This is a genomic window from Paenibacillus sp. J22P143, assembly GCF_059692035.1.
The window spans coordinates 402,088-824,725 of sequence record NZ_JCAUAQ010000001.1; the positions used below are offsets into that span (position 1 = coordinate 402,088).

Consider the following 422,638-nt stretch of genomic DNA (forward strand, 5'->3'; position numbering starts at 1 on the left):
CGATAAAATATTACACGCTGATCAAGCGTCATCAGTCCCCGAAATAGGCGCATATGACCAGCAAGTACTAGTGTCATATTACCATACCATCTTTTTACCTTTTAGGGAATTTCAGAATAAATGGTTTGAATTGCTGAGTCAAATTGAGATGGATAGCTCCGCCGTGGATGCTTCCGCAGTTCTGAAAGAGCTAAGTAAAATTGCTGCTGATAAATACAGCACACTTCAGAGCAAAAACATGCCTGCCTCTTCTCCACTGCTCGTACAATCACACCAAGGCTATCTCAAAAGCTTAAAGCTATTTGCCGATACTTTAACTAATTTCCAATCGAAAGCCAATGCGCAAAGCCATACGCAACTGCTTGAAGCCATTCAGAAGGATGCCTACTTCCTAGAAGCCAAAACACAAGCCTTAACTGCTCAGAAAAATTATTTCGATTCTATTCTCGTTTGGAATGGCACCCTGGATCCGGATATCGAATATTTCGATGCCAACAATAATGCCAATCTCGATCAATGGCGTGCCATGAATCTCAACGTGAAGAATGTATATATCACCGCGAAACTACTGAAAAATAAATCATTCTCACCTTTTTATCCGCAGGATTTAACAATTAGGATAGATGAGTTCATCGCTTCAGGACAAACTAAGAAACTGAATGTGGCTGACGTGAATCAAACGATGGAGCTATTGTTGAGCACAAATGCTGTTCGTACGGGAGACTTTGTCAAAGGGAAATCGAAATGGTACTCCAATGAAACGCTGCCTCAATTACCTTTTTTCTCGGATGTGAATTGACACAAAAAAGCTGATGATTTGGTCATACGACCACCTCATCAGCTTTTTATTTTAATCGTACTGGAAGCCGCGGAACATGGCTATTGCCGCCATACCTCCGTCAACATTAATGACACGTTCAAAGCCATTTTCTTTTAAATATTCCGCTACGCGTAGACTGCGCATTCCATGTGCACAAACAATATAGATATCTTCGTCTTCGGGTAGTTCTCCCATGCGGAGCGGTATTTGCTGCATTGGAATTAGTTTGGCTTCCTCCATATGGTAGTAATCCCATTCATGAGGCTCTCTTACATCAATGATGGCACTATTTCCTAGTGTTTTCTGTTCAACAGCTTGGAGAAAAATTTGCGGATAAATGCGATTGATTTCCATTTTCGTACACACTCCTGCTTCCTTGAATTCAGATCTATACTTTCACTGTACCACACCCGAAAAAGAGGCTCAAATCTTAACAAAATATCATTGCTTTCTGAACATTCTTGCTTTAAAATAAACGGAAAGCGATAAAATATATGTAAATCCGAACAATTTTGACGTTCATGTGAAAATCGTTCGACATGTATTGACACGATTTCGAACGCATGGTAATCTATAAAAAATTCTATATCACAGTACAGCGTTGACGGAGCCAAGCAAATAAAGTAGCTTTCAGAGAACCGGTGGTTGGTGAGAATCGGTAGCGAACACATTGCGGAGCACTCCAGAGTTATTGCATTGAAGTTTAGTAGATGCAATCGGGTTAGGAACACGTTACAGTTCCAGGTCGCAAGACCAAATGAGGCTACCCATGCGAATGGGCGGCGAACTAGGGTGGTACCACGAAAGCAATCTCTCGTCCCTTTGGCTACAGGCTAACTGTCTGTGACCGAGGGCTGGGAGTTTTTTTATGTTCAAATCTAAGGAGGAAACGAATTATGTACAAAGTTCTAGTATCCGATCCAATTAGTGACATGGGAATTCAAATGCTTTATGATGCAGCTGATGTTGAAGTGGTTAAGCAATCTGGTCTATCCGAAGACGAACTCATTGCCATCATCGGTGAGTACGATGCCCTTTTAGTTCGTAGCCAAACTAAAGTAACAGAAAAAATCATGAATGCCGGCACGAAGTTGAAAGTAATCGGCCGCGCTGGTGTTGGTGTCGACAATATCGATTTGGAAGCAGCAACAAAACGCGGAATTATTGTTATTAATGCACCTGACGGAAATACAATCGCAACTTGCGAGCTTACCTTTGCTATGATGATGGCAACAGCTCGTATGATTCCACAAGCTTACAAGAAAACAGTTGGCGGCGAGTGGGATCGTAAATTTATCGGCGTTGAGCTTCGTAACAAGACACTAGGTATTCTCGGAATGGGACGTATCGGTAGTGAAGTTGCGAAACGCGCAAAAGTATTCGGCATGGAAGTTATCGGCTATGATCCATTCTTGACAGAAGAGCGCGCTGAGAAAATGGGCGTTAAGCTAGGTACCGTCAACGAAATCGCTGCACAATCTGATTTCATTACGGTTCATACACCACTCACACCTGAAACGCGTCACTTGATCTCCAGAACGCAATTCGAGCTTATGAAACCAGGTATTCGTATCATCAACTGTGCTCGCGGCGGTATTATCGATGAGTTGGCATTGGTAGAAGCGATTGATCAAGGCATTGTTGCTGGAGCAGCGTTCGACGTATTTGAAGTGGAGCCGCCAACGAAGGATCACCCTTTCTTGACGAACCCTAAAGTCATCGTAACTCCTCATCTTGGCGCATCAACGATCGAAGCACAAGAAAACGTGGCGATCGACGTATCTGAGGAAGTTCTTCACATTCTTCGCAATGAGCCATTTAAAAACGCAGTAAACATGCCTCCTGTACCAGCAGATGTGCTGAATAAACTACAACCATACTTCAGTCTTGGTGAAAAAATCGGATCTGTGCTTGGTCAAATCGCCCAAGGTGCTGTATCTGAAATTGTAGTTAACTATGCGGGTGACTTAATGGATGTGGATACTAGCCCTTTAACACGCTATATTGTAAAAGGAATTTTCCAGAATCAACTTGAATCCATCAACATCATTAATGCGATGCATCTTGCTAAGTCACGTGGCGTAAACATCGTGGTACAAAAATCAAATGCGTCCAATAGCTTCACTAACCTTGTAACGGTAACAGTGAAAACGAAACAAGAAGAAAAAACGCTTGCTGGTACTTTACTTGCTGGCTTTGGCGAACGTATCGTCCGTATCGACCAATATCCAGTTGACTTCGCTGCTGAAGGTAACTTGTTGCTTATCTCTCACAACGATAAACCAGGTATTATCGGTCGTGTTGGGACACTTCTTGGAAGCAATCAAGTCAACATCGCGACAATGCAGGTTGGACGTAAAGTGATTGGCGGTTCCGCAATCATGGTACTGACGATTGATAAAACAGCTCCTGCTGAAGTCTTAGCTGATCTAACAAAACAAGATGAAATCGTGAATGTTCGTGCACTTACGCTGCAATAAGCACAAATTGTTTCACGAACAACAAGATTTTGTCTGAATATTCTACAAAATAAAGGCGAATGCTGAGTCTCAACTCCGCATTCGCCTTTTTCATGTGTCGAAATTCGCGCAATTTTCTGTTTATTTGTGTTCGCAGGGTAAGCAAATGGTAAATGTACTTCCTTGCCCCCACATACTTTGTACCGTAACACTGCCATGATGGGAATCAATAATGTTTTTTACAATGGCGAGGCCAAGTCCTGTCCCCCCCGAGGAACCGCGCGTACGCGCTTTGTCCGCCTTGTAGAAGCGTTCAAAGATGAACGGCAGATCTTCGGCGGGAATCCCCTGCCCCTCGTCGACGATCTCAATGCGGATGGCTGGCCGCTCCTTGTACAGGCCAGTCTCCGCCTTCAAGGCGATACGCGCCCCTGCGGGCGTATGCCTGAAGGCATTGTCGAGCAGGTTCGTTAGCACCTGCTCCAACCGATCCTCATCCGCGCGATGCAGGATGAGAGGTTCTTCTGGCAGCGCCACGCTTAGCGCGATGCCGCGCTCTTTGGCCAGCACCGCGAATTTGCGGTGCATGCGCTTCACCAGGGAGTCGATTTCGACCTCCCTGAAGACAAGCTCGAGATGGCCGGCTTCCATCCGCGCCAGATCGAGCAGGTCACGGACGAGGCGCCCCATGCGGAGCGACTCGTCGTGAATGACCTGCACCAGCTCCACGCGTTCCTCCGGCGTGGAGGGAATATCGTCGAGCAGGGCTTCACTGTAGCCCTGCAGCATCGAAATCGGCGTACGCAGCTCATGCGAGACGTTCGCCACGAAATCCTTGCGAAGCTTATCGAGACGCTCTTCCTCCGTCACATCACGTAGAACGGCCACAGCGCCGCGTACTTGATCAAGGGAATAGAGCGGCGTCATCGCCACGGACCACACGCCATTTTGCACATGAAGCTTGGTAGCAGCTTCTGCCGAATCATCGACAACCGCTTCAAAGAGAGGAATCAACGGCACGGGAATGGGACTGGCGGAGGATGGGTTGCTAAAGCTTATGAGTCCCCAATCTCCAAGTGAAGTATCCGGTTGAGGGAACCGTCTTGGCTCCCCTTGATCTTCTGACCATTCAATCGTGCCCCACTCTTGAATAATCTTCTCCCCTTGCGGGTTACTGAGCATGACTGAACCATTCACATCAAGTGTAATGACCGCATCTGTCATACTGCGAAGAATGCTCGATAAATGTTCTTTCTCTTGGCTGAGAGCATGAATACTCTCCTGCATCTTCTCGCCCATATGATTAAATGTTTTCGCCAACTCACCAATCTCATCCTTGGATAGGATCGGTACGCGTGTTCCGTATTCCCCCATCGTGATGAAATCAGCCGCTTTCTTCAGTTGCTGCAGCGGCCTTGTGATTCGCGAGAATAAGAAGAAGGCGAAGAAGGTAGTCATCAGAAATCCTACAATCGAAACATAAACAAACAATCTTAACATATAGGATTGAGTTGCTTCTAAGGATTGTAAGGACTGATACAGCAAGGTGGCACCAACAATCGCACCCTCCAAATTAAAAAGCGGAACCGCAACAACGAGATATTCAGTCCCCGATTCAAATCGGCCTGTGCCTGCTCTATTCACTTTTTTATCTAGTGTTTGACCCTCAAAGACCGGTTTAAGCTCCTCTGGCTTGTAAAAATCGGAGACGTGGAAGTTAACCAATTCACTGCCTTGCGTTGTTGGAATAACCATTTCTTTCAAATCTTTAGAAATCACCAGCATGCGCGAATCCTGGAAGCTTAGCAGCTCATTACTTAACGCATAAAACTGTTCATTATACATGTGCTGAGAGGCTTCTTCTGACAGTTTGGCAGCCATCGTCTTCATATGTTCCTTTTGATCTGTTGCCTGCGAGAAATAATTTTCCATATAATTGACAAGAAAAAAGCCTAGTATGAGCAAGATAACCCCAACTAGGCCAATAATCGTTAACCACAGCTTTCCTACGACACTTCTGAAAATAAACACTTATTTAGGCACCTCTAGCTTGTAGCCTACACCCCACACGGTCGTAATCATCGCTGCAGCATCCGGGGATACTTTGTTTAATTTTTCACGGAGTCTCTTCACGTGCGTGTCAACGGTACGTAAATCACCGAAAAATTCATAGTTCCAAACATCCTTGAGAAGCTCCTCACGCGAGAAAACCTTATCAGGAGAAACAGCCAAATAATGAAGCAATTCATATTCCTTCGGCGTTAGTGCAACTTCCTGACCACCAGCGGTTACACGATGTGCATCATGCTCAATAATCAAGTTCGGGAAAACAATATTATTGCTGGAGCTTGCATCCTTGGATAAGTACGCTGTCGCCGAAGAGCGACGAAGAATAGCTTTGACACGATAAATCACTTCGCGAGGTGAGAACGGTTTGACGACATAGTCGTCCGCTCCCACTTCAAATCCACTCACACGGTTCGTCTCTTCGCCCTTCGCTGTCAGCATGATGACTGGCGTGGACTTTACTTGACGAAGGCGAGCACACACTTCGATGCCATCAATGCCTGGCAGCATAACGTCAAGCAAGATTAGATCAAAGTCGGTTTCGGTTGCCATCCGCAAGGCGGATTCGCCATCTTCCGCTTCTTCAATGAGATAGCCTTCTTTCTCTAAATACATGCGGAGCAATCGGCGAATACGTTCTTCATCATCTACAACGAGTATACTAGGCTTCAATTCCATCGAGCGTCACATCCTTTTTATTGTACGTGCTTGATTTTATACACCTGCATAGGAATGCAGACCTGCTATCACTAAGTTCACACCGACTAAGGTAAACATAACTACGATAAATCCAATTACGGTTAACCATGCGGATTTCTTACCTTGCCAGCCTTTGGAAAGACGAAGATGTAGGAATACGGCATAGAATAGCCAAGTGATCAGCGCCCATACTTCCTTCGGATCCCATCCCCAGAAACGACCCCAAGCTTCCTGTGCCCAAATCATTGCGAAGATGAGTGCACCTAGTGTAAAGATGGGATAGCCAATCGCAATCGCCCGATAACTGATTTCATCCAGATCTTCTGCATCCATTCCTTTTACAATCGGGCCAATCGCTGCTCCTAACGGTTTACGAGCAACTAGACGAGCTATCGCATAAAGGATTAGCCCCCCAAGAATGGACCAAATAACTGTGTTTAATTTACGTCCAGCGCTTGCCCCTTCCATCCAGGATGGTGCTGTAAATAACGGCTCAGACATACCTAGAAAAGACTTCATCTCAACCACTTGGGTATCATAAGGTTGCACAATCGGAGGCAATACATAAGTTTCTGTTGTATGATTCGTTTCCTGAACACCTTGAGCGTTCGTGACAATGACATCTTTGGAGAATACAGCTTTGTAACCTGATCCATTAAATGTAAATATCGAAGCAATAAATGCCACAAGCATTAAAATAAAGAACAAGGTTAGCTCGACACCTCTTTGCTCTTTTTTATCCGTTTTCGTAGTCCCCTTATAGTCCACAGCACGAAGTAGATACATCAAGCCACCAGCAAAACCAACGGCGAAGAAGGCTTCTCCGGTCGCTGCGGTTGTCACGTGGATTTTAAGCCAATAGCTCTGCAAGGCAGGAATCAACGGCTGTACCTCACTTGGGAAAACAGAAGCATAAGCAATGATGATAAATCCAACCGGCAACGCGAATACCCCGAGAACCGGTGTCCGATAAATGAGATACACGACCAAGAATGCAGCCATGATCATCATTCCGAGGAAGGTCATAAACTCATACATATTAGAAGTTGGGATATGATCCCCTTCTGCCCATCTTGTGAAGAAGAACGTCACTTGACACGCAAAACCGACTACTGATGTGATGAAAGCAACGAATCCCCACTGCTTCGTGTGATCTTCCGGCTTCCGGTTGCTCCACCTTTTGCCGGTAATCGATAGGACAAACAGGAAAAATGCGAGCAAATATACGAAAAAAGCAATAAGTAAAAATGTGCTGCTGACAGAGTTTACATTCACCCCTGGTTTCCTCCATTTGCTAATGTTTTCGGTGAAACTTCCAAACCATTCTTATTCAGTGCGGCAGCAACTTCATTCCGAAGTCCAAACCAATTCTTGTTCGTGTGGCCGCCGAGCGTAAGCTTGCCATTATCAATTCGAATCCAGATACGGCGATGCTGCCAGTAGAAGCCCATGATGACACCGATCATAAAGATCGCGGAACCCACCCAGATATACGGCATCGCTTTATCTACGCGAATGTTCAGGTAGGTTGTATAGTTCGCAAACTGGACACCTTCCATGGAGCCAACTGCAATTTTCAACTTCTGGCTAATTGCACCATTAATCGTATCTTGTGAGAAAGACTCCTTATCAATTTGCCTTGGGAAATATAGATAAGGTTCACCTTTTTCGGCGAGTCCTGGTCCTGTAATGCTAAAAATAAATGCTGGGGCCTTCGGTTCATTCGACTTCGAGATCGGTTGACCTTTCTCTAAGCCAAACTCTGGGAAGAAGCCTTTCAGCGTAAGCTTATAGGGTCCTACCTGATAGGAATCCTTCGGATTATTCATCGGTAGATCAAAGCTGCCATACGTCTCGCCTGTTGTTGGATTGCTAAGTGTAGGCTTCACCGAGATCAGCAGTGGTGTCGCTTTATAATCAAACTGATAGGCTTGCAGGCCTTTGTAATTCAGCGGATGATTCACGATGATGTTGGACTTATGGACTTCTTCCAGAACTGGCGATTCTGCCCCATCCTCACAATTCGCGGTACAATGATACAAAACGGCTTGCGTCTCATATGTTTTTGGAACGATCTGCCCTTTGGCTTTAATGCTTTCAGGAAGTTCCTGCTCATCATAAAGCGTAAGTGTAAACTTCTCGTTTTTAATATAATACGACGTATGTGGGATTGGCTTCGTTTCGCCTTCTAGAATGCCCATGTATTGATCCATATGCCAGCCAGGAATACTGCGCATCAGCACGCCGATTAAGAAGATAATGAGTCCAATATGATTGATATAGGGACCCCAACGGCTAAAGCGATATTTCTCAGCAAGAAGAGCGGAACCATCGGTATGTACACGGTAATTTTTTTTGCGTAGAAGCGCACCAAACTTGTTCGTCCAAGCGATCTCATCCGTACCTGCAGGCAAGTCAGTTACAAATGTAACATTTTGCCTAACTAGAAAATTGATATGCTTGCGTATTTGCTGCTTGGATAATGCCCGATACAAGGGGAGAACCCGGTCCAGACTGCAAATGACGAGAGAAGTCCCAATCATGAATAATAACGTGATAAACCACCAGGAGCTGAAGGTATGAGAGAAGCCTAGAAAGTGATAAATACTCCCCAGTTTTCCATAATTTTCTGTGTAATATTGGGTCGGATCCATGTCCAGAAATGTATTCTCTTGTGGAAAAATCGTGCCTACAGCTGAAGCTAGCAATGTAATGAAAATGATCCATACTGCTATTTTGACCGAGGAGAAGAAATTCCAGACTTTATCGAGCAGGGATGGATCTGATTTCTGCGAACGACGAGCCATGCCATCATAGCGCATTTCCAGAATGTCTCTGCCATCGATATCGATCAGCGGATTGCCACACGATTCACACAGCGTGGTGCCTGTGGGGTTCTGATGCCCGCAATCGCATTTGGTATTGTAGAACATGATGACCTCCTAAAAACATTGAGCATGCGTTCGCATTACAATTTACTAACCAAACTAGACAGCGTCTCATCAATATAAGACTCATCCATCTGGCCTATTTTTTTCACAGCTATTTTGCCATCTTTCCCTATGAAGAAGGTTGTCGGATAATCCATGACCCCATACAATTTGCGTACGACCTCATTGGCATCCAAAAGTACTGGCATATTTAATTTGTATTGCTCCATGAAGCTTTGTACGGTAACTTTGTTCTTGTCCACGTTGACCTCTAGGAATACAACATCCTGACTCTTATACTTGTCATACATCTTCTGTAAATCAGGCATTTCTTCTTTACAAGGTGGACAAAACGTCCCCCAGAAATTCACTAACACGACTTTTCCCTTATAGTCAGAGAGCTCGTGCGTCTTGCCATCTAACCCAATTAAGGAGAAGTTTGTCGCTTTATCTCCTTGCTGTGGATACTTCTTGCTCGCTGAAGCAGACAAATTTGTAATAATCGTAAACACGCCAATAATGAGCACGATTGCAAAGATCCCAATCTGTACCCACTTCTTATTACGACCCACTGTTAATCACCTTCGCTTTTTCGACAATGTTAGTTTTTGCATATCGAATTATACCCTTATTATAACGAAAAGAAGGCCAATTCTTATTGGCCTTTTTGAACGTTATGTGTCCTTAGAGCTTCGTTCCTAAGCTCTTCAACCTCTTTAGGCGTCAAGTGGCGATACTTCGCTCTTGGCAGACCTGTTAAGAAGATGGGACCGAATTTAATCCGCTTTAATCTGATAACGGGAAATGAAATCGCCTCAAACATCCGTCTAACTTGGCGGTTTCTTCCTTCATAGATCGTGATCTGAATAACCGACTCATTCTTCTCCATGTTCACATCCGCATATTCGACCTCAGCAGGTGCTGTCATGCCGTCTTCTAACTGTATGCCCATTTTTAGCTTATCTAATAACGTGCCGTGCGGCACCCCTTTTACCGTCGCTTGATACGTCTTCGGTACATGGTGCTTCGGATGCGTTAGCAAATGAGCAAATTCACCGTCATTCGTTAGAATGAGAAGGCCTTCCGTATCATAATCCAGTCGACCCACAGGATATACACGTTCTCTAATCCCAGGCAAGAAGTCTGTGACAACTTTACGTCCTTCAGGATCCGTTGCACTTGTAATAACACCTTTGGGCTTATTTAAAATGACATAGATCTTCTTCTGTTGACCTATCGCACGTCCATCTACCCTAATTTCATCTTCAGCTGTATTCACTTTCACACCCAGCGTCGTGACGACTTCACCGTTCACTTGCACGCGTCCCGCTGTAATGATCTCTTCACATTTCCGGCGGGATGCGATCCCAGCTTCGGCTAATACCTTTTGCAGTCTTTCCATTGTCCGCTTTCACCTCAAGTTAATGATAACGGACTTAACCACAAATCTCAAGCGGCAACCCGCAATAACTGACAGAAGGTGACAGAATGATGGCTTTGATGGCAGTACCCTTTTATGAAAATACCAAATAACAAATAAAAAGCGATGCAATAAAGCCAACGGCATCCGAAATTAAGCCTACTTTAAGGGCATAGCCTGCTTTTCTAATCCCAATTGCGCCAAAATATACTGTTATCACATACAAAGTCGTATCCGTGCTGCCTTGCACGGTGGACGCTATCCGCCCGATCATCGAATCCGGACCAAATTGCTCGATCAGATCCGTCGTAAAAGCCAATGAGCCCGCTCCCGTAATGGGACGCAAAATGGCTAACGGCAGCACCTCTGTTGGCACACCGATGCTTTCGAAAAAAGGTCGCATCCAACCAATCAGCATGTCCATCGCGCCGGATGCACGAAACACCGAAATCGCTACCATCATGCCGACGAGGTGGGGAATTATTTTGATAGCTGTATCGAAGCCATCCTTGGCTCCCTCTACAAACGATTCATAGACGGGAACCTTACGATAAGCTGCGTATAAGGGAATGAAAACAATCATGATCGGAATTGCCCAAGCCGAAATGAGCGAAACGAGTGCGTACATGCTGGTTCATCCTTTCAGCGGAGGGATAGGTGAGCGCGATCTGCGATACCATCGATCCACGAATATGGCCGCTGTTGTTGAGATGATGGTTGCAATGAGTGTTGTGCCTACGATTTCTGCTGGGTTCATGGAATTGAAATTCATCCGAATAGCGATAAGCGTCGTCGGAATCAAAGTGATACTCGACGTGTTGAGTGCCAATAGTGTACACATGGCCGTACTCGCCTCCTCCTTATTCGGATTCAGCTTTTGCAGCTCCTGCATCGCTTTAATCCCCATCGGGGTGGCAGCGTTACCTAAGCCTAGAATGTTAGCACTCATGTTCGACATGATATAGCCAATCGCTGGGTGATTCTTAGGAATGCTTGGAAATAGGAAGCGTACGGCAGGCTGAAGAAGTTTGGCCAGCTTGAGTAAAACGCCCGCATCTTCCGCTATACGCATCATCCCCATCCAGAATACTAAGACACTAATTAATCCAAAACATACCGTAACGCCATTTTTTGCCCCATCAAATGCCGCTTGTGTAACAGACTCTACATCTCCATTTATTGCCGCGACGAGGAAACCGACAACGATAAAAAACAGCCATATCCAATTCACCATAGATTAGCACTCCTTACCCTTTTGCTCGAAACACATACCTAGATTAATCCGCCCACTTGGAGCCAGATAGATTGAAAAGTTCATGCACTAACATCCTGCAGATATAGCCATATCGTGTCAGCATCGTTTCCTTATAAGGACTGCTAGGTTGAAAAGAAAACGTCGCTTTCTCAGGTACTTGCAGCAATGGATTTGTTTTATCATAAATTGGAATGGTCTGAATCCGTTTATTCTTTAAAGAAATCTGTAGAGATCCACGCTCAGCTAACCGATACTCGGTCGTCATCGGATCTACTAAGGTTACTTGGTGTGTTAGGCTAGCAGATTCACCCTCTGCGAGGGGATAATTGAAGGTTCGACTTGCCACCCATGGCGTACCTTCAATGGCGTCGCCTTTTTTCACAAGGGTTTGCAGCGGAAAATTCTTAAATCCGTATTGGAGCAGTTTCGCATGGTCCGCCCAGTCATCTCCGTCATTCAAGGTAACCACGACAAGCTGCTGTCCGTCTCGCGTTGCTGAAGACACTAAACAGCGCTTAGCCAGCTTGGTGTATCCCGTTTTCACACCATCTGCACCTTCAAACATGGAGAGCATCTTGTTTTTGTTCAGCCAGGAATAATCCCATGCCTCATTCGGATTTGGCACTTTCTTCAGCTTCGTAGACACGATTTCTGCGAAAACACTATTTTTCAGCGCGTAGGCAGTCAGTTTAGCCATATCATTAGGACTAGAGCGATGACCCTCTCCTTCGTCAAGTCCGGAAGGATTCGTGAAATGCGAATGATCCATGCCTAGACTCATTGCTTTCTCATTCATCAGGTAGACAAAGCCCTCGACACTGCCTCCTATATGCTCTGCGATTGCAGTCGCCGCGTCATTTCCCGAGCGCATCATGAGTCCGTACAGCATGTCATGTAGTCTCATTTCTTCCCCAAGCTTCAAATAGATCGAAGACCCTTCTTTCCCGAAGGCGTTTTTGCTGACCTTAACCATGCTCGTGAGATCACCTTGTTCAATCGCAATGATGGCGGTCATAATTTTGGTCAAGCTTGCTATACGCATAGGTGTGTCCCCTTTTTCGCTATATAGGACACGTCCTGATTCCACATCGACGAGAGAAGCACCAACCGCATTGGTATGTATGCTTGGCGGCGCGGCTTCCACATAGGACCATGGCGCAATTAGCAAACCAAGTAAGGCACAGCAAATGAAGATGAACTGGACTTTAGTTTTCATTTTTTACGTTATCCTCCTACACGAGCGAACTTGTACACTTCCTTGATCAGATCAATTGATAAAACTTTGTACAAGTATATGCGTGTGGACGAGGGATATGTCCGAGAATTGGTTGCGACTTGGAGAAGATGCTGCGTGTCTGGGAATTAGAAATAGCCTGTTGAATGAATCAACAGGCTAAACAAGTTATTTGGCGTTACCACCAAATGTACCGTATTTGATTATCGATTAGTAAGCCGTCCAGCCCGCATCCGCTGTAACTACTGTACCGTTAACAAAGCATTGTTTGTGCGAATAAACGACTGAATTGTGCCTATAGAACTTCTTTCACTTGGAGAATAATAGAGTATCAAGTTTGATACAATCAGTAAAAAAAGCTCGTTTGTTAGCTAACGAACAAAATGATTGGTTTTGTTCATTAAATCCAAAAAGGAATGAGTTGGAATGTCGGAAAATACTAAAAAAACGGATCGTCGCATCGTAAGAAGTAAAATCGCTTTAAGAGAAGCCCTACTTTCATTGATGGCACAAAAGCCCTTCTGAAAAAGTCGAAGTGTTTCGAATTCATGAACTGCCAGCCAAATCTGTCATGATCTTTGAACATTTTTTCCAAAACGCTGCCATCTATACCGTTTTAGTGAAAAGCGATGTGCTTCCCAAACTGAAAGAAACCATGTTTACAGCACTAAAAAAAATAACCGAAGAAGAATTAATCTATTCGGAAAGAGACACCGATATGGATCAAGAGCTGCTTAGCATCTATTCGATTCACGCTTTACTCGGTCTCATATTCCACTGGGTTGAAAGCGAGTTTAAATATTCACCTTCTTATATGCAAGATCAGCTTATTAAAATCATTAACTGGCGCCCTTCGGAAGCTAAAACCGCTTTGAAAAGCTCAACCGATTGAATAGTTTGCACAGAAAAAAGCTGTCCACAAAGGACAGCTCATAATGACCAGTTGCTACACGATAAAATTCTGATTCTCGACATTGGTGACACTGGTTGAAACAGCAGCCGGAGGCTTCGCTGACATGCCTTTGATCATACTTTGGATCTTATCCACAACCTGCGGCGCAGAATCGATCAGACGCTCCAGAATATGCGTTTGGTTATCGAGCGGTACGACCTTGACGCCATTCTTGCCAACGACGAGGAAAGCAATAGGTGTAATCGAAACCCCACCACCGCTACCGCCACCGAAAGGTAGAGCGACTTTGGCATTGAGTGCATCTCCTCTACTCATACTGCCCCCTTCGATTTCGATTTCGGAGTCAGTCATAAACTCACTGCCACCTGCAGCGAAACCAAAGCCAACTTTGGAGATTGGCATGATGACACTACCATCAGGCGTTTCGACAGGGTCACCGACAATTGTGTTTACGTCAACCATTTCTTTTATATTTTCCATGGCGACTTTCATGAGGCCTTGAATCGGGTGTTCGGACATCTTCATATTCCTCCTTAGCATTATTCGCACTACGAACTGGCATCGAAAGCTCGAGCATCATAAGACTTTTCTTGGTTCAGTTCTAGAGTGCCCCTACTGGCATGGGGTTATGTAAAACTCACGATGCAGGTTTAAATCTGGCTCTCGCCTTAAGTGCGAATTGGATCCAGCTTCGAATGCCGCCTTTGACTTTAGCAGCTCGGTACACTAAGCGGATGCCTGCTATAACAGCAAACCAGACACGTATACGACCAGCGAAACGAAGCTCCGTTGCAAATTGCTTTTCATTATATTGCGGAATGACATCAATGCGCGGCTTTGCTATCAGCTTTACATAACGGATCGTGAACCCGAGCAGCGATGACTTAATCGCCCAAACGGCTCCGGTCGTAATCGCAGTCTCAGGAGCATCACCTAGACCCACTCGCGTTATCCACTTGAGTTCCGTACACTCCACTTTGGCTAAGGTTTGCTTCATCCAGCCATATAAATTCAGCGTATGTACCAGAACATCTTTCGCTTCTTTATAAAAGGTGATGACTTTATCCTTCGTAATATGGTCTCTCGTCTCATCTTTTAGCTTGGCGCTATGTTGCGTTATTTTCTCCGACTTAATCAAGATCCCTTGCGTGAATCCTTTAAATTGAATGATGGGGATGACATATCGGTATCGCACGAGTCCAAACAGCCCTCGAATCTCCACGGAAAGCGTATCGTTATCCTTCACTCGGGAGAAATAAAATTCACTGCGCAAATGGCTGCATAGCACAACGATCATTGCGATGATGACAACCAAGACGGCCAATCCAACCCACAGCAACACTTCCGCCTCCTTAGCTGAAATAAACGGCTACGCCGTCCTTTAAGGACGGGAGCGTTTATCTAAAAATATACCCGAATTATCAAGTGAAACAATACACGCTAATATTTCAAAAAAACTCCACCTGCAAGAATAAGTCTTCTCGCAGGTGGAGTTAGTATGACCTCTAAAAGGAAATGAAATGCATATTTACTCTGACTGTTCATCACTCACATCTTCTAGAGTTAATTGCTTCTGCTCTCCACCTAGGCGATCGAACAGCATGCGTGTTTCTTCCTCCAAATCAAAATTACCCTGAAAGTTTGCGGAGTCTGGCAATTCCTGAATCGAACTAAGACCGAAATACTCTAAGAATTGCTTCGACGTTCCGTACAAAATCGGTCTACCCACTGCATCCGCACGTCCAACCTCTGTAATCAAGTCCTTACCTGTTAATGTAGCAAGCGCTCGGTCACACTTCACGCCGCGGATCTCCTCGATCTCGACTCGCGTGATAGGCTGCTTATAAGCAACGATCGATAATGTCTCTAAGGCAGCTTGGGAAAGCGAAGAACGTGAAGGCGTATAGGCGAGTCGCTCAAAATAAGGAGCGTGCTCCGCTAGGGTTGTAAGCTGATAAGCGCCAGCAACCTCTACGATTTGGACACCTCGTCCTTTACGTTTGAAGTCGGTTCGCATATCTTTCAACAAATCTTTAATCACATAGGCATCAAGCTCCATGACTTCAGCAAGTTGCTTGAGATCCAGACCTTCGTCGCCAGAGGCGAAGAGAAGTCCTTCAATAATTGATTTCATCTGCCCGAAATTGAGTGTCAAGGTCAGATCCCTCCTCTTTGGCTTGAATGACGATATCATCAAAAAGCTGATTCTGGTAGCACATAATTTTCTTCATTTTCATCAATTCAAGGATAGCTAAAAAGGTTACAACGATCTCTTCCCGCGTCATTTCATAATCGAATAGCTTGGAGAATAACAGCTTACCGCCTTTTATTTTAAGCAAATCCACAACTTCACGAATTCGATCTTTTACCGAGATCTCATCCCGCCTAATCCGTGCAACAACATTCCGATTGGCTAATTTACGCAGTGTACGTTGAAAAGCAAAAAGTAAATCAGCGAGATCGAGTCCTTCCACAGGATTCTCATGTGTTTCTGGTAAATAAGGCGTTAAATCCTCCGGTTCCCGTGTGTACACGAGACTGCGCTCTACCTCTTTATCACGAAGCATATCGGCAATCGATTTATATTTCCGATATTCAATCAATTTGGCAACGAGCTCGGCGCGCGGGTCTAACGAATCATCCATATCATCAAAATATTCGTCATATTCAATAACAGGCGGCTTAGGTAGAAGCATTTTGCTTTTGATGGAGAGCAGCGTGGCTGCCATGACTAGAAACTCACTCGTAATATCTAGCTCCAGCTCCTGCATGGCTTGTACATACCCAAGGTACTGATCTGTAATTTCTTTGATCGGAATATTGTAAATGTCGAGTTCATTTTTATCAATTAGATGAAGCAATAGATCAAGGGGGCCTTCAAATGCTTCTAATTTATAGGTAACCTTCATTTCGTTCTTCCCCTTGTCATAGTGAATAAAGTTGCATAATTACCTGTACGGCGTATGGATAAATACGACTGAGCACCCATTGACCAATGGGAGTAACCATTAAAACGATTACAAGAATCAGTGCTTTGATCTCGTGTCTTGTCATCCATCGCTGTTTCGGAGGTGAGACGAGGCCTTTCCAAATAAACCAACCATCGAGCGGATAGAGCGGAAGCAGATGTATGAGACCAATCATTAAATTAACGATGATACAATATTGTAAATAAACACGCCATTGTTCCACGACGATAGATTCGATTGAAGCACCGAGTAGCGTGGGCAAGAAGAAGTATAACCACCAAAAAAACAGAACAAGCACGAGATTCGTGATAGGTCCCGCTAGATATACAAGTGTATGTGATAGTCTTTTATACTTGGGAAAACGGTCGGGATCGACCGGTATTTTCTTTGACCAACCGTAAGGCCCGAAGACGATCATCGAGAGCCCCAAGACATCGAGATGTGCCAAGAGGTTCAGCGAAAACCGTTTGCTCTCACGAGCCGTTCGATCTCCAAGCAGCCAAGCGACCCCAGCATGTGCTGTATCATGCAGGGTCATGGCGATTAGAAACGCGAACAGCCGCGGGAGCAATGTTTCCAAATGATAATAAGCAAGCATTAGGAAGAGAATTGCTTCGTCAAATTAGCCATTTCAATCGCAGTTACGGCAGCTTCCCAGCCTTTATTGCCTGCTTTCGTTCCCGCGCGTTCAACTGCTTGTTCAATGGAATCCGTTGTTAACACACCAAAAATCGTAGGTACGCCTGTTTTTAAGTTAATTGCGGAAACACCTTTCGCCACTTCGCTGCACACATAATCAAAATGCGGCGTTGATCCACGTATCACTGCACCAAGGGTAATAACAGCGTCGTACTTGCCGCTTTCCGCCATTTTTTGTGCGATTAAGGGAAGTTCAAATGCGCCTGGAACCCAGGCAATGTCGATTTCATCTTCGTTAACACCATGACGTTTAAGCGCGTCTTGTGCACCACCTAGTAGTTTGGAAGTAATGAACTCATTGAAGCGTCCTACGACGATGCCGTATTTTAAATTTTGTGAGATTAAATGTCCTTCATAAATCGTTGCCATGGTTAGAATCTCCCTTTCTGTTAAAGCGAATTGGATGGAATATAATCTACAATTAAATGCCTTTGCCTACGTCATTAAAACTCAGCATGTGGCCTAGCTTCTGTTGCTTTGTTTGCAAATAAGAAAGGTTATCTTTCTTACTTTCCATTTGAATCGGAACGCGCTCCTCTACTTCAAGCCCATAGCCTTCTAAGCCTTTGATTTTGCGAGGATTATTCGTTAATAGACGGAGTTTCGTGATGCCAAGATCTTTCAGAATTTGAGCACCAATGCCATAATCACGAAGATCTGGAGCAAATCCAAGCTTAATATTCGCTTCTACCGTATCTAATCCCTGCTCTTGGAGGACATACGCCTTCAATTTATTGATTAAACCGATACCGCGACCTTCTTGACGCATATATAATAATACACCATTGCCCTCTTCATCAATCTGTTTTAATGCCGCGTCAAGCTGGGGACCGCAATCACAACGATGGGAATGGAACACATCTCCCGTCAAACATTCCGAATGTACGCGCACCAGAGTAGGCTTGGAAGGATCAATCGTTCCTTTTACCAGAGCTACATGCTCCTTGTTATCCAGTTGATTCGTATAGGCAATCGCTTTGAAAGTACCGAAATCCGTCGGCAAATCCACTTCAACCTCACGCTTCACCAATTTCTCTTGTTGATTCCGATACTGAATTAAGTCCTGAATGGTAATGATGCAAAGCTCATGTTTCGCAGCGATTTCCATTAGATCAGGAACGCGAGCCATCGTACCATCTTCCTTAATGACTTCACAAATGACGCCTGCGGGATACGAATCACAAAGGATTGCAAGATCAATTGCAGCTTCAGTATGACCAGCTCTGCGGAGAACACCGCCCTTTTTGGCAATCAAAGGAAAAATGTGTCCAGGTCTACGGAAATCCTGCGGTTTCGTCGTTGGATCGATCAAGCCTTGAATCGTTCTGGAACGCTCATGCGCTGAAATCCCTGTACTTGTATCCGTATGATCAACCGACACCGTAAAGGCTGTGCCATGATAATCTGTGTTGCGTGCCACCATCGGAGGCAAATCAAGCTCTCTGGCTCTATCTTCGGTGATCGGGGTGCAGACAAGCCCACGTCCTTCTTTGATCATGAAGTTGATCACTTCAGGTGTTGTTTTATCGGCAAGCGCGATAAAATCGCCTTCGTTTTCTCGATCCTCATCGTCTACAACAATAATTATTTTACCTATCTTCAGATCCGTGAGGGCCTCTTCAATCGTATTAAATCGAATGGGTTGTGTCATATACACCTCTCCTAACTAAACTTACATAAAGCCGTTATCTGCTAAAAAGCTTGCAGTCAGCGTGCTTTTCTTAGGTTCCCCGCGATGGGAAGACGCAGAAGGCCCAAATTTGAGCAGTCGCTCCATATATTTGCCGAGTACGTCGCATTCGATGTTGACCGTGTCACCTGCTTTTTTGTCATGGAGAACAGTCTGCGCAAGGGTGTGCGGAATTATCGAAACGGACATATCGTGTTCTGTGACATCTACAACAGTTAAACTAATGCCATCGATCGTGATGGAACCACCAGGTATCATGTAACGGAAAATATGTGGATTTTCTGGTTCGAATCGGTATACGACAGCATTCTCTTCTGGCGTGCGAGAAAGGATCGTTGCTGTGGCATCCACATGACCTTGCACAATGTGCCCGCCAAATCGACCATTCGCTGCCATGGCCCGCTCCAAATTCACACGGGTGCCGGATTGAAGCTTGCGAAGATTCGTCTTTCGGTATGTTTCAGGCATCACATCAACGGAGAATGAATCACTATCGTAAGAAATGACCGTGAGACAGACACCATTAACAGCGATACTGTCCCCTAAATGGACATCCTCCAGAATTTTACGTGCACCAATGGTTAGTACCATCGCTTGCCCTCCACTATGAATGCGGCGCATGTGGCCGATTTCTTCAACTATGCCGGTAAACATGCCACTCCTCCATTCTCTAGCTCTTATAGATCGGATAGCCGGTCATACACACATCCGGCCCGAATTGCTCGACGCTCAGTCGGTCGAGCGTAATGGCATCGTCCATCTTCGCGAAGCCGTCGAAGTGGATGTTCACAGGTGCTGCTAGGCCCCCGCCGATAATTTTCGGCGCAAACATCAGCACCAGCTTATCAATCAGGCGTCGCTCCAGCATGGCGCCATTCAAGCGGCCTCCACCCTCGAGGAGGATGGAGCCGATCTCGCGCTCGCCCAGCTGCTGCATGGCGAGCGTCAGGTCCACCTGCGGGCCGTCCCCGCAGGTGAGGACCGTGATGCCGCGCGCTTCCAGCGCGGCACGCCGATCTGCGGGTGCCTGTGCGCTCGCGAGCAGGATCGTCGGCTGACGATCCTGCTCCGTGAGCACGCGGGCGCCGAGCGGGACTCGCAGCTGCGAGTCCGCGATGATGCGTACTGGCTGCACAGCCGGTACGTCGCCGCGCGTGCTCAGCTGCGGGTCGTCGGCGATGACCGTCTGGACGCCGACGAGGATGCCCTGATGCCGATGGCGCAGGGTATGTACGAAGGCACGCGACGCTGGGGATGTAATCCACTTGCTGTCGCCAGTTTTGGAAGCGATGCGGCCGTCGAGGGTGCTTGCAGTCTTCATCGTCACGAACGGCATGCGCGTAACGATGAATTTGTTGAAGGCCTCGTTCATCTTGGCGGATTCTTCGCCTAGCAAGCCTACACTCACATCCAAACCATGTGCACGCAGCTTTGCGATCCCAGTCCCTGCTACTAACGGATTCGGATCTGTAGTTGCCACAACAACGCGAGTCACACCCGCTTCGATGAGACGATCGCTGCATGGCGGTGTTTTGCCATAATGACTGCAGGGCTCCAAGGTAACATAGGCGGTGCTTCCCTTTGCTTCCTCACCCGCCATTTGCAGCGCTAGAACCTCCGCATGTCCATGACCGCGCTTCAGATGTGCGCCCATGCCAACAATGCGGCCCTCTTTGACGAGGACACAGCCAACAACAGGATTAATGCCTGTTTGTCCAAGCGCGCTCTCCGCCATCTGAAGCGCAAGTCGCATATAGGCTTCGTCATTTAACATCTGCATGGCTGATCACCGCCTTCTTCATTCAGTCCTTGAAATCTAATGCAAAAAAGCCCCTTCCGCTATCGGATGGGGGCCAGAGATTGTTTAGATAACACGAATAAGCTTCAGCTACTATGCCTGCCGCATTTTTGATCAAATCAAACAACACCGACGAGGTAGCCTCAATAGACAGACCTGCCGAATTTTGGTTAATGTGAAAAAATGAACAAGCATGCTAGCGAATTGGCATTCGCATTTTCCTTCTCCCATCCAGACTATACTGTCGGTCCCGGAGTTACACCAGGTCAACCGTAGCGAAGCTGTTGTCAGGTACCGCTAGCTTCACAACGGGTCACGGACTGATCGTAACCATGTACACGTACATGCCTACGAATCACCGCCGGTGTGGAATTTCACCACGCCCCGAAGGTTTTGCATACTATTTAAGAAGTAATAACTAAACCTTAGCTACTAATTTCTTTTCCACATAAGAAAGTATAAGTTTTCGGTTCCCGAAAACAGCTTTCTTATTGGCGATAAAATCTACCTCTAAACGCGGTCGCTCGTCTTCGAATTACCTCGGTAGGGCTTTTATCATTACACAAAAATTTATCACTCACGCATGAAAATTGCAAGGTCTTTTTTCATTTTATCTCAGAAAACTTGTCGGAATTATTGGTTTTGGCAACTTCGTATTTGATAAATTTGAAAAAAAACTGCCCAGACCTAAGTCTGAGCAGTTTCTTCAGCATTTAATTAAACTTCTACAACTTCTACTTTTTCCATTTTGTCTTTGCCTTTGAAAGCATCAACAAGCTCCATACCTTTGGATACTTTACCAAACACTGTGTGTCCACCATCCAAATGCGGTTGTGGTTGGTATGCGATGTAGAATTGGCTTCCACCTGTGTTACGGCCAGCATGTGCCATCGCTAGGGATCCGCGCTCATGTTTGTTTGGGTTGATTTCACAGTTGATTTGGTAGCCAGGACCACCAGTTCCTGTTCCAGTTGGGCAACCACCTTGTGCTACGAATCCTGGAATTACGCGGTGAAAAACAAGTCCGTTGTAGAAACCGGAGTTTGCTAGTTTTTCAAAGTTAGCGACTGTGTTCGGTGCATCGTTCTCAAAAAGATCGATAAGCACCTCTCCGCCACCTGCTAGTTGAATTTTTGCTTGTTTTGCCATTTTGTGGTTCACTCCTTTAGGAAATAATATCTTATTCTACTATGAATGACTGCATTACACAAACAGCAGGAGGAACCCTAAGCCAATAGGGGCCTCCTGCTGTTTCGTGCTGGTATTAAATCGTCTTGGTTACTTGTTTCATTCTCGCAGGAATGACGTCATTGCCAATGATTTGATCGAATGTTTCACGATTCACGACAAGGTCGCTTTGCCCATTTTGAACAAAAACAACACCTGGTCTGCGAATACGGTTGTAATTACTCGCCATCGAGTAATTGTAAGCCCCTGTACTCGACACTGCTAGAATATCGCCTGCGGCTACCTTCGGCAAGTTTACATCCCAGATCAGCATATCGCCGCTTTCACAGCATTTCCCGGCAATGGAAACAACCTCATCTGGTTGCTCCGCAGCGCGGTTAGCGAGACCCGCCTCGTAAACAGCTTCGTACAGAGCAGGACGCGGATTGTCAGTCATACCGCCATCCACAGCGACATATTTACGTACACCAGGGATATCCTTCGTTGTGCCGACTGTGTAAAGTGTAGTCCCTGCATCACCTACGATACTGCGACCTGGCTCAACCCAAATTTCCGGTAGCGGGTATCCGTTACTGCCGAAGTTCGTTTTGATCGCATCCGTAATCGCCTTAACATATACAGCTACTGGAAGCGGTGTATCTTCACTTACGTAACGAATTCCGAAGCCGCCGCCAAGGTTGATTACCTTGAAAGTGACGTCTAATTCTGTCCGAACATGAATGGCAAATTCAGCCATTTTCTCAGCCGCGATGCGGAAGCCTTCAACTTCAAAAATTTGCGAGCCAATATGGGAATGAATACCTAGCAAGTCTACATTCGAAAGCTGAGAAGCCTCCCCAATCGCACGGAATGCCGAGCCATTGCCCAAATCGAAGCCAAATTTCGAATCCGTTTGGCCGGTTGAAATATATTCATGCGTATGCGCCTCAACACCTGGCGTAATCCGCAATAAAATTTTCACTTTTTGACGTTTCTCAGCCGCAATCGCATTTAACATCTGCAGCTCAATAAAGTTATCCACGACGAAGCAACCAATTTTAGCGTCAATGGCCATTTCCATTTCAGAAATCGTTTTGTTATTGCCATGAAAATGAATACGCTCTGCTGGGAATCCTGCTTGAAGCGCCGTATACAGCTCTCCATCGGATACAACATCCAGAGACATGCCTTCTTCTTCAACAATTCGGCACATCGCCATTACGCAAAATGCTTTACTTGCATAGGCCACTTGAAACTTCAGACCTGAGGCCCCAAAAGCTTCAACGAACTCACGGCAACGCTGACGTACAAGCGCCTCATCAAAAACATAGAGAGGCGTGCCATATTCGGCAACTAACTTCGTTGTATCAACACCGCCAATTTCGAGGTGGCCTTGGTCATTTATTTTACTGGTACCATGTAAGTACATAGCTATATTTTCCCCTCTCTACTCCAACCTACCCTTTGCCAAATTCCGCTTAAGAGGTCGCACACATACTAATAAAAGTACCATAGTGCACGCGTATTTGACAATACATGCGCCTAGAACAAACAAAAAAGGGCAGGAGAAATCCAGCCCTTTTAAACAGTATCATTTAGGTTGTCGGGTTCCATCAATCGGCTTCGTAATGCTTAGCCTTGTTTTGCTTGCCAGCATGGGTCGACGCAGTAAGATAGAGAAAAAGCTCTTGGCATTAAACGGGATGAACGGCCACATATAGGGTGCATCATAGGATTTCTTCGAAGCCAGCAAGATTAACCAAAGTGTGGAGCCTATCACAAAGCCGGGAACTCCAAAAATGGACACCGTAATTAATAAGGCTAGCCTCACGATTCGATTCGCCAAGCCTAATTCATAGCTTGGTGTAGCGAACATCCCGATCGACGCAAGCGCAAGGTACAGGATGACTTCGTTTATGAAGAGTCCTGTCTTAACGGCAATGTCTCCTACCAGAATCGCGGCCACCAAACCCATTGCAGTTGCAAGCGGTGAAGGGGTATGTACCGCTGCCATCCGCATCAGATCGATTCCTATATCTGCAATCAGGAATTGAATAAGGAGCGGTAAAGTACCTTCCTTCTGCGGGCCAAGGAATTCTAGACCCGCTGGTTTCAATGAAGGCTCCATTACCATCAGATACCAGAGTGGCAGCAAGAAGATCGACATTATAATCCCAGCAAAGCGGACCCACCTTAAATAAGTGCCAATAAAAGGTGTATTGCGATATTCCTCGGCATGCTGCACATGATGGAAAAACGTCGTAGGCAAAATCATCACGCTTGGCGAGGTATCCACGAATACGCAAACATGACCTTCTAGTAAATGTGCCGAGACAACATCCGGCCTTTCTGAATAGCGAACCATGGGATATGGATTCCAGCCCTTATTTACAATGATTTCCTCTAATTGTTTCTCACCTAAGGGCAGACCATCAATCTCTACTTGCTTCATTTTGTCTTTAATATCTTGGACAAGTGTCGCATCCGCAATATCGTTGATATATCCGAGACAGACGTCCGTCTTCGTTCTCTTTCCAATTTGCATGATTTCAAGTTTAAATCGCTCATCGCGAATGCGGCGTCTAACAAGGGTAACATTCATTAACAGTGTTTCTACAAAACCATCGCGCGAACCTCTAACGACACGTTCCAAATCAGGTTCAGCAATAGATCGAACAGGGAAGCTCTTCACATCAACGGCAATCGCCGATGTTTCACCCTCAATAAATAAGGCGGTCCCCCCCATTAATACTTGTCCAACGATCTCCGACATTTTCTTATAATGTTTAACTTGGATGTGAGGTATTAGTTTTTCTATAAACGTTTCTAAGGTATGGTGGGATACATCTTCTTTATCTGCATACGTAAGTCGAGTGATAATATCCGTCAAGACCGTATCTTTTGCAAACCCGTTACAGTAAAAGATACCTACGCGTTTAGAGCCGAATACCATCTCTCTAAGCACGAGATCGAAGCTTCGATTCAAGCCAACACGTTCTTCCAATACACGCTGCACTTCTCGAAGACTTTTTGGAATATCTTCTTGAATCTTTAGTGCCTTCTCCTGCGGCGTCATATTTGTAATCGGATTGTATGCCGATAAATTACCTTTCTCATCGACAGCAAGCTGTTCTTCTTGACTACTTTGCTTCTCCTCCTCCTCCTGCGTTTCTTCTAGCTTCTCCTCATCGCTGTGTTGACCATTTCTAACAATAAATTTCACTGGTGCGCCTCCTTCATCCACCGACTAATAAAATATCCATTCAAACAAGGAGCCAAAAACCTTGCCGAATATCATGGCCATTAATAACACGATCCGATAGGAATCCATCCCCACCCGTTTAGCCAAAATCGGCAGCACATTGACAATTTCAGTCAGTGCTGCGGCAAGCAAACCTACAAAACTGCCTGCAAACAAGCCAAAAAGTGCTGCTCCCATAGGGAATAAATGCATGTGCAGATCACTGAAATCCACCCAGGTAAACATCAGAGAACCAAGAACGACTGCTGCTTCGTAGGCATGAATTTTGGAGAATGATCGTGTGATTTGAGCTAATCTGGGAATGATATCCAGAACAACTAAAAAAGCAACCATGCCGCTCCCAACCGCAATACCTCCTGCTAAGCCGATAAATGCAGCTAGGAAAACTTCCCCGAGCAGCGTAATCACTTCGCGTCCCCTTCTTCATGGATTTTCGAATACTCTTCGGTAATCACATAATGATTAATATTTTCTTGATACATAAACATTTCAACTTCCAATGGGCTCGGCTCTTCATTGAATTTCTTTTTAAACAAGTGATTAAAGAAAAGCACCATGCCGACTCCGATCCCAATGGAATACGGAATTTGCAAAATGAGTGGATGATCCACCTTTTTACCTGTCATCAGTTCATAGATCCGCTGATGAACGGTCAACATGGAGACGTCAGCATGGAAATTCATAATAGCTAGCCCTGAGCCGATGAATAAAAGCAGCCAAACAATGCCGATCAGCAATGGATTTGCCTTCTTATTATCGGTGTATATCTCTAAAAGAACGTGAGGTTCTCCGAAATGCTCAACCTGCAGCTCAGGAAATAATTTCTTCACTTTACGAATGATCAGTAGCATATCGATAAGCACACGATTCCCATCCTCTTGTTGGGGCTGGTGAATCACTAATTCATTCAGGGCCTGTTCATATTCAGGCTCCACAAAGAGTTGTGCAATATGATGCAGCCTCACGATACTTCCTTTACGCACACGTGCTTTACGGCGAAGTCGAATGTACAAATACTTGCTTAGTACCTGGACCATGGTTCACTCCTCTCAGAGTTTAGGCGATCTCAATACTTCCTGCAATCATCCATGTATAGGAATAGTATGCAAAATCTTTCCTTGGCATAAACAACTCAATCATTGGTAAATTCTCCATGTATAAAGACTGATTTGGCAAGGCATGTTAAATAGGGAATACGGATCACTTATTCCATATAAAGAAGGTGATAACATGGCAAAATTCGCGTTAACACTCGTCATCATCGGTGCGCTGAATTGGCTTCTAGTTGGGCTTTTCGAATGGGATTTAGTTTCTGCTCTGCTTGGGGGGGATTCACACCGTGAATCTTCAGGGTTAAGTCGTATCGTCTATTCCCTTGTAGGCTTATGCGGGATTTACTGCGTGAGATTTTATTCTTTCGACCGTTACTCGGTTCGATAGAAGAGGTTCAGATGTACAAGGGGTAAAAGCCGCTCATCGCCCCTGGTGCTCTCGGGAAGTCAGCGGCTCTATGTATATGCGCTGAAAAACCGTCCTCCCAAAGGAGCACGGTTTATTCATTTTTTGCTTATTAGAGGGCAATCTGATCTTTAATGGATTGCAGTATTTTCTTTTCCAATCGCGAGACCTGAACTTGGGATATACCAAGTCTAGTGGCGACCTCAGACTGCGTCTGATCACGGAAGTAACGGAGATAGACAATGAGTCGTTCTCGTTCTGAGAGCGTCCCTATAGCCTCATTCAACGCCAGCTTCTCAAACCATTTCTCTCCGGATTCATCCGAAATTTGGTCCATAAGCGTGATCGGATCTCCATCGTTCTCAAACACGGTCTCATGAATCGACGAGAGTGGTTTATTCGCTTCTTGCGCGAATACAACCTCCTCCGGCGTAATCATCAGCTCCTCGGCAACCTCTTTGATCGTTGGGAGCCTGCCTAAGCGTTTCGACAGCTCATCCTTCGTCTTGCGAATTTTGTTCGCTAACTCCTTGAGAGAGCGGCTAACCTTCAGTGTCCCATCATCCCGCAGGAACCGTTGGATTTCTCCAATAATCATCGGTACCGCATAGGTTGAGAACTTCACATCATACGAGAGATCGAATTTATCAACGGACTTAAGCAGCCCGATGCATCCGATCTGGAACAAGTCTTCGGCTTCGTAACCACGGTTCAAAAAGCGCTGAACCACGGACCACACCAAACGGATATTGCAGCTGACAAGTGTTTCTCTAGCGAGTCCATCTCCGGATTGGCTGAGGGCGATTAACCGTTTGACTTCCGAATCGTCTAAATAACTATGAGAAGCATGCTTCAGATCAACATCCATAGATCCTACCCCTAATTGTATAAAGCTTTTTTAGATTCAATTCGCTTCAACATGTTTATTTTCGTTCCGATTCCGACGGCCGTCACAACTTCCACTTCGTCCATGAAATTTTCCATAATTGTAAAACCCATACCTGAACGTTCGAGCTCCGGTTTGGACGTGTACAGCGGCTCCTTGGCTTGCTCTAAATCAGCAATACCTTCGCCTTTATCCTCAATCGTTAAACGAATCGTGTCATCATCGATTTCGGCTGAAATGGTAATGACACCATCCGTTTGATTGTTATAACCATGTATTATCGAATTCGTTACGGCCTCTGAAACAACCGTTTTGATATCCGTCAATTCATCTAAAGTTGGATCTAATTGTGAAACGAATGCGGCCACAGCTACACGTGCAAAGGCTTCATTCTCTGACCGACTAGCAAATTGCAGTGACATAAAGTTACGTTCGCTCATAAAGCAACCTCCAGACTGGACATTGCATTACGTTCGTTATCCTGAATCGATACAATCTTGAACATACCCGAAAGCTCGAACAAACGATACACGGCTGGTGACACGTCACAGACGACCATTTTGCCGCCTTTACTCGTAATTTGCTTGTAACGACCAAGAATGACGCCAAGACCCGAGCTATCCATGAAGGAAAGGTCCTTCAAACTAAGAATCAGGTGGTGCGTCTGCTCCTTTGCAATCGCATCCTCCATCCGCGCCTTCACACTATCCGCTGCATGATGGTCAAGCTCGCCCTTCAATCTAACAATCAGCGCTCTTCTGCCTTGCTCAAACTCAATTTGCAGGCCCAATATGTTCACTCCCTTCAGGTCATGAACACTAGTTTCTACAACTGAGTTGGTATTTCCTGCCCCCCGACAAAACTAGAAGAAAACCGCTAAAAGTAGGCAAAATATACGATTTTCGCGTCCTCTATTCGCTGTTTTCCACCATTAATCCGTAGTAAATAACTGGGACGTCGTCCGTTTAAATAGCTTCCACCATGAGGCTTTATCAACAGCCAGCGGAGACTCTAAAGGGTATTCAGCTAGGACATTATCGCCGTTATAGACCATGATTTTACCAATCGGCTGGCCTAAGCTAACAGGTGCTCTTAAGCTTGGATCGAGCTGCAATTCATGTCGGATATTAGCCGTGTCCGTCCCTTTTTTCATTAAAATACTATAGTTTTGCTTCGCAACTAACGGCACTGTCGATACTTGGCCTTTATTTATCGTAAAATTACCCAAGCTATCGCCTGTTTTGAACAATGGATAATTCATGTATTGTGCAAAAGCATAATCAAAAAGCTTTGACACTTCTGCGTTCCGTGTCTTGGTATTGGGTTCCCCTAATACGACAGCCACGACCCGTAAATTGTCCCGCTTCGCTGTAGCCGATAAACAGAACTTGGCTTCACTGGTATAGCCCGTTTTCAATCCATCTGCTCCACTGTAAAAACGAACCAACTTATTCGTATTCACGAGCCAGAACGGCTTCGGCGAATCTTTACGCAAATAATCTTGATAAGCACCTGTAAAATTCGTAATGCCTTCATGCTTAAGCAGTTCTCTTGACATAACAGCAATATCATTCGCAGTTGTATAGTGATTAGCTACAGGCAGTCCATTGCAGTTGGAGAAATGGGTGTTTTTCATCCCTAATTGAGCTGCACGCTCATTCATCATGGCAACAAAATTTTCTTCTGACCCTGCAATTTTCTCCGCCATGGCCACAGAGGCATCATTCCCAGACGCCATTGCAATGCCCTTCAGCATTTCTTGGACGGTCATTTGCTCACCAGGCTCTAAGAAAATTTGAGAGCCTCCCATTGAGGCCGCGTATTCACTAACGCTGACTTTTTCATCCATTTTGATGGAGCCCTTGTCGATCGCTTCCATAATCAGCAGCATCGTCATGATTTTCGTAATACTTGCTGGCGGAAGCTTTGCATCCTTATTCTTCTCCACGATCACCGTACCCGTATCCGCATCCATCAGAACTGCAGATTGCGCATTAGGTGTTAGATCTACTGGCTGTACCTTGGTTTCCGCCGCATAAATCGCTGGCAGGAACAGCATCACACTTAGTTGTAAACAAATGAAACTGATTAGCCCTTTTTTTCGCATAGCAATTGTACCCCTCCTGTGATGTATGAAGTGAAAGTTTGGCATTTTGCAGCATGAATGACTGCTAATCAGTGTTGACGAATTCCGTACAAATTATTCCATGCGGGTGAAAATAAGCCAGAAAGACAAAAAAGCACCTTCCCTTGGGAAAGTGCTCTCTATCTATTTCTATTCGATTACGTCATAAATTAATTGTTTCGGTGTTGGCTGCGTGGAAGTGATCTTATACGCATCTACAATCATGGCTTCAACCTCAACCACATCCAAACGATTTGCATGAATTGTACAAATGGATTCCCCCACTTGCACAGCATCACCGATTTTCTTATTTAACGTCAGCCCGACCGCATAATCGATCAAATCTTCTTTCTTCGCCCGTCCTGCGCCAAGCAGCATAGCCGCAATTCCGATGTTTTCCGCTTGAATCTCATTGATGAAACCAGCTTGCTTGGCTTTTACCTCGACATGATAGGCTGCCGTTGGCAAAAGCTCAGGCTGATCAACCACACGCGAATCACCGCCTTGGCTGGCGATAAAGCGTTTGAACGTATCCAACGCTTTCCCCGTCATGATGATGTCACGGACAGCCTCCTGCGCCTCCTCAAAGGAATTAAACACCTTACCTAGCACGGACATATACGCCGCAACAGAAATCGCAACCTCCGTTAGATCTCTATCCCCCGTACCGCGCAGCACGTCGATTGATTCCCGAATTTCATTCGCATTCCCGATTTCGCGGCCAAGAGGTTGATCCATATCGGTAATCATCGCGATCGTTTTACGATTTAGACGAGTTCCAATCTCCACCATTGTACGAGCGAGTACCCTTGCATCCTCCACCGTTTTCATGAAAGCACCTGAGCCAATTTTCACATCTAGGACAATCGCTTCTGCCCCTGAGGCAATTTTCTTACTCATGATGGAGCTAGCGATCAGCGGGATCGAATCCACCGTAGCCGTTACATCACGTAAGGCATATATTTTCTTATCGGCAGGTGCCAAGTTACCGCTTTGACCGACAATCGCAATTTTATTCGTGTTCACCGCTTCGATAAAGGCTTCCTTCGACAACTCAATTTGAAAGCCTGGAATGGACTCCAGCTTATCCAATGTACCACCTGTATGTCCCAAGCCTCTTCCCGACATTTTGGCGACAGGAATGCCAAGTGATGCCACAACAGGTCCAACGATGAGACTAACCTTATCCCCAACGCCGCCTGTCGAATGTTTATCCACTTTCACACCAGCAATTGCGGATAAATCAATCATTTCACCTGACCCCGCCATCGCTAATGTGAGAAAAGACGTTTCTTCATCCGTCATCCCGTTCAGAAAGGTCGCCATCAAGAAGGCAGACATTTGATAATCAGGTACATGCCCAACTGTATATTCATTGATAATAAACGTAATTTCTTGTTCCGTTAATGCATCACCGACACGCTTCTTATGAATTAAATCAACCATTCTCATGAGATAGCCTCCTTTAACTTGCATTTTACATCACAAATAGGAAAATGGAAAAAGGGAGCTTCATAAGCCCCCCTCTAATCTTGCCATATCATTATTGAACAACTAATTTGGTTTTCATTTTAGCATGTCCTTCGCCGCAAGGTAGCGAACATAAAATTTCATATGTACCTGGTTTGTCAAATGTTATTTCCTTCGAAGGGTTTTCTTTGTCAAGTTTAATATCCAACCCAACGATTTCAACGGCATGGACACCTTCTTTTAAAGATAAAGATACTTTCGTAGCTTCACCTTTTTTCACAGTGTAGTCCGGTGCATCAAACTGCCAGTTCGAAGCAGTTATTTTCAGCTGTTGCATTTTACTAGCGGCAGCCTCGGCTTCATGTGCCTCTTGGCGATCAGAAATATCTTGAAAGAGGACTCCCAGCCCCAATGCGCCCGCAAGTATAAATAGTACAAAGAAAATCCACTTTTGCATGCATATCCCCCTCATCGTGTGTTCACTTCATCTATTCTACCTAACATCAGAGAATAATCCCATATCTAGTACGTGGCAAAACTTTGACTATTTCGTGACAGATTTGTGAACTGAACTCCATCTTACTATTGCCCATTCCTGAGCAAATTACCCACGATTCCATCGATCCCCAACATGGAAACCTCGAGAGGATTCCTGTTGTTTCACTTCCGCCCGCTTCGTGGCAGGAACCGCACCGCTTTCATTGAGCTTTCTGATATCGCGACTAATTCGGGTACTACAAGCGACACACAGCTTATGTTGACGAATTGGCTCCGCACAAGACGCACATTGATAACTCAGATTTGGATAATCTGTAAGCTTCAGCTTTCCTTCTTTCATCCAAACTTGTAATTGAATAATGGACACACCTGTAGCTTCGCATACCTGTTCATTCGTGGAACGATAGTTTCTACGAAGAAATTCGAGGCTATTTTTCAATTGATCATTTATGTTTGTACTGCACGCCATGCATTGATTGTGTAAATTTCTCTGAAAAACCTTCCCGCATCGCGGGCAATTACTTACCATGAGCTCAGGGACTGACATGCTCCAACACATCCTTGTATGGAATAGGTAATCTCTCATAGGCAGATAACCTTCGAATATAGTTCTAATTAACTACATTCTACCATGTGTCCCTCATCTTTGATAGGTCTTTAGGCGCTTATAATCATAAAAAATTCAGTCAGTTTCCGATTCAATTTATCCCAATTGAACCTCGCGAACAAATGCTTTAACTAAGGCAATAAATTTCGGCTTCGTCCGATTCGCAACAGCCACAACTTGTTCATGCGTCAAGGGTTCAAGTTCCTCACCAACGGCCATGTCCGTAATACAAGAAATGCCGAGCACCTTCAGTCCTGCATGGCGCGCAGCGATAACTTCACCAACGGTAGACATACCAATCGCATCTCCACCAATACGGGCAAGCATCGTAAGCTCTGCGGGTGTACAATACGTAGGACCTGTAATTCCCGCATAAACGCCTTCTTGCAGCTTGAGGGGTACTCCGTCCTCTCCTACAACTTCCCCCGCTAACTCACGAGCAAGTGCGCGATAATCACGGTTGTATGCTTCTGACATATCCGGAAAACGAACACCGAGTTCGGAGTGGTTCGGTCCAATCAGCGGGTTATCCCCCGTCATATTGAGATGATCACTAATCAACATCAAATCACCAGCTTGGAAGGATCGATTCATCCCTCCCGCCGCGTTGGTCATCACAACCGCTTGGACCCCTATAGCCTTCATGACATAGACAGGAAACACGACTTTTTGCATATCATAGCCTTCATAGTAATGAGAACGTCCCTGCATAACGATAACTTGTTTACCTTCCAAAGTACCGACAACAAAGCGCCCTTCATGACCTGCAACGGTTGATACAGGGAAATGCGGTACTTCACTATAATCAATTGCAATAGGCTGCTCCACCTGATTCGCCATATCACCAAGTCCTGAACCTAGAACGAGTCCGATCGACGGAGAAACACCGCCTAAGCGAGATTGGATAAAGCTTGCAGCCTCATTAATTTTTTGTATATAAGTCAATGTCATGTTGATCTCCTTTTCTGCTTAGAGCGCCTCGATGATGCCAAGAACTAGCTTCAAAAACTTAGGTTTAACCTTCTCAGTTGTTTCCATCACTTCTGCATGAGATAACGGTTGATCCAGGATACCCGACGCCATGTTGGAAATACACGAGAAGCCCAATACCTCAATACCCGCATGGCGAGCAACGATTACCTCAGGAACAGTTGACATACCAACGGAGTCTCCACCCAGTGTACGGAACATTCGAATCTCAGCAGGTGTTTCATAGTTAGGTCCAAGCAGACCGACATATACACCTTCTTGCAGTTTAAAATCTTGCGTTGCCGCTACATCGTGCGCTAATTTGCGTAGACGCTTGCTGTAAGCCTCCGACATATCCGGAAAGCGCACGCCTAGTGCAGAATCATTCGGTCCAATCAACGGATTGCGGAACGTCATATTCAAATGGTCACTGATCACCATGAGATCGCCAACTTGGTACGATTCGTTAATTCCGCCTGCAGCATTGGTAACGATCAATGTCTCCACGCCAAGCTCTTTCATGACGCGTACTGGAAAAGAAACTGTTTCAGCGCCATAGCCTTCATAAGCATGAAAGCGCCCTTTCATGACGAGGACTTGCTTGCCTTGAATGGACCCAACAACCAATTCTCCTGCATGTCCTTCTACGGTCGAGACCGGAAAATGCGGGATTTGGGAATAGTCAATCACGATTGGCTGCTCAATCAAATCTGCTAGAACACCTAGACCTGAACCGAGAATAAGGCCAATTTGCGGCGTAATATTTGTTTCTTTTTTAATAAAAGCTGCTGCTTCTTGAATTTCTTGAATCATCGATGTTCCTGACATGTAACCATGCCTCCTAAATTTAATTTATAATGATTTATTTCAAAAGGTGCAGAAAACTCTCACCATTCTTTGTAGGTTCAACGCCGAAGTTCTCAGCGATTGTTGCGCCCAAATCAGCAAAGGTTCCCCGTATGCCCAAGGAAGCTGGCGTTTGGAAGCTTGGACTATACACCAATACGGGAACGTACTCACGTGTATGATCCGTACCTGCATGTACAGGGTCATTCCCATGATCCGCTGTCAAAATAAGCAGATCCTTCGGTCCAAGTCCCGCTTTCAGCTGTGGCACATAGGCATCGAATTCCTCTAACGCCTTACCATAGCCCTCGGGGTCGCGACGATGACCATATAAGGAATCGAAATCGACTAGATTGGTAAAAGCAAGCCCTTTAAACGATGTTCCAAGCACGTCAATCGTCTTCTGAATGCCATCCAGATTGCTTTTCGTCGAGGTTGCTTGCGTAACCCCTTCTCCGTCAAAGATATCATTAATTTTACCAATCGCAATGACATCCCATCCAGCATTCTTAAGCTGATTCATTACGGTAGGCGCTGGAGGCTTGACCGCATAATCATGTCGATTCGGCGTGCGTTTGAATGCGCCAGGCGTACCCAGATAAGGTCTTGCGATAACGCGACCCACTGCAAATTCATCCTGCATCGTTAATCTTCGGGCAATTTCGCAAGCCCGATATAACTCATCTAGCGGAATGATGTCTTCATGCGCGGCCAATTGGAATACACTATCGGCAGATGTATAGACAATCCATGCGCCTGTCTTCATCTGCTCCTCGCCGAGCTCATCTAAAATCTCTGTACCTGAAGCCGGTTTATTTCCGATGACCTTACGACCCGTCTCTTGCTCAAATTGCGAGATCAACGCTTCGGGGAAACCGTCTGGAAATACTTTAAATGGTGTGGAAATACGAAGCCCCATCAACTCCCAATGGCCCGTCATCGTATCTTTACCAACCGAAACCTCTGCCATTTTGCCATAATAACTTTCTGGTGATGTCACAGGAGGAATCCCGTGAATATCCGCAATATTTCCGATTCCCATTTGCTGCAAATGGGGCAGCGCAAAGCCGCTCACTTTCTCTGCGATATGACCAAGTGTATGTGCTCCAAGGTCGCCAAACTGTTCAGCATCCGGTAATTCGCCAATGCCTACACTATCCAATACGATTAAACTAATTCGTTCAAAGCGCACCGATGTCCCTCCAAATCAATCCCTAATGTTAATGATATCCACCCTTCATTATCCCATTTCCAACCCATGAATGCAAAACAGCAGCGATTCCTGTTGGAATGGCCGCTGCGTCTCCGATCGCAATTATAAGTGAGCTCTAGGGTGAGCTCGATTATAAACATCCTTCATTTTGAGCTTCGTGACCTGAACATATAGCTGTGTGGAGGAAATATCCGAATGACCTAGCATTTCCTGAACTGATCGCAAATCGGCACCGTTTTCAATTAAATGGGCAGCGAAGGAGTGTCTAAGCATATGCGGTGTAATCTCATTCGTAATTTCCGTCTCTGAGGCATACCGCTTCATAATTTTCCAGAAGCCCTGTCTCGTCATCCGAGTGCCCAAATGTCCAATGAAGAGGGCATCTTCATCTATCGATCTTTTTAACAGCTTCATGCGATAATTGTGAATATACGACTCCAAAATCCTTATCGCAATACCGCTTAGAGGTATCATTCTCTCCTTCTCAGCTTTGCCGATACAGCGAATGAAGCCCATCTCTAAATTCACATCTGTCATATTTAAAGACACGAGCTCAGACACACGAATTCCTGTTGCATAGAGCAATTCAAGCATGGCCTTATCCCGTGCCCCATTCACCTGCTCAGATTGAGGTGCCTCAAGAAGCTTCTCAACCTCGTAAATGCTCAGCACTTTAGGAAGCCTTTTTTCTAACTTAGGTACCTCAACGAATACAGAAGGATCCGAATCAAGGTGTCGTTCTTTCACCATGTATTGAAAAAAGGAGCGTAGTGATACGCGAATGCGTGATAAGGTCGCTGAAGCTCGTCCGAGCACTTTTAATTGAGAAAGATAACCTGCAAGATGCATTTTCCCTGTATCTCGCCAGCTTGAAATACCTTGCAACTCGAGATAAGCAACAAATTGAACGAGATCTCTTTCGTAGGATTCGAGTGTATTTCGTGAAAGTCCCCGTTCAGTCGTCAGAAATCGGATGAAGGATTGTAGCTCACTCGTCATTATGTCAGTCTCTCCCTCGTTTACCTGCTAGTACTTCCAACGTATAGCATTCCACGATGGTTGGAGATATTCCTTTATTTTTCGCTTTATTCACCATACCAATAAAACAAACGAAGCCGCTCACTCATCGAATTCGAGTCAAAGGAGACATGCTCGCCTTGCCCAAATACTTTGACTGATTTCCCCGTAGGCGCTTTATACTTGTTCACAGGTTGAATCCAACCAGAAACAGCCATCATGACTTGATATAAAATAACCGTCAATGCCATAAAAACTAAAATGTACTGCAAGCGAACAATTAATTTCCGATAGGAAAAAATCATAGCCCTGCCTCCATGTCTATTCCATGTCTTAGGAACAGAATATGAGGCTAGGCCCATGATTATGACAAGTCAATCAATTTGGTATAGGGCATGCCAAGCGCTTCAGCAACCGCTGAATGGGTGACGCTGCCTTTGTACGTATTCACACCAAGCTGCAGAGGATAGTTATCCGCTATAGCATGTGTGAAGCCTTTATTAGCCAGCTCCAACGCGTACGGCAACGTTACATTCGTTAATGCCAATGTTGACGTCCGAGGGACGGCACCTGGCATATTGGCTACCGCATAATGCAGCACACCGAATTTCTCATAGGTTGGATCACTATGGGTCGTCACACGATCAATCGTTTCGATGGATCCTCCTTGATCGACGGCAACATCCACAATGACTGCTCCCGGTTTCATACTCTGAACCATTGCCGCCGTTACTAATCGCGGTGCTCGCGCGCCAGGTATGAGTACCGCGCCAATCAGCAGGTCTGCCTTCTGGACTGCGCTCGCGATATTATACGGATTGGACATTAAGGTACGGAGATGTCCTCCGAAAATATCATCCAAAGCTCGCATACGGTCTGCACTACGCTCGATGATCACGACGTTTGCGCCAAGACCCAACGCCATTTTGGCAGCGTTCGTACCTACAATACCGCCGCCTAGAATGATAACATCTGCCGGTGGCACACCAGGGACACCTCCAAGAAGAATGCCGCGGCCGCCATAAAACTTCTCTAGATAATGGGCTCCAATCTGTACGGACATCCGACCTGCTACCTCACTCATTGGTGTTAACAAGGGCAATGAGCCATTCGGCAGTTGGATCGTCTCATAGGCAATCCCTGTTACTCTCTTCTCTACTAACTGTGCCGCCAAATCACCAGCCGCAGCTAAGTGCAAATACGTAAATAGCATCTGACCTTCCTTGAAATACCCATACTCGGCAGGCAAAGGCTCTTTCACCTTCATAATCATATCGCTTTGTGCCCATACATCCTCAGCACGTGCAATAATTGTGGCACCCTCTTGCTTATAATCCTCATCGGAAAAGCCACTGCCAATGCCAGCTCCCGCCTCGATTAGCACGCGATGACCGGACATTTGCAGCATCCCTGCACCGCCTGGGGTTAGCGCGACACGATTTTCATTGTTTTTGATTTCTTTAGGAACTCCAACAACTAGGCATGGTTTCGACACAATCGCCACCTTCTTCCTTTGGTTCAAATAAAGAAAATATATGTTTCACACGATAAACTGGCTTTATTTCTAGATAAACGCTACCGTCCTAGTAGGACGGCGGAGCCGTTTATTTCGATTCATCTATAATGTACCCAGACTCCCTTGCCAATTATGTGACGGAAAGCAAACACCTTTCTACTAGATAGCATATGATAAAAACACAAAAATGCCTGTATGCATCTTGCTTGCATACAGGCATTTTCATAATTTGAATAGCATCCTTGCGGAAACTATTAGTGGGATTTCTCCAATGAGTCCGGTTTCCCTCGTTCGGTACAGCGATAGCAAATACCTTGAAAATCAAGTCGATGATCTAATACTTGAAAATGAAATTCAGTCTCTAACCGATCTTCGAAAGGTCCGAGCCAATCTTCCATGATTTCATCTACGGCTCCGCATTGCACGCAAATTAAGTGATGGTGATGATGACGCGAATTGTCGTCACGCAAATCGTAACGGGCAACTCCGTCGCCAAAATTCATTTTCTCCAAGACATGCAGCTCGCTCAGAAGCTCTAAAGTTCGGTAAACCGTTGCTAGACCGATCTCTGGCGCTTTATCCTTCACTAGCATAAACACATCTTCTGCACTGAGATGATCTTGTTCATTCTCCAATAGGACGCGAACTGTCGCTTCCCTTTGAGGCGTAAGCTTGTACCCTTGGGATTGCAATTGTTGTTTAATTTTCTCAATCCTTGCTTCCATATGCCTCCCCCTCAGAAAGGTGGGCATCCTAGCCCATTTTTAGCCACTCTTTTCATTATAGGGGGAGCGAACTTACAAAGTCAAACAGAAACACAATTCATTTCATTACCCATAAAGCCCCACCAGCATTGGGGTTACCCATTTCATCATGTATTGGGAGAAGTATCCTTCTAATAACGCTGCCGCAAGTAGGAAGCCCCCCATGGCTAAAGTGATCGTTGTATATCTCATGAAAGGTTGGTAAATGTTACCACTACGACTCATGATTCTATGCTTGATCATATAGATGGAGAATGACATCGCTGCCACGCTGCAAAATAATATGGCTGGAATCACAATTAAATTCTGAGGAACAACGGCCACAAGCGCAAAAAGCATACCTTTCCACGACATCTGTCCAACAAGGTATCCGACCGTGAAGCCGATCAGCACCCCTTTTAGAAAATCCAATACTAAAATCAGAGGCAAACCTATAATCGACAAGCCAAATAACCAGATCAATAAGATCCACTTCATATGCATGCCAAAAGCTTGACTAAACGATTGCTGGCTGTCGATTTCAACGCCATCGTTAATTTCATGAAAAAAGCTGCCTAAATGGCGGGTCATTTCGGTCCTCTGTTCCAAAGAAAGGGCGTTAACCATGACGGCACCGAAAATAACGCCAATAACGAAGAGCACAGCGACGAATATAAATAACGGCAAATTATCCTTCATATATTGTTTCATCGTTAAGTTCCTATTCACACTCGCCGCTCCCTTCTTTGTACAACCTCTACAAAGACAAGCTTATGAGCGAAAAGAAGAAACTATGAATGATTTTTCACTTTGCCATACCTCCCGCCGCCCCCAACTTCAAGCGTTAAAGCCCCTTCTCTAGCCTTCACAATATACGCTGCTATTTCTTCTCCAACGGTTACAGACAACTCTTCAGGCGTCGCGCGATGTAAGACATACATCTCTGTTCCGAACCGATTTAGGAGCTGCTCCAGCTTTTTGGGCCCTAACCCTGGGATGTACTCTAATGGGATTTGAAAATAGTAAGGAGGACGGTGCGCTGGTTGATAGGATTGCTTGCGATCCGCGATCGCCATGATGCGATCCATGACACCACGAACGATTTTGGGACTGCCGCAATTTACGCATCGCTCCACAGCTGTATCTCCATCATCTAGTACGGTTTCACACACACTGCAATACGTACGATGATATTTGCCTAATCGCGAATTCAACCCATAGTTGGCTGTGACACCACGCCCTTCTCGGCGCTGAAGTGCTTTGACCAATTCCTCGAAGGTCGGTTCAGCAAGCCTCATTTGGTTGTATTCGCGACCTATTTTCGCTAAGGAATGCGCGTCTGAGTTCGTCACGTAGGTGAAATCATCCAGCTCTGAAATGTATCCAGCCATTTCTGAATCCGCACTTAAACCAAGCTCTACTGCTGGGATCTGCTTCACATCCAGAAGATCGTTCATGCAGCTAACTGCACTGCCGTACACGCTTTTGTGCGGCGTAAAGATGTGCGCAGGGATAAGAATGCCTCCCCTACCTATAACCTCTTCCTGAAGCGTACGCGCAGGCACATAAATACGTTGTGAGCTTAGCTCCACATTTTTCATATACCGCTTCATCCATGTCGTAAACTCCTGCATGACCTTCAGTGTAGGCATATAAGCAAGCAAGTGCGCAGGACCCATCCCAGGGTCTCTCACTTCGATTTCGCTGCCTAGGATGATCGACGTATCCCGATAGCGAATTCCCCCGCCTTCGAGCTCCACCATGTCTCCCTTTTCCAAATACATCATAATCTCCTCTTGGACAGAGGGAGAGTGGGTATCAATGATGGAGATCATCTCCATCCCTTTCCGGTTCGCGGCTTCATGAGCAATATTGAAAAATGTGAGATTGCCCGCTGCGCTAATTTTCACAGCTTGACCTTTCTCCGTTCGGCCAATGTGAATATGAAGATCAACATAATAATCCTTTAACATCTAGATTTGACCAGTTAATTTGTACAGCTGCCACGCATAAACAGCCATAATCGTCTTGGCATCACTGATGCGCCCCTCACGCATATACTGCTGTGCTTGCGTAAGCGTAATAGCTTCACAGTCCAAGAATTCGTCATCGTCTGGATTCGCAGTTCCCTTCACCAAATCCTCCGCGATATACATGTGGATAATCTCATCTGCAAACCCAGGTGATGTATAGAACGAACTTACCAACCGAATGTTATCCGTCCGATAGCCTGTCTCTTCCTCAAGCTCACGTAAGGCTGCTTTCAACGGCTCCTCACTGCTGTCGAGCTTACCTGCAGGGATTTCTACCTGACTCTTCTCTAGCGGCTTACGGTACTGCTCAACGACAATCATTTTGTCACCTAATAACGGAATGACCGCTACTGCACCGGGATGCTTGACGATCTCTCGGGAGGCTGTTCCTCCATTCGGCAACGTAACCTGATCCACTTGCAGGGAAATGATTTTCCCTTTGAAAATCATCTCACTACTCGTTGTCACTTCTTCAAATTTCTTATGGTCTGTCATTTGAGCACCTCGTCCTAAGTTAAGTTGGTCTAACTTGTCCACCTCTAGCATATCGTTTATTATATCAAATATTTTCCTGAAAAGAGGGACTCCGATATGAAGAGTTATGTGAACGATAAGCAAATCCGACTTGTGGGCAAAGTCTGGGAGGTCAGACATCAGCTTCAGCAAATGCTTCAGCAAGCCGGTCCATCGGTCACTGTAGCTGAGTATCTAGCTGGCTTGAACACCCCTATGAAGTCTATAGCACATGGATCACATAGGCATTCAGCTCGAATCCTCTCGTTTCCAATTGCAGCTATCTAATTCATTATACAAAGCAGCTCAAATAAAACAAAAACCGATTAGCCGCGCCTTGAGGCGGACGAATCGGTTTTTTTATTCATGATTTTAAACCTTGGCCGCTTCTTTCACAAGCGCAACAACGAGTTCTGCCGTTTTGACGAGATCGCTAATCGCGATACGCTCTTTGACCGTATGAATCTCTAGATAACCAACAGCCAAATTCACAGTAGGGATGCCCATTCCGTTGAAAATATTCGCGTCACTTCCGCCACCGGAGTGGAAGGTATTCGCTGTTAAACCTATGGTGTTCATCGCGCGAGATGTCAATTGAACGATCGGTGCTGAATCATCGTGCATGTATGATGCATACACAATATCCGCATGGAACTCACAGGTAGTGCCAGCATCGGCTGCAGCTGATTCACACGCCTGTTTCATCGCTTCAATCTGCGCTTCCAGCTTGTGCTGTACAATACTGCGTGCTTCCGCTTCCATCTTCACCTTATCGCATACCACATTTAGCGGCCCTACACCAGAAAAGCTTCCGATGTTTGCCGTCGTTTCATTATCGATTCTGCCCAATGACATACGCGAAACGGCTTTGCTTGCCACTTGGATGGCCGAGATGCCATCTTCCGGATTCACACCAGCATGCGCTGATTTGCCATAGAAAATGATTTCAATTTCTGCACGTCCAGGTGCTGCCGTTGCAATAGCGCCTAAGTTCCCGTTAGAATCCAGCGCGAAGCCATATTCCGCTTCCATGCTGCTTCGTTCCATCGCACGCGCGCCTTTCAAGCCGCTTTCTTCACCTGCCGTAATAACGAACTGAATGCGACCATGGGGAATGTTTTGCTCTTTCAAAACTCGAATCCCTTCCAGCATTGCAGCGATTCCTGCTTTATCATCACTGCCAAGGATCGTTGTTCCATCCGAGCGAATGTAGCCATCTTCGCCAATTTGCGGCTTGATACCATTCCCAGGAGCAACCGTGTCCATATGTGATGTGAAGAAAATGGTTGGGATCGCTGGGTTGCTGTCCGTCGCTTCTAATGTGCAGATGAGATTACCTGCTCCATGACCGCTTTTGGCCATTGACTCATCCTCGACAACCTTTAAGCCAAGCTGTCTGAACTTTTCTTGAAGAACAACAGAGATGTCTTGTTCAAATCGCGTCTCACTATCCACCTTAACTAGGGTGATGAACTCTTGGATTAAACGATCTTGCCTAATCATATACTTTCCTCCGATACACACTTTGAGTTACAATAAAACGGTACAAGCTTGGACGAAAAAGGAGTGAATCCCGTGCTACAGAATAAAAAATGGTTTAAAGTCGTTATTTACATTATGCTCATCGTTATGCTGTTATCCAGCTTATTGTTTACAGCCGGATTATTTTTCACCTCATAAGAGCCTTTAGTAAATTTTAGTATCCGCGTTGTAGCTTTCTAAATTTTCTTTCACTCTCTGAAGGAACCTTCCACAGATCACACCATCGAGAATTCGGTGATCCAACGATAAACAAAGGTTTACCATAGAGCGTACCGCTATCATATCTTGAATCACGACAGGCTTCTTCACGATCGATTCGAACGTCACAATCGCCGCTTGCGGATAGTTAATGATTGGGTACGAGAGAATCGAACCGAAGGAGCCTGTGTTATTAACAGTGAACGTACCGCCAACCATATCGTTCAGCGATAGTTTCCCCGCACGTGTCTTCTTCGTTAACTCATCAATTTCCCTTGCAAGACCTGCGACATTTTTTTGATCGGCTTTCTTGATAACCGGCGTCATGACGGAATCTTCCGTACCGACGGACAAGGAAATATTAATATCGCGTTTCACGATAATTTTATCTACAGCCCAAACCGAGTTAATAATCGGATAATCTTTGATCGCGTTGACAACCGCTTTCAGCATAAACGCCAGGTACGTCAAGTTAATGCCCTCGCGGCGCATGAACTCGTCTTTCACTTTATTACGCAAGACAACCAGATTCGTCACATCGACTTCAATCATGGTCCAAGCATGCGGAATTTCAGTGACGCTTTGACGCATCTTCGTAGCAATCGCATTACGCATTGGCGTTACATCGATGAAATGCTCATTGCGTGCATCCAGGTTGTGACCTTCCGCTTCGCTCAGCGGCGTTTGTGGACTTGCAGATAAATGGATACCAGAGCTGCGTACAGGCTGATTCTCTGGTTCTTCAGCCGCGACAGGCGCTACGGATGCCACTGCTGCAGGTAACGTCGCTTGAGCGGCCGCTGGTGCCGCATTAGCACCACCAGAAGCGATGAAGGTCTCCACATCCTTGCGGGTAATACGTCCGCCAAGACCTGTTCCAGCTACGCGTGACAAATCTACACGGTTATCTTGAGCAAGTCTATGGACCGCTGGTGAGAAGCGATTGCGCATGCTTTGATTCGTGTCTGTGGTGTCCTCAGACACGCTAGATGCTGCTTGTGGCGCTGCTGCAGCGTTCTCAGAAGAGTCAGCTGGCTCTTCAATGACACAAATCGCTTCGCCAACGGCCGCTGTTTCGCCGTCGCCGACAATAATTTTGATAAGTCTACCTTCGATTGGGCTAGGCATTTCTGTATTTACTTTCTCTGTGAACATTTCACAAAGAACGTCATATTGTTCAATATAATCGCCTGGCTTCTTCAGCCATTTGCCGATTGTAGCCGAAACGAGACTTTCCGCCAAATGCGGAACAGTTACCTCGGTGAGGCGGCCGGTTGTGTTCATACAAGTACCTCCTAATTTCGGAAAAGATCAACGGATGAGAACTATTTAGAACAAGGCAAGCTGGCGCATAGCTTCCTTCAGCTTATCAGCATTCAGTAAGAAAAACTTCTCCATCGGTGGATTGGAGCCAACTGCTGGAACATCAGGGCCGCATAGTCTAGCGATTGGCGCATCCAGCTCAAATAGCATCTCTTCCGCAATGATCGCGGATACTTCCGCACCGACGCCGCCTGTTTTGTTATCTTCATGTGTAATGAGCACTTTGCCTGTTTTTCTAGCGGCTTCTAGAATCGCATCCCGATCCAGCGGCTGCAAGGTACGCAAATCAAGTACGTGTGCCGAAATACCTTCTTTCGCCAATTCCTCCGCAGCTTGAAGTACAAAATTCACAACCATGCCATAAGCGATGACGGTAATATCCGTACCTTGACGCTTCACATCCGCTTTGCCGATTGGAACGATATAGTCTTCTTCCGGAACTTCGGCGGATAAGGCCAGGTAGCATTTCTTATGTTCAAAATAAAGCACAGGATCCCCATCACGAATGGCTGCTTTTAATAATCCCTTGGCATCATACGGATTCGATGGCGCTACGATCTTCAGACCTGGCGTGCCGAAAAATACGGATTCTGGACACTGTGAATGGTATAGGGCACCTGCGCCAGTTGCACCGTAAGGAGCACGGATGACAATCGGGCAGCTCCAGTCATTGTTCGAACGATAGCGAATTTTCGCTGCTTCGCTTAGAATTTGATTCGTTGCTGGGAAAATGAAATCAGCAAATTGGATCTCAGCGATCGGCTTCATGCCATACATCGCCGCGCCGATGGCTACACCAACGATTGCCGATTCTGCTAGAGGCGTGTCCAACACGCGTTCTTCGCCAAATAGATCGCGAAGTCCTTTGGTCGTGTTGAGAACACCGCCTTTCCCTACGTCCTCACCTAGGACGAATACATTGTCGTCCTTCTGCATTTCCTCCTGCATCGCAGAACGGATTGCTTCCAAATACGTAATCACTGCCATATTTATTTGCCATCTCCTTCCGCATAAACATGAAGAAGCGTATCTTCCGGCTTCGGATAAGGGGCAAGATCAGCATACTTCGTTGCTTCATTGACTTCTTGCTTCTGACGCTCCTGCAGTTCTTTATCTTTGTCCTCGCTCCAGAGATCACAAGCGATTAAATATTCTTTGAATTTCAAAATACCGTCCTTTTGACGATTCTCTTCAACTTCTTCCTTTGTCCGGTACAACATGTCATCATCCGAAGTGGAATGCGGCATAATGCGATAGCACACCATCTCGATCAATGTTGGACCTTCTCCACGAACGGCTCTTTCTCTTGCTTCTTTTGTTACGCGGTACATTTCCAAGACATCGGTGCCATCGACTTGAACGCCTGGGAAGCCGTATCCAATCGCCCGATCAGCGATTTTGCCCGCAACCTGCTTATGAAGTGGTACCGAAATTGCGTATTGATTATTTTCACAAACGAAAATAACCGGCAGCTTATGTACACCAGCGAAATTACAGCCTTCATGGAAATCCCCCTGATTGCTGGAGCCTTCTCCAAAGGAGACATATGTAACGAATTCTTGCTTCTTCATCTTCGCGGCTAACGCAAAACCTGTTGCATGCGGAACTTGCGTAGTAACTGGGGAAGATCCTGTTACGATATGATTTTTACGATCACCGAAATGACCGGCCATTTGTCTACCGCCGCTATTAACGTCTTCAGCTTTACAGAATATGGAAAGCATAAGATCTCTAACCGTCATGCCAACCGAAAGAACGAAAGCATAATCACGATAATAGGGTAAAAAGTAATCCTTTTGCGCTTGCATAGCGAAAGCAATTCCTACTTGCCCTGCGTATTGCCCCATCCCAGAAACATGGAATGGAATTTTACCTGCGCGTTGAAGCATGAATGCTCGCTCATCAAATTTAGCCGTCAGGCTCATAACCGTATACATGCGTACAGCTTCTTCATCTGATAATCCTAAACTTCTGTGCTTATATAGCTGACCAATGGACATGGAGTTTGCCTCCTTAGTGAGATTTAATGGTGACTAAAACTTAATACCTGGTCCTAGTACTTGACTCTATAAGCATATTATAAACGCAAATGTTTATGATTACAATTTTTATCCGCTAATTGCTATCCCATCGACAGCTAGCATAGCCTCACCTAATGCCTCCGAAAGTGTTGGATGCGGATGGATCGTTTGACCAACTTCCCATGGTGTTGCATTGAGCACTTGGGCCAGTGCAGCCTCCGTGATACTGTTTGTTACTTGAGGACCAATCATATGAACACCCAGAATATCATTCGTGTCCTTATCTGCAATGACCTTAACGAAACCGTCTGAATCCCCATAAACAAGAGCTTTCCCTATTCCTTTGAAACTAAATTTGCCAACTTTCACTTGGTGACCTTTTTCGACTGCTTGCTGCTGGGTCCAACCAACACTGGCAATTTCAGGTCTTGTATATGTGCATTTGGAAACAAGATGCGTTTGCAGCTCATCTGGCTGATGGCCAGCAATATGCTCCGCTGCGACAATGCCTTCGTGGCCTGCCATATGCGCGAGCATTAACCCGCCAATGACATCTCCAACCGCGTAAATATGTGATTCCGTCGTTTGCATAAAGCGATTGACGCGAATGACACCTTTATCGATTTTGATATCGGTATTCTCCAGCCCCATAGCTTCAATATTCGCCACGCGGCCAACAGAAACAAGAACTCGCTCCGCAGATAGCTCCTGCACTTCACCCTGCTTGTCCACTTGCATAGTAACCATGCCATCTGTCACCTTCACAGACTCCGGAATCAGCTTCGTGCCTGTCTCTAGCTTAATGCCACGTTTCTTGAATAATCGCTCCAACTCTTTGGATACATCTTCGTCTTCTAAGCTGACTAGACGCTTATCAACTTCTACGATCGTTACTTCCACGCCAAAATCATGCAACATCGATGCCCATTCTACGCCAATAACGCCACCGCCAACAATGATGATGGACTTCGGTAGGCTTTCCATCCGCAGCGCATCTTCACTTGTGATAATGGAAGTGCCATCGATTTCTAAACCTGGCAGGCTGCGAGGTCTAGAACCAGTTGCAATGATTAAATTATTTGAGAGAAGCGTTTCGATATCGCCGTCTTCCTTCTCAACAGAAACAGCACCGCTGCGTGGCGAGAAAATCGACGGTCCGATAATTCGTCCATTCCCATGGTGAATCGTAATCTTATTCTTTTTCATCAGGAACTGAAGGCCTTGATGTAATTGATCAACAATACGCTGCTTACGGCCAAGAACATGATCAAAATTCAATGAGATTGATTGTGCCGATATGCCATAATCCTCACTATGCTTCATCGTGGCATAAACTTCTGCACTGCGCAGCAAAGCTTTACTTGGTATACAGCCTTGATGTAAACAAGTACCGCCCATTTTATCACGTTCGACGATTGCCACCGTTTTACCTAGCTGTGCAGCCCTTATGGCAGCGGTGTAACCACCAATTCCTCCGCCTAATACCACGACATCATATCTATGTTCACTCATGCATGGTTAGCCTCCTATAGCAACAATTACTTGTTATATGTATACGTGCGTCTCTATTATATTACCCTTTTTTGGGATCAAAGTCATAGTCTTATTTGTGAATTAGACACGCTAGCAGATTCAGAGTATGATGTAGAATAAACGGCTACATCGTCCATTAAGGACAAGTGAGTTTATCCAGATAAAGTTAGGTAAGGAGTTCGTATGAAAGCACCCTTTTATCGATTTATTGCCATTCTTCTTCTCGTTATTCCCGGTATTACCGCTACTTATGGTTTTCTCGCGATGAAAGATGCCTTTTTCGCTCAATTCGATACGGCTACCAATAGCGGCATGTTATGGGGAAAATTCTTCTTAGGCTTGATTTTGTTTCTGATCGGTGTTGCCTTTATTGGCGGGTGGACCTTTTTCAGAGATCGTAAGCGGAACTACCTCGCCCCCAGATTTAAACCTAAACGCAACAAATAGACCGGACAATATGTCCGGTCCTTTTTCATTCCAGAGCCTTCATTCTGCCCCAACAAGCTTCCACACAACATGTGCCGCGCGCTTCACGATCCAATGAAGTTGGAAAAGACTAAGCCCGATAAATAAACACGAAAGAACAAGGGTGGAAACCGCTTCTTTTCGCCTTTGATTGGGCTGAATAGTCAAAGCTTGTAAGCTTTTGATATCCACGAGTCGTGCACCGATCTTCATTCGCACAAGAAGCGCGCTCCCCATATCCTCACTTCCTTTAGCGAGAAAATCACTCATATGCGATTGAACGCCAACCGTAATTAGCCATTCCCCGCCCTTTTCATATGCTAACAATAAAGCTGCATCCTCGCTGGTTCCTATGCAAGGTAAGACGTGAAATTTACAGCGTCCACAAGACTGAAGTTCTTCGCAGATACCGTGCTCTCCCGGATACGTATGGATAATAATATCTGCACCGCTATGCCATACTCGATTCGAAATTTGATTCGCATCACCCACGACAACATCCGGTTGATAGCCACATGCTAGCAGCGCATCCGCCCCTTCACCAACTCCGAGTAGAATCGGCTTAAACGCAGTAATAACCCCTCTCGCTGCTTGTAAATCCTTCTTAAACCCTTTCCCAGCAGAAACCACCAAGATGTGTCTACCTTCTAATTGGGTACGCAGCGTTACGTTAGGTAACGGCTCTTTAACAGCTTGCTTTTCACGCATAGCAACAGCTAACGTGTGTTCAATGAATGGCTCCCATCGCTCCGTGGCCCGCTCATTCGCAGCCCGCTGTGCTAGCAGCCAATCTTCACGTGTAAACATTCTACAGGGCACAGTTTGCCCAGACACTTGAATGGTATCCTGATAAATGTTCATCTCTGCTTCAGGTATAAAGTTCTCGAAATGGCCTGAATGTAGTTCACATATCTGGATATGATGCTGTAAAAGTAAGAGTGGACCTTGTGTTGGGATTTCAGCACTCATGGCTTGTCCACAGTGAACCACAGCCTGCACTCTTCGATCTATAAGCTCCTGTGCATGTTCTTCATCGATGTCACCTTGTTTGAGCACAACAATGCGACTATACGGGAGTTGATGAAATGACTCATATGTACCTGTTATTATGGCAATTTTCCCTTTGCAGAGCAGGTTAGGCTTCGCGGCAAATAAAGATAAAGATGACCAATTCATGGTTAGACACCTGACTTTCCTAACAACGTCGCATGGCCTACCTAATTTGCCCGATTCCACAAAATTCTATGTATATTTTAAGACGTGAATGGCAAGCATTGGTTTATATTCTTATAAGAAAGGAGAGGAAACATCTATGGAGCTAAACATGAGCGCAGACGAAGTGTTAGGCCAAATTGTGCAGCTTCACAGCACAGGGGAGTCACTAGCCAAAAAAAATGTGAAGAAGCTGCATCCTGATCTTATGAAAAACGCCCTGTATTACTACCCAAGTTGGGAACATGCTTTACAGAGGACAGGAGTTAACACCATTGTTCACTAAACATACATAGGTTGTACAATGATGCTCCGTTGGGTATACCCCTACGGAGCCGTTTTTATGACTTGGACTTTCCGCTTATTCGTCGATAACTTCCCACTCCACTTGAACCATCCGATCTATCCATGTTCGGATTTTCACTTCAATGGCTTGTTCGATCTCTTCATCCGTCATTTCGCCAAGCTTATGCTCTGCTATTTCGAGCACATCCGTCTTCTTCGTTTCGCCATCTATCGCTAATTGGATTTGTATGCGCAACCCGATCACCCTTTTTCATTTTATAAAAACTTTCCATTGCCTCTTCCCCAACACCTGATAAAATAGAAGTAGAAACTAATATTGAAATGAGGGAATCAACATGTCACGATCTCAAGCTCAAAAGTTGCGTCAACGATGTTTACGTGAAGGAAAACTAGATCCCGCTATGAATCGTTTGCATTGGTTCGGAACGAATCCTGTCACCAAGACAACACCTACACGTAAAGAACTGCAAACCAAACAACAGAATAAACACAAGTCAAGGAATTTGAACCATTCTGTATATGGCGATAATTCCTTTTCTATTTCTCATTCGTGCCCCTCGCGAATGGTAATCCCCTGTAGAGCCGCGTAATGAATCATTTCTTCTTTTTCCGATGGGCGAAAGTTATATTTGCAATCAAAACCGTTGAAGAATAATTGCCAACTCTTTACTTCCCCTTGATCGTCAACCTCTAGCTCCGCTACGTATAAGGAATCAGGCTCATCTTCAAATTGTAGACCTATGTGTATAAGCGTCTGACCCTCCGATATTTCCTGTTCACAATAGTCCATGATCATGTCTAAATGACCTCCTATTGAATTAAATCTTTTTTATTTATATAATATACTAATGCAACTGAGCAAACAAAGTGAAAAGCATGTTAATTTATGAATTTGCGATGTAGTACGTTTTGCTGAGCAAACTCTTAGGAGGAAATACATATGGCCTACGATCCGCAGGTAGTTGATGCAACAATAGTTAGTGATAATAAAAAGAATGGTCTTTTTGAAGTCGTTGTTTCCTTGAAAGACCGCAACAAATGTCGTCTTTTCTTTGAAAGAGATGCTGAAACTGGCATCGGTCGCGTAACAGATTTGAACCGATTGATGAAAGAGCCTTGCCCAATTTGCCGCAAAGATTATCTTTGCAATTGCCTTGATCGCTACAAGTTCTCCATCGCAGATCAAGCTCTAACCTTCATTAAGTAATTAGATAAACACATGATGAAACCCCTTAGCCACATTGGCTGAGGGGTTTCATTGTTGTACGGGTATCTCGCTAGTTATTCATAGATAGCTCGATAGAGCCCTTCTAGTAAGCTCTGGTAATTCCTAGGTTCATAGGCAATCTCTGCAAAAGATACATGAATGACCTTATTACTGGTTTTGACAATAAAAAAGCTATCCGAACTATTTTCTGCATCAATATAGGTATAACACTCCAACTGACTGCTACCTGTTTGCTTACGTAGAAATGTCGTTGCTTCCTCACTCGCATTCGCGAACTTTGGCATACCGCCCACCTCCCAATCACAATTCACTCGTTAGACTTTTTTCCTCTTGAGTGCAACATATCCGCCTAAGAGTGCCACTGGCACGATAGCAACAAATCCGACCAACTCATACCATAATGGGATAACATCTTGTGTTAATATCGAATCAAATCCGATTCCTGCCCCGATGACTCCAATGATCGCTGCATTGAAAAGCTCTGCACGTTTGGCCACCTTAGCTGTGAAATAACTGCCTAGAAACGTCCAGAACAAGCCAACGACCAGAAATAATAGCAAAAGAGCTGTGTTCGAATATATGGCATCTAGATTTTGATCCTGTGTGGGACGATTTGCAAAAAATAAACTGCCAATCAAACCTGATGATAACATCGTCCCGATATTATCGATAGCTATTCCCAGCAACACGGCCAGAAAATGAAATTTCCTCACTTTTTTTTGTTCCGACATCGCTCTTCTTCTCTCCTGATTACTTCCAATTATGAACCTTATTCATAATAACATGTGAAAACCCATGTAGCCAGTTCAGCTCGAATTAACACTGTACCCACCAATCTGCGTTCTGGTAGCTCATAACATCTGATCCTTTCAAGGTAATGGTTTGACCAATTGGTGGAGTGATCATCACTACCCCTTTCAACTTAGCTGCCTTCGCGGCACGAGCAACAGGATCATTCCAATCATGAATGGCTAAAGTGAAGGCTCCCCAATGGATGGGCAGCATCACCTTCCCTCTCACATCGAGATGTGCTTGAACCGTTTCTTCGGGCATCAAATGGATATCTGCCCAACGCTCGTCATACTGACCACATTCCATCAATGTCAGGTCGAAAGGTCCGTATTTCTCACCAATTTGCTTAAAATGAGGCGTATACCCGCTGTCGCCGCTGAAGAAGACGCTAGACTGCTTTCCTTTGATCACCCAAGAGCACCATAAGGTTGCACCGCGATCATCGACACTGCGACCAGAGAAATGATTGGCCGGCGTACACGCCAGCTGCAGCCCTTCGAACGTAAGCTCCTCCCACCAGTCGTGCTCCTCAATGGTGGCTGCTGGGACCCCCCAACGGATTAGGTGAGCACCCACGCCAAGCGGCACGATAAATTTATTCACTTTGTGTTTAATTTTCATAATCGAGCCGTAGTCCAAATGATCATAATGATCATGGGATAAAATAACGGCATCGATCCGCGGTAGCTCTTCGATCTCAAAAGGGATGCCGCCGCTGTATCTGTTTTTCCCCAACCAAGGAAAGGGAGACGGTGTTCTTCCAAACATCGGATCAAGCAACAAGGCTTTTCCATCGATCGTCAGCAAACTCGCCGAGTGTCCAAACCACGTAACACTTGTGTCCCCATTTATCCTGAATTGGGACGTTTCCATCGGTAAGGTGGATGCTGGACGACGATGAGGACTTCCCTTCATCATATCACGCAAGATTCCTAGCGTTGTAGTGAAGCTCATATTCATCATCGCTGGAACTGGATTTTCGAACTTATCCTGAGCATATTGGGGAGACTTGGTAAACCTCTTCATGTCCTCCTTGGAAGGCTTTCGTCCGAATACGGGGTACACTTTCATAAATAAAAAATAAACACCAACCACAGCCACAACAATCCCTAACGACAGTAACATCCTCATTGCCTCCATGCGATCTCTAAGTTCTGCCTATACGTACTTACCTGTTGTAATAACGTAACAAACTCATCTTTGGTTCCAAGTTTTCGAGAAGCACCTTACATGTCACAAAATTATTTAAACGGACAGGGACAGTAGCACAATCAGTCGTTTCGCCCAAACATTCCACAAAAATAGTCATAAGCTATCTCGAAACACAAACCATATATCCATTGGAGGTTGATTCGAATGAGTTGTGGAACAGGGTATGGTACTTCTGCAGCAGCTGTGTTGGTACTTTTCATCTTATTGGTTATTATCACTAGCGCTTTTGTTTGGTAATTCAAAACAATACAGAGGGACTACCTAGACCGTCTAGGTAGTCTTTCTGCTTCCTAAGCATTCGATGCAGTTGGTGAAATCAAAAAAGAACGCTCCATATGAGCGTCCTTAATTCTATACGTTTTAAAAAGATACTAACCGTCTCAAGAAACCTTATGCTCGATACGCAATTTGTCAGCAACCATCGCGATGAATTCGCTATTTGTCGGCTTTGACTTGGAGATGTTAATCGTATATCCGAAAATAAAGGAGATACTGTCGATATTGCCGCGTGTCCAAGCGACTTCAATCGCGTGACGGATGGCGCGTTCGACGCGGCTAGGCGTTGTTTTGTATTTTTCAGCGATAGCCGGATAGAGCGTTTTGGTAATTGCGCCAAGGATTTCGATATTATTGTAAACCATCGTAATGGCTTCACGTAAATATTGATAACCTTTAATATGAGCAGGTACGCCGATTTCATGAATGATACTCGTGATATTAGCATCCAAATTTTTACCTTTTGGCATGTGCACAACATTAGCACGAGGCGATGACGATGTAGTCGTTGTTGATGAGGAATTGCCTGCAAGCTGACGAATACGATTCGTAAGGGTTTCCATATCAAAAGGTTTTAATATGTAATAAGAAGCACCAAGCTGCACGGCTTTTTGCGTAATATTTTCTTGACCGAAAGCTGTAAGCATAATGATTTTGGGCTGTGAAGGAAGATTCATTTCGCGCATTTTTTCCAGAACACCAAGGCCATCCAGATGAGGCATAATAATATCTAAAATGAGAACGTCGGGCAGTTCACGCTGTTGCTCCAGAAAACGAAGGACCTCGTTTCCATTGTACGCAACACCCATAATTTCCATATCCTCTTGCTCACCAATGAACTCTGACAATAAGTGTGTAAACTCTCGATTATCGTCTGCAAGTAATACCTGAATTTTTTGCAACTGAATTTCCTCCTTTAGCTACTAAAACAAGATGGTATTTTCTCTCTTAAGTTAAACTATTCGACAGCTCTTTTTAAAATCCTTCTGTCGAATATTATTTTTCTTTTCTTTTGTTTGACTTTCTTATATAATATAATATTTATCTTCTGATTCCAACATTTTTCGACATGAAGTCACTAAACTTGCTACGTTTCTTTAAAAAGAGGTTATAAAGAAATAAAGAACTAAAGGCTATTAACTCGCCTTTAGTTCTTTGTTCGTGGTTCCTGTTGTAGGACGAAGGATAATTCCAGAGTCCTGCAGCATCCATTCAATGAAGCAGCCATAGCCACTTGTTGGGTCATTCACAAAAACATGCGTGACGGCACCGATCAATTTACCATTCTGGATAATTGGACTACCGCTCATCCCCTGAACAATGCCACCTGTTTTATCTAATAAACGTGGATCCGTGATTTTGATAACCATACCTTTCGTACCCGGAACGTCTTGTTTGGACACGTGAACGACTTGGATATCAAATTTTTCCACCTTCTGCCCTTCGAGCACCGTATAGATTTGCGCTGGCCCTTCTTTCACTTCTTCCGCGAAAGCAACGGGAATCGCCTCTTTATCTAAGCTGTGATCGGGTGCCCCGTACATTTTACCGAAGATACCGAAGGCTGTATTCTTTTCTATATTACCAATAACCTTACTGTCCTTGTAAAGAGTTGCATGCTTCTCGCCAGGATCTCCGTTATGACTTTTCGAAATCGAAGTCACATTCGAATATACAATGTCGCCATCGCCAACAATAATGGGTGTCTGAGTGTCCATATCCGTTATGACATGTCCCAGAGCCCCATAGACGCCCTGATCGGGAGCGTAGAAGGTTAATGTCCCCACACCTGCCGCGGAATCACGAATGTACAGCCCTAAACGGTACGACTTATCTACAACATCATAAACGGGCTGCAGCTTCACAACGAGTTCTTGATTATTTCGTAAAATTTGCAGAACAAGCGGATTCTTGCTTTCACCTGATTTGGCTACAAGCTCTGCGACCTTGCTAACATCCTTAGAATCCTTGCCATTGATTTTGGTAATTAAATCGCCTACTTGAATTTTGGCTTCTTCCCCAGGTGAAACTTTTTGTTCCGAGGCAACCGTCACCAAATGATGACCTACCACCAAAATACCGGCAGACTTAATTTTCACACCGATCGTCTGGCCTCCTGGGATTACTTTTAAGTCAGGTACGACATTCACTTTGACTGTCTTAATTGGAATGGCTCCAAATAGCTTGAGCTTCATTTCCGTTTGTCCGGAATGATCGGATTGCAGAGAAATAGGTTCGTTCAAATTAACTTGAAATGAGTGCTCGGCGTTGCCATTTACCTTCACAATATCCGTATCCTTGACCGTCACTTGGGCACTGACCGGCATTGTTAACTGAAGCTGCTTCCCTTGTCCGCTGAATAAGCGGAGTTCTTGTGGAAAGGAGGCAAAGCTCTGAAAAGGCGGGGACACACTGACCAAGCAAACGAAGAAGACGAGCAAAAGTCCGAACAATCTTTTTCTTTTGTTGGATTGCACTATCAACACGCTCCTTCAAGATTCCTTGAGCCCTGACGAATAACCTCGTCAATTGCGTATCTATAAGTTAACCCCAGTCCCCTTCTTTTATAACTGTAAATGATGACTATCTATACTTTCATACCCTTGCTTTCTTATTTTTTGCCATGGTAAGCATTTCTCCGGCATGATGCAGCGTTGTTTCTGTCACTTCTACACCGCCAAGCATCCTCGCCAGCTCTTCAATCCGGCCAGCATCTGGCATATCTTGAACCCGCGTGAACGTGCGTTCATGATCCACTTCTTTCCGAATAAAGAAATGAACATCAGCGAAGCTGGCAACCTGTGGTAAATGCGTAATGGAGAATACTTGACAGCTTTGTGAAAGTACAGACATCTTCTCAGCAATCGCTTGCGCCGCGCGACCGCTAACCCCTGTATCGACCTCATCAAAAACAAGCACAGGAATTTGATCGATGCGTGCAAAAATAGCCTTCATTGCGAGCATAATACGAGAGAGCTCTCCGCCGGAGGCAATTTTGCTAAGTCCACGCAATGGTTCACCAGGGTTAGGCGCCATCAGGAATTCAACCTGATCAATTCCTTGTCTGTTAAAGCGTACCTTATTTCCATCCACCTCTACGCCGCGATCATCGATGATGTGCGCGATTTGAACACGGAACTGTGTCCGTTCCATTTGAAGATCACGTAATTCATGTTCGATTTGAGCAGAGAGATCGCTCGCAATTCCTTTACGCAGGTTGGACAGATCCAATGCATGAACACCAACTTGCTTCTCAGCAAGGACTAGCTTTTCTTCTAATTTACGAATAATTTCATCTTTATTTTCAATCGTATCGACTTCATTTTTGATCTTCTCTAAGTAGCTCAGAATCTCTTTAATATTCTCCCCATATTTTCGACGAAGAGACGTGATGGTATCTAATCTTTGTTCAATAAAATCAAGACGGGATGAATTGAACTCGATGCCATCGCGATAATCTCTGATTTGGTAAGCTGCATCTTCCAACTGATAGAAGGCCGATTGCGCTTGTTCTAGAATTGGACTTAGATTTGTCGGATCCAACTGGACGATATCCTGAAGGCGCGAGACTGCTTTGCCAGCAGCATCTAGTCCCCGATTCGTAGCATAGAGAAAATCATAAGCTTCCGTCGAGTTCTGATATAGCTTTTCAGCATTAGCTAGCTTGCGCTTTTCCTCAGCTAAGGTTTCATCTTCGCCAATTTTGAGCTTGGCAGCTGAGATTTCATCAATCTGAAAACGATACAGATCTAGCATTTGCAGCGCCTGCTTGCTCGTCTCTTGCAGATCATTAAGCTCCTTTTGGAGCTTCATATACTGATCGTAACTCATTTGATACGCCGACTTCGCTGCGTCAATCTCAGCATCTCCGAATAAATCAAGGGAATGAATATGCTCGTCCACATGAAGAAGAGATTGATGTTCATGTTGGCCATGAATATTAACGAGCCATTCTCCCGTTTTACGAAGCATGGTCATATTCACAAGCTGACCATTAATCCGACTTGAGCTTTTACCAGTAGCCGTAATTTCTCGACGAATGATGAGATGCTCGGAAGCATCTGACTCAATCCCAAGCTCTGTAAGCGTATGCCAAACCGGATGCGAAGCAGGTAAGTCAAACATCGCTTCAATCTCTGCTTTATCTGCACCATACCGAACCAGTTCTGATGAACCTCTACCGCCGACAATCAGTGTTAACGCATCTATGATGATCGATTTCCCAGCGCCTGTTTCCCCTGTCAATACATGAAAACCAGCCTTAAACCGAATATGAACATGTTCAATAACAGCTAAATTACGAATCGAAAGCTCTGTAAGCATGAACGCCTCCTGGAATTATGATAATAAGGACATGACTTCATTTACAAAAGTTACGCTATTCTCTTTCCCGCGGCAGATCACAAGGATCGTATCATCTCCGCAGATCGTGCCCATGACACCATGCCACTCCAAATTGTCAATCAACGCGCAAATCGTATTCGCTGTACCTGGCAAGCATTTCATGACGACCAAATTATCCGTATAATCGATACTGACAAAATGGTCACTTAATGCTCTGCGAAGCCGCTGCATCGGATTAAAACGCTGATCAGCCGGCATGGAATACTTATATCTACCGTCATCAAGGGGCACTTTTATTAAGTGCAGCTCTTTAATATCTCGGGAGACTGTCGCTTGTGTCACATGAAATCCAGCCGCGCGCAGCGCCTCAACTAATTCATCCTGTGTTTCAATCTCATGATTCGTAATGATTTCTCTGATTTTTACATGCCTTTGACCCTTCATCCTTACACCTCTATGTGAAATGTGATTTTTTTGATTTTGTTAACGGTCATATCAACGTAAAGGATACCCTGTGCCTCAGGATAAATGAGGGTGTAGGGCAGCAGCATGTCACGCACAGCGCTCCCTGTCATCTCAAGTGGCTTGCGTTCTCTCGCCACTTTCACAAGATAAACATCATCTTCCTTTTGCACAAAATAATCGATAAATAAGCGGCTTTCTAGGTGATCTCTCTCGCCTACGGTCATGGTGATAGGAATTTTAGTTTTGCCTGCAAGCACATCGAAGCCGGCAGCTTCAAGAAGCTCAACAACATCGTCATCGGGAATATTCGCGTGCCTAGGAATCCGACCTCTTCTTCGACTTGAACCCGCAATCCACTTCGGAAATCGCCAAATGACGATACTTACAACACCGATCAGGATTAACAAAATGACTTTAACATCGCCTTGTTCCATGTCCTTCACCTCGCCATAGTATTCGCGAATTCAGAAGGAAAATCCTTTCTCTGAAGCGAAATAAACGACTACACTGTCCTGAAAAGGACTCGTGCGTTTATCTAGAAATTAAGCCGAAATATCAAGTGAAACAAATACATGCTTATAATTTGAAAAAACCCATCTCAGGGCCGCAAAAGGCGTTCTCAAAGATGAGTTTATTTTCCATGTAATTTCTGAGACTCTTTTACCGTATCTGCAATGATGGCTTTAATCAAGGAAGGCGCTGCAAGCGACTCATCCCCACCATTACTTGTCCAGTAGGCAAGGAATTCAATATTGCCTTCTCCACCCGTGATTGGCGAATAGGTCAGACCCTTCAAACGAAAGCCGAGCTCCTCAGCAAATGACAGCACCGTTGTCAGCACGTCAATGTGTACATCGGTATCACGCACGACGCCTGACTTCCCAACCTTCTCACGGCCTGCTTCGAATTGCGGCTTAATCAGGGCTACAACATGACCTTGTTCCCCTAGGATTTCCTTTAGAGGGGGCAAAATAATACGAAGTGAAATGAACGAAACGTCGATACTGGCAAAGGTAGGTCTCGGACCGTTCAAATCCTCCAATTTCGTGTAACGGAAATTCGTTCTCTCCATCACATGAACACGATCATCATTGCGAAGCGACCAATCCAGTTGATTATAGCCAACATCGACAGCATAGACGGAAGCAGCACCGTTTTGCAGCGCACAATCCGTAAATCCGCCCGTTGAAGCCCCAATGTCCAGCATAACTGCGCCAGATAAGTCGATTTCGAATTGCTTTAACGCCTTCTCTAACTTTAATCCGCCACGGCTCACGTAAGGATGAAGTGCACCCTTTACCTTGAGCACGGCTTTCCGGCTTATTTTCATACCCGCCTTATCAACTGGCTCTTCGTCCGCAAAAACAAGGCCTGCCATAATGGCGGCCTTTGCCTTTTCCCTACTTTCGAAATATCCCTGCTCAAGTAGCAATAAGTCTAACCGTTCTTTATCCGATGACATATATGATGTGTTGCTCCTATTCAAATCGGTTACTAGACCTTAGCCCGAAGGACCTTACGAGGTACTAGCTTCTTCACTTCTGTAATCAGGTGATGGACCGTTAAACCGACTTCTTCACGCTGCTCTGGCACACTGCCATGCTCAACGAAGTAATCTTGGATCCCCATTAACTCAACTTGTAAACCTACAATACGCTTCTCCGCATAAAACTCCAATACGGCACTTCCGAAGCCACCTTGGATTGATCCTTCTTCCATGGTGATTACCGGCATCGATTCCTTAGCTAACTGAAGTAAATACGCTTCGTCCAATGGCTTAATAAATCGCGCGTTCACGACGCGAAGCTCGATGCCCTCTTGTGCCAACTGAGCTGCTGCCTCTTCGGCAATCTGAACCATAGGTCCAACAGCGAGTACAGCGGCATAATCGCCATCTCGTACTGTTTCCCATGTACCAAGCGGAATCGCTTTAGGAGCCTCATCAATATTAGCCCCTGTGCCATTGATTCGCGGATAACGATAAGCAATCGGGCCATCGTTATATTCGAGAGCCGTTTGCATCATATCTCGCAATTCTTTCTCGTCCTTCGGCATCATTAGAACCATGTTCGGAATTGTCCGCAAAAATGAAATATCATAAACCCCTTGATGTGTTTCACCATCCGGGCCAACGAAGCCTGAACGGTCGATCGCAAAGGTAACATTTAATTTAGGGCGACAAATGTCATGAACAACCTGATCATAGGCACGTTGCAGGAATGTTGAGTAGACAGCAAATACGGGCTTTAAGCCTTCGCTTGCTAAGCCTGCACATAACGTAGCCGCATGCTGCTCCGCAATACCTACATCAATCATTCGATTCGGAAATTGCTTCGCAAATTTCAACAAACCGGATCCACCTGGCATCGCAGGTGTAACTGCAACTACACGTGAGTCCTTCTCTCCAAGCTCTATTAAGGTATCACCAAATACCGTCGTATACATCGGCGGTCCAGAAGACTTAAGAACTTGCCCCGACTCCATTTTGTATGGCCCTAGACCATGCCAAGTGTGTGAATCGTTCTCAGCAGGCTTATAGCCTTTACCCTTGGTCGTAACGACATGAATAAGCACAGGACCTGCAACCTTCTCAGCCTGTTTCAGCGTATCCATTAGAACTTGTAAGTTATGCCCATCCACAGGTCCGATATACGTAAAGCCTAGTTCTTCAAACCAAACACCATTCAATACAAAATATTTAAGACTATCCTTCAGCTTCTCCGCGGTTTTGGCCAGCGTTCCGCCGATGGCAGGAATTTTCTTCAGTAAGTATTCGACTTCTTCTTTGGCTTTCAGATAATGACGATCCGAACGAATCTTGCTTAAATAATTATGAAGAGCCCCTACGTTGGGCGCAATAGACATTTCATTGTCATTCAGAATGACCGTAATATTTTTCTTCTCGTGACCAATATGATTCATGGCTTCTAGTGCCATACCGCCTGTAAGCGCACCATCACCAATGATGGCAACAACCTTATTATGTTCGCCTTTGAGATCACGCGCCATCGCCATACCCATAGCAGCTGACAGTGATGTACTACTATGTCCTGCTTCCCAAACATCATGTTCGCTTTCGGAACGCTTAATAAAACCGCAGAGCCCCTTATATTTGCGCAACGTATCAAACTTGTCTTTGCGTCCAGTCAAAATTTTGTGCACATACGCCTGGTGACCCACATCAAAAATCAGTTTATCATACGGGCTGTGAAACATGGTGTGTAAGGCAATTGTGAGTTCAACCACGCCTAAGTTCGGGGCCAGATGTCCACCCGTAACGGAAAGTTTCTCAATTAGAAATTGACGGACTTCCCCTGCCAATTCTTCGAGCTCCGTCAAGGATAACCGCTTCAAATCTGCAGGCCGATTGATTTGTTCGAGCAGCACGCTTGTTTCCTCACTTTCAATGTGAAAATACTAAGATTTCACCATTATATCATAGAATTTGGTATTTCGTGTAAAACGCCATGGATGGACGGATGCATCCCCCTATAGAACGAGTACGTCAGCCATGACAATAAGTTTCATTTTGACTATAAGTGCGTGTTCAAAAAGTCTGGTTTTCAGCACCGAGAAGATTGAACGAAGCTAGGAAATGAGGAGCGGAGCGTAGTAGAAACTACGTGAGCACCGGAATTTCCGGCTGAATTCAATATTCGATGTCGAATCCGCTTCTTAGACTACTTCCTGATCAAAATTGGACTTTTTGAACTACCTCTATAAGAGGATCTCGATAAATGGTCACTTAGTGATCTCTTTTCATCAAGTAATCTGCGATCTGCAGCAGCCGCTCTGGGTTCGCTATATTGGATCTAACTAAGGCTTCTTTCGCTTGGTTCGTCAGCTCATGCACCTTCTGTTCAGAAGCTTCCATGCCGATAAAATAAGGGAATGTCACCTTTTGCTGCTTCTCATCGCTCTTGACTGGCTTGCCTAACTTGGCTTCATCACCGATAATATCCAAAATATCATCTTGAATTTGAAAAGCAAGTCCCAGTGCGTGACCGAATTCACTGAGCGCTTCCAACTGAGCTTCAGTCGCTCCCGCAATATGTCCACCCGCACGCAAGGAGAATACGATAAGGTCGCTTGTCTTGTGCGTATGAATGTAGGTAAGCTCTTCTAGCTTCGTCAGACCTTGTTCTCCAAGCATATCAGCTGCTTGCCCGCCAACCATTCCGCGAGCACCTGCAAGAACGGCAAGCTCTTCCGTAATCGCTAGCACTCGATCGGCAGGAACACCGAACTTTTTGTGCGCTTGGGCAACACTGAAGAAGGCGTGCGTAAGCAGCGCGTCGCCAGCTAGAATAGCCATCGCCTCGCCATATACTTTATGATTGGTTAACTTCCCTCTCCGGTAATCATCATTATCCATCGCTGGAAGATCATCATGCACTAAGGAATACGTGTGCACTAATTCAATAGCTAGTGCAACAGGCATGGCAGCTTCCAACGAGCCCCCAAGCGCCTCAGCAGCTGCTATAACCATAATAGGGCGCAATCGTTTGCCGCCTGCCATCAGGGAATAATCCATGGACTCACGTAGAGAAGCTGGAACATCCCAGGCAGTAGGCAACGATTGACGTAGTGCGGCTTCGACCATTTCAGCATGGGAAGCGATGTAGGTATGAATATTAGACGTCGTGTTATTCAAACTAATTCCCCTTATCTTCTAAGACAGGCTGGAAAGGCTTCCTTGTTACCCCAGCTTCCCCTTCAACCAGCATCTCAATTTTCTTCTCCACTTGCTCTAATTTAACTCCGCATAAATGGGAGAGCCTTACGCCTTCTTGATACAATTCAATGGCTTTCTCTAAAGGTACATCGCCGCTTTCTAACTGGCTGACAATGCGTTCTAGCTGCTCGATGGCCACTTCAAAGCTTACTTCTGTTTCACTCGTTGACATCCATGTTCGCCTCCATCCCCGAAACTTGACATTGTATTTTACCATCTTTCAGACGTATGGATAAACGATCGCCAATTTTCACATGTGCGACCGAACGAACGAGCTTTTTCTCCTGCTCGTCATAAGCAAGGCTGTAGCCACGCTGCATTACCTTCAGCGGGCTGAGGGCGTCCAAATGGCGGACGCCTGATTGCCACTCCTGCTTCTTCGAACGCAGGAGGTTCTGCATGGCCGTGAGCATCTGGCGTTTGGAAGCATCCAAACGCTGCCTCGCGATCACGGCCTGCTCGGTCGGATTGAAGCAGGATAAGCGACGCTCCAGCTTCAATCGCCGCTGCGCCAACTCCGTTAGGCGCTGACGCATGCGATAACCGAGCTGCTCCGCCAGCCGGTCGAGTCGCTCCGCAGGCTGCATGAGCAGCTGCCTGCGGGGGTTCGTCAGGAACGGCGAGCGCTTCGCGCGCTCCAGCCGTTCCTGCTTGCGGCGCAGCTGCTGCAGCAGCCCGTAATGCAGGCGCTGTGCCTGCTGCGATAGCTGCTGCTTCAGCTCGAGGTGGTGCGGCACCGCGAGCTCTGCCGCCGCCGTAGGCGTCGGCGCTCTCAGATCGGCGACGAAGTCGGCGATCGTAAAGTCCGTTTCGTGGCCGACGGCCGAGATGATCGGAATCGCGGAGGCTGCGATAGCCCGCGCCACGATTTCCTCGTTGAAGGCCCACAGCTCTTCCAGTGAGCCGCCGCCGCGGCCCACGATGAGCACGTCGGCTTCACCGAGCCGGTTCATGGCTTCGATCGCCTTGACGATCGAAGGCGCCGCCTGTGTACCCTGTACGAGGACAGGGTACAGCAAGATCGGGATCGACGGGAAGCGCCGCTGCAGCGTGATGATCACATCACGAATGGCGGCCCCCGTCGGGGACGTGATCACCCCAATGGCGCGCGGAAACCGAGGAATCGGTTTCTTGCGCTCTGGCGCGAAAAGCCCTTCGCCTTCGAGCTTCTTTTTCAGCTGCTCGAACGCCAAATACAAGCTGCCAATGCCATCAGGCTGCATCGCCGTCACATAGAATTGATAAGCGCCGTCTCGCTCATAAACAGAAATATTCCCGCGAGCAATCACTTTCGTGCCCTCTTTCGGGATAAATCCGAGCTTCTGGTTATGCGAAGCAAACATGATGCTTTTCAGCCGACCGTCTGCATCCTTCAATGTAAAATACATATGACCACTGGAGTGATGCGTGAAGTTGGAGATTTCGCCTCGGACCCATACATCCTGGAGACGCGAGTCTCCTTCCAGCAATAGCTTAATATAACGGTTTAGGTCTTTAACCGATAAAATCTTAGTTTCGTTTCTCGCCATAAGGTGATTATACGCTCACATTCGCTTTAGCTGCACGGCTCGCCGCATCAACTGTGTTGCGAAGCAGCATCGTAATCGTCATAGGTCCAACAACGCCTGGAACTGGCGTGATCGTGCCTGCAACTTCTTTGACCGCTTCGAAATCGACATCCCCCGTCACTTTACCATCCGCTTTTCGGTTAATACCTACGTCGATCACAACAGCGCCTGGCTTCACGTGGTGCGTTTTAATGAAATTAGCCTTACCTACGGCTGAAACTAATATATCTGCTTGCTTTGTAATCTCTTCCATGTTCGGCGTACGGGAATGAACTACAGTAACCGTCGCATGCTCACGCAACAACAACATAGCCATTGGTTTACCTACAATATTGCTTCTGCCAACTACGACAGCATGCTTACCTGCGATTTCCACGCCTGTCCGCTTGAGGATTTCAATAACACCATGCGGTGTACAAGGCTTCATGCCATCTTTACCAATCATCAGGTTCCCGACATTGATTGGATGGAAGCAATCCACATCCTTAGCTGGATCAATTTCATCCACAACCGCTTCTTCGTTGATATGCTTCGGCAATGGTGATTGAACAAGTATGCCGTTGATCCGATTATTGTTATTAAAACCATGGATGAGTGCGATTAATTCTGCTTGCGTCGTTTGCTCAGGCAGGCGGTGTACTTCGGAATAGATGCCTACATCATCACAGGCTTTCGCTTTGTTTCTAACATATACTTGCGAAGCTGCATCTTCACCCACAATAACAACGACAAGACCTGGTTGATTCCCTTGCGCGGTTAGTGCCGCTGCGTCAGATCTGATTTCCTCACGAATGGAGCTCACGAGTTCTTTCCCATTAATTACTTGTGCTGACATGTTATTTCCCCCTTAACTTGTTAAACCCTACGCGATATGAACGTTATTACACTTTGATTATTGTGTACGAAGTACTTTTTCTTTCAGATCGTCGATTTCTTTGATCATTTTCCCGAGTACACCGTTTACGAATTTCCCTGATTCCTCTGTACCATAATGCTTAGCCAAATCGATGGCTTCATTGACAACAACCTTCGGTGGAACATCATCGCGATACAGCATCTCATAAGCACCTAGGCGCAGCACTTCACGATCAATACGGGACAGCCTGTCCATAGCCCAGCCCTTCAGATACTCCTCCAACAACTCGTCGATGCTTACCTTGTTCTTGTAAGTCCCCTCAACAAGCTCAATTATGTAGACAGGATCTATCTTATCTCCGGAGAAATCCAACTGCGATTCATTATCATGTTCAGCTTCATGAATCGCGATTTGAACAGCCTCCTGAGGAGTAGCCTCATTCATTTGGATTTGGTATAAGCTTTGTATAGCAATTTCACGTGCAATTCTGCGTTTCATTCTGTTCCTCCTAAGCGTTTCGCTCCAGCAAAACGACCTTTTCCCAAAATAAACGGCTTTGCCCGTCCACTTTGGACGAGTTCGTTTATGTAGAAATATAGCCGTTGTATAATGTGAAACACATAATTTCTATTATTTTAAAAACTCTTTCTCCTAGTATACGTCAAATTGGATCCAATCCAAACAAAAAAATCCATGGATGAACCAGGGATTTTAGCGAAACATTCTCCATTTTTGTGTGAGATAGCGCCAAATGTCTTCTAGCATGACGAAACTTTCCTTACGATCCAGCTTATTACCAACATAAAAACCTACGAGTACGATAAATCCGAAGATCAACATATCCCAAAAACCAAAAAATAAATAAATAAAACCGAAGAATATACCCGCTGTCACTCCGATTACTTTGCCCCTATGGAAATTCCATAGTTCATTCCACATATGTGGATTCACCTCTATTCGACTCGGCTTTTAAACGTTGGGGCAGATTGCACGATGTTCGCTACGAATACGGTTACGGAAGCTACAGGAATACCGGTAATCTCTTCTATGTAACTTTTCACTGTACCTTGCATGTCTTCAGTCAGTTCCGGAATCGAGCTTTCCCCATCTACAATGGTTCTAATTGTAATTTCCAGCCCGGATTGATTCACTCTAACTCGTGCACGCAGATCCTTTGCACCTTTCGTGCGACCCGCTGCTTTCAGCGAGAGATTCTCAACAGTTTCGATGGAGATACGGATATCGCCAAAATCGGTGCGTTGATCAATCGATGGCGCTTGGGAACGTCCGCGACGAAGCGTTACGATCAGGAAACGTACGGAGATCAGCAGCATGATCAAACTAATGATAATGCCCGGATAAGCGTAGCTCTTCTCGTAATAAAAATGACTTAGTGTTTGACTTGCTTGATCGAGTGGGATCCAACTAGATGCTGTGAACAATACAACGATCGATGCGACGAAAATAATCAGGCTATAGAAAAGCAGCAAGAGCCTGTCCACAATTTTACCCACTACGCTTGTCCCCTTCCTAAGTTAGAGGAAACCCCCTGCAACCTGTAGGGGGTTTCCATTGATATCCATATGGCTCAGCTTTACCGCTTATTTCACACGATGGGCAGCCGCTGGTTCTTCATCAACCTGTTTATCTGCCTGCTTAAAATGAACATCATGAATATGTACGTTAACTTCAACGACATTTAACCCAGTCATTGATTCAATCGCCTGCTTCACATTGTTCTGAATATCACTTGCAACTTCAGGAATACGATTCCCATATTCAATAATGATGGAGACGTCAATGGCAGCTTCACGTTGTCCGACCTCTACCTTTACGCCTTTGGACAAATTCTTGCGTCCAAGTAATTCAGCAATGCCGCCAGCTAATCCGCCACTCATCCCCGCTACACCTTGCACTTCCACCGTTGCCAAACCGGCAATGATTTCGATAACCTCGGGGGCAATCTGGATGCTGCCCATGTCTGTCTTGACGTAATCCGGAGCGATTGTGCTCATTGTGGCACCTCCTAAAAAATTTGTGGAGCAACAAAACTGGTTTCGATTCAAATGGGATAAGCCATCTTAATTTATTAGTATAACATTTTGGCAAAAATATGACAAATGTTTCTCTACGACTCTGGATCGTTTACATCGTGCTCTTCCAAGAACTTGATATCATGGTCGCCCTTGATAAATTTCTTGTGTTCAAGCAACTTCAGATGAAAAGGAATCGTCGTGTTCACACCGTCCACCGCGAACTCATTGAGAGCTCTTTTCATACGGTTAATGGCTTCTTCACGTGTACTTCCCCAAACGATAAGCTTCGCGATCATCGAATCATAGTGTGGCGGGATCGTATACCCTGGGTAAACCGCACTGTCAACACGTACGCCGAATCCACCTGGCGGCAAGTAGAATTTTACTTGTCCTGGGGACGGCATGAAGTTCCGATTCGGATCTTCTGCATTGACGCGGCATTCGATTGCCCAACCGTTGATTCGGACATCTTCTTGTCTGAATGACAGTGGATTTCCTTCAGCTACGCGAATCATTTCTTGGATAATATCGATACCCGTAATCATTTCGGTTACTGGGTGTTCAACTTGGATCCGCGTGTTCATTTCCATAAAGTAAAAATTACCATCTGGACCTAATAGGAATTCAAGTGTTCCTGCGCCTGAATAATTCACAGCCTTCGCTGCACGGACAGCTGCTTGCCCCATCGCTTTACGCGTTTCCTCAGTAAGAACCGGACAAGGCGCTTCTTCAACAAGCTTCTGTCTGCGACGCTGTACGGAGCAATCACGTTCGCCTAGGTGAACAACATTGCCATGCTTATCCGCAATGATTTGGATCTCAACATGCTTCATACCTGTTAAGTACTTCTCTAAGTAAATCCCTGCATTACCGAATGCATTCTGGGCTTCTTGCTGAGCAGCCGTAATTTGCTGAACAAGCGTTTCCTCGTTCTCTGCAATACGGATACCCTTACCGCCGCCGCCTGCTGTCGCTTTAATAATAATCGGATACCCGATATCGCGAGCGATAACCACAGCATCATCAATATCCTCAACCAAGCCGTCGGAGCCCGGAATAATCGGAACTCTCGCTTCCTTCATCGTTTGCTTGGCAACTGCCTTATCGCCCATCCGGGAAATCGCGTCAGGTGAAGGACCGATGAAAGTGATATTGCAGCTCTCGCAAATTTCTGCGAAGTCAGCATTTTCAGCTAGGAAGCCGTACCCTGGATGAATAGCATCACATTCCGTCAAGGTTGCAACGCTCATCAAGTTGGTGAAGTTTAAATAGCTGTCTTTGGACGCAGTTGGTCCGATGCAATAAGCTTCATCCGCCAGACGAACATGCAAGGCATCTCGATCTGCTTCCGAGTACACAGCAACCGTATAGATGCCAAGCTCACGGCATGCTCGGATAATACGAACCGCAATTTCCCCGCGGTTCGCAATTAAAATTTTATTAAATTTCATGATTTGCCCTCCTAAGAGCTCTTCGTGAGAAAAGCTTGCGTTGACAGCATAAGCTACAAACGCAACTACTCCGGTCTAACCAAAAATAACGGTTGTCCATACTCTACTAGCTGTCCGTTTTCAACGAGAATTTCAACGATCTCGCCTTTCACTTCAGCTTCTATTTCGTTCATTAATTTCATGGCTTCAACAATACAAACGACAGTCTTGTCACTCACTTTAGAGCCAACGCTTACGAAAGGCGCAGAACCAGGGGAAGCGGATTGATAGAAAGTCCCCACCATCGGAGATACGATCTTATGTAAAGATGAATCTTCTTGCTTGGCTTGTCCGTTAGCATGTGCTGGTGCTTCGAGAGCAGTTGCAGCAGGTGCTGAATTTGCATAGTTAGGTTGAGCAAGCGGTGCATATGTGTGTTGAACTGGTGCAGATACATAGACAGGCTCCGATTTATTCGGCTTACGAATAGAAAGGCGTGCACCTTCATTTTCAATTTCAAGCTCTTGTAAAGAGGATTGATCGACGAGTTTAATTAACTCTTTGATTTCACTCAATTTAAACATTCAAGTCACTCCTTTAGACGTTGGTGAACCTTTAAAAATGCGTTTTCATAGCCGCAACGTATGTATTATACCCATAAACGCACGAAATGGAAAGAGTCCAGTTTATCCGGACCCTTTCCACCATCATTTTGAGTAGCCAAAACTTTGCTCAAATCCCTACGGGCGTACTAACTGGATCTTGATATTTTCAGGAGTTGCACCCAGCTCTTCAACAATCATATCCACGATGGATACACCTTGACTTTTTTCTAATTTATCCGCTTGAACTGTCACTTTCCACTTGGCGCCATCTTGATTAATGACCGCTTGCGGGAAATCTTGAATGAGAAGTTCTTGTAGATTTTCAATTTTTTCTTGTAGATCTGTCAATGCAGACAAATCGTTAGTCGCTTTAGCTACAGCCTCAGGCGATTTCTTACCATCCAAAATAATCGTCATCAAATCCGTAGAAACTTTGCTGAAGTAATTATTTTGTTTCACTTGTTCATTCGTAAAATAATCGTTTGCTGATGTCGTTTTCGCTTGCTCCTCCACTTGCTTCAAGACTTGATCATCTGTTTTGGTTGTTGTTGTTGTTTTGGACACATCTTTTGTCGTAGTTTTGGAGCTGTCTTGTGTCGTTGTCGCTTTAGCATCTGTTTTTGTAGAAGTTTGCGGCGTTGTCGTTTTCGAGTCGATTTGTACGCCTGTTCCTGTTGTTGCTTTCACATCTGTTTTCGCACCTGTTACTGGATCCACTTGGGTCATATCAATTTTCACTTCTTGCGATTGCGTGATGGCATCTGTCGTTGCCAGATCCAGTTTGTTGACATCCTCTGTGAACAAATAATAAGCGGACAGCACCACCATCAAGCTAAGCATCGATACGAGCCATATTGTTTGTCTTTTTGCATTCATTGTTTATTCCTCCTTAGAATAGTTGATTGATTTCCAAAATTTTATTCCCCTGTTTTGCGCGGTAAAATCGAAATTTTACTTGCTTGAACGTCCATTCCTCGCTCAACGGCTTCCATGATCATTTTCTTCACCGTGAGATTTTCTGCGCCTTTCGCAACAACAATGACACCTCTAATTTTGGGTTTAATGTATTTGAGCACAAGCGGCTTCTGGTCACCTGACACTTGATAAATGACGACTTCACCGCTCCGCGTTACCTGGGATATGTTGCGAGTTGCTCCACCATTATCGCGTTCTGTCGTCATGGTCTGATTGTCGTTATAATTTTTGTCAACGGTCATTTCTTCCGTAGATTCAATGGTAACGAGCACTTCCACCTCGCCGACACCGACAATTTTTTGCAGGATTCTTTTCAACTGGTCGCCATAAGCTTGTTCGTAATCATGAAAGCTTGAGTCTTCCTTGGATGAGCTTCCTACAAATGTTTCTTTACTCACGGGTGCTGGGGACGCTCTGCCTGTGCCAATGGGATCCAGATCTTTAACAGTTATAAATGCGTTTATAATCATTAGCGCTGCTCCTAAGAGTCCAACCATGATGACCCATAATAACGTATTTTTACGTTTAGGCCCACCTGGTCCGCCGCCGAATTTGTGCTCCATCCATTGCAGCAATGTTCCCATCGATTCACCTCGCCATCCATCCTTTGCTTTGTGCTGCTCCGATCTCGATTTTGGCAGGATCTACGAGCCAATTCCGTGAAATCACTTGCTTGAGTCGGTCCATTTCTTGCACGCCAGGCACATTTTCTTTGGTTGACTGAGTATCACCCTGTGTGCTTGTTATACGATCTTGCACTGTCGCGGTAGACCCGATTTTGATAGGATCTACGGGTTTGACTGGCTCCATGGCAGCAATGCTTTTGCTAGTCGTTGCCAGTTGCTTCTTCGCTTCTATATCATCAAGGGTCACCTTCACGCTTGAAATGATGGGTTTCCCGTTATTGTCTACCTGTACTTGCACTTGTACCGCTTCAATTGGCCATTCCGTTTGTTTCTGTAAGTCCTCTTTCATCAAGCCTGCCAATTGTGATTGCACCAATTCTTGTGTTTTCTTATGTTCAGCATCTTGAATCTTGTTGGCATCCTTCGTTATAGCTTCAAGAGACTTCATTTGTGATTGATTTCCAAAACCTCCGGCAAGCATGGTTTTCTCATTCTGTTCTTTCTCCGCTTGGCTAAGCAGCTGGTCCATATTCCAATCCTTCTGGAACAGCTGAAGCACGGGGGTAAGCAGCGTCAGTAGAATAAATAGACTCAAAACCGTCTTCACATACCGCTGCATCGTATTGCTTGGGAGTAGAAGATCAACAAACGTCGCAAGCATTATGACCATAATGACGGTTTTCAGCCATCCTGCTAACCAATCCATCGCTGGGCTCCTTTCACCTCATCATGACGGAGACATTGCTAATCGTGATCATGATGGTCAGGGCAAGAAAAAACATTAAGCTTACTGCCGCTAGCGCTGCAAACACATAAATTAAGCTTTTGCCGATTGTCTGTAGACAAGCAATGATTGGACTATCGCCCAGTGGCTGCATCAGCGCCGCTGATAGATTGTAGATGAAAGCCAGCGTTAAGATTTTGATCGCTGGAAAGGCACACAGGAGCACGAGGATGACGACACCAACGAGTCCTATCGCATTTTTGACTAATAAGGATGCCCCTATCACGGTTTCCGTTGCGTCCGAGAATAGTCGTCCTACTACAGGCACGAAATTCCCCGTAATGTACTTCGCCGTTCGAATCGCAACGCCATCTCTTACAGCGCCCGCCGTGCCTTGGATGGAAATGACCCCGAGGAACACTGTCACGAACACGCCCAGCATGCTTAAACTTACGGTGCGCAACAGATTGGCTAACTGTGTGACTTTAAACTTATCGCTGAGTGAGCTTACGATGTGCAGCACCGCCGAGAAAAACAAGAGCGGAAAAACAAACACATAAATGGCCGTACCCACAGAGTGGATCATGAACACAATCAATGGATGCAGAATGGCAACCGAAGTAATATTTCCCATGGACGCCAGTAGTGTAAGTAACAATGGCATGATCGCTATCATGAATTGAATCATGGACGAAATGGCTGTCTTCGCATACCCGATCGCAACGCTGAAGCTATTGATCGCAATGATGATGAGCACCATATAGGTGATGGTGTAGCCTAGCTTGCTTACCGTGTTTCTTTCAAACGAGCTTTGCAGCGTCTCAAGAATCATGCTAAAGACGGTCAAAACAACAATGGAAGCCAGTAATTTGCCATTGATGATAATTTCATGAAAAACATAGCTCAGAAGCCCTTTGAAGATACTCTTCATACTAATGCCCTTGGTCCCAAGGAGAAGTTCCATGAAGGTTGGCGGCTTACTTTCTGGGAAATAACCCCCATATTCTTTCATCAGCTTATCCCAATATTGCTCGACCGGCTCCGTATTCAAGCGGTTCGCTTGCTCTTTGATCATGACATCTGTTGGCGATTCAGCAGTTAACGAGCCCGACAATCCAAGCCATAAGCCCATGCCCATAATAAACAATAAGATCCACCGGTTGTTCAGCTTCTGGTGCGAATAAAGTAGGTGCATGCGTGTCACTCCTTAGGTGAATCTGCTAAGCAGGGAGTAGCTTAACCACGGTCTCGATGATGACTGTAATGATCGGAATGGCCATGACCATAATGAGCACCTTACCTGATAGCTCAATTTTGGAAGCAATGGAATCTTGGCCAGCATCACGGACAATCTGTGCGCCAAACTCGGCGATGTAAGCTACGCCTATAATCTTCAGAATCGTTTTCAGGAAAACAATGTTCACGTTTGACTTCTCAGCTAGATCCTCAAGGACTTGGATGACCGAAGAAATTTTGCCTATTAAGAACAAGAAAATCACGATGCCCGTAAAAGCTGCTAATAAAAAAGCGAACATCGGCTTCTGCTCTTTGATAATGAGCGTCAAGATCGTGACGATGAGTCCTAGTCCTACGATTTGGATGATTTCCATCAGACCACCTCATTGGAATAGGAAAATAGTTTTAATTTCTTTGAACAAGTTATCCAGCATACTGACGACCATAAAAAGCACGACTACGAAGCCTATGACCGTGACCCAGTGTGCCATATCCTCTTTTCCCATCTGTTTCAGCACAGAATGGATCATAGCGATAATGATTCCGATGCCGGCGATTTGGAAAATGGCATTCACATCAACATTCATTCCTGGCACCTCACTCTGCCCACTAGTACATTAAAATCACGACTAACGCTCCGATTAAGACGCCCAGGCTTTTCCACATTTTCTCGTAGCGCTGCTGTTCATCTCTGGCATCCGTTTCTTCCGATTGAAGTTGGCTAATCGCAAGCCGCAGATGCTTGATTTGGTCACTCCGATCTGAAAGTCCAAGCACAGGTCCCAGTTGGAGCATCACTTCTTGCTCAGCTTGCCTCATCGAGGTTCTTGACCAGATTTCCTTGACCGTCATTTGCCATAGATCTTTGGTTGACTCACCATTACTGCCCAGCAACCGTTCTGACATTAAGCGAAATAAGGAAGAAAGCGGATCAGCGACCTGCTTGCTTAGTGAAGCAAATGCCTCCGGAAGGGGCGTAAGCGCATAAGCAATTTCTGTCTCCATTCGGCCTAGCGCGTTGATTAGTCCGCGAATTTGCTTTGGTCGTCTAACATAGTGAGCAGCCTGTAGAAAGCCATACATCGAAGCTGCACCGAAGATCAGAACTCCACCGACAAATTTCAGCATCTTCATCGTCCTTTGCGTTCGTCATACATCTCCATAACCTTGCCTTCTTGATCTAGGATCCGAAAGGTAGCAGGAGCGCCTTTTCTCCGCTGGAGGATGACATATTTCATAAACACCCTTTCCTCCATCAATTGCCTGAGTACGGGCCGTCTACGTACATCCTCATAGCTCGCTCCATGAGCGGTAGCTAGTACACGAATTCCCGTGTGAACAGCCTCATGAATCGCATCAGCATCCTCCGCTCGACCGATCTCATCGACGATGAGGACCTCGGGTGATAGTGAACGGATCATCATCATCATGCCTTCTGCCTTCGGACACCCGTCTAGCACATCTGTGCGCGGCCCTAAGTCAAATCTAGGTACCCCTTTGACACAAGCAGCCAACTCGGAGCGTTCATCTACGATTCCTACTTTTTTACCCGATAGAGAGCTGTTTCTAGCCCCCCATTCGCCTCGGCTGATGAGTCTAGCTAGGTCGCGAATTAAGGTGGTCTTCCCTTGCTGCGGCGGGGAAATGATGAGCGTGTGATGAATATTTCCCATACTCTGATCTACGAGATACGGTAAAATCTCCTGACCCACACCCTGAATTTCGCGCGCGATCCGAATATTAAAGGAACTCACATCGCGAATTTGCTTCACTTGACCTTGGTCGAGGATCGTACGCCCAGCTAGTCCTACGCGATGACCGCCAGACACCGTGATATACCCTCTTCGCAGTTCTTCCTCAAAGGTGTACAACGAATGATTCGTTAGAATCTCAAGCAGTGTTAGACAATCTTGCCTAGTCGGTTTGTAAGCCAAATCTCCTTGCGTGATCATATGCCCTCGCTCACTAATGAAGGCATAGCGGTCGGCCCAGCTAATTTCAAGGGGACGCGACTCTCTCACCCTGATTTCTTCCACGCTAGCTTGTACGTTCGTTGGAAGCTCACTAAGCATGAATCGGATGTTTTGGGGCAACAGGTGTGTAATACTCGCTAGCATCGGGAGACAGCCCTCCAAGTTGTCCAGTCTTCTATATTCATTTCTATGCTTACTAGAAAGAAATATGACCGATTACTTTTTAATAATCCCAATAAACAGACAACTGACACCTGCAATGACCCACAACATCTTTCCATATGATAGTTTTTCGGCTATGCCTACTAAACCAATCGTTGTGGTAGTTAGTAGTACTAGAGGACCTACTAGTGCTAGAGCTGAATTCACCATCAGCGCTTTCTCAATTGTTGCTAGTCTTATCATGAGAATAGCTGCAATGATTTCGATACTCCCAGACATCATCCGTAATGAAGCCATCGTGAGTACGATCTTGTTCATGAGTTACTACCCCCTAAAAGTTTTGATTAGCCCAAGCAAGCTCAGCAGAATATTGCAGCATCAAAACTCGCTTCGGAAGCATACGCTTTTTCCCTACCTTATGCGAGCTCGTCTCATTTTAGGCATGCTGGGCACCTCCATTTGTGCTGATGCATATGCTGTACACATAATTGATCCTTCGAAGGACAGTGAGGAGAAAGACAGATGGAAGTGACCTCTCAATTGAAATGGAACCCCGTTCTAGCCGACCCTACTGGACATAGGCAGATGAAACCAAGAACGTTGGGAAAAACGATGGTGATGGATAAGGGGCTCGGATTGCTTGCCTTTCAAGACTTACTCCACACCGCAAGTAGTCACGTGGATATGATCAAGCTTGGTTTCGGCACATCGCCGCTTTACCCGCAAGCCGTGCTGCGAAGCAAAATAAACCTAGCCAAGGAGAATAACATTCTCATCTACCCAGGAGGGACATTTCTGGAAGTAGCTGTACAACAGCATGCCGTAGATTCTTTTTTTGACATGATACTTGCACTCGGCTTTAATGGCATTGAAATTTCCGACGGTACCATTCAAATGGATCGTAAACAGCGTAATGAGCTGATAGCTAGAGGTTTAGATGAAGGCTTGGAAGTCGTTACGGAGTATGGAAAAAAAGGATGGGGCTCCTCTATTGAGTTAGCAGAATTAATTGAGACAGTTTTCATCGACTCGGAATTAGGTGCATCCCTAGTCACAATTGAAGCGCGTGAGTCTGGCATGGGTGTTGGCATTTTTGATGGGCATGGAAAATGTAAAGATGAGGAGTTGCACAGCGTGCTTGCTTCCGTCTCAGGAGATCAGCTTTTATGGGAGGCGCCTCTAAAAACCCAACAGGTGCATTTGATTAACTCCCTGGGTCCTGATATTCATTTAGGCAATATTTCACCAGATGAAGTTATTTCGTTAGAAGCTTTGAGGAGAGGACTCCGTTCGGACACGTTGTCCTTAGGTATGAAATAAATGACTGCACAGTCCTTCATAGGACTCATGCATTTATCCAAAAATATAGAATTTATTAGGTAAAACCTATAAATTCTATATTTCCAGAAAGGAATAGCACATGCATATCGAGGTGATCGCCAACATCGGCGAAGCTAGAAGTGACGAGTTTCTCCATAAAACCGTCATTGTCGTTGATGTTTTACGTGCAACCAGCACAATCATCACCGCATTGATGAATGGCAGCAAGGGAGTAGTCCCTGTTGATACGGTTATGAAAGCGAAAGAATTGGCTCGCATTGGCGATTTACTCGGCGGTGAACGCTATTGCAAAAAAATTCCAGGCTTTGATTTTGGCAATTCTCCACTCGAGTATACGCGCGAAGCTGTGCAAGGCAAACGCGTCATTTTGACGACCACAAATGGTACGAGAGGGATTCAAAAAGCAATAAAAGCCGATCGTGTGCTTGCGGGAGCAATCATTAACGGCAGAGCCACTGCGATGGCAACAATCGATCTGAAACGGGACACGGTGATCGTATGTGCAGGGACGCAGGATGTATTTTCCTTAGAGGATGGCCTCTGTGCCGGCTTCATATTGGACGAAATTGCGGCCTTGCTTGGTGAGAGCCTCATGATAACGAATGACTTTGGCTTGGCGATGCGCGGTTGCTATCTCGAAGCTAAGGATCGGTTATTTGAGACTATACTTGCCAGCTGCAATGGTAAAAAAATGAAAAAGGCCGGCTTCCTCGCGGACGTCGAACTCTGTGCCAACGCGAATATGACGGATTGCGTTCCGGTTCTGGAACATGATCAGATGGTCCTCTTTGGGCGGTAGCTCCCATCACCATGCGTTCTAAATACAAGCCCCTTTCATAAACTAAAATGACGACGATGAGGACGAGGGGTTTTGTTCATGAATGGTGATTTACTCTTAGTTATTCTAATCATAATTGGACTCATAGGCCGTTCTCCGATCATTACAACTGCGGCTTGTCTTTTACTTGCCATTAAATTAATAGGTCTAGATCGTTACTTCCCTACCATGGAGCGCAGAGGGCTGGAGCTTGGCCTGCTGTTCCTTACAATTGGCGTTCTGATTCCATTTGCGAGTGACCGTATCTCCATGAAAGATATCCTTTCCGTCTTTACAACGTGGCCAGGGATCATTGCCCTTGTAGGCGGAGCGATTGCTACTTATATGAATGGAAAAGGTTTGGAGTTACTAAAAGTAGACCCACAATTAATTGTGGGTCTAGTCCTTGGTTCTATATTTGGCATCTTATTTATGCGCGGCATACCGGTGGGTCCATTAATGGCTGCCGGAATTACGGCATTTTTATTGAAGCTTGCTTATTTTATTGCGGACAAACTCCATTAAGAAATCCAACTATCTGCGATCTTCTGGTCCACCTACGAAAGCTTGCACCGCAGTGTCCAAGCCGTATGCTGTGTGAAGAGCACGGATGACATCTGTTAAGTTCGTGTTGTCAATGACACAAGACATTTTAATCTCAGATGTGCTTACCAAGGAGATCGTAATGCCAAGATCGGAAATGACTTTGAACATCGTCGCTGCAACACCTGGTGAGCTAACCATACCAGCACCAACAATCGAAACCTTCACAAGATCTACTTCGGAGGTCACTTCACGGAAACCAACTTCAGCGCGAATTTGTTCAATGACATCAAGAGCTTTCTCGCGATCAGCCAGCGTCGTGGTGAAAGAGAAATCGGCAGATCCGTTGATCACACCGCTTTGAACGATGATGTCTACGTCAATTTGCACTTCAGCAAGTGCTAGGAAAACCTTCGCAAGCTGACCTGGCTTCTCAGGAACACCCAGAATACTAATTCTTGCCACATTTTTGTCATAAGCGATGCCACGAACGACGATTCCTTGCTCCATCACTGCTTCCTCCTTCACGTTGGTACCTTCATTGTAATTAAAGCTTGAACGTACCACGAGGGTCACGTTGTAGTTTTTCGCATATTCAACAGCTCTTGGATGAAGTACCGCTGCCCCAAGGTTTGCAAGCTCCAGCATCTCATCATAGGAAATCTCAGCAAGCTTTCTTGCTACTTTCACGATACGAGGATCCGTGGAATAAATACCATCAACATCGGTATAAATTTCACATAGATCTGCTTTGATCGCTGCGGCAAGTGCAACAGCAGTTGTATCGGAGCCGCCGCGGCCCAATGTGGTAATCTCGCCTGCCTCGGTCATCCCTTGGAAACCGGCAACGATCACGACATTCCCTTGCTGGGTCGCATTCAGGACACGCTGAGGTTGAATATCCGTTATTCTCGCTTTACCGTGTACTGGCTCCGTAAAAATGCCACTTTGCCATCCGGTGTACGAAACTGCTTGTTCACCAAGATTATGTATGGCCATCGATAAAAGTGCTACGGAAACTTGCTCGCCTGTCGTCAACAACATATCCATTTCACGAGCCGGTGGGGCTCCATCGTAAATTTGCTTTGACAAGTCGATCAATTCATCCGTTGTATCACCCATCGCAGAAACGACAACAACACAGCTGTGACCAGCTTGTTTACGTTCAACGATTCTTTTTGCAACTCGTTTCATTCGCTCCGCATCACCGACAGAGCTACCGCCAAATTTCATCACTATAAGAGACAAAGCTGACCCACTCCTAACGCATACTAGTGCATAACAATTCAATATTATAGCATATAAATGATGGACTGTGGTAAGAAAAGAAAAAAAGCCTTTCGGACTCCTGCGAGTCAGAAAGGCTTATCTTATTAGTTGCTCGCGCGTGAAAGGTATTTGCCATCATCTGTATCAACAGAAAGAATATCGCCTTCGTTAATGAAAAGCGGTACCATGACATTAAGACCTGTTTCCACTTTCGCATTTTTCAAAGCACCTTGAGCTGTGTTGCCTTTGACGCTTGCATCGGTTTCAACAACCTTCAAGTCAACGCTCTTCGGAAGGTTAATCCCGAGGATTTCACCTTGATAGCTCATGATCTTGATGTTCATGTTTTCTTTCAGGAAGTTCAATTCCCATTTCAATTGTTCGTGGGAAAGGGAAATCTGATCGTAAGTCTCCGTATCCATGAATGTGTAATCGTCGCCAGCTGCGTACAAGTATTGCATTTCACGGTTTTCGATGTGGGCACGCCCAACGTTCTCACCAGCGCGGAATGTACGCTCAACGGTGTTGCCGTTACGAAGGTTTTTCAGCTTGGAGCGCACGAATGCAGCGCCTTTACCTGGTTTAACGTGTTGGAAATCTAGAACTGTAAAAATATCATGCTCAACTTCAATCGTAAGACCTGTTTTAAAATCGTTTACTGATATCACTTGTAAATCCCTCCGCTAGTCAATGATAAGAAAATCTTTGGTAGAATGTGTAAGTATTTTAATGCCGGTCTCAGTAATTACTACGTCATCCTCAATTCGAACTCCGCCAAAATCAGGGAGATAAATACCAGGCTCAACGGTAACAACCATACCAGGAGTTAAAATCATATCTTCGGTTTTCGACACGCGGGGCGATTCGTGAACCTCCATCCCCAACCCATGTCCGGTACCGTGACCGAAATAATCGCCATAACCGCGCTTCACGATGACATCGCGCGCAAAGGCATCGCCTTCTCTGCCTGTAATACCCGGTTTGAGGTTAGCCAAACAATGCAATTGCGCTTCCAAGACAATATCATAAATTTCTCTATGCTTGTCTGTCGGCTTTCCTAGCATAACCGTTCTTGTGATATCAGAGCAATAACCTTTATAATACGCTCCAAAATCCAATTTGACAAATTCGTTTAATTGGAGAACACGATCACTTGCTTTACCATGCGGTAACGCTGAACGCTCACCTGAGGCCACGATCGTCTCGAAGGACGTCGATGTCCCTCCATTTTTGCGAATAAACACTTCAATTTCAAGCGCGATGTCTAACTCTTTGACACCTGGTTTAATGAAATTAAGAATGTGTGAGAAGGTTTGATCGGCCAAATCAGCCGCTTCCTGCATCACTTGCAATTCAGCTTCATCCTTCACCATGCGAATCATTTCAACAAGACGGGAAGTTGGCACAAACTCGATGCCTGGAAGTCCCTGTTGATAGTTTACAAAATCGCCATAAGAAACGTCGCTCTGTTCGAAACCTAGCTTCGTGATCGCTTGCTGCTGCAAGAGTTCTCTTACGGTCTCGATCGCCTTAGCTTTATGTTCAACCACTTCAAACAATTGGGCTTGCTGCGGCGCTTGCGTCATATAACGGAAGTCAGTTAATAAAATGGCACGGTCAAGCGTAATAAGTACATAGCCAGAGGAACCAGTGAATCCAGATACATATGTACGGTTATATGCGTTCGTGATGAGTATTGCCGGTAAATCCTGTTGTTGCATAGCCTCGCGAAGACGTTGAATACGTTTCTCCTGCATCCAAATCACCATTCCTTCTAAGAGTTTTACTTTAGTAAAACTATCCTCGTAAGCATATGCTTTAAAAGTTTTGCTTTAGCAAAACGATCTTCGTAAGCAAATGCTACAGATGGGGTAGTAAAGCTCGTAAACCAAGCGCGTAGCTCTCTGCGCCAAATCCACAAATTTGACCAATCACGACAGGTGCGATGACCGAATGATGACGAAATTCCTCACGTTTATGAATATTCGAAATATGAACCTCTACCGTTGGCAATTGTACCGTAGATAGCGCATCGCGAATTGCATAGCTGTAATGAGTGAAGGCGCCAGGATTAATGAGAATCCCGTCCTTCGTGCCATAAGCCTCGTGGATTTTATCAATAATTTCGCCCTCATGGTTAGATTGAAAGCTCTCCAATTGGACCGAAAGCTCCGTTCCCAGCTCATTCAAACCCTCGATAATGGTGGAAAGTGTTACAGTTCCATACACACCAGGTTCACGTATGCCAAGCATATTCAAATTCGGACCATTCAAAACAAGAACCCTTTTCAATTGGATATCCTCCCGCAACAATCGTCATTGGCAATTAGCAAATTGACGCTAATTAACCTTTGATATTTTACCATAACTTTCATGTCTTGGGTATAGCCTCTGTCGTTCTTGCGCTTGTATATTCAATTGCAATCGAGTAACCAATAAACATCCCCCAAACGAGGAATAAACAAACATCACTAATAATCGTATTTAACTCTAATTCCCATATCCAATACACCATTCCCGTAATCGGTCCTATAAAAAGGTAAATAATCGCCCACCACACAGCGCCGTAGCCAATCCCCCAAAAAGGGCTGCGCAGCTTCCACATGGTGACCATATAGATGAAGGCTGCAAATATCGAGAACAGAGCAAACACCATCCATCCAATGAACAGCCCCATCCACGTGTTAAAAAAATCATGTTTGAAAAAAGGTTCAACGAGAAAACCAATTCCTATGGTCGTAAATTTGAAATAATTTTCGACTATTTTGAGGGCACCCCATATCAGCCCAGCAAAAAAACCGATATATAGCACAAACACCCAGCGATTTGTCTTCATTTTCTCCGCGGTATGAGCACTCGTCATCTGCATTCTTCCTTTCTCTACCGTTAAGGCTTGTCTTTTCATTGGCAATCATAGTATGTTCTGTCGCAATCGGTAGCATTCAACACCTGAATCCGTTACAATAAGAAAGTGAATTATGAAATCGAGAAAGATGAGAAGGTGAATCTGGTGGCAGAACAAAACAGTATATACGGAGGACAAGCCGTCATCGAGGGCGTCATGTTCGCAGGAAGAAATGTGCATGTAACTGCTGTGCGCAAAAAAGACGGATCCCTTGATTTTTTGGAAGTACCGAAGAAAGTGATTCCTTGGGTTCAAGCACTTAAGAAAATCCCTTTTGTTCGGGGAATTGTAGGTATTATTGAGTCCAGTGCTAAAGGTGCGCAGCATCTGAATTTCTCAGCCGAGTCATTCGCTGAGCAAGAAGGTGAAGATAACACAGCGAAGAAGGAAGAAAAAACAGGCATCTTCTCTAATATTTCCATGTTTTTAGGTGTTGCCGTCGTTGGTGTTCTTTCATTTCTATTTGGGAAATTCATTTTCACTTTAGTTCCAGCTATTATTGAACAGTTTTTGTTTCAAAATGTATTTAGCAATCAAATTCTTCATAATCTTATAGAAGGTGTGATCAAAATCATTTTGCTGGTGGGGTATATTTACTTCATCTCACTTACACCTATGATTCGGAGATTGTTTCAATATCATGGCGCAGAGCATAAAGTCATTAGCGCCTATGAAGCTGGTATGGAACTAACCGTAAGCAATGTCCAAAAGTTCAACACACTTCATTACCGTTGCGGCAGCAGCTTTATCGTATTCACCGTTCTAATCGGTGTTGTCATCTACTCATTCCTTCACTATGACGGTTTAGTCGAGCGTATTGTGCAGCGTTTAATTTTGTTGCCACTGGTTATCGGTGTTTCTTATGAAGTATTGCGTTTTACGAATTCGCTTCGTGAAGTACCCGTTCTTCGTTATTTAGGTTATCCAGGACTTTGGCTTCAACTGCTTACAACCAAAGAACCTGAAGACAGTCAAGTTGAGGTGTCCATTGCATCATTTAACCGCATGTTAGAAGCGGAAAAACGAATTATGGAGGGACGGGCATGAGAAGAAAATTTTCCCCGATTGAGATTGCCATAGGAGTATTGATTGCCATAGGCTTGCTCGTTAGTCTGCGTGTACTATTCATTCCTATTCTTGTGCTTGGGGCGATTTTTCTACTGTATAAATTCCCACCTTCCCGTTGGAGAAAAACCTCGATGCCTCGAGGTTCTGTAAAAGGCAAAACGAAGAACGCGAAATTTCGCGTAATCAACGGAACGAAAGATTCGGATAAGGATGATTTTCCGAAGTATCACTAAGTCAACGATTTATGTGGCGGTCGCATCACAAATTTCTCATAATTTTCTTCATAGTTACTGGCTGACCAACTACTGAAGTATGCTTTGGCTGCAAGAAAGCCCGACTCGTACAGTGACATGCTTAACTCTTTGGATATGGTGAACTGCGTGTTACTGACGCCTAATGTAGGAATTTTAACGGTTCGGAAGCGATTCTTTTGCTCGATGTAGCGTTCATCATGTGCACTAAGCATGGTGCTGAAGAGCGCTTCTAACATCGTAATTGGCCCTCGGATGGTATGCCTCGGCATGTCGCTCTTCCCGACAAGTTGGAACCCGATGACAGGTATGAGGTTAGCGCGCGGCATTTCATTGTCGAACACCCAAAGCGGGAAGTTGCTCAACAAGCCGCCATCAACGATATAAGTAAACTGCTCTGTGAAAGGCTTAGCCTTCGCAGAGCTTTTTATATTGCGACGAATTCTGACTGGATCGAAGAAATAGGGAATGCTCGTGCTCATTCTCACGGCTTTCGCAACAGAAAGCTTGCCTGGCTCGATACCGTACTGGGCAATATCATTGGGCAGTACCAATAGTTTGCCCTGTGTAATATCAGAAGCAATAATACGGAGTTGATTGGGCCCCAGATCACCAAACGTGCGAATGCCTTTAGCCGCTAGTTGTTGATTAACCCAATGTTCCAATGCTTCACCGGAATAAAGTCCTTTTTTGAGCAATAAGCGCGCCGCGGGGCCAATGATCTTCGTATTGAAAATTGGAGAACGCTGCTTAAACGATTTAAAAGGCGCTCTGAGTATCAATTCTCTCATTTCTTCCCCCGTATAGCCTGCTGCCAACAAAGCCGCCACAATTGAGCCAGAGCTTGTACCTGCGACTTGATGAAAGGTATATCCTTGTTCGATGGCTGCGCTCACGCCACCAGCCAAGGCAATCCCTTTGACGCCCCCACCTTCAAACACGCCGTTAATCTTCATACCCAACACCCTCCCTAGACCTAATTCATAGGGCTTCTTAGGTATGTATGCGTGAGCAGTTTGTTTATATTCTCAAAAAAAAAGACAGAGCACCGTAAACGGTCTCTGCCTAATTCTCTGCCTCTAATTCTTTACGCACATTCATAAGTTCATCTGCTCGACTAGGATCTCTTCGAAAATATTCCAATAAGGTTTCAATGCAAGTAATAGAATCCCAGCTCAAGTGGTGCTCAATGCCTTCGACATCCTTATATATATTGTCCTCATGGACACCTATTGTCGTTAAAAAGTTTTCCAAAAGCTCATGCCGATCCATCAAACGCTTGCCCATCTTCTTCCCTTTTGGTGTTAGGATCAAACCACGATATTTTTCATAGATTAAATAATTATCTTTATCTAATTTTTGAATCATTTTAGTCACGGAGGAGGGGTGCACTTCAAGCCCTTCAGCAATGTCGGAAACACGAGCGTAACCTTTCTCATCGATAAGCTTGTATATTCTCTCCAAATAATCTTCCATACTTGGCGTAGCCATTGCTATATTTCCCCCTGCTGTGCATATTTCTTTCCACATAAAAAAGTATAAGTTTTCGGTATCTGAAAACTGTTTTTTATTGGCGATAAAACCTTCCTCTAAACGCGGTCGCTCATCTTCGAGTGGCCTCGATAAAGGTTTTCTCACCAAATGCTGCTTTCCTATCATAATCCATCTACCCAGATGCGGTCAAATCTCCCATGATTCCATAGCCCAACTCTTTGGCACACTAAACGAATAGATTGTCATCCAGTTTTGTGAAGGAGGTCATCATGTCTACTGAATTAGTAACAAAGCCGCTGCCTAGCACAACGATCTTCGTGCCAGAGCTTGTTTATTTTGAACCAGATGCCATGAATTATCCCAATGGAAAGCAGATCTATGAATGGGCTAAACAAGAAGGCCTTGAGATTCATATGACAACGTCGCATAACCAAATCCGTGATTTACCCGGTGAAACCGAATTAGATAAATATCGAATTGCTAAGCGAACCTTAGTTGTCGGCATAAGGAAAACGTTAAAATTCGAAACGTCCAAACCCTCCGCTGAATATGCGCTACCCATTGCCACGGGGTGTATGGGACATTGCCATTATTGCTATTTGCAAACAACGATGGGTGCGAAGCCTTACATCCGTGTCTATGTCAATATCGACGATATTCTCGGGGCAGCTAAGGGCTATATCAAGGAACGCGAACCTGAAATCACACGTTTCGAAGCCGCGTGCACATCAGATCCAGTCGGGCTTGAGCATATATCAGGCTCGCTTAAACAGCTGATCGAGTTCATGGGTGAACAAGAGCACGGGAGGCTGCGTTTTGTCACGAAATATCATCACGTGGAACCATTATTAGATGCCAAGCATAACAAGCATACCCGTTTTCGCTTTAGCGTGAATGCCGATTATGTGATCAAAAATTTCGAGCCCGGCACCTCTCGCTTTCACGAAAGAATTGAGGCGGCAGGCAAAGTAGCCAAGGCTGGATATCCGCTTGGTTTCATTATTGCGCCTATAATATGGCACGAAGGCTGGGAGGAAGGCTATGCTGCGCTGCTAGACAAGCTGTATAGCACACTTCCAGCTGAAGCCACACACGATCTCACTTTCGAAATGATTCAACATCGTTTTACGAAAACAGCCAAACATATTATCGAGAAGCGTTATCCCAAAACGAAGCTGGAAATGGACGAAGAAAAGAGAAAATACAAATGGGGTAAATATGGGAAAGGCAAATATGTTTACAAAGATGAACAAGCTACCGCGTTGAGGGAATTCATTACAGAGCATATTTTCGAAAAATTCCCTCAAGCGAAGATTGAGTACTTTACTTGACTCCTTAAAATTTCAAGAAATCTGGTGTAATGGAGTTCAACCATAGGGTGATTTGCGTCATTTTTCCCGTATAAAGAAGAACAGCGATCACAATCATCAAGCCGCCGCCAATTTTCATGATGGTATTGGAATAGCGCAAAATCCATTTGGTTGAACCGATAAAAAAGGAAAGCACGAAGAACGGAATCGCAAACCCAAGTGAATACGATGTCGTAAGCTGAAACCACGTTCCCGGTTCAGTAGCGGCCAATGCCAGAATAGCTGATAGAATCGGCCCCACACATGGTGACCAGCCCGCAGCAAAGCCCATTCCTACAAAGACGGAGCCAACATAACCTGCTGGACGAAATTTTATCGACAGTTTGCGTTCTTTCATTAACCATTGCGGTTGGAATATACCTAATAGAAAAAGTCCCATTACAAATATTAATAGCGCAGCGACTTGTCTGAGTAAGTCACGATAGTCTATGAAGAAGCTTCCTACAAAGCCTGCCGTTAGCCCTAAAGCGTAAAAAATGATGGAAAAACCCACGATGAAGCTTAACGTATGGAGCATCGTTTGGCGTCGTACTTGAGCGGTTGTTCGCCCTGACTTGAGTTCACTGACAGAAATACCTGTTATGTAAGATAAGAACGATGGATATAAAGGCAAGCAACAAGGTGAAATGAAGGAAGCAATTCCCGCCCACAGGGCGATCCATAAATTAACTGAATCCATGATTTATATCCTCAATCCTCTTTTCAAAATAATCCCTATCAAAATAGCGATCAGGCTCAGCACAATCGTCCCACCTGGGGCCAGATCCCAAATCCCAGCCACAACAAGACCAACGATTACGGCAATTTCCGAGAATAAAATCGCTAAGAAAACGGAATGTTTAAAACTACGTGCGATCAACAAGCTGCATGCGACTGGAATCGTTAGTAACGAAGAAACAAGTAACGCGCCGACAATTTTGATAGCAACTGAAATGACAAGTGCAGTCAACATTGTAATCATCATATTATAAAATTTCAAAGGAAGTCCACTTACACTTGCTGCATCCTCGTCAAAAAACATCAAGAAAAACTCTTTAAAATGGAACGCAATCACACCGATAACAAGCACACACACAACTAAAACCACCCATAAATCCGTGGAATCCAGTGTATATATACTGCCGAAAAGGTAACTCATGACGTTCATGTTGAAGCCTTTGCCTAATGTGAAAAGAAGCGTTGCCAGCGCTACGCCGCCTGACATGATGATGGCGATTGAAAGCTCAGCGTAGGTTTTATACGCCTTGCGCAGTCGCTCTATAGCAAAAGAGGCAAGCAAAGCAAATACAAGGCCTACACCCAATGGGTACACATTGATCAAAAAGCCAAGTGCTACTCCAGCAATCGATACATGTGCTAACGTGTCCCCGATCATGGATAGCCGCCTTAGAACAAGAAAAACGCCCATTAATGGCGCTGTAAGCCCGATCAACAAACCACCTATTAATGCACGCTGAAAAAAGTACTCTGTGAATATGTCCAAAATGCCCGCTCCTTACTGAACTCCGATCATCTCTCGAATCTGGCCGAGTGAATGTGTTAAATTCGTCTCACGGCAATCCTCGGGATCATGGGTATGCTTCACATAAAACTTGATGCCGCCGCTTACTTGCTGCGGCTCTGTTCCAAGATAAGATTGAATCATGTCCATATCATGGGAAACCATGATGAAGGTCATATGATGATGCTGATGCATATGCTTGATCATTTTAAAGAAGCCAATTTGCGTTTCGGCATCAATACCTACCGTAGGCTCATCTAGAATGAGCAATTCCGGATTGTTAACAATGGCACGAGCTAAGAAAGCTCGCTGCTGCTGACCGCCAGAAAGCTGCCCGATACGACGATCGGCTAAATCCTCGATACGCATGGCAAGCATCGCGTCTTCTGCTTTTTGCTGCTCCGCTTTGGATAATCGGCGATATACATTCTTTTTGTTATACATGCCAGAAAGAACAACTTCCCTTACCGTTGCCGGGAATAAAGGATTGAAGGCATTTTTTTGAGGCACATAGCCGATCCTTTCCCAATCTTTGAATTGATTCAAAGGTCGATCAAATAATCGGATTTCCCCACTTGTTGGTTTCAATAAGCCAACTAACATTTTCAGAAGCGTCGTTTTCCCTGCACCATTGGAACCAATCACACCAACAAAATCGCGCTCAAACACATTAAACTGAAGATTGTTGATGACTGTCTTATTTTCGTATGAAAATGAAATTTGATCGATCGATACGATTTTCTGATGGCATAACACTTTCTCACTATTCTCCATCTGTTTACCCCTGACTAAGAATGGTCCTACTCCCTTTATTGTAACGCGAGGACTAGGTTTTTCAAATTTTTGTCCATAATCGATATATAATCTTCGCCTGCATCTAGCTGTTCTTTCGAGAGACCCTCGAGCGGATTAAGAACTAATGTGTCTACTTTCGCATCTTTGGCTAACGTCTTTGCCAACTTATCCGAAACAAGCTCCTCGAAGAAAATATACTTTAACTGGTGGTCTCTAATAAAAGCGTTGATTTGTTTTAGGTCCTGCGCTGTTGGCTCTGCATCCGGAGATAATCCCATGATAGACATCTGAGTCAAGCCGTAGTCTCTACATAGATATGCAAATGCATGATGAGATACAGCAATTTCTTTTTTTGCAGTTTTAGAAAGTTCAATTTTGTATCTCGCGTCTAAATCCGATAATTTTGCAGTATATTTCTGATAGTTTTGCTCGTAAGCATCCTTATGTGTTGGATCCGCTTCAATCAATGCTGTTTTAATATTATTAGCCATTTTCTGTGCATTTAACGGGCTTAACCACGCGTGCGGATCAAATTCTTCTTTATTATCATCGGTTTTGATCAGATTAGCCCCTTGACTAGCTTCTACGACATGAACAGTCGATTTACTTGATAGACTTCCAAGAAAATCTTTGACCCAACCTTCAAAGCCTGCACCTTGATACACGAAGATTTGTGACCCAGACATATTCTTAATATCCCTGCTTTTAGGAGACCAATCATGCGGCTCAACACCAGCTGGGACAAGATTAATGACGTTCACATATTCGCCGCCAATTTGCTTAGTGAAATCATATAAGGGATAAAAGCTAGTTACCACATTCACTTTGCCTTCTACTAATCCCGCTTTCGAGCTTCCGCAGCCCGCAATACAAAAAGCAACAATCATCAATAAACCTATGTAGATAAATCGCTTAGCATGTCTTGTCATTTTCGAACACCCACTCTAAATCGTAATTTTTTTTATTAACGTTTTGATTATACGAGGTGGATTTATCGAAGTCAATATATCTGGGGTGAAAATCAAAAAAGCCAGCTGTATTGTTCACAGCATGGCCATTTATAAAATTCACACAGTTATTTCTCAGATAATACTAGATTCAACCAGATTTTATTCATCTTCGGAGGCTCCGGTATCACCAGAGTCATCAGACCCACCTGAGCTTTCAGAATCACCAGCGCCTTCTTCCACCCCTTTTGCTTCTTTGGCTTTCTGTTTTTCCTCGCTGCTGCCCTTCGTGGGTTTGTCTGATTCTTCTTTTAGCTTTTTATAATGTTCTTCCGACTCTTTTATGAATTTAGCATCCTGCTCTTTTTGGTATTCAATCACCTCGTTGAACATCTGATACTGTTTTTTCAGTTCTTGATCGATCACACTTTCTTTACTTTTAGCTTCTTCTTTTTTAGCTTCTTCCTTTTTCTTCTCGCCTCCACCGAACAACGAACAAGCAGTCAAAGTGATGATCAATATTGCTATGGTTATCCCTTTTCCTATACGCCAAATAAACATCTCATTCACTCCGTGGGTTAGTTTCCTATAGCTTGCCCTTTGTAATCAAAAATACCCCAACGCCAAAGACCCAATCCCTGAAAATACAGGGATTGGGTACTTCGCGTTGAGACTATTATTTCACGATCGCACCGTTCGGCATCGAATCCGGAACGGTCGCTAGCGTGAGCTGATCGCCGTGTGAAGCGGCGAGAATCATACCTTGAGACAGCTCGCCGCGCAGCTTGGCGGGCTTCAAATTGGTGACGCAAATGACCTTGCGTCCAACAAGATCATCGGGCGTGTAGAACTTCGCGATGCCCGAAACGACTTGGCGCTGCTCGTAGCCGAGATCAAGCTGCAGCTTGAGAAGCTTGTCGGCGCCTTTCACAGGCTCCGCTGAAATCACTTGTGCGACGCGCAGCTCCACCTTGGCGAAATCGTCAATACCGATTTCTTCTTTTGGCTCCGGCGCTGGCACAGTTTCAGTAGCAGCGGACGCGGAAGCTGCTGTTGCTTTAGGCTCCTCGGTGCTCGCAGAAGCACCGCCACCCATGGCCTCGACGATGAAGGCGACTTCTGCCGCTACGTCGAGTCTTGGGAACATAGGCTCACCCTTCTGCACCTTGGTGCCAGAAGGGAGATGCCCGAAGGTCTGTACGCTCTCCCACGCAGTCAAGCGAGGTAAATCTTCAGTAGCTAAGCCTAGCTGCGCCCAGATCAGTTCCGGTGTCTTCGTCAAGAAAGGACGAAGAAGTACGGAAGATATTCGTTGGGATTCTGCCAACACATACATGACAGAGCCTAGAGTTGCACGCTTTGCCTCATCCTTGACCATCGACCAAGGCTGTGTTTCGTCGATATACTTATTCGTGCGGCTAATCAGCTGCCACACCGCGGAGAGTGCGATTGAAAACTCCATTCTCTCCATCGATTCCTCGTACTTAGCTACTGTTGTACGAACAGTCTCCAGAAGGCTTTCATCAAATTCAGTAGCCCCAGCAATATAGGCTGGGATTGTACCTGCAAAATACTTATCGATCATCACGATTGTACGATTCAATAAATTACCCAAATCATTGGCGAGATCATGATTCACACGTTCGACGAAGCTCTCTGGCGTAAATGTGCCGTCCGCGCCAAATGGTACTTCGCGCATGAGATAATAGCGAAGAGCATCCAAACCATAACGGTCGATAAGCGTAACAGGATCCACAACATTGCCTTTTGACTTGGACATTTTGCCATCCTTCATGAGCAACCAGCCATGTGCGAATACCTTCTTGGGCAATGGCAGATCTAGTGCCATCAACATAATCGGCCAATAAATCGTATGGAAACGCACAATTTCCTTACTCATTAAGTGGACATCTGCTGGCCAATACGTCTTGAAAATGGTCTCATCGTCAGACCCATAGCCAAGCGCCGTAATATAATTGGAAAGCGCATCAATCCAAACATAAATAACATGCTTCGGATCTCCAGGAACTTTAATTCCCCAGTCAAAGGTCGTTCTCGAAACAGCCAAATCCTCTAAGCCGGGCTTAATGAAGTTATTCAGCATCTCATTCTTACGAGATTCTGGCTGGATGAACTCAGGGTTTTCTTCATAGTACTGGACGAGACGATCCGCATACTTACTCATCCGGAAGAAATACGTTTGTTCCTTCATTTTCTCTACCGGGCGTCCGCAATCGGGACATTTCCCGTCGACTAGCTTACTCTCAAGGAAAAAGGATTCATCAGGAATACAGTACCAACCTTCATATTCACCTAAATAAATATCACCCTGATCAAGTAAACGCTGAAAAATCTTAGAAACCGCATCCTTATGACGATCCTCCGTCGTTCGAATAAAATCATCATAGGAGATATCCAGCTTCGCCCAAAGCTCTTTGATACCCGAAACAATATTGTCTACAAATTCTTGGGGCGTCGTTTCTTTTTCTTGTGCTTTGCGCTCAATTTTCTGTCCATGCTCATCTGTACCTGTCAAATATCTCACATCATAACCTTGTAACCTTTTGTAGCGCGCCATTGCGTCTCCAGCAACAGTCGAATACGCGTGGCCAATATGCAGCTTATCACTTGGATAATAAATCGGTGTGGTAATGTAAAATGTTTTTGATTGTTCGGACATGTTTCGTTCCTCCATTAGCGAATAGTAGAAAACACAAAAAACCCTCATCCATCTTGGGACGAGAGTTGAACTCACGCGGTACCACCCAGGTTCCCCCGCCTTTCACAAGCTCGGGGCTCAGTAAGTCTATTACGACTTGCCCATTAACGCTGGGACACGAGACCAGCTTACTCTCCGCGTGGTTTGTGTAAATAGCGCTCGCTATTCACACCCTGTGCTGAGAAGCTCGAAGGCCTATTCTCCGGGACCATATTCCAAACATCCTCCTATACCGGCTTTCACCTGACCCGGTTCTCTGTTCATAGGCATCCGATTGTACTTATCCGTTCATCGAAATCTACAATATTTAGCATCTTTAAGCACAATATATCGAAAAAAACAGCCGCATGTCAAGCGGATAGATTCCTCTAAATTAATTTATCTTCTTTACGGGCACATGGTCCACGCCACCAGGGTGAAATGGATGGCATTTGCAGATTCGTTTCGCAGATAACCAAGAACCTTTCATAGGTCCGTGAACTTCTATCGCCTCTATCGCATATTGCGAACATGTTGGATAAAATCGGCATGTAGGTGGCTTCAGAGGCGAAATAAACCTCCGATAAAAATGGATGGGTGCTAGAACAACCCTTTTCATCAGTAATCTCCTAGTTCTTAGTAAAGTAATAACCTCTACTAACCATCTTGCCTGAAAATAGAAATCGCGTCAAATGCCACGCTATTCCCACCCCTTCATAACTGAAAACACTTCAAAAACCTTGAATATAAATGAATGGACGCAAGGGTTTTCATCAGCGTCCTCTCATTTAGTTTGGGTACCAGAAATTCAATATATGTTTTGAGATCAAGCTGATCCCACAAGTATTCTTTTATCTTAGGTATAGAAAATTTAGGATTAACGGATTCAGAACGGGAAGCTTTCAATTTACGCAATGCCAGTAAACGACTTTCCTCAACTCTGAATGCAAGACAAATTTTTTGAAGCAATAACTTAGCACTTCTATAGTTAATTTGTAAGAGTTCTGATAACCCGTAAGCAGTAATTTCTGAACCGTGCTCAGTTAAAGTCTGGATTGCTCTGAACCAGGTAAGTAAAGAGAGTTTAGATTTATGCATGATTGTGCCAGCTGTGATAGAAACTTGCATTCTACACTCTTTGCACTCCAATAATTTGCGAGAACGAATTTGGAAAGCTTCATGGTGATCGCAGCTAGGACAATGAAATCCATTAGACCAACGCAAGTTCATGAGAAAATCCTCACATGCCTCTTCAGTAATACAAGATGAAGCTTTACTAGCGATTGATCCAAGATTCATATCCTCTCACCCCTCCACAAGAACTTACGTTCTACCTTTATTCCATTATACCAAACAAATGTTCTCGTGTAAATGTTTGTTATAAAATATTCCAATTATTCCATACATGAAGTTGCCTATATATTCTATCTAAAATAAATTCTGTCATACATACAAGTCGTGAAAATTAAACTATTCCGCAGTGTGAAGATTATGTAGGTTTGTTCAAAGGCGTACGACTTGTAGTTACTACAGAATTTAGATTTTGACGAAGTAAGTACTCGGCGAAGGTTAGGGTTGGGTTGGGTTGGGTTGGGTTGGGTTGGGTTGGGTTGGGTTGGGTTGGGTTGGGTTGGGTTGGGTTGGGTTGGGTTGCGTTGGGTTGGGTTGCGTTGCGTTGCGTTGGGTTGCGTTGCGTTGGGTTGCGTTGGGTTGCGTTGGGTTGGGTGTCAGGTGGTTCCTACATGGTGACATTGAGCTGGTTTGGGTTATAATGTTGATTGGAGATGAGATGAATCAAGGAGTTCGGACATTTTTTATATTTCTTTTGAATGAAGGAGTTTATTCGATATGATGATTGAGATATTTCAAGACTTAGTGTGTCCCTGGTGCCGGATTGGAAAGAAGAATTTGATGGATGCCCTGAAAAATTTTACATCTGAACCTGTTGAGATTCACTATCGTGCTTATCAGCTTGATCCTTCGACACCAATGGAAGGTGAGCATTTTGAGACGCTTATGCGTAATAAATTTCGTGCGGATGAGAGCAAGCTACAATCGATGCTCCAACAAGTAACTCAGGCTGGACAAGCATCGGGCTTACATTTTGATTTTTCTCAAGTAGAGAAAATGCCTAATACGCTAAAAGCGCATCAACTCATTGCTATAGCTCCAGATGAAGTGAAAATGCAGCTTGTTGACGACTTGTTTAAGGCTTATTTTGAGGACGGAAAAGATATTGGTCACGTCGAATTCCTACTTGAAGCTGCGAGCCAGCTTGGTATGGATCCGCAGCAGACGCTCACTCGACTGAATGCCAAAGAAGGGTTGGAGCAGGTTGAAGATGATCTTGCTTTTGCCAGTCAGGCCGGCGTTACAGGTGTACCATTTTTCGTTATTAACCGTAAATATGCGTTAACAGGTGCTCAACCAGCGGCTACTTTTCTACAAGCACTTGAGCAAATTAGTTCAGAGGGCTCGAAGGAAGTTTGAACCCCCGTTAAATAACGCCCGGCGTCTCCAACGTGGAGAGTCGGGTTATTATAAGCTGATAAATAGGAGATTTACGAATGACTACTTTACTCAAGGCACTTAAACAGCTGCCTACTCGCGCAATGATTGTAATTTTACCTTTTGTTCTGATGTGTATGGTTGAATATTTGGAGAGGGGCTCTTATAAGGAGCTTCATCATTGGATCACGACTTGTCCTTTAGCCATGGTTCTTGCTTATTTCATAGTTGGCGCTTTGTATTTGTTCCTTATTGCTGCGACTGGTCGTACTCGGCTGTCATTCTGGCTCCTTTGTGTCCTATTGTTGCCACTCGGGGCAATTAGCGGCAGTAAATTAAAGGCGATTGGTTCGCCTTATTATCCATGGGATCTTTACTTTAATAATCAAATTATGGAGTATAAGAAGTTTTTAACCGACTATTTAAATAATTCTATTATTGGCTATACGTTGCTATTTCTGGTCGTTGTGGCTTGTCTGTTTCATCTCATTTTACGCAAACGTAAAATGCAGTTCAACTGGATTGAACGCAGTGTATATGGGGTAATCGCAATTGTTTTGGCGACAAGTTTGTACTGGGATAAACCAATTGCATTCACAAAACTTTATGGAATGTACACTGTACCATGGGACCAAACGATTACTTACGATGAGAACGGTTATTTGTACTCTTCGGTTCAGATGCTACACTTTTTGAATGTCGAGAAGCCTGATGGTTATAGTAAAAAAGCAATCACTACCCTGTTGGAACAAATCCCTGAAAAACCAGCTGCAAGTGAGAAAAAACCGAATATTATTGTTTTGTTGGGGGAGTCATTTTTCGATCCAACGATTATGAAAAACGTCACATTCAGCCGCGACCCTATCCCTCATTTGCATGAGTTGCAGAAAAAATTCACTAGCGGAAAGATGTTATCTCCCCAATTCGGAGGAAGCACAGCCAATGTTGAGTTTGAGGTATTATCGGGGAACTCGATGCGTTTTTTTGGGAAATCGCCTGATAAAATCATTCCCTATATCGAATATATGAATCACGGTGTAGACTCCTTAGCGAGCATTACAACTAGACAAGGATATACAGCAACTGCGATTAATCCGTTCTTTAGCTATTTCTTTGATAGCAGAAAAGTATATAAGCATTTCGGTTTTTCAAGATTTATTGCAAGTGAGTATTTCCCAAATGATTTCTCAGGACCGAACTATGCTGATCATGCTGTTGTGAATAAAATTATTGAGGAAACGGAAAAAAGTGCAGGACCTGATTTCGTATTTGCCAATACGATGGAAAATCATCATCCATACCCTCCTGATAAGTTTAGCAAGAATACGATTCAAGTTACTGGAGATATCTCGGCAGAATCGAAAAGTATTCTCGAAACCTATGCTCAAGGTATCACAGCCACTGATCAGGCTCTTCAATCTCTCGTTGATTATTATTCAAAAAAGTCCGAGCCGACGATCATCTTGTTTTTCGGAGACCACTTCCCATTTTTCGAGGAAGATTATAAAGTGTATCGCGATGCTAAGTATGTGTTTCCTGATGATCCTGATTTGTATACGAAGACACATTATACGCCTTTCGTAATCTGGAATAACTTCGTTCCTGCCGATCAAGAGAAGCTTAATCTGACCTCCAGTCCAGCTTTTTTAGGACCGATGTTGTTGCATTTGGCTGGTGTAAAGGGGAGTTATTACACAGATTATTTATATGATTTGTCAAAGAAAATACCTGTGATCCCACCTCAGGACATGTGGGCGAAATATAACATTCAGGAGAAGGATCTCGCTGATTATAAGAAGATGCAGTATGATAATCTCTTTGGAGACCGTTATGGCTATGAAGCCAAAGGCTATAAAGATACGATCGTACAACCTTCGTACACACTGGGTTATGGTGATCCTGTGATTTCGAAGGTCACGGTATCTGACGGTAAAATTCTGGTTACGGGTTCTCCTTTCTTCTCCTCCTGTAATGTCTATATTGATGGGACGGAAGTCAAATCTAATTTCGATGGAAAAGATACACTGTATGTTGATATAGCATCTAATCCAGCACTAGAAACAAGTAAATCCCATCAAGTTGAAGTACGTGTGTATGATGATAAAAAGATGAAAATCGGTCAATCCAACCTTTATCCGTTGCCATCGTCATGACAAAAGCCCTCTATGAATAGGATGAAGCATATCCTACTCTTAGGGGGCTTTTGTGTGGTGATGACCATTCCGCCAGCTCATGTTCATTTCTTCACGACGGTTACTTCGGAAGAATTAGGGCACCATCAGCTTTTGCGTTTGTACACATTCAATGTGAATGGGACATCTTATGATCAGCATGTCCACCAATACCAAGGCATTACTGGGATTAAATACGGTCATTATCACGCTTTTTATGGCGTTACTGGACCACCTATTGCACTCTCTAACGGTGCACACATTCATTTTCTTCAAGGTGTTGTGGATCTAAATCTGAACAACACTGGAAGAAGAGGTGCTCTGGCTAAATCTGCTGAGATTGAAGGCATTATTCTACAACTGCATCAGCATAATTATCAAGGATATTCATCCGTTGGTTTTGGTTACGAACCTTGGTAACTTAAATGTTCTCAATATGAATGGCCCAATTGAATGTAAAGGTCGCTCCAGCCTCTAAGCCTAGAGCACCCGATATTTCAGCTGGAAATGATTCATTGAATACGTTCATGATACTTGTATAAGGTTCAAGCGAAACGGCCTGCGTCCATGGCGCTGTGAAAAGCACATGGATAGGAAACTTATCTCCCATGTCATAAATAAGCTTCGTGCCCCGAGCTTCGTATGCTAGCTCGCATACTTGCGGTCCTGGCGCGATGCTGAGCATCTGTGAGCCGCCAGGGTAGCCAGGCAGCGATGAAACAATCGCGCCCTTCTGTAAGGCCGCTGTGAGCGCTGTCGGCACAGGTTCGCCTGCCGCATACCCACCCGCGGTAAGGGGCCATTCTGCCGCCGCGGGAATGGTTACCCGAACGCGGTCAGCTTCGCCCTCTGCGAACGCGAAGTATGGGTGAAAGCCAAGTGACAGCGGCATGGTATCGCCGCCTCGATTGGCTATTTCACCGCTGAGCGACAGCGTACCGTCCTTCAGACGGTACGTGAAGCGGAAGCATGCGGCGTGTGGGAAATACGCCAGCATGTCCGGCGTCTCCGCGATGTCAAACTCCGCGGAGACATAAGCCCCGCCAGCTGCGTCCGCGCCGCTGGCAACGACCTTCCACGGCCGCTCGCGCAGTTGGCCGTGAGCGTGATCGGGCTCCCGATTCGCCGGGAGCCGGTATTCGCGGCCACCGAAGGTGAATGCCGCATTTGGGACGCGCCCCGGCGGGAACAGAATGGGCACGCCGTAGCGCGAAGAATTGACGCGAAGCTCCGACAAGTCGTCAGGCTTCGCGATGTAACAGTGGTTCCGCACGTCGAAGCGGAACAGGTGCAGTCCGACGGTCGGAATAATTTCGGCAACAGCCTCTGCCTGATGGTCGACGAGTCTTAGCGTCGACTCCCCTTCCCATTCACTATGTATTAGTTCATACTGGCTCACTGATGAATCCTCCTAGTTATTGCTTTGATTAATAAAAACATAACCTGTTTGGTTAAAACGATAACGGGTTTGATAATAGTTATAAATGATTATGATGCCGAGTACAAGAATAATGCTCGTAATTAGACTTCCCTCTGCTCCGAAAGCTCCTCCCGAAATAACGATTGCACCATTTGTTTCTGTCGTTATAAGTGAAGACATCGGAATACCTGAAACGTCAAAACCAAACAGACACCCTTGCATGAAATTCCATGATAAGTGCAACCCAACAGGCATCCAGAGACTACCTGTATACTCACGGCACAAGCCCATCAAAAGTCCTGCCAAAAGGATATTGATAAAGGGAAACGGCGTATGCCACATTCCCGGATTAAAGCTATGCATCAAAGTGAAAACAATCGTCGACACCCCAACGGCTATTTTAGGCCCGAATCGATTTTTAACTAAGCCTTGTAAATACCCACGTGCAAAAAGTTCTTCGTTGACCGCTACGCCAATAAAGAGAAGAAAACTTCCTCCAATCTCGTACCCCTTCAACAGACTCCATTCCACATTCACAATGTGGATGCCGCCGAACAACCATATCCCTACGCTGCTTATGGTTATCAGCGCGGCTCCCCAGGTGAAGCCCTCTCCTAAACGACGTCCAAATTGCACGGTATGCAACCCTAAAGCCCATCCTTTTTTTCGCTCAAATATATAAAAAGAAACATAAACACCGCTGATGAAGCCTGCAATTTGTGCCCATAGTGACGCTTTAATAAAATCGGGACTACTCGTAACAGCCTCCATGCTTACAATGAGATCAGGATTTAGCTTCACTACAATGACAGCTGCAGCTATAGATAGTATTACTGTGATGACGATGATGAAAATGAGGGTTAACAATACTTTGCCTACGATCTGCAGGATTGGGAATGTTCTTCTCTTCTTCAGTTCGATATCTCTTCACTCCTTTCATAAAACTTAATATTCGAGAAGAATTGACCAAATCCTGCCATTTATCAGAAAGGAAACTCTTGTGCAAACGATTACGCCATGCCACAATAAGACTATCCTAACGACTCGATTGACGGAGGAACACATGCTTTTTGTCCTATTTGCACTTTGGTTCATCGCATCAGGTCTTCTTATTGTAGACCCCAGTTCCCGTACGATGCGCTGGATGAGCGCAGTCGCTTTTACTGGCGGATCAGGTGCTTTAGCAGCCGTCATATCGGCGGATGTTATCCCATACTTCCAACTAACGGCGCCAAATCCGTCGCTTAGTTCACTATCCTATCGTGTCATGAGCATCTGCTCATTGCTTTCCTATTACGGCTTACCTTACTCTTTCGCGATGCTATCATTAGCCTATCATTCAGCTTGGATTAAGCCACTCTGGCGAAAATGGCTGCCAGTTCTTTTGCTAATACCGCCAATCGCCTGTCTGCTCATCTTACCAGGGTACACTGAAGAAATGCCAATTGATTTCCGCGTCGTCGCAACGTGGGCGTTCCCGTATATCCTCATTGGATCCGTACTGATTGTACTCAAAAAAGAACATCTCCCTGCTATGAAGCGAACTCATTTATTCACATGTCTTGCACTGCTCCCGCCAATTCTTTGTGTTGGCGTTCTCAATTATGTCATGCCCAGCTTTGGTTTCTATCGATTATGGATCTATCACGTGTGGATTTTGGCTTTCGTGGTTCCTTTTTTTGTATTTACGTTTTTCAAATACGGGTTTCTCGGCATCCGGCTGCTCATTGAGCGGCGCAAGCTGGATTCCACGCTCCGCGCGATTACTTCCGGTACGGCCATTCTCAACCATGCGATTAAAAATGACGTAGGCAAAATGCGTTTATTTTTGGAGAAAATGAATCAACACGCCATAGACACTGGGCAAACTGAGCTCATCCAGGACATTCATGTTGTCATGAACGCATCTAGGCACATTCAAGATATGATTAGTCGCGTACATGAACAAACCCAAGAGCTTCCTCTGCGTGTTTCTCAAGTGGACGTCCGTCAGCTGATTCTTGATGTTATGGAGCCCCTCGAGGCTTACCTTAGCAAAATTCAAGTGCAGCTTGAGCTACCCGATAACCTTGAGCTTCCGCTTGATCAAATCCAAGTTGCAGAAACATTAACGAACATCCTAATGAATGCCATCGAAGCAATGAGCAGCGGCGGAGAACTATCGATTAAAGCTTTTTCAAGTAAAAAAAAGTTCATTCTTGAAATCAAAGATACAGGGATGGGGATGGACAAATCCGTCCTCAAGCAAGCTGTTGAACCCTTCTACACGACCAAAAGCGGCAATCGGAATAACTTTGGCCTCGGTCTTGCCTATTGTTATAGTGTCATGAAAAAACACGGAGGAAGCTTGGAAATTAGCAGTGAACCTGGTAAAGGTACACGAGTATATTTAACATTTCCGGGATAGAGATATAGAACAGTAAAGGGGAAGTTACGGTATGGAAACGATTCGCATACTTATCGTGGAAGATGATCTTGATTGGCTGCGCGGTCTCACCGATTATTTGAATCGTCAGGGGGATATGACTGTCGTGGAGAGTCGATCTACAGCAGAAGATGCACATGCTTTATTTATACAGTCAGCACCTTCTGCCGATGTCGTACTCATGGATATTATGCTACAAAATGAACCTGCTGGCATCGGACTGGCGGAGCAAGCCTTTTTGTCATGGGGTGCTAAAGTTATCATGCTCACCTCGATGGAGGAAAAGGATTTTATTTTCCGTTCCTTCCAAGCAGGCGCAATCGACTATCAAATTAAGTCGCGTTTCGAGGAGCTCCCAGGTATTATTCGAGCGGCGCATGCACGCCAATCCACGATTAATGCAGCTGTTGCTGAACAGATGCGTGAGGAATTCCGCAGACTCAAACGGCTGGAGCAGCAATTCAAGATCAAAGAGGTGCGGGATCTTATCACGCCAACAGAGCTTCAAGTCCTTGATATGATAGATCAAGGGCATACCCAGACGGAGATTGCAAATCGATTCTTCATTTCGTTGCGAACTGTGAAAATTCATGTGGGTCATATTTTGAAAAAGCTAGGAAGTCCGAGCAGCAAGGATGCCGCTCAGCAGCTAAGAAATTTAGGTTTTTTTGAGCGAGGTCAATCAAACAAGGAAAAGGCAAAGGAGAACGAGAAATCCGATTAATGGATATCTCGTTTCTTAAATCTTCCGCCTTTAACATCGTGGATATTACCAACTGCGAGAAAGGCTTTAGGATCCAATCCATCCACGATGGATTTCAGCTTGGCTTCTTCCAGCCGCGTAATCACACAGAAGATAACCTTCTTATCATCTCCGGTGAACCCGCCTTCTCCTTCTAGATAGGTCACGCCACGTCCTAAGCGATCCATGATCGCTCCACCAATTTCTCTGAAGTGGTCACTTATGATCCACACGGACTTCGACTCATCGAAGCCTTCAATCGTGACATCAATCATTTTATAAGCAATAAAATAAGCAATTAACGAGTACATCGCGCGGTCCCACGTGTAGACAAACCCTGCACTTCCAAGAATAAATAAGTTGAAGAACATGACGATCTCGCCGACGGAAAAAGGTATTTTCTTCGAAACGAGAATTGCTATGATTTCGGTTCCGTCCAAAGAGCCTCCGAACCGGATGACCATCCCTACACCAATTCCGAGAATAATCCCGCCAAATACCGCCGCTAACAGCGGATCGTTTGTCAGCTCTTTCACTGGATGCAGCAAGGCTGTGCCTGTCGACATCACTAAAATAGCGAAGAGCGTAGATAATGCGAAGGTTTTACCAATCAATTTATACCCGATAAATAAGAAAGGAATATTTAATAATGTCAAGAACACCCCGATTGGCCCTTGCGTCAAGTAAGATAAAATAATCGAAACCCCTGTAATGCCCCCATCAATAATTCGATTAGGTATCAAGAAAATTTCTAACCCCACTGACATCAACACTGCTCCTATGAATAAGAACAATCCACGACGAAAAAACGCACTTTTTGTCATTTTTCGATGTTGAAGCTGCATGACTGCTTCTCTCTTTAACAGCATTTGTTCTTTTGACATAATCGAATCCCCTCCTATCTTGTCTTCTCTTTATAAGTATTCTTGATATAACCACCAATTTCCTGCAATCGAACTATAATTTCATAGAGATACCATCGAATATTGTCGTAATGCATGGTATAATATCAGATGTTCCAAGGACTTTTAACTTATTGTAAACAGGAGAATCTATGAAACAACACATTGAACGATTGTTATTGGTCATTCGACCAAGACTGCCCCTTTTACTTCTTGCAGTCATCCCTGTTCTGATCATGGAAATTTTGAGCCGCGGGAACTATATTGAAATGATGACATGGAGCTTCAAGCATGTTCTCGAGCTTCTTTTCAATGAATGGATCGTTGTAAGCCTACTGCTGATATTCATTGCAATCATTGGGCGTACTCGAATCGCCTATTGGGTGATCTCCGGGTTTCTCATAATCTTAGCCCTCATTAGCGGCGTGAAGCTCAAAATATTAGGCGTGCCTCTAACGCCTTGGGATTTAGTTGTAGCAGGCGAAGCTTCCGATATGGTGAAGTATTTATCCAACATTTTGACACTTAATGTGCTATCTGTTATTCTCCTATTCCTTGTCGGCAGTTACTTCATCCTCTACCGTACAACCATGTTTATTAAAAAAGTAGCTTTAAAAGAACGAGGAATTCTAGCTGGCATTGGTTTAGTGATGTTCTTGGCCGTGTACTCAGACCTGCCTTTACCTGTTCAGAAGTGGTTCGGGATTGAAGCTGCTGTTTGGAATCAGGTTCAGAACACCAAAACCAACGGTTATGCGCTAGCAACTGTATTGAATACAAAAGCAATGTTCTCAGATAGCCATGAAGGCTATGATGATAAAGCGGTTGAGGCCATCGTTAATGCTTCTCCTACGCCGCCTATCAAAGCCGGTGATTCAACAAAACCGCAAATTAAACCGAATGTCATTGTCGTTTTAAGCGAAGCTTTCTGGGATCCGACCATTATCCCGGGTGCTAAGTTCAGCAAAGATCCGATCCCATTCTTCCATAAACTGCAGAAAGAAGGAACAAGCGGAACGATGCTTTCACCACAATACGGCGGTGGAACAGCCAATGTTGAATTCGAGGTCCTTACGGGGAACACGATGCGTTTCTTACCCCAAGGATCCATTGCTTATAATCAATATATTTCAAATGAAGTCGATTCATTAGCAAGCATTTATGCGCGTCAAGGCTACACTTCTACAGCCATTAGTCCTTTTTATAATTGGTATTTCAACAGTAATAAAATTTATCAAGACTTCGGGTTTTCCAAATATATTCCGATTGAATATTTCAAACCGACGTATTCCGGTCCCTATATCGCAGATAGCGAAGTTGCTGCTAACATTATTCATGCGACTGAGCAAAGTCCAGGCTCTGATTTCGTCTTTGCGAATACGATGGAAAATCACTTCCATTTCTACCCTGGTAAGTTCCCAAAAAACACCTTTGATGTTACGGGCAACTTCTCCCCATCTTCGATTGGGATGCTTGAAACACTTGCACAAGGGATTAACGGGTCGGATAATATGTTGAAGGAATTAGTGGAATACTACGAGAAAAAAGGTGAACCTACGATTATCGCCTTCTGGGGTGATCATTTACCAGCGTTAGGCGATGATTATGCAACTTATATTGATACGAAGTATATTAGCGGCAAAGACGATCCTGATTTCTTGAAAAAAATGTACAGCGTTCCGCTGGTCGTGTGGAACAATTTCGACACAGAGCGCAAAGACAAATTAAATATTAGCCCATCCTTCTTGGGACCTTATCTGATCGAATTATCGAAGCAGCAAGGCAATTATTACACAAACTTCTTGACTGAGTTAGCTAAAAAGTATCCTGTTATCCCTCCAAAGGATCATTTTGCTGAAATGAACATTAAGGAAGATGATTTGAAGGATTACGAAACATTGCAATATGATATTCTTTTCGGAGATCGACATGCCTACAAAAACTATCTAACACCAATCATTGATCCTAAATACATGCTCGGTTTCGGGCCTATAAGCTTAGATAAAGTATCGACAGACTCCCAAGATATTTCTGGGCGTAGCAGCATAACACTAACGGTAACAGGTAATAATCTGCCACCACTCGGCTATGTTAGCTTGAACGGGAAAGCAATACCTACGACGTGGAAAGATGAACATACGGTTACGGCCTTGGTTGAAGGCCCCTTACTCAAAATAGGAATATGGGACATCCAAGTGAACGTGAAGGACTCCAAAGAAACGATTGTAGGCAAGTCCAATTCTGTATCCATTGATATTGGCGGACGTTAAACAGCATACTTAAGCCCCTTATTCTCATTCTGAGGATAGGGGGCTTTTCCATTTCATAGCTTAGTCGCGGCAAATCGCGCAATAAAAAAGCTCACCCCAATTGGAATGAGCTTTTCCTGTATTATGCCTACACAGATTACAAATTAATGATTTTTCCTGTAGCTTCGGATTCGAACGCTGCAAGGATAACTTTCAATGCACGGTAGCCCTCTTCACCTGAAATGCGAGGCGCTTGATTATTAAGTATGCAAGTTACGAACTCGTCGATAACACCGCTAGATGTTTGTTTCTCATTCGTTGCTACTTGACCCACTTTATAACGCTCAACTGTGCCATCACGAAGCTCAACGATCACTTGATCGTTAGGATCTGTGTCGATTTTGATTACGCCATTCTCACACCACAGAACAGTGGAATTGTCTTGACCTTTGTAGTAAGTCCAGCTCGCTACTAGGGAACCCGTTGCGCCGCTTTTCATTCGCAGCAAGCAAGTTGCATTATCGTCGACGTCTGTACCATCTTTGTGAAGCGTACCTACGAAAGCAGCTACTTGAGCTACTTCGTCATCTAGCAACCAACGGATAAGATCGGACTTGTGAACGCCAAGATCACCCATTGCGCCCATAATCGCTTCTTCCTTACGGAAAAACCAGCTCTCGCGACCATCAACGCTCCAGCCCTCAGGACCTGGATGACCGAAAGATGTACGGAATGTAAGAACCTTCCCAAGCTTACCTGTTTCCAACACTTCTTTTGCCTTCACGTGCGGAGGCATTAGGCGTTGGTTGTGACCAACCATCAAGAAGACGCCATTTTTCTTCGCAGCTTCAATCATCGCCTCGGATTCAGCAGCAGTTGTAGCCATAGGCTTCTCAACAAGCACATGCGCGCCTGTGTTTGCCGCGGCGATAGAAATTTCAGCGTGTAGGTAGTTAGGTGTACATACGCTAACCGCGTCAACTTTTTCTGCTTTCAACATATCAACGTAGTTAATATAAGCTTTACCGCCATGCAGCTGTGCATAGTGCTCCGCTCTTTCGATGATCGGATCTACGAATGCAACTAGCTCGACATTAGAACTTGATGCGTATTCTGGGATATGTCTATGTTTGGATATAGAACCACAGCCAATAACGGCTACTTTAATTTTACTCATGTGATAAATGCTCCTTCGAATATAAAATAATGAATTAGTTATGAACGTTCAGGTAATGCTCTTTCACCCAGTTAAAGCTGTTCTCGATGCTAGTTAAAGGCGCCTTTTGGCAGTTGTCTTGTTCAACAACAAGCCATTCTGCGCCTGCTTGCTCTGCAGCAACGATCACTTTATCAAGAGGAACATCGCCTAGGCCTAGCTCCAAAGTAATTAAGCTACCGTCATCAGGATCCTTCGTGAAATCTTTGAAATGAACCAAAGGAAGACGTCCTGCATATTTAGCGATGTAAGCAAGTGGGTCTTGACCTGCGAATTGAACCCAACAAACGTCCATTTCGACTTTAATCGCGTCATTATTCGCATACATAGCATCGAAAACAAACTCATCTTCTACTTTGTAATGGAATTCGAAATCATGGTTGTGATAAAGGAATTGCAAGCCTTGTTTTTGCGTCTCAACTGCTAGTTTTTCACACTCTGCAATAATAGCTTGCCATTGTTCCACGGATTCACGCTCTTCCGCAGCTACATAAGGAACGATTGCATATTGAGCGCCAATAGTTTTCAGGTAGTCTATTTCGCCTTGAAAGTTTTCACGGAATTTTTGCAAGCTCACATGGCTCCCGAAAGCTTTCAATCCAAGCTCATCAAGCAGCGCTTTCAACTTGCTAGCAGGCATGTCATAATAGCCAGCGAACTCAACGCCTTCATATCCTAACTTCGCAACATGGCGAAGTGTACCTTCCATATCACGTGCCATATCATCTCTCAATGTGTACAATTGAAGACCAATTCCTAAACGTCCCATTTGTTCTCCTCTTTTCTCTTAGTAAAATCGATAATAGTTCCCATGGCTTAAGTATAATTGAGATTAGCCTATTATGACCATTCACGATATAATTAAAACATCTCTTATTTGGCTACGAAAGGTGAAAATCCATGAACGCTGAACTATTAACTTGTGGGTATTCTTTTCATATGGACCCGTTTTACGTAAGTACCAAATCCGGACTCCAAACTTATCTTTTTCGATTACAAACGGAAGGAACCTGCGAAGCGCTTGTCGATGGACGCATGATCACCATAGAAGCCGGACACTTACTCCTTTTCAAGCCTGGTGATCCTTATGAACTACGTATAGAGCATGAGCTCACGCATACCGACAGCAAAATCGCCAGCGGTGATTACTACTTATTTTGTAAAGGTGACTGGATTGATGCCTGGTGGAAGCGCAACACCAAACCAACCTGTATGCGCATTGACCTCGACCCTCGCTTGATTTCACTATGGCGGCAATTAAGTCTGGAGAAGCGCAGAATGGAGGAAGAGAATGCCGAACTCAGCGGTTATTTGCTCCAAGCCCTCTGCCTTTATCTCGAACGTGCGGCTACAGAAACCGTCTCCTTGCAGGGGCGTCCTTTCACAGGTACACGAATGAAACGATTTATTGAAGCACATGCGACAGCTGCATTCAAAATCGAAGATGTCGCAGATCATGTAGGCCTTAGTATCTCCCGTGCTGTTCATTTGTTCAAAGAATATTTCGGTAAAACGATGATCCAATACGCAACAGAAGTACGCTTATCTAGCGCGGTGGAGCGCATGCATGATAGCTCAATGTCCTTGGAACAAATAGCACTCAGCTGCGGCTTTGGCTCTTACCCGTACTTTCATCGGGCATTTAAACAACGCTTCGGGACTTCGCCCAAAGCCTATCGCCAAAACATGCAGTATACCTAACCTATGTGTTTGGATTAAATTCACACAATATTCAATATTCCAGGCAATATTATGAAACAATTTCACCCGCTAAATCGTATTATCTATATACGAAAATACATAGCAATCTCTTATTTGTCTTAGAATTGTAAAACAATTTTAAGGTTCTATTAATAATAATCCGATATGCTAGTACTATATCCAATTCTTAGGATGGTGGAACTCATGAAAATGTTTATAACGATTCATAACAAACCAGTACCCGTATACTCCGATGAGAAAAATAAAAAGAAATTCAATCTACTGAAGTCTGCCCTTGAGGCCAAAGTAACCAAAGGCAGAACAACCCTCAAGAAATGCCTGGACTCCATCATTAGCATCGAGATCGTCGGGTGCGAAGCGATTCTTCATTCATTGAATGAACGAGATTCGCTGGCACTTTCACTTTATTAGAAAAAAGCCTGAAATCCACAGATGATGGATTTCAGGCTTTTTCTCTCATATGTACTTTTGCTCCACCACGTTCAAGTGATGCTGCGCATGTCCAGCGATTACATACGCGATGGCGCGGGCAGAAATAGTGAATGTATTCGCTGTTCCTGTCCGAGTCCAGGCTGTGTCTGAGATCGTCGGCAAGAGCGCCAGAGTAGTCTGTCGTACCGCTTGGAAATCCTTAACCAAATCCGTTACTGACACTTCGTCAAAAGACGTATTGGCAATGAAAATATCCTGATCAAAACCAGGTAAATCCGTCTTATCTCCGCGGGCTATACGAAGTAACCTGTAGCTCATGATGCGTTCCGTGTCCGTAATATGAGCCAAAACCTCCTTCAGACTCCACTTTCCAGGTGCATAGCGAGTTAAGAGCTGATCCTCACTAAGGCTTGAGAATAAGGTTACTAGAGCTTTTTCTTGCGTGTTCAAAATGGAAACATACTCTCCATCGGGTACCAGCCCGATATACCCCGTATAGAATGATGAATATTCGTCGTGACTTGGACGTTGCAACATGTTGATTCGTCTCCCTTCCCCACTTACGAAAATGATTTGAATCTCACTATCATATCGCAATTGGCTCCAAAAATGAATATGCTTACGGGAAAGTGGGGGCATAGTCGTAGTTCGATTACTGCTGTTTTGTTTTAAGCTGAATCACATAGCTCATATGCATATTCTGTAAATGGAATATACCTTGTTCATGTTCAAAAGTAATCGACATTATAAATCCCTCCTATCGTCTATTATCGTATCCTAAAGGAAACAAAACTATGGAGAATCTACACCTACATTTGGAGGAATGTCGTTTTTCCCACACAAAATAGAGCCTTGACCATGTGTGGTCTTGGCTCTACTTACATGAATCCTACTAGATTAGCCGTATTTATAAGTCATGCCGTGTCCGCCTTTAGGGTAAACCCAGTCAATATTATACGAAGGACACGCTATACGGCACGTACCGCATTCAATACAATTTTCAAAGGCAACCGTCGTTATTTTGAGCTTCTTTTCCCACTCATACACATCCGAAGGACAGAAATAATTGCAGTCCTTCGTCACACAATTCAAGCAAGTTTGTTTGTCTTTAATTACGAGGTGAGATTTATCATCGCATTTGTAACGAATGGTAAATAGTTTATCTGAAATATCACTTTGACTCATCCGTTCATCGCCCTCCATCCCTTGTAGCCCAGCTTCATCAAGTTGACTGTACCGCCTGCGGCATTTTTGATTAGCTTCATGGCCATTTTTTGCTTCTCAGCTTTCGTAATACCATCCACGAGGAACATGTTATAGGCGGCTTCATTGACGGCACGAGGCAACCTATCAAACAATAATTCCGGATCCTGTTCTTTCAAAAATTGGTGCATACCTTTGTACTTCTGCAAATCCTTGTGGACAAAAGAAGCTCGAATTTTGTTATCGTAGAGATGCATCGTAGGGGCTGAGAAATCCCCGCGCGCTTTCGCTTCGATAATCGCTTCCCCAGCAAGACGCCCCGAGGTCATAGCCAGATTCGTCCCCTCGCGGTGTACAAAGTTAATTAATTGCGCAGCATCGCCGCAGACACACCAGCCATCGCCTGATAACGTAGGAATCGAGTGAAACCCGCCCTCGGGAATCAGATGACCGGAATATTCCTTGGTCTCCCCGCCTTGAATGAGTTTCCGAATCATCGGATGCTGTTTGACGGCATCGAGCACGGCGTATGGCTTCACCTTTTTATCCCGCAAATGGTTCACCATGACACCGACCCCTAACGAGATCGTTTCTTTATTCGTGTAAAGAAAGCCCATGCCGGCCATGCCGAGCGAGGTTTCGCCCATAAATTCAATGGTGACCCCTTCGTCACCCTCAAGACCAAAGCGGTCCTCAATTTTCTCCCGTGGCAGCGCAATAACTTCTTTTACCGCCAAAGACACCTCATCTGGCATCCATTCCTTATGAATCCCCATGGCTTTACCGAGCAGGGAGTTAACGCCATCGGCAATGACGACAACGTCCGCATACAAATCACCGTCATCTCGGTCCGTTCGGACCCCTACAACTTTGTTACCTTCACGAATGACGTCCAGCGCCACGGTTTCGTATATCGGAATGGCACCCGCTGCTACTGCTTTTTCAGCGAACCACTGATCGAATTTGACCCTAAGGCCTGTAAAGCAGTTATAAGGCTCCTTATAGGCTTCATTCCGATGGCCGAAGGTGACCATGGACTCTTTGCCCATCATCCAGATCCGCTGTTCTACAATGTAGCGCTCCATCGGAAAGTTCTTCTCTGTCCAAAACTCAGGAACAAGCTCCTCGATTTGCTTCCGATAGAGGACGCCACCGAAAATGTTCTTAGCCCCTGGGAACTCACCTCTTTCGAGAAGTACAACCGATAAGCCAGCTCGCGCCATGGTTAGGGCTGCTGCTGCTCCAGCTGGACCTCCTCCAACGACGATTGCGTCGAATTTTTCGTTCATTTCGCTTCACTCCTCTCTCGGGCGAAGGTCGCCTCTGACTGCGTCTGCGTGGTGGATATCGAAGCATCAACCACTGATGGCGGGTGAATGCCGAAAAGTGTGCGGCGTTTCCTGAATTCTTCGGTGATGGCGGGGACAATTTTGAACAAATCGCCAACAAGGCCATAATGGGCAAATTGGAAAATGGGCGCTTTCTCATCCTTGTTGATCGCGACGACCACATCGGCATGGCTCATGCCGACAGTATGCTGCACCGCGCCGGAGATGCCAATGGCGAAGTAAAGCTTTGGCCGCACTGTGGCGCCCGTCTGCCCCACCTGATGCTCGTGACTGATCCAGCCCGCATCAACGGCAGCGCGGGACGCGCCAACGACACCGCCGAGCGCTTCCGCAAGCTCGGCGAGCAGCTTGAAGGCATCGGGCCCGCCAAGTCCGCGGCCCCCAGCTACGATAATCTCGCAGTCCTCGAGATTGAGCTTGCCTGTTTCTCGCAGGAAGTCGAGCACCTGCGCGTCAATCTCTTCCTCGCGCATCGTCGCTTCGATTCGCACGATCTCGCCTTGGCGCTCCGCGTCCTTCGGCAGCGCCTGAAAAACGCCGGCCCGCGCTGTCGCCATCTGCGGCCGGTACTGCTTGCAGAGGATGGTGGCCATCATCTTCTCGGAGAAAGCCGGCCGGCTGGCCAGCAGCAGCCGTGACGGCGGCGGCTCCACGTCGAGCTGCGTCGTGTCGGCCGTCAGCCCCGTCGGCAGGTGCGTTGCGATCGCACCTGCCAGGTCACGGCCCGTCGCTGTCGCGCCGAACAGCACGATCTCGGGCTTCGCATCCTCGATCAGCTTCAAGCAGACCCGGCTGTACGGCCGGGTCCTGTAATCGCGAAGCTCTGGGGCTTCGCAGAGATACACCCGGTCGGCGCCGTAGTGCACGGCTTCATCGGCGAGATGTGCGACATTCTCGCCGATGACAAGCGCCATGAGCGGCGCCTCCAGCTTTGCTGCAAGCTTCTTGCCTTCGCCTAGCAGCTGCCAAGACACCTTTTTCGCGATACCCTCGCGCTGCTCAACAACGATCAAAACACCTCGATATGCTGACCAATCCGGCATCGCCGGATCTACCTGTTCGGTTGATTGTTCCTTTGCCATCGTGTCATCCTCCGTTCCTATCTATCAAACCCAATCTAACACGGTCTGCATGTCCCTCGTCAGCAGCTGGTCGGCGAGTTGAGCAGCCCCGGATTCTGCGCTCTCAAACATAATCATTTTCGTTTTCACCGCTTTAATTTCAGGCACCCATGTTTTGGCAACAATCGTTGGCGAGCCTTTGAGCCCAATCTTTGCCCGCTCCAAATCTGGAAAATCAGCTGTTGTCCATACAGTAGGCTTATATCTAGCCGCTCGAATCATGCCCGGCAGCGAAGCGCGTCTCACTTTATTCAGTTCTTTCAGTGCGGTAATCAGAACTGGCATGCTTGTCTCAACGACTTCAATCCCATCCTCCAAAAGCCTGTGAACGCGCACTTTACGATTTTCTTCATCGACTTTAACAACTTTGTTAACATAGGTAAGTTGTTCCAAATCTAAACGGCACGCTACCCCCGGACCAACTTGTCCCGTATCGCCATCTAATGTTTGTTTTCCGCAAAAAACGATATCCACTGGCCCCCACGTTTCCGCAATTTTGCGAATCGTTCGAGCGACAACGTACGACGTAGCCAGCGTGTCCGCACCTGCAAAACCACGATCCGTCACCAGAACCGCATCATCGGCGCCAAGTGAGATACATTCTTTCAGACCTTTTTCGGCTGGTGGTGGTCCCATGGTGACGACCGTAATGCGCGCACCTTGTTCATCCTTAATCCGCAATGCCTCTTCCAAGCCATGCATATCATAGAAATTCACAATGCTGGGAACACCTTGACGAATGAGCGTATTATTCTTGGGATCAATGCGAATTTCTCTAGAATCCGGAACTTGTTTAATACAAACGACAATATGCAGCATCTCTGCACCCTCCTATTTCTGCGGGGAACTGGCTTGCATCTTTTGACCACTGGCCTGTGATAGCCTGTCATCATTGTGAATTTTGTCACGTAAAAGTCGATGCGGAATCGCTTTCAAAGCAATCTAACACAGTATATGCGCGAACGAGAGGAACTTGACTAAACAAAGAAAAAATTCGGATAGAAACTCGCGCTCGTGGACGCTGTTAATAAGCTCTGTATCCAACCCATTTAGAACGTGTTTGAAAGGGTTAATGCTACTGATCCACGTATAAGACTAGCATTCGTGTTGCTTTCTTCGTACTAGCTCTGCCTCCGTTCGACTGACTATCTCACAAGAAGTCATTTTCTGTGACATCTACAAGTATCTTTGAAGAGTTATTCAAGAAATTTGCCAAAGAACATTCCAAATTGTCGATCTTCTGCTGATTTATCCAAATTGAACACTCTAAAGTAATACAGGTTCTTCCGTGAAAATATTGTAGATACAACAGAATAATAGCTCTACCCTCCGTTCGACTGACTACTTCACAAGTAGTCCTTTTCTGTGACATCTACAAGAAACTCGGAAGGGTAATTCAAGAGATTTGCCAAATAACTTTCCAATCGATCTTCTGCTGATTTACCCAAATTGAATATTCTAAAGTAATACAGTTTTTTTCACAAAATTATTGTAGATACAACAGAATATTTGTTTAATCAGATGGGTCGGGTTGGGTTGCGTTCGGGGTCGGGGTGCGTTCGAGGTCGGGTGCGTTGGGTTGGGTTGGGTTGGGTTGGGTTGGGTTGGGTTGGGTTGGGTTGGGTTGGGTTGGGTTTGGGTTCATTCATATTTACGCACCAAAAAAAGCTGTCTTCCCCATTTCATGAGGAAGCAGCTTTTTCGGGTTTATAACCTTTTTAACTATAGGTAGCAATCGCTTGATTAATTCGCTCACGCACCTCGAGCATCCATTCCGTGCCACGCGGATAGACTGAGAACGTAAGCGGCTCTGATAAGCCATCTTCTAGTAAAGCAATTGTACGCTCTTTGCCAATCAACGTCTCGAGTAGTTCTAAGGCACGTAAATCCTGCAGCGCTTCATAGAATACTTCCAAACGAATCGACTCAATAGGTCCCGTTTCACCTGGATAAACGATGAAGCTGTCTCCCGAAGGAAATGCATGCAAGGCATCCGTCACTTTGAATGGGTCCAACTGTTTAATAGAAAATTGGGAGTAATAGAAGTTATAGCCCCAATGTAGAAACCCCTGTACGTTTGGCGCCCCACTGGGTAAATAAATGCGAGATTTCGAAATACTCGACTCTCTTGCTCTGGCAGAGCTGTTACATTTAGATCATCAAGCGGATACAGCGGATCGGGATACACCCCCGGTTCCACACGAAGCACATTGTCATCATGGTCTGGATGACAGGGCATTTCCGAAGGCACGAGGCCAACTGCTCGGATTGTAACTGGAAGTCCCAGGGTCGTATAGACTCCAACACCTATGTTTTTCAAAAGCTCATTCGACGTGTAAGCAACCTGGAAAGCGAAGTTCTCACCTCTAAGAGCTGTCGCGTGCCTATAGGCAGCTTCATCGGCAAAAACCTTGGATAATGAGCTCAAGCTCATGGTTTGAAAATGGTTAAATGGTTCTTTTTCTCCATTCGATCCCACTCCACTCCCATCAACATAACTAGTTCCAATGAAATCTTACCAATTTAAAGCTTGGAAAGTCCCTGTACGTGCAGATTCTTGCGCTTTCATACACATTAGAGCACTCATCAAGCCATCGTCAAGCGTCGAAATGGAGCTCGCTTTTCCCTTCATGACCGCTGCAAAATTACTTGCCAGCTTCTCATCACCGCCGAAATGATTGCTACCTGCTTCAAGCTCATAGGTTTCTACACGCGCCGTATGATGCATATACACCTTGACTTGACCGCTATAGAAATCAAAATCTACTGTTCCCTTATATCCCATGAATCGTGCACCACGAGCAGCGACACCTCTGCGGATAAAGAAGTTTTGTGAGTAGGACATATGCATGCCGCTTTCATATCGGAACAACGCGCTTCCTGAATCTTCATTTCCTGTATCTTCGGCATAACAGCAATATTGCCAAGTTGGATCTAACTCTTCTGTTGCCGCAACGGTACTCTCTAAACAGGTGCGATTATCTTCACAATCCACACACTTGAGTCCAGCTGATTTGTTACCTTTGAATACTTGCTTGGAGGTCATTGCACATACACTTACCGGCGTTTGACCCAGTATAGCTTGGATATAGTCAAAATCATGAGTTGCTTTTTGCAGGAAGAGCCCACCGGTTTCCTCCTCATTGCGGTACCAACTTTGGAAATATACACGACCATAAGGCACATTATTAATGGCCTGCACGTGTTCAACCGTGCCAATTTTGCCAGATTGAACGATTTCCTTAACTAGCTCCACAATGGAGGTTGTTCGCAAGGGGAAGGAGACAACAACAGGTGAAGTTGATGCTTCGTAACCTTGTTTTAAACTAAGCAGATCTGAATAGGTAGTAGCTACTGGCTTTTCTATATAGAGGGGAAGATTATGTCGTAAGGCCTTCAGCCCCATCGTCGTATGAAGATTACAACGCGTGCCGATCATAGCGCCGTCTAATTGCTCTGACTCCAGCATTTGTTCTGGTGTATCATAATACTTGACGTGATTCCAACCTTTTTCGTCAAGCTGAGCTTTAATCATATCTTTACGTATGTCTACAATCGCCGCAATTTGGCAGTCCGCATCTGCCTTCATCACTTCATTAATAACTGTCTCAATCCTCTTGCCATACCCAATTACACCTATCTTCATGCCTATGCCCCCTCAAACTTTACGATACCTTGATTATAAAAGATGACCTCCGCCTTTTCTTTGTCTTGAAAGCCGATTTTTTTGTTATTTACGCTGTGATATGATAGAGATATACACTTTGCATTGACATATCAGGAGTGACACCCATGGCGATTAGCGAAAAGAACCCCCACGAGTATCAACGAACGCATTTGAAAATGAGTCTAGTTATCAATAAAGTGATTACGATGCACTACTTCGAGTTTGGTAAAGATTATTCATTCAATGGGGAGAAGCATGACTTCTGGGAATTTCTCTACGTCGATCGCGGCGAGGTGGAAGTTCATGCTGATGAGAATATCTACTTGCTTAAGCAAGGGTCTATCATTTTCCATAAACCCAATGAATTTCATAGCTTCTATGCAACCAAAGGAAAAGCCCCCAATTTAATCGTCATGACGTTCGATTGTCATTCGAAATCGATGCATTTTTTTGAGCACAAGGTGCTTTATTTAGAGGATGAGGAACGCAATTTGCTTGCCCAGATCGTGAGGGAAGGCCAGCATGCCTTTCAGTTTCCATTCGGTCATCCCCTCGTACGCAGGCTGGATGCACCGGTTGGTAGTGAGCAAATGATACAAAGTTATTTGGAGATTCTCTTGTTACGTTTACTTCGGAAAACAGCACTAACAGAAGCTGATACTTCCCTCTCTACGGTAGCTAAGGAGAAGTCTGTCCACGATTTGACAAGCAAAGTGATGAGCTATATGGCGGAACACATCGATGCCCATCTCACTCTGAACGAGATCAGCCAACAATTCTGTGTCGGCAAAACACAGCTCAAAGACCTTTTCAAAAAACATACGAGTTATACAGTTATGGAGTACTTCGCCAAATTGAAAATCGATCAGGCGAAAATCCTGATTCGCGAAGAAACTTATAATTTCACTGAGATTTCTAGGCAGTTAGGTTTTAGTTCTGTCCACTATTTCTCCAAAGCTTTTAAGAAAGCAACTTTAATGAGTCCCTCAGAGTATGCCAGAACGGTCAAATCGCGCATGTAAGCCGTCATCTTCACATTTGCAAAAAAAATCCCGAATGCTGCATAATTGCAGTCACTCGGGATTTTTTTTATTCTTCTTCGTCTTCCTCGACCTCATATGTACATTGGAATCGCTCTACCCCCGGATATTTCTCTCCAAGACTGCGAATCACGAATCCCACATTACGATAAAATTGCACGGCATCTTCATGGGTTTCAGCCGTAATTCGAACTGGCTGCATATCATCAATAATTTCAAGCAGCATGCCGCGTCCGAAGCCTTCCCCTCTGCTCTCAGGTTCAACTGCGAGATGGCGAAGTGTCATTTCCTGCTTATCATTCAGCTCAAATCCAATAATTCCAACGGGTAAGCCTTCCGACTCATAGGCAAATAACCATGTATTTTCATTATTTTCATAATGGCTGAGGGCTTCTTGTAGAGAATCTGGATCTGGAAACACGCTGTAGGCAAGTAATTGTTGAATTTCGCCGTCATGAATACGGGACTTCACATTCAATAGCACGTACACTCACTTCTTTCTATATTCGTATATCTCTAATATTCTACTAATGGGAGCAGGCTGTCAACTTACGTCCGACGGATCTGACTTGCTCTCACTTGGCGACAACCAAATTAACGTGAAAAAACCGCCCATATTTCGGACGGCTTTAAATGAATATGTGCAGACATTATCCCGTCAAGGGCTCTTTCCTCACTGAATGAATCGCTAATGGCACTGCAAAAGCCACTACACTTGCAATTAACCCATAAACGAACATCCCATGGATGCCGGTATAGAACGTGTCTGATTTCGTTAAAATCGCCCCCATTACCGTCACGCTTACCGCTGTGCCGATATTTCGCGCAAATAGCTGCAGCGAGGTCGAAATCCCCTTCTGATGAGCTTCGACTAACTGCTGAGCGCCAATTGTTGATACTGTAAACAGAAGTCCGAACGAAAGACCCAACAACGTAAGCGCGCTAAATACGTACCAAAAAGAGGTGCCTTCACGGATAAAGAATAGTAACACCGCGGTGATGACAAGTAGTACATTCCCCGTTACCAGCAGCGGTTTGTAGCCGAAGCGTATGACCCATTTCCCGCTAGGTACAGCAACAGCCATCCACCCGATGGATGTGCTAAGCAGCGCAATACCGCTGACGAATAGCGAGTACCCTTGATTTTGCAAATACAATGGTATGAAGCTGGCCGTCCCGAAAAGTGCGGCGCAGCTCAGAAACGAGCCGCCAATCATGAAGGCGACTGGCCGATTACGCATCAGATCCAGAGGAACGATCGGGGCTGCATGGCCTTTTTCATAGAGGAAGAAAACGACAAGCAGGACAACACCAACGGCACCATAGATGTAGGTATAGGAGTGGACCACAGTTGTAAGAAGTAAGGAAGAAATCCCCGCAGCAAAAAGGAGCGCCCCCCAATAGTCGATCACGGCTTTCTTCGGTTGGTAAACTTCTTTGTATGGGAGCAAGGCTAGCAATGCAATGAGACAAATCGGAACATTCACGAAGAAAATCCAGCGCCAGCTCAAGTATGTTACAAAAAACGTACCTAACGTAGGTGCTAAGATGGCGGATAATCCCCACATGCCCGTAAAAAAGGCTTGCACCTTCCCCCGCTGCTCGACTGGGTAGATATCTCCGGCAATAATCGATGGAAATGGCATCATCACCCCTGCGCCAATCCCTTGAATGGCTCGAAATATAATAAGCTGCACCATGCTATCCGATAATCCGCAGAGGACAGAGCCCCCAAGAAACAATAGAATACCCGTGGCATATATTCTTTTACGCCCAAATAAATCCGATAAACGCCCTGCTAAAGGTGCAAGAACGGTAGAAAGCACCATATACGAAGTAAATGCCCAGGCAAACAGGCTGTTCCCTCCAATGTCATTCACAATGATCGGCATCGTTGTATTGGCAATTGTCGTATCCATAGACGCCACTAACATGGCCAGTACGATACTGACCATAACGGTAGTTCGATTACGCATAGTTATTCCTCCCAAGCTGACTTTGACACATCCAACCATTATAACTGATTCCAGATTCCATGAATAGCAAGCCATTTACTCGGGATAAGAGATGAGCCTGGAAAATTTCTCTTTACAAATGCCTAATACGGGACTAAAATTAATCCAATGTGTTTAGTGGGTAATTGAAAAGAGGACATGACAACATGACTTTAAGTATTATTCTAATGGGTTTGATTGTAGGATTTCTGGTCGGATTGACAGGGGTTGGCGGCGCTTCCTTACTGACTCCGATATTAATCTTAATTGGCATTCATCCTTCCATTGCTGTAGGTACTGATCTACTTTATAACTCGATTACGAAGCTTTTCGGTACGATCCAGCATTGGCGGCAGAAAACAATCGACTTTAAGCTGGTTAAAATGCTTGCTCTAGGCAGTATTCCTGGCGTATTCGTTGCCGTCGTGTTCCTGAAAGTATTCGACTCTTTCTTCGACAATCAAGAAGTCATCATCAAGCATGCGCTCGGATATGTGTTGATTCTGGTAGCCTTCGCGACCTTGTTCAAAGTGTTCTTCGGACATCGGCTAAAAGAAAATCGTTGGCAGCTGAAATCTTTAGAAGAGAAACGCTGGTTGACGATAACGATTGGTGCTGTTCTAGGCTTCATTGTTGGTCTAACGTCTATTGGCTCCGGCTCCTTATATGCCATTGCCATGCTCTACTTTTTCCGAATGATTCCTGTTCAACTCGTTGGTACGGATATCGCGCATGCTTTCCTCCTCTCCTCGACGGCAGGTATTCTTCATGCCAGTTTGGGAAATGTAAATTACTCGCTCGTCATGAATCTTCTCATCGGTTCAATCCCTGGCGTGCTCATCGGCAGTATGCTCGCAACGAAAGCCCCTACGAATGTACTTCGTACGATTATTGCCAGCTTAGTATTAATTAGCGGCCTTAAATTAATTTAATAATTGGAGCAGAGCCCTGGGCTCTGCTTTTTTGTATATGGGGACGCGCATGTCGGATTTTGCGGTTACCCAGGAAATAAACATGTAATAATTCCCCCATTCGCGATGCCCATTTTTCTATAGAAATAGGCCCATGCCTACACCGTGATACTTGTCCCTCTCATACGCTGTGAAGAACAACATGTGACAATAAAGGAGCGCTACTGCACATGCAGCGACTAATGTGTAAAGGGAAGATTCATCGCGCGACCGTAACGGAAGCCGATTTGGATTATGTAGGCAGCATTACCATTGATGGATTACTGATGCGCAAAGCGAATATTTATCCCTATGAAATGGTTCAAGTCACCAGTCTTCGGAATGCCACACGTTGGAAAACGTATGCCATTCCCGCACCAGAAGGCTGCGGCAAAATCGGATTAAACGGTCCGCCAGCCCATCTCTTCTCTCCTGGCGATCTCGTGATTATCCTTAGCATGGGGCTTATGAACGAAGAGGAAATTCGTACACTCAAGCCGCAGGTCGTCTTCGTTGATGAACATAACCAGCTCCTTCAGGTGGAGGAACATGATTTAGTCATTCAAAGGCAAGAAGAGAAAGCGTATGAGTAATCGATCAACGAGTAAATGGACCAAATATAAACTGCTGCGTGGCTCAAAGAAGCTTCAAGCTTTTTTGCCTGAAACGGACTGGTTGAGCGTTAGCAGCTTCTGGAGCATGTTGACCAAATATGGTCAAATCATCCTTAAACCGACAGGCAGTTATGGCGGGAACGGTGTCATCCGGGTCAAAACTGTGGGAAGCTCCACCTACGAATTTCAAGATGGAGCCAAAAAACGGACATATTCTGAACCGGAGGAAATTAACGCTTTTATTAAAAAGAAAGCGAGTAAAAATTACATCGTCCAACAACGTATCAACCTTGCCACCAAGAATGGCCGTCCCTTTGATATGAGAGTAATGGTTCAACGGCACACGAATGCGAATTGGCAAGTGACAGGGATGCTCGCTAAGGTGACCGGCAAAGGCTTTATTGTCACAAATATTCGCAGGAGCGGCGGGAAGGTTGTCACCGTAGAGAACGCTCTCGGGAACTCTGGGCTTCAGAACCTGCAGACTTCTGCACTCCTCGCAGAACTGCATTCGGTCGCACTTCGAACGGCAGCAAAGTTAGGTCCTTCCTACCGTTGGGTGAAAACCATGGGCATTGATATGGCTTTTGATAAGCAGGGACATGTTTGGATTATCGAAGTGAATTTTGCCCCCATGCTCGAACTATTCTTGAAACTTCCTAACAAAGCTGCGTTCCATAAAATCAAATCATTTCATGCGAGCAGGAAAAGCCGTTGACCGCCCCTGCCGGAGACGCTGAGGAGGCCCAGAAATGAAACAATGGGAGCTGTATTGCTCACGATGTTCTGCAAAGCTGCCCTTCCGCTATCAAAACATGAAATGCGAATGCGGTGGCACGTTATTGGTTGACTATGATCTGGAGCACGTTGCGCGGTCTTTCACGAAAGAATCCTTGCGGCTGCGTTCCCCCTCAATGTGGCGTTATAAAGAGCTGCTACCTGTTCGTAATCCTGAAAATGTCGTCTCCTTAGGAGAAGGCTGGACGCCACTGCTGCGTATGCCAAGCTGGGAGAGCAAGCTTTCACTTCATCGAATTTGGATCAAGAGAGAAGAGCAGAACCCTACGGGCAGCTTTAAATCACGCGGATTTTCTGTTGCTGTTTCCTTACTGAAGGAAGCTGGCGCTAAGAAAGCTGCTGTTCCTTCCAATGGGAATGCAGCAAGTGCTTTAGCCGCGTATGCAGGAAGAGCCGGGATTCAAGCTTTTGTCTTTATCCCCATGGACTGCCCCTCACTCATTGTGGATGAGTGCCCTTTGTACGGAGCAACGACGGTTCTTGTCGACGGTTTTATTCATGATGCCGCCGCGATTATCGACTCTGGTCGAGCGGAGCAAGGTTGGGTGAATGTCGGTACGTTGAAAGAACCCGGCCGGGTAGAAGGCAAGAAAACGATGGGATTTGAGCTCGCCGAGCAATTGGGATGGACATTCCCTGATGTGATTATCTATCCCACGGGTGGAGGTTCTGGCATCATTGGCATGTGGAAAGGCTTTTTGGAGCTGAAGTCCTTAGGATTCATCAATTGCGACATGCCTAGGTTCGTTTGTGTCCAAGAGGAAGGCTGCCAGCCTATTGTGGATGGTGTTCAGCAAAATGCGTTGGCGGCGGTTAGTCCGATGCCTGATAGTGATGCGGCTCAGCCTTCAGGGGGCAAAATCATACCCAATCCGACTGGGATGCGAGTCCCTAATCCCCCGGATTTAGGACTCCTGCTGTCGATAGTTGAACAAAGCGGCGGAACCGCCATCGCTGTTTCCAAAGAGCAAATTGCGAATGCCACGCAAAGCTTAGGCTCGGATGGCATCTCCTCTTCCCCAGAGGGCGCGGCGACATGGGCCGCTATGCTTGTCCTGTGTGAGAAGGGCTGGCTTCGTCCCAGCGACTCTGTCGTGTTATTCAATACTTCGCATGCGATGAAATATGCAAAGCTTGGGACGAGTGCAGCGATTCCCATTATTCAGACCTATGATGACTTTATGGTTTATCGGAACTTATAGTCTGTAAGTGACGCCGCTGTTGATCGAGATGCTCGAATTTTTCGAGTATCTCGGTTCTTTTCGCGGCTGACTGGTTCGAGATACTCGAATTTTTCCAGTATCTCGGTTCTTTTTATCGGACAAACCTAGATTCCCGCGAAAAGCTAAAGTGAGCAGCAATGAAGTGGCCTTAAGAAGCAAGTGTAATCTTGTCGTTCATACTCTGGATCCTGCTCCTACTGCTACACTAGCAGTGATAATGGAGAACTGACGACTGTTTGTTTGACAAATTCCTCCAATAGGCTGCTTCCCTACACTTTCCCCTAAGTACATGTACAACTTTATAGAAAAATAGTCATTATCATATGCAGCGTATCTAATATGCAGGACTGTTCGCTCCCACAGATCCTTCGCGTTCCGCACTATTCTTCTGCGTGAAGCCCTCCGATTCTGGAGGTTGGCTGTATTTTTCTCTTGCTTTAGTAACTTTCATTGACCGACACCTCCTTAGGTTCAGCCCTTCCCTCAAGCCGTCGACTGCTCAAGGTACTATGGCTTCTGCTGACTTCTCATGATAAATCTTGTTTCAACCGTGGTTCGAAATCCATCTCCTCACGTCCATGAGACCTCCCACGGTAAGACGATTCACTTTCCTTCCATACACCCGCACCATTTACACTGGCATGTCCGTGTAGTTGATTGGACTTCGCTTTGTATGGCAAGCTCGTCCCATAACCAATGCCTGATGATGTTCGAGTTCCTCGAGTCGGAATTTTGCCTCCAGCTTCCTTCAGATTCCACCTCACGATGGACACCCTTGCTCTTGGCTAGTGGTTGGTAACTACAAACCCCCACAGCGGACTTTCACCGCCTAGTTAATCGCCATGCGTGGCACACCACAAACAGCCAGGAGGGAATCCCTCCTGGCTGCTTCTTAATTCGATATTTATTGTCCTAAATTGTTTTCCTCATACAAACGATACATCGCTTGAATCAGCGGTTCTGCAGGGTCACGGTTCAATAAATATAAGGTCATTAAATATTGCAAAGGTAGTGCACAGGTGTTGTTGCCATCTTCAACTGCAACAAACCCTGCCTCAAGAACTGGTCCGTGCTCCTCATGAAGCTCCAGATCTACATAGATCTTCTGATCAGGGAACTCTTCGCGAACGGTAGCCGCACAATAGGGAACAATATGCTTGTCCAACAGTTCTTTGGCTTCATCTTCGGATTGAGGTGGGTTCGGAAGAAGGTGACTTGCGTCGCTTCTCAACAAATCAACGAAGAAAGAGGACAACCACAGGCCTGCATTCGGGTTCGTTTGGAAGTTTCTCATAATTTCATTTAAGAAAAATCCGCATGCTGTGGACTTCTCGTCTTTTTTAAGTGTAAAAGCAAACATCGGACCATAGGTTGGGTTATTACCAATTTGACCTTCGGCCTCGTACTCAGGAAATTGTTCTTTCACAATTTCAAGAATATGTTGGAACCATGTAATAATGACTTGGGCCTGATCACGTTCTGGATCATGTTCGTTCTCTACGATTGCTTCTGTTTCGATATCTTTGTCTGTCATTGTCGTTAAAGCCTCCTGAATCATTCTTAATGGCACGAATATACCTATTGTAACGCATTTACGCCAGATCAGAAAGTATATGTTGTAATTTATATGTTGAAACGCATTTTCACGAAGCAACTAGCTTCATCATCAGTATACCAATCATGGCAATAGCTAAGCCGGATTGTTCCATCTTCGAGAATTTGTCCTTCAAAATAAATCGCGTATACAGCAGTACGATCAGCACATTCAGGGCGACGACAGCCGAAACCAGTCCTGTTATCCCATTCGCAAAACCTTGAATGATGAGAATCATCCCCATCACATTGGTAATGCCAACAACCATACCGAATAGGAACGTCTTACGTTCTGTCCAGTCATTACCCGAAGAAGCATTTCCCGCTTTTTCCTGCGAAGAAGTCTTCTTATTTCTCCACCACCAAATAGCGAAGCAAATGGTACCCGTTGCAAACATATAGAACAAGGTTGGAAATAGCGATGCATGTACAAGGGTTGTCCATTTACTGGACAAGTCATTGGCAGCAAATAAAAGGAGAGCAACGACTCCCCAACCTGCGCCTTGTAAGTTTTTCAACGTAATATCATTGGAATACCTGACAAATAGGATACCGATAACAATGACAACAAAGGCAAACAGCTGAAGCAAGTTCAGCCGTTCACCCCACAGGACATATGCAAAAAGTACGACCACGACAGAGGGCAAGCCTGTCAAAATCGCGACTAACGAAGCCTTGCCCACTGCGAAGCCTTTAAACATACTGGCATTGGCTCCAAAGGAGAACAACCCCATTTGAATCCCGATCAGCGCCGATACTTCCCACTCCGACTGCCAAATTAGGGCACACGCTAAACTCACGACCGCGCCCATCGCAAAGGTGCCACAGAGCAATACATTTCGATTTAGCGATTGCTGACTTGACCAATGATATAGAATGCCTCGCAGCCCAAAGCATAGTGCCGCGAGGACGGAAAATAGGAGCCACATGATGTTTGTTACCTCATTCTTTCTATAGATGCTGACTTACTTCTCTGTTAACCGTACTAAGATCGCATCCCCGCTTGCAGATACTTTCACTTCAGCAAACTTGGCATTTTGTTCATAATCTCTCCCAGTACCTTCTGGGATAAAGAAATTCTCAATGCCATATGCGATTCCTTCATACCCCACTCTTTCACCGTTCAAGCGAACTTCATCAGGTGCAAGTTGCTCACCTGATTGATATTCCCGGCGGAACTCATACACATCCGAAATACTACTGGGTGCAAGAACAACGGTTATTTTCCCTTTGGACGTCATATCTTCCACGTGTCGATAAATCTCAGGCTCCGAAATCACGTAGCGCAGGCGCACATAGTCACCTTGAATCAATGAACGCGGGTCGAGCGGCTGAAGCTCCAACTTGATCAGTTTACCGTTGCTGAGCAGATACTCACTCTTGCCAATTTGCAAAGACATTGCCGCTACTTGTAGTAAAACTAATAAAGCGATGATCCAACGATTCACGCCATATGCTGGACGAACTAACGAGGCATCGTCAGCTTCAATTCCCTGCCTTTTTTCAATCCATACTGTGATTCCTAGAATCAGAATTCCAATAATCGCGAAGCTAATGGATTTATGCAGAAGCTTCCATGCCAAATCGTAATATTTGTATACGAGGAAGGCAATCCAGAAGCCCATAGACCACACGAAAATCCATCGAACCTGAAGTTGTCTGCTTACCAGGATCGCGGCTAGAACTAACAAGAAGAACAGTACATTCGTGACATAGTACCACCCAGACTCTGTTATGAAGGTTAACGCGAAAAGTGCTAACAAGAAGGATGGGAGGCTGCTGTACAGGACTGGCTCTCGGAAAGTAGACTGACGAATTAACTGACCGCCAGCGAATAGCAGGAAGAGTAAGCCGGCAAGTATGCTAAGCACAGCGACACCGCTGTTCATCCAGTCGTACAAAACAAAGGCCAAGATGATGACAGATGCTAAGAAGAATAGGATTCGTGTAAGCAAACCCTGCAGATATACAAAAGCGACCAGTGTTAGCGCTAGAAAGATGAGCAGCATCGAAGATTGCTCTGTGCCGACAGCCGCGCCAGTCCCCAACATCAACCCACTAATTAAAATCGTAAACCGCGCCAACACATTAAATTTCTTCGCGGCTAACATCCCGATGACGGAAAGAAATCCATATCCGATCAATATATTGGCAGGATCATCAAACCCTAGAACGACAGTCACGAGTCCGATCAGTGTAAAACTGCCTAGCAGAGAACCGATGATAATCACGGATATTGTAAGGACGCGAACGACCCACTTGGTGAAGTCTCCATCGCCTTTCTCCGCATCAGCAGTATCAATATCTATCTCGCTTTTAGTTCTCTCAGAGGCCGGCCGCCATGCACGAACGTAATTCATGAACATAACATTAGCCCCTATAAACACGATCAAGAACAACAAGCTCACGATAAAAAACCATTCATTATGATATTCGATGATAATTTCAATGTATTTGCACGTAATCGCGGCCGAAATCCATAGCCCTGAGAACAACAGATACACTTTATTCTGTGTCTTGTGCGCATACATCACCGCAAGTGCAAGCACAGCAGCAAGAGGTACATTCATCCATATCCCATAGTGTTCAAACATATGGGACACAGACATGATAATGAGTATACACAGCGTCGCTTGAAAGGTCACCCATTTTAGAAATGGTGATTGTAAGCGTCCCTTCTCAAACAACATGAACAAGGTGCCGTTCACGAGCGCTAGACCTAACCAAATGGCGATTGTAGTGCCTTCCGATTCGGAATAACTCCCCCATTTGGGAAAGAAGTACAATCCATATGCGAGGTGGCCAAGAATATAACTTAAGACATAATAGGGCTGCCACCTGGTTAAGATCGCATATAGAATAGCTGGCAGGAACCACACGAGAAACAAGCTATAACTGTCTGCGTGTGAATTGTAGGTTTGACCGATCAACCCTACCCCAACCCCGAAGGAAATACAACTAGCAAACAAGCTTAATTGACTTAAAAACTCTCTTCCAACTTGACGCGAAAGCCAAACGGAAAACCCGTAGAATCCCAAAATGAGCACAAATATCGGAATAAATTTCTCTAATCGGTTAAGCTTCTCCCAGTTCGATGCATAGAAGTAACCGATAGCAGTTAAAAGAGCACTAGCCCCCAATACATAACCTAGTTGAATCATGATTTTATTGGATTTCATGCTGTTCATCTCCTCTCTTACCATACTTCTAATTGTACAGGAGATCCACGATTTGAGAAGTACTATCTATTCCTAGTACCTGATCATTAGCCTATGGATGAAATCCGACCACTGGCTTCATTCCCTTGGGCCTGACTTCCTTGTGAATGGTGATATAATTCCTCATAAACGCCTTGAAGTGCAAGCAGCTCTGCATGTGTTCCTTCTTCAACAATTTCCCCTTGACTCATCACAATAATACGGTCGGCATGCATAATCGTTGAAATACGATGTGCAATCACGATCGACGTTCTTCCTAGTGCGACTATGCTCAGCGCAGTCTGAATAAGCTGCTCCGTTTGCGAATCCAAGTTGGCTGTAGCTTCATCTAAAATGAGCACCTTGGGCTGGAATACGATGATACGAGCAAAAGAAATCAATTGCCGCTCACCTGCCGACAGCCCGCTTCCTCTCTCTGAAATCCGCGTGTCATACCCATCCTTCATGCGTGATATAAGTGTATCGGCCCCGACCAATCTGCAGGCATCGATAACAGTCTCACGTGAAATCGCAGGGTCGAACATGCTTACATTTTCAAAAATGCTGCCCGCATATAAATACGGCTCTTGTTGTACTAAGCCAATTGTCCGATGGAGTTCAGCCTGCGAGATGTCCCGAATATCGATCCCATCAATCCGTATGTTGCCTCCCTGCACATCATAGAAGCGGCAAAGTAAGCTGATCAGGGAGCTTTTGCCTGCACCTGTTGTACCTACAACTCCGATCATTTCGCCAGGAGCAATATGTAAGTTAAGATCTTCGATGACAGCCGTGTCCTTCTGATACCCAAAATGAACATGATCAAAATGGATGTCACCTTTGACGTCGATTAGCTGGATCAGCTCGGAGGCTTCCTTATCTTTTACTTCAGGCTGTGCAGAGAAAATGTTCCAAATCCGACTCATGGAAACTTGCGTAGATTGCAAAGTATTCCATTGTTGCGTGATGTTATTAATCGGTTGAAAAAACTGCCTAATATACGTGATGAAGGCGTAGAGTACACCAAATTCAATCGCTTTATCAAAGACAGCTATCCCGCCAATCCAAGTAATAAAGGCGATTGATAAGTTTCCCAAAATGTCAAATGAGCGGTTGAATAACACATTCGTTCGAATCTCTCTCAGGTTTGCTCGGAAATAGCCTGTGTTCTTATCCGTAAAGCGACTCATCTGCTCCTTCTCTTGATGAAAGGCTTGAATGAGATGCATACCTGATAAATTCTCAGCTGTAAATGCTACCATTTGGGATAACTTTGAACGAGACAGTTGATAGGTTTTGCGCATATATTGGCGGAAGCCCACCGCGATGAGGACGATGATGGGAATGACAATCATACTGTACATTGTCAGCATTGGATCCAAATGATACATGAGTACGATGATGAAAATCAACGTCATGCTATCACGCACTAAGCTCAAAAGCACTTGGGTGAAAAACTGATTCAAGGTTTCCGTATCGCTAGACACATGGGTGATGAGACTGCCGCTTGGCGTTTTATCATAATAGGACATCGATTGCTTGAAAATATGTTGAAATAAATCCTTGCGTATTTTCGCTACGATGCTCTGACCTGCGAATTGCAGCAGATTATTTTGCAAATAGCTGAAAATCAGGCTCGAGATGGATAATATCCCGTATAGCAAGCAGATCATGATCAGCGCGCTGAAATCATTTTTACCGATCATCAGATTATCGTCAATCGCAATTTTGACCAAATACGGCTGAAACAAATCTGCCGCGATGCCTAACAGAGCACAGATGACAACAGCTATGAAGGTAAGCCTGTGCGGTTTGGCGTACACAGCTAACGAACGAAAGGGCGTTTGCGATTTCTCATGCGCTATTGGAGGTTTATTCCGCTTGAACATCATCGTTGTCTCCTTCCTGTATCGCATATAACTCTGCATACAAGCCATCTTGCTCAAGCAGTTGATCATGTGTACCACGTTGAACGATTCTTCCTTCATGCAGCACGATGATTTCGTCGGTGTGCTTGAGTGCTGAGATGCGATGCGCAATCCAGATGGTCGTCTTATTCAATCGTTCTTGCCGAATCGCATCAATAATGTGCTTCTCCGTCACCGAATCTACCGCACTGACACTGTCATCTAGAATCATTAAGGGAGAATCCTTAATAATCCCTCTGGCTAAACTCGTTCGTTGACGTTGCCCCCCTGACAAGGTGACCCCGCGTTCACCGAGCTTCGTCTCAAACTTTTCTGGAAATGAAATGATGCTGGATAGAATTTGCGCCTTTTTGGCAGCATGTTCCACTTGTTCTATTGAGGATTCCCTTCGGAAGAACGCAATATTATCGCGAATGGACGTGCTGAATAAAAAGCCCTCCTGCGGCACGTAGGCGATTTGATTTCGCAAGCTTTCAAGCGTCACATCACGGATATCGCTGTCCCCGATCCATACGGTCCCTTCCGGCGGATCATAGATACGCAGCATGATTTTCATCAAAGTAGACTTCCCGCTGCCTGTTTTACCAATAATACCGATCGATTTCCCTGGTTCAATCGTCAGTGAAATATCATGGAGCACTTCATCTTCATCATCAGGATAAGAGAAGGACAAATGTTCAATGCGAATTTCTTCTTGATCGAGATGCGTAGGCTGGGCAAGCTCATTTTGCTTAATTTCGGCCTCCATCACTAGCAGCTCATTTACACGTTCTAAGGAGGCACGTGAGCGCTGCAGCGCATTAATCACACGTCCAATTTGCTGCAAAGGATTGACCATCATTCGAATATACAGCGTCAATTCAACGAAATGCCCAATTGTAATTCGACCATGAATCGTCAAATAGCCCCCGAAGGCAATCGCAATAATGAGCGATACCGCACCCAGAAACGGAATTAAAGCTTCAAATAACGAGGAAAGTCGAACTAACCTTAACTGATTGTCACGGATGCGATCGACCGTTTCACTAAATCGGCTAATCATAATCGGTTCTACAGCGAATTTCTTGGCAACACGAATGCCTCCGAATTGCTCCTCGGCTGACTCCGTCATGGTTCCTAATGCTTCTTGAACCTCTAAAGACCGCGACTTAATCACAGGCTGAAACTTTACGGAAAGCACAGGAATGAGTAATAAGGGCAGTATGCAGATCAGAATAACATAAAGCGGAATGGAGCTGAACAGCATCGAAACAATAGCGGCCGTTATTAATATCACGGAGTTCGTAATCTGGTTGATGCCTAAAGAGATCGACTCTCGAATGACTGTGACATCATTCATCACATAACTCAACAGCTTACCGACGCCATTCTTCGAATAAAAGGTTGCGCCCAATCGGGTAAAATGATCAAATAAGCGATTTCTCGTTTCGAATTCGAAGCGTCGCCCGTTCCGCATAATCATGTATTGCCCTATCGCGCACAATACACCAAAGGTAACACCTATGACGAGCAGCTGCACACTATACTGAGCAATTAAGCTTTTACTGAGTCCGCCCTTCTGGAGCTGGTCCGTAAACATCCCTAGCAGCTTGGGATAATACGAGTAGACAATATTCCCTACTGTAATCGAAATTGCGGCGATGACATACAACAGCCATTTCTTTAATAAGAAATCAACCAATAACCGTGTAGGCTTCAAAACGACATCACTCCCCATTCCAATTTTGACTGGCATGTAAGGCTTTACATTTGTATGCTAAACGTCCGATCCCCTGTCATTTCCCAGTATACGCCTATTCAGTTATACTTCCTATATCAGATATTGGCGTTATAATATAAGAAGCCGTCATAAATTTACATATAACTAAAGGAGGCGCAGGATCAATGGACTTTATTTTAGATCGCATTGAGAACAAAATTGAGTTTTTTCAGGCCTATGATTTAAAAACACTTGAAAAGAAAATCAATGAACAAATCGACAATAACAAGGCGCTGATGCTCGATGTTTATGCCATCCAGCATAACATCGTATTCGACCCGAATGCCGGCAAAATGCTGTATAGCGCTGTTGTTCATTTCAAAGTGAAATAGGATGACGATCAAACGCAGCATTACGGAATCGGGTGGCCACTTATATTTTGTGCCTGAACTTCCTCTCTATGTGAATCGCGTTCACGAATCCTTCGACATGCAGCAGCACACACATGATTTCATCGAGATCAGCTATGTCGCAGAAGGAAGCGGATCACACTATATTGACAACGTCAGAATGCAGGTAACCAAAGGAGACCTTTTCTTCCTGCCGGTTGGCATTTCTCATGTGTTCCGCCCTTCCGGGACGAATCAGAAAAAACCGCTCATCGTTTATAACTGTATTTTTACGCAGGCATGGATGAATCAATTACTACGACATGCAGCGACGATGGGTGAGCAAGAAATTCCACTTTTCTTTCAAAAAGCAGCTGAACCGAATGAAGCTGTGGAATTTCTCTCCTTTCATGAGCAAAACGGTGAGTTCCAGCCTCTGTTTGAGCGACTACATTTCGAATATAAAGCTCGGCGAGTCGGCTTTATTACTGTTATGCAGGCCTGTGTTGAGCAGCTGCTTGTGTATATGCATCGTGCGAAGTTGGAGCAGCTTCCGCAAGTTCCACATGCAAGTATGAAAAGCATAGAGAATCTACTGGCTTATATTCGTATGAATTGCAGCAACCCACTAACGCTTGTAGAGGCGGCGACAAAGCTATCGATTAGTGAGCGTCAGCTCCAACGACAGTTGAAAAAGCTCACGGGCATGAGCTTCACAACGTATGTGCAGCACGCCCGTCTGGAAGCTTGTTGTCAGTATTTACGTGAAACCTCCGATAAAATTAGTGATATTGCTACACTTGTCGGGTATCAGGACATGAAATTCTTCAATAAGCTTTTCAAAAAAATGATCGGTGTCACACCGAGCCAATATCGCCAGCAGCAGGCTGAGCGCAAAAAACCACTCGCATCAATTGAATGAGAGTGGTTTTGTATTTGTTAAAGATCCAACATAAATTGGAGAGTCAAATCACCGAAGCCTGGTAGTCCTTCATGACCGAAATCAGGGAAGATTTCCAGCTTTTTATTTGATTTGATCTTATTATATGCTGCAAATTGTGTAGACGGCGGGCATACGGTGTCTATGAGACCTACGGCCATCATCACATCACCTTGAATACGATTCGCTAAGTTTTGAATATCGATGTAGCCCAATTTCGTGAAGTATTCTTCCTCACGTTTGTGCTGCGGGTCATGACGGCGGAAGAAGTCCTTCAACTCTTGATAAGCATCCTTCGCCAAATCCATCTCCCACACGCGCTTATAGTCACTGAGGAACGGGTACACGGGTGCTAATTTCTTAATGCGTGGCTCCAATGCTGCACAAGCAATCGTCAAAGCACCGCCTTGCGAGCCTCCCATCGCACCTACACGTGCAGGGTCAACCTCAGGCATGCTCATCGCAATCCCCGCTAGTTGTGCGGTATCCAAGAAAATATCACGGAATAAGAGCTGATCCGGATGATCGTCCAAACCACGAACAATGTGTCCTCTTAATGTCGTCCCTTTGGTTCCGCCAACATCCTCGGATAACCCGCCTTGACCGCGGCAATCCATAGAGAAGAAGGAATAGCCAAGCGCTGCGTAGGAAAGCTTATCGTTCCAATCCCCTGAATTACCGGAATATCCATGAAACTGTACGATTGCTGGATGCGGCTCAGTTACGTGCTTCGGACGAATATATTTCGCGTAAATACGAGCACCCTTGACGCCTGTGAAATACAGATCAAAGCAGTCCGCATACGGTACTTGAAATTCACTTGGGCGAAGCTCGATTTGGGGATCAACCGCCTTCATTTCAGCAATGGCACGCTCCCAGTACGCATCAAAGTCTTCGGGTCTTGGATTTCGCCCTTCGTACGTGAGAAGCTTTTCTAAAGGATAATCAATTGCTGGCATATGTCCATCCTCATTTCTATGAATTTAAGCAACCGTATAGGAAGTGAAATCGATGGATTCATCATCGACACGTCTACTGATTTCCTTCGCCCGATCGCCGCTTAACAACAATGTTTGGTTATTCAAAGAATGGTAAGTGATTGTGTGATTTGCTTCGTATGTAGGTTGCTTGCCCTTCATCATTGCCGCAAATTGATGGACATCGTTAATTCCATGTGACTCCGCTGTTGTGAGATCGATACATTCGACGACAACTGCATTCGTGCTACCACGGCTAGTTACAAAGCAGCGATCCTCAAGAACCTCACGGCTGTACGGTTGCTGGATGAATACAGCCATGTACACATTGGCAATCCGACCGAAAAGTCCGTTTGATGCCTCAACCCATTCACCTAGCGGTAAACAACCTTTAATGTAAGAAGGCTTATCTTCAGGTATGGAATAGGAAGCCATGATGACATTCCGTTGAAAAAGTACTTCTGTGTATTCGCTTTGATGCCGTAAATCTCCTTCTGGCTGATCCACATCCGGATGGAAAAAATAGGCATGATTCACGCCTGACACGTGATCGAGCGGGAAGGCAACGTCCCAGCGGTGCTGCTCGTTATCAAACTCGCGAATTCGCTCCCACATGCCGCCCATTGCAAAGCTCTCAGTGTGATATACGTAACTGTGTAACACGTCATTCTCATGCTGAGCTTGACTAATTTGCTTAGGAATTTGTCGTTTAATTTCAACAGGCACTGATGACCGATGCAGGGCTGTTTGAATGGCTTGTGCAGGAGCTTCATATACAAGAAAACCAGCAAATTCGGTCCTTGGCATATGAGCCGGCAGCTTGAAATCCCCGAATTGCACATAATCGTGCAGCACATTCGTATCCTTAGGTATATCATGCGGCCAAATTCGCGAATGTGGACCTGTCCATGCGCCGCCAAGGTAGTAAGTTGCGCGTTGATTCCAAAGATAATCCAATAATCGAGCTAGTTCGCTTCGGATCTCCGTGTCTTGACTAAGCTGCCAAGCGCAGGTAAAGGCCTGTACCCAATGCCAGAACCACGGCAATCCGCCATACTCCGACATTCCTTTGGTAGTGACGCGTGTAAGAGTCAATCGCAAACTTTCGTATCCATCGTTGAGTAACGCTTCATCCTCATAGCGTTGTCCGAAAATCAGCTTTGCTGCCGTATATTTGGCTTCGTGGTGACTATAAGACGTGATTGGCTTCCGATAAAAGTTGCTATCATACACATGCCGAAGTGACTTATCAAAAGCCACGCGTAGGGCTTCACTCATCTGCTCTTGATATCGCTGTACAAAATAAACCATCAAGCTGCCCATGAGCTCGACCGGTAAAGCATTCTTGGACGCCTCTTGAGGCGTAGGTCTTAAGTTTAGCGGCCAATGACCATAAGTACCGCTGGACGGATCTTGATCTTGGATCTCAAGTAAATGATGGAAAACTCGCTCAGCTGTATCCTTTGCCTCTATGCGATCACCTTCGAAAGCAATTGCAGGATCCACAGATGCGGCGAATAGATAGGAAGCGTAATAGAAATTATCGCGAATGTCCCCTTCGAAAAGAAACCCGTTGCTCAAGACAGGTTGCTTATAGGCTGCTGCCGCAATGTTAGCGATGATCTCGTCTTGTCGTTGCTGTATTGTAGTCAAATTGTCATCTCCTAGTTTGAAGCTTATGTAGGTATATTCAGGGTAGCGATGACGCTAAAATAATAAAATTGAAGCGTTTCACTTTATTAATTTTATATGTTAATAAATGTAGCGTCAATTATAAAAAAAGAACCTCCGCAAGCCTGCGGAAGTCCATCATCTTTTTTATTGGATCAGCGAATAAATATCCGTATGCACATAACCATGCGCCTCAGCAACGGCTTGATACGTCACATGACCTCGTGCCACATTAATCCCTTTGGCAATGGCTTTGTTATCGAGCGCTGCGCGCGCGAAGCCCTTGCTGGCGATTTGATGTCCATAGCTCGTTGTTACATTCGTTAACGCCAATGTGGATGTACGTGCCACCGCTCCTGGCATGTTAGCCACGGCATAATGGATCACGCCATGCTTCACATAGGTTGGTTGATCGTGTGTCGTAATGCGGTCGATTGTCTCGATCGATCCACCTTGATCAATAGCAACGTCAATGATCACGCTGCCTGGGCTCATCGTTTTCACCATCTCCTCTGTCACGAGGCGAGGCGCGCGAGCACCTGGAATGAGCACGGCGCCAACGACCAAATCCGCACGACGGACGACTTCTGCGATATTATAGGGATTGGACATGATCGTTTTCACACGTCCCTGAAACTGATCATCCAATTGACGAAGACGGTCAGCATTCAAATCAATGATCGTCACATCAGCACCGAGTCCAACGGCCATTTTTGCTGCATTGGCACCGACGATTCCACCACCGATGACAGCGACTTTACCTGGTTCAACGCCAGGGACACCGCCTAGCAGAATGCCTTTGCCGCCATGAGCTTTCTCCAAAAAGTGAGCTCCGATCTGCACGGACATGCGACCAGCCACTTCACTCATCGGCGTTAATAGCGGTAAGCTTCCGTTGTCGAGCTGGATGGTTTCATAAGCGATGGCCGTTACTTTTTTGCTAACCAAGGCATGCGTCAATTCCGCCTCTGGGGCAAGGTGCAGATACGTGTACAAAATCAATCCTTCATGAAAGTAACCATACTCCTCTGGAAGCGGCTCCTTCACTTTGATTACCATGTCAGATGACCAGACCTCCGCTGCGGTTGCAACAATCGTTGCACCTGCTGCCGCATAATCCTCATCCGTGAAACCGATGCTGTGTCCAGCTAATGTTTCGATTCTTACTTCATGTCCTGCATTTTTGTATGATAGCACCGAGCTCGGTGTCATGCCAACGCGAAACTCATTATTTTTAATTTCCTTAGGAACGCCAATAATCATGCCCCATCAACCTCTCTTGAGGACCCCCTAACGAAAGGATCGCTCTCTACTTGTCTCCAAGTATAAGAGAGAATCCGGACAGTTCCATTAGACATTTTGTCAAAAATTGACCACTGTTCTTTTCACATTTTCTTCTCCGGATGCAGAAGCTGATAAGCCCTAATCCCTACTTGCAGCGCCAATCTTTTCTCAGGAAGCATATAATCAACGCCCAGCAGCTCTTCGATTTTGTCCAAACGATAATACAAGGATTGTCTCACGATAAAAAGCTGCTGAGCAGCGATTTGCTTCGATCCATCATGGTCGAGATATACTTTAAGCGTTCGCAACAGCTCACTGCCTTTCAGGCTATCATGGTCAATAATCGGGCCGAGATAGGCGCGAATGAATGACGCCAGAATCGTCTTATCTGTGATATGAAACAGCAGCTCAAATACGCCCAGCTCATCATAAAACATGACATTCTTCAGCTGCAGTGTGACCGTTAACGACAACGCTTGAAGTGCTTGCTGATAGCTGCGATGCGCTTGCAAGAAGCTTTGATTTGGCAGCCCTATTCCGATCTTCAACCGGATCCCCTCGTTATCCTTCATCCCCTGAAGCGATTCAAACACCTGCTGCAAGCGCTCCTTTGCTAGCTTTTTGGGAGCTTTATCGAACGCGACGACAACAAGTCTGTTATGTTTCAATGTGATAAGCGGGTGAATTAGCTGCCCCTCAAAAATCGATCGCGCCGCAAGCGACAAGTGTAACCCGGCAGATTCTATGCCATCATCTTCTGTAGCAAGTCCGTCTTGTTCAAATTCGATCAATATGACTCGATAGTCTAGCGCATTCAGCCGCTTAAATTCTGATCCGATCAGCACCTTGATCTGCTCTTCATCATGAATGCGCATATGAAGCAGATCATCAACCCACAGGGTTTGCGAGTACAATTTCCGCTCTTCCATATAGCGTTTCCGCAACAAATCCTGCGCAATGGAAAGGGAGGCCGAATCCAGAATTAGATACTCATATTCCTGCGGCTTTCTATCGAGTACTAGCAAGATGTGTGCCCAGGTTTTGCCCATAGCCCCTACAGGCTGAACAATGACCATTTGACCTTCTACTTCTTCATGATACGGTTCAGTACTTAAGCCTTCATTCCCGTTTTCTGCATTATGGCTTGCCAGAAAGGACAGCCATTGCGCTGAGTCACGCTTTCCGACAGGCGGAATGAACTTCGGTTGTGCATCGACAGGCACATAAATAACTTGGCTTTTGGTGCTGCTTTGTAGGAGAGCTAGCACATGCGTGACACCTTGGGAAGATAAGGTCAATCGATGAAATTCGCGCGATATTTTCTCCAAATCCTGAAGGGCCTTATGATGCTGATTAATAATATGAGCATGAATATCCTGTGTGATATCGATGAACCGCACGGCTTCTGGGAAAATAATGAGCGGGAAATCATGCGCCTCAGCCGCATCCATCCACGCTTGCGGTACAGAACTGAGATAGTGCCCCATCTCGATACAGAGGCAGGACACATTTCTATGGATTAACTGGTTTAGATAGGTCATGAATAACCCTGTATCGTTTTTGAAGGCAGCGCCAGTGGTTAGAATCATCTCCCCTCCCTGCAGCAGCTGTTCAAACTGAATCACTTCGATGATGTGAACCCAACGGACTAGGCGTCCTAAACCCATTTTGCCAGCCGCGATATAGGCATGTTGAAAGGTGGGTCGTTCCAATACCTCTTCAACGGTTAATTGATAGTGTTGATGCATGTAAAGTCACTTCTCTCTTCTCGAACTACACGTCACACAAAGTTATCCACAATTTATCTATCTTAGTATTTGTGGGCAATCGAAATGAATGGCGATTTAATAAACCTTCTATCCCTAAGTTTACACGAAAATCAGAGGGTGTCCAAAATAGAAAAAAGCTGTCGCAGAGTGCGACAGCCCTCAATTATTCATATAACGCTGAATCTATGGCAACCGTCTGACTTGTCCAAACCTGTTGGGAGGTCCATGGTGCATCCGCACTCTGCCAGAACTCGTCATTCGCTGCCAAGCCAAGCGGTAGAAAGACCGCAGAGCAAAGGTACAAGCTTCCTGTAGAAATATAAGGCTCGCCTAGCTCCGGTTGATGACCGCAAAGTCCAATTCGCAACCAACCGCCTTCATCGAAGGTGCCTGGTGCTTCACTCAACCTGCGAATAACAGCCGTCAAGGCACCGCGCACTTGAGCTGGTGAAACGCCAACGGGTAGCTCGCGTCGCAGCGCCGTCTGCGCCAGCGCTTGAAACGCGCCGAAGCGATAAGCTAACGAGCGGCCAATCACTGGAAAGGTTCCCTCAGGTGAAATCATTCGTTCCTGAACAGCCGCATAGCGCTGCGCCCGCTTCAGGATGTTCTCACGCATTTTACCCCAATCCTCATAATGCACTTGCACATGCTCGATAATATCCACCAGCATCGGCTGAATAACGAAGCTGTTGTAATAATCCGCATGATAGGGGGCGCCATCACTGTACATGCCGTCTCCTAGATACCACTGCTCATGCTGCTTGAGTGCAAAGTCAACACGCATATGATCCCAGTCCTCGCCCATGACGCCAAGCGCGGTTTCTGTCATCGCTGCGAAGAGCAGCCAGTTGTTGAAGCCTGGCTTGCGTGTCCGTGAGGATTTCATCGCAGCAGCGAGATTCGCTTTAACATGCGCATCTAAGCTGTGCCATAGCGTGTTAGGAGCTCGCAATATGGCATGCGCTAGAAAGGCGGTATCCACAATTGGCTGCATTCCCTGCGCGAAGTTCAAGAAATCTGGCGATTCTGGATCCGTTGCCGTATCCATAGCCTCGCGAGCTAACTTTCCGTACGCCAGTCGGAGTTCTTCTTCCTCCGCATTCAGCGCAGGCGTTTCCAACCAAGGTGCTATACCAACAAGAGTACGAGCGAATGCTTCAAGGTGCGTGAATTGACGTTGCTCCTCTTTTTTACATTCCACTGGCATCGTAGCACGAAGTTTTCTAGCCGCAAGCGCCCTAAGAACAGGCTCTGCTATTCGAAGCATCGTCTGTATCCAATACGAACGATCTGAGCTTCCTGCTGCTTGTGAGTTACTCATACCAGTACCCTTTAAAGCCTTTTTCTAAGCGAAGCAGCGCTTCTAAATAGTAGTAGTCGCCCCAGATCACATAGTCATCCGGTGCAGCGCCACCGCGCACGCTGTATGAACCGCGCTCAAGCAAACCTTGTGCATCCGGCTTACCGATGGTTGCGTAGGATTTCACTAATCCAGCCATTGAGCGCCCAACACCATTTTCCAAATATGCACGATCTGGATCATCCGCTGCTAAATGCTCCAAAATTTCTAAAGCACCCGCCGAAGCAATGGCAGAAGCCGAACTATCCCGCTTCGTTTCAGCATTTACTGGGGCATCGAAGTCCCAATACACAACGTCATCCTCAGGCAAACGATCGAAGAAATAACGTGCTAAGCGTTTGGCTGTCTCTAAGTATAGCGGGTTTTTCGTATAGTGATACGAAAGCGCGAAGCCGTAAATTCCCCAGGCTTGCCCCCTTGTCCACGTTGAACCATCTTGATAACCTTGATGCGTTCCACCACGCAGCGGTTCACCTGTTTCTTGATCAAAATAGAAGGTGTGATAGGATGAATCATCACCGCGTACCAAATAGCGGCGCGACAAATCAGCATGGATGATAGCTACTTCTTTATATTTAACATCTCCGGTTTGTTCATATGCCCAATACAGCAATGGTAGATTCAACATACAATCGATAATGATACGCCCGCCATTTTCCTTGTCACCCTCAGGTCCCCAAGCTTGAATGTACCTTCCCTTCGGTCTCCAACGCTTCATCAATACATCAGCAGCTTGCAAAGTAAGTTGCTTCGCGTTCTCATCCTTCTCAAGAATCCATTGTGCCTTCGAAGATAAGGAATAAAGGAAACCGATATCATGGTGATCTAAGCCAACATGATTCTCTAGTCTTTCTTTAAAGCTCGCAACCGTTTTCTGAGCGGCCTCTTGGAACACTTTATCCCCGCTATACTGATAGCTTAGCCACAAAATGCCTGACCAGAAGCCATCTGTCCAATCGTTATTCGGATTCAAATGATAAATATCGTTCTCACTGACATGAGGGAATTGATCCCCGAAACGCTCAATATTTACTTTCGTTTTCTGCAAAGCATCCTCAATAGCTTGTTTCCACATGTTAGAATCACTCCGTATCACTTGTTATAGGTTGTTCAATACCTGCTTCAACTACGCAAACAGTTAAACGTTTAACACTCACTATCAGCTTAAATTGAAACGTTTAACCTGTCAAGCAAATTTAACAGATCTTTCATCTTTTTAGGACCGCATCGCCCATTTAAAAAAAAATAGAACCATCCTCATATTTCTTACGTAGTACTAATCATGCATGACATTCTTTCAGGGTTAGGGAGGTTTCTTGCTTATGACAATGACATTAGCTTTTCACCAAAACACTTCAATTCGGGACGCAATCTCTATGGTAGTATGGTATCTTAGAAAGAAACGTAGACCGTAATTCCATCCAGTTCCCTAAGAAACATAGAAGAAGAACAAAGCCTATGGCTTTCCGTAATTGGAGAGACATAGGCTTTGTTCTTTTGGGCTGCTAGTAAGACCTATAGTGCGGCGCCTTTTCCACCATCAATGTTCACAGAAGTTCCCGTGACGTAAGACGCGGCATCCGATGCTAGAAAGGTGATCACATTTGCCGCTTCCTCGGCATTGCCGATACGACCAAGAGGAATATCATGTCGCGGATCGCTAGCAAATTCCTCCCAGGTCAAGTCTGGAGCGCGCTTTTTCCATACCTTCTCAATCTGGTCACTGCGAATCGTTCCAATACACACCGTGTTCACACGAATCTGAGCCGCGCCCAGATCCTTGCTCATCGCATTAGTTAAGGCCAATCCAGCAGCTCTGCTAACCGAAGTTGGGAGCGATGAAGCTGGGGGTGTTTTGGCTGCGGATGTCGTAATATTCACAATCGAGCCGCCGCCTGCCTCACGCATATACGGAATGGCAAATTGCGAGCAATGAATCGCCCCGAATAATTTCAACTCTAAATCCTGGCGCCACACCTCCGAGCTGACCTGCTCAAACGGTGCAGCAGCTGCCGTACCTGCATTATTTACAAGAATATGTAAACCGCCAAAACGACGAACGGTTTCTTCAATTGCACGCTGACAATCGGCTTCCGACGTCACGTCTGCTTGGATCGTGAGTACTTCACCCTCAGTCAAATTGGCAATTTGGATAGCGGCTTCCTGCAGCTGATCTTTATTACGTGCGAGTATAGCCACTTTCGCCCCTTCACGTGATAGCGATATGGCCGTTGCAAGCCCGATTCCTTTGCTGCCTCCTGTGATTAAGGCGACCTTGTCTTGTAAGCCTAAATGCATTGCTCTCGCTTCCTTTCATTCGATAAGTTTCCCTCAATATCTGAATAAGTTCTACACCAATAAGCATACGCCATCTCAACACCGATTTTCAAATCTCGATGGATCCCTCACCACGACAAAAACCATCAGGACCGATCATCCTCATGGTTTTCGTAGTTAAATAGACTGCTATTGATTTAAATATACAGCTTTGCCCGTACGTGCAGACTCATAAATAGCTTCAAGAATTTGTGAAACCACATACGCTTGCTCAGGTGTTACGACTGGCTCAATATCTTGGTCAATCGCATTGATCCAAGTGCGCATTTCCACATCCGCAGCACTTTCACTAGCGCCGTCATAGAAGGCAACGCCGCCTGCTTTCAAATCAACCTCGGTTGTATATAGTCGGCTATGCTTTTCACCATTGATGCGAAGTCCGCCTTTCATGTCCGCTCCACCCTCCGTACCGCTTAACGAACACTTTGCTTCGTCTACTTCAAGGGAATTTAACGCCCAACTGGATTCAAGGATAATCGTCGCGCCATTCTCCATCACGATCATCCCGAAAGCGGAATCCTCAACAGTAAACTTACTTGGATCCCAAGGTCCCCAAGCATTGGCAGCGTTTTCTTTCTGGGACAATTCATGATAGGACGTGCCTAATACAACCTTCGGCTTATAGTTGTCCATCATCCAAAGTGTAAGATCTAACGCATGTGTACCAATGTCGATTAACGGACCTCCACCTTGCTTCTCTTCGTCAAGGAAAACACCCCATGTCGGTACAGCACGACGGCGAATCGCATGCGCTTTAGCGAAATAAATGTGCCCTAGCTCACCATCTGCGCATACGTTTTTCAAATGTTGACTATCCGCGCGGAAACGGTTGTTATAGCCAATGGACAACTTTTTACCCGTGCGTTTCGCTGTTTCAACCATGCGTCTCGCATCTTCGGCTGTCTTCGCCATCGGCTTCTCACACATGACATGCTTGCCTGCTTCAAGTGCAGCGATTGCAATTTCCGCATGTGAAATATTCGGTGTTAATACATGTACAATGTCAATTGTAGCATCCTGCAATACTTCTTTATAATCTTCGCAAACGAGTGCGCCTTCAATCCCATATTTCACCGCTGCTGTTTCTGCACTCTCTTGAACAATGTCACAAAATGCAACTAATTCAACATTAGACAGTTTGCTTAAACTTGGTAAATGCTTACCATTCGCAATTCCACCGCAACCAATAATTCCAATTCGATACTTACGTGACATGTGAAGACCTCCAGTAGGTTTTTTCCTTGCATGCAACTATATGATATACAGACAACTTTCTTTAATGTAGCACAGGAAAACGCTCATTTTTAGTCTAACTTTCGGACAACGATACTCAGAAAATACGACACGACAAAAAACCAGGAGAATACCTCCCCTGGCACCAGTTCAACCATTTTTAACTTCCGCCTGCCCGCTTCTGGGCATCCTCCAAATAACGAAGGTAGAGTTGCTCATCTGGTTGCTCCCGCGTTAAATCCTCGTAGTAGCGAGCGACCTTTTGAAAATAATACGCATGCACATCACTGGTTGGAACCAGTTGATAAGGATCCCAACGATAGGTCTCCACGCGATATGCCTGGCCTTGCTCCTGCGTCCAGAGCGCGATTTCACAAAGTCCATCAGGGCCGTTTCGTGTTGGCATATCTTCAATTTCCAACTGTGAATATGTCGTGCCAGCAGGTATTACACGTTGAAATCCCGTCTGCGTCCATTGAATAATATCCAGCTCTGCTGAGGGTTCTTCGTCTCGTTGCCAACCGATGATAACATCCCAGCCTTCTTTCCGTGACACAGGAGCTGCTGCAAAATCCTTCACAGCCTGCCCTCTGCCTGTAGACGCCGACCCAATCGGAAACCAATTGCCGGAATACTCCTTCAATGAGAATAAATATTGACTATCTAAATATCTATACAGGGCTGTGATTTCTGGAAATCCATCCCCATCCACATCGGCATATAGAATCGCCGCGGGATTCCCCTCCTGCTGCAGCACGACAATCTCGGCCTCCTGAGGTATACAGCTGCGGACGACGGAAAGAAAATCAATTGAAGACAAGCTCATGGTTATCCCTCTTTTCGCATCTTCTCAACACAAGTATATGCGGAGGGGAACTTGGCACATGTATAGCTGAATGAGGGATGATAAGATGTTCAGAGGTTTAGGCGCTGCCGCGTTGCTCCTCATGCAGCTTGTGAACACATTGGATAAACCGCACAGTCTGGGTTTGCGCTCTCATCACAACGGAATGGGTTTGTGCACGACCTCCCCAGCCATATTTGACACCGTTCAAAAAATCGCCGGATGTTACCCCTGTTGCTGCGAAGATGATATCCGAATCTCCTACAAGATCAGACATTTTTAGCACTTTTGACGGATCGGAAATCCCCATTTCTAGACAACGCAGGCGTTCCTCTTCATTCGCCGGCAGCAGTCGGCCTTGCAACTCCCCACCCATGCAACGCAAGGCAGCCGCTGCAAGCACACCCTCAGGAGCACCTCCTGAGCCAACATGCAGATCGATGCCAGTTTCCGGGAAGGCTACCGCCATCGCACCTGCCACATCGCCGTCACTGAGCAAATAAATTTTGACGCCAAGCTTGCGCAGGATCATGATGTGCTCCGCATGCCGATTACGATCAAGAATGGAGACTGTAAGCTCTGAGAGATCCTTTTGCAGAAAGCTTGCTGCTTTCTGAATAGTCACATCAAGAGAATCTTCGAGACTCAGCTTGCCAGCCAAACGTGGCCCTACGGCCAGCTTCGCCATATACATATCAGGGGCATGGAGGAGATTTCCCTTCTCAGCAATAGCAACAACGGAAAGTGCGTTGTTACGCCCGCTTGCTACAATTTCCGTTCCCTCTAACGGATCAACCGCCACATCGAATTCAGGACCGATTCCACTGCCAACTTCTTCACCGATATATAGCATGGGAGCTTCATCCATTTCCCCTTCACCAATAACGACCGTCCCCCGAAAAGGTACAGCACTGAAATATTCACGCATCGCAGAAGTGGCAGCTCCATCCGCATCGATCTTATTCCCTTTTCCTGTCCAGCTGGCCGATGCGATGGCTGCTGCCTCCGTTACCCGTACGATTTCCAACGACAAGTCTCTTTGCATACGCGATCCATCCTCTCGAAATTGGTTTGATTCGTTGTTTGATGCGTTATGATCTTTCCTCCAAGATTATGCCTGCCGTTTCCTCAATCGCTTTCTCACTTACATCAATAACCGAACAACCCAATTCGCGATACAACCTCATGGCAAAAGCCATTTCTTCTTCCACTCGCTCTTTGGTGGCATATTTGGCTCCAAATGGAAGCCCTACGGCCTTCAACCGTTCCGTTCGAATCCCAATCAGTTTATCCGCACTCATCGTGAGTCCGACCAATTTCTTCGGGTCCAGCTCATATAAAATCGCAGGAGGTTTAACCTCTGGAACGAGAGGATAGTTAGAGACCTTAAATCCTTTGTGCGCTAAATAAATGCTAAGTGGTGTCTTCGACGTTCGTGACGGTCCCAGCAGTACGATATGCGCTTGTTTCATGGTGCTAGGATCCTTGCCATCATCACTATTGACGGTAAACTCTACGGCTTCAACCCGTTGATAATACTGTTCGTCCAATTGATAGAGCAGACCCACTTTTCGTTTAGGCGAGTCCTTAAATGTATCAATGAAGGCTTGCATCATGGGTCCCATAATATCGATCGCATTCACGTTCAATCGGATGGCTTCCTGTCTCATCATTTCTCTTAGCTCTGGCAGCACGAGGGTGTAGGCGATAAAACCCTTCATCCGTGAGGCTTCTTCTACGATCGTACGCACTTCGTCTTCCGTTCGGATGGAACCGTGCCTCTTGACGACAACCTGACTTGCATTAAACTGCCTGATCGTTGCTTGTACAACCGTATTTGCTGTTTCTCCTACCGAATCCGAACATACGAAAATGGTATGCAGCTTCTCTCCCATGTAAGTTCCCCCTGATTTACGTCCCCAGCGCTACATCCAGCAGCAATTTGGTCATCGTTGTTTTCGTAATCCGGCCTACTACTTCCAGCCCTTCCCGGCCTTCAGCTGCATTGACAACAGGTAAGCTGTCAACTTCATGATGAATCATTTTCCGCGCTGCCTCTAACACACTTTCATCTGGCTTCACTGTTATAATGTTGGGTTGTCTGGTCATCACTAATGATACCGGCATAGCTGTTGCCGTTGCATGTCCTAGCGTTACCTTCAGTAAATCCTTGCGTGAGACAACTCCAGCTAGAGCCCCCTCTTGATTGACAATCATCAGACTTCCCACATTTTCTAGAAAAAGTGTTACAACCGCGTCGCTGACTGAAACAGACTCTAGTAATATAACAGGAATGCCCATCACATCCTTTACCTTCATCGACTCAATCAACTTGAATGGTGTGTGTACGTCGAGTGCTGCTGTTCCGAGAAAATAACCTACTTTGGGCTTAGCATCGATGTGCCTTAACATCACTAATACAGCTAAGTCCGATCGAATGGTCGGTCGACTAATCCCAAGCAACTCAGCGATACGTTCCCCAGCAATGGGCGCATATTTACCGACGAGATCAATAATTTCTAACTGGCGGGCTGTAAGCTCGATGATGTTTCCCTCCTAAAGCAATAAAATACGGTTATATAGTGTGTTCTATTTGTTATATATTGTACATTATATAACATTTATTCGAAATATAAAGTTGTTTATTGCCTAAATAAGAAAATATTATCACCTATTTCATGAAATAGACAAAAAAAACTCCATGCCTACCTAGATGGTAGGAGGAGTTTCTTCATTGCCATATTCGTCATGTACACACCCAACACGATCCAGAAAGCACCCAACAGATGATACAGCTGTAACGACTCTCCGGTAAAGGCGGTTGCGAAGATCGCGCTAAACAACGGTATAAAGTTGAGAAAACCCGCACAACGCTGAGGACCGGCAAGCTCAATCGCTTTATTCCAGCTTAGGAAAGCTACGATGGACGCGAAGATTCCTACATACAATAACCCGCTCACTAATGCGGAACTACACGACATATGAGGTGACTTGATCATCCACTCGATTGACGAACTTGGAATCAACACGACAAGCGCAACGGTTATTTGCACTAGCAAAAAGGGACTTGCGGGAAATCGTCCCGCCATCTTTTTCATGCCAACCGAATATAATGCCCAGCATAAGACGGCGATCAGCATGAACCAATCCCCTTTATTGACAGATAATCGGAGGAGTGCGGACAAATCCCCCTGACTAATGATCCAACACACACCTAGGATGGACACACCAATTCCCGGTAGTGCCCACCAGGCGAGTCTTTCTTTCATCACAGCCCAAGTGATTAAGACAACGAAAATAGGTGTCGCCGAATTCATTAGAGAGGCATTGATAGAACCTGTGTATTGGACAGCGACATAGGTTAGTGAGTTAAATCCCGCTACACCGGTTAGTGAGAGGAACAGCACCATTTTCCAATGAGCTAGAAATTCATATTTAAGCTGCCAAGCGGCTTTCCCAAAAAAGGGTAGTAAACATACAAAAGCAATACTCCAGCGGCCCGCTGCCAATGTGATTGGAGGAATATGTAAGACGAGAGCCTTACCTGCAACAAAGTTCCCTCCCCATATGCAAGTTGCGAGAATTAATAATAAATAAGGTGAACGTTTCAGCATGGATGAGCTCCTTTAGGATTTACGAATACACTTGTCCAATTCTTAGGCATCAACAAGTTTACCATCTCCCCACAGATCTTAACAACCGTTCGCCCTAATCTGATTGCCGATAAACTTACGAACGGTAGGGTAGTAGGATTATTGATGGCAGTCCTGTTGCTTCCTATAGATGAGATACTGCTGCAGGAGAACGCCTCAACATGCTACAGATCCTCATCCAGAAATTGCACCTCACAAAAACAACCGAGGGGAATCATTTCGCGCAAATAATGCAGCATATTTCCCTTCTCGTGCTCTTCCATCCGCTTAAGGGAATCGAAATCAAAATGAATCATGCTATTGATGACGTCATAATGCTTAAAACGCAAACGCCCGTATGGAAATTGCCGATTGATCGCGGCTAGAATACCATATTGATTCAAGTTCGTCCGCAAAGCGGTTTGCACAATTGCAAGCGGTACTTCCTGCTGTAAAGGAACATTATCCGCTCTAACCGCGTTATACGCCTTTACTTGGTAAACCACATAAGGATACAAGTAAGCGTTTGCATACTTCTCCACGTTCAGTGCATCTTGTTTCGTTAATTGCAAATCCTCTGTCCAAGCATAGATTGTCGCCTTATATTTTTCTGAAGTGTGAATTCGGATGTACCTTAACTGGGGAAAGCGAGTTTTCACAAGCTGTTCCGATAATAGCCGTGTTCCCACCAAGATCACCTCTTTCGATCATGCCGTTGTGTAATAGTATATGCATGAAAACAAAAACAGCTCTCCTTTTACTTTGAAAAGGTAGCTGTATCGTCTTTTCATCTTGCATCAATATGAGTCCACAGGTGCCCGCCGTCTGGGAATTCTGATTATCCCACTAATGGCGCTCCCCTCACTCATCTATATTCGGGAACTTGGCCATATATGATATGGAGACAATTGTGGTGGTCAACCTCAGCTAGATCGCGACAGCACTTTACTCTGGCGAAGTAAGATTCATATTACGAAATCAAGGTGGGGGCTGATTGTTGATCTGTAGTGATGCTTTCATCATTTCAGATCGGAAAGCGGCAATTCTGCTGCTGAAATGATGTTTTTCATCATTTCATACGATGAAACCGGGGATGGGACAGCGCTTTTCAATCTGTAGTGATGTTTTTCATCACTTCAGACGATGAAACCGGGGATGGGACAACGCTTTTCAATCTGTAGTGATGTTTTTCATCATTTCAGACGATGAAGCCGGGGCTGGGGCAGCGTTTTTCAATCTGTAGTGATGTTTTTCATCATTTCAGACGATGAAGCCGGGGCTGGGGCAGCGTTTTTCAATCTGTAGTGATGTTTTTCATCATTTCAGACGATGAAACCGGGGATGGGACAGCGCTTTTCAATCTGTAGTGATGTTTTTCATCACTTCAGACGATGAAACCGGGGATGGGACAGCGCTTTTCAATCTGTAGTGATGTTTTTCATCACTACAGACGATGAAACCGGGGATGGGACAGCGCTTTTCAATCTGTAGTGATGTTTTTCATCACTACAGACAGCAAAGGCCGTCCCTGAAGGTCAAATGACCTTGAGGAACGGCCCCATTTGCTGCGCTTCTTACAAGCCTTTCGCTTTCAAGAAAGCTTGCCATTGCTTAGTCGTTTCTGCATCAATCTTATCTTGGCCTGCAGCTTTCAGCTTGTCGATATATTTCTGCAATTGCTCAGCAGGATCTACGGCACCTGTTTCAAGGGCAACTTGGAACTCGTTATCTACGGCGGTCACGTTCGCAACCTCAGATTTGATGGTGTCTCTATTCACATCAAAACCGTAGGAAGCAGGAACCATCGCGCTTTGGTTCAATTTAATTGTTTTATCCCATACATCTGGCGTTTGTGCACCTTTCAAGTAGGCATTAAATTGATTTCCGAACACCCAATCCACATTCGGCGCATAGCCGGAATCCTTGATCGGCTCAATATATTTGTCATCCTTCTTCGTATAGTGCTTGCCTTCCAACCCATTCGAAATCAAGTTATATAACACTTTGTCTGTGTTGAGAAGATTGATAAACATGAGTGCGCGTTCTGGATTTTTGGAGGTTTTGGAGATTACCTGCATCGCACTCGCAACACCCGTGAAGTAGGAATCGGAGATTGGCACATACACAACAGCATTACCGCCATTATTGGCCATTTCATCCACTTCGCCGCCTGGTTTCGTTGTAAACTCAAGGCTTACTGCCACTTTACCTTTTTTCTTCAGATCCGTAATGTTTTTCAATAGAGGTGCATCCTCGTTGATATAGCCAGCTTTCGACCAGTTGTGCATCGTCGTGAAGAAGTCTTTCTTATTCTGAAGCTGTTGAATTTTCGTAATCGACGTGTACGCTTTGTCATCCTTTTTGTAGGCAACCGCAAGACCATCTGCCGCAACCAGATTCGGATCTGTGTAAAGACCCCATGAGTTCTGTGCCATACCGAAAGGAATGACATCCTTTTCATTGTCTTTGATTGATTTCAAGAAAGGCTCAATGTCCTTATACGTCTTAATCGAATTAACATCCAACTTGTATTTATCAACAAATTGTTTTTGGATCACAAGGCTCTTTGTTTTGGCTGCGATTTGATAAACGGGGAAGCCATACACTTTGCCATCGGTAGCTTTCATATCAGGCCAGAATTTATCCGGGATATTCTTACGCGCGTCTGGCGCATATTTGCTAATCATTGCATCGGTTAATTCCAAGAGTGCTCCTTTATCGATGTTGGGTTGATAGCTCAAGAGCCAATATTTCGAGCCCCAAGCCAAATCGAATGCTTCACCAGATGCCATAATCGTATTTAATTTAGGATCATACTCATCAAATGAAAGAGGTTTCAAGTCAACCGTAGCATTGATTTTACTTTTCACGTATTTGTTGATTTCCTCATTCACGAGAGCCTGATCTTTCCCAGGTGGATTACTTGGATAATAAAATGTCAATTTAACTTCTGGCAGTGTACTTGGTGCAGGTGTGGCAAGAGTGGTTGTCGTTGTTGCCGGTGTTGTAGCCACAGGAGATGACGTTTCACTTGCCTTATCGGTCGTACAACCAGCTAACATTGTAAGACTTAGAATCGTAATGGCCATACTGCTCAGGTACGTTTTTTTACCATCTTTCAACCTAAACACCTCCGAATGAATAACCCCTATTGTTATCATAACAAGTACAAGAACTAGCGCAAGAGTAAGACATGACTAGCCAGCTAAAAGTAACCCTCACCTCCTCTCATACCTCTAGGAAACTAACTCTTTAACGATCCTACCGTAATGCCTTTTACAAAGTACTTTTGGAAAAAAGGAAACAAAATCATCATCGGACCACCTGCTACTAGCGCCATGGCCATCCGAACAGATAAGGTCGGAAAGTTGGCAAACTGTAGTTTACTTGCAGCCTCAGCCAGAGGGGAATTCGCTAGAAATTCGATTTGCGATAAAATGCGAACGAGCAGCAATTGAAGCGGAACATATTTGTTATCATCAATAAAAAGAAGCGCATTGAACCAGTCATTCCAATAGGCAAAAGAGATAAATAATCCGAGTGTCGCTAGCGCTGGTGTGGAGAGCGGCATGATAATGCGATAGAAAATACGAAACTCATTTGAACCGTCGATCTTCGCCGACTCGATAATTTCCATCGATATTTTATCCAGATAACTTTTCATGATAATGACATTAAAAGGATTCATCAACAGCGGAATAATGAGTGCTAAGATGGAATTTTTCAAATGGAGATACTGGGACATCAGTATGTAAAACGGAATTGTCCCCCCATTAAATAACAAAGTGAAGAAAATATAAAACGTAAGCGGACGATGATAGCGAAAGTCTCGTCGTGACATTGGATAAGCCGTCAAGGTCGTTAATAATAGTGAAAGTACCGTCCCCGCAATGGTAATACCAATCGTAACCCCATATGATTTCAGCCAAATGTTTGGTGACTTGAACACAATTCGGTACGCTTCCAAGCTGAACTCCTTGGGTATAAAGCGGTACCCGTAATGAACTAAACTGTTCTCCGAAGTCAATGACACCGCTATAACGAGCACAAAGGGGATGATCATCAGCAGGCATACCAATGCGAAAAACACATGAATATACCAAATTGATGGTGGCTTTGCTGGCTTAACTGGTTCAACTGGTTTAGCTAATGCAAGTTCCATTGGACTCCCCCCCTTTAAAATAACGCGTTATCTTTATCAATACGGCGAACCGCTGCATTCGCAGATACAATCGTAACTAACCCCACCACGGACTGCAGAAAGCCTACCGCCACCCCTGAGTTTATGTCACCAAGCTTCGCCAGAGCACGATACACATACGTATCAATAACATCTGTCGTCGGTAAGTTGGCACCCACATTATTCGGCACAAAGTAATGCAGTCCAAAGTCACCTCGGAAGATATTGCCTAAACCAAGAATAAAAACAATGATTATTAACGGCTTCATGAGCGGCAATGTAATGCGTAAGATCATCTGTAGGCGTGAAGCGCCATCTAGTTTAGCCGCTTCGTAATATTCCGTGTTGATCCCGACGATCCCCGCATAGTAAATTAAAGTCGAGAAACCGACACCTTTCCATACAGCTACCACGGGCAGAATAAATAACCAAGGCGTTGTTTCCAAATACCATTTATGTGGTGAAAGCCCAATATTTAATAGCAAACTATTGAGATACCCACCCTTATGCTCCAAGAAAGCATACGCAATGTAACCTACCAATACTAATGAAATGAAATAAGGAAGAAATAATGTCGTTTGATACACCTTCACCATACGACCGCTTACCTCATATAACAAAATAGATAAGACTAGCGCTGCAAGCGTGCCGAGGAGGATATACGTCATGTTGTACAACAAGGTATTTCGGATGATGCGAAAGGCATCTTGTGACTTAAATATAAATTCGAAATTTTTGAAGCCGACCCATTTGCTCCCCAGAATCCCTTGATCATACCTGAAATACTTGAAGGCTAAGATGAGTCCGATCATGGGCAAATACTTAATCACTAGTTCGAACAAAATGCCTGGCATCGCAAGCAACAGTAGCTCCCTATTCTTACGCAGGTGTTTGAATTCCTGAAAGAGCCATCGTTTTTTGATTGGATGTGATTTCCTCATTGTGCTCCTCCTCCATATCCGTATCTTGCCACAGGTTGAAGCGTTTACATAGCGTACGATGTTCGAATTCATGTAGTAAGGATGTGTACAATGTTCGAATTACTCTCTTTCACCCTCTAAAATGCTAAAAAACCGCCCTCTGTTCACCAATTGGTGGTAGAAGTGGCGGTCGGACAAACACATTTCCCTTGTTACGAAATGGATTTCTTCATGCGATATTCCTTCGGTGTACTGCCGAATTTAGCTTTGAACAGCCGAAAAAAGTAACTTGGATTCGCATAACCGCATTTCTCCATGATCTCTAAGACCGAGTGATCTCCGTTCTCAAGGAACTGCTGCGCATGCTTTAGGCGGATTTCGTTGATATATTCCGTGAGTGTCAACTGGTAGCTATCCTTAAACAATTTCCCCAAATAGGCGGATGACAGCTTGACTGTTGCGGCAATCGTTTGTTGACTGAGATTAATATCCGCATACTTCTGATGAATGAGTTCTTTGACCGTTTCCAGGATCATGTCATTCCGTTCCACATTGGACGGCTTCTGCCCCTCACAAATTTGTGCACATAAGGCTAGCAGGGAAACGTACATCTCCTCTAAGGTTTCTTTCTCCTGCGGAATCTGATGGATATAATCCACGTTGAAGTTCATCTTCGTTACTCGATTTTCCATAATTTCAACGACCGTATACTTGATTACCCAAGCTAAATTCGTTACGGCGCGATGGATATCATGATAATGAAAGGTGGCAAAAAGGGAGAATGCTTTCTCCAGCTCGATCCCCGCTTCTGTCATTAAGCCCTTCTTCAAGCTCTCGGATAATTTGCGCTCGATTGTATCTGGTATCGAAACTCGCTTGTTGGCATTATTTTCTTGGACCCTTTCACTTGTAATAATGGACTTATACCCAAAAATTAATTTGTACAAGCTGTTTTGCATCGCTTGCGTATAGCCGGAAGATAGCTGCGTTAGCTGTGTGATTCGATCACTTATGCCGCAAGAAAGACTTAGTCCGTAATAAGTCTCAATGGTGATCTGAATATCTTTTAAGAGAGGCAAGAAATGGTCATCAAGCGTAATGTCAGCATTGTCGGTAAGAGAAACAATCAGCACGACATGATCCCCCCAAACCTCAACAGCTTCGCAGGGATACAACGTTGACATCATTTCCTGTGCAATATTCGTAATGGCAAAGCTATGCATTTTCTTCAAGGAAATAACTGTGTTCCGACTATAGGCCTCGAAATGATCCAAACGGAGCACACAAACAACGATTTCAGATGGATAAGCAATGTTCAGCCCATGCTTCTCAATTAGACTACTGATATCGTGATGTGAAAATAATTGACCGTCCGTAATAAATTTCCGGATGTAGTATTTATTGACGATATGCTCGGAACTGATCTCATGTAACGTATCTGATAACTTCAGATAATGTTCACTCATGGCGTGAAGCTCATCGCCTTCTGACTGCGCGGATGGCCTTTCACGCGGATGCTGAAACCGAATCCGATGCAGCATATCTTCAATGGGATGATACAATTTGTAAGACAACCATACTGAAATGCCTATCGCAATAAGAAGCAATACCCCAGAAACAAGGAGTGACTTCGTACGCGTCTGTGTGACTTCCGCCATCAATTTGTCGTACGACTGCACGTAGAGTATCGTCCAATTCGGAATCGGATTCGCCATATACGTAATCATGCTTTTGTTACCTTCCACATCACCAATGACGAATCCTGAAGGTTGGTTCGTTTCTCTTTTATGATTAGCAATGTAAGTGTGAATGGTAGCCTGCGTCTGCTCATTGGCATAGGTGTGATTTAGCTGCGAGGAGTAGAGTCGTCCATCCTGATCGGCCATGAGAATATCGCCTTGCGAACGACTGCCTGTATCATTCATTTTCTTCAAGCTATCGAATACCCAATCTGACTTGATATAGAAGATAATGGCGGATTCTTTGGATGAGAACGGCTTTAAAGAATCGGTTACGACGAAAGCGAACGTATCAATCTGGTCATCCTCGCGTTCAAGGCTTACAGGGATTAGCCTGGAGGTTTCGTGCTTTTGCGTAGGATCGAGCAGCCAATTCTGAATTTTCTTCTTCGTTACGCCACCGTCCAATAAGAAATTACTGGTGGTGCCGTAGATCTCATTTTGAGTATGATTGTAGACGACCATGGAATGCAAAAAGGAAGAGCTTTCCAAAATATTCGACATGCGCTGATAACCGCGGATTAAATCCATTTTGGGCAAATTTTCATCAAACATAAGCGGAATCAATAAGTTGTCCTTGAGAACAAAGGACGATAAGTGCGTAATAATTTCATTCATGTACGAGAAGTTATATTGCATCTGCGTGAGAATTTTGAGATTCGAATCCTCCTGAATTCTCTTTACCGATTTCTCCAGAAGGTACGTATTAGCAAAGGTAGAGGCCAATAGGACAATAACCATCGACAACATGATCGAGCTTAGTACGCGTTGCAAATATTTCTTGGATTTATAGAAGCCAAATCCTTTCAAATGTACCAAGCCCCTCTCACTATGTCGAATGTACGGCTGGCCCTATCTGATGATCGTCGATGTCCTTCCAGCCTAAGGCATAAGCAGGTGAATTCGGATGAAGGCGGAAGTAACCGTCCTCTGTGTGCATGATCTGCGGATCGGCGATAAGTGAATGTGCATCAAACTTGCCTCCGAGTAAGGAACGCCACGCCTGCCAGTCATAGATGTGCCGACCAAGTAAATCTACCCGTGATGAGGCTAAAGGTAGGACACCTGCAACCTGACAGACACCCTTCGCCTGATCCTGCCAATACAGATTACGATCTGCTTCAGCGAATTTATCATCGCGCCAATTAACGAAATAGTATAAATAGCCGGAGTTATAAACCACGTTCCCAAGCACCCTGACATCCTTATTATCCTCCCCAGCCATCTCTTGAGTGCCAATTGCGGCTATGGCATCGGGATTCGCAACGAGCAAATTCCCTTGTATGAGGTTGCCTATGCCTTTGGAAAAAATGAGCATCCAGAGCTTACCTTCCCCGGTGCTATATAGCTGCGTTAGGACATTTTGAGTAACGGTAAAGTAGTCCGATGCATCATCCAAATAAATGCCGAAGCCAAAAGAAAAATGAATCCCACTGTTATGTAAGCGATTACCATGAATCGTATTGTACGTCCCAACACCCCATGATTCAATCAAACCGCCGTCCTGGCTGTCGATCATGACATTCGAAATATCATTATAAGCTATGTAATTATTGCGCGTATGCAGGAAATCCCAATGATTGTCCCAAGTAACCGTTATCCCATAAATGGTAGCTGGCATGACCTTGTGGCGTAAGCCTTTCAGCGATATGCCGTATCGCGGCATATGCGAAATGAGATTATGCTCGATGTGGTTATGACCACTCTGATAGAGCAGAATCCCGCAACCATGACCAATCAGCTCGCCGCCATACCGAATGGTGTTATTCGTAATTGTATGTTCTTTATTCGTGTAGGATGCTGCCGCGGAGGTAAATGAGCCTTGGAGCGGTGAAAATCCAGAAGCACATATCCCCATATATCCCATATGTTCGATTCGATTGCCGTTTATATGGATGTTCCGCGTATGCTGATCCAAAAATATGCCGCAGCTGCCTGCGTTTATGATCTGGCAATGCGATATTTCGATATCCGCTGCATAATTGAGATAAAGTAATCCTTCCCTATGCTCATCCCGCTCCACGTTGCTCAAGCCTTCATCTTCCTGAACCATCCGGTACGCTGACCAGAAGTCTGTGCAGGAGAAATGGAGTCCATAGAAATGGAGATGCTGAATAGGCTCATCCTGATCGTTGCCTCTCATTTCAATCAGCCTTGTGACCGTTGGTACGATAATCTCTTGCTGTAACGGCGAGCCATTTTTCGGTTTGTAGTAAAGCCAGCCTTCCTTTTCATCCAAGTGAAATTGACCTGGTGCTTGGAGAAAATCGAGTGAGCCCTGGATAAAATAACGTGAGCCTGCGCCAATTCCCCAGATCGAGGGATGCTGGAATTGCACAAATCTCGCCTCTGCATCATGAGATTTCAGGTCTCGCAGCTCTGAAAACCAGTTCCATTCCCCTTTGCCAGGCCAAATGAATACTTGCGCCCCCGACAGGTCGCTCCCTTCGGGAATATCCCCTTCACGGTAGTGGATTCCTGCTTGGTAGGCGGATTCTGGCTCGCCATCCACTTGAAAATACCCCGCAGCTGGCAATCTTGCTTTGGCAATGCGCTCCCCATCCGCATAGATCGTATGGAAGCTGCTTCCAACCCCCTGCCACGCTCGCCACATGTCTGAACCATAAGGCTCCCAGTTCGTAACAGCCCTGCCACCTACGATGTTAACTTCTTCACCAGGTACATTTCGATAAGTAACACGGAAGCCATTTCTGCCTGAATCGCGCTCATCGAATTGCCAGGTATCCGCTAAATAATAGGTGCCACCGTACACAAACACGATGACATCGTGATTCATCCCGTTTTGGATGATGTTCCGAACTGTCATCTGTGCTTTCGTTATCGTTAAGTAAGGTGCTTGCATACTGCCATCATGTTCATCATTCCCTGTTGTCGATACATAGAAATGGGGGGCTACTCGCATGAGCGTACTCCTTTATTCATCATGATAACCTTATTTATGACTAGTGACTTGGTTGTATACCACTTTCATAAGCGTTTGCAGATCTCCATTTGAATTCGTTGATATGATCTATTTCTCCTTCCTTCTCCCTGACAAAAAGGTACGCATCACTTGCTCCGCCTTCTGCGCCAAAAGCTCAGGTGTTCGACTCATCGCCTCCTGAAGCGTCATCGGACCGTTAACGATACTGTGAATACTCGTTAGACCATATTCATACAGCTTCTCAATCCCTTGCCCGACTGAGCCTGATAGGACGATGACCGGAACGCCGTGCTTCTGTGCAGCCTGCGCAATCCCCATCGGCGCTTTGCCGGAAGCAGTCTGCGCATCTGTCTGCCCTTCGCCGGTGAAGACCAGGCTTGCTTCTTGCAGATGCTCATTTAGTCTGGTCATCTCAATCACCACATCGATCCCACGTTTCGTGCTCGAGGGGAAGAACGCTTGAAACGCACCGCCAAGCCCTCCCGCCGCGCCAGCCCCAGGCAACTGATGTACCGCTATCCCCGTGTGTTCTTCGATGATATCTGCCCAATGGGTGAGCGCTCCATCGAGTGCTTCGACCATCTCCGGCGTGGCACCTTTCTGCGGCCCGAAGACTTGCGATGCCCCTTGTGGACCAATGAATGGATTCGTGACATCTGAAGCAATGATAAATCGAGATTGGGCAATGCGCTCGTCCCACCTTGAGGCATCGATCCGCTTAATGTCAGGCAAGGCTTGTCCTCCAACAGCTACCTCGCGCCCTTCCCCATCCAAAAGCTGTAATCCCAAAGCTTGAAGCATACCGCATCCACCATCGTTCGTTGCGCTGCCGCCAAGTGCAAGAAGAAAGGAACGATAGCCGTGATCAAGCGCATGCCGAATCAACTGTCCTGTGCCGTACGTTGTCGTCACCATCGGATTCCGGTGCTCCGTTGGGATCAGGATTAATCCAGAAGCCGTCGCCATTTCGATCACGCACGTGACGCCGTCTCCGAGGACTCCGTACACGCCGGTTACCTCATCCTGCAGCGGTCCTTGAACAGGGACAGAAATCTTAACACCGTGAGTTGCCTGTACAAGGCTATCCACCGTGCCTTCTCCCCCATCTGCCATCGGAATGAGGACGGTTTCTGCCTCTGGCATAGCCCGCAGAATCCCGTCTCTAATCGCCATGGCTGCCGCTTCTGAGCTTAGGCTGCCTTTAAACGAATCCGGTGCAATTACGATTTTCATAAGTCAACCTCCCGGTCACACGCACTGTACAAACTTATTTATTAATTAATTTATACAACGCTTGGGTACCACTATCCTCTTCGCCCATGGCCGCTAATTGTTCATAGAGTGATTTGGCCAGGGTCAGGCCTGGGAGCGCTACTTTCATCTCTTCTGCCGATTGCAGGGCAATCTTCATATCCTTAATGAAATGTTTGACGTAGAAGCCTGGCGCAAAATTGTCTGCAATCATCCGCGGCCCCAAATTACTTAAGGACCAGCTGCCAGCGGCACCTGTTTCAATACTTTGCAGTACCGTTGTAGGATTGAGTCCTGCTTTCTTGGCATACACAAGCGCTTCAACGACACCCATCATGTTGCTTGCAATCGCAATTTGATTGCACATCTTCGTGTGCTGACCTGCTCCCGCTTCACCTTGATGGACGATATTCGTGCCGATCTTTTGGAAAATAGGCAGCAGCTGCTCGAACACTTCGCGAGACCCACCGACCATAATGGACAATCGAGCTTCTCTAGCCCCGATATCTCCACCAGATACTGGTGCATCCAAGGAGAATAGCTGACGAGTCAGCGCTTCCTCATAAATCCGTTTCGCCAAGGAAGGACTCGAAGTGGTCAAATCGATCAGAAAACTGCCTGGCTGTGCCATGGCTAGTATCCCATTTTGCCCAAAATAAATAGCTTCAACATCGCTCGGGAAACCAACCATGGTCATAATAACCTGGCATTTCTGCGCTAATTCCCCAGGTGTATCTTGCCAAGTCGCTCCCTTATCCAAAAGCTCCTGCGCCTTGGCTTTCGTCCGTGTATAAACATGAACTTCATACCCTGCTTGCATAAAATGTCCTGCCATGCTCTTACCCATAACACCTGTTCCAATGAGTCCAATGATTGGTTTCGCTATATGTTCTTTCATGTGTATGTCCACCTTTCTCTCGTTACCTTTTAAACTTATCACCCTCGCCCATTCTGGTCAAACGGAGATCTACATCAATGGCTGTGGAAGCACTGCTTTAATACAAAAGGAGCAGTCCCCAGAGTATTTCCCCTCTAGAGACCGCCCCTTTATCTATTAAATGCCTTTGAAAGTGAACGCATACGCATACGTACGGTTCGCGAATAGCGTAAACTCGGGATGTGTTCTTGCTCCCCAGCTATCATCTCCGCCAACACCCATCTGTTTGTAGTTCACTCGAACCACAACTTTGTCACTAACCGGAAGCTTATACGGATGATCGTGCGCTTCCAGCTCGGAAGGTGAGTAAGGCAGCGCATTGAGCTCGACGGTAGGTAAGCCAGCAATGCGGAGCCCGCGGCCTGCTGCATTCGTTAAGGTCGCCCAACGAACATCGGTCTTATTGCCACATTCTTGCGGGCGCAGGTACGGTACGAATTGCTCTTCTACAGTCCCGCTATGAAGCGCAAGCTTCGCGCCCACATTGCGATCCCAGTGGTTTTCATGCGGCCCGCGGCCATACCATGATAAGTTCTCGAAGGCAGCATCCAATTCGAACATGACGCCTACTTCAGGGATTTCTGGCAGTTTGTCGCCAGGCGTTAATTGCATACTAACTTCGACTTCACCGCTAGTAGACACCGTGTACACGAGCTGTGCCTCGGAAACAGGCTGTGTCGCTAGCTCAAAGCGCACACGAACCTCAGCGCGTCCAGCGTCCAGCGACTTCGCTTTCAAGGAAAGCAGCTTGCGTCCGCTTCCCGCTTCCTGCCATGGCGCACAACGAATGTGATGCTGGTTCCCGCGGTCATTATCCGTATAAGCACGCCAGAAGTTCGGTACTGGTCCTGTTTGGAATAGCTCCACTCCGTCGAACTGATAGGAGGTAATATCGCCAGTTGCTGCGTTGAGTTGAAGTGAGAAGTTATCCCCATTCAGGGCAATCACTTCTGCCGATGTGACAACTTGAATTGCTGCATCTGTAGAGAGAGTCGCCGCTGATTCTTGCTCTGCTTCCCAATTGCGTGAAATTGCAGCTAATTTAGCCGCTGGCAGGATAAATTGCTCCCAAGCGATTTCATGCCCTTTAACGGCCCATTGCGTGTCATTTTGGAGAACCAAGCTCAATGTCAACACGAACTCATCGTTCGGGAAAAGCGTTTCAACCGCGTCCAGTGCAAGCTCAATGATCGTTGTTTCACCAGGCGCAACCGAGTAAGGAGCGCTGATCATACGGCTAGCCGCCGCGACACCATTGCGAGCAATTGTCCAAGTCCAATCAAATTCATTCAAGTTTGTGAAAAGGAATTGATTCGTTACTTTGATTTGACCTTTCGCCGCATCGATCGCTTCGAACTTCACATTCTGGTAGCATTTCTTCACTTCGTGCAGCTTCGGTGAAACCGAACGATCCGCGAAAATCAAGCCATTGCCACAGAAGTTGCCATCATTCGGCGTATCACCGAAATCACCGCCATAAGCTTGATATGTGATGCCATCTGGTGTCGTCGTACGAATGGATTGATCAATCCAATCCCAGATGAAACCACCTTGCAGAATCGGGTATTTATCAAATAGCTCCCAATATTTAAACAGATTGCCGCAGGAATTCCCCATAGCATGACTGTATTCACAAAGAATAAAAGGCTTCTTGGGCTTATTTTTCGCGTATTCTTCGATTTTTTCAATTTTGGAATACATATGACTTTCGATATCTGACGCTGCATCGGATGCGCGCCAATTGAACACACCTTCGTAATGAACGACTCTGGAAGGATCTGCTTCACGGAAGAAATCATGCATTTTCAAGAAATTGTCGCCGCCTGAAGCTTCGTTTCCTAAAGACCAGATCACAATGGATGGATGATTCTTATCTCTTTGCAGCATCGAGTTCGCTCGATCAAGTACGGCCCCCGTCCATTCAGGCCGGCTTCCTGGTACCGTTTCACCTAGTTCTTCTTGCCCATAGCTCCAGGAACCGTGGGTTTCGAGATTCGTTTCATCAATCACATACAAGCCATATTGATCACAAAGCTCATACCACAGCGGATTATTCGGATAATGGGAAGTCCTCACAGCATTGATATTATATTGTTTCATGAGCAAAATATCGGCAAGCATACTTTCCGCTTCGACGGAACGTCCACGATCACGGTCAAATTCGTGGCGATTCACTCCTTTGAATACAATCACTTCGCCGTTGATTTTCATCAAGCCATCTTCGATCTCAAACTTACGGAAGCCTACTTTACAGCTTTCCGTCTCTAGGAGTGTACCTTCTTCATTCCATAAACGAAGAACTAACGTATACAGATACGGACTTTCTGCACTCCATTTGGCTGGCTGATCCATGTGAGCGGAGAATTCCACCGCTTGCTTCGCTGTGCCGCTCGTTTGAATGCCAACGCGAAGAGGTTCTTCCCATAGCGCGTGCTGCTCACCATCGTATAACATCGCTTCCACCTGATAAACACCTTGACTTTGCAAATCATAGTTGGTGATGGTAGCTTGAATGTGCAGCTCCGCATCCTTGCAAGCGCTATCTAGAAACGTGTTTACTTTGAAATCAGCGATATGCGCCGTTGGTGTTGTATATAGATACACATCGCGGAAAATCCCGCTCAAACGCCAGAAATCTTGATCTTCTAACCAGCTTGCATCGCTCCAACGATAGACTTCGACTGCGAGCTTATTCTCTCCCTCGATCAAATATGGCGTAATATCAAAATCCGCTGGTGTAAACGAATCCTGACTAAAGCCAACCAAATCACCGTTCACCCACACGTAGAAAGCCGACTCCACACCTTGAAAGCTGATATAAATCGGTTGCCCGTTCCATCCCTCAGGGATAGAAAAACTGCGGACATAAGATCCAACAGGGTTATATTTCACCGGGGCAAATGGCGGCTTAAGATCCTCATGACCTACCCACGGATAAATGACGTTCGTATACTGCGGGAAATCGAAGCCCTGCAGCTGCCAGTGGGAAGGCACGGCAATATCCGCCCAATTATTTGTGTCAAAGTCAGTCTTGTAGAAATCCTGCGGACGTCCTTCCGCATTCTCCGCAAAATGAAATTTCCACGTACCATTTAAGTTTTGGTAAAATTGCGAAGCTTCACGAATCCCTGCCAACGCTTCCGCTTCCGTATGATACGGCATCAGTGTCGCATGTGCTTCTAACCGATTCAATTGATATATTTGCGGATTATTATTCCATTCCGGGTAACCGTTTTCAGGTGCTGTGTATACAAATTTGTTCGCCATGGATGTTTTCCTCACTTTAGGTTATTGGATGATGAATCAACCTGCTTTCCTTATTGTACAAGACAACTATTTCTTTTAAAATATAAGATACAACGCCTCCTATATTAAAAAATGAAAGAGATGGACATTCCTTGGCAATCGATTATCGAAAGTTTTTCGTCATTACCGAAACCGACCGCAAGCTCCCCCTTATCCTGGAAACGATCGGATATGAACGCGAGCAGCAATATTATGAACGCGAGGAAGGTTATCCTTGCTTCCATTGGCTGCAAACGATTGCCGGCAGCGGTGAAATCATTCTGGACAGCGGCCCCGTCAAGCTTGGAGAACGGCAAGGCATGCTGCTCGCTGCTGGCGTCCCGCATGCCTATCAATTACCAGAGACCCCGTGGTCGACTTGGTATTTAACATTTGATGGCGCGTTAGCTGCATCCATTGTACATGCATTAGAAATCCCGTTATCAACCCCAATCAGTTGGGGAGCTGACACGCCTCTCGCTAGCATTCATGACTACTATTATGAAAAATATCGCGATAGCCACGACTTCACTGGAACCAACGGTTCCTTGGAAATCTATCAATTCCTTACGCTGCTTAAGAAACATGGCATCATTAACAAAAGCGCCTCTTTCTCGCAAAGCCACGAGCGGCTTCTGCCACTGCTGCTTGAGCTGGAGCATGGCTTCGCCGCGCCACACGTTGGACTTAGCTGGATGGCCGCCCAGCTTGCTGTCTCTCCGCAGCACGTGAACACGTTATTTCGTCGCGCTTTCGGGCTCTCACCTTATCAGTATCTGCTTCAGCTGCGCCTGCAGAAGTCCAAAGAAATGCTGATCGCGCAGCCCGAGCTAACGGTTAAGCAAATCGCCGAGGCAACCGGCTTTCTCGATGCTTCGCATTTCATCTCTACGTTCCGTAAAGCCGTTGGCCTGACGCCGGATGTGTTCCGGCATCCTTATATTAAATAGAGGATGCGTGGCGTTTGGGTCGGCGAGGGCGCGGTGTGGATCAGGCGGCGCGAAGGCTGTGCCCCTTGAAGTTACATGATTTGTGAATAGAATTATTGTCAGATTAATTATTCAATCCCATATGTATCATAAAACTCCTTGATCAATTCATCTCTTTTATCCTTACCAATTAAAATCCATGTTTCTTGTTGGTATCTTGTTGTAATCAGAGTTTTTGCTATTTCAATCCTTATATTATTTTCAAGAGGGGAAAATACCCCAATTATAAGAATAAATGAAACTCCAATAATAATTTTTGAAGAGACACTAATTTTCAATATTACCTTCCTCCCTTTAAATATTAGACGAAATCAATCATTTTTCCGTTCCGTTTTCGCCCCTCAACTATCGTTCTCTTATTATTTCACCACAAAAGAGCCACGATTAAATTTTTCTAACTGCTCCGGAGTCAAATGTTTGATCTTATTGTTTCCTTGGACCCCGGAAACGGTAATCCCTTTTTTTGAAATTGTCTTATGGAAGTCTGCCATCTGATCCTCTGAAAGCCCGGTCAGTTCATGCTTTCCCTCGATATAACCAAGCAAGTAACCGATAACCTCGCCAGCCAACAATGTGTTGGGCTGGATTCGGGCGCTACCGTACGCAGGTCCGATCGCCCCGACGTTCTTGCCCGCAATGATGACGTTGGCATACCCTTTTGGAATAAAAGACCGCAGCGGAATGCCGTACAAATCAGGATCACCCTTGGCGCTTCCCCAGACGGAATTTTGAGTCCCTTGGAGGTCGAGCGGATATCCAGCGATGCTTACGTTATCCCAAAATGTTTTACCACTCAAAAGGTCTGAAGCTTCCAGCACATACTCAGTTTCGTAACGGTCGTAGTCCCTAACGTACAAATAATCCGGGTAACCGTTAAGCTCAGCCTTCTCCCACCCAGGCAGCTCTTTACGCAGGTGCTGCAACACCAAATCGGTTTCGTGCCTGCCAAGTTCCATTGCCTTCCGGACACTTTCCGGACTCGCCGGGTTTACGTTATAGACGAGCAGTGCGTTGATTAGCGCTTCTCCGTCTAATTGATTAACCGTGTTAAGACCACGGAGGAAAACCTCTCTATTCGTGGGCTTATATCGAGAACCCACGCCGGAGAACCCCCAGGTAAACATATCAGTAATCGTTGTGCCTTCACCGTATTTCTCATCGATTTCTTTACGGCTCAGCCTGTTAATTTCTTTTTGAAAGGTTTGCCAATCCACGTTTTTAAATTTCATCATTAGGGAGGAGGCCATGTAATCCTTGGTACCGCCGAAGACAAGCTCGACTCCAGGAATACGACTGAGTCCCAAGCGGCTCGTCATTGCCGCGAAGTCTGTATTCTCCACCCAATACTTTGCGGTAATGCTTTTTTCCCGTCCATCCTTCGTGCGATAGCGAAGCGAGTTGATCCGTTGCTTTGACGTTTTCGGATCCGTTCCGAATTCTTGGCTCATAATGGTGATACCGGACTCCAACGGTATGCCTTCGATCAGTTTGTTATAGTAAACCTGAAATTCCGGTGATTTACGGATGCTTCCGGCTTTATAGGCGTCGAATAGCCCCTTCACCTTCCCTTGCAACAGCGATTTGCCGTTATCCGACTGGGGTTCGTCCAAATATTGCATTTGGCCTTGAATCAGCTGCCCACCCGGTTTCTCTCTCGGATCCAGGATGACAACGGAAAGACCTTCCTCCCGCGCGGCGTCGGCTAAATAAATGCCTTCAATTTCAGAACCGATTAAGACGATATCGGGATTACTCGGATCGCGGGGAATCGCTTTTTTGTCCGGGATTTCCTCGTCCTTACAACCGGCCATCAGCAATGCCGCTATTAACAGAATGCTCCGAACGGAGGATTTTAACGAAACCATGCTCATAACGCTCCTTTTCTAAAAAAAATAATTTCGTAAATAGCTGCCGTAAAAACCACTTATATAAGACACACTATTCTAGTAAAAATAGTTTCCTATTACGCTGCAGCGGCGATCCCTATTTAAGTAATGTTTCTTGGTTAAACCTTGCTTGAACTCTTCCATGTCAACTTCACTGTCCTTGAAAAATTTGTTTGATGTATCAAATGTATATCCTTCTTCTTCAACAATGTCATACCGCCAAGCCAATTGTTCGGATGGATAGTCGGTCATAAATTCTACTCCCAATGTTTAGTTCTAACGAATTAGACGAAGCAAATAAGTAATAAGTTACCATTTTCATAGTAATTTTTACAAAATTTCTTTAAAGTACGGTATTCCACTAATCTGCTCGTTGTGGCCCCGACGCATCGCGTCAGCCAAACCCTAGGGTAAGCATCGCTTACCACAAACAAAAAAACCGCCGCGGCGGTTTTTCAAACATCATCTTATGAGATTTTATGATTGGGTATGAATTCGCTATGCACTTCCAGCAGCTTCTGGACGAAAATCTCAAAGTCTCGTAAATTGGACGAAAATTTGAAATCGGTTACACCCGTGTTGAAATCAATAACCGTTAAGGCAACGCGATTTAAGGGATACTCGGGAATAGGTTCAGAGGCAAGTGAAATATTTTTGAAAGGGTATATGGATGTTTCACCGTAGAAACGAAGCACTGTTAAATGATCATCTCTTAACTCCAACGAAATCTGCTGTTCCGAATCCGTGAAACTCTTCAGTGTACTCATCATAGATCAATCCTCCTCTTGTCCTCTATTTTACTCTCATTTTAGCGGATTAAGAAGCCCAATTTGTAAATATTGTTGATGAGTATATTCACGTCACTGATAAAATAACTGGATTTTATTATGAAAATTCCGCTGGATTAGTTTGATATCGAATTCCAATCTACCGTCTAGGACCCAAGGCAATGTAGTGCAGTGGCTTTAGATAACATTACAAGATAACGCTATTCGGCACCAATGGACACCCCATTGCAAATTAGCGTTACGCGATAACGCTAATAACGCCAAAAGTTGATCTATCCTCCGGATTTATCACATTAGCGTTACGCAATCACTTTATTTCTAGCTAGAATTACAAAAAGCCCGAAATAAGATGATGCCATCACCTTATCTCGAGCCAGACTCCAATCACATTCATATCTATCGTCTAGAACCCAATGCAATGTAGCGCTTTAGATATATTACAGGATAACGCTATTCGGCACCAATCCGCGATATTGACATTATTAGCAGTAGATTTCTTGTTTCGGATGCAAAAAACCTCGCCAACGGCGAGGTCCCAGCTTCTATTTATACTTTTGAATAAACGCAATTGCACTCGCAATGTCTTTCTCTGGCTGGTCTCCGACTTCGCGTTCGATCGTTAGGTAGCCTTTGTATCCAATCTCCTGCAGCGCCTGGAAGTAGCGACCGAAATCAACATGACCTTCCCCTAACGCCAACTCGCGATATGAATCTCCCGATGTTGCCGCTTCCGCAATATTCTCGTGTGTCATTGGCTTGTAGCCTAGTGAGCCATACACTTCACGCGGATCTGCTTGACGAAGTCGAATGCCGTCCTTCACATGCGTGTGAACGATGTAATCCTTCAGCGTATATACCCCCTGAACAGGATCATCGCCTGTCACCATCACCATATTCGCCGGGTCAAAGTTAACAGAGACACCTTTGGTGGATAGGTTATCGAGAAAGCTTTTCAAATGCGCCGACGTTTCCGGCCCTGTTTCCACCGCGAAATATGCGCCTAAGCTGCTCGCATACACCCCAAGCTCTTCACAAGCTTGCAGCATCGCTTGATAAATAGGATCGTTCCGATCCTCTGGCACAACACCGATGTGTGTGGTTACAACGGAGGAGCCTAGCTCAACAGCAAGGTCAAGAATGCGCTTGGATTTCTCAATTTTCGCTGCATTCACCGTCTGATCCTGAAAGCCATGTCCACCTAAATCGCCGCAAAGCGCTGAAATTTGAAGATCCAACGACGCGATGTAGGCACGTAACTCCTTACGCGCCCCCGGCGTTAAGTTAGCTGGGTCCATCTCACCGGAAACTGCGTAAATTTGGACGCCGTCCGCGCCAAGCTCTTTCGATTTCTTTAAACCATCCCGTAAACCAAGACGCAAGCTATCTACCATAATTCCTATTGGATTGATAATCATTTCCTCAAACACTCCTTATCGCGAGCTTCGCGCTAGTTTATTTCATCCCACATACGACGGATATTCTGCAAACCAATCAACGTGCCCTTCTTACACTCTTCCATCCCTTCAAATTCCAAGGAAATGTAGCCGTCGTAGCCTGAGCTTTTGACCACACGTAGAATTTCACGCATATTCAAATCACCTTGTCCTACAATCGCTCCGCGCAAATAGGTACCATATGTTGACTTGAACCAGCCTTCTCCTGGATTCTGATTGGATGGGCGAATGTAGAAATCCTTCACATGGACAATTGAAGCATACGGAAGGTTATTCGTCACGGCAGCAACGGAATCCTCGTCTACGCATACAAAATTACCAACATCCAATGTTGTTTTGAAATTCGCACGATCAACGGCGTGAATCAGAGCTTGAACGCGTTCGCTATGCTGCACGAAGAAACCGTGATTCTCAACGCTTGTCACAATCCCAAATTGGTTCGCATAATCAGCAATTTGACGACAAGCCTCAGCTAAACGATCCAAGTTGGCGTTGAAATTTCGAAGCGAGAGATCCTCACTTCGAGCAACATCATGACGCATTTTCGTAACACCCAATCTGGCAGCAAGATCAACCTCGCCCTTCACACGCTCAATTTCCTGCAAATACTGTTCCTCAGTCTCTGTTAAGAAATTGGCACCGATGGCATAATTGGAAATAGCTATACCTCTGGACTTAGCTTTCTCGCGAATCGCATCCGCAAGTTCAAAGTTACCCGGTAAATCATACCCCAATGGCACAATCTCGACATGTTCACCGCCCTGATCCGCAATCCAATCGATAACGTCCATGATCGACATTTCGCCAGACTTTAGCGCCTGGTACAAGCTATATGTGCTAACCCCTAACTTCATACGAGATCCCCCTATGCTCCGAATCGTTCGGGCTATAATCTAATTTCTTGACCCTTGGCTGCTGATTCATAAATACCGCATAGAATTTTCATCATTTCAAGTCCATCTTCTACCGGGCTAATCGGCGTTTGACCTGTTTGACAACAGGAAACGAAATGATTGATTTCATTTTGAAAAGCGCTATTGATATCGATCGATTTGTGATTGATTTGTGGTGTCACATTCGTAATCGTATCCAAAATCTCCGTTACGAACACAATTTCAGGCTCAAGCTCAACGCCGCCTTTGTCACCATAGAGCTTGACAGCGATCTCATCCTTCTTAGCATGAAGCGTGAAACTTACGTCCACCATGAGGGAAGCGCCATTTTCAAAACGAATCAACACATTCGCCAAATCCTCAACGGTGTTGCGTTCCGCATCATAATCAGCGGCTTGATAAAAGGATAAGTTCTTCACATTCTTCCGATTGCCAAGCTTGTTATACGTATGCCCGCTCACCGCAACCGGCTTCGGTTTGCCCATTAAATACCAACACACATCGATCACATGTACGCCAATATCAATCAGCGGACCGCCACCAGAGCGCTCAACATCGGAGAACCAACCGCCAGGATTACCTAAACGACGAAGACATGACGCTTTTGCATAGTAAATTTCACCCAATTGACCATTATCAATAAAATGCTTCACAAGCTGAGCATTCGTATCATATCTTCTCACAAATCCAACTTGTAGAATTTTGCCTGTCTCACGAACCGCATCTTGAATGCGTTGCGCTTCTTCTACGGTTTTGCAAAGCGGCTTCTCTACCAAAACATGCTTGCCAGCATGAAGAGCAGCAATACTGATCTCGGCATGCGTATTGTTCCATGTGCAAATACTGACCGCATCGATCTCCGGATTCGCCAATAGCTCTTTATAATCCGAATAAATATGAGCAATGTCATATTTTTCCGCTTTCGCGGCAGCTCGTTCACGATTAAGGTCACAGACAGCAACAATGACAGCATCCTCTGATTTCGTATATGACGCAAAGTGCAAATCTGAAATAGAACCTGCACCAATAACACCAATTCTCAATTTGTTTATGCTCATTGCACACTCAAGCCTCCTTTAAATAACTACTCCTTAAAGTTAACATGCTTTGGACATAGCGAGAATACCTAGGATAAGCAACTCCATGGACTATATGTTCAAAATGCAATAGAAGAAAAAAAGCAGCAATCCTAGATTTCATCTAAGATATACTGCTTTTGCCTCATGGTAGTAGCAAAATTTTGCCTGTACTCTGTCTACTCTCGAGCAATCTGTGGGCCTCAGCGCCGTCCTTCAAGGCGAACGTCGTCATCGTATCCATCTTCAGGCTCCCCTCTCGTAGCGCTTCGAACAGGTCATTGGCTCGCTGGGTGCGATTGTTCAAGCTAGTCACGTGATTCCAGAGGTCACCGCCTGTCAATGTTTTGGAGGTATCCATCAACATTCGTGGATCCACGGGGGCTGGATCTCCGCCTGCCATACCGTAGAAAACGACCGTCCCCTTGATTCGGACCGCTGCGAAGCTGTCCATTAAGGTGGAGCCTACCGAATCATAGGCAACCTGGGCACCTTCTTTGGCATAAGACCATTGCCGAATTTCTTGGACCCAGTCAGCGGAATAGAGTACGACTTCGTCTGCTCCAGCGGCTAGCGCTACTTGCTTTTTTGCTTCGGATGAGGTGAGTCCGATTACCCTTGCACCTTTACTTTTACACAATTGGATCAAAAGCTGACCTACCCCGCCTGCTGCGGCATGGACGAGAACTTCATCTCCAGCCTGAACACGATAGCTGTCGTTCACCAAATAATGCGCTGTCATCCCTTGCAGTAGAAGGCCAGCTGCATGTTCGTACGAAATGTCCGCAGGCAGCGGAATTGTACGATCAACAGGAACGGCGACCAGCTCCGCATTAGCAAATGGCACGTCGGCAAAGGCGATCCGATCGCCGATTTGAATGTGCCCGATGTGCTCTGGCACCCACTCGACGACCCCGGCCCCTTCGTACCCAAGGATAAACGGCGGCTTCCCTGCCAAATGATAATTCCCTTTGCGACGATACACGTCTGCGAAATTTAGACCGATCGCTTTCGTCCTTATTAATAGCTGATCGCCGTCCACGACAGGGTCTGGTATTTCCTTATATGTGAGAACTTCGGGTCCACCGAATTGTTCGAAGATTAATGCTTTCATCATGTGACCTCCCGCGCTTATTTAACCGTAGTCATTTTAACATACACGATTGAAGAAACAAAAAAAGTGCCTCCACTCGCTATACAGCGAATGAAAGCACGGGAAATAATAAAATAATTCTTCCAGTTAAACACCACTCAGATCATGGAGTGAAGGTAACTCCGTATAGGCCACCGGCTTATTAATATAGTAGCCTTGGATTCCCCAAATCTGCATGTCTGCGAGCATATGAAAATGATCGCTTGTTTCGATGCCTTCTGCGACAACCTCTAAATTCAACGCTTTGGCCATAGCTAAAATCGCAGCAATCAAGGGGACATTCCCGTCCACGATGAAAATACGATCAATCTTCAGCTTATCAATCGGCAAAAGCGTTAACATGCTCAACGAAGAATATCCTGTTCCGAAATCATCCAACGCAATCGTAAACCCAGCCGAGCGCAGCTTACTTAAGATGATTTGCACTTCCTGCAGCGAGTGAATCGTCGTGCTTTCGGTAATTTCTAGTTCCATGGCGGGTGGTTCCACACCCTCCTCTTTCAAAATTTGCAATACCTGCTGGGCAAAGCACGCTTCATTGAGCTGTATACGCGAAATATTGACTGATATTTTGAATAGGGGGCCGAAAACTTCTTTAAGTTGATGCCAATCCTTGCAGGCTTGACGGATAACCCAATAGCCGATGGGCACGATGAGACCTGTTTCCTCCGCAATCGGAATGAAATCACTCGGCTGCATGTGTCCGCCATTCTCGCTTTGCCATCTCAGGAGAGCTTCCGCACCAACAGCCATCCCTGAAGCCGGATGATAAATAAGCTGATAATGCAAATACAGTTCTTCCTTCTCGATAGCTTGCGAAAGGGCTAGCTCATGGATGAAATTCTCCACATGATCGTATCGTGAAGATGCTTCGAATACATGATAGCGCTTCCGACCAGCTCTTTTGGCTGTGTAAAGAGCGATATCCGCTTGCTTTAGCAAATCTTGAATGGTTTCCCCGTGCTTTCGCTCCGCAATGCCGATACTTACATTCACCTTCACCGCATGGTCATCTACACGGAACGGATCATGAAAAAGCTGGCTCAGCTGTTCCGTCGTCTCCTCGAAACGCCCCAATGGCGTGGAATCGACAACAACGAATTCGTCTCCGCCAAGGCGAACAAGCGAATAGCGATTATCACCAAACACCTCAATGAGGCGGCATGCCACTTCTACAAGTACCGAATCTCCAGCCTGATGACCGAAGGTATCGTTAATATTTTTGAAATTGTCCAAATCCAATAAATAGATGATTGAAGGCTCTGACACATGCTCTAGTAAATATCTGCGATTAAAAAGATTTGAAAGATCATCTTGATAAGCATAATTGTACAGGGTATTCTCATGCTGTTTACGCTCTGTAATATCTCGTGTAACAGAAAAAATAAAGCTAACATTCCCATTTCCATCCAAAATAGGCGTTAAAATGCTTTCCCCACTAAGCATCCCATTGGGTAACATAACGCCATCCTCATACCGAATCGTCCGACGTTCATCGAGAACTCTGGCATATTTTTTATATAAATAGTCCGCCATCTCGCTCGAATTGGATTCAAAAAAAGATTTCCCCATTCGATCCATCGTGATCCCACTAAATTTCGTTGCTGCGTTGTTTACGTAAAAATACGTGATCTCCGCACCCGTAACCTTCATTATGTAAATAGAGTCTTCAATATCATCCAGCATCATTTGCAGTAAATTCAAATCCAATGTTGTCGTTGCAGGAATTGCCATTCGTATGACTCCTTTATCCGAATAACTTATGCTTTACGCCCGCATTTGGCCGTATGTACTATCAGTTCGACATGGCTTTATATTTTCCCTTCACAAAATGTCCTATAAACGCCAATCTCCCACCATCGGCCGTTAAAAATAATCGTTTTGTGCTATTCATAATCGTTTTACTTCCTTATTCTTAGCTGCTTCGAGGTTTACAATTACATTATGTAAGGAAAAAGGCTATTTACCATGGGAGGTTACACAAATGATTACGAAGGGAAATCCATTCTCGCTCACCCAGTACGTCAATGAAGGCTATAGCGGACCTATGCAAGGACTGTCGCTGGAAGAATCCGATATGTACTATAACCGTTTCTTCGAGGTGATTGAACAGAACAAATTTGAACCAGGTCCTACAAAAAAGAACTTATCCACATGGCATCAGCATCATCACTGGGCCTATACACTTGCTACGCACCCTAGTATCGTTAACGCTATGAAGCAGATTCTGGGTGATGATTTGGTGTTGTGGGCCATGCATTTCTGGTACAAAGAACCTAATAATGATAAATTCATTCCTTGGCATCAGGATATTAATTATTGGCCCATGGAGCCAGCAATTAATGCAACGGCGTGGGTGAGCTTGGGCTGGTCCATTCGTGAAAATGGCTGCCTGCGTGTCATACCTGGCACTCATAAATCAATCGTTGAGCATGTTTCTACTGGAACCGATCAAAGTGCTTTCGAGCAAGGCCTGCCTGCGGAGTCGATCGACGAATCCCTAGCCATCGACTTAGAGATGTCGCCTGGTCAAATTGCTTTTTTTAATGAAGCTACCTTCCATGGCTCTGAAAATAATAAATCGAACATCCCACGCGTAGCCTTCTCGGTCCGATATACTACGCCTGAGGTCAAGTTCAAGATCGACGAATGGGGCGGCGACACTACGCGCATACGTACCTTCCTCGTGAACGGTGAAGATCGTTTGAAACGGAATGAGGATGTTAAGGGCGTTGTGCCTCAGGCATAGAGGGGTTGGAAGATGACCCTTTACTGCTATCAAAACCTTGAACACCATGGCTGGTCCGACACTCCTCCTCCATTCCTTACCTCGTCTAGCTGACATGAACATGGTAGAATAATAGGACTGGCGAGTCGTAGGGTGAGGAGGCGTGCGAATTGAATTCTTTTCAGATGATGATTGAATCGTTAGAAATTCGATTTCTGCATATTACACAGTATCAGCTCGATTATTCCTGGCAGGCAAGAGATCGCCCCCTACGACATTGCGTGATGTGGTTCGTGCATAAGGGCAGCTTTCGGCTCGAGATCGACCAAACTGCCTTTCGTTGTAAAGAAGGCCAAATCATCATTCTGCCTGCCCATAGTTTGATTAGCTTTCACGCCATCTCCGATGAGCTGTCGTTAACGAGCATTAACTTCGATGCCGAAATCTCCTTAGTCAGCAATCGAAGCTGGGTGCAGCTTTTGAATATTCCGATCCTATTTGAGGATCATACAACCACAGTTGAGCGTGTTGTTCAAGAGATGCTTACGCATGAGCGTGATGCGACACCTTATGCCCATCTGCTGCAGCAGTCTTCGCTGCTCCGTATCTTGTATGAGTTGCTGCATAAAGGGGGCGCGAACGAGCCAAGCTCCCCTTATTCGCACTTGGACAAGCGGATCCATACCATCATCCACTTTGTACACGCGCATCCGCAACGGATGCCTGAAATTAAGGAACTGGCTGAGCTCGTTCAACTGAGTGACTCCCATTTACGCAAAATGTTTATCAAACAAACCGGACAGGCACCACTCCATTTCGTGCATAGCATCAAAATCGAACAAGCCAAAAAGCTCCTCGCTACTAGCGTGAAGCCCGTCTCTCAGATTTCATATGAGCTTGGTGTCGATAATGCGAACTATTTCTCGCGGCTGTTCAAAACTAAAACCGGACTCACACCGTTACAATATCGGCAGCAGTTTGGGTTGTGGTTGAATGATTAGTGAGGTTGAAAATTAATTATTCCCATAATCAATATCGGTTGTGAAGCACACACCGCTTTCTCAAGTCAGCATCTTCTGACTTTGAGGAGCGGTTTATTTATTTTGAAGCGAGGTGTAGAGGTAATATGGTTCAATTTCAATTAGCACACGAAGCTTATCTATCCAAGCATATGTCACTCAGAAAAGGTCAGCGTTTGAGGAGACTAAAGGAAGGCCACGGGTATGCTGAAACTAGTTTTCTCCGCTATATTTGGTGGAAGGCCTTTGGTAACTTTGATGATCTTCACCCCGAAAATGAGGTCAAAGATTTTCGTGATGGCACACGGTTCTTAGACTTCGCTTTTCTTCGTCATTCGCTCAAACTTGCCATTGAAATCGATGGATATGGACCACATTATATGGAGCTCAGCCGAGCTCAGTTCTCCGATCAGTTGATTCGTCAAAATTACCTTATCCTTGACGGATGGTTGGTTTTACCAGCTGGGCATGGGACTTCCCGTATCCGTAGCTATTCAATTAATCATGGCTAATATGAATGCAATAGGGAATAATCCGTAGGTTTAAGTAGGAAAGACGGCGGCGGGCTCTTTAGGCTCGTTTTCCGTCTTACCCCAGCTCCAACGTAACAACAATACTCACCTGTGCGCCAACCTCAGCAGCAGCTAGATCAATCAAGTATACAGTCTCCGTCTCGCCCTCGTGATTCTCATGCTCCACGACTTGAATGGACGCAGTCAACTGTTTCGCATCATATCGCATCAGCTGCTGACGATTGCCATTCGCGGTAGACGCCTGCGCCTGCGCCTTCGCCTCCGCCTGTGCATCATCTTTCACAAGCCGAATCTCACCAGCCTGCACGATGACTGGCTTATGCTGCGTAACGAAGCGTTCCGTCACGGCTGCGCCAGATTCACGGAACCCAAAGAAATCCGAAATGGTCAGCTTGCCTTGCAACTTATCGAACTCGAAGCTTCGCTCCAGCTTCTCAAGTGTTGGCACAGCATACGCTCGAGTCAAATCAAGCTTGAACCTGTCACCGGCATCCGTGCAATCCGCTGTTAGTACCTGCGCACAATGCGCGATCCCCCCTTGTTGATGGCAGCCATTAATAATCGGAACGCTGTGCCCAGATGAGCTGTTACAAAGAATGTCATACCGTTCCTCACCGAAATATCGCTTCGTGTATAAACCCGCTCCCAGATCTTCGAACCATCTGACGCCATCTACGATCCAGATGAAATGTCCGAGGTCATTGTGATTATGGGGCTCATCGTTATGGCCGCCTTTGGCTGCAAAGCTAACGAGCTTGTCCTCGACCTTAGCCCGGCTTATCATCCATTGTGCTTCTGGCAGAAATTCGGTTTGAAGCGGCATGTCTTCACGTTCGCGAAGCAGCGGTTCATTCAACCACACCACATTACGCACAGCGCTTGCGAAGCGGCCGCAATGATCGACGGTAACAGGCTGATGTTCCAGCGTCGGAATTCGAATATCATCAAACTGCTCGCACAACCGGCTGAAAATCCCGATTTGAATACCATTTGTCCGTGCGCAATCGGAGAAATTGGCAATATGGTTGCCTTGCAAGAAACAGTTCTGTGGGAATTTCGCGACTTTGCGAGCTTTGGCATCCGTTTGAAGGATATCCACTTTACCACCCGTACGCTGCTTAAGCAGTTCGCTGAAATATACGTAATAGCCAAAGCCATAATACCAATACCCCAAACCTTCCAAACAGGCGCCTTCTTCCGAAAACCCTTCAAGAAAACAATCCATCGATTCGAGAACTCGCGCAATAATTGGCATCAGCGCTTTCGAATCGGGCAGCAAGTAAATCGCGGCCATACCAATATTTCCCGCACATACGGCTGACCAATTGATCTCGCACGTTTCCCACCAATAGGCTCTCTTGAGCGCCATATAAGGCTCGAGAACCCGTGTCATAATCTCACGTTGCACCCTTCTCACCACGAGTGCATTGAGCTGATCTCGGAAAATATGGCAAGTCTCGCTTAGTGCATGTGCCGTTTCTGAAGCAAATAAATCAATATGTTTGAATTCTTCCCCTTCTACCGCGTGATCATGATTCATCAAATGTGCTGGCAAACACCACGTATATTCATCGCAAATAGCCCAAATCGTATCTTCCATCGCAGGAAGATAAGCCTCGACTCCGTCCTTCAACCCCGCCACGACCAAAGCAGCTAACCGCCTTCGACGATCAAAATAAAGCGCTTCAAATTCGATTCGCGAACCCTTCGCACGATATAAATCCCACTCTTGAAATGGCAGTGCTGCGATTGGCTTGCTCTCAAATTCCTTTACTAACGGCGCAATCTCGTTATAGACAGAAGTGAGTAAGGGACTCTCTGTATGTAAAATAGGTGATTGAGCCACCTGTAAGGCTTCGTGAAACAAGCTTCCGTGATCGGATTCAGCTTCTTGCAGAGCTTCTAATAATAATCTACGATTCATCTTTGATCCTCCCAATTCACACTTTTAGCCTTAACTATAACTGCTATTAACAACGGCGAACTAGTACTTATTTTTACTATTTCAAGTCAATTATTGACCATTTCACACGCATACAAGAAAAGCTTCTCGCAAGATGCGGAAGCTTTCTTTCTATACCTATTTAAATTACTCAGCAGCCCCGACGACCTTCAGCCACGCATTCGCAATTAACGCATGTCCAGCAGGAGATGGATGTACACCATCCGGCGCCCAGAAAGCGCTGTCAGCTAGTGTTGAAGCTTGTGCAAATAAACCATCTAAACATAGAAGACGCGCACCAAATTCTCTGGCTAATTCACGAACAGCTGTAATCTTCGGAGACAAATCTTCTCTCCACAGCTTACGATCCTCAGGCACTGGCAAAACAAACGGCTCAATGAGCAGCAGCTTCGCACCCGTGCTAGCTGTTTGGTCAAGTAATACCATGGCAAATAGAAGGAGTGAACAAGTCATATCCTCGATTTATTTCCTAGTTAAAAAACAAAAAAACCGAGATTCACACTCGTAAGTGTGAACTCGGGCTTCTTAATTATGCGATGGTTCGTATAAAAAGCAATTCATAATAGGTGTTCAACAGATCATCCAGTGCAATAGAAAGTTTCAATACCGTTTCAGACAATAGGCCATATGTTTGACTAGCCAGATTCAGCTCATTTCTTAATGCTTCAATCTTCTTTTCCAACTCATATTGTTGCTCCATATTGATCCCTCCGATTTTGAAATTCTTCTTGTGGATAATAGACATGCTTTGTTACCTAAATCATAATTGATTATTGTTAAGAAACTATTAGCAAACTAAGCGATTTTAAGAAAATTTTACAAAATAATACTAAATTCCAATCAATTGACCCGCTGGGATTTCCAATGGCTCGCCTTCTGCACTGATCCAAACCGTGATCGCGGAGATGCCACTGCAAAAAATCCTTTGGCATTTGAAAGCCGCCATGGCTAGATACGGTTCGCGCATACTCAATTTCTAGCGTGGGAAGTGAATGTAGAACGCTGTCCGAGAATGATCCAAAGGGGAAGCTCATCCCGCGCACAGGATTACCAACTAACGATTCCAACGCCTCTCGGTCGTTTGAAATTTAACGCACGATTTGATCCATGGGTAATTGCTCTAAAAATGGATGATCAACCGTATGAGCAGATATATGCACGAGCCTGCGATCATGTACTTTCCCGTCATCATAACTTAGCGTTAAAGCTTTGGCAACACCTTGTGGAAACCGATCGAACCGAATGCGCATTTGGAATCCCCCTAAAAAATTCTATTCATTATTTCAATGTACCAGAAACTTCTTTGAGGGACTACCATTTCCTAATCAGGTTAACCAATTCGAGAGATTTGCCTTCACAACTGCATCATCATTCAAATGTGGATAGTCGCTGTACATGCGATTGATTTCTTCAAATTGCCCTGGAGACAATTGTTCATGAGGATTCAAGCACCATGTACCCTTCAAGAGTCCTTGCCGACGAAAAGACAAATCTTTAAATAGTCTTTTAATTGCATGTAAAAAACCGCCCCTTTGGCCGCAGCCAACGCTAGAGCGGTTTTACTTATCACTTATGCTCCGCTGGGATTGGCGGCGAGCTTCTCCAGAAATCGGAGTCGGAATGTTTGCTTAGGTCTTCCTTTTGGCACTTTCACATAGCCAACAATTGAAATCAAGTCATGATCCATCCATTGCAGGAGTAGACGATGTGTGCTTCTAACCGTAACCCCCAGAATACTCGCTAGCTCATGCACTTCGTAGTCTAGCTTGCTCGTTCGCGCAACAGTAACCATGAGACGACTCAAATAAGTCGAAGTCATCCCTGCATCCTCAGCGCTCTTCAACAGATCAGGATCTGTCACCGACAAGTCTCGACTGAGTGGATCTGCCATTTCCAGCGGGCCTATGAGGGTTTTGTCTTCACGAACTATGAAGCAAGTATTTCCACCTGCTTCCTTGCATCTGCGAAGCGCAAGTCGAGCATGGGTACCCGCTTCATTCGCACTACGACCGAAGCCAATTCCCATACTTAGAGACAGGCCAAGTGATTTCCAGACTTCACGCGCGAGTGGAACTGACTTATAGCCAACCGTCTCGCGTTCGAATATCCCTCGTGTCGTAAAAAACAAATACTCATCAGCACCTAGATGCGTCAAGTACCCATCCAACGACTCCACATAGTCGATCAGTTTCCTGTGCACTTCAAGCTTGAAGCGCTGAATATCATGCTCTGTGCTCTGCTGCTGAAGCTTTTTACCGAAATCATCCACATTAATCATGCCCACTAGGATTTGCGCTTCTTTACTTCGCCGAGTTTCTGTTGACAACAGTGTTCGCTCCAAAGCTACGGTAATATTCTGATCGGTTGGAGCAATCCACTCACAGGGAATCCCCTCTTTATTAAGCGCATCGGCGACCTCACTTTCAGTTGTCAGCGCCGCTTGGGTAGTTCCCCTATGGAAAGACTCCTTATGAAATTGCATAATCTTCTCCACTTGCGGGAAAGGCACGCCATCATAGATGTGGAAGCTAGATGGCGATTCACCAATTTCCTTGACGTGTCGGTTTAAGGCTGCCGAGGTAAAGGAATCAATACTAAAAACCGTTTCCGCCGCATGAAGCTGCGGTTTACTGCGCAAACGATATAAAGCGCTAAACAGTCCTGTGTCTGTTAATGGAATCATATGTACAGGCAGATGAGTAACAACATGCTCCTTCACTCGTCGATAGAGTGTTGGCCCTGTTATGAGAAGCACTTCGACCTCATCCAGCAACTGCTCAGCAATTTCAAAAGCTGTTTCTGCTGAACAGGCATGAGCAATGGGCTGGAAGGATGGAAAGGACGTCGCGATGACGCTTAACACTTTATTCACAAGAGCCTCCGGACCCAAAATACCAATGGCAATCCGATTCGGAATATCCATGTATGGTGACTCCTTTATTTGATCAATTATGATCAAGTATACGCCAGTTCTCGATTAAAAGACAAAGCGTTATCTTGTCTTTAAAACGGTCGAGTAGCACAAGCAAAAAAGACAACCCGTAGGTTGTCTCCTTGTTTAACTAATTGATTGGCTCGTCCACCATGCGATTCGTCAAAGCACCGAGCTTCTCAATCGCGATCGTTACAACGTCACCATTTTTCAAGTACACGCGTTGATCCACCGGCTTACCTAGGACCACTCCCTCAGGAGTTCCCGTCAAAATAATATCGCCAGGCGACAACGTCATATGCTGGGAGATATAACTGACAATTTCATCACATTTAAAAATCATATCGGAAGTATTTGAATTCTGTCTCGTCTCGCCATTCACTGTGCAAGTAATTTTCAACTGATTCGGATCGCCAACTTCATCTGCTGTGACCAAGTAGGGACCAAGCGGACTGAACTTATCACAGGATTTCCCCAGCAACCATTGTTGCGTACGCATTTGCAAATCACGGGCAGACAAATCATTCACATTGCAATAACCAAAAACATGGCTCAATGCCTGCTCCTTGGCTACATATTTAGCCTGCTTCCCAATAACAATGACCAGCTCAGCTTCGTAATCAACCTGATCCGTAACACGATTCGGAAGTGGAATATCGTCCCCTTGCGCAGCAATCGTATTACTGAACTTATTGAACAAGATCGGATACTGCGGGATTGGCGCATTCGTCTCTTCAGCGTGCTTGCGATAGTTTAAGCCAACACAGATGATTTTGCCTGGATGCGTCACACAAGGACCATATTTGACTTGGGATTCATCTAGTAGGAATGTACTTCCTTCTGTTGACCCCTCTAACACGCTTGCCATATAGCGTTCAATTTGAGGCAATACTGTTTCTGAGTTACCAATAACGGACATAATGTCAGTCGGAATACTCGCTTCAGGAAATGCTTTCAAAGCCTCCGTAATATCGAATACGTTGTTCTCCAACTTCACACCAAGATGTAACAAACCGGAATGATCAATCGTGACTAGTTTCAAAAGTAAACATCCTCTCTCTATTAGGTATATTGGAATATTTGGCCTTTATTTATGCATTCTTACCGAACACAGCGCCACCATCGATGTACAATGGAGAGCCCATCATGAATTTGGATTCATCCGAAGCTAGGAACAACGCGGCTTGCGCAACATCTTCTGGCGTTCCGAGCTCATCGCTAAGCTGACGACTTTTTAGTGATTTAATGGCCGCCTCAGGATCATCATAAGATGTTTTCAAATAGTTCTCAACAAAAGGTGTTAGAATCGTCCCTGGCAATAGGGCATTTACACGAATATTGTACGGTGCATAATCGACTTGCATCGATTTCGTCAACGCCAGTACAGCACCTTTGGTAGCTGCATAGGAAGCACGTCTAGCTAGCCCAATCTCCGCAACACAGGAGGACATGTTAATAATGGACCCGCTGCGCTTCTCCATCATATGAGGGATAACATACTTGGAAGGTAGAAACACGCCGCGAATATTCACGCGAATGACGCGATCCCACTGCTCAGGCTCAAGTTCATGAAGGGCACCAACACCGCTAATTCCCGCATTATTAAAAAGCACATCAATACGTCCACAGGCTTCGATTGCTTTGTCCACCATCGATTTGACAGACTCAGGATCAGTTACATCAGCTTGCAAGAAGAGAGCTTTGCCGCCGTTAGCTTGAATTTCGGAAGCTGTTTCCTCTCCTTTAATTGCATCCAAATCATTAACAATTACATGAGCCCCTTCTTTACCAAAAAGCAATGCTGTGCTCTTCCCAATGCCTGACCCTGCACCTGTAATCATAATTACCTTATTAAGCAATCTCATTTGGTTCACCTCTTTGTTTATTATAATAAACTTAGTTTTATATTTTAAATTATATATTTAGTTTATCATCCTCTTTTTATCTCGTCAATCCAAAAAGAAAACCAGTTACGATCCATTTTCTGGATGTTAACTAGTTTCGAGAAGCATACTGATTATCTTGTTCTGTTTGGCTTAGCTCAACAACTTCATACTTCATACAAGTCTCAGGCTATAGTGGCAAAACAGCCGACAAAGCCTGTGCCAGAAGCTGTATCTCTTCCCTCACCAGCGCTTCCTTCAGCGTCCATTGATGAACAGGCATGGAGCAGCTAACTGCCGCGATCCGATCACCGTTACGATCAAGAATCGGCATTGCAAAGCAGTAAAAGCCAAGCACAATTTCTTCTTGATCAACCCCATGACCATTCTCTCTTGTGATTCGAAGCTGTTCCAGCAGCTCTTCTCCGTTCCGAACCGTATTCGGAGTAAATGCTTGGTAGCTACCCTCCACGTACATGGAAAGCACCTGTTTATCTTCCATCGCGGATAGCAAGACCTTTCCCATGGCCGTTGCGTAAGCGGGTAAACGCATACCAGGCTCAGAGATCAAACGGACTTGCGTTGCTGCCTCTTTTTTGGCTAAATACACGAGTTCCCCCTTCTCCAATCGGGCTAGTTGAATGGTTTCACCAATTCGTTCCACGGAACGAGCAGCTTTCTCCTCAAATAGCTTCACCAGTGACATACCAGCGAAATATGCGTTACCAAGCACACCGAAAAAGGATCCTAGCGCATACGTGTCCCCCTTCTCTTTGATCACCCAATTCAGGGTCTCCATCGTATGTAGAAGGGAAAACATCGTGCTTTTATTAATCCCCGTTGCTGCGCTCAAATCCATCAATTTCAGCTTAGAGGATTGAGCTGCAACTAGCTGCAGTACGTCTTGTGCTCTCTCCAGAGCAGGAACCCAGTATTTTCTTTCCATGTTCATACCTCACTTACACATCATATGGGTTGTCTCTCGAGCTATTGTTTTGACTAGATGATAACACAAAGTGCGAGCCGGCGTAAGTAGATCTGCTGTTTGTTTGATAAGGCGTCATCTGAAAATGTTGCTTGAAGAGCACGTTAAAGCGGGACGAGGATAAACCAGCTCTTTGAGCCATATCGACTACCGTAATGGGCTCGGAGATGTGAAATGCAAAATACGAGGTGATTCAGTTAAGAAAGGGCCGATGGTCAAATTGACCTACTTGCACATAAAAAAATGATGTAATCCAACAAATTGCGTTCACCTAGAAAAAAAGGCGTGCGGATCGCATAATCAGCAATGCGAATATAGGGAGCTAGTGCGTAATTTACAAAGGAATTATTAGGACCATCCCTTATACTGAAGATATTTTTTTGGTTATAGTATACCATTTACTGAAGCGAGGTTGAAGGAATGGGAACCGTGTATAATGGCGTTAAAACAAGAGAAATCAGTTTCCCACTCAGGGGAATTGGCCTCGCAGGCAACGGTCGGCTGGTAGATTGGGAAATTTTCAACCGCCCCAACAAGAAGAGCTTTAACGGTTTTAGCCACTTTGCTATACAAGCAGAACGCGACGGCGTAGTTGTCGATGCACGTGTGCTAAATGGCGATATGCAAGCTCCCTATGTCGGTGAACATATTCGCGGTGGCCCCTTGCAAGCCGACGATTCCAGTTTACCTGCCGCCTTCTTCGAGTGGGAGCTTGAAAACACAACTATACGTTATGCTTATCGGCCAGCAATCCGATGCTATCGGAGAAAATCGTTCACGCTTACAGTAAAAGCAGCGTTGAGCACAGCCGCGATTTACATAGGATAAAGCTAGGCTCGAATCCATATAACAATGAAGAGCCACAATTTGGGGATATCAACATAGCTACGGATACGGCGGATGTTAGTTATCAAGACTTCTGGTATCGAGGTGATTGGTGCGATAATCTGGAGATGTTCTGGTATGATTTCAATCAGCCAGGGCCTTTGAAAAACAGGCAGTATCACGAGGATGAGCGCCCGCCTTATAGGAAGGACACGGCATCTTTAGCCGCGTATATCGCATTGATGCCCGGTCAGAAACACAAGATCCGATTCACGATCTCTTGGCATTTCCCTAATGGTACGAACTATTGGAACCCTAACCCATCCGGTCCTAATATGTGGAAAAATTACTATGCAACGTTATTCCAAGATTCGGAGTCAACCACTCAGTACGCTTTCGATCATTGGGATCGCCTATTTGGTGACACCCTGACTTTTAAACAAGCTTTATTCTCATCCACTATGCCAGCTGTCGTGCTGGACGCAGTTTCTGCCAATCTATCTGTCATCAAAACAGCAACTAGTTTACGTCTGACAGATGGTTCCTTCTATGGGTTTGAAGGCTCCATCGCAGATACCGGCTGTTGTGAAGGCTCCTGCACGCATGTTTGGAACTACGCTTATGCATTGCCGTTTCTGTTTCCTTCTTTGGAGCGAAGCATGCGGGATCTCGACTTCACGTACAATCAACGCGAGGATGGTCGCATGTCATTTCGGTTAATGCTGCCCCTTGGTCGAGCAAGAAGTGAATACCGCGCCTGCGCGGACGGTCAATTCGGTGGTGTGCTGAAGGCGTACCGTGGGTGGAAAATTTCTGGGGATACAGCGTGGTTGCAGTCCGTTTGGCCAGCCATCAAACAATCGATCGCGTATGCCTGGGCCGAATCGAACGAAGATCAATGGGACCCTGAGAAGAAGGGAGTTCTAACAGGCCGCCAGCATCACACCTTGGACATGTAACTTTATGGAGCCAATTCCTGGTTGAGCGGATTTTAATAAAACATCAAATCGCAGAGGCTGTGTTATCGATCAGGTCATAGCCCAGTGGCATGCCAATCTGTGCGGATTAGGTAAAATTTTCGATAAAGAGCAAACCTGTAGAGCGTTGAAATCGTTATACCAGCATAATTTCAAATCCAGCATGCGGCAAGAAGCCAATACTTGGCGGCTATACTTCCTTAATGACGAAGGTGGACTTGTCATCTGCACATGGCCGAAGGGTCACTTGTCATGGGCTGGGGAACGTATGAGCAAACACCAGAACAGATTAAGCTTCAGGTACTAGGCGGTAAGCTGGAGCTGCGCATATCCAGTTCAAATGAATTCAGAAAAGCCACTTATTATCAATCTCTGCTAATCCCAACAAAAGGACAAAACGCCACACAGCTCGTGTGGCGTTCTCTTGAGCCTTCATTTTCTAAATACCTAAAAATTTGGCAAGCTTATCAAGCAAACGTTGTTGGGATGACAATTGTATCGATATGTTGTCAAATCGATTGTTTAGTGATTCTTCATTTGAAACAACGTGTGTGTTGACTGCTTGTTCTATTAGATCATTTAATTTCTGCGTGTTGATTTCGTAATTTTTACGCATTTCTTGTTCTAAATCGGTGACACTTTCCTTATGTTGCTTTAGCAATTCATATGTCGCTGCATGCATTTCCTCCCTAAGATTTTGCTCCAGAGTTTCTGTAATCTTGGGTTGAACGGTTTGGAAATCTTGCTCCAACTTCGTGACAATATCATGAAGTTGCTTCTGGATTTCACTTTTAGATACAAGCATTTCACCTCTAAGGGTTTGCTCCAGAGTTTCAATATTTTGATTCAAAGCTTCTGTCAGCTTGGGCTGAACAGTAGAAATCTCTTGTTCCAACCTCCCGACAATTTCATAAAAATGCTCCTGCAGTTCACTTGTAGATACAAGTATTTCACCCTTGAGATTCTGAACTAGAGCTTCTGTGATCTTGGGTTGAACAGTTTGAAACTCATGGAGCTCATTTTCTAACTTCGTGAATCTTCCATGTTGTTGCACCTGCTGTTCCCTTGCCAATGCTAGCATTTCACCTCTAAGGGATTGCTCCAGAGCTTCTCTCAGCTTTGGCTGAGCGGTTTGAAACTCATGGATTTCTTTTTCTAACTCCGTGAATCTTTCCTGTTGTTGCTCCTGTAGTTCCTTTGTCGATACTAGTATTTCACTTGTAGATGCTAGCATCTCACCCCTAAGGGTTTGCTCCAGGGCCTCTGTCAACTCGGGTTGAACGGTACGAAACTCATCGAGCTCAGCTTCTAACTTCGTGAATCTTTCCTGTTGTTGCTCCTGCAGTTCCATTGTCGATGCTAGCATTTCACCTCTAAGGGTTTGCTCCAGTGCCTCTGTCAACTCGGGTTGAACAGCACGAAACTCATCGAGCTCAGCTTCTAACTTCGTGAATCTTTCCTGTTGTTGCTCCTGCAGTTCTTTTGTCGATGCTAGCATCTCACCTCTAAGGGTTTGCTCCAGTGCCTCTGTCAACTCGGGTTGAACGGTACGAAACTCATCGAGCTCAGCTTCTAACTTCGTGAATCTTTCCTGTTGTTTCTCCTGCAGTTCCTTTGTCGCTGCTAGCATTTCACCTCTAAGGGTTTGCTCCAGAGCCTCTGTCAACTCGGGTTGAACGGCACGAAACTCATCGAGCTCAGCTTCTAACTCCGTGAATCTTTCCTGTTGTTGCTCCTGCAGTTCTTTTGTCGATGCTAGCATCTCACCTCTAAGGGTTTGCTCCAGAGCTTCTGTCAGCTTAGGTTGAGCGGTATGAAACTCATAGATTTCTTCTTCTAACTTCGTGAATCTTACATGTTGTTGCTCCTGTAGTTCCTTTGTCGTTGCTAGCATTTCACCTCTAAGGGTTTGCTCCAGAGCCTCTGTCAACTCGGGTTGAACGGTACGAAACTCATCGAGCTCAGCTTCTAACTTCGTGAATCTTTCCTGTTGTTGCTCCTGCAGTTCCTTTGTTGATGCAAGTATTTCTCCTCGAAGGGTTTGCTCTAGAGCCTCTGTCAGCTCGGGTTGAACGGCACGAAACTCATCGAGTTCAGCTACTAACTTCGTGATTCCTTCCTGTTGTTGCTCCTGCAGTTCCTTTGTCGATGCAAGTATTTCACCTCTAAGGGTTTGCATCAGAGCCTCTGTCAGCTCGGGATGAACGGTATAGAGTTCATGTTGCAGTTCTTTCACCTGATTAAAAACACTTTTATATTGTCTATCTAGCACTTCAATATTGACGGCAAGTTCGCTGCTGTCATCTTGTTCAATCACTTCAGCTACCTTATAAGTAAAAATCTTGATGATATTACGAAGCTCTGCAACTTCTTCGGAAATACCATTAAATTGAAGATTTAACGAATCAGCCATGTTTGTAAACCGGTCATTTTGATTAGCATGCTTCGTGGCTTCGATTATTTTTTCCATAAATGTAAGAACAATACTTCGAATTTCTGCAACTTCATTCGTGAGCTGATCAAACAGACCGTTGACGTAAATTTTAGTTGGTGCTTCTTGTCTACTACTTGAGATGGAAGATATAACAGCCAGTTGACTATCGTCTACTTGTTCGTTGATACGCCTCGAGGATTTATTTGCCTCTATTTTTTGCGTGAAAAGCAGTGCTAGGTTACGTAATTCCAAGGTTTCATTGCTTAAATGGGGGGTGGATTTATTTTCTATCTCAGGTAAGCTCAATTCTGGAGCAATCGCGGGCGAAGGCGTTATAAGGTTCTCTTCACCATTCGGAGTACGAATTCCTTTCTGGTACAATTCCTGTAAATACTCGTTGATCATCTTAAGTGTTTTATTGGCATCTTTCATTTTGGAAATCACTCGAAATACCTCGACAGCTTCTTCGGTATATCTTAATGATCCTCCCACACTCGTGGTCGGAAGAAAATCAGCAAAATGTTTGGACCATTCCACCACAGTGGCTTGTGTTTTTCTAATTGTACGTGCAATCTCATTGACCTTATATGTTCTTTTCATTGGTTAGCGATCATATCCTTTCTTCTTATGTCCCGGGGGCGTAGGCATCTATAACATGTTATTCAGGGCAATAAACAAATGACAATGAATGAGCGAAATAGTTAGCATCGCAAAGAGGCTGCCCTAAGTAGGACAGCCTCTTGTTTACCTGGTTACAAATCAGTTTCGGCCGATATTAGTTCCGCTTGGTGTACCCGCACCCAATAAATCGCTGCCAGTCGCAAGCTTCAAGAAGTTCCCTAAATTCGGAGAACCATCCGCATTCCGTGTGAGTGTCGGCGTTAGGCTTACGAAATCTGCATCACTCGCTATGAGGCCAGCTGCATTAGTACTCTGACCACTTTTCCACCAAACATTTGAGCTAGCTACATCGGTTCCACTTGTTTTATCACTGGAAGTTCCATTGTAAGACAAGTTATTTGTGAACATGTGCGTGCCTAGATCGAATGTGAAATTACCTTCACCGTTGCTAAATGACGTATTGTTGTTGAGGGTGATTGAACCAGGATTACTGTTGAACGTAAATCCGTGCTTTTTATTGAGATAAGCAACGGAATTGGTCACAATATGGTTGACTGCTATTTTTTCCCCACCTAATTTGTAGCCGTTCCCGTCGCTGCTACTTGTCGAGTTCCCCGATGAGGTTTGACCGTTATGATGCGCTACACTGTTCTTAATCGTGATGGGATCAATCGGTCCAGTCTCTGATTTGGTGTACAAATCCCAACCATCATCTGTGTTGTAAGACGAGATACAACCATCAAACACATTCCCAGGTCCTGTGGTCAGCTTAGCTGCGAACCCATCCGCGTCTTCTCCGTTATCGGGATCGAAATTGTCATGCGAGTATACGTTCACAATGTGATTGTTTGCAGGCCACTCACTGCGAGTTGCTGTTGAAGCATATCGACCAAGCTGAACGCCTGTATCACGATTGTCGTGGACTTCCAAGTTCTCCAAACGATTGTTATTGCCCGCTACATAAACGCCATTATCGGCGGCTCCTTTAATTTCCAATCCCTTGATGGTCCAGTAACTGCCATTCACCTGTAGACCTCTAGCATTAAGGGATACGTCTGCCAAATTGTAGCTTTGTGAGGAGAAGTCTAGTACAGGCTTCTCTGATCCATATGGCATAATTTGTTTCACCGCACTTGCCGTACCGTTATTCGTACGATCAATCGTAATTTGACTGGTGTAGCTATAAGTTCCACCTCGTAAGTAAATGACGCCGCCTGAAGCAACCTTCGTTAGTGCCGAACTCAAAGTCGTTGGGCTTGCCAATGTCCCAGGATTACTATCGGATCCATTCGGATCCACATAGACCGCACCAGCAGTTGGAGGCGGTGTAGGTGATGGTGAGGCACTCGGTGGAACCGATGGAGACGGCGATGGTGAGGCTGATGGTGACGGTGATGGAGATTGCGTTGGCGACGGTGTCGAAGTCGAACCCGAGCTATCGGAAACAAGAATATCGTCAAAGCTAGCAGCCGCTTTATAGCCGATTAAACCGATGCCACCTGAGCTTAGACTCGTGTCCGTTGCAGTAAGCTGCAACGCGCCATTCACATACATGCGGATTGTCGATCCAGATAGTTCTAGCTTAACGGTATACCAAGTTCCTGTCGCAAGCGGGTAATCCAAAGTTGCCAGCGTCGTTGTGGAACCGCTTACTTTTTTACGGATTTCAAGCTTCCCGCCGCCGCTGTTATACAAAGATGCCGCATAGAAGTTGTTTCCATCTTGATAACGCCCCGCCACATAAGCTCGATTCGTCCCATTCCAATTATCGATTTTCACTTTGGATTCAACGGCATAATCCGTCCAAGCCACATTGCCCGCTGATGCACGTCCTTCACTTGAACTGGTTTGGCGATACACATAGGAGCCATTGTCTTGAACCACCGTCCATGTACCATTTTGCGTCGACCAGCCGCTTGCATCCCCATCATCGAAATTGTCGCTGAATAAATTAGCTGCGAAAACGGAAGGTATGACCATCATGCCAGCGATCAGTGTAGATGATATAAGCGCTGTAAGAGTGTGCGCGGGTTTAAGCTTTTTCATTATTGAATTTCCTCCTTAAAATGATGATGATGTCATATGCAATGAACACGTTAACATTTGCTTCATACTACCACGTCAAAGGGATACTAAGCCGTCAACTGTCTGACACCCCCTCATTCCTATTTCTCCCGGCTTCAAAGAGGAACTGGCCTGTATATGTCCCCCCCGACTATATCCAGTGATTACCAAGTGCGGCAATAATCATTTTTACATAAATTAACTTTCCGAGGTAAAAATAGGTCTCTTTAACCAGTCATAATCACTATCTCAGATGATAATCATTTCATTAGGTATTGGTCTAAGAAGGAGCTGTTAATGCTTGTTCCTCCTGGGTTTCGCGAAGTAGAAGTCTCTGATGAAGGTACCTGATTTTCGGCTAACGGACAAGGATGCCGCTATTTCGCTCGAATTGGATCTGTTTAGAATCTAACGGACACTACAGCCGTTATTTGAGCTTTATTTCTCGATGGATGACTGAATTCAGGTAAATAGAGGCGTCTGTGTCCGTTAGAATTTCAAAACCACTGATTTGGAGCAAATAAGGTCTTCTGTGTCCGTTAACGAGGAAACTAGGGGAAGTTGGAGTCGGGATTTCATCGCTTGGGGAAACTGATGCTGGATTCCAAGAATCCCCAGTGAAACTAGGGATCCCGATAATGTGAACGTGCGGCGAAGCCTGTTATGCGTGATCCTCGTTCGGCTAACGGACATGGATGCCGTTATTTCGGTCGAATTTGGTCTTTTCAGAATCTAACGGACACTACAGCCGTTAATTGGGAATTTTTCTCTATGGATGACTGAATACGGGGAAATAGAGGCACCTGTGTCCGTTAGAATTTCAAAACCACTGATTTGGAGCAAATAAGGTCTTCTGTGTCCGTTAGCGAGGATCGCTCGGGGAAGTTGGAGTCGGGATTTCATCGCTTGAGGAAACTGGTGCTGGATGCCAAGAATCCCCAGTGAAACTAGGAATGCCGACTATCCCAGCTACTCAAGTGAATCTCGGCACTCACAGCTTCAGCTGAAATGTCCGATAGCGCTGACGACCTCCGACAACAAGTAGCATTTGTTTTTCAACTAATTGATGCAGGATACGTCTTGTATGCCGATCAGTTAGACGTAAGTGTGTGGCAAGCTCAGATGGTGTGAAGGGGCGTAGAATGCGACGAGCGAACCGTATTATTTCTGCTTCTGCCCAATCCAAATCTGCTGGAGCCTCTGTCGAAAGGAATTTGCCCACAAATGAGAGAATGAGCTGCTGACATTGCTTCGGCTCTTCTTTGATAGACAAGTACGCAATAGGCAACAACACCCACCCATCGAGTGCCAACATGCTATGTCGCATGCATAAATCCTTAAACCTTTTAACATCAAGATCTCTGGCATGTGATGCATATCCTTGGATTTCGACAACGCCCTTGCCTCCCTCAGGCATGTACGCCAGATCCAGATATCGATATCCGTTATTCGAATCACGAACCTCCCACTCCGGATAGAGATGGTTGAAGTTTCCAATTGCTGGATACCAGATGCACCTAAGCAATTCTATAGTTCCATGCCCTAAGCCTTTCACTAGTAATTCTCGCCTTCTAGGATTTACTTCTGCATCAATCATTGATTTCATCCATTCTGCGTACTTTTCTTCGAACAAAACACTTCCCCCTTTTTCTCACACAAGCCATGAAAAAACAAAAACCGTTCCACTGCATCGCTCAAACGAGCGCGATGCAATGAAACGGCGTGTGCTTCACTCCGTCTAAATCTTTTGCTAATTAATAATATAAGAGAACATAATCCGTTTCACAAGTGTTACATTTCTAAACAGCAACTGCTCTACCCCCATCCAGCTAAATCATCACTCACATAGACATCAAATCCGAGTGCGGGACCTTTCCACACATTTTGCTAGTAGAACCGTACAAGTAATATTTGCCGTTCGCCTGATCAGGTAAGATATACGGATCGCGAAAATGAATATCGCTAATATGCACATAACCAATATTATCGCAAACAGCAGCATTAATTTACGTCAACCACTATTGAATGGAGTAATCGACCATGTACGTAAGGAAGCAAACGCCAACGTCCTTTTTCCGGCAGCATCATCATCGTAGGAATATGTCGGTCTGCACCATTGTTTGCTGGCCCCAGGGCGTTTGCCGAAGACAATAGATTAGATGAAAAGACTTCAATAATAGTATGCGATCCTTCTCTTACGGCATATATCTGGAATGGTCCAGCCAGCTCCTCATCTGTCCCCCAGAAGTGCCACATATACTTCTGGTTCTTTCCAGCTTTAAAACCGGCATCAATAAAGCCAACCTGTTTCTCAATGCCTCGCATCCAATAATTTCCTGATAGGAACATTGGGCTGCTTTCCCAAGATGGCGTTTCCATATTTACCGTTACATTGCCGAATAACTGATCGTCCAATTTCACGTCTAGTCGCCACATTCCTTCAAGAGGAAGTGCAAATCGGATCGTATACCTTTCAAGACCAGGATATCCAGAGCTAGGCGTTTCAATTTTCTCAGAAGCGACCGTCTCTAATCTTCCTGTTTGGAGCTGCACAGCCTGAATGGTTAAAGTTTTACCTATAAATGTCTCCATCGCATCTTCAAAATGAAACATATAGCCATTCATTTCTCCAGCCCTCGGGTTAGGCTCAGGAGCTACATAGAAAATCAGACGCCCTTGCTCGTAGTATTCTTTCTGTTCATGGACATTTACATAGTCGCGACTTGATCTACTTACGAAACCAAATACAAGAACTACAATCAGCAGCATAATAGCTGCTGCCCCAATTTTATATCTACGTCTTGAGGAATCACCGGCTTCATTTACGCGATAAAACACACGAGTTGTGAGTTGCTTTGTAAAATGACGATCTGCAAAAGGCGAGTCCGCCATTCGCTTTGCCCAGACAGGCTTTTCATCACGCATCACTTACGCCTCCTCCTTGTTCAAGGTTACTAACGCATTCATTTTTTTCTTGGCCCGATTCAATCTTGACTTGACGGTGCCAACCGAAACATGCAATAGCGTAGCGATTTCATTCATTTTGAGACCATAATGATAATCCAAAATAAGCACTTCCCTATATTTGCGAGGTAATGTCATCACCAAGTCCCAAAGATCTCGGTTGTCATTCCTATCGAATACAACTTGCTCCGCAGCTGGTGAGCTGCCAGTCGCGATGAACCGATTCGTCAAAGTTACTTTTCGAAAGAAGGCCCCTTGCAGATAATGGAGTGATTTATTTCTTGTTATTGTAAGTAACCAACTCTTCACTGAGCATTCCCCACGAAACGCATACATCCCTGTAAACGCCGCAAGAAATACTTCTTGGGATATATCGTCTGCCACATGAGAACGGCGTGTTAAGAAAAATGCAAAGTTCCACACATCATCTCCGAACTTTTCCATTAAGTCTCGTAGTACAAGCTCCCGGTCGTACCCTTGCGCCAAATGTTTTAAATACTCGAAATCGTTCGCCACACTCTCACCTCTATGAATAAGACCAAACAGCTCGGGAAAAGGTTCCTTTATGTGAAAAAAAAGAAGTAGCTCCAGACCTAAGTGTAAAGTCTGGAGCTACCACTTTATAGTTCAAGTGTAACTATCATCATTTTACGAATGTAAATAATCCTCAGCTAAAATCGCAAACTGTACGTGATCCTCGCGCATACCATTGATCTCCAACAACTTGCGAGCAAGTCCTTCTTGCTGGAAGCCAGCCTTTTCCAAAACCCGCATCGACCCCAAGTTACGCGGCATGACGCCCGCTTCCACCCGCTGAAGCCCTGCTTCGATAAAAGCAAAACGCAAGATCAGATGAATCGCTTCAGTCATGAGCCCCTTGCCATTGTGCGCCTGATCCATACAATAGCCAAGAATGCATTTCTGCAATGGCCCGCGCTTCACATCAGAAAGTGAAATATCGCCAATCAGTTCTTGTGTTTCATTCAGAAAAATTCCGAAGCAATATCTCTTATCTTCTTCTCTCAGTTGAATCGAGTTTTCAATGGATTTCGCTTGCGCATCTACTGTATACAAAGATTCATTTCGCAATGGGGAGACAGCCTCAAATAATTGACGATTACGTTCCATAAGACCCAGTAAAGCCTCAGTGTCATCTAGCCCAAGCTCACGGAGGTGGACTCTTTCTCTTCTGTCATTCATGGTTGTCATCTTCCTTTATCTCGAACTTTATTCCCGAATGGTTAATTCAGGCATTTCATCTTTCATCGTTTGCTTGATTGGCTTCCATGCTGAATCAAGTTGAGCCCTATCTAATGCGCTTACTTCGCTAAACGGAATGACTTCAAAATGACGGAAACTTTCATACTTATTATATGTCGGGATAAAGACAGGTTCAATGAGTTCGATGGAAGTCTTATCTAACCATTGCGTTTTCACAACAGTAATCTGTCCGATCCCGCCTATTAATTGGATGATACGATCTTGGGCTGACAAAAAGTTCCCTAACGAGTACATCACAAAGGTGCGTTTACCGTCTTTACGCGTAACCCAATCCATCGGCTGTAGCACATGGGGGTGTGTGCCAATAATGATATCCGCTCCCCAATCTGCTAATTTTTGAGCGAGATCTATTTGGTCATCACTTGGCGTGGTGTCATATTCGATCCCCCAATGGGCAGACACGACGACTACGTCGGAGATCAGCTTAGCCTTCTCGATATCCTTTTTCATGATTTCTTCTTCAAATACATTAACTAAATAGGGCTTATTCGTCGGAACAGCAATCCCGTTAGTACCATACGTATAGGCTAGAAAAGAGAATGTAATGTTATTCTTCGTTATCGTCCGAATCCGGTCCCTATCTGCTTGTGAAACAAAAGAACCGGTGTACAGCATGCCGATCTGGTTCCAATACTCCGAAGCGCTTAAGATCCCCTTCTCCCCCATATCCATCGCATGATTGTTCGCGTTCGTCACCAGTGAAATGCCGATATCGAGTAGCGCATCACCGACTTCATAAGGGCTATTAAATAGCGGATACGAGGATAATCCTAACTTGCTGCCACCGATAACCGTTTCTTGATTAGCTATCGCTACATCGGCCCCTTGAAGGATAGGCTTTACTTTGGTGAACATGGGTTTAAAATTGTACGTTCCATTAGGCCCTGCCGCATCCTGATACACGGTGTTATGTATCAGGATATCGCCAATTGCTGATAATCCAGCTTCCGAGACAACTGGCTTAGGCGACGGAGTTGGATCTGCAACTGGAGTTGGGGTCGGGGTTAGGGATGGAACTGGAGTTGGGGTCGGGGTTAGGGATGGAACTGGAGTTGGGACTGCAATTGGAAGCAAAGTTGGTAGATGTGATGGGGAAGCCTGCAAATTCTTGCCTTCATGGACACTACAGCCAACCACGACTAAACCACTAACCAACAAGAAAACGAGTAACGCCATTGCGCGCTTAATATGTGCCACTTTAATCCTCCAACAACTTATAGTGATGTATTCAACCCATACAGTCGAATCATGAAGATTGTATCAGTTATTGGTAAATATATATGTCGATTCCTCGTGTCGAATGGCACAATGAAAGTTCTGAAGTATTCTTAAATCTTCCTCATTCTCTACCCCTTCGGCAATCACATTGATTTTGAGATTGCGAGCGAGAGCAATAATCGTATTTACGATGGCTGCATTCGTAGGATTAACGGACATATCCTTAACGAAAGATTGGTCAATTTTCAAATGATTAATAGGGAAATCTTTCAAATAACTCAGCGAGCTGTAGCCTGTGCCAAAATCATCCATGGCGATCTGTAAGCCCATATTTCTAAAGCTATTTAACGTCGTTAGCGCGACTTGAACAAATTTTGAGAAGAAACGTCATCATTTCTATATGACTTTTGACGGATTGTTCCTTCCCGAGCAAATGCGTTTCTTTACGCAGAAATAATTTCTTTCGCATGGCCGTTTTACATCGTAAAAGAAATTCTTCTTCCGTTAGGGCATTGCGCGTTTTTTTGAAATAGTGCTTCCTTTTGAAAGAAATCCATCGCTCCGAACTCCAGAGCTTTTATCGCCGCATTGGAGCCTTCTTCCGTGTAGCTGCTTAGCATAATAACCGGCACAGGATGAAAGGTCATAATTTGGTTCAAAGCCGTTAAACCATCCATTTCAGGCATCTCAATGTCAAGTGTAACCAGATCTGGCTGTAGTTCTACGATTTTATCCAATGCATTGGCGCCATTAACCGCGAATCCAACCACCGTAAATTGCGGATCTTGATCAAAGAGCTTTGCAATCATATTTCGCATTACGATGGAGTCATCGACAATTAGAACACGGAATGTTCGCATTCAAGTCACCTGATTCTTAGGAATTCGCTTTCAACTGCGAGAGGAGATGCGCTCGATCGAATACTTGGATAAGCCTTTCGTCTTTCTTATAAATACTTCGTATTCTAGAAAGCGAAGCTTTCCCTTGCGCAATGCTTTCATCCATTTCATGCTCAAACACGGTTACAATTTCTGTGACCGAATCTACCGCGATACCAATGGACTGTTCCTCATCCCGAACAATGAGAACTCGAGAATAGCGGGATGAGGATTGTGTCGACAATCCCATACTGCTCCGCAGATCATATACCATAAGCAGCTCTTCTCGGATATTCATAATGCCAAGCACGTTCGGCTCTGCCCCAGCAATCTTGGTAATCGATGGCAATGCCAGAATTTCTTGCACATGCTCGAGGTGGAAGCCGTACCACTCTGCATCGAACTGGACAGTGACCAGTTCTCTCTTCGCATTAGACTTGCCTTTGTTCGCTCGATCTTTCATCCCAAATCGTACATGTCCAGAGGATGACTTCTGCATAATCGCATTCACATCAAGAATCAAGGCAACCAACCCGTCGCCAAGAATTGTAGTACCAGCAATATACGGAATGTGTCCGACGATATCGTCTAAGGATTTAATGACGATTTCTTGATTCGCAATTAATTGGTCAACGACAAGACAAACTCGTTTCTCTGCCATGCCAATCATGAGTATCGACTTCTTCACCTTGGTTGTCTCTTCATTCATGCTGTTCCCTGGTGAAAGTAACGAATTCAACCGCAGCAAAGGCAAAATTTCACCTCGTACATGGCAAATCTCTTGACCGTGAAGCATTTGAATTTCCTGTTCGTTATATCGGAAAATTTCAATGATATTCGAAAGTGGAACAGCTATTGTCCGTTGACCTTGACGAACAAGAAGCGAGCGAATGATCGCAAGTGTCAACGGCAACCTCAGGGTAATCGTTGTACCTTTACCAATCGCCGTCTCGATGTCAATGAGCCCATTCAGCTTCTCAATATGCGAGCGAACGATATCCATCCCTACGCCTCTGCCTGACAATTCCGTTACTTGCTCTGCTGTTGACATACCCGAGTGGAAGATAAGGGATATGATTTCCTTCTCCGTCATGTGCTGAGATTCGTCTTCGGTAATAAACCCCTTATCCACTGCTTTCTTGCGGATACGTTCTGGATCAATACCACGGCCATCATCCGTGACGGTTATGACAATGGAGTTCTCTTCATGGGCAGCCTTCATCCCAATATGTCCTTTTCTTGGCTTCCCTGCGGCTTCTCGCTCGTCTGGGGTTTCTAACCCGTGGTCTGCCGCGTTGCGGAGGATATGAATCAGTGGATCGCTGATTTCTTCAATCAATGTACGATCTAGCTCCGTTTCCTTCCCTTCGATCGTCAACGCAATCTCTTTACTGGCTGTTTGAGACAAATCTCGGATTAAACGGGGGAATCGGCTAAAAAGCTGTTCAATGGGAATCATCCGCGTTTTCATCATGCCATCGCGCATGTTGCTCACGATTTTGCCTAAATGGTGGGTAATATCTTCGAGTACAGTAATATCTGCATCTTGTTTATATTTGTCCTGCAAACGTTTCTTAACTTCAACGAGCCGCGTATTATCGATGAGCAGTTCCCCGACTAAGTTAATTAAATGCTCTAATCGCTGAACATCAACACGTACGGTATGTGAGACAGCAGTTGCATCTTTCACGATAGTTGGTGCTGGTTTAGCTGATTTATTGTCAACATTCGAAGTTGTAGCCGATTGTTGTGAAGGACGAGTAGGTTCAATTCCCTGATCCACAGCTTGGCTATTATATGGCCCTACAACCACTTCGGACAATTGTGATATTCGATTCAATTTCACTTGTATCTCGTTACAGTCTCTGCCCGTTGAAATGAGAAAATGGATAGGGGCTTCCAGATCATCATCTTGCGTTGACGAATTAAAGCTCGGCTGCATCGATAACACGTCACCCATTTTTTGAAGCTCACGAAGCACAAGTACCGCTCTCACTGCCTTCATCACAGATACGGGTTCAATTAAGATGCGAATGGAAACTAGATTGGGCTCCACTGTTGATGAGTTAACAACTACCGGCGCTGCAACTGGTGATGTTCGATCCGCTTGCGATAACTGCTCCAGCACAGCAACTAAATGATCCACGGCTTGCTCTTCATAGTTGCCTCTCAAGAAAAGTTCTCTTTGCTGCTTCATATAATCAATGCTTTGGAACAACAGATTCATAAGTTCTGTGGTAACCTGTACCCGATTGTTGCGAAGATGATCAAAAATATTTTCCAGTTTATGCATGATTTCTTTCAACTTCTCAAACCCCATAGCAGCGGCGGAGCCTTTGAGTGTATGCGCAATACGGAAAATCGTTTGAATCGTTTCCGGTGAACTGCCGTTCTCCTCTAGCTCCAATAGACTTTTATCCAGTAGAAGCAGTTGTTCACTTAATTCATCTAGAAACACACCCATGTAGACTTCCATTTGAAAATCACTCATGACCTCTCACCTCCTGGAGAAAAAGCTCTTGAACATCCAATATCCCAACAAAGCTGCCATCAAATTCACCTATGGCTTGTAGAAAAATGCTGCCTTGATGCCCAAATCCCTCCGAAACCGGTTTGACTTCGCTGAACCCGATCACGCGACTGACACAATCAACGACAAAGCCCCGTGTTTTACCAGCCAGATGAACAATCATAATGCGTGTATGCTTCGAATCGACAATAGGTCTTAGTTGCAGCATGGCACGTAAACAATAGATTGGGATGATAATCCCACGTAAATTAATGACACCGCGCAAATTCTTCTTATTTCCGGGAAGAACCGTAATTTCATGCATCTTAATTATTTCTTGGATATATGAGATCGAGAATGCATAATGCTCTTGCCCAATTTGACATTCAACATATAAAGGAGTGACTGTCGTTGTAGTCATGTTCAACCCTACCCTCTACACTTTGAAATTGGAAACGGATTGATTCAAATCATCTGCTAATGCAGCTAACGATTGGGACGAGCTCGCCGTTTCCTCGGCAGCAGCCGCAGACTCTTGGCTCACTGAGGCAATGTTCTGAATAAAGCTAAGTACTTCTTCCGATTGCGCGGATTGCTCCTCACTAGCAGCTGCAATTTCATTAACTTGCTGCGCTGTACTCGCAACCATGCGGACGATATTATCAAACTGAATACCCGTACGCTCCGATAAGTCAGCTGCTTCTGAAACAGCTTTGACACTCAAATCCGTATTCGTTTGCATACCCTTAATAATAATGGCAATTTGTTTCGTCGCTTCACCGCTGCGTTGAGCGCTAATAGATTCGTTTGGTCTGCAATATCATCAATGACCTCAATAATGTGGCCAATCTTTTGTGCGTCTTGCTCAAGCAAAGACATCTGCTTCGTGACATTCCCCATAGATGTGATGGAAGCTTGTACAGCGATCCCGCCTTCTTTAGCGCCATTTCTTGTTTGTTCCGATAGCTCAGCAACCACTTCTGCATTTTTAGCAACGGAGTCAATGGCAAGGGAAAGCTCTTTAAATAAGCTGTTTACCGTTTGTGTTGACTCCGCTTGATGCATGCTTCCTTTGGCGATTTGTTCCGTCGTCGCAGAAATCTCTTCTGCCGCCGCTGCTACATTTTGTGATGAGGATACGGTTTTACTAATGAGGACTCGAAGATTTCCTAACATATCATTAAAGGCCTCGGCTAATGCTCCGAGCTCGTCCTTTGTTTTCGAAGTTGCTTTCTCTCTCAAGTTACCTTCCGATGCTTTCTTGACAACAGATAAAAGGGACTGAACCGTTTTGGAGATGCTGCCTGACAAATATAACGCAACACTTATTCCAATAATGATAGCCAATGCACCGAAAATAAGAATCATGGCCGTTCCAGATTGATTTTTATCCACAGCAGTATCGACCTCAGCCTTGGAACCAACGTCGTTGTAGGCAATCCATTTAGCAAATAATTCTGTCACTTGTGTGCGAGCTGGCCGAACTTGGACGACCAAATCATAAGCTAGCTTATCTTCATTCTTGCTTGCCAGTTGAATAATCGGGTCCGCTTGGTTCAAATAGGTTGTCATTGAGGCTAATAGACTCTCATAAATCGACTTTTCTTCGGGCGAGTTTACAAAATCAGCATAGGCCCTCATTTTTTTTAAAGCATTTTCTTTACTTTTGAGGATGGACGTTTGTGCACTAGCAATTTTATCCGTTTCACTTTCAACAATGATCTGGTGGTACATCACTCTGACTTCACTAAACTCATTCTGAATATGATTAATTTTGAGAATACTAGGAAGCCAATTTCCTTGCACAGTAACAGCTGATTTTTGGATCGAATTCATACTAAGAATAGCCACTAAACCAACTGTGAATGTTAGAGCAAGTACAAGGATAAATCCTGCTAATAATTTCGTTTTAATGGTTGCCTTCATCGGAAAATCCCCCTAATTGTTGGTTACATATCTCTAAATTAAATAGCTGAGAACACAAGATCAATGATTTCCCCACGCGCTTGATTTAAAAATCCTAATGATGTTTGTTGTAAATTTTCAATCGGGACGCAAGAGGTTAAGAGAATCTTATCCGAGAAATCATACATCGAAAGTTCATAGGAAGAGGATACATTCTTAACGACTTCACTTATATTCGTGTTTTTGTATTTCTCAGGAAGTTCGATTGCGTACATGATGTACAATGGTTCACCTTGAATTCGAGTCATCTGAAACATTTCTTTATACATGTTAGTCGTATAAGCATTCCAGCGAAAACCACATTTATAAGATGGATCCTCCTCCCAATTAGGCTCGAATTGTGTTATTAATTCGAGAAATTGCTCGCGATAGTAGTGGATTAGATTCATTCGTGCAGGCCCTCGCAATTCCTTATCAAAGTTGTATCTTTCACATATCCTTATCTTACCGATTAAATGTTGTGAAACTTCTATTTCGGATTTTAGCTAATCATGTTTTTTGCTAATAATTAGCTAATGATTTTGACAAAACCAAGGTAAAAAATCGGAATTAAGACTGGCATTCACCTGGAAGAAAAACGCCAATCCTCTTGCTTGTTAAGCAAAGTGATGAACGTTTTTCTTATGAGTTATATAGCTCTGCGAATAGCATCCAAAACGCGATCGCCTTGAAAAGGCTTTACAATAAAATCTTTGGCCCCAGCCTGAATCGCTTGAACAACCATACCCTGCTGACCCATCGCTGTAACACATAACAATTTTGGCATTCGCATCTTTTTTCTTAATTTCCTTTACGGCTTCCACGCCTTCCATCTCCGGCATCGTAATATCCATCGTCACAATATCCGGTTTCAGCTCTTGGTACTTCTGTATCGCGACCAGTCCATTTTCCGCTTCACCTACAACGTCATGACCGCCTTTTGTCAAAATATCCTTCAGCATCATTCGCATGAAAGCTGCATCATCTACGATTAAAATCTTTGCCATCACATATCGCTCCCTCTTATCAAAGATCTTTCAGTAAGACCACTCGGATATCTCCAACCGTCTCGATCGAAATCGGCAACATCAGCTTGCTTGCCTGTTCATTAAAATTAAAATTATCTTCCAGCAAAGACGGCGTCGTGATATCCAGTGAAACACCTTGCTCACCTAGTATCGTCGTGGTTCCACCCGCAATAATGTTAGCAATTTCACTAACACAGCTATCGAGCATCTCACCTTCCATATACATCCCAAAAATCGCTTCGCTCATTCGGCTAAAAACAACGCGCTGCCCGTCAAGTATCATACTATACTCACTGTTCGTAAAATTAATGGAGACACCAATTTCATCCTTGCTGATCGGATCATTGCTTGTACTTACTTCTGCTTGATCTAACGATTGTGGAATCATGTTGCCGATCGAAACCCTTACACTGTCCAGTAATAAATTTTGCAAGTTTTGTGTCATTCTTGTCTCCCCTATTCAGCCTACTGAACCCGTTTTGACTTCTTATCCATATATTCACTTTAGTCTATAATTGTTAGGTATCTACGTTCCTAAATGTTAAAGATGTATGTGAAATCAGAACGAAAAAAAAGACTGCATTCACCCGAGTAGGAAGAGTGATTGTAGTCTTTTGGTACATGCGCCTAAATCCAATTGTTTAGCGTTTAAAGCCTTGCAGTTGTTGTTCAGCTATTTGCACCAATCTCTTAGTGATCGTACCACCGATTGAACCCGCGTCGCGTGTTAGAAGATTGCCATTGTAACCATTCGGTTGCAGTGCAATTCCTAACTCCTGCGCAACTTCATACTTCAATTGATTTAAAGCGGCCTTAGCTTGTGGAACTAGCAATGTGTTATTGTTAGCCATTCATAAATCACTCCTTCTCGTGGTGTACACATAGGATGTGGAGTGTAAGGAAATCTTATACATTCAAATATTAATTTTCATGTTTGAGTGGAATGACAACCGAGAACGTAACACTATCTTTTTGCGATGTAAAATCAATACTGCCTTTATATTGTTCAATTAACTGTTTGATGATATGAAGCCCTAGGCCTTTATTGTGCTTTCCTGTTTTTGTGGAAAACCCCGATTCAAATATTTGGGTACTAAGCTCAGGTCCAATATTACAAGTATTATATACCTTGATAATGAGTTGATTCACTTGAACTTTCCCAACTACGATCACATTTCTTTCATAAATTGGAAGTTCCATGGTCGCGTCAAAAGCATTATCAATTAAATTACTCAAGATGCGAACTAGATCCGTAGCCTTAATCGTCGTCAGTCGCAAGTTTTCCATATTTTTTAAATCAACCTGCATGTCAATGTTATGCAATTCGGATTGCGCTAGCTTAGCATGAATAATTCCGCTTAATGCTGGAATATTAATTTCAACTGCTTTAATTTTGTTGTCCATCAATTTAGCATCCTGGATTAAGGGATCGATATATTCTTGCAAGCTTTCATATTTCTTCAATTTAATCATCCACGAGATGGTCGTAATATGGTTGATGATATCATGGCGCTGTTCTTTGATAGACTGAACAATGGAATTAATGTTCTCTAAGTAGACATCTTGAACGGTCTTGACAGCTCCTTCATTCTTCTTCCGCGTAATCGAATAAAGGATGATGATAACAACACCAACCAACAATGTGACAATGCTCATGAATATGAACACTTCACGAAACTGCTGTGTTAATGTATTTTCTATTTGGCTATAATCGATTGCAACCATGATCACTTTAGGCAAATCATCCCGTTTGTACTTCAGATTTGAAGTTTCAATAGGTGTAAAACTTTTCAAAATGTTTTTCCCATTTATGTTGACATTGTAAAGAACCGTTTTATTTTTTTCTAACGCTTCCTTAATTTTAACCTCTTCCCCGTTATCTCTATACACATAAGAACCGTTTAAAACGAGCCGCTCCGAATAAAAGTTGCCTCTATCAAAGGGAGTAGGTCCCTTATCGAAGATCTTTTCCGGATTTAAGACCCCAATTTCCATAAAATTTCCTTTGTTATTTGCAAGCAGCTCCTGGATGCTAATATCCACGCCTACTTTTTCTTGATAATGCGCAATACTATTGGTTACATTCAAATAAGGATTAATAATGTAATTGGTTGTTGCATCATAATATTGCCCCCATTTCCGTATGTTCGCGACATCGGTTGAGGCCGTATCAATAGGGCCGCTCCAATAGTGGTCGAGGGTTACACCAGCGCCTACATCGACAGTTTTCAGGTCAGTTAACTGCAATTGGGCTGCATACACAATGCCCCACGTTTTCGAGCTTACATTGATTTCTTTGGGATCCGAGGATCTCACCCCAATAAAGTCATCATCTCGTCTCTCAAATAACGTAATACCATCTAGATTCAGTTGCTTGGCCAATTCGACTAACTGATCGTTTGAAACCTGATGAAAATCAGGACGTAAAGACTTTTCGATAGCAATAGATGCCATCCTTAGCCTATGTGCAAGCATTTCATCATACGTTGCTTCTACTTCACTCAGCTTATTAAGCTCTGTTGTAATCGTAGACGTCACAAGGTCTATTTTCTCTTGTTGGTGATTATTTAAAAGAACCTTCGAATGTTGGAAATAAGTAATATTCATACTTAAAACCGCGATTAGAAAAATCAATATTGTTTTTAACGGGAATTTTTCTAAAGATGCAAACATGCTTACGATCTCCCTCAAAAGGCAATTTATTTCTCTATTATAAGGCTATTTTGTCGAATTTTACATATAAATTTTAATGCATAACATTGAAAAGTACAAAAGACAACAACAAACTGCCTCTTGTTGTTGTCTTTCTACATTGTAATCTGCCTATTTTATCCTAAAAATTCGGGTCTCTCTAATGCGAAATGAAGAGCAATCGTTCTCTTCACATCCTTACTTATCCATTGTGCGAGGCGATAGTTTCCATTGCGATTCGGCATCAATCCAGGAAGAAGCTCGAGTTCTAGCTCATCATTATCACCTTCAGGCTGGATCACATAGCTGGCATTACCATAGGAGACAACAAGCTTATTCCCTTCCATCCGTATATCACTCTCATCTGTTCCATTGGATACGAGAACTGGAACTGTGACACCCATTGCGGATAATGGCATATCTTCTGTCGCTTCCACGGACCATTCGGTGGTGACACCTTCGTAAGCAATCCGATAGGATTCTGTAATACCTGTAACCCCCTCTATACCTGGCCTTGGCAGCATATCAGCTATGCCTCGTTTATAGGCTGGATGAAGATCGTCATCTGGTGTTCGTAAATCCATATCGTTTAAGAGCTGCAGCCCGGTTGAGCTGTAACGCACTTGGAAGGAAAGTGCTTCTCCACCCATAGTCACTTGTTCAAGGTGAGTCTGCCAATGCAGTTTCTCAGGCTTGACGGGTACTCCATCCTCATCCAGCGCCGCAAACGCTTCGTGCTTTCTTCTGCCAAAGCCAGCTAACCTGTGCCAGACACCGCCTCCATCCCTCCAGGACAGTCCGATCGCTGCTGGTGTATGGGGACGTGGAATGATTTGTTTAGCCACAAAATAATTCAAATGAACATTGCCATTCAGCCCTGGAATCCCCATCGAGAGAGCCGTTTCCTCAGGGCAATTCGCTTTATGTAGCCGAACCCAACCGGTTGCATCATGCCCCATTTGCGCAGCCGTATCCATCACGAGATGATAGCCGCCTTGCTGCTGTCCGGTTGTCACATAGATCCGATGAAAGGATTCAATCGGCACCACATACCCGCCTATATCCGAAGGGGTAGCCTTCTCTGGAATACTTTCATTCGCACTTTCAAAGCACGATGCAGCAATTTGAGCCGCATATAAACTGTACGTGGAATAATAGGCGTAAAACTCCCAGCCATTTCGAAGCTCGCTATCGAACCGATTTTTCAATAAACGAAATTCTATGGGGTCTTCGATCCACCGCATAATCGATTGCAGCGCTTTGCGTGCAGCGCGCTTGAAGATGCCTGCCCATGCTAGATCCCCTTCCTTCGCATAGAGCGAGGCTTCACGTTCACACAGATTGGCAAAGGTCAAATCATTCCAAATAATCTGATTACTCCTGCCTCCTGAGCTCGTCCCACCTGTAGTAGATTGCATAAACAGCATCGTTTGGGCACCTTTGCGCAGCTGTGATTCCAGGAATTCCTTCCATTCGCCAGTATATCCAGCATCAATTAATCCACTAAGCTGTTGACGCGCCGCTAAATCATAGGCGGACGGTAAATTGGGATCGCGGTAGAGCCCTTCCCGTGTGAATCGCGTCATTTGCGGTTTCAAATACTTATCAATGAAAGCCAGAGAGTCCGTTAACCCTTCGCTATGTCTCATCATTTCACCATGCATGGCATAGGTAGCCCAGTTACGAATGGTACGAATATCTGGGAAATTCCGAACCGTTTGACAATAGAAGGACTCTGGCTCAACGCCCGACAAATTCATTCTCCAGGCATCGCTTCTCTTCGACTCAGCCATCGGCGTCAGCAGTTGAAAGGCCCGAACCAACATGTGGGTTGTGAAATCAGCGTGGTCATCCGGAACTCTATTCTCACCTAAACAGGTACAAGCCCAATCCATCGCAAGCAAAATCAGTTCTTGTAAATCCTTACAGCGTCCATTCGCGAGCAGAACCGCCCCAGCTTTGGCAAACGAAGCGGTCGTAAACTCATGCTCTTTCCCATCACTTGGATCCAAGATCCCGCCAGTTTCACTTTGAAAAGGAAAAAACTGACGAACTCGCGCTTCGGCAAAATCCAGATATTTGTCACGAGTTAACCCGGTTACTTCCAAATTATCGTGCTTACTTTCTTGTTGAAACCTATCAATGTGGGGTTGAATAGGGTTGGGTCCTTTTAAACTTTCTAAATAAGTCATCTCATCTGCGGTAAACATGCTGCACCTCCAAGTATAATTAACCTTCTCTGATTTCAAACCGAAACTGGGCCGTCATTTCCTGTTCCACTTGCGTGTGATCCAGAACAATCCGGTAAAATGGCATGCCCGATTTATAGTGTGAGTCTACCAATAGGTGCTCAATTTCAAGATTCCACTGCACTGGATCATAGAATAGTGTCACTGAATTCATTTGTAACCGACCGATACCTGTCTCTTTGGGCTCTATAGAACTTATAAATATCTCTTGAAACGTAGCTGACGCTTTATTCAATACGACACGATCCGTTATAACCAATTGGGGGCTCTCATCTAATGGACGCTCCCAAACAAATTCACGTGTGAGGCGATCCAATGCACCGCATTCATAAGCTTTGGTCAAATCAAGGGTTACTTGCAGGCTATCTTCTGAGACTTGTTGGTGTAGGATTTCGGACCTGTAGGATTTCCCAAATCCTTGTCTGCAGCCATCTATAATCGGAACGGAATGCCCGTGAGAACCTGCGTTTATCATCTCGTACCTAATTTTAGGTTGAAAATATTGTCTGGTATAGCGCCCTAACCCTAAATCTGCCAACACATTCTGACCATTGACATGTAAAATAAAGTGCCCGAGATCGTTATGATTGTGCGGCTCTTCATTATGCCCACCTTTAGCAGCAAATGCAGTAATACCACCATGTGAATCCCTTACTTTCGAAATAACCCATTGATTTCCCGTAAAAATCTGTTCTTGAAGCCGCTCGCTATCTTCCGCTGAAACCGCGATTTCTGAATCCAGTGACCACAGCATCAATCTGGTTACATCTAGCCAATTGCCTGGAACGGGTTTCATTCGGTATGCGTCCGTGGGAAGTTGCAGCATTGGTACATAGTGCTGTAACCGCTGGATAAGCCCAAGATTCAAGGTGACTTCGTCGGCAGAATCGGAGAAATTGACAACCTTCCCTCCAGATAGCATACAAAATTGCGGGAACTGCGAGATCGCTGCGACCTTCTCATCGCTGAGAAGTGAAATACGTCCATGCGTGCGTTCTTTTAACAATTCTGCAAAATAAACAAAGTGTGAAAACCCATACTGCCAATATGCTGGCCCTTCTGGTGTCGCACCTTGCCGATCAAATCCGGAGAAGTAATTCCGCAGCACCCCAATCACACGCCACAGCATGCCAGCCAGCTTCTCACTATCCTCGATCATATAAATAGCTGTCGCCCCAATACTAGAGGAGCAAACTGCTGGCCAATTGTTTGTTTTCAATTCCCAGTTTTGAGGTGTAGGGTCCTGAAAATACACTTGGAAGATACGCCTTTCAATCTCCTCTTTCACACGATGAACCACCCATGGATGCAAGCGAGCTTGAAGCAAATGAACCGTTTCCGCCAATGTGAAGGCGTTCATCGCTGACAGAAGATCAACCGTTTCACGAGGCGGTACAGGTTGATCCCAAATGCCATTTGGATATTCATTCACGTATAGTCCAACATGTGCTGGTAACACCCAAGTATAATCGTTACATATGTTCCAGATGGCATTCTCGAGACCTGACTTCCATTCTGGTTTATCCTCTGTCATCGCAAGCATGCTGAAGGTATGTATGCCTGCATATAGTTGATCACGAATAGTTTGAAATGTCTCTCTATCTCCTGTTTCACCAAATAAAGTGAACTCCGTAAAAAGTGGTGCTCGAACAGGATTTTCAATTAATTGCGCGGCTTTCTTCTCTAAGGAATGCCAGAATTCAGCGTAGTTCACATCTTCCCGGATGCGTCTCCAATTCTCAGCATCGGTTGCTTCTGCATAAAGGGTACGCGGTAACTGTTGCGTTTCTTCCAAAGCATTTTTAAGTTGACGAAAAGTTAATTTCTGTAGCATCTTTATGATCCACTCCTTCATATTAAAATAGAGCCATTGCTATGTGTTGCAATGACTCCTTTCGATGTTTGTTCTATACTTTTATTTTACGAAACAGGGATACGTATGCATAGGGAGCCAATTTAAAGATAAAGCTATTATATTGATTTTTCGATAAAAATTAGATACGAAAAACAATTAAAGTTACTTTTTTATAACCTTCAAGTTACGTTCAAATCATCTAAATATACGGGGGCCTGTCATTAAGCTTGATACCCATATATTACTTTAATTTGCCCATTTAAAGTTTAGCTTAATTAAACTAAAATGTTGTTTTCTTGCACAAATAGGTCTATCCCAATATGGAATAGACCTATTCATCACGTAAGAAAAAACCGTCCTCAGAAAAATGAGGACGGTTCTTCGTTCGGAATATCTCTTACAGCGCCTTTGTAGCTAGTAATAAGTTGTACAGCACTTGAGCTGCTTCGGCACGAGTCGTAATGCCTTGCGGATCGAATTTGTTGTCTGCGCGACCTTGAATCAAGTTAAGTGCAGCCGCGGTTTTCACAAATTCAGTTGCCCATGATGATACTTGAACTTCATCTGCAAAGGAGTGAGAGGCATTGCTAACTGCTTTACCGTTCTTAAACTCGTATGCTCTGAGAAGTAAAGTAACCATTTCTTCACGAGTAATTTGTGCGTTTGCATCAAACAATGTCTCGCTCTTACCTTGTACAATTCCTGCTTTCACTGCGATGGATACCGCGTCGGCATACCAATCGCTAGATGTTACATCGGCAAAAGTTGTTTGACCTTTTTCCGTAAGTTTCAAAGCTCTGACCAGAAGCACTGTGAATTCAGCACGAGTTACACTACGTCCAGGTTCAAATGTAGTAGCGCTCGTACCATTCAAGATTTGCTTCGCTGCAAGCTCTTTGATTACGTTGGAAGCCCAATGTTCAGATGGCACATCTGTGAATGTCTTCGTAACTTCGAGAACTGCATATTTACTAAAGTGTTTAATCTCGGCAGTGATAACACCATTGTCTACTTTGCCGCCGACATACTCAAGTTTACCGTCATTCGCAATATAATAGATTCCTGCAAATTTCGGATTCATCGAAGGATTAACCTTTAGCTCAATCGTAATCGGCTTATCAAACTTCGAGAGATTGATCGTTTTGCCGTCAGATGTTTGGAAGGATAAATTGAATTCATAAACATCGCCGACTAGTTTATTTTCTGAATTTGAAAATTGGCTACTTTTATTGATAAGTTCTTTCGCATCAGCATTGGATAGCGGATCCATCTTCAGTGAGATCGTTCCACCCTTTAATTCATCCGCAGAAAGCGTTCCTGTTAGTTGCTTAAGCACCTCGGATGGGATAGAAAGGGTCAATACATCTGATTTGATATCCAATTTGTTTTGCTGAATCAGCTCGGCTGCATTCCCTGGAAGTTTGATTTCCGTAGCGTTTGCTGGAATCTCGACAGTCGTGCTTCCGTTTTCGCTGTTCGTTAGTTGGTTCTCTTTAATAATGAAGGTGTCCGTTGGTGTTGGTACTGGTACTACTGGTATCACTGGCACCTCTGGTACTACTGTTGTTTGCTTGAACGTAACATTGATCGTATGATTGCTCGTTACGTTTGTGAACGTGTACGTATTGTTTGTTACCGTTGTATTTGTACCGTCTACGAGCAATGTATCAACCATATAACCGCTGTTCGGAGTGAAGGTAAACGATTGATTTGCTCCATCATTCACAATAGCGCTGCCGCTCGGGCTAATAATACCGTTGCTTCCAGCTGATGCTGTGATCGTATGAGCCGTCGGTGGTACTGGCTTAAACGTAACCTGGATCGTATGATTGCTCCTTACATTGGTAAACCTGTAGGTATTGCTTGTTATCGTTGCATCCGTTCCGTCTACCGTAAGCTTGTCTATCATATAACCGATGTCTGGTGTGATCGTAAACGTTTGATCTGCTCCATGATTCACAATAGCGCTGCCGCTCGGGCTAATCGAACCATTGCTGCCTGCACTAGCAGTAATCATATGAGGTGAAGACGCTGATATCGTAGCGGAAACTATTGCATTGGAAGTTTGTAGCTTCGATTCTAACTTCGAATCTACAAGCGTCACACTATTAAGGGATACGGCAGTGATACCGTTGCCTTTCGTCTTAAAGGTTATCGTACCTAAATCCAGATTCCCGTTATCTCCAATAATGTTTCCTATTTTCGTATGCGCAAAAATAAGTTGGTTACCCGATACGTGCGGATCTACCGAATAACCTGATGCCGGAGCTGTCCAGCTCTCGTAATTCAAATGATCGGAGTCAAACTCCAAAGTGACTTCATAAGCATATAAATCTGTTAATCCTTGTCCCGATACCGTAACCTGAATTGTATCCCCAGATGTCGGATGATCGTTATTAAGCGTTAGTGTGAAGTCAGGACTGTTAGCAGCCGACGCACCCTGTGGCATTATCCAAACCAAGCATAATATTAGGATCAAGTTCAGCATTTTGTACTTCAAAAAAATCATTCCTTTCAATAATAATTTGAGGGAGGTATCGCTACCCCCCTCAAATCTTAACATTTTACTAGATCACTGTCCAAGAATCTTTCTAGCCATGGCAGCAAGGTCGATGATATCTAACTTGTTGTCATGATTAAGGTCATACATTTGAAGCGAAGTCCAATCGGAACGGTTGGAGGTTGCCCCATAATTTCTTGATAATAGAGCCAAATCACCTATGCTTGCTCTCGTATTCACCGCTCCCGCAAATGTTGCCAATGCTGCGTCTAAGTTGATGACAGCCTGGTTTACTTGAGACTGGGTTGCGTTGACACTGTTGGTAATTGTACGTGCATTGCTAATCACTGCTTTTAACGCATCGACTGCACTTTGCGAATAATGTCCCCATCTTGTTGAGCTAATCAATGCTGTATCGACTTTCGCCTGGGCCGTTGCGATCTTCGCGTTTAGCTCCGTTCTATCCACAACCGGAAAGGTAAGCTGAACGTTGAAGGCAGAATCGCTATTTAATGGTGTTTCAACACCATATACATCAGCAACGACAACATTATTTAAGTAAATCGAGCTGATTACCGTTTGGTCAATCAGTTTGGTCTGGAAGTTTAGCTTCAGAACATCCATCGTTCCTGCAACCGCAATACTCGATCCTGTAGCTGCTGTAAGAATTCTTACGGATCCAGCGGCGTCGGATTCTCCAACAACTGAAACTCCTGGAATAAGCGACTCTACAGACACAAATTGCAGTTGTCCCGGATTGAAGTTGACTGTAAGATCTTGGGCGTAAACATTTTCGGTTACATTCACCAAGCTATATGTCAAGCTTAGAGACTCACCGGTTATAACGGAAGCTGGACCCGTCAATTGAGCTCCTTGATAAACCTTGAACGTAACATGAATTGAATGATTGCTGGTCACATTGGTAAACATGTAAGTATTACCTGTTACTGTTGCATTGACACCGTCAACTGTCAACGTATCGATCATATAACCACTGTTCGGTGTGATTATGAAGGCTTGGTCTGCTCCTACGGCTACAGTTACTTCGCCACTCGGGCTAATCGTACCGTTGCTTCCAGCACTTGCCGTGATCGTATGGCCAGGAACAGGGATTGTTATTACGTTGACTTGAATTGCTGCACCTGATGTCGCAAAGCGGTTTCCATCGAAACCATTCCATGTAAATACATCTGCTCCTACATAATCAGTAGTTGGCGTATAGGTCAAGTTGGCAAGCTCACTTGCTAGAACCACTTGATCTGCCACTACAGTTGTTCCATTTAACTTCAATGTTCCATGTGTTGGTAGTGTAAGAATCTTGACACTGGCCAAGGCATCACCATCGAGATCACTGAAACCAAAGCTTGTAGCCGCAAGATAAACTGCTGTGTTTACAGTAGCTGTAAGTGTTGTGTTAGAAACTACTGGTAGTTTATTTAATGAAATTGCAACCGTTTTGTTAACCGAATTTCCTAGATTGATACCATCATAGCCTACAAAACTCACGCTACGAGGTGCCATCGTTGGAGTTGCTAAGTTGTTTTTGTACTGCACAGCTTGCAATGCGGCCTGCCATTGAGCAGCCGTTGCACCACTTGCAGAAGAAAGCGTAAGAATACCTGTGTTTGCATCATAGCTGCCTACGATATCCCCCATTGTGGCAGGAGCATTAGTAAGCTGCAATGCGTCTTCAGCACTCTTAAAGCCATCCACGATACTTACCATTACTTTTGCAGTATTAGGAATATCGGCGGTATCCAGATCTTTAAATGAGATAGCACTATCAACAGCTACACCAGTTGTATCCGCAAAGTATGTGGTCGCATTAGCTGATGGTGTGATCGTAGGCCCCATGGTGTCTAATGAGGTGGTTACCGCTACGTTGTCCCAGTAAGTAGTTACAGCTTTTGAAATTGCATTCTCCCACAAGTCACCTAAGGCAATGTAATTAGGAACTTCTGTTGTCCTTGGTTCTTGACGTACCCGCGTACCATCAATATACATATCGGTAGTAGTAGCTGGGGTAAAGTCAATCTTTAATTGATGCCACCCTGCTGTTCTTGAAGTACCGGACGGAATAAACTGGTTAGCCGTAGCACCAATCTTCGTAGTCACTGTACGCATACTATATATTGATGATGAACCTTGTGATCCATTAGAATACTGTCCTAGGAACCAAGAGTTCGCAGGAGCAGTACTACTTTTCACTTGTAAAACCTGATTAACAATAGCAGCGGTAGGATCAGCGTCGTAATACCAAGCAGTAACGACCTTGTTACGGAAATCCCATCCGGCTTGAGTCTGGTTAATCGCATTTAAGTTTCTGCCATCATTACTTGTGGCAACAGCAGCAGAGCCAAAACTACTATAGCCATCAAAATTAAATTGATTAGTCGTAGCAGGTGTTGCTGCTACAATTCCAGCAGTTCCGGAAGTATTCGCCTTCCAAGGTCCCATCAAAGTAGGATTTGCACTGTTAGTTGTGTTAGCCTTTCCGCCAGAGATGTCTACTGGATCATTCTCGAAGTTGTCAAAGTAGTATGTCTTGATGACATTCACAAAAAAAGTCTTTGTGATGACTGTAGCACCATCCGTTACCGTAACGGTCATCGTGGACAAACCAACAGGAAGTGATCCACCAGATGTAAATGGCTGATTTGTACCAAGAGCATTTGTCACAGTCATGGAAACTTGCGGATTATTTCCACCTTTGACTTTAGGAGCAAAGTTCACTACAGCACTGGTGTCTGTCGTTAGTGCCGTTCCCACTGTCAAGTTGTTTGGTACAGTGACGTCCAACGGTCCTTTGAGAGCGGTTGTATCCATAACATTCACATTATCAAAGTTACCTGTGCTGTTTTCCCCTGTGAAAAAGTCTCCCAACGCAATCGTGTTAAAAGATAAAGATTTGTTGGAATACCCTACCCAAACTTGATCAATAAAAATTTCCACACCAATACCAGATGAATAATCAAATGTCAGTGTATGCCAACCTGGCGTACGAGGAACGGTTGACGTTTGCCACACACCTGTGCCAAGTGTCATCGAGTAATTCGTTGCAGAATTTGCAGTGTGGATACCTGCGCCATGCATAGAAGCAATCTTATCAAAGTTTGTTGCGCCACTGCTGTCAACATGTGCAATAAGGCTCTTATTCCCTGCCGCCATGTCGTCATAGAAATCTACTGTTGCAACCTTTGCATAAGATGAGCTTAATACTCTATAAACTGCATTTTTGTCTACAGAGCCATCTAGTTTATAGCTATAGTTACCCTCTGACTTCATCGTTGAATCGAGAAGAGGCGTACCCGAGCCCCAAGTCCAGTTAGCAGGATGCCATGAATCTTCAAAGCCATTAAAGTATGTGCTTCCCGCTGGATAGACAGGGCTGTAAGCTGCATCCTCTGATAATCCCAACTCGTCAATGTAGCCTCTTAACGTGTTGGTACCACCTTTTTTCACATAGTAAGTCAAACTGGTATCATTCGGTCCAGTTGTAAAACTAATACTATGTGTAGGGCGGGCTGACGCACCAGCGACACCAAAGGTGGAAGCCGTTGCTTGCTTGACAAGAGGATTCGTTGCAAGCCCAGTAATGCCCAATTCAAGATAGTCTGAGGCTGCTACTGGCGTTTGTTTAAATACGACGAAGTCCATAAACATACAAATACGTGCCAAAGACGCTGTGTTTGTGTTTGTAAACCTCAAGTAAATATCCGCTGATGCACCGTCTGCAGGTACGTTTGCCAGATTATTTAAGACCCTATAACCCCAACCCACATTACTACCCAGTACCTGCGTAGCCATCAACAGGCCGCCTGCCGCTGGGTCACCGTTAAACATCTCTATCTTACCAGCAGAGTTTTCAGAAGCAGTACCAAAATATACTTTGTCTACACCTGTTGCGAACTCAACACCTGGAAATTTGAGTGTAACAGATGAACCTGAAATAAAGGCGCCTTCTGAATTACGGAAAGAAAAAGAATCAGGAGCGGTTGCTGGTGTGACTGGAATTGCATCTGTATAGTATCTACGTTCACCCATTACCTTACCCCAAAGCGAGGCCGTGTACTTGGTGTTTGGCTTTACAGTAACTGTTTGGGAAATCTGTTCGTCATTTTTTAGGACTGCACCTGTGTAGCCATCTTTTATTAGCATACCTTTTGCTGTTTGTCCACCGTTTCTAAAATCCCATGCGTTATGTGTAATGATTGATGGAGAACCTACGGTAGTCCAATTAGCCAATCCTTCCACAAAACCGCCGTTCTTTAGCAACTGTTGATAAGGTAAATTCTTCAACTGGAACGTTGGGTTAATGTTTGAAGCATTCGCCATATCATAGCCAGCAGTCCAAACTACTCCCGGCTGAACTGCGCCTTGTACAGCAAAACCAGTCGTGTGTCCATCTGTCACACCTGGAATTTCTATGCTTCGATACTGTTCTGGTGTTTTCAGTCTGAAATCGCCATTGGCTGGGTCTACAAAAATGGCGCCAATAACAGCATTCGCACCCGTAGTATTAAATTGCTCAACTGCTCCACCTGCCGTTTGGGTGGCAAATCCGCCACCCAAGATGTTGCCCATGAGTACCGTTCCAAAAGATTCAAGTTGGTCTGCAGTGTCGCCCCAATTGCCAAAACTATTGTCTTTTGAGTTGTGAATTGTATTGTTTACAATAGTCATACGCTCGTTAGGCAAATTAATAAGCATAGCAACTTTCGTGTTGTAGACAATGTTGTTATAGACTTTTAAGTTTCCAGACACGTTATCAGGATAGATCCCCTCTACGTTTGCCGAGTTAGGCACATCATAAAGAATATTGTGGTGAATTTCTGAACGGTCAAAGTCATGGTTTACAAGGTAAATGATACCGCCATCGTAGGAAATCTTCATCGTATCATGCATTTTGTTGTACTGAATGACGGAGCTTTGGAACTTACCGCCAATGGCTGCACGACCCACGTTATAGATTTCGTTGTGGCTAACCAGCTGATTGTAGCCAAAGATACCTACACCATCTTGATAATAACCAAAAAGGTCTACATCGTGAATGTTGTTGTTGATTACCTTATTGTCATGCCCCAACATTTTGATGCCATAACCATACATGTCTTTGATTTCACAATCACGTACCGTGTTGTTATAGCCATCTAACTCAAACGATTTTGTAAGGCCATCAGTAAGAACACTCATTGTAAAAAGTTTGTTATAGGAATCTACTTTTTCGATAACAGCACCTTTGAATGTGTTGTCATGAGAGTTTTTAAAGTTCACTCCCGCAGAACGAATGTTAATACCTTGAATGGTAATATGTGAACGCCCTTCTAAGTTAAAAACATTCTCTCTGTTTTTGAACTCCACTTGACCGCTGCTTGGGTTAATAGCCGTAGCAGAAGCATCTGTTAAGTACACATACAACTTACCTTCAGCAACATTTTTATACCACACTGCTGCGTTCGATGGTTTTGTAGTTGCGCCAGCAATAAGCTTAAGCGCTTGATAGCTGTTAGAAAGATACATCCCACTTCCTGGATTAAAAGATTTTGGTGTGTATCCAGATAGCGGCCACTTAAAAGTGATTTGATTGGCCGTATTGCTAATAACTTCACCAGTCTGTGCAGAGAATCCATTGTTTGACGATGCATAAACGAGTGCACCTGTCCAAGCATTCGCTGTCATGCCAGTCAATCCACGTATATACTCGTTGTCATATGTGAGAAATTGTCCATCTGCATTCACAGTACCCGATGGGTCAACATCTGCATTTGCAGCAGTTACAAATTTTCCATACTTTGACTTGACTAGGAGTTCACTGTCTTTAATATATGGAAATCTTGCTGGACTCATGGATACAGGGTTACCACTCGAATCCGTGAAAAATGCAATGTTGCCGTTACCGCTATCATAATTCCAAGACACATTAGCCTCAAAAATACCAGCATCTGCGGTTTCTGTCCATCCTGTCACCAAGTCGCCGCCGGACATGATAACTTTGTCACTGCCGAAGTTCTTAAATGTTACATTGTTACTTGATGGGGTAACCGTCTCACGGTAAACCCCAGCCTTAATCTCGACAGTGTCACCGCTAGTTGCCACAATTGCGGCTTTTTGGATGGTCTTAAATGGTGCTGCTAAAGAACCAACATTAGAGTCACTTCCATTTGTACCATCAACATAATAGCTTGTTCCACCTGCCGCTAATGTTATATCCGGCATGGATAAAATGGGCGCGCAAATCATTAGAACCGCTAACAACAGGGCAATCATTTTATTCGATTTTTTTACTAGTCCCTTATGCATTAACTTACCTCCATTTTTATTAAAGTCAGGCTTCATCAAGTTTTAGAGGATATAAATGAATATACTAAGCTGACATTTCTCTCAACTTTTGGAAACGCTCTCAATATGGTTTGAAATATGATTCCAGTAATCTAAATTACTGGAAGTGAAAGCGAGTCATTGCTTCTTAATAAGCAATGACTCCTTTCATTCCATCCAATTACTTCAAATTATTTCTTAGTTTTAAAAAACTCGTCTACTTGTTTTTGTAATTCAGCTACTACTTTGTCTGAACCTGCTTTTTTCATTTTTTCAATGAATTCTGCATATTTTTTGTCAGAGTCAGCAAGTGCTCCTGATTCTAGAACTAGCGCGGAACCTGTACCTGCATATTCTTTAACAACTGCTGCGATTTGTGCAAGTTCTGTTTTGATTGAATCCAGATTAGGTTTATAACCAAGTAATGGTGAAACGGTTGCTCCGGCATTCGTATCTTGCCAAGTTTTCGTAAAATTAGGTGCTTGAGCTTGTGTTTCGAAGCTATTAGCTGTATTTCCCATTGCATAGGCAAATGTGCCATATTTAGCATCTGCTGTACCTTGCCCCGTGTAACCAATGGTTTCAATTTTATTGTCCCCAGTTTTCTTGTAATGCTTGCCTTCAATCCCCCATACGAGAAGGTTATAAAGATCTTTCCCCTTAGCTGTATCTAACAAATTAATAAGCTGCATTGCGCGGTCAGGGTTTTTCGATGTTCTTGTAATCGCTAAGTTCGTGGAATCGGACAAGTTGGAGATGACATACTTCTCTTCCATTGGAATTAGCTGAATTGGGAAACCATATCTTGTAGAATCCGTCTTCGATGCATCTTCAACACTGCCAACGATCGTATGGAACCAAGCAACGTTTCCGTCTGGCTTACCTTCATCTTGACGTTGATTTTGCAAGCTCAACATATCTTTACGAATGTAACCTTTCGCATACCAATCCGTCATCGTTTTGATAAAGTTCTGCTCTTGCGGCGTGTCATACCAGTTCACAACTTTTAGGCTTTTCGGGTCTTTCAAATCACCTACTAATTTGAACGTTGGTGTTAAGATGTTGTGATGCTGCATACTTGTAAGAACATTCGGGCTAAACCCTTTGCGCAATTGATTGTTTTGCTTCAATTTCTCTAGATAGTCTCCGATTACTGCTAAAGATTCTTTTGATGCAGGACCCGTTTTATAGAATGTTTCTTGTGCTGCTTTCGGATCGATATATCCTTTATCAATAAATTCTTTCGGTACACGCAGTGTTGGACGGTTATCTACGGCTTGTTGATAGTTTGGAATCGCATACAATTTACCATTTACACGAGCACGGTCCAATACCCAAGCAGGAATCTCTTTCTTAATTTCCGGTGCATACTTATCAACCAAAGCATCCAATTCGATATAAGAACCTTTGCCCACTTCACCTGGATAATCCAATACAAATCCAGTCCATGCAATGTCAATCTCTTCAGATGATGCAGCCATTAGCTTCCATTTCTCAGCATATTCCGCTTGAGTCATTGGCACGAATTCTACCTTCGTATTTGGCAATAATGTTGCCAATTTCTTGTTAAACTCATCATAAACCTCTTGCGAATCGGCTTGTTTACCAGGACCCATCGTAACAAACTTCAATGTAACAGGCTTTGCCGCTGCTGCTGTTGCTGCAGGTGTTGTATTCGAAGAAGCCGATGGCGTGCTTGTACTTGTTTTGCCACACCCCGTAATTATTAAAGCAGTTGTCATACTTAGAAGAATCGTTTTGGTAAATATAGTATTAAGCGTTTTCATCTATGTTGTTCCCCTTTCAATCTATTTCTTACTTAAATTTTACGAAAATAATTATTAGCTGAATAGGGAGTCAAATTAAAGATAAGACTACTAAATTGATTTGTTCGAAAAAAAAGTACACTAAAATCAACTAAGGTAATGTTTTTAAACTTCCATTGCTATATACCTAAGAAATTGACCAAATTCGTGCTTTAAAGTCATAGGATGGCTTTACGAACGAGCTAATTCGACAATTAGCGTTTAAAAATAAACGGAGGACACTCTATAATGAGTGCCCTCCGTTTTACAGCATATCGTGTACACTACATGCTAGATTAGTTTCGATTTCTGCAATAGTCGCTGAATAATGGCTGCCACTTCAGAAGTCGCACCGCTTTCTAGCTTAAGTCCCAAGCCGCGAACAACAAATGAACGGAGTCAAACCCCAAAGTGACTCACTGTCCAAGAATCTTTCTAGCCATGGCAGCAAGGTCGATGATATCTAACTTGTTGTCATGATTAAGGTCATACATTTGAAGCGAAGTCCAATCGGAACGGCCGGAGGTTGCCCCATAATTTTTTGATAATAGAGCCAAATCACCAATACTTACTCTCGTATTCACCGCTCCCGTAAATGTTGCCAATGCTGCATTTAAGTTGATGACAGCCTGGTCTACTTGAGCCTGAGTGGTGTTGACATCGTTGGTAACTGCACGTGCATTGCTAATCACAGCTTTTAACGCATCGACAGCATCCTGGGAATAATGTCCCCATCTTGTTGGGCTAATCAATGCTGTATCGACTTTCGCCTGGGCTCCCGCGATCTTCGCGTTTAGCTCCGTTCTATCCACAACCGGAACGGTAAGCTGAACGTTGAAGGCTGAATCGCTATTTAATGGTGTTTCATCACCATATACATCAGCAACGACAACATTATTTAAGTAAATAGAGCTGATTACAGTTTGGTCAATCCGTTTTGTCTGGAAGTTCAGCTTCAGAACATCCATCGTTCCTGCAACCGAAATACTCGATCCTGTAGCTGCTGTAAGAATTCTTACTGATCCGGCAGCGTTGGATTGTCCAACAACTGATATTCCCGCAACAAGCGACTCCGCAGACACAAATTGCAGTTGTCCCGGATTGAAGTTGACTGTAAGATCTTGGGCGTAAACGCTTGCGATTACATTTGATAAGCTATAAGTCATGCTTAGAGACTCCCCGGCTACTACGGAAGCTGGACCCTTCAATTGAGCTACTTGATTAATTTGCAGCCCTGAAATAGCAATCTGCAAATTACTAGCCGCCGTATCGACCTGCGCTTGTGTCGCATTTGCATCATTGTTTACGTTGACAGCATTATTCAAGATGGTTTGCAGTGAAGCCCAGGAAACAGGTGTGTAGCTATTGCTATTTAACGCTTGAGCTTCTGTAATTTTCGCAATAAGTACTGTTTTGTTCGGCGTTTGTCCGCTAATCGTAATCGTAGTGGAACCTTTGGCGAAGCTATTGTCAGTCGCTACTGCAACTACTTGTACAGTTCCGTCTTTGATTGCTGTAAGTAACCCATTAGCATCAATCGTCGCTTTATCCGTTACCGTGACACCATCTGCTTCGTAGACACTCCACGTTAATATTTGATTAGGAGCAGTCGCTGGCAGAACAGCAGTCTGCATTTGCAGTGTGCCATCTTTAGCAGTGATCGCATTCGCTCCGCTTGCCCCACTTACAGAAATCGATCCAACTGGCAGGGTCGTATCTATTCTCACGTCATCATAGTAAGCTGTTTGCGCTACAGACCCGATGCTCGACGTTTGATCGCCAATTTGTATACGCTTAAAGGCCGAAACTCCCGTCGGAGAGAACACATAAGTTCCATCGATGTACAAATCCAACTTTGCTCCCGAACTATAATCAAATGTAAATTGATGCCAACCTACAGTTCGATTAATGGTTGAGGCATAAGTATTAGCGCCGATTTTATATATGTATTTCGTTGGTTTACTCTTGTCGACACCGATTCCTCTACTGTTAGCAGTAGTACTAGAACCATCGTCGACATAGGCTACATTCTGCTGCGAGCTTGGTGCTGCTAGCGTATCGTAGAACCACATAGAGACGACTTTATTCTGAGAAGAAGGAAAGATTCGTTGGATCGCATCCATGTCTTCATTAATAAGGTAGCTCATAGAGCCAGAATGGGCTTGGACATCGCTCAGAGTTGGCGTGCCTTTTTGGCCGGAAGGTAAATTAGGAACAGGGGCCCAGATGCCAAGACCATTCTCAAATCCATCGAACGAATTATCAACCTTTAATTTAGCTTCTAATGAATTTTCGCTCGTCGCACCACTAGAGTTGCGGGATTTCATGACGTAATAATAGGTATTTCCTTCAGCAACCGTCGCATCGACGCATGAAGTTGCAGTGATCGCACTACACACGAGGGTCGTATAGGGACCTCCCTTGACGTTTGAACGATAAACATCATAGCTTACGGCATTCGGTACAAGGCTCCAATAAATATTTCCGACAGTCCCGTTATATGTAGCTGTTAAACTAGGTGTTACGGTATAAGGGAAGTTTGCTTTAGTACCAATATTCGCATAATCCATAAGACTTTCATCAAAACCTGGTTTCCAGCTTACATTTGTGGTGGAAAAGGAATTGAACTGATCCAAGGGAAATGCAGGATTCGACCGGAATGGTGCGTTTTGCGTATTGGATACTTTAACGTTTTTGAAAATTTGTCCAAACGATTCATTATCCATAAAAACACCGTTCGGTGCTTGGTCCTGCATCGATGGATGTGCAGACACATTATCAATTGTTACTTGCTCTACTGTATTTGTCAGATACGGGGCAACCTTGCTAAGTCCCCAGGCATAAACTGGACCTGTATCTCCACTATCCTGATTCATATTGAAAATCTTTAAATACTTCATCACGTTATCGTGGACATATACATCCGAACTTGGCATACCTACGTACGCATCAAATACAACCGCATAACGTGGTGAATTATAGATGGTACTATATGAAACCTCATTACTGCCGCTATTCATCATGTATACACCGGAAGCATTGCCGACGAGCTCCCCGAGATCGTGAATAACGTTATTTGTTATTAAATTGTTTTTACTTACATCGCCTTCACCCGGGTATTTGCCTTCGAAGTAAACACCAGAGTGGCCTACATGTTCAATCAAGTTTCCGGAAATAGTATGATGCTGATTGTAAAACATGGCATATATCGCGGAATAACCGGCATTTTTGAAATGTGAATTTGTAATTTTTATATTGTCTGCATTAGTCAAAAATAACATACCTGTCCGATGCTGCGGCATGGTCATTTGGCGATCGTACTCAGGGTGAAGGTGCCCTTCACCAGAGTCACCATTTTTTACATAGGCATGTCTGTACCAATTTGTAAAATCCGTATCTTCCAGAGTTAGACCATCAAACTGAATATGATGAATTAGGCTGCTTTCTGAAGCACCTTGAAGCGCAATAATCTGTTTTACCTTCGGAGCAATAATGGTCTGTCCGTCAATCGCTCCATCCTTCGCCCAGTAGTACAAATCACCTGCAGTCGTATCCAAGTAGAATTCGCCTGGTTGATCAAGCAGTTCTAGAGCCCCTTGGATGAAATATCTGGTACCAGCTCCGATGACATAACGGGTTGATTGAGTAAGTGTAATTTGCCTACTCGTTGTGTTGATCGATGAAATCGGTACCGTATCCGTGAACCAAGCCCACTTAGACCCACCACCTGGCCAAATAAATACTTGGGCATCGCTAATGTTGGACATACTAGGAATGCCATCACCCGTTTTATATTCGATTACCGTAGAGGACGATGCCACTCCTACGCTGTATAGATAAGGCGCTTTCGCAGTTTTGTAGTTATCATCGGGAACGTAATTAGGAAACCGAGCTTTAATGGCTCTGTTCCCATTCTCATAAAGCGTGTCGAACCTCCAACCTGTTCCTACATGAGCTTTATAAATGTTGCCGGAATGCTGTTGCCAGCCTGATATCGGTGTGCCACCAATAAAATGGGCACTACCTACTGCATCTTTATTTTTATAAATAACATTAAAGCCGTTAGAGCCGGAATCGGCTTCCGTGAACTGAATTGTGCTAGACATATAATAGTCCCCAGCTGCAATGTTCACAACAATATCACTTGTCATGTTCGTATTCAAGCCGTTCGTGCGAATATAATCTCGTGCTTTCTCCATTGTTGCCCAAGGGGAGTTTGACGATCCATCTCCAGTTGTATCGCTGCCTAGTGTAGACACATAAAACATAGTTCCTGCTGCCGCACTTACAGGTTGAGCAGGAATAACTCCTACAAACATTGCGAATACCAGTATACAAGAAAGAAGAACGGAAATTGTTTTATTTGAATAGGCTTTCATTTTGACCTCCAGCTTTAAATTGGGCTTGCTTGCCAGGACCCTCACTCTGTAATTATTCATGCAGTTGTCATACTTTGAAGAATCGTCTTGCAACAGTATTAAGCGTTTTCATTTTTTTATTTTCCCCTTTCAATCTGTTTAAATAAAATACGGATATGATCGCCAGCGTTTGTATAGTTATCTAAGGTGATGCTAATGAACCAGTTCCTGTATCTAATTACCAAAATTTTACGCAAAAAGTGCACAGCTGAATAGGGAGTTAAATTAAAGATTCGGATACGAAATTGCTTTTTTCGACAATAATGAATACTAAAATCAACTAAAGTGATCATTTTTAACTTTTATTGCTATATCTGAAAAGTTCCTAACTTAGCGCAAAAAAAACCGTCCTCGGAAAAATCAGGACGGTTTAATAAGATTCTTAATAATTACAGTTTTACTTCAAATTATTTCTTAGTTTTAAAGAACTCGTCAACTTGCTTTTGAAGTTCAGCTACTAATAGCGCCCGCGATTGGAAATCAACAATGGACAACCTTGATTCATGTCGAGTGTTACAGTTAAGTCTGAGGAGATAGGCGTTTCTCCGTAAGGCATGGACTGTCCGTCGCTTACCTTGCCTCCCCACCAACATTCACCAGGCAGAAGAGGAATCTGAATACTGTCATTTACCTTTATGATAATCTCCTTTTTCAAAATGTCAGGTTCTTAGATGAGTACAGATAATAACATGTACTCTTTTTTCACTGTCTACCATGAGGAGATATTACCATACTCACTGAACTAAAAGTTCACCTTACATCCGGTTTGACTGCATTGTCAAACGGAATCGAAATTTCATATCTTCTTCAAACCACATCCTAAAATTGGTACCCCAAACGTTGTTATGCAGATTAAAATGAAAACCACCCTCGAGCGGAGCAAGCGTATTATCGAATTGCAGCAAACGTTTTTCCCCCGGACAAACCAGAGGGGAATCCAATGTCTCTATGACCAATCTTCCGTCCGCCCCATCGTAATAAATTCCGCTGCCCACGCCATGCATGTTCCGGTTCCCGTTCTTTACGACATTTAATGGAGAAATATGTTCGCCCAACTTATCCATCTTCCATTGATTTGGACTATCGACGAGTGGCACGAAGGAAAACCAGCTTGCTTCCGGCAATCGATTAGCGTCCTTGTCCCACCAGTTCAAGGTAACGTCAATCACTGGCTTATCTTTATAAAATGTATATTCAATGGCAATCTTTCCAGGAGCTCCATAATCCCTTACAGCTTCCTCAGGCATCGTTAGCTCTGCCCAAATCTGATCCGTTGTTTCACTTCGGACAAGATAAAGCTGACCTAATTCGGGGGCATAAAGCTCATGCCGCACTTTCGGGACAACCAATTGCATACCGGGCTTGGCCATAGCCGGTTCCGCCCAGACATGCATTTCAGGGTACTTAATCATATATTGCGGAAGCCATGAGTTGTAGCACTCCGAACTGAAGGTTTCATATCGATACACGCCCAAACGATTTGCTTCGTCTGCCCATACTTTTCCCTTCGCGTCCGTTAATTTCTTAATCGAACCTTCGTGATCAAAGACAACTTGGAACCCGCCAAGTTGAATGCGACGATAAGGTGCAATCGATTCCTTCATTGTTCCGAGGTCCACCGCCTGTCTTGAAGTAACCAATAGTTCAAGCGCTTTCTCCGCTTCTACCTTTCGCAAGCCCTTTAAGGCTGCAATAGCGCCGCGAACATAACCCCGCTGTTCATCCCAAGAACTCTCAAAATAAGAGTAATTGCGAAGTTCTGGCTTCTCCTCCGGTGTAGCCCCTTGATGTAACACAAAACCTTTATCACCCTGTTTGGCCATGTGTTGAAATTTATCTGGAACGCTGCTGCTGTCGACCCGATTGGCTTTCCTGGCCGCTCGAAAATCAGATTTCGCGTAGTTGCGGTAGTCACACAGATACTTATTCTCGTCCAAGCCCCAGGTATGCTCCGGCACCATGAGAAGGCTGCTGGAAAATTGCATATATTCCTCGCTTTGCATATCCAATTGTCCTTCCTGCAGCCATTTATCCCGTAAACGGAGCAGCTCGCGATATTGAGCTACCCTCATTGGATCGGAAGCCACCCCATAAATCCACGTATCCCCAATTTCCTCCGTAACGACCGGCAACCGATCTTTGCGTTCCCAAAGCTTCTCTGCAAAACGATCCAAAGTTGATGCCTGAATGCAAGCCCCAGGGTATTGCTCCGCCAACCGCCGGTATTCCGCATGAATCTCTTCCGCGGTCGGAGGGCCGTTGTTGTCTCCCGTATGGGCAAATACAAGCGCATCGTGAAATTCGTCCAGTTCGAATACCTGCCCGTAATCATTGGCATATTGCACGATAATTTCCGACCCGTCCCGCGCGCGCCAAACAAATATTTCCGGTACCTCCGGCCGGGTACATGCAGGATTAACACCGATATGCAGATACCTGATACCCGCGCGTGCCAAATAAGGCACCATGGCAAGGGTATGCCCAGGAACATCCGTCAGTTTGGATGCAATCGTCTTCTTGCCGTACTGCCGATCCAACCGACCGGAGATGTCAAGTCCAAATTCCAACAATTTCGGATCCATGAGCTCAGTATGTGTCGTAAAAGGAAGGCCGTGCCATGTAATATGTCCCTTCGCAATCGCCTCTTCCATCTTTTTCTTTTCCACTTCAGAAGCCTTTCTCAAATACTGATCCACGAGCCAGGATCCGGTCGTCCATATAAAAGAGGGCCTCCCATCCTTTTTGTCAAGCTCATCCGCCAGCTTCAACGCCGCCGGAATGAATTGATTCATATATTTGTCGACTACCGTCGCGGCCAAATCTGTAAATCCTAAATCTAAGTGAGTTTTGAATATGACATGTACGTTTTTGATTGTCATGATTTGATAGCCTCTTTCCTGGGTGACTAAGCTTATCACTTCAATTTCGTTCTTCACCATATCCGCTCTGATTTGGCCATGCGTACCCATAATATATAATGAGCGGCCTCCTCCTGCAATAAATGCGCTCATCGTGAACGCGACGGTCACTCCGCTCTCGAACTCCATGTTAACCACTTGATGATCAACTACATTGTTATCGCAATGATAGACGCATCTTCCATACGGTCCATCCTTCAGAGATCTAAGCACACCTTCATCGCTAGTATCGTTGCTGACGACAGAACGTAGCACGTCGCCAACCCAACCTTCTCTACCGATATACTGTTTGGGGGCAAAATAAGGGCATTCATCTTGAACCGGGCATCCGTCCAAGCAGTGTTTAGGTGCACCCTCTGGGGCGTTTTCTTTTCGAAAATGGAGCAATGAACCGAATGAAGACACTTTGGTGCATTCTTCATCAATCAGCCATTGCAGGATGTCCATATCATGACAGCTCTTGGCTAAGATCATCGGACTGGAAGTTTCTGAGTCCCTCCAGTTGCCTCTGACAAAGCTGTGGGCTTGATGTGTGTGCCCCACTTTTTCCGTATGCTGAATCGAAACTAGCTTGCCAACCCTGCCGTCCGTGATGAGCTTCTTGAGTGTCGCGAAAAAGTCCGTATAACGAAGTACATGGCAAACTGAAAAAACCCGATTATACTTCTTGGCATATTCGCCCATAATTAAGCATTCTAACGGATCAGGTGACATCGGTTTTTCCAAGAGAACGTGATAGCCTTTTTCCAAAGCTTGGATCGTCGGCCCGAAGTGTATTTTGTCCTGTGTGCAAATCAATATGGCATCTGCGAGCTTTGGTCCTGCCAATAGCTCCTCCCAGTTCGAATAACAACCTTCGCTTGGGATGTTATGGGTTTTCTGAAAATGTTCTCTTCTCTCTAAATCCGTATCTGCAACAACAACGAACTGAATATCCTCTGGATGACTCAATGCCATAGGGAGCATAAGATCCTGCCCCTCTATGCCCTGCGCCGATTAATACCGCTGTAATTTTATTCATTGTAAATTTTTCTCCTCCAAGTAATCCCATCTTGGCAAAACATTTCTCTTTATCAATAGCTTTAAAGAAAATCCGCCGAGAAACTTCTTAACTTTTCTCGGCGGATTTTTAATTGATAACTATTTTTTAGTTTTAAAGAACTCATCAACTTGTTTTTGCAGTTCAGCTACCACTTTGTCTGAACCTGCTTTTTTCATTTTGTCAATGAATTCTGCATATTTCTTGTCAGAGTCAGCAAGTGCTCCTGATTCTAGGACAAGCGCGGAACCTGTACCAGCATATTCTTTAACAACTGCTGCAATTTGTGCAAGTTCTGTTTTGATTGAATCCAGATTAGGTTTATAACCAAGTAATGGTGAAACGGTTGCTCCGGCATTCGTATCTTGCCAAGTTTTCGTAAAATTAGGTGCTTGAGCTTGTGTTTCGAAGCTATTCGCTGTATTTCCCATTGCATAGGCAAATGTGCCATATTTAGCATCTGCTGTTCCTTGCCCCGTGTAACCAATGGTTTCAATTTTATTGTCCCCAGTTTTCTTGTAATGCTTGCCTTCAATACCCCATACGAGAAGGTTATAAAGATCTTTCCCCTTAGCCGTATCTAACAAATTAATAAGCTGCATAGCGCGATCAGGATTTTTAGATGTTCTTGTAATCGCTAAGTTCGTGGAATCGGACAAGTTGGAGATGACATACTTCTCTTCCATTGGAATTAGCTGAATTGGGAAACCATATCTTGTAGAATCCGTCTTCGATGCATCTTCAACACTGCCAACGATCGTATGGAACCAAGCAACATTTCCGTCTGGCTTACCTTCATCTTGACGTTGATTTTGCAAGCTCAACATATCTTTACGAATGTAACCTTTCGCATACCAATCCGTCATCGTTTTGATAAAGTTCTGCTCTTGTGGCGTGTCATACCAGTTCACAACTTTTAGGCTTTTCGGGTCTTTCAAATCACCTACTAATTTGAACGTTGGTGTTAAGATGTTGTGATGCTGCATACTTGTAAGAACATTCGGGCTAAACCCTTTGCGTAATTGGTTGTTTTGCTTCAATTTCTCTAGATAGTCTCCGATCACTGCTAAAGATTCCTTAGATGCAGGACCCGTTTTATAGAAAGTTTCTTGTGCTGCTTTCGGATCGATATATCCTTTATCAATAAATTCTTTCGGTACACGCAGCGTTGGACGGTTATCTACGGCTTGTTGATAGTTTGGAATCGCATACAATTTACCATTTACACGAGCACGGTCCAATACCCAAGCAGGAATCTCTTTCTTAATTTCCGGTGCATATTTATCAACCAATGCATCCAATTCGATATAAGAACCTTTACTCACTTCACCTGGATAATCCAATACAAATCCTGTCCATGCAATGTCAATCTCTTCGGATGAAGCAGCCATTAGCTTCCATTTCTCAGCGTATTCCGCTTGAGTCATTGGCACGAATTCTACCTTCGTATTTGGCAATAATGTTGCCAATTTCTTGTTAAACTCATCATAAACCTCTTGCGAATCAGCTTGTTTACCAGGACCCATCGTAACAAACTTCAATGTAACGGGCTTTGCTGCTGCTGTTGCTGCAGGTGTTGTATTCGAAGAAGCCGATGGCGTGCTTGTACTTGTTTTGCCGCACCCCGTAATTATTAAAGCAGTTGTCATACTTAGAAGAATCGTTTTGGTAAATACAGTATTAAGCATTTTCATCTGTGTTTTTCCCCTTTCAATCTGCTTACATAATTTATTATACAGTTCTGGAACTTCTCAACTGCTCCAGAACTGGTATAAACAAGTAATTAACCTTTGACTGCACCAACCGTAAGTCCTTTTGAGAAGTATTTCTGGAAGAATGGAAACACCATAAGAAGAGGTCCTGCCGCCACGATCGCCATAGCAAATCGGATGGATTCAGACGGAAGTTTGTACAGATTTACATTTTCCATATCCAAGTTATAGGTCATAGAATTTTTGAGGAAATCGATTTCCATCAAAATCCGTTGCAACAGGAATTGCAAGGTGTAGAGTTTCTCATTACGAATATAAATCAAGGATGTAAACCAATCATTCCATTTGTCTAGCAGCACGAACAACGCGATGGTTGCAAGAGCTGGTTTAGCCAGCGGAAGAATGATTTGCCAAAAGACTCGAAATTCACTAGCACCATCCATTTTGGCCGATTCAACAAGGGCATCAGGCAAGCCTTGAAAGAATGTACGTAAAATAATGATATAGAAAGCATTTGCCAGCGTCGGTAGAATATACACAAAGATCGTATTATTGAGATGAAGATACTGCGTAATGAGAATATAGCTTGGAATAAGTCCCCCACCGAATAGCATGGTGAAGAAAATAAACAAAGTAATTGGTTTGCGAAGTTTAAAACTCCTTCTAGATAACGCATATGCACAAGTGGACATGACAAACAATCCACAAATCATGCCGCCAACCGCCTGAACGGAAGTCGTTAGGTAAGCAAACAAGATTTGCTGCGGCTTTCCGAATATGAGTTTATATGCCGACAGATCAAACTGAACAGGGATTAACTTATATCCATATTGCAGCAACGATTCCTCATTGGAGAATGAGACGGAAATAACGAGAAGAAATGGTATGATAAACGCTAAACTTAATAGAATCAAGAACACATGAATCAACGTATTGCCGATATTATTAGATAACGACTTAGGCATTCTGATCTGCCTCCTTCTTACGCTTTTTTTGTAATTTAGAATAAAGCATTTTCTGGTCTTATTTTCGTAACAATCCAGTTGCTGATGAAGATAAGAATAAGTCCGACAACCGATTGGAACAATCCTACAGCAGCTGAAATCCCGAAGTCCCCTGCACGCAAGCCACGGTAAACATAAGTGTCAATAACATCCGTTGTTGGATAAAGCACGCCGATATCCCTTGGAATTTGATAGAACAATCCAAAATCTCCTCTGAAGAGATTGCCGATTGCAAGAATGATGATAATCGTTAAAACAGGCGTAAGCGACGGAAGTGAAATCGCGAATATTTGTCTGATTCGCCCTGCCCCGTCAATTTTGGCAGCTTCGAACAATTCTGGATCAACGCTCATTAAAGCCGCGTAATAGATAATGGAGCTTAATCCAACTGTTTTCCAAACTTCCACAGAGACGATGATGTAAGGCCAATACTTGGAATTCGAGTAAACGTCAATGGATTCAAATCCGAAGAATTGGATCAATTGGTTGAAATAACCCAAAGTAGGATTAAATAGCGCGTACGTCATATATCCGACTAAAACCCAAGATAAAAATTTCGGCATAATCATGGATGTTTGATAGAATTTCAAAGCCAATTTCCCACGAACCTCGAACAGCAAGAGCGCAACTGTAACAGCCGCCATATTACCCAAGACGATAAATACACCAGCATAACTTACAGTATTCCTTGTAATTCGCCATGCATCCATGGACGTAAAGAAGAATTCAAAGTTTTTGAATCCAATCCATTCACTACCGAAAATACCGTCGGCATATTTATAATCTTTAAATGCGAGTATGACACCAACCATCGGTGTATAGTGAAAAATAAGGTAATATAGAATTGCCGGTAAGGTTAGGAGAAATAAGGCTATATTCTCTTTAACCAATCTTTTTAATGTATTCCGTCTAAGTGGCTTCGTCATTGTTTCAATTGTCGACTTATCTGTCACGCTATGTAGTGCAGTTTCTCTCATGTGTCGTTTCCCCCTTTGCTTACTTTAATTTTACGAAATAGGGGTATAATTGAATAGGGAGCCAAATTAAAGATACGGTTACGAAGTTGCGGAAATAAATAGGAAGAAGTTACTTAAAGCAATTAAAGTAACTTTTTTCAACTAATCCTTACAATATCGCCAGAACGACACCAATATCGACATATCATTGCGTTATAATGAAGTGAAAACATAGAGAGGATGGCGTAACATGTACAAGCTTATTCTGGTTGACGACGAAGAGATTGTACGCAGAGGGCTGAGATATTTTCTAGATTGGGAATCACTTGGGTTTCAGATCGTCGCTGATTTCGAGGACGGTAAAGAGACCATCGAATATTTGAAAACCCATGAGGTTGACATTGTACTAACTGATATTCGAATGGCGGAGATTAACGGAATCCAACTAGCCAAGCATATATATGAGAACTATCCGCAGATTCGTGTCATTATTATTAGCGGTTATAAAGATTTCGAATATGCCCAACAAGCCATAGCGTATAATGTAGAGAATTATTTGTTAAAGCCGACGAAATATGACGTAATTACGGATGTATTTCAGAACTTGAAGCAGAAGTTAGATCAACAGAAGAGTGCTTCTATCCAACAGCAACAGCAATCTGTACGATTTGATGAGCTTCTTCCTTTATTGAAAGAGCAATTTTATACCGATCTCGTGATGGGGGCCTTGCGGAATACGAATGAGCTTCATAAACGAGTTCAATTATTATCGCTTTCCCTAGACCCAGGCCATTGTCCTTGCGCTTTAATTGACTTAGAGCTATGTGAGCCTGAGAAGCTGACCATTAAGCCAGAAAAGATAACCTATTCGTTAAAAAGCATTTTCCTTGCTGAAAATGCTAATTTCTTGTATAAGGCTGTCTTCAATGAATATCAGGGGATGAAATTACTTGCTTTTCCTAATCATGCAGTAACACTGGAGGACCTGCGTAAGCAACTCGATACAGAGTTGAATGAAATTATTTCCCGAATCCGAAGCAATTTTGATATCGAGATTCGTTATCACGTGACAGCTACATTTCATAACCTAGTTGAATTAGCTCAATTTAGCGTACCGTTAAAGCTTGTTTATGAAGAAACGCGTGGAAAAGATCGGTTGGAGCCGAGCGAATATGACAATCTGCTAGGGAAGTACAAGCTATTCATGGCGCATATTACAGACAGCCAAATTGAGAATACCATGAGCCTACTTGATCGATTCATGGACGAATTTCGCAATTTGCCAATCTCATTTGTTCATCGTTTGATTATGGATCTGTTTGCAATGGTATTCCGATATTACGCGGATCGCGGACAAGTTGGTAAGATTCCGCATGAGACCGCTCATAATTACCATGCTGTTATTGAAATCAACGATTTGGAGGAAATCCGCAGATGGGCCAAGCAGTATATCAATAATCTTATGGTTCTCAATGTAAATACGAAAGAATCGAATGCCACTCTGATTGTCGAGGCAGCGCAAAAATACATTTTACAGAACTTTCATCGGGATTTATCGCTCGAAGAGGTCGCTAATCATGTTTTCTTGAATCATATTTATTTTAGCCGAATCTTCAAGCAAGCATTAGGTATCAATTATATTGATTATTTAACCCAATTGCGGATTCAAAAAGCGATTGAATTGTTAGAATCCCGTCAATATAAAATTCACGAGATCACGGAAAAGGTTGGCTATCTCAATAGTAAATACTTTGCCCGCTTGTTCAAACAAACAACAGGTGTCAGTCCTAAGGATTACATTCGACAACAAAGCTTGCGTTCACAAGGTAATGAATCATGAAAACAAACCGCAATTTAATACAAGCTGTCCGAATGTACAAGTTTCAAAGTCTCTTTATCAAAAGTTTAATCTTGATTTTCCTCCTAGTGATTGTTCCTTTTACAGGTTTAAGCATTGTTACGTATGTTCAAATGAATAAAGCGATTGAGACAGAAATCAGCGGTGTGAACATGAATTCACTGTACCGCGTGAAAGACAGTATCGAGACCATTTTTAAACAAATGGAGCGAGTTTCGCTGGAATTGACTTATCAAGATGATATCGCTTCCTTCATGCTTTCTCCCTCGGACAATAATACGCTCAATTCCAAAATGAAGACGATCCATGATAAGATTTCGATGTTCACACGTTCCATCAAATACATGGATTCCCTGTACGTGTATTCGGAGAGGAATTCGTACATGCTTTCCAATCGATTTGACTCAACCTTAGCAGATTTTGATGACAAAACCTGGCATAAATCCGTCTATCAGAAAATGGACAGCAACCGGTCTTATTTGGATTTACGAAAACGGAACGATACGTATCCATACTTCATTTCCTTTACGCTGCCTTCTTATTTCTATAACACTAGAATTGGAGCTGTAACCGCGAATATTGATATCGAAGAGCTTCGTAATTATTTATTTCAAACAGGTGAACAATTTGAAAACACGTACATCTTGCGTGGAGATGTGGTGGCTTATAGTAATAATCGGTCTGAATTTATGTCCAATATCCATGATATCGATCTGCTGAATAGCGCGGATGTCCTTGCTAATATCACTGCCCCAAACACCTTGATTAAAACCATTCACAAACAGAAATATATTGTATCCGTGCTACCCTCTGAGTATAACAATTTAACTTATATCTCGTTGTTACCTCTCAATAATTATGAACAGAAAATGGAAGATCTGCGAACATTTTTGTATTTGTTTTTTGCAATTGGCGGGATCATCGTCTTCGTTGTTTCCTTATTGATCTCAATTAAAACATTCTCACCTGTGAATCAGATCATGTCTATGATTGAAGATCAGGAAAAGTTAGAGCCTCTCATGGACACCAGCGAGAAAAGCAAATGGAACGAGGTGAGAACAATTACCAATTCGATATTCAGAACCATAGATGCCAAACGAGGTCTTGAACAAGAGCTGCAGCTCCGCATGCATTCCTTACGGAAGGCTCAAACGATTGCTTTGCAAAATCAGACGACACCGCATTTCTTGTACAACACCTTGGAAACGATAAAGTATCTTGCGATTGAATTAACGAAGGGACATAATAACGTGTCGAAGATGGTTACAGCACTCTCAGATCTGCTAAGACGCAGTCTGGATACCGATAATCCGCTAACTGAGCTAAGCGATGAGATCCAACATGCGAAGCAATATGTGGAGATTATGCAAGCCAGATATCCGAATAAATTTGATGTGATTTGGCAGATTGAAGGAAGTCTTCTTGCTTGCCAAATATTAAAGATTTCCATTCAACCGCTATTGGAAAATGCGTTTCAGCACGGTATTATTCCTACTCGTAATCCAGGACAGATTATTATTACGGGACTGCGAACATCGGATGGAATCGTCATCACCGTTTCCGATAATGGGCAAGGTATGCCTGAGGACCAACTCATTAGTCTTCAGCAAAAACTGGCCAACGGCGTGAATTTAGAGGAGAAGCATATTGGTTTGAAAAACTTAAATCAACGGATTAAATTACTATTTGGCGATCAATATGGGGTATTCATTTCATCAAATCTACACAGAGGCTTAGCAGTATATATCGTGATTCCTGAAAAAATTGACAGTGAAGACATCGAGTAAGTCGCGGAACATAAAACAGCCGATTAAGAGTCGCTTGACTCCTAATCGGCTGTTTTTCACATCAATCGCTCCATTTTACGCCAAATCTGCTGCGCCTCTATCTCTTCTTCCCATAGGTCAAAATGAGGGTACATCACCTCGTGCCAATTAGCCGGTGCTTGTTGCGTGCTCAACAAGCCTTGACGCCTCGCTGGATTTACCCTAGCAGGCAACTCATGATATGAGAATATCAGTCTGCCAAGGTTACCAATCATATACGTTTGATTAAAACTGTTTGGTGTCTCTTCCTGCATCTGATAATGGTAAAAAATATAGCTCGAGACCATCTCTGGTTTTAATCTCGCTATCGAGCCTATTCGCTCTTCTACAGGATGACTTCCACGCCATGATTCGGCACTTTCCGGCATGCCGTCATGAAACACGTCGATCATTGGGATCGCCCATCTATGCAGCGTTTCACTCGTGTTGACATGTTGATCAGGCTCCGTTGGCCACTTCTCCAGATAGCGATCGAACGAAGCGGGCCAACCCCATATTGGTGTAACTGGATCATCTACGACCTCGGCATATACGCAAACATACAGATCGCAAGTGAATACCGCGACATGCCTAAGACCCGCAGTTTCCCATTCTTCACGCAGTTTTACGGCATTATCTTTCACAATTTGGTTGAACTCGCTAACCGATCCTCTACGCATTTGTGAGTAGAACAGCAGTCTTTGCATGAACTTTCACTCTCCTACATGCCAAAATAAAAATCTTTAGCATTGTGCACGCGTACGTTCGCGCGCTCCTCATCGGTCCATTTTTCAGGCAGCAGCTGTTCAAATAATTCAACAACATCGTCATAACTTCCTGCCAGTAAAGCTACCGGCCAGTCACTGCCGAACATGATGCGCCCTGGACCAAATCGTTCTGCTGTATAACGAATATACGGTGCCAAACGCTCTGGATTCATACCTTCTGCAGGCGTAATCATCCCTGACCATTTGCAATATACATGAGGGAACGCAGACAACGCATGGATCTGTTCGGACCAGATCTCAATTTCACCAGTACGTATGGGCGGACCGCCTAAATGATTAATAACGGCCTTGAGCTGAGGTACGCTTTCCAGGCATTTAATCACTGTCGGTATCTGGTCAGGTCCGATCAGAAGGTCAATTGGGAAATTCTCCGCTTCCATAAGACGAAGATTCGCTAGCAGACGATCTTGATCCATACCAGGCTGGAAAACGGCTCGATCCAACCTGATTCCCACAAATAACGGATTACTCCGTAACCGTCTATAATCGTCTACGAAGGATTCCGCATAGGGATCAAGCCAACCAACGACACCGAGAATTCGCTTATCCTGACCAGCGAGCTCAAGCAGGAATTCCGTCTCTGCTACTGTCGGCGCTGCTTGAACAGCAATGAATCCTTGTAACGCATCCTCATGGAGAGCAGCTTTCACTGCGTCAGCAAGATCGGAGGGTAAATAATTCTGGTAGAGCGTAGGATTGCTCGGCTTCAGCCAAAGATAATCCCCACGCTCCAGCTGCCAGAAATGGACATGTGTATCGAGATAGGCATGGTTAGATGACTGACGAATAGATGACATGACAACGATTCACTCCTTATTCATTTTCCTATTCTTGGTTTCGTCCGCGGATTATCTTAGTTGCCGTTGCTTCCACTTCCGAACTCCATGGCGTCTCATAAGTAGGCTGATTCACATAGCGTTTCATGCTCAGCTTGAGTTGAATACCAGCTCCAGGAGCCAATCTCACAGGCAACCATTTGCTATCAATGTAGCTTTCACCAATATTCTCGCCACGCTGATTATAGCTTTCCATGTAAGTAAACTGATGCTCACCAAAGCTGCCTGCCTGAATGATCAATTCACGTTCGTTGAATGAAGACAAGTTCACCAATGTTAACGTGACAAACTCATCGCCGAGCGCTTCAACCAATGCTCCGATATCCTCAGGAAGACCGCATCGCTTGCGTTCTACATCGAAATAACGCACTCTCGCATGCTGCAATCCACCATGGGAGATGTGCATAGGCGCGCCTAGCATCATTTGCAGCAATCCTTCGAAATAGACCGGCGAGAATTCCTGCCACTGATGAATACTGTAAGGATGATCCCAATCCCAGCTTGTTGGATCCCCTTCTGGGGAACGAAGCTTCTCAAGCTGAATGGCGATCAGCTCTAGATTTTGCTGTAAAATCTGCTCAGGATAATCAGGTAATTGTCCGCGCATATATAAATACCAAGGCACGGTATTCGCAATATAATGTTTCGTTTCTTTGCGAGTTACGGGATTTCTTCCGGAAATCGTCGGCATATCGATAGCGCGGAAATGATCCTCGTAAGGAATCCGATCTACACGGGCCGCATCTTCCTCTGACATCGAGACCGTCCATAAATAAATTGGGTAAGTTGGCACTTGGATTCGATAGTCTGTCCAACCCGCATCAAAGTGCTTATGGGGAACATGCCATTTCCCATTGATTTCTTTACCTAACGACCAGTTACGATCCAGTTGTGAGCGTGCCAGATCTAACTTGCTGCGATCACCGGAAAGTAGCACGGCATTCATCCCAGCATTGGTTAAAGGCTCGATGATCGACATGAAGCCATGCGGCCAGCGATAGCCATAGTACCCGCCCCACCATTTGCCATCGTTGTATTCACCAATGATATCGTTTAAACCGACGTTATCGGGAATCAAGCCGTTGTTCCGAAGAGTGCGTTCTTCCCAAGCTGCCAAGTACTCCAAGACCCACTTGCGATAGGATTCATCACCCGTGTACATGAAGGCGTTGGTCATCAGCCCCGTTGAATTCAGGTTAAGCGGGACGTCACCCTTTGCTTTCCGCTCATTCATTCTTTTAATAATTTCACGATAGATGTCATCGTCTGACCACTTGCACTTCCCACTAGCGAAATCCACACCTGGAACATCCTCGAAAGGTGCCAAATAATCGTCCAACACACCGCGATGCGTGACCCAGTCCTCTTCTGTCATTTCAAAACGAGGTCCCTTGCTACCCGTAATTGGCGAACGCATTAACTTCCGCTCCGCATCAAAGTTAGGTACTTCCGGGTTCGTACCCATGTAGAGCTCAGCAAATTTCACTGCACGTTGACGATTTTTCAGAAGATGCGGATCAGATAAGCCAAGGAAATAGAAATATAAGTAGCCTTCGCCATGATGCATCCAATCATAGTAAGCGTCGAATTCATTATGAATTTGTCCGTATTCGGTCCATTGCCACGTAATGGCATCCCACATAACACGGGACAAACGCAGCATTTCTTCGTTCCCGCCAAGCGTGTACAGCAAAGATAAATTCATGAATGCTTCATACGGATCATCGGATCCGTCCATGCCTGGCCAATCTTCACGCCAAACAATGGTCCCATCTTCCCGTGTATAGCGCTTTACATATTCAACTGCTGCTTCATTCAACGTATCTATAATTTTACGCTCCATCAGCGCCCAAGCTGGCGGCGTCCACGAATCACGCGCATAAATTTTAGCTGATGTAGAAATTGAACTATTCGTTGGTGACATTGGTTGTTTCCTCCTACCAGAATGTATCTTGGATGCCGCGCAGCTTGCAGACCGCTTCTGCAAAGAAATAATCGCCATAAATCATCGGCACATTGACATGTGTTTGCTTAGGGCGATTGGCCGTGCCCATACGAAGAATGGCTTCCTCGCTCGGATCGTCCAAAGCTGTGTAGCGTTCGTTTAATTTAAAAATCAATTTCTCAGCCGCTTGCCGATATAACTCGGATTCACCTTTTGGCACCAACAAACTCAATTCTAACATGCCGCTGGCTGCACATGCTGTGGCGCTTGAGTCCATCGCCATGTCTTCTTCCCACGGCGCTCGGAAATCCCATGGCGGCAACCCATCCTCGGGAACATTCGCCAGGAAGAAATGCGCTGCACGTTTCGCTGCATCGATATATCGCTGATCCCCTGTGTAGCGAGCACTCAGCGCCATGCCATATAAGGACCACGCGGTGCCGCGCGCCCATGCCGAGTCCGGTGAATAACCTTGCCCGCCAAGCGCTTCTTGTCTCTCACCCGTCTCAGGATCGAAACACACAATATGGTGGGTAGATCCGTCTGGACGAAGAAATTCACGCAAAGTCGTATCCGCATGAAGAACAGCTACATGCCGAAACCGCGGATCACCCGTCTCTTCACTTGCCCAGTAGAGCAGCGGCAAGTTCATCATGCAGTCAATAATCGCCCAACCCGTCCGCTCCGGCTGATTCCAAGCGCGAATGAATTGCCCTTTCGCGTTGTAACGCCCAACGAGATGACTAGCTGCAGTCATGGCACGACGCTTCGACGTTTCGTTGCCTAGCAGCTTGTACTGTGCCACGGAGCATAAGCTCCACATAAATCCTACATCATGATGCAGCGGATAAAAATCGGCCAGCACGGGGTCCATCAGTTTTTCTATCTGGTCTGCTGTCTCTTGAAGTTGATGTTGCTTGGATTCGCGATACACCAGCCATAGCAAACCTGGCCAGAAGCCATTCGTCCACCAATCCGCTTCTTCGCTGTTGTACTTCCCGTTGTAGGAGATATAAGGAAAATCAGCGCCAATCGACGCGTTCATTCGTTCTACTTTATCGTTGATTTTATGCCATAATTCGTCTACCCATGGTGCGTTCGTCATAGTTGTTATACCCCTTTACCAAGATATTGGCTGACCCGGAAATAAAGAGAGCAGCCGATCCAAATCATGTTGCGGCAGGCCAACGCCATCGCAATAGCTGGCGTTCAGTGCGAGCGAACGCATTGAAGTTGTTCCCGTTAACGTAACTGTAATGTCAGGGCTTGCAAGGCTAAAGCGCATGGCAGGCTCGATTAGTCCCTTAGGTTCTGTCTTCCGAAGGAAATCTAACGCCCCGATGCGGCGCTGTGCTTCTATATATAGAGGTGAATCCTCCTTGACAAAAGGAGCTGGCGCTTCAGCAAGAAACCCCATGCCAAGCACGCTTCCATTAATAACGGACACCCCATATTCCTTTGCTGTCGGAAGGAGCTCGTCCATAGCCGAATAGTCGATGAGCATATAACGATAGAATGTTTGGATGGAATCAATAAGCCCCGTCTTAATAAAAGGCAGCAACAATGATGGATTTAAAGCGTTGACCCCAATTGCCCTTACTTTCCCCTGCTCTTTCAGTTTAAGAAAGGCAGGAATCGTTTCATTCATCCCAATTTCCGAGTTCAGTTCCGAAAGTTCGTGCATTTGAATGAGATCCACGTAATCCGTGCCAAGACGCTTAAGACTTTCTTCCACTGAAAGAATCGTATTCTCATACGTATACGGCACACCGCGCATAACAGCTTTGGTCGCGATGACCATTTTATCCCTTTTCCCTTTAAGCGCCAACCCAATTCGCCGCTCACTTTCTCCACGTCCATATAACGGTGCTGTATCGATAAAATTGATCCCAAGCTCCATAGCTCGATCAATCACTTCTATAACTTGTTCGTCAGTGACAGGACCGAAATCCCCGCCAAGCGGAGCGCCGCCAAGCCCAAGCTTAGAAACTCGAATCCCTGTTTTACCAAATGTCGTATACTCCATCATGATCACTCCTTAGTCATGTAACTAATTGAAATTTAACATACCTTTATTATAGTAAATCTGCTTCCTTCAAAGTTATGCCGCATTGCATAAAATTGTTGTTTTCTTGTCATATCTCTTTTCAAAATGGTACACTATGTAAACGGCGTTACTTCGGTGTATGAGGAAGGACTGAACACATTGAAATTGCTTGAAGATACGGCCTTACATGAGACCCCCTATCGTTTCAGTTATCGCAGAATATCGACTGAGAACTATAAAGGATTTTACCATTGTCATCAAGGGATGGAATTATTATACGTGTATCAGGGCAGTGGTCAAATCGTAGTGAATCGCAAGGTGTATCCGATACAGTCTGGTACCTTCCTCTATTTACAGCCGTTTCAACTACATCACATTCAAGTCGATGTACATCCAGATGCGCCATTCGAACGTACCATAATCACGTTGGAGCCCTCTATTTTTGAGCACTTTTTTGCTTCTTTCCCACATTTGCATCAATATTTTCAACATTTGTGGAAAAATGAAGTCCATGAGCAAGTGCTCCAGCATATGGACCAGACCAGCTTTATTAATCAATTATTCCAGCATTATGATACCGTGTTGGTTAACGATCAGGACCAGCAAAAGCAACAAAATTTCGCCTTACTCCTCCTGCAGACTTTTCAATTTCTCTACGCAAAAGGATTTGGTAATCCTGTAGAAAACGGCTTACTTCCTCAGCGACAGCTTCACTATTCCGAAAAAATCATGAATTGGCTCGAAACGCATTACGCGGAGGAGATTTCACTCGACACGGTAGCAGAGCAGTTGCATATTTCCAAATATTATGTGTCGCGCGTCTTTAAGCAAGAAACGGGCTCAAGTTTAATGGACTATGTACTTGCTAGGCGAATTCGACAGGCCTGTCTGTTATTGCATATTAGTAATAAAGGAATTGAGCAGATCAGTATTGAGGTGGGGATGCACAATTTCCCTTACTTCTGTCAGGCTTTCAAAAAACTCATTGGCACAACACCAATGAAATATAGGAAAAATGCTGACGAATTGCGGTATCAGCTAACGTAAAAGCACAAATCTACTTGGTTCCAACAGCAAGTAGATTTGCGCTTTTCTATTTCCAGTCACCTAGGAAGGGAACATCAGCTACACTAGAAAGCTGCAAATCCGCTTCCACCCACTCCCCAGGCATTAAGTAAATACCCTCGTTGGTTTTCATAAGGGATGGCCGAGGTCCAAAGGAAAAATGTACCGGCAGCGCTCGTTCACCGCCAACCCACATCATATCGCGCCCAAAGTGCGCTTCGTCCTTCCGGCCGATAATCTGGTACACATCCCGTCCGTAATAGTCGGTAATCGTCCATTGTTGATCCCTTTCCATCCATATGCACTGATTGCCTAGCAGTACCGAGGTGCTCTGACCTAACTCCTTATCATTCAGGTCAGTCCAAAAAGTCTCGTCCGCCTTGTGGCGAGCTGCGAGGTAGAGCAAATCGTGTGAATGCCAAGCGGTTGATGGTGCGACATCCGCTTCATTGCTCCAACCGGTCGCGGAAGCGAAATAGCCTCTTGGATTTTGATAGGCGGCATACGTGCGGTCGCTAGCTGCTAGATATTCGCTTAATTCCTCGTCCTGTACATGATGCAAATATTGCTCTACCGCAAATAAAGTCATCCCCATACCGGCAATCAGCATCGGTTCATCGAGCTTTACCCACTTGCTGCCAGAATGGTACCAGACGCGATGCATTCTTAGATGGCCTCGCTGATCCTGCCAAACGCTTCTTGCGACATGCTTACAAAGTGCACCTGCATGCGCCAAGTATCGCTCGTCGCCAAATATTTCATAAGCCAATACCAGAGGACCGATCAATAAGCCATAGTATTCTCCAGGCTCTGTGCTCGTCTTGTCTTTATCGTAGCGATAAGAAGCCTCGCATTCCATATCCGGCAAGCCCCGGAAGTGAAAAAGTTCAATCATACTATCTAAATGTTTACGGAGCTCTTCGCTTCGTTCCAAATCCCCACTGAATGCGCGAAAATGTATCAACTTTCCCCAGAACCGGGCATATTCTTGGTTGCTGATCGCTTTGCCGTGCGCTCTACCCTGCGTATAGATACCACCATAGGGATAAATTCGGTCCATGGCTTCGAAATTATGTTCCATCGAGGTACGAATTCCCGCTTTGACCTCATCGCTTAAATAATCTTCCCCGTACCTCAGCGTGAGGCCTAGCGAGACGTTCGTAATGGCGTTATGGATTAAGCCTAATTTAGCGCTCTCCCCAATCTGAAAGCCAATGTGAGCGTATTGTCCGTCCTCTTGAAAACTGGACGTTTGAAAACGAATGAGTTGCAGCAATCGACTCTCCAACTCAGGTTCACGTCTTTCTTTAAGAAGCATGGCCAAAGCGGGTAATAACGGACTTCCCCACGTACTGTGACCGCAGGTGAAATCAGCCCATCGATACGGGTTAGATCCCCATACGGAATGGTTATGAAACCCGTGATTCGCCCCATTCGGTTGTACCCAAGATAACAGCCAGTTTGCCAGTTTGCCAGCACGCGGCTTTTCAATTCCTAGAAGTTGTTCCATGAAAGATCCTCCCTTTTATTTTAAGTACATTATATGACGAAATGAAGCAGAAACAAAAATAAAAACAAACCGCACTTCCCTTTTCAGGAAGAACGGTTATTTGGCATGTTCTTTCCTTCCAGCTTTATAACACTTCTTACGTTTAAAATGAGTTCTTGAGGAACAGGTTTGTCGTCCTGTGCCATTCCGCATCTTTCCATAAACGGTATTGTGGTTCAGCGAAATTGGAAAGGCTAGTCCCCGCAAATGGGAGCTTAGCTATTGTCTTTGCTGCATCTGCGTTATACATTTTGTACCAGTCCCAGCTAACTTCCGGATGATCTGGGAAATAACATGGACCAAAGGATTCTGTAATAATCGGGCATAATTGTTTGCCAGAAGCAAGGGTCAAGTGCTTCAACGCATTTTCATGATACGTACGCACGCCTTCCAACATTTTTCCATAATTTTTTTGGCAAGCTGTCTCCCAAACTTCTGAATATCTTTTCAAGTCATATGTGATTAATTGTTGGAAATTAGAGAAACGGGAGGCTCCCTTTCCCGTCTGTTCGAAGGCTTCCTCGTCGCTAGCGTCCATAATCACAGACGGCATATAATGAACATCAGCCACGTCGTAAATATCTGTTAATCTGTCGGCATATGGCTCGGCCCCTAAGGATGAATAGCACAAAGGGATACCGTCGCGGCCAATTTCTTCCTTGATTGCTTCACCCATCCAATGGTTGACACGCTGATAGGTCTGATCCAATTCCGCATTTATTTCAAGAATAACCTCGCCTTCATTTCTAATTCGCTGTTCCAAATCCATAATGCTTCTAACTTTTCCACAGCAATAATGGGGTACTTCGTTCATCGGGGCAACCCACACTGCCCTTTCTAATATACCTTCTTCCCTCATCAAGCGTAGGGCCTTTACCCAAGTTTCGGAATACGTCACAAATGTTTTCTCTTCATCCTGCGGTTCGATAATATTGTAATGACCGATCATGCTCGCTTTGTCCCATGCATCCAAACCTAACCAGATCCCGTTTTTACGGCATAATTCCGCAAGTGTTGAAAGCCGTTCTTGTACGTTGCAGGAAAAATCGATAGTCGTCTGTCCCCATTGGGGCAGTTCCGTCCGCGAATCCCAGTTCTTCTTAAAGTTTGCAGTTTCCTGTAGGATTAGGTTTGGAAAGCAATCGACCCGCAAAGTGTTATAGCCGCGAATTTTGGCTTCTTCAACACGTCTGGCCAAATCCTCATAGGCACCACCAGGATGGTTTCCCTTCAGCCAAGAAAAATCCCACATGGAAATCGTAAGTGGAACTTCTTTATTGATGTACGGAATCATATAATCTTCCTCCATTCTTCTAATGCGTTTGTTTTATATTCATAACATAACTTGTCTCCTAAGTTACTACAATATCTGTAATAGGCATGTGCTTATCTGAAATTGATATTTAAGATAATAAGTAATACAATAAAATAGGGTGAGTAAGCATGAAATTAAATATTCCTTTTGAAAATTTACAAACTGCCTATGCAGGTACAATTGTATATCCACCAAACGGCCGTTATGGACCCAGATTTCAACAAGATATCCAACTTGTTATGTTGTATACAGGAGAGATGGATATCACAATTGATGGCCGAAATCTTCATGTACTTCCTGGTCAAATGGTGCTTTTGAAACCTAGACACGAGGAAATGTTTACTTTCTCCAAGACCGAAGAAACCTGGCATCGTTGGATCACTGTACGTGTATCTCTGCTATCGGATGAGATTATCCATATGCTTGATCAGCTGCCAGAAATTCTTCCACTCACGAATGAAATGAATGCGCTAACAGACCTTATACTTAACATTCAGCAGCATGCGTCTAGAGATGATAATATGATCCTCAGTCTTGGACTTGCTGCGCTTCATTTATACCCCTCTGAAATGAGAAGACTACAACTCCTGAGCGAGAAACATCCCGCTATCCACTCAGCTCTAATATGGATAAACGTACATTTTGCTGAAGACATCTCCTTAAACGATATTGCCTTTCAAACAAACCTATCAACTGAACACTTGATCCGATTGTTTAAACAGCACGAAGGTACTACTCCTATGCAATATTTATGGAAATATCGAGTTACACGAGCGGTAGATCTGCTCAAGCATACAGGATTGACAATTTCTGAGATCTCTGAACGCTGTGGATTTAAGACGCCTGCTCATTTTGCCAGGTTGATAAAACAATACAAAGGCAAAACTGCTTCGGATATCCGCCAGTTATCCTGGAGTGGCATGCCTAAGCCCTAGACTCACGAAGTAGAAACAAAAATAACCGCACTTCCCTTTTCAGGAAGAGCGGTTATTTGACATGCTGGCTTCCTTTTTATCATCAGATTGTACAAAAAATAATTAAAGCCCTTTGCGCATGTCATCCTGAACAAGGGAGCACTGACCAAAACGTACGATCAACACATCACCGTAGAAAATCTACACATCATTGTGAATGGTATGGATATCCGCAAGTTCGAGGTTTTCGGCTTGCATGGACAGCTTGCTTTCTTCTATATCAAAGATTTGAAAATAGAACGATTTCGTTGTATGGATTTGGGCAAATCGCAGTATGGCATTCATATTTGTACCTTTGAAGATCTCATCATTCGCGATGTGATGATTATGGGTGATAGCCGTTCCTATTATCCTGGATCTCCGATTCCATGCCAAGAGCAACTATTTTTCGATCGGATTCAAGTGCTGCATGCGGAAAGTAAACCGTTTATGTCGATTACAACACCGGTAGATCTGATATCTATAGCAAATTCCAGCTTTAAGGATAACCGGATCTACTTCTATGGTAACAAAGCAATGCCGGAATATCTGAAAAAGAAGCTTCATTTCAATGGGTGTGTGTTCAATCATCCTGGTGAACTGACCTTGGTCGAGAACCGAGTTGAACATAAATCCATTTATTTAAAAACAAGTGCCAGCATGGAAGTACAGGATGATTTTAAAGCTAGAGTTGAACCTGGTCTTGGATATATTCAAACAGATTCGGACCTTACGGGACTTGAAGCATGATGAAACCAGCCTTACATCAATCGCACCATGTTACGCCAAATCTGCTCTCAAAAAAAAGATGTAACGGCGTTATGCCGTTACATCTTTTTTGTATGTGACAGGGTACATGTCACCCTGAGCGATATCGCCATCTTTCCCCCCTGCAGCGATGAATTCATTGATCGAGATGTATCGGAATTTCTCATCATCCCGAAAGCGCGTTTCGCCGGTCATTAGGTGAAGCGCCGACGAGCGACGTACTCGATCTGATCGGTTAGGTCCGCTTCCGTGTATGGTTAAGCTGTGATGGAAGCTGACTTGTCCAGCTTTCATTACGATAGGTACAGTTCGAAAGGTTTGTCCTTCAGGCACGTTTATCCCTTGCTTGAGCTTATCTAAATTTTGTTCATGAAAATCACTTCCTGATAGAAGACCCCACTGGTTGCTGCCTGGTACCATCTGCATACAGCCATTCTCTTCATCAACATCATCGTAGGCCACCCATGCTGTAAGGAGCGTCTCCGGGTTGTGGAAACATTGCCAATAGGTATAATCCTGATGCCAGCCGACGTTAGAGCCTTGTCCTCCTGATTGTTCTGGTTTAAGCAGCAACTGATCGGCCCAGAAACGGATTGTATCATTTTCAGTCAGAGCAGCCGCAATCTCGCCGATTACCGGATCGAGGGCAAGTGCGCGAATCGTGAAGTCAGCATAACTTGCCATATCTGTTTTGCGAAGCGTTTTCGGATGACCTTTCTCATAGCTCCAGATGGTTTCAGGAGGCGTTCCGGTCTCGAATTCCCCCCGGTATACTCTCTCCATTCTGTCGCGCAGTTTGGCAAGCCTTTCATCATCGATAATTTTCGGAGACACCCAGTAGCCATTTTCTTTAAAAAATTTTACGTCTTCTTGTGTTGGGATTCCTTTCGCATTTGGCACTTTCAGCTCATCCTCTCGTCGCGAATTCACTCTCGCTTTAAATGAATTATGACACATGGCTGGGTGCTCCGTCTTTGTCTGAAAATATTTAATTTGTCCGATTGTATGATATAATTTCAATGAATGTTGGTGAATACATTTAATCCTACATTTTTTTGTCCATTTGTACGATTTTCAATCCGTATCCGCGCCATTACAAATTGTTTCAAAAGATGGAACGCATAGCTCCGACGGTCTTTCGCCGTCAATATCGTTTGATCTAAAAAAACAGCGGTTAACTCAAATAAGTTAACCGCTGTTCTTTATTTTTTGCTGCCTCTAGCAACGAACCAGTTTCGTAATTCTGCCGTGCACCATCCATTCGGCAACATATACGTTGCCCTTAAGATCTACGCAAATACCATGTGGGGAACTGAACCGATTAGTACGGAAGTAACTCGTTTCCAGATTCGGCCATCCTGGCTGTTTGTACGCCTGTTGGTCTTCCCCCAGATGAGTAATCAGCTTGTCATAACGATCAAAGATCGTGATGCGGCTATGCAAATCCGGAAAATATAACTCATTTCCAAAATAATAAAAATTGCAAGGCATATCCATATTCTCGTCAATAAATCTTTTGTGCTGGCCATCCAACGTAAATACTTGAATCCGATTGTTACCCCGATCCGCAACATAAAGTTCCGGCTCGTTACCGCGCAGGTCTACAGATATACCATGGGGGCATTTCATTTTACCAGGTTCAGTGCCGGCACCGCCCCAAGATTGGATGTATTCGCCAGTGGCTGTGTAACGGTGAATGTAGCTCTGACCATAGCCATCTGCAACGTAAATATCGCCATTAGGTGCCACAGCAACATCCGTAGGAACGTATTTCCTCTCGGTATCATAAATACTTGGGAGATCCGGTGTACCAAGAACCATTAAGACCTCACCATTCAGTGTTGTCTTCACCATCCGACCCGCAGTATCTGTTACATATAGAACTTCGCGTTCTTCTTCCTGATGCAGATAAAACCCATGGGCACCACCAGCAAATTCATCTCCCCACGAAGACAGATAATTACCGTTTTTATCAAATTTTAAAACACATGGCGCATTGGTGTGAAAGACGTAAACATTTTCCTCCGAGTCAACAACAATACCATGGGTGTAGCCAAGTTGAATTGACTCAGGGACTTTTGCCCACCCCTCCTCAACTTGATAAACATGCGATCCGTTCCCAATCTGTACCATAAAAGACATCCTCCTTGGATCTTACTTTCGTAAATGGCTTGCTTATAATCATCCAGCTCGGTTCCTCACGATTCCGCGATCTCAAAACGACATGAAAATACCACTTCCAAATCAGGTTTTTTCAATGTCATTATTATACGATAAAACGGAACATCTTGCTTTGAATTTATATCCGTTAGTATCCGCTCTATTTCAGCCGTCCACTGCTCAGGATCATAGTGCATCATCACTGCGTTCATCTGAATACGCCCTAATTCTGCTTCCTGCGGGGGGACACTGCTAATGAAAACTTCTTGAAAAGATTCAGGCACTTTCGAAAAATCGGCCTTATCTCTAATGACTAATTGAGGATTCTCGTCCTCTGGGCGTCTCCATATAAACTCTCTAGTAAGCAACTCAAGTGAGTCACATTCATAGGCTTTTGTTAAATCTAAGAGAACAGCGGTTAACTCAAATTAGTTAACTGCTGTTCTTTTTAGTTCGCAGCTAGCAACGAACCGCGAGATCTCGATTGATTTTAGCTGATCTCAAAACGGAACTGACATGTAATAGACTCGCTCATTTCTTTACGCGTCAGCAGCAGACGATAAAACATTCTTTCGGTAGCAGGATGCGCAACCGTCAATTGTTCTTCCACATTGACATGCCACTCGTTTGCTTCAAATGTCATCATAACTGCGCCAATCGCGACTTGGCCCGGACCCTTCTGCTGCGGCTCAACACCGCAAATGAATACTTCTTGGAAAGACGAAGCAGGTTCATTCATCATCACTTGATCGGTCAAAATAAGCTGCGAGTTCTCATTCATCGGACGACGCCATAGGAACTGACGAGTAAATCGTTGTAACGAGGGGCACTCGTACGCGTTCGATAAATCCAGTTCAAACAACAGTTCGTCTTCGGTAATGTCTTGATTTACGATTTCTGCCCGGTACAATTGGCCAAAGCCTTGTCGGCAACCGTTAATAATCGGCACAGAATGTCCATGAGACCCTGGTTGAATCATGTCATACCGATGTTCGGGCTGAAAATACTGCCTCGTATAGACGCCAATTCCAATATCTGCGAGCACATTAACTCCGCCAGCATGCAGGATGAAATGCCCCAAATCGTTATGATTGTGCGGTTCTTGGTTATGCCCGCCCTTCGCAGCGAATGCGGCTAAACGCCCATCCGTCTGCCGAACCTTCGACACCACCCACTGATTTCCGATGAAAATCCGTTCTTCCACCCTATCTTGCCCGTCGGCAATAGGCGTTGCCTCAGCAGAGGGTTGCTCCGGCGTCCAAAGCAACAATCTTGTCGCTTCGATCCAAGCAGGCCGCAATTGTTGAAATTGATAACTTTCTGGTGGTAAGGAAACAGAAGGGAACGTTTGGCGCAGACGATGGAAAAGCCCGGTATAGAAACGAATTTCTTCCGCAGCGTCGGAGAAATTGACGACTTTGCCGTTTGACAACATGCAGTAATGCGGGAATTTCGCAATCTTCTCAATTTTCGGTTCAGCAAGCAGGTTGATGCGTCCGCCAGTGCGCTCCCTCAGCAATTCAGAAAAAAATACAAGATGCGAAAAACCGAACTGCCAGTATACCGGACCTTCAGGAGTCGCTCCCTCCTCGTCAAAACCTGACACATATTGGCGTAAAACGCCAATCACCCGCCATAGCATTCCCGCCAGCCGTTCGCTGTCATCCGTTAAATAAATCGCTGCGGCACCGATGCTGCTTGAGCAAACCGCCGGCCAGTTATTCGTTTTCAACTCCCAGTTCTGCGGAACAGGATCGTGGAAATAAACCTGAAAGATGCGGCGCTCAATCTCCTCTTTGGCGCGGAAGACTACCCAAGGATGCAGACGGTGACCAACATGGTAGATGATTTCAGCCAGTGCAAATCCGATTCCAGATGCCTGCAGATCGATGGTTTCACGGGGCGGAATCGGTTGATCCCAAATGCCCTTTGGATATTCATTCACATACAGCCCAGCATGTACGGGCGGTACCCAGGAATATTCATTGCACACGGACCAAATCGCATTCTCAAGCCCTGTCTTCCATTCTGGACGGTCGTCCGTCATAGCAAGCAAACTGTACGTGTTCAGCCCCGCATACAACTTATAACGTATGTTCTCAAAGTTAATGTTGTCACCCGTCTCACCGAATACGATATAATCGGAAAATTGAGGTAGATGAGCTGGATTTTCCTGGATACGTGCAGCCTGTTCCTCAAGCCCTTCCCAGAATGACGCATAGCGTTCATCCTTTCTTAGCTGCGCCCACCGTTCAGTGGATGCAGCTTCAGGAAACAGTTTGCGCGATTCCGGCTGTGTTTGCTCTAGAGCATTCTTCAATTCGCGGAGCGTTAGTGTGCTGAGCATGATATCATTCCTTTGCTTTAATCCTATTTTCTTATCGCCAGAAAATCATAACTATTTTCCTGACAAGCGCGTATTGCTTTCGCGACATCATGATACGCTTGATTGACATCGATCGTATAACGGAACTCGTAAAAGCCACCGCTAGCAGCTTTGAAATTCGTATCCCACTTATTATTCGTAAGCCATGAATATAAGGGTCCAGTTGGTTCTATATGGTCGGAGTAATCCCACAGACGAAGCTTACCTATATGAACCATCGGGGCATCCAACGTCGTAAACGAAATGCCAAGGTCGCTGCCAACCAACGACGCACCGCTTTGAACCGAATAATAGTCGCAACACGCGTTTGGAAGCTGATCGATGCACGGCCGAATGGCTGCACCCGCTTTATCCAAATACCATATCCCTTGTTCCGTTTGGAAAGGGAATGCCGTATACATACCATCTGGATCCAAGACATTTTCCTTGTTCAATCTCACGGACAAGTCGAATCGTGAGCCAGTTCGGTAAAATTTATATTCAATCGCATAGGAGTGTGCGCCTCGAATCTCGTATTCGAACTCCCATGTCTCATAGAAGCTATTACTTCCCGTATTCGTAACTCGCTTAATCGTTCCCTGGAAAACTTCGCTGTCAGGAATCTCACGACTGGTATAACCAAAGCCTGCCGCCTTCCCCCGACTACCCCCTTCAAAAATCTGGTAAAGTGGTGCGCCTAGGCCTGTCGAACCGTCCACTAAGAGTGACTTTCCGCTTGGCTTATGGATAAGCGTGTGCACACCTTTCGCATCGTCCCATTCAATGCGAAACAAGTCACTTTCGAAGCGCCCTATTCCTTTTGCCTCTTCGATTGCACCTGCTGCTTCTGCCTTTGAGGATTCACTGGCTGCGCTCAAGAACTCAAGTTGCAATTCTCTTTCTTCTAGCGGTTCCATCTGGAGCTGGATGCATAACTCTTGTCCGCGAAGCGAATGGTTCACACGTTCGAAGGCGTATTGACGCCCCTGCGTATCTACCACTCGGATCTCCTGTTCAAAAATAGGAGATTCCCAGTAATCCAGCGGTAAATAGGCCAATGACATTTTTGATTCGATGGATGGATTTATGACTTTGTATGTGAACGTCCTCCGACCTGTAAAATCACCTTGGCCCTTGCCGTACAGGACTTTGTCTAACGCGATGCAGGCCCGTTCATCCGCCTCAATTGCATACTTCGTTTTGCGCAAGAGCAGCTGCTGGACGCGGAAATCATAAGGTCTGCTCAATGATGCGGAGTGCCCCCACGTATGTTCGGCATACATGACAAGCGCATTCGTCACAGGTTTCCATCCTTCTTCCGTCACATACTTCCGCTCCGGATCCAACCGTTCAGCCACCCGCTTCGTACGCTGCGCGTTGCGGAATAAGGACGTTTCCAGAGCCGTAGTGATAACGCCATCCGTCCACCAATCGTTCCAATCGCCGCGGTAGACAGGAATATCAGCCACCTCGGACTCCAAATAGGCGAAATATTCCGCTAACGTTGCGGTGCGCAATTCAATCTGCTCGCCATATTTGTCGTTCCACTGCTGAATTAATTCACAATAAGAGTCTGTTGGAGGACTGTTGTCGGTGTAGAGTCCAGAAGCCATGATCGGAAGAAATCCGTATTCATAGCCAGTTTGTCGTAGCCCCTCCACGAGTGGAAACAAGGATTTCTCGGCATACCGTATGTCCTGAATATCGACATAACGATAAGCATCTTCGATGGAAATCCCAGGAATCTGCGGATTGCCAATCATATTAAACCCAGGCATGATCCCTAATAAATTTGCTTTGTGATACGTCAACCCTTGCCAGACCAAAATACGGTTACCTTGCGGGGACTCCCAATAGAACGGCACATTCGGTTTGCCGAAAGGGCAGCCGCCGTGATGGGTATTAATATTGGTAGATAAATATTTCACTCCAACATCATACAAGGCGTCAACCATGCCCCATGAGAACCCGTTCACATCGCAAGACATGGCACTTACCAAGGGAATGCCTTCTTCCTTAGCAAACTCAAGCGCCGGCTTTAACGTATCTCGCAAATGTCCTTCATCCAGAAGTCCGGATAAATGCAGATAGAATGCCGTCAGTTCGATGTTTCCGCTCTTTAAAGCCTCGACGAGTTTGGTCCTTCCTATGGAGCCGGTTTTGTTCAAATACTTCTCCACAGCCCAGAATCCTTCGAGCATAAATTTGAATTTATCGTTTTGATTTCTTGTGAGTTGTTTTGGAGATAGTGCCATTTCAACGGCTTGCTCAACAAACTGCGCTTGATAGTCGGTGATTACTTCTTGACGTTCTGTATAACCGATATCAATATGCGCATGCTGGATGATGAAAATAACGAATGGATCTCTACGTGACATGGATGGATTTCCCCTTTGGTTTTATATCGTCCGATAAGCGACCGTACCTGTATTAATAGCCTGGCAAATCTCGAGTGGGCGTTCTGGCGTTACCCATTGATCGTCAAATTGAAGCATATAGCGGAATTCATAGAAGCCGCCCAATGTAGCTTTGAAGTTCGTCTCCCAGTAGTTGGAAAGCGGCCATGAATACAGCGGCTCTTTCACATCGGCTTGCTCTTGACCGTTTAGTTTGCGAGGCTGGTGCATGATCGAACCCGTTTGCAGCAGCGGCGTATCCGGCGTTGCCAGAAGCATGCTGCCCTCAGGGGACAGCAAAGCGAATCCTTCCTGGATACAGTAATAATCGATTAAGGTACCAGGCAACTGGTCTTGGCATGGACGAATCGGCGCCCCTGGCTTATCCAGCCATAGCTCGCTTCTTTCCTGCGTGAATGGCAGTGAAATAAAGATATTTTCCGGATCCCAGACACTATCCTTATGAATACGCACGGAAACATCGATTCGGGCAAGCTCCTTATATGCCTTCAAATAGACCGAATAATGGCTCATTCCTTCAATGGTATACGTTAATTCAACAATGCCATAAACAGGACCTTCCGTTATCTTTTTGACGCTGCATAGCTTTCCGATGGACCTCTGAACATTCATCCCTTTCCGGTTTCTGCCCATGATGCCTCTTACCTGGACCTGACTGCTGTCGTTCGCGGGTGTCTTCTCGTAAATTGGTGTGAATGCGCCAGCAAGCCGGTTGGAAGCTAACCATTCTTTATCCTTGCGTTTGTCATACCAAGAGATGATTCCATCACCTTCCGTCCAGACAATACGAAGATAAGGCGTCTCGATGGAATGCTCCGAGATCGTTAGCTTTGGCGCAGGCGAGGACTCATTCAAAACTATTAGATCCGTCAGATCGTAGACGCGCTCTTGGCCTGAAAGCCGAGTGCTGCTGGTCGTCTTGGCTTTAGCATCCTGTGCATGCCGAACAAAATAGGATTTGGTTTCATTCGCTTCCAGACTTACCACAATTTCGATCTGATTACCTCTGCTTACTCTTTCCAGCTGATGCGGAATGACGCGTCCGGTACTTTCTTCTACCACTTCCAACCCATCTTTGAGCCGATCCAGCTCCGAATAGCTGTCCAAATAGAAATGAGCGATATCTTCGATGGCATAGCTATATGGATTCACAACGCGATAGGAGAGTTTGCGATCGTAGCGAAGCATGACCTCGCCCTGCTGCTTCAGCACTTCATCCAGGATTGTGTAAACCGATCGGCTGGCGTTCGCCGCATAGGCTTCTTTTCGAACACCTAGCTGCTGTACCATGAAGTGCCACGGTTCTTTAATGGACGAATGGTAGCCCCACGTATGCTCGGCATACATCATCAGCTGATGCTCTGCTTCGCGGATCCGGTCGCCTTGCATTGTCTCCACATTTGGCTCCAGCTGGCGAACGACACGCAGCATCCGTTGGGCATCGCGGAATATTTGCGTGTGCATAGGCGTCGAGTTGACGCCGTCGCTCCACCAATCCGGCCAATCGCCACGATAAACGGGAATTTCAACGGACTGCTCACGAACCAGGTCAAAATACTGGTTTAACGTCGTCATTTCAACTTCGATCTGATTGCCGTGTTTTTCGTTCCACTCTTTGATAAAGGTGATAACTCTCGGATTAGGCGATGCATTGTCATTTAATAACCCCATGACATTGACAAGCAAGAAATCGTACGGGTATTGCTCCAGCTCAAGCTGGTTCATATAACGGAAGATGCGATCCTCGGCGAGCTGCCAATGATCTGGCGCTATCCCCCATGTCGAGTACTCATCCTCCCCCCTGAGCGTGTAGGAAAGAACGGCATCAGGATTCAACCCTAAATCATTTCCAAACATATAATGCTCGCCATTCCAGACCAGGACGCGATCCCCTTTTGGCGTCTCCCAATAGAAAGGAAACTGCTTCCGGCCTACCGGAAACATACTATGATGCGTATGAACGCAAGTAAGCAAGTTTTCGATTCCTTCATCCGCCATCGCTTGCGCGTAGCCCCAGCTATACCCGGTAATATCCGCTGTCATGGCGGACTTCACGGGAGTGTGTAAATTGATTTTGCGGGCATACTTACCTGCCTTCGCCAACATCTTGCTGAGCAGTTCATACCCCGCAAGCTCAGTCATATTCAAATAGGTACCCGAGAGTTCGATATCCCCTCGACGCAAAACTTCAGCAAATTGCTCCCGCTCTTCCTCATTCGCCTGCTCAAGAAACCGTTCCACTGCCCAGAACGTTTCACACGTCCACTTGTAGCCCGTCCATTCTTTCTTCTCGCCGCTATGAGCAGCATTGCAAATCGCTACAGCTTGCTTAATGAAGTCCACATGAAACTGCTCGATCTTTTCTTGTCTTTCGGTATAGCCGATGTCTGTGTGTGAATGATGGATGACGTAAACTTTCCATTTTTTGTTATTTTTATTTTCCATATTGCGTTCTCTCCCTTGGAATTAGTTGAATTTCTGCTTCATTCTCGCTTTAATAAAATTATGACATGAGGAAGGGTGTTTCGTCTTTGTCTGATAATATTCAATTTATCCAATTGTATGATAATATTAGTATAAAGGCTGGTGATAAAATTGAATCCCACATTCATGTGTCCATTTGTACGATTTTCATTCCGTATCCCCCTGCATGCTGGCGATCGGCATGGCCCTCGTTTCTGCTATGTCCCCTCCCTCAATTTCATCGAATCCGGCTACGGCAGCATCATCTACGAAGACCGACCGAATTTACAATTACAGCCAGGAACTTTGCTCTTTATCCAGCCTGGCATATTCCACACTTGGGAGGTGGATGCAGACAGTCCGCTCACGTTTCATTGTGTATTCTTCGAATGGTCCTATCGCGTGAAGTCTGGTATACGGTTTCCCGGAGATTTATTGTGTCAACATACAGAGGAATCAGATAATCGGTTGTTGGACGAACAGCTCGATTGCGGAATACCTGACTCGCTAGTTGTAGATTCGCTCAGCGTATGGAAGGGATTATTCGAAGCGGTAACGTCGGAGTTCAAGGCGGTATCTCCTAATTTGTCGAGCCTCGATCACGAGGATTATCCGAATTCGCTAGCCATCACAGGTCATTTCCATCTCCTGCTCCACCAAATCTATCGGTTGGCTAAGCGCCAATTGGATCTCACAGATCCGCGTATCACCAAACTGATCGCATCGATGGAAGAACTTGCAGGCGGTGAATACGAAGACGTCGAAAGTTGGGCGGAGAAGCTCGGACTTAGCCGGAGTCACTTCCATGCGCTATTCCGGACGCATACCGGCTATACGCCCAAATGGTATTGGAATCGGTGTCGCATCAACAAAGCCAAGAACGACCTGCTTAGTACGAACGATACGGTAACAGAGATCGCCGAACGTTATGGTTTTTCTTCAGTTCACGCCTTTACCAAATTGTTTCAAAAGATGGAAGGCGTCGCTCCGACGATCTTCCGCCGTCAATATCGATTGATCTAAAAAAACAGCTGTTAACTCAAAGAAGTCAACAGCTGTTTTTTTCATTCTATTTAGCAGTTAGCAACGGACCAGCGAGAGCTCGATTGACTTTATCTGATCTCAAAACGGAACTGACATGTGATAGACTGGGTCATTTCTTTACGGGTTAGCAGCAGACGATAAAAAGTTCTTTCGGTGGCAGGATGCGCAACCGTCAATTGTGCTTCCACTTCAACCTGCCACTCGTTTGCTTCAAACGTCATCATAACTTCGCCAATCGCGACTTGGCCCGGTCCCTTCTGCAGCGGCTCGACACCGCAAATGAATACTTCTTGGAAAGAGGAAGCAGGTTCATGCATCGTCACTTGATCGGTCAAAATAAGCTGCGAGTTCTCATTCATCGGGCGGCGCCACAGGAACTGACGAGTAAATCTCTGTAAAGTGGAGCACTCGTAAGCATTCGATAAATCCAGTTCAAACAGCAACTCGTCTTCGGTAATGTCTTGATTTACGATTTCTGACCGGTACTTTTGGCCAAAGCCTTGTCGGCAACCGTCAATTATCGGCACAGAATGTCCATGAGAACCCGGTTGAATCATTTCGTACCGATGTTCGGGCTGAAAATACTGCCTCGTATAGACGCCAATTCCAATATCTGCGAGCACATTAACTCCGCCAGCATGCAGGATGAAATGCCCCAAATCGTTATGGTTGTGCGGTTCTTGGTTATGCCCGCCCTTCGCTGCGAATGCGGCCACATTTCCATCTGTCTGCCGTACCTTCGAGATCACCCACTGATTTCCGGCAAAAATCCGCTCTTCCACCCTTTCTTGCTCATTGGAAGCATGTGTTGCTTCAGCAGCGGGTTGATCCGACGACCAAAGCATTAGTCTTATCGCTTCGATCCAAAGAACAGCAGGTTTGCTGGCTTGGTACGCTTGGTACTTTTCTGGTGGTAGGGAAAGGGAAGGGAATGTTTGACGCAAACGATGGAAAAGACCGATATGGAAACGAATTTCTTCCGCAGCGTCAGAGAAATTGATGACTTTGCCGTTCGACAGCATGCAGTAATGCGGGAATTTCGCAATCTTCTCAATTTTCGGTTCAGCAAGCAGGTTGATGCGTCCACCAGTGCGTTCCTTCAGCAATTCGGAAAAAAACACAAGATGCGAAAAACCGTACTGCCAATATACCGGACCTTCTGGGGTCGCCCCCTCCTCGTCAAAGCCTGACACATATTGGCGCAAAACGCCAATTACCCGCCATAGCATACCTGCCAGCCGTTCGCTGTCATCCGTTAAATAAATCGCTGCGACGCCAATGCTGCTTGAGCAAACCGCCGGCCAGTTATTCGTTTTCAACTCCCAGTTCTGCGGAACAGGATCATGGAAGTAAACCTGAAAGATGCGACGCTCGATCTCCTCTTTGGCGCGGAAGACTACCCAAGGATGCAGACGGTGACCTAGATGGTAGATGATTTCAGCCAGTGCAAATCCGATATGCGATGCCTCCAGATCGACCGTTTCACGGGGCGGAACTGGTTGATCCCAAATGCCTTTCGGGTATTCATTCACATACAGCCCAGCATGTACGGGCGGTACCCAGGAATATTCATTGCACACGGACCAAATCGCATTCTCAAGCCCTGTCTTCCATTCGGGACGGTCGTCCGTCATAGCAAGCAAACTGAACGTGTGCAACCCCGCATACAACTGATTACGTATGTTCCCAAAGTTAATGTTGTCACCCGTCTCACCGAATACGGTATAATCGGAAAATTGAGGCAGAGTAGCTGGATTTTCCTGGATACGTGCAGCCTGTTCCTCAAGCCCTTCCCAGAACGACGCATAGCGTTCATCCTTTCTTAGCTGCCTCCACCGTTCAGTGGATGCAGCTTCAGGAAACAGCTTGCGCGATTCCGGCTGTGTTTGCTCTAGAGCATTCTTCAATTCGCGGAGCGTTAATGTGCTGAGCATAAGATCAACCCTTTGCTTTTATGGTATACGGATTACATAGTCCGATAAGTGGCGGTTTTCTGCACTGCACTATTCATTCACTAACAGCTTCAACATTCGAATCGCATGCCCACTGCTCGATTCATGCTTCTCACTGGAGATGCGTATGATTACGGTATGTGTGCAACGATCCAGCTCGGTGGAAAATATGACCATGATTGGTCGATAAAACATTAAGCAGTATCGATCAAAAAGAGGTATGGCGCGAAAAGCTCCGCCATCAAGTGAAACCTCAATGTCTCCAGTATCCATTCCGGCCAGCAAGGAGAGGCCGACTGCCGTTCCGGTAAAGCTGAATTGAAACTCGTCCCCGGGTGACTCCCCCAAAAAGATGTCTGCAGTAGGCGCCCAGTTGAAGAGTTTCTCGGTTGTCCAGCCCTCAATCATTCGCCAATTGGAACTCGAATGAGCCATTAAAGGTGACAATTGCTTTCCATTCTCATAACAAACCGAATCAAGTGGCCAAGGGAGTGCTAGTGGATCTTCAGACTTCTCATTGGGTACGATTAGCCCTATTTCCAAGAAATCTTCCATCACCCTTGCATACAAACTATAACCGTAATCATTCGGATGCACTTCATCACCGCTAATATCTTCCCATTTTAGATCCCCCGAGATGATCTTGTCATACATGGCACCGGCAATGTTTACGGAAGGAAGCCGATAATATTCAGCGACTTCTTCGTGATTATAAATATTGTCCTGAAGCCTGCGATTCGCCGAATAGCTTTCGGAGCCCGATCGACGTGCGGTATAAATAAAACAAATGTCTATTTGCGGATTGCTTCGCTTGGCATGACGAACGATGCCTTCCATCGCCCGAATGGACTCAGTGCGATTCCCAGCATCGTTAACGGCAAACTCGACAAAAAGGAGATCGACATCACCGCGGTCAAGTACATGCTCTTCTAACCGAAAAGCCCCATAGGTCGAATTCGTTCCTCCAATGGCTGCGTTGATGAACTTGAACGCCGCTTCAGGAAAGCGACGCTCTAAATATCGATATGTCAGTGCACGGTAGCTTGTGGCTTCTGAATCGGAAGCACCTTCTCCCGCTGTAACCGATCCTCCTATGAAAGCAACTGTCGCTTGATGGAGATTTGCTACTTTATTAGCAATACGCTTTAGGCCGTCACGAATTGAATAATCTTCAGGAGTTCTCTGCATTGAGGTCAACCTAATACCCACCTTCATTCATAATTAGAAATCCAATACCGAAAACGTAGCGTATGCCTCTTTCTCAACCTTTTCGATATCAATATGGCCCGACAATCCCGGCTTCTTAGACACATGTACGAATCCGTTCGCATCAACTTCTAGAGTGTCAGTAATTGGATTGCCCCATATGAAAGCTTCATACATGGATGTGTTTCTGATTGCTGCGATCATCTGCATACACAATTCTCCACCGCCGTGTACTTCCGCACGAAGATTAAAGGATTCGGCCATGTGGGCAATTTTCATCGCTCCTGTGACGCCGCCTTTTAACCCGGGACTTACCCGAACCATATCGCCTTTACCAAAATGCACGAAATCAGCCGAATTATAGAAGCTTCCAGGTGATGTCTCTGCAACGAGAAGCGGTATAGATAATTTATCTGCCAGCTTGCTATATGCATAAATGCTATACTCGCGCATCGGCTCCTCATACCAATAATAATCGGCCTCTTCCAACGCTTTGCCGAGGTATAACGCATCATGGTAATCAAATCCGGCCGAGCCGTCATACATCAATTTGAAATCTTTGCCTACCTTCGCCCGCAGTGCTTGGCACAGCTCAGCATCCCTGCGCGCATCACCCCACGCATGCAGCTTGATCCCTTTATAGCCTCTTTCCAAACATTGATCAGCGATATCCATAAATTCTTCAAGGGTGTTGTATGTGGCTGTACTGGCATAAGCTTCCGCTTTTTCCCGGAATCCTCCGAGAAGCTGGTACAAAGGAAGTTGTGCTTTTTTGGACGTAATGTCCCACAGGGCTATATCAACAAGTCCGAAGAAAGGCAGCGGTAAATAATCAAGACGGTCGATCTCCCAAATTTTATGATAAAGGAGTTCTTTTTGCAAAGGGTCCGCTCCGATTAGCAGATCTTTGAAATACTTTTTGGCAATATAAACGAGATAATCCGCGTTGCTGTAGGTCGCATAGCCATCAATGCCTTCATCGGTCATAATTCGAAGCACAGCATGGCTTGTATTACTATACACTTCTGGTCCTGCTAAACCATCACGCCATCTGAACCTGTTGGTATCTTTCTTTTGTTCGCGCAGGTATATTTTCACGTCAGTAATTTTCATATTCCATGTCCCCCATTATCTTAATTGGCTTCCGCCATCTGCTACTAGACACGTGCCCGTAATAATTGACGCTTCAGGTCTAAGAAGCAATGAAACAACCCCTGCAATTTGCTCGGATGTTTGAATTCTTCCCTCTTCGATGCTAGTTTCGAGTTTGCGCAGCGCTTCTTCGGTATTCACACCCGCTACTTCGCGGAACAAAGGTGTGTCTACACCAGCTGGAAGAACCGCATTTACACGGATCCTATCCTTTAGCCATTCTTTGGCAAGTACTCGCGTTAGGTAATTGAGTCCCACTTTGGATATGCCGTAAGCTGCATTCCCTTCTGCAAGATTCAGAGCTTGAATGGATGAAATATTTATCACATTGCCACAAGTGACCTTCAACAGAGGATGGGCAAGTCGGCATAATAAGTAAACCCCTTTTAGATTTACATCCATAATGGCATCCCATAATTCAGGATCGGTGTCAACTAACGATTTAGGCTTGCTCATGGCGGCATTGTTTACCAGAACATCCAATCTACCGTAATTGGCTTTCCAATTCTGAAATAGTTGGCCCAGCGCCTCCTCATTCGATACATCAATCTGCTGCTTGTAAGCGCGTCCGGCGTTTCTAGTTATCAACTCGACAACTTCATCGATTAGCGAAGAATTTCGGTCTGCGATGACGACGGTATATCCATCCTCGGCTAATCGTATGGAGATGGCTCTTCCAATGCCCGATGCGCCTCCGGTTACTAAAGCTACTTTGTCTGACATATAGATCCTCCTATTTTTCACTACCGACATAGCTGGTGACAATCTATTTCACCAATAAAACTGGTTCTTCATTCAGCTGTTAGCGTATAGATTTCGGTTACATCTCGCCAATCCTCTACGAAGCAGCTTCCTACCCGCTTGTTCCATTCACTTATAATAGCCTCGTCGTACTTTCGATCCTGCTTCTCCAAATCAGGATCGATATCCTGTATCATAACCAAATCTGTACCTACTCGAAATAATCGGATCAAGGTAAACCGCTCCCTTAGTCGCTGATCCATTTCCGCTGGCATATCTCGATGCAGTTGTTCATATCGTTCGATCTGATCCGGATGCAGTTTGGCAATTTTAATCTCTGTTCTCCGCTTTGAAATCAACTTAATAACCCCCATTACTAATTATTGAAAATCCAATATCGAAAAGACGGCATTTGTTAACGTTTTAGAGGCTAGTTGAACGCCATTCTTACACAATTGTGCCGAACTATTGTTACATCCTTCCTACTTGGTACGATTGTAGCAATCTACCTGTTTGCGCGTAAATGAAGAAACTAATCATAAACTGCACAAATTAAACATGGCTGCAGTTTACAACCTGCAGCCACATGTGATCCCGTTAGCGAATAAATGTAACCATCATTGAGATTCTTTGAGTAATCCAATTTTTTCAAATGGTATGGGTTTGAAATCAGGGATGAGTTGAAATACGATCGAATCTTGCCGCAAAGCAAAGTTCAACTGGGAACCATCTTCAAACCCCAAATCAACATCATCATTAAGCTGCAAGTTATCTTCGACCTTTCCGTGCTTAATCATCAAATCGGCCAGTTTCATGGGCTTGGTCTTGTAAATAATATTCTGAACGATAGAATTCCCTTTGGGTACCCCAGGGTCATCATTCAAAATATTAAACAATCGCGGATACTTTTGCTTCCATACCTCACTTTGGTAAGGTACTTCCCTCAGTTTAACAAACATAGTTCCCTGTTCAGGATGCATATGTGCTTTGAACCAATCGAGCAGAGCTCTATCATCGAAGCTGACCGATTCGTTTCCTTCTAGAATTAAGTTGTTGGCGATGAGATGGTCTCTTCCACCCCCCATATGAAAAGCTTGCCAAACTTTATAGAAAACATTCCCATATATTTCCGTGCTGCTTACTGCATCGTCCATATAAACACCGAAGGCGCCTATACTGCCCTCAATTCCGCTGACATGGTGAATAAAATTATACCGTATGACATTCCCACGGTACGTCCAGTCTCGTCCGGCATAGATGGCACCAGCATCATCTGTTTCGAGAACAACATTGAAAATCTCATTATATTCGATGATATGGTCATTGCCCCAATACATAATGGCTGCATGGGGGGCCTCATGAATTCGGTTATGGCTAGCCTTATTGCCGACCCCATACATCTGAATCGCTTCTGAATACGTTTTTTTGATTCGGGAATAACGAAATATATGGTTATTTTCAGCAATATGACCTCCTGGTGTAAGGTTCCTCCTGTCCCCGCCACTCAGTGTAATTCCACCTGAACCCGTATCATAAATCTCGCAGCCTACAATTTGATGCCCAGTCCCGCCAATAATAGGATCTTCACTATTGAAGTTGCCAATAACTACTCCTTTTTGCCCAAGTTTTCTAATCACACAATTCAAAATACGATTGCAGGATCCTCCCAGAATCTTGATTCCGTCACCCCGACTCACTTCCAACACCAACCCTTGAACAGTTACAAATGAAGCGTTATTCATGAATATAAACGGTTCCTTCATAATAGAAAGCTGAATGGTGCTTTTTTCCATGGGAGACGGCGGATAGAAATATAAGACCCCAAGCTCCCTGTCCAAATACCACTCTCCGGGTACATCCAGTTCCTCCAGTATATTAAAGGCATAATACCGCTGACCGCTTCTTACCCCATACCAACTTGGTTGCAGAGTCTTCATACATTTTGCCTCGGTATCAATAGATTCGACCTGGAGAAAGCCATCCGCCCAGTCATGGTACCAATATCCAAACAGCCATACATCCCTGACATTCCCCCATCGATTCGGGCGTTCTTCTTGATAACCGAAAATAAGGCCCTGGTAGGGGTTATCCCGTTGTTCAGGTGGAACATAATCCTGACTAGTCGTAGGAACGTCCAATGCATAATTTCTGGGAATTGTTCCCGTATCTTTAATTTCCCCTGTCTTCACATATCCTTCGTTGGGCCATCGGGCCAACGTCATGGCATTTCCGTTAAAAAACAATTCAGGCATCGATTCCACACTAGAGAAACCGAATCCTGAGTGCCTGATGTCACCGTATTCGGTGATTCCCTGCTTTTTCAAATCATATTGAAGGACTTTTGACCTTGCTTCTTGCGGAATTCTATTTCGGACAGCTTCGTCTACAACCGGCTCAAAGGCCGACTCAGTCAGATCGAGTCCACCCATCAAACAGACAGTTTCATCTTGATATGCCTTGTATACAATGGGTGAGTTTTCTGTTCCGGAATCCTGCTCGTTCAAATGAAACGAATTAGCTAAACGGTAAACGCCTTCCCGCAAATGAATAGAAATCCCTCCGGAAGGCAAACCCGTACTCTGTTTCATAACCCTAATAGCATCTCTTGCCCTCTCTAATGTGGCAAACGGCGCATCGATCATGCCATCGTTCAAATCATTTCCGTCAGGTGCAACAAAATAGTGTTTCATGTAAGTTAGTCCTTTCTGGCATTTAATAAAAGTAAAGGAGACCGTGACTGACGGTCCCCCATACATCAAGCTGTTATATTATTGCCATTGTTTCAAATACAAACGATTTGCCGCTTCCGTCATGTCATTTCCGAGTTCTTTCTTAGCTTGTTCAACATATTTGTCGTAGTCTTCTAACGATTTAGCACCAGTTATTACTGCTGCAAACATTTGTTTGAACTCTGCAATCTTCGTATTCACTTTAGGAGTCAAATCTTCGCCTGAAGGCGTTTTCAGAGGACCATTGACTTTAGTGAAATTCCAAACGTTGTTCGCTTTCGAATAGAGTCCCGACGCATCTTCGGCGTATTTCTTGATATTGTCGCCGTAAATCTTAGGGAACAATGTCTTTGTAAAGTCCCAATTCTCTCCAGCTGGCATAAGCATGTTGAAACCTTCTTTTAAGAAAGCATCAGCATTATTCAGTTCCTTCTTGATCGTAGGTACACCATCAACCATATCATACGTTTTTCCTGCAATTCCGCGGGCTACCATCATTTGAAGTTCGTTGTCTGTTCTGAGCTTGTCTACAACGCCCATAGCAGCGTGCAATTTATCCGGATCTTTCTCTAATTGCTTACCGAAGATCAAAGGTTGAGCCAAAATAAGTTCATAGGTTCCAAGAGCCGGCTTCGTATCAGGCTTGGATTTCGGGAAAGCAACCCATTCCATTTTAGCCTGTGGGTTTTTAGTTGTCGCTTGTTCCCAAATGGAGCCTGGATCGAACGGCGCTGCAATTTTGTTGTTTAAGGCTGCATATTGATAGATAACCGTATTCCCATTAATCCATTCATTATTGAGCGCAGCGTTGTCCATTGTTACAAATTCCGGATTGATATAGCCTGCTTTATACCACTTGTTTGCTGTTGCCATTGCTTCACGCATTTCGGGCATAAAGAAGGAATATTCCATCTTGCCGTTCTTAATTTGCCAAGAATCGAAATTCACACCGTATGCCGCAAGTAAGAAGTACAATGTTTGTTGCATCGCATCTTTGCCTCTGGCAGTTACCGGATACTTGTTTGGATACTTTTGCTTGAAGGCTTTAAAGAAGGCTTCCCAGTCATCCACGGTCACCGGTGTTTTTAAACCCAGTTCATCAAGGATATCTTTGCGGATCACAAGCCCGTAAGGATATGTAGATGATTGTTGGCCAGCAAAGAAGCCCGCGATTTTGCCATCTACCGTAAAGCGACTAAAGACTTGTTCTTTTGTCAAACCAGCTGCCTGATATTGTTTCAGTGCAAGCGCATACAAATTAGGCATGTATTTCTTAAGATCGTCTTCCGTGTATTTAGCGGATGCATTCTTCAACATTTCTGGATCCCAACTTGCAAAGATATCCGGTATTTCATTAGCAGCATAAAGCAGATTCATCTTCTGAGGGAAGTCTGCATCAGGCGCTCCTGTAATGGTCAGGTTTTGACCCAACTTTGCGACAATCGCTTTAATATTTTCTGAATCAGGGTTCGGCGTGAAACGACCCATAAACATTTTAATATCGTACTTTTTTGCTACTGCCGGTGTAGCTGCAGCTGTTGCTGCAGCTGAAGCTGCCGGTGAGCTAGTCGAGTTGTCTTTGGCACACCCTGTCAATGCAGATGCAAGAAGTAAAGAAGAAAGTGATGCAGCAACTACTGTTTTTTTAGCCATTTAAGAACCCTCCTGTTTTTGTGAAAAATTATATATATAAAGGTTTACACCGATATACCATTATCCTTTTACAGCACCAACCATAATGCCTTTAACGAAATATTTTTGCAAGAATGGATAAACGCATACGATCGGAATGATGACAGCCATGAGAATCGCAGATTTAACGGATTCAGGCGAATACTGCTGCCCCTGCATTTGCAACTCAGTCATGTTTGTTAGATTTTGTGCACCTAACATATCATTGGCATTAATCAGCACTTCTCGAAGTACCACTTGCAAAATTCTGATGTTTCCGCCAGTCGTATACATGATCGCATCGAACCAGGCATTCCAATGAGCAACCATCGTCCAAAGCGTAACTGTCGCAATGACGGGTGCGGATAACGGGACGACGATCCGGAAGAAGATCAACAAATCATTGGCTCCGTCTATTCGAGCGCTCTCTTCCAATTCTTCTGGTATGGAGTAGAAGAAATTTCGCAGAATGATGATGTTCCACGCGGTGACTAACCCAGGCAATACCAAGGCCCAAATCGTATTAAATAAATGGAGGTTGCGAATTAGAAGATAAGTCGGTATGAGACCTCCGCCAAAAAACATCGTAAACACGACAATCCACATCCAAAACTTACGTCCCCATAATTGCGGCTTGGACAGCGGATAAGCAAGCATCGCGCTTACAACGACCGTCAAGAATGTACCTAATACCGTCCGGTATATCGTCCAATAATACGCCTTTAATATGGTTCCATCGAGAAAAATTCGCTTGTAAGAATCAAAAGTTGGATGGGTTGTAAAAAGATGCAACCCGATAATTCTCGCTTCATCTGGCTTACTAAACGAGATCACAACTTGCTGCCAGAACGGATAAACGATGGTGAGACACAAGAACAACAACAAAGAAATATTAATAATATTAAACGACTTTTCCGCTAACGTATGTTTAGATTTCATGCCTTTCCCCTTCTTTCTTTCGCATCACCAGATCGAATGATCCGTAAATTTTCGCACGATCCAGTTCGTGGAAACAATCAGTATCAGAGCAACTACCCCTTTGCAAAGCCCAACAGCGGTTGCGAAGCTAAACTGGAACCCTTCAAGACCGATCCGGTACACATAGGTATCGATGATATCAGACACTCCGAAAACAAGCGGATTATATAAACTCAAGACTTGATCAAATCCGGCATCCAACACACTTCCTAGTCGTAATATGAACATGATGCTTATGATAGGCAGAAGACTCGGAAGCGTAATGTATAATAATTGTTTGAAGCGGCCTGCGCCATCGATTTTGGCAACTTCGTACAACTCGGCGTTAATCCCTACAATGGCTGCCAAGAAAATAACACTTGAGAAACCAACTTCTTTCCAAATATCCGAACCGATCAAAATGGCTATAAATGGACCCGGCTGTGTAAGCAATACTTCTGTCTTCCATCCAAACAAGTGGTAAATATAACCATAGAGACCGTAACTAGGAGAAAACAACTGGAATACAATTCCGGAAACGACTACCCAAGACAAGAAATGCGGCAGATAGGATATCGTTTGAACAAATCGTTTCATCCCGTTCGACATAACCTCGTTGAGCATAAGTGCAAATATAATAGGAAAAGGAAATCCGATCACAATTTTTAATGCGCTGATCCGCAGCGTATTGTAGATGACCTGCGTTATACTCGGTTGGTCAAAGATCGGTTTAAAATGTTTAAATCCTACCCAAGGGCTGCCTGTGATCCCATCTATCGGATTAAAATCCTTAAAGGCGAGTAAAATTCCGTACATGGGGCTATACTTGAAAATGATAAAGTATACCAATCCGGGCAGCATGAGAAGAAACAAATATTTTTGTTTCATTATTGTTCTTAGTGTTTGTTTAACTTTACTTTTCGGTTGGCTTCGTGTTTGTTCTTTTATTCCTGTTATCACAGCTTGATTCATAGGCTGACCTCCTGATTTCTATAGTTAAATTGTATAATTTGAACGAATCAATGTGAATGAAGAAACTGCACAAATACTGTACTAATTATGAGTGAAACAAAAAAACCAGAAAATGAGCGCCTCATTTCCTGGTTTTTTCTTCTATTTTATTTCAACCATTGTTTCAGGTAGAGACGATTTGCCGCTTCCGTCATCTCATTGCCTACTTCTTTCTTATACTGCTCAATGAATTTATCGAAATCGCGAAGCGTTTTGGTTCCGATAACCACCTCTGCAAACATTCGGTTATATGCTTCAAACTTGGCTTTCCCTTTCGAGTCAAGATTCTCACCAGACAATGAAAGCAGCGGACCGTTAACACGGCTGAAAGCCCACTCATTGTTCTCCTTTGAATAAAGTCCACTTGCATCTTCCGCATATTTTATTAAATTATTGAGAAAGTACGGCTGGCTTAGTGATTGTTGAATATCCCAGTTAACGCCGCCTGGTACGCTCCAACCGAACCCTTCTTTCGTTTTTGCGTCATTGTTATTAAATTCTTTCTTCACAACTGGCAAGCCATCCACGAGATCATACGTTTTACCTTGGATACCATAGCTGAGCAGCATAACCAAGTCTTTATCATTCAGAATATGATCTATTGCGCTCATGGCGGCGTGCAGTTTATCTGGATCTTTCTCCAAATGTTTGCCGAATGCAAGCGGTGCGAATAGAACACCTTCGTGCGTATCCAAGGCTGGTTTGATGTTATCCTTCGTTTTCGGGAACGGAATCCAATCCAATTTGGCTTGAGGATTTTTGGCAAGCTGCTGTTCAAAGATCGAGCCAGGATCGAATGGTGGCTGTATTTTAGTACCCAAATAAGCATATTGATAATAAACGGTATTCCCATTTACCCACTCATTGATAAGTGCGTTATTATCCATCGTGATCCATTCCGGATTAATATAGCCAGCTTTGTACCACTTGTTCAGCGTTGCCAAGGCATCTCGCATCTCTGGCATAAACGGGGGGTACACCAGTTTTCCATTTTTCAATTGCCAATTATTGTATATTATACCATAGGAAGCAAGAACGGGGTAAAACGACTGTATGATAAGATTTCTACCACTAGCACTGATTGGATACTTGTTCGGATATTTCTGCTTGTAGACGTTAAGAAAGACTTCCCAATCGCTCAAGGTTTGTGGTGTTTTTAAACCAAATTCATCAAGCAAATCTTTTCGAATCACAAGACCATAGGGGTAAGTAGTGACGGTTTGCCCTATAAATACACCGGCTAATTTACCATCTACTGTGAAACGATTAAAGATGGATTCTTTGGTCTCACCATAATCTTTATATTGCTTTAAGGCTATCGCATAGGACTGCGGCATGTAAGTTTTAAAGTCTTCCTCCGTAAATTTAGCTGTTGCATTCTTCATGATGTCATCGTTCCAATAGACACTAAATACATCCGGGAGATCGTTGGAGGCATAAAATAAGTTCAACTTATCGGAGTAGTTTACATCAGGTGCTGCCGATACAATCAAATTCTGCCCAAGCTTATCCTGTACTTGTTCCATGACAACGGAGTCTGGATTCGGTTGAATACGCGTTGAGAATATTTTAATGTCATATCTTTTGGGCACAATAGATTTCGTAGTTTCTACTGGGATTTTAGGTGATGAAGATGATGTGTCACATCCAGTCAACGCCATTGTGATAAGCAGTGTTGAAAGAGCTGCTGCGATCTTGCTTGTAGTTACCATCCTAATGCTCCTCCAGTTTCCAAGTTTATCTACTTCCTTACGAATATTTACCCAATACAAAATCCTTTGGATTCAAACCAGCGAACTTCTTAAACATACGGCTAAAATACTCTGTGCTTGCGTATCCTACCTGCTCAGCTACTTCATACACTTTAAGTTTTCCCTCTGTAAGTAACTCCTTGGCACGCTCAATACGAAAGTTATTCAAGTAGTCATTGAAACTAATGTTAAGTTCCTGTTGGACCAATCTTCCTAAATAAGGGCTGCTCACACCTAATTGTTCAGCAGCGGATTGCAAGGTGATTTCTTCCTTGAATTTATTCTGTACATACTTCATTAATTGTCGAACATGGCTGTTTCCCGTTTCCATATTTCGCGCTATTTGCATGATAATCTCATTCAACCGACGATTCAATTCCGGTACAGCTTCACGGTCATAAATAACTTCATTAAGGATATCAATTTGAGGGCCACAAACGGCTTTAAGTCCATTTTGCTCGATATAATCCATGAGAACAAACGAGTACTTCTCATACAACCGAAGAACCTCATTAAAGTTGCTAGGCCCGATTTCCTCTTGCTTTACATACAAGGAGCTTATAGTTCGTTCTATTAATTGCGGGTGAAAGGCTGACAACGCATTGCGCAGCAGATCAACCCGTTCGTTGCTGTTTTTTAAGGAGATTGTCGCGCTACCCAAACGTAGGATGTCTTGATCCGTTATTAATATCCCTTTTCCAAGTATAAAACGGTATTGACATGCCTTCATCGCTTCTAAATACAAGGTTGAAATCCCCTTGATTGACACCTGCTCCGTATTTACTCCTCCGGATATTTGAATGCGAAGATATTGCTCCAACGCTTGTGAGCACCTATCGAATATATCGGTACATGACTCTGTCGATTCTCGTTCTTGATCAGAGAAACTCCTGATAATCACGAATTCTCCTGAACCATTATAGAACAGATCAGCCCCTTCGACCGTATCAATAATTTCCCCCATTAAATTGAAGATCGCGAAGGACAATAAATGTTCATCGCCTTTCCAACGCAAGTCGAGCAGCTTTTGATAGTAATCGACAGATACAAAGAGTACCTCATGACGCCCTGAAAGGTAACGGATATTTAAATATTCCTTTTTGCGCATAAGAAACTGCTCCTCTGACAAATATCCTAGACAAAGCTCCCTAAACATCTGGTCTTTAATATGCCTACGGTTTAAATAAAGCTCATAATTGGATTCCTCATGCTGTGGAATCGTAGAATCCAACTTCGCATCCCACGTCTTTACTCTTCTTGTAATTTCCCGTTCTTGATCAAGCTGATCGGCTAGTGCACTAAGCAGTTCCGTAAGAAAAGCGGGATCGAGTTCCGTTTTAAGAATGTATTCTGAGGCACCCAGGCGCATGGCTTCTCGAACCAACTGAAATTCGTTATAGGAGCTAAGAACGATGGCTTTATGGTCAATGCCAAGCATTCGAGTATCGCGAATTAATGCCAAACCATCCATGACAGGCATCTTGATATCGGTAATCAAGATATCAACGCCAATTTCTTTGATAGCTTCCAATGCTTCTGCTCCATTAGATGCTTTGGCGACGACCTTAAAGCCAAGTTGCTCCCATTTGATTAAGCGATCTAGCGATTCCACGACCATAAGATTATCGTCCGCGATAATGACTTTTTTCATGAAGGTTCCACCTCTTTCTCCCTGCGTGCCGGAAGTCGTATGACGGCCATAGTGCCGATTCCTACACTGCTATCTAAATGAACGCCATATGACTCGCCATAATACAATTTGAGCCTTTGATCTACATTCTTGATCCCGATTCTGTTCAGACGGCGACTGATGTCTCCGCCGCCATTCATAATTTCTTCAATTTTCTCTTGTGTCATCCCAACACCGTTATCTCGTAGGGATAGAATTAAATCTTCTTCCTCTAATTGAATTGAAATGGTTAAAGTCGGTTTATCGATACTCTTACTGAAACCATGAAAAATCGCATTTTCAACTAATGGCTGAAGTAACAAATTCGGAATATAATAGTCCATATATGCTTCTTCAATTTCATAATTAACATTCAAATGTGTCAAGTATTGCATGCGTCCGATTCTAATAAAATCTTCTAAGTTTAAAATTTCCGTACGGATCCGAACTAGCCGAGATGAGCTGCCTAGCGTTCTTTGGAACAATCGCCCCAGAACTAGCAGGACTTCTGCTAGTTTGTCTGCCCCTTCGGCAAGCGCATACATCCTTACTGAGCCAATCGTATTATTAACGAAGTGAGGATTGATTTGATATTGGAGCATTTGTAATTCAATTTCCCCGCGTCGCTTCTCTTCCTCCAAAAGTTTGTTAACCGTTTCCTTTAATCGGATGGCCATAAAGTTAAACGACTGGGACAATATATTAAATTCATTATCGAATTGCTTCTCAATGCGAACATCGAAATTACCCGATTGCATCATTTTCATGGCGCCAACCAAGGTTCGAACAGGCTTAGAGAACCGTCTCGCCAACATCCAGGAGACAAGTAGCAAGATGATTAATAAGAGGGAACTAAACAGTATCGTAGATTTCGCAATCCATCCAATGTTGTCCGTGAAGAAAGCCTCCGGCACGATTTGCACGACTTGTAAATCCCATTGGGGAAGCTTGTAGTAACCAATGATCATTTTCTGACCATTGATCGATGAAGTAAAGCTGCCCGTTAATTCATCAGAAGGAACGTTCGTAATTCCTTCATCGGATAAATGACCGCCAATTCTTTGTTTATCTATATGTGAAAGTATTTTACCGCTGCCGTTGGCGATCATAATCGTCCCAGCACCGCTTTTATTTACTCTCCGAAATATATCGGAAAAATTCTTTTCTTCCACAAAAAGATAAACACCTGCATTAGTGGCTTCTTTTCCTTGGTAATTATAGTCGTATAACCGCCTTCCAAATACATAATAATCATTTGTATTACCGGTTTCACTCTTAATAATTTGTATTTTGTGCAACTGAATGCTACCTTCGTGTTCCATGTCATCTTGATACATTTCACTCTTTCCTAGTTCCTTAAGAACATCGTTTTCGGATGTATTATACGCATATACCAACTGATTATTTTTATAAAATGCGATCGGTCCAATCGGTTCACTCTTATAAAATACCGATCCCATAATATTGTCCATGTTCAAATACGCATCCATCGTTTCCACTTTCGACTTGTCGAAACTGTTCTGAAACAAAATCGTTCGAATTTCTTTCGATGTCACCATAAAATCCATTGATTTTTTGTACATCTGCATCTGGAAATCCAAATTTTTGCCCATTTGCTCCAGAGCAGCTTGCATGCCTTGGCCTGCGTTCTCCTGAGCAGCATTCACAGACACCAGATAGGAATAGGACCCCAATGCGATCACCGGCAACAGCGTCATTATGATAAATAATAACAACAACTTAGATTGAAACGTTTTCATACGATGTCTCCCTATATGTTTATGGGCGTCCTTTTCAACCATTGTAGTCTCAAAATCTAGAAGTTGTCTATTGTTTTATACAATTGGAAAACATATGAAAAGCCCGTACCATTAAGGCACGAGCCGGCATCATTATTTGAATTCCTCTTGCGCTTTCCTCCACTGCTCTTCAATAATTCTCTTAAAGAGCAATGCTTGCTGCCAGCGATCAGACACTTCATGCACTTTCCCTTGCTCATCTCGGCGAGTGATTGCGTAATAGTTTGGCGGTCCAAGCTCTGAACAGAACGGAAACAAATCCCCCGGCTGTGCTTGCTTAAGCCAATGTACCATCCCTTTACGCCACCAGCGCTTAAAATGCTCCACCATCGGGTGATCGCCGTCTACGCCTACATCTACCTGTACCTGTTCTCCACTTGAAATTCGACCATGAATGCCAGCGGAACGCGTCAGAATCTTATCGAAATAGGACTCTACGTTCTCGCTCGTTCCCAGAATTTCTCCGGCAACAACATAATGCGATAAGTCGATCATCAAACGAAGCTCAGGCAGCGCATCTACATAGCCAGCCGTGCGAATCAAATCTTGCGTGACTGTCCCTCGGTGCGTCTCAATAAAGTGTGGGATTTGGGATTGCTCGGACACGTTTAACAATCCATCAAGCAAGTGAATCGCTTCTTTATCTATGACAAAGGAGTCCATCACCTGGGAATTGATATATTGCACTCTGCCAAATTGCTTAGCATGCTGAATGACATCAATCAAATCTTGTGGTTTAGCAGGAAAAGCAATGGCACTGAAGCTCAGCTTATAGCGGTCAAGTAAACGGTGCCACTCATCCATATCTTCATGAGAAGGCAGCAAATAACTGACACCTTTAAATCCCGCTTCCGCGATTTTCTCAAATTTCTGTTCCAACGACCATTCTTTTCCGTTCTCTCCTAACCCTATCATAGCCCACATTGCTTGCTGTACATCTAGTCTAGGTGGAAGTAAGGATCCATCATTAATACGATTCCAATGGCTCATGCTTTTCTCCTTAACATGCTGATATAGCGTTCAATAGCGCCTTTACTTTAACATCCGGATTTTCTAAGTCTTTCGGATCGAGTATCGCTTGTTTCTGAATGAGCATTTCCGAGAGACGAATATCTTTGGCAATTTTGGCGTTTAAGCCTACGCCGCTGGCCGCAACCAATTGATTCTCACCCGATAGGTGGAAAAAAAGTTTGTCCGTCTCGCTCAGATCTCGAACGACAGTCTTCACAGCGCTTTCTGGCAAGCCGGTAACTTGCAAGGTTTGATCATATTGATCAGACCAGAACCACGGAATTTCCAGATAAGGCTTAGTAGCGCCTAGCATGTTGTGCGCCGCATGCGTTCCTTGGTCTTGTGCATTGCGCCAAGCTTCCAGACGGATACGCTTGCCTCCATAGAGCTGATGCGGGAAGGAGCAGCAGTCACCTGCCGCAAAAATATCCGCATCGCTCGTTCTGAGTTCCTCATTTGTCCATATGCCATTGTCGATGGTAAGTCCACTTTGAGCAGCTAACGACGTTTCAGGGATAGCACCAATGCCAACGACAATCGTATCGCATGGAATGACGGTTCCATCAACAAGCGAAATCGTATGACCATTAGACGTTTTTGCGATACTCCCAATCCCAACACCAAGCTTAAACCCGACACCTGCTTGTCGATGACGCGCCTCTACGATTCTCGCAATTTCTTCAGGAACGCCTCGCATCAGAATTCGCGGACCTACTTCAATAACGGTAACCGAGCAGCCTTTTTCTCTTGCGCTTGCCGCTACTTCAAGGCCAATAAAGCCCGCTCCGATTACAGCGATGTGCTTTCCAGGTAGAAATCGCGAACGCAATGCAAGCGCGTCAGCGAAAGTACGAAGATATAACAAGTCTGTCGTGTCGGACCCTTCCAAGTTCAATCGACGTGGATAGGCTCCCGTTGCAAGCAAGAGCCTCTCATATCTGACTTGCTGCCCATTGCTAAGTTCTGTCACATGCTGCTCCCGATCAATCTTCATGACCGAGCTATCCGTGATTAACTGAATGTTGAATTCAGATTGCCTGACTTCGTCAAGGATCGTCATGGGTGAAGGCTCGACTTCATCGATTAAGGAGCTTTTGGAAAGCGGCGGTCGTTCATATGGTGCCAGTTTTTCTTTACCAATTAACGTGATTGGTCCACGCCAACCCTCTGTTCGGAGTTCAACCGCTGCACGCGCACCGGCTTCCCCTGCACCAACAATAACCATTCCTAATTCAGCCATCCTCTATTCGCTCCTCAGTCGATCTTAATGAAGACCTTGTCTTCTTCAATCTTTACAGAATAGGTTTTTAGACTGACACATACGGGTGTACGCTTCGCTTCACCCGTTGTATAGTCAAACCGGCCATTATGCTTGGGACATTCAATGGTGCTGCCCATAACCAACCCTTCAGCTAGATGAAACTTCTCATGGGTACAATACCCATCCGTCGCATAATATTTGCTTTTGTCTGAGCGATAAATCGCAAACGTACGGTCTTCATAATCAAATCGAATGACATCTTCTTCATCAATATCATCGACTTCACAAGCTTCAACCCAACCCTCTACATTATGCATACATGCCTCCGAGTAAAATAAGATTTATTTAACAAGTCCATGTGGATCAATAACGAATTTCCTAGAAGCACCGCGATCAAAATCTTGGTAAGCCTGCGGAGCAGCATCTAACGAGATGAGCGTGGCATTCACCGCTTTAGCAATTTGTGCTCTCCCGCTCATAATAGCCATCATTAGCTCTCTGTTGTATTTCATGACAGGCGTTTGCCCCGTTACGAAGGTATGGGATTTCGCCCATCCAAGTCCGAAACGAATCTTCAGAGTACCAATTTTGGAATCCTCATCCACAGCACCAGGATCGCCAGTTACATAAAGGCCAGGAATACCTAAGCTGCCTCCTGCGCGCGTAACTTCCATGATCGAATTCAGCACCGTTGCTGGCGCTTCGCCATGGGCCTTACCGTGACCATGTGCCTCGAAGCCCACACAATCAATTGCTGAATCGACTTCCGGCGAGCCTAGAATTTGATCAATTTGTCCAGCCAAATCCGAATTCTCACGCAGATTGACCGTTTCGCAACCGAAGCTTTTCGCTTGCGCTAGTCGCTCTGCATTTAAGTCACCTACAATAACTACCGCTGCACCAAGCAGCTGAGCGGAGTGAGCCGCAGCAAGTCCAACTGGACCAGCACCTGCAACGTATACGGTTGAACCTGGTCGAACGCCTGCACTAACTGCACCATGATAGCCCGTAGGGAAAATATCAGAAAGCATCGTTAAATCAAGAATTTTTTCCATAGCTTTATCTTTATCTGGGAATTTCAGCAATTGGAAGTCCGCATAAGGAACCATGACGTATTCCGATTGTCCGCCGACCCATCCACCCATATCGACATAACCGTAGGCGGAACCAGGACGATCGGGATTGACGTTCAAGCATACATTCGTATTTCGTTCTTTACAGCTGCGGCAACGGCCACACGCAATATTGAAAGGAACGGAGACCAAATCTCCCTTTTTAATAAATTCAACATCGCGTCCTACTTCAATGACTTCACCCGTGATTTCATGACCCAAGATTAAACCTGACGGCGCAGTTGTACGACCTCTAACCATATGCTGATCGCTGCCGCAAATATTAGTAGTTACGACTTTTAGGATGACACCATGTTCGCATTTTCGTCCTACGTTTAATGGATTGACTCCAGGACCATCTCTTAGTACCAACTCTGGATAATCCGTATTACGTACCTCAACACTACCTGGTTGACTGTAGACAACTGCTCTGTTTCCTGCCATGTTCTCATCTTCCTCTCAGGGTTTAATTAATCATTGATTGTTTAATGCGCTTTGCTCGCTTGCGATGTCGCAGCCGTTTCTGCCTGTATGCCATAATAATAGGGTGTTGCTGTACTCGGCAGAGGACGATCAACCACATATTGCGGATTTTTCTTTTGTCTAATCAGGGCTGTAATAACCTCTTTAAATGCCGCCCAGAGACTAGGACTTGGTGCAGGGTAATCAAACATCAATTCTTTGTGCAATTCAGGTAAGGCATGATAAGGAACCATCGGAAACATGTGGTGCTCTATGTGATAATTCATGTTCCAGTAAAGGAATCTAAAGAAAGGATTCAAATAAATCGTACGCGTATTTAAACGATGATCCAACACATCTTCATGCAGGCCCAAATGCTGGGTAATACCGATAATAATAAGCAGAATCGGGCCATAGAAGGTCGGAAGGCCCACAAACATAAGCGGTAAAATGCTCCCGATTAGAACGCACCAGACGATGAGGCCGGCGAAGATTAGCATCCATAGACGTGAGATCCAAACTGCTTTTTTAAATTCATTCTCAGGTACATAGTCTTTTTCCGAGGCAGACAGCTGCCCAAAGCAGTGTGTGATGATACTTTTGAGATCTCTTGAGCCGCCATAAATATGAATGATTTCTCCAAAAAGAATCCGCCAAACGGGTGGTCTCGTCATGGCAATTTCCGGATCACGACCGACGATATAAGTGTCTGTGTGATGACGAGCGTGACTCCAACGCCATGGGGTCGGTGGTCTCATATCCATGAAAGAAGCAATCTGATAGAGGACATCATTCATCCATGGTGTTTTGAAAGCTGTCCCATGACCGCATTCATGCCATCTGGAATCGGCAGTTGATGCGTAGCTGATCCCATATAAGGCAAAAGCTGGTATTGCCCACCAAGTGCCCCAGGAATAATAGGCAAGAATTCCGGTTCCTATTAGCCAAGCGAACATGATGATCGTGTCCCGGATTGCGGGACCATCCTTACGCTTCATGAGCTCCTTAAGCCGTTTTCGAGGGATCGGGCTCATATACCATTCTGCTGTTGCTAATCCTCTTTCCTGAGCTCGTTTGTTCTCCGGTCCTGTGAGGGAATAATCCCGTTTATTAGTTTGATTAGACACTGGCTGCCTCCTTGTTATCATGTTAGCGCTTACTTAATGATAAACCTATAGGGACTCCGTGTCTTTGAAATAAGCGGACATTCATTTGCACTATACGGACATTCATTTTCCCGCAAAAATCCAACGTCAGAGCGGGGCCGCTAGTCGAACTGATGTTGTGAAGCTGGAATATCCAGCTTCATAGCGGCTCAGCTACTTCAACTGACACTCTAACGCTGGAATATCCAGCTTCAGAGCGGCTCAGCTACTCGAACTGACACTCTGACGCTGGAATATCCAGCTTCAGAGCGGCTCAGCTACTTCAATTGACACTCTGACGCTGGAATATCCAGCTTCAGAGCGGCTCAGCTACTTCAATTGACACTCTGACGTTGGAATATCCAGCTTCACAGAAAAGCCTCTAGTTCGACAGACGTTGTGAGGCTCGATTCTCGCAACTTGATATTGAAGATTTTGCTTGATATCGCATAATCTTCTTACCATCTTTGGATGCAGGTAGTATTAATCCTTTTAAAACAAGCGATTTAAGATATTTGGCGGAAGTTTCTCGATTGATTCGAAGCGCCCTAGCTACTGAACTTGGAGTAACCATACCTTCATTGTTTTCAACCCATTTCCAAACAGCATATTCTATGGGAAGTAACTGGCGCAGATTAGATGTATCTTCCAACCCCCACTTCGCTACTGCCTGCATGAGTGTTTGTTGACATTTACGTGGATTGTTCTTAATATCATCCAACGAAAATCTGAAAATTTTCCAGTCGTCCAAGACGAGATCATTATGACGATGTAGATTGTCGTCGTATCGATTACGATCAATGTTGCGAAAATGGGTCCCGAACGGGTCGATCTCAATGCATATACGCACGCCGTTGACGATGAAAGCAAAATCCAAGTATCGCCAGCTATCCTTAAAATCTCGGATCTCATATTCGGCGAACAATCGTCGAAAGCTTTTGAAGGCTGGCCACCAGACTTCCTTGAGGAACAGAGTTTCCGCGTACCGTTTATCGCTAAGTAGCCTCCGTTTCCTTTCTCCTGAGCTTCCATTTATTTGCTCTTCCATAAATCTTGCGTAAGCAGCACCGAATGAATCGTCCGATATCAATAGCTCCCTTATCATCTTCATTTTCATCTGCCTCCAGGAAATAAAATAGCCGCCTGTCCAGTTCTATGAACGGGTAACAGGCGGCGCGTACTTCACGACCTGCTTTGATTATACCACAACATTAAATCCAGTATATGGTAATAATTGAAGATGAAAATTTGGTAGTTGAGCTTTAGATTCGGATATAGTACTAACTAAAAGGGCTCTCTGACAATTGAGATTTACGAAACTGACCTGGCGGAACGCCTATTTTACGGGTAAAAACTCTTGTATAATAGTGAACCGTTTCAAACCCCGTCTCCTGAGCAATCCGGCTAATCGTCCAATCCGTCTCTAGAAGAAGGTCCATGGACTTCCGAACTCTTCTCTCTTGCACATAATGCGAAAAGGTTTGTCCTACCTTCCTAGCAAACAATCGCGACAAATGGCGCTCTGTTATATTGAGATAGCTAGCTAACTGATGAAGACTCAAAGAAGAAGTTAGGTTATCCTCGATGAAAAGCTTCGCCTGCTGTAGATAAAAGGAAGAAATCTGTTGGCGCTCTGGGAGGTCGTCACTTTCGGCCACCTCAGCAAATTCACTGCAAAAAGAAACAAGCAAAGCATAGGCCAAGCTACGAATTATCTCTTTCATCATGGTACGATCTTGCTTGCTCAACGCAGACAACATGCGCCAAGTTTGTGCGGTCACCGTATCGTCAGCTTCCCGAACAACGATTTTATTCCGATTCATGATTTGTGAATATTGGTTTATCTTCTCTTCCGATGACCGAGAGCCATCGATTTCGAAGGCAACAAAATAGAGCTCGATTCCACCCTCGCTTTTAATTTGATGCCATTTGCCAGGCCGTGAACATACTAATGTTCCTTGATTGAGCGGATATTCTTCCCCTGACTCCAAGTAGCTCCCTTCGCCTGACAAGATATAACAGACCTCAAAAAAGGAATGCCGATGTTCAGGGTTATCGAAGTGTTCAGGCATAGCCCCCCAATATTGCACCTTAAAGCTTAACTCTGCACCGTGTAAATCCACTGCAGTTTCATTTAAAAGACGGCTCATTTTTTTGTAATCTGATTTGGCTGCCATGGTGATCCCTTCCGAATTACGGATGTCATTTATTCAACTCTCAGTATACCTAGTATACCATGTGGAATCGACATCTTTGCTTATCAAATGGAATTGGATACGTATGGAAGCATTTGGTCCTTCGCCTTTTGTTCAGCAAATTCACGGTACCGTGGAACGACATAGGAATGGTCCTTCCGCGCTTTCCAGATCGCGACCCACGCCTCGCGGACAGCGGCCGTGAAGCTCGGGGCAGCAGCTGGACAGTCATGCTTGATCTCCTCGTGCAAAGCAGGCAAATTATAATAGGGAACCATCGGAAACATATGGTGCTCTACGTGATAATTCATATTCGTGTACAGAAACCGAAAAATACGGTTTGAATAGAACGTCCTAGCGCACAGCCGGTGATCGAGCGTGTCTTCGTATAGACCCACATGCTGCGTTGATACCAGCAAGCCGTTCACAAGAGCGCCATAAAATGAGGGCAGCCCAACGAACATGAGCGGTAAAATGCTCCCTAAATAAAAGCACAGAGCGATAATAACACCATAAACAAAAATAAAAACACGTGCTTCCAAGAACAATTTCCGTTGTTCACTGGTCGGGACCAATTCTTTCTCCTCGGCACTGAGTCGTCCGATTGCATGCTTGAACAGGTAGGGCCAAGTACTGTAAATAAATGATTCCCGTAAAATATACCGAATCACACGTTGCATTTTCGGAGGACGAGGTTCCATAATTTCCGGATCGCTGCCCACGATGATCGTATCCGTGTGGTGGCGGGTATGCGTCCAGCGAAAATTCGTCGCTTGAATTAAGATCAGAAACGAGGTGAACTGATACAAGGCTTCGTTTATCCACGCCGTTCGAAACATCGTGCCATGGCTGGATTCATGCCATTTGGATACGGCAGGTACCGTATAAACGGTTCCGTATACGAAAAAAGCGGGTATTGCCCACCACGATCCCCATGACAGATAGGCCACATAGCCCAAGACGACCGTCAAGGCGATCCAGAGCAAGGTGTCCCGAATCGCCGGACCGTTCTTGCGGGTCATGAGCTCCTTCATGCGTTTTCGGGGAATCTGACACTGATACCATTCCCCTGAAACAAGCCCTTTCTCGATCGCTTTTTGCCGTTCTGGCCCTAGAATACTATAGTCCCGTTGTAACTTGCCACCCATATGATCTCTCCTCTTCAGCCTATCTTTTGCTTCAGCTCTGAATATACTAATCGTACCAGATGGGTTGAAACTTGACTTCCCGGAACTTATTAAATAGGATCAGACACATAGGAGTAATCTGCACAAATCGGAGGAGGACATAGGAATGACTAATCTGAACTCATCTGTTTCGATGCGCTGGGTTTATCCTTCGCATTATGAAATGTTAATGGAAATAGAAATCGCAACAAACAGCAGACTCGTTAATGAATTGATCGTCGTTGGATACCAAAAGTATGCGGAAGCGTTTCCCATTCCACTGCACGCACATCATCACGGATATGAATTCGTCTATTTGCAAAGTGGCAGCGCGACTTGGGAGATCGACGGCATTCCTTATCCAATGAGCGCTGGGCAATGGTTTTACACCCGTCCAGGAGAGCTTCATAAAGCTCGTTTTAATCATTTGGAGCCTAGTCGGATTTGGTGGATAATTGTACAGGATCCAGAGGACAACCCGAACTGGTTCCACTTGGACGGCTCTGATCGCGAGTTCGTCATCTCCCGCTTGCGACAGCTTCCACGTGTATTTCGTGCTGGTCATCGTGTGCATGATCAATTCGTTCGCTTGAAGGCGACATTAGAAACAGAGAGCCCTGATAAAGCATTTTTTGCCCGACATCAGGTACTAGACATCATCATGGGACTTCTACAGCCAGCTCCATCCAAAACGATCGAGCCTACAGTCAAGGATGCGGTAGTCCGTTCAATCCAACAAATGACGCAAACGCCAAATGATCGTTATTCCGTTGCGGAGCTAGCCCGTGCATCTCAGATGAGCGAGTCTCATTACTATAAAGTGTTTCACGAAATATTCGGTCAGTCTCCTGCCGCATATATGGAACGCATCCGAATGGAGCGTGCTTGCTCCCTTTTGCAAACGAACGCGTCCATCACGGAAATTGCCTTTGAACTGGGCTTTAAGACCAGCCAACACTTCACGACTGTATTTCGGAAACATATCGGTAGTTCTCCCAGCGAGTGGCGAAAAACAGGTCTCTAATACCTGCCTAATAGAAAAAAGTCCTCAAAATGAGGACTCCTGCATAGCATGTGAGTGAAAAATGAGATGACTCTTCATATGTTCGCGCCAATAATCCCAAGTATGAGCGCCTGGTTGCTCGGCATAAGTATGTTGAACGGCAAGCTCCTCCAACCGTACATGCAGTTGACGATTCATATCCAAATATCGATCGTGGGCTCCGCAATCGAAGTAAATCTTGGGCAAGTCGCTGGAGGGAGGGATCGGCATCGTCAAGGGCGATACCTCCGCCATTCGTTTCTCGTTCTTTTGAAAAATCGAAGCATACTCTTCTGAACCGATCAGTTCTGAGAGCTCCCTCACATCGAAAAAACCACTTAAGCTGGAGGAAGAGGCAAACCGTTCAGGATAGTCGAATGCCAACCTAATCGCCGCATAGCCCCCCATGGATAAACCGCTGATCGCTCGCGTTTCCTTGGAACCGCCTACGTTCCATTTCTTCTCAATATGCGGGATCAAGTCCGCTAACAAATAATCTTCATATTGATGAGGCCTTCCTGTGTCCCAGTTCAAATAACCGGTACCTATAGCGGTCAATCCATCGGATGGCATAAGAATAGCCATAGGACCAATCTGATTTTCCTCCATCAAAGCCTGCATGGTTTGATGGACATGGCCTTGCTCCGTCCAATCGATTTCGGAACCGTGGACGCCATGCAGTAAAATCAATAAAGGCAGTTTACTGACTGGACGCGGTTCTGGAAGCAAGAGTCGATACACGCGACGGGCGTTTAAAGCTGTAGATTGAAAGTTTTCAGAATACAGATGCATCCTCATTTATTGAGTTCCTGCAAGTTAAAATTGGCATCCTTCATCGAGCGAAGCACGATCTCATGTGTGACGCAATTATCATCCATTTCAATTACAGAGACAATGGCTTTTGCAACATCGTCAGGTGTTAAATATTTTTCTACCGGTGATTTCTGTTCGCGCGCTATGTCCCAGAAAGTCGTATTTACGCCCCCCGGGTAAATGCCCGAAACGCGAATATCGAATTGCGCTGCTTCCTCTTGAAGCGCCTGCGTAAAGCCTCTGACAGCAAATTTAGTTCCGCAATAAACAGACTCTGTAGGCACACCCGTTAATCCAGCCGTGGAAATGATATTGATAATGTGGCCTGCACGCTGCTCTTTCATGCTACGAAGTGCGTGCTTACACCCTAGGACAGTCCCTTTATAGTTGACATCCATCATCCAGTCAATATCTTCTTCGGTATATTCTGTAATCAGTTTATGCCTTGCAACGCCTGCATTATTGATCCAGACTGCGATTGGTCCAAGCTGAGATTCTGCATTCTCTGCCAATGCAGCTATATCCGACTCTGAGCGGACATCGGTTCTCCACGCACTGACACGATCAGAAGAAAGACTACTCACCGCTTCTTGCAACGCCTTCTCATCAGCATCGCTAAGCATGACTTTAGCGCCAGCCGCATGAAGCTGTTTGGCTAAAGACAAGCCAATCCCTCTAGCTGCTCCCGTGACCACACAAACTTTATCCTTTAAATTCATGATACGTTTACACCCCCGCGAATTCTTTCTTTACCAGCACGAATTTCAGCAAGAAATTCAGGCCACCATTCTTGCTGTTCGGATCTCTCACTCAATCTAACCTTTTCTGCCAAGTTCCGTTTCATCACACTTTCTGCTTGCTCTTTGAGCTCACCCATATCCTTGAACTCTGGAACCAACCATTTTCTGCCGATTTGCGCATGCAAAACCTCATCAGCCCAATCATAATCCTGAAATGTTTTCGCAAGCTCATTATCCGATGCTTTGGCAATGACCCATTCAAAATGTTTGCCGATGTCTTTCGGCATTAATCCTTGCTCGATGTACCAAAGAACAAGATGCGCCTCCAGCGGAGTAGCGGTCGTGTTTAAAGCCATTGTTGTTAAATATTCGACTGGATATTTGTAAAACTCAACGCCATCCTGGTATAATCCCACTTCACCCATCATAGAATGACGAGCTTCGTCCCATAGTTGCCGACTCAAGTCCGTATAATACTCCCAAGGCTTACCCTTCGTTTTATAAATAATAGGTCCCATCCACTCAGGTACGTCCATCTCGCGCAAGCGCTTAAAGAGGAGTGCATACGTTCTTTCATCCGCAGGACGATTTTCGTCAAAATAGTAGTGATCGAAGTTAGCCGTTGAATTGAAGGAGTCCACGAATCTTGCATCGCGCCGAGGTTCCACATTCATGTCATAAGCTTGGCCATTAGCTCGTGGCGTAACAGGCTGCCAATCTTGAGGCTTAACCAAGTCACCTGAAATGCCGCCTGCTGCGAACAGGAAAGTCTCCAGATGCTTTTGCCATTGTTTTGCGGCATGCTGATCGTCTTCCGTACGGATAAGCGCTTGAACAGCAGCCTCCCCCCATGAAAGCATCTCTTCCTCTTCCACTAAAATTAACCGCAACACACGGCAGGTTGGATGGTCGACCAATGGATTCGTCTCTGCTATATGCTTTTTCATTGACCGCACCAACTCCGGCTTTGCCACCCTGTAAATTCCAACTAGCAGCTCTAAAGTTGTCTCTGCACGAATGATTTCATGGAAGAATGCCTCGATCTGAGCGTCTGGCACTTTATCAAGATGCAAAGGCGGTTCCCTCATTTCAGTTACCCTTTTGCGCAGTGCCGCACTATGTTCAGCATCCAGCCACATATGCAACCCGAAAGCCCCTTTTACCTCCCATTCAGGAACATTTGTAATATGTGCTGCAAAAATTTGATTGAACTGCGATTCGGAATACAAATATCTCCTTAATAAATTAACATTATGATCAATGTCGTAGCCTACTTTGCAAGCGTCTTCATAACTACAAACACCTGCAAGCGGAATCAAGCTTAGGTTGTTATTATTTACTCTTGTCATTACTTTACCTCCTTATAGATTCTTTAAGAATTATATTAAATATAAGATAAATAGCTAAAAAAAACATTGTGAAACTCTACTTATTTCTTGTAAAATCTTATTATCTTAGCACGCACAATAAGGAGCTCCCCATGGAACCATCTTTTCTTGAAACTGTCAAAGTCCAACCGATCGTTCCTTATATTCGAGAGTCCGACTATGCAGTACGGCCTTCTGGGTGGATCGTGCCTAATCGAAAACTCTTGGATTATTTACTTATTTACATTCAGGAAGGATGCTGTCAATTCGATATAGACGGTACCTTAACCGAATTTCAGCAAGGCGAATTTTGTCTCATCCAACCAGGTTCATTATGCTCTTTAAAGGGAATGACGCGAACAATTACACCATTTGCTCATTTCGATCTTTTCTATAATTCGGCACGGAATCAAAGCTTTCCAACGAAACCAGGACAAATTGATCTATCTGAATACAAGCATCTTATGCAGCCACGATTGAACGACTTTATGAACATTTCAATACCCTTGAAATTTAGACTTCCTCGTTCTGTTCAAAAAGAGACCTTATTAAAAATAGTTGGTCTTTGGCAAAATGGCGACGTGATCAGTCATATGGAAGCGAATCATTTGTTGGAGGAACTCGTCATTGAACTATTGAAACAATTTAGCGATCTGAATCAAGAAGATAAATCGTTACAGCCACAATCCTTGAACTGGATCACTTCGTACTTGTATAATCATATTTCAGAATCGTTATCGCTCGATGATATGGCAAAAAGAGCACGCCTCTCGCCATCAAGGTTCTCTGCTCTATTCAAAGAGAAATTTGGCGTTTCTCCTCATCAATATTTTCTGCGTTTGCGTATACAGCATGCGCAAGAACTAATCAAACAAGGCGCTTACACAATGGAAGAGGTAGCACAATTTTGCGGCTTTACCGACGCCCCTCATTTTTCAAACGCATTTAAGAAAATGACAGGTGAAACACCGGGACAATTTAGGAGAAATGACTTTATGTAACGCGCAAAAAAGGGTGTCCCCCAACTCGCAGCATATCGGTTTGACTAGGCTTTTCACTGAATGAGAAAATACCCAGTGCCTCATAGGTACTGGGTATTCTCTATATGGAGGTACGCCTTACCATTAACGGTCCGGCGTATCCTGATATAACGTAGCGACAAATTGACTCAAGCTCATGCCGATCTTCCGCTTAAATATTTTGCCAAACGCATGAATGTCCGTATACCCGACTTCCATTGCGATTCTCCCAAAAGGCAGCCCCGAATGAAGAGCTAATTCCTTCGCTTTCTCGAGTCGAATCCAGACCAAATATTGAAGCGGAGACATGCCAAAGGCATCCTTGAATTGTTGGATGATATAGTTTCTACTCCATCCAGTCAATTGCTCTAATTCTTTATGGTGAAACCCTTCCTGAAGTCGACTATCGATGTAATTGCGAATTAATATCAGCTTCGCTGTGCCAGACGATTCTTTGGCGACGGATGCCGCTGCTTGTTTATTGTTAAAGTCCGCCAACGCGAGTAATATGCCCATTAGCACATGCTGACATTTCTGCTGATGATATAAACCTGGTTGGCGATAATGATGAATCAACTCCAATAAATGATTCTCGATCGTCCGATCAGCAAAGTTTCCCATCCAATGAGCCATTTCTGTACCTTTTTGTCCAAAGCCAATCAATTCCCGGAGAGGAAATTCCGTGTTTCCGAAGTGGAAAACAATGGAAATGCAGACAAATGGTTTTCCAGGTAACGTCTTAATTTGATGGAGTTCTTCTGGAATATAGAAGAGGAGATCCCCTTTTTTCGCGCGATAATGCTGGCCTTCTATTTGGCAATCTGCCATGCCTTCCATCACGTATTGCAGCTGAAATTGCTTTAGAACACGCGGCTTTAGCAACCATCCCTCGGGGGCATGAAACATATGAGCCAATGTGATATAGGGTGGGTAAAACAAATCCTTCAGTTCTTCCATCGTTTCAGCTGGATCAAGGATGTACAGTTTCTTATACATAAGGCCTCCCCACAGAACAACGGTATCGTTAAAAACTATCATACCATTAAATGAAAGAGATGAAAAAAAATCGTACCTCCCCCTAATAAAATTTTCATGATTTCATACCTCCTTTTCATTGTGTACTTTGCCTAATGATGAGATTAGGCGTCAGAACTGTCAGCTTCTTCACCTTTTCTTTCTGAATCAATTTGGATAAAATGGAGATCGCCTGCTTACCCAGTTGTTCACTATGCTGCGAGACTGTCGTTAGCTCCGGATTCATTGCCGATGACAATTGCGTATCATCAAATCCAGCAATTGCGATGTCCTCTGGAATTCGCATCCCGCGAGCTATCGCCACTTTCATCGCACCAATGGCCACATAATCGTTTATGCAACATATCGCCGTAGGACGATTCGGCAGCTCAAGAACGGCATCCATGAGCTGCCCCCCGCATGACATAGAGAAATCACCTAAGCGTACCCACTCCTTGCGAAAAGAGAGATGATTCGCCTCAAGTGTACGCCGGTAAGCTTGCAGCTTCTCCATCGTCGTTGTCGTTGATGCGCTTCCGCCCAAGAAACCAATCCGCCGATGTCCACGATCAATCAAATGCTGAACAATCAGCTGTGTGCCCATGAATTCGTCCGTTTTCACACGATGACACGGATGCCCTGGCAGGGTGCCATTAATGAGCACAATGGGAATTTTCTTCTGAATATCCACTACTTCCTGTACAAGGTCCTCCGGGCAATGACGTGCATTAATACGGCCGCCCATGATAATAAGCCCATCCACCTGCCTTTCACATAGCAAATTTAAATATTCGGATTCTCTGCTGCAATCGCTGAAGGTATTGCATAGAAAAAGCGTGTATCCCAGCTTTTGCGCAGCTCTCTCTGCCCCTCCGAACACCTCGGGGAAAAACATGTTGCTGCTATCCGGAAACAATACGCCGATCATTCCGGTCTTCTTATTCACAAGACTGCGTGCTAAGGCGTTGGGCTGAAACTTATGCTTTTCGATGATGGCCATAATCTTCTGCCTGGTCGAGGCCCGTACGGGTGCAGTATCATTGAGAACGCGGGAAACCGTCGCGACGGAAACGTTCGCTTCCCTAGCAATATCGTAGACTGTAATGGTTTCCAGGAGCTCACTCTCCGTTACGTCAAAATGAAAAGCGAAAGATCGAAGGCCTGTTCTGAAACAGACCTTCGATAGGATACATCCCTTATTTCGTGCTTTCTACCATTTTTTTGAATTCGTCCAATTGCTTTTGTACTTCCGCCATTACCTTGTCAAAACCGGCAGATTTCAAACTCGCTCTGAAATCTGCTACCGCTTTCACAGGGTCACCTGCTTTTCCGTAGAGGATCGCAGGTCCCTTGGATCCCACTACCTGTGTAATTGCCGTTAACTCATTCGTGACGTTGGCTTTGTCGAATACAAATCGGCCGTAAGGATAGGCTTTCTTGATCTTATCGTAAGAAGCATACAAAGCGCCTTTTCCAGCCCAGTCTTCGCCATTCGGAATTTCGTTCTTATCGATACGACCACCCCAGAAGTTAGAGTAGAAGTCATCTCTCTGGACATCGTAACCATCCGGACGGAAGCGTTTGCCATCCTTCACAACATACTGTACGCCTTCGAGGCCATAGTTCATCAGTTTATAGATTTCAGGGTCTTGGCGAATCAACTCATAGACCATCAGTGCGCGCTCTGGATGCTTACTTTTCGCACCAAGGGAGGTACCGCCATGTGTGATCGACATCGAGACGAGATTATTTTTGGTTGCTGAGAAAGGGAAGAATTGTAGATCTGAACCTGGTTGCAACTTATCCATTTTGATGCGCTCGCCGAGGTAGGTTTGCGTATGATGCTGATCCACGGAAGTTTTCCCCGCTTCGAGCAACGAACGGTTGTCGCCTTTGTAGTTCAAGACATCCTCGCGCCAGAAGCCCTTGTCGCCCCAGTCTTTCATCATTTTAGCAAAATCAACAAACGTATCATCAAGGAAAGGACTATACGCTTTATACTTATCGTTAAAGGATTTGCCGTAGATTAATGCGAATAAACCTGTATTAATGGGGAGTTCAATCGCGTCCGTGTAGGAATTGATGTAGCCACCAATATTTCCTCCTGATGTCCCATTCGTATCCCAAGGAATAACGCCTGGCTTCTTATCCTTAACACCTTGCAAGTATTTCTCTAAAGTCTTCCAATCCGTGATTGGCGACGTAATACCGAATTCCTTCGCCCAATCTCCACGATACTGGAAGCCGTGATTTACCCATTGTGTATAGTGATCTTCGGGGATTAACATGATTTGATTCTTGTATTTCGTCTCTGCCCAGTTCTCTGCCGGTACTTCCTTCCACGTGATCGGCGCATAGGTTGGCAGGAGCTTATCCATCGGCATGAAGGCGCCTTTTTGTGCATTTTGCCATGTATCCAGCCAGTCTGTTGCTACCGTAATCAAATCAACAGGCTCGCCAGAAGCCAGCAATAGATTATATTTGGTTTGCCAATCTGCCCACTCCACCCATTTGATGTCCAAATTCGCATTGACCTTTTGTTTCAGAAGGGCGTTCAGCTTTTCCATTACTTTCTCAAACTGTCCATTCTTCGGCTTGTCGCCTAACATGACATAAGAAATCGTTTGGAACTCAGAAGTATCGATTTTACCACCTGCTGCCGTTGCAGCCGCTGTCGAATTGGGATCCGTACTGCTTGAGCTCGTACAAGCTGTCAAACTTACTGCGAGCGTTGCTGCGAGTGCGACACTAAGCACTTTCTGATTTCTCTTTAACATGGAATTGCCTCCCCATCAATAATGTGATCTATGCCTTGACGTCAGCCTTTAACAGCACCAACGGTGATACCTTGGATAAAATATTTCTGAATCATCGGGAAGAAGAGGATGACGGGGCCGGTTGCTACGACGGCTGTTGCCATTTTCATAGACTCCATCGGCATATCTCGGGGTTGTACGTTGGAGGAAACCGACGAATTTTTGATAAAGTCCGCACTGGTAACCACATTATAGAGAAATAATTGCAAGGGCCTATATTTCAAATCTGGCGAAAGGAAGAGCATGGCATTGTACCATTCATTCCAATACCCGAGCGCAATGAATAAGCCGATTGTGGCCAAAGCCGGTGTCGTCATAGGCAAGATCAGCCTTGAAAATATTCTGAAATCGCCGGCTCCGTCCATTTTGGCGGACTCTGTAATCGCATGAGGAATCGAGGTAACGAAGCTTTTCATCATAATAATGAGAAAAGGGCTCATCAATCCTGGCAGTAGAACCGCTAAATAATTATCCTTGAGGTGCAGCCATTGGGTCATAATTAAGTAGAAAGGGACGACCCCGCCTTGGAACAACGTAGTAAAGTAGATGAAGAAGGATATTCGATTCCGATAAGGAAAGTCTGGGCGCTGCAGGGAATATCCCGTCATGGCGACAATGAATAGTCCGATGGTTGTTCCAACGATCGTAATCCCCATCGTTACCCCATAGGAGCCAACAATCATGCCAGGATTCTCGAACACGATTTTATAAGCAAATGTACTGAATTCTCTTGGCCATAAATTATAACCATGCAAGGTAATCGATTTCTCTGCCGTGAATGACGTTCCAAGGACGAGTAGAAACGGCACTAGGCAGCATAGCGCGAAAAACCCGATAAAGATGTAGCCGAATAGTCGTATGGCGACGGACGAGAAATCTCTTCCCCTCTGACGAGCGATGACTTGCTCCACTGGGAGTCCCTCCTTATCGATCAAGTTAGATGAAGGCTATTTCTATTAGAAAAGTGTGTTGTCAGGCGAAGCCTTCTTCACAAGCCAATTCGCTGTGATAACGATGAAGAAGCCAAATACGGACTGATATAAACTGACTGCGCTTCCTAATGAGAAATTGAAGTTGTTCATTAAGGACCGGAACACGAAGGTTTCAATAATATCTGTCGCTTCGAAAAGTGCAGTGTTATTGGCGCCTACTAAGTTGTAGAACAATCCGAAATTCCCGCGAAGGATGCCACCCAAGGAAAAGAGTAATAATATGATGAATGTCGGCTTCAGCCAAGGCAGTACGATGAAGCGAATACGCTGCACGGCATTAGCACCATCAATTTCTGCAGCTTCCACGATTTCGGAGTCTAGCCCCATAATGGCGGCGAAATAGACAATGGAGCCGTAGCCGGTGGAGTGCCATAAATACGTAATGACAATGATAATGGGCCAAATCGTTGGGTTCGAGTACGTCTTCACGGGGTCCCAACCGATTGATTTGAGAATGCCGTTCAACATACCATAATCGTAGCTGAGAATGTTATAGGCAATGAGGCCGACAAGTACGAATGAGATAAAAAAAGGCAGGAACATCATGGATTGCGTGACTTTCTTGAACCACTTTTTACGAAGCTCATTCAGTAATACCGCAATGCCGATCTGCAAGATATTCCCAAATAGGATGAAAGCCAGATTGTACGCAATGGTATTGGATGTTAGCTTCCAGAGTGCCCCTGAGGTTACCAGAAATTTGAAATTGTCAAACCCAACGAACTGACTGCCGAAGATCCCGGCTGAGTAGTTATAGTTGATGAAGGCAAGGTATAGGCCAGGCATTGGCAAATACGACATCACTAAGAAAAATAAGATGGCAGGCACACACATGAGTAATAAGGTGCGATGCGACCAAAATCTACGCATCGGTGTCGCACGCTTCTTGAGAACCAAAGGTACTTCCTTTACCGCATGTGATGTATTGGCGGTTTTCATGCGTACGCCTCCTCTTATGAAACCCGTTTCATTCGCCAGTCTTGTGTAACTGTTGTCCCTAAAGTTAGTATAGATGATTTATAAAGCGCTTTCATTGAAGGAAACCTCTAAATATATAAGAAAACTCCGATGTTTCTATCTTCCATGCATAGCAAAAGGCTGTGAATTATAACGCAATTCACAGCCCCATGCCTTCTATATTTTACTGATTTCTTATACAAATCACAGAACTAACGAGCTATTTAATTCATATTTACGACTCACATCGAAACTCTTTGACTGTTTTCCCTTCAAGCTCTTTAAACACTTTACAGAAATAGGAGGTCTCTTGAAAGCCTGTTTTCTCAGCAACTTCATATACCTTCATAGAAGCATCCTGAAGCAGCAATTTCGCCTTGCGAATTCTACAGCGATTCAAATATTCTACGAATCTAAGCCCTGTCTCATTTTTAAACAAATTGGAAAGATAGTTCGCGCTAAGTTGAAGGTTTTCTGCCAACAGGGCTACCGTAATATCCTCTGCGTAGTGCGCTTCCATATAGGCAATGGCTGTTTGAATTTCTTTGCGAAATGGGACATGCCCCTTCGATTCACACATCATCTCTCTCATCCAATCCCGGAATAAGGGCTGCCACTGGTGAAAGGAAGGCATGGGTTCAAGTAAAATATTCAATTGTCGAAAGGTCACCTCCGCGCTAGGCGTAAACGTACCTCTTCCAATTGCCGTTGCTTTCGCTAGGATGGCCAACTCATGGAGATAGCTTTTCAATTCCGCCAATGGGGGCTTTCTTTCCAATAAAAGGTCAAAGAAAAGCTCCGTTTCCTTATCTACTTCAGCGAATTGTCCGCTTTGGATGGCCGACGATAAGGCTTTCATCGAAATCTCTTTACCCTCTGTTTCTGCGGGCTTCCTACTGGCGTAGGCATAGACTTGACCTGTCCCTTCATAAACCGATCGTTCAAGGGCAGCTTCTGCTTGCTTATACAGCATCGGCCAATCCTTTAAACCATACCCGATCGAACTGAGTCCAACTGTCGGGGCAGCACTCCCATGCATGTCCATCATGAACAAGGCTGATTGGCGCAGCAATTCCTCGTTGCACGTTCGCTCACTTTTTTCATTTGGCATATACGTTATAACAACAGATCTATGGTCTGAAATGGGAACGCGTACATGAGTACCTCCTAGTTGTGAAAAGAAGGTACTGTTGCCACCACTTATGTTACACTCACCTTCGATGAGGAGCACGGCTGTTGGTCCCTTGGACATCGGAAATCGAATCGCCTTTGCTTGCTCCTCCATCTCGTCAACAGTCTTCAACTCCCCGAATAGGAGCTTACGTCCGAGTAAATGCCACATTTCCTGCAGGTTCGCATCTCGAATTTTCGCTTGTCGCTTCTGATGTTGATCCGCTTCAATTTTCATATTCATTTGATGAAGCAATTGCTGCAAGGATTCAGGCTCCAAGTCATGCTTAAGCAAGTAATCCTCAGCACCTAGCTTTAAAGCCTCCTTAACGAAACGGAAATCATCGAAGGAGCTAAGCGCGACGATTTTGATCGAATCATCGTCTTGCTTCACCTTCTGGATCAACTCAATCCCATTCATCTCAGGCATCGAAATATCTGTCAGAATCAAATCAACATGCTGCTGCTGTAATAAATCAAGGGCATGTACGCCATTCAATGCTTCGCTCACAATTTGGAAGCCGTAATCTTCCCATCGAATAATCGATTTAATCGCATATCGGTAGATCGCATTGTCCTCAACGATCATGGCTTTCAGCATGTTCAGCCCACCTCTGTCGATTTATTTTATAGGGAATACGTACAATCGCTTTGGTGCCCACGCCTATCTCACTCTCGTAGCTAAGCCCATAGGAATGACCATAATAAAGCTGAATCCGTTCATGCACATTGTGAATACCAATGCCTGTCACACCAGGGACTGATTCTTTCTGTGAGGCCATTTTCACAAGATTCGAGGCTGCTGCCTCATCCATACCTTTCCCATTATCTTCTACGATCAGTGTTAAGACCTTCTCATCAACTTGTGCGCTTACCTGAATGAGACCCTGCCCTTTGGACATTTCGATCCCGTGAAGAATGGCATTTTCAACTAAAGGCTGCAGGATGAAATAGGGGACCTCACTCGTCATCCACTGCTCATCCACCTCATACGTGATGTGAAAGGCATCCCCGTAGCCAATCTTCTGAATAAAGACATAGTTCTTCAACTGCGTGATTTCTTGGGATAGGCTTTGAAATTCACCAACGCGCCGCACGGAAGATTTCAATAGGTCGATGACCGCAGTAACCATTCGCTCAATCTCTGGCTGTTCGTTCATCCGCGCGTACCATTTCACTGTGCCGAGGGTGTTATAAAGAAAATGAGGATTAATCTGGCTTCTTAACACAGTGAATTCCGCTTGCTGCTTGGCGATTTGCTCCTTGTACACAGTATTGATGAGGTCATTGATCCGAACGAGCATGAAATTAAACCGGATCGCTAGACTGCCGATTTCATCTTTCCCTAATGCCATTACTCTCACGTCAAAATTGCCATCTTCTACGCGTCGCATCGTCTGCTCTAGAATTTTGATATTCCGCGCGGCTGAGTTGGACAGTATGGCAGCGAAAATCGTTGAGATCAACACAGCTACTAACGAAACAAGGATGATAACGAAAACTAATACTTGTGTTCCTGAAAGCAAAACAGACATTGGAATAAAGCAAAGTACCCGCCATCCCAAGGTTGGTGTTCGTTCTTGCACGAATAAGTGGCTATCAGCGCCAGCAAATTCCACGGTGGCCATGGCCTCATCTTGTTCACTCAGTTCATTGTTAATACTTTTCTTGATGAGCCTGTCTGATTCAGGGGTGCCACCGCCTACCAGCAATTCGTTGAATGGGTTAAGAATCGCGATATTATTCTGCTTAATGATGGAACTCTCTCTGCCAAGAGACAGAAAATAGCTAGCATCAATACTGAAAATAATCGTACCTAAGCTGCGATCGATTTGATTCACATCAATGAAATCTCGGACTAGAAACACTTCTTTTTGATTCCGTAAAGAAGCTGACCATCCAACACTAAGTTGTTGCGATTGCAGATAGTCTTTCCCACTTACCGTCATGGAGGAAACATCCTGTTGACCCAGTGTATGATTCAGTCCCTTTTTATTTTCCCACCAATATAATTGGCCTTTGCTCGTTTGAATCATAATGGCATTCAAATAGGGATTGCTATTGCCATATTGCGCCAGAAGAAATGACATGCGACTTCGGAAAGCAGGGTAACTGTCACTCGTTACTTGCTCCCCTTGCTCAGCCACAATTTGCCGAATGCTCGTATCACTAAGGACATATACGGAGGATGTAAAGGCTTCCTTCGCTTTGCTTTCGATATTGTCCGAGACTTGATGAATCACTTGCATGGAGAGATCCTTCGTACTCGCCTCTATGAACTGGGTTGACGCATAGATCGCAGCCCCGCCGATGGTTGTGGAGATAAATAAAATGAGAATCATATTGGAAAGGAATAGCTTCGTACGAATTCGAAAATCATTGAACCGTTCAAATACCGACTGAATACCCACCATTCATTCCTACTCCTTACCACTTCTCATTTGGAGAGTGTACGAATTTGATTAAATGCCTTATCCAGCTCTTGCACCGTTTGATCCACATTGTGAGTCCGGTCAATGATGAATTTCGTAATCGCATTGAGGTACACCTTCTGCAAATCTTGATTGACGAAATCGATAGACATACTCGACCAATCGTACGTTTTCCCCGTTTGAATATACGTTGTGTCTAAGTCGATATAGGTGGGATCAAAGTCTTTCGGTAAACCTTTAATGACCGATAGTGCTTTCTTTCTTGTTTGGAAAATGTTGCCCATTTGTTGCGTTGCAAAAAGCTCCAATGTTCGTAAGGCGGCTTCCTTATGAGGGGATTTGGGATTAACAACAATGCCACCTGTCGACTTCAAGCCGAAGATCGCCTTGTTCGGGTCGGCCGAATAAGGGAATGCGAACAAACCCAAATTGCTGGATGGATTTTTGGATTTTACCCCATCAATCGTCCAAGTCCCGTTAATGATCATCCCTGCTCGCCCTTCCGCAAGAAGCGCTTGAGCTTGGTTCCAATCTGTATCAAATGGTCGTGGATTGACATAATTCAAGCGTTCACCAAAGCGCTGCAAAATGTCTTTGAAATGAATTTGGTCATCCGCAAAGGATGTTTTGCCTGCTTCAACATCCGCAATCCACGAGCGATTCCAGGCATGCTGATTCGCCAATAGATCTGCCGCGATGTCCCAACTAATCGTCCAAGCATCCTTATAGCCCGCGGCGATCGGAATGATCCCCACTTTTTGCAGAGCTTCACAGGCTTCTATAAATTGTTGCCACGTCTTAGGCGGTTCCTTCATACCGGCCTTGGCAAATGCCTCTTTATTGTATATAACACCAACACCATTCACATCGATCGGCAGCGCCCAAACTCGCCCATCGGCTGACTTCACACCACCAAGGTAACGCTCATCAATGTTAGCGAGGAATGGCTGATTACTTAAATCCATCGCAAAGCCTGTCCGAATTAAATCCTTCGCCGTATCTAAATTATCAATCATGTACATATCCGGCATATTGCCCGATATCGCCCATGTACGCAGCAAGCTCAAATAATTGCCACCATCAACACCCGTAATGGCGAACGAATACGAGGGATGCTGCTCAGTGAATAGCTGCGTACCAAAATCGAGCCATCTGCGTGCGCCCTCCTCATCAAAATGGTGAACCCATGAAAGTGTTTGCTCCATTGGTTGCACTTTGACAACATTCGTTTCGTTCTGCATTTGACAAGCCGTTAACCACATACATAGCGATACGACGAGGGTAATCCCGCGAAATTTCATTCCATCACTCTCCCGATGATAGCGTTTACAAACAATTCGAAAGACATCATCGTTTTCTGTTCTCACATGGAGGTTGCCGTACAATGACTAGAAGACTCTGTCTATTTACTATAAGTGGTTTATAACAAATAGAAAAGGGCCGAAAACCCTAAATGCGGGTCTTCGGCCCTTTTTATTGCGAGTCGACGCATCAGCGCTTAAGCACGGGCTTTAATTGCGCGATGATTTCCTCCATTTGCTTCGAGCACTGCTCGTACATCTCTTTGGCCTTTTTATTATTCGTGGTCAGTCCATACAACATCAGATCGCCTTCGCACTGCTTTAATGTGGCAAATAGGGTGGCTTTTTCCTGTGGCACAGGTACCATGATCTTGTCGTCAAACAGATCCACAAACAATTGGCCGTACGAATCAACTTGACCTAGAAATACATTTTCAATCGTAACACCGATTTTATCTAACTCCGATTTCAACCATCCCCGGCTAAATCCGATGGTAGCTAGGGCTTCATCCATGATTTCGCCGTCCATGATCACCGCTTGCGGCTCCTTCTCGGGCGCAACTTTAATCCCCAGAAGATTGGGAGTCAGCGGTTGGTTTTCGCGCGTTAATAGCACATTAATTTCTCCGCTTGGTTCCATGATTGCAAATTCAACATCGGCTACTTTAAATGCAGATTTTTTGCGCAATTGCTCCATGAATTCATCGGTGGTGAGACGTTCCTTCTTTAAATTATCTTCTAGAATCTTTCCGTCCCTTATCAACACAGTACCTTTACTATCAATGAGATCGCGCATCTTTTTACTTTTTAACTGCAAAAATTCAATGCCTAGCGAGCATGCGATCCAAACGCTTAAGGATACCAAACCTAGATACCAATTCGAATCCAAATCCAATGATATGTAAGCCGCAAGACTCCCAATTGTAATGCCGGTTATGTATTCAAAAAAGGAAAGTTGAGATATTTGTCTCTTACCCAACAGCTTTGTCATAAAGAACAAAACGACAACAGCTAATAATGTACGTAAAACAACTTCAAGCCAATTTGACACGCGGGATCCTCCTCAATATGAAAACAATATTCCAATTGTATTCAATTGTTTGTAGATCCCGTGAAATTTATGCAAGAAAAAGGAATTTATTCCAATCGTTTTGTCCCACGCTGAAGCTTCCAATAATGCAGGTGGCATCCATTATCATTGATCGCTCCGCCCCCGAATAATTATCTGCTTCTCTTCTCTCGGCCAAGGCATTTCGTACGATGGCGTGTTGACATAGCGCTCCATCGAAAGCCTCAAGCTGATACCAGTTCCCGCAGGAAGTGAAACGTGTAGCCATTTACCCTCAATTGAAATGGTCCCGCATACTTCACTTGAGGCTGTAGAGCCCATTGCGGTGGAACGACTCGTTCTGAGGCCAGGACATACGCAGGTAATTCATGATGATGAGATGTCATCAATATTCATCTCTCCTTCCAAATGCATCATCTTAGTTGAACAATTGCTGCCCTTGAAATAGTGAATACACTTTTTCTAGCTCTTCAGGCTCCAAGCCCTTCCCATCACAGAATGCCAAATTAGTTCTCAGTGAAGAAATCGAAGCTGTCCCCGTTAGAGTGACGTGAATGTCAGGGTTACTTAAACTAAACCTCATGGCAGGTTCAATCAGCCCTTTAGGCTCCGATTTCCGTAAGAAGCCTATCCTTTCCATTCGATCTTTGGCTCTTGCTTGCGTTTCATCGTCCAGAAAATGAGCTGGCGCATCAGCTAAAATACCCATCCCGAGCACACTGCCGTTGATCACTCCAACGCCCAACTTTTTGGCAAGAGGCAGCACTTCATCTTTGGCTGTATGATCCAGTAACATATAGCGAGCATAAAATTGGATGGAATCGAAGAGCCGCGTATCCATAAATCTCATAAGCAACGGTAAATCTCGTGTGGTTACGCCAATATAACGGATTTTCCCTTCTTGTCTGAGTTTTTGCAGCGCAGGAACCGTTTCGTTCACGATAAGCTCATACGGCTGACTCTCTACATCATGAAGTTGTAAAATATCAATCCAATCCGTCTGCAGTCGCTGCAGGCTATCTTCCACAGATTGGATCGTGCTGCTATAATCGTAGGTCATGTCCGACCTGACTGCTTTGGAAGCCAAGACGATACCGTCACGGCGACCTATCAGCGCATTGCCTATGCGGCGTTCGGATTCTCCTCGTCCATATAAGGGGGCGGTATCAATGAAATTAATACCCGAATCTATTGCTTCATGAATTAATCGCTGTACTTCCCCTTCATCCGTTCTGCCAAAATCACCGGCCAACGGAGCGCCGCCAAGGCCAAGCTTAGATACCTTTAATCCTGTTTTACCGAATATCGTATACTCCATATTATTACTCCTTCTTTTTATTGAAGGGAACTTTCCCCCCTCATTCAGATGTCTTTACACAATAATTACATTATTCTACTCTACGGTAATGACAACTGTCTGGTTCAGATTCGGCGCTGAGAATTGCTTTTACTTGAAGTGGCTCCCCTTTTGCTAAACTGGTGCGAACTGTCGGAACGATCAGGCGAGACTTGCTCGTGTATATCGAAATGGGCATTCATTTCCGCGTATTGACGTACAAGCTTCTTCCGAATGGGAAGCAGATTAGATTTCGCCATCTCCCGTTGCCGTTCATCCGAGTCCTCTGCTTTCACAGTCTCCATTGCCGCTTCGTACATAATGAGCGTGAAGCCGATTTGAGCCATCTTCAATTTGACACTACCAAGAAGCCGTTCCATCGGGATGGTTAGAAATCAATTCCTGCTTATACTCGGCCATGTGGATTACCTTGCTCTCCAAACGCGATTTTTCAGCTGCGAACGCCATCAGATGGCTTTGCACGGAAGTCCTTGCGCCTGTAAGCCCAGCCTCTTCTCCATCGCTTCTTACTAATCGGACAAAATCTCGCATAATGCCGTGATCGCCCCCGCCGTGGCCTTCCAAGGGCGAATCCAGCGAAATCTTTTCTTTTTCCCCGGTTATGAAGCTGGTGACCTCGATTTCATTCCGATCCATATCTGCTCTGATCTGACCGCGAGAGCCCATCAGCTTAAGCGATCGCCCTCCTTCATGCGTAAAAGCGCACATCGTGAAGGCGACAGTCACCTCATTGGCAAATTCCAGATTAACGACTTGATGATCCACGACATTGTTATCGCAATGGTAGACGCATCTGCCATATTGACCTTCTTTCAAAGCTTGCATAACGCCTTCATCGCTTGGATCGTTACTAACGACATTGCGCAGCACGACACCAACCCAATCGTCTCTCTCTAGGTACACTTTAGGCGCATAATAAGGGCACTCATCCTGTACCGGACAGCCGTCCAAACAGCGCAATGGCGCCCCTTCAGGCGCACTTTCGGAGCGAAAATAAGTGAGTGATCCGAATGAGGACACTTTCGTGCATTCGGCATCCACTAGCCATGACAAAATATCCATGTCATGACAGCTCTTTGCCAAAATCATTGGGCTGGAAGTTTCAGAATCACGCCAGTTTCCTCTAACGAAGCTATGCGCTTGATGCCGATGCTCTACATTTTCCGTATGCTGAATGGAAATAAGACGGCCAATCGCCCCAGCTCCTAACAACTGTTTAATCCGTGCGAAGAAATCTGTATATCGAAGCACATGGCATATTGAAAATACGCGATTATACTTTTCGGCGTATTCACCCATCACGACGCACTCGGTCGGATTAGGCGACATCGGCTTTTCCAGCAAAACATGATACCCTTTCTCCAATGCTCGAATGGCAGGCTCGTAATGCATTTGGTCCTGCGTGCATATCAAGACGGCATCAGCCAACTTCGGTCCTGCAAGAAACTGCTCCCAGCTCTCGAATACGTGCTCTTCCCTAACCGTGTGTGCCTCCTTGAAACGCTCCCTTCTCACAGGGTCCATATCGGCAACGGCTACAAATTTCACTTCATCCGGGTACTTCAAAGCATAAGTTGCATAAGCATCCGCACCTCGTTGTCCGGCTCCAATCAATGCTGCTGTTATTTTAGTCATGTGACAGAATTCTCCTTCTAGTGTTAAATTGAATAAAAGGGAGCTTGCACACACCAACATATTGAAATGTCACTGTATGTAAGCCCCTATTACTTAAAATTTGCGCTTCTTATTTCCCTCTAGTAAGCTTCCATGCATCGATTTGCTTCTGCTCTTCCGCGATAATTTTGTCGCTGCCGGCTTTTTTCAGCTTGTCGATGAATTCTGGCAAGAATTGTGCTGGATCAGCTGAACCCGTTGTCAACAACGGCATGTATTGCGCCGTTACGGTAGCTATTTGTGCAATTTCGGCTTTCACTGGATCTGGATTAAAACTGAAGCCCAAAATCGGTGATCCAACTGCAGTTTGGTTCATTTTAACTGTGGCGTCCGAAACGGCAGGACTCACAAAGTAACTGTTCAAAGAGTTACCAATTTCCCAATCGAAATCCGGAGCATAGCCGCCGTCTTTGATCACTTCTTTTTTGTTTCCATCTAATTTTTTATAATGTTTACCTTCAATGCCGTGAGCCAAAATATTGTATAGCTCTTTATCTTTAAATAACAGCTCCAGCAGCATAACCGCTCTTTCCGGGTTTTTAGATGTTTTGCTAATGCCGGTCATCGTTGCGATAATCGAGCTTGTCATCAAGTACGGTTGCGTTAGTTTAGCGATGTAGGCAGGTTTGTCGCCAATCTTTGGCGGATTAGCTGGGTCTTCTGGTCCCACATTACCTGCATTTATGCTGGCGTTTTTACCCGCTTTTCGATCAGCTTGAGCGTCGGCTAGCGTGGCAGCGTCTTTTCGGATATAGCCTTTTTGATACCAATCTCTCATCAAATTCACAAATGATTTGAATTCGTCGGATTCGAACTGATTAATGACTTTCAAGGAACTATCTGTTAATTTGACCGTGCCTGGAATGTATCGGCCTGCAACTTCATCAAAGCCGTAGGTAACAAGATTTGAACCAAACGTACCGTTTTTGTCTGTTTCATAGGGAACCAGATCTGGATTGTTTTGTTTGACTTGAGCTAAAAACGGCCCCACATCTTCCAACTTCTTCACACTGTCCAGTTTAAAGCCGTATTTATCTGCAAGATCCTTTTGGAACATCACAGCGTTCGTCATCGTCCAAACTTGATAGTTTGGAATCGCATATAATTTCCCATTGACCTTGGCAGCATCCCAGCCAATTTTTGGAATCGTTTGCAGTATGGTCGGCGCATACTTTTGCAGAAGATCATCTACAGGAATAAATGCGCCTTTGCTCACATTCTGATAATAGTTGTTCGCCCAGTTCGCCGTGAATGCAAGATCGTAGTTTTCGCCTGCAGCGTTCACGACTTGCATCTTCTGGTCAAAAGCGCCCCAATCGACGAATTTAAGATGTATCGTTGCATTCAGCTTTTCTTTCAAGATCTTGTTCATTGCAACTTCAACAGAAGCAACATCGGCTGGAGGCGTACTGTCTAAATACCAGGTCAATTCAGCAGGCTCGAGCTTGGGTGCAGTTGATGCCGCTGGAGATACCGCTGTGGAAGCGGCTGGTGCTGTCGATGGGCTGCTTGTAGTTTCACTTTTTGAACCACAACCTGCCAAAATGCTAGACATTGCTAGTCCAAGCGCAAGACTTACGCCCACTACTTTAAATGATTTCTGCATGATTAAGAAACCTCCCTGAGTTTGTTTTTCTATATTGCAACGGCTTTGCCAATTACAACCAACTTGTATAAGAATCTTAGCCTTTCACTGCGCCTACCGTTAGGCCTTTCACGAAATATTTTTGGAAAAACGGGAATACGATTAGAATTGGGCCCGCTGCCAAGATCGCAATGGCCATACGTGCGCTTTCATTAGGAAACTGGCTGATATCGATATTGACCGTATTCGGTTTGATACTGCTCGATAAATACTGAATATTGTTCATAATCCGATACAACATATATTGCAGCGGAACCAGTTTCTCATTATCGATATAAAGCAAGGCCAGCCACCAGTCATTCCAATAAATAAAGGCGATGAATAATCCTAATGTGGCCAAAGCTGGCTTCGCTAATGGCAGAATGATTTGATAAAAAATTCGCCACTCTTTCGCTCCGTCGATTTTGGCTGACTCGATAAGTGACGGCGGAATCTCGGACAAAAACCCTCTCATCAACAGCACATGCCACGGCATAATCACATAAGGCAAGATCAAGGCGAGTAGCGAATTATCGATGTGCAAATACTTTTTGATCAATATGTACCAAGGGACGAGCCCCCCGTTAAACAACAGCGTGAAAAAGATAATAAAGGACAGCGCATTAGCGAAGGCGAAATCCTTGCGGGACAAAACATACGCTAGCATGGCTGTAATCAGCAGACTGAGCACCGTTCCGAGCACCGTTACCGTAATGGATACCGAATAACCGGTTATCAGCTGACTCGGACTGTGCAGCAAGTAGTCGTAAGCAAAGGTCGTCATATTTTTCGGAATCAGCTTATAGCCTTCTTTGGCAATGTCTGACTCTGTTGATAACGAAATCGAAATCACATACAGCAGCGGTATTATGCAGAAGATGGAAAACAAGATAAACCATCCATGAATAAGTCCTTTCGCCAGCGACGCTTTCCGTAAATCCATGTTCTCCACTTCCCTTTTATTCTAAAAAATCGCATTTTCCTTGTTGATCTTTCGAACCATGTAGTTCACCGTCAGTACGAGCACAAGACCAACTAACGATTGATACAGCCCGATGGCCGTTGACATCCCGATATCGCCTGAAACCCGTAAGGCACGATACACATAAGTGTCAATAACATCCGTTGTGGCGTATAACGCCCCAGAATCGGCCGTCAGAAAATAGAACATTCCGAAATCGGAGTAAAAGATTTTTCCTACTGCCAAAAGTGAAATCAGCGTAATTAACGGCGTTAACAGCGGTAAGGATATATGACGAACCTGCTGCCACTTGGAGGCTCCATCGATCGCAGCGGCCTCATAATAACTTTTATCGATGCCCATAAGTCCCGTATAAAAGATGAGCGTAGAATAGCCGACGCTTTTCCATAAAAAAGCAAGACTTAATATAAAAGGCCAATATTTACTTTCCATATACCAATTGATTTCAGCAAATCCTAGCTGTTTAAACAGCTGATTGATGACACCCAATTGCGGGTTAAGAAGAGCATAAGACACATAACTAACTACAACCCAGGATAAAAAATAAGGGAAAAACAACGTCGTTTGATACAATTTGACCGCCTTGCGGCTCAATTCGAAGAGCATAAGTGCAAAAGCGATGGATACCAGATTCGTAAGGACAATGAAACTAAAGTTCAATAGAATGGTGTTTCGTGTGACTTGCCAAGCCGCATCCGAAGTGAAAAAAAACTTGAAATTATTCAAACCAACCCAATCACTGCCCCAAATCCCTTTGCCAAAATTATAATCTTTAAAGGCAAGCACTACACCGAACATCGGCAAATATGAAAAAATGATAACGAATAATAATCCCGGAAGCGCTAAACCAAATAATCCCCAATTGCGTGTGATTCCTCGCCAGAACGAATTTCGTTTTCTAGCTTTTATAGTTGGGTGTGTCATCACTTCTGGGTAAGCCATTATGTTCACCTCCTCTCTGTTGATCACATCGTACTTTAACCAGTTCAGAAATCCTAGTGTAAAAAGAGCGTTTTATTGCAATTTTGGGTGTAAAAAAGGTACTTTATTGTATTTAGCGTTCAAGTACACTAAAGTACCTGTGTAAAAATCTCATTTGTTAGTTCTCTTGTCTCGATGTCATCCCTCTTGCTTTTTTAAAAAAATAAACGAGAAAAGTGAAATTGTTGTAGATAGCTTAAAAGTTATAACTCCTGGACAGCTTGATCAACTCCTTCCGGATCGTGCGAGGTCAATAAGAAATATCAACTATACTATTCATCTTATTTTCTCATAAATAAACTCCAATAAAAATAAACGTTCCTATATAATCGTTATACAATATTCCTCAATTTGTTGTATAATTTCAGTAATGGGGAAATAAAGGAGGCCGTGTTTATGGACGATAAATTATACTTAAACGGAATTAATCCGTACATCCATTGTTGTATCAATGTCAATTCAATTAATTGCCCTCCCGCAGGAGAACCCTTCCCCCCACGAACGACTCGATGGTTTGAATTGGAGTTAATAACTTGGGGTAATGGATATATAGTAACGGAGGGCAAAAGACTTCCTGTACGTAAGGGGAATTTATTTTTCCGGCCTCCCGGTGTAAAGGTGCAAGGCTTCGCACCTTATTATTGTTACTTGGTTGTTTTTGACATTTCATATGATCCAAACAAAGAACACATTTACCAAGGTCCATTATCTTTAAACAACGACGCCGAACCCAGAGACGAAGATAAGTTATGGAAAGAAATCTTCCCGATGTTTAAAGACGTAGAGAATCCGGTGTGGGAGATGCTGTTTAGACAGATCTTCGAGGAGAATGTTCAATCAGGTAAGAACAATCAATTCACTTTGAAAACATTGCTATTGCAGCTCTTGCACAAACTTTATGAAACGAGAATTGATGAGGCCGTGTTAGCCGCTCGGCACCATTCTCTTAGAAGACATCTCAACGGAATTCTTAAAGCAAAAGCTTATATTGATAACCGTCCGGCTTCATGCTTCAATTTAGAAGAGTTGTCCGCACTAGCTGGCTTAAGTGAAAATTTCTTTTGCACGGCTTTCAAAAAAATTGTCGGAGAATCTCCTATCGTATACGCGAATCGGGTGAAAATCTACGTAGCGAAATCAATGCTGATCCAAACTAATGACAGCATCAAGGACATTTCCAGTATTCTTAGGTTTAATAATGTAACTTATTTTCATCGACTTTTCAAAAGCATGGAGGGCTTAACTCCCCAGCAATATCGGGAACAAACTAAGATGCATTGACATATTAAAAATTGCAGTAGCCTTACGAAAAGCGTAAAGCCCCCTACGTTAGTAAAGGGGGCTCTCTCCGTTTTATTCTTTTTCGTTTAATAATTATACATGTTGTACATGAATTGCGCCGCTTCCGCCCGAGTCGTTGTTCCTTTCGGGTAAAGCTTGTTGTCGTAGCCGTTGATCAACCCTGACTTGACAAGAGTAGCGATACTGTTTGTAGCGTAATTCGAGATTTCCGAAGTATCTGTAAATGAGCCAAGTTCGGCTGCCGAAGCGTCGATTGTCAGCTGCCCGCTTATTCTAAGCGCCTTTTCCGTCAGCACCATCATATCCTCTCTTGTCATGGAAGCCTCAGGTTGGAATTGGTTTTTTCCGCTTCCGCCCGCAATGCCTAGGCCTCTGGCAATCCTTACGGCTTCGTCATAATATACGCCCTCGTTAACATCTGCAAATCGATCGCCCAAAGGCCCTTGCAAATGAAGCGTTCGCAATAACAGCAATAGGAAATCTGCTCGGGTTACTTGCTGCAACGGACTAAATTCGCTGTCTGTCGTACCATTAATAATTCCTTTGGATGCCAAAACTTCAATAGCATGCTTGGCCCAGTCCACGGAAGAGATATCATCGAATGATTTTTGAACGAACGCAATCGCATACGTGCTGAAGTGTGTCGTCGAGAAAGTGACTAGACCTGTGGCAGTATTATACTTTCCATTCTGCACGGCATGAATGTTGCCTTGTCCATCCAAATACCAGACGACGATATGCTCGTGATGTTCCTGTTCCTCCATGGTAGGAGAATAAGGTACGCTCACGATGACGGGGGCTTTCGGGTTATTGAAGGCAATGGTATGGCCGCCGGATTGTACGGTGAGCTCAATGACCGGATGAGATCCGACTTGATTCTGTACGCTTGCGTCTAGCTTGCTGATGTCTGCTCGAGAAATAAGCAACTCTGTCTGGCTATCCGTCAAATCACCTTCTCGGAACATATTGCTTGGAATAACAATAGAGGCGATCGGTGTTTTAATTTCAATTTGATATTGTTTCTTATCGCTTGACATTAAATAAGAAGGTATCTGCTGCACATAGGTCTTTGCATCGGTTGTTTGTGGAAATTCAACGCTGATCGTTCCTTTTCCGCTTGGATCAGACTCGACTTTCTTTATAGCTTGTTCCCATGCAGCTGCATCTACGGTGGACGTTGCCATGTTTGATGCAGGGTCGACCTTCACTACAGGTGTGAGGATGATCCGCTCTTTTTTGCCATTACCGCCATATACCGATACCTTCTCGCCAACTGACTTATGTGTAGCTTTTAACTGCGAATTTACCAGGTTCACGCTGTTCAGCACAATATCGGCTGCTTCTTCATTCACTGCGCGAAATGTGAGTGTAGCTAATAGCACATCTCCGTTTTGACCTGGTGTATCTCCAATTTGCGTATGTGCGATTTGAATGTTATTCCCGTCCACTATAGATTGTATAGCAAAGCCGCCGCTTTGACTGTCACCACTCACAAACTCCATCTTGCTAGAATCGAAAGTTAGATTAACCTCATACGCGTACAGGTCACTTAACTGTTTTCCATTCACCTTTACTTGAAATTTGTTACCTGCCTTCGGCCTATCATTAGAGATGGTCAATAGAAACTGCGGGCCTGCGTCTGCATGAATGACATTTTGGGGTAATGTAGTCACAATCAACAGCAATGCCAGCATATAGGCGAGCAGTTTTTTTATCATCAGGGATGTCATCCTTTCTCATTTCCTTGCTGACAAGCATACTTCAAAAAAGGGAGAACCTGAGTTCTCCCCTCGTAATCATTGATCGTTTTAATGCAAAATAGCTTTAGCTACGATTGCCAAGTCGATAACATCTACCTTACCGTCTTTATTGACATCCGCTTTGGCATTCCATCCGGACTGACCAGGTTGTTTGCCATAGCTGGAAGAAACCATAGCCAAGTCCCCAATAGAAATAATGCCATTTCTACTGACATCTGCTACTATTTTTTTGTTTTCAAATGCCTGAACTGCATCTTCGAGCGCAACTTTGGCAGTATCCACCTGAACCTGAGTTGCATTCGGATCATTCGCTGTTGCACTCGCTGCATGGATGGCCGACTGAAGAATTGCCTTTGAACCCGGCAAATACTGACCATCCATATTTCCTTCTCCTGCAGCATTATGCTTAGTTTGTGTACTTGTAATTAAGGCATTCAGCGATGTCTTATCCACCGCTACTACTGGTAAAATAATTTGTGTGCTGGAAGAGGCTCCGTTAATTTGCAATTCGTGTCCCTGACCGTTGGCGATTGCAAAACTACTTACACCAAAGGCTGCATTCGTCACTTGCGTTACAGCTTTGGCTGTAAAGCTAAATTTCAGTACATTTCCTTGGAGAGCAACACCTTCAGCGATTTCGCTTGCCAGAACAATCTGTACATGTCCGGGCACTGTCTCTTTTTGGGCGATAACACTCAACCCGTAAACAAGTGAGGTCACCGAACCCAACTGCATATTCACCGCATCATAATGAAGCGTCAACTCTTGCGCATTGATAAGCTGGAATTCAGTTTGAGTCAGGTTGCTCAGTCCCATCGTCAAATCCATTGCTTCTCCAGCGATTACCTGCTGTGGATTCGTAAGGGTAGCCTGCGGGGATGCAGGTACTGGCAATACCGTCACGCCGATGCTTGTTGTCAGTGCTACGTTGTTCGGATTTGCAACTCCGTTAGGCAAAGTTACTGTTCCGTTCACGTTGAACGTCTGACCTGCTTGTAAGGATGGATCATAGGAGGAAGCATACACATCCCAAGTCACACTGGCAGTCAGGCTTCCCGCCGTATCGGTTACTAGTAGGGCGGTTGCTGGCAAGCCAAGAGCTGCTGCCGTCTTCACAGTTCCGTTTGCAACTCCAGTAAGTGAGGCTGGTGCTGTTATTCCGACAAGTGTAGGCAGCTGCGGACCTGTTACCGTGACGATTTGCAATACATCTCCTGCATACTGATTCACATGACCAACCGCAACTATGGTCCCTGCCTGCGCATACAGGGAAGGATCTAACGTTTCAAAGGTTACTGCAGCAGGTGTTGCACCGGCAAACTCGTAGTTGAGCGTTACATTTTGTGCGAGAACTGGCGCATTTCCTACCGATGTGGATACATCCGGCAAAGCGCTAACTGATGTCACACCCTCAACCGTAACTGTTGCACTGATCTGCAATCCAATGCCCGACAGCGTTCCGTACACGGTGTAGGTTCCCGGATTGTTGATAATGCTTCTGTCCACTATATGCCAGTTGATAGTAATCTGATCGGTGCCACCGTCATTAAAATGCACGGTTGTGGTGGCAGGAAGAGTTGGTTTTACTCCAACCGTAGTAGATATAGGAGCGATTGGATCTGCTGTTGCAGATGTATACGGCTTCAAGATACTTACCGAGTAATTCGTTGTTGTGCCTGACTGTGTTCTCTGCGTAATTTTCAAGGTATTCGTACCGTGAACCAAAGGTAATGCCACAGGAGCCGTTGTGTCCGGAAAACGGTTTGTAATGTCTGTGCCGTTGAGTGAAATGCTGTAGGTTGTTCCCGTTGTCGCGGCAGTGGGCAGTACAAGTGTCACCGGTTGCTCCATATCGGTAATCGCGGCTGTGTATGTTGTGTAATCGGGATTAAACGCACCGTTCAATGTTAAATTGCCTAGTTTGAGATTGGCATCATACACCATATTAGGTGGGTTCGGCACAATTTTAACATTGTCAAAGTATGCGCTGCTATCAAAGGAGTAAAATCCAAAGGTACCGCTAGTAAAGGTACTGGACTGACCCGTAACTGAATATTGTCCGTCAAGCGTTGCAGTTATACTTCCATTGTCGAGTGCAATGCTCATGTTGTGCCAAACTTTTGTAGTGGTATCAACATAGGACGTCGGAAGCTTTAAATAGGATATAATCAAATTTGATGCGCCACCCGCTTGGCGTAGTAGAAGATAAGGGCTGCCATCATTCGGAAGACTATAATTATTTCCAGTTCCGGATTTATTCCTTACAATCGCTACCTGGTATGTCTGCGGGGTATACTGTAGACTAGTGTTTGGTGGCTGTTGCATATAAATATTAAACCCTAAAATATCGTTGTTATTCGTTCCAGCCCAGCTATTGAGAATGTAATTAACGTTGAAAGTATAGTTACTCCATGTGGGCAACGGTTGCGGTGAATAATGAACGACACCCTGATTGAAATACATAGCATAATTACTGGTATTCGTGGTAAAGGAATTGCCGGTGTCCGCTTTTTGCGGATTTGCCACAACACTAAGACTAGGTGTAGAAGCATTGACTGCAAAGAAATCTGTAAATCCGTTTGCATTAAGCGTTATTGGACCTGTGCCCGTAGTCAGACTTTGTGTTACCGGCATTGTACCGCTTTCGAAATCCCAATTTATAAGTGGATTCGGTGAAGACGGTGTATATGCCGGAATTGTACCACCTGACGACACAATTGGCTGCACTACTGGCGCGTCTTGCCCTCCGTAAATATACAACTCATCATAAAAATTGTCGCCAGTACCATCTGGAGAGCCGAGTGATACATAGTTAAAAGAGTTTGGTGTATTGGCCCATATAGCGCTGTTCAGTGTATGAACAATGGTTCCATCCACGGAAAGCACGATGGTCCCTGGGGTAGAATAATCAAAAGAAAGGGTATGCCAGCCATTGGTACGCAATACGTTGATTGGTGTTCCGACGCCGCCAATATTCATCACGTATTTCTGAGCGCCGTTTGTGGCGCCAGGGTCGATACCCAGCCCGACAACATTTGTGCCATCGTCTGCACGGGCGAAGGATTTGCCTGCATAGGTGATCGCATAGCCAACGCTATAAGTGGTATGGTCGGTTGAAAAATTATCGAATATCTTAACGCTTACCTTTTTATTAAGATTGTTTGCGAAATTGCGGTACAACACAGGTTTGCTGGCGCCAGAAGCGTTAATTTCCAGTGATGATTTGCCGCCAAAACCGCCTTCCGACATATACAAACGATTGATTGTCGGCAAAGCGCCGCTGTAACTCCATTTGCTTAAATCAATTCCGTCTTCAAAGTTGTCACCAAAATAAAGGTTTGACGGTGTGTCTACTTTGGTTTTCGTAATAGCCGACGAGTATGCAGACGGGAAGCTGCTTGGTAGAACACCGATATTGGCATAATCCATTTTCGAATCATCAAAATTTGACAAACCGTCATTTGCATTCCTAAAGTAAAAGTTACTATTGGTGACTTTCACCTGTCCGTCTTGTAAATGGTCATTTTCGATATTGTAATGCTGCGGATTGACTGACTTGACGTTGGACACATTCAAATTGACCCAACCCATATCAAAGTTAATGTTATTTGGAGAGATATTGGTCATACCCTGGTTTGCCATTTGCGGATTATAGGCGACATTATCAACCACTATTTGATTGTAATAGTTAGGTTGGGAATAATTATCGGCCGGATAATACAAGAACGCTGTCATTATTGCGCCATCGTCCGTGCCGTCCTGCTGAACATTGTGAGCGTAAAGATTGGAAAATGTGTTGTGGTGAGTATATTGATCGCGAGAGAGTACATATGCATTCGGTGAATAGTTGCGTCCACCGCTTGGACCCGTATTATTCCATCCTTGAACGTTGCCGCCAATCAGCATAAATGCTCTGCGCGGAGAGTTATATGCCTCGATATATCTAACGGTATTATAGGTTGCGTTACTTATTGTAACGCTAGATGATTGTAAGACCAATTGACCCACGTCACGTATAACATCGTTTTCAATTAAATTATGGTTCGTGAAACTGACAGCATCGGAATTGCCGTCCACACCCGGGAAACCACCTTCAATTTGCACGCCGCCATAACCGCAATATTCAATAAGGCTATTTTTCACCACGCTGTTTGTAACACCTGTTTTTAGTATTACACCATACATACCTGCGTTTTTAATATGAGCATTTATAATCGTAATAGAATCGGCGTTCTCCATTGCAATATTGCCGACTTGGTACTGTGGGCGATCGCTTTGACCGCTGTAAATCGGGTTGGATGAATTAACTGCATAGCTAGGGAACGCAAATCCGCGTGTACTAACTCCATATTGCAACCATCCCCAACTCGGACTGTAATAATCTGGGAAACTGGTGTCTTCAAACCCCAGTCCATCGAATGTAATGTTTTTTACAGGAGTAATTACTGTGCTGTCCCATATGCCGGTACGGTTGCCTTTAATATTTACAATACTTTCTGTCGTGGGTACGACGATATCTTGTGCATTTAAATCGGTTTGTGCGGATGTTGGATAATAGTACAAATCGCCGGACTTTGCATTGTAATAAAATTCGCCCGGGGTGTCCAGGTAAGCAAGGTTACCTTGCAGGAAATACCGGGAGTTTGAACCAATGTAATAATACGATGCGAAGGCTCCATCAGCCGCGCTAAATGTGCCAGTGTCATTAGGGTTATAGGTTAATGTGCGAGTCGTTGTATTGATACTTTGCACCGGCAACGTATTAGTCTCCCATGAGCGTCCGTTACCAATGTCGTTACCAACATACTGCACACTCAAATCTCCGCGCGTCTGCGCATTGATCAATGCTTGCGTGTTTATCGTGTTGGCATCGGATGCTTTGTATTGCATCGCGGAGTATGAACCGCCCGCCGAAAAGAGAGGATTCTCCAACAATGTCGAGGGATAACCAGGGTATTTATTTGAATTAAGCGTTCGCGCTTGAGTCGCTCTTGTGTCGTTGACATAAAGCGTGTTAACGTCAAACTTGCCGTTTGCATTGTTTGGCAACGGACCTGACGTTGCAGGCAATCCCCCCGGGAACAAGGCACCCAGTTGTGCATTCAGGTTAGTCTTGTAAATTTGTCCGACCAAACTTTGCTGCATATCCGAATCAGGATTATTCGGGCTGGCTGATGCCTGTACTTGTGTCCAAACGGAGGATGCTTTCATGCCTCCAACAAATTTGGCACTGCCTGGCGCTCCCAATGTTTTATAGATGACATGGTGTCCATTTGTACCGGAATCTGCCGTAGTAAAGTTGACCGTATTCGGTGTGTAATAGGTACCCGGTTCAAAGAAAACATAGACGTCACCGGTCATATCTCCGTTAATTGTTTCAACAGCTTTGCGTGCCCCATCTAGCGTGGCAAGTGGCTTTTCGTATGTACCAGGGTTAGCGTCGCTACCAGTGGACGAAACAAAAAGTTCTGCTTGAATGTTGGACTCACCTATTGTGTCTGCATATGCACTATTTGTTACACTTGCGAACATCGACAATATAATGGAAGCGGATACAAAAGTGCAGATAGTCTTTTTGAGCATGAACTTTAACATAGACTTTCCTCCTGCGAGGGTGTCATCCCTCTTACTTTTTTTAAAAAAAATAAACGAGAAAAATAAAATTGTTACAGTTAGCTTAAACATTATAACTGCTGGACAGCTTGATCAACTCCTTCTGAATCGTGTGTAGTCAATGAGAAACATTAACTATACTATTAATCTTATTTTCTCATAAAAAAACTCCAATAAAAATAAACATTACTACAAAATCGTTATACAATATTCCTCAATTTGTTGTATGATTTCAGTAATGGGGAAATAAAGGAGGCCGAGTTTATGGACGATAAATTTTTGTTTTTGCACCAAAAGAAAACCGCCCTTTGAAAAGGCGGTTAATTTAACTATCGTTCTGCGTTTGTTCAACCAGGATGGCCTAAGCCTCTGCCGATTACATTTGCCGAAACAGGTTCAAGCCCAATTTCTCTGATCCAAATGGATAATTGCCCTACATGATGAATTTCGTGTGCTATTACATGACGTAAAATCTCACCCTTGGTAAAAAATCTTCCTTCAATCCACGGAACGGCTACAACATCGTTTTCAAATTCGTCTGACCATGTATTTAAGAACGACTGATTTTCCTTATTTCAAGCTTCCGAAAGGTCTTTTATGTTTTCGATTGTCTGATAGTTCTCGAATGGTACTGAAAAATCTGGCTTACCCTGAACACCGCAGAGCCAACTATACTCTACATCTAAAATGTGAAAGAGTGTGTACAGAATGCTACCCGCCCCGCCGTTTCGATTACGCATTAATTCTCCGATTGGGATTTTCTTGCACAGTTCTAACCATTCATTTCTTACCATCCAATTATAACGAAACATGATTATCAAATCGTCCAACCCTACCTTTATTTGTTTATCGCGATTTCGTTTGTTGTTTGACTCTCTCCAAGCCCATATTTGTTCGGAATATTCAATTATCAACAATATGAATTAACATAGCCTTTCGCTTAATAGTTAAAGATGTTGTACATGAATTGCGCCGCTTCCGCCCGAGTCGTTGTTCCTTTCGGGTAAAGTTTGTTGTCGTAGCCGCTGATTAACCCTGACTGGACAAGAGTAGCGATACTATTTATAGCGTAATTCGAGATTTCCGAAGTATCCGTAAATGAGCCAAGTTCGGATTCCGAAGCGTCGATTGTGAGATTCCCGCTTATTCTAAGCGCTTTTTCCGTCAGAACCATCATATCTTCTCTTGTAATGGAGGCTTCAGGTTGGAATAGGTTATCTCCGCTTCCATTTGCAATGCCTAAGCCTCTGGCAATCCTTACTGCTTCGTCATAATATACGTCCTCGTTAACATCTGCAAATCGATCGCCCAAAGGCCCTTGTAAATGAAGCGTTCGCAATAACAGCACTAGAAAATCGGCTCGGGTTACTTGCTCCAACGGACTAAATTGATGATCTGTCGTACCATTAATTATTCCTTTGGATGCCAAAACTTCAATAGAATGCTTGGCCCAGTCCACGGAAGAGATATCATCGAATGATTTTTGAACGAACGATATCGCATACGTGCTGAAGTGTGTCGTCGAGAACGTCACTAGACCTGTGGCAGCATGATACTTTCCATTCTGTACGGAATGAATGTTGCCTTCTCCGTCAATATACCAGACGACGATATGCTCTGGATGTTTCTGTTCCTCCATAGTAGGAGAATAAGGTATGCTCACGATGACAGGGGCTTTCGGGTTATTGAAGGCAATGGTTTGGCCGCCGGATTGAACGGTGAGCTCAATGACCGGATGAGATCCGACTTTATTCTGTACGCTTGTGTCTAACTTGCTGGTATCTGCCCGAGAAATTAGAAGCTCTGTCTGGCTATCCGTCAAATCACCTTCTCGGAACATATTGCTTGGAATAACAATTGTGGCGATAGGTGTTTTAATTTCAATTTGATATTGTTTCTTTTCGCTTGACATTAAATTAGATGGTATTTGCTGCATAAAAGTTTTTGCATCGGCTGTTTGCGGAAATTCAAGGCTGATCGTTCCTTTTCCACTTGGATCCAACTTGGCTTGCTTTTGAGCTTGTTCCCATGCAGCTGCATCAACGGTTGACGTTGCCATGTTTGATGCAAAGTCGATCTTCACTACAGGTGTGAGGATGATCCGATCTGATTTTGTTTTGCCATTACCGCCATTTGCCGACACCTTCTCACCCACTGACATAAGTGTAGAATCTAACTGCGAATTCACGAGTTTCACGCTGTTCAGTACAATATCGGCTGCCTCTTCATTCATTGCACGAAAGGTTAATGTGGCTAATAGCGCATTTCCGTTTTGACCTGCTGTATTTCCAATTTGCGTATGTGCTACTTGAATTTTGTTCCCGATCACAATAGGTTTTATTGCAAAGCCGCCGCTTTGACTGTCTCCACTCACAAACTCAATATTACTAGAATCGTAAGTTAGATTAACCTCATACGCGAACAGGTCATTTAACTGTTTTCCAGTCACCTTTACTTGAAAGCTGGCACCTGCCGTAGGGCTTGCGTTAGATAGGGACAATAGAAACTGCGGACCAGCTTCTGCTTCTGCATAAAGGACATTTTGGGGAAATGTAGTCACAATCAAAAGGAATGCCAGCACATAGGCGAGCAGTGTTTTCTTCATCGGATAAGTCACCCTTTCTTCATACCATTGCCAAACAAGCATAATAAGATAAGGGAGGAGAACTTGAGTCCCCCCCTTATGGATTGGTTTACTGCAATTTAGCTTTGGCTACGATGACTAAGTCGATAAGATCAACCTTACCGTCTTTATTGACATCCGCTCTGGCATCCCAGCCGTTTTGACCAGGTTGCTTGCCATAGCTTGCCGAAACCATAGCCAAGTCCCCAATAGTAATATTTCCACTTCTATTGACATCTGCTATTATTTTTTTGTTTTCAAATGCATGAACTGCCCCTTCAAGCGCAGTTTTGGCATGATCCACCTGAACCTGGGTAGCATTCGAGTCATTCGCTGTCACACTCGCTGCACTAATGGCCGACTGAAGGATTGCCTTGGATCCTGACAAATACTTACCATCCATATTTCCTTCAACTGCAGCATCATACTTCGCCTGCGCGCTTGCGATTAAGGCATTTAACGATGTCTTATCCACCGATACTGCAGGTAGAATAATCTGCGTGTTGGAAGCGGCTCCGTTAATGTGCAATTCGCTTCCTTGACCGTTGGCAATGGTAAAACTGCTTACACCAAAGGCTGCATTCGTCACTTGCGTTACAGCTTTGGCTGTAAAGCTAAATTTCAGTAAATTTCCTTGGAGAGCAACGCCATCAGCGATTTCGCTTGCCATAACAATCTGAACATGTCCGGGCACTGTCTCTTTTTGGTCGATGACTTGCAACCCGTAAACAAGTGAGGTTACCGAACCCAACTGCATATTCACCGCATCATAATGAAGCGTCAACTCTTGCGCATTGATAAGCTGGAATTCAGTTTGAGTCAGGTTGCTCAGTCCCATCGTCACATCCATTGCTTCTCCAGCGATTACCTGCTGAGGATTCGTTAGAGTAGCCTGAGGGAATGCAGGCACTGGTAATACTGTCACGCTGATGCTTGTTGTCAGTGGCACGTTGTTCGGATTCGCAACTCCGTTAGGCAAAGTTACTGTTCCGTTTACGGTGAACGTCTGCCCTGCTGGTAAGGACGGATCATAGGATGATGCATACACATCCCAAGTCACACTGGCATTAAGGCTTCCCGCCATATCAGTTACTAGTTCTACCGTTGCTGGCAAGCCAAGAGCTGATGCCGTCATCGCAGTTCCGTATACAACCCCAGTGACGGATGCTGGTGCTGTTATTCCGACTAGTGTAGGCAGCAGCGGAGCTGTTACCGTGACTATTTGCAATACATTGCCCGCGTATTGATCTGCGGTTGCCACCGCTACGAAGGTGCCGGCCTTTGCATACAATGTTGGATCCAATTCCGCGAAACTTAACGATAAGTCTTTTGATTCGTTCGTAAATTGGGCACTAACCGTCTGTGCTAATACGGGGGCAGTACCTGCCATAGTAGTTACATCCGGAAGCGTGCCAATCGTCTTGAGTCCATCGACCGTTACAGTTGTACTGACGGACGCATCAAGCCCGACCAGTTGTCCATTTACTGTAAACGGATTTTTATTATTTTTGTACGATGACGGATTCAAGTTGTCCCATTTAATAGTAGCAGCTTGGCTGCTGCCGTCTCCAAACGTAACGCTCGTTGTGGATGGCAAAACAGGAGCAGTTCCAAGCATCGTTGTGACAGGCGCTATCGCTCCGATCGACGAAATCGTATAGGCTTTATCGATGTAAATGGTATAGTTTTTACTGCCTGTTGATGTGATTTCCGATAAAACTAACGTGTTTCTACCATATTTTAGATTCGGAAGTGCCGTTGCAGTAGTATAGTCAGGGAAATTAGCTGTAATATCGACCCCATTGAGCGATACAGCCGTGTTCGCGCCAGCAACTACTGGTTGAGGTTTAATTAAAGTCACTGGTTGTGAATTATTATTGATAGTCGCTCCATACGTATAATACGTTGGATTGAAGACACCAGATAAAGTAACATTTCCGAGATTGAAATTTGATCCGAAGTTCACGTTTTTTGGGTTCGTAACGATTTTCATATCGTCAAGCAAAACAGTGCTGTTAATTCCTCCAAAGCCAACACCGCCCTTAGTGAAACTACCATCATTTACTGAGAAAATCGTCGTTCCATCAATAACAAACCCAACTTTTCCGTCGAAGGTTTGTATTTGGAGATTATGCCATTGCGTTAAGTCGAATCCGTTTGGCAAACCAACCCTTCCTAGTATTGTGTCAGCCGGACTGTGTTTAATGACTTCAAAATATGGCGTACCAGCCGTAAACCCGGTAGTGCCGTTTTTATTTCTTCTGAGAACAATCATATAACTTGGCGGGTTCGATGCAGATCCTCCAAGTGCTGTATTCGTCATTATCCAGATGCCAAAATTATCGTATGCGAAATTAAGGACATTATTGGAACCCCAAGCAATAAATTTCATTCTCAAGTTGACTAAATAATTAGTCCATGGAGCACTAGTTTGAAAGAAACTATTTCCGTCCCAGATCACGTTCTTCAGAACTTTATTATTGGGATCATCCGGGTCGGTAACTACGCTCAACACGGGAGCATGTCCGCCTGTAATATTAAAACCTGCAGGTATAACACCGTCTTCGAAATTGGTGTCAAGCTGCACTTTATTATCGTTGGACGAATCATATACCGGAACAGCTGGCATGGACACGACGCCTGGAGCTGGAGCATCGTTTCCTCCATAGATATACAATTGGTCGTAATAACTTACACCTCTGCCATCATTAGAACCTAGATCAACATGGTTGAAATTGGTTAAGTTATTTATGGTCTTAACGAGTATGCCGTCGATGTATAGTTTTACATCAGTACCGCTTGTGTAATCCCATTTAAGCTCATGCCAGCCATAGGTACGCGGAACAGAAGTTGCCGTTACATTGGTACCATCCGAGAAAACATAATATCCGGAACTGGAAGTCGTGTCTAAGCCAAGCCCCACTGTAGTCGTAGTGTTGTCTACTCTTGCCAGCGATTTAATAGTTGTTGCTATTGGTGCTCCTACATCATAAGTAGGAAGGACGTTGTTTTGTCTGTCAAACAATTTCACAGTGACGATTTTATTAAGGTTCGTATCAAAATTTCTGTACAATACAGGCTTTGAACCTGTTGCCGCCGCGTCACTATCTATTTTTAGTGATCTTTTACCGACCTTCACATCTTCCGACATGAATTCTGTTGAAGTGGTTGGTGTATTGCCACTATATGACCACTTGGACAAATTCAATCCGTTTTCAAAGTCATCCTTAAAATAGATGTTGGAAGGCTCTTGGAATTTAGAGCTTGACGGCAGGTATGCGCTCGGGTAGCCGGTGATTACGCCTATATTCGCATAATCCATCAATGAATCGTCAAACGTGTTTATTTGAGAGTATGAGCCAAAGTTAATGTTTGTGTTGGTCAAAACATACCTTGAATCGCCACCGCCTATTTCAGCATTGTAGTGCTGTGGATTGACGGATTTAAAATTGCTTATTTCGAATCCTGATGTTCCCATGTCAAGGTTCATGTTATTTGGCGCTATATCCGCCATGCTCGGGTTTGCTCCAGTGTTGCCGATGAGCATCTGATTAATATAATTCGGCCTGAAGGTTGGACCTCGGTACAAGAAGCAAGCAAAGAATGATCCGTCATCCCCGCCGTCTTGCTGGTTGTCGTGCAAATAGATGTATTCAAAGGTGTTATGATGTGCATACAAATCAGTCATAGGATCGTAATCTCGGTCCCCATCTATCGTACTTGGATTTCCATCCGGAGCCGGATAGTTGGGATTACGGCTGTATCCGCCGGAAAGGAAGATTCCTCTTCTCGACGAATTGTAAACTTCCAGATGGGATAATGTATTATAGCCTGAATTCATGATTGTAATGCCGCTCGCTGAACCGACCAGCTCGCCTATATTACGAACAATCGTATTTGTTATTGTGTTATAGCTGTTATAGCCGTTCCCTTGCGAGTCCCCGCCGAGGCCCGGATAACCACCCTCCAGTTGAATACCGTTGTTGCCGATGCCTTCTATCAGGGAGTTATTGATATTCGTATACTGGTTGGCAAGATATACATTGATCCCCATCATGCCTGCATTCAATACGTGTGCATTTGTTATTGTAATATGGTTTGTGTTCGTAAGTTGTAAGGCACCTGTCTGAAACTCAACTCTTTCGGTCTGTTCGCTGTAAGATGGCTGTTTGACTCCGACAACTTGAGCTTCCGGCGGGTAAATACCCATACCGTAAACGTCTCCATAATTCCATGCAAAGCTGTAGTAGTCAGGGAAATTAGTGTCCTTAATCTGCAAACCGTCAAAGGTTATGTTCGATGCAGGGCTTGTGCGTGATGAGCCCTTTACTTCAATTATTTTTTCGAGTTTGGGAATGACGATATCCTGACTGCTTATGTCGCCTGATCCTGCAATCGGATAGTAATACAGGTATCCGGTTTTTTTATTGAAGTAATATTCACCTTGCTGATCCAAAAAGCTTAAATTCCCCTGTAAAACATACCTGGCGGCGGCGCCTATGGCAAAATGCGGACGGTATGCCTCGGGATGCCCGGGTGTTGTTTTAAAATTAATTGTACCTGTGGAAGTATTGATGCTTGCAAGCGGAATTGTATCTGTCATCCAATCCCTGTAATCCCAATCCCAAATATACACCTGTGCATCCAGTTCGCCGCGTGCCTGTGCATTTACCAGACCGGCTTCAGATACAGCATCCAGATTATTACCAATGCCGTATTCGGACGACGCTGTAACTGTAGCATTGGGTGAAATATTGACGTTTGACATATTCCATGCCTTAAATTCTGAAAGGCCATTATTACCGCTGCTGCCTGCCACTTGAAATTTCACCCAGGTTATGGTCTTATCTGGAAATGTAACATCTTTAGCCGAGCCATCATTTGGAATTCCTGTTACATCTATTGAACTTCCATCGCTGAAAGTCAATGTACCTCCCTTTGTCCAGTCAGTAGTATTCGATCGGTCATGAAGCGTGACCTTGTTGACAGTCTGGCTGCTGCTCCATCCAAGCTGTATCCATGGATTATTTTCACTGTCGGACGACCACTCGGTATTGGTTGAATTATCCACAGCTTTTGTCTTTATATACGTGCTGCTGGTACTTTTATAAATAAGTGATGATATACTTCCGCCCATCGCCTTCATATATTCCGAAGAGGATGCAGGAAACCCGGGATACTGGTTTAAATTCTTTGTTCTCGCCATTACCGCTCTTTTATCGTTTACATATAACGTATTAAAGTTAACCCCAGTCCCCACATAGGTCTTGTAAACACTGCCTTCTACAGAAGCAGGCATATCTGCGTCTGCTCCAGTACGGGTTACCAAATTCCATGGTGAGCTTACTTTATTCCCACCAATAAATTTCGCGCTTCCCAACTCATCCAAATTCCTATAAATAACGTTAAACCCATTGGTGCCCGAATCGCTTTCATTGAATGAAATCGTATTATTAACGTAATAATCCCCAGCAGCAACAAAAACGTAAATGTCACCCGTCATATTGCTGTTGATCAAGCGAACGGCATCCCGAGCCGCCTCCAGGGTGGCGAAAGGATGATCGTAAGAACCGTCATTGGTATCGCTTCCTGATCTTGATACAAAAAGCTCGGCTTGTATTCTATCCCCATTTGTATTGATAGCGGTTTCAGAAGCATAAACACTATTACTAGTTCCAACTAATGATGTAAAAATCATACAAAAAGCCAAAATAATACTTAGCTGTTTTTTATACAACGCACTTTCCTCCTCTGAAATATCCTCTTAAGAACAGATGTTTATTTGTTATTCAAGCTGACTTATAGCGGTGTTGTGTATCTTGATGGCGGAAGGGTGTTTAATTTTTCTAGGATGGGTGTGCAATAACTGCCGGGAAAGCTATCATGTCCACCTCCTCTCTCTTGACCACATCTTACTTTAACCAGTGCAATAATCCTATTGTAAAAAGAGCATTTCATTGCATTTTTCATTGCAAAAATAGGCACTTTAGTGTACTTATCGTTCAAGTACACTAAAGTGCCTGTTTAAAATCTCATTTTTCAGTTATGAAATCGGATTATTGAATTGTGTTTAATAGTTGTTTATGTAATACATTAATTCCGCCGCTTCCGACAAGGATAGCGATACTTTGTAGCGTAATTCGATATTTCCGGAGGCCAAATATCAATTGTACAATTTAACTTATTTTCTCACATTAAAACCCTAATTAAAATAAACATTCCTATAATATTACTAAAGAATATTCCTCAAATTGTTGTATGATTTCAGTAATGGGGAAATCACTATTGAAGAGGGGGAGAAGCTGTGTTCTCCCCCTCTTTTTCAATGATTAGTTTAATGTATAATAGCTTTGGCTACGATCGCAAGGTCTACAATATCTACCTTACCGTCTTTATTGACATCCGCTTTAGCATTCCAGCCGGACAGACCAGGTTGTTTGCCATAGCTTGAAGAAACAATAGCCAAGTCCCCAATAGAAATAATGCCATTTCCATTCACATCTGCTGTTATTTTGTTGTTCTCAAATGCCTGAACTGCCGCTGCAAGCGCAGCTTTGGCATTATCCACCTGAACCTGTGTAGCATTCGAATCATTAGCTGTTACACTCGCTGCACTTATGGCCGACTGAAGGATTGCATTTGATCCTTGCAAATACTGACCGTCCATATTTCCTTCTACTGCAGCATCATGCTTCGACTGAGCGCTTGCGATTAAAGCGTTCAGTGATGTCTTATCCACCGGTACTGCAGGTAAAATAATTTGTACGCTGGAAGAGGCTCCGTTAATTTGCATTTCGTTGCCCAGACCGTTGGCAATTGTAAAACTGCTTACCCCAAAGGCTGCATTCGTAACTTCGGTTACAGCTTTGGCGGTAAAGCTAAATTTCATTAAATCTCCTTGAGGAACAAATCCATCAGGGTTTGTGCTTGCAAGAATAAGCTGAACATGTCCCGGCACTGTCTCTTTTTGGTCGATGACTTGCAATCCATAAACAAGAGAGGTCACCGTATTCAGCTGCATATTCACCGCATCATAGGTAAGCGTCAGCCCTTGCGCATTAATTAGCTGGAATTCACTCTGTGTAACGTTGCGGAGTCCCATCGTCACATCCAATGCTTCCCCAGTTACTACCTGCTGCCTACTGGATAGGGTAGCCTGAGGTGATACTGGCACTGGTGATACCGTTACGCTAATACTTGTTGTCAGTGCCACGTTGTTCGGATTTGTAACTCCGTCAGGCAAAGTTACTGTTCCGTTCACAGTGAACGTCTGGCCTGCTTGTGAGGACGGATCATAGGATGAAGCATTTACAGCCCATGTCACATTGGCAGTCAGGCTTCCCGCCGTATCGGTTACTAGTAGGGCGGTTGCTGGCAAGCCAAGAGCTGCTGCCGTCTTCGCCGTTCCATTTGCAACTCCAGTGATGGATGCCGGTGCTGTTATTCCCACAACACTTGGTGCTACTGGAATTGCCGGCAAAACAGTCACATTAATGCTTGTTGACAGTGCCACGTTGTTCGGATTCGCAACTTCGTTAGGCAAAGTTACTGTTCCGTTCACGGTGAACGTCTGCACTGCATGTGAGGACGGATCGTAGGATGAAGCATCCACATCCCATGCCACATTGGCAGTCAGGCTTCCCGCAGGATCGGTTACCAGTTCGACCTTTGCTGGCAAGCCAAGAGCTGGCGCCGTCTTAGCCGTTCCATTTGCAACCCCTGAGATCATGGAAGGTGCTGTAATTCCTACTAGCAATGAATCAAATTGATCGATGGAAATATTGCTTGTGCCAAGCAAGTTGCCGTTTTGATCATAAAGCTGAACTGTCATATGATCACCGCTTGAAGGGGCTAAAACATTTACAGTTTGCGTACCCGCTTTTACAACATAGCTTTGACCATTCACTAACACGTACATGCCAACGGCAGCACCTGGATTGTTTAAATTTGTGCCCTCAACATCAATAGTTAGGTCGGTGTTTGTTCCACCGTTTACTGTGCCAGTGGTCGATGCATGAAAGTTCGACACATTATAGAAGTTTGCTGTTACGGTATTATCATAGAACGATGTAGCGAATTCTGTTGATGCGCTGTTCGCATCCGCAAACACTCCTGCATTGGATGTAGTCCAATTAAGGAAGTATGACCCTGCAGCCGGAGTTGCAACAATCGGCATTGCCGTACCCGAAAGATAATTGCCAGCACTTCCTTGGGTTACCGTACCGTTACCAGATGTTGCAAAACTCAGATCAGGTGTGCCGCTTCCAATATCCACTTTGAGAATGTTACTTAGATTGCCTTGTGAATCCTTCTCTTGGATATAGACCGTATATGGCACATACGGTGAGAGATTTGGAATACTTATTGTGTTATCGCCTACATTACTGGTTTCTCCGGCTCCAGATGTGGGAATCGTTGGTTGTGCGGCCGCGCTGTACACTACTTTATAGTAATATGTACCAGCTTGAGTAGCAGTGAATGTCACGGATGCGGTACCTGTAGGCCCGTTAGTGCCATTGCTGATACTGTTTGTAGGGGTTGCGTTCTTAGCTGAGATCTTAAAAGAATTCGCACTCGTCGGCATCGCTACGACATTTAGAGTTGCGGCAGGTGTCGTATAGAGTGCAGGTATGAGCGAGTCATTTGTGTTCGTGATCAAGCACTGATACTTTGTACCATCGTTAGCAACTGATACCGGTGAAGCAGTAGTATACTTGCTGCTTGTCGCCCCACTAATGTTGCTCCATGTTGTACCGTTATCGGTTGAAACCTGCCACTGATAAGTGAGTGTTCCACCATCAGAAGCCCATGCCGATGTACCGAATGTTACAAGTTGAGGATCGGTTACAATCTGTGAACGCGGGTTTGCAAACACAACTGGAGTGGTAGCGGTAGGGTTAGTGATTGTGTAAGCATAGGGCGAGACTGAAGAAAAATTCCCACTGTTGCTCACTTCAACCACTTTCAATGTACCACTGTTATTGATTGGTATAGGACCCGTATACAGCATTCCGTTTGTTGATGGGTCTGAACCGTCCAGCGTATAGTAAACTTTTTCACCAGCAGTGCCGGGTTGCACATTCACTGTTACCGGGTTTGCGTATGTTCCAGCCGCTTTATCAACTGTTGGAAGGAAAGCGTTTGTATTTTGAGCAACCGCAGGTTCAAGATGAGTTCTGGCGTTTTGCAAAACAACTACTGCGTTAACAATATCTGTACTGGTAGCACTATTGTATCCTAACATCGTATTTGCATTGAGTATCGCCGCTTGAAAAGCATTCCAACTTGCAGTTGAATTGTTCCCTTGCGCAACAGACTTTGCACTTGTTATTGCATCATTGAGCGGTTGTTTGTTAACACCCGCTGCAGTCTGGATGGCCGTTGTTCCGTTAATCGTGTAGTTATATCCGACTGTCTGACTGTAAACCCCGCCACTATTAACTTCTACAGCTTTAAGTGTACAAGTAGCATGAATGGAAATCGGGTTGCCGGTATAAAGTGTTCCGTTGATCGCCGGATCGGAACCATCTGTGGTGTAATACACAGAATCACTTGGACTTGCCGGTGTAAGGGTTACGCTTTGCGAATTATTATAAGTCCCGGATGCAATGTTCGCCTGTGGAGGATTAGTAGGATTCTGCACAAGGCTAACGTTTGCAACATCAAATGTTGCATCATATCCGCCAAGTCCAAAGCCGCCAAACGCATTACTAGGATTGGATACTGTCGCAACCTGAGTGTCATTGATGTAGAATGTTATATTTCCTTTGCTGGCTACAATTTTGTACGTATTCCAGTTATTCATGTTGAAGCCGGCAGGCATTTGGATATTGGTTACTAAATTATTGTCGGTAGGGCTGCCACCTCTTTGGTAGATATTCCATTGACCATTCGATAGATTCGGATAATTATACCTCAGTTCATAACGGGATATATTTGCTCCATTATTAGCACTGGCAAATACGGATGGGCCAAAAGTTGCATATGTGCCGTTAGTGTTGCCCGACCATGACACAAATTTCATTTTAGCAGTGAATGTGTAATTTGTAAGTGATGAATTACCCAAACCGTAGTATACAACATTGTCTGGCAATGTAATCCGTTCGACCTGGCCGACTGTTGCGTCTTGTACGATTTGATATTTAGCCAAGTTACCCGAAGGGTCTCTACTGTCTACCCATCCTGTCGGTCTGCCAGTGCTCCCCATCGGGTATCCACTGAAATTCTCGGAATACATCTGGGTTGAGGTTGCTGTGGGCGGTACGATTACAATCGGTTGAACTGGCGGAGCGTCCTGCCCTCCATAAATATACAAATCGCCGAAATCTGTCGAGCTGCCAACCGCTCTTCCATCCGGCCAGCTTGTTCCCCAGTCGCCCATACCAACGTATGAGAAAGCGGTGGAGACACTATCTGCCGCTGTATATGCTGCTACTTGCGTACCATCAATCGAAATTTTGACATCTGTACCCGAGGAATAGTCCATCGTAAGGGTACGCCAACCGAAATCACGGCGCACATTGGTTACAATCGACTGATTGCCCTTTTGAATGGTATAGAAATCTTTCGACACATTACCGTTAGCACCAATTGCCAATATGTTTTTGCCGTCATCGGCACGCAAGTACGTATGCGCAAAAATTGGATCCGCCGGTGAGGTTGTTGGTGAGTCTCCCGTGAAATAATCTTTATGTCTGTCAAAAAACTTGACAGTTACAACCTTATTGAGTGACTGTGCAAAGGGACGACTAACAACAACACCGCTCGGATTAAGTGGTGTATAAATTGGAAGCGAGCGTATACCAAGCCGCGGGTCAGTCGGATTTGCCAATACGCCCATAGACATATCTACATTGCCTTTTTCTACTGCCCACTTTGTCATATCAAGTGTATCTGAGTTAAACGTATCCGAAAAATATATATTTGACGGTATCGTTTGTTGGTAGACGTGTCTATTCGCTCCGAGCAATTCAGTCGGGAAGGACGGCGTTAAACCAATTAAACCGTATTGCATTTTTGACGGGTCAAACGACTTCACGCTAGTTACGCTGTCGACATTGTTTGTGGTATTTTGGAAAATGTACATATCGCCATAGCTGCCAGGACGAATGGCCAATGAGTGACTTTGCGTGTTCAGTGCTTGAATGTTCGAGAAAACAAACCCGGTTGCGCCCATAGCCGTATCCAATCCGCCAACCGAATTTTTTTCATGTACAGAAGCCGCAGTACCTATATCAGAGATAAGCACTTGATCCATATAATTATAACGATCAACTGAAGTATCGATTTGTGAAAGGTTCGTAGTTAGATGGTTAACATCATTTGATCCGTGCTGGGTACCCGAAGAATACCATGTTCCGCCTCCGGCAGTAAGCCAGGACATGAATATAGCGCTATCTTCGCCTGCATCTTGATGTGTGTGGTGCACGTAGATGTATGAGAAATGATTGCCGACAGTATAATTATCTCTTACGTTATCAAAATTCGGATTTGCACCTTGACCGCCGCGAGGGTAACCACCAAGAATAAGCATCGCGCGTTTGGGTGAATTATAAATCTCCAAGTGGCTAAATGTGCTCTGACCACAACTCATAACGGTAAGAGCAACTGCATGACCTACAAGCTGACCGACGTCATGGATAAGAACATTGTTAATCGTATGATGGTTGGAATATTTGCCGACGCCAGGATATCCGCCGTCTATGGAAATCCCCCCGCCACCGGTGTACTCAACCGTGGTGTTCTCAATCGTGTTGTACTGATTGTCACCGAGCATAAAGACGCCATATAAACCGGCATTTTTAATATCGCTGTTTTTGATTGTTATGTGGTTGGTGCCTTGCAACGTAATACTGCCGACTTGGAAAGCCGGACGTTCGGCAGATTCGACATATGCCGGCAGAGTTACGCCCGGCTTCAATGCTACCGGTGGGAATTGACCAATGCCACCATTAGCATCACCATAGTTATAGGTATAGCTGTAATAGTCACTAAACTCTGTGTCCTTTACGGCAAGTCCATCAAAAACAATGTTGTGTACTTGCAGCGTCGGATTGGGTTGATCACCGGGGTTTGCCTTCGGTGTACCCTGCAGATTGATGACCGTTTGCATGGTTGGCGTGACAACGGTTTTGTTTGCCATCGTTCCATCGGCCGGATAGTAGTAAAGTACGCCTGTTGTTTTGTCATAATGGTATTCACCCGGTGTGTCAAGGAACGAGAGGTTATGTTGCAGGAAATATCTCGAACCGTTACTTACTGTATATTTTACTCTATATTGGTATCTGTTATAGAAATCCGAAACATTTGCTTGTGGCTGGTTTAGAGTAATTGTTGAGGTGCCAACGGTTAAACTTGCGACAGGTTCCGTATCCGTAAACCAGTCCCACGTACCGTTAACGCCGCCGGTACCGCCGTCCCAAGTGAACACTTGGGCGACTTCCTCGCCGTTTTGCTGCGCTAGCTGCAATCCGTTAATTTGATCTGCAGTTAAATCACTCTTATTGATTTGAATATTAACGCCATTGGAACTTCCAGATACGCGGTTATAGGTATCCTTGGCTTCGGGAAATCCTGCCTGAGGCATAAGGTTAGGTGTTCTTGCTGTCGTTGCCCGCGCATCATCCACATATAATGTATTAAAAGCCGGTGAATTCAATCCGCCGAATGTTGTGGGATAGTCCGCTTTGTTCAATTGAACCTTCCACACCTTACCTACCATGCTTGTTAGCATACCGTAGTTGGTAATGTCGCTTTGGGCGGCTTGTGTCCAGCCGTTCGAATCAACAAGTTTTCCTCCATAAAGCTTTGCAGCGCCAATTCCGCCCGAGCTTTCATAAACAATGTTGTAGCCGTTTGTGCCGGAATCTTGCGGCGTAAGGTTAAGTGTGCTTGGCATGTAATAGTCGCCTGGCGCAATGCTAACTATGATATTGCCTGTCATGTTTTGATTAATTTGTTGTACTGCTTGTTGCGCCCTTTGTACAGTAGCAAACGGATTGGCCTGTGAACCGTCACCGTAAGTATCATTACCGTTTGTAGAAACATAAATGATTTCCATCACATTCCGTTGAGCTTGAACGTTTACCTCGCTTGCGCTTACTGTTGTATTGGCAAATGTAAATGTTGTCATTACCAATGCTGAAGCCAATGCTACTGATGTAATTTTATTTAATAATTTGCCCAAAAGATTTACCTCCTTCAATTTGTTTTCTAGCTCCGACCCAGATTGTTGCGCATACGTTTTTGCCTACATGGAAATCACCCCTCTACCTGTTATTTGCTAAAATCAGCCGCTGCTGCCTTCCCTTTTTGATACTCCGTATTTTCCCATGCGTAAATTTTATCAATGCCCATTTTTGTAAGATCTGCTTTAGCTGATGCGATCGTCTCATCATATTCTGCATCGGATTTAGCAAGGATTGCTTTAGGGAAAAGCTTATTCAAGTAGTCGTCAACTTGTTTTTGGATTCTTGCCAAATTTTCAGGTAGAGCTGGCATCAAATCTGTAGGAAGTGTATTGTACGCGCCCAATGTAAGCTTTCCTGCACTTACAGCCTTTTCTACAGCTTCGCCTGGATATTGCACGCCGAAAAAGTCAGAGTACGATTTATTAAAAGGACTGTTTTTACTCACGAAAGCTTTCTGTGTTGCAAAGAGATCCAGCGGTTCTCCATCTGATGGATCTTTAACTGCGCCGTCCAGACCTACGAATTGATCAAGACTCTTAATACCAGTCTTCTTAGTGAAATCGGGATCGTTTGATGATTGCTTTAAAACGTCATCTTTCATTTGAGGTTTGCCATCCACAACATCCCAATGAACACCCTTAATGCCGCTATAAACAAGCCTTGCGCCTTCATAAGTGTTCAGGTAATTAAGCAATTCCATAGCCCGTTCTGGATTCTTGCTATTTTTTGTAATGGCTGCAGCATACCCTGACCATCCAACCGGAGAGGCTGCTACAGAATATGTCGCTGGGAATGCAGTTGGGAGCATGCCTAAGCCCGCGTCTGGTCCATATTTCTGAGCGAGCCCAGGGTTCAGCGCTCCGTTAGACCAGCTGTTATTGTTAGAAAGCAATTGTCCTTTTAGAATTTTTTGTTTAACATTCTCATACTTTTGTGTAAAGCTGTCAGGGTCAAGAATACCCATCTGATGTGCTTTATAGAACATATTTAAATATTTCCAAACGACACTGTCATCACTTGTTAGGTTTTCCTTTTGATTGCCTTGCGTATCAGTTGTACTGGTAAAGTCGCTAGCCTTTAATCCATCGCGGCCATAGTTCATAGTACCTACTCCGGTAACATTCCAAATCCCCCAGTCTGTCCAGTAGGCAAGGCCATATACCTTTTTACCATCTGCAGTCGTCGGGTTCTTATTCTGCATATCGGCGAGTACCTTGAGGTAATCATCCGAATTGTTGACTGCAGGATAACCTAACTCTTTGTAATAGTCCCATCTTACAAAAGCGCCAACCTGATACTCATAATACAAAGGATGCTTTATGTCTTCGACACTGGTTACACCATGAGCTGGAAGGTAAAAAACCTTGTTTTGTCCATCACTCTTATACTGTTTCGAATAGGCTACTTTAACAGGCGAATTCTTGAGGATATCCTGTCCTTTTGATTTAAGAAGATCGTCAAGTGCTATTACCTGTCCACCTTTGATAAACTGCTCTTTATAAACATCTGGTGTTATCACTATATCTCCAAGATCTCCCGACGCAGCCATCAATTTGAATTTGTCACCGTCTGTATTCACATACTCAAGCTTGATGCCAAGCTTGTTTAGAATCTCTTGCGAGACAGCATCACTTGTTTCTATACCTCCGGTATGATTCTGTTCAACGATCCTGATCGTAACGACTTCTTTCTTTGCAAGCGTGCTGGCTGCTGGCGTTGTCGAAGCGCTTTCATATGGTGCATTAGGAATGCTGGGGCTGCTTTTTGTATCGCATGCTGAAAGCAACACTAACGTAATAACACTTAACGAGCGTACTTTTGTTGCGGTTTTCTTCATTCGCATTTGCTCCTAACTTATTTTAAAATATGTGGTCTGACTTTTCACTCAACAAAATACCGATTAATTTAATAATCTTCCTGTGTTTATATATAGTGGGCGAGCCAATTGTACGTTCCTTCGATTTTATTGCACAATCTTCTGAAAAGGCGATAAATAAAAAGACACCCATTGATTGATTTGCAGTGTCTTTAATTCCAATTATTTGATTTTCGGCACTCGAATGATAACCCTTGTTCCGCTGCCTTCTTTGCTTTCGACCTGTATGGCGTATCGCTCACCGAAATGCATCTTCAATCTGCTGTTTATATTGTTCAATCCGATACTGTTCTTTTCTTCTTCAGGCAGGTCACTTATTAGAAGATTGCTGCGAATTTTTTCAAGCGTGTTTGGAGCTATGCCCTTCCCATTATCTTCGACGCAGATCATGATTTCTTCACCATCTTCACGCCCCGAAATGATGATCGTATTATCATGAAACCAATTTTCAAAACCGTGAAAGATCGCATTTTCGACAACGGGCTGTAAAATAAACTTTAGAATTTGATCATTCAAAATGCCTTCATCCATATCAATCGAGATCTTGATCCCATCTCCGTACCTCAGATTAATTAACTTCATGTAGTTCTTTATATATTTTATTTCATCTGAAATACTTGAAAGCGGACTATGACTTCTATAAATTGGGAGGAGCATATTGCCTAGGGAAGTAATCGCCTCTACAATGTTTTCTGCATGCTGGGCAACAGCCATCCATTTAATAAGATTCAGCGTGTTATATAAAAAGTGCGGATTAATCTGGGACTGCAGTGCTTTCATTTCATTCACACGCTTCTGTTCTTCGATTTGTCTGTTTGTATCAATTAAACTTGCAATGCTTTTGGACATTTTATTAAAGCGATTGATCAGAATATCGAACTCGTTCACCGTGCGGTGTTTAATTTCAAAGCCAATTTGACCTATTTCCATGTTATTCATGGCACGTGAAATTATTTTGAGAGGTCTTGTGATTCTATTCATCCATAGAAATGATAAAAAAAGTGCTAATAAAAGGCTCACCAATGTGACTAGGATCACTTTATTTTTTAAGATCAATATATCCCTAACATAATCGTCTAATGGTATTTCTTGAATAAACGTCCAATTAAAATTTTGCATTTGATAATAAATCACTTGCATGCTCTTTTTATTTTGTGTCATCGTGAAGCTGCCGCTAGATTTCTGCGAATCGATATATGTATTGAGGTCACTGCCTTTTCCGACTAGCCCCATATCACTGTTGGATATGATTATTCCGCTTTTATCGAGGATATAAATATTGCTGTTTTGATCATCCAAAACATATTTATAAACCGAATTTATAATTTTTTCATCTACATTAATAACCAAAATGGCCTTTTGTCTAAATACGTCAAGCAACTTGATGGCTCTTGCAGCGGTTATAATGGCCCCTGTACCCGTATTGAGTTCATGATCTAAATAAAGTTTTTCATCTCCAAGTTCCCATGTCAGATTAGAAAAATTGTTTTTGGTATGTTGATAAACCGAAGATTTAAAAAACGTGTTATTCTCTTCCTCACTTGATTCAGAATACGACGCTCTACCTGTAGATCCTATGATTTTTCCATTTTCGTTAAAAATGTATATCGATTTAATATATTTGTAATTTGCTAAATAGCCATCAATCATACTTATCATATTGGCTTCAAGAATCGTATTCGCATATTCTGAATAAGAATCATCGCTGATATAGTCCTGTGTATGCTGATCTACGGCAATAGAAAACGATAATTTCTCTACTTCATCGGAAAAATTGGTAAGGTTATACTCCATTTGTTTAAACTGTTTTAAAATACTCTCGGCGGTTCTTTTCTTTTCAATATCCAACATGCCGGTGTACAAATATCCAAAGCCTAAAACTGTGGTCAGTAGAATAATAACCAAAAAAGATGCAACCAATTGTGTCCTTAACGTAATGCTAAACCTGCTCTTCAGCCGCATGCTGCCCCCGTTTTAAATAACTTTTAAAGTAGCCTCTTGAACGAATTTCCTCTTAAATTCATTCGGCCGGTGACTGGTAATTTTTTTGAATATCCGGCAAAAGTAACTTACATCTTTAAAGCCTGACTGTTCAGAAACTTCATATAGCTTAAAATTAGATTTCAATAACAATTCCTTGGATTTTTCAATTCTGTAGTGGGTCAAGTAGTCTACAAAATTAATGCCCATCTCATGTTTAAATACCGTACTAAGATAATTGGGACTTAGATTTACATAATCAGCAACATGCTTCAGTGTAATTTCAGATTGGTAATTGTCCTTGATATACTGCAAGGCAAGCACCATCTCTCTAGAATAGGCTGCTTTATCCAGTATGGATTTGCATTCTTCATATTGCTCCTTGGCATGTTGGTAACCGCTGCGCAACGAACTTATGGCTATCGTTATAGAGAAATTAAAATAGGCGCTCATCAACCTCTGAATATGATCCACTATTTTGTGAAGCTCATCCTTTATGAGATCCCAACTGTTACAATCCGCAAAACTAAATAAAATTCCATACTGCTTTTCCGTATAATAAACGATCTCACCCCTGTTATAACCGTCTAAAACTTCACCAATGAGATTCATGATAGCTTTGGGTGTAGATAAAGAGCCTTTAGAATTGTTCTCCGCTTCATGACGATCATTATTAATCAAACAAAGAACGAGGTTTTTTTCCTCGAGCCTTAACTTATACTTCTGTACAATCTCATCCAGATCATCAACATGGATCTCATCATGTGTAAAGAAATCTGAGAACGCGTTTGACTTAAGTAATCCTGTTCCTTCTTTATTTACGGTATGATCGCCTTTCACTTCACGTTGCTGCTGTAACTCTTCCGAAACTCTCCTAAGGATGTCATTCATCTCTTCCGATGTCATCGTCAGTTTTAATATATAGTCCGATACTCCGAGTCGCATCGCTTGCTGTGCCAATTTAAACTCTTCGATATTTGAGAGGATAATAATTTTTGTCTCTTTATCTACATCCCTGATCTTAGAAATAAGCTCCAGACCATCCATATGGGGCATTCTTATATCGGTTAGAATAAGATCAGGTTTATTTTTATTATACGACTCCCAAGCCTGCACGCCATCTGCAACATCATCAATAACTTCCATGCCGAATTGCGGCCATGTTATAGAGTTTTTTATGCCAATACGGACGAACAATTCGTCTTCAGCTATCAGTACTTTGAACATTAAATCCTCCTTCATGAGGGCGTTAGAACTGCACCGCTGTGATAATAGATGAATGAGAAAAGAGGAATGAAGCCTTTTCATCCCTCTTTCCGTTCTGCCGTGTTATTCATTTGTGTTTAATAGTTATAAATGTTGTACATGAATTGCGCCGCTTCCGCCCGAGTCGTTGTTCCTTTCGGGTAAAGTTTGTTGTCGTAGCCGTTGATCAACCCTGACTGGACAAGAGTAGCGATACTGTTTGTAGCGTAATTCGAGATTTCCGAAGTATCCGTAAATGAATCAAGTTCTTCTTCCGAAGCATCGATTGCCAGCTGCCCGCTTATTCTAAGCGCCTTTTCCGTCAGCACCATCATATCCTCTCTTGTAATGGAAGCCTCAGGTTGGAACAGGTTATTTCCACTTCCATCCGCAATTCCTAAGCCTCTGGCAATCCTTACGGCTTCGTCATAATACTCACCCTCGTTAACATCTGCAAATCGATCGCCTAATGGCCCTTGCAAATGAAGCGTACGAAGTAACAGCAATAGGAAATCTGCTCGGGTTACTTGCTGCAACGGACTAAATTCGCTGTCTGTCGTACCATTAATAATTCCTTTGGATGCCAAAACTTCAATAGCATGCTTCGCCCAGTCCACGGAAGTGATATCATCGAATGATTTTTGAACGAACGATATCGCATACGTGCTGAAGTGTGTAGTCGAAAATGTTACTAGACCTGTGGCGGCATTATACTTTCCATTCTGTACGGCATGAATGTTGCCTTCTCCGTCAATATACCAGACGACGATATGCTCTGGATGTTTCTGTTCCTCCATAGTAGGAGAATAAGGTATGCTCACGATGATAGGGGCTTTCGGGTTATTGAAGGCAATGGTTTGGCCGCCGGATTGAACGGTGAGCTCAATGACCGGATGAGATCCGACTTTATTCTGGACGCTTGCGTCTAGCTTGCTGATGTCTGCTCGAGAGATAAGCAGCTCTGTCTGGCTATCCGTCAAATCACCTTCTCGGAACATATTGCTTGGAATAACAATAGAGGCGATAGGTGTTTTAATTTCAATTTGATATTGTTTCTTATCGCTTGACATTAAATTTGAAGGTATCTGTTGCATATAGGTCGTTGCATCGGCTGTTTGCGGAATTTCAAGGCTGATTGTTCCTTTACCACTTGGATCAGATTCGGCTTGTTTTTGAGCTTGTTCCCATGCAGCCGCATCAACGGTGGACATTGCAACTTTAGAAGCAGCGTCAACCTTCACTGCAGGTTTGAGGATGATCGACTCTGATTTCGTTTCGCCTTTGCCGCCTCCCGTAGAGCTTGTAGGCTGTATATGGGCTGATACTTTTCCATTGACTGAAATAAGGTCAGCATCTAGCTGTGAATTCACCAATTTCACGCTTTTCAGCACAATATTGGCCGTTCCTTCAACCACTGCACTAAAGGTAAATTCGGCCAATTTCGCGTTGCCATTTTGACCAGGCGTATTTCCAAATTGCGTATGTGCAATTTGAATGTTGTTCCCGTCAACAATAGGTTTTATAGCATAGCCGTTGCTTTGGCTGTCACCGCTTATAAACCTGATCTTGCTAGCATCGTATGTCAGATTAACCTCATACGCATACATGTCGCTTAACTGCTTCCCATTCACCGTTACTTGAAAGCTGTCACCTGCCGCAGGGCTTGCGTTAGAGATGGTCAATAGAAACTGCGGGCCTGCGTCTGCATGAATGACATTTGTGGGGAATGTAGTCACAATTAAAAGGAATGCCAGCATAAATGCGAGCAGTGTTTTCTTCATCGGGTAAGTCATCCTTTCTCATAACCTTGCCAGACAAGCATAATTGGATAAGGGGGAGAACCTGAGTTCTCCCCTCGTTATCATTGATCGTTTTACTGCAACATAGCTTTGGCTACGATGGCTAAGTCGATAATATCTACCTTACCATCATGATTGACATCCGCTTTGGCATTCCAAGCGCTTTGACCCGGTTGCTTGCCATAGCTTGCCGAAACCATAGCCAAGTCCCCAATGGTTACACCGTCTTTTCCATTGACATCTGCTGATATTTTGTTGTTCTCAAATGCCTGAACTGCCGCTGCAAGTGCAACTGCTGCCTGATCCACCTGAACCTGAGTTGCATACGAATCATTCGCTGTCACACTCGCTGTATGGATGGCCGACTGAAGGATCGCTTTTGATCCTGGCACATACTGACCGTTGTTATTTCCTTCTACTGCAGCATCATGCTTCGCCTGAGCGCTTGAGATTAAAGCGTTCAGTGATGTCTTATTCACTGGCACTGCAGGTAAAATAATTTGTGCGCTGGAAGAGGCTCCGTTAATTTGCATTTCGTTACCTAGACCGTTGGCAATTGTAAAACTGCTTACACTAAAAGCTGTATTCGTAACTTGGGTTACAGCTTTGGCTGTAAAGCTAAATTTCAGTAAATTTCCTTGTGGAGCAACGCCTTCAGCGATTTCGCTTGCCATAACAATCTGAACATGTCCCGGCACTGTCTCTTGTTGTTCGATGACTCTCAACCCGTAAACAAGGGTGGTCACCGAATCCAACTCCAAATTCACCGCATCATAATGAAGCGTCAACTCTTGCGCATTGATAAGCTGGAATTCAGTTTGAGTCAGGTTGCTCAGTCCCATCGTCACATCCAATGATTCCCCAGTTATTACCTGCTGTGGATTCGTTAGGGTAGCCTGAGGCGATACTGAAACTGGTGCTGGTAATACCGTCACGCCGATGCTTGTTGTCAGTGCTACGTTGTTCGGATTTGCAACTCCGTCAGGCAAAGTTACAGTTCCGTTCACGTTGAACGTCTGACCTGCTTGTAAGGATGGATCATAGGAGGAAGCATACACATCCCAAGTCACACTGGCAGTCAGGCTTCCCGCCGTATAGGTTACCAGTTCAACGGTAGCTGGCAAGCCGAGATCTGCTGCCGTCTTCGCCGTTCCGTTTGCAACCCCAGTGATGGAGGCTGGTCCTGTTATTCCGACAAGTGTAGGCAGCAGCGGCGCTGTTACCGTGACAATTTGCAACACATCTCCTGCATACGAATTCACATGACCAACCGCTATTATGGTACCTGACTGCGCATACAGGGAAGGGTCTAACGTATCAAAGGTTACTGCAGTGGGTGTTGCACCGGCAAACTCGTAGTTGAGCGTTACATTTTGTGCAAGAATTGGCGCATTTCCTACCGATGTGGATACATCCGGCAAAGCGCTAAGGTCGATTGAACGGATTCCGTCTACATAAACAGTAAAAGTTTTTGTTGAATTTACGTCAACTAACTGTCTACCATCCAAATCCAATCTACCATCTACTGTGAATTGACCCGTTTGGCGAAGAAGTCTGCTGTCAAACGTATCCCAAACAATGCCTACATCTTGGTTTGAACCATCTTCAAAATGAACCTTAACTGTTGCAGGGAAAACCGGAGCTGCACCAGTCGTTGCTGAAATGGTCGCTTCAGGCGGCCATTCAACCGAAGTTGCTTTTACATTTTTAAAGATATTGATCGTATATGTTTTTAAACCAAATACTGTGTTTTCATTGAAAATCAATGTATTCTTTCCGTTTTGCAATGGTAGTTCATATGGTGTTGCAGAAAGCGAGGAAAGTGTTGTTCCATTAAATTTAACCTCGACAGTAGAACCTGGTACAACAATTTGTGGTGCTGTTAGTGTTATCGGTTGGTCAGTATTCGTTTTTGTCCCTTCATATTGTAAGTAATTAGGGTTAAAGGAACCATTTAACGTTACATTATCAAGTCCAAAGTAAGAACCATAATTAACAAACCTCGGATTAGATATAATCTCTACATCATCTAGTAAAACAGTGCTGTTAATTCCTCCGAAAGCAACACCGCCAGAAGAGTATGAACCATCATTAACCGATAATAGTTTGTTGCCATCAATAGAAAATCCGACTTTACCGCTGACCGCCTGAATTTGGAAATCATGCCAGTCCGTCGCAACGAATCCTGCCGGCACCGCAACCTTTCCTAGCGAGACGTCACTTGTTGGAGTATGCTTACTAACTTCAAAATATGGAGTACCAGCAGGAAAACCGGTTACTCCGCCTTTATTTCTACGGTAAATTACCTGATAGGCTGGCGGGTTTGGTTCGGTTCCATTTGTCATAATATAAATCGTAAAATTATCATAGTTTTGACTTAATATGTTATTGGAACCCCAACCAACGAATTTCCATCTCATATTGACAAGATAGTTGTTCCAAGGGGCGCTCGTTTGATAATAACTTTGCCCATCTGCTATCACATTTCGCAGAACTTTATTGCTTGGATTTGCGGGATCGGCAATAACGCTCAAAACTGGAGGCTGTCCGCCCTTAATACTAAAGCTCGGCACAACGCCGTCTTCCAAATTAAGGTCTAGTCGTGTTTTGTCATCATTCGATGCATCATAAGGTGGTATAGCCTGTGGTGCAATAGAATCTAGCGGAGGCGCTGGCATTCCCCCATAAACATAAACCTGATCAAACCAGCTTGCACCCGTACCACTAAGGGAACCTAATTCCAAGTAGTCAAATGGCAGAGCGGACGCATCTTGATACACTTGCACACCATCAATAAACATCTTGACATTTGTTCCCGTGTAATCCCATTTCAATTCGTGCCAACCATTAGAACGCTTTACCGTTGTGTCCTGCTCTACTCCATCAATAATTAAAACATAATTATTAAAGTTTGCGCTGCCTGATTTTGCATTAATTCCAATACCTCTACTACTTACTCCGTCATCCGCTCTTGCCATCGTATAAAAGTTTTTCATGTTAAATGGTCTTCCCGAATCATATCCGGTTGGATTTATAGCAAATGGGTCAAACACTTTTACCGAGACCACTTTGTTTAACGCTTGCGGAAAATCCTTATATAATACAGGCTTGCCAGAACCTGAAGCATCAATCATAAGAGAGCGTCTATCTTGTAAAGGTGTGCCTGCCATATATAGTGAAGTCGTTTTGGGAAGCGTATTTTTATAGTTCCATTTTGTCGTATCAATAGCCTTTTTCTCAAAGCTGTCTTCAAAGTAAATATCTGTTGGTTTATTGACAGCAACAAATGGAGTTTTATATTCCACTGGATAAGCAGCGGTTACACCGATTTTATCAAATTCCATTTTGGAAGGATCAAATGTAGCATCTTTATCATATACCGGTCCATAATTTAAGTTTGTGTTGTCTGAAATAAGCGCGTTATCACCATAAGTAGGTTGGAAATATGAACCGCCCTCAAAATTAAAGTTCTGTGAATTGGTCGCCATTACATTTTTAAAGCTTAGTCCGTTTGCGCCCATGTCTGTATTGATGCTGTTAGGTGTATAGTTTGTCATCGTAGGATTCGAAGCTGTTTGATCGATAATAACTTGTTCAAAATAATTTCTCTTGTAGTCAGGATCAGGATCACTTCCCCTATAAATCCAACCCACAAAGAGTGTGCCGTCATCTCCACCGTCTTGTTGGCAATCATGCACATACACATATTCAAATCGATTGTCATGGATATAAAAATCATTGTATCGGTTTAGAAATTTGTCGCCAAAACCTCCCACATTATTTGGATTTCTCGTATTACCTGCTTGCAGAAGCAATCCTCTACGAGGGCTGTTATAAATCTCGACATATCTTACCGTGTTTCTGCCTGCATTGTTCATTGAAATACCTGCTGAACAAAGCACCAATTCACCCACGTCATGAATAATGGTGTTTTCGATCAGATTATTCCTCGAGTAGCCTTCTCCATTGATGCCTCCATTTATAGGGTCACCAGGATATCCACCCTCAATTTGAATCCCATCGTGACCGACATGTTCAATTAAACTATCACGAATAGTAATATCATGGTTTGCTAAATACAATGAAATACCATTCATACCTCCGTTTTTTATGTGAGAGCGCTCAATATTTATAAATGAGGCATAGTTCAATTTAATTACGCCAACCTGAAATTGCGGACGGTCTATACCTTCGGCATAAGATGGATTGGTTGAATTCATAGCTTCGGGCGGATATTTCCCCATACCCGTACCTGTATCGCCCCAGTTCCAATAAGGGGAATACCAATCAGGAAAATTGGTATCTGCAAACTTGATTCCGTTAAACTGAATATTATGAACCGTATTGTCCTTATCATTTCCTTTGAAAAGGACGATTGTCTCTACTCTAGGCACAATTACATCTAATTGTGTAATATCCCCTGTTGGATAATAGTAAAGATAGCCTGTCTTTTTGTTGTAGTAAAATTCGCCAGGCTGGTCAAGAAATCCTAAGTTACCTTGAACAAAGAAAGAACTACGATCCCCAACCGTAAAGCGGGGTCTGTTAAATTCAGGTTTTGCTGGGTCAGTTTTAAAAGTAAACTTGCCTGCGGTATAACCACTTAGCATGAGTGTATTGCTTTCCCAGTGTCGATCTCCGCCGTAATCATCTGTAAAAACCTGCGCATCAAAATCACCGCGGGCCATTGCGTTTATCATTCCGTTTCTTGTGTTAGCATCCAGAATAGAGTCAGTAAAAGTCATGGATGTAACGTTTGAACCACCTGCCCCGCCACCAGTTGTTTTGTAATAGTCACTAAATGAGCTAGGAAAATTAGGACGTTTATTTAAGTTTGGCGAACGAGCCATAATCTGTCTTGTATCATTTACATAAAGCGTATTAAAGTCTTTGCTTGGATAATCTCCTGTGCCAACAAATGTTTTATAAACCATACCCGAAATATTATCTGGTAAATCTCCATCTGGGTTTGTTGTTGGATCAGCTGTACCGTTAACTGAGGTCCATGAGTCAGGGTTCACCTGTTCTCCGCCAATAAAATTAACAGTACCCAGTCCATTCATTTCACGGTAAATAATGTTGTAACCATTTGTTCCTGAGTCTGCAACACCAAATTCTACTGTGTTTGTTATGTAGTAATCACCGGCTGCAACAAAAACGTAAATATCACCAGTCATATTGGTGTTGATCACGCGAACGGCATCCCGAGCCGCCTGCAGGGTGGCGAAAGGATGCTCGTAAGAACCGTCATTGGTATCACTTCCTAATGGTGATACAAAGAATTCTGCTTGTATGCTATCCCCATTTGTAGTGATAGCGGTTTCAGAAGCATAAACACTACTTCCCGTTCCAATTAATGAAGTGAAAATCATACAAAAAGCCAATATAATACTTAACTGTCTTTTATACAATGTACTTTCCTCCTCTTAAATATCCTCTTAAATATAGTACGATTCCATAACTTTTGAATAAGCGATTATGTTCACCTCCTATACTGTTACACATCTTACTTTAACCAATGCAGAAATCCTAGTGTAAAAAGGGCGTTTTATTGCAATTTCAGCTGTAAATAAGGCAGTTTATTGTATTTAGCGTTCAAAAATCTCATCTTTTCATCGTAGCCGACAAAAGAAACGTACTGATTATCTGACTTTAATTACAATCTCATCCGAACAAAATCGGGAGTGGCGTTATCTACATACCACATAGGGAAATTAGTTACCCAGACATTATTGTGCAAATTCATAACGGTATAGATTATCCGAGCTCTGCAAAATCCTGAAGGGTAACAACCGGAGCTTGCGTGCCATGCAACTCGAATACAATAAACTCATTCTCCCCATCCCTCAGCAGTGGAGCTGGCATATACAACGTTTTTTGCGGGCCGACCTCCCAGTAGCGGCCGAGATTAACACATTCAGTAATTCCTTTTGGATCTTTCAAGTTGTAACCGTAATTAATCCGCCCTTGATTTTCTACCAAAATGCATAAGTTTGCACCCTCGGACGGAATGTCCAGCACGATATCGTTTTCTCTTACATTCGGCTTCACATCGTGCGTGTTTCGTTCGATAACGCCTTGATACACGCCATGTTGACGGTAGCCAAAACATCCGGCACTAGCGTGCCACCTTGCAAATTGCTGTCTGCATACCCGTCTGATGTGAACAATAGGACGTCTATGCCGCGTTCCACCATCGCCTTCTTCAAATGCATCAAATAGTTCTTATCGTTACCATAGCTTCCTTACTCATTTTCGATTTGCATAGCAATAATCGGTCCGCCATTCGAACTAAGATAAGGTACAAATTTAGGCAATAACACATCATAATAAGCATCGACTTTATCCAAAAAAGCCTGATGAGAGCAGCGCGGCCGCATATTGTCTTCCTTAAGAAGCCAGGCTGGCAACCCACCGAATTCCCACTCCGCGTAAATAAACGGACTCGGCCTTATGATCACATGCAGACCCAGCTCTCACGCTAACTGAATGAATCGTTCGATATCGGCAATCCCGTCAAATTTGTACCACTCCTCTATAATAGGAAAGGGAGCTTTCACGCACCAACATCTTGCAATGTCAATGCTTGAAAGCCCCCCATTGCTGAAGATTACTATTGCTTATTTCCCTCTAGTAAGCTTCCATGCATCGATTTGTTTCTGCTCTTCAACGATAATTTTGTCGCTGCCGGCTTTTTTCAGCTTGTCGATGAATTCTGGCAAGAATTGTGCTGGATCAGCTGAACCCGTTTGCAACAACGGCATGTATTGCGCCGTTACGGTAGCTATTTGTGCAATTTCGGTTTTCACTGGATCTGGATTAAATGTGAAACCAAGCAGCGGAGATCCAACTGCAGATTGGTTCATTTTGACCACCTGTTCAGCTAGGCTAGATGTCATCGTAAAGCTGTTCAATGAATTGCCGATTTCCCAATCGAAATCAGGCGCATATCCTCCGTCTTTAATTACTTCTTTCTTGTTGCCGTCTAATTTCTTGTAGTGCTTGCCTTCAATTCCATGCGCCAAAATATTGTAAAGCTCTTTATCTTTAAATAGCAGGTCTAGGAACATAACCGCACGTTCCGGGTTTTTAGAGGTTTTGCTAATACCCGTCATTGTCGCAATAATCGAGCTTGTCATCAAGTAAGGCTGCGTTGTTTTTGCAACATATGCAGGAACATCCGCAATCTTCGGAACAGCGTTTGGATCGTTTGGATCCGCCGGCCCAATGTTACCATTATTCAAGCTAGCGTTTTTACCTGCTTTACGATCCGCCTGAGCATCAGCAAGCGTTGCAGCATCTTTGCGGATATAACCTTTTTGATACCAATCTCTCATCAAATTCACATACGATTTAAACTCTTCCGATTCAAATTGATTCACTACTTTCAAGGAACTATCCGTTAATTTGACCGTACCTGGGATGTTTCTTCCCGCAACCTCATCAAAGCCATAGGCAACCAGATTTGTTCCCCAAGTGCCGTTTTTATCCATTTCATAGGGGACAAGGTCCGGATTGTTCTTCTTGACGTAATCTAAGAATGGTGCCAAATCGTCCAATTTTTTGATGCTTTCCGGTTTAATGTTGGCTTTGTCTGCCAGAGCCTTTTGGAACGACAATCCGTTCGTCATCGTCCAAACCTGATAGTTCGGAATCGCATAAATTTTTCCGTTTACCTTGGCAGCATCCCAGCCAATTTTTGGAATCGTTTGCAGAATGGTCGGCGCATACTTTTGCAGAAGATCATCCACAGGAATAAATGCGCCTTTGCTCACATTCTGATAATAGTTGTTCGCCCAGTTCGCCGTGAATGCAAGATCGTAGTTTTCGCCTGCAGCGTTCACGACTTGCATCTTCTGGTCAAAAGCGCCCCAATCGACGAATTTAAGATGTATCGTTGCATTCAGCTTTTCTTTCAAGATCTTGTTCATTGCATCTTCAACAGAAGCAACATCGGTTGGAGGCGTACTGTCTAAATACCAGGTCAATTCAGCAGGCTCGAGCTTGGGTGCAGTTGATGCCGCTGGAGATACCGCTGTGGAAGCGGCTGGTGCTGTCGATGGGCTGCTTGTAGTTTCACTTTTTGAACCACAACCTGCCAAAATGCTAGACATTGCTAGTCCAAGCGCAAGACTTACGCCCACTACTTTAAATGATTTCTGCATGATTAAGAAACCTCCCTGAGTTTGTTTTTCTATATTGCAACGGCTTTGCCAATTACAACCAACTTTTATAAGAATCTTAGCCTTTCACTGCGCCTACCGTTAGGCCTTTCACGAAATATTTCTGGAAAAACGGGAATACGATTAGAATTGGGCCCGCTGCCAAGATCGCAATGGCCATACGTGCGCTTTCATTAGGAAACTGGCTGATATCGATATTGACTGTATTCGGTTTGATACTGCTCGATAGATACTGAATATTGTTCATAATCCGATACAACATATATTGCAACGGAACCAGTTTCTCATTATCGATATAAAGCAAGGCCAGCCACCAGTCATTCCAATAAATAAAGGCGATGAATAATCCTAATGTGGCCAAAGCTGGCTTCGCTAATGGCAGAATGATTTGATAAAAAATTCGCCACTCTTTCGCTCCGTCGATTTTGGCTGACTCGATAAGTGACGGCGGAATCTCGGACAAAAACCCTCTCATCAACAGCACATGCCACGGCATAATCACATAAGGCAAGATCAAGGCGAGTAGCGAATTATCGATGTGCAAATACTTTTTGATCAATATGTACCAAGGGACGAGCCCCCCGTTAAATAACAGCGTGAAAAAGATAATAAAAGACAGCGCATTAGCGAAGGCGAAATCCTTGCGAGACAAAACATACGCTAGCATGGCCGTAATCAGCAGACTGAGCACCGTTCCGAGCACCGTTACCGTGATGGATACCGAATAACCGGTAATCAGCTGACTCGGATTGTGCAGCAAGTAGTCGTAAGCAAAGGTCGTCAAATTTTTCGGAATCAGCTTATAGCCTTCTTTGGCAATGTCTGACTCTGTTGATAACGAAATCGAAATGACATACAGCAGCGGTATTATGCAGAAGATGGAAAACAAGATAAACCATCCATGAATAAGTCCTTTCGCCAGCGACGCTTTCCGTAAATCCATGTTCTCCACTTCCCTTTTATTCTAAAAAATCGCATTTTCCTTGTTGATCTTTCGAACCATGTAGTTCACCGTCAGTACGAGCACAAGACCAACTAACGATTGATACAGCCCGATGGCCGTTGACATCCCGATATCGCCTGAAACCCGTAAGGCACGATACACATAAGTGTCAATCACATCCGTTGTGGCGTATAACGCCCCAGAATCGGCCGTCAGAAAATAGAACATTCCGAAATCGGAGTAAAAGATTTTCCCTACTGCCAAAAGTGAAATCAGCGTAATTAACGGCGTTAACAGCGGTAAGGATATATGACGAACCTGCTGCCACTTGGAGGCTCCATCGATCGCAGCGGCCTCATAATAACTTTTATCGATGCCCATAAGTCCCGTATAAAAGATGAGGGTAGAATAGCCGACGCTTTTCCATAAAAAAGCAAGACTTAATATAAAAGGCCAATATTTACTTTCCATATACCAATTGATTTCAGCAAATCCTAGCTGTTTAAACAGCTGATTGATGACACCCAATTGCGGGTTAAGAAGAGCATAAGACACATAACTAACTACAACCCAGGATAAAAAATAAGGGAAAAACAACGTCGTTTGATACAATTTGACCGCCTTACGGCTCAATTCGAAGAGCATGAGTGCAAAAGCGATGGATACCAGATTCGTAAGGACAATGAAACTAAAGTTCAATAGAATGGTGTTTCGTGTGACTTGCCAAGCCGCATCCGAGGTGAAAAAAAACTTGAAATTATTCAAACCTACCCAATCGCTGCCCCAAATCCCTTTGCCAAAATTATAATCTTTAAAGGCAAGCACTACACCGAACATCGGCAAATATGAAAAAATGATAACGAATAATAATCCCGGAAGCGCTAAACCAAATAATCCCCAATTACGTTTGATTACTCGCCAGAATGTATTTCGTTTTCTAGCTTTTATAGTTGGGTGCGTCATCACTTGTGGGTAAGCCATTATGTTCACCTCCTCTCTGTTGATCACATTACGTTAATCTATAAAGAAATCCTAGTGTAAAAAGAGCGTTTTATTGCAATTTCGGCTGTAAAAAAGGCAGTTTATTGTATTTAGCGTACCAATACAATAAACTACCTATTTAAAAAATCATCTTTTCAGTTCGTTTCACGAGTTCCCTGCACATGTTTAGTAATAATATATTCTTTCGGCGTAACGCCGTATTTCTTTTTAAACAGTTTGTAGAAGTAACTCTCATTTTCCACGCCGATTTTTTGGAGAACTTCCTTAATACTGCGATTGGAATTTTCAAACCATTCCGCTGCTTTTTCCAATCTTACCTCATTAATATAATCTGCAACCGATCTAGCGTACTGTTGATTGAAAATCTTACTAATTTGCTTAGCAGATACATTCAATTTTTCTGAGATATACTGTAGGCACAAGGCTGGGTTCGCATAATCGGCTTGAATTAACTCGATAACCGTGTTATTGATGATGGAATGTTTATCGGTTTCTGTCCGTTCCGCTTTGGATACGATACTTTTGCAAATTTGCAAAATGTTACCGTATTGCTCATCCAATGTTTCCATACTGAAAAGCTGGTTGGACAGCAAGTTAAAATTAATCAGTAAAGGTTCTAATCTGCTTCTGTTGATTTCCTCTGTCACTTGTTTCAACGTATTGATTAAACTCATGATAGATAACAAAACGTTATTGTAGTTCAGCATGGAAATTTCTTCAAATAGCTTCTTCAACGATTCTTCCGAAGAAAGGACGTTACCGCTTTTTAGCGAATCGACCAGTTTCTTTTCCATGACGGCTGAATAACCGACCTGTGAATTGTCCGTATTGGCTTGTATGATCCTGTTCGTCAAAATACAGGACTTGCCGAATATCAACCGGTATACCGAATTATTCAATGCCACGTCATACTTGCCGGTCAAGTCTTGAAGATTTTCGCAAAGGTCACTAATAAAAATTGAAATCGTTACTTTGAAGTATTGATTGATATAGGATTGCGCCTTATTCCAAATTGCAGTTATTTCCGAAACCGTCTTTTCTTTGTCAGACCCCTCTATATTTAATATAAAGGCCAGATGATCATTTTTCATTTCAACAACTTCAATCCGATAAAATTGAGAAAATAGTTCCTGCGAAATGTTAATAATGCCGAAAGTGCATAGATCACGATCAAACGGATTGAACATCCCCTCAAATTGAGTGCGATTATCAATTTTAACAATGCACACGAGCCCTGGTTTATCTTGTGTTAAGTCGATTCCAAACTCTGATGCAGCCTTAATAAACTCATTGTTAGTAACCGCTTGACTATCTACAAGCAATTTCCTTAAGAAATATGTTTTCATAATTTCACGATCTGATTGTTTATTACGCTTGTATTGGTTTAGTTGATCAAATGAGAGCTGATACGCTTTGTTCAAATAAGATATCTCGTCTTTCGCATGGGATTGATCCATTTCAACAACATTGGATACGACTTGCTTGACCAAATTATCAATCGGTTTGTAAATTTTCCGGGAAATAAAAATAGAAGCTATAAACGCCAGAATCATAAACGCAACGATAATTACAATTAATGTTAATTTCAATGCATTGATTTTCTGAAACACTTCATCGTATAGTTGTGCTTTCACTAATGTCCAATTCATTTTATCTACAAACGTGTAAGTAATCAGATATTTCTTGCCATTTATGTCTTCTGTAAAATATCCCGTGTTATCGATAGAGGCTTGTTCACTATTGTGCTTTTGATAAATCGCTTTCAAAGAATCTTGCAAAGTGCCTTTTTCTTCACTATCCTGACCGACAATTCCACCATTATCGTCAAGGATCATGATTTGATCATCCCGCTTCTCGTCAACCATGTTGATCTCTTTTATACTGTTGAGCAGCCATTGGGTACTAGCGTTAACGATTAATGCACCTTCAGGTTGATTGAACTCACCCTTGAAGTCATACATTACATAAGTGACCACATTCTCGTACCTTTTCTTATCTTTTTCTATGTTGTATTCAATTTTTCTGGGTATTGGCTTCAATTTTGGCAATTCCTGTTTGGAGTGAAGCAATGCTTCAAAATTCGTATCTTTGAATAACAAATCATCCCGCGTTGTGAAGTAAGTATTCGTATGGCTATTATATAAATAGATGGAATGTATGAAAGGGTTGACGCTTACAATTGATGATTTAATTTTGATCATTTCATTAAGTAACTCTGTGAAATCGACATCTTTGTTAAAAATAAGTGGGCTAATTTCAGGATTATAGTACATCGATAAAACAGAATTAACAATCATGTTGTCCATGAAGTTAATATTATATTTTACCTGGTACAATATTTTTTTGTTCGCTTGATATTCATTGTCCAATACTGCTTTCTCTACATTGACAAATGCGATAACTGCAAATGAAATTAGCGGTAAGAGCATGGCTAATGCAATCCACTGATAAATTTTACGTAGATATCTTCGATTATTTTTGGTTTTAGAAAACATGATTCCACCTCGAGGTTTGTTGATCTGTAGTTTATACTAGGGATGTATATTTCAACAAACTTTTCACTAATCCTGCATTTTATCCTTCCCCCGTAAAGTAATTCTATAATATCACCAAACTGTGTACCATACGAATATTTTACATCATATATCAGCCACAATAGTTTAGAAAGATTGCTCTCTAATGTTGTTATCTTGTACAATTCGGAAGACTTGCCTCGTGAACAGGATGGAGATCCGTATTTTTTCATTTTCCAATACAATGGTCTTCATTCCCATATAGGTATATTGATCATGAACGCGGCAGCCATAATTCCGTTGTCCACAGACTTTTGAACATCAACTGGAAAGTTGGAGGCGGTTGCTGTTCGGTTTAGTGCTGGATTGATAGGCGCTTCGGCTGCTGCATTGTATAATTCAAATTCCTTCAAATTTACGCCACTAGCCGCATTTTTTGCGGTAAATAATAACTTTACATATTTTTTGGTCGCGGCTGAACTTGAGATGTCATCCGTTCCACCATTGCCCGCTGTTTCCGTATATGCATCCGTGTAAGTGGTTCCGTCGTCCGAAACTTGGATCTTATATTGCCTTGCATAGGTATTTCCCCACTTAATAACGCACGATTCATCGCTTTGCTTGTTCCAAGATGCCATTATTGGCATTGGGTGCAGTGAAAAGCGATTGTCTTTTTAAACATCAAAGAACACTCTCCCTTACATCATGATTATTGCAAACTATTAATGGTCGTTAAAAACGCCAATCACCCAAAAAGAGCTTCACTGACTACTCACTGCCTGTCAGCTATGCACTTCCGCCACCTCACGGTATGCTGGAGACTTTCACTCCTAAGTCGATGCACTGCCAAGCGCACAAAAGATCAGACCAAAGTGTATTGGTCCGATCTTATATGTAACGTATACCAAGTGTACTTGTTTCTTCAAAAACGATCTTCTCTCTCTTCGTAAGCCGTTTCTTATTCGTAAGGACATTCAGAAGAAATCCCGGGCGTCCTTTCTTCATCAGAATCGGGATCCAAAAACGTCATGTGCGCCTGCATCCAGTAATCGTTCTCCGACATAGGGACAAAACTCAGGGTTCATATCGTCGATATTCGTTTACAGCAATACCATCTCACCTTCTTTGTGCTCTTGTTTATGCTCTGAGAAATCCATCTCTCATACCGTCCCCCTCGATTGGGATATATTAGTCGAAAAATTCCTTTTCCAGCATTACGCACAGTGCATGATAAATCGGGAGATGACATTCCTGGATATCAGGCGTTCTACTCCTTGGCACCTTTATCGTAACGTCGCATAGTTCCGCCAACTTGCCTCCTGTTTCACCAGTCAACCCGATGCTCCTGACCCCTATCGCTTTAAGCGCTGCCCCCATTCCCGCAGACAAGCAGCTTGCCTCGTGCACGGTAAGCCCCCGAAATCTCAAGAAACGCCCGTTCGATATCATCTCGACAACAAGATAAATCTGGATACTTTCCGAAGAGTTCATCCATTACCACTTGTTTGGAATTCCTGATATTCAAATGCATCCTCTCCTTCATTAATTTATCTTTTGCATATATAAGATTTCTTGCGGAGAGGCCGTTCCCGTTGTCCCGATTTTTCGAACAATAACAGAGGCCGCAAGATGCGCGAACGCCATTGCTTCCGGCCCGTCGCTTCCGGCGCCGAGCGCGCAAAGCAGAGCGGAAGCGAATCCATCCCCGGCTCCAACAATATCGATCGGCGGCTCAGCCGCTCGCGTCGGTACAAATACGCAGCGATCCGTTTCTGCCCAGAGGGCACCTTGGGAACCGAGTGTCATACAGCACACTCCGTCTACCACATCTGACAACTGCTTAGCCATTTCTGCCCATTGTTGCTGAGGTCGATCCACATCCTCTGATTGAGGCTCTAACCAGCGGCTCGCCTCTACTTCATTAGGCTTCACAATAACATGGCGGAATGAGCCAATATTCTCCCGGCTGTCCACGACAATGATTTTCCCGCGCTTAGCCCAAATCGCTAACTTAAGCCGGATCACTTCTCCAATTACCCCATGATTTAACTGATCGGTAACTGCAATGATATCGCACCGCTCCGCTAATGCGTCCAGACATTCTGCAAGCTCTAACACAAGTGATTCCGGCAGTGGATGATAGTTTTGAAAATCGATACGAGGCTCTTCCTGTCTGACCTGTTGCAGCCCTACCTTAATCGGCTTGCAATAAGCCGGCGTGCTCCAACTGTCTGCTGTAATCAGAAAAGAAAGGTCGATTTCCCTTTTGGCTAACTGCTCTTTGAGAAGTCCCCCTCGCCAGTCGCGACCGATAACCGAGCATACAAAGACTTCGCAGCAACCAAGTTCTTTCAAATTGGCAGCTACATTACCGGCCGCCCCTGGGGAGTAACGTTCTTCTACGACCGGAAGTGTATGATGCGGCGTTTCGCGGGATAGAACGCTTCGCGTTACATCCGCTTCCCAATACACATCGAGACATACATCGCCGATCACCCCCGCACGCAACGAGTCAATTTGTTGAAGCAATTCCTCTGTTCGCAGCTGAGTAAGTCCTTCGTAAAGCTCTATTTTAAAAGAGGCTTCCGACTCCGGCTTTATCTGTTTCATGAATGAACTTCTCCCTCCTCTTCATAAGAGTCCATGAGTGCACGTTTTAGTGCTGGAATCGTCTGCTGATGCACACCTTCAAAATGATATCCCTCGCCTCCAAGACTTGTCGGGCGGTGAATGATATTTTTACGTGGACGATAATAGTAATCCCAGTCCTCATAACCGACTTTGCGGTGATAGTCTCCAAGCTTCACAACATCGAAATTTGCGGTCGTGATCCGATGTACGGCATATCCCAAATTTCGTGCAATCGACAGCGCTTTAAGCAGCACCTCCGGCCCAGTTACGGTTGAACCGAAGTTGGCATACACGCCACTATCCAGGCGGGTAACCGTGTTCGCATAAATCTTAAAGTCCCTCCCGCTGGATCCTCCCTGTACCGTAAAATCGACATCCGGGTGCTGTTGAATCGCATCGGTACCAAGCGTTACGTGAACCGTGCAGGGTATGCCATTACGGCTACAAGCATTCAGTAGACTAAAGTGGCGATAAGGATATCGCTCTGGATGCGCCACCATGTGAGCCATTAGACTTTCTCCGTAGCCTAACCCTTTGGCGTAACCTTCACGGAGCGCACCGTGCAGTAGCTCTCCTGGTTCCCTCCACATCCCGAAAGTTCCATTCAAGAGCGAAGCGGTATCGCTTTCTTCGGTTTGTCCGAAGGCTGCCAGCTCCAGATCCTGAAATGCCCCAGCCCCATTCATTGCCAAATGGGTGATAAAACCTTTGTCAATCAATTCACACAGGTCTGAAGAAACCCCACTACCAATGACGTTTCCTCCAAGCGAAATGAGCACTTCTTTGCCCTGTTTACGTGCTTCAAGAATGCGTTTAACGAAAGCCTGAAAAGTTGAATCATCTGATTGGGACCAGTTAGGAACTGTAGAAAAGTCTCTTTCATTAACCAAACTTTCCACTTTTAACTCAGCATATCGCTGTTCGATGGGAAAGAGCTTAAGTCGTTCTCTTGACAGTTTCTCATCTCGGACATAATCCGGAAAATCGACTCCTAGTTCCCGTTTGCGCTGAAGCACGCGATGAAACAATTGAGGAATCGTAACTTGATGCAATCCGTGGAACAGATTTCCCTTACCGCCGATCTGGGTCAGACGGTCGATAAAATTACGGCGTGGCCGATAGTAGAAGTCCGCTTCGATTCTAGTTGGAACTGGCTCTTGAAATACCGGAACAATATCGAAGTTGGCTGCAGTGATGGGTGTCATTGGCAACCCTTGATTACGGCATAGACTGACCGCCTTTAGAAAGATTTCAGGTCCTGATATCGCCGAGCCGAAATTTAGAAACACGCCACCCTCCGACATTTCCGATATCGATTGGCACATCGTCTCGAAATCTTTGCCGCTTGTTCGACCAAGCGCTTCGAAATCAACGATCGGATGCTGGTGAATAATATCGGTACCGATGGAGATGTGACAGGTATAGGGAACGCCGGAACGTTGGCATTGTACGAAGACACAATCGTCATAGTGGGGGAACCGTTCGGGATGCCGATTTAAGTATCGATACAAGCTTTCGCCATAGCCGAGATTTTCCGCTGCGCCCTCTTGGATGGCTTCATTCATATAGCGCCCGGTTTCCTCCCACATTCCGAAAGAGCCGTCTTCGATGGCGCGCGCCACGTCTTCCGACGTTTCTCCCATGAAGGCTAGTTCGAAATCGTGAATACTCGTTGCCCCATTACCGGACACATGAGTCAAGATGCCGCTACGTACCATTTCAATTACATATCGGGATAGCCCATTTTTAATAACATGAGCCCCCATCGACCATATGACCGGTTTTCCAGCCGCTCTCACACTGATGATCAGATCGACCAACTCATCGAATGCTTGCTGTTCCGACGGAGATTGCTGCCATTCCCCCGGGGTGTCTTGATAGGGATTAGCCATATTGCGGATGGTGACGAGATTCGTCCGCGTATATACCGAATTCGTCTTGATCGCATCGAACGACAACCTATCGTGAGGCTTCATCAGTCGTTCCCCTCCTCGATCACTTCTATTTTCAACCATGAAGTCAAAGAACCGTAAGGTGCCAGGTGCAAAGCGGCACCTTTCTCCGCTGCTTCCGCAAGCGTCAACTTGGGCAGTACGTTAAATGGCTCCAGCCCGATGTTGTACTCGCAGCTGAAGAAGGGCGCATTCGAGTCGGCGGCGAAGTTCTGCCAATACCAAACATACGGCCAGACGTTGTGATCCCAACTCACTTCAAGCAACATGGACTTTCGACTGTTACGCAACCGGTAGGCGCCTTCAGGCGTATCAACGGCAAGCAGGTCACGTTTTGTACCCGATTGTGCCATCATAGACATATCCGTTGCACAATCGTCCGGAGCATACGGCCAATCCCGTCGCTCCCCTGTAACCGGATGGATGACTTGGGATCCACGAGCAAATTCTACCTTCGTATCACTATCAAGGAATGGGGAACCGAAAGCCAGATGGTGCCCCCAATTGAATTCCATTTGCACTGGCGCTTCATTCCAAACCGTTTCTTCTATGTGCACCGACGACTCCCCAATGCGCATAATGAAAGTTTTCTCGATCACTAACGGCAGAGATCGAAGCCGATTCGTCAGACGAACCCGAAGCTCCTCCCGATCATCTCGCAGACATTCATATTCCCAAGGCGTAACCGCCGATTCTCCGCGATGCACAAGCGCCCCCCGATACAAATGAGTCTCGCTCACTTCAGGAAGCATCTCTTGCCATCCGCCCAGATAAGACATCTGGTAGTCGGGATAAAGCGGATGAGCTGGTAGTAGTCCTAACCGCGTATGCCAGATCAAATCCGTATCGGTCGGTTTATGAAGCCAACGAACGGGTTCTCCCCCCTTATCAAGCAACAGCATAATTTGCAGCTTGTCGTTTTCCAGTAAAAGACTTCTATATCCTTTGTAAATCAAATCATCGGTTAGACGGCATCCATCATTGCGATACTTGCGGTAGGAAGGCGGCATCGGCTTACAGCCCCAACCGCTCAAACCACTCTTCCGCATTCCGGAAGTCGCCGGTTATCCAGTCTGCCCCTGCCGCTCTAAGCCGCCGTTCTTTGACCGGATTGATCCCTTCGCGAAGTTCTTCATCGCTCGCCAGGCCGAACGAAAGCCCTCCTGCTTCTTTCCCCAAGCGAATTTCCACTTTCCCGTCTCCGATGACGGCAAGCTCTTCTCCCGCAAGACCTTTGGAATGAATCAGATCCTGTAGCACCTTCTCCTTGGAGCATTCTGCTTTTCCGAGAGGAGCACCTGCGATTTCTTTAAAATATGGGGCTAGACCTAGTACTTCGGCTTCGCGGACAACGTCGGGATGATCCGTTCCACTGGCTACGTACAACTGGACGCCCCGCCGATGCAGTTCCTTAACAAATTCGGATGCCCCACGAATCAGGAAATCTTCCGCATGAAGCTCCCCCTGACTCAACAAGTTAACCCGATCTTTCACACGAACAAGCAGTCTCCTGTTGTATTCAGCTTTATAATCCCATTCATCCAACACTTGCTTGTTCCAGCCTTTTTCACGAACCGTATCTGTGAGCCACCTCATTTGATAGATAGTTTGAATACCCGTCGATTGATCAATATACGCGTCGATTTCCCGCTCTAAGGCCACTTCCTGTTCTTCAGTCAACTGATAGTTCCCCACTATGGATTCCTTCATGAAGGGTTTCATAATCTCTTCCCACCCTGCACGAAGAGTTGATACTGTTCCGTCAAAATCGAATAAAACAGCTCTTACTTTTTTCATTTGTTGCCCCCCCTTTTAATTTCTTAATCATAAAGATAAATGCGTTCGTGTGATTTCAAGAAAGAAAACCAGTTTTTTAATCCCACCCCATTAATTTCTTATTCATTAAGATATTCACTCATTCGTTAAACTAATTTATAATTCGATTAGATTATATATTGGGAAGGAGATGAGGTCAAACATTTTCTTAATCATTAATTCAATCCCAATTGTCAATTGTAGTTAGTGGCTCCCTCATCAACTGTTCGAAAGTAAGGGCAGCCGCACCGACAGCGCTTTGCGACGAACCGAAAGTTGACGCTTCAATGCGAACACGGTCACGGACGAACGGATACACACGAGATTGAACCTGATTCCGGATTTCCGGCATGTATCCGGCTAAATAAGGGTACAATTTTCCGCTCAAAACAATCACTTCCGGGTCGTATACGTTGAAAAGAGTGGTTAGTGCATCTGCCATATAGGACAGCGTATGTTCCAGACTGCGGACGGCCTCCGACTCCTCTCGATTAACGGCTTCAAAAAAGTCGACAATCGTCTTGCCGCGCCCTTCTGTCCAATGCTGTAAAATGCCCGGAATCGAGCCCACCGTTTCCCAGCAGCCTACGTTGCCGCATGCGCAAAGCTCACCCTTGGGCGCAACGGTAATATGGCCGATTTGACCGTAGAGACCGTTGGCGCCATAGAGCATTTCTCCATTCATCACGACACCGCCACCGATTCCCATTCCCATCGTGATGTGCACGAGATGATCGGACTTACGCCCAAGACCGAACCAACGTTCCGCAAGCGCCGAAGTACGAGCATCGTCATTAATGAGTACCCGTGTGCCAAGGCGCTTCTCAAGTTCAGCACAGACGGGATATTGCTTCCATCCGGGAAAATTAGGTGGATCCAGCAAAATGCCACGTTGCCAATCCATAGGTCCTGGAATGCTCACACCGATCCCGAGAAGATTGTTTCCTTTCTCGAGCGCCATGGACCTCATTCTTTGCACATAAGGAGTAACAAGATCAAGGATGCGGTTCGGATCATCTATCCCGATGGTCGAAGCCTCGGAAGCGGCGATTACCCTTCCGTAAAGATCGGTTAAGACGACTTCGAACGAATTTCGTCCGATATCGATACCAATTAAACGGTGATTCTCGGCGTCCAAACGCAGCAACATCCGTTTTCGACCCACGCTTCCGGAATTAGACTCAGACTCACGTATAATACCAGCTTTGAGCAAATCTTGTGTCAAATTAGTCATCGTTCCGGAAGTCAATTCCGTTTTATTCACTAATTCAATACGGGAAATCGGTTCGAATTCCCAAATATTTCTTAACACGGTAGACATGTTAATTTGTTTAATTTGGGTCAAATAACCTTGTTTGGATTTCATTATAAACATCCTTATCGATCAAATTTGGAATCGTCGTTCCTTGTTCTAAGAATAGGATACGACTGCGAGAATGTAAAGATTACCTTGAACATGTATCCCAAAGGAGGTTTAACTTGAACGATCCTACCCTTCTATCCCTTGACGCCAAAGGCAAGTTGCTCGGGGAGTTGCAGCCGCGAGTTCGATGCAGCCATAAAGCTCGCTTCCGAGATCGGCGTAGAGCATCTGCCGACGGAAATCTCGGAACTGGACAATCAAAGCTTTGTCGCCAATAATCCAGATCGGTGATATCACTGCAAAAAAAGAACTTTATACCCATATGATTGGATACACTAGCTTCAGGATGGGTTCGATAAGTGTTTTCAGTATAGCTGGCCGATCAAAAGATTCAGTGATTTACTTTTATTTAATCAATTGCAATTTTTTCGAATTTCTATCTAATCCCTTGAGAGGAACTCAGTGCACGCAAAGTAAAAACTACTCCAATTTATCCTTCAATAAAACCAAAATAAGCACGTGTGATACTGGGCTCCTTTGGCCCAATATTTCGCGTACTTCATGTTGTGTTTGGATTTATATCTTATTAAATAACCGAATATTTAAACTTCGTAAGCGATTATATCTAATATTTTCTGGATCTCATTTATTTTTGGTTTTGTCCTTGAAACGATGAAAAGAGCTCTGGCAAAGCGTAAGCCTGGTATTATTAACAGCGACCAAGGTAGTCATTTTACAAGTCCACAGTACATCGATTTGCGGAAGGAGAACAACGTTCGAATTAGTACGGATGGTATGTAGTTGAATGCTAAGCATCTTGCAAAAGCAAGTGATACCTGGTTACTGCCAAAATTATGCAAGATAATTTCATCCAGAGTCCCCTAAGCCTTGTCGAAATCACCAATTTTACATAAAATTGATTAATTGCTGTTCCAGCTGAAGAATATCGTAATACCCGATTTCGCTTTCTGATTCCGCGCGTAGATTGATTTCTTCATAGAACAATATCTCTTTGCTTCCCATCACTAGTTTGTATTCCATTGAATCAAGTGCTTCTTGGAAAGTCTGAGAATGGCGATACCTTTGTGAATTCCGCTGATTGACAAGGTCAAATATATCTTATAATGAGAGGCAAGAAACTGCTGAACTTCATGCGCTATACGTTTCAACTCTTGCTATCGATCCGCTTCATTCATCTGTTTAGAATTAATTAGGCACGCGAGAGATTCATTTACTTCTGCTACATAACCAGCATTATTCTGATTGATCGCTAGATTCTAAATAAAGCAGGATTACGGCGAATCATCAGAAAGCACATCCATATTAAAATCAGCTAACGACTCAACTTCTGGAATACTGCTCTCCAAACGGCCAAGCAAGCTGCCCAAACTGCTGAATATAGTTAAATTGCGAACCATCTCCGCTTTCTGCCAATATAACGACTTAGGAATCATGGAAATATAGGTAAGACCCGAATCTTTTGAACACGGTGGCACTCACTCTTTATTAACTCGATGGCTCTAATGCACCGAAATATATATTCTATAGAAGTGGTATTCGAAAAGAGAGATTTTCGTTTGAATGAATTATCGCTTCATTACCATAAAGTTCAACGTGGGATGGTGAATTTCCCATACTATGGAGTGTAATCTTATTATTTTTTAGAGCAGATATCAAAGAAGGTATTTGCTTCTCATCTGAACCATAGAACTCTACCAGAATAGGGTTGTCATTAAATAATACAACTGTATGGTGCATAAAGTGTTTCCTCCTTCAAAAATAGATTCTACTGAGTTTGATTTGATCACTTAAAAGAATCCCCACTAACCGTAGTCAGCAGGGATCATTACAGCAAGCTTATCTAAATTTATTACCGATCTGATTTGATGGTGCAGTGGCAGAATGTTGCCAAGGAGCAAACGAAGAAGGCGTAACTTGAATCGCTAAGGCCTCTGTAACTTGAGCTGCCGCTTGGAGCGCTTGACTAGCAGCTTGATTTGCTGCTTGAGCTGCCTGCGCTGCTTGGATTGCTTGGTTTGTCACTAATTGTACAAGTTGTGTGCTGTTTGCAGGAGAGGTTTGACTCCCAGTTTGGTTGTACATGTTATTCCTCCATGTGTTTGTATTTGGGCTTTTTCACCCTCAATCAATATCCCACATTTATTTTACTGCTATGCAGGTCAACGAATATCGGATCTTAAAACGAAATAAAAGACAAATTTACCTCAGTAAAAGTGCTTTTCCTTTCGATTAAAATACACAGTCATGAATTTTCACTTACGATTATGACGGCAATGGTTAAGTTTCCTTTATGACTGGTCATAAGCGAGAAAAGCCCCTTTACATGGATCTCATATTGCCAATGTAAAGGGGCATCTCTTAGCTTCCTAATTCTTAAAATAATGATTTCGCCTATTCACTCAGTCTAATTAGTTCAAGATTTTCTTAGCAATCGCCGCAAGATCGATAATATCGATGACACCATTGGCATCAAGGTCGGCCGACTTGATCTGATTCCAATCCGGACTGCTCGTGTATTTACCATATTGAGCGGCTGCAAAAGCAACATCGCCGATCGAGATTTTTTTGTCGCCGTTCGTATCGCCAGGCAGACCAGGATTATTAGTCACGACTTCAATTGGCATGGAAGCCGGTTGCGCCTGAATCTCAATTCCCAACGCATTGCCAAGCCGTGCACCGGTTACCGCTATCGTGCTGGCTGCCGGCACTGTTTTCGATCGGAAAGTCAGCTTCACAAGCTCCGTATCGCCGCTAATCGCATTGTCTGCCCCTTTGCTTGCTAAAAGCAGCCTGATTGTGCCCGAACTCGCCTTCTCCGCGATAATGTCCACACCAGTTTTCAGAGCTGTAGCTGACACATACTCGGCTACAGAGGAATCGTATGTCACCGTGATGTCCTGCGCAAAACTGCTGGAAGTGACGCCGTGAAGACCGATGTTGACTTCGAACGGCAGACCGGCAACAACAGTGCCAGGACCTGTTATCACAGCTTTCGGCTGTACTTCTTGCAAAGCATTAACAGTCACTTGGATAGCCGATGTCAAAGGCATTTGTTCGGGTTAGCAACTCCCTCAGGAAGGCTAACTGTACCTGCTACCGTGAACGTCTGTACAGTCTTGATGCTCGGATCGTAATTTGCTGCGTTGACATTCCATGTCACACCTGCATTCACATTTCCGTTATTGGTAGCCAATACCACGGTTGCTGGCAACCCAAGCGCTGCCGCTGTCTTGGCTGTTCCGTTGGCACCCCTGTGACTGCGGCAGGCGCTGTGATGCTTACTAACGTCTTTCCTTGAGCCATAGCGAATGTAAATACGTTCGCATTGAATAAATAGCCCGATCCGCCTGTAAACACAAAATAAATGTCATGCTGCCCGCTCGGAATATTGCTAAGCGCGCCGTTCACCGTCGTCCATGTTTGCCAACCTCCCGTTCCTGGTACCGTCAAGGTCGAAAGCAAGGTTCCGGTTATAGAGTCTGCTCGCACCTCAATCGTACCTCCGGAGGTGGCGGTTGCCACTCTTGCGCTAATGCCAGTGACGTTCTTGAGATCCAGACCTTTAAAGAGAAGCCAGCTGCCATTTTTAATATAGCCTACATTTTTGCCGCCTCCAGTATCGGTAGTGTCCTCTGTCTGGATGCCAGTGCTGGCGGCATCGTAATACTCGGCTTGCCGGTCCGTTGACAATATCTTGATCGTCGCCGTTCCCTTTACTCCACCGTTATCGGTATAGCTGGCAACCAGTTGGTAATACGTATTTTCTTGATTGGTATCGCTTTGAACCGTTGTGAAAGTCCCGGTACAGCCAGTTTGAGGTGTATCGGGATGCGAATCTGCATCATGGCATAAGCGATGGCTGCACCGTAACCTTGGAGCAATCAATCACCTGATCCTCTGCATCCGTTACCGTATAGGGAATCTTATCTCCCCATTTGAACAAACCTCCTGCTACTGGAGTTGTAATACTCACCACCGGCGGCGTATTGACAGCTGCTCGTAATACAGTCACTTGGATAGCCGATGTCAAAGGCACGTTGTTCGGGTTAGTAACTCCCTCCGGAATGCTCACTGTGCCTGCTACCGTGAACGTCTGTTCCCTCTTCATGCTCGGATCGTAATTTGCTGCGTTGACATTCCACGTCACACCTGCATTCACATTTCCACTATTGGTAGCCAATACCATAGTTGCTGGTAGCCCAACAGCTGCCGCTGTCTTGGCTGTTCCGTTGGCCACTCCTGTGACTGCTGCAGGCGCTGTGACGCTTTGAAGGATTACAACCATCGCCTTTACAGTTACACTGACGTTTGTTGTCAAAGGTACATAACGGTCACCCCGCCTAAAGTTACCTTTACAGCAACAGTTGCATTAAACCCAGTACCAAGTTCGCCTTTTGCAATAATCATAGTGCTGCCTTCAACAACAGATAACCTTGCATCGCTAAATTGATATTCTACAGCAGCACTTGATAAATCAGCGCTTCCTCCTGTACTTAATAAGCCATTAATTGTGGCTACGATTGAATTGTTGAGATTAATTGTATTTTTGTTCAGAGATAAGTCAATTTTACTTAAATAAGGAGCCGCAACTATTTTTCCTGACTGATCAACAGAAAGATAAGTAACCTCTTCAATAGAACGACCGCCTATTGTTGCTCATATGCGAATTTTTGCCATACCTTGTGAAATGGAATACTCGAATACTAAGGATTAGTGTCACTCTAAACTATCTTCGGTACACGTGGAATGAAAGGCGGGAGACATCATATCTCCCCCGCATTTCTTTATCGATCCAACTAATCCATAATCATTCGAAGCTGTTTTATTGCAAGATCGCTTTGGCTGCATCGAGAGCCGACTTCAATTCCGCTTTGGAGCAAGTCACATACAGTCCGTCTGCGCTGCCTTCCACTGCTGCATCGTACTTCGCCTGAGCGCTTGCGATTGCTGCGTTCAAGAGCGACTTATCTTATTCAGGAAATAGATAAGCAGTCTCTGCGAGTGATTGATCGCCTTTGTGTTCAATTATAAGTTCTTTTTCACCGTCTATATAGATAAAATCAAATTCCTCTAAAAACAACGAATTTAAAGCTAAACTGACAATCGCTAATGTATAAAAGAAAGCAAATGGCTGGGCAGGCATATTGTCCTGTCCAACCATCTTTAAATTAATAGATTCCTGATGCTGATCGCACGATTCTTTCCTCCGTTGCATCATCACTCGTCATTTCATCGACAATACAGCCTTCACGCATCACCAAAATTCGAGTACATAGCCTTAATAACTCCGAGAAATCAGATGATATAATGATCATGCCCTTTCCTTCCTGCACGAGATTGTGAATGGTAGCATACATTTCACTCTTTGCCCCCACATCGATACCTTGCGTAGGCTCTTCAAGCATATACAAATCGGCTCCCGCGACCCACCATTTCCCTAAGGCAGCTTTTTGCTGATTGCCGCCGCTTAAATGCTTCACCTTCTGATCGGGGTCTCGAAGTTGAATGTTTAACTGAAGTATAGCATCCAGCGCTGTGTCTTGCTCGTGTTCCAGTGAAAGAAAATGCCATCTGTGCAATTGCTTAAGGCTTGATATCGTTAAATTTTGTGAAATCCCCATGTCAGGAAATAAACCTTTCGTCATCCGATCTCGATGAACCAATCCAACCTGATGTTGAATGGCTTCGCGCGGGCTGCGAAAATGTACATTCTTCCCTTTCCAGTACACCTCGCCGGAATCCCATTTCATTTCGCCGAATAAACTTTGCACTAGCTCTGTTCTTCCGGATCCGGTCAATCCCGCAAATCCGAGAATCTCTCCTTCGTGCAGTTGAAAATGAACATTACTGAACCAGGGATTGTGGGTAAGTCCCTTTACATGCAGAAGCTCTTTACCGACGTTATGTCTAACTTGAGGAAATATTCGCTTCACTTCCTTGCCTAACATAAGACCTACGATTTCGTTTTCGGTTAAACCGTTCAATTCGCGCGTTATGACGTGTTTCCCGTCGCGCAGGATCGTGATCCGGTCACAGAGTTGATGCAATTCTTCCAAACGATGCGTGATATAAACGATGCCGACGCCTTCTTTTCTAAAAAGTCGGAGCAGGTCGAATAAGCACTCTCTCTCCAAAACGGTCAAACCCGTTGTCGGCTCATCCATAATTAAGATTCTCGTACGCTTGGATACAGCCTTTGCAATAGCAACAGCATGCTGCTCGCTCAGTGACAGCCGGCGAACCAGAGTCGCCGGATGATGATAGACCCCAAGCGATTTCATTAAGTGCTTGGCATCTTTATTCATTTTCCGGCGATTGACAAAAAATCCGAGCATCCTCGGTTCTGATCCGAGGTAAATATTTTCAGCAATGCTCAAATCTTGAATGAGGACGGGATCCTGATAAATCATTGACACGCTAAATCGCTGAGCTTCAATGGGCGATCTGACCTGCACATGCTCGCCCTCGATGGCAATTGTCCCTTCTTCGGGCTGATGATAGCCGGATATCATTTTCGCCAGTGTCGACTTGCCGGCCCCATTGCCGCCAATTAGTGCATGTACTTCACCGCTACGGAGATGGAAATTGACGCCATCCAGCGCTTTCACACCATAAAAAGACTTGCTGATATTTTGCATATCCAGAAGCATCCGATCACATCCTCATTCAACATTAGCACTCTGATTAATAGATAATCCTTATTAAATAGTCAATCCTATTTTAAATCAACACTAATGTGCGAAGATCACAAGAATCTGTAACAAATACACAAAGAAATAATTATCCCATTTGAAGAAACCATGAGAAACAAATATAGTGGCTACACAGTACTTATCGTCCAAGTACTGTATAGCAACTATAAGAGTCTTTCTGCCTTCAATTAAATTTGTTTTATTTCAAGATCGCTTTGGAGCCAATCGCATACAGTCCATCTACCCTTATTCATGTTCATGAATCGTGCCCGTCTTCGTCACCAAATCGAAAATGCTCAAAGTATTCATCGTATATTTTTCCCGATTGGTCACCCTCAGCCCAAGCAATCAGCCAACCATTTTTATAGTAAGCGACTGCAGGAAGCTCCTTATAAAACTTTATTAGAGGAATCCCCTTTTCATTTTCCAGGCTTCGGACATCCTTGTATTTATGGAGATTCAATCGCTGAAGCGTAATTCCATTTCTCTCTGCCGACGCATTTATGATCGGCTCCATCTTCATGCATAGTTTGCAATTCGGTTCATACAAATAGATAAAACTGTGCTTATCAGAGTTTATAGTGCCCATTAGCTGGGCGCTAACCTCTTGTACCGTTCCTTTCATTTCATTAAGCCCAACCTGCGATTCGTCCATCTCAGTCGTTGTCCTGTTGTACCAAATATTACCTATACCGAATAAAACGAAAAGAAGCAGCACACCACTCAATAGCCAATAATGTCTTTTCATGCTACTTTTCCTCATCTGCGATTCTCCTTTATAAAAATTCTCATTCCAAAAGATAAGGGGGAGAATAATAGATCTCCCCCATATCATTACCGATCAGCTCTAACTATCGCTAAAGTGCGTCGTAGTTTTATTTCAAGATCGCTTTAACCACGATTGCAAGGTCCACTACGTCAACCTTGCCGTCTGTATTTACATCCGCTTTCGTATTCCAGCCCGCCTGATCTTGTTGTTTACCATATGCACCTGCAACAATAGCCAAGTCTCCGATCGTGATACCGCCTTGTCCATTAATATCTGCGGTTATTCTCATGGATTCGAACACTTGAATTTCCGCATCCAATGCAGCTTTAGCATTATCTACCTGCTGCTGAGTGGCACTCGGATCGTTTGCTGTCGCACGGACCGCATCGATTGCCGACTGCAATTGCGCTTTAGATCCAATCACATACAAGCCGTCCTCAATTCCTTCCACTGCCGCATTGTGCTTAGCCTGAGCGCTTGTGATCAATGTATTCAAGAGCGACTTATCCACAGGTGTACTCGGTGGAGTAATTTGTATTTCGCGGGAAGCTCCGCCGACCTGCAGCTCATTCCCCTGTCCATTGGCAATCACGACATCGTCTACAGAAACTGCCGTGTTGTTCGCCTGAGTTGAAGATTTAACTTTAAATTTGAATGAGATCAGATCGCCTTGTGCAGGTACGCCAAGCACTCCTTGATCCGCTTTCACGCTTGCAGCTACAATCCGGATTTGTCCCGGCACAGACTCCATTTTATCGATAACTTGGAATCCGTCCTGCAGCGATGCAACCGATTCGAACAGCAATTTCGCAGGATCATAGTGAAGCGTTAAATCTTGAGCATACATTACCTGGTGTTCACTTTGCGTAACGTTGCTTAACCCCATCGTTATATTGAATGTTTGGCCAGAAGTCACCTGCTGGGCGCCTGTCAATGTAGACTGAGGTGGTTTGTTAATGCTATACTCCACGATACCGCCTTGGTTTTGCAGTTTCTTCAATACCTGATTCGATTCAGCGGAAATAGCCGCTCCTGTTACATCGAGGTAATGTAATTGGGATAACTCACTTATAGGCGTTAGATCATTTATCCGATTGAAAGCAAGAGAAAGCCATTCCAGTTGGTTTAATGCATTTAGCCCGGAAATGCTGGTAACCTGATTCTCTTCTATATTGAGAGATTGCAGTTGAGTCAATGTCTGTATAGCAACGAGATCATGTATTTGATTACCAGCCAGGTTCAATTCCTTAAGTTGAAGCAAATGTTCCAATCCAGATAAACTTCCAATTTGATTATTAGCCAAATACAAACTCTCAAGCTGCATTAAGGAGCCGATTCCAGTCAGATCGGTTATTTGATTGCCTGTCAACCACAGTGATTTCAACCAAGCAAGGTTGCCAAGCGCATCCCCTTCCGCGATTTCATTTTGGTTAAGGATCAACGTTTCCAGGCCGGATAAGGCCCCCAGTTTCGACACATCACGAATGCTGTTATCCGCTAAATTGAGAGACTGTAACCGAGTCGCATATTCGATACCGCTTAAGTCACTGATCCCTCTGCCGGAAGCATCCATACTTGTTAATCTTTCCATGTCTGAAATTGTGATAACTCCCGCAGGCTTATCCAATGTGTCCCGTACAGCAGCTTCCAGGTTCACATCCACAAAAGAGACATTCCCCTCAATCGCGGAGGACGCACCGGTTATCTTTATTAATAATAAACAAACTAGAAGGAAACTTAGACTTTTCCATTTCAAAGCACCCTCTACTCCTTCCCCGTTGTTATTCGACGATCACATTTCCCTGCATAAACGGATGAATCATACAAAAGTAATTAAACGTACCTGTTTCATTAAACGTATAGCTAAATCTCGTATTTCCATTCGGAGTGACCCTACCATCAAATAGCCCATCATATGAACTAACGGTATGCTCCATCGTGCTCTTCAAAACCCATGTAACCGTAGTCCCTTTTTTGACTGTAATTTGAGCCGAGGAGAATCGGTCATTCATGACTTCTACCAATAGTTCGGAAGCAGATTCGATGATATAGCTTTCCGTTTGGACATCACTGGCATTACCTGAAGTATCTATTCCGATAAATTTCAATATTGTATTTGGGGAGATCGGAATTGGACTTGTGTATATAGCAGATGACTTCGTCGGTGCAGAACCATCCAGCGTATAATAAATTACGGCATTCGGATCATCGTCTTGAATATTTAAAGTCACGTTCTGAGTTGAACTATAGGTGCCTCCTGCCGGAGCGGCCTGAACTACAGGCGCTGTCCGATCGCGATCGGGAATATGGCACTCCTGACCGGTTTGATACTTTATCGTAATCGCGTCTGAAGAATGATCCATGTCAACTGTCGAACATAAATAGGTCGATATCACGCTTAATGGAACCATCACTTTTCCTTTTACTTGCAAGATGGGTGACTGCAATTGTACCTGCTGTCCGTTCATAATGCCTTGCTTTTGTATTAACCATAACTGAAGTTCTGAGTTTCCCGTCTTATAGATATAATTGCGGTCCTTCGCATTCGTCTGTAATGTCCCTCCAAATTGATCGGCGATTAACTGAAATGGAACATAGGTATCCCCCTTTAACTGAAAGGGAGCGACATCGAGCATAACATGCTCGCCGTTTACGGTGGCATGTGTCTCTCCGACTTTTAGGGTGATCGTCTTCTCCCCAGTATTTCCAGCCGGTTCGATATGCGTCATCGTATGCAATCCGCCCGGATAAACTCCGTTATTCGTATTATCAACGATTTTATGGCTATGGAACGGAAAATGACCGCTTTGGTCAAATGTAATCAGAATATCCTTCGTTTCCCCTGGGTCTAGATTAACGGTATCCTTATCTACGGGAATCGGCAAAGGCACTCCATTTTCCGCGATGACCTGAAAGTGATGACCATGAAGATGCATCGGATGTTCATCCCTTCCCGGGTTTATTAAACGGACCATAATTTTTTCCCCTACTTTAGCATGGATCATGATGGAGGGGTCGTTTTCCAAATCAGGGAAGGACTTTGCATTGATTGTCCAATAGCGGGGATGGAACTTTTCATAATCGTAAACATTTCCGGCTTCCGCAGTTTGGTGCCATTCTGTATCGAATTCATTGATGTGGTATACATATTCCTTGTCATAATTCGGTCCGCCGGTCCATGCTTGTTTGGCCGAGCTTTTGGCTTTCACGACAAAAGGTCCATTCAACCCCATCTGAAGTCCATATTGATTGGCATCATAGGAATAATAATAATAGGAACCGGCTTGACTCGCGTTTATTAGCCGGGTGTCGCTTTGACCGACAGACAGAATCCGATCATCGCCGCTCTGATCATCAAGAACCTTGACACGGAGAGGACGTACTTGGAAATCGGCTCCGTTTTTTTGGGGGCCAATATTGGTCACGGTAACTTCAACGATATCTCCTTCCTCCGCTTCAATTTTGGGTCCCGGAAATACCGCGGTTCCTGGTATGTTTTCCTGACTGTAGCCCCAAATATAAACCTGCTTTCCATCCGCCAAGGTATGATAGCCATCCGTAGCATATAACTGGACTTTCCGAGCCTCCGCAGCATTTGCATTTGCGGAAGAAGCAATAAACAGCGCACAGAACGCTGTGAATAAGAGAAAAAACCATTTCATCATTGCGACACGAAACATGCCTCTCATCACCACCATAGTTTCCATATACATATATTGTTACTCTCCATCAACCTTAACCTGATAAGTGCCCGCTTGATCAAACTTAACCAATACATCGTATCGTTCTGCCGATGCCAAGGTTATGGATTGCTTGTCAACGGCCTGCTTCAAAGGCCTGCCATCCGACGCAATAACTTTAAAAGTTAGGCCATTCATACGAAATGTACGTTTCTCATAACCGGAATTAATGAGTCTGATCAAGAAGGTCTCCCCTGCTTGCGCTTGTATTTCAGAACCCTCGCCTTTGGCTTTGAATTCACTATTTACTGTCCAATAATCCGGTATAAAAGATGTCCGGTCATACGTATCTTTGTGTTCAACTGCGTCATGCCAAGATCTATCAATCTCGTTCATATGAAACACCGCTTCTTTGTCATAGGACGGACCTCCTGTCCACGCCTGTTTGGCTCCCATATGCGCCTTCACGATAAACGATCCCGTCATGCCCATCTGCAAATGCTCAATGGTATCTACATGACAGTGATAGAAATAGGTGCCGGCATGATCGACTTTAAAGCTATAGGTAAAGCTTCGTCCCACTAATACCGGAGAGGAAGTGTGCGGAACCCCGTCGTTCCTCTGATCCGTGTCCAACCCATGGAAATGAATGGTGTGAGCGGCAGGAAGAATCCCTGACTTAGAGGGACCCAGATTCGTCAGCGTAATTTCAACTTGATCTCCTTCCTCAACTTCCAGGGTAGGCGCCGGATAAACCGCCGTTCCTTTTTCATTCTTCAAAGAATATCCCCAAATATACATTGAGCTTCCGTCTGGCATCGTAACATATCCATCTGTCGCATACAGATTAATTTTGTTTACGTTTGTTTCGTGCGCGAATATGGATTGCAGCGTGCTGAATTTGAATGCCGCAGTACATATAAAGAGCAGAAAGAGTGCAACAACGCCCCTTTTCCTCATCTGCAATTCTCCTTTATAAAAATTCTTATTCCAAAAGATAAGGGGGGGGGAGAATAATAGATCTCCCCCTCCCCCATTTCATTACCGATCCGCTCTAACTATCGCTAAAGTGCGGCGTAGTTTTATTTCAAGATCGCTCTAGCTACGATTGCAAGGTCTGTAATGTCAACTTTGCCGTCGTGGTTTACATCCACTTTCTCATTCCAGCCCGCTTGACCTGATTGTTTGCCGTAAGCAGCTGCAACGGCAGCCAAGTCTCCGACTGAGATACCGCCTTGTCCATTAATTTCTGCGTTTATTTTCTTGCTTTCTAACACTTGAATTGCCGCTGCCAATGCAGTTTTCGCATCGTCTACCTGCTGCTGAGTCGCGTTCGAATTATTCGCTATTGCAGTAGCCGTATTGATAGCCGACTGCAATGGCGCTTTGGAGCCAATCACATACAGTCCGTTCTCACTGCCTTCTACTGCTGCAGCGAACTTCGCCTGAGCGCTTGTGATCGTTTCGTTCAAGAGCGCCTTATTTACAGGTGTACTCGGTACAGTTATCTGTATCTCGCGGGAGGCTCCGTCGACCTTCAGCTCATTCCCCTGTCCGTTGGCAATAACGACAAGGTCTACAGAAACTGCCGTATTGGTCGCCTGAGTTAAAGATTTAACTTTAAATTTGAATGAGATCAGATCGCCTTGTGCAGGAACGCCAGGCACTGCTTGATTCTCTTTCACGCTTGCAGCTGCAATCCGGATTTGTCCCGGCACAGACTCCATTTTATCGATAACTTGGAATCCGTCCTTCAGCGATGCAACCGATTCGAATTGCAATTTCGCCGGATCATAGTGAAGCGTCAAATCTTGAGCGTACATTACCTGGTAAACACTTTGCGTAACGTTGCTTAACCCCATCGTTATATCGAATGTTTGGCCAGTGGTCACCTGCTGTACACCTGTCAATGTAGACTTTGGTGTTGGCGCCGGCAATACGGTTACACTGACGTTTGTTGTCAATGCCACACTGTTCGGATTTGCCACCCCTGCCGGCAAGGTTACAGTTCCACCCACAGCGAAGGTTTGTGCAGTCTTTAGAGCTGGGTCATAGCTTGAAGCGCCAACATCCCATGTCACATTGGCATTCACTTTTCCAGCATTGGTAGCCAATTCAACGGTGGAAGGCAAGCCAAGGGCTGCTGCCGTCTTTGCCGTTCCGTTGGCCACTCCCGTTATCATTGCAGGAGCTGTTATGCTAGTAAGCGTCTTATTCTCCACAGCGAATGCATACAATTCATGAATGGAAATATATTTATTAGAGATTGATCCCAAATTCACGATTTTAACGTAGCGCGCATCAACGGGCGCAAAGCTCTCGTCCATTTGAACTGCGCCGCTCCAACTGGAATCTTTGCCTGCTACTTTAGTCCACGTTTGTCCATCCGTAGAAACAAGCAAATCATATCCGCGGAAGAAATCGGTGTTCGTTCCGTGATTGGCATAGATACGATTGATATTATTCACTTTCCCCATGTCGAGCTGGTACCACATGCCCGGCACTGCAACCGCGCCAGTTGTCCAACGGGTCGAATTATTGCCGTCAAATGCTCTGGATGGCGTTTCGCCCGAATGGCTGGCTGTTGCCGTCCAACCGGATCTGTTAATTGCTTTGCTAAAGTCCGGGGGCTCAACACAGCTTACGGCACATGCTTCTGGAGGAGCTGCATCGCCAGGAAGTGCAAACTGGAGCCAATTGATGTTTTGTCCTCCCGTCGGGAAAACAATGTAAACATCATGAAAGTCTGTTGCTGTTGATGTTGTTCGGTTTATATTGGCCTTAACTGTTGTCCAATTTTGCCATCCACCGCTGGTTACTCCCGTAGCGTTACCCACTTTCTCGCCAGTCGGGCTGTCCAAACGCACATCGACATTAAGTGCGGCGGATTGGGATGCCATTCGGAAGTAAATTTTCTCGATGTTTTTCATGTCAATGTGTTTGAATAGGAGCCAGTCGTTAGCATCGGTATAGCCGACGTTTTTACCGCCGTAAACATCGGTTGTATCCTCCGTCTGGATTCCTTGATGTGCATCGTAGTCTTCAGCTTGAATGCGCTTAGGCTTGAAGGTAATGGAATCGGTTGCGCTTAACGGCGCTGATCCAACTGCCCCATGATCGGTAACTTCCGCGACGATTTGCCAAGAAATTTTTGCTTCCGGTCCGTGTGCATCGTCCTGCAAGCTGAATACAGCTTGACAACCAGTTTTCGTTTCCACCGGATGGAAGTGGCTGTCATGAAGCAACAACGAAGACCAACGGATATTTCCACACGCGATCTCGCCATCTTCCTCGTCATCTGCAACTGCAGAAGCAGTGACAGTTTGCCCGTTAGTAAAGAATTTTCCGGTCACAGGCGACGTGATTTTCAATGTAGGGACGGTATTGCCTACCGTAATGCTTGTGTTCCAAACGGAAAATTTATCGGTACTGTCCGTTACAGTCAATTTGACGTTGTAAACCCCGTTTGCCGTATACGTATGCGAAGGTTTTGCTTCCATTGATGTTTGTCCGTCTCCGAAATTCCACGCATAAGTAATGGCATCGCCATCCGGATCCGCGGTTCCTGTTGTATCGAAATGGACCGTTAGCGGCGTGCGTCCGTTTGTCGAGTCTACCTTGGCTATGACAACCGGCTTTCTGTCCATTCTTCCATAGAAAACTTTTGAAATGGATTCGTTAGCATCAGGACCCCAAGAGGTTCCAAATTCGACGATATAAAGCGCACCGTCCGGTCCAAGTTTCATGTCAATCGGGGCTTTCAATCCGGATAAAAAATCATCGACTTTTGTGAATTCTCCGTTATCATCTGTTGTAACGGCTTTAACCCAGTTGCGGGAAAAATCGTATGCCAAGAACTTACCTTGAAGGCCTGGAATCGCATTCGGTCCCGTATAGGTATACACCGGACCTGCCATTGCCGTTCTTCCTCCGCTTCCCCATGGTGCTTTATTGGCATATGGATAGAAAGCAATAGCCTTTTTGGTTGGGGCAAATTTTTCTGCAAATCCAGCGTTGCTATAAGCTATGTTGCCAATCCCGTATGGCCAACCGAAATTTTGGCCTGGAGCAGTTACGGCATTGAATTCATCGAAGTCTCCGTTAGCTCCTCCGTTAAAGGTTCCATCCGGGCCAACATCCCCTTCATAAATGACCATTTTGCCGTTAGACTTTGTCTCGAAGGAAATACGGTACGGGTTACGGAATCCTTTTGCATAAATGAAATCTCGCGCATCCCGTTGATTGTTGTCGGTATAGAATGGATTGTCGGTCGGAGCGGATCCGTCCTTATTAATGCGGAGAATGGACCCCCGCATATCATCGTAGTTCTGGGATGTCTGCAAGGCGCCTACTTGCGAACCTTGTGTTGGCGATTGATTGTCTCCGGACGTCAAATATATCTTCCCATCCGGGCCAAAATCGACATACCCGCCTTGATGGTTACCGCTGTCATCCGAAGGAAGATCCAATAAGATCTGCTCCGTGGCTGGATTGAGCACTCCGTTTTCGTAAGTAAACCGTGAAAGATGGTTAATCAGTTTGTTATTCTGTTTCACAGGATTTGTATAAAACAAGTAGATGTAGTGATTTACATCAAATTCAGGATCAAGGGCAATTCCCATTAATCCGTGTTCAGATGAAAGGGTGGTTGGGATATTTAATATTTCTTTTGTATCCCCTTCCTGTGATACTTCATAGACTTTGCCAAGTAAGCTGATCGCAAAGACCGTGCCATCTTTGGCGACATCCAGAGCAACAGGGCTTGTAATAGACTTAGTCAGTGGAAGCTTTTGCAAGCCCACTCTCGGTGAAGGCTGGTCGCAATTCGTATCGGTTGCTTCACCCCATGCATACTGGAGTCCACCTAGAAGATGTTTTTGGAAAGCTTCATCAAACCAAGTTTCCGTATGATGACCCAAGGCCGTATAGAACATTCTTCCTTGGCTGACTGGACTGCACCAAGCATTCGGATGATCCTCAACAAGCGGATCGCCTGTAACACCGTTGCTAGTCATATTCAAGCTTAAGAGAATATGCTTCCCGTTGGCACGGGGATCTCCATTAAAGTAATACACTTCTTCCTTCGCTTCCCATTTTGAACCCAGATGGGATGTAGCCGGATTGTTTTCATCCTCCACGTTGAAGGTTACCGTTTGATCCCATGGATGGTTTTTGAAGGAGGCCCCTATCATGTCGACGTACTCCGCCCAATCAGCTCCGGTATCGGTTGCGGAATGTGCGCCTACAAAACCTTTGCCTGATTTAATAAAATTCAGGAAATCTTGCTTTTGCTGCTCCGTTAAACCCCAAGTACTAATATTGCCAGTCGTGCCTGCAAAAAAGACAACATCATAGTTAGCAAGTTTGGCTGCATTGATGTCTGCGGCATTTTCCGTAAAATCGACTGTAAAACCGTATTTTGCCGCCATCTGAGGCAAAGCTACTTTAGCACCCTGATCAACGGATGCATGTCGAAAACCGGTTGTTTTCGTAAACACCAGTACCTTGTGATGCTCGCCCTCATGTGCGCTTGCTTGTTGAACAGGGATGAAACTTACTAATAATGATGCCAATAACATCAAGCGAAATATGATTAATACTTTAACTTTTTTAATACGCATTTCATCATGACTCCCATCAAAGATAATTTTGACTGTTAGAGCATTTCTCTTCTTCTAAATCAAATTAATTATGGATTTACTACTCTTATCCATATAAACTCAACAAAACGTGCATCGCTCCTTTCCTTCATGTTTGATCCACCGCTTCCATCCAAAAGCAAGCCATAAATTTCACAGTCATGAGAGATGCAGGCTTGAAATGAAATGATGTGTCCCGTAAGCCACCAATTTACTTTATATGTGCACACATTCGGTTATGATAACGCTTCCGTAACCTTGAAGGTGTGGGGGATCGCTGCAAGCGATTATGCTGCCATATTGATCAAGTTTGCAGCATTATCGGTGATAACTGAAATTGGTTGTCTTTGAATTTAAGCAAGATTTTGGAGTAGTTGGAAGCCCATTTGTTGTAAGCCTTTACAATTTGTGATTTAGATGTCGTGGGTGTCGGATCCGATCGAGGCTGTTTAAGTTTTCCAGCATTATAATGCTTATTAAATAATTATTTGCTTTGGACAACAATACGATTTAACAAAGACCGCAAGAATCTAGTACACATGCACAAATTAGAAACACTTGAAGGCATATTTAATATTATGGAATGGAAAGTAAATAGAGCCTTCAAATATCGCCAATAAGGGAGTTGAAGGCTTTATACTCATTCACAGTCGACAAACCACTTGAAGTGAATGTGCTAAACAATAAAAAGAGGCGACGTTTCTATCTGAAAACGAATTGATTCACGTACAAGGGCATCATCAACGTACGATATAAAAGAGCCTTCCTCTTGATTAAGGCTACCCAATCCATTCAGAAGAACGAAACCCGTTTTGCCGGGAACATCTCGTCTGTACCCCTTTTTATTATCACGCGACAAATATCCCTCGATTTCTGTCATCCAAGATATTGGAGGTATTGCATGAAAACCGATAAGTTCCAGAAGCTCGCGATGCAGATCCGCTTCATTTTGCGTCAGAAGACCCAACCGTCTGGAGATCGTTGAAGCACACAGCATACCGAAGGCAATGGACTCCCCATGCGTGTACTTCCCGTTACCGATCAATTCCATGGCATGCCCGACCGTATGGCCATACTCTAACACAACTGCGTGATTTTTTTCATAGGGGTCATCCCGCATAACCGTCATTTTTGCCTCAATACAAAACTCGATAACCTGCTGAAGTTCTTCCATGCGATATTGGCAAGATGCTTTTAGCAGGTTACGCTGTTTCTCCGTTTCATGAGGAAGAATTGCCAACATATTTTTTACAAATTCACAAAGGCCGGAACGGATCTCTCTTTCCGGCAAACTTTGCAGAAACGACAGCTCCACACAGACGACCTTTGGCGTGTAATAAAAACCGACAATATTTTTCCATTGCCCCAGATTCACGCCTTGCTTTAATGATAATACGGAATCGGAAGCGGCAATTAAGGTTGTTGGTATATGAATGAGCGGTAATCCACGGAACAACATCCCGGCGACCATTCCTGCAATGTTTCCTGTTACCCCGCCTCCAAGAGCCACTATCGCTGTTCGTCGATCCGCACCAAGATTAAGCGCCTCCATGCATAAATCTTGAACGGTAGACAAGTCTTTATGCTTCTCTCCAGGAGGAAAAATAAGCAAACTGGTTGTTCCCGCTTTTGCAAATGCAGCTAGCGTTGTAGAAACGATGGATTCCGGAATTCCGCTATCGCTAATTATTATGTACTTATCCGTTGCCAAAGGATCCATCCATTCCTCAACCTGATGAAGTACGCCTTCGCCTGAAATGAAATCATAACAATGAGTACCAAATTGAATCTGTCTTCGAAAAATAGTTACCCCTCCATTCGTTGGTAAGGCCCATCGTAGCCAGAAAGGATCTTGTCGACATATTTTTTTGATTTGCTTACATCTGCAGATGGATCAACAACCGCCCAATCCCGATCCCACCCGACGATCACCCGTCCATCGAATTGGTTATCGATCAACTTTTTAAATATAGGATCAAATTGAATCCAACCGTCTCCAGGGACCGTAAATACCCCTTGTTCCACAGAGCCAACGAAGTCAATTGATTTTTCCCTTACATAATTTAAGACAGACTGCCTGATATCCGTGAGATGAATATATCGAATGCGCTCATAGTAATGATTTAACAGTGCAAGCGGATCGCCCCCGCCATAATACGCATGTCCGGTGTCCAGCAATAAATGCAAGAGATTCGGATCCGTCGCTTCCATTAATTTCCGGATTTCTTTGGCTTTGTCGACAATCGTACCGATGTGATGTTGATAAACCAATTGCATGTTGTTCGACTGACAAATTTCACCCGCCAAATGCAATCCTTCTACGAAAAAATTCCATTGATCGTCCGTTAATCTTACTACCTCTTTCTCGTTATTCGAGCGAGTCGGATCCCAATGCACGGATCCTCCTACTTCACGGATAATAACGTGTTTGCAATTCATTTCCTTCAATAGTTCCACATGTTTGCGAAACGATTCCAGCTCGCTAGGGCGCCACTCAGCATTGGAAAAAATGACGTCCTTCCTCTCGAGCGGCATTCGCAGGTCGCCATGATCCCAGGGAACTGAGGATATTTCAAACAGGAAAGGTAAGTCTATCTTATCGTTCATATCACTTCCCCTTTCTAGGAAGAATGCCCCAGCATATTGAAAATCATTGACGGGATATCCCTTGCATGCCATATGTCCGATTGATTAACGACTTCATGCGATGGACCTATGGCAATAAGAGTTACCAGATCGTCTTCAGTTACTGGAAGAACGCCATGCGAGCCTCGGATGAGTTCAGGTGTTAAAGGAATAGATCTCGTCTTAAAATCCATGAACAGCTCTACCGGATCGTAACCGGGCTTCCGATGGATATCAATGGTTGTTGCATAAGGAGGAGCCGCATCCGGGTCATTCCACCAATAATAGGCAAACCATGCATTTCGATATGCAATCGCTATAAGTTCACCTGCATTCGAATGGTCCAGATTCCATTCCTTTTTACCAGAATCGTCAAGAACTTGATCAACCCCGTTCAACTCTTTTAAAGCTTTCTTCACATCATCGACAATCTTCGGATCATTAATATAAATGTGAGCAATTTGATGATCAACGACGGCAAATGCCTGACTATGAAAGGTATCAAGATACTCTTTGCCGTTAAGTTCAATGACTTGCAACCATCCTTGTTCCCGGAGAAAACGATTTAAGTAAACGGGAGATTCCACAGGATGAAGCGCATATTCGGAGAGTATGACCACAGCCGTATCCTCCAACTCCCCCATTTGTTCAAGTGAGTCCACAAACTGGCCAACAATTTGGTCAATCTCCATGATCGCCTCTCGTTGCTGCTCGCTGTCGGGGCCAAACCGCTGAGCCTGATAATCCAGGTTTGGCAAATAGACGTACGTCAAGGTTGGATGATGATCCTCAAAGATGTGGAGCGCTGCCTTTGAGATCCACTCACTGGAAGCTGCACCCGCCAATGGACCCCAAAAGGAATGGAGCTTGAAAGGACCTTGTTTCTCGGCGATTTGTTCATATAATCCTCGAGGATTCGAAAAATACCATTCCTCCATCCCCTGTTCGAGATGTATGGGAGACGGGGTAACGATGAAATCCGCACTGTCATACTTGATATGCTGCATAAATAAAACTGCGGTCTTCGAGTCGGGATCAAGTCGTTTTAATGTTTCCCACATCCGTTCCCCCTCGAGCGGAGCAATCGTCTGTTCCCACATCAACACTTCACTTTGCTTGCGGTCAAACCGACCATTACCCACAATCCCATGGCGGTTTGGTTCAACTCCTGTCGTTAGTGTAGCTTGCATCGCGCCTGTCACTGCAGGAAACACAGGTTTTATTCTAGATACGCTGCCTTTCGCAGCAATACGATTCAAATTTGGAGTTAATTGGCTGTTCTTTAGATGAGCTGGCGTTAAGGCAACCAGATCGAGAACAATAACACGCTTGGCTTGTCTAGGCATAGTAGTATAGTATTCTCCTCTCGTGTTCTACTAGGTCATGGATATGGATCGTGACAACCACAATGATACGACAATAAGAAGGGCAACGATGAGTGCGTGAAGACTTCCGTCAAAAATGGAAACGAGTGCTGCATTTAATAACAGCAATGACAGAATTCCATATTTTACTCCCCGCTTTATGAATACAGGCTTTGGTTCTCGTATCGCAGGGTAATAGGCCAAACCCTGAAAAAAACAGTATAGTGCAATAAAAAAAAGTTCCATGAATGCAAATGAACCTATTAACATTTCATAACCAATAAACCAAAGCACGATGCCAAGAGGAATCATCGCAATGAGCAAAATCCTTTTTGATGTATAGCCGTGATTCTCCCCTCTGCTCAGAGACGTAACGCCAATGATATGAAGAAAAGGAAGCAATGCAAGCAACGCAAAATCCCAAAAATATTCATGTACAAATGAAAAACCGAGCAATAAGTTCAGCGCCCGGCAAAGAGCCATTACCAGCGCTCCCGGGACTCCGTATTTTTTTGCCCAGATATTGTAGATTACAATACACAAAGCCAAGGCCAAGGAAATATAAAAACTAAATTGACTGAACGCAAGAGACAGGATTATACCGCCAAGCAATAGTAAGCATGACAGCATGAATGCTTGCTCTCTGCCAATTTTCCCAGACGGTATGGGACGTTCAGGACGTTCGATTTGGTCCAGGGAGGCATCCATCACATCATTCAAAACAACGCCTCCCGCATAAAGCATGATCGAAGAAAGAAGCAGAAGCCACAACATCGCGTAGGGACCCGAACTCATGTTGGAGACTATGAATGCTCCGGCTAATACATCACCGGCAGATGTTACTAAATTGGGAACCCGAAGGAGTTGTAAATAGGCTTTCATTAGGAGCCTCTCGTCGCTGTATTTGCGCCCATCACTTCTTTAATCATGGGAGAAATATACGAAAACGCTTTCATCGTGGCGGGTATCGGATCTTCTTCATACGGGTAAAGTTCAATCGTAATAAAACCATCATAGTTTGTTTTTGCAATTTCAGACAGGATCCCTCTAAAGTCAATGACTCCTTCCCCGGGAACCAAATGGTGGTGTATTCTTGAAGACGAAATATCTTCTAGATGATAGTGTCTTGTATATGGCGCCAATCGGCTGACCAATTGCACAGGATCTTCCCCCGCACAGAAGAAGTGACCTATATCAAAATTTAGAGCGATCTGGGGCGACGATATACGTTCCATGAACTTCAAAAATTGAGAAGACGTTTCAATTAATAACTCCGGCTCCGGCTCAATCATCACAATGACACCTTTTTTTTCAGCGTGTTCGGCAATTTCGCGAATCGCTTCCTCAAAGACATCGAGCGCCCAATCTTCCTTCGCGCCATCAAGCGGCCCTCCAGGCTCAATGGACAAATGTGGGACTCCCCACTCTGCAGCCAGATCAATACAACTTAATGTGTGATTGATCCTTTTCCGCCTTTCGCTTGCTTCCCGTTCAATGTAGGAAGGACGCCAGCAATCCCCAAGAGCATATAACATGAAAGCGTTCAAGTTGCATATCTGTATCCCTTTATTTTCTGCTCTTTTTTTAATTTTTTCTCTTTGCGCCTGGGTTAAATCGGGAGGATAGGCATGTGGAATATCACACAAGATTTCTATTCCTTCAAACCCAATTTCTTGCAAAGTATCTATCGTTGTCAGCAAGTCGAATCTTTTATATGCATTTGCACTGAAACCCAGCTTCATTCCCTGTTCCTCCTTCTTGTTATCTTTGGTATCTAAACGTTTAGTTTCCCCGACATTTTATAGAACTGATAAGGATTGTTCCATACGACCTTTTGAATCTCTTCCTGGGAGAAACCCGCTTCTTTCATTTTTTTGCATGTGCGGGGAACACTGATCGGATCAGCAGGTCCCCAGTCGCATGCACTGTTAATCATAACCCGATCCGTTCCATGCTCTTTCATAATGGCTATCGCCCTTTCCGGTGTAATCTTCCCCGGATATACGGTCATTCCAGCCCATGCCCCATATTCCAAAGCGAGGTCTACCGTCTCTTCAATGTTGTGATCCAGCAGCACCTTCTCAGGGCGCATACCGATTTCTTCCAGAATGGCAATTGTTCTTCTCGTACCTTCCCGTTTATTGAAGTGCGGAATATGAACCATGACCAGCATGTCCTTTTTCTTGGCTAGTTCAAGCTGTCTGCGCATCACCGTTTCTTCCGCATCCGTAATTTTGTCAAAACCGATTTCGCCAACCGCCAAGCATCTCGGATGCTCTAGAAACGGTTCCATTCCCTCAACGACTTGAAGAGCAAGCTCCAGATTGTTTGCTTCTTTGGGGTTTGCGGCAATACATGAATAATGTTCAATGTCATATTTTTTTGCTCTTGTCGGTTCAAAGTCAAGAATATGGCGGAAATAATCATAATAGGTGTGAACGGATGTCCGTTCGCTTCCAAGCCAGAATGCAGGTTCAACAACAATTTCAATACCGCTTAAAGACATTCTTTCATAATCATCAACAGTCCTTGAAAACATATGTACGTGCGGATCTATAATACGCATAAGTTAATCCCACTCCTTAGTGTGTGAAGTTGTAATTCAACATGTGCGCAAGCGCACGTTTTGCAGCCCCATCGGGGTCATCAGAGTACGGATATATTTCAAACGTGATATAACGATCATACCCAATTGATTGAAGCGCTTCCAAAACCGCCTCAAAATGAATATCTCCTTCGCCGGGAATGAGATGGTAATGCTTGTGGCCCCGGATATCTTCGAGGTGAATATTCGTAATTTTCTCGCCAAAACGTAGTATGGTTTCTGCCAATGGCTCTCCGAGAACTTCGGCATGTCCAATATCCAAATTAATTCCGAACGAGTTGCAATCGAATGCTTCCAGAACACGCTGGGCCTCATTTGCATTTTCAATTAACAATCCTGGTTCATATTCCATGCCGATTCGTATACTTCTTTTTTCCGCATATTGCAAAATGCGGGCTATAGAATCAACTAACAATCCATAGGCTTGATCAGGATGATTTCCAGCAAGACATTTTCCTGATGTAATACTGACGCAAGATGCCCCCCATTCCACAGCCAGATCTATACACCTTTCGGTATACCGAATTCTTTGAAGTCGCACTTCTTCTCTGCGATTGCATAACGAAGGCTCAAAAATTGTCTCTCCGCTGTTCTGAGCCAGTGGATATACGCAAACCGCAGTATTGGCGTTGATATTACTGACGGACATTCCTCTTTGCTCCAACAAACGTGACACTTGTTTCGCTTCATGATAGGTAACATCGAGAGGACTTACATGAGGAAAGTCGGCAAGGATTTCCAGTGCTGAATATCCGCAGTGATGAATTCTATCAATGGATTCAAGTAATGAGAAACGAGTGTAAACATTACTACTGATTGCGTATCGCATTTGAACCTCCTTTTACCGCATGATGGGTCAATGGATCAAGCGTTTTCATATTTAAGAATTGGGAATAAATTTATTGTAAATTATATGATATTTTGGGTAAATTAACTATATTGAGAGGAAATTATATATTCTTGCGATTTTTTGATATACCGCCTCCATTGATATCTGCGGTGATTAGCTTGCTTGTGAACACTTGAATCGCCGCTTCCAGGGCGGTTTTCTCATTATCCACCTGCTGCTGTGTGGCATTCGAAGCGTTTGCTATCGCTTAGGCCGCATCGATAGCCGACTGCAATTACGCTTTAGAGCCAATCGCATACAGTCCATCTCCATTGCCTTCCACAGCTGCATCGTACTTCGCCTGAGCGCTTGCGATCGTTGCATTCAAGAGCGACTTATCTACAGTTGTACTAGGTGCAGTTATTTGGATCTGACGGGAGGTTCCGCCAACCTGTAGCTCACTCCCCTGTGCATTGGCAATCACAACTTGATCAACAGAAATTGTCGTATTGATTGCCTAGGATACAGATTTGGCTGTGAACTTAAATTTTAACAAATCATAACGCTGAAATTGATACAAAGTTTTATCTCCTTCAGCATTATGCGTAGATTTCAATTTTAGAGCTCATCTACATATACCCAGGATTGGGTTTCAATGGATTGTTCTACAGCCTCGAGTACTTGTTGGCATTTCATTCCATCATAAAAATCGGGATATGTTCTGGGATCGCACGAGTCCATACTGCTAATCATTTCATAAATCAAATGAATGAATGCATGCTCATAGCCTATTGTGTGACCCGGCGGCCACCATTGCGCGGCATATTTATGAACGCTTTCTGTAGCCATAATAGTTCTGAAGCCTTGAAGATGTGGTTCATCCTCACGCAGAAATACTTCTAACTCGTTCAAACGTTCCAAATTGAAACGAACGGCGCCATTGCTACCATAAATCTCGAACGTATTGCCATTCTTCCAACCTGTCGCAAATCGAGTCGCCTCGAAAGTGCCCAATGCTCCGTTTTTAAATTGTGCGAGGAAAGAGGTCGCATCGTCAACCGTCACAGCTCCCATCTCATCAGATGAAACTGCCGTTAACCCGACCATTGATTTGGCAATGGGACGCTGTTTGACAAACGTTTTTTGCTGACCGACAACCTTGTCAATGTCACCGATCAAATATCTAGCCAAGTCAACGCAATGGGCATTCAAATCTCCGTGCGAACCGGAGCCGGCAACTTCCTTTTGCAGCCTCCATGCAAGCGGAAAGTTTGGATCTACGAGCCAATCCTGCAAATAAGTCGCTCTATAATGATGAATTTCGCCCAATCTTCCCTCATCGATAAGCTGCTTGGCCAATTGAACCGCAGGGAGATAGCGGTAGTTGAAACAAACAGCATGCGCAATGCCCGCTTCTTCCGCCGCACTAAGCATTTCTCTGGCATCCTGCAGATTTAACGCAAGGGGCTTCTCGCAAAATACATGCTTACCTGCTTGAATCGCAGCCATGACGATTTCCTTGTGCGAATTACTTGGCGCATTGACATCAATTAGATCAATATCACTCCTTGCAATCAGGGCTCGCCAGTCCGTTTCATACTCACTCCAACCGAATCGCTCTGACGCCTCCTTAACTTTGGCTTCATCTCTTCCACAAATCGCTTTCATTTCAAGGGATTTATTCAAATCAAAGAACATGCCGATATCTTTGTAAGCATGGCTATGCGCTTTTCCCATAAATTTGTAGCCTACCATGCCGACTCGAAGTTTTGGCTTTAAGCCCACCACATTTCACCTGCCTTCTCGTGAATCAAGATGTCATTAAGAAAGCGTACCGCTTTCGTATACCCTTCATTCACAGACATTAAACTATCTTCATGTTCGATACTGATAGCGCCATCGTAACCTACTTTTTGCAGTGTGCTCACAATGCTTTTCCATACTTTAGCGTCTGCGCCATACCCGATCGTACGAAAAATCCATGATCTGTTTAGCTCATCCGAATACGGTTTGACATCCAACACGCCATTTAAGGCAGTATTCCTGGGATCTATTTGCGTATCCTTGGCATGCACATGGAATATTGCGCTTCCTAATGCCTTAATACATTCAACCGGATCCATCCCCTGCCAGAATAAATGAGATGGATCAAAATTGACGCCGATATTATCTCCTGTCGCTTCACGCAGACGCAATGCAGTCTCTGTGTTATAGACGACAAAGCCCGGATGAGCTTCGATGGCTACCCGAACCCCGAATTGCTTGCAAAATTCGGACTGCTCCTTCCAGTATGGAATCACCTTATTCGTCCACTGCCATTCCAATACATGTAGAAAATCCGGCGGCCAAGGACATGTAACCCAGGACGGATATAACGAATGCTCAGAGTCTCCAGGACAACCGGAAAACGTGATGACCGTGTTTACGCCAAGGGCAGCGGCGAGTTTCACAGTATCCTGAAAATCCTTGTGATCAGATAACGCTTGTTCCTGATTCGGATGAAGTGGATTGCCATGACAACTGAGCGCACTGATGGTCAACCCTCGTTCTCCCGTCATCCTTATAATCCTGCTAATCGCTTGCTTATCTTGTAATAGTTCGGCCGGAGCTATGTGGGACTTGCCCACATAGCCTCCTGTACCGATTTCTACCGCCTGCAACCCCTGCGATTGCGCCAGGTCGAGAACCTCTTCCAATTGCTTATCGCCGAACAGAACCGTAAAAACACCTAGTTTCATGAGCACCTGTTCCTTTCAAAGAATCAATAGTTGGCATCCTTCTTGATAAATTGATCTACGTTTTCCGATGTAACCGGCGTTGCTTCCAAAACGATGTGATGCGGAACGGAATTTTCCCAGAATCCTTCCAGACCCTTTTTCTCCAAAATTCTAGTTGCCATGTTAACGGCGGTGCCTCCCATTGTAGGCGCGTATGTCAGGGATACGATAACCTCAGGCAATTGCTTTTCTTTCATCATTTGATAAATTTCTTTCATGCCGCCAGAACTGACGATAAACATTTCTTTATCGCGTTTCGCATCACGGATTGCTTGGACAATACCTATCGTCATATCATCGTCTTGCGAGTAGACAGCATCAATTTGCTTATTGGCTTGTAAAATGTTCTCTGTTGCTTTCAGCGCTTTTTCTCTTGTGAAATCGCCAGGCTGTGTAGCTACGATTTCAATCTCAGGAAAATCTTTAATATAATCGCGGAAGCCTTTCGATCTTAAATCGGTAACGGTAGACGGCACGCCGGATATTTCGATGACTTTACCCGCTGGCTTGCCCTTCTTCTTCTTCAATGCTTCCACTAAATACTTGGCGTCTCCATAACCTATGCCGTAATTGTCACCGCCTATATAGGTACGGTAGCTTTCTGTGTTTACTGCTCGGTCGATAACAATGAGCGGGATTCCCGCTTTGCTTATTTTTTCGGCTGCCGGAGTTAAAGCTGCTGATTCCATCGGCAGCATGACAACAGCGTCAACTTTTTTGGTAATCAAATCTTCGATATCGGAGGTTTGCTTGGCAGGATCTTTAGCCGTGTACAAGATGTACTTCACATTCTTATGCTTTTCCGCTTCCGCCTTGGCGTTGGCGACCATTGCGCCCATCCATCCGTGATCCGCCGATGGAAGCGATATCCCGATCGTATAAGTGCCTGCAGCGTTTGTTGAATCTGTAGACGGACTTTCTTTCGTACTCTCCGTCTTCGTATCAACATTAGGCTTGCTGACGGTTTCCTCCGTACAACCCGTTAATACACTGAAAGAAAGCATTAAAACCATTGGCAATACCATAAATTTTCTCTTCATTGAATGACCCTCCAATTAGTATTTAGTATTATTACAAAACGGCATTTCCTGTTTTCTTCCTAATCCCTCTTTTGCAGCAAAACAGCAGCAACAATAATTAGCCCCTTAACCACCCCCTGTAAGTATGGCGAGATATTTAACAAATTCATAATATTACTTAATACTCCCAGTATCAGAACTCCAAACAAGGTGCCGAGAATGCGTCCTCTTCCCCCGGCCAAGCTGGCGCCGCCAATAATAACGGCAGCAATTGCATCCAATTCATACATATTTCCGGAGGTCGATGTCGATATCGAGTTAAGTCGGGAAGTTTCAATAATTGAACCCACTGCTGCTGTAAATCCACAAATCAAATAGGCGATGATCGTGACTCGGAATACCGAAATGGCTGATAGACGAGCTGCTTGCGAATTGCCTCCAACAGCATAAATGTGTCTCCCTAATACTGTTTTCTCAAGCACGATATAGGAGAGGAATACCATTACGGCGAAAATGATAACCGGAATCGGTATGCCGAGCACATAGTTATTGCCGATTTTGGCATAAAAGGAATTCATTCCCGAGATGGCGCCTGCGTCTGCATAATAGAGAGCCAGAGATCTTGAGATCGTCATCATAGCCAAAGTAGCGATGAATGCCGTTATTTTCCCGTATGTAACCATCAAACCATTGATCAGACCGATCAATACGCCGCATAATAAGCCCAGCGCAATCGAAACGATGACTGAGGAATGATAATTGACTTGTGCAGCCATAACGACTGTGCCAGATAATGCCAATATGGAACCAACCGATAAGTCAATCCCCCCCAGAATGATCACAAACGTCATGCCAAGGGATAAGATGCCTACGATGGAAACTTGCCTCAGTATGTTCGTAATGTTGGCAACACTTAAGAAGTGTTCACTTAATATTGAAGCAAAAATAACTAGCACGATAAGCGCAAATAGCACGCTGTATTGATCCCACACATATTTAATCCAGTTTCGATCTTGCTTAACAACCTTGTTGACTCCCGTTGCAGCGGTTGACATGTATCTTGCTCCTTTTCATTTAAAGTCCTGTAGCTAGTGCCATTACATTTTGTTCATTGGCGACGGTGTGATCGAGTTCTCCCTTAATTTGACCGTGATGCATTACGAGAATGCGGTTACATAATCCAAGAAGTTCGGGCAATTCTGATGAAATGACGATTACAGCCTTGCCTGCAGCTGCAAATCGGGAAATCATCTCATAGATTTCCTTCCTGGCTCCTACATCAATGCCTCTGGTCGGTTCATCTAGAATGAACAATTCGCTATCAGAAGCAATCCATTTAGCCAGCACGATCTTCTGTTGGTTTCCGCCGCTCAAGTTTTTGACGGGTGCTGTTCGTTTATGAACTTTAACATTTAATTCGTTTATTTTTTGTTCCACAAATTGTTTCTCTAATTTGGGGCGAATAAAACTCCATTTGCTTACTTTACGCGAGCAGGTTACAGAAACATTCTGAGTTACACCCAAATCCAGAAAAAGTCCTGTCCGTTTCCGATCTTCGGTTGCGAAGCCGATACCTGCTTGTACCGCATCTAATGGACTCCTGAACGCTGCTTTCTCGCCTTTCCAATACACAGCGCCGGCCTCCGGTTTCCAATCTCCGAAGATGGTTCTTACGAGTTCTGTGCGACCGGCTCCGATCAATCCTGCGAATCCAACAATTTCGCCTCTTCTTATGGAGAAACTTACGTCCTCAAAATTCGGCTTGTGTGTCAGCCGCTCGACCCTCAGGATCTCATCGCCAAATCGTTGGCATTTATCCGGATACAGATCGCTTAACTCTCGACCCACCATCAAATTTGCGATTTCTCTTTCTGTAAGCCCTTCCATAGAAAGGGACGTCACATATTGACCATCGCGCAACACGGTTATTCGGTCGCAAAACCGCTTCAATTCGTTTAACCGATGGGAAATGTAGATAATGGCTACGCCTTTGCTTTTAAACTGATGAATCAGTTCAAAAAGCTTTTGCGCTTCTTTCTCCTCCAGAACAGCAGTCGGTTCATCCATGATTAGGATTTCCGCTTTCATTGACATCGCCTTGGCAATCTCTACGATCTGCTGTTCTCCGATGCTCAGACTGCTTATCAACGCATTCGGGTCAAGTTGTAAATCAAAGGTTTCTAGTAGTGATTTCGTTTCTCGAACCATCGAACCGAAATCGGAGAAGAAGCCCCATTTCCTGTGCTCGCGTCCAAGGAATATATTTTCCGCCACGCTCATGTTAGGGATAAGATTTAATTCTTGATGAATAATGGAAATACCAAGTTCCTTTGAAATGTTTGGCGACGAAATTGTCACCGGTTTTCCATGAAAATTGATCTCTCCATTATCAGGCTGATGAATGCCGGCAAGTATTTTCATCAACGTAGATTTACCTGCACCGTTTTCTCCTACAATTGCGTGTGCTTCTCCCGCATTCAAATTGAAATTCACTTGGTTAAGCGCTTTCTCTTTGAAAAAACTTTTGGATATTCCTTTCACTTCTAGTAGCATTTCTCAACCTACTTCCTGATTTAATAAGGCATACCCCTATCGTAATGGAAAGAGATAGATCGAACAATTAACTAAATTGTGGAAAAAGTTACACATTCTTGTGGTTGTTTAATCAACTTATTGCAATATCAATTTAGAAGTGCTTTAAATGTATAAATGAAGAAGAGACTGTTTGAATAACAATCAGTCTCTTCTCCTTACACGCTGCAAGTTATAAAATTTTCTATTTATCAGAAGGTATCAAGTTATTCAATAAATGCCTTGACTCTTGCGTAAATTTCATTTTGATTTTTCAGCGCGACAACAAGGCGAGCCGGACTGTCCTCAATCACTTCCGCATCAAGATAGTCAATTGCGTAAACGTCCCTGTATCCTTCATAATACATACACTGGGCACTTCAAAATAAGTTAGCATATGGACACTTCGCATATTACCGAAAATTCTGGTCAATTTAATGATATTGTATATTGTCCGATGTGCCTTATCCCCATTTTACTAGTACTGTCCGTTTCTTTAGCAACTGAAAAATCACTCTTAATCGACGGATTACACCTGATACCGAACCAACGAAAGCGCTTCTAGATCCATTGAACAATCGCTTCGTATGCTTCCAGGAGAAAGCACAAGAATGGCAACCTGCATAATGTCTATTGGAGCGGTAAATTCATAGGGGGAATATTGGCTCTAGGTGGTTGATTCTGCCTAAAGGAGGTAATCATAAATTTTCTGGTTACGATTACTTTCTGAACTTACCTGGCGAAATACCGGTCATTTTCTTGAATAATAGATTAAAATAGTTGGCGTTCGGGTAACCGACCTGCAAGGAAATTGCTTGAACAGAGAATTTTGTTCCGGATAGCAGCACTTTCGCCTTTTCTATTCGATATTTGATTAAATACTGTATCGGCGCTATTCCAATTTCAACTTTAAACATATGAGCCAAATGATATGGGCTTACATAAACAATTTCCGCCAAATCAAATAAGGAAAGATCCTTCTCATAATTACCTTCAATGTAAGCCTTCACAATTTGTGAAATGGAATCCGTTGATGATCGAAGGTGATGCTCAGTGAGTCTGAAAATTAAAATAAATAACGTTTGAAGCATGGAAGTGATAAGGTCTAAAAATCCAACTCCAGTTTCGGTCGCTTCTTTATGAATATCAGAAAAAATACTGTTGATTTTGTAAAAATCTTCCCCAATTTTGAGAATTGGCTGTAAATGAGGTTCAAACAAAAGTCCTTGAGGCAAACCTGAAAAGTGTAACCCATCAATTGAAATTAAGACACCTCTAATGCATAATTCCGTAGTTGCTCGTATGCGATACTCAGTGGATGGATGAATGACCAATAAGTCCCTCTCGCTAATCGATAACAACTGCTCCCCGTTGTAAACTTCCCCCCGCCCCTCTTGAAGTAAAAAGATAGACGTATGCGGATTTACAAGAAAATGATGCTCGTCTAAATGATTGCAACAAATCTTAGCAGTTGATATGAATCGAGGGGCATTTATAAATATAACTGTCATGTTATCCTATCTACCTCACTCAAATTTATTGAATTACCAAACATTTTTAAATAAAAATACCATTTGATAATGACCGAAAGAATGTCGTACAAATGTACAATATTGAAGTGCTGAAATGTTTCATTTGATTCCTCCTCCAAAATTTGTTTAAAACGAGCTTAAATCCTCATACTTAGAAATGAAACTTAAAAAAATAAAAATATCTATACTTTCTTTATAAACCTCAACACAATAAAAACAACTTTCTCTAAAAACAACGAATTTAAAGCTAACACGACAATCATTAATGGTACCCAAGAAGTCTCAAAGCCTGATCAAACATTTTTATCCCCTTCATAACAGGCATCCGAACAAGTACTTTTCTAATAAAATCCCCTCGTCTTCAACGATGATCACCCTCAACATGATTACTACTTCCCCCTATCAATCTGCAACGTAATGATACTCGCTTGACATTTGTATTCCATACTTTTCCCAGTTAATGAACTGCAATCTTCTGTGGACATTGTAAAATTCGCGGTTGTAATGCCTGTAGTCGGATTCTGGAACTTATCTTCGGTGAGCCGAATGACATCCCTCTGTGTAGATCATATAGGCTGCAATGATTTGCAGGATAATGAGGATGAATAAGCTTAACACGAATATGTTCAAACTATTCTGCTAGGCGTTCGTAAACTGAGAAATCATTTCTGCGCTTGTAAACAATTCGATATAGTTGGCGAAACCGACAACTTTCTTCGGACCAATGCTATTCCAATGGTATACGCTAATAACTGCCGCGCTAATGATCAGATAAACCACGAATCGCGTATACAGAATAAAGCCTGGAGCGAAGAGAATAGTTCTTTTCTTTACCTGAATTAACTTGCTCACGTATTACAGGCCATGAAATGGTGGGAAGATAATCTCCCCCCATTTCATGGCCAATTAGTCCTCAATCTCGCTAATGCGATTAATTAAGTAATTATTTAAGCCATTGAAACCAACAACCACGACCTGCGCTTCATAGGAGAGTGGGGTCAAATTGCCGGACATTGTGACTTTGTTTCCTGCATAAGTCGTGGTACCTACTTTGTAATTTACGCGAGAGATAGCAACCTCAAGATCTAACTCACGACGGTAATTCTCGACAGTTGTTACTGAGGGAAGATCCAGATACAGATCCCCAAAATTCTGGTAAGCCCCTAGTGACGTTTTGCTGCCCGTCCATACGGAACTCTCGTTAAACTGGAGATGTTCCTGTGTTACGTCACTGGTTAAGCACTTTCTTTTTAAAAAAATTTTAGAGAAGAGACTGCATGAATAACAATCATTCTCTTCTCCATACACGCTGCGAATTTCAGAATTTTCTGTCCCTCTGTCCTGCACTTTCAAGGATGGCAATCATCTATCATTTATGTAAGATTATCGTCTGCTCGCTAAAAGGTTTTATTACAATCGTTTGATATTCAAGCATGATATTTGGATGTAAAGCCATTGTTACATCTTTATACTCTTCAATAAATGCCTTAACTCTTGCGGTAAATTTCGTATGATTTTTCATTACGACAACGAGGTGGAACGGACTGTCCTCAATAACTTCCACATCAATATGATCAAATGCGTAGACGTACCCCGTATCCTTCTGAATATAAACACCGGGCACTTCAAAATAGGTTAGCATATTGGACACTTCACACCAGCAGGAACCGCCGAGAACGCCACCAACATTAGCCTTGCCTTCCCAATCGCTCGTATTGACACGTTCTCCCATCCAACCAGAAGGAGAATAATTATTGCCTGGATCTGAATCCCAAGAAATTCTTAAAGGACGATCTTCCCTAGATACATATTGCGGGATATTATGCGCGATTTCACTTAATAGCTCCAGATAAAATTCGTTCAAGGTGGCGCGATAAAGCTTAAATAAAGAGAGACCCGATAACGTGCAAATTCCTGGTGCAGCGTGCTTATTTTGCACGTTAGCCCAAACAGAGCCTGTTGAACGCAAATCAAGTTTGCTGAATTCAGAAGTTGGCGGGTACTTAAAATCATACGAGACACACCATGTCGAGCAAAGCTTGGCTGTATCCTCCGCCATCAACAACCACTTCTTCTCGCCCGTCACTTCATGCAAAACAACATAAGATTCCAAGAGTGCAAATGCCGACTCACTATCCGGACATTGACATATTTCCCCGGGCGCACCGGTCGTCACACCTTGCTTGACAAAATATTCATAATACATTTCGGCCGATTGTTTCGCAACTTCGATATAGCTGGGCTGGTTGAAATATTGCCCTGCCAAGGCTAATCCCGCTGGGGCGATGCCCGCGGATGCACTGCCTCCGATAATGATCTCTTCCTTATGCACATCAATGAATTGTCCGAATTGCCGGTTGTTGTTCCATAATCGAACAAACGCATCGCAAGAATTTTTAAGCCCTTCTATCCAATGAGACGGTACATCTGCCTTCAATTGGTCGAGAAGCATAAATTGCTTGACAACAAAGTAGATCGCATCTGCATTTTTTCTCACAAGAACACAACTTATATCATCATGGTCTCTGAAATTGTCGCCAAGCAACTTTCCTTTGCAGTAAATTCCGTAGAAAAATCCCGAAGGTGCTTGAACTCTTGAGAATAAAAAATCTATTGTCTTGAAAGACCTCTCTTTAGAAAGCTCGTTGCCAATCGCGAACATCGGGTAAGTATTCATCGCACCGCCAACCCAACCTGTTTGCCATTCGCCAAATACCTCATCCTTCGAAGTCGACGACCGATAAAATTCATCGTCTTGTAACCAGTTATCTCGATTATATTTACTCTCCAAAATATCCCAAGATTCGGAGAAGGGAATCTCATGCCGAAATTGCGAATTACCAGACAAATCTTTGCGAATATCCGTGAAATAATTAAACAGACCCATAATATCGCTGCAATGGAAGAAATATAGACGGAATTTCAGGGTCACTTCATCGTTCTCATGAAAAGGAACGCCGTAATCATCCGATTGCTCTTTCGAATTGCACATGCTGTACTTGTAGCTTCTGAGAGCAGGAGCCGACAGAGTAATAGCCGCTTGCGTCCGCTGATCATTTTCTACCATTGTAATTCCTGAATCCCCAAGCGAGGTTCCCTGAGTCGTTAATAGAAAGATTCCTCTCTTCTGCTCACGCTGAAAGCAGCCTACTGTCGGGGTAGCCAAATCGCCCGTTCTTAATTCGATCCTAGATGGTCCGTCGCTGTGATTTAACCTTGGAACATCCGTTATCGTTGTCGGAATATGGAGACCGATCTCATCGTCCCGAGTAAGCATTGGAGGATACACCTGTTCACTGACTTTAAACCGGTTCCCGTTATAGGCTGCTGCCGGCATTAACACATAGTTCTCCCTAGCCCATTGGTCTAGCACCAAACTGACCGATACATTAGCCTGATTAACATTGCCTTTCGACACCTTGAAAGTTACATGATATTCGATGACATTCTCGTTATTTTCATCATTTAAACAGGTAAAGTCGACACTCCACAAGGAGTCCTCCAGCTTTAGCTTACTATCATCGTTCGACTCTAACAACGTGCTCTTGACCGAGTTCATGATCTGTGAGCCATTATATGTTGCCAGTTTTACTTCTAATCTGCAATTATTTTGTTCCATGATTTGAGAATGATAGCTTTTCACTATGAATACCTCCACTTTTGATCCTCGAACACTGTATGACCATCGTAACAATTTCCAACAAACTACCCTAGCTCAGCAAAGTCTTGAAGAATAACAATCGGATCGTTTGTGCCATGCAGTTCGAACACGATTAACTCATTTTCCCCTTCGGACAGAAGCGGTCCTGGGATATATAACGTTTTCTGAGGACCAATTTCCCAATACCGCCCGAGATTATAGCCGTTGATGTAAGCCACGCCCTTCGTCCAACCTTCCAGTTTCAAGAATGTGTCCCCGACCTCGTCAACATGAAAATTGCCTTTATAAAAAGTAGGCGTAGAAGAACCACTTTCTTGCATCTCCTGGAATTCGAGTTTTGACAAATTGTTTAGAGGAAGCGAGTACATCTTCCAATCGTGCAAAAAACCTCGCTCAAAACGAACCCCTTCTGTAATCCCTTTTGGATCTTTCAATCCATAACCGTAATTAATCCGACCCATATTTTCCACTAAAATACTTAATGTCGCGCCTTCGGGAGGTATTTCTACCAGAATATCATTCTCTTTTATTTCCACTGTCTGATCATGCGTGTTTCTTTCAACTACCCCCTGATAAATCCCATCCAGGAATATGAGCGCCCTGTCATGTACTTGTTGGAGGACGAGCTTATTCTTCGCCCTTGGACCCGATATCTGCGTCGTATACAAAATAAAACCGTAATCCTGATCCAATTGTTCCATCGTAATTGGACATTTACTTGTTATCGGGGTGGATAACTGATCAAGCGAATCAAATAACCTCGTTTGTTCAGTAAGGCGGACCATGCCGTAATCTTTCTTTGGAATGGAAGCGGGAATTTCAATATCCGTCAAATCCACATAATTGGAAAGCAATTCTCGAACTGCGATGTATTTGTCAGTAATATCCCCAGATTCATTCAACATCGCATGATAATCATAACTGGTTGCGGTCGGTTCATATTTACCCAAATAATTGGCTCCATTATAAAAGCCAAAATTCGTACCGCCATGGAACATATAGAAATTAACGGAAGCGCCTAATTTCAGCATCCGGTCCAGTACGTCCACAACATCGTCATGACCTCTCTGGTGATGTTCATCTCCCCAATGATCGAACCAGCCATTCCAATATTCCATACATACCAATGGTTTGTCCGGCTGATATTCCAGCAATTTGGCAAATGCTTCTTCAGGCCGCGATCCGAAATTGACTGTTGCGAACACGTCCGGAAGTAGCGTACCTCCTTGAAGATTGGAATCGTCATACCCATCCGAAGTGAACAGCAGCACATCCATTCCACGGATAATCATGGCTTGTCTTAAATACGCCAGATATTCCTTATCTGTGCCATAGCTTCCGTATTCATTTTCAATTTGCATGGCAATAATCGGTCCGCCACTCGTACATAGAAGGGGCTTAAACCTTGCCAATAATTCGTCGTAATAGGCGTCTATTTTATCCAAAAAAGGCTTGTAGTAACAACGTAATTGCATGGAAGGGTCCTTTAGTAGCCAATAGGGCAACCCGCCAAATTCCCACTCCGCGCAAATATACGGACTCGGGCGAATTATGACGTGAAGTCCCAATTCTCCAGCTAATTGAACAAAACGCTCAACATCGGCGATGCCTTGAAAATTGAACTGCCCTTCTTTCGGTTCATGGACATTCCAGGCTACATAGGTTTCAACTGTATTAAACCCGCAAGCTTTTAATTTCAACAACCTATCTTGCCAATATTCAGGCACAATTCTGAAATAATGCATCGCTCCTGCCAGGATTCGAATAGGTTCACCGTTATAAATAAACTGTTTGCCTTTAATTGTGAACGAAGCCATTTTAACATCTCCCTAATTTACAATAATACATGCGGACCGTTAACGCATTCATAATTCATTGATTCACAAATAAACTTTCTTCTCACTGATCGTACTATTCCTGTTCTTACTAAAGAAACAATAAAAATCGAAGAATCCTCCAATTTCTTTAAAAGCAGTTATCAAAAATAGTAATTTATCTGCAAAATGAATAGAGGGGAGAAAATAATTCTCCCCCCACTTTATGCTTGATTCATATTTTTTTATTGCAAGATCGCTCTGGCTACAATAGCAAGATCTAAAATGTCTATTTTGCCGTCATGGTTGATATCCAATTTCTCATTCCAGCCTGATTCACCTTGTTTTTTGCCGTAAGCTCCTGCTACCATTGCCAAGTCTCCAATCGTGGAACCCTCTTCATCATTGACATTTGCGGTTATCCGCTTGGCGTCAAACACTTGAATCGCCGCTTCCAATGCAGCTTTAGCGCTATCCACCTGCTGCTGTGTGGCGTTCGAAGCGTTTGCTGCCGCTTTGGCTGCATTGATAGCCAACTGCAATTGCGCTTTGGAGCCAGTCGCATACAGTCCATCTCCATCGCCTTCCACTGCTGCATCGTACGCCGTTTGAGCGCTTGCAATCTTTGCGTTCAAGAGCGACTTATCTACAGGTATAGCAAGTACAGTGATTTGGATCTCGCGGGAGGCTCCGCCAACCTGCAGTTCATTCCCCTGTGCATTGGCAATAACAACATTGCCTACGGAAATTGTCGTATTGGTTGCCTGGGTTACAGATTTGGCCTTAAATTGGATTGTGAAAATATCGCCTTGGGCAGGTACGTTCGCGCCCTTGCTTGCAGCCAAAATTCGAACAGTTCCTGGCACCGAATCGTCTTTAGCAACGACTTCGAACCCGTCTTTCAGGGATGTCACTGAATCGAATTGCACACTTGCAGGGTCATACTGCAGTGTGAAATCTTGGGCGTATACTTGCTGGTATACACTTTGCGTAACGTTAGTCAATCCCATCGTCAGATTGAAAGTTTGGCCAGAATTTACTTTCTCCGCTCCGGTTATAACCGTTTGTGGCATTACCGGCACTTCCGGTGAATCAAGACAAACATTGATCTCCGCTGCCGACGCCCATCCGCCAACACCCGCTGTTGCTTCGAGCTTGACATAGGATGCATTGGTCGAAGCAAACGTTGCGTATTTCTCCGCATTGTTGTTATCCCAATTTCCACTTGCAACCTTAGTAAAAGATACCCCATCCGTACTTACATACACGTTATAGCCTGTAATAATTCCATTGCTTCCTGATTGTCTTGGTAAATAGGCGACTTTATTGATTTTGTAGGTTCCTCCAAGGTTTAAGGTAATCGATTGGGGGAGAACGTCTGATTTATTCCACTTTGTATGCCAGATCGTTCCCGGGTTTCCGTCAATCGCCATGGAGGCTGCGTTGTTCTCGCCAGCCGTTTCCTGACTTGTCGCCGTTGCTGTCATTTGTGACTGAGAGACAGTATCAACAACTACCTGTATTGACATCGGACGACTTATAACGGTCACCTCGTCTAAAGTAACCTTTACAGCAACAGTCGCATTAAACCCAGTACCAAGTTCGCCTTTCGCAATGATCATATGACTGCCTTCAACAACAGATAGCCTTGCATCGCTAAATTGATATTCTACGGCAGCCCTTGATAAATCAGCGCTTCCTCCTGTACTTAATAAGCCATTCATTGTGGCAACGATCGAATTGTTAGGTTTAATTGTATTTTTATTAAGAGTTAAGTCGATTTTACTTAAATAGGGAGCCGTAACTAGTTTTCCTGACTCATCAACAAAAAGATAAGTAACTTCTTCAATAGAACGTCCGCCTATTGTTGCTCTTATGTGAATCTTTGCCATACCTTTCGAAACAGCGGTCAGCAGGTTTGACTCGCCCACCGTAATCACACTCAGGTTGTCACTTGTTACCGTGATCATCGCATCTTTCATATCAATCGGAGCACCTGCACCCATAAAAGCATGAATGTCATATTTACCTGTAGCTGAAGTAAGCGGTTTATACTCATATTCGAAACGATCAAATAAGTTGGACATATCCGCTCCGTTTACTGCCACTTCAAGTAAATCAATCGTTGACCCGTTTGAACCTCCTTCAAATCGTAATTTAACGTATTGAGCTTCTGTGTTTACTGCATATTGGTCATAGAATCCGAAATTAGCAGTACCCGTCGGACCGTTGACGGTTGTGACATCAGTCCATGCCACACCGTCAGCGCTGGTTTGAATTTTTATTGTTTTAGGCGTATTGATATATCTTTGTTCCAAAGAATTGAAGTTAAAATTAATATTGGCAATCTGAGCCATTGTCGGCAGCTTAAATTGAATCCATACCTTTTCATTTGCAGGTACCGACCATTTGGATTGATCAAAGTGACTTCCTTCAATTGTTTGTCCATCAACTAAATGACTTACTGCACCTTGATTATGACTAGCTGTAATTTCAGTGGATCCTACAAGGTTTTGGTAGGGCAGCAGGTCCATGAATATTTTATTTGTTGTATACGTTTGGCCGTCTAACGTTACATCAGCCCATACGACTCCCCGTGTAGGTTGTTCTACGAAAGGCGCTATGATTTCATTTGTCTTAAAAGTAAATCCATTTGTTTCTGTGATCGATACAGGCTTATATTTATCACCCGCTTGTAAATCAACGACACCGCCGTGCCATTGAATTTGTGCCGCATCAAGCCCTATTGCTCCGCCTTTCGATGATCTGCCTTCGATTTGATAGCTGAGTTTTTCAAGTGTACCAAACTCGCCGTAAGCTTCTTTTCCACCCACGAGTAATGTTGCGCCAATCATGGTTTCCCCGACATAAATGTTGCCGTCTCTTGCTGTTACTTTTAATGTATCCTGTTTCGTTACACCTTCATAAGTTCCGCTAACTGTGATCGTCGTTGTTCCGTTTGATACCGGAGTTACGATTCCGTCAGCATGAACTGCCGCAATTGCTGGATTCGCACTATTGTATGTTAAACCTGAAAGCTTGGCTTTAAGCGCCGGAAAAGTCATATATCCCTCCGTGTTGACTCTGAGCGATGAGGAGGTCAACTGCTCACCCGTTGCTTTGACATTGGTAAGCATATATTTGCGTGCAGCATTGTCCGTTACAATCTTAATGATTGTGTCAATCGGATCCTCTTGGACATTAGCAAGATTGACGGTCAGACTATCTCCATTTTGTACAAAAGAAGTGACAGGAATATCCTCGTTCAACCAGGTTACGGATTTCACATGATCTGGCACCGGACGAATGGTTAAAGACTTTCCAGTAATGGCATCAAATCCTTTTTTGCTGTCAGGTCCTTTCATAATATGAAGATAAACATTGTTGTCTCTATACGTTGCGTATCCCCATTGCGGGCCTGTTGTGCTGTTAGGAAAAGCAAATTTTTCATAGTTTCCTTTTCCGTCGTCCTCGAAACCGTAGCCGCTGAGGAAATAGGGCATTGTCCCTGTCGTGGATTCATGCCTCTCCGGTTTGTCTGCAGGCGCAAACCATGCGTTCATCGCTTCTCTCACATCTATGAATTGCTGCTCTGCTTTCGGATACCTTGTAGCGATATCCTGAACGGAATCCCAGAAAGGCCCCCGGCTGTCTACGGGTGTCTGATCATTATTGTCCACGTAGCCTCTGCCTGCATTCATCATCATTTCTTTTGCCACTTGCCGGAAATCGTCGCGTTTGCCGTAGTAGGGAGACAGCGCGTTTTTCGTCCGAATCATTTTCCACGGCTCCATCGGCGTCCGTTTCAACAGATGATTCGCCCCGGCATTGTGGTAAATGCCATCCGCTTCCGCCGTTCTTAGATCCGGGTCTCCAAACTCCTCGCCCCAAGCATTGGAATTGACGATAATTCCATCGCTATAATTGCGGATGTTGCTGTACATCACATCATAGTTGGCACTGCGCATAGCTTGAGGACCGTCAAAATAAAGGTAGACCGGATCATATCGCAATATGAGGTCCTCCACATTCTGCATAAACACATCCGTAGAATTATGCTGCAGGCCTCCGCCTTCGGTTGCGTAATAGATACCGAACTTCATGCCATGGCGTTTGACTGCCTCCTCAAAAGGCTTAATGGTGTCGATGAGCTTGCCGTTCTCATCCTTGGGTAAATGCTCATGTCGAGGATGTTTCGGATCTGCAAATTTAGACGGCCAAGTATAAATTTGTTGCAACGATTCAATCGAGACTAATGAATGGCCTTGACGTTTTGCTCTTTCTGCCCATAGATCTGCCGAGAAATTCGGGTCCACAAAGTTGCTGTACGACGGGAAAGCATGAGTTAAAGCGCCCACGCGCCCTTCTTCAAACCATTTATTCGGTCGTTCCTTTACCGTAATCGTCATCTGCTTCCGAGCGGTTTGACCATTGCGATCCGTTACTTGTACGGTGAAGCTGTAATCCCCCGGTGCAGTATTGATGCTAATGATACCTTTGCTGCTATTTAAATCGATATTTCCGTTCACTAGTCCAGTCGCAATCGTCCCATCGGCATTGAGTTCCAAGCCGTCAGGCAGCTTGCCCTCCACGATTTTCCAGGCATAGTCGGGAGCGCCCCCGCTAGCCATAAATTGAAAGGCGGATGCCGCGACGCCGAATTGGGCGCCAGACTTCGATTTATTCCATACATACGGCCATTCCTTGTAACCGATCGGCATCGTACCGGTTGGAAGCGGCGCTGCTATGGCATCCGCGGTTGATAAACCTTGCGTAACAATATTTAAAGTGTCTGCTTCGCCTGCGACCGAATGGATGAGGCCATTAATTTTATTGCCAGATTGATCCGTAACTCGGCCATAAAACCCGAGATAGGCCACATTCTGATCTTTCCCTATCGGGACATTGTTTGCATTTACGTCTTCTGTATACGTATGTTTGATTTGAATCATCAGTTTATTCCAACCCTGCTTTAACAGTATCGCCTGTTTTGTCAAATCCTTTTGCACCTCCACAGGTGTGGACGGTGTCGTTACAGCCTTATCATTGACATACAGTCGATATGAACCGCTGGCGCCTACATTAAAATACGCTTGCTGTTCCACTGGGCTGTATACGTATGTGTGAGCGTATACATATTTGTTTTTAGTATCGATCCCTTTTTTCACAGTATAATAACCATATAAATCTTGATAATCATCGTAGTTTCTGTTATAAATGCGATCATCGAAATATTCCCATTTATGACTTTCGTTATTCAAACTTAAAGGATCACCGATTGCGGGAGCGATCGTAGCAGCGCCAGAACCAGATCCAACTGCTGGCTTGTTATTTACCTCTATTTCTGAAATGCCGGTTATGTTTGGATACGGTGTTCGTCCTTTATCGATTTCAACCTTCATTTCAACTACATTCCTCAACTCGGATTGCATGGCATACACGGTTGGTGCGGATGGGCTGGAAGATGTACTATCCACCTTTCCGGATTCTACTTTGCTGCCATCATTCAGCGTGAAAGTAAGATGATAATAATTGTTAACGTGACGCCCATCGCCCCATTGTGCTATTTTCACTTCATTAATAGCAATAGGCTGACTCCATTTCAGATTCACCCATGGAGCAGAATCATTTTCTGTCACCCACTGACTACTTGTGCTTCCATCAACTAATTTTGAAACAGGGTTTACTGCAAGAGTTGACGATGATGCTGTTATTTGTGATGCCGACGCCGCGTATTTCACGGTTTCTCCCACTGCAGTTCCATAAATTTGATCCACTACAGGGGAAACGAATGGACCTGATACCAACCATGAGTTAATAAATGGTGCGTTACCCGCCACTTGCTGTGCTTCTACTTTATTATTGGGAAAAGCAAACATGGATGTCACGATCATTGCAGATGCCAACGCCACTGAAGTGAATTTTTTGATTTTATTTACCATCCAATTCTTTCCTCCTCGTAAAAGTTAGAAAGGGGGAGAGATACGCTCCCCCCCATTTCATCGCCAGTAAATCCTCAAAGTTGTTTTATTGCAAAATCGCTCTTGCTACAATGGCAAGATCTAAAATGTCAATTTTGCCGTCATGGTTGACATCCAATTTCTCATTCCAGCCTGATTCACCTTGTTTTTTGCCGTAAGCCCCTGCTACCATTGCCAAGTCTCCAATCGTGGAACCCTCTTCACCATTGACATTTGCAGTTATCCGCTTGGCGTCAAACACTTGAATCGCCGCTTCCAATGCAGCTTTAGCGCTATCTACCTGCTGCTGTGTCGCATTCGAAGCATTTGCTGCCGCTTTGGCTACATCGATAGCCGACTGCAATTGCGCTTTAGAACCAATTACATACAGTCCATCTCCATCGCCTTCCTCTGCTGCATCATACTTGGCCTGAGCTCTTGTGATCGCCCCGTTCAAGAGTGACTTATCTACAGGTGTACTAGGTACAGTTATTTGTATCTCGTGAGAGGAACTGCCAACCTGCAACTCATTCCCCTGTACATTGGCAATAACAATATTGCCTACAGAAATGGTCGTATTGGTTGCCTGGTTTATAGATTTGACCGTAAATTTTATGGCGAGCATATCGCCTTGGGCAGGTATGTTCACGCCCAAGCTGGCAGCCACAATTCGAACAGTTCCTGGCACTGAAACATCTTTATCAACGACTCTAAATCCTTCTATCAATGACGTTACAGAATTGAACTCCAATTTGGTCGGATCAAAGTGAAGAGTCAAGTCTTGACCATACACCGACTGGTACACACTTTGCGTAACGCTCAATCCCATCGTTACATCAAATGTCTGGCCAGAGGTCGCCTGCTGCACGCTATTCAAAGTAGCTTGACCTGTAACCGTCTCAACCCCAACTACTCTGTAGATTGCTTTAGCTTTGACTGAGGTTCCTGCTACCGTGCCGTTTACTGTAAATACGCCTGCATGTGATACCATATCTACAGTAATAGGAGCCCATGCAACGTCAACTAATCCAGTTGTTCCATCGTTGTATACAGCCTCGATTTGTGCAGGAAGTGATGGTATTACGCCTAAGTCCGTATCCATAGCAACCGATTTGTAATCTACAATCGTCTTTACAAATTCTTTATTCGGTGTGTATACCTCAAATTCTGTAAGACCTAGTTCACCCTGTTCAGCCGAATTAGAATTTATAAACTTATTATCAGGGTCAATTGTGAATTTAATCCAGCTAGTCACAATCGGCTGGTCAAAAATAACAAAGTTGTCAGGTTTTCCATTCCACAGAATATTCGTTACCTTCTTGCTGCCTCCTTCCCATTCCAAGAGCCCTTCTCCAATCTGATTAACCTGGTGGCCACGGTCGATCAGGTTTACCTTACTGATTGTTAATGGAGTAGCGAAATCTAATTTAATCCATGGAGCCTTGGTATTATCAGTAGGAGATGATGCCCAACTTGTAGACTTATCACCATCTACCGCTTTAATACCAACATATCTGGCATCATCTAACCTGACTGACTTTACGGATACACCTGCTAAATAGGCTATGTTTCCATCTACTAGAGCTGAAATCGTCTTCTGATTGGTCTCCAGAGTTACTCCATCCAGAGTTACATTCGCTTTAACAGTCGAAAGGAATGCTTTATTCAAATCTCCTTTGATCACAATTGTGTTACTACCTGGAACAGCCTCTAATCTTGAATCACTGAACACATACTGTACAGCAGCTCTTGATAAATCTGCCTGTTCGCCAGTATTTAATGTTCCCACTAAAGTCCCGACAATCGGATCGTTCTTCTTGATGACTTGCTTATCAAAAGAAAGCTTAACTTCTTTTAGAGCGAGTTTAAAATCAGCTACTACTCTGTAGATCGCTTTTGCTTGGACCGAGGTTCCTGCTACCGTGCCGTTTGCTGTAAATACTCCTGCATGTGATACCATATCTGCAGTTACAGGGGCCCATGCAACGTCAACTAATCCAGTTGTTCCATCGTTGTATACAGCCTCGATCTGTGCAGGTAGTAAAGGTATTCTACCTATGCCCGTATCACCAGTAACCGACTTGTAATCTACGATAGTTTTGACGACTTCAGCATTTACTTTAAAGACATTGATCTCCGCAGCCGCTGCGAAGCCGCCAGCACCCGCCGTTGCTTCGAGCTTGACATACGATGCATTCATCGGTGTAAAATTTGCGAATTTCACTTTAGTGTCGTTTACCCAAGTTCCGTTTGCAACCTTGGCAAAGTCCGCTCCATTCGTACTTACATATACGTTATAGCCTGTAATAGTTCCATTGCCGCCTGTTTCCCTTGGCAAATAGGCGATTGTATCGATATTGTAGGTTCCTCCAAGGTTTAACGTAATCGATTGAGGGAGTACATTGGAACCATCCCATTTCGTATGCCAGTGTGTATCAGGGATTCCGTCAATCGCCATTGGGGCTCTGTTGTCTCCCCCAAGAAATGGACTAAATTCCTCACTTGTCGCCGTTGCCGTCATTTGCGACTGAGGGATACTATCCCTAACTGCAGCAATTGTCATAGGACGACTTTCAACGCTCACCCCGTCTAAAGTCACCTTTACGGCAACGGTCGCATTAAATCCACTACCTATATTGCCTTTAACAACGATTGTATTGCTGCCCTCAACAACGGATAACTTTTCATCACTAAATTTATATTCTACAACAGCCCTTGATAAATCAGTTTGTTCGCCCGTGCTTAATGTTCCCGTTAAAGCCCCTACGATCGGTTTACCGATCTTAATGGTGTCGCTGCTTAAAGAAATCTTTACTTCTCTCAGATAAGGGGTTAGAGATATTTTTTCGTCAGCATCTACCTCTACAAGGAAGTAATTGCTAGCGCTGTAGTTATTAAGCCTTGCGGTTACATGGATTCTCGTTTTGCCTTTTGCCCCGGATGTAATCACACCATCTGCGCCAACCGCTGCAACGGACGGGTTTTCGCTTGTGATCGTGATGTCCGCATCGGTTAGGTCAAGAGGATCACCTAAGAAGGATGAACCTTCTACATCAACCGTTACCGTTTTGTTATCCGTTCCGATTTTCGGATCAAGCATAATGCTGCCAAGTCCTGTTAAATCTGCTGATGAGAATACTTGAACCTCCAGCACATCAATCGGGCTGCCGCCTTGACCGCCGCCAGGGAAGGATACTCTTACATAACGCGCTTGCACGCCGGGTTTGATCGGGTCAATCGGATAGTTGTAAAACAAGCCCTCTTGCTCCCAAGCATACAAGGTTGTATCGCTAGTCGGAACTGCTAGCGTGTTTTTCGATGTCGGCAACCCCCCCCCGGACAATGTGTTTGTTTCGTTGCCTGCTATCCAATTGGTTCCGTCAACGCTATACTCAATCTTTACCTTCTTCGGCACGTTGTAGTAAGTAACGTTGTTGGCATTCGGCATATGGTGATTAAAGAAGATATTAACGCGGTTAAGGTTTTGCTGTTTGCCCAAATCATACGTGATGCTCGGATTCGTGTCGCTTGCCGGCGCTACCCATTTTGCGAGATTGCCTCCGGTAGAATCGTTGATTATGCCGTCAGATAATTTGTTCGCGTTACTGCTGTTGCTTGTAACTGTCGGCGTAATTCCAACTGCAACGCTTGAATCCGGGATAAGTGTAATGTAGTTGCGCGTCGATGTAAATGTCTTTCCGTCTACAGTGATGTCAGCCCAGTAGCAGTACATCGTAGGGGTGGAAACTTTATTTGTAAATTTCATGGTGTTGCCATTTACAACGAACGGTACTTGAGCTGCTGGCACTTCAGTTACAATCATTTTACCTGCAGAGTTGTTACGGTTACCGTCAACGGTTGCATAGTGGTACGTGATATTGGTACCGCCCAGAATATCAACCGTGCCGCCCTTTTCTGTGAACCCCTGGAATGTCACAGGAAGGTCTTGTTTTGTGGAGAATTGTCCCCATAACAAAGCGCCTTTTGTGAACATATTAACACCAACCAGTGGAAGTGCAGCTGAAATCGCACCGCCCGACACCTTTACAGGATATGTGTCGGTCTTCACCTGAGGAGCGTTCACACCATCATCATAGGTTGCCGTAACTGTGATTGTAGCTGTACCATCACCGACAGCTGTGACCAAACCTGTTGCAGCGTCTACAGTTGCTACGCTTGTATTGCCGCTTGTGTAATTAAGTGCAGCAGGTGCGAACATATTGGTGTAGTTATTCATATAGCTCTCTGCTCTAAGTTTCAGTTTGTTTGCTTCCGTTTGGCTGCTGAACAATTTAACACTTGTCATTTTGTATTTTCTTGCAGGGTTTTTTGTTGTAATTTTAAGGATTGTATCAATGGGGTCAGCAACAACACTTGAAGTGTCAATTGTAATATAGTGTTTGCCATTGTTTTGTTGTTTTGTGAATGGCAGAGAAACACCCTTGTTCAGCAACTCGACCTTGTCAACCTCGTAATCGAAGGGACCAATTCCGCTCATCGAGGCTTGGCCAGTAAATCCTGACTTGCTCGTATTGGGAATCAAGTTTTGGATCATGTGCATATAGACATACTGGTCACGGGACATGGCGTAACCCCAATCCGGACCCTGACCGTGGGCGATAGCCTGCTGCGGGTCGGTTTTCCAACCTGGTTTAATTGTGTAATCCATGGTGTATGGCAAGGTGCCGGACATGGACTCACGCAGGTCCGGACCGCCGGCATTTGCCATCCATTTTGCAATGTTGTAACGCATACCTAGCAAATTTTGTGTGTCAATAGGCACCATGGAGAAGATATTGGTGTTATCCAAACTACTCTTCAGGTTATCCATACCGCGGGTTCTACCAATGGACTGGTCATAATTCATGACATAACCGTGTCCATATTGATCAATGATTTCCTTTGTTAAATAAATCCAATTGTCGCGTTCGTTCCCACCTGCGTATTGCGCCCAGGTATCAAATGCAGATGTATATGGATCGTTCCATTCCTCATGAGCGACTTTTCTTGTTAGTGGCTTAATATGGTCTTTCCAACCGTTGGAATTATAAGGTTCAGAGTACCAGAATCCACGCTCTTCAAGTGTAATATCTTGGTCACCCGTTATAGGACCGGGATTTGCTTGAATTAAAACACGGTCGTTATAGTTGCGGGCAGAACTATACGCCACGTCAACATTAGCATAGCTTTGAGGATTACCATCGAGAAAGACGTACCATGGATTGTATCTTGCTACCAATCCTTGGATATCGGTTTCTATAATATCTTTTCCTTCGTATTGTGACGATATATACACACCGAACTTCATACCGTAGCGCTCGACAGCCTTCTTTGCCTCCATCACTCTGTCTTTTACCTGCCATGTGCCGTTCTCTGACTGGTACAAAGCGTTGTATTTAAACATTTTGTTGCTGTCGCTCGGACTTAAGTTTGCGTTGACTGACGGCCAGTAGTAAATGGTGTTTTGCACGCTTTCTGTCGAAAGCAAGGTCATTCCCACTTCTTTAGCTGCCTGTGCCCACGAGTCATAGTTGAAGTTCGGGTCATATAGGTTCGGAATAGTGCCTGTTGTGTGTGTCAATGCGGACATCTTGCCCTCAATAAACCAATCAACCGGGTTTTCCTTGACAGTGATGGTATATTGTTTTGTTGCAGTAGAACCTAGAGCGTCTGTCGTCTTCACTGTGAAGGTGTAATCCTTTTGTGAAGTGCCGTGAGCGCCGTCTGCAACCTTACCTTCAATGCGACCATCGGCTGCCAATGTCAGGCCAGGCGGCAACTGACCATCGGCAATTGACCAAGTGTAGCTGGGATTTCCGCCCGCAGCCTGGAATGTAAAAGGAGATGCCTGCGGGGCATGTTCTGAAGTATTCAGAACTCCGTCGATTTGCGCAACCATCCATACATATGGATTTTCATCGTAAGCGTATGGAAGTGTGTTTGAAGGGTAGTCGTTTGACGGGGCATTTGCATTGCGGGCATCAAATGCTGTTTTATCAATAGCAAGGCCCTGTGTAACAATTTTCAGTTCGTTGTTTGCTACGTTTGGTCCCGTTACAGAATATGTGAGACCAGGAATTTCATTTCCGTTGTTGTCGGAAAGTCTTGTATAAAAGCCGAAGAAATTTTTATTACTGCTGGGGTTTTTGTGCTGAATTTCGATGAAAAGCTTGTTCCAGCCTTGTTTTAATGCGATTGAATATTTTGTTCCGCTCTTGCTCACACGACTTGAAGTCTGAGTTTGTTGTCCACTGAGAATATCGTTGGCAAAAAGTTTATACACACCCGAACCGCCTACCTGCCACTGAACCGTTTGTGCGGTGGGGCTGTAAACATAGCTCCCGGCCACTACCCACTTATTGAGTGTATCCTTCCCCTGTTTGACATCAAAATAGCCCATCAGGTCATTGTAATCATCATAGTTGCGGTTGAAGATACGGTCGTCGAAATATTGCCAAGTGGATGTTTCTGTGCTGTTCGGATCGGTATAAGACTGGCCAATGACAGGAACGATGTTTCCAAGAGCTTGCTCGTTGGTAAAAGGACCGGAAACTGCCCATTGGTTCGTGTAGGGCGCAGTGCCGTTCGTTCGAGCCGCTTCTGCTTTATTCGTATTAAATGTGATGGATGGAATCATCATTGTGATTGCCAGTGCCAATGCAGCAGATCGCTTTACAAATTTTCTCATGCTATTTTCCTCCTACTACTAATAATTTCTCAGTCATGATAATTAGTTCAGATGAACGCGCTTACACGAAACAGAAGGGAATGCAAGACTCAATCACATAACTGGCCGAATCTGCTTTCCCCCTTGATGAATCCAGCTAAAAAGCTAGCTTCTGTCACTCTGTGCTTCATGCTTACTTGCCATTCAACTTTTTCCATTCGTTGATCTGTTTCTGCTTCTCAGCGATAATATCGTCGGCACCAGCATTCTTCAATTTTTTAATAAAATCGTCATAATATTTGTCAGGATCTGCAGAACCCGAATTGAGCGCATATAGAAGTTCTTTCAAAGTCGCGTCTACGTTGGCCATTTGGGTTTTAACAGGCTCTGTATTAAATACAAATCCCATCACAGGCGATATCATTGCTGTCTTATCAGCTTTATAAATCATGTCGAGAGACTTTTCTTTCGCTGGGACATCAGTGTTCTGATCCCACAGCATCCTGTTATAAGACTGTCCGATTTCCCATTCAGACCAATTAAAATTGTATTGGTCTTTGAGCATCTCAATTTGCTTATCGCCAATCTTCTTGTAATCTTTCCCTTCTTGACCGAAAGCCAGGAGATGGAATAGCTCGTCATTCGTATTCAGCAATTCGATCAGTTGAACTGCCTTCTCAGGATGCTTCGAGTTGGCTCCTACAGCAACTAATGCTTCTGAAGGCTTATTGGCAGAGATATAGGGGTCGGTAAACCTCTTGCCGTAACCGTATACCTTGTCCTCCTGCGGTGCCATAGACATGAAAGATGAGGAGGCAAGCTCAGGCATATCAACCAGGTCAGGATACGGGTTGCCATATAACGAGGCAACTCGTTTGGCTTTTCTGTCCGGTACATAATCCTTCATCGTTGCGGCATCTTTCTTTATGTAGCCTTTTTGATACCAGCTTCTGAACAATTTGAGATAATCCTTATACTCCTGAGTTTCGTATTGATTGATGACCTTGATCTCTTTATCGTTATACCGAACCCAGCCAGGAATTTTATTATCTCCCACAGAATCCATGCCATAAACGACGGACATATCCGCAAAATTGTCTGCCTGATTGCTGTATTCAAAAGGAATCATCTCAGGTTCGCCCTTCTTCACAGCTTCCAGATATGGCGTCAGGTCCTCCCATTTCTTTACCGATTTCCAGTCGAACTGGTACTTGTCGGCCAAATCTTTTCGAAGCGAAACACCTTTGGCTCCCGCCATACCCCATACCTGATAATTAATGGATCCGAAGATTTTGCCATTCACTTTAACGCCTTGCCATATATTCTCGGGCACTCTCGACTTGGTCGTTGGCGCATACTTATTCAAAAGTTCGGTGATATCTTTGAAAGCTCCTTTGGAAGCATTCTGGAAATAGTTCAACTCTCCAAAACTTCCAGTAAAGGCGAGATCAAACGGTTCACCCGAGGAAATCATCAGATTAACTTTTTGCGGATACGTGCTCCAGTCGGTAACGACAAGCTTTACCGTTGCGTTAATTTTTTCTTTAATGATCTTATTTGCCGCTTCCATAATTCGATCCAAGTCTTTAACAGGTGAATTAGCAATATAAAATGTCAATTCTACCGGCTTTTCATTCTCTTGCCCTTTAGCCAGGGCTGTCTGGCTTGGTGACACGTCCACTTTATTTGTATCTGTTCCGCATCCGGCGAGTGCAAGGGGCACTATAAGGGTTAAAGCTAGTACTGATGCAATGTTCTTTTTCTGTTTAAGCATTTTGTCCTCCTTTTTTCTGATCCACATTTAGAGTTTCCTACGATCCATACAGAACATAAAAGCTTATCGAGAAGTTAATGTTTGGCCTGATCTCCCCCTATATGGAAAAGTACTGCTGCAATTGGCTGCAGTTTCACATTAGTAGATTACGGAGATCTTTCATACATAAAAAAATATGGTTTCCTTTGATAATTTAATATGATGATTCTTCAAAAAATTTACATTTCATAAATATCTTATTATTTTAAAGTTTTTATAGATTTCCGACACTCCCTTGATCAGCATCTGTTTCTTCGATATGCGAAAAGAAATTTCAAATACTTTTTGAATCTCAGCCCCAACGGTTGGGCTCGAGTAGTTCGTTCAACCTTATATCAAAAAATAGAAATTAGAGAAACCATTATTTTTTTAAGAACCGTCATAGTGAATTTCAAAGGAAAATATGCTTTTTACTGTTTTATGATTTTCTTTGTTCGGCTATTGTGGAATTGTGTCCAAACAAACAAGACTTTCATTAATGAGGAGTGGGTAAATGAATAACAATGTACCAGCCACAACTGCTGTAAAGAATGGTTTCAAAAAGACCGGCTCCATGCGTCGGCAAGTTTTTTCAATGGAAATTTTCAGACGCTGGCCATTTTACGTCATGGCGCTGCCAGGATTGCTGTATTTCATCATATTCAGTTACTTGCCTATGTTCGGAGCGTTAATCGCTTTCAAGGACTATAACCCGATAAAGGGTGTATGGGGCAGCAAATGGATCGGGTTTAAAAATTTCGAGTTTTTCTTCAAGTCCGATGCGGTATGGAGGGTTACGTTTAATACGATTTTTTACAACCTGATCATCATCGTGACGGTAACCGTGATATCCTTAGTTTTCGCCATCTTGTTGCAGGAAACCGGCAGCCGGTTCCGGACATCGCTTTATAAAAGTGTGATGTTGCTTCCGTTTTTCCTATCTTGGGTCGTAGGGGAGTATATTGTGTACGCATTGCTTAGCGATCAGGGGGTAATTAACGGTTTTCGAAAATCATTCGGTTTAGAAGCGATACAATGGTATGGTGAGCCGCTATATTGGCGTTTTATCATGCCGTTGGCATTTATTTTAAAGTCAGTCGGCTATACTTCAGTTGTTTATGTTGCCGCTTTACTGGGAATATCGTCAGATTATTATGAAGCAGCTGAAATCGACGGGGCGAACAAATGGCAGAAGGCAATACACATTACGATTCCGTTATTGATGCCAGTTGTCATTATCCTTTTACTCCTCTCGCTCGGAAAGATTTTCAACGGTGGGCTTGGCGATTGGGGCGCATTTTTCAATCTACCACGGGAATCAGGAATTTTGTTTTCGACGACCGATGTTATCGATACCTACGTTTTCAGATCATTGCGCACTGTAAATGATATCGGTATGTCAGCTGCAGTAGGACTATATCAATCAGTTGTTGGATTTGTGTTAGTGCTGATTACCAACTATCTGGTCAAGAAATATGATTCCGATAGCTCGCTATTCTAGCGTACTAATTTGAGGAGCGTGTAAAAGTGAAAACGATATCCTTCACAGGATGGAATATATTTCCGAAGATTCTGATCAATTTAATGTTTATCGTATATAGTGCGATGTGCCTAATACCGATATTACTAGTGCTGTCTATTTCCTTAACAGATGAAAAATCACTCTTGATCGACGGATTTCACCTGATACCAAACCTATTCAGTCTTGTAGGTTACAAGTTTGTATTCTCTGGCACTTCATCCATATTGAATGCTTACAAGGTTACAATCCTCGTCACCGTCGTTGGCACATTTCTTCATTTATTTGTGACCTCGCTGATGTCCTATGCTATTTCAAGAAATGAAGTCAAATACAGGAATTATATAGCGTTCCTTGTGTTCTTTACGATTTTATTTAACGGAGGATTGGCTCCATATTACATTTTGATAACCAGATACCTCCACTTGAAGGATACATTTTTTGTTCTAGTCGTCGTGATGCTTGTATCGCCGGTACATGTGATGATCATGCGCAACTTTTTTAAATCGCTGCCTGACGCTATCATTGAATCGGCGAGGATTGACGGCTCGGGGGAATTCATGACTTATTTCCGGATTGTACTCCCTCTGTCTACGCCTGTTCTTGCGACTATTGGGTTGTTTATTTCTGTCGCCTATTGGAACGACTGGTTCACCTGCGCGTTGTTTATAGAGAACAATAAACTCTATAATCTTCAATATTTGCTTCAGTCCTTAATGACGAATATTCAGGTTCTGCTAAGCAACGAAGCCGCCTCTAGATCCATTGAACAGTCGATTGGTATGCTTCCGGGAGAAAGCGCAAGAATGGCTACCTGCGTACTATCTATTGGACCGATCATATTAGCATACCCTCTTTTGCAAAAATATTTTGTTAAAGGGCTTACTCTTGGTGCGGTAAAATCTTAGGAATACTAGCTTACTTGATATATAAATTTTTCTTCAATTAATGAAAATTCGAATTTAATTTGCCGTCGATTAATTTCATTTTTGATCAATTCAATAAATTCAATATCTAATTCTAATTCTACTTTCTTGGCAGCATTTAAAACATTTAATAATTCATCATCCGATAATGAACGCATAATTTATCACCTCAAATTTAAATCGTCGACAAAGACGGTGGAAATATTTTAAGTAGGGGCTTAGTCCGTGAATAGAGAGAAGGAAGGCGGTGTCAAAATAGGAATATTATTTTTTCCCGAAGTAATTCGTGGAAGCTGCTATGAAACGAGAACCTTGCATCTCTAGGAAAGATGTCACCATGACTGTCAATTGTGGGATAATTGCCAAAAACACGACCACAAAAATGGCCGCATGCGCAAATATCCCTCGAATGCCTTCTATAGTAAAATTTCTTCTGGAAAACTTAACGAAATTGTGGAATGTTAAAAACAAGGAAAATAAAGGGTAGACCAGAAATATGGCGAATAATACCGCTATTCCCAAAGTTACTATTGTCCAAAAATCAAACTTAAACTTGAATTTAGCCAAATTTAATCACGCCTTTGATTAAACTCTGTGATCCATCGTCGGTAAACACGTTGATCTTATCACTTTTTGGGACTAGATAAACCTTATCATGATTTTCGTAAAACTTGTTTACTTGGCCCAAATCCTGAACAAATTCGCAGGTCAGACTCTCGTCCATTGTGATATCTTGTTGGAAAGCAACCTCATAATTGATATATTGTCCCAGAAAAGTGCTTTTACTAATGCTAGCTTCCAAGCCGCTCTCCGCAATTGAAAATTCTTCAGGTCTAACCGAAATAATAACGTTCTGTCCATCGCTCACATCATCAACCAAATTATCCATAGGAATGCTATAGCCATTCTTAAACACGATACGTTTATCTTTTCCTGTTAGTTGGATCGTGCCCTTGAAGAAGTTGGAATGACCAATAAAACTCGACACAAATACATTGGCAGGACGAGTGTAGATATCTCTCGGTTTCCCTACCTGCTGAATCACACCTTCTTTCATGACAGCAATTCGATCGGATATGGCCAAAGCCTCTTCTTGATCGTGGGTTACATAGACAGTCGTAATACCAACATCCCTTTGTATATCCCTGATGGCGGTTCTCATGTCAACTCTCAGCTTGGCATCTAGATTCGAGAGTGGCTCGTCCATCAGTAGAACACTGGGGCGTATGACAATAGCCCTAGCCAGCGCTACTCGCTGCTGCTGACCACCGGATAGTTTCTCAGGAAGTCTTTCCTTGTATTTATCGATTTTTACAACTTTCATAATAGTGTCTGTTTTTTTTTGAATCTCTGCTTTTGAAAGTTTTCTTAACTTCAAGCCATATTCTACATTTTGCTGCACCGTCAAGTGCGGGAAGATGGCATAGTTCTGAAATACCATACCGATATTTCTCTTGTGAGCTGGAATATCATTGATGACTTGATCGTCAAAAAATATATTTCCTTCTTCAATCGTGTTAAACCCTGCAATCATTCTCAGTAATGTCGTTTTACCGCAACCGGACGGTCCAAGTAGCGTAAAGAATTCTCCATTCTTTATATCTAAGGACATTCCTGAAATAATTGTAATATTACCATTATCATATTTCTTGACAACATCTTTTACACTAATAGTTACGCTCAGCTAGTTCTCCTCCATTTCTTTATAAGTCTGAATATCAGAAAGTCACAGGATTACATGTTTATTGTAGTCCAAAGCAATCTTGTGGACAATCCGAAAAAAAAGTACAACTATCCGTATTAATGAACATCCTTCTGGACAATGTAACTAGACAAAAAACTCATTAAAGGCACTGACCCTCTCATGAGATTTTTGTTGCTAAATACTTAATCACTTTTACTTTTCTTCTCGCGGATTCTTAGGAACAACACGACTTCCGGGCTTCATAAAATTCGTCGGACTTGCTCCTGTATATTTTTTGAACACATTACAGAAATATTTATATTCACTGAATCCCGTCATACTGGCTATTTCATATATCCGGCATTTACCTGTGGCGAGCAGTTCTATAGCTTTTTGAATCCTGTATTTGTTCAGAATGTCCAAAAAAGTTTGGGATGTAACCTCCTTCAACTTACGACTCAAGTAGCTTGGACTTACTCCCAATTCATCGGCAATAGCCTCAACGGTCAGCTTTTTATGGTACTCATTCTTGATTCTCTCGATCGTTTCACTAACATAATAATTCAGTTTTTGTTCGTCATTAAATAAACTATCCAAGTCGAATAGTTGTGTATCCCCTATCGTTTTCAATTTATTATTGTCGTCGTAAACCTTGCCTTCCCTAATGCCGTTCCTGATATTTCCAATAACTTCAGCTAGTTTGATTTCATCCACAGGTTTAAGCAAATATTCAAACACTCGCAATGAAATAGCCTGCTTCGCATATTCAAATTCAGTATAGATGGTCAGGATGATACTATGAAACGGATATATTCTCAACGCCTGCTCCAACATTTCGATTCCATTCATAATAGGCATTCTAATATCTGTAATGACTAAGTCGGGACGAAGCTCCTCAATCAATTGAAGTCCCTTTTGTCCGTCATCGGTATCCCCTACAACTATGCAACTCATTGACAGCCAATCAACGGTATGAACAAGCCCTTTTCTGATAATCTCTTCATCTTCAACGATGATCAGCCTCAGCATGGTCGCTACCTCCCCTATCAATCGGCATTGTGATTGTTACGTTTGTTCCGCCAAGATGCTCACTTGATAAGTCTACTCCATACTTTTCGCCGTAAATGAGCTGTACTCTCCTATGGACATTATACAATCCAACATGTGAAGAATTGTTATTATTTTGCTCCAAGATATGCCTGATCTTTTGTAAAGTTTGTGAATTCATTCCATCACCATCATCAGTTATGCTGACGACCAGATTATCCCCGGTAATAATCGCCTTGATCTGTACACGCAAGGATTGGCGGGTAGAAAATCCATGCATAATTGCATTCTCTATGATCGGCTGAACGATAAGTTTGGGAACAATACAATCCAAAGCAACTTCATCAATATGGATGTCATACTCAAATTTATTTCCAAAACGATATTTTTGAATGACAAGGTAGTTCTTGGTGTATTCAACATCCTCCTCAAGACTTACATCAGAAATGGTGCTATTGATGCTGTATCTTAACAATTTAGATAGTACAACTATCATCGAATTTGCAGAAGACGGGTTCAATTTTACCATATAACGAATGGTTTCCAGTGTATTGAATAGGAAGTGTGGATTAAATTGGGATTCAAGTTGTTTAATTTCTGATAAAATGTTTTGCCTGGCTTTTTCCTTGTTCGCTTCAATTAATTTTTTAATGTCGTCTAGCATCTGATTGTATGCTTCAGCAAAAACCTGAAATTCATCATGTGTATTGACCTTGAGATGGGTTTCCAAGTTACCATTTTGAACATTCTCGATGGCCTTAACAATGTCGTCAATAACTCTAGTTTTACTATCTGCAATTTTTCTAGCAGATAAGTAGGTTGTCACTGTCAACATGCCAAAAAGTAAACTTAACAACACACCTGACAAAATAAGCATGGATTTAAAGTAACCGATAGAGGTAAATGTATAAATACATATTTCCCCATCAAGAATTTCCGTTTTCTTAATATATTGACTGTCGTCATTTGATTGGACAACACCTGACTTGTCCCTGAAATTCATATCAATTTTCCCTAATTCGTTAATTAACAAATCATTCGTGCTAGCAATCACGTACCCGAAATTATCGGTGATTACGACGCTCGTTGAGAAATTTTTACTGATAAGCTTGACTAGGTCACTTTTGATAAAGTCGAAAGTGATAAAGCCAACAACATGCCCATCCATAACAATCGCTTTGCCAACTATCAAGCTTGGACTATCGGCAGTATAAGCTTGTTGCCTGGCTAAAACAATCTTTTCAGGATTTTCTAGCATCCTTTGAAGTGGTCCCCACTTTAAGGAGCTTTCGTCTTGCGCATATTCAGGAATACGAATCGTGCTTTGTATTAAAGGCTTAAGTTTATCGTTAAATACGAAGAAATTCCCTTTCGTTTCACTTTGATTAACAAAGTTATAAAAACTTTCATACAAATGCGTGTTGGAAAAATTCGTCTTCAGATATAACAATGTGTTTTCATCTCTAGACAATTGATCTACTTGTTCTTGATAAGAATCAAAAATATTCCCAATAATTCCCGATATTTGTTCATTATAGTCATCATTGCTTGAAACAATAGTCTTGTATAAGATGGAAAAAGACAGAAAATAACCTGCCAGCGTAATAATGATTACTGGAATAATCGCGTAGATAATGAATGATTTTCTAATACTTTCCTTGTAATGCCTGAACTGCTTAGTTGCTTCCGTGATTTTCACATTTTATCACATCCATCCAGTGTGAAAATTGAATCTTTCATTCTGGACCCATTTCGAAGTTTTTTAAACTGGCTCAATAATTCGAATCTTACTTTGAATTTACACAAAGAAACACTGTCAATTTTAAACAATCCGACAAATTAAACACATGAAATTAAAAATTCCCCTTATTGCAATCTTTGAATCAACCAATACAAGGCAAGTACAAAAATAAGGCAAGACGTTGAAATCATCACTTTACGATACCAAGGGAACTTTCGCAGCCAAATCAAGAGAGGCAATAATAGGCACAAGATCATGATTTGCCCAGTTTCCACACCTAAATTAAACGTCAGGAGCGCACCAATCAGATTACCCTTCGGAAGTCCAGTTTCAGCCAAGGCCCCTGCGAAGCCCATGCCGTGAATCAGACCAAAAATAGCTGTTAATACCCACCGCCATTTCGCCTTTTGAACAAACATGTTTTCCACGGCCACGTAACAGATCGTCGCCGCAATCAACGCTTCGACCCAAGATGGAATGACGTGAACGCTACCCGACGCCACCAAGAATAGTGTCATGCTGTGGGCGATTGTAAAAGCAGTAACAATTTTCAAAGCTTCTTTAAACCGAGAGGCGATTAACACCAAAGATAGCAAAAATATTAAATGATCATAACCTGTCAAAATATGTTCGATTCCAAGCTTAAAGTATTTCCACAAAACTGGCCCAAGCTTAGGATCGGGAAGATTGATCAATATCTCTCTCTTAGCACTATCAATAACATCATTCTGTAAACTTTCCCCTGAACGGACTATGAGTATACTCGAATGAGCTGGCACTTCATCAAACGCCAGATTATAATGAATATTAAATTGTTCGATTAATTGATCGGCCGTAAATCTCAGTTGAAACACTGCAGATTTTACGGAACTTCGTTGTTCCACCTTCATCGAAAGGACTTCCATCTTTAAGGGAATTGCATTCACATCGATACGAAGACCCTTCTGTAAATACGATTCGAGACTCTCTTTTTGCGAGATTAATTCCCCGTTCTCCAGCGTATTATCGCCATTAGAATCGAATTTTTCAATCAAATCTCTTTCATCAAAATAAAGGTCATAGAATATCTCAGTCCCTTTCACATTTAATGAGGATAGGCCTGTGCTTACAGTATGTGCAAGCGTAGTTGTCGCAAAGCCTAAGCACATAAGGATAATGATCATGGACATGGACAAGAGTGAACGCAGGTTCATGGCTGTACCCCTTTATTGTTTAATCGAGTTCCTTAAGAGGATCGTAATTCGCGTGAAGATTCGGAGTATCCGGGACTCCAATTTTCTCAACCTGTTCAGCGTTTATCATGAAGATATCCTTGCCGTTGTAATTGCCGTTTTGGATTGTGCCTGTGACTTTGACCCAAGTATCTTTGGTGTAGTTCTGCGCTTCTGGGAAATTGATCATGGCCCCATATGGCATGGCATCCGCGGAGCAGCAGTTTATGACAAAACGTCCAACGACAAACTCATTGCTTTTCATGTTCTCTTCCCGGTAAACAAATCCGCTAATCTCGATTTTTTTACCTATGAAATTATGTTTGAACAGATCAATTGATGAGATGATCTCTTTGTACAGAGTCGGCTTGACAACGATCAGATCTTTTTTAAACAGATACATCCCGATCTTGGACAGTTCTATTTCCCACTCATCGTGGAACAATTGCTCAATCTCTGCATCGGTATTAGCAGTAGCTGCCGTAAGCTCCGACGTACTTAGGACTGCACTTGAGCTGCTCTTGGGCCGCTCCTGCTTCGCAGTTGAGAGATTCATCCCTTTGGCCGAAGCTATAGCACTGCCTAACGCGGCATTCGGAAGGCAAAAGCCAACAAGCAAAGGAAGAATCAGCAATCCGTACGACAACGAACTTCGAACAGCAGATTGAGGAACAGGTTGTTCACAGTCGCAAGCCATTCGTTTGCCACGGTAAATACGAATGGCCGAATAACCCTGAAAACAGGCAATAACATATAAGGTAACAGCAGTTATTTTGACGTATATCATCATGCGTGGTGCTAAGTAATACTGGAGTGCGTCGGTTTTGGTCAAAAGTACGATATAAGCAGAAAATCCAAGCAAAATAATCGTCCGAAGCAAATAATGCAAGCACATTAAGCGATTTCCCTTCATCCAAGAACCTCCCAAAACAGCGATCCCGCCAACACGGTAATCGCAACAAGCGTAGATAGTACCACTACGAATCTTGTTTTAAATACAGCGAGCAACATCAATGTGCTTTTGAAATCCAACATTGGACCTATCACTAGAAATGTTAGCAAGGAACCTGCGGTGAAAGTCGACTGAAAGGATGAAGCAACAAAAGCGTCTGAAGTCGAACATAACGACAGCACATAGGCGAAGCCCATCATAAATAAATGTGAGCTCATCGGACCTTGTCCGACGGCGACCAAACTATCACGTTGCATAAAGATTTGGATGACAGCTGTAATTAGGGATCCGAAAACAAGAAACTTGCCCATTTCAAAAAACTCGTCCGAGGCATGGACAAAAACCGTTGTTAATTTATTGCCTTGATGCTGATGTCCTTCCCCTGATGGTTTCTCGGATACGTGTCCACGGCTGTTGCGCAGAGGGTTGCTTTTCAGGAACCGGTACATCAGCAAGCCGATGACAGCAGCGACTGCAAAAGCAAGCCCCATACGCGAATAAGCCATGTCAGGTTGATTGCGAAAGGCCATATACGTGGCGGAGAACACAATTGGATTGATAATTGGTCCCGTAAGGATAAATACGACAGCGACATATACGGGCATTCCTTTCAAAATCAATCTTCTAACGACGGGAATCATGCCGCATTCGCATACCGGAAAAAGAATACCCAATAAACAGGCGAAGATAATGGCCAGAAACGGATTGGAAGGAATCCAGCGACGGATCGTTTGTTCAGATACAAAACTTTGCAGCAATGCAGACAGTAATACACCGAGCAACACGAAAGGAATAGCTTCCAATATAATGCTGATGAAAATGGTTTTAAATGATTGGATTTGTTCCATCGTCACAAAGGAGAGAAACGGCTCGCCTTTGTTTATAATAACAAAGACGACAAGAAAGAAGCATATTGCCGTAGCTGCGTGAATGCTGACTCGCGTATAGGTGGATAGCATCTTCACAGTCTCCTTTAGTAATTATGACTAAAACATATTGCGATTATTTCAAGCTGTCCAAGAGTGTTTTCAGTTGCGGATTAAGGTTTAATGCATTCAAAATGACCGTAAGAGCCTCCGCACGCGTGGATGTACCTTGTGGATCAAAAACCCCATTGTTCTTGCCACTGATGATGCCCGCTTCTGCTGCTTCTTTGATTTGATTTACAGCATAAGAGCTTGCACTTGCAAGATCTGTTAAGTTGCCCTTGGAAACATCTTTGTCCAGCTTACTCAAGTTGACAATACGGGAAATAATAAGAACCATCTCTTCACGGCTAATCGTTTTGTCCGGCTTGAACGTGCCGTCTTCGTAACCAGCAATCGCCCCTGCGTTCGCAAGTTTCTGAATAGCGTCTTTTGCCCAGTGGCTGTCAATATCGTGCAGAATAGCCGATGGATTCGTGCCGTTGGTGATTTCGAATATGCGTGAAATAATCATGGCAAACTCGGCTCGTGTGATTTTCCCGTCCGCTTGGAATGTTCCATCCTCATACCCATCAATAACGCGTAGTTTCACAAACGTATTTATTGTCTTTTCGCCCCAGTGGCCTTTAATATCAGCCAGTTCAACCTTCTCATCATCTTTCTTGGCTTCCGCTACTTTGGAAGTGATCAAATCGATAAGTCTACTCTCATTTACTATATTGCTATTGAATGCATCAACCGGAGGGGTATTGTTGTTTATTGGTTCCGTTGGTTCCGTTGGTTCCGTTGGTTCCGTTGGTCCCGTTGGTTCCGTTGGTCCGTTGTCCGATGAAGTATCACTCTTCGCACTTACCTCTGTACTCCATTCACTGATTCCTGCCGAATTCTTTGCCCTTACCTTGTAGGTATGAGTTGAGTCTGCTGCAAGACCTGTGTGCGCGAATGGACTTGATTTATCCGTATGAACAACTCCGTCTACCATCAGATCATAACCCGCAGCGTCAGTTGAATTGCTCCAAGTTACATTAATCTGTGATGCGCTTGTTGCGGTAGCCGTCAAACCTGCTGGTACAGCAGGAATATGGGTGTTGCTTGGTGCTTGTATAGCAGCCAGTACCTTGGTATTGATTTGAACAACGTCACTCATTAATTTCGAATTCACCACATTAACCTGTTTTATGTTGTCTAGGACAATTTCGGCCGATCCCTGATTAATCGCATGAAATTTCAGCGTAGCCAGCGTTACATCGCCGCTCTGGCCCGGTGAATTATGCATTTCTGTATGTGCGATTTGAATTTTGTTACCATTTACAATAGGACTCACTATATAGAGGTCATCTCTTTTTGCTGTGACTTCTTTTACAAACTCTAAACGGCTTGTATCAAACGATAAATTGACTTCAAACGCATACAAATTGCTTAATTGTTTACCTACCAGCTTCACTTCAAAGTCATTACCTACCGTTATACTTGGTTCCGTGATGGAAAGTACATAGATCGGGCTAGAGTTGGCATGAATAGGAGCCTGTGGAAGCAAGAATATGGTCAAAAGCAATGCCAAACTGAATCTAAGAAGTTTTTTTAACATCGAAATAATCCACCTTTCAAAAGTATATTATTAAAGGATTGGAGATAATAAGAACAGACACTTCTCCTTTCTACATAATAGTTAAAATTCCACTGCAGCAGAATCGGGTGCTTGTCTACCTTTTGAATTCAGCTAAGTAAATGACGAAATAGTGATGACAGTATCATCTTCCTTGATAAGTCATCGAAAACGCTTTCCATCCCATTCAAATACACTATTCATATCGCTGTCATGCAAAAATCGCAGTGTTGATGATCTAATCATAAAATTTCAGTTATACATTGAATATCCTAAAAATATGCACAATTATCTCAAAAAAACGATCTTTTTCGACATTTACAATATATTCAAAAAGCATTGTGAGAATATTTTAGAATTCTCATCAGAAGCCGACTTGATCGTCTATGAATAAGTGATTAAAATACATTCGCTAGTACAATTGCCCAAAGCAGCAAAGAAAAGGGAAGACATGCTCCCCCTTTTCAATACCGATTACTCCTCAATCTCTCTAATTCGATTACTCCAAATTTCCATTCAATAAAGTATTCGGCGATATTTTATTTCAAAATCGCTCTAGCTACAATGGCAAGGTCTAAAATGTCTACTTTGCCGTCATGATTGACATCCGCTTTCTCATTCCAGCCCTCTTGACCTGGTTCTTTTTTGTATGCAGCTGCTACAGAAGCCAAGTCTCCAATTGAGACACCATTCCCATTGATATCTGCGGTTATTAACTTGCTTGTGAACACTTGAATTGCCGCTACCAATGCGGCTTTCGCATTATCCACCTGCTGCTGAGTCGCGTTTGAATTAATCGCTACTTCACTGGCCGTATTGATTGCCGACTGTAATAAAGCTTTGGAGCCAGTCGCATACAGACCATCATCATTACCTTCCGAAGCTACATTGTGCTTCGTCTGAGCGCTTGCGATTGCCCCGTTCAAAAGCGACTTATCTACAGGTACAACAGGTACGGTAATTTGAATCTCGTGGGAAGCACCCTCAACCGGCAGTTCATTCCCCTCTGCGTTGGCAATCTTTACATAATCTACAGAGATTGTCGAATGTGTTGTCTGGGGCAATGATTTCGCCGTAAAGTTGAATACGAACATGTCGCCTGGGGCATATACGTTCGTGTTCACACTGGCAGCCACAATTCGAAGTTTTCCTGGAACAGTATCATCTTGATCGATGACTTGGACTCCTTCTTTCAAGGTAGTCACTGAATTGAATTGCACACTTGTAGGGTCGTACTGTAGTGTGAAATCCTGGGCGTATACCTGCTTATATACGCTTTGCGTAACGTCGGCTAGTCCCATCGTCAGAGTGAAGGCTTGACCAGAAAGTACCTGCTGTGCACCTGTCAATGTAGACTTTGGTGTTGCTGGCGCTGGAGGTGCAACCAGCTCAAACCAGTTAATATTCCATGCGCCTGCTTCTACGCGCAGCCTTATCGTATGTTGGCCCGCAGTTAAGGAAACTTCGTCGGATACGGTACTCCAATTCTGCCAACCCCCGGTTGACGGCAACGATGTTATTTTTTGAGAAACACCATCTACAAGGAAATTGACTCTGCCTGTATTCCCAGTGTTTACAGATACCCTGTAATTTACCTTATAAACTCCTGTCTCTGGCACATTTACAGCGTAGTCCATCCAGTCTCCCGTATCTATATAACTTACGTTCTTTGTCCCTTCCGAGCTGTTCTCTGTCTGAATCCCAGACATAGCAATATAATTTTCAGCTTCTACTTTAACAACATTTTGTACAGATACGCTAACGCTTGTTGTCAAAGGCACGTTATTAGGATTTGTCACCCCAGCTGGCAAAGCTACAGTTCCATTAACAGTGAAGGTCTGTGCTGTATTAACAGTGGGATTATAGTTTGAAGCATCTACCTTCCATGTTACATCGGCATTCACATTCCCCGTATTCGTTACTATGACGACTTGGGCAGGTAATCCTAGTGCCGCCGCCGTTTTGGCTGAGCCAAGGGGCCGTCCCGTAATAGCGCCAGGCGCTGTGATTGCGCTCAGCGTGTCCACCACAAGCAAATTGTTGATGTCCGCCTGCAAAAGCTGGCTCACCTGATCTATTTCTATCCGCTTTGCAGCTACGCTTGCCGTCGTCCAGCTTTCGTTTTTGCCGAAATTCAGATCGCCCGAATTATCCAATCTTATGTTCGAATTTATACTGCCGGGCACGATAGTCGACCACACGCTAGTGGGTGCACGATACGACCACATAATGTACTGCAAATCGCGGTATAGCTTAACAAACTTAGTTCTGTTGAATGGACCATTCTTCAAATTAGCCAAATACACGTTTGACGCTCCGCCGGTAAGCGCGGTTCCGTTTATTCCGTAATTCGCGTAAACGCCCCCGCCGTACACATACCCAGCACTGTGTATGATTTCCCAAGCATCCTGGATCAGCCCATGCAGACCCTGTGTTTCGACCATCATGCTCATTGCATCTTCCAAGTTTTTCACAGCTTTATCAATGTCTGCCTGATTGTAAATTGTGTTATTCACAACTTTCTGGCTAATGATATAATTCGCTTTGGAGATCTGCTGCGTAAGATTCAGTCTCGAATAATAGGAATACTTATAGCTTCCGTCGTGTTTATATCCCTCATCGAGTGCTTTCGCTTCATTAACACGCCCCTGCAATGCATCATAATTGTTGCTGCTGACATTAATGGTGTCATTCGCCATAACATTGAGGTTAATGTTCACACTCGCGAAATCACCGTAGCTTGCGCTCGCTCTCGAAGTAACAAGAATATAACGATATTTGTTGCCTTCCGTTCTCAACCAGGAACGCACATCGGGAGGATTGTGACCAGAATCGTTGGACTGTATTTTATTGAAATCCGATGAAAAAAGTCTGTTTCCGATGGCATTCCACTTATTACCATTTGTATCATAAAAATTGGGCAACTGTGCGCTATAATTCATACCCGCTCCACCGAATTGTGGGAAAATCGTTGCAGGTACGTTAGCATCATTTCCTTCACCCATCCAAGCAAGATACCAATCCTTTTTATCTAA

At 44.4% G+C, this 422,638-nt stretch carries 346 protein-coding genes, 10 pseudogenes, 1 riboswitch and 1 other annotated feature (1 of these 358 cut by a window edge); of the genes and pseudogenes, 51 read left to right on the top strand and 305 right to left on the bottom strand.

Annotated elements, in window-relative coordinates:
* A protein-coding gene (locus AC58PQ_RS01975) for a hypothetical protein (protein WP_497240307.1) crosses the window boundary here: on the top strand, positions 1 to 799 show its 3' portion. It extends 125 nt beyond the left edge of the window; the window shows 799 of its 924 coding nt (coding positions 126-924); its start codon lies beyond the left edge, outside the window; the stop codon is at positions 797 to 799.
* Positions 800 to 850: 51 nt separating this feature from the next.
* Here the strand turns inward: AC58PQ_RS01975 and AC58PQ_RS01980 are convergent, their stop codons facing one another.
* Complete coding sequence (locus tag AC58PQ_RS01980) at positions 851 to 1,174, bottom strand: rhodanese-like domain-containing protein (protein ID WP_497240308.1); 324 nt, start codon at positions 1,172 to 1,174, stop codon at positions 851 to 853.
* Positions 1,175 to 1,412: 238 nt separating this feature from the next.
* Positions 1,413 to 1,645, top strand: a binding site (T-box leader).
* A gap of 71 nt (positions 1,646 to 1,716) precedes the next feature.
* Between AC58PQ_RS01980 and serA the strand changes: the two genes are divergently transcribed.
* Positions 1,717 to 3,300, top strand: a complete 1,584-nt coding sequence (gene serA, locus AC58PQ_RS01985) for a phosphoglycerate dehydrogenase (RefSeq protein WP_497240309.1) — start codon at positions 1,717 to 1,719, stop codon at positions 3,298 to 3,300.
* Positions 3,301 to 3,420: 120 nt separating this feature from the next.
* Here serA and AC58PQ_RS01990 read toward each other — a convergent pair whose 3' ends face one another.
* The 9 genes from AC58PQ_RS01990 to AC58PQ_RS02030 form a co-directional block, all read right to left on the bottom strand.
* The gene (locus AC58PQ_RS01990; protein WP_497240310.1) at positions 3,421 to 5,310 is read right to left on the bottom strand and encodes an ATP-binding protein; all 1,890 of its coding nucleotides are present in this window, start codon (positions 5,308 to 5,310) and stop codon (positions 3,421 to 3,423) included.
* Positions 5,311 to 6,024 (bottom strand): response regulator transcription factor, encoded by a 714-nt coding sequence (locus tag AC58PQ_RS01995; protein WP_057312096.1) that lies wholly within the window; start codon positions 6,022 to 6,024, stop codon positions 5,311 to 5,313.
* Positions 6,025 to 6,060: 36 nt separating this feature from the next.
* Positions 6,061 to 7,320, bottom strand: a complete 1,260-nt coding sequence (ccsA, locus tag AC58PQ_RS02000) for a cytochrome c biogenesis protein CcsA (protein ID WP_497240311.1) — start codon at positions 7,318 to 7,320, stop codon at positions 6,061 to 6,063.
* Complete coding sequence (resB, locus tag AC58PQ_RS02005) at positions 7,317 to 8,978, bottom strand: cytochrome c biogenesis protein ResB (protein ID WP_497240312.1); 1,662 nt, start codon at positions 8,976 to 8,978, stop codon at positions 7,317 to 7,319. The genes ccsA and resB overlap by 4 nt, the downstream gene beginning before the upstream one ends.
* A 35-nt stretch (positions 8,979 to 9,013) precedes the next feature.
* A complete protein-coding gene (locus AC58PQ_RS02010; protein ID WP_497240313.1) occupies positions 9,014 to 9,547 on the bottom strand; it encodes a redoxin domain-containing protein in 534 nt (177 codons plus the stop codon).
* An 83-nt stretch (positions 9,548 to 9,630) separates the two neighbouring features.
* Positions 9,631 to 10,377 (bottom strand): pseudouridine synthase, encoded by a 747-nt coding sequence (locus AC58PQ_RS02015; RefSeq protein ID WP_497240314.1) that lies wholly within the window; start codon positions 10,375 to 10,377, stop codon positions 9,631 to 9,633.
* Positions 10,378 to 10,489: 112 nt separating this feature from the next.
* Positions 10,490 to 11,023: a spore maturation protein gene (locus AC58PQ_RS02020; protein ID WP_497240315.1), complete on the bottom strand. Its 534-nt coding sequence runs from the start codon at positions 11,021 to 11,023 to the stop codon at positions 10,490 to 10,492.
* Between the two features lie 6 nt (positions 11,024 to 11,029).
* Positions 11,030 to 11,629 carry a nucleoside recognition domain-containing protein gene (locus AC58PQ_RS02025; protein WP_477595119.1) on the bottom strand — a complete coding sequence of 200 codons (600 nt, stop codon included), beginning with the start codon at positions 11,627 to 11,629 and terminating at the stop codon, positions 11,030 to 11,032.
* A gap of 43 nt (positions 11,630 to 11,672) precedes the next feature.
* Positions 11,673 to 12,866 carry a D-alanyl-D-alanine carboxypeptidase family protein gene (locus AC58PQ_RS02030; RefSeq protein ID WP_497240316.1) on the bottom strand — a complete coding sequence of 398 codons (1,194 nt, stop codon included), beginning with the start codon at positions 12,864 to 12,866 and terminating at the stop codon, positions 11,673 to 11,675.
* 553 nt (positions 12,867 to 13,419) lie between these two features.
* On the opposite strand from AC58PQ_RS02030, the gene AC58PQ_RS02035 reads away from it, so the two are divergent.
* Positions 13,420 to 13,776: a TetR-like C-terminal domain-containing protein gene (locus AC58PQ_RS02035; protein WP_497240317.1), complete on the top strand. Its 357-nt coding sequence runs from the start codon at positions 13,420 to 13,422 to the stop codon at positions 13,774 to 13,776.
* A gap of 54 nt (positions 13,777 to 13,830) precedes the next feature.
* On the opposite strand, the gene ytfJ is transcribed toward AC58PQ_RS02035, so the two are convergent.
* The 14 genes from ytfJ to AC58PQ_RS02105 form a co-directional block, all read right to left on the bottom strand.
* Positions 13,831 to 14,316, bottom strand: coding sequence for a GerW family sporulation protein (gene ytfJ / locus AC58PQ_RS02040; protein ID WP_497240318.1), 486 nt, complete (start codon positions 14,314 to 14,316; stop codon positions 13,831 to 13,833).
* Between the two features lie 118 nt (positions 14,317 to 14,434).
* Positions 14,435 to 15,136 carry a DUF2953 domain-containing protein gene (locus AC58PQ_RS02045; RefSeq protein WP_497240319.1) on the bottom strand — a complete coding sequence of 234 codons (702 nt, stop codon included), beginning with the start codon at positions 15,134 to 15,136 and terminating at the stop codon, positions 14,435 to 14,437.
* Positions 15,137 to 15,325: 189 nt separating this feature from the next.
* Positions 15,326 to 15,931, bottom strand: coding sequence for an SMC-Scp complex subunit ScpB (gene scpB, locus AC58PQ_RS02050; protein WP_497240623.1), 606 nt, complete (start codon positions 15,929 to 15,931; stop codon positions 15,326 to 15,328).
* Positions 15,915 to 16,706: a segregation and condensation protein A gene (locus AC58PQ_RS02055; RefSeq protein ID WP_497240320.1), complete on the bottom strand. Its 792-nt coding sequence runs from the start codon at positions 16,704 to 16,706 to the stop codon at positions 15,915 to 15,917. Before AC58PQ_RS02055 ends, scpB begins: the two co-directional genes overlap by 17 nt.
* Before the next feature lie 16 nt (positions 16,707 to 16,722).
* Positions 16,723 to 17,364, bottom strand: a complete 642-nt coding sequence (locus tag AC58PQ_RS02060; RefSeq protein ID WP_497240321.1) for a site-2 protease family protein — start codon at positions 17,362 to 17,364, stop codon at positions 16,723 to 16,725.
* On the bottom strand, positions 17,364 to 17,834 hold the full coding sequence (gene ribH, locus AC58PQ_RS02065) for a 6,7-dimethyl-8-ribityllumazine synthase (protein ID WP_477594988.1): 471 nt from the start codon (positions 17,832 to 17,834) through the stop codon (positions 17,364 to 17,366). The genes AC58PQ_RS02060 and ribH overlap by 1 nt, the downstream gene beginning before the upstream one ends.
* 52 nt (positions 17,835 to 17,886) lie before the next feature.
* On the bottom strand, positions 17,887 to 19,116 hold the full coding sequence (locus tag AC58PQ_RS02070; protein ID WP_497240322.1) for a bifunctional 3,4-dihydroxy-2-butanone-4-phosphate synthase/GTP cyclohydrolase II: 1,230 nt from the start codon (positions 19,114 to 19,116) through the stop codon (positions 17,887 to 17,889).
* Positions 19,117 to 19,137: 21 nt separating this feature from the next.
* Positions 19,138 to 19,809 (bottom strand): riboflavin synthase, encoded by a 672-nt coding sequence (gene ribE / locus AC58PQ_RS02075; RefSeq protein WP_497240323.1) that lies wholly within the window; start codon positions 19,807 to 19,809, stop codon positions 19,138 to 19,140.
* Positions 19,810 to 19,825: 16 nt separating this feature from the next.
* Positions 19,826 to 20,935, bottom strand: a complete 1,110-nt coding sequence (gene ribD, locus AC58PQ_RS02080) for a bifunctional diaminohydroxyphosphoribosylaminopyrimidine deaminase/5-amino-6-(5-phosphoribosylamino)uracil reductase RibD (protein WP_497240324.1) — start codon at positions 20,933 to 20,935, stop codon at positions 19,826 to 19,828.
* Positions 20,936 to 21,168: 233 nt separating this feature from the next.
* Positions 21,169 to 21,349: riboswitch (FMN riboswitch) on the bottom strand.
* A 321-nt stretch (positions 21,350 to 21,670) separates the two neighbouring features.
* Positions 21,671 to 22,102, bottom strand: coding sequence for a peptidylprolyl isomerase (locus AC58PQ_RS02085; RefSeq protein ID WP_477594980.1), 432 nt, complete (start codon positions 22,100 to 22,102; stop codon positions 21,671 to 21,673).
* Between the two features lie 115 nt (positions 22,103 to 22,217).
* Positions 22,218 to 23,549 (bottom strand): diaminopimelate decarboxylase, encoded by a 1,332-nt coding sequence (lysA, locus tag AC58PQ_RS02090; RefSeq protein WP_497240325.1) that lies wholly within the window; start codon positions 23,547 to 23,549, stop codon positions 22,218 to 22,220.
* Positions 23,550 to 23,711: 162 nt separating this feature from the next.
* Complete coding sequence (locus AC58PQ_RS02095; RefSeq protein ID WP_497240326.1) at positions 23,712 to 25,343, bottom strand: spore germination protein; 1,632 nt, start codon at positions 25,341 to 25,343, stop codon at positions 23,712 to 23,714.
* Positions 25,344 to 25,367: 24 nt separating this feature from the next.
* Entirely contained in the window at positions 25,368 to 25,781 is a 414-nt protein-coding gene (locus AC58PQ_RS02100; RefSeq protein WP_497240624.1) for a stage V sporulation protein AB, read from the bottom strand.
* A 5-nt stretch (positions 25,782 to 25,786) separates the two neighbouring features.
* The gene (locus AC58PQ_RS02105; protein WP_497240327.1) at positions 25,787 to 26,419 is read right to left on the bottom strand and encodes a stage V sporulation protein AA; all 633 of its coding nucleotides are present in this window, start codon (positions 26,417 to 26,419) and stop codon (positions 25,787 to 25,789) included.
* Between the two features lie 193 nt (positions 26,420 to 26,612).
* Between AC58PQ_RS02105 and AC58PQ_RS02110 the strand changes: the two genes are divergently transcribed.
* Positions 26,613 to 26,822: a DUF378 domain-containing protein gene (locus AC58PQ_RS02110; RefSeq protein ID WP_477594972.1), complete on the top strand. Its 210-nt coding sequence runs from the start codon at positions 26,613 to 26,615 to the stop codon at positions 26,820 to 26,822.
* 130 nt (positions 26,823 to 26,952) lie between these two features.
* Here the strand turns inward: AC58PQ_RS02110 and sigF are convergent, their stop codons facing one another.
* The 17 genes from sigF to AC58PQ_RS02195 all read right to left on the bottom strand — a co-directional run bounded on the left by sigF (position 26,953) and on the right by AC58PQ_RS02195 (position 41,258).
* Complete coding sequence (gene sigF / locus AC58PQ_RS02115) at positions 26,953 to 27,708, bottom strand: RNA polymerase sporulation sigma factor SigF (RefSeq protein ID WP_497240328.1); 756 nt, start codon at positions 27,706 to 27,708, stop codon at positions 26,953 to 26,955.
* An 11-nt stretch (positions 27,709 to 27,719) separates the two neighbouring features.
* Positions 27,720 to 28,166, bottom strand: coding sequence for an anti-sigma F factor (spoIIAB, locus tag AC58PQ_RS02120; RefSeq protein ID WP_497240329.1), 447 nt, complete (start codon positions 28,164 to 28,166; stop codon positions 27,720 to 27,722).
* Positions 28,163 to 28,516, bottom strand: coding sequence for an anti-sigma F factor antagonist (spoIIAA, locus tag AC58PQ_RS02125; protein ID WP_310223353.1), 354 nt, complete (start codon positions 28,514 to 28,516; stop codon positions 28,163 to 28,165). Before spoIIAA ends, spoIIAB begins: the two co-directional genes overlap by 4 nt.
* Positions 28,517 to 28,657: 141 nt before the next feature.
* On the bottom strand, positions 28,658 to 29,833 hold the full coding sequence (locus tag AC58PQ_RS02130) for a D-alanyl-D-alanine carboxypeptidase family protein (protein ID WP_497240330.1): 1,176 nt from the start codon (positions 29,831 to 29,833) through the stop codon (positions 28,658 to 28,660).
* 168 nt (positions 29,834 to 30,001) lie between these two features.
* Complete coding sequence (locus AC58PQ_RS02135; RefSeq protein WP_497240331.1) at positions 30,002 to 31,303, bottom strand: pyrimidine-nucleoside phosphorylase; 1,302 nt, start codon at positions 31,301 to 31,303, stop codon at positions 30,002 to 30,004.
* Positions 31,304 to 31,394: 91 nt separating this feature from the next.
* Positions 31,395 to 31,778 (bottom strand): cupredoxin domain-containing protein, encoded by a 384-nt coding sequence (locus tag AC58PQ_RS02140; RefSeq protein ID WP_497240332.1) that lies wholly within the window; start codon positions 31,776 to 31,778, stop codon positions 31,395 to 31,397.
* Between the two features lie 147 nt (positions 31,779 to 31,925).
* On the bottom strand, positions 31,926 to 32,366 hold the full coding sequence (locus AC58PQ_RS02145; protein WP_497240333.1) for a flagellar protein: 441 nt from the start codon (positions 32,364 to 32,366) through the stop codon (positions 31,926 to 31,928).
* Positions 32,367 to 32,522: 156 nt separating this feature from the next.
* Positions 32,523 to 33,377, bottom strand: a complete 855-nt coding sequence (locus AC58PQ_RS02150; RefSeq protein WP_497240334.1) for a purine-nucleoside phosphorylase — start codon at positions 33,375 to 33,377, stop codon at positions 32,523 to 32,525.
* An 18-nt stretch (positions 33,378 to 33,395) separates the two neighbouring features.
* Positions 33,396 to 34,223: a purine-nucleoside phosphorylase gene (locus tag AC58PQ_RS02155; RefSeq protein WP_497240335.1), complete on the bottom strand. Its 828-nt coding sequence runs from the start codon at positions 34,221 to 34,223 to the stop codon at positions 33,396 to 33,398.
* A 34-nt stretch (positions 34,224 to 34,257) separates the two neighbouring features.
* The gene (gene deoB / locus AC58PQ_RS02160; protein WP_497240336.1) at positions 34,258 to 35,433 is read right to left on the bottom strand and encodes a phosphopentomutase; all 1,176 of its coding nucleotides are present in this window, start codon (positions 35,431 to 35,433) and stop codon (positions 34,258 to 34,260) included.
* A 123-nt stretch (positions 35,434 to 35,556) separates the two neighbouring features.
* Complete coding sequence (gene xerD / locus AC58PQ_RS02165) at positions 35,557 to 36,453, bottom strand: site-specific tyrosine recombinase XerD (protein WP_497240337.1); 897 nt, start codon at positions 36,451 to 36,453, stop codon at positions 35,557 to 35,559.
* Positions 36,454 to 36,539: 86 nt separating this feature from the next.
* On the bottom strand, positions 36,540 to 36,776 hold the full coding sequence (locus AC58PQ_RS02170; RefSeq protein WP_497240338.1) for a DUF4227 family protein: 237 nt from the start codon (positions 36,774 to 36,776) through the stop codon (positions 36,540 to 36,542).
* Positions 36,777 to 36,835: 59 nt separating this feature from the next.
* Positions 36,836 to 37,966, bottom strand: coding sequence for an alanine dehydrogenase (gene ald, locus AC58PQ_RS02175; protein WP_497240339.1), 1,131 nt, complete (start codon positions 37,964 to 37,966; stop codon positions 36,836 to 36,838).
* Between the two features lie 275 nt (positions 37,967 to 38,241).
* Positions 38,242 to 38,712, bottom strand: coding sequence for a ferric iron uptake transcriptional regulator (gene fur / locus AC58PQ_RS02180; protein WP_497240340.1), 471 nt, complete (start codon positions 38,710 to 38,712; stop codon positions 38,242 to 38,244).
* Between the two features lie 105 nt (positions 38,713 to 38,817).
* Entirely contained in the window at positions 38,818 to 39,459 is a 642-nt protein-coding gene (spoIIM, locus tag AC58PQ_RS02185) for a stage II sporulation protein M (protein ID WP_497240341.1), read from the bottom strand.
* 62 nt (positions 39,460 to 39,521) lie between these two features.
* Positions 39,522 to 40,703, bottom strand: a complete 1,182-nt coding sequence (locus tag AC58PQ_RS02190; protein WP_497240342.1) for an endonuclease Q family protein — start codon at positions 40,701 to 40,703, stop codon at positions 39,522 to 39,524.
* Positions 40,704 to 41,258, bottom strand: a complete 555-nt coding sequence (locus tag AC58PQ_RS02195; RefSeq protein ID WP_497240343.1) for an NUDIX hydrolase — start codon at positions 41,256 to 41,258, stop codon at positions 40,704 to 40,706. It lies immediately after the preceding gene.
* Between the two features lie 96 nt (positions 41,259 to 41,354).
* On the opposite strand from AC58PQ_RS02195, the gene mciZ reads away from it, so the two are divergent.
* Positions 41,355 to 41,564 (top strand): Z-ring formation inhibitor MciZ, encoded by a 210-nt coding sequence (gene mciZ, locus AC58PQ_RS02200; RefSeq protein ID WP_497240344.1) that lies wholly within the window; start codon positions 41,355 to 41,357, stop codon positions 41,562 to 41,564.
* 84 nt (positions 41,565 to 41,648) lie between these two features.
* Here the strand turns inward: mciZ and AC58PQ_RS02205 are convergent, their stop codons facing one another.
* On the bottom strand, positions 41,649 to 42,779 hold the full coding sequence (locus AC58PQ_RS02205) for a M20/M25/M40 family metallo-hydrolase (protein WP_497240345.1): 1,131 nt from the start codon (positions 42,777 to 42,779) through the stop codon (positions 41,649 to 41,651).
* A 72-nt stretch (positions 42,780 to 42,851) separates the two neighbouring features.
* On the opposite strand from AC58PQ_RS02205, the gene prli42 reads away from it, so the two are divergent.
* Positions 42,852 to 42,956, top strand: coding sequence for a stressosome-associated protein Prli42 (gene prli42, locus AC58PQ_RS02210; protein ID WP_157276701.1), 105 nt, complete (start codon positions 42,852 to 42,854; stop codon positions 42,954 to 42,956).
* A 6-nt stretch (positions 42,957 to 42,962) separates the two neighbouring features.
* Here the strand turns inward: prli42 and AC58PQ_RS02215 are convergent, their stop codons facing one another.
* From AC58PQ_RS02215 to lpdA, 4 genes are all read right to left on the bottom strand, one after another.
* Positions 42,963 to 44,300 carry a dihydrolipoamide acetyltransferase family protein gene (locus tag AC58PQ_RS02215; RefSeq protein ID WP_497240346.1) on the bottom strand — a complete coding sequence of 446 codons (1,338 nt, stop codon included), beginning with the start codon at positions 44,298 to 44,300 and terminating at the stop codon, positions 42,963 to 42,965.
* Between the two features lie 45 nt (positions 44,301 to 44,345).
* Complete coding sequence (locus AC58PQ_RS02220; protein WP_477590893.1) at positions 44,346 to 45,326, bottom strand: alpha-ketoacid dehydrogenase subunit beta; 981 nt, start codon at positions 45,324 to 45,326, stop codon at positions 44,346 to 44,348.
* 2 nt (positions 45,327 to 45,328) lie between these two features.
* Positions 45,329 to 46,339: a thiamine pyrophosphate-dependent dehydrogenase E1 component subunit alpha gene (locus AC58PQ_RS02225; RefSeq protein ID WP_497240347.1), complete on the bottom strand. Its 1,011-nt coding sequence runs from the start codon at positions 46,337 to 46,339 to the stop codon at positions 45,329 to 45,331.
* Positions 46,340 to 46,447: 108 nt separating this feature from the next.
* A complete protein-coding gene (gene lpdA, locus AC58PQ_RS02230; RefSeq protein WP_497240348.1) occupies positions 46,448 to 47,872 on the bottom strand; it encodes a dihydrolipoyl dehydrogenase in 1,425 nt (474 codons plus the stop codon).
* Between the two features lie 204 nt (positions 47,873 to 48,076).
* On the opposite strand from lpdA, the gene AC58PQ_RS02235 reads away from it, so the two are divergent.
* A complete protein-coding gene (locus AC58PQ_RS02235) occupies positions 48,077 to 48,340 on the top strand; it encodes a DUF2627 domain-containing protein (protein WP_477590888.1) in 264 nt (87 codons plus the stop codon).
* A gap of 39 nt (positions 48,341 to 48,379) precedes the next feature.
* On the opposite strand, the gene steA is transcribed toward AC58PQ_RS02235, so the two are convergent.
* Entirely contained in the window at positions 48,380 to 49,534 is a 1,155-nt protein-coding gene (gene steA, locus AC58PQ_RS02240; RefSeq protein ID WP_497240349.1) for a putative cytokinetic ring protein SteA, read from the bottom strand.
* Positions 49,535 to 49,670: 136 nt separating this feature from the next.
* Between steA and AC58PQ_RS02245 the strand changes: the two genes are divergently transcribed.
* Entirely contained in the window at positions 49,671 to 49,856 is a 186-nt protein-coding gene (locus AC58PQ_RS02245) for a hypothetical protein (RefSeq protein WP_497240350.1), read from the top strand.
* Positions 49,857 to 49,931: 75 nt separating this feature from the next.
* Here AC58PQ_RS02245 and AC58PQ_RS02250 read toward each other — a convergent pair whose 3' ends face one another.
* Complete coding sequence (locus AC58PQ_RS02250) at positions 49,932 to 50,120, bottom strand: hypothetical protein (RefSeq protein ID WP_497240351.1); 189 nt, start codon at positions 50,118 to 50,120, stop codon at positions 49,932 to 49,934.
* Positions 50,121 to 50,211: 91 nt separating this feature from the next.
* Between AC58PQ_RS02250 and brfA the strand changes: the two genes are divergently transcribed.
* Entirely contained in the window at positions 50,212 to 50,466 is a 255-nt protein-coding gene (gene brfA, locus AC58PQ_RS02255) for a ribosome rescue factor BrfA (RefSeq protein ID WP_497240352.1), read from the top strand.
* Here brfA and AC58PQ_RS02260 read toward each other — a convergent pair.
* A complete protein-coding gene (locus AC58PQ_RS02260; protein ID WP_497240353.1) occupies positions 50,421 to 50,672 on the bottom strand; it encodes a hypothetical protein in 252 nt (83 codons plus the stop codon). The genes brfA and AC58PQ_RS02260 overlap by 46 nt on opposite strands.
* 144 nt (positions 50,673 to 50,816) lie before the next feature.
* On the opposite strand from AC58PQ_RS02260, the gene AC58PQ_RS02265 reads away from it, so the two are divergent.
* On the top strand, positions 50,817 to 51,083 hold the full coding sequence (locus tag AC58PQ_RS02265) for a hypothetical protein (RefSeq protein ID WP_028554204.1): 267 nt from the start codon (positions 50,817 to 50,819) through the stop codon (positions 51,081 to 51,083).
* A 74-nt stretch (positions 51,084 to 51,157) separates the two neighbouring features.
* Here AC58PQ_RS02265 and AC58PQ_RS02270 read toward each other — a convergent pair whose 3' ends face one another.
* From AC58PQ_RS02270 to AC58PQ_RS02280, 3 genes are all read right to left on the bottom strand, one after another.
* On the bottom strand, positions 51,158 to 51,388 hold the full coding sequence (locus AC58PQ_RS02270) for a hypothetical protein (RefSeq protein ID WP_497240354.1): 231 nt from the start codon (positions 51,386 to 51,388) through the stop codon (positions 51,158 to 51,160).
* A 30-nt stretch (positions 51,389 to 51,418) separates the two neighbouring features.
* Positions 51,419 to 51,835, bottom strand: a complete 417-nt coding sequence (locus AC58PQ_RS02275) for a hypothetical protein (RefSeq protein ID WP_497240355.1) — start codon at positions 51,833 to 51,835, stop codon at positions 51,419 to 51,421.
* Between the two features lie 85 nt (positions 51,836 to 51,920).
* The gene (locus AC58PQ_RS02280) at positions 51,921 to 53,021 is read right to left on the bottom strand and encodes an MBL fold metallo-hydrolase (RefSeq protein ID WP_497240356.1); all 1,101 of its coding nucleotides are present in this window, start codon (positions 53,019 to 53,021) and stop codon (positions 51,921 to 51,923) included.
* Positions 53,022 to 53,252: 231 nt separating this feature from the next.
* Here AC58PQ_RS02280 and AC58PQ_RS02285 point away from each other — a divergent pair, with 231 nt between their 5' ends.
* The gene (locus tag AC58PQ_RS02285) at positions 53,253 to 53,345 is read left to right on the top strand and encodes a YjcZ family sporulation protein (RefSeq protein WP_082595420.1); all 93 of its coding nucleotides are present in this window, start codon (positions 53,253 to 53,255) and stop codon (positions 53,343 to 53,345) included.
* A 143-nt stretch (positions 53,346 to 53,488) separates the two neighbouring features.
* On the opposite strand, the gene spo0A is transcribed toward AC58PQ_RS02285, so the two are convergent.
* The 26 genes from spo0A to AC58PQ_RS02415 all read right to left on the bottom strand — a co-directional run bounded on the left by spo0A (position 53,489) and on the right by AC58PQ_RS02415 (position 75,437).
* Positions 53,489 to 54,286, bottom strand: a complete 798-nt coding sequence (gene spo0A, locus AC58PQ_RS02290; protein ID WP_497240357.1) for a sporulation transcription factor Spo0A — start codon at positions 54,284 to 54,286, stop codon at positions 53,489 to 53,491.
* Between the two features lie 234 nt (positions 54,287 to 54,520).
* Positions 54,521 to 55,861 carry a SpoIVB peptidase gene (gene spoIVB / locus AC58PQ_RS02295; protein WP_497240358.1) on the bottom strand — a complete coding sequence of 447 codons (1,341 nt, stop codon included), beginning with the start codon at positions 55,859 to 55,861 and terminating at the stop codon, positions 54,521 to 54,523.
* Positions 55,862 to 55,979: 118 nt separating this feature from the next.
* Positions 55,980 to 57,707, bottom strand: a complete 1,728-nt coding sequence (gene recN, locus AC58PQ_RS02300; RefSeq protein WP_497240359.1) for a DNA repair protein RecN — start codon at positions 57,705 to 57,707, stop codon at positions 55,980 to 55,982.
* Between the two features lie 15 nt (positions 57,708 to 57,722).
* Positions 57,723 to 58,172, bottom strand: coding sequence for a transcriptional regulator AhrC/ArgR (ahrC, locus tag AC58PQ_RS02305; protein ID WP_236285558.1), 450 nt, complete (start codon positions 58,170 to 58,172; stop codon positions 57,723 to 57,725).
* A 2-nt stretch (positions 58,173 to 58,174) separates the two neighbouring features.
* Positions 58,175 to 58,627, bottom strand: a complete 453-nt coding sequence (locus AC58PQ_RS02310) for a hypothetical protein (RefSeq protein ID WP_497240360.1) — start codon at positions 58,625 to 58,627, stop codon at positions 58,175 to 58,177.
* A 197-nt stretch (positions 58,628 to 58,824) separates the two neighbouring features.
* Positions 58,825 to 59,655: a TlyA family RNA methyltransferase gene (locus AC58PQ_RS02315; RefSeq protein WP_497240361.1), complete on the bottom strand. Its 831-nt coding sequence runs from the start codon at positions 59,653 to 59,655 to the stop codon at positions 58,825 to 58,827.
* Positions 59,656 to 59,687: 32 nt separating this feature from the next.
* Positions 59,688 to 61,580 carry a 1-deoxy-D-xylulose-5-phosphate synthase gene (gene dxs, locus AC58PQ_RS02320; RefSeq protein WP_497240362.1) on the bottom strand — a complete coding sequence of 631 codons (1,893 nt, stop codon included), beginning with the start codon at positions 61,578 to 61,580 and terminating at the stop codon, positions 59,688 to 59,690.
* Positions 61,581 to 61,938: 358 nt separating this feature from the next.
* Positions 61,939 to 62,796 carry a polyprenyl synthetase family protein gene (locus AC58PQ_RS02325; RefSeq protein WP_497240625.1) on the bottom strand — a complete coding sequence of 286 codons (858 nt, stop codon included), beginning with the start codon at positions 62,794 to 62,796 and terminating at the stop codon, positions 61,939 to 61,941.
* Positions 62,797 to 62,848: 52 nt separating this feature from the next.
* Positions 62,849 to 63,100, bottom strand: coding sequence for an exodeoxyribonuclease VII small subunit (gene xseB, locus AC58PQ_RS02330; RefSeq protein ID WP_477590870.1), 252 nt, complete (start codon positions 63,098 to 63,100; stop codon positions 62,849 to 62,851).
* Complete coding sequence (xseA, locus tag AC58PQ_RS02335) at positions 63,087 to 64,457, bottom strand: exodeoxyribonuclease VII large subunit (RefSeq protein WP_497240363.1); 1,371 nt, start codon at positions 64,455 to 64,457, stop codon at positions 63,087 to 63,089. The genes xseB and xseA overlap by 14 nt, the downstream gene beginning before the upstream one ends.
* Before the next feature lie 7 nt (positions 64,458 to 64,464).
* The gene (folD, locus tag AC58PQ_RS02340; protein ID WP_497240364.1) at positions 64,465 to 65,331 is read right to left on the bottom strand and encodes a bifunctional methylenetetrahydrofolate dehydrogenase/methenyltetrahydrofolate cyclohydrolase FolD; all 867 of its coding nucleotides are present in this window, start codon (positions 65,329 to 65,331) and stop codon (positions 64,465 to 64,467) included.
* A 57-nt stretch (positions 65,332 to 65,388) separates the two neighbouring features.
* Positions 65,389 to 65,850, bottom strand: a complete 462-nt coding sequence (gene nusB / locus AC58PQ_RS02345; RefSeq protein ID WP_497240365.1) for a transcription antitermination factor NusB — start codon at positions 65,848 to 65,850, stop codon at positions 65,389 to 65,391.
* Positions 65,851 to 66,063: 213 nt separating this feature from the next.
* The gene (locus tag AC58PQ_RS02350; protein ID WP_477590863.1) at positions 66,064 to 66,291 is read right to left on the bottom strand and encodes a DUF2273 domain-containing protein; all 228 of its coding nucleotides are present in this window, start codon (positions 66,289 to 66,291) and stop codon (positions 66,064 to 66,066) included.
* Between the two features lie 14 nt (positions 66,292 to 66,305).
* Positions 66,306 to 66,866, bottom strand: coding sequence for an alkaline shock response membrane anchor protein AmaP (gene amaP, locus AC58PQ_RS02355; protein WP_477590861.1), 561 nt, complete (start codon positions 66,864 to 66,866; stop codon positions 66,306 to 66,308).
* Between the two features lie 87 nt (positions 66,867 to 66,953).
* The gene (locus tag AC58PQ_RS02360) at positions 66,954 to 67,367 is read right to left on the bottom strand and encodes an Asp23/Gls24 family envelope stress response protein (RefSeq protein WP_477590859.1); all 414 of its coding nucleotides are present in this window, start codon (positions 67,365 to 67,367) and stop codon (positions 66,954 to 66,956) included.
* Between the two features lie 113 nt (positions 67,368 to 67,480).
* Complete coding sequence (gene accC / locus AC58PQ_RS02365; RefSeq protein ID WP_477590857.1) at positions 67,481 to 68,839, bottom strand: acetyl-CoA carboxylase biotin carboxylase subunit; 1,359 nt, start codon at positions 68,837 to 68,839, stop codon at positions 67,481 to 67,483.
* Between the two features lie 65 nt (positions 68,840 to 68,904).
* The gene (gene accB / locus AC58PQ_RS02370) at positions 68,905 to 69,402 is read right to left on the bottom strand and encodes an acetyl-CoA carboxylase biotin carboxyl carrier protein (RefSeq protein WP_497240366.1); all 498 of its coding nucleotides are present in this window, start codon (positions 69,400 to 69,402) and stop codon (positions 68,905 to 68,907) included.
* Between the two features lie 156 nt (positions 69,403 to 69,558).
* Positions 69,559 to 70,299 carry a SpoIIIAH-like family protein gene (locus AC58PQ_RS02375; RefSeq protein WP_497240367.1) on the bottom strand — a complete coding sequence of 247 codons (741 nt, stop codon included), beginning with the start codon at positions 70,297 to 70,299 and terminating at the stop codon, positions 69,559 to 69,561.
* Positions 70,300 to 70,340: 41 nt separating this feature from the next.
* The gene (spoIIIAG, locus tag AC58PQ_RS02380; RefSeq protein WP_497240368.1) at positions 70,341 to 70,982 is read right to left on the bottom strand and encodes a stage III sporulation protein AG; all 642 of its coding nucleotides are present in this window, start codon (positions 70,980 to 70,982) and stop codon (positions 70,341 to 70,343) included.
* A gap of 4 nt (positions 70,983 to 70,986) precedes the next feature.
* Positions 70,987 to 71,730 carry a stage III sporulation protein AF gene (gene spoIIIAF / locus AC58PQ_RS02385; RefSeq protein WP_497240369.1) on the bottom strand — a complete coding sequence of 248 codons (744 nt, stop codon included), beginning with the start codon at positions 71,728 to 71,730 and terminating at the stop codon, positions 70,987 to 70,989.
* Between the two features lie 13 nt (positions 71,731 to 71,743).
* Positions 71,744 to 72,943 carry a stage III sporulation protein AE gene (gene spoIIIAE, locus AC58PQ_RS02390; protein ID WP_497240370.1) on the bottom strand — a complete coding sequence of 400 codons (1,200 nt, stop codon included), beginning with the start codon at positions 72,941 to 72,943 and terminating at the stop codon, positions 71,744 to 71,746.
* A gap of 25 nt (positions 72,944 to 72,968) precedes the next feature.
* Positions 72,969 to 73,358, bottom strand: a complete 390-nt coding sequence (gene spoIIIAD / locus AC58PQ_RS02395) for a stage III sporulation protein AD (protein WP_497240371.1) — start codon at positions 73,356 to 73,358, stop codon at positions 72,969 to 72,971.
* A 9-nt stretch (positions 73,359 to 73,367) separates the two neighbouring features.
* A complete protein-coding gene (spoIIIAC, locus tag AC58PQ_RS02400) occupies positions 73,368 to 73,571 on the bottom strand; it encodes a stage III sporulation protein AC (protein ID WP_056614718.1) in 204 nt (67 codons plus the stop codon).
* Positions 73,572 to 73,593: 22 nt separating this feature from the next.
* Positions 73,594 to 74,112, bottom strand: a complete 519-nt coding sequence (spoIIIAB, locus tag AC58PQ_RS02405; protein ID WP_497240372.1) for a stage III sporulation protein SpoIIIAB — start codon at positions 74,110 to 74,112, stop codon at positions 73,594 to 73,596.
* A 2-nt stretch (positions 74,113 to 74,114) separates the two neighbouring features.
* The gene (gene spoIIIAA, locus AC58PQ_RS02410; RefSeq protein ID WP_497240373.1) at positions 74,115 to 75,101 is read right to left on the bottom strand and encodes a stage III sporulation protein AA; all 987 of its coding nucleotides are present in this window, start codon (positions 75,099 to 75,101) and stop codon (positions 74,115 to 74,117) included.
* A gap of 72 nt (positions 75,102 to 75,173) precedes the next feature.
* Positions 75,174 to 75,437, bottom strand: a complete 264-nt coding sequence (locus tag AC58PQ_RS02415) for a YqhV family protein (RefSeq protein ID WP_477590841.1) — start codon at positions 75,435 to 75,437, stop codon at positions 75,174 to 75,176.
* A 204-nt stretch (positions 75,438 to 75,641) separates the two neighbouring features.
* Between AC58PQ_RS02415 and comA the strand changes: the two genes are divergently transcribed.
* The 3 genes from comA (at position 75,642) to AC58PQ_RS02430 (ending at position 77,802) form a co-directional block, all read left to right on the top strand.
* On the top strand, positions 75,642 to 76,439 hold the full coding sequence (gene comA, locus AC58PQ_RS02420; protein WP_497240374.1) for a phosphosulfolactate synthase: 798 nt from the start codon (positions 75,642 to 75,644) through the stop codon (positions 76,437 to 76,439).
* Positions 76,440 to 76,539: 100 nt separating this feature from the next.
* Positions 76,540 to 77,259: a 2-phosphosulfolactate phosphatase gene (locus AC58PQ_RS02425; RefSeq protein WP_497240375.1), complete on the top strand. Its 720-nt coding sequence runs from the start codon at positions 76,540 to 76,542 to the stop codon at positions 77,257 to 77,259.
* A 78-nt stretch (positions 77,260 to 77,337) separates the two neighbouring features.
* The gene (locus AC58PQ_RS02430; protein WP_497240376.1) at positions 77,338 to 77,802 is read left to right on the top strand and encodes a DUF441 domain-containing protein; all 465 of its coding nucleotides are present in this window, start codon (positions 77,338 to 77,340) and stop codon (positions 77,800 to 77,802) included.
* 9 nt (positions 77,803 to 77,811) lie between these two features.
* Here the strand turns inward: AC58PQ_RS02430 and AC58PQ_RS02435 are convergent, their stop codons facing one another.
* The 5 genes from AC58PQ_RS02435 to AC58PQ_RS02455 all read right to left on the bottom strand — a co-directional run bounded on the left by AC58PQ_RS02435 (position 77,812) and on the right by AC58PQ_RS02455 (position 81,952).
* Entirely contained in the window at positions 77,812 to 79,068 is a 1,257-nt protein-coding gene (locus tag AC58PQ_RS02435) for an aspartate kinase (RefSeq protein ID WP_497240377.1), read from the bottom strand.
* 125 nt (positions 79,069 to 79,193) lie between these two features.
* Complete coding sequence (efp, locus tag AC58PQ_RS02440) at positions 79,194 to 79,757, bottom strand: elongation factor P (protein WP_477590831.1); 564 nt, start codon at positions 79,755 to 79,757, stop codon at positions 79,194 to 79,196.
* 15 nt (positions 79,758 to 79,772) lie between these two features.
* The gene (locus tag AC58PQ_RS02445) at positions 79,773 to 80,846 is read right to left on the bottom strand and encodes a M24 family metallopeptidase (protein WP_497240378.1); all 1,074 of its coding nucleotides are present in this window, start codon (positions 80,844 to 80,846) and stop codon (positions 79,773 to 79,775) included.
* Positions 80,847 to 80,949: 103 nt separating this feature from the next.
* Positions 80,950 to 81,381 carry a type II 3-dehydroquinate dehydratase gene (gene aroQ / locus AC58PQ_RS02450; protein WP_497240379.1) on the bottom strand — a complete coding sequence of 144 codons (432 nt, stop codon included), beginning with the start codon at positions 81,379 to 81,381 and terminating at the stop codon, positions 80,950 to 80,952.
* 79 nt (positions 81,382 to 81,460) lie between these two features.
* Positions 81,461 to 81,952 (bottom strand): YqhR family membrane protein, encoded by a 492-nt coding sequence (locus tag AC58PQ_RS02455; RefSeq protein ID WP_497240380.1) that lies wholly within the window; start codon positions 81,950 to 81,952, stop codon positions 81,461 to 81,463.
* A gap of 198 nt (positions 81,953 to 82,150) precedes the next feature.
* On the opposite strand from AC58PQ_RS02455, the gene AC58PQ_RS02460 reads away from it, so the two are divergent.
* Together AC58PQ_RS02460 and AC58PQ_RS02465 are read left to right on the top strand one after the other, a co-directional pair.
* Positions 82,151 to 83,041, top strand: a complete 891-nt coding sequence (locus tag AC58PQ_RS02460; protein ID WP_477590922.1) for a DUF1385 domain-containing protein — start codon at positions 82,151 to 82,153, stop codon at positions 83,039 to 83,041.
* On the top strand, positions 83,038 to 83,295 hold the full coding sequence (locus AC58PQ_RS02465) for a hypothetical protein (protein ID WP_497240381.1): 258 nt from the start codon (positions 83,038 to 83,040) through the stop codon (positions 83,293 to 83,295). Before AC58PQ_RS02460 ends, AC58PQ_RS02465 begins: the two co-directional genes overlap by 4 nt.
* Here the strand turns inward: AC58PQ_RS02465 and AC58PQ_RS02470 are convergent.
* Positions 83,292 to 84,269: a patatin-like phospholipase family protein gene (locus AC58PQ_RS02470; RefSeq protein WP_497240382.1), complete on the bottom strand. Its 978-nt coding sequence runs from the start codon at positions 84,267 to 84,269 to the stop codon at positions 83,292 to 83,294. The genes AC58PQ_RS02465 and AC58PQ_RS02470 overlap by 4 nt on opposite strands.
* 109 nt (positions 84,270 to 84,378) lie before the next feature.
* On the bottom strand, positions 84,379 to 84,804 hold the full coding sequence (mntR, locus tag AC58PQ_RS02475) for a transcriptional regulator MntR (protein WP_056614749.1): 426 nt from the start codon (positions 84,802 to 84,804) through the stop codon (positions 84,379 to 84,381).
* 272 nt (positions 84,805 to 85,076) lie between these two features.
* On the opposite strand from mntR, the gene splB reads away from it, so the two are divergent.
* Entirely contained in the window at positions 85,077 to 86,138 is a 1,062-nt protein-coding gene (gene splB, locus AC58PQ_RS02480; protein ID WP_497240383.1) for a spore photoproduct lyase, read from the top strand.
* 4 nt (positions 86,139 to 86,142) lie between these two features.
* Here splB and AC58PQ_RS02485 read toward each other — a convergent pair whose 3' ends face one another.
* From AC58PQ_RS02485 to AC58PQ_RS02520, 8 genes are all read right to left on the bottom strand, one after another.
* Positions 86,143 to 86,856 carry a cytochrome c biogenesis CcdA family protein gene (locus AC58PQ_RS02485; RefSeq protein ID WP_497240384.1) on the bottom strand — a complete coding sequence of 238 codons (714 nt, stop codon included), beginning with the start codon at positions 86,854 to 86,856 and terminating at the stop codon, positions 86,143 to 86,145.
* Positions 86,857 to 86,859: 3 nt separating this feature from the next.
* Positions 86,860 to 87,660, bottom strand: coding sequence for a metal ABC transporter permease (locus AC58PQ_RS02490; RefSeq protein ID WP_057312253.1), 801 nt, complete (start codon positions 87,658 to 87,660; stop codon positions 86,860 to 86,862).
* A 12-nt stretch (positions 87,661 to 87,672) separates the two neighbouring features.
* The gene (locus AC58PQ_RS02495) at positions 87,673 to 88,452 is read right to left on the bottom strand and encodes a metal ABC transporter ATP-binding protein (protein WP_497240385.1); all 780 of its coding nucleotides are present in this window, start codon (positions 88,450 to 88,452) and stop codon (positions 87,673 to 87,675) included.
* A gap of 35 nt (positions 88,453 to 88,487) precedes the next feature.
* Entirely contained in the window at positions 88,488 to 89,402 is a 915-nt protein-coding gene (locus AC58PQ_RS02500) for a metal ABC transporter substrate-binding protein (RefSeq protein WP_497240386.1), read from the bottom strand.
* A gap of 180 nt (positions 89,403 to 89,582) precedes the next feature.
* Positions 89,583 to 89,981 (bottom strand): hypothetical protein, encoded by a 399-nt coding sequence (locus AC58PQ_RS02505; protein WP_497240387.1) that lies wholly within the window; start codon positions 89,979 to 89,981, stop codon positions 89,583 to 89,585.
* 115 nt (positions 89,982 to 90,096) lie between these two features.
* Positions 90,097 to 92,100, bottom strand: a complete 2,004-nt coding sequence (gene metG / locus AC58PQ_RS02510) for a methionine--tRNA ligase (protein WP_497240388.1) — start codon at positions 92,098 to 92,100, stop codon at positions 90,097 to 90,099.
* Between the two features lie 412 nt (positions 92,101 to 92,512).
* A complete protein-coding gene (yidD, locus tag AC58PQ_RS02515; protein ID WP_497240389.1) occupies positions 92,513 to 92,737 on the bottom strand; it encodes a membrane protein insertion efficiency factor YidD in 225 nt (74 codons plus the stop codon).
* A gap of 95 nt (positions 92,738 to 92,832) precedes the next feature.
* Positions 92,833 to 93,417 (bottom strand): transposase, encoded by a 585-nt coding sequence (locus tag AC58PQ_RS02520; protein WP_497240390.1) that lies wholly within the window; start codon positions 93,415 to 93,417, stop codon positions 92,833 to 92,835.
* Positions 93,418 to 93,966: 549 nt separating this feature from the next.
* On the opposite strand from AC58PQ_RS02520, the gene AC58PQ_RS02525 reads away from it, so the two are divergent.
* The 3 genes from AC58PQ_RS02525 (at position 93,967) to AC58PQ_RS02535 (ending at position 97,217) form a co-directional block, all read left to right on the top strand.
* Positions 93,967 to 94,608 (top strand): DsbA family oxidoreductase, encoded by a 642-nt coding sequence (locus tag AC58PQ_RS02525; RefSeq protein ID WP_497240391.1) that lies wholly within the window; start codon positions 93,967 to 93,969, stop codon positions 94,606 to 94,608.
* Positions 94,609 to 94,685: 77 nt separating this feature from the next.
* The gene (locus AC58PQ_RS02530) at positions 94,686 to 96,779 is read left to right on the top strand and encodes an LTA synthase family protein (RefSeq protein WP_497240392.1); all 2,094 of its coding nucleotides are present in this window, start codon (positions 94,686 to 94,688) and stop codon (positions 96,777 to 96,779) included.
* Positions 96,780 to 96,839: 60 nt separating this feature from the next.
* Positions 96,840 to 97,217: a YmaF family protein gene (locus AC58PQ_RS02535; protein ID WP_497240626.1), complete on the top strand. Its 378-nt coding sequence runs from the start codon at positions 96,840 to 96,842 to the stop codon at positions 97,215 to 97,217.
* 1 nt (position 97,218) lies between these two features.
* Here AC58PQ_RS02535 and AC58PQ_RS02540 read toward each other — a convergent pair whose 3' ends face one another.
* Positions 97,219 to 98,196 (bottom strand): aldose 1-epimerase, encoded by a 978-nt coding sequence (locus AC58PQ_RS02540; RefSeq protein ID WP_497240393.1) that lies wholly within the window; start codon positions 98,194 to 98,196, stop codon positions 97,219 to 97,221.
* A gap of 12 nt (positions 98,197 to 98,208) precedes the next feature.
* Complete coding sequence (locus tag AC58PQ_RS02545) at positions 98,209 to 99,084, bottom strand: CPBP family intramembrane glutamic endopeptidase (protein ID WP_497240394.1); 876 nt, start codon at positions 99,082 to 99,084, stop codon at positions 98,209 to 98,211.
* A 196-nt stretch (positions 99,085 to 99,280) separates the two neighbouring features.
* Between AC58PQ_RS02545 and AC58PQ_RS02550 the strand changes: the two genes are divergently transcribed.
* Both AC58PQ_RS02550 and AC58PQ_RS02555 read left to right on the top strand, forming a co-directional pair.
* Positions 99,281 to 100,624: a sensor histidine kinase gene (locus tag AC58PQ_RS02550; RefSeq protein ID WP_497240395.1), complete on the top strand. Its 1,344-nt coding sequence runs from the start codon at positions 99,281 to 99,283 to the stop codon at positions 100,622 to 100,624.
* A 31-nt stretch (positions 100,625 to 100,655) separates the two neighbouring features.
* Entirely contained in the window at positions 100,656 to 101,366 is a 711-nt protein-coding gene (locus AC58PQ_RS02555) for a response regulator transcription factor (RefSeq protein WP_497240396.1), read from the top strand.
* Here the strand turns inward: AC58PQ_RS02555 and AC58PQ_RS02560 are convergent.
* Positions 101,363 to 102,208, bottom strand: coding sequence for a YitT family protein (locus AC58PQ_RS02560; protein WP_497240627.1), 846 nt, complete (start codon positions 102,206 to 102,208; stop codon positions 101,363 to 101,365). The genes AC58PQ_RS02555 and AC58PQ_RS02560 overlap by 4 nt on opposite strands.
* A 230-nt stretch (positions 102,209 to 102,438) precedes the next feature.
* Between AC58PQ_RS02560 and AC58PQ_RS02565 the strand changes: the two genes are divergently transcribed.
* On the top strand, positions 102,439 to 104,556 hold the full coding sequence (locus tag AC58PQ_RS02565) for an LTA synthase family protein (protein ID WP_497240397.1): 2,118 nt from the start codon (positions 102,439 to 102,441) through the stop codon (positions 104,554 to 104,556).
* A 136-nt stretch (positions 104,557 to 104,692) separates the two neighbouring features.
* Here AC58PQ_RS02565 and AC58PQ_RS02570 read toward each other — a convergent pair whose 3' ends face one another.
* Both AC58PQ_RS02570 and AC58PQ_RS02575 read right to left on the bottom strand, forming a co-directional pair.
* The gene (locus AC58PQ_RS02570) at positions 104,693 to 105,712 is read right to left on the bottom strand and encodes a Gfo/Idh/MocA family protein (protein ID WP_497240398.1); all 1,020 of its coding nucleotides are present in this window, start codon (positions 105,710 to 105,712) and stop codon (positions 104,693 to 104,695) included.
* Between the two features lie 34 nt (positions 105,713 to 105,746).
* On the bottom strand, positions 105,747 to 106,520 hold the full coding sequence (locus AC58PQ_RS02575) for a sugar phosphate isomerase/epimerase family protein (RefSeq protein ID WP_497240399.1): 774 nt from the start codon (positions 106,518 to 106,520) through the stop codon (positions 105,747 to 105,749).
* 131 nt (positions 106,521 to 106,651) lie between these two features.
* Between AC58PQ_RS02575 and AC58PQ_RS02580 the strand changes: the two genes are divergently transcribed.
* Positions 106,652 to 107,452 (top strand): helix-turn-helix domain-containing protein, encoded by an 801-nt coding sequence (locus tag AC58PQ_RS02580; RefSeq protein ID WP_497240400.1) that lies wholly within the window; start codon positions 106,652 to 106,654, stop codon positions 107,450 to 107,452.
* Between the two features lie 204 nt (positions 107,453 to 107,656).
* Entirely contained in the window at positions 107,657 to 107,884 is a 228-nt protein-coding gene (locus AC58PQ_RS02585) for a 3-dehydroquinate dehydratase (protein ID WP_497240401.1), read from the top strand.
* Between the two features lie 45 nt (positions 107,885 to 107,929).
* Here AC58PQ_RS02585 and AC58PQ_RS02590 read toward each other — a convergent pair whose 3' ends face one another.
* The 8 genes from AC58PQ_RS02590 to AC58PQ_RS02625 form a co-directional block, all read right to left on the bottom strand.
* A complete protein-coding gene (locus AC58PQ_RS02590) occupies positions 107,930 to 108,442 on the bottom strand; it encodes a DinB family protein (RefSeq protein ID WP_497240402.1) in 513 nt (170 codons plus the stop codon).
* A 360-nt stretch (positions 108,443 to 108,802) separates the two neighbouring features.
* On the bottom strand, positions 108,803 to 109,090 hold the full coding sequence (locus AC58PQ_RS02595) for a ferredoxin family protein (protein WP_028554142.1): 288 nt from the start codon (positions 109,088 to 109,090) through the stop codon (positions 108,803 to 108,805).
* Positions 109,087 to 110,397 (bottom strand): FAD-dependent oxidoreductase, encoded by a 1,311-nt coding sequence (locus AC58PQ_RS02600; RefSeq protein ID WP_497240403.1) that lies wholly within the window; start codon positions 110,395 to 110,397, stop codon positions 109,087 to 109,089. Before AC58PQ_RS02600 ends, AC58PQ_RS02595 begins: the two co-directional genes overlap by 4 nt.
* Complete coding sequence (locus AC58PQ_RS02605; protein ID WP_497240404.1) at positions 110,394 to 111,539, bottom strand: electron transfer flavoprotein subunit alpha/FixB family protein; 1,146 nt, start codon at positions 111,537 to 111,539, stop codon at positions 110,394 to 110,396. Before AC58PQ_RS02605 ends, AC58PQ_RS02600 begins: the two co-directional genes overlap by 4 nt.
* 24 nt (positions 111,540 to 111,563) lie before the next feature.
* Positions 111,564 to 112,397 carry an electron transfer flavoprotein subunit beta/FixA family protein gene (locus AC58PQ_RS02610; protein ID WP_497240405.1) on the bottom strand — a complete coding sequence of 278 codons (834 nt, stop codon included), beginning with the start codon at positions 112,395 to 112,397 and terminating at the stop codon, positions 111,564 to 111,566.
* Between the two features lie 899 nt (positions 112,398 to 113,296).
* On the bottom strand, positions 113,297 to 113,680 hold the full coding sequence (locus AC58PQ_RS02615) for a DUF4091 domain-containing protein (RefSeq protein ID WP_497240628.1): 384 nt from the start codon (positions 113,678 to 113,680) through the stop codon (positions 113,297 to 113,299).
* On the bottom strand, positions 113,575 to 114,057 hold the full coding sequence (locus tag AC58PQ_RS02620) for a hypothetical protein (RefSeq protein WP_497240406.1): 483 nt from the start codon (positions 114,055 to 114,057) through the stop codon (positions 113,575 to 113,577). The genes AC58PQ_RS02615 and AC58PQ_RS02620 overlap by 106 nt, the downstream gene beginning before the upstream one ends.
* Before the next feature lie 36 nt (positions 114,058 to 114,093).
* The gene (locus AC58PQ_RS02625; RefSeq protein WP_497240407.1) at positions 114,094 to 115,224 is read right to left on the bottom strand and encodes a Gfo/Idh/MocA family protein; all 1,131 of its coding nucleotides are present in this window, start codon (positions 115,222 to 115,224) and stop codon (positions 114,094 to 114,096) included.
* 146 nt (positions 115,225 to 115,370) lie between these two features.
* Here AC58PQ_RS02625 and AC58PQ_RS02630 point away from each other — a divergent pair, with 146 nt between their 5' ends.
* Positions 115,371 to 116,267 (top strand): helix-turn-helix transcriptional regulator, encoded by an 897-nt coding sequence (locus tag AC58PQ_RS02630; RefSeq protein ID WP_497240408.1) that lies wholly within the window; start codon positions 115,371 to 115,373, stop codon positions 116,265 to 116,267.
* 67 nt (positions 116,268 to 116,334) lie between these two features.
* Here the strand turns inward: AC58PQ_RS02630 and AC58PQ_RS02635 are convergent, their stop codons facing one another.
* Complete coding sequence (locus AC58PQ_RS02635; RefSeq protein WP_497240409.1) at positions 116,335 to 116,769, bottom strand: GNAT family N-acetyltransferase; 435 nt, start codon at positions 116,767 to 116,769, stop codon at positions 116,335 to 116,337.
* Positions 116,770 to 116,935: 166 nt separating this feature from the next.
* Entirely contained in the window at positions 116,936 to 118,261 is a 1,326-nt protein-coding gene (locus AC58PQ_RS02640) for an MFS transporter (protein ID WP_497240410.1), read from the bottom strand.
* A 185-nt stretch (positions 118,262 to 118,446) separates the two neighbouring features.
* On the opposite strand from AC58PQ_RS02640, the gene AC58PQ_RS02645 reads away from it, so the two are divergent.
* From AC58PQ_RS02645 to AC58PQ_RS02660, 4 genes are all read left to right on the top strand, one after another.
* Positions 118,447 to 119,211 (top strand): sulfite exporter TauE/SafE family protein, encoded by a 765-nt coding sequence (locus tag AC58PQ_RS02645; RefSeq protein ID WP_497240411.1) that lies wholly within the window; start codon positions 118,447 to 118,449, stop codon positions 119,209 to 119,211.
* Between the two features lie 209 nt (positions 119,212 to 119,420).
* On the top strand, positions 119,421 to 119,822 hold the full coding sequence (gene panD, locus AC58PQ_RS02650) for an aspartate 1-decarboxylase (RefSeq protein WP_497240412.1): 402 nt from the start codon (positions 119,421 to 119,423) through the stop codon (positions 119,820 to 119,822).
* Entirely contained in the window at positions 119,815 to 120,561 is a 747-nt protein-coding gene (locus AC58PQ_RS02655; protein WP_497240413.1) for a YheC/YheD family protein, read from the top strand. Before panD ends, AC58PQ_RS02655 begins: the two co-directional genes overlap by 8 nt.
* Positions 120,562 to 120,595: 34 nt before the next feature.
* Positions 120,596 to 121,843 carry a threonine synthase gene (locus AC58PQ_RS02660; protein WP_497240414.1) on the top strand — a complete coding sequence of 416 codons (1,248 nt, stop codon included), beginning with the start codon at positions 120,596 to 120,598 and terminating at the stop codon, positions 121,841 to 121,843.
* Between the two features lie 548 nt (positions 121,844 to 122,391).
* Here AC58PQ_RS02660 and AC58PQ_RS02665 read toward each other — a convergent pair.
* From AC58PQ_RS02665 to AC58PQ_RS02690, 6 genes are all read right to left on the bottom strand, one after another.
* Entirely contained in the window at positions 122,392 to 122,628 is a 237-nt protein-coding gene (locus AC58PQ_RS02665) for a hypothetical protein (protein WP_497240415.1), read from the bottom strand.
* 140 nt (positions 122,629 to 122,768) lie between these two features.
* On the bottom strand, positions 122,769 to 123,398 hold the full coding sequence (locus AC58PQ_RS02670; RefSeq protein WP_497240416.1) for a hypothetical protein: 630 nt from the start codon (positions 123,396 to 123,398) through the stop codon (positions 122,769 to 122,771).
* Between the two features lie 109 nt (positions 123,399 to 123,507).
* A complete protein-coding gene (locus AC58PQ_RS02675) occupies positions 123,508 to 124,386 on the bottom strand; it encodes an EamA family transporter (protein ID WP_497240417.1) in 879 nt (292 codons plus the stop codon).
* Positions 124,387 to 124,422: 36 nt separating this feature from the next.
* Positions 124,423 to 126,636 (bottom strand): GDYXXLXY domain-containing protein, encoded by a 2,214-nt coding sequence (locus AC58PQ_RS02680; protein WP_497240418.1) that lies wholly within the window; start codon positions 126,634 to 126,636, stop codon positions 124,423 to 124,425.
* Positions 126,637 to 126,722: 86 nt separating this feature from the next.
* Positions 126,723 to 128,546, bottom strand: coding sequence for an ABC transporter ATP-binding protein (locus AC58PQ_RS02685; protein ID WP_497240419.1), 1,824 nt, complete (start codon positions 128,544 to 128,546; stop codon positions 126,723 to 126,725).
* Positions 128,527 to 130,281: an ABC transporter ATP-binding protein gene (locus tag AC58PQ_RS02690; protein WP_497240420.1), complete on the bottom strand. Its 1,755-nt coding sequence runs from the start codon at positions 130,279 to 130,281 to the stop codon at positions 128,527 to 128,529. Before AC58PQ_RS02690 ends, AC58PQ_RS02685 begins: the two co-directional genes overlap by 20 nt.
* A 185-nt stretch (positions 130,282 to 130,466) precedes the next feature.
* Between AC58PQ_RS02690 and AC58PQ_RS02695 the strand changes: the two genes are divergently transcribed.
* Both AC58PQ_RS02695 and AC58PQ_RS02700 read left to right on the top strand, forming a co-directional pair.
* A complete protein-coding gene (locus tag AC58PQ_RS02695) occupies positions 130,467 to 130,673 on the top strand; it encodes a YrzA family protein (protein ID WP_477590763.1) in 207 nt (68 codons plus the stop codon).
* A gap of 1 nt (position 130,674) precedes the next feature.
* Positions 130,675 to 131,592 carry a helix-turn-helix domain-containing protein gene (locus AC58PQ_RS02700; protein WP_497240421.1) on the top strand — a complete coding sequence of 306 codons (918 nt, stop codon included), beginning with the start codon at positions 130,675 to 130,677 and terminating at the stop codon, positions 131,590 to 131,592.
* A 17-nt stretch (positions 131,593 to 131,609) separates the two neighbouring features.
* Here the strand turns inward: AC58PQ_RS02700 and AC58PQ_RS02705 are convergent, their stop codons facing one another.
* The 22 genes from AC58PQ_RS02705 to lacZ all read right to left on the bottom strand — a co-directional run bounded on the left by AC58PQ_RS02705 (position 131,610) and on the right by lacZ (position 161,958).
* A complete protein-coding gene (locus AC58PQ_RS02705) occupies positions 131,610 to 132,569 on the bottom strand; it encodes an acetylxylan esterase (RefSeq protein WP_497240422.1) in 960 nt (319 codons plus the stop codon).
* A 24-nt stretch (positions 132,570 to 132,593) separates the two neighbouring features.
* Positions 132,594 to 134,240 carry a hypothetical protein gene (locus AC58PQ_RS02710; RefSeq protein WP_497240423.1) on the bottom strand — a complete coding sequence of 549 codons (1,647 nt, stop codon included), beginning with the start codon at positions 134,238 to 134,240 and terminating at the stop codon, positions 132,594 to 132,596.
* Between the two features lie 165 nt (positions 134,241 to 134,405).
* On the bottom strand, positions 134,406 to 135,521 hold the full coding sequence (ald, locus tag AC58PQ_RS02715) for an alanine dehydrogenase (protein WP_497240424.1): 1,116 nt from the start codon (positions 135,519 to 135,521) through the stop codon (positions 134,406 to 134,408).
* Between the two features lie 122 nt (positions 135,522 to 135,643).
* Positions 135,644 to 137,290 (bottom strand): PucR family transcriptional regulator, encoded by a 1,647-nt coding sequence (locus AC58PQ_RS02720; RefSeq protein ID WP_497240425.1) that lies wholly within the window; start codon positions 137,288 to 137,290, stop codon positions 135,644 to 135,646.
* Between the two features lie 184 nt (positions 137,291 to 137,474).
* On the bottom strand, positions 137,475 to 138,635 hold the full coding sequence (locus AC58PQ_RS02725) for a DUF2264 domain-containing protein (protein ID WP_497240426.1): 1,161 nt from the start codon (positions 138,633 to 138,635) through the stop codon (positions 137,475 to 137,477).
* The gene (locus AC58PQ_RS02730) at positions 138,628 to 139,749 is read right to left on the bottom strand and encodes a glycoside hydrolase family 88 protein (protein ID WP_497240427.1); all 1,122 of its coding nucleotides are present in this window, start codon (positions 139,747 to 139,749) and stop codon (positions 138,628 to 138,630) included. The genes AC58PQ_RS02725 and AC58PQ_RS02730 overlap by 8 nt, the downstream gene beginning before the upstream one ends.
* A 440-nt stretch (positions 139,750 to 140,189) precedes the next feature.
* Positions 140,190 to 140,972, bottom strand: coding sequence for an SDR family NAD(P)-dependent oxidoreductase (locus AC58PQ_RS02735; protein ID WP_497240428.1), 783 nt, complete (start codon positions 140,970 to 140,972; stop codon positions 140,190 to 140,192).
* Between the two features lie 168 nt (positions 140,973 to 141,140).
* The gene (locus AC58PQ_RS02740) at positions 141,141 to 142,226 is read right to left on the bottom strand and encodes a Gfo/Idh/MocA family protein (protein WP_497240429.1); all 1,086 of its coding nucleotides are present in this window, start codon (positions 142,224 to 142,226) and stop codon (positions 141,141 to 141,143) included.
* A gap of 178 nt (positions 142,227 to 142,404) precedes the next feature.
* Complete coding sequence (locus tag AC58PQ_RS02745; RefSeq protein WP_497240430.1) at positions 142,405 to 143,070, bottom strand: hypothetical protein; 666 nt, start codon at positions 143,068 to 143,070, stop codon at positions 142,405 to 142,407.
* Positions 143,071 to 143,167: 97 nt separating this feature from the next.
* Entirely contained in the window at positions 143,168 to 144,133 is a 966-nt protein-coding gene (gene glpX, locus AC58PQ_RS02750) for a class II fructose-bisphosphatase (protein WP_497240431.1), read from the bottom strand.
* A gap of 46 nt (positions 144,134 to 144,179) precedes the next feature.
* On the bottom strand, positions 144,180 to 144,983 hold the full coding sequence (locus AC58PQ_RS02755; RefSeq protein WP_497240432.1) for a pyruvate, water dikinase regulatory protein: 804 nt from the start codon (positions 144,981 to 144,983) through the stop codon (positions 144,180 to 144,182).
* A gap of 16 nt (positions 144,984 to 144,999) precedes the next feature.
* Positions 145,000 to 145,635 carry a helix-turn-helix transcriptional regulator gene (locus AC58PQ_RS02760; protein WP_497240629.1) on the bottom strand — a complete coding sequence of 212 codons (636 nt, stop codon included), beginning with the start codon at positions 145,633 to 145,635 and terminating at the stop codon, positions 145,000 to 145,002.
* A gap of 158 nt (positions 145,636 to 145,793) precedes the next feature.
* Positions 145,794 to 146,702, bottom strand: a complete 909-nt coding sequence (locus AC58PQ_RS02765) for a DMT family transporter (protein WP_497240433.1) — start codon at positions 146,700 to 146,702, stop codon at positions 145,794 to 145,796.
* Between the two features lie 203 nt (positions 146,703 to 146,905).
* A complete protein-coding gene (locus AC58PQ_RS02770; protein ID WP_497240434.1) occupies positions 146,906 to 147,409 on the bottom strand; it encodes a hypothetical protein in 504 nt (167 codons plus the stop codon).
* 885 nt (positions 147,410 to 148,294) lie between these two features.
* Positions 148,295 to 149,842, bottom strand: a complete 1,548-nt coding sequence (locus AC58PQ_RS02775; RefSeq protein ID WP_497240435.1) for an ABC transporter substrate-binding protein — start codon at positions 149,840 to 149,842, stop codon at positions 148,295 to 148,297.
* A 122-nt stretch (positions 149,843 to 149,964) separates the two neighbouring features.
* Complete coding sequence (locus tag AC58PQ_RS02780; RefSeq protein ID WP_497240436.1) at positions 149,965 to 150,882, bottom strand: carbohydrate ABC transporter permease; 918 nt, start codon at positions 150,880 to 150,882, stop codon at positions 149,965 to 149,967.
* 14 nt (positions 150,883 to 150,896) lie between these two features.
* Positions 150,897 to 151,841 carry an ABC transporter permease gene (locus AC58PQ_RS02785; RefSeq protein WP_497240437.1) on the bottom strand — a complete coding sequence of 315 codons (945 nt, stop codon included), beginning with the start codon at positions 151,839 to 151,841 and terminating at the stop codon, positions 150,897 to 150,899.
* Between the two features lie 191 nt (positions 151,842 to 152,032).
* A complete protein-coding gene (locus AC58PQ_RS02790; protein WP_497240438.1) occupies positions 152,033 to 154,369 on the bottom strand; it encodes a helix-turn-helix domain-containing protein in 2,337 nt (778 codons plus the stop codon).
* A 19-nt stretch (positions 154,370 to 154,388) separates the two neighbouring features.
* Positions 154,389 to 156,482, bottom strand: a complete 2,094-nt coding sequence (locus AC58PQ_RS02795; protein WP_497240439.1) for a right-handed parallel beta-helix repeat-containing protein — start codon at positions 156,480 to 156,482, stop codon at positions 154,389 to 154,391.
* A gap of 108 nt (positions 156,483 to 156,590) precedes the next feature.
* Positions 156,591 to 157,736, bottom strand: a complete 1,146-nt coding sequence (locus AC58PQ_RS02800) for a glycerate kinase (protein WP_497240440.1) — start codon at positions 157,734 to 157,736, stop codon at positions 156,591 to 156,593.
* A gap of 34 nt (positions 157,737 to 157,770) precedes the next feature.
* Entirely contained in the window at positions 157,771 to 158,652 is an 882-nt protein-coding gene (locus AC58PQ_RS02805; RefSeq protein ID WP_497240441.1) for an NAD(P)-dependent oxidoreductase, read from the bottom strand.
* Between the two features lie 156 nt (positions 158,653 to 158,808).
* Entirely contained in the window at positions 158,809 to 161,958 is a 3,150-nt protein-coding gene (lacZ, locus tag AC58PQ_RS02810; RefSeq protein ID WP_497240442.1) for a beta-galactosidase, LacZ type, read from the bottom strand.
* 131 nt (positions 161,959 to 162,089) lie between these two features.
* Between lacZ and AC58PQ_RS02815 the strand changes: the two genes are divergently transcribed.
* Entirely contained in the window at positions 162,090 to 162,926 is an 837-nt protein-coding gene (locus tag AC58PQ_RS02815; protein WP_497240443.1) for an AraC family transcriptional regulator, read from the top strand.
* A gap of 107 nt (positions 162,927 to 163,033) precedes the next feature.
* Here the strand turns inward: AC58PQ_RS02815 and AC58PQ_RS02820 are convergent, their stop codons facing one another.
* The 9 genes from AC58PQ_RS02820 to AC58PQ_RS02860 form a co-directional block, all read right to left on the bottom strand.
* Positions 163,034 to 163,243 (bottom strand): hypothetical protein, encoded by a 210-nt coding sequence (locus tag AC58PQ_RS02820; RefSeq protein ID WP_497240444.1) that lies wholly within the window; start codon positions 163,241 to 163,243, stop codon positions 163,034 to 163,036.
* Between the two features lie 81 nt (positions 163,244 to 163,324).
* Positions 163,325 to 164,830, bottom strand: a complete 1,506-nt coding sequence (locus tag AC58PQ_RS02825) for an FAD-dependent oxidoreductase (RefSeq protein ID WP_497240445.1) — start codon at positions 164,828 to 164,830, stop codon at positions 163,325 to 163,327.
* Between the two features lie 78 nt (positions 164,831 to 164,908).
* Positions 164,909 to 165,103: a hypothetical protein gene (locus AC58PQ_RS02830; RefSeq protein WP_497240446.1), complete on the bottom strand. Its 195-nt coding sequence runs from the start codon at positions 165,101 to 165,103 to the stop codon at positions 164,909 to 164,911.
* Positions 165,104 to 165,318: 215 nt separating this feature from the next.
* Positions 165,319 to 165,621 carry a hypothetical protein gene (locus AC58PQ_RS02835; protein ID WP_497240447.1) on the bottom strand — a complete coding sequence of 101 codons (303 nt, stop codon included), beginning with the start codon at positions 165,619 to 165,621 and terminating at the stop codon, positions 165,319 to 165,321.
* A gap of 560 nt (positions 165,622 to 166,181) precedes the next feature.
* Positions 166,182 to 167,054, bottom strand: coding sequence for a sugar phosphate isomerase/epimerase family protein (locus AC58PQ_RS02840; protein WP_497240448.1), 873 nt, complete (start codon positions 167,052 to 167,054; stop codon positions 166,182 to 166,184).
* A gap of 32 nt (positions 167,055 to 167,086) precedes the next feature.
* On the bottom strand, positions 167,087 to 167,947 hold the full coding sequence (locus tag AC58PQ_RS02845; RefSeq protein WP_497240449.1) for a sugar phosphate isomerase/epimerase family protein: 861 nt from the start codon (positions 167,945 to 167,947) through the stop codon (positions 167,087 to 167,089).
* Positions 167,948 to 167,979: 32 nt separating this feature from the next.
* On the bottom strand, positions 167,980 to 169,044 hold the full coding sequence (locus AC58PQ_RS02850; protein WP_497240450.1) for a Gfo/Idh/MocA family protein: 1,065 nt from the start codon (positions 169,042 to 169,044) through the stop codon (positions 167,980 to 167,982).
* 163 nt (positions 169,045 to 169,207) lie between these two features.
* The gene (locus AC58PQ_RS02855; RefSeq protein ID WP_497240451.1) at positions 169,208 to 170,176 is read right to left on the bottom strand and encodes a quinone oxidoreductase family protein; all 969 of its coding nucleotides are present in this window, start codon (positions 170,174 to 170,176) and stop codon (positions 169,208 to 169,210) included.
* Between the two features lie 126 nt (positions 170,177 to 170,302).
* Positions 170,303 to 171,949, bottom strand: coding sequence for a putative bifunctional diguanylate cyclase/phosphodiesterase (locus AC58PQ_RS02860; protein WP_497240452.1), 1,647 nt, complete (start codon positions 171,947 to 171,949; stop codon positions 170,303 to 170,305).
* 250 nt (positions 171,950 to 172,199) lie between these two features.
* Between AC58PQ_RS02860 and AC58PQ_RS02865 the strand changes: the two genes are divergently transcribed.
* The 3 genes from AC58PQ_RS02865 (at position 172,200) to AC58PQ_RS02875 (ending at position 174,474) form a co-directional block, all read left to right on the top strand.
* The gene (locus tag AC58PQ_RS02865) at positions 172,200 to 172,964 is read left to right on the top strand and encodes a phytanoyl-CoA dioxygenase family protein (RefSeq protein ID WP_497240453.1); all 765 of its coding nucleotides are present in this window, start codon (positions 172,200 to 172,202) and stop codon (positions 172,962 to 172,964) included.
* 149 nt (positions 172,965 to 173,113) lie between these two features.
* Entirely contained in the window at positions 173,114 to 173,944 is an 831-nt protein-coding gene (locus tag AC58PQ_RS02870; RefSeq protein WP_497240454.1) for an AraC family transcriptional regulator, read from the top strand.
* Positions 173,945 to 174,069: 125 nt separating this feature from the next.
* Positions 174,070 to 174,474, top strand: coding sequence for a putative endonuclease domain-containing protein (locus AC58PQ_RS02875; RefSeq protein WP_497240455.1), 405 nt, complete (start codon positions 174,070 to 174,072; stop codon positions 174,472 to 174,474).
* Between the two features lie 76 nt (positions 174,475 to 174,550).
* On the opposite strand, the gene AC58PQ_RS02880 is transcribed toward AC58PQ_RS02875, so the two are convergent.
* The 10 genes and pseudogenes from AC58PQ_RS02880 to AC58PQ_RS02925 form a co-directional block, all read right to left on the bottom strand.
* Positions 174,551 to 176,419 carry a heparinase II/III family protein gene (locus tag AC58PQ_RS02880; protein WP_497240456.1) on the bottom strand — a complete coding sequence of 623 codons (1,869 nt, stop codon included), beginning with the start codon at positions 176,417 to 176,419 and terminating at the stop codon, positions 174,551 to 174,553.
* 165 nt (positions 176,420 to 176,584) lie between these two features.
* A pseudogene (locus tag AC58PQ_RS02885) lies at positions 176,585 to 176,851 on the bottom strand (SGNH/GDSL hydrolase family protein); the annotation flags it as partial.
* A gap of 136 nt (positions 176,852 to 176,987) precedes the next feature.
* Complete coding sequence (locus AC58PQ_RS02890; RefSeq protein WP_497240457.1) at positions 176,988 to 177,158, bottom strand: Spo0E family sporulation regulatory protein-aspartic acid phosphatase; 171 nt, start codon at positions 177,156 to 177,158, stop codon at positions 176,988 to 176,990.
* 388 nt (positions 177,159 to 177,546) lie between these two features.
* Positions 177,547 to 177,708, bottom strand: coding sequence for a hypothetical protein (locus AC58PQ_RS02895; protein ID WP_497240458.1), 162 nt, complete (start codon positions 177,706 to 177,708; stop codon positions 177,547 to 177,549).
* A 75-nt stretch (positions 177,709 to 177,783) separates the two neighbouring features.
* Positions 177,784 to 177,939, bottom strand: a pseudogene (locus tag AC58PQ_RS02900) (dihydrodipicolinate synthase family protein); the annotation flags it as partial.
* An 89-nt stretch (positions 177,940 to 178,028) separates the two neighbouring features.
* Entirely contained in the window at positions 178,029 to 179,381 is a 1,353-nt protein-coding gene (locus AC58PQ_RS02905; RefSeq protein WP_497240459.1) for a GGDEF domain-containing protein, read from the bottom strand.
* Between the two features lie 139 nt (positions 179,382 to 179,520).
* Entirely contained in the window at positions 179,521 to 180,432 is a 912-nt protein-coding gene (locus AC58PQ_RS02910) for a fumarylacetoacetate hydrolase family protein (RefSeq protein ID WP_497240460.1), read from the bottom strand.
* A 49-nt stretch (positions 180,433 to 180,481) separates the two neighbouring features.
* Positions 180,482 to 181,255, bottom strand: a complete 774-nt coding sequence (locus tag AC58PQ_RS02915) for an SDR family NAD(P)-dependent oxidoreductase (protein ID WP_497240461.1) — start codon at positions 181,253 to 181,255, stop codon at positions 180,482 to 180,484.
* A gap of 208 nt (positions 181,256 to 181,463) precedes the next feature.
* Positions 181,464 to 182,219, bottom strand: coding sequence for an IclR family transcriptional regulator (locus AC58PQ_RS02920; protein ID WP_497240462.1), 756 nt, complete (start codon positions 182,217 to 182,219; stop codon positions 181,464 to 181,466).
* 13 nt (positions 182,220 to 182,232) lie between these two features.
* Entirely contained in the window at positions 182,233 to 182,451 is a 219-nt protein-coding gene (locus tag AC58PQ_RS02925) for an AraC family transcriptional regulator (protein ID WP_497240630.1), read from the bottom strand.
* A 227-nt stretch (positions 182,452 to 182,678) separates the two neighbouring features.
* Between AC58PQ_RS02925 and AC58PQ_RS02930 the strand changes: the two genes are divergently transcribed.
* From AC58PQ_RS02930 to AC58PQ_RS02940, 3 genes and pseudogenes are all read left to right on the top strand, one after another.
* Positions 182,679 to 183,086 (top strand): hypothetical protein, encoded by a 408-nt coding sequence (locus tag AC58PQ_RS02930; protein WP_497240463.1) that lies wholly within the window; start codon positions 182,679 to 182,681, stop codon positions 183,084 to 183,086.
* A complete protein-coding gene (locus tag AC58PQ_RS02935) occupies positions 183,014 to 184,042 on the top strand; it encodes a GH116 family glycosyl-hydrolase (protein ID WP_497240464.1) in 1,029 nt (342 codons plus the stop codon). The genes AC58PQ_RS02930 and AC58PQ_RS02935 overlap by 73 nt, the downstream gene beginning before the upstream one ends.
* Before the next feature lie 49 nt (positions 184,043 to 184,091).
* Positions 184,092 to 184,367 (top strand): annotated as a pseudogene (locus tag AC58PQ_RS02940) (GH116 family glycosyl hydrolase); the annotation flags it as partial.
* A gap of 132 nt (positions 184,368 to 184,499) precedes the next feature.
* Here the strand turns inward: AC58PQ_RS02940 and AC58PQ_RS02945 are convergent.
* From AC58PQ_RS02945 to AC58PQ_RS03085, 29 genes and pseudogenes are all read right to left on the bottom strand, one after another.
* Positions 184,500 to 187,094: a MerR family transcriptional regulator gene (locus AC58PQ_RS02945; protein WP_497240465.1), complete on the bottom strand. Its 2,595-nt coding sequence runs from the start codon at positions 187,092 to 187,094 to the stop codon at positions 184,500 to 184,502.
* A gap of 159 nt (positions 187,095 to 187,253) precedes the next feature.
* Positions 187,254 to 188,462 (bottom strand): annotated as a pseudogene (locus AC58PQ_RS02950) (right-handed parallel beta-helix repeat-containing protein); the annotation flags it as partial.
* Positions 188,463 to 188,567: 105 nt separating this feature from the next.
* A pseudogene (locus AC58PQ_RS02955) lies at positions 188,568 to 189,161 on the bottom strand (LamG-like jellyroll fold domain-containing protein); the annotation flags it as partial.
* A gap of 1,009 nt (positions 189,162 to 190,170) precedes the next feature.
* Positions 190,171 to 190,785: a transcriptional regulator gene (locus tag AC58PQ_RS02960; protein ID WP_497240631.1), complete on the bottom strand. Its 615-nt coding sequence runs from the start codon at positions 190,783 to 190,785 to the stop codon at positions 190,171 to 190,173.
* Between the two features lie 395 nt (positions 190,786 to 191,180).
* A complete protein-coding gene (locus tag AC58PQ_RS02965) occupies positions 191,181 to 192,104 on the bottom strand; it encodes a DUF4871 domain-containing protein (RefSeq protein ID WP_497240466.1) in 924 nt (307 codons plus the stop codon).
* 3 nt (positions 192,105 to 192,107) lie between these two features.
* On the bottom strand, positions 192,108 to 192,659 hold the full coding sequence (locus AC58PQ_RS02970) for an RNA polymerase sigma factor (protein ID WP_497240467.1): 552 nt from the start codon (positions 192,657 to 192,659) through the stop codon (positions 192,108 to 192,110).
* A gap of 132 nt (positions 192,660 to 192,791) precedes the next feature.
* On the bottom strand, positions 192,792 to 193,343 hold the full coding sequence (locus AC58PQ_RS02975) for a GNAT family N-acetyltransferase (protein WP_497240468.1): 552 nt from the start codon (positions 193,341 to 193,343) through the stop codon (positions 192,792 to 192,794).
* Between the two features lie 27 nt (positions 193,344 to 193,370).
* The gene (locus tag AC58PQ_RS02980; RefSeq protein ID WP_497240469.1) at positions 193,371 to 194,621 is read right to left on the bottom strand and encodes a CapA family protein; all 1,251 of its coding nucleotides are present in this window, start codon (positions 194,619 to 194,621) and stop codon (positions 193,371 to 193,373) included.
* Between the two features lie 63 nt (positions 194,622 to 194,684).
* Positions 194,685 to 194,990: pseudogene (locus tag AC58PQ_RS02985) on the bottom strand (EAL domain-containing protein); the annotation flags it as partial.
* Between the two features lie 128 nt (positions 194,991 to 195,118).
* Positions 195,119 to 195,502 (bottom strand): response regulator, encoded by a 384-nt coding sequence (locus AC58PQ_RS02990; RefSeq protein WP_497240470.1) that lies wholly within the window; start codon positions 195,500 to 195,502, stop codon positions 195,119 to 195,121.
* A 16-nt stretch (positions 195,503 to 195,518) separates the two neighbouring features.
* On the bottom strand, positions 195,519 to 198,011 hold the full coding sequence (locus AC58PQ_RS02995) for a chemotaxis protein CheW (protein WP_497240471.1): 2,493 nt from the start codon (positions 198,009 to 198,011) through the stop codon (positions 195,519 to 195,521).
* Complete coding sequence (locus AC58PQ_RS03000; protein ID WP_497240472.1) at positions 198,004 to 198,450, bottom strand: chemotaxis protein CheW; 447 nt, start codon at positions 198,448 to 198,450, stop codon at positions 198,004 to 198,006. The genes AC58PQ_RS02995 and AC58PQ_RS03000 overlap by 8 nt, the downstream gene beginning before the upstream one ends.
* Positions 198,451 to 198,465: 15 nt before the next feature.
* Complete coding sequence (locus AC58PQ_RS03005) at positions 198,466 to 198,771, bottom strand: methyl-accepting chemotaxis protein (protein WP_497240473.1); 306 nt, start codon at positions 198,769 to 198,771, stop codon at positions 198,466 to 198,468.
* The gene (locus tag AC58PQ_RS03010) at positions 198,750 to 199,955 is read right to left on the bottom strand and encodes a methyl-accepting chemotaxis protein (protein WP_497240474.1); all 1,206 of its coding nucleotides are present in this window, start codon (positions 199,953 to 199,955) and stop codon (positions 198,750 to 198,752) included. The genes AC58PQ_RS03005 and AC58PQ_RS03010 overlap by 22 nt, the downstream gene beginning before the upstream one ends.
* Before the next feature lie 38 nt (positions 199,956 to 199,993).
* Entirely contained in the window at positions 199,994 to 200,383 is a 390-nt protein-coding gene (locus AC58PQ_RS03015) for a hypothetical protein (RefSeq protein ID WP_497240475.1), read from the bottom strand.
* A 239-nt stretch (positions 200,384 to 200,622) separates the two neighbouring features.
* Positions 200,623 to 200,980 (bottom strand): annotated as a pseudogene (locus AC58PQ_RS03020) (response regulator).
* 19 nt (positions 200,981 to 200,999) lie between these two features.
* Positions 201,000 to 201,446: a chemotaxis protein CheX gene (locus tag AC58PQ_RS03025; protein ID WP_497240476.1), complete on the bottom strand. Its 447-nt coding sequence runs from the start codon at positions 201,444 to 201,446 to the stop codon at positions 201,000 to 201,002.
* 196 nt (positions 201,447 to 201,642) lie between these two features.
* Positions 201,643 to 201,852: an alpha/beta-type small acid-soluble spore protein gene (locus tag AC58PQ_RS03030; RefSeq protein WP_056615159.1), complete on the bottom strand. Its 210-nt coding sequence runs from the start codon at positions 201,850 to 201,852 to the stop codon at positions 201,643 to 201,645.
* 70 nt (positions 201,853 to 201,922) lie between these two features.
* Entirely contained in the window at positions 201,923 to 203,674 is a 1,752-nt protein-coding gene (locus tag AC58PQ_RS03035) for a sensor histidine kinase (RefSeq protein ID WP_497240477.1), read from the bottom strand.
* Positions 203,675 to 203,829: 155 nt separating this feature from the next.
* A complete protein-coding gene (locus AC58PQ_RS03040; protein ID WP_497240478.1) occupies positions 203,830 to 205,902 on the bottom strand; it encodes a hypothetical protein in 2,073 nt (690 codons plus the stop codon).
* Between the two features lie 19 nt (positions 205,903 to 205,921).
* Complete coding sequence (locus AC58PQ_RS03045; RefSeq protein WP_497240479.1) at positions 205,922 to 207,775, bottom strand: heparinase II/III family protein; 1,854 nt, start codon at positions 207,773 to 207,775, stop codon at positions 205,922 to 205,924.
* Between the two features lie 418 nt (positions 207,776 to 208,193).
* Complete coding sequence (locus tag AC58PQ_RS03050; protein WP_497240480.1) at positions 208,194 to 210,296, bottom strand: S-layer homology domain-containing protein; 2,103 nt, start codon at positions 210,294 to 210,296, stop codon at positions 208,194 to 208,196.
* A 72-nt stretch (positions 210,297 to 210,368) separates the two neighbouring features.
* A complete protein-coding gene (locus AC58PQ_RS03055; RefSeq protein ID WP_497240481.1) occupies positions 210,369 to 216,596 on the bottom strand; it encodes a right-handed parallel beta-helix repeat-containing protein in 6,228 nt (2,075 codons plus the stop codon).
* Positions 216,597 to 216,805: 209 nt separating this feature from the next.
* Complete coding sequence (locus AC58PQ_RS03060) at positions 216,806 to 218,401, bottom strand: ABC transporter substrate-binding protein (RefSeq protein ID WP_497240482.1); 1,596 nt, start codon at positions 218,399 to 218,401, stop codon at positions 216,806 to 216,808.
* A gap of 434 nt (positions 218,402 to 218,835) precedes the next feature.
* Positions 218,836 to 222,798: a right-handed parallel beta-helix repeat-containing protein gene (locus AC58PQ_RS03065; protein WP_497240483.1), complete on the bottom strand. Its 3,963-nt coding sequence runs from the start codon at positions 222,796 to 222,798 to the stop codon at positions 218,836 to 218,838.
* 794 nt (positions 222,799 to 223,592) lie between these two features.
* On the bottom strand, positions 223,593 to 226,721 hold the full coding sequence (locus AC58PQ_RS03070; RefSeq protein WP_497240484.1) for a DUF5054 domain-containing protein: 3,129 nt from the start codon (positions 226,719 to 226,721) through the stop codon (positions 223,593 to 223,595).
* A gap of 174 nt (positions 226,722 to 226,895) precedes the next feature.
* The gene (locus AC58PQ_RS03075) at positions 226,896 to 228,488 is read right to left on the bottom strand and encodes an ABC transporter substrate-binding protein (protein WP_497240485.1); all 1,593 of its coding nucleotides are present in this window, start codon (positions 228,486 to 228,488) and stop codon (positions 226,896 to 226,898) included.
* Positions 228,489 to 228,577: 89 nt separating this feature from the next.
* Complete coding sequence (locus tag AC58PQ_RS03080; protein WP_497240486.1) at positions 228,578 to 229,471, bottom strand: carbohydrate ABC transporter permease; 894 nt, start codon at positions 229,469 to 229,471, stop codon at positions 228,578 to 228,580.
* Positions 229,472 to 229,506: 35 nt separating this feature from the next.
* Positions 229,507 to 230,487, bottom strand: coding sequence for an ABC transporter permease (locus AC58PQ_RS03085; protein ID WP_497240487.1), 981 nt, complete (start codon positions 230,485 to 230,487; stop codon positions 229,507 to 229,509).
* A 229-nt stretch (positions 230,488 to 230,716) separates the two neighbouring features.
* Here AC58PQ_RS03085 and AC58PQ_RS03090 point away from each other — a divergent pair, with 229 nt between their 5' ends.
* Positions 230,717 to 232,306, top strand: a complete 1,590-nt coding sequence (locus AC58PQ_RS03090) for a response regulator (RefSeq protein ID WP_497240488.1) — start codon at positions 230,717 to 230,719, stop codon at positions 232,304 to 232,306.
* Positions 232,303 to 234,111 (top strand): sensor histidine kinase, encoded by a 1,809-nt coding sequence (locus AC58PQ_RS03095; RefSeq protein ID WP_497240489.1) that lies wholly within the window; start codon positions 232,303 to 232,305, stop codon positions 234,109 to 234,111. Before AC58PQ_RS03090 ends, AC58PQ_RS03095 begins: the two co-directional genes overlap by 4 nt.
* Before the next feature lie 56 nt (positions 234,112 to 234,167).
* On the opposite strand, the gene AC58PQ_RS03100 is transcribed toward AC58PQ_RS03095, so the two are convergent.
* The 5 genes from AC58PQ_RS03100 to AC58PQ_RS03120 are packed head-to-tail and all read right to left on the bottom strand — an operon-like array spanning position 234,168 to position 239,727.
* On the bottom strand, positions 234,168 to 234,836 hold the full coding sequence (locus AC58PQ_RS03100; RefSeq protein WP_497240490.1) for a hypothetical protein: 669 nt from the start codon (positions 234,834 to 234,836) through the stop codon (positions 234,168 to 234,170).
* Between the two features lie 14 nt (positions 234,837 to 234,850).
* Positions 234,851 to 235,714 (bottom strand): amidohydrolase family protein, encoded by an 864-nt coding sequence (locus AC58PQ_RS03105; RefSeq protein WP_497240491.1) that lies wholly within the window; start codon positions 235,712 to 235,714, stop codon positions 234,851 to 234,853.
* A gap of 28 nt (positions 235,715 to 235,742) precedes the next feature.
* On the bottom strand, positions 235,743 to 237,677 hold the full coding sequence (locus AC58PQ_RS03110; protein WP_497240492.1) for a DUF8034 domain-containing protein: 1,935 nt from the start codon (positions 237,675 to 237,677) through the stop codon (positions 235,743 to 235,745).
* Positions 237,678 to 237,690: 13 nt separating this feature from the next.
* Positions 237,691 to 238,803, bottom strand: coding sequence for a glycoside hydrolase family 88 protein (locus AC58PQ_RS03115; protein WP_497240493.1), 1,113 nt, complete (start codon positions 238,801 to 238,803; stop codon positions 237,691 to 237,693).
* Positions 238,804 to 238,818: 15 nt separating this feature from the next.
* Positions 238,819 to 239,727, bottom strand: coding sequence for an aldo/keto reductase (locus AC58PQ_RS03120; protein ID WP_497240494.1), 909 nt, complete (start codon positions 239,725 to 239,727; stop codon positions 238,819 to 238,821).
* A 177-nt stretch (positions 239,728 to 239,904) separates the two neighbouring features.
* Here AC58PQ_RS03120 and AC58PQ_RS03125 point away from each other — a divergent pair, with 177 nt between their 5' ends.
* Positions 239,905 to 240,792, top strand: a complete 888-nt coding sequence (locus AC58PQ_RS03125; RefSeq protein WP_497240495.1) for an AraC family transcriptional regulator — start codon at positions 239,905 to 239,907, stop codon at positions 240,790 to 240,792.
* A gap of 46 nt (positions 240,793 to 240,838) precedes the next feature.
* Here AC58PQ_RS03125 and AC58PQ_RS03130 read toward each other — a convergent pair whose 3' ends face one another.
* Together AC58PQ_RS03130 and AC58PQ_RS03135 are read right to left on the bottom strand one after the other, a co-directional pair.
* Positions 240,839 to 242,320, bottom strand: a complete 1,482-nt coding sequence (locus AC58PQ_RS03130) for a hypothetical protein (protein WP_497240496.1) — start codon at positions 242,318 to 242,320, stop codon at positions 240,839 to 240,841.
* Between the two features lie 142 nt (positions 242,321 to 242,462).
* Positions 242,463 to 243,653 (bottom strand): cellulase-like family protein, encoded by a 1,191-nt coding sequence (locus tag AC58PQ_RS03135; RefSeq protein WP_497240497.1) that lies wholly within the window; start codon positions 243,651 to 243,653, stop codon positions 242,463 to 242,465.
* A gap of 149 nt (positions 243,654 to 243,802) precedes the next feature.
* On the opposite strand from AC58PQ_RS03135, the gene AC58PQ_RS03140 reads away from it, so the two are divergent.
* The gene (locus AC58PQ_RS03140; protein ID WP_497240498.1) at positions 243,803 to 244,609 is read left to right on the top strand and encodes a helix-turn-helix domain-containing protein; all 807 of its coding nucleotides are present in this window, start codon (positions 243,803 to 243,805) and stop codon (positions 244,607 to 244,609) included.
* A 231-nt stretch (positions 244,610 to 244,840) separates the two neighbouring features.
* A complete protein-coding gene (locus AC58PQ_RS03145) occupies positions 244,841 to 245,377 on the top strand; it encodes a hypothetical protein (protein ID WP_497240499.1) in 537 nt (178 codons plus the stop codon).
* Between the two features lie 69 nt (positions 245,378 to 245,446).
* On the opposite strand, the gene AC58PQ_RS03150 is transcribed toward AC58PQ_RS03145, so the two are convergent.
* The 5 genes from AC58PQ_RS03150 to AC58PQ_RS03170 form a co-directional block, all read right to left on the bottom strand.
* A complete protein-coding gene (locus AC58PQ_RS03150; RefSeq protein WP_497240500.1) occupies positions 245,447 to 246,295 on the bottom strand; it encodes a phytanoyl-CoA dioxygenase family protein in 849 nt (282 codons plus the stop codon).
* A gap of 318 nt (positions 246,296 to 246,613) precedes the next feature.
* The gene (locus AC58PQ_RS03155; RefSeq protein WP_497240501.1) at positions 246,614 to 247,528 is read right to left on the bottom strand and encodes an NHL repeat-containing protein; all 915 of its coding nucleotides are present in this window, start codon (positions 247,526 to 247,528) and stop codon (positions 246,614 to 246,616) included.
* 517 nt (positions 247,529 to 248,045) lie between these two features.
* Positions 248,046 to 249,902, bottom strand: coding sequence for a heparinase II/III family protein (locus AC58PQ_RS03160; RefSeq protein ID WP_497240502.1), 1,857 nt, complete (start codon positions 249,900 to 249,902; stop codon positions 248,046 to 248,048).
* Between the two features lie 23 nt (positions 249,903 to 249,925).
* On the bottom strand, positions 249,926 to 252,298 hold the full coding sequence (locus AC58PQ_RS03165) for a glycoside hydrolase family 38 N-terminal domain-containing protein (RefSeq protein WP_497240503.1): 2,373 nt from the start codon (positions 252,296 to 252,298) through the stop codon (positions 249,926 to 249,928).
* A gap of 21 nt (positions 252,299 to 252,319) precedes the next feature.
* Positions 252,320 to 254,782: a glycoside hydrolase family 38 N-terminal domain-containing protein gene (locus tag AC58PQ_RS03170; protein WP_497240504.1), complete on the bottom strand. Its 2,463-nt coding sequence runs from the start codon at positions 254,780 to 254,782 to the stop codon at positions 252,320 to 252,322.
* A gap of 150 nt (positions 254,783 to 254,932) precedes the next feature.
* Here AC58PQ_RS03170 and AC58PQ_RS03175 point away from each other — a divergent pair, with 150 nt between their 5' ends.
* Positions 254,933 to 255,823, top strand: coding sequence for an AraC family transcriptional regulator (locus AC58PQ_RS03175; RefSeq protein WP_497240505.1), 891 nt, complete (start codon positions 254,933 to 254,935; stop codon positions 255,821 to 255,823).
* A gap of 89 nt (positions 255,824 to 255,912) precedes the next feature.
* Here the strand turns inward: AC58PQ_RS03175 and AC58PQ_RS03180 are convergent, their stop codons facing one another.
* The 20 genes from AC58PQ_RS03180 to AC58PQ_RS03275 form a co-directional block, all read right to left on the bottom strand.
* Positions 255,913 to 257,778 (bottom strand): heparinase II/III domain-containing protein, encoded by a 1,866-nt coding sequence (locus AC58PQ_RS03180; protein WP_497240506.1) that lies wholly within the window; start codon positions 257,776 to 257,778, stop codon positions 255,913 to 255,915.
* Between the two features lie 69 nt (positions 257,779 to 257,847).
* A complete protein-coding gene (locus AC58PQ_RS03185; RefSeq protein WP_497240632.1) occupies positions 257,848 to 258,984 on the bottom strand; it encodes an SGNH/GDSL hydrolase family protein in 1,137 nt (378 codons plus the stop codon).
* 33 nt (positions 258,985 to 259,017) lie between these two features.
* Positions 259,018 to 260,115: an enolase C-terminal domain-like protein gene (locus AC58PQ_RS03190; RefSeq protein WP_497240507.1), complete on the bottom strand. Its 1,098-nt coding sequence runs from the start codon at positions 260,113 to 260,115 to the stop codon at positions 259,018 to 259,020.
* Between the two features lie 15 nt (positions 260,116 to 260,130).
* Positions 260,131 to 260,877 (bottom strand): SDR family NAD(P)-dependent oxidoreductase, encoded by a 747-nt coding sequence (locus AC58PQ_RS03195; protein WP_497240508.1) that lies wholly within the window; start codon positions 260,875 to 260,877, stop codon positions 260,131 to 260,133.
* Between the two features lie 68 nt (positions 260,878 to 260,945).
* Positions 260,946 to 261,254: an L-rhamnose mutarotase gene (locus AC58PQ_RS03200; RefSeq protein ID WP_497240509.1), complete on the bottom strand. Its 309-nt coding sequence runs from the start codon at positions 261,252 to 261,254 to the stop codon at positions 260,946 to 260,948.
* Positions 261,255 to 261,512: 258 nt separating this feature from the next.
* On the bottom strand, positions 261,513 to 263,585 hold the full coding sequence (locus tag AC58PQ_RS03205; RefSeq protein WP_497240510.1) for a right-handed parallel beta-helix repeat-containing protein: 2,073 nt from the start codon (positions 263,583 to 263,585) through the stop codon (positions 261,513 to 261,515).
* A gap of 78 nt (positions 263,586 to 263,663) precedes the next feature.
* Positions 263,664 to 265,277 carry a type 2 periplasmic-binding domain-containing protein gene (locus tag AC58PQ_RS03210; protein WP_497240511.1) on the bottom strand — a complete coding sequence of 538 codons (1,614 nt, stop codon included), beginning with the start codon at positions 265,275 to 265,277 and terminating at the stop codon, positions 263,664 to 263,666.
* Positions 265,278 to 265,337: 60 nt separating this feature from the next.
* Complete coding sequence (locus AC58PQ_RS03215) at positions 265,338 to 266,234, bottom strand: carbohydrate ABC transporter permease (protein ID WP_497240512.1); 897 nt, start codon at positions 266,232 to 266,234, stop codon at positions 265,338 to 265,340.
* A gap of 24 nt (positions 266,235 to 266,258) precedes the next feature.
* Complete coding sequence (locus AC58PQ_RS03220) at positions 266,259 to 267,224, bottom strand: ABC transporter permease (RefSeq protein ID WP_497240513.1); 966 nt, start codon at positions 267,222 to 267,224, stop codon at positions 266,259 to 266,261.
* 146 nt (positions 267,225 to 267,370) lie between these two features.
* Positions 267,371 to 268,975, bottom strand: coding sequence for a type 2 periplasmic-binding domain-containing protein (locus AC58PQ_RS03225; RefSeq protein ID WP_497240514.1), 1,605 nt, complete (start codon positions 268,973 to 268,975; stop codon positions 267,371 to 267,373).
* Between the two features lie 37 nt (positions 268,976 to 269,012).
* Positions 269,013 to 270,665 carry a response regulator transcription factor gene (locus tag AC58PQ_RS03230; protein ID WP_497240515.1) on the bottom strand — a complete coding sequence of 551 codons (1,653 nt, stop codon included), beginning with the start codon at positions 270,663 to 270,665 and terminating at the stop codon, positions 269,013 to 269,015.
* A complete protein-coding gene (locus AC58PQ_RS03235; protein ID WP_497240516.1) occupies positions 270,662 to 272,443 on the bottom strand; it encodes a sensor histidine kinase in 1,782 nt (593 codons plus the stop codon). Before AC58PQ_RS03235 ends, AC58PQ_RS03230 begins: the two co-directional genes overlap by 4 nt.
* Positions 272,444 to 272,575: 132 nt before the next feature.
* Positions 272,576 to 273,472, bottom strand: a complete 897-nt coding sequence (locus AC58PQ_RS03240) for a sugar phosphate isomerase/epimerase family protein (RefSeq protein WP_497240517.1) — start codon at positions 273,470 to 273,472, stop codon at positions 272,576 to 272,578.
* Between the two features lie 10 nt (positions 273,473 to 273,482).
* Positions 273,483 to 274,733: an NAD(P)/FAD-dependent oxidoreductase gene (locus AC58PQ_RS03245; protein WP_497240518.1), complete on the bottom strand. Its 1,251-nt coding sequence runs from the start codon at positions 274,731 to 274,733 to the stop codon at positions 273,483 to 273,485.
* 14 nt (positions 274,734 to 274,747) lie between these two features.
* Complete coding sequence (locus tag AC58PQ_RS03250) at positions 274,748 to 275,071, bottom strand: MocE family 2Fe-2S type ferredoxin (RefSeq protein ID WP_497240519.1); 324 nt, start codon at positions 275,069 to 275,071, stop codon at positions 274,748 to 274,750.
* Between the two features lie 24 nt (positions 275,072 to 275,095).
* Positions 275,096 to 276,310, bottom strand: a complete 1,215-nt coding sequence (fdhA, locus tag AC58PQ_RS03255) for a formaldehyde dehydrogenase, glutathione-independent (RefSeq protein ID WP_497240520.1) — start codon at positions 276,308 to 276,310, stop codon at positions 275,096 to 275,098.
* Between the two features lie 41 nt (positions 276,311 to 276,351).
* Positions 276,352 to 277,455, bottom strand: coding sequence for a fatty acid desaturase family protein (locus AC58PQ_RS03260; protein WP_497240521.1), 1,104 nt, complete (start codon positions 277,453 to 277,455; stop codon positions 276,352 to 276,354).
* A 400-nt stretch (positions 277,456 to 277,855) separates the two neighbouring features.
* On the bottom strand, positions 277,856 to 278,584 hold the full coding sequence (locus AC58PQ_RS03265; RefSeq protein WP_497240522.1) for a putative endonuclease domain-containing protein: 729 nt from the start codon (positions 278,582 to 278,584) through the stop codon (positions 277,856 to 277,858).
* A gap of 169 nt (positions 278,585 to 278,753) precedes the next feature.
* Positions 278,754 to 279,650 (bottom strand): helix-turn-helix domain-containing protein, encoded by an 897-nt coding sequence (locus AC58PQ_RS03270; RefSeq protein ID WP_497240523.1) that lies wholly within the window; start codon positions 279,648 to 279,650, stop codon positions 278,754 to 278,756.
* An 83-nt stretch (positions 279,651 to 279,733) separates the two neighbouring features.
* Entirely contained in the window at positions 279,734 to 280,816 is a 1,083-nt protein-coding gene (locus AC58PQ_RS03275) for a fatty acid desaturase (protein WP_497240524.1), read from the bottom strand.
* A 145-nt stretch (positions 280,817 to 280,961) separates the two neighbouring features.
* Between AC58PQ_RS03275 and AC58PQ_RS03280 the strand changes: the two genes are divergently transcribed.
* Complete coding sequence (locus AC58PQ_RS03280) at positions 280,962 to 281,858, top strand: helix-turn-helix domain-containing protein (RefSeq protein ID WP_497240525.1); 897 nt, start codon at positions 280,962 to 280,964, stop codon at positions 281,856 to 281,858.
* A gap of 24 nt (positions 281,859 to 281,882) precedes the next feature.
* On the opposite strand, the gene AC58PQ_RS03285 is transcribed toward AC58PQ_RS03280, so the two are convergent.
* The 3 genes from AC58PQ_RS03285 to AC58PQ_RS03295 are packed head-to-tail and all read right to left on the bottom strand — an operon-like array spanning position 281,883 to position 284,778.
* Positions 281,883 to 282,674: an alpha/beta hydrolase gene (locus AC58PQ_RS03285; RefSeq protein WP_497240526.1), complete on the bottom strand. Its 792-nt coding sequence runs from the start codon at positions 282,672 to 282,674 to the stop codon at positions 281,883 to 281,885.
* Entirely contained in the window at positions 282,671 to 283,408 is a 738-nt protein-coding gene (locus AC58PQ_RS03290; protein ID WP_497240527.1) for an SDR family oxidoreductase, read from the bottom strand. Before AC58PQ_RS03290 ends, AC58PQ_RS03285 begins: the two co-directional genes overlap by 4 nt.
* Positions 283,405 to 284,778 carry a hypothetical protein gene (locus AC58PQ_RS03295; protein ID WP_497240528.1) on the bottom strand — a complete coding sequence of 458 codons (1,374 nt, stop codon included), beginning with the start codon at positions 284,776 to 284,778 and terminating at the stop codon, positions 283,405 to 283,407. The genes AC58PQ_RS03290 and AC58PQ_RS03295 overlap by 4 nt, the downstream gene beginning before the upstream one ends.
* Positions 284,779 to 284,909: 131 nt before the next feature.
* Between AC58PQ_RS03295 and AC58PQ_RS03300 the strand changes: the two genes are divergently transcribed.
* Positions 284,910 to 285,797, top strand: a complete 888-nt coding sequence (locus AC58PQ_RS03300) for a helix-turn-helix domain-containing protein (RefSeq protein WP_497240529.1) — start codon at positions 284,910 to 284,912, stop codon at positions 285,795 to 285,797.
* Between the two features lie 123 nt (positions 285,798 to 285,920).
* Here AC58PQ_RS03300 and AC58PQ_RS03305 read toward each other — a convergent pair whose 3' ends face one another.
* The 16 genes from AC58PQ_RS03305 to AC58PQ_RS03380 all read right to left on the bottom strand — a co-directional run bounded on the left by AC58PQ_RS03305 (position 285,921) and on the right by AC58PQ_RS03380 (position 304,145).
* Positions 285,921 to 286,811, bottom strand: a complete 891-nt coding sequence (locus AC58PQ_RS03305) for a helix-turn-helix transcriptional regulator (RefSeq protein WP_497240530.1) — start codon at positions 286,809 to 286,811, stop codon at positions 285,921 to 285,923.
* Positions 286,812 to 286,926: 115 nt separating this feature from the next.
* The gene (locus AC58PQ_RS03310; protein ID WP_497240633.1) at positions 286,927 to 287,943 is read right to left on the bottom strand and encodes a LacI family DNA-binding transcriptional regulator; all 1,017 of its coding nucleotides are present in this window, start codon (positions 287,941 to 287,943) and stop codon (positions 286,927 to 286,929) included.
* A gap of 82 nt (positions 287,944 to 288,025) precedes the next feature.
* Positions 288,026 to 289,606: a DUF3502 domain-containing protein gene (locus AC58PQ_RS03315; protein WP_497240531.1), complete on the bottom strand. Its 1,581-nt coding sequence runs from the start codon at positions 289,604 to 289,606 to the stop codon at positions 288,026 to 288,028.
* Positions 289,607 to 289,647: 41 nt separating this feature from the next.
* Complete coding sequence (locus AC58PQ_RS03320) at positions 289,648 to 290,556, bottom strand: carbohydrate ABC transporter permease (protein ID WP_477589742.1); 909 nt, start codon at positions 290,554 to 290,556, stop codon at positions 289,648 to 289,650.
* Positions 290,557 to 290,601: 45 nt separating this feature from the next.
* The gene (locus AC58PQ_RS03325) at positions 290,602 to 291,507 is read right to left on the bottom strand and encodes an ABC transporter permease (protein WP_497240634.1); all 906 of its coding nucleotides are present in this window, start codon (positions 291,505 to 291,507) and stop codon (positions 290,602 to 290,604) included.
* A gap of 322 nt (positions 291,508 to 291,829) precedes the next feature.
* Entirely contained in the window at positions 291,830 to 293,365 is a 1,536-nt protein-coding gene (locus AC58PQ_RS03330; RefSeq protein WP_497240532.1) for a response regulator, read from the bottom strand.
* Positions 293,343 to 295,178, bottom strand: a complete 1,836-nt coding sequence (locus tag AC58PQ_RS03335) for a sensor histidine kinase (RefSeq protein ID WP_497240533.1) — start codon at positions 295,176 to 295,178, stop codon at positions 293,343 to 293,345. The genes AC58PQ_RS03330 and AC58PQ_RS03335 overlap by 23 nt, the downstream gene beginning before the upstream one ends.
* A 23-nt stretch (positions 295,179 to 295,201) precedes the next feature.
* Complete coding sequence (locus AC58PQ_RS03340) at positions 295,202 to 296,497, bottom strand: ABC transporter substrate-binding protein (protein ID WP_497240534.1); 1,296 nt, start codon at positions 296,495 to 296,497, stop codon at positions 295,202 to 295,204.
* Positions 296,498 to 296,687: 190 nt separating this feature from the next.
* The gene (locus AC58PQ_RS03345) at positions 296,688 to 297,548 is read right to left on the bottom strand and encodes a DUF421 domain-containing protein (protein ID WP_497240535.1); all 861 of its coding nucleotides are present in this window, start codon (positions 297,546 to 297,548) and stop codon (positions 296,688 to 296,690) included.
* Between the two features lie 242 nt (positions 297,549 to 297,790).
* A complete protein-coding gene (locus AC58PQ_RS03350; protein ID WP_497240536.1) occupies positions 297,791 to 297,955 on the bottom strand; it encodes a hypothetical protein in 165 nt (54 codons plus the stop codon).
* 29 nt (positions 297,956 to 297,984) lie between these two features.
* Positions 297,985 to 298,884 (bottom strand): aldo/keto reductase, encoded by a 900-nt coding sequence (locus tag AC58PQ_RS03355; RefSeq protein WP_497240537.1) that lies wholly within the window; start codon positions 298,882 to 298,884, stop codon positions 297,985 to 297,987.
* Between the two features lie 104 nt (positions 298,885 to 298,988).
* Positions 298,989 to 299,255, bottom strand: coding sequence for a hypothetical protein (locus AC58PQ_RS03360; RefSeq protein WP_497240538.1), 267 nt, complete (start codon positions 299,253 to 299,255; stop codon positions 298,989 to 298,991).
* A gap of 7 nt (positions 299,256 to 299,262) precedes the next feature.
* The gene (locus AC58PQ_RS03365; protein ID WP_497240539.1) at positions 299,263 to 300,558 is read right to left on the bottom strand and encodes a Gfo/Idh/MocA family protein; all 1,296 of its coding nucleotides are present in this window, start codon (positions 300,556 to 300,558) and stop codon (positions 299,263 to 299,265) included.
* Positions 300,559 to 300,667: 109 nt separating this feature from the next.
* A complete protein-coding gene (locus AC58PQ_RS03370) occupies positions 300,668 to 302,203 on the bottom strand; it encodes a DUF3502 domain-containing protein (RefSeq protein WP_497240540.1) in 1,536 nt (511 codons plus the stop codon).
* A 76-nt stretch (positions 302,204 to 302,279) separates the two neighbouring features.
* Positions 302,280 to 303,164: a carbohydrate ABC transporter permease gene (locus AC58PQ_RS03375; RefSeq protein WP_497240541.1), complete on the bottom strand. Its 885-nt coding sequence runs from the start codon at positions 303,162 to 303,164 to the stop codon at positions 302,280 to 302,282.
* 21 nt (positions 303,165 to 303,185) lie between these two features.
* Positions 303,186 to 304,145: an ABC transporter permease gene (locus AC58PQ_RS03380; protein ID WP_497240542.1), complete on the bottom strand. Its 960-nt coding sequence runs from the start codon at positions 304,143 to 304,145 to the stop codon at positions 303,186 to 303,188.
* 435 nt (positions 304,146 to 304,580) lie between these two features.
* Here AC58PQ_RS03380 and AC58PQ_RS03385 point away from each other — a divergent pair, with 435 nt between their 5' ends.
* Positions 304,581 to 305,465, top strand: coding sequence for an AraC family transcriptional regulator (locus tag AC58PQ_RS03385; protein WP_497240543.1), 885 nt, complete (start codon positions 304,581 to 304,583; stop codon positions 305,463 to 305,465).
* 86 nt (positions 305,466 to 305,551) lie between these two features.
* Here AC58PQ_RS03385 and AC58PQ_RS03390 read toward each other — a convergent pair whose 3' ends face one another.
* The 25 genes and pseudogenes from AC58PQ_RS03390 to AC58PQ_RS03510 all read right to left on the bottom strand — a co-directional run bounded on the left by AC58PQ_RS03390 (position 305,552) and on the right by AC58PQ_RS03510 (position 355,977).
* Positions 305,552 to 307,204, bottom strand: a complete 1,653-nt coding sequence (locus AC58PQ_RS03390) for an S-layer homology domain-containing protein (RefSeq protein ID WP_497240544.1) — start codon at positions 307,202 to 307,204, stop codon at positions 305,552 to 305,554.
* A 90-nt stretch (positions 307,205 to 307,294) separates the two neighbouring features.
* Complete coding sequence (locus AC58PQ_RS03395; protein WP_497240545.1) at positions 307,295 to 312,841, bottom strand: Ig-like domain-containing protein; 5,547 nt, start codon at positions 312,839 to 312,841, stop codon at positions 307,295 to 307,297.
* Positions 312,842 to 313,206: 365 nt separating this feature from the next.
* Positions 313,207 to 313,680 (bottom strand): annotated as a pseudogene (locus tag AC58PQ_RS03400) (DinB family protein).
* Positions 313,681 to 313,799: 119 nt separating this feature from the next.
* The gene (locus tag AC58PQ_RS03405; RefSeq protein WP_497240546.1) at positions 313,800 to 315,464 is read right to left on the bottom strand and encodes an S-layer homology domain-containing protein; all 1,665 of its coding nucleotides are present in this window, start codon (positions 315,462 to 315,464) and stop codon (positions 313,800 to 313,802) included.
* An 88-nt stretch (positions 315,465 to 315,552) separates the two neighbouring features.
* Positions 315,553 to 321,219, bottom strand: a complete 5,667-nt coding sequence (locus tag AC58PQ_RS03410; protein WP_497240547.1) for a DUF7402 domain-containing protein — start codon at positions 321,217 to 321,219, stop codon at positions 315,553 to 315,555.
* A gap of 597 nt (positions 321,220 to 321,816) precedes the next feature.
* Positions 321,817 to 328,668 carry a chitobiase/beta-hexosaminidase C-terminal domain-containing protein gene (locus tag AC58PQ_RS03415; protein WP_497240548.1) on the bottom strand — a complete coding sequence of 2,284 codons (6,852 nt, stop codon included), beginning with the start codon at positions 328,666 to 328,668 and terminating at the stop codon, positions 321,817 to 321,819.
* An 89-nt stretch (positions 328,669 to 328,757) separates the two neighbouring features.
* Positions 328,758 to 330,509: a type 2 periplasmic-binding domain-containing protein gene (locus tag AC58PQ_RS03420; RefSeq protein ID WP_497240549.1), complete on the bottom strand. Its 1,752-nt coding sequence runs from the start codon at positions 330,507 to 330,509 to the stop codon at positions 328,758 to 328,760.
* 201 nt (positions 330,510 to 330,710) lie between these two features.
* Entirely contained in the window at positions 330,711 to 332,453 is a 1,743-nt protein-coding gene (locus tag AC58PQ_RS03425) for a sensor histidine kinase (protein ID WP_497240550.1), read from the bottom strand.
* A 69-nt stretch (positions 332,454 to 332,522) separates the two neighbouring features.
* Positions 332,523 to 333,755, bottom strand: a complete 1,233-nt coding sequence (locus AC58PQ_RS03430; RefSeq protein WP_497240551.1) for a response regulator transcription factor — start codon at positions 333,753 to 333,755, stop codon at positions 332,523 to 332,525.
* Positions 333,756 to 333,871: 116 nt separating this feature from the next.
* Positions 333,872 to 335,554, bottom strand: a complete 1,683-nt coding sequence (locus AC58PQ_RS03435; RefSeq protein WP_497240552.1) for an S-layer homology domain-containing protein — start codon at positions 335,552 to 335,554, stop codon at positions 333,872 to 333,874.
* 92 nt (positions 335,555 to 335,646) lie between these two features.
* A complete protein-coding gene (locus tag AC58PQ_RS03440; RefSeq protein WP_497240553.1) occupies positions 335,647 to 340,983 on the bottom strand; it encodes an Ig-like domain-containing protein in 5,337 nt (1,778 codons plus the stop codon).
* A gap of 346 nt (positions 340,984 to 341,329) precedes the next feature.
* Positions 341,330 to 341,623: a glycoside hydrolase family 35 protein gene (locus tag AC58PQ_RS03445; RefSeq protein ID WP_497240554.1), complete on the bottom strand. Its 294-nt coding sequence runs from the start codon at positions 341,621 to 341,623 to the stop codon at positions 341,330 to 341,332.
* A gap of 41 nt (positions 341,624 to 341,664) precedes the next feature.
* A pseudogene (locus tag AC58PQ_RS03450) lies at positions 341,665 to 342,093 on the bottom strand (beta-galactosidase); the annotation flags it as partial.
* Positions 342,094 to 342,192: 99 nt separating this feature from the next.
* A complete protein-coding gene (locus AC58PQ_RS03455; RefSeq protein WP_497240555.1) occupies positions 342,193 to 343,737 on the bottom strand; it encodes a DUF3502 domain-containing protein in 1,545 nt (514 codons plus the stop codon).
* Between the two features lie 76 nt (positions 343,738 to 343,813).
* The gene (locus tag AC58PQ_RS03460; RefSeq protein WP_497240556.1) at positions 343,814 to 344,698 is read right to left on the bottom strand and encodes a carbohydrate ABC transporter permease; all 885 of its coding nucleotides are present in this window, start codon (positions 344,696 to 344,698) and stop codon (positions 343,814 to 343,816) included.
* A 21-nt stretch (positions 344,699 to 344,719) separates the two neighbouring features.
* Positions 344,720 to 345,679, bottom strand: a complete 960-nt coding sequence (locus tag AC58PQ_RS03465; RefSeq protein WP_497240557.1) for an ABC transporter permease — start codon at positions 345,677 to 345,679, stop codon at positions 344,720 to 344,722.
* 155 nt (positions 345,680 to 345,834) lie between these two features.
* The gene (locus tag AC58PQ_RS03470; RefSeq protein ID WP_497240558.1) at positions 345,835 to 348,195 is read right to left on the bottom strand and encodes an AraC family transcriptional regulator; all 2,361 of its coding nucleotides are present in this window, start codon (positions 348,193 to 348,195) and stop codon (positions 345,835 to 345,837) included.
* 269 nt (positions 348,196 to 348,464) lie between these two features.
* Entirely contained in the window at positions 348,465 to 348,851 is a 387-nt protein-coding gene (locus AC58PQ_RS03475; protein WP_497240559.1) for a galactose-binding domain-containing protein, read from the bottom strand.
* 250 nt (positions 348,852 to 349,101) lie between these two features.
* A pseudogene (gene larC2 / locus AC58PQ_RS03480) lies at positions 349,102 to 349,307 on the bottom strand (nickel pincer cofactor biosynthesis protein LarC2).
* A gap of 266 nt (positions 349,308 to 349,573) precedes the next feature.
* A complete protein-coding gene (locus AC58PQ_RS03485) occupies positions 349,574 to 349,738 on the bottom strand; it encodes a hypothetical protein (protein WP_497240560.1) in 165 nt (54 codons plus the stop codon).
* Positions 349,739 to 349,755: 17 nt separating this feature from the next.
* On the bottom strand, positions 349,756 to 350,823 hold the full coding sequence (locus AC58PQ_RS03490; RefSeq protein ID WP_497240561.1) for a bifunctional heptose 7-phosphate kinase/heptose 1-phosphate adenyltransferase: 1,068 nt from the start codon (positions 350,821 to 350,823) through the stop codon (positions 349,756 to 349,758).
* Positions 350,820 to 352,820, bottom strand: a complete 2,001-nt coding sequence (locus AC58PQ_RS03495; protein WP_497240562.1) for a GSU2086 family protein — start codon at positions 352,818 to 352,820, stop codon at positions 350,820 to 350,822. Before AC58PQ_RS03495 ends, AC58PQ_RS03490 begins: the two co-directional genes overlap by 4 nt.
* Positions 352,820 to 353,845 (bottom strand): DUF4432 family protein, encoded by a 1,026-nt coding sequence (locus tag AC58PQ_RS03500; RefSeq protein ID WP_497240563.1) that lies wholly within the window; start codon positions 353,843 to 353,845, stop codon positions 352,820 to 352,822. Before AC58PQ_RS03500 ends, AC58PQ_RS03495 begins: the two co-directional genes overlap by 1 nt.
* The gene (locus tag AC58PQ_RS03505) at positions 353,811 to 354,593 is read right to left on the bottom strand and encodes an HAD family hydrolase (RefSeq protein WP_497240564.1); all 783 of its coding nucleotides are present in this window, start codon (positions 354,591 to 354,593) and stop codon (positions 353,811 to 353,813) included. Before AC58PQ_RS03505 ends, AC58PQ_RS03500 begins: the two co-directional genes overlap by 35 nt.
* Positions 354,594 to 354,792: 199 nt before the next feature.
* Positions 354,793 to 355,977: an ROK family transcriptional regulator gene (locus tag AC58PQ_RS03510; protein ID WP_497240565.1), complete on the bottom strand. Its 1,185-nt coding sequence runs from the start codon at positions 355,975 to 355,977 to the stop codon at positions 354,793 to 354,795.
* Positions 355,978 to 356,090: 113 nt separating this feature from the next.
* Here AC58PQ_RS03510 and AC58PQ_RS03515 point away from each other — a divergent pair, with 113 nt between their 5' ends.
* Positions 356,091 to 356,252, top strand: a complete 162-nt coding sequence (locus AC58PQ_RS03515) for a hypothetical protein (protein WP_497240566.1) — start codon at positions 356,091 to 356,093, stop codon at positions 356,250 to 356,252.
* Between the two features lie 628 nt (positions 356,253 to 356,880).
* Here the strand turns inward: AC58PQ_RS03515 and AC58PQ_RS03520 are convergent.
* The 36 genes from AC58PQ_RS03520 to AC58PQ_RS03695 form a co-directional block, all read right to left on the bottom strand.
* Positions 356,881 to 357,015, bottom strand: coding sequence for a hypothetical protein (locus AC58PQ_RS03520; RefSeq protein ID WP_497240567.1), 135 nt, complete (start codon positions 357,013 to 357,015; stop codon positions 356,881 to 356,883).
* Between the two features lie 251 nt (positions 357,016 to 357,266).
* A complete protein-coding gene (locus AC58PQ_RS03525; protein ID WP_497240568.1) occupies positions 357,267 to 357,470 on the bottom strand; it encodes a hypothetical protein in 204 nt (67 codons plus the stop codon).
* 361 nt (positions 357,471 to 357,831) lie between these two features.
* The gene (locus AC58PQ_RS03530; RefSeq protein WP_497240569.1) at positions 357,832 to 358,077 is read right to left on the bottom strand and encodes a hypothetical protein; all 246 of its coding nucleotides are present in this window, start codon (positions 358,075 to 358,077) and stop codon (positions 357,832 to 357,834) included.
* A gap of 326 nt (positions 358,078 to 358,403) precedes the next feature.
* Entirely contained in the window at positions 358,404 to 359,045 is a 642-nt protein-coding gene (locus AC58PQ_RS03535; protein ID WP_497240570.1) for a cohesin domain-containing protein, read from the bottom strand.
* Positions 359,036 to 359,194, bottom strand: a complete 159-nt coding sequence (locus AC58PQ_RS03540; protein ID WP_497240571.1) for a hypothetical protein — start codon at positions 359,192 to 359,194, stop codon at positions 359,036 to 359,038. Before AC58PQ_RS03540 ends, AC58PQ_RS03535 begins: the two co-directional genes overlap by 10 nt.
* On the bottom strand, positions 359,164 to 359,880 hold the full coding sequence (locus AC58PQ_RS03545; protein WP_497240572.1) for a carbohydrate-binding protein: 717 nt from the start codon (positions 359,878 to 359,880) through the stop codon (positions 359,164 to 359,166). Before AC58PQ_RS03545 ends, AC58PQ_RS03540 begins: the two co-directional genes overlap by 31 nt.
* On the bottom strand, positions 359,837 to 360,313 hold the full coding sequence (locus AC58PQ_RS03550) for a hypothetical protein (protein WP_497240573.1): 477 nt from the start codon (positions 360,311 to 360,313) through the stop codon (positions 359,837 to 359,839). Before AC58PQ_RS03550 ends, AC58PQ_RS03545 begins: the two co-directional genes overlap by 44 nt.
* Positions 360,314 to 360,817: 504 nt before the next feature.
* Positions 360,818 to 360,952, bottom strand: a complete 135-nt coding sequence (locus AC58PQ_RS03555) for a hypothetical protein (RefSeq protein WP_497240574.1) — start codon at positions 360,950 to 360,952, stop codon at positions 360,818 to 360,820.
* A 12-nt stretch (positions 360,953 to 360,964) separates the two neighbouring features.
* Positions 360,965 to 361,156, bottom strand: a complete 192-nt coding sequence (locus tag AC58PQ_RS03560) for a hypothetical protein (RefSeq protein WP_497240575.1) — start codon at positions 361,154 to 361,156, stop codon at positions 360,965 to 360,967.
* Positions 361,157 to 361,163: 7 nt separating this feature from the next.
* Positions 361,164 to 362,645, bottom strand: coding sequence for a sugar ABC transporter ATP-binding protein (locus AC58PQ_RS03565; RefSeq protein WP_497240576.1), 1,482 nt, complete (start codon positions 362,643 to 362,645; stop codon positions 361,164 to 361,166).
* A 298-nt stretch (positions 362,646 to 362,943) separates the two neighbouring features.
* Positions 362,944 to 363,435: a thioredoxin family protein gene (locus AC58PQ_RS03570; RefSeq protein ID WP_497240577.1), complete on the bottom strand. Its 492-nt coding sequence runs from the start codon at positions 363,433 to 363,435 to the stop codon at positions 362,944 to 362,946.
* A gap of 127 nt (positions 363,436 to 363,562) precedes the next feature.
* Positions 363,563 to 365,212, bottom strand: a complete 1,650-nt coding sequence (locus AC58PQ_RS03575) for a leucine-rich repeat domain-containing protein (RefSeq protein WP_497240578.1) — start codon at positions 365,210 to 365,212, stop codon at positions 363,563 to 363,565.
* A gap of 25 nt (positions 365,213 to 365,237) precedes the next feature.
* Positions 365,238 to 367,169: a chitobiase/beta-hexosaminidase C-terminal domain-containing protein gene (locus AC58PQ_RS03580; protein WP_497240579.1), complete on the bottom strand. Its 1,932-nt coding sequence runs from the start codon at positions 367,167 to 367,169 to the stop codon at positions 365,238 to 365,240.
* 6 nt (positions 367,170 to 367,175) lie between these two features.
* Positions 367,176 to 368,096 carry a multicopper oxidase family protein gene (locus AC58PQ_RS03585; protein WP_497240580.1) on the bottom strand — a complete coding sequence of 307 codons (921 nt, stop codon included), beginning with the start codon at positions 368,094 to 368,096 and terminating at the stop codon, positions 367,176 to 367,178.
* A 122-nt stretch (positions 368,097 to 368,218) separates the two neighbouring features.
* Positions 368,219 to 372,757: a ThuA domain-containing protein gene (locus AC58PQ_RS03590; protein WP_497240581.1), complete on the bottom strand. Its 4,539-nt coding sequence runs from the start codon at positions 372,755 to 372,757 to the stop codon at positions 368,219 to 368,221.
* 694 nt (positions 372,758 to 373,451) lie between these two features.
* A complete protein-coding gene (locus AC58PQ_RS03595; RefSeq protein ID WP_497240635.1) occupies positions 373,452 to 374,666 on the bottom strand; it encodes a 2-deoxy-scyllo-inosose synthase in 1,215 nt (404 codons plus the stop codon).
* Entirely contained in the window at positions 374,582 to 375,382 is an 801-nt protein-coding gene (locus AC58PQ_RS03600; RefSeq protein WP_497240582.1) for a TIM barrel protein, read from the bottom strand. The genes AC58PQ_RS03595 and AC58PQ_RS03600 overlap by 85 nt, the downstream gene beginning before the upstream one ends.
* A 14-nt stretch (positions 375,383 to 375,396) precedes the next feature.
* Complete coding sequence (locus AC58PQ_RS03605) at positions 375,397 to 376,746, bottom strand: alkaline phosphatase family protein (RefSeq protein ID WP_497240583.1); 1,350 nt, start codon at positions 376,744 to 376,746, stop codon at positions 375,397 to 375,399.
* A 30-nt stretch (positions 376,747 to 376,776) separates the two neighbouring features.
* Positions 376,777 to 377,646 (bottom strand): UbiA-like protein EboC, encoded by an 870-nt coding sequence (eboC, locus tag AC58PQ_RS03610; protein ID WP_497240584.1) that lies wholly within the window; start codon positions 377,644 to 377,646, stop codon positions 376,777 to 376,779.
* A complete protein-coding gene (locus tag AC58PQ_RS03615; RefSeq protein WP_497240585.1) occupies positions 377,646 to 378,506 on the bottom strand; it encodes a sugar phosphate isomerase/epimerase family protein in 861 nt (286 codons plus the stop codon). Before AC58PQ_RS03615 ends, eboC begins: the two co-directional genes overlap by 1 nt.
* A gap of 32 nt (positions 378,507 to 378,538) precedes the next feature.
* Positions 378,539 to 379,330: a TatD family hydrolase gene (locus AC58PQ_RS03620; protein ID WP_497240586.1), complete on the bottom strand. Its 792-nt coding sequence runs from the start codon at positions 379,328 to 379,330 to the stop codon at positions 378,539 to 378,541.
* 16 nt (positions 379,331 to 379,346) lie between these two features.
* A complete protein-coding gene (locus tag AC58PQ_RS03625; RefSeq protein ID WP_497240587.1) occupies positions 379,347 to 380,198 on the bottom strand; it encodes a sugar phosphate isomerase/epimerase family protein in 852 nt (283 codons plus the stop codon).
* Between the two features lie 295 nt (positions 380,199 to 380,493).
* Complete coding sequence (locus AC58PQ_RS03630; protein WP_497240588.1) at positions 380,494 to 380,682, bottom strand: hypothetical protein; 189 nt, start codon at positions 380,680 to 380,682, stop codon at positions 380,494 to 380,496.
* Between the two features lie 134 nt (positions 380,683 to 380,816).
* Complete coding sequence (locus tag AC58PQ_RS03635) at positions 380,817 to 381,953, bottom strand: Gfo/Idh/MocA family protein (RefSeq protein ID WP_497240636.1); 1,137 nt, start codon at positions 381,951 to 381,953, stop codon at positions 380,817 to 380,819.
* Positions 381,954 to 381,973: 20 nt separating this feature from the next.
* Entirely contained in the window at positions 381,974 to 382,936 is a 963-nt protein-coding gene (locus AC58PQ_RS03640) for a sugar phosphate isomerase/epimerase family protein (RefSeq protein WP_497240589.1), read from the bottom strand.
* 23 nt (positions 382,937 to 382,959) lie between these two features.
* A complete protein-coding gene (locus tag AC58PQ_RS03645; protein WP_497240590.1) occupies positions 382,960 to 384,015 on the bottom strand; it encodes a substrate-binding domain-containing protein in 1,056 nt (351 codons plus the stop codon).
* A 59-nt stretch (positions 384,016 to 384,074) separates the two neighbouring features.
* Positions 384,075 to 385,049, bottom strand: a complete 975-nt coding sequence (locus AC58PQ_RS03650; RefSeq protein WP_497240591.1) for an ABC transporter permease — start codon at positions 385,047 to 385,049, stop codon at positions 384,075 to 384,077.
* Positions 385,050 to 385,068: 19 nt separating this feature from the next.
* Entirely contained in the window at positions 385,069 to 386,547 is a 1,479-nt protein-coding gene (locus tag AC58PQ_RS03655; RefSeq protein WP_497240592.1) for a sugar ABC transporter ATP-binding protein, read from the bottom strand.
* A 737-nt stretch (positions 386,548 to 387,284) separates the two neighbouring features.
* Positions 387,285 to 387,899: a helix-turn-helix transcriptional regulator gene (locus tag AC58PQ_RS03660; RefSeq protein ID WP_497240593.1), complete on the bottom strand. Its 615-nt coding sequence runs from the start codon at positions 387,897 to 387,899 to the stop codon at positions 387,285 to 387,287.
* 837 nt (positions 387,900 to 388,736) lie between these two features.
* A complete protein-coding gene (locus AC58PQ_RS03665) occupies positions 388,737 to 388,949 on the bottom strand; it encodes a hypothetical protein (RefSeq protein ID WP_497240594.1) in 213 nt (70 codons plus the stop codon).
* A 54-nt stretch (positions 388,950 to 389,003) separates the two neighbouring features.
* Positions 389,004 to 389,444 (bottom strand): glycoside hydrolase N-terminal domain-containing protein, encoded by a 441-nt coding sequence (locus tag AC58PQ_RS03670; protein WP_497240637.1) that lies wholly within the window; start codon positions 389,442 to 389,444, stop codon positions 389,004 to 389,006.
* A gap of 22 nt (positions 389,445 to 389,466) precedes the next feature.
* A complete protein-coding gene (locus tag AC58PQ_RS03675) occupies positions 389,467 to 391,740 on the bottom strand; it encodes a hypothetical protein (RefSeq protein ID WP_497240595.1) in 2,274 nt (757 codons plus the stop codon).
* 62 nt (positions 391,741 to 391,802) lie between these two features.
* Complete coding sequence (locus tag AC58PQ_RS03680; RefSeq protein WP_497240596.1) at positions 391,803 to 393,575, bottom strand: glycoside hydrolase family 35 protein; 1,773 nt, start codon at positions 393,573 to 393,575, stop codon at positions 391,803 to 391,805.
* 242 nt (positions 393,576 to 393,817) lie between these two features.
* Positions 393,818 to 399,514, bottom strand: a complete 5,697-nt coding sequence (locus tag AC58PQ_RS03685; protein WP_497240597.1) for a discoidin domain-containing protein — start codon at positions 399,512 to 399,514, stop codon at positions 393,818 to 393,820.
* An 85-nt stretch (positions 399,515 to 399,599) separates the two neighbouring features.
* Positions 399,600 to 406,220, bottom strand: coding sequence for a discoidin domain-containing protein (locus tag AC58PQ_RS03690; protein WP_497240598.1), 6,621 nt, complete (start codon positions 406,218 to 406,220; stop codon positions 399,600 to 399,602).
* 172 nt (positions 406,221 to 406,392) lie between these two features.
* A complete protein-coding gene (locus AC58PQ_RS03695; protein WP_497240599.1) occupies positions 406,393 to 407,973 on the bottom strand; it encodes an ABC transporter substrate-binding protein in 1,581 nt (526 codons plus the stop codon).
* Between the two features lie 532 nt (positions 407,974 to 408,505).
* Here AC58PQ_RS03695 and AC58PQ_RS03700 point away from each other — a divergent pair.
* Positions 408,506 to 409,492: an ABC transporter permease gene (locus AC58PQ_RS03700; protein ID WP_497240600.1), complete on the top strand. Its 987-nt coding sequence runs from the start codon at positions 408,506 to 408,508 to the stop codon at positions 409,490 to 409,492.
* 26 nt (positions 409,493 to 409,518) lie between these two features.
* Entirely contained in the window at positions 409,519 to 410,418 is a 900-nt protein-coding gene (locus AC58PQ_RS03705) for a carbohydrate ABC transporter permease (protein WP_497240601.1), read from the top strand.
* Between the two features lie 5 nt (positions 410,419 to 410,423).
* Here the strand turns inward: AC58PQ_RS03705 and sda are convergent, their stop codons facing one another.
* The 9 genes from sda to AC58PQ_RS03750 form a co-directional block, all read right to left on the bottom strand.
* On the bottom strand, positions 410,424 to 410,594 hold the full coding sequence (gene sda, locus AC58PQ_RS03710; RefSeq protein WP_497240602.1) for a sporulation histidine kinase inhibitor Sda: 171 nt from the start codon (positions 410,592 to 410,594) through the stop codon (positions 410,424 to 410,426).
* Between the two features lie 401 nt (positions 410,595 to 410,995).
* A complete protein-coding gene (locus AC58PQ_RS03715; protein WP_497240638.1) occupies positions 410,996 to 412,120 on the bottom strand; it encodes an ABC transporter ATP-binding protein in 1,125 nt (374 codons plus the stop codon).
* Between the two features lie 213 nt (positions 412,121 to 412,333).
* Positions 412,334 to 413,149 carry a response regulator transcription factor gene (locus AC58PQ_RS03720; protein WP_497240603.1) on the bottom strand — a complete coding sequence of 272 codons (816 nt, stop codon included), beginning with the start codon at positions 413,147 to 413,149 and terminating at the stop codon, positions 412,334 to 412,336.
* Positions 413,127 to 414,866 (bottom strand): sensor histidine kinase, encoded by a 1,740-nt coding sequence (locus tag AC58PQ_RS03725; protein WP_497240604.1) that lies wholly within the window; start codon positions 414,864 to 414,866, stop codon positions 413,127 to 413,129. The genes AC58PQ_RS03720 and AC58PQ_RS03725 overlap by 23 nt, the downstream gene beginning before the upstream one ends.
* A gap of 167 nt (positions 414,867 to 415,033) precedes the next feature.
* Positions 415,034 to 416,101: a HupE/UreJ family protein gene (locus tag AC58PQ_RS03730; RefSeq protein WP_497240605.1), complete on the bottom strand. Its 1,068-nt coding sequence runs from the start codon at positions 416,099 to 416,101 to the stop codon at positions 415,034 to 415,036.
* A 19-nt stretch (positions 416,102 to 416,120) separates the two neighbouring features.
* Positions 416,121 to 417,032, bottom strand: a complete 912-nt coding sequence (locus AC58PQ_RS03735; RefSeq protein ID WP_497240606.1) for a TIGR03943 family putative permease subunit — start codon at positions 417,030 to 417,032, stop codon at positions 416,121 to 416,123.
* Positions 417,029 to 418,030: a permease gene (locus AC58PQ_RS03740; RefSeq protein ID WP_497240607.1), complete on the bottom strand. Its 1,002-nt coding sequence runs from the start codon at positions 418,028 to 418,030 to the stop codon at positions 417,029 to 417,031. Before AC58PQ_RS03740 ends, AC58PQ_RS03735 begins: the two co-directional genes overlap by 4 nt.
* 43 nt (positions 418,031 to 418,073) lie before the next feature.
* A complete protein-coding gene (locus AC58PQ_RS03745) occupies positions 418,074 to 419,585 on the bottom strand; it encodes an S-layer homology domain-containing protein (protein ID WP_497240608.1) in 1,512 nt (503 codons plus the stop codon).
* Positions 419,586 to 420,142: 557 nt separating this feature from the next.
* A partial coding sequence (locus AC58PQ_RS03750) for a carbohydrate-binding protein (RefSeq protein ID WP_497240609.1) occupies positions 420,143 to 422,638 on the bottom strand: 2,496 nt, incomplete at its 5' end.

Excerpts from the sequence above, each read along its gene's own strand:
- AC58PQ_RS02855 (WP_497240451.1), bottom strand. The coding sequence starts at position 170,176 with ATGAAAGCATTAATCTTCGAACAATTCGGTGGACCCGAAGTTCTCACA.
- fdhA (WP_497240520.1), bottom strand. The coding sequence starts at position 276,310 with ATGGCAGGAAACAGAGCAGTTGTCTACAGTCAACCAGGTAGTGTTGAG.
- AC58PQ_RS03210 (WP_497240511.1), bottom strand. The coding sequence starts at position 265,277 with ATGGCTAAAAAAACAGTAGTTGCTGCATCACTTTCTTCTTTACTTCTT.
- AC58PQ_RS02895 (WP_497240458.1), bottom strand. The coding sequence starts at position 177,708 with ATGCGCATTCGGTTCGATCGGTTTCCACAAGGTGTTGCCAAAGCTTTA.
- AC58PQ_RS02850 (WP_497240450.1), bottom strand. The coding sequence starts at position 169,044 with ATGAGCATAAACAAATTGAGAATTGGTGTTATTGGTGCAGGTTCTATT.
- AC58PQ_RS02520 (WP_497240390.1), bottom strand. The coding sequence starts at position 93,417 with ATGAATCTTGGATCAATCGCTAGTAAAGCTTCATCTTGTATTACTGAA.
- AC58PQ_RS02260 (WP_497240353.1), bottom strand. The coding sequence starts at position 50,672 with ATGATCATGGACTATTGTGAACAGGAAATATCGGAGGGTCAGACGCTT.
- AC58PQ_RS03315 (WP_497240531.1), bottom strand. The coding sequence starts at position 289,606 with ATGTTAAAGAGAAATCAGAAAGTGCTTAGTGTCGCACTCGCAGCAACG.
- AC58PQ_RS02315 (WP_497240361.1), bottom strand. The coding sequence starts at position 59,655 with ATGTCATCGGATAAAGAACGGTTAGACTTATTGCTACTTGAGCAGGGA.
- AC58PQ_RS02830 (WP_497240446.1), bottom strand. The coding sequence starts at position 165,103 with ATGACCGACTATCCATCCGAACAATTGGCTTGGCGGTATGACATTGTT.
- mntR (WP_056614749.1), bottom strand. The coding sequence starts at position 84,804 with ATGGCTACGCCAAGTATGGAAGATTATTTGGAGAGAATATACAAGCTT.
- AC58PQ_RS02470 (WP_497240382.1), bottom strand. The coding sequence starts at position 84,269 with ATGAAGATTAACGGCGTGTTTGAAGGTGGGGGCGTCAAAGGGATTGCC.
- AC58PQ_RS02140 (WP_497240332.1), bottom strand. The coding sequence starts at position 31,778 with ATGCAAAAGTGGATTTTCTTTGTACTATTTATACTTGCGGGCGCATTG.
- AC58PQ_RS03215 (WP_497240512.1), bottom strand. The coding sequence starts at position 266,234 with ATGAAATCTAAACATACGTTAGCGGAAAAGTCGTTTAATATTATTAAT.
- AC58PQ_RS02875 (WP_497240455.1), top strand. The coding sequence starts at position 174,070 with ATGGTTCAATTTCAATTAGCACACGAAGCTTATCTATCCAAGCATATG.
- resB (WP_497240312.1), bottom strand. The coding sequence starts at position 8,978 with ATGTTCTACAATACCAAATGCGATTGCGGGCATCAGAACCCCACAGGC.
- AC58PQ_RS03490 (WP_497240561.1), bottom strand. The coding sequence starts at position 350,823 with ATGAAACAGATAAAGCCGGAGTCGGAAGCCTCTTTTAAAATAGAGCTT.
- AC58PQ_RS02565 (WP_497240397.1), top strand. The coding sequence starts at position 102,439 with ATGAAACAACACATTGAACGATTGTTATTGGTCATTCGACCAAGACTG.
- AC58PQ_RS03690 (WP_497240598.1), bottom strand. The coding sequence starts at position 406,220 with ATGAGAAAATTTGTAAAGCGATCTGCTGCATTGGCACTGGCAATCACA.
- AC58PQ_RS02310 (WP_497240360.1), bottom strand. The coding sequence starts at position 58,627 with ATGGAACAAGGCGATGTTAAAGTCATTTTGTTAATCCTGATCGGTGTT.
- AC58PQ_RS02415 (WP_477590841.1), bottom strand. The coding sequence starts at position 75,437 with ATGAACAAGATCGTACTCACGATGGCTTCATTACGGATGATGTCTGGG.
- AC58PQ_RS03535 (WP_497240570.1), bottom strand. The coding sequence starts at position 359,045 with ATGCCTTTGACATCGGCTATCCAAGTGACTGTTAATGCTTTGCAAGAA.
- AC58PQ_RS03185 (WP_497240632.1), bottom strand. The coding sequence starts at position 258,984 with ATGCAGAGAACTCCTGAAGATTATTCAATTCGTGACGGCCTAAAGCGT.
- AC58PQ_RS03245 (WP_497240518.1), bottom strand. The coding sequence starts at position 274,733 with ATGGCTGAATTAGGAATGGTTATTGTTGGTGCAGGGGAAGCCGGTGCG.
- accC (WP_477590857.1), bottom strand. The coding sequence starts at position 68,839 with ATGAAATTTAATAAAATTTTAATTGCGAACCGCGGGGAAATTGCGGTT.
- AC58PQ_RS03325 (WP_497240634.1), bottom strand. The coding sequence starts at position 291,507 with ATGCGTAGATTTTGGTCGCATCGCACCTTATTACTCATGTGTGTGCCT.
- AC58PQ_RS02195 (WP_497240343.1), bottom strand. The coding sequence starts at position 41,258 with ATGACAGACCATAAGAAATTTGAAGAAGTGACAACGAGTAGTGAGATG.
- AC58PQ_RS03355 (WP_497240537.1), bottom strand. The coding sequence starts at position 298,884 with ATGGAGTATACGATATTCGGTAAAACAGGATTAAAGGTATCTAAGCTT.
- spoIIIAG (WP_497240368.1), bottom strand. The coding sequence starts at position 70,982 with ATGGGAACATTGCTGCAATGGATGGAGCACAAATTCGGCGGCGGACCA.
- AC58PQ_RS03730 (WP_497240605.1), bottom strand. The coding sequence starts at position 416,101 with ATGAACCTGCGTTCACTCTTGTCCATGTCCATGATCATTATCCTTATG.
- AC58PQ_RS03720 (WP_497240603.1), bottom strand. The coding sequence starts at position 413,149 with ATGCTGAGGCTGATCATCGTTGAAGATGAAGAGATTATCAGAAAAGGG.
- AC58PQ_RS02865 (WP_497240453.1), top strand. The coding sequence starts at position 172,200 with ATGATTACGAAGGGAAATCCATTCTCGCTCACCCAGTACGTCAATGAA.
- AC58PQ_RS02805 (WP_497240441.1), bottom strand. The coding sequence starts at position 158,652 with ATGAAAGAACATATAGCGAAACCAATCATTGGACTCATTGGAACAGGT.
- AC58PQ_RS02015 (WP_497240314.1), bottom strand. The coding sequence starts at position 10,377 with ATGGAAAGACTGCAAAAGGTATTAGCCGAAGCTGGGATCGCATCCCGC.
- AC58PQ_RS02990 (WP_497240470.1), bottom strand. The coding sequence starts at position 195,502 with ATGCGAACATTCCGTGTTCTAATTGTCGATGACTCCATCGTAATGCGA.
- spoIIIAA (WP_497240373.1), bottom strand. The coding sequence starts at position 75,101 with ATGCTAGCGAGTATTACACACCTGTTGCCCCAAAACATCCGATTCATG.
- AC58PQ_RS03140 (WP_497240498.1), top strand. The coding sequence starts at position 243,803 with ATGAAATTAAATATTCCTTTTGAAAATTTACAAACTGCCTATGCAGGT.
- AC58PQ_RS02765 (WP_497240433.1), bottom strand. The coding sequence starts at position 146,702 with ATGCTGAAACGTTCACCTTATTTATTATTAATTCTCGCAACTTGCATA.
- AC58PQ_RS02030 (WP_497240316.1), bottom strand. The coding sequence starts at position 12,866 with ATGAAAACTAAAGTCCAGTTCATCTTCATTTGCTGTGCCTTACTTGGT.
- AC58PQ_RS02890 (WP_497240457.1), bottom strand. The coding sequence starts at position 177,158 with ATGGAGCAACAATATGAGTTGGAAAAGAAGATTGAAGCATTAAGAAAT.
- AC58PQ_RS03010 (WP_497240474.1), bottom strand. The coding sequence starts at position 199,955 with ATGAAGGCAACCATTAAAACGAAATTATTAGCAGGATTTATCCTTGTA.
- AC58PQ_RS02525 (WP_497240391.1), top strand. The coding sequence starts at position 93,967 with ATGATGATTGAGATATTTCAAGACTTAGTGTGTCCCTGGTGCCGGATT.
- AC58PQ_RS02485 (WP_497240384.1), bottom strand. The coding sequence starts at position 86,856 with ATGGATTCAGTTAATTTATGGATCGCCCTGTGGGCGGGAATTGCTTCC.
- AC58PQ_RS03495 (WP_497240562.1), bottom strand. The coding sequence starts at position 352,820 with ATGAAGCCTCACGATAGGTTGTCGTTCGATGCGATCAAGACGAATTCG.
- AC58PQ_RS02680 (WP_497240418.1), bottom strand. The coding sequence starts at position 126,636 with ATGAAATCCAATAAAATCATGATTCAACTAGGTTATGTATTGGGGGCT.
- AC58PQ_RS03250 (WP_497240519.1), bottom strand. The coding sequence starts at position 275,071 with ATGCATAATGTAGAGGGTTGGGTTGAAGCTTGTGAAGTCGATGATATT.
- AC58PQ_RS02905 (WP_497240459.1), bottom strand. The coding sequence starts at position 179,381 with ATGGATATTCCGAATCGGATTGCCATTGGTATTTTGGGTCCGGAGGCT.
- AC58PQ_RS02675 (WP_497240417.1), bottom strand. The coding sequence starts at position 124,386 with ATGTGGCTCCTATTTTCCGTCCTCGCGGCACTATGCTTTGGGCTGCGA.
- AC58PQ_RS02935 (WP_497240464.1), top strand. The coding sequence starts at position 183,014 with ATGCTATCGGAGAAAATCGTTCACGCTTACAGTAAAAGCAGCGTTGAG.
- AC58PQ_RS03090 (WP_497240488.1), top strand. The coding sequence starts at position 230,717 with ATGTACAAGCTTATTCTGGTTGACGACGAAGAGATTGTACGCAGAGGG.
- AC58PQ_RS03650 (WP_497240591.1), bottom strand. The coding sequence starts at position 385,049 with ATGTCAACCGCTGCAACGGGAGTCAACAAGGTTGTTAAGCAAGATCGA.
- AC58PQ_RS03395 (WP_497240545.1), bottom strand. The coding sequence starts at position 312,841 with ATGTTAAAGTTCATGCTCAAAAAGACTATCTGCACTTTTGTATCCGCT.
- AC58PQ_RS02880 (WP_497240456.1), bottom strand. The coding sequence starts at position 176,419 with ATGAATCGTAGATTATTATTAGAAGCTCTGCAAGAAGCTGAATCCGAT.
- AC58PQ_RS03455 (WP_497240555.1), bottom strand. The coding sequence starts at position 343,737 with ATGCAGAAATCATTTAAAGTAGTGGGCGTAAGTCTTGCGCTTGGACTA.
- AC58PQ_RS03340 (WP_497240534.1), bottom strand. The coding sequence starts at position 296,497 with ATGAAATTTCGCGGGATTACCCTCGTCGTATCGCTATGTATGTGGTTA.
- AC58PQ_RS02575 (WP_497240399.1), bottom strand. The coding sequence starts at position 106,520 with ATGGGACGTTTAGGAATTGGTCTTCAATTGTACACATTGAGAGATGAT.
- AC58PQ_RS02785 (WP_497240437.1), bottom strand. The coding sequence starts at position 151,841 with ATGAGGAAATCACATCCAATCAAAAAACGATGGCTCTTTCAGGAATTC.
- AC58PQ_RS02610 (WP_497240405.1), bottom strand. The coding sequence starts at position 112,397 with ATGCTGCATATTGTCGTTTGTATTAAACAAGTTCCGGATTCTAGAGAA.
- AC58PQ_RS02220 (WP_477590893.1), bottom strand. The coding sequence starts at position 45,326 with ATGGCAGTGATTACGTATTTGGAAGCAATCCGTTCTGCGATGCAGGAG.
- AC58PQ_RS02755 (WP_497240432.1), bottom strand. The coding sequence starts at position 144,983 with ATGGGAGAGAAGCTGCATACCATTTTCGTATGTTCGGATTCGGTAGGA.
- AC58PQ_RS03510 (WP_497240565.1), bottom strand. The coding sequence starts at position 355,977 with ATGAAATCCAAACAAGGTTATTTGACCCAAATTAAACAAATTAACATG.
- AC58PQ_RS02860 (WP_497240452.1), bottom strand. The coding sequence starts at position 171,949 with ATGGCAATTCCTGCAACGACAACATTGGATTTGAATTTACTGCAAATG.
- AC58PQ_RS03270 (WP_497240523.1), bottom strand. The coding sequence starts at position 279,650 with ATGGCAGCCAAATCAGATTACAAAAAAATGAGCCGTCTTTTAAATGAA.
- AC58PQ_RS02285 (WP_082595420.1), top strand. The coding sequence starts at position 53,253 with ATGAGTTGTGGAACAGGGTATGGTACTTCTGCAGCAGCTGTGTTGGTA.
- AC58PQ_RS02245 (WP_497240350.1), top strand. The coding sequence starts at position 49,671 with ATGGAGCTAAACATGAGCGCAGACGAAGTGTTAGGCCAAATTGTGCAG.
- xerD (WP_497240337.1), bottom strand. The coding sequence starts at position 36,453 with ATGACGAGTGAGCTACAATCCTTCATCCGATTTCTGACGACTGAACGG.
- AC58PQ_RS03745 (WP_497240608.1), bottom strand. The coding sequence starts at position 419,585 with ATGTTAAAAAAACTTCTTAGATTCAGTTTGGCATTGCTTTTGACCATA.
- lysA (WP_497240325.1), bottom strand. The coding sequence starts at position 23,549 with ATGTACTTACATGGTACCAGTAAAATAAATGACCAAGGCCACCTCGAA.
- AC58PQ_RS02735 (WP_497240428.1), bottom strand. The coding sequence starts at position 140,972 with ATGCATTTAGGCTTACAAGACAAGGTCGCCTTAATCACAGGAGGCAGC.
- AC58PQ_RS02590 (WP_497240402.1), bottom strand. The coding sequence starts at position 108,442 with ATGTTGCAACGTCCAAGTCACGACGAATATTCATCATTCTATACGGGG.
- steA (WP_497240349.1), bottom strand. The coding sequence starts at position 49,534 with ATGAATTGGTCATCTTTATCTTTATTTGCCGCGAAGCCTAACCTGCTC.
- ribD (WP_497240324.1), bottom strand. The coding sequence starts at position 20,935 with ATGCAGATGTTAAATGACGAAGCCTATATGCGACTTGCGCTTCAGATG.
- AC58PQ_RS02640 (WP_497240410.1), bottom strand. The coding sequence starts at position 118,261 with ATGCGTAATCGAACTACCGTTATGGTCAGTATCGTACTGGCCATGTTA.
- AC58PQ_RS03305 (WP_497240530.1), bottom strand. The coding sequence starts at position 286,811 with ATGTATAAGAAACTGTACATCCTTGATCCAGCTGAAACGATGGAAGAA.
- AC58PQ_RS03500 (WP_497240563.1), bottom strand. The coding sequence starts at position 353,845 with ATGCGGAAGAGTGGTTTGAGCGGTTGGGGCTGTAAGCCGATGCCGCCT.
- AC58PQ_RS02275 (WP_497240355.1), bottom strand. The coding sequence starts at position 51,835 with ATGTCGGAACAAAAAAAAGTGAGGAAATTTCATTTTCTGGCCGTGTTG.
- AC58PQ_RS02145 (WP_497240333.1), bottom strand. The coding sequence starts at position 32,366 with ATGTCAGTCCCTGAGCTCATGGTAAGTAATTGCCCGCGATGCGGGAAG.
- AC58PQ_RS03560 (WP_497240575.1), bottom strand. The coding sequence starts at position 361,156 with ATGGTTGGACAGGACAATATGCCTGCCCAGCCATTTGCTTTCTTTTAT.
- brfA (WP_497240352.1), top strand. The coding sequence starts at position 50,212 with ATGTCACGATCTCAAGCTCAAAAGTTGCGTCAACGATGTTTACGTGAA.
- sda (WP_497240602.1), bottom strand. The coding sequence starts at position 410,594 with ATGCGTTCATTATCGGATGATGAATTATTAAATGTTTTAAATGCTGCC.
- AC58PQ_RS02325 (WP_497240625.1), bottom strand. The coding sequence starts at position 62,796 with ATGGTCGAAGCCGCACTACGTCAATCGTTGCCTACTGCCTGGGATGTT.
- AC58PQ_RS01995 (WP_057312096.1), bottom strand. The coding sequence starts at position 6,024 with ATGGAATTGAAGCCTAGTATACTCGTTGTAGATGATGAAGAACGTATT.
- AC58PQ_RS02625 (WP_497240407.1), bottom strand. The coding sequence starts at position 115,224 with ATGAAGATAGGTGTAATTGGGTATGGCAAGAGGATTGAGACAGTTATT.
- nusB (WP_497240365.1), bottom strand. The coding sequence starts at position 65,850 with ATGAAACGCAGAATTGCACGTGAAATTGCTATACAAAGCTTATACCAA.
- AC58PQ_RS03640 (WP_497240589.1), bottom strand. The coding sequence starts at position 382,936 with ATGAAACTAGGTGTTTTTACGGTTCTGTTCGGCGATAAGCAATTGGAA.
- AC58PQ_RS03420 (WP_497240549.1), bottom strand. The coding sequence starts at position 330,509 with ATGAAGAAAACCGCAACAAAAGTACGCTCGTTAAGTGTTATTACGTTA.
- panD (WP_497240412.1), top strand. The coding sequence starts at position 119,421 with ATGCAGCGACTAATGTGTAAAGGGAAGATTCATCGCGCGACCGTAACG.
- AC58PQ_RS02595 (WP_028554142.1), bottom strand. The coding sequence starts at position 109,090 with ATGAGTCAAAGTGATATTTCAGATAAACTATTTACCATTCGTTACAAA.
- spoIIIAC (WP_056614718.1), bottom strand. The coding sequence starts at position 73,571 with ATGAATGTTGATGTGAATGCCATTTTCCAAATCGCCGGCATCGGAATC.
- AC58PQ_RS02020 (WP_497240315.1), bottom strand. The coding sequence starts at position 11,023 with ATGTACGCACTCGTTTCGCTCATTTCGGCTTGGGCAATTCCGATCATG.
- AC58PQ_RS03300 (WP_497240529.1), top strand. The coding sequence starts at position 284,910 with ATGGAACCATCTTTTCTTGAAACTGTCAAAGTCCAACCGATCGTTCCT.
- AC58PQ_RS03180 (WP_497240506.1), bottom strand. The coding sequence starts at position 257,778 with ATGCTCAGCACATTAACGCTCCGCGAATTGAAGAATGCTCTAGAGCAA.
- AC58PQ_RS03465 (WP_497240557.1), bottom strand. The coding sequence starts at position 345,679 with ATGGCTTACCCACAAGTGATGACGCACCCAACTATAAAAGCTAGAAAA.
- AC58PQ_RS02455 (WP_497240380.1), bottom strand. The coding sequence starts at position 81,952 with ATGACGAGTGCTCATACCGCGGAGAAAATGAAGACAAATCGCTGGGTG.
- AC58PQ_RS03520 (WP_497240567.1), bottom strand. The coding sequence starts at position 357,015 with ATGGAATACAAACTAGTGATGGGAAGCAAAGAGATATTGTTCTATGAA.
- AC58PQ_RS02225 (WP_497240347.1), bottom strand. The coding sequence starts at position 46,339 with ATGTCCATTGGTCAGCTATATAAGCACAGAAGTTTAGGATTATCAGAT.
- AC58PQ_RS03680 (WP_497240596.1), bottom strand. The coding sequence starts at position 393,575 with ATGGCTTCGTTCACAATTAAAGGCAAACAGTTTATTTATAACGGTGAA.
- eboC (WP_497240584.1), bottom strand. The coding sequence starts at position 377,646 with ATGAAAGCCTATTTACAACTCCTTCGGGTTCCCAATTTAGTAACATCT.
- AC58PQ_RS03385 (WP_497240543.1), top strand. The coding sequence starts at position 304,581 with ATGGACGATAAATTATACTTAAACGGAATTAATCCGTACATCCATTGT.
- AC58PQ_RS02055 (WP_497240320.1), bottom strand. The coding sequence starts at position 16,706 with ATGAAGGTTACCTATAAATTAGAAGCATTTGAAGGCCCCCTTGATCTA.
- AC58PQ_RS02975 (WP_497240468.1), bottom strand. The coding sequence starts at position 193,343 with ATGAATGACAGAAGAGAAAGAGTCCACCTCCGTGAGCTTGGGCTAGAT.
- AC58PQ_RS03220 (WP_497240513.1), bottom strand. The coding sequence starts at position 267,224 with ATGAATCAAGCTGTGATAACAGGAATAAAAGAACAAACACGAAGCCAA.
- AC58PQ_RS02845 (WP_497240449.1), bottom strand. The coding sequence starts at position 167,947 with ATGAAGTTAGGGGTTAGCACATATAGCTTGTACCAGGCGCTAAAGTCT.
- AC58PQ_RS03375 (WP_497240541.1), bottom strand. The coding sequence starts at position 303,164 with ATGGATTTACGGAAAGCGTCGCTGGCGAAAGGACTTATTCATGGATGG.
- xseB (WP_477590870.1), bottom strand. The coding sequence starts at position 63,100 with ATGTCAACGAGTGAAACAGAAGTAAGCTTTGAAGTGGCCATCGAGCAG.
- AC58PQ_RS03075 (WP_497240485.1), bottom strand. The coding sequence starts at position 228,488 with ATGAAAATGCTTAATACTGTATTTACCAAAACGATTCTTCTAAGTATG.
- AC58PQ_RS03590 (WP_497240581.1), bottom strand. The coding sequence starts at position 372,757 with ATGCGTATTAAAAAAGTTAAAGTATTAATCATATTTCGCTTGATGTTA.
- AC58PQ_RS02500 (WP_497240386.1), bottom strand. The coding sequence starts at position 89,402 with ATGACAAGACATGCTAAGCGATTTATCTACATAGGTTTATTGATGATT.
- AC58PQ_RS03600 (WP_497240582.1), bottom strand. The coding sequence starts at position 375,382 with ATGAACGATAAGATAGACTTACCTTTCCTGTTTGAAATATCCTCAGTT.
- AC58PQ_RS03470 (WP_497240558.1), bottom strand. The coding sequence starts at position 348,195 with ATGTTTTCTAAAACCAAAAATAATCGAAGATATCTACGTAAAATTTAT.
- AC58PQ_RS03135 (WP_497240497.1), bottom strand. The coding sequence starts at position 243,653 with ATGATTCCGTACATCAATAAAGAAGTTCCACTTACGATTTCCATGTGG.
- AC58PQ_RS02795 (WP_497240439.1), bottom strand. The coding sequence starts at position 156,482 with ATGCGAGTAGCCCCCCATTTCTATGTATCGACAACAGGGAATGATGAA.
- AC58PQ_RS03695 (WP_497240599.1), bottom strand. The coding sequence starts at position 407,973 with ATGCTTAAACAGAAAAAGAACATTGCATCAGTACTAGCTTTAACCCTT.
- AC58PQ_RS02190 (WP_497240342.1), bottom strand. The coding sequence starts at position 40,703 with ATGTTAAAGGATTATTATGTTGATCTTCATATTCACATTGGCCGAACG.
- AC58PQ_RS02800 (WP_497240440.1), bottom strand. The coding sequence starts at position 157,736 with ATGAAAATCGTAATTGCACCGGATTCGTTTAAAGGCAGCCTAAGCTCA.
- AC58PQ_RS03430 (WP_497240551.1), bottom strand. The coding sequence starts at position 333,755 with ATGTTCAAAGTACTGATAGCTGAAGACGAATTGTTCGTCCGTATTGGC.
- AC58PQ_RS02270 (WP_497240354.1), bottom strand. The coding sequence starts at position 51,388 with ATGCCAAAGTTCGCGAATGCGAGTGAGGAAGCAACGACATTTCTACGT.
- AC58PQ_RS02835 (WP_497240447.1), bottom strand. The coding sequence starts at position 165,621 with ATGATGAGTACACTGAAGAGTTTCACGGATTCGGAACAGCAGATTTCG.
- AC58PQ_RS03065 (WP_497240483.1), bottom strand. The coding sequence starts at position 222,798 with ATGAAAGCCTATTCAAATAAAACAATTTCCGTTCTTCTTTCTTGTATA.
- AC58PQ_RS03635 (WP_497240636.1), bottom strand. The coding sequence starts at position 381,953 with ATGGTAGGCTACAAATTTATGGGAAAAGCGCATAGCCATGCTTACAAA.
- AC58PQ_RS02060 (WP_497240321.1), bottom strand. The coding sequence starts at position 17,364 with ATGCTTGCTTATTATCATTTGGAAACATTGCTCCCGCGGCTGTTCGCG.
- ahrC (WP_236285558.1), bottom strand. The coding sequence starts at position 58,172 with ATGAAGGGTCAAAGGCATGTAAAAATCAGAGAAATCATTACGAATCAT.
- AC58PQ_RS02560 (WP_497240627.1), bottom strand. The coding sequence starts at position 102,208 with ATGACAAAAAGTGCGTTTTTTCGTCGTGGATTGTTCTTATTCATAGGA.
- spoIIIAB (WP_497240372.1), bottom strand. The coding sequence starts at position 74,112 with ATGCTGAAATTTGTCGGTGGAGTTCTGATCTTCGGTGCAGCTTCGATG.
- AC58PQ_RS02725 (WP_497240426.1), bottom strand. The coding sequence starts at position 138,635 with ATGAGTAACTCACAAGCAGCAGGAAGCTCAGATCGTTCGTATTGGATA.
- accB (WP_497240366.1), bottom strand. The coding sequence starts at position 69,402 with ATGTTTAAATTGAGTGAAATCAAAGAGTTAATTAAACTCGTCGATCAA.
- mciZ (WP_497240344.1), top strand. The coding sequence starts at position 41,355 with ATGAAGAGTTATGTGAACGATAAGCAAATCCGACTTGTGGGCAAAGTC.
- AC58PQ_RS03620 (WP_497240586.1), bottom strand. The coding sequence starts at position 379,330 with ATGCGTATTATAGATCCGCACGTACATATGTTTTCAAGGACTGTTGAT.
- AC58PQ_RS02135 (WP_497240331.1), bottom strand. The coding sequence starts at position 31,303 with ATGAGAATGGTTGATTTAATTCATAAGAAGCGTGTCGGTGATGCATTA.
- AC58PQ_RS03165 (WP_497240503.1), bottom strand. The coding sequence starts at position 252,298 with ATGTCACGTAGAGATCCATTCGTTATTTTCATCATCCAGCATGCGCAT.
- AC58PQ_RS02155 (WP_497240335.1), bottom strand. The coding sequence starts at position 34,223 with ATGTCAGGAACATCGATGATTCAAGAAATTCAAGAAGCAGCAGCTTTT.
- AC58PQ_RS03700 (WP_497240600.1), top strand. The coding sequence starts at position 408,506 with ATGAATAACAATGTACCAGCCACAACTGCTGTAAAGAATGGTTTCAAA.
- AC58PQ_RS03645 (WP_497240590.1), bottom strand. The coding sequence starts at position 384,015 with ATGAAGAGAAAATTTATGGTATTGCCAATGGTTTTAATGCTTTCTTTC.
- sigF (WP_497240328.1), bottom strand. The coding sequence starts at position 27,708 with ATGGATGTTGATCTGAAGCATGCTTCTCATAGTTATTTAGACGATTCG.
- AC58PQ_RS03285 (WP_497240526.1), bottom strand. The coding sequence starts at position 282,674 with ATGAGGATGCATCTGTATTCTGAAAACTTTCAATCTACAGCTTTAAAC.
- AC58PQ_RS03205 (WP_497240510.1), bottom strand. The coding sequence starts at position 263,585 with ATGAAACACTATTTTGTTGCACCTGACGGAAATGATTTGAACGATGGC.
- AC58PQ_RS02995 (WP_497240471.1), bottom strand. The coding sequence starts at position 198,011 with ATGAGTGATTTTCAAATGGAAGTCTACATGGGTGTGTTTCTAGATGAA.
- AC58PQ_RS03080 (WP_497240486.1), bottom strand. The coding sequence starts at position 229,471 with ATGCCTAAGTCGTTATCTAATAATATCGGCAATACGTTGATTCATGTG.
- AC58PQ_RS03155 (WP_497240501.1), bottom strand. The coding sequence starts at position 247,528 with ATGGTACAGATTGGGAACGGATCGCATGTTTATCAAGTTGAGGAGGGG.
- AC58PQ_RS02645 (WP_497240411.1), top strand. The coding sequence starts at position 118,447 with ATGACTTTAAGTATTATTCTAATGGGTTTGATTGTAGGATTTCTGGTC.
- AC58PQ_RS03025 (WP_497240476.1), bottom strand. The coding sequence starts at position 201,446 with ATGACACAAAACTTGCAAAATTTATTACTGGACAGTGTAAGGGTTTCG.
- AC58PQ_RS02655 (WP_497240413.1), top strand. The coding sequence starts at position 119,815 with ATGAGTAATCGATCAACGAGTAAATGGACCAAATATAAACTGCTGCGT.
- AC58PQ_RS03405 (WP_497240546.1), bottom strand. The coding sequence starts at position 315,464 with ATGAAGAAAACACTGCTCGCCTATGTGCTGGCATTCCTTTTGATTGTG.
- AC58PQ_RS02585 (WP_497240401.1), top strand. The coding sequence starts at position 107,657 with ATGAAAATGTTTATAACGATTCATAACAAACCAGTACCCGTATACTCC.
- AC58PQ_RS03365 (WP_497240539.1), bottom strand. The coding sequence starts at position 300,558 with ATGACTAAAATAACAGCAGCATTGATTGGAGCCGGACAACGAGGTGCG.
- AC58PQ_RS03735 (WP_497240606.1), bottom strand. The coding sequence starts at position 417,032 with ATGAAGGGAAATCGCTTAATGTGCTTGCATTATTTGCTTCGGACGATT.
- AC58PQ_RS02130 (WP_497240330.1), bottom strand. The coding sequence starts at position 29,833 with ATGCGAAAAAAAGGGCTAATCAGTTTCATTTGTTTACAACTAAGTGTG.
- AC58PQ_RS02920 (WP_497240462.1), bottom strand. The coding sequence starts at position 182,219 with ATGGAAAGAAAATACTGGGTTCCTGCTCTGGAGAGAGCACAAGACGTA.
- spoIIIAD (WP_497240371.1), bottom strand. The coding sequence starts at position 73,358 with ATGGAAATCATCCAAATCGTAGGACTAGGACTCATCGTCACGATCTTG.
- AC58PQ_RS03015 (WP_497240475.1), bottom strand. The coding sequence starts at position 200,383 with ATGAATCTAATCCACTACTATCGCGAGCAATTTCTCGAATTAATAACA.
- AC58PQ_RS03370 (WP_497240540.1), bottom strand. The coding sequence starts at position 302,203 with ATGCAGAAATCATTTAAAGTAGTGGGCGTAAGTCTTGCGCTTGGACTA.
- AC58PQ_RS01980 (WP_497240308.1), bottom strand. The coding sequence starts at position 1,174 with ATGGAAATCAATCGCATTTATCCGCAAATTTTTCTCCAAGCTGTTGAA.
- AC58PQ_RS03100 (WP_497240490.1), bottom strand. The coding sequence starts at position 234,836 with ATGCAAAGACTGCTGTTCTACTCACAAATGCGTAGAGGATCGGTTAGC.
- AC58PQ_RS03120 (WP_497240494.1), bottom strand. The coding sequence starts at position 239,727 with ATGATGGAGTATACGACATTTGGTAAAACAGGGATTCGAGTTTCTAAG.
- AC58PQ_RS03615 (WP_497240585.1), bottom strand. The coding sequence starts at position 378,506 with ATGAAGCTGGGTTTCAGTGCAAATGCATATAAAAGATTCGACTTGCTG.
- serA (WP_497240309.1), top strand. The coding sequence starts at position 1,717 with ATGTACAAAGTTCTAGTATCCGATCCAATTAGTGACATGGGAATTCAA.
- AC58PQ_RS03475 (WP_497240559.1), bottom strand. The coding sequence starts at position 348,851 with ATGGCATCTTGGAACAAGCAAAGCGATGAATCGTGCGTTATTAAGTGG.
- AC58PQ_RS03685 (WP_497240597.1), bottom strand. The coding sequence starts at position 399,514 with ATGGTAAATAAAATCAAAAAATTCACTTCAGTGGCGTTGGCATCTGCA.
- AC58PQ_RS03085 (WP_497240487.1), bottom strand. The coding sequence starts at position 230,487 with ATGAGAGAAACTGCACTACATAGCGTGACAGATAAGTCGACAATTGAA.
- AC58PQ_RS03000 (WP_497240472.1), bottom strand. The coding sequence starts at position 198,450 with ATGACTACAACGACAGTCACTCCTTTATATGTTGAATGTCAAATTGGG.
- AC58PQ_RS02280 (WP_497240356.1), bottom strand. The coding sequence starts at position 53,021 with ATGTTACTGTCGTTAGGGATTGTTGTGGCTGTGGTTGGTGTTTATTTT.
- splB (WP_497240383.1), top strand. The coding sequence starts at position 85,077 with ATGTCTACTGAATTAGTAACAAAGCCGCTGCCTAGCACAACGATCTTC.
- AC58PQ_RS02700 (WP_497240421.1), top strand. The coding sequence starts at position 130,675 with ATGACGATCAAACGCAGCATTACGGAATCGGGTGGCCACTTATATTTT.
- AC58PQ_RS03655 (WP_497240592.1), bottom strand. The coding sequence starts at position 386,547 with ATGCTACTAGAAGTGAAAGGAATATCCAAAAGTTTTTTCAAAGAGAAA.
- spoIIIAE (WP_497240370.1), bottom strand. The coding sequence starts at position 72,943 with ATGCACCTACTTTATTCGCACCAGAAGCTGAACAACCGGTGGATCTTA.
- AC58PQ_RS02150 (WP_497240334.1), bottom strand. The coding sequence starts at position 33,377 with ATGACATTGACTTATATACAAAAAATTAATGAGGCTGCAAGCTTTATC.
- AC58PQ_RS03290 (WP_497240527.1), bottom strand. The coding sequence starts at position 283,408 with ATGAATTTAAAGGATAAAGTTTGTGTGGTCACGGGAGCAGCTAGAGGG.
- ribH (WP_477594988.1), bottom strand. The coding sequence starts at position 17,834 with ATGGCAACGATTTATGAAGGACATTTAATCTCACAAAATTTAAAATAC.
- AC58PQ_RS03060 (WP_497240482.1), bottom strand. The coding sequence starts at position 218,401 with ATGAAAACGCTTAATACTATATTTACCAAAACGATTCTTCTAAGTATG.
- AC58PQ_RS03275 (WP_497240524.1), bottom strand. The coding sequence starts at position 280,816 with ATGGGTGGCAAGTTACAACGGGACTATAGTATTCTAGGGCCAGAACGG.
- AC58PQ_RS03625 (WP_497240587.1), bottom strand. The coding sequence starts at position 380,198 with ATGCGATACGCAATCAGTAGTAATGTTTACACTCGTTTCTCATTACTT.
- AC58PQ_RS03380 (WP_497240542.1), bottom strand. The coding sequence starts at position 304,145 with ATGGCTTACCCAGAAGTGATGACACACCCAACTATAAAAGCTAGAAAA.
- scpB (WP_497240623.1), bottom strand. The coding sequence starts at position 15,931 with ATGAAATCAATTATTGAAGGACTTCTCTTCGCCTCTGGCGACGAAGGT.
- lacZ (WP_497240442.1), bottom strand. The coding sequence starts at position 161,958 with ATGGCGAACAAATTTGTATACACAGCACCTGAAAACGGTTACCCGGAA.
- AC58PQ_RS02840 (WP_497240448.1), bottom strand. The coding sequence starts at position 167,054 with ATGATTATCAATCCAATAGGAATTATGGTAGATAGCTTGCGTCTTGGT.
- AC58PQ_RS03070 (WP_497240484.1), bottom strand. The coding sequence starts at position 226,721 with ATGCTCCCTATGGCATTGAGTCATCCAGAGGATATTCAGTTCGTTGTT.
- AC58PQ_RS03105 (WP_497240491.1), bottom strand. The coding sequence starts at position 235,714 with ATGTCATCTATTCGTCAGTCATCTAACCATGCCTATCTCGATACACAT.
- AC58PQ_RS02170 (WP_497240338.1), bottom strand. The coding sequence starts at position 36,776 with ATGATTTTTTCCTATCGGAAATTAATTGTTCGCTTGCAGTACATTTTA.
- AC58PQ_RS02930 (WP_497240463.1), top strand. The coding sequence starts at position 182,679 with ATGGGAACCGTGTATAATGGCGTTAAAACAAGAGAAATCAGTTTCCCA.
- AC58PQ_RS02915 (WP_497240461.1), bottom strand. The coding sequence starts at position 181,255 with ATGAGATTGCTTAATAAGGTAATTATGATTACAGGTGCAGGGTCAGGC.
- glpX (WP_497240431.1), bottom strand. The coding sequence starts at position 144,133 with ATGCAAAGAGACTTGTCGTTGGAAATCGTACGGGTAACGGAGGCAGCA.
- AC58PQ_RS02205 (WP_497240345.1), bottom strand. The coding sequence starts at position 42,779 with ATGATTAGGCAAGATCGTTTAATCCAAGAGTTCATCACCCTAGTTAAG.
- AC58PQ_RS02740 (WP_497240429.1), bottom strand. The coding sequence starts at position 142,226 with ATGTCACGTAAGTATCGAATTGGAATTATTGGTTGCGGTGGAATTGCG.
- AC58PQ_RS02660 (WP_497240414.1), top strand. The coding sequence starts at position 120,596 with ATGAAACAATGGGAGCTGTATTGCTCACGATGTTCTGCAAAGCTGCCC.
- AC58PQ_RS02720 (WP_497240425.1), bottom strand. The coding sequence starts at position 137,290 with ATGCATCAACACTATCAATTAACCGTTGAAGAGGTATTGGAACGACCC.
- ald (WP_497240424.1), bottom strand. The coding sequence starts at position 135,521 with ATGATTATTGGCGTTCCTAAGGAAATTAAAAATAATGAGTTTCGCGTT.
- AC58PQ_RS02570 (WP_497240398.1), bottom strand. The coding sequence starts at position 105,712 with ATGAGTAAAATTAAAGTAGCCGTTATTGGCTGTGGTTCTATATCCAAA.
- AC58PQ_RS03530 (WP_497240569.1), bottom strand. The coding sequence starts at position 358,077 with ATGTACAACCAAACTGGGAGTCAAACCTCTCCTGCAAACAGCACACAA.
- lpdA (WP_497240348.1), bottom strand. The coding sequence starts at position 47,872 with ATGAGTGAACATAGATATGATGTCGTGGTATTAGGCGGAGGAATTGGT.
- AC58PQ_RS02425 (WP_497240375.1), top strand. The coding sequence starts at position 76,540 with ATGCATATCGAGGTGATCGCCAACATCGGCGAAGCTAGAAGTGACGAG.
- AC58PQ_RS02235 (WP_477590888.1), top strand. The coding sequence starts at position 48,077 with ATGAAAGCACCCTTTTATCGATTTATTGCCATTCTTCTTCTCGTTATT.
- AC58PQ_RS02110 (WP_477594972.1), top strand. The coding sequence starts at position 26,613 with ATGGCAAAATTCGCGTTAACACTCGTCATCATCGGTGCGCTGAATTGG.
- AC58PQ_RS03055 (WP_497240481.1), bottom strand. The coding sequence starts at position 216,596 with ATGCATAAGGGACTAGTAAAAAAATCGAATAAAATGATTGCCCTGTTG.
- AC58PQ_RS03740 (WP_497240607.1), bottom strand. The coding sequence starts at position 418,030 with ATGCTATCCACCTATACGCGAGTCAGCATTCACGCAGCTACGGCAATA.
- comA (WP_497240374.1), top strand. The coding sequence starts at position 75,642 with ATGGAAGTGACCTCTCAATTGAAATGGAACCCCGTTCTAGCCGACCCT.
- AC58PQ_RS03585 (WP_497240580.1), bottom strand. The coding sequence starts at position 368,096 with ATGAGGAAAAGGGGCGTTGTTGCACTCTTTCTGCTCTTTATATGTACT.
- AC58PQ_RS02685 (WP_497240419.1), bottom strand. The coding sequence starts at position 128,546 with ATGATGTTCAAGCGGAATAAACCTCCAATAGCGCATGAGAAATCGCAA.
- AC58PQ_RS02360 (WP_477590859.1), bottom strand. The coding sequence starts at position 67,367 with ATGAGCACAATCGCTCCGGATTACGTCAAGACAGACATGGGCAGCATC.
- AC58PQ_RS03460 (WP_497240556.1), bottom strand. The coding sequence starts at position 344,698 with ATGGATTTACGGAAAGCGTCGCTGGCGAAAGGACTTATTCATGGATGG.
- AC58PQ_RS03265 (WP_497240522.1), bottom strand. The coding sequence starts at position 278,584 with ATGAAGATGATAAGGGAGCTATTGATATCGGACGATTCATTCGGTGCT.
- AC58PQ_RS03570 (WP_497240577.1), bottom strand. The coding sequence starts at position 363,435 with ATGAAAAGACATTATTGGCTATTGAGTGGTGTGCTGCTTCTTTTCGTT.
- spoIIAB (WP_497240329.1), bottom strand. The coding sequence starts at position 28,166 with ATGAGCGAACGTAACTTTATGTCACTGCAATTTGCTAGTCGGTCAGAG.
- AC58PQ_RS02505 (WP_497240387.1), bottom strand. The coding sequence starts at position 89,981 with ATGTTTATTTGGCGTATAGGAAAAGGGATAACCATAGCAATATTGATC.
- AC58PQ_RS02105 (WP_497240327.1), bottom strand. The coding sequence starts at position 26,419 with ATGGTCCAGGTACTAAGCAAGTATTTGTACATTCGACTTCGCCGTAAA.
- AC58PQ_RS02375 (WP_497240367.1), bottom strand. The coding sequence starts at position 70,299 with ATGAATGCAAAAAGACAAACAATATGGCTCGTATCGATGCTTAGCTTG.
- AC58PQ_RS03095 (WP_497240489.1), top strand. The coding sequence starts at position 232,303 with ATGAAAACAAACCGCAATTTAATACAAGCTGTCCGAATGTACAAGTTT.
- ytfJ (WP_497240318.1), bottom strand. The coding sequence starts at position 14,316 with ATGTCCGAACACCCGATTCAAGGCCTCATGAAAGTCGCCATGGAAAAT.
- AC58PQ_RS02550 (WP_497240395.1), top strand. The coding sequence starts at position 99,281 with ATGCTTTTTGTCCTATTTGCACTTTGGTTCATCGCATCAGGTCTTCTT.
- AC58PQ_RS03280 (WP_497240525.1), top strand. The coding sequence starts at position 280,962 with ATGACTAATCTGAACTCATCTGTTTCGATGCGCTGGGTTTATCCTTCG.
- AC58PQ_RS02445 (WP_497240378.1), bottom strand. The coding sequence starts at position 80,846 with ATGCAGGAGAAACGTATTCAACGTCTTCGCGAGGCTATGCAACAACAG.
- xseA (WP_497240363.1), bottom strand. The coding sequence starts at position 64,457 with ATGGCGAGAAACGAAACTAAGATTTTATCGGTTAAAGACCTAAACCGT.
- AC58PQ_RS02495 (WP_497240385.1), bottom strand. The coding sequence starts at position 88,452 with ATGGAGAATAGTGAGAAAGTGTTATGCCATCAGAAAATCGTATCGATC.
- AC58PQ_RS02960 (WP_497240631.1), bottom strand. The coding sequence starts at position 190,785 with ATGAAATCAATGATTGATGCAGAAGTAAATCCTAGAAGGCGAGAATTA.
- AC58PQ_RS03035 (WP_497240477.1), bottom strand. The coding sequence starts at position 203,674 with ATGTTTGCATCTTTAGAAAAATTCCCGTTAAAAACAATATTGATTTTT.
- AC58PQ_RS03160 (WP_497240502.1), bottom strand. The coding sequence starts at position 249,902 with ATGCTCAGCACACTAACGCTCCGCGAATTGAAGAATGCTCTAGAGCAA.
- AC58PQ_RS02705 (WP_497240422.1), bottom strand. The coding sequence starts at position 132,569 with ATGCCAGCAATTGATTATCCTTTAGAAAAGCTTCTCACGTACGAAGGG.
- AC58PQ_RS02825 (WP_497240445.1), bottom strand. The coding sequence starts at position 164,830 with ATGGTTTCGTTAAAATCCTCCGTTCGGAGCATTCTGTTAATAGCGGCA.
- AC58PQ_RS03390 (WP_497240544.1), bottom strand. The coding sequence starts at position 307,204 with ATGATAAAAAAACTGCTCGCCTATATGCTGGCATTGCTGTTGATTGTG.
- metG (WP_497240388.1), bottom strand. The coding sequence starts at position 92,100 with ATGTCCGAACAATCAAAAACATTTTACATTACCACACCGATTTATTAT.
- AC58PQ_RS03130 (WP_497240496.1), bottom strand. The coding sequence starts at position 242,320 with ATGGAACAACTTCTAGGAATTGAAAAGCCGCGTGCTGGCAAACTGGCA.
- AC58PQ_RS02965 (WP_497240466.1), bottom strand. The coding sequence starts at position 192,104 with ATGCGTGATGAAAAGCCTGTCTGGGCAAAGCGAATGGCGGACTCGCCT.
- AC58PQ_RS02070 (WP_497240322.1), bottom strand. The coding sequence starts at position 19,116 with ATGACACAACCCATTCGATTTAATACGATTGAAGAGGCCCTCACGGAT.
- AC58PQ_RS03045 (WP_497240479.1), bottom strand. The coding sequence starts at position 207,775 with ATGCTACAGAAATTAACTTTTCGTCAACTTAAAAATGCTTTGGAAGAA.
- AC58PQ_RS03295 (WP_497240528.1), bottom strand. The coding sequence starts at position 284,778 with ATGACAAGAGTAAATAATAACAACCTAAGCTTGATTCCGCTTGCAGGT.
- AC58PQ_RS02695 (WP_477590763.1), top strand. The coding sequence starts at position 130,467 with ATGGACTTTATTTTAGATCGCATTGAGAACAAAATTGAGTTTTTTCAG.
- fur (WP_497240340.1), bottom strand. The coding sequence starts at position 38,712 with ATGGAAGCAAGGATTGAGAAAATTAAACAACAATTGCAATCCCAAGGG.
- AC58PQ_RS02535 (WP_497240626.1), top strand. The coding sequence starts at position 96,840 with ATGACCATTCCGCCAGCTCATGTTCATTTCTTCACGACGGTTACTTCG.
- recN (WP_497240359.1), bottom strand. The coding sequence starts at position 57,707 with ATGCTTACAGAGCTTTCGATTCGTAATTTAGCTGTTATTGAACATGTT.
- AC58PQ_RS02745 (WP_497240430.1), bottom strand. The coding sequence starts at position 143,070 with ATGAGCTTGTCTTCAATTGATTTTCTTTCCGTCGTCCGCAGCTGTATA.
- folD (WP_497240364.1), bottom strand. The coding sequence starts at position 65,331 with ATGTCAGCACAAGTAATTAATGGGAAAGAACTCGTGAGCTCCATTCGT.
- AC58PQ_RS03580 (WP_497240579.1), bottom strand. The coding sequence starts at position 367,169 with ATGTATATGGAAACTATGGTGGTGATGAGAGGCATGTTTCGTGTCGCA.
- AC58PQ_RS02350 (WP_477590863.1), bottom strand. The coding sequence starts at position 66,291 with ATGTGGAATGAACTATGGAATTTCCATAGGGGCAAAGTAATCGGAGTG.
- spoIIIAF (WP_497240369.1), bottom strand. The coding sequence starts at position 71,730 with ATGGATTGGTTAGCAGGATGGCTGAAAACCGTCATTATGGTCATAATG.
- AC58PQ_RS03195 (WP_497240508.1), bottom strand. The coding sequence starts at position 260,877 with ATGTCAGACAAAGTAGCTTTAGTAACCGGAGGCGCATCGGGCATTGGA.
- AC58PQ_RS03435 (WP_497240552.1), bottom strand. The coding sequence starts at position 335,554 with ATGAAGAAAACACTGCTCGCATTTATGCTGGCATTCCTTTTAATTGTG.
- AC58PQ_RS02780 (WP_497240436.1), bottom strand. The coding sequence starts at position 150,882 with ATGGAACTTGCATTAGCTAAACCAGTTGAACCAGTTAAGCCAGCAAAG.
- yidD (WP_497240389.1), bottom strand. The coding sequence starts at position 92,737 with ATGAAAAGGGTTGTTCTAGCACCCATCCATTTTTATCGGAGGTTTATT.
- AC58PQ_RS02580 (WP_497240400.1), top strand. The coding sequence starts at position 106,652 with ATGAACGCTGAACTATTAACTTGTGGGTATTCTTTTCATATGGACCCG.
- AC58PQ_RS02265 (WP_028554204.1), top strand. The coding sequence starts at position 50,817 with ATGGCCTACGATCCGCAGGTAGTTGATGCAACAATAGTTAGTGATAAT.
- AC58PQ_RS03240 (WP_497240517.1), bottom strand. The coding sequence starts at position 273,472 with ATGAGCCATTGGAATCGTATTAATGATGGATCCTTACTTCCACCTAGA.
- AC58PQ_RS02430 (WP_497240376.1), top strand. The coding sequence starts at position 77,338 with ATGAATGGTGATTTACTCTTAGTTATTCTAATCATAATTGGACTCATA.
- AC58PQ_RS02630 (WP_497240408.1), top strand. The coding sequence starts at position 115,371 with ATGGCGATTAGCGAAAAGAACCCCCACGAGTATCAACGAACGCATTTG.
- AC58PQ_RS03030 (WP_056615159.1), bottom strand. The coding sequence starts at position 201,852 with ATGGCTAACAATAACACATTGCTAGTTCCACAAGCTAAGGCCGCTTTA.
- AC58PQ_RS03235 (WP_497240516.1), bottom strand. The coding sequence starts at position 272,443 with ATGAAAACGTTTCAATCTAAGTTGTTGTTATTATTTATCATAATGACG.
- AC58PQ_RS03110 (WP_497240492.1), bottom strand. The coding sequence starts at position 237,677 with ATGTCACCAACGAATAGTTCAATTTCTACATCAGCTAAAATTTATGCG.
- AC58PQ_RS02600 (WP_497240403.1), bottom strand. The coding sequence starts at position 110,397 with ATGAACGAAAAATTCGACGCAATCGTCGTTGGAGGAGGTCCAGCTGGA.
- AC58PQ_RS03565 (WP_497240576.1), bottom strand. The coding sequence starts at position 362,645 with ATGCTTCTGGATATGCAAAATATCAGCAAGTCTTTTTATGGTGTGAAA.
- AC58PQ_RS03005 (WP_497240473.1), bottom strand. The coding sequence starts at position 198,771 with ATGCAAACGAATACGGATTTGAGTGTCAAAGCTGTTTCAGAAGCAGCT.
- AC58PQ_RS03190 (WP_497240507.1), bottom strand. The coding sequence starts at position 260,115 with ATGAAAATTACTGACGTGAAAATATACCTGCGCGAACAAAAGAAAGAT.
- AC58PQ_RS03225 (WP_497240514.1), bottom strand. The coding sequence starts at position 268,975 with ATGGTAACTACAAGCAAGATCGCAGCAGCTCTTTCAACACTGCTTATC.
- AC58PQ_RS02555 (WP_497240396.1), top strand. The coding sequence starts at position 100,656 with ATGGAAACGATTCGCATACTTATCGTGGAAGATGATCTTGATTGGCTG.
- AC58PQ_RS03170 (WP_497240504.1), bottom strand. The coding sequence starts at position 254,782 with ATGGAAAATAAAAATAACAAAAAATGGAAAGTTTACGTCATCCATCAT.
- AC58PQ_RS02465 (WP_497240381.1), top strand. The coding sequence starts at position 83,038 with ATGAGAAGAAAATTTTCCCCGATTGAGATTGCCATAGGAGTATTGATT.
- AC58PQ_RS02945 (WP_497240465.1), bottom strand. The coding sequence starts at position 187,094 with ATGAAAAGAACATATAAGGTCAATGAGATTGCACGTACAATTAGAAAA.
- ribE (WP_497240323.1), bottom strand. The coding sequence starts at position 19,809 with ATGTTTACCGGCATAGTTGAAGAAATCGGCCACATGCGCCGCATTCAT.
- AC58PQ_RS02025 (WP_477595119.1), bottom strand. The coding sequence starts at position 11,629 with ATGGTGAATTGGATATGGCTGTTTTTTATCGTTGTCGGTTTCCTCGTC.
- AC58PQ_RS03230 (WP_497240515.1), bottom strand. The coding sequence starts at position 270,665 with ATGAAAAAAGTCATTATCGCGGACGATAATCTTATGGTCGTGGAATCG.
- AC58PQ_RS02670 (WP_497240416.1), bottom strand. The coding sequence starts at position 123,398 with ATGACAGACAAAGATATCGAAACAGAAGCAATCGTAGAGAACGAACAT.
- AC58PQ_RS03040 (WP_497240478.1), bottom strand. The coding sequence starts at position 205,902 with ATGTTTACCGCAGATGAGATGACTTATTTAGAAAGTTTAAAAGGACCC.
- AC58PQ_RS02085 (WP_477594980.1), bottom strand. The coding sequence starts at position 22,102 with ATGGCAAAACAAGCAAAAATTCAACTAGCAGGTGGCGGAGAGGTGCTT.
- AC58PQ_RS03505 (WP_497240564.1), bottom strand. The coding sequence starts at position 354,593 with ATGAAAAAAGTAAGAGCTGTTTTATTCGATTTTGACGGAACAGTATCA.
- AC58PQ_RS02730 (WP_497240427.1), bottom strand. The coding sequence starts at position 139,749 with ATGTGGAAACAAGCTATTGAGGATGCTTTGCAGAAAACGAAAGTAAAT.
- AC58PQ_RS03605 (WP_497240583.1), bottom strand. The coding sequence starts at position 376,746 with ATGCCTAGACAAGCCAAGCGTGTTATTGTTCTCGATCTGGTTGCCTTA.
- AC58PQ_RS03115 (WP_497240493.1), bottom strand. The coding sequence starts at position 238,803 with ATGACGAACGCACCATGGGTAGACGAATTATGGCATAAAATCAACGAT.
- AC58PQ_RS02605 (WP_497240404.1), bottom strand. The coding sequence starts at position 111,539 with ATGGCAAAGGAACAATCAACCGAACAGGTAGATCCGGCGATGCCGGAT.
- AC58PQ_RS02530 (WP_497240392.1), top strand. The coding sequence starts at position 94,686 with ATGACTACTTTACTCAAGGCACTTAAACAGCTGCCTACTCGCGCAATG.
- AC58PQ_RS02215 (WP_497240346.1), bottom strand. The coding sequence starts at position 44,300 with ATGAACACAACCGGCCGCCTCACCGAGGTAACTGTTCCGCATTTGGCG.
- AC58PQ_RS02460 (WP_477590922.1), top strand. The coding sequence starts at position 82,151 with ATGTTCGCAGGAAGAAATGTGCATGTAACTGCTGTGCGCAAAAAAGAC.
- AC58PQ_RS03330 (WP_497240532.1), bottom strand. The coding sequence starts at position 293,365 with ATGCTGAAAGCCATGATCGTTGAGGACAATGCGATCTACCGATATGCG.
- AC58PQ_RS03335 (WP_497240533.1), bottom strand. The coding sequence starts at position 295,178 with ATGGTGGGTATTCAGTCGGTATTTGAACGGTTCAATGATTTTCGAATT.